Here is a 405023-nt window from a genome sequence, read left to right as displayed (position 1 = left end):
AATATTGAGGGCTTTTTGTATTTATACACTTCACATTGTTAGTGCAGGATTCGAGCTCGAAGAGTGCCTTCAATCTGTTTCAATTTCGATAGAGCTTCTTCCGAGCGAGCCGTTTCGACATCAATAACGACATAACCAATATCGGAAGAGGTTTGCAGATACTGACCTGCAATGTTTATTCCTTCCTCAGCGAAAATGGTGTTGATCTGAGTCATGATGCCCGGGCGGTTTTGGTGAATATGCAATAAGCGAGAGCAGTCACGGTGTTCTGGTAGCGATACCTCTGGGAAGTTCACGCTTGATAATGTCGAGCCGTTATCTGAGTATTTTGCCAGCTTGCCAGCCACTTCGACACCAATGTTTTCTTGTGCTTCCTGTGTCGAACCGCCAACGTGAGGCGTTAGGATCACGTTGTCGTATTGCATCAGTGGTGACTCAAATGGGTCGGCATTGGTCTTTGGCTCCGTTGGGAACACATCGATAGCGGCACCGGCAATGTGCCTTGCTTCTAAGCTGTGACATAGCGCAGGAATATCAACCACAGTGCCGCGCGCTGCATTGATAAAGATTGAACCTGGCTTCATGCGAGCAAACTCTTCAGATCCCATCATGTTCTTCGTTTCTGGTGTTTCAGGAACATGTAAAGAGATGACATCACATTTGTTTAGCAGCTCACTCATCGTATGGACTTGCGTAGCATTACCGAGCGAAAGCTTGTTTTCGATGTCATAAAAATAGACACGCATGCCTAGGTTTTCGGCAATAATCCCTAGCTGCGTACCGATGTGGCCGTAGCCAATGATACCAAGTCGCTTGCCACGAGCCTCGTAAGAGTGGTCCGCGCTTTTCTTCCAGATTCCACGGTGAGCAAGGGCATTCTTCTCAGGAATGCCGCGCAGCAGCAACAAGATCTGACCTAGAACTAATTCGGCCACGCTTCGTGTATTTGAAAATGGTGCATTGAAAACGGGCACACCGCGTTTAGCTGCAGCAGCAAGGTCAACCTGGTTCGTACCAATACAAAAACAGCCGATAGCAACAAGCTTCTGTGCTGCGTTGATGACTTCTTCTGATAAGTTAGTTCTTGAACGAATGCCAATAAAGTGTGCGTCCTTTACGGCTTCTAATAGTTCATCTTCAGGTAGTGAACCTTTGTGGTAAGTAATATTGCTGTATCCAGCCGCTTGTAATACTTCAACAGAAGAGGGATGCAAACCTTCAAGAAGCAAAATTTTAATTTTATCTTTTTCCAGTGAAACTTTGGCCATCTAAATCATCCTTAAAATGGGGCTTGGGCTGTTCTTATTTGCACAGTCGCAAATCAAAAAATATGCTGGCGGAAATGACTGAGTGCTTGACGCAAACGTTTTCCTTTTACTTATCGTGAAAGATAAAGTAACAAAAAATACTCAGTTTGGGTAAGAAAATTACGGAATAAGGAATAATATTCTTATAGAAAAATAAAAAAACGGCGCACAGGACGCCGTTTTCTATCAAATGATGTTAAATCACATCATTCTTCGATTTTTGCACCTTCCGGTGTGCCTGTAATCACAACATCAGCACCGCGGTTAGCGAAGAGACCAACAGTAACAACACCAGCAATTGCGTTGATTTGATCCTCAAGCTGCTTAGGGTTGCTGATTTTCAGGCCGTAAATATCCAATATCACGTTGCCATTGTCGGTTACGACACCTTCGCGATAGGCAGGGTCACCGCCAAGTTTTACCAATTCACGAGCCACGTAAGAGCGCGCCATTGGAATAACTTCAATCGGAAGTGGGAATTCGCCCAGCACATCAACGGCTTTGGTTCCGTCCACGATACAAACGAACTTTTCTGAAATTGCCGCGACGATCTTTTCACGAGTTAATGCTGCACCACCGCCTTTGATCATGTCACGAGCAGGGTTGATTTCGTCAGCACCATCGACATAGACGTCCAGTTTTACGACGTCGTTGCATTCATAAACTTCTATATCCAACTCTTTTAGCCGTGCTGTTGATGCTTCAGAGCTTGATACGGCACCTTTGATATCTTCTTTGATTGAGCCCAGCGCATCGATGAAGTGATTCACTGTGGAGCCCGTACCGACGCCAACAATACTGCCTTTTTCGACATATTTCAGTGCAGCCCAGCCTGCTGCTTTCTTCATTTCATCTTGAGTCATATCCGATTCCCGATTGTTTGGTTTAGGTGAAAGTGCGGCGCGATTATATAACTAATTGCCGGAAAGAGGAGGGATAAATAGAAAAAATGTGCTTAAACGAGTGTTTTACCAACGCCAGATGTCATTCGGCGTCACGATGGTGTGCATGGGGATATCCCATGCTTCGCTAGGCAGCTTATCGACGTGCTGACAATGATGCGCCACACCAATAGCAATGGGGCCCTGATCTTCCTGGTGATAAGGCGTGAGCGTTCGGTCATAGTAACCACCGCCCATCCCTAACCTGTGGCCCGTCGTATCGAAAGCGACTAAAGGGGTAAAAATAATGTCCAGAGCTTTGGTCGGTATGATATGGCGAATGTCGAGCCTCGGTTCCAAAATATGGTATTGGTTGTATACCATGTCGGTGTCGGGGGTGTAGCGGGTAAACAGCAGATGGCCGCGAGAAAATGGGTGTATGACTGGCAGGAACGTCGCGATGTTGTGCTGCCAGCAGTATTCGATCAATGGATGAGTATCAAGTTCGCCATCCGCCGACAGATAGAGCGCCACCCGCTTCGCATGTTGTAACTCGTTAAGTTGTTGGCATTGCAGCGACAGTTGTTGAGCCGCGTATTGCTGCTGCTCGAGAGAAAGGCTTCGCCTGCGTTGACGCATTTGTTGGCGGATTTCTCGTCGAATCGCTGATTGCATAAGGAATACCCCAGAGTGCCGTTGAGGATTGTGGCCCTTGAACCAGCTGGTTCAAGGCGGATCAGCAACGATGACCGTAGGCTTCTCGGTACGAGCCGAGCTTGCTCAATAGTTATCAAGTACTAACCCTTAGTTATTGCTTATCGGCTCAGGGACTTAAATCCACTGACGCACACCCCAGGGTAAAATTAGGTTTGCTGTCCCTGCTTTACTTTACTAATAGCATCTTCTAAACATGCCGCGAGCTGCTCCATGCGCTCGTTCATTTGGTTTACTTCTGCAAGAGATTGATGTCTCTTGCTATTGAGTTCATAAGACATATTGAGTGCTGCGATAGTCAATAGCTTTAGCTCGTTGGTTACTTTAGTGCGTTGCGCCATTTGTTGCAACCGATCATCAAGATCCTTTGCTGCTCGCAGTAAAGGCTCTTCTTGGCCCGCTGGGCAATTTACTCGTGTGATCTTTCCTAGTATTTCAACGTCCACTGCTTGATTATCCATATTGCAATAACTCTAATTACGTACCGCTAGAACCCATGGTAAACCCGAACGGAAACTATAGGTAAAGCGATCATAAGATTCAAGCTTTTAACGCCCAAGATTGTCAAATGCGTGGTTAATAACACACGAAATCAACAATTAGCACAAAAGGTACTCAGTAGACCGTTTTCGCTGGCTAGAGGAAGTGATAGCATGGTGGTTACTTTTAACGACGAGTGAACCATTTTATGAGTGAAACAAAACTTCCTTCTTATTTGAGTATTGCAACTGAGCTGCAAAATGCTGGGTTGGCAGTAACTCCTGCTGAATTGCACGGCTTGCTCGTCGGTATGTTAGCTGGTGGACTTAGTGTTAATGAAAAGAACTGGCAGCCCATTTTGTTTGATTACACCAACGATGGTTTGGGTTGGCCTCAGTCAACTTTAACAGCAGCAAAGTCGATATTGGATCATTCGTTTGCACAACTGAACGCTAACCAGTTTGAATTGGATCTGTTTCTTCCTGATGACGATGCCAGTGCCACTATCTTTGATGTGGCCGATGAGCTGGCCATGTGGGTCAATCACTTCATCTCTGGCTTAGGATTGATTGGAACTCAATTAAATAAGCTTTCAGCCAATAGCAAAGAGGCTTTGGCCGATCTCGAAGAGATCTCTAAATTGGGCATTGATGAAGATGATGATATAGAAGAGCAAGCTCTTTTGCTTGAGCAGGTCATTGAGCATGTTAAGGCTTGTGTCATGACCATCCATACTGAGTTTGGGTTGAAAGCACCTAACTCAGATAGCAAACCAACGATTCATTAAAGAGAAGCCATTGTGAGCAAACAGTATGATTTGGTAATTGCAGGTGGAGCAATGACTGGCTCAACGCTCGCCCTTGCATTAAGCCAAATAAATAACGGGGCGCTCAACATCGCTGTGGTTGAGCCATTCCACATCGATAACCATCAGCACCCAGGGTTTGATGCTCGCTCGATTGCGTTATCATACGGCACTGTTGAGATTTTAAAGCGCTTTGATATCTGGTCTGCGATAGCAGATCATGCCACGCCGATAACACACATTCATGTATCAGATCGTGGTCATTGTGGTATGACGGACTTTGAGGCTCAGCAGTATGGTTTATCTGCAATGGGATACGTGGTCGAACTGGCCACTGTCGGGGCGAGATTGGTCGAGCTGCTCAAGAGCAAAGCGAACATCGATTGGTTATGCCCATCCAGAGTGGTCGATATGTCACGCAGCGTAGACAGCGTCGCCCTAACCCTTGCTGGCGAAAGCGAAGAGACTCGCGTTGTTCATGCCAAGCTTGTGGTTGCCGCCGACGGTGCCAATTCTCAGATCGGCGAGCTTGCGAAGTTAACCATGACTCAAATGGACTTTGAACAAACTGCAGTAATTGCCAACGTGGTCACCAGTAAAGCCCACCAAGGACAAGCGTTTGAGCGCTTTACCCCTCATGGGCCCTTGGCTCTACTGCCAATGAGTGATGCTCGAAGTTCTTTGGTGTGGTGTATGCCTGACACAAAAGCGCAAGAGGTATGCTCGTTGTCCGGTGACGAGTTTTTGCGAAGATTACAGCACCAGTTTGGTTGGCGACTTGGTGAATTTACGAAAGTAGGCAGCGTGGCTTCCTATCCATTGATTTTAACTCAGCGCCCCCAGAATGTGTCTCATCGAATTGCGGTAGTGGGCAATGCTGCTCAAACGCTTCATCCTATTGCAGGTCAAGGTTTTAACCTTGGGATCCGCGATGTCGCGACATTGGTCGACTCTCTGCAAACCAATATTATGGATCTTGGTGACTACGCCAACCTAAGTCAATTTAGACAAAGAAGAGAAGCTGACCGTGAGTTGACCGTGTCGCTGACCTCTTCACTAGTACATACTTTTTCAAACGATTGGCCAGCGATGGTTGTCGCACGCAACCTTGGTTTGGCAATTATGGATAATTTATCAGTTGTAAAGTCTCCACTGTTCAAACGTACGGCAGGAATGGTAGAGATATGATGGAGCCCAAATGCAAAGTTTTGATATAGCCATTATTGGCGGTGGCATGGTCGGGCTAACGCTTGCTCGTGCATTGAAAGACAGCGATCTTAGAGTCGCGATTATCGAAGGCAAAGAACCAAGCCGTGAGGTCACAGAGCAACCCGACGTTCGCGTTTCTGCATTAAGCCGAGCAAGCGAGAGAATTTTAAAAAATGTGTCGGCATGGCCGGCCATTGAACGTCACCATTGCCAACCCTACAGTGCAATGGAAGTTTGGGAGCAAGACAGTTTTGCTCGCATTGAGTTCTCAGCGAATCAATTTTCCCAGCCTAACCTTGGCCATATTGTGGAGAATCGACGGATACAGACCGCGTTGCTTGAGCAAGTAGAGCAGCAATCGAATGTCACGCTGTTCATACCCGAATGCTGCCAATCAATGGTGGTGGGGGAAAATGAAGTTTGGTTAACCCTCAATAATGCTCAGTCATTAACGGCTCGGCTCGTTGTTGGCGCTGATGGCGCTAACTCCTGGGTTCGGCAGCAGCAAGATATCCCATTGACGCAATGGGATTATGGTCATAGTGCACTGGTGGCGAATATTCGTACTGATGAGCCTCATGACAATATTGCCAGACAGGTATTTACCCCTCAAGGGCCGTTGGCTTTTTTACCAATCGATGACAAAAACTTGTGCTCTATTGTATGGTCTACCGATCCTCTGCGTGCACAGGCATTAAGCCAGATGTCTGAAATGGAGTTTTGTAAGGCGCTGACTGCCGAGTTTGATGGGCGCCTAGGTTTGTGTTCATTAACCAGTGAGCGTGGTGTATTCCCCCTTAAAATGCGCTACGCAAGAGATTTTGTGACCGAACGTATTGCCTTGGTTGGTGACGCAGCACACACTATTCATCCTCTGGCAGGGCAAGGCGTTAATTTGGGGTTGCTTGACGCAGCAAGTTTAGCGCAAGAGATCTTAACTCTTTGGGAGCAGGGGTTAGACATTGGCAAGCAAAAACACCTTCGTTGCTACGAACGTTGGCGCAAAGCAGAAGCGGCGAAAATGATAGCGGCAATGCAAGGATTTAGAGACCTGTTTGAAGGCAATAACCCGGCGAAAAAACTTGTTCGTGGTATAGGGATGAAATTGGTGGGGCAGTTACCAGGAGCCAAGCAAGAAATCATGACTCGAGCGTTAGGTATGAAAGGGAAGCTTCCCGATCTTGCAAGGTAATTTTTCTTAGCCTTTAACTAATAAAGGCATCGCGAATTGACGCGCGATGCCTATGAATAATTTGAAATTTAGTGCCTAATTGAGGTAGAACAACTACGATGCGTGAGAAAAATTAGGCATATGCACAACGTAGTTTCATGATTTCTTGGTTTACTTCATTTACCGTTTGAAAGTGCCTTTTTTCTGCGCGTTCAGGGAGTATCAACTTCCCATTGTCAAACTCAAACTTACCTACTCCGTAGATATAAATTCTTCCTTTAAATAAACGACTTATGTGTTTAGCAATCATACTTGGTGTATAGCGCTTAAACAGTCTCATTCATCCATCCTTCTCTTATTACCTAGCTCGAAAATTATAGTGATATCATATTAAAAATTGTGTGACAGAGTTGTCTTTATGGCTCAAAGGCACCTTCTCAATGAGAGTTTTGTGCTGCTGTAGGCAAATTGCCAGCAAAAGAACCAAATGCTTGTGATTATGACCACAAAAAATAGCTTAAAATGTAATTTGTACAGCGTAAGCTGCTATTAGAACCAACTAGTATTACAAGTGTATGATAGCAAAGTAAGTTTTTTGTAATGGTCCGGTATAACGAACGAATATGAGTTTACAGTTATAACAATGCATTGGGACTAATATTGAATAAGACCGTGCATGTCGATAAAAGTTGTCACTTTTTAAAGAATGTTCACATTTTGCCAGCTGAGTTGCAGCGAGAAAGGAAAAAAAAGCCCGCATAGCGGGCAAATGTCACAGATGCATTACACAAAAGTGGAGTACTGTTGAACAGCGGTTTCACTCTAGTGTTACTTCAGCAAGGTAATTCGCTACTTTGCTGACGTTGATTACAATATAACAATACGCCTGAAATGACTATTTATGCTTTTTATTTGACTAACAAATCATAAGAAAGCTTGCTGTTATTCGATTTAACTCTCAGTCTTGAGTGTGATCTGTGCAACAGAAAGCAATGGAAATGTGATCTGTGGTTAGCGGGTAATGTCATCAAAGAGGGGGTTTATGAGCTGAATAAGATCTCGGGTTGCCAGAGCTATCCCAGCTAGATTACTGCCACTGCTGATTGATACCTCGTCTTTGAGTATGATATTGCGGTCAAAAATAATAGGAAGCGGTGTTTTTAGCTTGATGGGACAAACACTGCCAAGCTGGTAACCTGTTATGATTTCGACATCCTGCCCAGAAACACATGTCATGCGGCGCCATTGCAAACGGTGCCTCACCTTTTTGGGGTCAATTTGTTGGTCGCCAAAGCAACACGCTAGAGCATAGTTATTACCCATATCCCTAAGCAACATTGATTTGACCATGATGCTAGGGCTGATTCCCCTTAAACGCGCAGCGTCTTCGATACTGCTTGCAGGGGCATTTTGTTGAAGAATGCGAAATGGGATTTCGCATTCTTCAAGGTGTTGAGTGACGATGGTTTTCACCAGTTACTCATCCTCAAGTGAATATGGCAGCGGGGTAATGGAAAGCTGCACTTCAGGGGCCTGCTTGATTCTTAAGAGTGTATCGGGTTCAAGGTTGTTGGCAATAATGGCATTGGCAATCCAGTGCCCATCATCAAACTGGAAATGATTTAGTATCGGGCCAGCTGAACGCCAGTTTTCACCAACAGCTCGCTCGAGCTCTAAGTCCTCATCAACAGTGTTAATTGCTGAAAGTTGACCCTCAATGATGGCCATCATGCGTTTATTGATGCCCCGATATTTTGCTCGTGCGACGGTTTCTTGCCCGGTATAACAGCCTTTGTTGAAGCTGATTCCCCCCAATGCCTGCAAGTTAAATGCTTGCGGGATGTGGGCATTTTGGCTTTCAGCGGCTAGATAAGGCAATGCCTGCTCAATGTCATAACGAGACCAGTATTTCTCGTCACAAACGACGGCTTCAGAGCTTTCAATGTATTGGGTAATAAACTGATCTGCAACGAGCAGCATCCATCGCGACGCATCAATTTGGACAGCGCTACTGTCATCATTCTGGCGTACAGAACCTTTGCCTTCAAAATGGTTGTCTATCCAGGCTTGCGCTTCATCGCCCATCACACCGATAACGTGTAGGCTGCTTTCATCAATGGTGACTTTGGAGAATACCGAGTATTTTTTGATTTCCGTCAGCTCTGCAGAGATAGCGCTCTTGGGTTGCAGCATCGCATAGCCTCGGCGGGTATGGCACAAACGGAAAATACTCCATACTTTTCCTTTGGCCTCACAGTGCGCTCCTAGGGTCGAATCTCCTTGCTCTAAAGAGACAACATCACAGGTCACTTGCCCTTGCAAATAAGATTTTTTGTCTTCGCCAACAACTTCAATGGCGCCCCATGATGTCAACGGCGCAAAGGTAAGCTTAGGAAGTGTGGTGCTTGGTGTTAGCTGTAGAGATTGTAGTTGTGGTTGCCAGTTCATGTTAAATGCCTTGCTAAGGAGTTCGTTGGCATTATGTTAAGCCGCTTTCTCCAATTTGTCAGCTTTCATATGGGTGTTCAGCGGGTAAATCATTGCTGTAGGCAATGTAACTTATGTAGTGAAATATTTTTCTTGTGACCTAGATAGGAGTTGTGAGAATGTTGGGGTGGTTGAGCTAGCAGTGGCTTGTTACACTCGAAAAAAATGAAGTAACGGAGAATGGAATGTACTCTGACGGAGAAAAAGCAAGAATAAAGTGGGCCTGTCGTCGTGGAATGCTAGAGCTTGATGTGGTGATTATGCCGTTCTTTGAAGAGTGTTTCGAAACGCTTAATGAACAAGAGCAGAAAGATTTCGTCTCCCTTCTTGAATGCGATGATCCGGATCTTTTTACTTGGGTGATGGGGCATGGTAGAAGCGAAAATTTAGGTCATGCTTCAATGGTCGACAAAATTGTCGCACACAACCTTAGCAAGGTCCGATAACTCTAATTCCCGCTTAACCATTGCGCCCAGCTTAATGTGGGCGCAATGCGACCTCAAATATTCTATTTACAGCTACAGTTTGGCTTTAGCTCTGTTTGCACTGTTGAGTTGGCTGTTTATCCTGCTCGATATACCGTTGCCGATCGTGGCGCTTTTGACACCACGTTGGATGTCCACCCGCCTAGTTTTTCCTGCTTTGTCTGGACAGGTCAAAATCAGAGCCCCCAATACGTTGTATTATCAGCAAACACGCGCCTGCATCAAACACTGTCATACAGGCTATGCGCTTTGGGTGGTTATCATTACGCTAACCAGTGGCCAGCGTTTTCTGATCTGGCGAGATGCGTGTGATGAGTCTAGTTACAGACATTTGCTTGCCACAATAAAAAGCGGCCACCTACAATGTGACCGCCGATCGAGAAGTTAGGTCCAATAGAAAGCTTAGCGCTTTGGTGTGAGTATGGTTGGGCCGCTGCCTTCTTTTAGCTCAGGGTAATCTAGGGTGTAATGAAGTCCGCGACTTTCTTTACGCTGCATAGCACAGCGAACCATCAACTCGGCCACTTGCAATAGATTACGAAGCTCTAAAAGATTGTTAGAGACTTTGAAGTTGCTGTAGTACTCGTGAGTTTCTTGCTGCAATAACTGGATGCGACGCAGAGCTCTCTCTAGGCGCTTGTCAGTACGTACAATGCCCATATAATCCCACATAAACAGACGCAACTCGTGCCAATTATGCTGGATGACCACCTCTTCATCTGAGCAGCTAACCTGGCTCTCATCCCAAGCAGGAAGAGAAGCGGCATGTTGTGCTGTCGGTAGTTGTTTGATGATCTCTAGTGCTGCAGACCAAGCGTAAACGACGCACTCCAACAATGAGTTTGAAGCCATGCGGTTGGCGCCATGTAGTCCGGTGTAGCTGACTTCCCCGATTGCGTACAATTGTTGTAAATCAGTTTGACCCGCCTTATCCACCATGACGCCACCACAGGTATAGTGTGCTGCCGGAACAATAGGGATAGGCTCTTTGGTCATATCGATGCCAAGATCTTGAAGTCGCATATGAATGGTAGGGAAGTGCTTAACAATAAACTCTTCGGGTTTATGGCTAATATCCAGATACATGCAGTCCGCACCCAAACGTTTCATCTCAAAATCAATGGCGCGTGCAACCACATCACGAGGCGCCAGCTCTTCACGATCATCAAAGTCGGGCATAAAACGAGAGCCGTCAGGGCGTCGCAGATAAGCGCCTTCTCCCCGCAGTGCTTCGGTCAATAAGAAATTTCGAGCTTCTGGATGATACAAACATGTCGGATGGAACTGGTTGAACTCTAGGTTAGCAACGCGGCACCCTGCACGCCATGCCATCGCGATACCGTCACCGGAAGAAACATCAGGGTTAGACGTGTATTGATACACTTTTGAAGCGCCGCCCGTTGCCAGGACAACAAATTTCGCGCGTACGGTTTCAACATTTTCTAGGTCACGGTTCCAGATATAAGCACCGATGACTTTGCCGTTGTCTTGGTCAGGCAATTCTTCGGTGATCAAATCCAGCGCGTTGTGCCGCTCTAAGATATTGATGTTAGGGTGATTATGAACATTATCCTGTAAGGAGGTTTGCATTGCCATGCCAGTTGCGTCGGCCGCATGCAGAATCCGGCGGTGACTGTGACCCCCTTCTCGCGTCAGGTGATAACGAGGTTTATCGTCGCTGTCGTTTTCTTCACGATCGAAGGGTACGCCGCCATCGATGAGCCATTGAACACACTCCTTGGCATTTTCAGCAATAAACTTGACCGTGTCTTCTTCACACAAGCCAGCACCCGCTATCTGAGTATCATTGATATGAGACTCGATACTATCGTCTTCATCGAATACCGCAGCAATACCCCCCTGTGCATAGTAGGTGGCTCCTTCGCTACGTGGTCCTTTACTCAATACGGTGACTTTACAGTGCTCAGCAACTCGCAAAGCTAGCGATAATCCTGCTGCGCCACTTCCAATGACCAGTACATCACAGAGGTGCTCTCGGTTTGTGTTCATAAATATTTTAAAATCCTGAGTTACAGCCAAGCAAAGTGGTCGATTATACAATCGCTTGGTAACCAAATCTTGTTGAATGCTATGATTACATCGATTTTTTTCGGTGTTGCCCACAATGTGAAACAATGAAATATTAATTGTGTTGAGTTGCTAACTCATTCATTCTTATAAGCTGTCATCATTGTAGTTGACGCTAATTCACATTGTTAATGATAAAAAACAAAAAAAACTCGAAAGCATTGAACTTTCTTTTTTACATAGAGTCACAATAGTGCTCATGTAAGCGGTGGTGTCAATACTACATTTTGCATAATTAAGACCCATATCTGAGAAGATACGGGTGATAACGATAGGAGTATACGCTCGAATGAACGAGCAGCTGACCGATCAGGTGCTGATTGAGCGCGTTCAAAATGGGGATAAACAAGCCTTTAATCTTTTGGTATTAAAGTATCAAAATAAGGTGTGCAACCTCATTTCAAGGTACGTGAGCAATTCGGGGGATGTAGCGGATATCGCCCAAGAAGCATTCATAAAGGCGTATCGGGCTATACCAACGTTTCGAGGGGAAAGTGCCTTCTATACATGGTTGTACCGTATCGCTGTAAATACCGCAAAAAACCACATCGTTGCTCAAAGTCGTAGACCGCCAGCAAGTGATGTTGATGTAGATGACGCTGAATACTATGAAACGGCTAATGCGTTGAAAGAAATTTCGAACCCAGAGAATTTAGCGTTGTCGAAAGAATTGAAGCAAGTTGTCTTTAACGCCATAGAGGCGTTACCAGAGGACTTGAAAACAGCAATGACGTTGCGAGAGCTTGATGGTTTGAGTTACGAAGAAATTGCAGAAGTAATGGATTGCCCCGTAGGAACGGTACGCTCGCGTATCTTCCGTGCTCGTGAAGCGGTCGAGAAGAAAATGAAACCTCTTCTTGAGCACTAGAACCAGTAACAATAATGGTGAATATAATGGCTGACAAACAAAAGCTTTCAGCATTCATGGATGGAAATATCAAAGATGAAGCGTTGTTTGATGAAATATCAAATGACTCGAAAAGTCTTGAAGCTTGGCAAAACTACCACCTTATCGGCGATGTGATGAGAGGGGATGCGCCAGACAGCTTAGAGTGGAATATCGCTGAAAGTGTCGCAATGGCATTAGAAGATGAGCCCGCACATAGTGCACAACAGGCTCATTTGAGTAATGTTGCTCCATTGGAAACTCAACCGACACCAGCTCAAGCTAAACGTCAGTTACCAGCTTGGCTTAATCAACTAGGTCAGGTTGCTGTGGCGGCCAGTGTTTCGCTGGTGGTCATATTTGGGATTCAGCAATACGCGGGTCAAGATCCTTCACAATCTGAGCTCGAGCAACTTCCTGTGCTGCAGACTATTCCGTTTGCCGGAAGTGTCGAACCCGTTAGTCTGACACGTAATTCGGTTGCTCGTGCGAGCGTCACTGACACCGCGAATGTGCAAGAGCAGCGTCGCCGCGTTAACGCACTATTGCAAGATTATGAATTGCAATTGAGACTGAATGCAGAAGCTCAGCCTTCCCACATCGATGATACAGATTCGGTAATTGAATGAAAAAATTTCTGACCAGTTCACTACTGCTGCTCAGTTTATTTGGAACCAAAGCCTTTGCAGAACAAGAGTCTGCGGAGGCTTTGTTGCATCAAATGAGTAAAGCCAGTCAGCAGTTAAATTACGAACTGTCGTATATCTTAATAAAGAAAAGCAGTATAGAACCGCTCTTGTACCGTCATGCTAACCATCAACAGCAGCAGTTTGCTCATTTGGTCTATTTGAGCGGCCCTGTTCGTGAGGTGATTCGACGTGGCAATGAAGTGAGCTACATTGAACCTGGCGTCGAGCCATTTACTATTGAGTCAGGCTCTATGGTGGCTCCGCTTATTCCTTTGCTAAATGGTGATATTGACTATTTGAGTCAGTATTACGATTACGTCCGTGTTGGACGAGCAAGAGAAGCAGGCGCAGCAACTCAGGTGTTTCGAATTGTTCCTAAAGATGGCCTGCGCTATTCCTACGTCCTTTGGATGGATGAAATCAGCAAGCTACCGCTAAGAGCAGATCTATTGGACAGAGATGGTGAGATTCTAGAGCAGTACCGTGTCATCTCGTATACCGTCAATGAGCAAATAGCCTCTATGCTAGGTAAGTTGAATGAAGTGGAATTGCCCGCTGTACTTTCGCTTCCAAAAGGCAACATTGAAAAAACCTATTGGCAAGTGGGTTGGACCCCTGAAGGGTTTAAGCCGAATGATTTGAATCGCTATCGAATGTTCAATAGCGAAGATGTGGTTGAGAGCCAAATGTTCAGTGACGGTTTGTTTAGCTTTTCCGTCTATGTGTCAGAAAGTGACAACAACTCTTTACGTGGTCAACTGATTCGTCAGGGGCGAAGAACGGTGCACAGTATCGTTCTCGGAGACCGGCAGATTTCGGTTGTCGGTGATATTCCGCCCGCGACAGCTAAACGTATTGCACAATCCGTTAGCCTAAATGCGATGAGCTCGGAGAAGCCCGCCCCAAGCGAGGATACGCCTCAATGATGAAGGCGCTGGCAACGGTAGCGTCTGTCTATCGTGAAGGGCAAAGCTACTGCGTTGAGCTCAGTTGTGAGCAACAGACCAGTTGTAACTCGTGCCAGTCTAAAAGTAGTTGTGGTACCGGTATTGTCAGTAAAGCGCTTGGCAACAAACAGTTGTCCTGGCAACTTAAAACAGAGAAAGCCGTTCAACCAGGTGATGTGGTTGAAATCGGCTTTCCTGAGAAACGATTATTGCAATCGGCTGCTCTGGTTTATTTACTTCCTATCTTATTTCTTTTCATTGGCGCGCTCTTTGGGCAGTTTGTATTGAACGCATCGCTCGCAACAGGTGAACCTGTGACTATACTGAGTGCGTTACTGTTCGCTTTTTGTGGAGTCATGTTAGCCCGTTATCTCGTGCGCCCCTTGGAGAGAAAAACATCACAAAAGGTCATTTTACTCAGAGTCCTCGGACAAGCGATCGCCTAAAAATGGTGCGAACCGTACAGAAATTGGGTAGAATCTGCCAACTTGAATGAAACGCCAGTTTTACTGGTGGTTTCTATTTCCTTAATGATTAAGAGTTTAGCTACATCAAACCTATGAAGCACATTCGCAACTTTTCGATAATTGCCCATATCGACCACGGTAAGTCGACACTTTCAGATCGTTTAATCCAAGTTTGTGGTGGATTGAGTGATCGTGAAATGGAAGCTCAAGTTCTCGATTCTATGGATCTAGAGCGTGAGCGCGGTATCACCATCAAAGCACAAAGTGTAACGCTCGACTACAAAGCCAAAGATGGCGAAACGTATCAGCTAAACTTTATCGATACACCAGGACACGTAGACTTCTCATACGAAGTGTCTCGTTCTCTAGCTGCCTGTGAAGGCGCACTGCTTGTTGTCGATGCTGGTCAGGGGGTAGAGGCTCAGACTCTTGCCAACTGTTACACTGCCATTGAAATGGAATTGGAAGTTGTTCCTATTCTAAACAAAATTGATCTTCCAGCCGCAGAACCAGAGCGCGTGGCTGAAGAGATTGAAGAGATAGTTGGTATCGATGCTATGGAAGCCGTGCGCTGCTCAGCCAAAACTGGTGTGGGTGTCGACGAGGTTCTAGAAGAGATTGTTGCCGCAATCCCGGCACCGGAAGGTGATCCGGAAGCACCTTTGCAAGCTTTGATTATTGACTCTTGGTTTGATAACTACCTTGGCGTCGTGTCGTTAGTGCGCATTAAAAATGGCGTATTAAAGAAAAACGACAAAATCAAAGTGATGAGTACTGGTCAGGTATGGGGTGTCGACCGCCTTGGTATCTTTACACCAAAACAGATTGACACGAAAGAACTGAATACTGGCGAAGTAGGCTGGGTAGTTTGTGGAATTAAAGACATCTTGGGTGCACCTGTTGGTGATACGCTAACAACGGCAAAACACGGCAGCGAAACTGCGCTACCCGGCTTCCAAAAGGTGAAGCCTCAGGTTTATGCTGGTCTTTTCCCTGTATCATCTGATGATTATGAAAACTTCCGTGATGCTCTAGGTAAACTCAGCCTTAATGATGCCTCTCTATTCTATGAACCAGAAAGTTCTGCAGCATTAGGTTTTGGTTTCCGTTGTGGCTTCTTGGGCATGCTGCACATGGAGATCATTCAAGAGCGTTTAGAGCGTGAATATGATCTCGATCTGATCACTACGGCACCAACAGTAGTGTACGAAGTTGAAAAGACAGACGGCACTGTGTTGTATGTTGATAGCCCGGCTAAGCTACCAGCGACTAACGATATTGAAGAAATGCGTGAACCAATCGCACGTTGTAATATCTTAGTCCCTTCAGACTACCTAGGTAACGTTATTACTTTGTGTGTCGAAAAGCGTGGCATGCAGGTTGATATGGTGTATCACGGTAACCAAGTCGCCGTGACTTACGACATTCCTATGGCAGAGGTTGTTCTCGACTTCTTCGATCGTCTGAAGTCAACGTCTCGTGGTTATGCGTCACTGGATTATAACTTCCAGCGCTTTGAAGCATCAAACATGGTTCGTGTCGATGTATTGCTTAACGGTGATACGGTTGATGCATTGGCAATCATTACTCATAAAGATCAAGCGCAAAGCCGTGGTCGTCTGCTTGTTGAGAAAATGAAGGAGTTTATCCCTCGCCAAATGTTTGATATCGCGATTCAAGCAGCAATCGGTAACCACATCATTGCTCGCTCTACCGTAAAACAACTGCGTAAAAACGTAATTGCGAAGTGTTACGGCGGTGACGTGAGTCGTAAGAAGAAGCTGTTGAAAAAACAGAAAGAAGGTAAGAAGCGTATGAAGCAGATCGGTAACGTTGAACTGCCTCAAGAAGCGTTCCTTGCGATTCTTCACGTTGGCAAAGATTAATAACTCGATCTATTGCCAATAAAAAGTAGAAGTGAAAGAGCTCTGGTAGCTCTTTCACTTTCATTATTTTTAAAGACGCAAAATTTAAGGGAATTGAATGGCTAATACATTCTCACTCATACTTGTCATCGTTACATTGGTCACGGGTGTGGTATGGGTTTTGGACAAACTGGTATTGAGAAAGCAACGTCAGCAAAAACTGGCTGCGATTCATGAACAGGCAAATCAACTTGATGAACACACTGCACAAAAAGCGGTAGCGCCGTCTTGGTTTGTTGAAAACAGCGTGTCTATTTTCCCAGTAATTGCGTTTGTATTAGTCCTGAGATCGTTTATTTACGAACCATTTCAGATCCCGTCAGGCTCGATGATGCCTACTTTGCTGGTGGGTGATTTCATCCTAGTAGAGAAGTACGCCTATGGTCTGAAAGATCCTGTATGGCGCACACAGATGCTTGAAACAGGTAAGCCAGAACGTGGTGATGTTGCTGTGTTTAAGTACCCGCCACAACCTAATATCGACTACATTAAACGCGTCGTAGGCTTGCCTGGTGACACCGTGAAATACAGCGCAACCAAAGACATTTGTATTCAGCAGCAGGGCAGCAACACATGTCAGCCCGTTAAGCTGTTTAATGTTGAAGAAAGCCCTTTTGCGCAAAATGGGATCCCGCTTATCCAAATGAACGAAAAACTTGGCTCGGTTGAGCATCAAGTGCTTGTTCATCCATTACGACGCGATCGCGTTGATGCGTACCAGCCTCGTCCTGGCGTAAATGAGTGGGTAGTGCCTCAAGGTCAGTACTTTGTGATGGGCGATAACCGTGATAACAGTGCAGATAGCCGTTATTGGGGATTTGTTCCAGAGGCGAACTTAGTCGGTAAGGCCGTTGGCATCTGGATTAGTTTTGAATTTGAACGTGGTGCAGACAGTGTATTGCCTGCATGGGTACCAACGGGTGTGAGATTTAATCGCATCGGTGGAATTGACTGAAAGAGAGAGTATGAATTCTCCTATTGAAAAACTAGAGAAAAAGCTTGGCTATCAATTTCAAGATAGCCAGCTATTGAACTTGGCACTGACACACAGAAGTGCCAATGGTAAACACAATGAGCGTCTTGAGTTTCTGGGCGATTCAATTTTAAGTTTTGTTATTGCTGACGATCTCTACCATCGCTTTCCAAGCATCAACGAGGGTGATATGAGTCGAATGCGAGCCACGCTAGTACGAGGGCATACCTTGGCTGAGCTGGGGCGTGAATTCGAGCTGGGAGACTACTTAAAATTAGGTCCAGGTGAATTGAAAAGTGGCGGATTCCGTCGCGATTCGATTCTGGCTGATGCTGTTGAAGCTATCATTGGTTCGGTATACTTAGACAGCGATGTGGAAGTCGTAAGAAAAGTGGTATTGAGCTGGTATGCCTCACGCTTAGAGGCGATTGAGCCTGGCGTTTCCCAAAAAGATCCGAAAACGCGCTTACAAGAATACCTGCAAGGGCGAAGAAAACCCCTACCAGTCTATACAGTGACTACTATTAAGGGTGAAGCACACAACCAAGAGTTTACGGTTGCATGCGAAGTAGCGGGCATGGACAAGCCTGTCATTGGTCGAGGTACCAGCCGTCGCAAGGCAGAACAAGCGGCAGCGGAAATAGCACTAGAGAAATTGACAAATGTCTGATAACGAATTTGATATTGACGCGTTTTTTGCCTCAGATGGCGAAACTAGCTCACCAGAAAACCAACACTGTGGCTTTATTGCTATTGTAGGTCGCCCTAATGTGGGTAAATCGACTCTCCTGAACCAGATTTTGGGACAGAAGATTTCGATTACTTCGCGCAAGCCGCAAACCACTCGTCACCGTATAATGGGTGTTGACACTGAAGGGGATTATCAAGCGATTTTCGTCGATACTCCAGGGCTTCACATCGAAGAAAAGCGAGCGATTAACCGTTTGATGAACCGTGCCGCTAACAGCTCGCTAAGCGATGTTAATTTGGTGTTCTTCTTAGTCGATGGTACGCATTGGACCAAAGACGATGAAATGGTGCTGAACAAACTGAAGAAAGCCGAATTCCCAGTTGTGCTTTGTATTAACAAGGTGGATAACGTTCAGGATAAAACTGACGTGATGCAGCACATGATGGAACTGTCTCAGAAGATGGAGTTTGTCGATGTTGTGCCTATCTCTGCGAAACACGGTAAGAATATTGATACGTTACGTAAACACGTGCGTGAACATCTTCCTAAAGCGACACACCATTTCCCAGAGGAATATGTGACAGATCGTTCTCAGCGTTTCATGGCGTCTGAGATCTTGCGTGAAAAGCTGATGCGATTCACTGGTGATGAACTTCCGTATTCCGTCACCGTTGAGATAGAGCGCTTTGATTACAACCCGAAAAACGATGGTTTTCATATCAACGCTCTTATCTTAGTTGAACGATCTGGCCAGAAAAAAATGGTGATCGGCAAAGGTGGCGAAAAAATGAAGACGATTGGCCGGGAAGCTCGTTTAGATATGGAAGAGCTTTTTGGGCGAAAGGTGTATCTAGAAACCTGGGTTAAAGTGAAATCCGGTTGGGCCGATGATGAGCGAGCGTTACGCTCTCTAGGTTATATCGACGACTTATAAGCCCCAAGGCTTAGCCTGAGAGCGAGACAAAAGAGACCGTATGGATGGATTGCAACGTTGTTTTGTTCTGCACCGCAGACCCTACAGTGAGACCAGTTTAATCCTTGATGTTTTTAGCGAGGAGTACGGTCGCGTCACGCTATTATCGAAAGGCGCGAGAAGCAAGCGCTCCAATCTAAAAGGAGCGCTTCAGCCATTCACCCCATTGTTACTTAAATGGTCCGGCTCTGGATCAATGAAAACCTTGCGTCAGGCTGAACCCATCAGCTTAGGGCTTCCTCTTATAGGGATAAACCTTTACTCGGCGATGTACGTCAATGAACTTGTCAGCCGTGTTCTGGCTTCAGAAATTCCTCACCCAGCATTGTTCCATGACTACTTACAATCGCTCACCGAGTTAGCCCATAACACCAATCCTGAACCGGCACTAAGGCGCTTCGAGTTAGCCGTATTGTCGGCAATGGGATATGGCGTGGATTTCTTACACTGTGCGGGCAGTGGAGAGCCGATCGAACCTTCTATGACCTACCGGTATCGAGAGCAAAAAGGTTTCATCGCCAGTGTCAGGATCGACAACCTTACTTTCCGTGGTGAAGAACTCATTGCCATCAGTGAACGTCGGTTTATCACGAAATCTCAATTACATGCTGCAAAACGCTTTACACGCATAGCGTTAAAGCCGTATCTTGGCGGCAAACCATTAAAAAGCCGAGAGCTGTTCATAACGAGACCTAAGCAGCTCTGAATATGGAGTACAAAACATGAGTTCAATCTTACTCGGTATCAATATTGATCATATCGCCACCCTACGCAATGCACGTGGAACCAAATACCCAGACCCTGTGCATGCCGCTGAAATCGCAGAGCGCGCAGGTGCGGACGGTATTACGATCCATCTACGTGAAGATCGTCGCCATATTGTAGACAGAGATGTTCGTATTCTAAAAGAAACACTTCAAACACGTATGAACTTAGAGATGGCCGTGACCGAAGAGATGATCGCTATCGCGCTTAAAACCAAGCCTGAGTTCGTCTGTTTAGTGCCAGAAAAGCGTGAAGAGCTGACAACAGAAGGTGGCTTAGATGTTAAAGGTCAGCTTGAGAAAGTGAAAACGGCCACCCAAAAGCTGACTGATGCGGGAATCAAAGTATCTCTATTCATTGATGCAGACCGTGAGCAAATCGATGCTGCGAAAGCGTGTGGCGCCCCTTTTATTGAGCTTCACACCGGCCATTATGCCGATGCTGAAACAGAAGAAGATCAGCAAGATGAATTGAAAAAGATTGCTGCAGGTGCAAGTTACGCTGCTGACCAAGGTATTACAGTGAATGCTGGCCATGGTTTAACGTACCACAACGTTGCCGCTATAGCCGCTCTGCCAGAGATCTATGAGCTTAACATTGGTCACGCAATCATTGGACGAGCAGTGTTTGACGGCTTATCTAAAGCGGTTTCTGATATGAAAGCAGTGATGGAAGCGGCAAGACGTTAATTGATCGGGAAACGGGCAGTATGGCAATTTTAGGGTTAGGTACAGACATTGCGGAGATAGAGCGCATAGAGAAAGCACTCGCACGCTCTGGTGAGGCATTCGCTAAACGGATTTTGGCTGATAGCGAATTGCAACACTACCTTTCACTTAAACAACAAGGGCGTTTTTTGGCCAAGCGTTTTGCCGCGAAAGAAGCAGCCTCAAAAGCGTTGGGGACAGGTATAGCTCAAGGTGTCACTTTTCATGATTTTGTGGTCAGCAATAATGAACAGGGCAAGCCAGTACTTAGTCTCGAAAATAAAGCGCAACAAATTGCCGAAGCAATGGGCGTTGTTGCCATTCACTTAACCATTTCTGATGAACGACATTATGCGGTTGCGACGGTTATTCTAGAAGGCCGCTAACACTGCATCAGACCGTAAATAGGCGAGCATAGCTCGCCTATTTTTTTACGCGTGTTGTTTATGCTTTGGTCAGGTAAAGCTTCGCGCTATCAATCACCTTGTCCATTTCATCTTGAAGCTCAAACAGTTCAGGCTCAATATCTTCAAGTGTTTCACCAGCACGAAGTGCTTTTTCGATGGCAGCACACACGGCTTTGAGCTGTGGCACACCACCGTACGAACAGCTACCGTGGAGCTTGTGGACGACGTGTATGACTTGTTCGATATCATCGTAATTGTGATCTAATACCTGCTCCGTTAACTGAGCGACTTCTGGAATAAAGTCGACCAGCATCTGCAGCATCTCGATGGCGAGATCTTCTTTATTTGCCGCTTGCTTTAAGGCCAAATCCCAATCTATAACCCGTTTTTCCGCAGAAGCTTCGGTCGCTGGCTGAGATGAAGGTTCCACACTGGATTGGCTGACAAGCTTCGCTGCCGACAAGGCCAGTTCGTGCTGCGTTTCGGGTACCCACTTGTGAAGCACCTGTTCGAGCACTTGCTCGTCAATCGGCTTGGTCAGGTAGTCATCCATTCCGGCAGCCAATAGACGATCTCGTTCACCTGACATTGCATGGGCAGTCACGGCAACGACGGGCGTGTTGAGATTGCAGTCGTTCTCTTTAATTAATCGGCAAGCTGTTACACCATCCATATGCGGCATTTGAATGTCCATAAAAATGATATCGAACGCTTTTGATGCCGCGAGATCTACAGCACTTTGACCATTTTTACAACTATCGACGTTGTCGACTCGCTCACTAAGTAGGGCGCTGATCAGCTTTAAGTTCGCAGGGTTATCATCTACTGCCATTACGGTAAGAGGGCGCTTGTCTTTATCAACATGAACTTGCGCATCAGGCAGTAGAGGGGGCTGCTTATCGACAAGCGCTTGCAGCAGACGCTTACGCGACAATGGCTTACCCAAACATTGTACGTCGTAGTGCTTCATCAAATAATCCGATAGAGGTAACTGAATACTGGACGTTGCCACGATGATATTCGAGCTGGCGCTTTGAGCTCGCTCAATCCATTTTTCGATGAGCTGTACGGGCACATCTTCATTAACGGGTAAGCACAGCATCACGTAATCGTATGGGGTTAATTCGTCCGGTAATGAAGAGCGATAGGTGACCGAAACGCCTTCATTAGTGAGCATACTCTGTGCAACAGAAGCTGCCTGCATATTAGGCTCGATAAGCAGCAGTTGCTTATTCTGAATAACCTGTGGGTCGACGGTATCCAACATCGGAATTTCAGTGGAATGCAGCTTAATGGTAAACCAGAATGTAGAGCCTTGGTGCAAGCGGCTCGATAAGCTGATCTCACCCCCCATTTGCCCAACCAGTTTCTGGGTGATGACCAAGCCCAGCCCGGTACCGCCATAACGGCGTGAAATGCTTGCATCAGCTTGGGTGAAGGCTTGGAACAGTTGAGCTTGCTGGCGCTCTGAAATACCGATCCCGGAATCTCTGACTAAAAATTGCAGCTCGACCTTATCTTCTTTGTGCGCTCTTAGCTCAACACTGATATCAATGTTGCCACGCTCGGTAAATTTGATTGAGTTACCGACAAGGTTGGTGAGGATTTGTTGTATGCGCAGTGGATCGCCAACCAGCCCATTCGGTATTTTTGGGTCGATTTTTAACGTGAGTTCTAACCCTTTCTCATGCGCACTGGTGGCTTGTAGGGTCAGTACTTCTTCTAAACTATCCTGGAACTCGAACGGAATGTTCTCAAGTGCCAGTTTGCCAGCTTCTAACTTAGAAAAATCAAGAATGTCATTGATGATGGTCAGTAGGTTGTTTGCCGATTTTTCGATGGTTTGAAGGTAATCTGTTTGGCTGTTGGTCAATTGCGTTTTCAACATTTGACGGGTAAAACCGATCACGCCATTTAACGGGGTTCTAAGCTCATGAGACATATTGGCCAGGAATTCGGACTTTACGCGAGCCGCTTCTTGCGCGCGCTTTTTCGCGATGTCGAGTTCGACGTTTTGAATTTCTAACTGTTCCAAGGTCTCTCTCAAGTCCGAGGTGGCCTGATCGATACTGTGCTGCATTTCAACATGATACTCAGACAGTGAAATCGCCATGGCGTTGATACCGTTTTTCAATGAATCAAGTTCGCCGTGCATGCGACCTTCTATTCGCACATCTAGATGCCCTCGGCGTATTCGTGCAACCATATTTCTCATATGGGATATCGGACGTGTAACGTCGTACATTAATCGGTAAGCAAAGACACTCGACAGCAGCAAACCAAGAACCAAGACCAGAATGGCAGAGAAGATCTCTTGATATTGCTGAAGGCGCAGCGAGGATAAATCGAGCTCAATCGCGATATAGCCTAGAATCTGGCTGGTCGAGGTGATTTCACGTGTATCCGAAATTAGTTGACTCTCCGCCAAAATAGGCGCCCTTAAAATTAGGGTGTTGTCATGAAACTCCGATGATCCCAGTGGTGGGATAGGCTCGTCTTTGGAGAAGGTCAATACATCGAAGTTGGGGTGGAAGTTCGATGTGACGAACAGCTCATGAGAATCATCAAATACCGCAATACTGCGAACAAATTTGGAATGCTTGCGATGGGCGTAACTAATTAGCCGGCGAACGGACTCTCTGCTTTGATTTATCAGCCCTTGTTCACTGGCAATCGCGAGGGGCTCTATAATACTAGAACCCGCATTGAGAACTTGAGACTCAAGATCGTGATAGCGGTTAAAAGAAAATAGCGCACTGAGCAGTAGACCGATAATAAGGGTCGGTGCAAGAGTCAGAGTAATTACGCGAGCGCGAAGGCCGTATCTTGTCATGGTCCAATCTAATTCAATAATATGCGGGAATGATGTCATCAATGCGCAGGATATGGGACAATACCCGGCAATTCATTCTTGAGATGTTGTAAGCTTAATCAATGCAAAGCAGTTCGACAATCATTGAGCAATAGAATAGTGATTTTTAAACATATTTTACTCGCCAAACCACGTAGTTTGGCAAGTGCTAAAACTGGAAATTAACATGGCGCGCTTTTTTAAACCGACAAAGAAATCGACAGTGACGACCAAGCATCAAGAGTTTGAGATCAACAGACTCGACCATCATGGTGCTGGTATTGCATTTCATAAGAATAAGCCTGTGTTTATTGAAGGAGCACTGCCGGGGGAGAAGGTTGTTGCTCAATTTACGGAAAATAAAAGTAAGTTTGCCAAGGCTAAGCTTATTAAAACCCTGATTTCTAGCGACGAACGTGTTTCGCCTTTCTGTCCACATTACCACGAGTGTGGCGGCTGTAATCAGCAGCATTTAGCCAGAGAGAGTCAACTAACGTATAAGCAACAAGCTCTGTCCCAAATGATGGAAAAATTTGCCGGTCAAACAATGCAACTTGATGAGGTTATTTCTGGAGATGATCTTGGCTATCGTCGTCGAGCGAGGTTAAGTGTGTTTTTGAACAAGAAAGCTGGGCGGTTGCAGATTGGCTTTCGTAAAAAACAGAGTAAGCAGATTGTCGATATCACACATTGCCCAGTACTGGACGACAGGTTGAATAGCCTGATCCCAGGGCTGACAACATTGCTAAGTCGTTTCCAAGACCAAAGTGCGCTGGGTCATGTCGAGCTGGTGCAGGCCAGTAACACCTCTGTGATGGTATTGCGCCATGTGCGTCCACTGTGCGATGAAGACAGAAAAGCATTCGAAACGTTTGCAAGAAAGCACCAGGCCACCTTGTATCTGATGCCAGAAAGTGACCGACTAGAGCGTCAACTTGGTGATGCACCTTATTACGACGAAATTGGTGTGCAGCTGCCTTTTTTACCGTCGCATTTTATTCAGGTCAATGCGCAGGTGAACCAGAAAATGGTAGAGCAAGCCATGGACTGGTTAGATCCAAAAAGCGATGAGCGCATTTTGGATCTGTTTTGCGGCCTAGGCAATTTTACTTTGCCTATTGCAAAAAAAGCCGACTATGTCATTGGCGTCGAAGGCGTTCAGGATATGGTTGACTGGGCCAAGGACAACGCCAATGTCAATCACATTACCAACGCCGATTTTTACCAGGCGGACTTAGATAAAAGTCTGGCAAACAGCGAGTGGGCGTCAGAAAAGTTCGATAAAATTTTACTGGATCCGGCTCGAGCGGGTGCAACAGGTGTGATAGATCAAGTTTCTGAGTTAGGCGCACAGCGAGTGCTTTATGTTTCATGCAATCCTGCTACCCTTGCCAGAGATAGCAGCAGCTTGATTCAACAGGGTTACAAATTAACTAAGTTGGCAATGATGGATATGTTCCCCCACACCAGTCATTTAGAATCAATGGCCTTATTTGAACGCGTTGGTTAGTCAGGATCGAGTTAGTTGGATTAAGGAATACTAGGAAGAATTATAATGGTTGCGGTAAGAAGCGCGCATTTAAACCCAAATGAACAGTTTGAACTGGATAGTTGGATTGCGTCACTAGAGCAAGATAAGAACACATCCAAAAGACTCAAAGAGGTGTATCAGCAGTGTGAAACACTGGTAAAAGATCATGAACTTGGTGGGCTACTGCTGTGGCGCGGCCGTGAAATGATTGAAATCCTGATCACCTTATCGATGGATAAGGCGACCCTAATCGCCGCTCAGTTATTCCCATTGGTCTCAAGTGGCGCCTATCAGCGAGAGCAGTTTGAAGAAGACTACGGTAAAGAGATCGTCAAACTGATTGACGGTGTGGTTGAAATGGCCGCCATTGGTCAACTCAACGTGACTCTAGAAGGCTCTGCTGCGTCAGGTCAGGTGGATAATGTTCGTCGCATGCTGTTGGCGATGGTTGACGACTTTCGCTGCGTCGTCATTAAACTGGCTGAGCGGATCTGTAATTTGCGCGAAGTCAAAGATGAGCCAGATGACGTTCGCTGCACGGCGGCAAAAGAGTGCGCCAATATCTACGCACCGTTAGCCAACCGACTGGGGATTGGTCAGCTTAAGTGGGAAATAGAGGATTACGCTTTTCGCTATCAGCAACCGACAACCTACAAACAAATTGCCAAACAGCTCTCTGAACGGCGCATTGTTCGTGAGCAATATATCCATGATTTTGTGTCTGACCTGACTCAGGAAATGCAAGCCTCTCAGATCCAGGCGGAAGTCAGCGGTCGACCAAAGCATATTTACAGTATTTGGCGAAAAATGCAGAAAAAGAGCTTGGACTTTGATGAGCTTTTTGATGTCCGTGCGGTGCGAATTATTGCCGAGCGACTGCAAGATTGTTACGCGGCCCTTGGTCTAGTGCATACCAAATACAAACATCTGCCAAGTGAGTTTGATGACTATGTGGCGAATCCAAAACCCAATGGTTATCAATCGATTCACACTGTGATCTTGGGGCCTGAGGGTAAAACCATTGAAATCCAGATCCGTACCAAGCAGATGCATGAAGAGTCCGAGCTTGGTGTTGCCGCCCACTGGAAGTACAAAGAAGGCAGCAGCAGCAGCGGGCGCAGTGGCTACGATGAGAAAATCACCTGGCTTCGCAAGCTACTTGATTGGCAAGAAGAGATGTCAGATTCGGGTGAAATGCTCGATGAAGTACGTAGTCAGGTCTTTGACGACCGCGTCTATGCCTTTACCCCACGCGGTGATGTGGTCGACTTACCTATGGGCGCCACGCCATTAGACTTTGCCTACCATATTCACTCCATGGTCGGTCATCGCTGCATTGGTGCAAAAGTAGCAGGACGAATCGTGCCGTTTACTCATCAATTGACGATGGGTGATCAAGTTGAAATTATTACCCAAAAAGAGCCAAATCCGTCACGAGACTGGCTAAACCCGACATTGGGTTTTGTCCGCTCTGGCCGAGCTCGTGCTAAGATCAATGCGTGGTTCCGCAAAGAGAGTCGTGAGCAAAACTTAGAAGCAGGACGCGAAATACTAGAAACTGAATTGACTAAGATTGGCGCAACGTTAAAAGACGCAGAGCAGTATGCGGTGAAGCGTTTTAACGTCAATACGCCTGATGAGTTGTATGCAGGCATTGGTAGTGGCGACTTGAGGATCAACCAAGTTGTTAATCACATCAACGCGTTGGTGAATAAACCCACGGCCGAGGAAGAAGATCAAAAAGCGCTCGAAAAACTTAAAGAATCCGAAAATAAACCCACTCAACAAAGCCGACCTCGCAAAGATGCTGTTGTAGTTGAGGGGGTGGATAATTTGATGACTCACCTTGCTCGCTGTTGCCAGCCGATCCCGGGCGATCAAATCAAAGGCTACATTACCCAAGGGCGAGGCATCTCGGTACACCGTAGCGATTGCGAGCAACTCGAGGAGCTCAGTCTTCATGCTCCAGAGCGCATCATTGATACCGTTTGGGGGAGTGGCTTTGTCGGCTCTTATATCTTGACGGTACGCATTGAAGCCTTAGAGCGCAGTGGTTTATTAAAAGACATCACCACACTGCTCACCAATGAGAAAATCAAAGTGACTAGCATGAAAAGTCGCAGTGATTATAAACGCCAATTGTCGATCATGGACTTTGATCTTGAGTTGACCAATATAGAGATCTTCTCAAGGGTGACAAAGCGCATCGAACAAATTAAAGATGTGATGACAGTGAAGCGGCTAGGCTAGCCAGAAACAACAAAGGGTTGGTTTTCCAGCCCTTTATTTTTTATAGGTTGAACCATGAACTCAGACAAATCCATTCATCAGCTACTCGATATTATGGCGCAGCTTCGTCATCCTGAAAACGGCTGCCCGTGGGATCTTAAGCAGTCGTTTGACACCATAGTACCCCATACCATTGAAGAAACTTATGAAGTGGTCGATGCTATCTACAATCAAGATTGGGATAACCTCAAAGAAGAATTGGGGGATCTGCTCTTTCAAGTCGTGTTTTACAGCCAGCTGGCTAAAGAGCAAGATTTGTTTGATTTTGAAGATGTTATTCAAGGTGTGAGTAACAAGCTAACGCGTCGTCACCCCCATGTATTTTCGGATGCTGAGTTTAACAACGAAGCTGAAATTAATGCAAACTGGGAGGCCGAGAAACGCAAGGAAAAAGCTGAGGTAGGAAAAATTGAACAAAGTATTCTAGACTCAATACCAAACTCTCTACCTGCACTGTCTAGAGCCAATAAAATACAAAAGCAATGTGCTAAGTATGGCTTTGACTGGGCGACACTCGGGCCTGTCGCAGACAAGGTTCATGAAGAAGTGGATGAAGTCGTGCACGAGGCTCTGCAGGTAGATATGAATGAAGATAAGGTAGAAGAAGAGTTAGGAGACTTATTGTTTGCGACCGTGAATCTTGTTAGACATCTTGGAAAAGATCCTGAAGTAGCTCTTGCCAAGGCGAATAATAAATTTATTCGTCGTTTTAAAGGGGTAGAAAAGCGAGCAACGCAAAAAGGAAAAATTCTTACAGATTTCTCGTTAGAACAACTAGATATGTTCTGGAATGATGTAAAAAAACAAGAAAAAAAGCAGGATTTGTGAGATAACTCATGTTGGTGTAAGTTTCGACAATTGATTTGAAGCAAAAAATAAAAATTCTGACTGTGATAAGTTTCACGTTGTGGCGATAAAGGGCTTCTGGTATATTTTCATCCCGTCCAGAAGAAATCCATTTCCCTCATTCAACCAATTTCAGGTTAAACATGACGACAAATTACATTTTTGTTACTGGCGGGGTTGTATCCTCTCTAGGTAAAGGTATTGCAGCAGCTTCGCTTGCAGCCATTTTAGAAGCTCGTGGTCTTAAAGTGACCATGATGAAGCTTGACCCTTACATCAACGTTGATCCGGGTACAATGAGCCCAACTCAGCACGGTGAAGTGTTCGTCACGGAAGATGGCGCTGAAACAGATCTTGACCTTGGTCACTACGAACGTTTTATTCGTACCAAAATGACCAAGCGCAATAACTTTACAGCAGGTCGTGTTTACGAGGACGTTCTTCGTAAAGAGCGTCGTGGTGACTACCTAGGTGCGACGATTCAGGTAATCCCACACATTACTAACGCGATCAAAGATCGTGTAATTGCAGGCTCAGAAGGTCACGATGTGGCTATCGTTGAAGTGGGTGGCACAGTGGGTGATATCGAGTCACTGCCGTTTATGGAAGCGATTCGTCAGCTAGCTGTTGAGCTTGGTCGTGAACGCGCGATGTTCATGCACCTAACACTCGTCCCTTACCTTGCTGCGGCGGGTGAAGTGAAAACGAAACCGACTCAGCACTCGGTAAAAGAGCTCCTGTCTATCGGTATTCAACCAGATATTCTTGTGTGCCGTAGTGATCGTGCGATCCCAGCGAACGAGCGTAAGAAAATCGCCCTTTTCTGTAATGTACAGGAGAAAGCGGTTATCTCAATGAAGGACGTAGATTCTATCTACAAGATCCCTCAACTGATTAAAGCTCAAGGTCTTGACGATTTAGTGTGTTCACGCTTTGGTATTACGGCTCCAGAAGCTGATCTATCTGAGTGGGAGCAGGTTATCTACGAAGAAGCCAACCCAACAGAAGAAGTTGTGATTGGTATGGTCGGTAAGTACATTGAACTGCCAGACGCGTACAAGTCTGTAAACGAAGCACTAAAACACGCAGGTCTTAAGAACCGCCTGAGTGTGAAGATCAAATATGTTGACTCACAAGACGTAGAAAGCAAAGGTGAAGAAGTCTTGGCCGGTCTAGACGCGATTCTTGTACCTGGTGGCTTTGGTGATCGAGGCGTCGAAGGTAAAATTCGCGCAGCACAGTACGCTCGTGAAAACAACGTACCTTACTTAGGTATCTGCCTTGGTATGCAAGTTGCTCTTATTGAGTACGCGCGTAATGTTGCGGGTATGGAAGGCGCACACTCAACAGAATTTAACAAAGAAACGAAGTACCCAGTGGTAGGCTTGATCACCGAATGGGTAGACGGCGAAGGTAAAGTTGAAGAACGTACCGAGTCTTCTGATCTTGGCGGCACAATGCGTCTTGGCTCTCAGCTATGCCACTTAGAAAAAGGCACAAAAGCATTCGAGATGTATGGCAGTGCTAAGATCCACGAGCGTCACCGTCATCGTTACGAAGTCAACAATGTACTTCGTCCACAGATCGAAAAAGCAGGATTAAAAGTTTCTGGTTTGTCAGCAGACAAGAAACTGGTTGAAGTGATTGAGAACCCAGCTCACCCATGGTTTGTAGCTGCGCAGTTCCACCCAGAATTCACATCAACCCCCCGCGATGGTCATCCGCTATTTACAGGCTTTGTGAAAGCGGCGGGTGAGTTTCAACGCGGTAGTGAAGAAAAGTAAAAAAGATACGGGCAGTGGCAAAGGTATGCCACTGCCTTTAATTTGACATTTATACTTAATGAGAGGAAACATTAATGTCTAAGATCGTTAAAGTTCTAGGTCGTGAAATCATCGACTCACGTGGTAACCCAACTGTAGAAGCTGAAGTACACCTAGAAGGCGGTTTCGTCGGCATGGCGGCGGCTCCATCTGGCGCATCTACTGGTTCTCGCGAAGCTCTTGAGCTACGTGACGGTGACAAAGCACGTTTCCTAGGTAAAGGTGTTCTTAAAGCTATTGAAGCTGTTAACGGCCCAATCGCTGAAGCACTCGTTGGTCAAGATGCGAAAGCACAAGCTGACGTTGACCAAGTGATGATCGACCTAGATGGCACTGAAAACAAATCTAAATTTGGTGCAAACGCAATCCTAGCTGTATCTCTAGCGAATGCTAAAGCTGCAGCTGCTGCTAAAGGCATGCCTTTGTTCGAGCACATCGCTGAACTAAACGGTACTGCTGGTCAGTTCTCTATGCCTCTACCTATGATGAACATCATTAATGGTGGCGAGCACGCTGATAACAACGTTGATATCCAAGAGTTCATGATCCAACCAGTCGGTGCAAAGACTCTTAAAGAAGCTCTACGTGTAGGCGCTGAAGTATTCCACAACCTAGCTAAAGTTCTTAAGTCTAAAGGCTACAGCACTGCAGTTGGTGATGAAGGTGGTTTCGCTCCTAACCTTAAGTCTAACGCAGAAGCTCTAGAAGTTATCGCAGAAGCTGTTGCAGCTGCTGGTTACGAACTAGGTAAAGACGTTACTCTTGCTATGGACTGTGCAGCATCTGAGTTCTTCGACAAAGAAGCTGGCATCTACAACATGAAAGGTGAAGGTAAAACGTTTACTTCTGAAGAGTTCAACCACTACCTAGCTGAACTAGCTAACCAGTTCCCAATCGTTTCTATCGAAGACGGTTTGGACGAGTCAGATTGGGATGGCTTCAAGCACCAAACTGAGCTACTAGGTGACAAGCTTCAACTAGTAGGTGACGATCTATTCGTTACTAACACTAAGATCCTTGCTAAAGGCATCGATATGGGTGTTGCTAACTCTATCCTTATCAAGTTCAACCAAATCGGTTCTCTAACTGAGACTCTAGCTGCTATTAAGATGGCTAAAGACGCAGGTTACACAGCTGTAATCTCTCACCGTTCTGGCGAAACTGAAGATGCAACTATCGCTGACCTAGCGGTAGGTACTGCTGCAGGTCAAATCAAAACTGGTTCTATGAGCCGTTCTGACCGTGTTGCTAAGTACAACCAGCTAATTCGTATCGAAGAAGCTCTAGGTGGAAAAGCACCTTACAACGGTCTTAAAGAAGTTAAAGGTCAAGCATAATCGTTTGATTGTTTAAATCTTTTATTAAACCGTCCCTTATGGGGCGGTTTTTTTTTGTTCTGTAATTGTGAGTGCTCATGTCGAGAAGTAACAGTCGGTCTTAGGTAACAATATCCAGTATGTTACTTACCAAAATGGAGTAGTGGGATAAACTGTGATCAGATTCAATAAAGTGATTATCCTACATAAGAGGACTTTACCATGGCTAAAGTGACCAGCCCTACAACTACGTTTAACAACGAGTACTTCTCGTTCATCGTTTCTGAATCTTGGAAGCACATCGGTGCAGACCAAACTCACGCAGATATTCTAGCGCACAACCTACTAGTAGGTGGCCTACAAGGTAAACTGCACCAAGGTCTTGGCGTAATTGAAGCTGTTACGATCCCATACGAAGCTGGTATCCTAGACGCAACAACAACCCCAGAAATCGAGTCTGAAGGCGACACTTGGGCGGTTTACAACGGTAAGAAATCTTCTGGTCACTACGTTTGTACCCTAATGGCACAAACAGCTATCGAGAAAGCTCGCAAGCACGGTATCTCTATCGTATTCGGTTACGACCACTGTGACGGCGGCAACTTCTCTAACTACACACAGATGGCAATGAAAGAAGGCATGTTTGCAATGTCTTCAAACAACTCTGTACCTCTAAACGCACCATTCGGCGGTATGGATCCAGCAATGTCTTGCCCTCCGTTCGATGCGGCTCTAGTTGGTGGTGAAGAGTTACCGCTAGTAACGTCTATCATGATCGGTGAAGGTTACGATTCTCACATCTGTGATGCTATCGTAAATGAGCGTGACCTACATGTTGCTGCTCTAGTTGACCAAGACACTGGTGAGCTAACGGCTGACGCACGTAAGTGGGGCTCTCTCATCGAAGGTTACGGCCGTGTTGCTGACTGTAAAGCACCATGGACTTTCCTAACGCCACGCCTTTACTCGCTAAACATCTGGAACGAAGTAATGACAGCAATCATCAACCCTAAAGGTAAGATTGCACCTGAGCTTCCAGCAGTACCAAGTGATTTCTTCACTATGGAAGATGCACCATGTCCAGTAGGCGGTTCTTACATCCTAGTAATCGACCCAAGCCACTTCGGCCCAATCGAAGAAGTGAAGCGTAAGAGCGACATGTTCGTTAAAGCGATTAAAGAAAACCGTCCACGCGCTGGCTTTGACAATGTTTACATCCCAGACGAGTGGGGCCTAAAAGCACTAGCAAACGCAACTGATGAGCATCAAGTAATGGATTCTCACTGGGTAGGTTTCAAGTCTTTCCTAGAGCGTTCAGGCACTTCAATCGAAGAGCTAAACGCGAAGTGGGAAGCGAAAGTTGGCGCTGAGCGCGCGGCGGAAACTATCCGTAAGTAATTGAAAGTCATACGCACATGATTTTGGCCCAGCTTTATAGCTGGGCTTTTTTTTGCCGGTTTTTAAATTTTGCCGGTGAGCACTGGTGGTGTTGGGTAAAGGCTCGTATAAAAGGAGGCGCTGAGTGGTAGTCAAGCAGCGCGGCAATATCACTGATGGTTAATGACGTGTTGAGAAGGTACTCACTTGCCATCTGCATACGAACTTCAAGCACTAACTGCTTGTAGGTCTTACCTTCTTCAGCTAATCGGCGTCGCATGGTTCTTGAGGTAGTGTTGAGCGTCCTCGCCATTTGTTCCATTGTCGGGACTCCTGAAGCGAGTTGGGCATAAAGCCTCATACGTATTTGATCGCGGATGGTTGAACGTGCTTCTTGATTGATTTCGGCACTGTGTTTTGCTGCGATTTTTGCCACCAAAGATTCATTGCCGGAAATGGGCATTTCTATCCATTCAATTGGTAAGCGAATCTGATTGCTTGAAGCATTAAATGTTGGCATGGTTCCGAGCATCTGTAGGTATAAGTGTTTGTATGTTGGGGCTGGGTAGTTTAGTTGAATTAGCATCTTAGATTGATCAAACTGCTCACCGAGTAGCTTTTTGATACCCAGGTAATAGTGGCCAATACTGTCCTCAATGGTATAGGGCTGTGGGGTCCAAAACGCAGAGCGGTCTTCGGCCGTGATGTAGGCATAATCTTTGTCATAGGCGATGCGGATGTCGACGTACCCACTGGTCATCCAGGGAATATGGATGATGGTTTCCAATAATTGCTTGAGTGTTTTGCAACCCAACATGGCAAATCCCAATGCGCCGGTGTCTTCTATCGTAAGACGACTCGCAATGCGAAGTCCTATGCCGTCGATATTAAGTCGTTCCATTGACAGCTTCATGAGAGTGAGTACCTGTTGGGTACTTAGCGTGTGGTAGTGACCGTAACTTATTCGCCGAATGTTGGCACGATCGAGAAACTGGTCAATGGAAAGCGGTTGCTTGGCTAAGTCACGTATAAGCGATTCCCAATGGCCGACCATGGCCTGTAGAAACTGCTGCTGGTGTTGAGAACTCATTGGGTTGTCCTTAAATGTACACATTATGGCCGGAAATGTAATTATATATACTGATTAAATTAGATACAATGTGTCCATCGCTTAACAGCAAATTTAACACACAGAGGACAGCAACATGTTCAAACCAAAACGTGTCGAAATTTCTAAAGAAAAACTAGAACTGTACCAAGATATCTACTGGAACAAGTCTGATGCAGACTTCTACATCAACGAAGACATCGCTCCAATGCAGCAGCGTATGGCAGAGCAAGGCGTAGAAGCATTTAGTTTGCTTGGTAAAGAGCATGTTGGCGCATTTGGTGCTCCTTATGTGAACAGCTTTGAAAACGCAGACATCGTAATGTACGGCCTAACGATGGACAAGTGTTCGCCAAACGCTGGTGGCCACAAATTTGGTCCTGGTGCGATTCGTGATGCATCTAAAACGGGCATGGGTCTTATCCACCAAGATGGCACAATGCCATTCGAACTGTGCAACATCATCGATCACGGTAACTGGGATGGCCTAGGCCAATTCAACCTTGACGAAGAAATGCGTGCAGCGCAAGAAGTTGTCGATGACATGGTTGTTAACCACGGTTGTACACCATTCTTCTTCGGTGGTGACCACACGGTTGCTTACCCTGGCCCTGCAGCACTTGCAAAAGTTCACGGTCCTGTTTCTTTGATTCACATTGATGGTCACTTCGATCTGTTAACACGCGCAGACTTTGACTATGAATCATATTCAGGTAACTGGTACTGCCGACTAGCGTCTGAGGGTGCTATGGATCCAACTACCAGTGTGAGCCTAGGTATGCGCGGCCGCTGGTGTGCTTCGCAACAAGGTAAAGCAAAAGCGATCGGTGGTAACTTCTTCCTAGCGGACGAAATCTATGACTTGGGCGTAGACTACATCGTAGAACAAATTCTAGAGAAGCAAGGCGATGGTCGTCCTGTTTACCTAACGTTTGACTTAGATGGTCTTGATCTTCTAGATCACAGTGCAAACTCAAGCCCGGATCCATTTGGTGTATCGGCTCGCATGTACTACGACATCTTCCGTAAGCTTCGTGCGACTAAGCGTATTAACCTGGTTGGTGCTGACATCGCTGAGTTTGCTCCTCAGAAGAACTCTGATGAGAAAGATGCGCTTCTAACAGCAGCATTTGGTTGGGAACTACTAACATGGTTGGCGGAATCTCGCTACATCCGTGAAGGTAAGAAGAACCCAACAAACTGGCCAATGAACTTTGGTCGCAACATCGAGTTTTAATCGATACTCAATATTTGAATAAGGGCTGCGTTTGCAGCCCTTTTTTTATGTCTATCACCAAGACTTGAGCAAACCTTTACTGATTTTTAAACGTCAATTGTGGTATATATGAAAGCAATTTTTCCCTACAAGCTAACTTAAGCGTATGCGTATTTTTGCTCTGCTACTGTTTGGTGTTTTTTCTTGGCTACAATACACTTTGTGGTTTGGTAAAAATGGTATTGTTGATTTCAATCAGGTCGAAAGCGATATTCAGGTCCAACAACAGGTGAACTTGAATCTCCAAACAAGAAATCAGGAAATGTTTGCCGAGATTGATGACCTACGTCAAGGCTTAGATGCGATTGAAGAGCGGGCTCGCCATGAGCTCGGTTTGGTTGGAGAGGGAGAAACGTTCTATCGAATTATTGGCGAGGAGTCCCAATGAGTGCTGAAACACAGCCTATCATAGCGATTGTGCCAGCGGCAGGTGTTGGCAGTCGTATGCAAGCTGATCGCCCAAAACAATACTTAATCATTGACGGTAAAACCATATTGCAGCATACCGTCGACAAACTTCTCTCCCATCCTCTCATTGAGCGAGTGGTTATCGCCATCAGTGATGGTGATCCTTATTTTTCTGATATTGGTTTTGCTTATCCCGATCGTGTTTTCCGGGTGAATGGCGGGGATGAACGAGCAGATTCCGTATTGTCTGCTCTGAATTATGTAAAACGACACTTTACCGACTCATGGTCTTTGGTGCACGATGCCGCGCGCCCCTGCGTGTCTCTGGATGATATTTCGAGATTGATCGAACAGGCTCAACGGCATGAAGTCGGAGGGATTTTGGCTGCGCCCGTTAGGGACACCATGAAACGCAGTGATGCCAACGGCAGTATTGCACATACAGTGGAAAGGCGTGGTCTATGGCATGCGCTGACGCCGCAACTTTTTCCAACTTTTCAGCTGCACCAAGCATTGATGCAAGCACAACAAAGTGGTGATGTGGTGACTGATGAGGCATCCGCATTGGAAAGGTTAGGTTATGCGCCACTGCTTGTGGTAGGGCGCGCTGATAATATTAAAGTGACTCAGCCTGAAGACTTGGCCCTTGCCAAGTTTTATTTGAGACACAGTGAAGGTGAAAAATGATGAGAATTGGTCATGGCTTTGATGTTCATAAATTTGGTGGTGAAGGCCCTGTCATTATCGGGGGGGTTGCTGTCCCTTACGAGCAAGGGCTAATCGCGCATTCTGATGGTGACGTTGCTCTGCATGCTCTTTGCGATGCTTTGTTAGGAGCGATAGCCGCTGGTGATATTGGCCGTCATTTTCCGGATACTGACGATGAATGGAAAGGTGCTGATAGCCGAGCATTGTTGCGTAATGTTTATGCCCAGGTACAAGAGCGTGGCTATCGACTAGTGAACGCTGATATAACCATTATGGCTCAGGCGCCTAAAATGGCTGGCCATATCGACGCTATGTGTCGAGTCATCGCTGCAGATCTGCAAACGGCAGTGGAAAACGTCAATGTAAAAGCTACCACGACTGAGAGACTGGGCTTTACTGGACGCAAAGAAGGTATTGCGACAGAAGCTGTTGTACTTATCGCTAAATCAGAATAAATCGGGAATACAATTTTAATGTCTGATCTACTATCAAATCTAGCTTACCTGCACGGCAGACCAGAAGCTAACGCGCAGTTTAAAGCTAAAAATGAAGACTTCGTTGTTAAAGAAGTTCTTGGCTTCCCCTTTTCAGGTCAGGGCGAACACCTAATGGTGCGCATTCGCAAAAGTGGCGAGAATACCAGCTTTGTTGCCAATGAGTTAGCTAGAGTGTGTGGTGTTAAGTCCAAAGATGTTGGCTGGGCTGGGCTCAAAGATCGCCACGCTGTCACTGAGCAGTGGCTCAGTGTTCACTTGCCGAAAGGCGATACGCCAGACTTTACAGAGTTTTTAGCGCAATATCCAAGCATAGAAATCTTGCAAACAGATTGGCACAATAAGAAATTGCGCCCGGGGGATTTGCAAGGCAATGAATTTGAAATTGTGTTATCGAAGGTTACTGATGTCGACGATGTGATTGCAAAACTTGAATTGGTGAAACAACAGGGTGTGCCAAACTATTTTGGTCAGCAGCGCTTTGGTCGTGATGGTCACAATGTTGATGAAGCTAAACGTTGGGGCAGAGAGAACGTACGAACACGCAACCAAAATAAACGTAGCCTCTATTTGTCGGCGGCCCGTTCGTGGATATTTAATCAGATTGTTTCGCAACGTCTGACCTCAGGGCTATTTGATGACGTTCTCGTCGGCGATGTTATTGAAAGTAATGGTCAGCAATCATTGGTGACACAAGACATGTTATCAACGTTACCATTAGATTGCGTCAATATCACAGCTGCATTGGCTGGCGATAATGCCCTGCCTACCGCAGAGAAGCCGTTGGAAATGGAGCAAGCAGTCGTTGATAATGAGACGGATCTAATGGCTTTGATTCGTGGCAATAGAATGCGACACGATAGGCGTAATATGCGTTTAAAAATCGACTCGTTAACATGGCAATCTTCAGGTAATGAGCTTGTCATCAAATTTGCGCTCGATGCTGGTAGTTTTGCAACTGCTATAATTCGAGAAGTCGTTAATGCAAAGGAAGTGGAAAGACAGTTTTAATTCATGGATATGAACAACAAACTTAATATTCTCATCAGCAATGATGACGGTGTGCACGCTAAAGGGATCAATGTACTGGCAGAGGCGTTGAGTGATATCGCTAATATCACGATTGTTGCCCCTGACAGAAACCGCTCCGGCGCCTCAAATTCGCTCACATTAGAGCAACCACTGCGTGTCAATCAAATTCGTCCCAATGTGTATTCTGTGCAAGGGACGCCAACCGATTGTGTGCATTTTGCTCTCAATGAGCTGATGAAAGATAAACTGCCAGACATTATCGTTTCAGGGATCAACCATGGTGCTAACCTTGGTGATGATGTGCTTTATTCCGGAACAGTTGCGGCAGCGATGGAAGGGCACTTCTTGGGCGTGCAGGCGATTGCAATTAGCCTTGTAGGGAGAGAGCATTTTGAGTCTGCGGCGCAAGTAGCTAAACGTGTTGTGCAGCAGCATATCTCAATGCCGATACCAACCAACCGTCTACTTAACATCAATGTGCCCGATAGACCTTTGGTTGAGTTGGACGATATTCAGGTGACTCGGTTAGGGGCGCGTCATCATGCAGAAAGCATGATAAAGCAGAAAGATCCAAGAGGGCACGATATTTATTGGTTAGGGCCTCCCGGAAAAGAACAAGACGCAGGAGAAGGCACCGACTTTTATGCTGTTGAACATGGTGCGATTTCTCTCACGCCGTTACAAGTTGATTTGACCGCCCATGAATCTATCCCAAGTATGCAAAACTGGCTCGTAAGAGGGAAGAGTGTATGAACCCCCAAGCTATGCAGTTAGTGCAATTCTTGATGAGCAATGGCATCCAGGATCAAGCAGTGTTGGACGCTATTGCGAAGACACCACGTGAATGTTTTGTCTCTCAGGCGATGCTCCATCAAGCGTACGATAACAACGCGTTGCCGATAGGGAATGGGCAAACCATATCTCAACCCTACATTGTGGCTAAGATGACTGAGTTGCTTGAATTGGGAGCGAAAACGAAAGTTTTGGAGATCGGAACGGGCTCAGGGTATCAAACCGCGATATTGGCCCAATTGGTGGATAAGGTTTTTTCGGTAGAAAGAATTAAATCATTGCAATGGGATGCAAAAAGAAGGTTAAAGCAACTTGATATCTACAACGTAGCGACCAAGCACGGTGATGGTTGGCAGGGCTGGGAAGCGAAAGGGCCATTTGATGCGATCATCGTAACGGCCGCAGCGGCGTCTGTGCCAAATGCGCTGATTTCTCAGCTCACAGAAGGTGGACGATTGGTGATCCCGGTTGGTGAAGAAGAGCAACAACTGTTAAAAATTACTCGAAAAGGTGATAGTTTTAATACCGAAGTGGTTGAATTGGTACGCTTTGTTCCTTTGGTTGCGGGTGAGTTAGCATAAGTGAATTGTCGTTTTAAACTGATGGTCGTGTTGGTGTGCCTTTCTAGTGCTCTGTATGGATGCGCTGGGCAATCTCCTGCGCGAGTATCAGATGTAGACGATAAATATGGCAATGTGTCTCGAGGAAGTTATCGAGGTAGCTATTATGAAGTGCAAAAAGGTGACACTTTGTACTTCATTTCTTACGTAACCAATAAAGACGTTAAAGAGATTATTCAGCTCAATAAATTACAATCACCCTATACCATTCACCCTGGACAGCGCTTGAACTTGTGGCGCCCTGTCTACACTCCACCCGTATATGCGGGCACTGGCGCTGGTGGCGAGGTAGCAGTAGCGAGTGCTGCTACGGTAGCCGCGGCAACAGCAGCAGCGGCCTCTCCAGTTGCTGCGCCAAAAAGTACAAAACAGAAAAGTATCAAAACTGAAACAGCTCAAAAAACCATCAAAAAGAGTGTTGATCAATCTAAACCAAAGGAGTATGGTGGCTCTAAAGGTAAACAAAATGTTAACAAGCCTAAACCGGCGCCAGCTAAGGTAAAAAGCACTTCATCTAGTACGAAAGTTGCAAGTTGGAAATGGCCAACCAAAGGGCGTGTTATCAAGAATTTCTCTGCCGGTGATCAAGGGAACAAAGGAATAGACATAGCTGGCCAACGAGGCCAAGCGATTGTCGCCACTGCAGGGGGAACCGTGGTTTATTCGGGCAATGCACTACGAGGTTATGGCAACTTAGTGATAGTTAAACATAACGACAATTATTTAAGTGCCTATGCTCATAACGATCGGTTATTGGTATCAGAAGGTCAAAGTATTCATTCCGGACAAAAAATCGCAACGATGGGCAGTTCAGGAACCAATACGGTTAAGCTTCACTTTGAGATTCGATACCAAGGTAAGTCGGTAAACCCGAAACGCTATTTGCCATAGTAAACAACAAAATACCGATGTAACTCTACAAATGAGATTGACATGATCAGAATAGGTTAGCTGCGTATCTGACGGAGTGCAAGCTAACTAGCCAGGGGGAGGCGCTATGAGTATCAGTAATGCAGTCACTAAAAACGAAGAGTTTGATGGTCGCAATGTAAACATCGCGAACGGAGAACTTCCGCAAGAAACCACCAATAAAGAAACCGCAGAAAAAGAATCTTTTGATGCATCGACGAAAAGTTTGGATGCAACTCAACTATACCTTGGCGAAATCGGCTTTTCTCCGCTACTGACAGCAGAAGAGGAAGTGCTTTATGCTCGTCGCGCTCTTAAAGGAGACGAAGCTGCCCGTAAACGAATGATCGAGAGTAACTTGCGCTTGGTCGTCAAGATATCTCGTCGCTACAGCAACCGAGGTCTAGCACTTCTTGATCTGATTGAAGAGGGCAACTTAGGGTTAATTCGAGCGGTAGAGAAATTTGATCCTGAAAGGGGCTTTCGTTTTTCTACCTACGCAACGTGGTGGATTCGACAGACGATTGAACGAGCGTTGATGAACCAAACCCGCACCATTCGTCTGCCTATCCATGTCGTGAAAGAGCTGAATATCTATCTGCGAACCGCAAGAGAGTTATCACAAAAACTCGATCACGAGCCAACGGCTGAAGAAATTGCTCTGAAACTGGATAAACCCGTTGGCGATGTGAGTAAAATGCTGCGCCTCAATGAGCGTATTAGCTCTGTTGATACTCCTATTGGTGGAGATGGCGAGAAAGCGCTACTGGACATTATTCCTGATTCTACGCACTCTGATCCAGAAGTATCGACACAGGACGATGACATTAAAGCGTCTTTGATCCATTGGCTTGATGAACTGAACCCTAAGCAGAAAGAAGTTCTCGCGCGTCGTTTTGGCCTGTTAGGTTATGAACCGTCAACACTAGAAGAAGTGGGTCGAGAAATCTGCCTTACCCGCGAGCGAGTTCGTCAAATTCAAGTCGAAGGACTAAGACGACTCAGAGATATACTGATTAAGCAGGGGCTAAATATGGAGTCACTGTTTAATATTGAAGATGATTAGTGATTTTAGCGATACAAAAAAACGTCCTATGAGGACGTTTTTTTGGTTATAGGTGAAGGTTCACCACGTCCTCGATTACGGGCTCTTTTATTTTAAAACTATGATTAGGAAATAAAAATTGAGCTTCATAACGCACTTGTCGAGCTCGACTTTCATTTCCTAATGCCAAATAGGCGGTGATGAGGTTTTGATATAAAGCAGGTCGAGGTTTACGTTGAATTACGCTAATTGACCAGTCGATAAAGGGTTGCAGTGTTTCTCGTTCACCAGATTGCAAACCAAGCTCGAGGAGAGAGCGGTATATCGCCCAATTATAACGGTCTTGCCAAGCCACCGGATTAGAGACCTGTTTTAGGATTTCGGGGTCAGCAGGCCGGCTTTGCTCAAAGCGAGTAAGTACCATATTGGTGTGCAAGGAGGTTAGCATGTAAGCGCAAACCATTATCGGCAAAGACAGAGATAATGAGCGGCTAAGCGTTTTGGTGATTATTCCAAAGCTAGTTGTGTAGTACGTCGATGATCGTTGGTCGACCCAGTAAACCAATGTAATAAAAATAATCCAATGGATAGCAGATAGATAAAACGGGTACTCCAATTGGCTGTGTAGCACGATTGGGACGAAGAGAGCAAACATTGCCAACCTTGTGCCTTTTTTGGCTCTGACAATGCGACTGAGAACAAAGATTGCCGCTAGCAATATCCCAAGTACAGGAAGTAGCCCGCCTTCAACCCCCCAAAATAGGATTTCATTATGAGGATGATCAAGAGCAGCTATACCCGCAGGGTAGCCATCATTGAGCTGGTGTTGTCTCGCCGTGTATAGAATGTATTCCGGCTCAAATCGACCAATACCATAGCCAGTAAAGGGCTTTTCAATTAGCATATCTATCGCTTGAGGATAAATCGTGGCGCGGGCTGAATCTAAATTCGATTTGTAGCTGATGAGGTTGCCGCTATTACTGGACAACGCAATCACAACACCAATGACGAGTCCGATAATGTTGGAAGCAATCCAGCCGTAGAATCTTTTTTTCGTAGAGAAGCGGTAAAGGTAAGGTAGCACTAACGTACAGCCAAAGAGCATGCTAAGCCAGCCCGTCCTTGATGCGAGTACGATGATCAGTGGCGCAAATAACATTGGGGTGAAATACAATATAGAGACATCACTGACTCGGCGATTGTATTTCTGAGGTTGGCGAGCCAGCAGATAGCCAGACAATACCATTCCGGATGCCAAGAAACTGGCCATGACGTTGGGCTGCTGGAAAACACCATAAGGTCGATTGGCAGCAGTGTCGTAACCAAACCAGTTATGTTCATTTAATAAGAAAAATTGAACGTATCCCACGAGGGCTTGAAAAACACAAGCCAATATCACAAACCACAATAATCGCTGTTTATGCTTATTGGTAAAATGAAATTGTTGCAGTACTAAGAAAAGCAGCAAGCCAGCCCATAAACCCATTAAACGACCTGTGGCATTGCTCATATCGGGGCTACTGTAAATGATGGGAAGGGACATCATTGTTGCAGATAAAAATAGGCCGATAGTCAGCTTAGAATATCTTACCGTGCGGTTTGTTCCTATTTGGTATAAGCCGACGGCCAGAGCAAAGCTGAGCGCAATCCAGGTTGTGGCGTTAAATGAAAGAGCGAGTCCCAAACCGCCAGGGTTTGGCCAAAAAATGTGCATGGCAACAAGAAAGGTAGCCGCCATTGCCAGTAGAAAGTTTCGGTTCAATGGTGGTCGAGTCTTGCCTAGCTCTAACTCAGTACCACTTAAGTGAAGTGTTGCCATGATATCCTTGACTCTACAATCGTCGCCGCTCCATACAGAGAGCGTTAAAGGTTAAGTGTCTCACCTTAAGGCTGTTTTTCCAACCACAGCAATTTGGGCTTACTGTGGTTGGAATGGGAAGGGCTAATAAGGGAGCATGTTTAATTTAACATTGGCTTTAAAAACCTTGCAGTATGTGAGCCCGATACCTTGGCGACCTCTTCTGGCGTTCCCTCAGCAATGATATCACCGCCTCCTTGCCCCCCTTCCGGACCTAAATCGACAATCCAGTCAGCCGTTTTAATGACATCCAAGTTGTGTTCGATGACGACAACGGTGTTGCCATGATCTCGCAAACGATGCAATACAGAGAGCAACATTTCGATATCGTGGAAATGCAGTCCGGTAGTTGGCTCATCTAAGATATACAGTGTTTTACCCGTATCTCGCTTTGACAGCTCTTTGGCCAATTTGACGCGCTGAGCTTCGCCTCCCGAGAGGGTGGTTGCCGCTTGACCTAAACGAATATAAGACAGGCCCACATCCATTAACGTTTGTAGCTTGCGGGCAATAACGGGAACAGGGCTGAAATACTCTCGGGCGTCTTCTACGGTCATTTGCAGAACTTCATCGATGGTTTTGCCTTTATAGCGAACTTCAAGGGTTTCACGATTGTAGCGTTTGCCTTTACACACATCGCACGGTACATACACATCCGGCAGGAAGTGCATTTCTACCTTTATAACCCCGTCACCTTGACACGCTTCACAGCGTCCACCACGAACATTAAAGCTAAATCGCCCTGGTTTATAGCCTCGTGAGCGAGATTCTTGCGTACCTGCAAATAGCTCACGGATGGGTGTGAAGATCCCGGTATAGGTTGCTGGGTTCGAACGTGGGGTGCGACCAATTGGACTTTGATCGATATCGATGACCTTATCAAAATGCTCAAGTCCTTTGATGGACTTGTAAGGGGAGGCCTCTGCGGTGGTTGCTCCATTAAGTTGGGTGTGTGCGATTTTAAAAAAGGTGTCATTGACTAATGTTGATTTGCCTGAGCCCGATACGCCAGTCACACAAGTAAACAGTCCAACAGGAATTGTCAGATCCACATCTTTAAGGTTGTTACCGCTGGCACCAAGTAGTGAGACTTGCTTTTTTGGATCTCTTTTGATGCGCTTTTTCGGGATCTCGATGGCTCTTTTACCGCTTAGGAATTGGCCTGTTATAGAGGCTTCTGTCGCAATAATATCATCCACGCTACCTTCGGCTATGATGTGGCCGCCATGTACGCCAGCCCCAGGACCAATATCAATGACATGGTCAGCCATTCGAATAGCATCTTCATCATGCTCGACAACCAGCACGGTATTTCCTAAATCTCGTAGATGGGTCAAGGTATTAAGTAGGCGTTCATTGTCTCTTTGGTGAAGACCGATGGAGGGTTCATCCAATACATACATCACGCCGACAAGCCCGGCACCTATTTGGCTGGCAAGACGTATCCTCTGTGCTTCGCCCCCTGAAAGGGTTTCTGCACTGCGTGATAAATTGAGATAATTAAGGCCAACATTAACCAAAAAATGCAGGCGATCATTGATCTCTTTCATCACTTTTTCAGCGATTTGAGCACGCTGGCCCTGTAATGCGAGCCCTTGGAAAAAGCTCATGGCATCACTGATGCTCATCTCAACGATTTCCGGTAGGGTCGTGTCTTCGATAAAGACATTACGAGCCTCTTCTCGCAATCGTGTTCCATGGCAGCTAGCGCATGATTTTGTGGATATGTATTTGGTCAGGTCTTCTCTGACAGCGTTGGACTCCGTATCTCGGTAGCGACGTTCAAGCGTGTTGAGTATCCCCTCGAAGGCATGACGTTTGACGCGAATATCTCCACGGTCATTAACATAGTTAAATTCAATCTCGGTTCTGCCAGAGCCTTTTAAAATGATCTCACGTATTTTTTTCGGTAGGGAATTAAAAGGCGCATGCAGATCAAAATCGTAGTGTTTGGCGAGTGAGCCAAGCATCTGGTAGTAATAGTAATTCTTCTGATCCCAGCCACGAATCGCACCTTGTGCCAGGCTGCTGTCTTCATCAACAACGACGCGCGCGGGATCAAAGTACTGCTGTACACCAAGTCCATCACAGGTATGGCAGGCACCTGCCGGGTTGTTGAACGAAAACAGCCTTGGTTCGAGCTCTTGCAAGCTGTAGCCACAGTGTGGGCATGCAAAGTTAGCTGAAAACAGGATCTCCTCTTGTTGGGCATCATCCATTGAAGCAACAGCGACAATACCCCCTGATAACTCTAGTGCCGTTTCAAATGATTCAGCCAAACGTTGTTGTAGGTTGTCCCTTACCTTGAAGCGATCGACGACCACTTCAATGGTGTGCTTCTTATGCAGCTCTAGAGTAGGAGGATCCGATAGATCGCATGTTTCACCATCAATTCTTGCACGAATAAATCCTTGAGCCGCGAGGTTCTCCAACGTTTTAACATGCTCACCTTTGCGTTCTTTAACGATAGGGGCAAGCAGCATCAACTTGGCGCCTTCTGGCTGCTCAAGGACTTTGTCTACCATTTGGCTGATGGTTTGCGCCGCGAGCGGTACCTTATGAGTTGGGCATCGAGGCTCTCCGACCCGGGCGTATAGTAGACGCAGGTAATCGTAAACTTCGGTTATGGTGCCAACGGTTGAGCGTGGGTTATGGGACGTTGATTTTTGTTCTATGGAAATGGCTGGAGAGAGGCCTTCGATATGATCAACATCGGGTTTTTCCATAAGGGAAAGAAACTGGCGAGCGTAAGCCGAGAGCGATTCAACATAACGTCGTTGCCCTTCTGCGTATAGAGTATCAAAAGCCAGTGATGATTTGCCTGAGCCCGATAAGCCCGTGATAACAATTAATTTGTCACGAGGGATCGTAAGGTTAATATTTTTGAGATTGTGGGTTCGAGCGCCCCTGACTTCTATTTTATCCATTGCTACAGCTCATGTAATGCCAAGTGATTCAAGTATTACATAGTGTGAAGTTTGTGCAAAGGGTATACTGGATAAAAAAACAGTCATCTTAGGATGACTGTTTTTTTATGGAAGGAGCGAGTTAGTCGGCTCTTTGAGTAACGTGCTTACCCAATTCCGCGGTTTTCTCGTCTTTAAGGTAAAGATTTTCAAAACAGTAATTGGTGGCTTCGATATAACCTTCGACGCTACCGCAATCAAAGCGTTTACCCTTAAACTTGTACGCCAATACGCAGCCAGCTTTTGCTTGTTTCAACAGAGCATCAGTGATTTGAATTTCGCCACCTTTGCCTGGTTCTGTTTGCTCAATTAACTCGAAAATATCTGGAGTTAAGATATAGCGACCGATAATTGCCAGATTGCTTGGCGCAGTCCCAGGCTCTGGTTTCTCAACCATGTCATCGACGCGGAATATATCGTCTTTGATCATTTCACCTGAAATCACCCCGTACTTGTGGGTCTCGTCTTCAGGGACTTCTTGTACTGCGACGATTGAGCAGCGAAATTGCTTATAAAGCGCGACCATTTGCGCTAACACGCCCTGTGATTCGTTGACGCACAAATCATCGGCAAGGACAACAGCAAATGGATTGTCGCCAACCAGCTCACGACCGGTCAAGATAGCGTGACCCAATCCTTTCATTTCGCGCTGGCGTACGTAAGTAAAGGTCGCCGATTCAATGATATCGCGGATATTGACCAGCAAATCTTCCTTGTTTGTACCGCTGATTTGATCTTCTAGTTCATAGTTCTTATCAAAGTGATCCATGATGGAGTGCTTACCACGACCAGTGACGATGCACATGCCGTCCATTCCTGCCTGAATGGCCTCTTCAACGCCATATTCAATCAGCGGTTTATTGACCACAGGCATCATCTCTTTAGGCATAGACTTTGTCGCAGGTAAGAAGCGAGTTCCATAGCCCGCAGCCGGGAATAGGCACTTTTTGATCATGATAACACCCTATAATTTCTATTTTTAATTGGATTGCCACTGACGGCATTAATACCGCCACAGTTTACAAGTAAATTTGCTCTGGTACACCTGTATTGTGAACATTCCCAACGGAAATTTTTAAAAACGGGTGGCAGTTCAAGCCTGGTCTATCGGGTGTTGGTCGTTACGATAAGAGGTTCTGGTTTGCCCAAGCGATGGCCTGGATACGGTTTTTTACCGATAATTTTCTAAAGATTTGGTACAAGTGTGACTTGACGGTCGATTCGGCAATAAAGAGATCTTCAGCCATTTGCAAGTTGGATGCACCCGACTGCAAACTCCGCAAAATCTGGATTTCTCGACTGGTGAGATCGACCACGGTCGGCGCCGTGTTAGAAAGTACCATGTGGCGATAGTGGTGAAGTAATTGGCTCGTGACATCTCTTGGTAACCAGTTTTTGCCATTAACGACTTCATTGATGCCGATAACCAATTTATCGAGCGCTTCATGGCAATAAAAAAGCGCCTTGAGGTGACCGTAATGGAGAACCTCTTGGGTAGTCAATCGGCGCGGAACGTTAATCAAAATCGTTTCGTAATCTTTGCTAACCAATGGCAAATTGACTACTTGTTGGAATAACTCCAAGGAATGTTCGTACTCGAATAAAAGAATTCTATTTTTATACAGTGGGCTGGCTTCCATCAAACTTTGTGGTGTGATGGGCGCAATAGGGGAGCAACATTGTTCAGACAGAACCTGGATAAATTCAGGAATACTACTCGGCGTTGGCGTCACATATTGAACGACGCGTCGATAATAGCTTTTTCGCATATATTTGCCTCAGTCTACGTGGGTGAAAGGTCGATTTCAGAGATAGTCGCTTAGTAAAAAGTCACACGCTAGCAATGACGGTAGCTTTTAGGCGCATATCTTGTCTTTTGGTAATTGACGAAAAACTAAAGAAGTTTAGCGATTGATATTGGTCGCAATTCATTGGTCATTCACTCTTCGCCATTGTTGGCGGTAATAGCAGTGTTGTCCTATAGTCTGTTCGTGCTATTCTATTGGGCTAAATTTAAGATCCAGAAATGTGAATACGGAGCAAATCATGGCAAGCCGTGGAGTAAACAAAGTTATTCTTGTGGGAAACCTAGGTAATGACCCAGAAATTCGTTACATGCCAAGCGGCGGTGCCGTGGCAAACATCACCATTGCGACGTCAGAATCATGGCGCGATAAAGCAACAGGCGAGCAGAGAGAGAAAACAGAGTGGCATCGTGTCGCTCTGTTTGGCAAGCTAGCCGAAGTGGCTGGTGAGTATCTTCGTAAAGGTTCACAAGTCTATATCGAAGGCCAATTGCAGACCCGTAAATGGCAAGACCAGAGCGGTCAGGACCGTTACACGACAGAAGTTGTGGTACAAGGTTTCAATGGTGTGATGCAGATGCTTGGCGGTCGTCAGGGGGGCGGAGCTCCAATGCAAGGTGGAATGAATCAAGGCGGAATGGGACAACAACAGTCTCAAGCGCCTCAACAAGGAGGCTGGGGCCAGCCTCAACAGCCGGTTCAACAAGCACCTAAGCAGCCACAGCAACAACAGGCTCCTGCGTCACAACCGCAGTACAATGAACCACCAATGGATTTTGACGACGACATTCCGTTCTAAAATTGACTAGTTCAAGTTCAAGTTCAATCAATCCGTATGGCTTGAGTGTGAATTAAAAAATAGCCACGACTGTCGTGGCTTTTTTTGTTTCTTAGATGTCTGGCTTTAGCGACTGCTTAACGCTAAGCGGGAATTCTGTTATAACAAATCTATGGTTTGGCCGTGCTGGATGATTCTTGGATGCGCCGATGAACCTCTCACCGATCCTTATGTAATTGCGAGTAGTAGGGAATACTCTGGCAATGATCGATCAGCTGGAACAAAAAGGACTTAACCATTTATGAGGCAGACACCAACGCTTAAGTTGAGCACCCGTCTTGTAGCTTTTGTTACTGTAATAGTAATCAGTGCTGTATTTATTCTTTTTATTGGTGGCACATTATCGATCAAAAGAATGGGACAAGAGTACCTCGACCACCACCTAACAGGTATTGTGGAAGTGGTTGATAAAGAGCTGGAAGATCCAGACGCCGCCTATAGGATGCAGCGATGGATGCCCAAGATGCTGCAAGCCAGCAACATTATTGAAATGCAGCTTAGCTCTGAGTCAGGGGTGGTGTATCGCTATAAAAACACGATGCCTAATATTGAACGTACTGTTTTTTATGAGAAATCTTACCCTCTAGAACGAAATCAATCTTATACGATCTCTTTTAAAGCGCTGCCACCTTATTTAAGCGTCAAGTATTCGTTAGAAGCAATGTGGTCTGTCACACTGGCATTTGGTCTTATTATTTTCTGTCTGGTTCGCAGTGTCAAATGGCTGAAGGAGCAATTAATCGGCTCTGAACTTCTCGAAGAGCGCGGGCGAATGATTCTCGCCGGACGGGTTGAAGCTTACGCCAAAGGCGATCACAGAGAGTGGCCATATACCGCCAGCGAAGCCCTAGATATCCTTATTGATGAATTGCAAGACGCACGGCAGGAGCGCAGCCGTTTTGACACTTTTATTCGCACACAAACCTTCTTAGACCAATTAACAGGCAGTGCTAACCGAGTGCTATTTGATAGTAAACTCGAATCCGCTCTGCACGAAAGCGGTGCTCACGGTGGCGTACTACTGTTTCGTATTGAAGAGTGGGAACAAGTGCAGGAACAAAATGACAAACATGTTTGCGACGAGTTTCTTATTGAGGTCGGCGATGTGTTGTCGAATACTGTACAAAAATATCCAGATGTCATCTTCTCTCGTTATTACGATGCTGACTTTGCTATTTTCATTCCCCATCAAAGTGTTAAAGATATCTCGACCCTAGCCAGTCAGTGTTTGAGACAGTTGGAAAAAGTGACGCCACCCAATCCTTTAAATGAAGATAATTGGTGCCATATCGGGGTGAGTCTTTATTCTGAAGGTGAGAAGCAAGAGCAAATCATGGATGAGGCTGAAACCGCTCTGAAGAGTGCACAGTTACAACGTGTAAACAATTGGAGCCGTTACAAAAAACAAGCTCAAAAAGTGGATGAGCGTGGCAGCGTGCGTTGGCGAACCTTATTTGATAAAGCACTGCAACCTAACAACATTTTGATTTACAACCAGCCTTGTTTTCTTCATCAAAAAGGCAAAGAGCAACAACTATTGCATCATGAGATGTTTGTGCGCATTCATGACCCAGAAAAAGGCGAAATCAAGGCGTCTCGTTTTCAGTCGGCCTTGATACAGGTTGGCTACGAAGCGAATTTAGATCGAACGGTGTTTATGACAGTATTAGGCTTGTTAAAAAAACAAACCAGTGCTCAGAACATCTCGATTAACCTATACGTTACCCCCTTTAAAAATAAGCAGTATTTTAAGTGGGTTAGAGATGAACTGTTGCAACTTCCCATTGCTTTACGTCAGCAGCTATCGTTCGAATTTTCCGAAGCCAAATTGGTGCAGCACCTTGATTATATGAGGCCAGTGATCCGAATGTTGTCGGGCCTAGGATGTACGGTGATCGTTGGTCAAGCGGGTCGTTCTATTGTGAGCACTCACTATATTAAAGATCTAAAAGTCGACTATTTGAAGTTACATCGCAGCTTGATTAAGAAGATCGAACAGCGTCATGAGAATCAACTCTTTGTCCGAAGCATGGTGGGAGCTTGCGGAGACTCAACCACCAAAGTACTCGCAGTCGGAGTTGAGACTGAGCATGAGTGGCAGGCTTTAATTGATCTCGGGGTGAGTGGCTTTCAAGGGCGCTATTTTGCAAAAGAGAGCCAGATATTGCCAAAGTCGACAGCTACGACATCCGTGAAAGTAGGACGAAGGAATCGCTGGAAAAAAGGATAAATGGGTGAATATTACTTACTCAATGTTCATAGCGAGTGCTCGCTGACTCTTGAGTCGCTGAGACTATCATTCCAACTTCTATGAAAACCTGGTGAGACTTTTCATGGCGAATTTGGTCATTTAAGGGCTGAATGACTGTTAATTTTTTGCGTTAAGTAAGGAAACTGTAAGAAAATGCGGCTTTCAGCCAATGTTTCGACTTCAATGCCTTGCTGAGTTGGCAAGGCATTGGTACATTTAGTGCAATTTTTGTCTTCTAATTCTTGCAGGACGAGCGAAGAATATGTTTAAAAAACTGCGTGGGATGTTTTCCAACGATCTATCGATCGATTTAGGAACCGCCAATACTCTGATTTATGTAAAAGGGCAGGGCATCGTCCTTGATGAACCTTCAGTCGTTGCTATTCGCCAAGATCGTGCGGGATCAGCAAAGAGTGTTGCAGCTGTGGGTCATGCTGCAAAACAAATGTTAGGCCGTACACCGGGTAACATTTCAGCTATTCGCCCAATGAAAGATGGCGTTATCGCTGATTTTTATGTGACTGAAAAAATGCTTCAGCACTTCATTAAGCAAGTGCATGACAATAGCGTGCTAAAACCAAGCCCGCGTGTTCTTGTGTGTGTCCCTTGTGGTTCAACGCAAGTTGAACGTCGTGCGATTCGTGAGTCAGCATTGGGGGCTGGAGCTCGTGAAGTTTATCTTATCGATGAGCCGATGGCAGCTGCGATCGGTGCCGGTCTTCGCGTTTCTGAACCAACGGGCTCTATGGTGGTTGATATCGGTGGTGGTACGACCGAAGTCGCAGTGATTTCGTTGAACGGTGTGGTCTACTCATCGTCTGTTCGTATCGGTGGTGACCGTTTTGACGAAGCTATCATCAATTATGTGCGTCGTAACTACGGAAGCCTGATTGGTGAAGCTACAGCTGAAAAAATCAAGCATGAAATCGGTTCTGCGTATCCTGGCGATGCAGTAGAAGAGATCGAAGTTCGTGGTCGTAACCTTGCTGAAGGTGTGCCGCGTAGCTTTAGTCTAAATTCAAATGAGATCTTAGAGGCACTTCAAGAGCCATTGACAGGCATCGTTTCTGCAGTGATGGTTGCTTTAGAGCAGTGTCCACCAGAGCTAGCGTCTGATATCTCTGAAAACGGTATGGTACTCACAGGTGGCGGTGCATTGTTACGTGATCTAGACCGCTTACTGACGGAAGAAACGGGTATCCCTGTTGTTATCGCAGAAGAGCCACTGACGTGTGTTGCTCGTGGTGGGGGCAAGGCTCTGGAAATGATCGATATGCACGGTGGCGATCTGTTCACTGAAGAATAATGGTTTCGCTCTAGTTTTGATGCATTTCAAAACTAGAGACCACATCACCATAGTAGAGAGATATGAAACCAATATTTGGCAGAGGGCCATCATTACAGCTTAGATTGTTTATTGCGGTCACTCTATCAGCCAGCCTTATGCTGGCTGATACTCGTTTAGATACATTCTCGAATATCCGCTATTTACTTAATAGTGCCGTTGCTCCTATCCAATACGCAGCAAATCTTCCGCGTTCAATGTTCGATGGGATATATGAGCGTTTCAATACTCGCCAAGGTCTTGTTGAACAAAGTGTGAGTTTGAAGCGAGAAGTTTTACGCCTAAGAAGTGAGTTGATCCTTCTTGATCAATACCGCGAAGAAAACCAACGTCTCAGAGAGTTATTAGGTTCTTCTTTTGTCCGTGACGAAAAGAAAGTCGTGACAGAAGTGATGGCAGTAGATACCTCGCCTTATCGACACCAAGTAGTGATCGATAAAGGGGCTATCGATGGTGTGTATGTCGGGCAGCCTGTTATAAACGAAAACGGTATTGTAGGCCAAGTCACTTTTGTTGGTGCTCATAACAGCCGTATCATGCTACTAACGGACAGTAATAGTGCCATTCCAGTACAAGTTATCCGTAATGATATCCGCGTGATAGCGTCAGGAAACGGTGCCATTGATGAGATCCAGTTGGAGCACATTCCGACCAGTACCGATATTATTCAAGGTGATCTACTCGTAACCTCTGGGCTAGGGGGAGTGTATCCAGAAGGCTACCCTGTCGCCTACGTGAAATCGGTCGAGCGAGACAACTTTAAAGAGTTTGCCCAAATTATTGCCGAACCAGTGGTTGATTTTGACCGCCTTCGTTATCTTCTGTTGATTTGGCCAAATGAAGACCGTCAGCAGCAAGCGGTAGAAGCAACGCTCAAAGCAGAATAAGAGATGAATATGACAAATAGTTTGTTTCGAAGTCAGATGGTGATCGGTGCAACCCTACTATTGGCCTTAGTTCTACAAACGATCCCTTGGCCTGGGATCTTAGATTTCACGCGTCCTTCCTGGCTATTACTGGTACTTGGCTATTGGGTGCTTGCGCTGCCACACCGAGTTAACGTAGGAACGGCTTTAGTATTAGGTCTTATTTGGGATTTGTTGATTGGCTCGACCTTAGGGATCCGAGGCATGATGATGTCCATTGTTATTTATGTCCTTGCTCTCAATTTTTTGGTCTTGCGTAACATGGCATTATGGCAACAGGCTATGGTGGTTGCATTACTGTCTATGGCTCTTGAAGTGTTAATTTTCTTCGGCGAGTATTTAGTTCAAGATGTCACTTTTAATCCTTTGTCACTGTGGAGTGGCCTGATTAACTGTATACTTTGGCCATGGATGTTTCTGCTGTTGCGTCGCGTCAGGCGTCGTTGGCACGTAAGATAATTGGGTTCATTAACGATGAGTTTAATTTTGGCATCAACGTCGCCAAGACGTAAAGAATTGCTGGCGCAATTGGGCGTTGAGTTTGATTGTGTTGCCCCTGACATTGAAGAGGCGCAGCAAAGTGGAGAGACTCCGGAACAATACGTACTTCGCTTGGCTAAAGATAAATCGCGCACAGGGCTTAATTTAGGCTCCTCGGATAGCGATGTATCTCTAGGCTCGGATACGGTTGTTGTATGTGATGGCGTGGTATTGGAAAAGCCAATTGATTACGCCGATGCCCGTCGAATGCTCTCAATGTTGTCTGGGCGTCAACACCAAGTGATGACGGCCGTTGCGGTTACATCAAAGAATAAGCAGAGTTCGGTCGTGGTCACGACAAACGTATGGTTTAAACCCCTTAGCCAACAAGAAATAGAACGATATTGGCAGTCAAAGGAACCATGCGATAAAGCGGGAAGTTACGGTATTCAAGGGATAGGTGGGCGTTTTGTGACTCGCATTGAAGGTAGCTACCATGCAGTCGTTGGCCTTCCCCTATATGAAACCGACCAGCTCTTGCGTGAATTTAATAACGAATAGAATTGAGGTGCGCCAATGAGCGTGGAGTTGCTGATAAACGTAACACCGAGTGAGACTCGTGTTGCGATGATTGAGGGCGGGATCCTTCAAGAAGTTCATATTGAACGAGAAGCCAAACGAGGCATTGTTGGCAATATTTACAAAGGGCGAGTGAGCCGAGTTTTACCGGGTATGCAGGCCGCTTTTGTCGACATCGGCTTGGAGAAAGCCGCGTTTCTTCACGCTTCTGATATTGTTCCTCATACCGAATGCGTAGCGGAAAATGAAAAACAGCAGTTTCAGGTGCGAGATATTTCAGAGCTAGTACGACAAGGCCAGGATATTGTCGTTCAAGTTGTCAAAGACCCTTTAGGTACGAAAGGCGCCAGACTGACAACTGATATTACGTTGCCATCCCGATATTTAGTTTTCATGCCCGGAGCAAGCCATGTTGGGGTGTCTCAGCGTATTGACAGCGAAGATGAACGCAATCGCTTAAAGAAGGTGGTTGCGGACTATTGTGATGAACATGGCGGGTTTATTATTCGTACCGCTGCAGAAGGATCCGATGAAAAAGAGTTGGCTCAAGATGCTGCTTTTCTAAAGCGCTTATGGTCTAAGGTGATCGAGCGTCGTGCAAAAAACAAACCTCGAACAGCGTTGTACGGTGAACTGGGGCTTGCCCCAAGAATTCTACGCGATTTTGTTGGCACTGAACTTACCCGTATTCAGGTTGACTCACGACTAGTGTTCGAAAATCTAAAAGAGTTTACCTCGGAATTTGTTCCAGAATTGACGGACAAACTCGAGTTATACGAAGGTGATAAGCCTATCTTTGATATGTATGACACCGAAAACGAAGTTCAACGCTCATTAGAGCGCAAAGTGGAACTTAAGTCCGGTGGTTATCTGATCATCGACCAAACAGAAGCGATGACCACCGTCGATATTAATACGGGCGCTTTTGTTGGCCGTCGCAATCTCGAAGAAACTATCTTTAATACCAACGTCGAAGCGACTCAAGCGATTGCGCGTCAATTACGACTGCGTAATTTGGGTGGCATTATCATCATCGACTTTATTGATATGATGTCGGAAGAACATCGTGCACGTGTGTTAGCTTCGTTAGAATCGGCGCTAGAGAAAGATCGTGTTAAAACCAATATCAATGGCTTCACTCAATTGGGTCTGGTTGAAATGACTCGCAAAAGAACCCGTGAAAGTATTGAACATGTTCTATGTAGTGGTTGTCCAACTTGTGAAGGGCGTGGCTCAGTGAAGACGGTGGAAACTGTGTGTTATGAGATCCTCAGGGAAATTACACGGGTTAATCGTGCTTACGATGCTGACAAGTTTGTCGTTTATGCTGCGCCTGCAGTCGCTGAAACCTTGGAAGGTGATGAGTCTCATGCTCTGGCAGAACTTGAAGTGTTTATTGGTAAGCAAGTACGAATTCAAGCTGAGCCTCTCTATATCCAAGAGCAGTTTGATGTCGTCATGATGTAATGAGTTATTTGTGAGTCCGCACGTTACCCGTTTTGTTCGTATCATTTTATGGATGCTGTTGACCGTTTTGGTGTTGTTAGCCACGACGGTCACTGCGTTACGTATTACTTTACCCCAGTTAAATCGTGTTCAATCTGAAATAGTGACTTGGGTTAATGATGCTTCTGGCCTGCAGTTCACTGTGCAAGATGTTCATGGCTTTTGGCGCAATACCCACCCTTCACTGTCGTTAAAAAACGTTGAGGCCGTTTTTCCAGAAGAGCCAGACACGCGCTTTGTTATTGACAATATTGAAGTTGAATTTGATCTGATTCAAACCATAGTGCAAAGAGAGCCCGTTGTGGCCGATCTGGTCATCAATGGTATGATCCTCGACATCCGTAGCGTCGATTTACTCCCGAGATTAGACACTCAGTCGACGCCATCATCCGGTGGGGCGAGCAGTGGGGGCGAGCAACTCGTCAGCAAGCTGGATACCTTGCTACTGAGACAGCTAGACCGCTTTGCTATCACAAAATCCACGATCATCTATCGTTCCATTTCTTCCGACATACGTCAGCTGGATATCGAAAAACTACGTTGGCGCAACCAACAAGAGCGACATTTGGCTGAAGGTGTTGTGTCCATCGCTGATGCAAACCTTAATGCGCTTTCAGTACGTGCAGACTTTATCGACCATGGTTCACTTGCCAGTGTGAGTGGTGATTTTTATGTAAGTGCATCGCATGTATCGGTCAAACCCTGGTTGACCAATGAAATCCGTAATCAGACTGGAATTGATGGCGGGTTTGCCAGTTTCAATAGCTGGCTCACCTTAGATAAAAGCACCGCTACCGAAGCGTCTATTGAACTGTTGCCCTCGGAGCTGACGTGGAATAAAGGGAAGCCGCATGATCTCGTGCTGGAATCTGGATTTGTTCAGCTGTTACCTTCTGAGTCAGGCTGGCAGATCAACGGCCATGAATTTCAATTGCGTAGTAATGAAGTCGAATGGCCAGAGCTCGACTTTGCGCTATTGTGGAATCGCAACAATCAATGGCAACTTAATGTTTCACAACTTGATGTAGAAGCTCTGCGACCTCTTGCTGAGCTTGCACCGGACGATACCGCGACCCAGTGGTTAGAAAGGCTCAATTTTGGAGGTCGGATTGAAGACATTCGTGCATCGCAATTGGCTGGTACAGACTCATTTAAATATTCTGCGACCTTTAGTCAGCTCTCAATGGCTCAGTGGAAGCTGCTGCCGGAATTTCACAATTTGTCAGGTACGGTGTCAGGTAGCTTAGAGCAAGCCACAGCTCGCTTAAATATGATCGATGATCGCTTGCCGTATGGAGATGTGTTCCAAGCTCCATTAGTGATTAAGCAAGGCCAAGTAGACATCGTGTGGCAGAAGCTTAATGATAACGGTTGGTCGTTGTGGGCAGATAAGATCACCGTAGCGACGCCAGATTTGCAGGTGTTGGGGGCATTCCGCTTAGATTTTCCTAAAGACAAAAGCCCTTTTCTTTCTTTTTACGCTGAAGCGGATCTCCACAATGCTGGTGAGACCTGGCGTTATCTACCCACCTTGGCGTTGGGCCAGAATTTGACGGACTACCTCTCAGCCGCGTTACAAGGTGGCCGAGTGAATACCTCTAAGCTGTTGTGGTTTGGTCAGTTATCTGATTTTCCTTATCAAAGCAACAATGGAATGTTTCAGGCCTGGGTTGGCCTGAAAGATGCAAAATTCAGTTTTGCAACGGATTGGCCGCTGATTACCAATCTACAGCTCGACTTATTATTTCAAAATGACGCGATGCATCTAGACTCTCACGCTGCCGATTTGATGAACGTCAAAGCCAAAAGGATCACGGGGCGCATTCCTCGTTTAAGCTCATCTGGACATATAGAAATTGAGGCAAAAGCGACCGCAGACGGTGGCGACGTTCGTGACTATATGACCTCGTCACCATTGGTCGATTCTGTTGGAGCCGCGCTCACCGCTGTGCAAATTAGTGGTGATGTTGATGCCGATTTCCAGTTATACATCCCTTTTGCGAAGGACGAAAAAGAGGCTAGAGCTTGGGGCTACGCCGAGCTGACTGACAATCATGTTGAAATCAAAGCACCTCCGATGACGCTTGAAAACGTATCTGGACGAGTGGCGTTTGACAACGATGTGGTCAAAACTGCAGGTTTGTCTGGTGAGCTACTCAAACAACCGATCACTCTGGATTTTAGCGGTCAGAATGCAGGTAAAGGTTACGCTGTTAATATTGACGCCATTGGTGACTGGAATACTAAGCCTCTTATTCCCTACATCGGAGAGCGCTGGGTTAAGCGTGTTAAAGGACATGCACCTTGGCAGATGGGCATTGAACTACAACTGAATGACGTAGGCTTTACTTATCAGCTCGATCTCAATGCTAACTTTGCGACCTTGGTGAGTGAATATCCTTACCCATTAGCGAAGGGGTATGGCGATACCGGATTTGCGCGTCTGCAAGCCTCTGGTAACCAACAATCCATCACCGCTAGACTGCAATTGCCGTCGGTAAAGTATCAAACAGAGATTGATATTACCGGAGAGCAGCCTGTTCTTAAGGCGACCAACCTGGTATTGGGGAAAGGTGGGTTTAAGATTAGCCCAATCGTTGGCCACCACTTTCAGGTACGAACTGACAAATTTAACCTTGATGATTGGATGTCGATAGCCAAAGAGCCTGTAATTGGTCAAAAGGCGGTATTAGATGGTCTCAATACGCCCTCAATACCGCTGCCAGAAAGAGTGCGCTTAGACGTTAATGAACTTATGCTAGGTAGTATTGAATGGCATGATGTTGATTTTAACGCACGTAAAAAGAAAGGCTCTTGGCAGTTTGATGTTGATAGTCAAGAAGTCAAAGGTCAGGCGAACCTAAGTCATGACGATGAACTATTAGTATCGCTACAACGTCTGCATGTTTTTGTGCCTGATTGGGATGATACAGCCAATAGTGATGAATCCATTATTGCGGTAGATGATCCCAAAGCACCGCTGATCAGCGACTTTGAGAAGCAGTTTCACGCAATCGCGCCGGACACTAAATTTACCATCGACAACTTTTGGTTTCAGGGGTACAAAGTCGGCAAGATTGACATGGAAATGGCGCGCGAGCAAAACAGCCTGGTCTGGAAAAAGCTTCAGATTAAAAGTGGCACCAACCATATCGACTTAAATGGCCGTTGGACTCTAACGGACGACGACAGCGAAACCGAGGTTAAGCTGTTGGTAAAAGGTGAGAATAACAGTGATTTGATGGAGCGCTTTGGTATTACCTCTGGGATACAACGAGCGCCATTTAAACTTGAATCCTCACTGGCCTGGAAGGGCTCGCCCTGGAACATGCGCGTTGAAACCGTAAATGGTGAAATGAAAACCGAGTTGGGTAAAGGGGTTATTTCCGATGTCAGTGGCGCGGCACGCTTGCTGGGCCTATTCAGCCTCGATTCCATTATACGCAAAATGCAGCTCGATTTTACCGATGTCTTTGATAAGGGAATGGCGTTTAATTCCATCAAGGGGTCCGGAAAAATTCAAAATGGTGTTTTTCTCACTAATAATATAAAGATGGATGCGGTTGCTGGGGAAATGACCATTAAGGGACTGGGCGATCTTACTAAGCAGACAGTAGATGCTGAGGTCAATTTTGTTCCTGATATGACCTCCGGGATCCCGGTATTAACGGCGTTTGCGGTGACTCCTCAAACCGCACTGGTAGTATTGGCGGTAACCACGGTAATACAACCTGTGATTGAAGTTGTCACACAAGTTAATTATGAAGTGAAAGGGCCATTAGATTCACCAACCGTAAGGGAAATATCACGAAGTAAGGGTGAGTTTACATTGCCGGAAAATTACAGAGAGGATAAATAATCACCTTATGAGCACGGAACGCTTTGGAATTATTCAGATGACCTCTAGTGCCGATCCACAGTCGAATCTAGACTATATCGCGATGCAGTTGAAAACCTTATCTTCACAGGGTGTTCGCTGGGTTTTATTGCCTGAAAATGCAATTGTTTTTGGCAATAAACAAGATTATCACACCCAAGCGGAACCCTTGGGTAGTGGTGATAAGCAACGATGTTTAGCTGCTCTTTGCGTCGAACACAATCTCAACCTTATCGTGGGTAGTTTCCCTATCTTGCATCCGTCGCAACAGGTGACAACCACAACTTTGGTGTATGATTGCCACGGACAACGGCTAAATCACTATGACAAGTTGCATATGTTCGATGTTGATGTTGCCGATGGATTTAAGCGCTATCGTGAGTCAGAGACCTTTTTAGCGGGAGAGCATATTGCTGTGGTTCCCACGGATTTTGGTGCGATTGGTCTATCAATTTGTTACGATCTACGTTTTCCACAATTGTATGCGGCCCTGAGAAGTCAAGGGGCAAACGTCATTGTTGTGCCAGCTGCATTTACCGCAGTAACGGGAAAAGCTCACTGGGAAGTGCTATTGCGAGCCCGAGCGATAGAAACGCAATGTTGGATCATTGCAGCAAACCAAGGGGGCACTCACCCTTGCGGACGTGAAACTTGGGGGCATTCTATGGTGGTATCACCGTGGGGCGAAATCCAAGCCGAATTAGAACAAGCGCCCGGATTGTTGATTGCTGATGTCAATACCGAGATTGTCGATGAAGTGAGACAAGCTATGCCGGTCGCGCACCATATTCGATTCGAACAGAATCTCTCTTTTAAATAATTTGAATAGAATGAGTATAACCTTATGGAACGCATAGAAGACGCGCTACTAGGCCCATCTGGCCTTACCGAGCAAGATATTGAGGCGACATTAGCCAGCATAGCTACTCGTCAAATCGACTATGCCGATATCTATTTTCAGTCCAGTTGGCACGAATCATTAGTATTAGAAGATAGCATCATCAAAGATGGCTCTTTTAACATCGATCGTGGCGTTGGCGTACGTGCGGTCACTGGTGAGAAAACTGGCTTTGCATACTCAGACCAAATTCATTTGGAAGGGCTCACTCAAAGTGCTAATGCTGCCAGAGGTATTGCTCAGCAAGGGCAAAACGGTCAAGTACGTAGCCTAGCCAGACGCGATAATCAGGCTTTCTATCAAGCGGTTAATCCATTAGAAAGTTGGGAGAAACAACAAAAAACTGAGCTACTGAAACAGCTTGACGCCTATATTCGTACCAAAGAGCCATTAATCAAAGAAGTGAGCATCAGCATCAGCGGCGTATACGAACAAATGTTGGTTGCTGCGACCGATGGTACCTTTGCTGGAGACACGCGTCCTCTTGTTCGTTTGTCTATCAGCGTGTTGGCGCAAAAAGGAGAACGCCGCGAGCGAGGCAGTGCGGGTGGTGGTGGCCGGTTTGGTTACGATTTCTTCCTTAGTGACGACAATGGTCAAAAGGTGGCTTATCAATTTGCTGATGAGGCCATTCGACAAGCTCTGGTTAATTTAGAAGCCATAGCCGCACCAGCAGGCACCATGCCTGTTGTACTCGGTTCAGGTTGGCCTGGCGTGTTATTGCATGAAGCTGTGGGTCATGGCTTAGAGGGTGACTTTAACCGCAAAGACTCTTCAGTGTTTTCCGGAAAAGTAGGACAGAATGTCACCTCAGATTTGTGTACCATCGTTGATGACGGTACGTTGACCGATCTGCGTGGTTCACTCAATGTGGACGATGAAGGTGTTCCTGGACAATACAACACACTGATCGAAAAAGGCGTATTAAAGGGCTATCTGCAAGACAAACTGAATGCGCGTTTAATGGGCGTTAATCCAACTGGAAATGGCCGACGTGAGTCGTATGCGCATCTGCCGATGCCACGCATGACCAACACATACATGTTGCCAGGGGAGCATAGCCCAGAAGAGATTATCTCAACGGTTAAAAAAGGCATCTATGCACCGAATTTTGGTGGCGGACAAGTGGATATCACTTCGGGTAAGTTTGTTTTTTCTGCTTCTGAAGCTTACCTGATTGAAGATGGTAAAATCACCGCGCCAGTCAAAGGGGCGACTTTAATCGGTTCTGGTATTGACGCAATGCAACAGGTATCAATGGTGGGGAATGATTTAAGCCTTGATCGCGGTGTTGGTGTTTGTGGTAAAGCTGGACAAAGCGTTCCTGTGGGGGTTGGCCAACCAACACTGAAATTAGATGCCCTTACTGTTGGTGGCACGGATTAATCATAACAATGAAGGGAGCCATATCGACAATGGCTCCCTTCTTCCTTCAATTACGACTTCGATTTTTACAAATTCTCTTCTGCGAACTCTGCCAATCGGCTTCTCACTACACCGTTAAGGTGCACATTGACACTGCCTTCAAAGTTCTTAAAACGTTCGACCATATAAGTCAGGCCTGAGGTCACTGGCGTCAAATACGGCGAGTCGATTTGAGCAAGGTTACCCGAGCAAACTAATTTGGTTCCTTCACCGCAGCGCGTGATGATGGTTTTTATTTGTGAGGCTGTGAGGTTCTGACACTCATCGAGTAAAACAAAGGCATTTTGGATTGAACGCCCGCGCATAAAGTTAATCGATTTAAATTGAATGTTGGCTTTGTCACAAATGTACTTGAGAGATCCCTCTGTGCAGTGATCGTTTTTATGCAGCGCTTCTAAAGTATCGGTCACTGCCGCTAACCATGGCATCATTTTCTCTTCTTCACTCCCCGGCAGAAAGCCTATTGATTCCCCAATATCAGGGGTGTTGCGGGTCACGATGATTTTATCAAACATATTACGTTCAATAGTTTGCTCAAGTGCAGCAGCCATCGCCAGTAAGGTCTTGCCGCTGCCCGCTGCTCCCGTGAGGATAACTAGATCGATCTCAGGGTCGAGTAGCGCATCAAGGGCCATACCCTGATAAATATTTTTCGGTCGTATATCCCATGCGCCGCGATGACTCATACGTTCGCGACTGAGATCTTTTAGGGTCACTTTATGATCATTAACATCGACGACCCGGCCGGCAAAATCGCTTTCTTCATCGATAATATATTGATTTAAGTATGTAGGGTCGATGACTGAGCGTTCAAATTGATGGTAGGTTTTTCCTGCAAGAGTTTTACTGTTGACTTCCGGAACCTGACTCCAAAAGTCCCCTTGGCAACATTGAAAGCCTTTCGTGAGATATTGGACATCATCAATCAGTTGATCGGTGCGATAGTCTTCGACAAATCGCACCCCCGCGCCTTTGGCCCTTAAGCGCATATTGATGTCTTTGGTGATGAGGACTACGTCCCGCTTATGCTGTTCTTGCAAGTAAAGGACACCGTTAAGAATGCGGTTGTCACCCTCTTTATCGGCAAAAGCTTTAACGGTTTCTTGCAGAATATAGTCTGCCAAAATTGAAATGGTTCCTGTCGCCTCTTGGCTAGAGGGAAGGGGGATGCCTTGCGATATTTGCTCTGGCGTTGCATCATGAAAGAGATCTTCTAAGGCTCGAATTGCAACGCGAGCGTCACGTGCGACGTCTCTTTTACTGTCTTTAATTCGGTCAAGTTCTTCAAGTACCGTCATCGGAATGATGACGTCGTGTTCTTTAAATGAATAAATGGCAAATGGTTCATGAAGGAGGATATTGGTGTCTAGAACAAAATATTTACGATTGGCATCGCCCATAAAATCTCCTTGCCGAGTCCGGCGCTATTCCTTGAGAGGCTTGCTCGCAAAAAAAGCAGAAGAGAGTCAGTAGGCGGAGTCGCTGCTGGCTCTAAACGGGATTTTGTTCGAGTCAAACCTGCTTTGATTCCCTGTGGCCACGATTCATTTACTAAAGAATATTTACGACCACATTTTCATTATATGCGATAAATCAGAGGGATGAGTGACTAGCATTGTCAGGAAATCATTGCAATTTGATGTCAAGCGGTACAATCAAAAAAAAACAGCATATTTCACAGCAATTGGCGTGACCTAAATCACGCCTTAAAGTAAGATGAGCGACTTTTGATTGTCGCCCCATCAACCATTGTGGATATTGCAAAGAATAGCGCAGTGGATAGTCGGCAAACAATCGAATTAGCATCTAAAATTTACTCTACTCTGGCGGTGTGTTTAGCTCAGCTTTGGCATTAATGAGCCCACCGAATTACAGGCAGAAAGACATTCGAAACGGGTGAGGTAGTCGTTCTATGACATTTGCTTTAGGGCAACGCTGGATCAGCGATACGGAAAGTGATTTAGGTTTAGGTACAGTCGTCGCATTGGATGCGAGAACAGTGTCCATCATGTTTGCGGCATCGGAAGAGAATCGTGTTTACGCACGTACTGATGCACCCGTAACTCGAGTCATTTTTAATGTCGGAGATGTCATAGACAGCCAGGAAGGTTGGTCTTTGCTAGTTGAAGAGGTCCAGGAAAATCAAGGCATATTCAGTTACGTTGGTACTCGCCAAGATACCGAAGAAGCTGGAACTGTTCTGCGTGAGATTTTCTTAAGTAATCAAATTCGATTTAACAAGCCGCAAGATAAATTGTTTGCTGGTCAGATCGATCGCATGGACAACTTTGTGTTGCGTTACCGCGCCCTAAGTAATCAATACCAGCAGCACAAAAGCCCAATGCGTGGCTTATGTGGAATGCGAGCGGGTTTGATTCCACATCAATTGTTTATTGCTCACGAAGTAGGTCGCCGTTATGCGCCACGTGTATTGCTTGCCGATGAAGTCGGCTTAGGTAAAACCATTGAAGCGGGTATGATCATCCATCAACAAGTACTTTCGGGTCGCGCACAACGAATCTTAATTGTGGTGCCTGAAACATTGCAGCATCAGTGGTTGGTCGAAATGATGCGCCGCTTTAATCTGCATTTCTCAATCTTTGATGAAGAGCGCTGCATTGAAGCATTCGCTGAAGCTGACAACCCCTTTGATACTCAGCAATTTGTACTTTGCTCGTTGGACTTCTTACGCAAGAGCCGCAAGCGTTACGAGCAAGCTCTAGAGGGTGATTGGGATTTATTGGTGGTGGATGAGGCGCACCATCTTGAGTGGAGCCCAGAGAAACCAAGTCGTCAATATCAAGTTATCGAAGGCCTCGCTGAAAAAACACCCGGTGTGCTTCTTTTGACAGCCACACCTGAACAACTTGGCCGAGAGAGCCATTTTGCTCGTTTGCGTTTACTTGATGCCGATCGTTTCTTTGATTATGAAGCGTTTGTCAAAGAAGAAGAGCAATATGCGCCCGTTGCGGATGCGGTCACGGCACTCTTCTCGGGTGAACAGTTGGCTGATGATGCGAAAAATCAAATAACTGAATTGCTTTCCGAACAAGATGTAGAGCCACTGTTTAATGTACTGGAAAGCAGTGCTTCAGTTGATGAAAAAGCCTCAGCCAGACAAGAGTTGATTGACAACTTGATGGACCGTCATGGTACTGGACGTGTTTTATTTAGAAATACACGTGCGGCAATCAAAGGCTTTCCGACGCGCAACGTTAACTTGATCCCAATGCCTATACCTCAACAGTACACAACGTCTATTCGTGTTTCTGGCATGATTGGCGGTAAGATGGCACCAGAAGCGCGTGCCATGAAGATGCTGTACCCAGAAGAGATTTTCCAAGAATTTGAAGGGGATGAATCGAGCTGGTGGCAATTCGACTCCCGTGTGAACTGGCTTATCGACAAAATTAAAGTCAAGCGTAGCGATAAGATTCTGGTTATTGCTTCACGTGCAAATACCGCGCTGCAATTAGAGCAAGCCCTGCGTGAGCGTGAAGGTATCCGCGCTACCGTTTTCCATGAAGGCATGTCGATTCTTGAGCGAGATAAAGCCGCAGCGTATTTTGCCCAAGAAGAAGGGGGAGCACAGGTACTGATTTGTAGTGAAATCGGCTCAGAAGGACGTAATTTCCAATTTGCTAATCAATTAGTGATGTTTGATTTGCCCTTCAACCCAGACTTACTTGAGCAGCGTATTGGTCGCCTCGACCGTATTGGACAGCTGCGTGATATTGATGTTCATGTGCCTTACCTTGAGGGAACGTCGCAAGCGATCTTGGCTCGTTGGTTTGATGAAGGCCTCAATGCGTTTGCGGAAACCTGCCCAACAGGACGCATGGTTTACGACCGCTACCAAGAGGCGATTATTGCTATGCTGGCCTCTGGAGATACGACTGAGCTTGACGAGGTGATTGAAGGATCTCGTCAATATAACCAATTACTAAGGCACGAACTGGAGCAAGGTCGTGATCGCTTGTTAGAAATGCACTCTAATGGCGGAGAAGCAGCACAACAGATCGTTGAAACAATTTCGGCCAGTGATGGTGACACCAACCTGGTGACTTTTGCCCTAAGCCTATTTGATACCATTGGTCTTAATCAAGATGACAAAGGCGAAAACGCACTCGTGGTGACGCCATCCGAACATATGATGGTCCCAAGCTATCCTGGGCTTCCATACGAAGGCGCTACGATTACGTTTGACCGTGAGACCGCATTATCACGCGAAGATATGCACTTTATCAGCTGGGAACACCCAATGATCCAAGGTGGCATTGATTTAGTCATGAGCGAAGGCGTGGGAGCGTGTGCGGTTTCTCTTCTTAAAAATAAAGCTCTGCCTGTCGGTACTATTCTGCTTGAGCTCATCTATGCGGTTGATGCACAGGCACCAAAGCAAAGTGGTATCAGTCGCTTCTTACCAGCAACACCCATTCGCATGATGATGGATGCTCGTGGCAATGACCTGTCTGCTCAAGTGGAGTTTGAAAGTTTTAACCGCCAACTCAGCCCAGTTAATCGTCATTTGGCGAGTAAATTAGTGGCATCGGTTCAAGCCGATGTGCATCGTCTTATTGAAGCGGGCAGCAGCGCAGTAGAAGATAAAGTGACAGTGGTTCGAGAACAGGCACACAAAGCGATGTACAGCAGCTTAAATGGGGAGTTGGAGCGCCTGCAAGCGCTTAAAGCTGTGAACCCTAACATACGTGATGAAGAGATCGATGCCATTGAGTCTCAAATTAAGGAGCTCGATGGTTATATTAATAAGGCTCAGGTTCAGCTCGACTCGTTGCGCTTAATTGTGGTGAGCCACAACTAATCATCCCCCCCAAAAAAAGGCGTAGTGTGTGCTGCGCCTTTTTGATTTTTAAAGCGGTAGTAATTTATATGGCGATGCTCAGCTATACCCCCCCAACGGACCCCTGGATAGAAATCGTCTTCGAAGATGACCATATGCTGGCGGTCAACAAACCATCGGGCTTACTCTCGGTCCCGGGAAGAGCTGTAGAACATTACGACAGCATGTGGAGCCGTTTACACGAACAATACCCGGATATTCAAGTGGTTCATCGTCTTGATATGTCCACCTCTGGGTTGATGTTATTGGCAAAACACAAAGAAGCAGAGCGCTCTCTAAAAAAACAGTTCCAATATCGCTTAACCCATAAAATCTACTATGCAAACGTGTGGGGCAAACCAGAAAAAGCAGAAGGCATGATTGACCTGCCGCTGATTTGTGACTGGCCAAACAGGCCGAGACAGAAAGTGTGTTTCGAGCATGGAAAGCCATCACAAACCTACTACCAGGTGGTAAAATCACAAGGTAATACCAGTATTGTGCGACTTTTTCCAATCACGGGACGCTCACATCAACTTCGTGTTCACATGCTGGCGCTCGGGCACCCTATTGTTGGTGATGAGTTTTATGCACATGATCAGGCAAGAGACTTTTCTGATAGATTAGAACTGCACGCTTCTGAAATGGCATTCTATCACCCAGAGAGCGAAGCATTGAGTTCTATTTTTATTCCTTGTGACTTTTTTCCAGAAGCTCAGGAAATGGTGATCCAGCACTTTGACCCTGAATTGAAATTACCAGATTATAAGACATTACCTAAACAGTAAGGCAGCGCTCGGGCTCTACCCTGATCGGCGGTTGCCTTGATGGGCTTGAAAAGCAGGAGAGCTTATGACCGCAGTAAAAGTGGTATTTCTTGATAGAGATACCATCCCTAGCCATATTTCCATCCCTGACCTAGCGTTTCCTCACCAATGGGTGAGCTATCCGGAATCCCAACCAGAAACGGTTGCAGAACGTATTCGTGATGCGGACATCGTGATCAGCAATAAAGTGGCATTGACGAGCGATTTACTAGCCCAGGCACCTAACGTCAAGCACATTGCTGTCGCCGCAACTGGGGTCAATAATGTGGATCTAGATTATTGCCAACAGCAAGGCATCAGTGTTTCTAACATTCGTGGCTACGCCAACCAGTCGGTACCCGAACACGTGATAGGCTTGCTGTTCACCTTAATGCGTAGTATTCCTGCTTATCATCAGGATATTCGAGCGGGAGAATGGCAAAGGCAAAATAAATTCTGCTTCTTTACTCACCCGATTAGAGATATTGCTGGCGCAACGCTTGGTATTGTCGGCGGTGGTACGTTAGGGCAAGCGACGGCGAAATTAGCGAAAGCGATAGGAATGAACGTCGTATTTTCTGAGCGAAAATTCGCCGTCACTTGCCGTGAGGGATACATGCCCTTTTCACAGGTTCTTGAACAAAGCGATGCTATCGCGCTACTTTGTCCGCTGACGGAACAAACGCACCACCTTATTGACGAACAAGAGTTAAAGTTAATGAAATCTACCTCGGTTTTAATTAACACCGGGCGCGGTGGCTTGGTCAACGAGAGCGCCTTGGTAGAGGCGTTGAAATCAGGAGATATCGCGGCGGCAGGTGTCGATGTTTTTACGCAAGAGCCAGCTGATATCAATAACCCCCTAATTGCCCACATGGACTTAGCGAACTTGATATTGACGCCACATGTTGCTTGGGGGAGTGATTCCTCGATCAGTACCTTGTGTGAGATCCTCGTTGCGAATATCGAGGCGTATGTTAATGGAGAGGCGTATTATCAGGTGGTGTAAAAAAAGGTGGCTTAGCCACCTTTTTTGAGTGTTAGTCAGATTGTGGTTTGACTACCAGTACATTGATTCGCGAATTCTGCACCACTTTGCTTGCAACGGAGCCGAGAACCACCTTATCGATTTTTGAGCGCTTGTGGCTTGGTATAACGATAAGATCCGCGCCGAGACGTTCGGCGTATTCCAAAATCGTCGTATACGGTTTACCTTCAGCTACATGCACTTTGTAAATGATCTCGTCATCGATGTGTTGATTGGCAAAGAATTCCAATTGTGCTTTTACATCTTGCTTCATTTGATTGGCGGCATCTTTTGGAAAGTATGTAGCGACCATCGACATATGGATACCAGGTAGTACATTAAGCAAGTGCACTTCAGCATTGGAGTGCTTGGCGTGCCAAACGGCAATTTCTACCGCTTTATCTGAGAACCCTTTGTCATTGAGGTCTACTGGAACAAGGATCTGTTTATACATGAATCATCTCTTTTGTCTTAGCCACGTATGGCACTATTTTATCCTTTCCAATGGGCAACGTGATTGAATATGGTGCTTCAATCACGTTGTGCAGTACTAGGCGCTAATGTTTTCTTTTCGCGCACGGCGTTTTTGATTCAGTGCCATCAACACGAGAATTAAAATGGCAGGGATAAACGCCCACTCTTTCATCGGTCTATCAGCATCTTGTATTATCGACTTGATCTCCCAATCAAAGTCTAGTCCAGATGCTTCTGCCGGGCTACCAAACTCAACCATATCAATGATCATTTTGTTGTCATTTTGGACCAACATTAAGCCCATTGAGGCAATCCTTTCCTCTGGTCCAACGGCATTATCATCAAATGGTAATCGAACGGTTTTCTCGACATAGTTCCCTTCAAGTGTCTCACCGCCCACTCGAAGTTCTATGGATTGTCCGACATTCAGGCTTTCAGTGATTTGCGCTATCTCAACTCCGGGTGAAAGAACTTTGGCTGGATAGATCATATCCCACCAAAAACCGGGTCTAAAGAAGGTAAAGGTCAGTACAAGAAGTAGTACCGTTTCCCACCATTTATTTTTTGTAAACCACCAACCTTGAGTCGCAGCAGAGAAAATAAGCATCGCAATAATCGCTGAAATGACAGTAAGCGCAAGGTGCCACCAAGAATCAATGCCCATCATAAGTAGCTGAGTATTGAAGATGAACATAAATGGTAATATTGCAGTACGGATATCGTAAGTAAAACCTTGAATACCTGTACGAATAGGATCGGACTTAGCAATGGCTGCGGCGGCAAAAGCGGCCAAACCAACAGGTGGAGTATCATCAGCCAAAATCCCGAAATAGAACACAAATAGGTGAACGGCTATCAATGGGATGATCAAACCGTGAGCAGCACCGAGCGTGACAATAACAGGAGCCATCAAGGTTGAGACAACAATGTAGTTTGCTGTGGTGGGTAAGCCCATACCCAGCACCAAACTGATAATGGCAGTAAACAGCAACATGAGTAAAATGTTACCGCCGGAGATAAACTCGACAAAGTCAGTCATGACAAGACCGATACCGGTCAAAGTGACCACTCCGACAACAGTGCCTGCCGCAGCCGTCGCTACACCGATACCGATCATATTGCGAGCGCCAGAGACTAAGCTCTCAGCCAAATCTACAAAGCCTTGTTTCGCCTGCTCTTTGACGTTATTTGCTTTGCTAAGCAGTGCAATTAAAGGACGTTGAGTTAACAGAATGAAGATCATGAACACCGTCGCCCAAAATGCCGAGAGTCCAGGAGAAAAGCGTTCCACTGTTAGACACCAGACCAACACAACGATAGGCAACAAGAAGTGCAGGCCAGACTTAATCGTTGGGCCGGGATCCGGTACTTCAGTCAGCTCAGCATCAATTTCCATTTTGCCTTCGTCAGCGTATTTAGCGGAAATGCGAAGTAGAGCTAAATAAACAATTAGCAAAGCGACGGTCACAATGGGTGTAGCAGCCGCACCAAAGACGTCTTTAGTCCAGCCGACGCCGTAGTAAACCAACGCACTGATAATGCATAGGCCAAGAATGGTGCCAGTAAAAGACAATAAGCTTTGTACTATGGTAGGTGTGTGGCGTCTTGGTAATCCAGTCATCCCTGCCTTGCACGCTTCCAAGTGAACAATGTAGATAAGCGCAATGTAAGAGATAAGTGCAGGTAGTAGGGCTGCCTTAATAACTTCAACGTAGGATATACCCACATATTCCACCATAAGAAAGGCAGCGGCGCCCATGATCGGAGGCGTTAATTGCCCATTGGTCGAAGCTGCAACTTCTACTGCACCAGCTTTAGTACCAGGAAAGCCAACTCGCTTCATTAATGGAATGGTGAACGTACCGGTTGTTACCACGTTGGCGATAGAAGAGCCCGATACTAGGCCAGATAATCCAGAAGCGACAACGGCTGCTTTTGCTGGTCCGCCACGCATATGACCGAGCAAAGAGAAAGCAACTTTAATAAAGTATGCACCAGCGCCAGCGCGTTCTAGCATGGCCCCGAACAATACAAACAAGAATACAAAAGAGGTTGATACGCCGAGAGCGACACCAAATACGCCTTCCGTGGTCAACCATAAATGCGACATTGCCTTATTTAAGCTCGCGCCTTTATGGGCAATTACGTCAGGCATATGTGGCCCGCCGAACGTATAAAGCAAAAAGACAGCAGCAACGACCATTAGAGGTGGTCCTAGTGCTCTTCGGGTCGCTTCCAATAACAGCAGCATGCCGATCACTGCAATGACGATATCTGGTGCGGTAGGTGCACCAGAGCGTCCAGCAAGTTGGGTGTAAAAAAGATAGATATAGGCGGCAGAAAAACTGCCCGCCAGAGCCAAAACCCAATCCACTAGAGGAATGTGATCGCGAGGTGAGCCTTTCATCGCTGGATAGGCTGTGAAGGCCAGAAAAATCGCAAAAGTAAGATGAATTGAGCGAGCTTCGGTATCGTTAAGTACCGCAAAGTTAAAAATAAAAGGGAGCGGTGATGCGTACCACAGTTGAAATAGCGACCAGCAAAGCGGTACAAGCCAAAGAATTTTACCAGGAATGCCTCTTGGGTTTCTAGCACCCGTGTCCGATTGTGCGACCATTTCCTGCACATCTTGAGACGGTGTTGATGTCTGCGTCATGTACTTGTCCTTTATGATTCATGCGAAAATATTGTTGTTATCGCGAGCATGAATAGTAAATAGCGTCTAGATAGTGTAGCTAAACCAGAAGCAGTTACTTATTTATCGTTGTAATTAGATACTGAAAATGACGGGTCGTTAATTAAATAACCCAAGTTTTTCAAGCCCGTAGAGGGTTTGAACGCTGCATTGCAAAACAATGCAGCGTTAGGAACCACGTGGTGATCGTGGATCTACTGGAGAACCGAACTGCGAGCGGTGGTCTGCTCTTAGTGGTTGTTATTTAAGAAGGCCAACTTCTTTGAAGTATTTCTCTGCGCCAGGGTGCAATGGAATAGAAAGACCTGCTTGTACCATGTCTTCTTTACGAAGGTTAGCAAACGCTGGGTGCAAACGCTTAAAGGTGTCAAAGTTCTCGAACACTGCTTTTGCAACATTGTACGCAATGTCATCTGAAACGTCAGAGGTGGTAACCATAGTGGCAGCTACACCAAAGCTGTTTGTATCTTGCTCGGTACCGCGATACATGCCAGCTGGAACGTTGCTGAATGCATAGTATGGGTTGCCTGTAACAATTTTATCGATCTCTGGACCCGTTGCTGATACCAGTTTTGCATCACAAGACGTCGTAGCTTCTTTAATAGAACCGTTTGGATGGCCAACCACATAGACAAACGCGTCAATTTTGTTGTCACATAGAGCTTGTGAACGCTCAGAACCTTTGAGTTCAGACGCCAGTTTAAAGTCGTCGTTCGTCCAACCCATCGCATCCATAATCACGCCCATAGTTGCGCGATCACCTGAACCTGGGTTACCAATGTTTACTCGTTTGCCTTTTAGATCGGTGACATTGTTAATACCAGCGTCAGAGCGAGCAATGATGTTGAATGGTTCGGTATGCAAAGAGAACATCGCACGAAGCTTTTTGTAAGGACCTTGATCGGCAAATTTACTTGTGCCGTTGTAACCGTGATATTGCCAGTCAGACTGCACGATACCAAAGTCTAATTCACTTGCACGGATGGTATTAACGTTGTAGATAGAACCACCAGTCGATTCTACAGAACAACGGATGTCGTGATCTTTACGACCTTTGTTGACCAGTTTACAGATTGCACCACCTGTTGGGTAATAGACCCCCGTAACAGAACCTGTGCCGATAGTGATAAATTCTTGAGCACTTACAGCGCCAGCTCCCATTACTGCAGCAGCAATTGCCCCGATTTTTATAAGCTTCTTAAATGCCATGAATGTTCCTTCCTTATTCATTATGAGCCTGAGTTAAATATAGTGCTTACTCAGGAAGTTCCTGTATGGAATTGGCATCTTTTTCAATCCATATGTTGAAAAAGCGGCGCAATCATACCAAATAAAATGGAAGATAATTATAGTTTTGTTAATCAAAACAGGTTTATTCACTATTTTGTTAACAGTTGATGACGTGTCACATAGTTGGTGCTTATGAATTAAATCAATAGGTTACTGTGCAATACAAGAAATGATGCCACTTCCTTAAGATGTGACACAGATCACGAAGCGTGGTGCTTCGTGATAGGAAGGAATCAATAGAAAAAAGTAGCGGTTTTTTAGCCAGCGTATTCGAAAAGCTCGCAGACTGAGTCGAACAGATCCTTAGTGGAGATCGATAACGTTGGGGTAATGAAAATCGTATCATCCCCTGCGACAACACCAAGAATACCTTCAGATTTTCCTAGAGAGTCAAGTAGGCGTGCGATGAGTTGTGCCGCGCCAGGGCCTGTGTGAATAACCACGATGGCATTATTATGATCAATGTCGAGGACCAGCTCGCGTAATGAACTTGAAGCGGTGGGAACACCAAGCTCAGCAGGTAAGCAATAAACCATTTCCATTTTAGCGTTTCGAGTACGAACTGCGCCAAATTTTGTCAACATTCGTGACACTTTCGATTGGTTTATATTTTCGAAGCCTTCGAGCTTCAAAGCGTCGACAATTTCACCTTGGGAGCCAAATCGCTCTTCTTTTAGTAAGGCTTTAAAGGCACGAACTAAGCTGTCTTGTTTCTCTGTATTACGCATAGTTGTCTCTTGAATTTTAATGCAAGCGTCTAGTTTTATATCTTGCCATACATTGGTGTGCATGACCAAATTATCCATGGTTTATGTTGAGAATATCACTTTCAAGAATAACAGAAGTTAATGGTTTAACACCCTAAATACTAAGGCAAAAAGTGCAGTTATTCTCCTGGTGTGGCATGCTAAGTCAGTAGCACGTAATTTACCAATTGCGCAACCTCGCAAAGCTGAGGTTATTTGATTGTAATCAGAATGTGATTACTATAGTTTTTTAATAATTCGATTACAAATCACTATACAAAACTATTAAAAAGAGACTTACTCTCAAGGAGAACCACCATGAAAGTAGCTGTTATTGGTGCCGCAGGTGGCATCGGTCAAGCCCTAGCCCTATTATTGAAAAACCGCCTTCCTGCGGGATCTGATTTAGCCCTTTATGATATCGCCCCTGTTACCCCTGGAGTGGCCGCTGATCTTAGCCACATCCCAACGCCTGTTTCTATCAAAGGTTACGCAGGTGAAGATCCAACACCGGCACTTGAAGGTGCTGATGTGGTGTTGGTCTCTGCGGGTGTTGCTCGTAAACCAGGTATGGATCGCTCGGATCTATTTAATGTTAATGCGGGAATTGTGAAATCACTGGCTGAGAAAATCGCCGTGGTCTGTCCTAAAGCCTGTGTTGGTATTATTACTAACCCTGTCAATACGACAGTCGCTATTGCAGCTGAGGTTCTTAAGAAGGCGGGTGTTTACGATAAGCGTCGTTTGTTCGGCGTGACTACGCTGGATGTGATTCGTTCTGAAACGTTTGTTGCCGATCTGAAAGATAAAGATCCAGGTGATATCCGCGTTCCTGTTATCGGTGGTCACTCGGGAGTCACCATCCTTCCTCTACTTTCTCAAGTTGAAGGCGTTGAGTTTACCGCTGAGGAAGTGGAAGCATTGACCAAGCGTATTCAAAATGCAGGTACTGAAGTTGTAGAAGCGAAAGCGGGTGGTGGCTCTGCAACGTTATCTATGGGGCAAGCAGCATGTCGCTTTGGTCTGGCTCTTGTTAAGGGCCTACAAGGTGAAGAAGGTGTGATCGAATGTGCTTATGTCGAAGGTGATGGTGAACATGCACAGTTCTTCGCGCAACCTGTTAAGTTAGGTAAAGAGGGCGCTGAAGCCATCTTACCTTACGGTGAAATCAGCGAATATGAAAAGCAAGCGTTGGATGGCATGTTAGATACACTAAAAGGTGATATCGAGATTGGTATCGAATTTGCGGGCTAAGCGTTAGTCGAATTCTGCTACTTGATATACAAAGCCGGTCTTATTAGATCGGCTTTTTTGATCCTATGCTTAGATCGTAGCGTAAACCCATTAGGTCATTAGGTCATTAGATAAATAGAGAGGGCTGGCAATGGAATTCAAAGATGTGTCAAAAGGAATGTGGGTAGAGTCTGTCCACGGCATAGGCAAAGTGCTAGTTGTGGACGAAGCTTCACAATCGGTATTAGTAGAGCAGTTAGTTCATGAAGAACAATGGGCATTGAGTGTCGACGAAATATCAGAGGACCCTCAATTACACAATGGCTGTGATCAATACTACTAAGCGGAATGAGAAGAGCATATCATTGCTTCTCACATCCGCTCTTGTATTCGGCCATTAAGCCGTGCGATTCACTGACATATAGGCCAGTGCTATAAGTGCTGTTTTGTATTCACTGTCAGGGATTATTTCAAGCTCGGCGACGGCCTTATCGGCTTCCTGGTTCGCTTTATTTATGGTGTAGTCCAGAGACCCGACGCGGTGCATTGTGGCAAGGATAGCGTCTAGGTTTTCCATCCCATTACCAGATTCAATGGCGTCGCGAATCATCTGTTTTTCCGAACCATTACCATGCTCCATAGCATGAAGTAATGGTAGAGTCGGTTTCCCTTCAGCAAGATCGTCGCCTACATTCTTGCCCATTTCTTCCCCGGAAGACGTGTAATCCATGACATCATCGATTAACTGGAATGCTGTGCCCAAGTATTTTCCATAGTTTTGTAGTGCTTGCTCGATCTCAAAAGGCGCTTCGTTGAGAATGGCTCCAACCTGTGTAGCCGCTTCAAACAGACGAGCTGTCTTAGAGTAGATAACTTGCATGTAGCTTTGTTCGGAGGTGTCCGGATCGTTGCAATTGATTAACTGCTGGACTTCGCCTTCGGCGATAACGTTAACCGCGTCGCTCATGAGCTCTAAAATTCGAAGAGAGCCAAGGCCCGTCATCATTTGGAATGAACGAGTATAGATATAGTCACCAACTAAAACACTAGCGGCGTTGCCAAATGCGGCATTTGCCGTGGCTTTACCTCTCCTCATATCTGACTCGTCGACAACGTCGTCATGGAGCAGGGTGGCGGTATGAATAAACTCGATAAAGGCGGCCGCGGTGGTATGAGCTTTTCCATCATAGCCAAGGGCTTTTGCTGATAAGATAGCCAGAAGCGGCCTGATGCGTTTCCCACCACTGTTGACAATGTAGAAGCCCAATTGATTGATAAGGCTGACCTCAGAGTTCAATTGTGCCTGAATCGTTTCGTTCACTTTTACCATGTCACTAGCAGTTAGTGATTGGATAGCTTTAAAATCCATTACGTACCCGGTTGAGCATAGAGCCTATAAGGCTTAGTCGATCATTATAATTTGGTGAATAATACACTAAAAAACGTTGATTAATACATGCTTAAAAGGCATTATTGCCACACTTTTCTTTGGCGATTAGCTTTTCGCCAATTTTTTTAAAATATGGCTTGTCATAGGTTAATGGTTCGCGTAGAATCTGCGCCCTATTGATGATTAGTTTAGCGCACACCCTATTTGTTCAGAGAACATTCAATGGCTGTGCGGAAAAAGCGGAGTAAAATATGTACGCTGTTTTCCAATCTGGTGGTAAACAACACCGTGTAAGCGAAGGTCAAACTCTTCGTTTAGAGAAATTAGACGTTGAAACTGGTGCAACTGTAGAATTTGACAAAGTTCTTCTTGTAGCTAACGGTGAAGAAATCACTGTTGGTGCACCTCTTGTTGAAGGTGGTAAAATTACTGCTGAAGTACTACAACACGGCCGTGGCGATAAAGTTAAAATCGTTAAGTTCCGTCGTCGTAAGCACTCTCGTAAGCAGCAAGGTCACCGTCAGTGGTTCACTGAAGTGAAAATCACTGGCATCAACGCTTAATTCGATTAGGAGAGTTTAACAATGGCACACAAAAAAGCTGGCGGTTCTACTCGTAACGGCCGCGATTCAGAAAGTAAACGTCTTGGTGTTAAGCGTTTCGGTGGTGAATCTGTATTAGCAGGTAACATTATCGTTCGTCAACGTGGTACTAAGTTCCACGCTGGTACTAACGTTGGTATCGGTAAAGACCATACTCTTTTCGCTCTTACTGAAGGTAAAGTGAAATTTGAAGTAAAAGGTCCTAAAAGCCGTAAATTCGTTAGCATCGAATCTGAGTAAGTTTAGTTTCTAGCTGAATTCAAAAGCCCTGCCGATTCGGCAGGGTTTTTTATTTGTAGCAGTCGATAGTTCCTAATGCCTATACTTTGCCAACGATAGTTTGGATAGTGGGTTGTAGGATCTGTCATCTGCTAAAATGTAGTGATAATTGATTAATGTGATACACGCGAAGTAGGCGGAGTAGAAAATGAAATTCGTTGATGAAGCGGTAGTAAAAGTCGAAGCTGGCGATGGCGGTAATGGCGTCGTGAGTTTTTGGCGAGAAAAATTTGTAGCTAAAGGTGGCCCTGACGGCGGAGACGGTGGTGATGGTGGTGACGTTTATATCCAAGCGGATGAGAACCTAAATACACTTATTGATTACCGTTTTCAACGCTTTTATGCCGGAGAACGCGGTGAAAATGGCCGTGGGGGTAACTGTACTGGTAAGCGTGGTAAAGATAAGGTACTTAAAGTGCCGGTTGGTACTCGCGCCGTTGATATTCATACTAATGAAGTCGTTGCTGAAGTTGCTGAGCATGGTAAAAAGCTCATGGTGGCGAAAGGCGGTTGGCATGGTTTAGGTAACACGCGTTTTAAATCATCGGTTAACCGAGCTCCACGTCAAAAAACGATGGGAACGAAAGGGGAAGTTCGCGAACTTCGTCTAGAGCTATTGCTGCTGGCTGATGTGGGGATGCTAGGATTACCAAATGCGGGCAAATCGACCTTTATTCGTTCGGTATCAGCGGCAAAACCAAAAGTAGCGGATTACCCATTTACTACCCTGATCCCTAGTTTGGGCGTGGTTAGTGTCGTACCAGAGAAGAGCTTTGTGGTTGCCGATATTCCGGGACTGATTGAAGGCGCAGCTGATGGTGCGGGACTTGGTATTCGCTTTTTGAAACACCTTGAGCGCTGTCGCGTGTTGCTACACATGATAGATATCATGCCAGTAGATGAAAGTGATCCTATTCAAAATGCATTAACGATCCTCGATGAGCTTGAGCAATATAGTGAAAAGCTAGCAGGAAAGCCTCGTTGGTTGGTATTCAACAAAGTTGATTTGATGCCAGAAGAAGATGCCAATGAGATCATTCAGGGCGTTATTGACGCGCTTGGTTGGGAAGATGAGTTCTTTAAAATCTCTGCCATTAATAAGCAAGGGACCAAAGAGCTTTGCTTTAAGCTAGCTGAATTCATGGAAAGCATGCCACGGGATACGGAAGAGCAGAGTGAAGAAGAGAAAGTCGACTTCATGTGGGATGACTACCATAAAGACGCAATCAGCGGTGGCGATGTCGTTACTGAAGATGGTGATGACTGGGATGATTGGGACGATGAAGAAGACGATGGTCACGTTGTCTACGTTCGCGACTAGAGTAACCCCAGCATGAATGAGAAGCCGCAATAGGAAATTGCGGCTTTTTTGTATCTAAATCATATTTTGTGTCACTTTTTTGTAGCAAACTTAACGTTTTGTTTTTGGAATGGACCTCATGGCATCAAAACAGAGAGCAGTGTCGCGACTTATTGCGCAAGCGGGACAAATGTTATTGGCACACGGCGCAGAAAGTACGCTCGTTGGTAGCATAACGCAACGGATTGGACTGGCCGCTGGAGTGGATGAGGTCGAAGTGTCTCTGTCTGCTAGCTCACTTGTCGTAACTACGGTGAAAGGCGAACACTGTATCACCACCGCAAGGCGTAGCCCCGACAAGGGATTGAATATGCGAGTCGTTACTGAAGTACAACGAATTTGCATCATGATGGAAAAAGGGATCTTCGACTATCAACTGGCTCAGCATAAACTCAACCGGATAAGCCCTAAACGTTATAACCGTTGGCTGGTGGTGGTGATGATCGGCTTATCATGTGCTGCTTTCAGTCGTTTGGCGGGAGGTGACTGGGCCGTTTTCATTATGACGTTTATTGCGTCAGCCATGGGTATGATTGTGCGACAAGAATTTGGTCATCGTCACTTCAATCCATTGGTTAACTTTGCGATTACCGCTTTCGTGACCACATTGATTTCAGCTCAGGCCGTGATCTATGATATCGGCTCTCACCCAGAAATTGTCATGGCGTCATCGGTATTGATGCTTGTGCCAGGCTTTCCTTTAATTAACTCGGTGGCTGACATGCTCAAAGGTTATGTCAACATGGGGATAGCGCGATTTGTATTCGCCAGTTTACTGACATTAGCAACCTGTTTGGGGATTGTTGGTGCAATGAATCTGACTAATGTGTTGGGGTGGGTGCAATGACCATGTCATTTTTAGATTTACTTCTCGCGCTGGCGAACGATATGTTCTTTGCTGCAATTCCAGCTGTAGGATTTGCTTTGGTTTTCAATGTACCACAAAAAGCCCTGTTATATTGTGCTATTGGCGGTGCGATAGGCCACGGTAGTCGCTTCTTGATAATGCACTATGGAGTCCCTATTGAGTGGGCGACCTTTTTTGCCGCGACTGTTGTTGGTATGATTGGTGTTCATTGGTCGCACAGATTTTTGGCTCACCCTAAAGTGTTTACTGTTGCAGCACTGATACCCATGGTCCCCGGCGTTTTTGCCTTTAAAGCGATGATCGCCATGGTGGAAATTAATCACCTAGGTTTTACCCCGGATCTTCTCGCGACGCTAATGGAAAACTTCTTGAAGGCGATGTTTATCATTGCCGGGTTAGCTATTGGCTTAGCGATGCCTGGACTGTTATTCTATCGCCGCAAACCCATTGTATAAAATATATTGTTAACAAGAGACCCAGCTCAATGATCATTAGTATGGTTGCCGCCATGGCACACAATCGAATAATTGGTAAAGACAACCAGATGCCTTGGCATTTGCCTGCTGATTTTGCTTGGTTTCGGCGTTGCACCATGGGTAAGCCAGTGATCATGGGGCGTAAGACATACGATTCCATCGGTCGCCCACTGCCAGGAAGAATGAACATCGTCGTGAGTCGTAATGAGGACTTATGTATTGATGGCGTAAAAACGGTGACCAGCTTAAAAGATGCCTTGGATCTTGTAAGCGATGTTGAAGAGGTGATGATTATCGGTGGTGGCTCTTTCTATGAGCACTGCTTACCATTGGCGAAGAAATTGTACTTAACCTTCATTGATGCCGATATTGAAGGAGATACTCAATTCCCCAACTGGGGTGAGAACTGGCACAAAGATCATTCAGAGCATTATCAAGCCGATGATAAAAATGCCTATAACATGAATTTTGTGATCCTAAACCGCGCCTAATCTTTTGGGGCGTAATGCCCCAATCGCTTTCTCTGTGCACTGTTCTATTGGGGATTAGCGAGACAAGGTTGAGTATAAAACTGCCTATCTTCCCAGCGAATCATCGTAAGTGTTCCCCCCCAAACACATCCCGTGTCTAAACCAATAATATCGGCGTTACTGTAGCCACCTAAAGCTGCCCAGTGACCAAAAAGCACGACTTTTTCTACTGGGATTCGAGACGATAGTAAAAACCAGGGGGTGAGGCTACCCTCTTTTACCTCTTCGGGAGGCAGCTTACATGTCATGTCTAGTCGTCCATCGTTCAAACAAAAACGCATGCGGGTAAAAGCGTTGATAGCATAACGCCAGCGTTCGATGCCAACAAGTTCTGGATCCCACTTGTCGGGTTGATTACTATACATTTTTTCGATTAGCGTTTGCCATTGTTCGCCTTGTAATTTCGCTTCGACTTCGCGAGCACATTCTCTGGCCTGATTAAGGCTCCAGTCTGGGGATATCCCCGCGTGGCAAACAACAAACTCATCGTGCTCTTGCATTAGTGGCTGCATTCTAAGCCAGTCGAGCAATACGTGTTTATCTGGCGCATCCAAAATGGCTTGGGTGTTGTCTTTAGCCTTGGCGCGATGAATGCCAAGGGAGACAGCCAATAGGTGTAGATCGTGATTTCCAAGTACCACTTTGGCTGCAGAACCCAATGAGTAGATAAAGCGCAACGTTTCTAATGAATTTGGACCTCGGGCGACAAGATCGCCAGCAATCCATAAGGTGTCGTTTTGCGCATTGAACTCGACAGTATTTAGAAGTGCATGGAGTTCGTCCAAGCAGCCTTGGATATCTCCGACGATGTAATTGGCCAATCTGGATCCTCTAATTAAGAATATTAGGAACAGCGAGACGAAAAGGATCAATCTCAGCGTTGAACTGTTTATTATGCTCATCTAGCATAATATATTGCCCTTGCATCACACCCACAGGGGTTTCGATGACGGTGCCGCTGCTGTAGGTATAATCATCATTGGCTGCAATAACAGGTTGCTGACCCACCACACCATCGCCTTCAACGCTCATTTGTTTGCCATTGGCATCGGTGATCAACCAGCGTCGGCTTAAAAGTTGTATCGGCTGCGAGCTTAAATTTTTGATAGTAATCATATAAGCGAATACATATCGGTTTTGTTCAGGCTCGGATTGATCTTCTACATACTTTGTCTGAACTAGGCATTTCACCAAAGGAGGGGTGTGTTCCATGATGTCTCCTTACATTAAAAAAGGCGCCCTAAGGCGCCTTAATATCTATTTATGGTTTTCATCTAACCAGTTTGCCATTGCCACAAACTGCTCTAGAGTCAAATTCTCTGGGCGCATGGTCGGGTTCACCCCTAGTGCTTCGAGTTGCTCTGCTGAAAGCAGTGCTTTGTAGCAGTTACGCACCGTTTTACGGCGTTGATTGAAGCCCTCTCGGCAGACTCGGTCAAGCCACTTCAGACTATTTGCTGGATGTGGCAGGATCTCGTAAGGGACAAGTCGAACGACCGCAGAATCTACTTTTGGTGGTGGAACAAAGGCCGTTGGTGGCACTTCGAGTACCGGGACAACTTTACAAAAATACTGTGCCATTACAGTGAGTCGACCGTACGCTTTGCTGCCAGGGCCCGCTGCGAGTCGATTAACCACTTCTTTTTGCAGCATAAAGTGCATATCTTGAATATCTTTGTGAAATTCAAATAAGTGGAACATTAATGGCGTTGAAATATTGTATGGCAGGTTACCAAAAATACGCAATTTGTTATTTGGCTTAACCAGCTGGGTAAAGTCGAAGCGCATGGCATCGCCTTCATGAATGGTTAACTTATCCGCCAGTTCAGGGTGCGTGCGTAAGCGCTGAGCGAGATCTCTATCGAGCTCAATCACCGTAAATTTATCGACTTCACGTCCGACAGGCTCGGTGATCGCGCCAAGACCAGGTCCGATCTCTACCAGGTTTTGTCCAGGTCTTGGGTTAATCGAAGAAACGATCCCATCGATAATGTAAGGATCGTTTAAAAAGTTTTGCCCAAAACGTTTTCTCGCTTTGTGCCCTAAATGGACATCATTTCTCATTGTTTGTTCTCTACTAAATCTATCGCATACGCTAATGCTGTTTCAAAGCTTCCGAAATCTGCCTGGCCTGTTCCGGCAAGATCCAATGCAGTTCCGTGATCGACCGATGTCCTTATAAAGGGTAGACCAAGAGTGATATTAACTGAACGACCAAACCCTTTGTATTTTAGTACGGGTAATACCTGGTCGTGATACATACCCAACACCGCATCTGCGTCTTGTAGGTATTTATCATTAAAAATAGTGTCTGCAGGTAAAGGCCCTATCAATTGGTACGCCTTTTCTTGGCGCAACTTTTCAAGAGTTGGGGTGATGGTATTGATCTCTTCCATGCCAAGACAACCATCTTCACCTGCGTGGGGGTTGAGCCCACAAACGTATATTTTTGGCGTGACAATGCCAAATTTCGTGACTAAATCGTGATGTAAAATGTCTATAATTGAAGTCAAACGTTGCTCTGTGATAGCCGCTGAAACATCCAGCAATGGAAGGTGAGTGGTTACCAACGCGGTACGCAATCCTTCCGTGGCTAACATCATGACCACAAGAGGTGTCTTGGAGACTTCAGCAAAGTATTCAGTATGGCCACTAAAGGGCACTCCTGCACGATTTATAACCCCTTTGTGAACAGGGCCGGTGACAATAGCATCAAATTCACCGTTCATACAGCCTTTTGCTGCTTTTTCTAGCGTTTTTAATACGTATTGGCCATTTGCTGAGTCGAGCTGCCCGGCCACTGCCGGGACGGACAAAGCGACATGGTCAACAATCAATTGTCCCGCTTCAGATGCTTGCCCTTGTGTACTGTCGTAATCGTTCAGCGTGACTTGAACTCCAAGTCGTTGAGCTCGCTCGCGAAGTAATTCTTTATCCGCACAGATGACCACTTGATAGGGCCAGCTTTTCTGTGAAAGCGCGATGGCCAAGTCTGGACCGATTCCAGCGGGTTCTCCGGCGGTCACAACAATGCGTTTTAGAGCCGTCATTATTGGTTTTCCTCATCCACTATGTGCTCGATAAAAGCACTGGCGCGAATTTCTTGTAGCCAGGCGGATGCTTCTTCGTTGAATTTACGATTAAACAGAATTCGATACGCGCGGTTTTGCATCGCTGAACCTGTTTTATCAACGTCGCGGCGATCGAGCACCTCAACAATGTGCCAGCCGTGCACGGTTTTAAACGGAGCACTGATTTGACCTATAGGTAGAGTTTCGACCTGATGTTTGAACTCTGGAACGTAGAGCTCAGGCGTTTGGTAGCCAAGTTCTCCCTCTTGGGCTGCAGAGCCAGGGTCTTCACTGTATTGCTCTGCAAAATCGGCAAAGGAGCCCTCACCTGATTGGATTTTGCTGATAATGTTGTTGAGCTGTCTCTTAACACCGTCGTCGCTGAGGATCACGGTTGGTTTGATCAAAATATGGCGCGCATTTACTTCGGTGACCGAGACGGTTTCCAGGCCTTTGACATCGTCAATTTTCAGAATATGAAAGCCAACACCACTGCGAAATGGCCCAATAATGCTACCCTTGGTTTGCATTTTGATTTGGTCGGCAAAGATGGTGGGCATTTCCTCTTTTCTTAACCAGCCCCAATTGCCACCTTCCAGCGCTTTAGGGCCTTTTGAATAGGTGTAAGCCATGGTGGCAAAGTCTTCACCCGCATTTAGACGCGCAACGATGTCTTTTGCTTGTTGCTCTAGAGCGTCTTTTTCTTCTGAACCACTAAAACGCAGCTGAATGTGACGCACGTTATAGGTCACCGTAGCATTAGTTTCTTGCGCCAGAATTTCGGCTAGATTGTCGACTTCCGCAGGAAGGATATTGATGCGCTGTCTGACCATCGCGTTACGAGCTTCACTGACGGCGATTTCATCCCGTACCTGTTCACGAAACGCTTCCCAACTTAAGCCTTCCTGAGCGACGGTTTCACGCAGTTGTTCAATCGTCTGCTCATTGGAATCAGCAATGTCATTAATGGCACCTTCTAAACGGCCATCATCGATACGTACGCCAATTCGATCGGCTTCTTGAAGTTGCAGTTTTTCCATGACCAGTTTATCGATGATTTGCTCATTAAGTACCTCTTGTTCAGGCAGCTCTTGGCCGCTTTTCTTCGCGTTGGCGGTTAAGGACTTGGTGGCCGATGCTAAATCGCTTTGCAAAATTACGCCGTCATTAACGACGACAATGACGCGATCAAGTTCTACCATCTGTGCCCAGATGGGCATGGCTACAGAGCAGATGGCAAACGTAGTAACAAGTTGCTTCAATTTTTTCATGAATATTCCTAGTTTCGCTTATAGGCATTTTGAACGCCTTTAAGTGAAAGAGTTCCTTGGTAACAGTTTATTCGTTAAGTATAAATGGGCGACCGTATTTCAGTGCGCCATCACCCTGGCCGCTAAAGCCTACGCCTTGGGTTCCACCAAGGCCGACGATGCCAAAGTTGACTTTGATATTTTGGTCAAATACAGGTGTACCTGTGCCGATGCCATTCTCCCATGAGCGCAGCTGCTTGCTCAGGTCAAAGCCAATGTACCAGCAGTCAGATTCGTACTGGATTTGAGCGAGCCATTCCATCGCGACATTTTCAGTGGTGTCGTAGAAATAGTTGGCGCGAGCGAGCCACTTTTCAGACAGTCGATAGCTACCCAGTAAGCCCACCTGAGAAATGCCATTTGTGGTTATTGTATTGATATTATTAAAGTTTAATGTACTTTCGATGTACTCTTTAGTGACATAACGATAGTTAGCCTGGATATAATCGGCTCCTTGTCGGTATTCAATGGCGCTGTTGCCGATAGTGATCTCAGAGCTGTCGACATCGTATTGCACGCCGCCGCGATAAAAAATGTTGTCGTTGTAATTAAAGTCCGCTTCCACTGCCCAGGCCGAATAGTTCGACTTTTTGTTGGCATTGTTATCCTGCCCTTTAGGATTGGCGAAATTTTTAAGAGAATATATTTGACCGAACGATACGGCTAGGCGCTCTTTATTGTTATCGTCGAAAAAGCGGCTGGTTGCGCCGTAGCTGATTTGATTGGCAGGGGCTATGGTATCGACGCTGCTGTATTGGCGACTGCGAAACAAGCCATAATAGTCGGTTTGCAATAACGTAGTGTCGTACTCGTAAATGCCCGATTGATCCACCTCGGGGATATACAAATATTGTGCTTGAGGCTCTAGCGTTTGGGTATAGCCACTAAATAGCGTGGTGTCACGCTCTAGCACAAGACCTGCATGGGTTCGAAATTGCGGGATATTACGCGCCACGGTTTCTTCCAGTGGGCGCACGTTACCGTTGCTGTCTTTAATGAGGATATTATCAAGATCCTGCTCATAGTAGGTGCTCAGCCAGCGAGCTTCCGTAGTCCAAGTGCCCCAAGTGGTCGCTAACGGTAGTGTTAATCCAGGCTCGATGTGCAATCGTGTGGCATTAGGTTTAAGTTTATCTTCAGTTTCGAAGCTTGACGCGTGGCTGATGACATCGAAGTTAACGTTGCCCCACACCTCTGGCAGGTAGTAGTTAGCCTCGAATTGTGGTGCTGTGCGGTATGGCTGCGAGTTTTCAACCAGGATTTGAAAGTCGGTCACGCGCAGCGCGGTATCCCAGCGCTCATTACGATAAGTGACTTCGCCTTGCTGTTTTAACTGACCATCCGAGCGGTTACCGACGCTGGAGCTAAAGTCTTTGAAGTAATCGACATCACTGACTTGTGAGTAATCAACACTTGCACGCCAATTTCGGTTAAAACTGGTGTTGTGCGTGATTTGCGACGCCCAGCGCTCGCCCTTTTCAGTGTACTTTTGGTCGTGACCAAGAAATTCGGTTTTCACTGTACCGGAGTTTTTCGGCGTTAAGTAGCGGAATGTGCCTTTTAATTGTAAGCCGCGTTCTTGCATATAATGAGCGCTGGTGAGTAGATCGTAGTTAGGCGCTAGGTTCCAGTACACAGGAAGCTCAAATTCGAAACCGTTTTTCGACCCCAGTGATGCCGTTGGTCTTAACACCCCGGTTTTTCGACCTTTACCAATAGGCAGGTGCATGTACGGTAGGTAAAACACCGGTACATCGAGTACTTCCATGCGGGTATTGTACAAAGTAGCCATTTCGGTTTCAGGGTTGACTTTGATATCGGAGGCCAGCAGTCGCCAGGTATTATCATCATCAGGGCACGAGGTGATCCAGCCTGTTTCGATTTCGTAGAGCTTCTTACCTGTTTTCGACATAAATACCGCTTCGCCGCGGTTGCCACTACACAGCATTTTATAATCGGTGTTTTCCAGCTCTAGGTAATCGTTATTGATATCATTAGTGGCTTTGTCTGAGATGGCATCGATTTTGCCATCGTTCATATGAACATTACCTTCAGCCACAACCACATTGTCACTTTGATGTAGAGTGACCGTATCTGCAGTCATAGTCCTATTGCCTTGAACCACGACCACGTCACCGCGATAAACCGCTGTGTCATTGTTGGTGGCCTCTAAAGAATCGGCTTCGATGTTGATTGGTTCTTGATTGGGATCAGAACTTTGGGCAGTATCGATAGAGCATTGGTCAGCAGGCGGCTTTTCCTGCATACTTTGATTCGATGTTGTTTCGGCTTGTGCGAAGGACGTAACAAGCGCTGCAGCAATTGAGGCTGCTAAATAAGTGCGAGAAAAACGTAACATCGAGTTGTACTATCCTGTTTAACTTGATTCATTCAGTTGAATTCGATTGATATTGAATCGTTTATGAGACGGTCCCTATCATAAAGGAAATTGACTCTTACGACACTATCAGACCGCTTGCTTGATTAAAAATTCATAGATTGAGAGCACATAATGCATATTTTTGGCAAAATTTTAGGCACTTTTTTTGGATTCCTTTTTGGGGGACCGTTAGGAGCGCTATTTGGACTATTCCTTGGTCATCAGTTTGATAAAGCGCGACGCTTAAATCAAGCGGGTTTTTCGCGCGGCGGATTTGGTGGTGCAGCCAATCAAGCCGAAAAACAACAAGAGTTCCTAAACTCAGCTTATGCAGTAATGGGGCATGTGGCAAAGGCAAAAGGTCAGGTAACTCGCGAAGAGATCCAATTGGCCACCGTCATGATGGAAAGAATGAACCTGACTGCAAGTCAGAAAAATGCTGCTCAAGAAGCCTTCCGCACCGGGAAATCGACCGACTTCCCACTCGAAGATGTGTTGCGAAGTGTGCGCGTTTCTTCTGGTGGCCGTCACGACTTATTGCAGTTTTTCCTTGAATTGCAAATTTCCGCTGCCTTTGCTGATGGCAGTGTGCACCCAAGTGAGCGAGACGTCTTGCACCGTATTGCTCAGGGACTTGGTTTCTCTTCCGAGCAGTTAGAGCAGCGCTTAAGAATGCAAGAAGCCGCGTTTCGCTTTCATCATGGTGGATTTGAGCAAGGTCAGCAAAGCGGACATCAATCCACTGGTGGTTGGCAGCAAGCCAGCAGTGCCTCCCATCTTGCTGACGCCTATAAGGTGTTAGGTGTCGAAGAAAGCGCCGATGCCAAAACAGTTAAGCGAGCCTATCGAAAATTGATGAATGAACACCACCCAGATAAGTTAATGGCAAAAGGTCTGCCGCCGGAGATGATGAATGTCGCCAAAGAGCAGTCACAAGAGATCCAAAGCGCCTATGATCTCATTAAGAAAGTAAAAGGCTTTAAGTGATCTGACAAAGGAGAGCGTGATGCAATATACGGATGTACTGACATTTTGGTTTGACGATCTCACTCCGCAGCAATGGTTTGCTGGTGGTGATGACATTGATCATTTAATTGCCGAGCGCTTCGCGATTCTTCATCAGCAAGCGGCCCATGGTGAGTTAGGTTCCTGGCGCAGTGATGCATTGGGGCGCCTGAGTGAAGTGATTGTGCTTGATCAGTTTTCTCGTAACCTTTACCGAGGTCAGGCGTTGTCTTTTGCGTGCGACGGTATGGCATTGGTATTGGCACAAGAGGCCATTGCCATGGGGCTTGATAAGGAACTCAGCGCCCAGCAGCGAACTTTTCTCTACATGCCGTTTATGCACAGTGAATCGCTTGTTATCCATGAACAAGCGGTTGCGCTTTTTCAAGCTAACGGTAATGAACTCAATCTGGATTTTGAATTACGCCATAAAGCCATCATTGAGCGTTTTGGTCGTTATCCTCATCGTAACGCTATACTCGGGCGCGAGTCCACGCCTGAAGAGCTGACTTTTCTCCAAGAGCCTGGTTCAAGTTTCTAGTCTATGCTGCGAATGGGACTAGTCCGAACTTTGGTTTAGTGACCAGTCATAATCGTAGTGCAGCGTCCCTTGATAGTCGTTGATTTGTGGGCGATATCGTCTGATGTGCTCAATGACGCCCCCTTCACTTTGAAAATCATCACGAAACCAATCGTAGATTGAAGACAGCGTCACGGACTCTGGCGTTATTTCAACCCCTTTGTTGCTGTTAATAAATACATGAGCAGCTTGTTCGAGCAATTTGTCCGTATTGCTGGCAGTAAAGGCGGTTGCTTGAAGGTTTGGGCAACCAAGACTGGCACAATTGACCGCATAGTGAGTTCTCGGTTCGTTCCAAATAGGGCGCAGGATGCGATGTTCAATGTCATTGAGAGTGAGTGCTTTGCCGGAAATGGTAATGACATCGTCTTGCCATGGCCCAAAACTAAAAAAACCGCCCAGTTTGGTGATCGACTTTATCGGGTAGTTATCTAGTATTAAGTCAACAGTGATGGCGTTGTAGAGGTTCACCCAGTAGGCGTACTGCTCAGCTCTGCTTAGTTGTTTGGGATCGAGGGTGGCGAGCTGTTGAACGTACTGCTTTAGGTTATTTTTATCTTGCGGGGAAACGCGATGATAGCTGACGAGAGTATGTTCTCCTTGCGCGGTAACGTAGTTATCCAGAAAACGTTGCCAGCCTTGATGAGACACGGATTGTAAGCTGCTTTCATTACTGGTGTTCCAATACTCCCACAGTTCCGATTTAGGCGCCGCCAGCACATGTGTTGAAAGAAATAAGGCAAGCAGTAATACCATTCGAGTCATAGTTCATGTCCATATCTAAAAACGTCCATTTAACAGACCTTAGTCAAAGGGATTATCTTTCACTATCAGACAGATCATAGTTCATAGAATATAGATCATAGCGACTTTTTGTTTGCGGTTTCTGTATTGATTAAATGAGCTCCTAGCTCGCATTCGTGGAATAAAAAAAACCGGCGCGAAGGCCGGGATAATTAACGTTATCGTTTGAGTCACTATTTCAAAAAGCCAGGAATGCTCGCTTCATAAGCCGCAATCTTGTCTTCGTGTTGCAGCGTTAACCCAATGTTATCCAACCCATTGAGCAAGCAGTGACGACGAAACTCATCGATCTCAAAGCTATAAGACTGGCCATTGGCTGTCACGGTCATGGCTTCTAGATCTACAGTGATCTCGGCTCCTTCATTGGCTGCTACGTATTGAAATATCTCATCAACTTCTTGTTCTGTAAGGCGAACTGGGACCATTTGGTTATTGATTGAGTTGCCATAGAAAATATCGGCAAAGCTCGGTGCAATCATTACTTGAATACCATAGTCAGCCAATGCCCACGGCGCATGTTCACGAGATGAACCACAGCCAAAGTTCTCTCGAGCAAGAAGAATACTAGCACCTTGGTAGCGCGCTGCATTCATAATGAACTCAGGGTTCTCTTGCTGCCCAGCGTCATCTAGAAAGCGCCAGTCATGAAATAAATGCTGCCCAAACCCCGTTCGAGTGACTTTTTGCAAAAACTGCTTAGGGATGATCGCGTCAGTATCGACGTTCGCGGCATCAAGAGGCACGACCAATCCAGTGTGTTGTTTAAATCCTGACATGTTCGCTTCCTTATGAGTCCAAGTTTCTGATATCAACAAAGTGACCAGCAATAGCGGCGGCAGCTGCCATTGCAGGGCTAACTAAATGAGTTCGCCCATCACGCCCCTGACGTCCTTCAAAGTTACGGTTACTGGTCGAAGCACAGCGTTCTTGGGGACCAAGGCGATCATTGTTCATTGCCAGGCACATAGAGCAGCCCGGTAGGCGCCATTCAAATCCGGCCTCTTTAAAGATGATGTCTAATCCTTCGGCTTCAGCCTGAGCTTTAACTTGCTCAGAGCCAGGTACAATCAACGCTTGAACATGGTCTGCCACTTTGCGACCTTTTGCTACTTGCGCGGCCGCTCGCATGTCTTCAATACGTGAATTGGTACAAGAGCCCACAAAGACTTTGTCAACAGGGTAGTCTTTTAAAGATTTTCCTGCTTCTAGCCCCATATACGCGAGCGCTTTTTCAGCAGATGCTTTTTCTACCGGGTCGCTAAAGCTTTCTGGATTTGGAATGGGTTGATCAACGGCGATCACTTGGCCCGGGTTCGTGCCCCAGGTCACTTGCGGCTTGATATCCGCACCATTTAGAGTTACAACAGCATCAAAACTCGCATCGTCATCGCTCTTAAAGGACTTCCAATATTCAACCGCAGCGTCCCAATCTGCACCTTGAGGGGCAAATTTACGACCCTGCAGGTAATCAAAGGTGGTTTCATCTGGAGCAATCAGGCCTGCTTTAGCGCCTAGTTCAATCGCCATGTTACACACGGTCATACGACCTTCCATCGACAGATCTGTGATGGCTTCTCCACAGAACTCTACGACGTAGCCAGTGCCGCCTGCTGCGGTTGTTTTACCGATGATCGCCAGCACGATGTCTTTCGCTGTAACGCCAGGAGACACTTTTCCTGTCACCTCAATCTTCATGGTTTTAGCACGAGATTGCTTAAGGGTTTGGGTTGCTAAAACGTGCTCAACTTCAGAAGTACCAATACCAAACGCAAGAGAGCCAAAGGCGCCATGTGTTGCGGTATGAGAGTCACCACAGACAATGGTCATGGCTGGTAAGGTAATACCAAGCTCTGGCCCCATAACGTGGACGATGCCCTGGTATTTATGATTTAAGTCGTAAAGTGTTACGCCAAACTCTTCACAGTTCTTAGACAGCGTTTCCATCTGGATACGGGCCATTTCACCCGAGGCGTTGATGTCTTTTGTTGTGGTGGAGACGTTGTGATCCATTGTGGCAAACGTTTTGCCAACCTGACGAACCTGACGGCCTTTTTCACGCAAACCATCAAAGGCTTGAGGAGACGTCACCTCGTGCACTAAGTGACGGTCAATATAAAGAATTGGGTTTTCACCTTCAGCTTCTACGGCGACGTGCGCATCGTAGACTTTTTCATAAAGTGTTTTTGACATTGCTGATTCCTTGCAACTTTCTCACCGCTGACAGAGCCAGCGGGAGCGTTCATTGTGATTATTATGAATTTAACACGTAGCTGGCGATCTTATCGCCCATTTGCGACGTTGATAATGCAGGATTGTTTCCAGCTAGATCGGCAGTAAGCTCTCCCGCTGAAAGAGCTTTACTAACGGCCGCTTCAATATCCTGAGCAGCGGCTTCCTCACCTAGGCTATATCGCAGCATCAGTGCCGCAGAAAGAATTTGCGCTACTGGGTTTGCGATGTCTTTACCGGCGATGTCCGGCGCTGAGCCTCCCGCTGGCTCATATAAGCCAAATTGGCTTTCATTAAGGCTTGCTGAAGGCAGCATACCCATAGAGCCAGTAATCATCGCACATTCATCAGAGATGATGTCGCCGAAGATGTTAGAGCACAGCATAATATCAAATTGAGACGGATCTTTGATCAGTTGCATGGTGGCATTATCAATGTACATGTGGTTTAGGGTTACATCTGGATAGTCTTTCGCGACTTCTTCGACCACCTCACGCCATAAGATTGAGCTTTGCAAAACGTTGGCTTTATCAATGGAGTAAACGTTTTTGTTGCGCAGGCGAGCAGATTCAAAGGCGATCTTTGCAATGCGCTCAATTTCAAAGCGGTGGTAAACTTCGGTATCAAAAGCTTTTTCCATTGGGCCTTCACCTTCACGCCCTTTAGGCTGACCAAAGTAAATGCCACCCGTTAGTTCGCGCACAACGACAATATCAAAGCCGTTCTCTGAAATGTCTGCACGCAGCGGCGAAAAGGATTCAAGACCTTTATGGATTTGTGCAGGTCTCAGATTACAAAACAGTTGGAAATGCTTACGAAGGGGCAGAAGGGCGCCACGTTCAGGCTGGTCGTTAGGGGCAAGGTGCTCCCATTTTGGACCGCCAACAGAACCAAATAAAATGGCATCTGACTCTTCACAGCCAGCAACCGTGCTTTCTGGAAGTGGGCAGCCGTGATTGTCTATGGCGATACCACCAACGTCATAATGTTCACGCTCTAGAGTAATGCCGTGTTTTGTTTCGATGGCGTCCAGCACTTTGTGTGCTTGAGCCATGACCTCTGGTCCAATTCCGTCTCCAGGTAATACTGCAATCTTATGTGTGCCTGCCATGGATTCCTATTCCTTACATGTTGTATTTGTCTAATTTTAAATTTTTGCTGCAGTCATGACTGCTGATATCTGTTCTGTTTGCTCGCCACTGCCTGCAGTGCACGCAATGGCGAAGCCTTACTAAACGGTTTCTTCTTTCTGTTGCTTGATTTCAGCGATTTGGTCTGCACGATGAATGCTGTTGATGACGTGCAAAAGCGCTTGTCCCGAAGCTTCAACAATGTCGGTAGACACACCCGTACCGTGGTATTTGCGACCCTTGTAGTTGGCAATGATATCCGCTTGACCCAGGCCATCCTCACCTTCGCCCTTGGCGGTTAAGTCAAATTTGTCCAGGACGATGTCATAGCCAGTCACACGATAAATACATTGATAAAGAGCGTCAACCGGACCGTTCCCCACTGCGGCTTCGCATTTTTCTTCATCACCACACTGTATCTTGATGCTGGTGGTTGCCATTACACTGCCTGACTGAACACTTAGATAGTTAAGCTTGTAGAAGTCATCTTCATCACGCAAGTTAGCAAAGTGCATAAGCGCTTCTAGATCGTAATCAAAGACCTGGCCTTTACGGTCTGCCAGTTTCAAGAAGTCAGCGTATAACGCGTCTAGGTTGTACTCTTCTTCTTTATAACCCATCGAGTCCATGTGCTGTTTCACTGCGGCACGACCAGAACGACTGGTTAGGTTCAATGCTTTGTTTTTTAGACCAATAGACTCAGGTGTCATGATCTCATAGGTGTTCTTATTCTTGATCATGCCATCTTGGTGAATACCTGACGAGTGGCTAAAGGCATTGGCGCCGACAATCGCTTTATTGTCCTGGATTGGCATGTTGCACAGCTGGCTCACCAACTTGCTGGTACGGTGGATCTCTTGATGGTTGACACCAGTGTGAACGCCCAACAGCTCTTCCCGAGTTTTGATGATCATGGCAATTTCTTCGAGTGAGCAGTTACCAGCACGCTCACCGATGCCATTAATCGTTCCTTCAATCTGACGCGCACCGGCTTGAACCGCGGCGATGGAGTTAGCAACCGACATGCCTAGATCGTCATGACAGTGCACTGAAATAATGGCTTTATCGATATTTGGAACACGATTGAAAAGCGTCTGGATGATGCCGCCAAATTCGTTCGGAACGGTATAACCCACAGTATCTGGTATGTTGATGGTGCTCGCACCGGCGTTGATCGCGGCTTCCACCATGCGGCATAAATTATCGATCGGGGTGCGCCCCGCATCTTCACAAGAGAACTCGACATCATCAGTGTACTTTCTTGCGTGTTTTACCGCTTTGACACCCATTTCAACGACATCATCGTAGCTACGACGCAACTTGTCTTGAACGTGTACTGTAGACGTTGAAATAAATGTGTGAATGCGGAAGGCCTCAGCGACTTTCAACGCTTCTGCCGCGGCATCAATATCTTTGGCTACCGCTCGAGACAAGGCGCAAACACGACTGTTCTTAATGTGCTTTGCAATGGTTTGCACCGACTCAAAATCACCTGGTGATGAAATAGGGAAGCCGGCTTCGATAACATCCACACCTAAGCGTTCGAGAGCGAAAGCAATTTGCAGTTTTTCTTTTACCGTTAAACTGGCTAATAGAGCTTGTTCGCCATCACGCAACGTGGTGTCAAAGATAATTACCTGATCTGTCATGTTTGCTTCCTCTTTGTACAGGTTAATCGTTTACGTCCTGTTCGATTGGTATAAAAAAGCCCGCATTTCGATGCGGGCTTTGAGAAATCTCTTTCGTGGTGTTTTTCGTCCACTGGCTACCCGCGCGATTGATTCACGTTAAGGAGGAGGCTCAGGAGAAGAGAAAAACGTAATGTCACTGTTATACATTCCACAAAATTAAGTTACAGAATTAGTACCGCACTCTAACAACTGCGTCAAGTGTTTCCGTGATTTTTTACCCATGTCCGATGACTTTACTCAGATTAACTTGCTGATATTGATATTAATCAATTGATTAATATGTGATGAATTATTGGTGCGATCGTTTCTCGCAATCACAGCGTGAATTGTTAATAATTAATTAATCCAATGATTAATATTGTGAAGGTGACTGGGTGGCAGCAGAAAAAAGCAGAAAAGCAGGTAGACCCAACAAGCCAACCGATACACGGGAAAAGCTGGTGCTTCACTCACGGCAACTTTTTACTGTGATGCCTTATGACAAGGTTTCGACGCGGATGATAGCCGAGAAGGCCGGAGTCAACATTGCGATGATTCGCTATTATTTTGGGAGCAAAGAGGGACTCTTTGAGACCATGCTCCGCGAAACTCTGGCTCCGATGAAAAAAATGATGAACGCTTTGATAGAAGATGGCGGGCAAGATAACTTGTTTGGCTTGATGCGAACCTACTATCGAGAAATGAATAACGTCCCCGAGTTTCCCCGTCTAGTTATTCAGGTTATGCATTTCGCTCCGTCAAATACTCAACGATCGCTGCTTGAAAAGGTCATGGCCGATGTGATGAAGCCAACCGAGGATAAGATGTTTCAATCTTTACAACGACAAGGTCTTATTCGAGAAGACGCCGATCCTAAGTTGTGTAAGATCTCTTTTCTTAGTCTCATGGTTTTTCCGTTTATCGCGCCTCCTGCATTGTTGAACATGCATGGCATAGAAATAAATGAAGAGTTTCTAAGCCAACTACTAGAACACAACATACAAATGATGGCGCACGGTTTTTTGACTGCCGGCGCACTTAGCAATGATTCAGAATGATGAAAGAGAAAAGTATGACAATCAATCGAAGAGTTCTTTTTTTTCCGGCGCTTGCTGTAGGGGTGCTCAGCCTAGTGCTCGCCATTAATCTCAAGCCAGATGTGGCGACAAAGCCTGCTGGCGACAAATCTAGAGTGGTGGATATTGTTGAACTGACTCCGGTTCTATCAGCGCCAATCGCCGTAGGTTTTGGTCAGGTCGTACCTAAGGTTGAGTGGAAAGCGATTGCCGAGGTGAGTGGCGCTGTGGTGTATAAAAGCCCGATGCTGGAAAAAGGCAAAGTGGTGCCTGCTGGCACAGAGCTGCTACGAATCGATCCTTTGGATTACGAGTTAAAGCTCTCTCAAGCGAAAGCTGATCTTACATCAAGTGAAACTCAGTTAGCGAAATTGGATCAGCAAGAACTTAATCTAAAGCAGACCTTAACCATAGAGAAAAACCGCCTGGGACTGAGTAATAATGAATTGCAGCGACGAGTGGATTTGCAAAAACGAGGTTTAAGCTCTCAGTCCGATGTCGATGTTCAGCAGCAAAGTATGTTATCGCAGAAAAAACTACTGCAAGATATTGAGAATCAATTGGCGTTAATACCAGATGAAAAAGCAGTAGCAAAAGCACTTGTTAAAGTCAATCAGGCCAAGGTTCAGGAAGCAGATCGTTCATTGAGTAAAACACGTGTTGTGCTGCCTGTCGCGATGAGGATCTCTGAAGTGGATGCTGAGAGTAATCAGGTGGTCAACATGCAGCAAACCATGGTCGTGGCGCATGGTATGGATTTAATGGAAGTGGATGCGCAACTCTCCATTCATGATGTGCAGTTACTTGCCAGTAGCCTAGGTTCCTCGTTAACAGAATCGACAGAGCAGCTCAGTTACCTCGATAACCTCACCGCCAAGGTGTACTTGAGCAGCGGTAATTTGACAGCCAGTTGGCCAGCTCGCGTTGCCCGGGTCAGTGACAGCGTCGATCAAGCGCAAGCAACAGCAGGTGTGATTTTGGAAATAGAGCAAGCGGCCAATGGCTACAGCCTTAGCGATACCCCCATACTGGTTAAAGGTATGTTTGTTAAAGCCGAAATTGAGGGTGCTAAGCAGCCAACATGGTTGATTCCAGAGCGAGCGCTTCACGGTGATAAAATCTATCTTATGGATGATGAAGATCGTCTGCTTATTCAAAAAATTAAGGTTATTTATCGACGTGACAATCAAGTCGCAATAGAAGGTCAGCTTTCCCAAGGTGATCGACTCGTTGTTAATGATTTGCTGCCTGCAATTGCGGGCATGAAGCTTCGTCAAGCGAACTCGGAGCAAGGTGAGGGGTCATCACTATGATTCGTTATTTTGCCAAGCACCCAACCGCCGCAAACTTGCTAATGTTGGCACTGCTGGTGTTGGGGATTTCCTCGTTGCCGCAAATAAAACGCGAAACTTTTCCTGAGTTTACCCCTCCCTATATTATGGCGGCGATCACCTATCCAGGTGCATCACCACAAGAAGCTGAAGAAAGCCTGTGTGTGCGTATGGAAGATGCCGTCGATGGTTTAGCCAATATCGTTGAGACGAAGTGTGAAGCTATCGAGGGCTCGGCTCGTCTAACGCTAAAGCTCAATGAGAAGGCGGATATTGGCAGAATGCTGGTGGACGTACAAACTCAAATCAACAGCATTAATGATTTTCCGGATGAAATTGAATCCCCGGTGGTGCAAGAGCTTGATTCGAATGAACCTGTGGTGGATGTTGCGATTATGGCTGACACCACCTGGCCAGAGTTAAAAGCGTACGCAGAGCAGTTAAAGCGTACTATGAAGCTAGATTATGGCGTGTCTTTAGTCGATGTTAGTGGTTTTTCAGATCACCAATATCGAGTCGAACTCAATACACAAATCATGCGTCAACTTGGATTGAGTGTTAATGACATTGCCAACCAGATAGGTAAGCAAAACATTAAACTGCCCAGTGGCAATGTAGAAACCCCCGATAAGAACTTCTTGATTCGTTTTGATGAACGTCGCGTTACACCGGTTCAGCTTGAAAGCATTGTGGTCGGTTCTAGTCCCAATGGTGCGCTAATTCGACTCAGAGACGTTGCAACGATCACTGACCGTTTTGAGTTAGATGAGCAGAAAGTCTTGTTTAATGGCAAACCGGCGGCGATTCTAAAAGTCAGTAAAAATAAAGAAGATGATGCCCTGCGGATCAAAGAGAATGTGCAGCGCTTTGTTGACGATCAGCGGCTTATCGCCCCTGAAGGCGTGACGCTTGAAATGACCAACGATCTCTCTTCGGTACTTTGGGATCGATTGACCATGATGGTTAAAAATGGTTGGCAAGGTATTATCTTGGTATTTGCGACCATGTGGTTATTTTTCAGTTTCCGCTACTCGTTTTGGGTTGCAGCTGGACTACCAGTCGCGTTTCTTGGTGGCCTGTACTTGATGGCCAACTTAGGTTTGTCTATCAATATTATGTCGCTGGTCGGGTTATTAATGGCGATTGGTATTATGATGGATGACGCGATAGTCATCGCAGAATCGATCGCCTCTCACCTAGATAGGGGGCAGAGTATCGATGATGCAGTGGTTAATGGAGTCAAAAAAGTCTTTCCTGGCGTATTGTCGTCCTTTCTAACGACAGTCTGCATATTCGGCAGTTTGCTGTTCTTAGATGGTGAAATGGGGGCGGTGTTAAAAGCGGTACCACAAGTGCTAATTTTGGTGTTATCTATCAGTTTGATAGAAGCTTTTCTGATTTTACCAAGCCATTTATCTCACTCACTTCATAAACAGAAAAATGAAAGGCAGCCACTTAAGTTCAAGCGTGTCTTACTTGAGCGTTTTGAGCTCTTTAGAAACACCACTTTGGTTTTCGCTGTGGACAAAGTGGTCTCGTATCGTTATGCCTTTATGGGAGGCGTGGTTTCCTTGCTGCTCATATCTATCAGCTTGCTCGCAGGAGGCGTGGTTAAATTCAATCCGTTCCCCGACCTAGATGGTGATACCGCCGTAGCACGGATTATATTGCCACCTGGCGCATCTTTGTCTCAGACCGAAAAGGTCGTGGATCATATTGTTGCTTCAGCACAGAAACTTAATCAAAAGTGGAGTGACGAAGTTGAAGGTGGACATGTACTGGTCGAGCAAATTACCAGTCAGTTCAATACCAACCGAGACGCGAATGAATCAGGACCGCATCTTGCCACCGTTCGTTTGGACTTACGTGGTGCTGAAATACGCAATACCATTATCGATGAGTTTATCGATGCATGGCGTGAGGATGTAGGCGAGTTAGCCGATCCTATCTCTATGGTATTTAAGCAGCCAACCATAGGACCAGGAGGAAGAGCGATTGAGATCCGCATTAAACACGATGATCTCGATACGTTGAAATCAGCGTCCATCGATATTCAGCAATATCTTAATCAGTTTGACGGTGTGCACGGCGTCCTCGACGACATGCGTCTCGGAAAAGAGGAAATCTTAGTTAAACTTCGCCCTGGAGCTGAAACCTATGGCGTCAATGGTCAGCTAATAGCAAATCAACTTCGAGCCGCATTTTTTGGCCAGACCGCCGATGAGATCCAAATAGGGGTTGAGAACATCAAAATCGAGGTCAAGCTTGATAAGCAGGGTATCGGCGATATTCAGCAGCTAGCCAATTTTCCCATCATTCTCACCGACGGAGCACAGCTGCCATTGGCCTCGATTGCAACACTCGACTTTCAACGCAATTACGTTCGCATCCAGCGCGTGGATGGTTTAAGAACCGTCAGTGTGTTTGGTGATACGGATAGCTCTAAAGTAAGCTCGACAGAAGTAATTAGTCAGTTTCAATTATCACAAGCAGATGTGCTAACACAAAAATACCCAGGCCTTCGTTTTGACTTTGAAGGGGAAGCCAAGGATTCAGCTAAAACAGGGGCTTCTATGGGTAAAGGCTTCTTGCTTGGGCTGTTTGGCGTGTTTGTTATTTTAAGTTTTCAGTTCCGTAGTTATCTAGAACCGTTTGTAGTCATGCTTGCTATCCCTTTGGCGTTTATTGGTGTCGTTTGGGGGCATTGGCTGTTAGGACATTCATTGAGTATGCCGAGCATGATGGGCTTCGTGTCCTTGGCGGGTATTGTGGTTAATGATTCTATCTTGTTGGTTCAATATATTCGTCATCATGTGGATGAAGGGGATTCAGTGCATGACTCGGTAGTTAAAGCTAGTCGAGAGCGATTTCGTGCGGTGTTCTTAACGTCCATGACCACGGCAGCGGGTTTATTGCCCCTACTTACCGAAACGAGTTTGCAAGCACAAGTGATTCAGCCGCTGGTTATTTCAATCGTATTTGGTATTTTTACCTCAACGTTATTGGTGTTGTTTATGATCCCAGCGGCTTACGCGATTTTGGCAGACTGGGGAGTGATTCATAGGCATCAAGAACTATGATGTCTTTTCCAGAGTGATAGACAAAAAAAAAGGCCTTATCCATTGATAAGGCCTTTTTTTGTCATCAGATCGCCTAAAAAGCGTCACCTGCTTGTCATGGTCATCCGGTAATTTTTTTGATGAGTTATTTGCTGCGATGAAGGAATAGGAGGGGGCGCAATATGGAAGCCATTACACGTTTAGATTTGGCGTTTTCACTTTTTTGTCTACGACATCGTTTTCGTCATCCCGTCGCCAAGATAAGTCGTTGGGTATCTCGAACGGGAGACGGTCATTTCTATGCAGTACTCGTGCTGATGATATGGCGATTAGATCATCATTATGGTGAAGATTTCACAACCTGCGTTTTATTGGCTTTTGCTTTTGAGCTTCCAATATACTGGTTGGCAAAAAACAGCATCAAGCGTCGCAGGCCTCAAGAAATCTCACCGTTTGTAGAACCTTTTATTACCCCCTCAGATAGATACAGTTTACCTTCTGGTCATACGGCAGCGGCGTTTTTAATGGCGACCTTGATCAGTTTTTTCTACCCAAACTTCATGTTACTAAGTTTTGTTTGGGCCGCATTGATTGGCTCAGCACGAATTCTTCTTGGCGTGCACTTTTTGACGGATGTTTTAGTCGGCGCATTATTGGGAGTGCTATCAGCTAAGTTGGCACTCACTTACACTATCGTTTAGGGAAGAGTAATTATGAAGATTCTGTACGGTGTGCAAGGCACTGGAAACGGGCATATCGCACGAGCTAGAGCGATGTCACAGGCACTCAGAAGATACGATGTCAGTGTTGATTTTCTATTTTCAGGAAGAAATAAACACAAGTACTTCTCGATGGAAGAATTTGGCGATTATCAGACGCGACGTGGATTTACCTTTTTGACACATGAAGGCAAAGTCGATTATTTAAAAACAGGGATGAATAATAGTGTCCCAACATTTTTATCTGAAATTAACCAACTGGATCTGTCGGATTATGAGGTCGTTGTTAACGACTTTGAGCCGATATCGGCCTGGGCTGCTAAGAAGCAAAATGTACCTTGTGTCAGTATCAGTCATCAAAATGCCTTTCGCTTTTCCGTTCCTCAGAAGAATGCAAATTGGCTGGATCGACAGCTCATAAAGAATTTTGCCCCGAGCGACTTTCAGCTCGGCTTGCATTGGTATCATTTTGATCAACCCATTTTGCCACCTATCGTACATATAAGCAGCGACTTAGTGGATAACCTTGCCTATGTCATTGTTTATCTTCCATTTGAAAATCAACACGCGATCGTTAGTCTGCTGACGCGTTTCCATAATCATCAATTTGTTTGCTACCACCCTAATAATGTCGAACAAGTCCAAATCGACAATATCATCATGAAACCACTGTGCCATCAGACGTTTCAAGCGGATCTCCATCGTTGTGATGGTGTTATAGCAAATGGTGGTTTTGAGTTACCGTCAGAAGCACTGACTTTAGGCAAAAAACTCTTGGTGAAACCTTTAGAAGGGCAGTTCGAACAACAAAGTAACGCCGCAACGCTAGAGAGTCTTGGGCTGGCAAAAAGTATGGACTTTTTAGACGCATCTATCGTACGAGAGTGGCTCGATTTAAAACAAGCCGAAAAAGTGACCTACCCGTGTGTGGCCAGTGGAATTGCCGAGTGGTTAGTCGCTGGAAATTGGCATTGTAGCGAGAAGTTACAGCAAAGCTTGTGGGAACGCGTTGATTTCCCGAGTTACGCCTCTGTCTAATCGGGAAGCCGTTAAGCGCAAACGTGCTGACTTTCCTCATGCGCAACGGTCAATCTTTAACCACTGCCGTTGTGCACTCTTTGGGTCGCTATCTTTCTTCTCATTGCCAATCATATTTTGATGTGATGGGACACTTACCGCAATCCACGCACAACGCGTTGATTGCAAAATACCCGCCATACCTTTTCTAGAGTTATTACACCAAATAGAACTAATCAGCTTGTGAATTGGCCTAGCATTCGATTTGCTAATGGATTGGGAGGGTGTTTACATCTAACTTCAATGGATGCCTTGTTAACGGTTTCTGGTTAACCATACCCAGACCTTATGGTTTTCGGTATTATTGCTACCAAAAGTTATTAAGAATATAATTTAGATATTTTTACCTTTTTGCTAACTATTTGATTTTGAAGTGTAATAATTTCCCATTGATAAAACTTACTGATTAATTGTCAATCTTGTTGTTAACGGGTCTATTATTGGTGGATAGTTGGTTTCGCTCCTGATGTATGCAGGAAGTAAATAGAACGCCGTAAGGCTTGGTGCTGCTTTACTTAAATCATAATGTGCGGTGCTGTACAAAACTTATTCGGCGACTTTAAGAATGACACAACAAGAGGCCTACTAAAATGTTAGACAAGAAAGATGCTATGAGCGCAATCGCGAGTTACCGTATGGAAAGCACGTTACGCGGCGTCGATCTAAACCTATTGACTGTTTTTGATGCTGTAATGCAAGAGCAAAATATTACTCGTGCGGCACACAACCTAGGCATGTCACAACCAGCAGTTAGTAATGCCGTTGCTCGTCTTAAAGTTATGTTCAATGACGAACTGTTTATGCGTCAAGGTCGTGGTATTCAGCCTACACAACGCGCTCGTCAGTTATTTGGCCCAGTGCGCCAAGCGCTTCAACTGATCCGCAATGAACTTCCTAGCTCAATCTTTACACCAGAGACATCTACTCGCCTATTTAAAATGGCGATCTGTTCTCCGTGTGACATGCGTTTTGCACCAAAAATCATGCAAGCTATCGGCCAGCAAGCACCTCACGTTCAGCTGCATATGGATGCAGAGTGTGACCGTCAACTGGCGGATCGTATGCGCTATCAAGAAATTGACTTTGTCATTGATTACGCCCGTTACGATGGTCAGGGTTTCTCAAGCACAGAAATTTTCCAAGATGAGCTGGTTGTTGTTGCGGCGAAGAACCACCCACGTATTCACGGTGCCGTGAGCGTGTCTCAGCTAGCTAATGAGAAACACGCGAAACTTTCAAAAGTACACGGCATTCGCAGCTTCTCTGAGCAAGCGTATAAAGAGTTAGATTGCCAGGCTTCGTACGAAGGAACGAGCCTGAGCAACGTACTGTATGTCGTCGGTCAATCTGAGCTAGTGACCATCGCACCACGCTGGATGGTAGAAAATGCGGTAAATAATGATCAACTGCAAGTTGTGGCGTTGCCATACGAAAACACCAAGATCAGTGGCTTCTTAAGCTGGCACGAGTCTAGTGAAAAAGACAAAGGTCACATCTGGTTACGTGACCAATTAATGATGATTTGCGGTGAAGTATTAGCGTTAAGCTAATCAACTAATAAAATCGTCTTAGTTAATAGGAACCTACAAACCTTCATTTGCTTGAGTTTGTAGGTTTTTTTTGTCCATAGGTTAACTCGATTATTTTTCTTACAAATTTATTGATAACTTTGATGTATGTCTGTTGCCTTTTTTTTCGCCCCTTGTACACTTGGGCGCGTTAAGGCTTACACCTGTAAGCTAAAAGGTAAGATAGAACATGGCTAAACAAGAATTCCATATCGTAAGAAAAATCCGTGAGCAAATTGCGGCTGGAGGCGAAAAGATCGCTCTCAGACATAAAATAAACAATGTGTGGCAAGGAATTAGCTGGCAAGAATTTGGAAACAGTGTTGATGCGTTGTCATTGGCTCTGATCGCAAAAGGAATTAACCCTCAAGACAAAATTGGTATTATCGCCAACAACATGCCTCGTTGGACCATCGCTGATTTTGCTGCACTGCAAATCAGGGCTGTCACCGTCCCGATTTATCCAACCAATACCCCGGCTCAATCTAGTTACATCATTCAAAATGCGGACATCAAGATCCTTTTTGTTGGTGAACAGGCTGAGCTGGATGCTGCAATGTCTATATATGATGAGTGTGAGCAGCTAGAGCTTATCGTTGTCATGGCCGATAACGTTGCAATCCCAGAATTGTCGCATGTGCTTTCGTGGCAGGAATTTGCGCAGCAACCTTGTTTACAATGGCAATCCGAGCTCGATGAGCGACTGGCACAGGCAAACCTTAGTGATTTGCTAACGCTGATCTATACCTCAGGGACAACAGGTCAGCCTAAAGGCGTGATGCTCGATTACGAGAATATCGCGGCTCAGTTAAAAGGGCATGATGTCCGTTTGAGCTTAACGGATCAAGATGTCTCTTTGTGCTTCCTGCCTCTTTCTCATGTTTTTGAGCGCGCGTGGACATTCTACGTACTCTATAAAGGCGCAACGAACTGCTACTTGCAAGATACGATGCAGGTTAGAGATGCTCTAAGTGAAATTCGCCCAACAGTAATGAGTGCGGTTCCACGCTTCTATGAGAAGATATATTCTGCCATCCATGAGCGCGTCTCTAAAGCACCTGTCCATCGCAAAGTACTATTTACCTGGGCGGTGAATATGGGCGCAAAAATGGCGCAATGTCGTCAAGACAACGTTGAGCCATCTTGGGCTCTGAAAAAGAGCTACGCGTTAGCGGACAAGATAGTTCTGGCAAAATTGCGCGAGTTACTTGGTGGCCGCATCAATTTTATGCCGTGTGGTGGTGCTAAACTTGACGAAACCATCGGTCGCTTCTTCCAGGCGATTGGTATCAATGTCAAATTGGGTTACGGCATGACGGAAACGACGGCGACGATCTCTTGTTGGGATGACACTTGCTACAACCCAGACTCGATTGGCATGCCTATGCCAGGCGCCGAAGTAAAGATTGGCAGCAATGATGAGATTTTAGTTCGTGGTCCAATGGTGATGCGCGGCTACTACAAAATGCCAGAAGAAACGGCGAAAACGTTTGATGAAGAAGGTTATTTGAAAACGGGCGATGCCGGGCAATACGACGAACATGGTAACCTGTTTATAACGGATCGTATTAAAGAGCTCATGAAGACATCGAACGGCAAGTATATTGCGCCTCAGTCGATCGAAGGAGCAATAGGCAAAGATCACTTTATTGAACAGATTGCGGTTATTGCTGATACACGTAAGTTTGTGTCTGCGTTAATCGTCCCTTGTTTTGATAGCCTAGAAGAGCACGCCAAAGAGCTGAACATTAAGTATCAAGATCGCTTAGAACTGATCAAAAACCATCAGATCGTTGAGATGTTTGACAAGCGTATTTCAGAATTGCAAAAAGAGCTGGCTAAATTTGAGCAAGTGAAGAAATTCAAATTGTTGCCGATTGGCTTTTCAATGGATAAAGGGGAGTTGACTCCGACGCAGAAATTACGTCGTAAGGTGATCAATGACCGCTATCAGGATGAAATTGAAGAAATGTACAGCGATACGCCGCTGAAAAAATAATTGAAAAACCTCAGTCAAACTGGCTGAGGTTTTTTTCTCCACGTTTCGATAGCTAGCGATTATTTCGCTTAGCTTTATATAGCGCATTTCAATGATAAATCGACGATAAAACAGCTTGTGCGCAAAATATTATTCTGAATTTTTCTAAATTAATTCGCCTTTATCTTACCAGTTCTTACTTCCCCCTCCCTATTCACCTAGTTAGCTATCACCTAGTAGCGAAATACCCTTTTTGAGATCTCTATAGGGTTAGATTCTGTGCTAAGAAAGGGTTAAAGTTGTTGCGTAAACATAAAGCTTGTTATGACTGGCTTTATGACATAGCCGAAAAATGAGTTCTTTCGAATTAGGCTACGAATAAGCCCTAACTATGTGTAACCAGCCCGTCAGCAAAGACGTCGATAAAGGGACTGGTAAGGAGAAAAAAATGGCAAATGAGTCCAACGCAGAGATGCTATCTGGCGCTGAGATGATCGTACAATCTTTGATTGACGAAGGTGTTCCGCAAATATTTGGCTACCCTGGTGGCTCCGTCCTTGATATCTATGATGCGCTTCACGAGAAGCGTGAAACTATTCAGCATGTATTGGTTCGTCACGAACAAGCAGCAACGCACATGGCCGATGGCTACGCGCGCGCTACAGGTAAACCTGGAGTTGTTCTGGTTTGTTCTGGTCCCGGTGCTACCAATACCATCACGGGTATTGCGACCGCTTATATGGATTCCATCCCTATGGTGGTTTTGTCAGGTAACGTACCGAATAATCTGATTGGTAATGATGCTTTCCAAGAATGCGATATGGTGGGTGTCTCTCGCCCTGTGGTGAAACACAGTTTTCTCATCAAGCGAGCAGAAGATATTCCTGAGACGATGAAAAAAGCTTTCTATATTGCGTCAACAGGCCGTCCAGGCCCCGTTGTGGTTGATATCCCTAAAGACGTAATGAACCCACAGATCAAGTTTCCTTACCGTTACCCTGAAAGCATTAGTATGCGCTCGTACAATCCAACGACGACGGGACATAAAGGTCAGATAAAAAAAGCTCTAAAAGCCATTCTTGAGGCGAAGAAACCCGTTCTTTATATCGGTGGTGGTGCCATCATGTCTAGCGCCGATGAAGCCATCCTCAAATTAGCGGAAACCCTCAACCTGCCAGTTGTTAGCACGTTGATGGGGCTAGGAGCATTTCCTGGTACTCACAAAAACGCGCTGGGTATGCTCGGTATGCACGGTACGTATGAAGCCAATATGGCCATGCACAATGCTGATTTGATCTTTGGTGTTGGGGTGCGTTTTGATGATCGCACGACCAATAACCTCGATAAGTATTGCCCTAACGCTAAGATTGTCCATATTGATATTGATCCATCTTCTATCTCGAAGAACGTTCGAGCGGATCTGCCGATCGTTGGCTCTGCCGATGTGGTATTGTCCTCAATGCTCAAATTGCTGGGTGAGCAAGGTGATAGCAATGATGACGCGGCCCTGACTCAGTGGTGGCAAGATATTGATTTGTGGCGTGAGCGTAAATGCTTAGGCTATCAACTGTCTGATGAGCGCATCAAGCCACAGCAGGTGATTGAAACACTTCATAAACTAACGGGTGGAGATGCGTATGTCGCGTCCGATGTTGGTCAGCACCAGATGTTTGCCGCTTTGTACTACCCATTCAATAAACCAAGACGTTGGATCAACTCAGGTGGGTTAGGGACCATGGGCTTTGGTTTCCCTGCGGCGATGGGCGTGAAGTTTGCGCTGCCGGATGAAGAAGTGGTTTGTGTTACCGGAGATGGCAGTATTCAAATGAATATCCAAGAGCTTTCAACAGCCTTGCAATATGATATTCCGGTAAAAATTATTAACCTTAACAACCGATTCCTAGGAATGGTGAAGCAGTGGCAAGACATTATTTATCAAGGTCGCCATTCAAACTCATACATGGATTCCGTACCTGATTTTGCTGCTATTGCCGAAGCTTATGGCCACGTAGGCATTCGTATTAATAACCCTAATGAGCTTGAAGATGGGCTCAAAAAAGCGCTCGACATGAAAGATCGCTTAGTGTTTGTCGATATCAACGTCGATGAGACTGAACACGTTTACCCGATGCACATCAAAGGGGAAGGAATGGACAAAATGTGGTTAAGCAAGACGGAGAGAACATAATATGAGACACATTATTTCGCTATTAATGGAAAACCAACCGGGTTCCTTATCTCGTGTGGTCGGTCTGTTCTCTCAGCGTGGCTACAACATTGAATCGTTGACAGTATCACCAACTGACGATGAAACGCTGTCACGACTGAATATCACCACAGCGTCGGACGAAATGCAGTTAGAACAGATCCAGAAGCAACTGCATAAACTTATTGATGTACTTAAGGTTCAGGAAGTCACCGAACTCGATCATATCGAACGTGAATTGATGATGGTAAAAGTCAAAGCCAGTGGCTTTGCTCGCGCTGAAGTCAAGCGCACAGCCGATATCTTCCGTGGACAGATTGTCGACGTGACAGCTTCGCAGTATACGGTTCAGCTAGCTGGCACCAGTGAGAAGCTTGATGCGTTTATTGAAGCTATTTCTCAGGTGACGGATGTGGTGGAAGTGGCACGAAGTGGTGTTGTGGGTATTGCGCGTGGAGAGCGCTCACTAAAACCCTAGTCACGAATTTCCGATAATAAAAAAGCGAGCATCGAGCTCGCTTTTTTTAGACCTGACAGCTTAGCCTTCGATTTCTTCAATCGGGGCAGGCTCAACAAAAGCAGGCACCTCTTCGATTGGTTTAATCTCTTGTTCTTTGGCCATCGGCGCTTTGGGCTGTGCAGGCGTTTGTGCTGGCTTCGCTTCAGTATTGAGCTTGACCTCAGACTCGCTGTATTGGAATGCACGGATCACCTGCTTCACTCCAGAGATATTACGGGCAATATCGGTTGCGATATCAGCGTTAGCTTTGGAAACATAACCAAGCAAAAACACCTCTTTATCTTCGGTAATTACTTTTACTTTTATACCGTTAAGGCGCTCGTCTGTCAGCATAGCTGATTTGATTTTTGTTGTGATCCAACTGTCGTTACTGGTTTGAGAAAAGCTAATCGGTGGCTTGATGCGGATCTGGTTATAGACCACGTTGACGCCTTTAATGCCTTTAATTTTCTGTTCAAACTGCTGGCTCAACTCTTTTGATGACGCTTGCCCCATCAAAACCACGGTGCCTCGTTGAGAGCTGGCGACAACGCGAACTTTACCCACATAAGGGGGTTTATTACCAAGGCCGGCGACTTCAGACTCTAAGGTACTGTCGTTCCAAATTTCTTGGGTCGTGCGAGTATCGGTCACGATATTGACCGCCCCCGCAGCTCCGGCAACAAACACACTAGCGCAGCCAGACAACAGGGCACTAGCAACAAACAACACAATAATTCGATACAACGTCATGACATTACTCTTCGTGAGAAGGAAACAGAACTTGATCGACAAGATCGCACAAACAGTGCAAGGTCACCATATGCACTTCGTGAATTCTTGCGGTTCTGTGGGACGGGATCCGAATTTCAACGTCATGTTCGCCAAGAAGTCCTGCCATTTCACCGCCATCTTTACCCGTAAAGGCGATGATCGTCATGTCTCGTGTAACGGCCGCTTCCATAGCTTTGATAACATTTTTACTATTGCCACTGGTGGAGACCGCGAGAAGGATATCCCCAGTCTGGCCAAAAGCGCGCACTTGCTTAGCAAAAATGTCTTCAAAATTATAATCGTTGGCGACAGCCGTCATCGTTGTGCTATCTGAAGTGAGCGTCATTGCTGGCAGGCTAGGGCGCTCGGTTTCAAATCGATTGAGGAAACAAGAGACAAATTGCTGAGCATTGGACGCTGAACCGCCATTACCGCAGCAGAGAATTTTATTACCATTAAGTAGGCTAGAGACAATGGCTTGTGCCGCGTGAGTTATGACATCTGGTAGTGCCTCAGCGGCAGCGATTTGTATTTGTATGCTCTCAGTGAAGCTCTCTTTGATGCTATCGCGCATGGTTATCCTTGAGTTATTGCATTTTTAATCCAATTGATGTTTGAACCATTATCTTCAATGGCCAATACATCAAATCGAAACTCAGTATCGTAAAAAGATAGGCCGTGTTTCGATAACCAAAATTGGGCGGTCTTGATCAATTTTTTCGCTTTGCTTGGTGTAACCATTTCTGCCGCACTTCCGAATTGGTCATTTTTTCTGTACTTTACTTCAATAAATACGATGCAATGACTGTCTTTCATAATCAAGTCTATTTCACCGCACTTTGCTGAAAAGTTCATTGCCACGGGAGTAAGCCCGTGGCGAATGAGGTACTTTTGCGCTAATGCTTCGTAGTTTTGACCAATCAGACGCTTACTCAGCGACTGCACTTGGTTCTTGAGAAGATTCATCAGCGTTGCTCTGATCGTTTGATTCTGAGTTACTAGTAATGGCAGTACCATGCTCTGCCCAGCTGATCTTACGTTGCACGACACAGTTTTCGTCGATAGACAGTTGACCAGTCTGACCTTCAACCGTGTAGCCAGTCACGACTTTCATCTGTGGCAGTTCGTTGGTCAGCATATACGCATCCATCCCAAGTGCTTGTAGACGTTTCTCTCCATTTGAGCTCTTAGGCCAGAACTTATCAAGCTGTGCCTCCAAGGCTTGGTCTTCATTGATTAACATTGGAATATCGCTGTATGCCACACCGGTGAGATCTTCGTATTGGCGCTTGCTTGAATGGCTGCGTGAGTCCGCGAACAGTTTTGGTTGCCTCGCATCCGGGTTAATTGCCACCTCAACAAATGGCTTGATTAACGTCAGTTCGGCGTTGTTGGCAACAATGTACACTGAATCGATATCGCGTCGGCTACGTGGTTGGCTTTCGAGCTTGATTTCCATCATGCCTTCCATTTGAGCGATTCTTTGCTGACTCTCTTGCAATCCAAAAACGGAATTAATGGCGAGTTGAAGTTGGCTGCGGTTAGCAAATTGATTGACCGCGACTTTGTTGTTACTGAGTGTTTGCCACTCATCTTCAAACGCTTTCACGACTCGCCTACCTAAAGCGCTGGCAGGAGCCAGAACCAATGGGTATTGATAGCCTTGCTCATGTAAGTGTTTTGCCGCTTGAGCCACTTCTTGCTCTGGAGACAGCGTCAGATAACAAAGATTTTGAGTTGCTTCCAGTGTGTTTGGAATATTCAAAGCCAGTGCTGGAATTGGAGATTCTGATGTACTCTGAGCTTGTTGCAGTGCTTCAACGTTGTTTTTTGTGAGCGGTCCGACGATGAAGTCAACGCTGTTTTCGACCAGCTTCTGTTTAACTTGTTCAGCCGTGGTGTCATTGGTGTCGATCACGGTAAAAATGGCTTGAGGATCGCGCTCTTGATCATCCATCATCGCCAACATAAAGCCGTCACGGACAAGCTGAGCTTGCTTGGCAAACTTGCCCGTCACTGGCAATAACAGAGCGGTACTGCGTGGGCGGGTGATTTCTAATGCCAATATGTCCTGAATGGCAATCGGAGTGTAGAGCGCCGCTGGGTGATTGCTATTTTCAGCCAGCCAGTTTTGCAACGTGGATTGTAGCTGGGTCAGTGAGCTTCCCATGGTTTTGGTGTAAATGGCCAGTTGTAACCAGCCATCAAGAACCTCTTCACTTGGCTGGGTGGAAAACTCCGTGATTTGCTCTGCCGAGTATTGCTCGAGGTTTTGCCAAACCTGATCAGCAATAACAGCCTGCTCTGATTGTGGGTCGAACGCTGCCATATAAGTCAGCTCTCGACTCGCTTCGAAATACTGTTCTGTCTCGCTCAAGCTGGAGGCTCGCAGCTGATGATATTGAGCCCATTGCTGTGGGCTTAGTGGCCATTCAGGGGCAAAATTCAATTGTGAGTAAACATCTTGTGGCTTGCCCATCGCCAAATTCAGTTCAGCGCGAGTGAGTTGCCACTCTGCCTGTTGAATGACGGTCAGGTTTTGCTTAGCCAGACGCGCCGAGAGTTTCTCGGCTTGTTCAAGGTTACCTTCAGCCAATGATGCTTTAAAAGCCATTATGAGCCATTCATTGGCAAAGCCACCTTGGTTGCTGTCGGCACGCATCAAGTAAGTCTGTGCGGAATCGCTTGGTTTTGCAGTAATATCAACCGATGTCGGTGCACTCGGTTGTGAAGAACAGGCGGCAATGGTCAACGCCAGTGCTATGGGAGTCAGTATGCGTGTTACACTATTTCTCTTCGGGTTCATCATTGCCATGAGCTCTTTATTCACTATTTGTGTAAAATCATTATATTAATCGTTGAAGTGATGGTAAACAAATGACAAACAACAAAACCATTCATATTGAGCATCCAACGCTCTTTATTGTTCCAACCCCTATTGGAAACCTTGGGGATATAACCCAACGTGCGCTGGAGATATTAAATAGCGTTGATATCATTGCTGCTGAAGACACCCGCCATACTGGCAAGCTGCTGTCTCACTTCAATATTCAAACTCGTACTTTTGCTTTGCATGATCACAATGAGCAGCAAAAAGCGCAAGTCTTAGTCGAAAAATTGTTAGCTGGCGAGTCCATTGCACTCGTTTCTGATGCAGGAACGCCGTTGATCAGCGATCCAGGGTATCACCTCGTTTCACAATGTCGTCAAGCAGGCGTAAAAGTTGTGCCATTACCTGGTGCATGTGCGGTGATCACCGCTCTTAGTGCATCAGGCCTACCTTCGGATCGTTTCAGTTTCGAGGGTTTTTTACCAGCAAAAAGCAAAGGTCGTAAAGACAAGTACTTAGAGATCGCTAAAGTAGAGCGTACGTGTATTTTCTATGAATCACCACACCGAATTAGCGAATCTTTGGCAGACATGCTAGAAGTCCTTGGCCCTGAGCGAGAGGTGGTACTGGCTCGCGAGCTCACTAAGACATTCGAAACGATTCAAGGTTTGCCGTTGGCTGAACTGATCGAGTGGATTGAAGAGGACCCCAATCGCAAGCGTGGCGAAATGGTGTTACTGATTCATGGTCACAGAGAGCCAGCATCAGAGACTTTGCCAGATGAAGCTACCCGAACGCTGACCATCTTGACCAAAGAGTTACCTTTGAAGAAAGCGGCAGCCATGACGGCCGAGATATTTAACCTTAAGAAAAATGCCTTGTACAAGTGGGGATTGGAGCATCTAAACTGATTTCCCTCTAGACAGCATCATAGATAGTCTATACAATCCGCCTCCGGAGTTGACTGGGTAATCGCTGCTTCATTGATGTCCTTCGGGAGACTGATGGAGGGGAGGAACGTCCGGGCTCCATAGAGCAGGGTGCCAGGTAACGCCTGGGGGGCGCGAGCCCACGACAAGTGCAGCAGAGAGAAGACCGCCGATGGCTCTATTTCTTCGGAAAGAGCACAGGTAAGGGTGAAAGGGTGCGGTAAGAGCGCACCGGACGACTGGCAACAGTTCGTTGCAAGGTAAACTCCACCCGGAGCAAGATCAAATAGGCCCTCGCATAGCATTGCTCGTGTTTGGGGGCGGGTAGATTGCTTGAGCCTGTGAGCGATTGCAGGCCTAGACGAATGGTTACCGCCGCGCAAGCGGAGACAGAACCCGGCGTATGTGTCAACTCCACCTATTCGAAACCCATCATAACTTTTAGTTGTGATGGGTTTTTTGCTTTATATTGACGTAGTGCCATATAAACACATTAAACTCACAGCAATATCACGATAAATAGTGGTAAGTGGTGGCGGGATCGCCTTAAATCAGTACACTAGTAACCACTTCATTGACGCTTATTTTATGATTAGGGCTACGCTATTAATGAGTCGCCTAAACCCAACGAGATCTTTATGACTGAATCATTTCAACACATTTCTGTTCTTCTCAATGAATCTATTGATGGCTTAGCAATTAAACCTGATGGGACATACATTGACGGTACGTTTGGTCGAGGTGGTCACAGCAGACAAATCCTGTCACGTTTGGGGCCAAATGGTCGTCTATTTAGTATCGATCGTGACCCACAAGCCATTGCTGAAGCCAAAACGATTGATGATCCTCGTTTTACCATCATTCATGGCCCTTTTTCTGGCATGGCTGAATACGCACAACATTATGATCTTACTGGTAAAGTTGATGGTGTTTTATTGGACTTAGGCGTCTCTTCACCTCAGCTTGATGATGCTGAACGTGGCTTTAGTTTTATGAAAGACGGCCCGTTAGATATGCGCATGGACCCGACTTCGGGCATTCCTGTATCCCAGTGGTTAGCAGAGGCGGATCTTGATGATATTACTTGGGTGATTCGTGAGTTTGGTGAAGACAAGCACGCGCGCCGAATTGCGAAAGCGATTGTAGCGCACCGTGAGAATGATGAAAAAGAGCCATTGCTGCGCACTGGACAATTAGCCAAATTGATTTCCGAAGCTGCGCCAAAAAGCTTTAAAGAGAAAAAGCACCCTGCGACGCGCAGCTTTCAGGCTTTTCGTATTTACATCAACAGTGAGTTGGATGAAATTGATACTGCATTGAAAGGCGCTGCAAGCATTTTAGCACCAGAAGGACGTTTGTCGGTGATCAGCTTTCATTCGCTAGAAGATCGCATGGTCAAACATTTTATGCGCAAAGAAAGCCGCGGCCCACAGGTTCCTCATGGCATTCCAATGACTGAGGCACAAATCCAAGCCTTAGGCAGTGCAAACTTAAAAACGGTAGGTAAGGCGATTAAGCCGAGCGCTCAAGAAGTGGATGTCAACGCTCGTTCTCGTAGTTCGGTGTTGAGAGTCGCAGAAAAATTGTAATGGAACCGCGATGTCGAAAGGAACTCAGCCTAATTTAGCCAAACACATTGCCTATGATCTACTGACCGTAGGACGAACCCCATTGATTCTGTTGCTGTTGATATTTGCCAGCGCAATGGGGGTTGTGTTTGCCACGCATCATACCAGACAAGCGATCAACGATAAGGATATTGCGCTGCAAGAACGTGAACGCTTGGACAATGAATGGCGAAATCTTCTGCTTGAGGAAAATGCCTTGTCTGAGCACAGCCGGGTACAGGCATTGGCAAAACAAGAGCTCGACATGAGGCGCCCTGACGCAGACAAGGAAGTAGTGGTTTCTCTCAAATGAATGGTAAAAAACAGAAAAAGGCGACGAACAAAAAGAAATCCCAGCCCTCTGAATCTTCACTTTTTATTCATTGGCGTTTTCGGGTCGTTTTGATTAGTGTCATCTTGGTTTTCGGCGCACTCGTCGCCCGTGTCGGCTATATTCAAATCATTGAACCTGACAATCTTATCAAGCAAGGCGATCTGCGTTCTGTTCGCGTCAAAGCTATGCCATCTGCACGCGGCATTATTTCTGATAGGAATGATGAACCGCTCGCTGTAAGTGTTCCTGTACAAGCTGTTTGGGCCGATCCTGCGACGATTTTCAAAAAGGGTGGCTTTGCCGAACGTGATCGTTGGTATGCGCTGGCCGATGTATTGGGTCTTGAAAGACAAGGCTTGCTTGATAAGATTGAGAAGAACAAAACTCGCCGTTTTATTTACTTGCAGCGTCAGGTTAGCCCTGCGATGGCTAAATATATTGGGGAACTCAAGCTATCGGGTATCGGCTTAAAATCAGAATCTCGACGATATTATCCCGCAGGGGAAGTCAGTGCGCATCTCGTGGGAGTCACGGGCATTGATGGTCATGGCTTAGAAGGGGTTGAACGCAGCTACGATAAATGGCTAACAGGCGAAGCGGGAAAACGCATTATTCGCAAAGACCGTTATGGACGCGTGGTGGAGAACATCGCTCTTGAAGAGCGAGAGTTAGGTAAACCTCTTCAACTGACCATTGATCAAAGATTACAAGCCATTGCGTTTCGTGCCATTAAGCAAGCCGTCGCCGATTATCGTGCCACTTCCGGTTCAGCTGTGATGATTGATGTTAAAACCGGTGCGATCCTCGCGATGGTAAACGCGCCATCGTATAACCCCAATAACCGCTCCTCAAGACAAAGCTTTACCATGCGAAACCGGGTGATCACCGATTCACTTGAACCGGGTTCTACGGTGAAGCCCTTTGTTGTTCTAGCGGCTATGGAAGCCGGCATTGCTGATGAGTTGACGGTGATAGATACCGAAAACGGTATGATGCAGATTGGTGGTAGTCGGGTTAGAGACACCTCTAAAGTCGGTAAAGCTGATCTTGCTAAAATCTTACAGAAATCCAGTAATGTGGGTGTTGCAAAGCTTGCGCTGGAGATGCCCTTAGAAGCACTGTTAGGCATGTATAGCTCAGTCGGTTTCGGGCAAACCTCAGGGTTGAACTTAGTGGGGGAAACTACGGGGATCTTTCCTAACCGAAGACGTTGGTCTCGATTTGAGATCGCCACATTAGCTTTTGGTTATGGCATTTCTATTACCCCTGTTCAACTGGCCCATGCCTATGCCACGTTGGCGAACGCTGGAGTTTATCAGCCAGTCCACATCATAGAGAACAATCAGCAAGATCTGTCCAAGCAGGTACTTGACCATGATATTGCAGAGAAAGTTTTGCATATGATGGAAGGTGTAACCAAACCCGGTGGCACGGCGACACGCGCGGCGGTTCCGGGTTACCGAATTGCGGCAAAAACAGGGACTTCTCGCATAGCAAAGGCGGGGGGGTACAGTGATGAGTACGTTGCTGTGACGGCAGGGGCTGCGCCAGTCAGTAATCCAAGAGTTTCTTTAGTGGTGATTATCAATGAGCCGCAAGGCGATCAATACTACGGGGGCTCCGTTGCCGCTCCGGTGTTTTCAGAGATCATGAAGGGCGCTTTGCAGATCCTCAATGTGCCACCCGATGAGAACCAATTTCAAAAGAGTAATTAGGTATCACTATGGTTAATCAACTTACCTTACAACAACTGGTCGACACTTTTTGCAGCTTGAGTAACACAGAGCCTTTGTCGCTAAAGGTGTCAAATCTAGAATTAGACAGCCGCAAAGTCACCGAAAACGATACCTTTGTTGCGATTATTGGTCACGCCATTGATGGTCGAAAGTTTATCGACAATGCCATTAATAGTGGTGCGCACTCGGTGCTGGCTCAAGCCGAGAACATCGAAAATAATGGTCATGTTGAACTGCGCAATGGTGCGGTGATTGTTTATATCTACCAGCTCGATCAGCATTTGTCGGCCATTGCGCAGAAGCTGTATGGCTATAGCAATAACACCGTTATTGGTGTCACGGGAACCAACGGCAAAACCACTATCAGCCAATTGATCGCTCAGTGGCTTGAATTGATGAGCATGCCAAGCGCTATCATGGGAACCAATGGCAACGGATTTTTAAACGATTTAAAGCAAGCGGCCAACACCACAGGTAATGCCGTGGATGTTCAAAAAATATTGGCGGAGCTTGCTGATCTTGGCGCGCGGTATACGGCCATGGAGGTTTCATCACATGGCCTGGTGCAAGGTCGCGTGGCCAAAGTGCCTTTTCGTGTAGGGATCTTTACTAACTTAAGCCGAGATCACTTGGATTATCACGGTACGATGGAAGGGTACGCCGCGGCGAAGCAGCTCTTGTTTACTGAGCACCATTGTGAGCATGCTGTTTTGAATATTGATGATGTGGTGAGTCAATCCTGGTTAACATCGCGAAGTGATGCGATCACGGTATCAGCACTTGGTAAGACAAGTGCTAGCCTTTGGGCCAAAGATATCCAGTATAGCGAATCAGGGATCACCATCGAGTACGATGGCAAACTTGGTTCAGGGACGTTGCAAGCGCCTTTGATAGGACAGTTTAATGCTACCAACTTGATGCTCGCATTTGCGACACTGCTTACCTTAGGTTTTGAGCCGCAAGCGTTGCAACGCGTGGCCGTCCAGTTGCAGCCCGTCATCGGCCGCATGGAACTGTTTAAAGCTAAAGGTAAACCCAAAATCGTTGTTGATTATGCGCATACGCCTGATGCCTTAGAAAAAGCGCTACAAGCTTTAAGGGTTCATTGCACGGGGAAATTGTGGGTGATTTTTGGTTGTGGTGGAGACCGAGACACGGGTAAGCGACCAATGATGGCGGAAATTGCTGAGCGTTTGGCCGATGAAGTGATCTTGAGTGATGATAATCCCCGAAGTGAGGATCCTCAGCAGATTGTGTCTGATATGCTCAAAGGCATGGTTAATCCGCAAACCGCTCATGTTTTACATAGTCGATACCAAGCGGCCAAATTTGCGGTTGAAAAAGCCACGGAGCAGGACATCATTTTACTTGCTGGCAAAGGGCATGAGGACTACCAGGTAATTGGTACTCAAAGTGTGCACTATTCAGACCGAGAATCAGCCGCGCAACTGCTAGGAGAAGCGTTATGATCTCGTTGATGTTAAGTGATATTGCAAAAATCGTTGAAGGCCAGTTGGTCGGTGAAGACACCGAAATCAAGCACGTATCAACCGACACCCGCACGATTGAACAAAAAGCGCTTTTCGTTGCTTTGGTTGGAGAGCGCTTTGATGCTCACGACTTTGCTGATCAAGCGCTAGAGAAAGGCGCTGTAGCACTTCTAGTCGAAAAGCAGCTACCGCTGGCGGTCAGCCAGGTGATTGTCCAAGACAGTAAGCTTGCGCTAGGTGCTTTAGCGGCAGAAGTGCATCGTCGCTGCGCCACCAAAACGATGGCGATCACAGGCAGTTGTGGTAAGACAACGGTAAAAGAAATGGTGGCGAGTATTTTGTCCCAGCAGGGCGAGGTTCTCTACACAGCAGGAAACTTTAATAACGACATCGGTGTTCCTTTAACCTTACTTCGTTCTCAGCCAAGTAATGATTATGCAGTAATAGAGTTGGGTGCGAACCATCAGGGCGAAATCGCCTATACCACCTCACTTGTTCACCCCACTATCGCGCTGGTCAACAATGTTGCAGAAGCCCACCTTGAAGGGTTCGGTTCTCTTGAGGGAGTGAAAATCGCCAAGGGCGAGATCTTCCAAGGCCTTGCCGCTGGTGATGTTGCTTTGGTGAATCGTGATAGCCAAGGGGAGGCATTGTGGGAACAGGTACTGTCAGATAAAACGGTCATGACATTCTCTAAAGACAATCCTGACAGTGACTTTTTTGCATCTGACATCAGCTTGTCATCTCAGGGGTTATCGACGTTTACCCTTAATACACCTCAAGGTAAGACACACATATCCCTTGCTTTGGTAGGGGAGCACAACGTGGCCAATGCCGTTGCCGCAGCGGCGTTGTGTCTGCAAAGTGGCATTGAGCTGGCTCAGGTGGCGAGCGGCCTTGCGCAGCTAAATAAAGTCAAAGGTCGTGTTGAGCTTGAAAAACTGAGTAGCAATATTACCTTGATTGATGATAGCTACAATGCCAGTGTGCCAGCGATGAAAGCGGCAATTGATCTTTTGTCGCAATTTGAGGGACAACGTTGGCTGGTTTTGGGCAACATGGCAGAATTAGGGGAGGAAAGTCTTGCACTTCATAGAGAAGTTGGAGACTATGCTGCGCCTTTCGCTTTTGAGCACGTCCTGACTTACGGTGAGGATGCCCGTGTGATCAGCGATCTAAGTTCAGGCATTCACTTTGAATGTCACGACGCGATGAACGACTATATTCAAACTAAATTAACAGAATCAACAAATGTTCCGCATACTATTTTAGTTAAAGGAGCAAACAGTGCTGGCATGTATTACATCGCTCGTGTGCTGAAGGAGAACTACACATGATTATTTGGCTCGCAGATTTACTTCAGCCATACTTTTCTTTTTTTCGCCTATTTGAGTACCTCTCATTTCGTGCCATTGTCAGTATTTTGACCGCACTGTGCCTTTCATTGTGGATGGGCCCTAAAATGATAGCCAAGTTGCAGATGCTGCAAATTGGGCAAGTTGTTCGCAACGAAGGTCCAGAGTCTCATTTTAGTAAACGTGGAACGCCAACTATGGGTGGCGTCATGATATTGGCGGCTATCACCATTACGGTTTTGTTATGGTCAGACTTAAGTAACCCTTACGTTTGGGCCGTGTTGACCGTACTTTTGGGGTATGGTGCGATTGGCTTTGTGGATGACTATCGTAAAGTTGTGCGTAAAAATACTGATGGTCTGATTGCGCGTTGGAAGTATTTCTGGCAATCGGCAATCGCGTTCGTTGTTGCCTTTGCGCTTTATGCTCATGGTAAAGATACCGCCGCGACACAATTAGTCGTGCCCTTCTTCAAAGACATCATGCCCCAGCTTGGTCTGCTTTACATTTTATTGACCTACTTTGTTATTGTCGGAACCAGTAATGCAGTGAACTTAACCGACGGCCTTGATGGTTTAGCCATCATGCCTACCGTACTGGTGGCCGCTGGATTCGCGGTTATTGCTTGGGCGACAGGTAACGTCAATTTTGCCAATTACCTGCATATTCCGTATATCCCATACGCGTCTGAGCTGGTGGTGGTCTGTACGGCTATTGTCGGTGCGGGATTAGGCTTCTTGTGGTTCAATACTTACCCAGCTCAAGTATTTATGGGCGATGTTGGTTCTTTGGCTCTTGGCGGGGCACTAGGAATCATTGCCGTATTGGTAAGACAGGAGTTGGTGTTGGTCATCATGGGCGGCGTTTTCGTTATGGAAACCTTGTCGGTAATTTTGCAGGTCGGCTCCTACAAAATCAGAGGTCAACGCATTTTTCGTATGGCTCCTATCCACCATCACTATGAATTAAAAGGTTGGCCAGAACCGCGTGTTATCGTTAGATTTTGGATCATTTCGATTGTTCTGGTATTGATAGGTCTGGCAACACTGAAAGTGCGTTAATTCGCTATAAAGATTTAAAGGAAGAAACATGAATCGCTGGCAAGGCGTCAAGCAAGTCATCGTGGCAGGGCTCGGTATTACCGGGCTCTCTGTCGTTAAATACATCAGAGAAAATCACCCAACTGTCGAGATCAAAGTCATTGATACTCGCGCCAATCCTCCTGGGCAAGACGCACTTCCTTCAGAAGTTGAGTTATTTAGCGGTGGCTGGAACGGCGACTGGCTTGCCCAAGCTGACCTTATCGTCTGCAACCCAGGGATTGCACTGGCGACGCCAGAAATTGCGAGCGCGAAACAGCAAGGGATCCGCGTTGTCGGTGACATTGAATTGTTTGCTTGGCACAATGAAAAACCCGTGATCGCGATTACCGGTTCTAATGGAAAAAGTACCGTTACTGATTTGACGGGTGTAATGGCAAAAGCCGCAGGCCTGGTTGTTGGGGTTGGTGGAAATATCGGTGTTCCAGCACTTGATTTACTCTCTTTGGAGGCGGACTTATATGTTTTGGAGTTGTCGAGTTTTCAATTGGAGACCACAGACAGCCTTAACACGCAGGTGTCGGCGTTTCTTAATCTTTCTGAAGACCACATGGATCGCTACCAAGGTATGGATGATTATGCTTTGGCAAAGAAGCGGATCTTTTGTCATGCAAAGTATGCTTTAGTTAACAGAGATGACAAGCAAACGTACCCTGATGGTGAGCATCATGATATTCAGTTAGCGACGTTTGGGTTCAACAACCGTGAATTTGGCATGGGAAGTATCGATGGCCAAACCTGGTTAATGGATCATGGGTGTCCTGTCATTGCCGCCGAAGAGTTGAGTTTGGTTGGTCGACACAATTGGTCAAATGCGCTGGTAGCTATTGCATTGCTAAAATTGTCACAGATTGATTATAAGAAAGCCTTACTGGCATTAAAAAACTACACGGGTTTAACACATCGCTGCCAAGTGGTAGCAAAATATAATGATATAACTTGGGTTAATGACTCTAAGGCGACCAATGTGGCCAGTACGCTTGCTGCTCTGTCTGGGTTAAGTTTGACTGGTCGCTTGTATCTGCTGGTCGGCGGTGTAGGTAAGGGGGCTGATTTTTCCGAGTTACAAGAGCCACTTACTTCTCTTAACGTTCAGCTTTGCTGCTTTGGAGAAGATGCCGCACAGTTTATGCCACTGCACAGCAATAGCGTTGAGTTTTCAACTATCGAACAGGCATTAAAGACCATCACCCCTCAACTTAGCAGTGGTGATATGGTTATGCTATCACCGGCATGTGCCAGTTTTGATCAGTTTGCTAATTTTATGGCACGTGGTGATCACTTTACCCAATTAGCACAAGAGTATTCATTAAAAGCAGGCAATTAGAGTGATAATGCTATGATCCAACGTACGAAAGGAACTATATCAGGGTGGCTGAGCGAGTCAGCGCCCGACACGTTGTATGATAGGCAGTTAGTTTGGATAGCACTTGCCTTAATGGTGACAGGGCTTGTTATTGTCACATCCGCTTCATTTCCCATTAGCTCGCGCCTGACTGACCAGCCATTTCACTTTATGTTTCGTCATGCGATCTTCCTGGTGTTGGCGCTGACGGTTTCGGCGGTGGTGTTACAGATCCCGCTCGACCGATGGCTAAAATACAGCTCTTTACTACTGACACTGTCTTTTGTGCTTCTCATTGTGGTTCTTGCAGTGGGCAAGTCCGTGAATGGTGCATCACGTTGGATCCCTTTAGGGCTGTTTAACTTACAGCCAGCAGAAGTTGCCAAACTGTCTCTGTTCATATTTATGTCAGGCTACTTGATGCGTAAACAAGAGGAAGTTCGACAGTCTTTCTTTGGTGGCTTTATTAAGCCTATCATGGTGTTTTTGGCTTTGGCTGTTTTGTTGCTCGGCCAGCCTGATTTGGGTACGGTCGTGGTAATGCTGGTGACATTGTTTGGTATGTTATTTATAGCAGGGGCTAAGTTGTCGCAGTTTATCGCTTTGATGGTGGCAGGCATTGTCGCCGTCATTGGCCTTATTGTCATCGAGCCGTATCGTGTCCGCCGTGTCACCTCTTTTCTAGAACCATGGGAAGATCCCTTTGGTAGTGGCTATCAGTTGACACAGTCATTAATGGCATTCGGTCGTGGACACTGGATGGGACAAGGTTTGGGCAATTCGGTGCAAAAACTGGAGTATTTGCCAGAGGCTCACACCGATTTTGTTTTTGCAGTATTAGCCGAAGAGCTTGGCTTTATTGGCGTCGTGATTGTTCTGGCGCTGATCTTTAGCTTGGTGGTGAAAGCCCTTTACATTGGCAAGCGAGCGTTTGAGAACGAACAGCGCTTTGGTGGTTATCTGGCGTTTGGTATCGGGATCTGGTTTGCCTTTCAGACATTGGTTAATGTTGGGGCTGCAGCCGGTATGGTGCCAACCAAAGGCTTAACCCTGCCTCTCATTAGTTATGGTGGTTCTAGTTTGATCATCATGTCAGTGGCCGTATCGATTTTGTTAAGAATTGATCATGAATGCCGCATAAACATCAGTCAGACGTCAAGCACGAAAACAGATTTAGAAACTTCAGTGGAATCCAATGAGTAACAAGAAAAGATTATTAGTGATGGCCGGAGGTACTGGTGGTCATGTATTTCCTGGGCTTGCAGTTGCCAAGCGTTTGCAAGAGCAAGGTTGGCAAATTCGATGGCTTGGAACGGCCGATCGTATGGAAGCAGACTTAGTACCAAAACACGGCATCGATATCGACTTCATTAAAGTTAAGGGGTTGCGTGGGCAAGGACTGTTGAAGCTCTTGAAAGCACCGTTTCAAATCATCAATGCCGTGATGCAAGCTCGGGCGCATATTAAGCGTTGGCAACCTGATGCCGTTTTAGGCATGGGTGGCTATGTCAGTGGGCCTGGCGGTATTGCAGCCTGGCTATGTGGCGTGCCTGTTGTCTTGCACGAACAAAATGGTGTCGCGGGACTCACAAACCAATGGCTTGCCAAGATCGCAACCAAAGTGTTTCAAGCTTTCCCTGGGGCATTTGCAACGGCAGACGTTGTCGGTAACCCTGTTCGTCAAGATGTTGCCGCGATTGCCGATCCGACTCTGCGATTAAGTGAACGTGAGGGCGATATTCGTATTCTGGTGATGGGAGGCAGCCAAGGTGCTCGCATTCTCAATCAAACAATGCCGAAAGTGCTATCTCAGCTTGGTGATGGTTACCAAATTAAGCATCAAGCAGGAAAAGGCAATGCATCAGAGGTCGAAGCGCTGTATCAGGAAAACCAAGTCGCTAGTGCTGACGTGACTGAGTTTATTGATGACGTTGCTACTGCCTATCAGTGGGCCGATTTAGTCGTTTGCCGCTCAGGAGCATTAACGGTTTCAGAGGTTTCTGCCGCAGGCGTGGCAGCGATTTTCATCCCATTTATGCACAAAGATCGTCAGCAGGCTCTCAATGCAGAGCACCTGGTTGAGGCTCAAGCTGCAATTATGATCGAGCAACCGGATCTGTCTGTGGATTCGCTGGTGAATCAAATAAACCAATTAAATAGAGCGGACTTGTTGCAAATGGCAATGAGTGCGCGCAATAACGCTAAACTGAATGCAGACAGCACAGTTGCCAGTGCGATTATTGAATTAACTAACAATGAGAAATAACCCATGACCGAGCATAAGCAAGACTTAGCACAAATTCGTGCACTGATTCCTGAGATGAGACGAGTAAAGTGCATCCATTTTGTCGGTATTGGTGGTGCGGGAATGAGTGGTATCGCCGAAGTGTTACTCAACGAGGGCTATCAGATCTCAGGCTCTGACCTTGCGGAAAACGCAGTAACGCAATCTCTTGTCGCTAAAGGGGCTACTGTATTTATTGGTCATCAGGAAAGTAATGTTGAACAGGCGAGTGTAGTGGTGGTCTCCACCGCTATTGACCCTGAAAACCCTGAGCTTGTCGCGGCAAGGCAATTGCGTATTCCGGTTGTTCGCCGCGCCGAAATGCTCGCAGAGTTGATGCGCTTTCGTCATGGTATTGCCGTTGCGGGAACGCACGGTAAGACGACAACTACAGCGTTAGTCACGCAGATATACTCCGAAGCTGGCATGGATCCAACCTTTGTTAACGGTGGATTGGTGAAAAGCGCTGGGACCAACGCTCGATTGGGTTCTAGCCGTATCTTGATCGCCGAGGCAGACGAAAGCGATGCTTCTTTTTTACACCTTCAACCTATGGTCAGCATCGTGACCAATATTGAAGCAGACCACATGGACACCTATGGTGGTGACTTCGATACCCTCAAGCAGACCTTTATCGATTTTCTGCATAACCTGCCATTTTATGGTCAGGCGGTTATGTGCGTTGACGATCCTGTTGTCCGTGAGCTGATCCCAACAATCAGTCGACAAGTGATTACTTATGGCTTCTCTGAAGATGCGGATGTTCGCATCGAGAACTATCGCCAAAATGGTCATCAAGGGTTATTTTCGGTGGTAAGGCAAGATCGCAAAGACCTTGAAATTAGGCTCAATATGCCAGGTCAACACAATGCACTTAATGCTGCCGCTGCCATCGCAGTGGCCACTGAAGATAACATCTCAGATGAGGCAATATTAGCTGCAATGCTGGGAACAGAAGGGACAGGGCGTCGCTTTGAACACCTTGGCGAATTTGATACGGGTCATGGTCAGGTCATGTTGGTGGATGATTATGGTCACCATCCCACAGAAGTCGATGTCACAATTAAAGCGGCAAGAAATGGTTGGCCAGAAAAACGCCTTGTGATGGTGTTTCAACCTCACAGATACAGCCGCACCCGAGACCTATACGATGATTTTGCAAATGTCTTAGAGCAAGTCGATGTATTGGTGATGCTCGATGTTTATTCTGCAGGAGAGGCGCCAATCGCTGGAGCTGATGGCCGAGCACTGTGTCGCACTATTCGCACCCGAGGTAAAATTGATCCGGTGTTTGTACCAGATATTGACACCTTACCCTCTGTTTTATCTAATCTTTTGCAAGATGGCGACCTCGTCTTGACGCAAGGTGCTGGTGACATCGGTAAAATTGCACGACATTTACAAGCGCTGGCACTCAATATTAAAGCGATGCAGCATTAGTTACTATCGCTAAGTGAGCTTTAGTGACACCAATACCCGTTCTGGATCGGCTTATTAAAAAGCTTCAGAGCGGGTATTTGTCACTTATTAAGTGAGAATACTTGGATTTATCGAGTTCAATGTTTGATAGTTTGATATTCGTCAGTATAATCTTAAGGTTAAGAATAGTGGACCCGGCTCATATTCAGACGATCAAAAGGAAAGGCGCAGAGAAGCAAGTGAAGGACTTAAAGTTTGACAGAGACTAGGACAAGCAATGGACTGTATCACCAAGATGTGTCATATACGCCCAGAAATGGCATCGGTGCAGTATTCTTTGCCATGGTTCTATTGTTAATCGGTTCATTACTTTATTCCATCCTCAGCTGGATGTGGGACGACCAGCGATTGCCCTTATCTAAGATAGTGTTACAAGGTGAGTTGTCGCATGTTTCAGCAAGAGATGTGCAGCAAGCCTTCGCTGATCTCGATCATATCGGTACATTTATGTCGCAGGATATTGATGTACTGCAAGACAGTATCGAGGAGATACCATGGGTTTCTCAGGCGTCATTAAGAAAACAATGGCCTGATACTGTAAAGGTGTACCTAACAGAACATAAAATTGCTGCGATATGGAATGGCGTGGCAATGTTGGATACAAACGGTATTGTATTTAATGGTGATACCGCACGGCTTCATGATGAGCAAGTTAAGCTATATGGACCAGAAGGCACTGAGCAGTCTGTTCTAGAAACGTATTTGTACAGTAATGATCGGCTTGCACCGCTTGGTTTGTCAGTCACTTCCTTAGTGCTGAATGACCGCAGAGCTTGGCAGATCATTTTAGATAACGGGATTCGGCTGGAATTGGGTAAAGATTCTCTGAAAGAGCGCCTAACCCGTTTTGTGTTGTTGTATAACCGTTTAGGTGAGCAAGCAGCGAAGGTGAGTTATATCGATTTACGATATGATACAGGAGCTTCCGTTGGTTGGTATCGTGAACAAGAATTAGAGCAAGAGAGTACAGATGACTAAGACCACAGATGACAATATTATTGTCGGTCTTGATATAGGCACTGCTACCGTATCCGCATTGGTAGGAGAAATCCTACCTGACGGTCAGGTTAATATTATTGGCGCTGGTTCAAGCCCTTCTAGAGGGATGGATAAAGGTGGTGTTAATGATTTAGAGTCAGTGGTCAAGTCAGTCCAACGTGCTGTTGATCAAGCTGAGCTGATGGCTGAATGCCAAATCAGCAATGTTTTTCTTTCTCTTTCTGGTCGTCATATTGCGAGCAGAATTGAGAAAGGGATGGGGACGATTTCTGAAGAAGAAGTCTCTCAAGAAGACATGGATCGTGCCATTCATACCGCGAAATCGATAAAAATTGGTGAAGAACAGCGGATTCTGCATGTGATTCCTCAAGAATTTACCATAGACTATCAGGAAGGGATAAAAAACCCACTGGGTCTTTCCGGTGTACGAATGGAAGTCAGCGTTCATTTGATTTCTTGCCATAACGATATGGCACGCAATATCATAAAAGCAGTGGAACGCTGTGGCTTGAAAGTGGAACAATTGGTTTTCTCTGGTTTGGCTTCAAGCAACGCAGTGATAACTGAAGACGAGCGAGAGCTTGGTGTTTGTGTGGTCGACATTGGTGCTGGAACGATGGATGTTTCCATCTGGACTGGCGGCGCATTGCGACACACCGAAGTGTTTTCTTATGCCGGTAATGCCGTTACCAGTGACATAGCCTTCGCCTTCGGAACACCAGTCAGTGACGCTGAAGAAATAAAAGTAAAATATGGCTGTGCGTTGAGTGAACTAGTGAGCAAAGACGACACAGTTAATGTGCCAAGTGTAGGCGGAAGACCTTCGCGTAGTTTACAAAGACAGACATTGTCTGAAGTGATTGAGCCAAGATACACCGAGTTGATGGGCTTGGTTAACCAAACCATAGACAGTGTTCAGGTGAAGCTACGTGAGAGCGGTATTAAACATCACTTGGCAGCAGGGGTGGTCCTAACAGGGGGCGCTTCTCAAATTGAAGGGGTTGTAGAGTGCGCAGAGCGTGTTTTCCGCAATCAAGTGCGGGTCGGCAAACCCCTTGATGTTAGCGGGCTTACGGACTACGTAAAAGAGCCGTATCATTCTACGGCAGTTGGATTACTTCATTATGCAAGAGACAGTCAGATTAATGACGACAATGATTATAACGAACCTAAACGTCAATCGGTGTCGACACTATTTGGAAAGTTGCGTAATTGGATACAGAACGAGTTTTAACCTGATGAGTTGCAGGAAAACGGAGATAACACATGTTTGAACCGATGATGGAAATGTCTGACGACGCGGTAATTAAAGTTGTTGGAGTTGGTGGCGGCGGTGGTAATGCTGTTGAGCACATGGTACGTGAGTCCATTGAAGGCGTTGATTTTATCAGCGTTAATACGGACGCGCAGGCGCTTCGAAAAACAAGTATCAGTAATGTTATTCAAATTGGCGGTGACATTACTAAAGGCTTAGGTGCTGGAGCAAATCCACAAGTTGGACGTGATGCGGCTCTCGAAGACAAAGAAAGAATTAAAGAATACCTGACTGGGGCCGATATGGTCTTTATCGCGGCAGGTATGGGCGGTGGCACGGGTACAGGTGCTGCTCCCGTGATTGCGGAAGTCGCAAAAGAGTTGGGCGTGCTGACCGTTGCGGTGGTAACAAAACCATTTAGCTTCGAAGGTAAAAAGCGTTTAGCGTTTGCTGAGCAAGGAATTGAAGAGTTGTCTAAGCACGTAGACTCTTTAATTACCATTCCCAATGAAAAGCTATTAAAAGTACTGGGTCGTGGCGTAACGCTTCTTGAAGCGTTTGCAAGTGCGAACGATGTTTTAAAGAACGCTGTTCAAGGTATTGCGGAGTTGATTACTCGCCCTGGCATGATCAACGTCGACTTTGCTGACGTAAGAACAGTGATGTCTGAAATGGGACATGCCATGATGGGCAGCGGTGTTGCTAAAGGTGAAGACCGAGCTGAAGAAGCAGCGGAAATGGCAATTTCCAGTCCACTGCTCGAAGATATCGATCTCGCAGGTGCACGTGGCGTTCTTGTCAACATTACGGCTGGTCTGGACATGCGTTTGGATGAGTTTGAAACGGTAGGTAATACAGTCAAAGCATTTGCTTCTGATAACGCAACCGTAGTTATTGGTACTTCTCTTGACCCTGACATGAGTGATGAAATCCGAGTGACGGTAGTTGCTACAGGTATTGGTAACGAAAGAAAACCAGACATCACCCTAGTTGCCGGTGGTAAGACAAATGTAGCAACAAAAGCACAACCGACTCCAACGTCAACAGCAGCTGTTGCTGCGAAAACTGAAGAAAAACTGGCACAAACTTTGCCTGTTAATAATCAGGAGAGGGGTGAGGTGAAAGCAACGCCAGTGGCAAACTCGAGTTCAAGTGTTTCTGGAGCAAGCACGAGTGCAGCACCTAAACCTGAAAAAGAAAATGGCTACCTAGACATTCCAGCTTTCCTACGCCGTCAGGCAGATTAAGAAGCTGTGTAAATTTGACTCTAGTCAAATTTCTGGTAGGATTCGCGGTTGGTTACATAATCGACCGTGATATGTAGCGTTTATTATGAGGTTTGCAGATGATCAGACAACGTACGCTAAAAGAAATAGTGACAACTGTTGGAGTGGGATTACACTCTGGCCGTAAAGTATCACTAACTCTGCGTCCAGCTGCTGCGAATACTGGTGTAATTTATCGTCGTACCGATGTGAATCCACCGGTTGATTTCCCAGCTGATCCATTATCAGTTCGCGATACAATGTTATGTACAGCATTGGTGAACGATGAAGGTGTACGTATTTCTACCGTTGAACACTTAAATGCCGCTCTTGCTGGCATGGGTATCGACAATATCATTATTGAAGTGGATGCACCTGAAATCCCAATCATGGATGGCAGTGCAAGCCCATTTGTTTACTTGTTGCAGCAAGCGGGAATCGAGGTGCAGAATGCACCAAAACGGTTCATTCGCATTAAGAAACCAGTGCGTTTCGAAGATGACGATAAGTGGGCAGAGCTATTGCCATACGATGGTTTTCGTATGGACTTTGAGATCGAATTTAACCACCCTGCAATTGATTCTGATGAACAGCGTTTGCAGTTTGATTTCTCATCTCAAGCTTTTATTAAAGACATTTCGCGCGCACGTACTTTCGGCTTTATGCGTGACATCGAGCACCTTCAATCCCAGAACTTGGTGTTGGGCGGAAGTTTCGATAATGCTATCGTACTTGATGAATATCGAATCCTAAACGAAGAAGGTCTTCGTTTTGAAAATGAATTTGTGACTCATAAAGTGCTTGATGCTATCGGTGACTTATATATGGCAGGTCATGCCATTGTGGGTGAATTTCGAGCATTTAAGTCGGGGCATGGTCTTAATAACCAACTTCTTCGTGCAGTCCTTGCTGATCAAGAAGCGTGGGAGTGGGCAACATTCGAAGAGGAAGCCGGCTCACCGGTTGCGTTCGCTGAACCCGGCTTTGTTCTTGCTTAAATTGAATCTAAAAAAAATCAGGCTTTTAAGCCTGATTTTTTTTATTTATTTTTTGCCAAGTTGGCGATGTTTTCTAAACGCTTTTTGATTTTGTCCGGTGCATCTTGCGCCACCATTCTTAGATAGTCCGCAGCAACATCAGAAACAGCGTGCTGACGTGTCTTGCTTTCTTCTTTAATTTCTTTTGTTTTCTCATTAAGGTAAAGGCCCGGATTTACTTTAATTTCTATGCTCATTAGGTTGGCAAAACCTTGACTACGTAATTGGCTCAATAGGTAAAGGCGGTCGTAATCCAACTTCATTTTTATCGCTGCACTTGACGCTTCAATGAGTAGGTATCCACCTCTAATATTAGCTACCCGGCACATTTTGGCCACATTAGGGGCAAGAATTGACGAAATTGCCAAGTTAGCTTGAGCGATTTTCTGAGCGTGTTGCTGAATTTTACTAAAACCAGCACTCTGTATTAACTGCTCAGTAGATGTGGGGCGATGATCACGCATGATAAGATTCCACTTTTGACCTTAAAAGATTGTATCTCAACCCAGTAGTTTGGGCGACAATTACCCGCTATTTGCACAACAAAAACTGTTGAGAAGAGCACCAACAACACAAAATTACCAAACACATCAAACAAATTGCAGTTAGATGAAAGAGAAGCTTGGTTGTCTGCAGTAAAATTCCTTACACTATGGCAACTAATTTGTTCGACCGCCTTGAAATATTTGGCTTTCAACACAATATCAATTGGAACAAGATTGAGCTCAGTATCCTTAGTCGAGACTGAACAGCATGCCAGATAGATCAGCGAGATCTGAGAAAGAGAGATTTAGACCACATGATTACTAAGCTACTGACTAAAGTTATCGGTAGTCGCAATGACAGAACATTGCGTCGCCTACGAAAAATCGTCAAAGAAATTAACAACTATGAGCCTCAATTCGAGGCATTGTCTGACGATGAGCTCAAGGCGAAGACAGTTGAGTTTCGTGAGAGACTGGAAAAAGGTGAAACTTTAGACCAACTATTGCCTGAAGCATTCGCTACTGTACGTGAGGCATCAAAACGTGTTTACGGCATGCGTCACTTCGATGTCCAGCTTATTGGTGGCATGGTTCTTAATGCAGGACAAATTGCAGAAATGCGTACCGGTGAGGGTAAAACCCTGACTGCAACACTACCTGCTTATCTAAATGCCCTGCCCGGCAAAGGTGTTCACATCGTTACCGTGAACGACTACCTAGCCAAACGTGATGCGGAAACAAACCGCCCGCTGTTTGAATTCTTGGGTATGACAGTAGGCATTAATGTGCCAAACATGCCACCGCCAGAGAAAAAACAAGCGTACCTTGCCGATATTCTCTACGGAACAAACAACGAGTTTGGTTTTGACTATTTACGTGACAACATGGCGTTTCGTGCAGAAGATCGCGTACAGCGTGAGCGTTTCTTCGCTGTCGTTGATGAAGTGGACTCAATCTTAATCGATGAAGCTCGTACACCGCTGATTATTTCAGGTCCAGCTGAAGACAGTTCTGAGCTGTACACTAAAATTAATACACTCATCCCAAGCCTTCAAAAACAAGATAAAGAAGACTCAGAAGAGTACCGTGGTGAAGGGCACTTCACTATGGATGAAAAATCAAAGCAAGTTCACTTGACCGAGAATGGTCAGGAGTTTGTTGAAGAGCTGCTTGTTAAGAACGGTTTGATGGAAGAAGGCGACACGCTTTATTCGCCAACTAACATTAGCTTACTTCACCACGTAAACGCGGCATTGCGTGCCCATGTTCTGTTTGAGAAAAACGTCGATTACATTGTCAATGATGAAGGCGAAGTGGTTATCGTTGATGAGCATACGGGGCGTACTATGCCTGGTCGTCGTTGGTCAGAAGGTTTGCATCAGGCGGTTGAAGCCAAAGAAGGCGTGAAAATCCAAAATGAAAACCAGACGTTAGCATCTATCACCTTCCAAAACTTCTTCCGTTTGTACGAGAAGTTATCTGGCATGACAGGTACTGCTGATACCGAAGCATTTGAGTTCCAATCTATTTATGGTCTGGAAACGGTTGTTATCCCAACCAACAAACCAATGGTTCGTGATGACATGCCAGATGTTGTTTATCGCACTGAAACTGAGAAGTTTAACGCGATTATCGAAGACATCACGGCGCGTGCTGCGAAAGGGCAACCGTGTTTGGTGGGTACCGTTTCAATTGAGAAATCTGAGCTTCTTTCAAACGCTTTGAAAGCCGCAAAAGTGAAGCACAGCGTATTGAACGCCAAGTTCCACGAAAAAGAAGCCGAGATTGTTGCTCAAGCAGGTACTCCAGGTGCCGTGACTATCGCAACTAACATGGCCGGTCGTGGTACCGACATCGTACTAGGTGGCAGCTGGCAAGCTCAGATTGAAGCGTTAGACAACCCGACACAGGCGCAAATTGATAAAATTAGAGCGGACTGGAAAGTGGTTCACGATGACGTGTTAGACGCTGGTGGTTTACATATTATTGGCACGGAGCGTCATGAGTCTCGTCGTATCGATAACCAACTACGTGGTCGTTCTGGTCGTCAAGGGGACGCTGGTTCATCTCGCTTCTACTTATCGATGGAAGATACGTTATTACGTATTTTTACCTCAGATCGCATGGCGAGCCTAATCCAAGGTGGCATGGATGAAGGTGAAGCAATCGAAAGTAAGATGCTTTCTCGTTCGATTGAAAAGGCTCAGCGTAAAGTTGAAGGCCGCAACTTCGATATCCGTAAACAGTTGTTGGAATACGATGACGTCGCGAACGATCAACGTAAAGTGGTGTACGAGCTACGTGACGAGCTGATGAGTGCTGATGACATTAGCGAAATGCTGTCTCAAAACCGTGAAGACGTGTTTATGTCGGTTATCGATGAATATATCCCACCACAATCTCTCGAAGATATGTGGGACGTTGAAGGCCTGGAAACTCGCCTTAAAAATGACTTTGATCTCGAACTACCGCTGAAAAATTGGTTAGCTGAAGACGACAAGTTGTATGAAGAAGCACTGCGAGAGAAAATTCTTGAGACCGCTGTTGAGGTCTATAAGTCGAAAGAAGAAACGGTCGGCGAATCGGTTCTGCGTAACTTTGAAAAATCCGTGATGCTGCAAACCCTAGATACGTTGTGGAAAGAGCACTTGGCTGCGATGGACCACTTGCGTCAAGGTATTCACTTACGTGGCTACGCTCAGAAAAACCCGAAGCAAGAATATAAGCGTGAGTCGTTTGAATTGTTTGAACAGCTACTTGATACACTGAAGTTCGATGTCATCACGGTTCTGTCGAAAGTACGCGTACAGCAACAAGAAGAAGTTGAACGTATGGAAGCCCAGCGTCAAGCCCAAGCTGCTGAAGCGGCTCGTAGAGCTCGCGCTCAACACGCGAGTGCTGACAATCAATTGGCTGACGAAGAAGAGCAAGATGCTTCTCAACCGATGGTGAGAGAAGAGCGTAAAGTTGGACGAAACGAACCTTGTCCATGTGGCTCTGGTAAGAAATACAAGCAGTGCCACGGGAAAATTGCTTAATCTTTCTGATGAAGAATCAAAAAGAGCCGCTTTTGCGGCTCTTTTTTTGAATATTGAGTGCAGCCAAACGAATACCAGTTAATGGTGGTTGCGTATAGTAGGACTAAATTATGAAGCGTACACATATCGTTGCTGCGATCATTCTAAACCCTAATCGATCTCAAGCTTTTATCACCAAGCGGCCCAGTGACAAACACAAAGGTGGTTATTGGGAATTTCCAGGTGGCAAAGTTGAACGAGGCGAGAGTGTGAGCGAAGCCATTAAACGAGAGCTTTTCGAAGAGGTTGGGATTGATGTTGAGGCGGCGTCCCCCTTTGAACACTTATTGTATGATTACCCAGAGAAGTCGCTGGTGTTTGATTTCCTCTTAGTGAGCCAATTTTCTGGTGTGCCCTTTGGCAAAGAGGGGCAACAAGGAAAGTGGGTGAATATCGCGGATCTTCATCATTATCCGTTTCCTGAAGCAAACCTCCCGGTTGTCGATAAAGTGCAGAAAAAATACGCTTAATATCGCGCCTTATGCTAGCGATATGGGCTGCATTAAGTTAGATTGAAAGAAACAAAATCAATGGAGAATAACGCAGTGGTTAGAATTGCGATTGCAGGAGCAGCGGGCCGTATGGGCCGCAATTTGGTTAAGGCAACGTATCACAATAAGCAGGCGACGGTCGGGGCCGGTTCAGAAAGGCCAGAATCGTCACTTGTCGGAGTCGACATTGGTGAACTGTGTAATGAAGGACACTTTGATGTTGCTTTGGTGGATGACTTAACAAAAGCGATCGATGAATTTGATGTGATCGTCGACTTTACAGCACCAGTGAGCACGCTAGCCAATATCGAACTGTGTAAGGCGCATAATAAAAAGATTGTTATTGGTACAACCGGGTTTAGTGAAGAAGAGAAAGCCGTGATTGATGAAGCAGCCAAAACCCTTCCGATCATTATGGCGCCTAACTACAGCGTAGGCGTAAACTTAGTCTTTAAGCTACTTGAGAAAGCGGCAAAAGTGATGGGCGACTATTGCGATGTCGAAATCGTTGAAGCTCACCATCGGCATAAAGTGGACGCGCCTTCTGGTACTGCAATTGGTATGGGAGAGGCGATAGCTGGCGCAATGGGAAATCAACTCAACGATGTCGCGGTTTATGCGCGTGAGGGTATTACCGGAGAACGAACCAAAGATGAGATAGGCTTTGCCACCATCCGAGCGGGCGATATTATCGGTGAGCATACTGCGATGTTTGCCGATATTGGTGAGCGTGTTGAAATCACTCACAAAGCCACTGACCGAATGACCTTTGCAAACGGTGCAATTAAAGCGGCCGTTTGGTTAGGCGATAGGCCGGCAGGGCTCTATACCATGACCGATGTTCTCGGATTAAACGACATCTAATTGATAAGCGCCAGATTGGCGCTTTTTTTAGTTTTTGATAAAACTGAATACATAAAAGTTACCTGAATTATATTTTCGCTAGGATACATAACTATTCTTTATCGTGCGGTGCCTGTTACTGTGACCTTAAGAATGGTTCTGTAAAGTTAATAAAGGCTAATCTGGTTTTTTTTTGGGGTTTAGTTGTTATTTTTAACGTTTAAGGGGTGATAGTTTCCTTTGTGGTGTGTTTTTATAAGTAAACTTGGCTTGCTTAACGTTTGCGCTGTCACTGTGACACATTAAAGTCTATTTAGGGTGGTACGGAGGAGCAAGAGACCCGGTTTGCTGCATAAATGGCCACATTAAATATAATTAACTGCTTTTTTTACGGCTTTAACACCAAAAAACTCGAAGTTTCTAATAAATAACAAATTAGTTTTAGTATTAATGTTGACACAGGTCACGCTGATAATTAGAATACCGCCAATTTGTCTGAAAGACCTAAAGCGCCTGTTTATGGCGAAAAGGAAGGCAAATTTGCATTTTATTTTATTATTTTTGCATCTTTATTCTGGAGGTTGTCTTGAGTAAATCAGCACTGTTGGTCCTAGAAGATGGGACAGTGTTCCACGGTATTTCCATTGGTTCAGATGGGCTTTCCGTTGGTGAAGTCGTTTTTAATACCTCGATGACGGGGTACCAAGAAATCCTCACTGATCCTTCCTATTCTCAACAAATCGTAACACTAACTTATCCTCACATTGGCAACACTGGTACTAATAAAGAAGACGAAGAGTCTTCAGCAATCCATGCTCAGGGCCTTGTGATCCGCGATCTTCCCCTTATCGCTTCTAATTTCCGTAATGAACAGTCTCTTTCTGATTACCTAAAATCACAAAATATTGTCGGTATCGCTGATATTGATACGCGTAAACTTACGCGCATTTTACGTGAAAAAGGTGCACAAAATGGCTGCATTATGGCTGGCGATAACCTTGATGAAGCACTGGCTTTAGCGAAAGCGAAAGAATTCCCAGGTCTAAAAGGTATGGATTTGGCGAAAGTGGTTACGACTAAAGAGAGCTACGAGTGGAAACAGGGTTCTTGGACGCTGACAGGCGGCCTACCTGAAGCGAAAGCAGACAGTGAACTGCCTTTCCACGTTGTAGCCTACGATTTCGGTGCTAAACGCAATATTTTACGCATGTTGGTTGACCGCGGCTGCCGTTTAACGGTTGTTCCTGCGCAAACCACTGCTGAAGAAGTGCTGGCACTAAACCCAGATGGCGTTTTCCTATCAAACGGCCCAGGTGACCCGGCACCGTGTACTTATGCGATTGACGCAACGAAGATATTTCTAGATAAAGGTCTTCCGATTTTTGGTATCTGTCTTGGCCACCAAATCTTAGCTCTGGCATCTGGCGCGCAAACCGTGAAGATGAAGTTTGGCCATCATGGTGCTAACCATCCAGTAAAAGACTTAGATCGTAATGTGGTGATGATTACCTCACAAAACCACGGTTTTGCAGCGGATGAAGAAACACTGCCAGCCAATCTACGTGCAACGCATAAGTCACTGTTTGATGGCTCGCTTCAAGGTATTCACCGTACCGACAAGCCAGCATTTAGCTTCCAGGGGCACCCAGAAGCAAGTCCTGGTCCTGAAGACGCCGCGCCGTTATTTGACCATTTCATCGAACTAATAAAACAGCATAAAGCTTAATCTCGGAGTAGTAGACAATGCCAAAACGTACTGACATTAAAAGTATTCTGATTCTAGGTGCCGGCCCGATCGTCATTGGCCAGGCATGTGAGTTTGACTACTCTGGTGCTCAAGCTTGTAAAGCACTTCGTGAAGAAGGCTATCGAGTTATTCTGGTAAACTCGAACCCAGCAACTATCATGACTGACCCAGATATGGCCGATGCCACGTACATCGAGCCAATCCAGTGGGAAGTCGTACGTAATATCATCGCCAAAGAAAAGCCGGATGCGGTACTGCCAACGATGGGTGGTCAGACTGCACTAAACTGTGCTCTTGATTTGGAAAAGCACGGCGTTCTTGAAGAGTTCGGCGTAGAAATGATTGGTGCAACGGCCGACGCGATTGATAAAGCAGAAGACCGTTCTCGCTTTGATAAAGCAATGAAGTCGATTGGCCTTGAGTGTCCTACCGCGGATACGGCGAAAACGATGGAAGAAGCTTACAAAGTTTTAGACATGGTTGGCTTTCCTTGTATCATTCGTCCATCGTTCACGATGGGTGGTACCGGTGGTGGTATCGCGTATAATAAAGAAGAATTTGAAGAAATCTGTCGTCGCGGTTTAGATCTGTCTCCAACTAACGAACTTCTTATCGATGAATCACTTATCGGTTGGAAAGAATACGAGATGGAAGTGGTTCGTGACAAAAACGACAACTGCATCATCGTATGTGCGATTGAAAACTTTGACCCAATGGGTATTCACACGGGTGACTCAATCACCGTGGCTCCAGCTCAAACGCTGACGGACAAAGAATACCAACTCATGCGTAACGCATCTCTAGCCGTATTGCGTGAGATCGGTGTTGAAACAGGTGGTTCAAACGTTCAGTTTGGTATCAACCCGAAAGATGGCCGTATGGTCATCATCGAGATGAACCCACGTGTATCTCGCTCTTCAGCGCTTGCTTCTAAAGCTACAGGTTTCCCAATCGCTAAGATTGCTGCGAAACTGGCAGTTGGCTTCACACTAGATGAGCTGATGAACGACATTACTGGTGGCGCAACTCCAGCATCGTTCGAACCAACAATCGACTACGTAGTGACTAAGATCCCTCGTTTTAACTTCGAGAAGTTCGCCGGTGCTAACGACCGTCTAACGACGCAAATGAAGTCTGTTGGTGAAGTGATGGCTATCGGTCGTAACCAACAAGAATCTCTACAAAAAGCACTTCGCGGCCTAGAAGTTGGCGCGACTGGTTTTGACGAAATGGTAGACCTAGATGCACCAGATGCTCTAACCACTATCCGTCACGAACTTAAAGAAGCGGGCGCAGAGCGCATTTGGTACATCGCTGACGCATTCCGCGCAGGTATGTCGGTAGATGGTGTGTTCAACCTAACGCAAATCGACCGTTGGTTCCTAGTTCAAATCGAAGATATCGTTAAGCTAGAGCAAGAAGTTAAAGCAGCTGGTTTTGCAGGTCTCAACAAAGACGTACTCAACAAGCTAAAACGTAAAGGCTTTGCTGATGCTCGTTTGTCTAAGATCCTCGGTGTAGCGGAAAGCGAAATCCGTCGTCTACGTGACCAATACGATATCCACCCGGTATACAAGCGTGTGGATACGTGTGCTGCAGAGTTCTCATCAGATACGGCTTACATGTACTCATCTTACGATGATGAGTGTGAAGCGAACCCAACAGACAAAGAAAAAATCATGATTCTAGGCGGCGGTCCAAACCGTATCGGCCAAGGTATTGAATTTGACTACTGTTGTGTACACGCATCACTAGCACTACGTGAAGATGGCTACGAAACTATCATGGTTAACTGTAACCCTGAGACTGTTTCTACAGACTACGATACGTCTGACCGTCTGTACTTCGAACCAGTAACTCTGGAAGACGTGCTAGCAATCGCTCGCGTTGAGAAGCCAAAAGGCGTTATCGTTCAGTACGGTGGTCAAACGCCACTGAAACTGGCACGTGCTCTTGAGGCGGCAGGTGTACCAATCATAGGTACTAGCCCTGACGCAATCGACCGTGCAGAAGACCGTGAGCGCTTCCAAGTTGCGGTAGACCGTCTAGGCCTACTTCAGCCAGAAAATGCAACTGTAACAACCATGGAGCAAGCGGTTGAGAAATCTCGCGAAATCGGCTTCCCATTGGTTGTACGTCCTTCTTACGTACTTGGTGGTCGTGCGATGGAAATCGTTTATGACGAGCAAGATCTACGTCGCTACTTCAACGAAGCAGTGAGCGTATCAAACGAATCTCCAGTACTACTTGATAGCTTCCTAGATGACGCGATTGAAGTAGACGTTGATGCGATTTGTGATGGTGAGCGTGTGGTTATCGGCGGTATCATGGAGCACATTGAGCAAGCGGGCGTTCACTCAGGTGACTCAGCATGTTCGCTTCCTGCCTACACGCTAAGCCAAGAAATCCAAGATGTAATGCGCGAGCAAGTTGAAAAGCTAGCATTCGAGTTGGGTGTTCGTGGTCTTATGAACACGCAGTTTGCAGTTAAGAACAATCAGGTTTACTTGATTGAAGTTAATCCACGTGCAGCTCGTACAGTACCATTTGTATCAAAAGCAACAGGCGCGCCTATTGCTAAGATTGCTGCTCGAGTCATGGCTGGTCAATCTCTTGAAGCTCAAGGTTTCACAAAAGAGATCATTCCGCCTTACTACTCTGTGAAAGAAGTGGTGCTGCCATTCAACAAGTTCCCTGGTGTTGACCCATTGTTAGGTCCAGAAATGCGTTCTACGGGTGAAGTAATGGGTGTTGGTGCGACGTTTGCTGAAGCTTATGCAAAAGCAGAACTTGGTTGTGGCAATGTCTACCCTGAAGGTGGCCGTGCATTACTGTCTGTTCGTGAAGGCGATAAAGAGCGAGTCGTTGACCTAGCGTCTAAGCTAACGAAACTGGGTTACCAGTTGGATGCAACTCACGGTACAGCAGTTATTCTAGGTGAAGCGGGCATTAACCCTCGTCTTGTTAACAAGGTACACGAAGGTCGCCCACACATTCTAGACCGCATCAAGAACAACGAGTATACCTATATCGTTAACACGGCTGCTGGTCGTCAAGCGATAGAAGACTCGAAAGTTCTACGTCGTGGCGCTTTGGCTGAGAAAGTGAACTACACCACAACGCTAAACGCAGCGTTCGCTACGTGTATGTCTCACACTGCCGATGCGAAATCGACAGTAACGTCAGTACAAGAACTTCATGCGCAAGTTAAAAACGCGTAATAGATAAAAACTAAGAAGCAGGTATCGCGCCCGCCTTTTAGACAACCTCATTGCCCGCTCAATTGAGCGGGCTTTTTTACATCTCATTTAGCAGTATTGATTCCAAATTGGAATAGGTTTCTGTCTTTGGTTTCGCTAGTGTTCGTTCTGTTACCAAGTAAAATCGCACCATTATTTATATTTGAGAAGGCTCTATGGAAGTCACGATAGACATTCTGGCAATGTTGTTTTTTGTCGCAGGATTAGCTGGATTTATTGACGCGATGGCTGGCGGTGGTGGTTTGTTGACGCTGCCAGCTTTGCTTTCGGTAGGGGTACCTCCAACCCAAGCCTTGGCGACTAATAAGTTACAAAGCTCGTTCGGTAGTTTTTCGGCGACTTGGTACTTTGTGCGTAATGGGATCGTTAATCTGAAAGAGATGCGCCTTGCCATTATTTGTACTTTTGTGGGATCCGCTGTTGGTGCTGAGCTCGTTCAGCACATCGACGCAGGCGTTCTTACCAGTCTTATACCGATGTTACTGCTTGGCATATCGTTATATTTTTTACTGGCACCACAAGCCGGCGAGGGTGGTGGTAAGCCTAAGTTTTCTGAGACCATGTTTGCTTTTTCAGTGGGTACGGGCGTGGGCTTTTATGATGGTTTTTTTGGGCCGGGCACAGGCTCAATCTTCACCATTTGTTTTGTTGCCATTGCTCAGCTTTCGATTGTGCATGCTACTGCAAAAACTAAAGTACTTAACTTCACCTCTAACTTGGCTGCGCTGATCTTTTTCATTATTGCAGGCTTACCGGTTTGGAAGATCGGTTTGGTGATGGCGGTGGGCGGATTTTTGGGTGCCAGAATGGGAGCGAAGGTCGTTGTATCCAAGGGGAAAAAATTCATCCGCCCACTTGTTGTCATCATGTCAATGGTCATGGCATTGAAGCTACTTTGGGAACAGCATCCTCAATGGTTTCAATCACTGTTCTCACTCGTTTAAGCTTCAATGCTGAAGGACGATAAACAAGGTGCACAGGACGGGTTAACCGAGATAAAAAGTCAAAATCAAAGCAAAGCCCTTCATCAATATGAAGGGTTTTTACTATTGAAAGTGGCACTAAGGCTGCACAGACCCCTTTAATGGCGAGTTGAGCTGCGGCGGTGTAAGAGTCCATCTGCATATTAGGAACAATACCTGCTTGTTGTAACAGCCCTGCCTGATAGGTATTGGCTGGATTATTTAAATCGTTGGTAATTAATGTCGTTGGCGGTTGGGTTAGCACTTGCTGGCTAACCACACGAAAGGGTTCGTTGAAAAGATGAGTCGTGTGTAATCCAATACGACTATTGAGATGTCCTGCACACAACCCTATTGCGGCGTCGCCCGCTTTGACATGCTCTATGATACGTGGGGTGTGATTGGTCGTGATGGTCAAGAACGGCTCGCGCGCCATTAAGCTTGGTAGGACTTCGCTAAGATAGCCCGCCACTAATGTCTCTGAGCAATCAATACGAATGACTGATTGTTCATCAAGAGTTCGCTCTTCAGCAATCAGCCCACGAAGCTCATGTAAACTTGGGCCAATCCTGTCAATCAATGAAAGCGCGTCAGGTGTCAGCTTGATTTGCCTGCCTTGTGGCTCAATCAAGGTTTTTCCAAGTTTCTTCTCTAGATTTGCAATACGCTTGCTAACCGCCGACTGGCTGATATACAACTTACTGCCAGTGCGGCTCATGGTTTTTTCCCGCGCGAGCACTAACAGAGTTTCAATGCCTTCGAGTAACATAGGCTTTAATGAATTATTGGAATGGGTAGTGCAATACTACCACACCTTGAATAATCACCTTGTGCTAGTTCTAAGGAAGCTCATCGCGCTTGGATAATTCAACTCGATAATTTTCATCAGCATCATCTTTAACAAAATCGACAAAGTGCTGAATGCTATCGAGTGCATCTTCTACATAATGAGAGACATACAAAAGCTGGCTGAGATTTTCATTGGCTATCATGTTCAGAGCATTCGTTACTAACTTCCTACCCAAGAAATCAAGCCCTTGATATGGTTCGTCGAGTATCAACAATGTTGGCTGTTTAATAATGGCGCGGGCAATGAGTAATAGGCGTTGTTGACTATATTCGAGAGCCTTAAACGAGGTGTCTTTGAGGTGGGCCATGTGCAAAAGTGCTAACCACTCCATCGCAGTATCTATCTGCTTTTTGGATGGCTGATCGTATAATCCGATAGAGTCGAAGTAGCCAGACAAAAGAACATCGAGTGCACGACAACTTACCCGATATTGCAGGTGTAAAGAAGATGACACCATACCTGTGTGCTTTTTGATGTCCCAAACAGTTTCACCACTTCCACGTTGCATGCCATAAATTTGGATATCATTACTGTAACACTGGGGGTGATCACCAAAAATCAAGCCAAGTAACGTACTCTTACCGCAGCCATTGGGGCCACGTACTTGCCAATGTTCACCATGATTAATTTGCCAATCTACGCCAGAGAAAATTCGCTGTTCAACATATTCAACAGTGCCATTGGTTATTTTTAGCAAGGGATCAGCAAACTTTGCTGTGTGTTGATGCTTGCGAATCAAGGCGATCCACTGCTCACTTTGTTCTGAGGATAAGGCCCTGAGTTGGCTAATGACCGGATGCGACAGCCATTGGCGATGTGTCATTGTTTGGCTTAGCGTTCCGTGCTCAAAAAGAGCGACGTGATGCACCCAATCGGGGATCTCATCTTCTCTCGATGTCACGATAATGATTTGAGTGTGCTCTGCGAGAGTTCGGAGATAACAGGCCAATAATTCTCTATGCTGGGCATCCAAACCCACGAAAGGCTCGTCTAGCAACAAAGTGCGCGGCTTACTTGCCAGTGCACGGGCCAACATGACTCTCCGGGTTTCTCCCGTTGAAAGTTGTTTAAAGCCTCGCTGGGCCAAATGCGTCAAATCGAGCTTGTCCATCAGTTCGAGAGTGTGCGATGGTTGCTGAACTCGTTCATCAATAAGCTGCGTTACGGTACGCCCGAAGTCAATTCTATCGAGAAAATCGGTATCGTCGTTTGCATTTTCGAGCTCAAGCAAACGCTGTTGTTCTGCGAGCGAGACTTGCGCTATATCTTGATGCAAAGCAACAAGGCAGCCGGGCTCAGCTTGTTTTTCTCCGCATAACAAATCGCCGATTTGTGAACCGACATTACCTTGGGTTTCAAAAATGGCCCAATGTTCACTGTCGTTAATCTGCCACTGTTCGATGGTGAGTGGATGCGCGGTGTCGGGGATGTGCAGTTGATGAAATTCAATCTTCATAGTCTCGTCCTTGAGCTGATGTCACCGCTTCAAAAAACCGATGATGGATGGGGTTTCATGCAACCAACATACAAGAGCCTTATGTAAAAATGAAGAGGTTATTGAGCGCCTGAGTCAGCTTGTGCGGTATAAGCCGACTCAGGTCATTGTCTCATTAACGATCGAGAGCAAAAGTAGGCAGCGAGAGGTGCCAACGAATCGCAGCTAGACGCAGGATCAAGGTTGTCACAATGCAAGTGAGAAACGCGGTAGACGGGTGGCAACCGAACATGAGAGCCAGCGCATAACCTGAGCCACCGACAATACAGGCAGTGGCATAGACTTCACTTCGTAACACCATTGGAATTTCTCGGGCTAATACATCACGAATAATACCGCCGCCACAGCCAGTAATAACCCCCATTATGATGGCCACCATATAGGAGTCTTGGTAAGAAAGCGCCTTTTCGACACCGATCCCGACAAATACGGCCAATCCAACCGCATCGCAAACGGGCAATACCCACCACGCCAAGCGGCGAGGGTGGCGGATCAGCAACATAGCGGTAAGACAGGTGATAAAAATAACCCACAAATAAGTGGTATCGGTAATCCAAAATACAGGGGTTGCACCCAAAGACATATCTCGAATTGTACCGCCGCCGATGGCAGTCACACTGCCCAGCACAATGACGCCGAAAGGATCCATCTTCAATCGTCCAGCCAGTATCACTCCTGATACTGCGAAAATTGCCGTCCCAAAAAGATCGACTAAATAGAGCATGGAATCCACGGTCTTTATTCTCAAATTAACGAATGGTTTGTGGGGCTGATTTTACGAAAATATCGCTCTTTGCGTGATGAATATTGAAATTTTGTGACTGGTATCACAATTAAAAGCTGTTTCTTACGTGTTGCAAATGTTCGCAAACTTCTTCAATGGCCCGCAAGGTTCGTGGCGTCGGGCGGTTAAGCCAATCAGACGTCAACGACCACAAATGCCCTTGCCCAACGGCAGGTAATTGTTGACGCCATTTGTCCCACATATTGCCATTGGCAATGGCATGCTCAGAGGTGAAAATGGCTTGGGGTTGTCGAACGATAACTTGTTCAATGCTGACTTGAGGGTAGGGTACTGGGCTTTTTTCAAATACGTTTTCTCCACCACAAAATTCGAAAACGACGCTAGGCCAGTTGTTTTGAGCGACGGTAATGATGGGTTTCTCACTGAGTTGATAGAAATAACTCACAGCAACATCGGTGGTGTAACGCTGCTTGGCGTTGGTTAGTTGTTGACGAAAGTCTTCTGCGGCCTGTTGTCCAATGCTGGGATCGTCGGCATATTCACTTAATGCTTCTATGTTGTCTGCAATGTCAGTCAGGGACTTGGTTGTCGAATAATGCAAATTAAAGCCAAACTGCTCAAGCTTCTCAACTTCCCGCATTGGGTTTCCAGCGGGCCAAACAAGGATCAAGTCAGGTTTGAGCGAAATAATTCTCTCCAACTTAACCCCTTGGTAGTTGGCGACTCTCTCGATACTTTTGGCCTGTTCCGGGTAGTCACTAAACTCGCTTACCGCGATGAGTTTGCCTCCTAAACCAGCGGCAAAGGCCAATTCAGTAGCATGTGGAGCAAGACTGATGATGCGCTGTGGTGTAGCCGATACTAGGGTTGGACTTAAGCTCAAAACGAGGGCGAGAGCAGTCAAATAACGTGTCAAATCAGCCCCCTTGATAAACTATAAACATGATAGCGCTTTGTAGGATTAACCAGGCGTAGATACGCCAAGCCAGCAGTTTTTGTATGCACATAAGGTGATAAGCCGAGGGTACCACGCTACCGCCAATTCGAGCGCGCTCATGCTTGGTTCCATCATAAATAGCGGGCCCACCTAGTGCTATTTCCGATTTGCAACCAACGGAAATCAGTACCCAACTAGGACCAGGTAATGGCCAAACGCGAGCTTGTTGATTAATGCTAGAGATCACTGCGGCAGTATTATTGCCAATGCTAATACATATCGCATAAAGCCTCATCGGTACTAGATCTAACATCGCGAGCAATCTAACCGTGGAGAGACCAAATGGATGGAACCTTTGCTGAGCAGGGCTCCATGCTCTTGTCAGTTCGGCAATAAGCCGATAACAAAAGGCGCCAATTCCGCCACAAATGCCATACCAAAATAGCACGCAGATGACATTTCGGGTGTAGCCCATGATGATAGTTTCTGCGCCAGCTTTTCCTAGTCCAATTAGAGATAAGGTGTCAGTGTCGCGATTAAGACGTTCGCCAAGCACTTGTCGAGCGAGCTTTTTATCATTCGAAGAAAGAGCATCCACTAATTGACGGGTAAGTCGTTCGTTACTGCGCCAGTCGAGTGAAAGTAACAACAAGCCAAGGTCGTATAACTGTGGTTGCCATACGAGTGGCCGAAACGCCACTAAGAGAATGATGACCGGAGTCATCAGAACGACTAAAGCGAGAGAACCAGAAAGTTTACTTTGATGGTAATCGCCACTGGTATTGACCTTCTGCGCTAACCGTTTTGCAATGTACTGCCATGCAGTGAGTGGATGGGCATTGTTTGGGATTGGTAATATTAAGTGGAAAAGAAGCGCTCCCCACATGACGAGGAGAGCACCGTTAGCATACGCATGCTCTAGCAGCGAATTCATAGATATCATCCTTGATTATGAAGGCTGATTATTTGAGCAGTTCGATCATTTTGGTAACCATTTCCGATGAGCTTTGCGCCGCAAGAGGTAGGAACTCTTCGAAACTCATAGGTGACTCTTTATCAGCAACGTCTGAGATAGCGCGCACGACAACAAAAGGGGTGTTGAATTGGTGACAAGTCTGAGCAATGGCAGAGGCTTCCATTTCAACGGCGATGACGCCTGGGAAATTGTCGCGAATAAACGCTTGACGCTCAGGGCGGCAAACAAACTCATCGCCCGTGCAAATTAGCCCACGAACCGCATGCTTGTCTTCCATTTGTGCGAGCGCTTGCTCTGCAACATCCATGAGCTTTTTATCTGCACTGAAAGCTGCTGGTTGACCCGCCATTTGACCAATTTCGTAGCCAAATGCGGTCACGTCTGCATCGTGATGACGAACTTCGGTTGAAATCACCACGTCGCCTAAGTTTAGAGTGGACTCAAAACCACCTGCAGAACCGGTATTTATGACCACATCAGGTTGATAGTCACTTAGAAGAATCGTTGTTCCTACCGCCGCTGCCACTTTGCCGATGCCCGATTGAAGCAATACCACTTCCGCATCACTTAGTTGGCCTGTAAAGAAGGTACAGCCACCTTTCTTAGTTTCAACAAGATTGGTAAGTGCCGATTTTAGTATGGAAACTTCTTGTTCCATTGCGCCGATAACACCGATTTTCATGATAACTCTCTTTGATCAACTGTTTGTTGTGCGCAGTATACCATTAGCCATCGGTGAGATAAGCAGAAAATTATGACTGGACGACAAGCCCTGCTTCAATGAGTTTGCTGCGTAGTGCTTCCGCTCGCTTACGGTTGACGCCAAAATCAGAATAGCCAATACGAGATTCAGATCTTAGTAGTAACCAACCATCTTTTATTTTGAGTTCCATGTCATCGACAAAACGCATGATTTTGCTGGTGTATTCAATACGCAGGTAATTGCTTTCTTTTACGCCGGTCTTGGCGCGAGGCATCGATAGTGCCACACGCTCGATATCGTCAATTGAGACATTCTCAGCAAGCTGAAACGGAGCAATAGAGAATGTCTCTCTATGGTCTTGGGTCGACACGCATCGAGGGCTATCTCCGCAAGGTTTTTCGGTTCTATCTGTCATGGTTGTTGTTCCTGAGCCACAAGCTGCAAGCAAAATGAGTACTGAAAAAGAGAGTGCTGATTTTGATAATTTATTCATAGTCGATATCTCAAAAAGCCCAGGTTGACTGGGCCTAAAAGAATTTAAACGCGCCAACGATTACACATCTAAGTAGTCTAGTATGCCTTCGGCGGCTTTGCGTCCCTCATCAATAGCGGTTACCACCAGATCTGAGCCTCGTACGGCATCGCCTCCGGCAAAGATCTTTGGATTACTGGTTTGGTACATAAAGCTTTGCTCTTTTGGTGCTTGAATGCGGCCCCATTGATCTAGGTTTACCCCAAAAGGTTCTAACCAGCTCATTTGGTGCGGTTGGAAACCAAAGGCCATGATTACCGCGTCAGCGTCTAATACATGCTCACTTCCCTTTACAGGTTCAGGCCGACGGCGACCAGCGTCATCGGGCTCACCTAGCGCGGTTTTAACCACTTTTACACCGCAAGCGTTACCTTGGTCATCGACTTCGATGCCAAGAGGCTGCAGGTTGAACATGAAATTAACGCCTTCTTCTTTGGCATTTTTCACCTCGCGTCGTGAGCCTGGCATGTTCTCTTCGTCACGACGATAAGCACAAATGACATTACTGGCGCCTTGTCGGATGGAGGTTCGCACACAATCCATGGCAGTATCGCCACCACCGAGCACCACCACCTTTTTGCCTTTCATATCGACAAAGGAATTGGGATCTTCAAGGCCCATGACCTTGTAGGTGTTCGATATCAGGAAAGGAAGGGCATCAAATACCCCTTTTGCTTCTTCGTTGACAAGGCCTGCCCGCATATTTTTATAGGTACCAACCCCAAGAAATACAGCATCGTATCCGTCAACCAATTCGGCCATTGAGACATCTTTGCCGATTTCTGTATTGAGTTTGAACTCTACACCCATCTCAGAAAAAATGCGGCGTCGATTGAGCATGACGTCTTTTTCGAGTTTGAATGATGGGATGCCAAAGGTGAGTAGCCCGCCTATTTCTGGGTAGCGATCGTACACGACAGGTTTAACCCCGTTGCGCACCAAAATATCGGCTGCAGCAAGACCCGCAGGTCCAGCTCCTATGATGGCTACTTTCTTGTCAGTCCACTCAACACCTGATAGGTCAGGCTTCCACCCCATTTCAAATGCTTTGTCGGTAATGTATTTTTCAATATTACCAATGGTTACGGCCCCGAAGTCGTCGTTAAGAGTACATGAACCTTCACAAAGCCGATCTTGCGGACAGACCCGGCCACACACTTCAGGCAGGCTATTGGTTTGATGTGACAGCTCAACGGCTTCGATGATTCGCCCTTCATTGGCGAGTTTTAACCATTGCGGAATATAATTATGTACAGGGCATTTCCATTCACAGTATGGGTTACCACAATCTAAACATCGATCGGCTTGGGCTTTTGCCTGTTGTTTGGTAAATGGTTCGTAGATTTCAACGAACTCGATTTTCCGAATTTTGACGGGTTTCTTCGCAGGATCAACGCGGTTAACATCAATAAATTGGTATACATTTTGGCTCATATTTCAGGTTCCTTCCAATTATTGGGCTTGCACGCGCAGTTCTGCAGCGCTGCGACTTTGATGGCCAAGAAGCGTATTGAGATCGGCCGCTTTTGGCTTAACGAGGTAGAACTTTGGAATCCACTCATCGAAGTTCGCCAAAATGTTTTCGGCATGCACAGATCCAGTCATTTCGAGATGTTTATCAATCATACCTCTTAAATGTTCTTGATGGATGTAGAGTTCTGACAAAGATAAGGCTTCAACCGATTCATTATTAACGCGCCCGGTAAAGTCATCGTTTTCATCCAGAACATAAGCAAACCCACCGGTCATGCCTGCGCCAAAGTTAACACCCGTTGCGCCAAGGATAGCCACAATTCCGCCAGTCATATACTCACACGCATTATCCCCCGCACCTTCGATGACAGCCAGAGTGCCTGAGTTACGTACTGCAAATCGTTCGCCAGCTTTACCAGCTGCAAATAACTTACCGCCAGTCGCTCCATATAGGCACGTGTTACCGATGATGGTTGCATCATTACATTGAAAGGCGGTGCCTAAGTGAGGCTTGATCACCAACTTGCCTCCCGCCATGCCTTTGCCGACATAATCGTTGGCATCTCCAGTGAGGTATAACTCGACACCGCCAGCATTCCAAACCCCAAAAGATTGGCCAGCAGTACCATTGAGGTGGATCTTTATAGGGTTGGCGACCATTCCTTGATTGCCGTAGCGACGAGCAATTTCTCCAGAAAGGCGAGCACCCACAGAGCGGTCAGTATTGAGAATATCGTAATAAAGGCTGGTAGAGCGTTGGTTTTCGACAGCCTCAAGCGAATCATTGATGATCTTTTGATTCAGCTCTGCATGATCAAAAGGCTGGTTGGGTTGAGTCCAGAAGGATGGATGATTCTCAGGCGACAGCGGTTTTTCAAGGATGTCGCTGAGATCGAGTTTATTCTGTTTTGCCGTGAAACCATCCAATGCTTGCAAAAGGTCGGTGCGCCCTATCAAATCAGTCAGCTTTTCAACGCCTAGGTTTGCAAGCAGCTCGCGAACTTCTTCGGCTAGGCCAATAAAGTAGTTCATGACCATTTCAGGTAGCCCTTTGAAGTACTCGCGTCTAAGTAATTCATCTTGTGTTGCCACGCCTGTCGCACAGTTATTCAGATGGCAAATCCGTAGAAATTTACATCCCATCGCGACCATAGGGGCCGTACCAAAGCCAAAGCTTTCGGCCCCCAGGATTGCCGCCTTCACCACATCGACCCCCGTCTTCAGTCCGCCATCCACTTGTAAGCGGATTTTATGGCGAAGTCCATTCGCCACCAAAGCTTGTTGCGTCTCGGCCAGTCCAAGCTCCCAAGGGCTACCTGCGTACTTAACAGAAGTGAGTGGGCTTGCCGCCGTTCCGCCATCATAGCCAGAGATGGTGATCAAGTCAGCGTAGGCTTTTGCCACCCCTGTCGCGATCGTACCAACACCCGGCTCAGATACTAATTTGACTGAAACCAGTGCTTTAGGGTTGACCTGCTTAAGATCAAAAATCAATTGAGCGAGATCTTCAATGGAATAGATATCGTGATGAGGTGGGGGAGAAATCAAGGTAACGCCCTGCACCGAGTAACGCAATTTGGCAATTTCAGCGGTCACTTTGTGACCGGGTAGCTGTCCGCCTTCTCCGGGTTTTGCACCTTGAGCTACCTTAATTTGCAAAACATCCGCGTTAGTTAAGTAGTGCGGTGTTACTCCAAATCGGCCAGACGCCACTTGTTTAATCCGCGAATTACGTTCGGTTCCAAAACGTCTTGGATCTTCACCGCCTTCTCCGGAATTCGAGTAGCCACCCAAGCGGTTCATTGCTATCGCTAGGGCTTCATGAGCCTCTGGGCTTAGGGCTCCGATGGACATTGCTGCGGAATCGAAGCGCTTATAAAGTTCAGTCGCGGCTTCAACTTTCTCTAAAGGTAAAGGCTGTTCGGCGGTTTTGAATGTCATGAGATCTCTTAGCATGGCAACAGGTCGTTGATTTACCTGCTTGGCAAAGCTTTGATAATCGTGACTGTCACCAGTTTTGACCGCTTGCTGCAATGTGCCAACCACATCAGGATTGTAGGCGTGATATTCACCACCGTGCACGTATTTGAGCAGTCCACCGTGCTCAATGTTTTTACGTTTACTCCATGCTTTACGAGACAGGTTATACAGATCTTGTTGGAAGTCTTGGAAACCGGCTCCTTGAATGCGGCTGGCAACGCCTTTGAAACACAGTTCGGTGACATCTTGATGTAGTCCGACGGCTTCAAACAGCTGAGAGCAACGATAGGAAGCCACGGTGGATATGCCCATTTTGGACATGATCTTATACAGGCCTTTATTAAGCCCTTGTCGGTAATTGAGCATGACCTGAGCATAGCTCTTATCAATAGCACCATCATCAACCAGTTTACCTAGTGTTTCATAAGCTAGGTAAGGATAAATGGCGGTCGCGCCAAATCCCAGCAGTACGGCAAACTGATGAGGATCACGAGCACTGGCGGTTTCCACAATGATGTTTGCGTCACAGCGAAGGTTGGTATTCACAAGGCGCGTTTGCACCGCGCCAACAGCCATCGCGGCGGGAATAGGTAGGCGGCCTTTGCGAATAGCTCTATCAGAGAGAACCAGTAAAACGGTGCCTTGTTTTACGACTTCTTCGGCTTGGTCGCATAAGTCGAGAATTGCTTGTTGTAGGTCTTTTTCGTCAGGATCAAAGCTGATATCGAGTAAGGTGTTTTGATAGTGTTTGTTACTGAGCTCTAGCAGTTGCTGCATGTCAGAGTACAGTAACACTGGAGAGTCGAAAGCGACTCGGTACGCGTGACCGTCGGTTTCACAAAATACATTCATTTCTTGGCCGACACTGGTCGCCAAAGACATGACGTGTTTTTCACGCAGTGGATCGATGGGTGGGTTAGTGACTTGGGCAAACTTTTGCCGGAAGTAATCGCTGATCAAACGCTCTTTAGAAGACAATACCGCCATGGGTGTATCATCACCCATCGAACCGGTCGCTTCTTGCCCCATATCACCAAGAACACGCAGAACTTGATCCACTTCTTCGTTCGACATGGCAAATTGCTTTTGATAGGTCTTTAATAAATCGTTATCAAAACTGCGTTCACCCACCTCTACATTGGATTGCTCTGTAAACGGAACTAGGTGATGAACGTTATTCTCCATCCATTCTTTGTAGGGGTGTCTATTTTTTAGATCATTGTCAATTTCATGCGACTGCCACAATTTACCCTGATGAGTATCGATGACAAGCAGTTCACCAGGCCCAACGCGACCTTTCTCAGCGACTTCATCGGGGGCATAATCCCAAATACCAACTTCAGAGGCGAGAGTGATTAGATTGTCTTTGGTAATCACATATCGAGCGGGGCGCAGGCCATTTCGGTCAAGATTACAGGCAGCATAACGGCCGTCAGATAACACGATACCAGCAGGGCCATCCCAAGGTTCCATGTGTTTCGAGTTGAAGTCATAGAACGCGCGCAGATCAGGGTCCATATCTGGGTGATTTTGCCAGGCTGGTGGTACAAGCATGCGCATCGCACGGAAAATATCCATTCCACCAGATAAAAACAGATCGAGCATATTATCTAAGCTTGAGGAATCTGAGCCCGTCTCGTTTACAAAGGGAGCTGCTGTCATCAGATCTGGAAGTAGCGGTGAGGCGAATTTATAGGCACGAGCTTTTGCCCACTGTCTGTTGCCTTCAATGGTATTTATCTCACCATTGTGCGCCAGATATCGAAACGGTTGCGCGAGTGGCCAGCGTGGTTGTGTGTTGGTAGAAAAGCGCTGGTGGAACAAACAAATAGCAGACTCCATACGCAGATCAGCCAGATCAAGATAAAATCTTGGCAAATCCGCTGGCATACAAAGCCCTTTATAAACAATAACTTGAGTGGATAGGCTGCAGATGTAAAAATCATTATCATCAGAGAGCTGTTTTTCTATGCGTCGCCTCGCGACATAGAGTCGACGTTCAATATCTTGTTCACGCCAACCCGCAGGAGCAGAAACAAAGACTTGCACGATATTTGGCAGTGATTGAGTTGCAATTGGACCCAGTACGTCTGGATTCGTGGGGACATCCCGCCACCCTGCGATCGTGAGGGTCTCTTGAGTTAGCTCTTTGGTAATGACGGATTTTTCTGTTTGAGCTTTTACCGGATCGGTGGATAAGAACAGCATCCCGACTGCGTATTGTTTGCTGAGATTCCATTGGTTTTCTTCGGCAATAAGCCGAAAGTATGAGTTGGGTTTTTGTAGCAACAGGCCACAACCGTCACCGGTTTTGCCATCCGCTGCAATGCCGCCACGGTGAGTCATGCGGTCTAATGCAGAGATTGCGGTACGCACCAATTTATGACTTGATTGGCCTTGCATGTGAGCAATTAGGCCGAATCCACAGTTGTCTTTTTCAAGACTAGGATCATAAAGAGCCATGGTCTATCTCCCTTTGAGCTTGCTGTCATCCTGACAGTAACATATTGCTTTTTAATGACTTGTTGTTTTATTTTGGGTCATAAAGCGAAGTGTGAAAACATTAACATTATTGATTTGTTTGATTTTCAAGAACTTTACAACGTATAGGTTATGAGGAAAAAGATCAAGTGTTCAAAAATCAGTCAGGAACCTTGAGCATTTACAAAGCATTTATCTACACACGATGAAAACCACACTGTTGTTTTCGGAACTATGCAGCGCTGTTCAAATTAAAATGGGCTCAATAAAAAAGGCCAGTACGAAAGTACTGGCCAAAGGAAGGATATTGCTTATCAGGAGAGGAAGCTCTCCTGAGTGTTACTTTTATGCTGAAAGCATCAGCGAGTTTGCTTTTGCTTCTAGATTGGTGTTGCCCATCAGGAATGCATCGATCTCACGCGCACATTCACGACCTTCGTTGATACAGCGTACGACCAAAGATTGACCTGTACGCATATCGCCTGCAGCAAAAACACCCTTTTGGTTAGTGGTATAACCTTGAGTTGCGACATTGCCACGCTCGTCCAGTTTAATATCAAGTTGAGCAAGAACACCGGTTGGTTCTGGGTGTAAAAAGCCCATTGCTAGGAAGGCCATATCACAAGGGATTATACGCTCACTACCTGCAACTTCATCAAAGCCTGGGCGCTCACCTGGTTTCGCGTCTTGCCAAACAATATCAGCAATACGCAGACCAGTGACTTGTCCCTTATCGTTACCGATGAACTCCTTAGTCAGGATGTTCCAGTGGCGCTCACAGCCTTCTTCATGAGAAGTCGTGGTTTTCATGATCATTGGGTATTGTGGCCAAGGCATGTTCACTGGACGTTTCTCAGGTGGAATCGGCATGATTTCAACTTGAGTCACACTTGCAGCTTTATGACGGTTTGATGTACCCACACAGTCTGAACCTGTGTCACCACCACCGATAACCACAACGTGTTTGCCTTGGGCATGGATCTCTTCAGTTTTAAGATCCATGTTGTTAGCACGACGGTTATTTTGCGCGAGGAACTCCATTGCAAAATGAACGCCTTTGAGTTCACGGCCTGGAATAGGAAGGTTTCTAGGAACCGTTGAGCCACCAGTGAGCAATACGACATCAAAATCTTGTCGAAGCTGCTGTGCATTGATATCAACGCCAATATGCGCATTAACTTCAAATTTAACGCCAGCTTCTTCCATCAAGTTGATCTTACGATCAATAATGTCCATGCCGAGTTTGAAGTCAGGGATGCCAAATCTTAGTAGACCACCGACTTTTTCGTCACGTTCGAACACTGTAACGCAGTGTCCTGCACTATTAAGTTGTTCTGCGGCAGACAGACCCGCCGGGCCTGAACCGATGATCGCGATGGTCTTGCCACTGCGAGAGCGAGGTTTTTTCGGTTTTGCATAGCCTTCACGGTATGCGGTTTCAACAATAGTTTTCTCGATATTACAGATAGTGATAGGGTCTTGGTTGATACCCAATACACATGCACTTTCACAAGGAGAAGGACACACACGTCCCGTAAACTCAGGGAAGTTGTTGGTTGAGCTTAGGATATTCCAAGCTTCTTCCCAGCTGTCACGATAAACCGCGTCATTGAACTCAGGGATGATGTTACCGATTGGGCAACCGCTGTGACAGAAAGGTACGCCACAATCCATACAACGAGAAGCTTGGGTGCTGATCTTGTCACCAAACTCTTCATTAAGAACGAATTCTTTGTTGTCTTCAATACGAACGGTTGGGTCGAGCTTCTGTGGAAGCTCACGACCGTGTTCTAAAAATCCAGTAGGCTTACCCATTATACTGCCTCCACTTCTTCCGTTTGAGCTTGCTCAGCTTGTGCTTGACGTTTTTGAAGAACCGCTTTGTAGTCACGCGGCATCACCTTAACGAGAGACGCTAGGCTTGCTTCAAAATTGTCTAAGAACGACTGAGCAACTTCACTTCCTGTGAACTCTACATGCTTGGTTAGCATGTCTTGTAGTAGTTCCCGATCTTCTTGTTCGATAGGATCTAGGTCAACCAGTTCAGGATTTAGCTTGGTTTCAAAGTCACCCGCTTTGTCCCATACATACGCCACACCGCCACTCATACCAGCAGCAAAGTTACGACCTGTTGAGCCTAGGATAATCGCTGCGCCACCCGTCATGTATTCACAGCCGTGGTCACCAACACCTTCAACAACCACTTTGGCTCCTGAGTTACGAACACAGAAACGCTCTCCAGCCAATCCACGAATGAACGATTCACCAGAGGTCGCGCCATAGAAACATACGTTACCAACAACAATGTTGTCTTCGGCAACGATAGAAGACTTTGCATCAGGGTACAGTACCAGCGTACCGCCAGACAGACCTTTACCCCAGTAATCGTTCGCGTCGCCTTCGACTTCGAACCTCACACCTTTAGCCAGGAAAGCACCAAATGACTGGCCTGCAGAGCCGGTAAACTTAACGTTCATCGGTTGAGGTAGCCCTTGGTCTTTGTAGACTTTAGAGATTTCATTCGACAGCATTGTACCGGCAGAGCGGTCCGTGTTGATAATCGGGAATTCAGCGTTCACTGCTTCACCTTTCTCAAGCGCAGGAATAGCGGCTTGAATCAACTTACGGTCAAGAACCTCTTCAAGGTTATGATTTTGCTCTGTTTGGTTGTATACGCCATCTTCTTCACGAGCTTGTTCAATATGCAGAACCGGTGATAGGTCGAGGTTCTTGTACTTCCAGTGGCCAATATCGTCACGTACTTTAAGTTTGTGAGATTGACCAACCATTTCATCGATAGTACGGAAGCCCAGTTCAGCCATCACTTCACGCAGGCCCTCTGCCATGTACTGGAAGAATGTCACAACGTCTTCTACGCGACCATCAAAGCGCTCACGCAGCGTTTTGTTTTGCGTTGCGATACCAACAGGGCAGGTGTTCTTATGACACTTACGCATCATGATACAGCCTTCAACCACTAGTGCTGCTGTTGCAACACCCCATTCTTCTGCGCCAAGTAGCGTTGCTACGGCAAGGTCGCGCGGTGTTTTCATCTGACCATCAGATTGAACCACGATACGATTACGCAGACCATTCTTAAGAAGAGTCTGGTGCGTTTCTGCAAGACCGAGTTCCCACGGAAGACCCGTGTGACGGATAGAAGACATTGGAGAGGCACCTGTACCGCCATCAAAACCAGCGATAAGAACGACATCTGCTTTTGCTTTCGCGACGCCAGAGGCGATAGTACCAACGCCCGCTTCGGAGACCAGTTTCACGTTAACGCGACCAGTACGGTTAGCATTTTTCAAGTCGTAGATCAGCTGTGCCAAATCTTCGATAGAGTAGATATCGTGGTGTGGCGGTGGCGAAATAAGGCCAACCCCTGGAGTTGAGTGACGAGTCGCACCGATCCAGTCATCGACTTTGTCACCTGGTAGCTGACCGCCTTCGCCAGGCTTAGCACCCTGTGCCATTTTGATCTGAATTTCATCAGAGTTTGTGAGGTAGTAAGACGTTACACCGAAGCGGCCTGATGCGACCTGCTTGATCGCAGAGCGCTCCCAGTCACCATTTTCTTTGCGCTCGAAACGGGTTGGGTCTTCACCACCTTCACCAGAGTTCGATTTCGCGCCAATACGGTTCATCGCAACAGCGAGTGTTGAGTGAGCTTCGTAAGAGATAGAACCAAATGACATGGCACCTGTTGCGAAACGCTTAAGGATGCTTTCGATGGGTTCAACGTCTTCTAGAGGAATAGAACCTGCTGGGTTCTTAACAAAGTCTAACTGGCTACGCAGTGTTGCCGCGTTATCACCCTGATCGTCAACCGCTTTCGCGTATTTCTTGAACTGCGAATAGTCTTTGTTACGAGTCGACTCTTGAAGTAGAGAGATGGTTTCTGGGTTAAACAGGTGTTTTTCACCACGCTGTTTCCACTGATAAACACCGCCTACATCAAGAACTTGCACTGGAATTTCACGAGTTGGGTAACCAACGCGGTGACGAACCAATACTTCTTTGGCGATATCATCGATCGTGAGACCTTCGATACGCGTAACAGTGCCAGTAAAGTATTTATCAACAACTGACTTGCTGATCCCTAGAGCCTCAAAGATTTGCGCACCATGGTATGACTGAAGCGTGGAGATGCCCATCTTAGAGAAGATCTTCAGTAACCCGCCGTTGATTGATTTACGGTAGTTCTCGAATAGATCTTTGATGTTTGCTTCTGGATCCAGCTTCTTCGTGCGCTGTAGGTCAACCATAGTCTCGATAACAAGGTATGGGTTAACCGCATTTGCACCGTAACCCACTAGCGTTGCAAAGTGGTGCGTTTCACGTGCATCACCCGTCTCAACAACGATGTCACACTTAGCACGTAAGCCTTTACGGATCAGGTGATGGTGAACTGCGCCAACCGCCAGCATAGCTGGAATGGCAGCGTGGTTAGAGTTAACTGCACGGTCAGTCAGAAGGATGATAGAGTAACCATCGATAACGGCATCTTCAGCGTATTGACAGATGCGTTTCAACGCACGCTCTAGTTTGCCTTCGTCTTCATTTGCTTGGAAAACAATATCGAGAGTCTTCGCTTGAAGGTGCTCGTTGTCGATTGCGCGCAGTTTTTCAAGCTCAGAGTTTGAAAGAACAGGCGATTCAAGTTCTACTTTTTGGCAGTGCTCAGGCGACTCGGCCAACAGGTTCTGATCTTTACCTAGGTAAGTATTCAGAGACATCACCATACGTTCACGAATCGGATCGATTGGCGGGTTGGTGACCTGAGCAAATAATTGCTTAAAGTAGTTCGATAGATGCTGTGACTGGTGCGATAGGATCGCCAGTGGCCAGTCGGCACCCATTGCAGACAGTGGCTCTTTGCCATCTTTTGCCATAGGCACGATAATTTCGTTCACTTCTTCTGAGCTAATGCCAAACGCTTGTTGTTTGTGCAGCAGCCTTTCAGGGGAAGGTTGGCTGAATTCGTTGCTCGCTTCAGGCAGCTTTTTCAGGCTGAGTAGGTTTTCTTCTACCCATTTTTGATATGGCTGTGCGTTAGCAATGCTGTCTTTAACTTCTTCATCAGAGATGATGCGGCCTTGTTCAAGGTCGGCAACAAAGATACGACCTGGCTGCAGACGACCACGGAATTCAACATTCTCTGGCTCAATTTCAACCACACCAGACTCTGAAGCCATCACGAGGAAGTCATCTTTAGTCACGGTATAGCGAGAAGGACGCAGGCCGTTACGGTCAAGAGTCGCACCAACCTGAACGCCATCGGTGAAACAAACAGAAGCAGGGCCATCCCACGGTTCCATGACGTTTGCGTGGTACTGATAGAACGCGCGACGAGTTGGATCCATGTTTTTGTTTTCTTGCCATGCTTCAGGGATCATCATCATTAACGCATGTGGCAGGCTGCGACCAGAAAGAACTAGGAGCTCAAGTGCCATATCGAAGTTAGATGAATCCGAGCTGCCTTCCTGACAAATAGGAAGTAGCATGTCGATTTCTGCCTGAGTGAACAGGTCAGATTCGATGATCGCTTCACGTGCCTTCATCCAGTTCAAGTTACCGCGTACGGTGTTGATTTCACCGTTGTGGGCAATGTAACGGAAAGGCTGCGCCAGGCGCCAACGAGGGAAAGTATTGGTAGAGAAACGAGAGTGAACTAGGGCAAGCGCCGTCACCATCGTTGGATTCTGTAAATCTAGGAAGTACTGAGGCACTTGCTCTGTAGTGAGTTGGCCCTTGTAGACCAGCGTCTTGTAAGACATTGAGTTGATATAGAAGTCATCACCAATGTTAGAGACGCTCTCAAGACATACGCGAACCGTATAGTTACGTAGAACGTACAATTTACGTTCCAACTCTTCTGGCGTGCAACCTGGGCCGCCTGAAATAAACACATGCTCAAACTGAGGCTCAGTGCTTAATGGATCAGCACCAATCATTGAGTTGTCTGTCGGCAGTACGCGGTAACCGATGATTTCTAGGTCAAGACGCTTGGCATTACGTTCTAGAATGTCACGACATTGGGCGCGTTTATGCTCGTCTTTTGGAAAAAGAACAACACCAACACCATACTTCTCGAAAGAAGGCAGCTTGATACCAAGCTTAACGGCTTCTTCTAGTAAAAATTCATGGGGTTTTTGCAATAAGATGCCAGCACCATCACCGCTGCATGGATCACAACCTTGACCGCCACGGTGCTCCATTCGAGCCAGCATGTCTAAAGCTTGAGTGACCACATCATGAGATTTACGGTTTTTCAGGTGAGCAACAAAACCGATACCACAAGCGTCATGCTCCAATTCTGGAGTATACAGACCCTGTGCATTCTGCTCTCTATCTACCATAGATACTTCCTTCCAGTTAAATCTAGGCACAAAAAACTAGATAATGTGCCTTGTCCTTTGTAATTTTGATTCTTAACCAGCCAGAGGGGGCGGTTTCGATTCCATTCCGCATCTCGCAGGAAAAATGTTGCGAGAAAAACAGTCCTTGGTGATATTCGATTTTAACTGACCACTTATTTAGTGGTTTATATCGGTGGGTGACGAATATCCCCGTTCAATCTGCTATATCCCTTTGTAACAAAAGTCACATAATAGGCAGAGTTGTGTAAGTATCCTACAATTTTGTCCCCTCTAATTCCAACGAAAGTTTTGACTAGAAGGCTTTTTTTACATTCTTTTTTGAATATGTTTTATAACATCGATGCAACATATCGCACTTTTTACCTGATTTTTTGCATATTTATTGATTTGGGTTAGGTCATAAAATCTAAAGTGCTGGTACGTTTCCTGGTTTTATTTTGCAGGGATGTAATTTAGTTTCAATAATTCGAGTGAGATTCATTCTTGTTTATAGGTAAAGATTGATGCAGTTACATGAACTGGTTAATACCATCGGCCAAGATCTGCAACGCCGTTATGGTGAAAAAGTGCACAAATTGACACTGCACGGTGGTTTTAGTTGCCCAAATCGCGATGGCACGATTGGCAAAGGAGGTTGCACTTTTTGCAATGTCGCTTCATTTGCCGATGAGACGACCCAGATTCAGAGCATTCAAAGTCAACTCTCAGACAGAGCGACAGAAGTGAAGCGAGCTAAAAAATACCTCGCCTACTTCCAGGCTTACACTAATACCTATGCTGAAGTTCAGGTGTTGAAAAATATGTATGAACAGGCTCTGGAATCGGCCGATATCGTCGGGCTATGTGTGGGAACACGCCCAGATTGTGTCCCGGATGCAGTGCTAGAGTTACTGTCTGATTACGCTAAGAAAGGTTATGAAATTTGGCTTGAGCTTGGATTGCAAACGGCAAACAATCTGACCTTGAAGCGTATTAACCGAGGTCATGATTTTGAATGCTATGAGCAAATTACTAAGCGAGCCCGTTCTCTAGGGATAAAAGTGTGCACTCACTTGATCGTTGGGTTACCAAAAGAGACTCGCTCGGATAATCTAGAGACGTTAGACAAAGTACTTAGTACAGGTACTGATGGTATCAAGTTGCATGGCCTGCACATAGTAGAGGGCAGTACCATGGCGAAAGCCTGGCGAGCTGGCAAACTTGAAGCCCCAGAGCTTGAGGAGTATGTAGCCATTGCCAGTGAAATGATTCGTAGAACGCCACCTGAGGTGATCTATCATAGAGTCTCTTCGGCAGCGCGACGTCCAATGTTGCTCTCTCCTCTGTGGTGCGAAAATCGCTGGTTAGCCATGACTGAAATTGGCCGGGCTCTTGCCAAAGATGGCGCCCAGGGAGCGCTGCTGGATACTCCTTTTGTGTATACAAAACCGACGCTGAACTCAAATTAATCTCATCCTCTCCATTTTGTGCGAGATGGCTTTCTTAAATATCCTCATTAAACAGGGTACACTTGAGAAAGTTGTCGCGCATGGAGTGCTGAATGAAGCCTATTAAAAATCTCGCCCAATATTATGTCGATTTGCTTGTTCGACTTGGTATTGTTCGTTTCTCTATTCTTCTTGCTCTGGCCCTGGTAGCACTTGCTGTTGTGGTTCAGGTGGGGATTACTCTCTTTTTAAACGGCAGTGTCGATGATATCGATATTGTTCGCTCGGTATTTTTTGGCTTAGTCATCACTCCTTGGGCAGTATATTTCTTGTCAGTTGTGGTTGATCAACTCGAAGAGTCCCGTCAACGCCTCGCCAAAATGGTTGCCAAGCTCAAAGATATGAGATCTCGCGATCAAGAGCTCAATTTCAAATTGCAACAAAATATCCTAAAGCTCAATCAAGAGATTGAAGAGCGAGAGCGGGCTGAAGAGGCACGCGAGGAGGCGATGAGAGATCTGGAAAATGAGGTCTATCAGCGAGAACGTACCCAGCTTGAGTTGGCAGAGCGCACTGCTTTATTGCGCTCTTTCATCGACGCATCACCGGATCTTATCTACTATCGAAACGCAGAAGGCAGCTTTTCTGGTTGTAACAAGGCAATGGAAGAGCTGACGGGCAAAAGCGAACGCGAACTTGTTGGTTTAACGCCTTGGGATGTATATAGCGAAGAAGTGGCCAAACAGGTCGTTGATACGGATCATCAAGTGATGGAAAGCAACCAAGCACTGACTTACGAGCAATGGCTAGATTATCCAGATGGTCGTAAGATCTATTATGAATTGCGAAAGGTGCCGTTTTATAGCAAAGAAGGCCGACACTTAGGTTTGGTCGGCTTTGGTCGCGACATCACAGAGCGAAAACGTCATGAAGAGTCACTAGAAAAAGCCAGCCGCGATAAAACGACCTTTATATCGACTATCAGTCATGAATTAAGAACACCGCTAAATGGTATTGTTGGCTTAAGTCGTATGCTGCTTGAGGGGCAACTGTCAGCTGAGCAGCGCAAGCAGTTGCAAACCATCAACGTCAGCGCCATCACCTTAGGCAACATCTTTAACGACATCATAGATATGGATAAATTTGACCGACGTAAGTTGGAGCTTTATCCAGAGGCGACAAATGTCGAAGATTTTGTTTCTGAAATTGAAAGTATTTCTGGTTTGATGGCTGATCAAAAAGGACTACGATTTGATCTAGAGCGTCTTAGTGACCTACCCACAGCGGTAATGATTGATGCGACGCGACTGCGTCAAGTGATCTGGAATTTAGTTAGCAACGCCATGAAATTTACTAAGGAAGGTGGCGTTGTCATGACGGTAAGTGCTGATGTTGAAGACCATGAAGCGCATATCACGATTGAAATTGAAGATACTGGTGTGGGCATTCCAGAAAAGGAACTCGAGAAGATCTTCGCGATGTATTACCAAGTTAAATCAGGTAGTGACAACTTGCACGCCGTTGGTACTGGCATTGGTCTGGCTGTTTCAAAGCAGCTTATTAATCTGATGAGCGGCGATATTACAGCTTCGAGTGAGCTGGGCTTTGGGAGTACTTTTACTGTTGAAATTCGAGTTCCTTGCGTGGAAGGCGCACTGTTCAAAGAGCTTACACTTCCTGAGCAGCCTAGCCTTAATATCTTTATGGTCGAAGATATTGAATTGAATGTTACCGTTGCCTGTTCATTGTTGGAAAGTCTAGGGCATACGGTGACCGTTGCTATGACCGGAACGGAAGCTCTTGATATGTTTGAGCCCGAGCTCTATGACCTGGTGTTATTAGATATCCAATTGCCTGACATGACAGGTTTTGATGTGGCTCAAACCTTCAGAGAGCGTTATGACTTGTTACCTCCGCTGGTGGCACTGACAGCCAATGTATTAAAAAATAAGAATGAGTATATTGAGCAAGGTATGGACGATGCGATCAGTAAGCCATTGAATGTAAAAGCTCTAAATGATGTGATCATGTCATTTACTTTGGCCGAGAATGTGTCGCCTAAGAAAGAGAGAGAAGTGGTTGTTGAACACGGTTCACGTTTTGACCATCTTCTGGATCTGGATATGTTAGATTCCTATGTGGATATCGTGGGAACCAGGCCTGTCTACGACAGCATTAAGATGTTTGAGGATATGATGCCAGGCTACGTGGAGATCTTGGACTCGAATATGGTAGCCAAAGATAAAGAGGGAATCGCATCTGAAGCTCATAAAATCAAAGGCGCTGCAGGCTCTATTGGTTTGAAACACATTCAATCAATAGCCCAAAAGGCACAGTCTCCCGATATGCCTGCATGGTGGGAGAACATTTCCGACTGGGTTGAAGAGATCAAAAACGAATATCCAAATGATATCGAAGTACTCAAGTCCTGGTTAAAAAGTAAGGAAAGCAAATGAAAAAATTAATAACAGTGCTCACGATGACCGCTGCAATGATCGGCTGTGGTGCTATGACAGAAACTTCCGAAACCGAGCGTTGGTCGAACAATAAAGTGGTCATGCTTTCTAAACAGCAAGTGAATTTAGAGTCCAATTTGTGGATAGATAAAATGCCCAAAGTGGGTGAAACCAAAGCGTTAGTGAGTGAGCAGGTCGTGTTTGGATCGCTCAATCTGTCGTCTCCGGGGCAAATTCCAGCTGATCTTGATGTGAGTAAGGTGGTGATCAAGCAGGGCGAGCAGGTTTGGCTACTTGAAGACAGCGACTTTGAACTGCGAAACCACAGTGAACAACAGTGGGAAGTCGCCTTTGCCTGGCAGATTGATGTTAATACGATCCAGCCCGTTGATATTGCCGTTGAGCTTGAGGATGGTACACAGCAAGTGTGGTTGTCACAGTCAAATGTTGAGATCGATACCGTCTACTAAAATTGCAGACGATAAAAAAGGGACGCCTAAAGCGTCCCTTTTGCGTTGATTTGGTCGTTACTCTTCCAAATCACCACAGAAGCGATAGCCTTCGCCGTGAATTGTAGCAATGATCTCTGGGGTTCCAGATACTGATTCAAAGTGCTTGCGGATTCGACGGATGGTCACATCAACAGTACGATCATGGGGTTTAAGCTCACGACCTGTCATCTTCTTGAGTAGGTCAGCACGAGTTTGGATTTTCCCTGGGTTCTCACAGAAGTGCAACAATGCACGGAACTCAGAACGTGGCAGTTTATAACCATCACCGCTAGGGCTCACCAGTGAGCGGCTGTTGATATCCAGTACCCAACCGTTGAACTCATACTTCTCTACCGTACGCTTCTCTTCTTGTGATGCGTACGAGCTCATAGAGCGGCTTAGTAGGTTACGAGCACGAATGGTAAGTTCGCGAGGGTTGAATGGTTTGGTGATGTAGTCATCAGCACCAATCTCTAAACCTAGGATCTTATCAACTTCGTTGTCACGTCCCGTTAGGAACATAAGTGCGACATTGGCTTGTTCACGAAGTTCGCGCGCAAGCAATAGACCATTTTTTCCTGGTAGGTTGATGTCCATGATAACTAGGTTTACTGAGTTATCAGAAAGGACTTGATGCATTTCTTGGCCATCACTGGCTTCAAAAACAGCGTATCCTTCTGCTTCAAAAATGCTTTTAAGAGTATTACGTGTTACTTGCTCATCTTCAACAATAAGAATCTGCGGGCTTTGCATCGGCGGTACCTAATTTAAACTTGTGATAAATTTGTCGCTAGTAGAATAAATTCTAGGCAAAAAGTTAACAAATAGGTAATGTTTCTTGTGTGTATGTGACACATTTATAGAAACAGTTACGTTTGTCACTCGCCTTCCATGACATTGCCAACGATGAGAAATTCCTTATGTCTCTTACTTATTCTGCTACATCATTGCGGCGAATTCTATAATGTTAACAGCATGCTAACAATGATCAAATGTTAATTCCATACACTTTGTTGATTTATATCAATAGCCCATGTGTAACAAATATTAATAGTCATGATGAAATAGTAGGTTTTTGTTGATATGACAATAGATGCAAAACTGTGGTGTTCTTATTCAGATCCACACTTTATTTTTAGCACTTCAGATATGGTAGGTGACTATGCCATTATAACCGCTTGGAACCCAGGCAGTATCCTGTTGTCAAAAAAAGATAACCACGATAAAAATCAAGAGCTTGAATTGGCTTTTCCTCCAGTGAATTGGGCGAAGGTAAAAGTCGGTGATGCGCGATTTAATTGGTATGAAGAGAGCTACGCTGTGGCCCTAAGCATGAAGAAAAGCATTGAGTTAGGGCGGATTTTTAAGCAGAATGCCATTTACTATGTGGTAAATAACCAACTATTTTTGATCTCCTGTCATGACAATAAACAGAAAAAATTGGGAGATATACGTGAAAGGATACAACAGATAAACCGTAGATAGTTTACTGAAAATTTCGCCTTTGACGTAAAAGGATTTTATATTACAGGCTCATTTTGAGCTCGAATCATGGAGGAATGATGAGAGATATCACACCTGATATTTGTGACCAACACGAAGATAAAGTGACGCTGTTGACCATGCCATTGCAAAATTTTGGCCTGAGATCAGCGTTCTGGGGAGAGATCGTAACGGTACGTTGTTACCACGATAACTCCAAAGTTCGTGAGGTCCTATCACAAGAGGGTACCGGTAAAGTACTGTGTGTTGATGGTAATGGCTCACTTCAAAAAGCACTTCTTGGTGATCAGTTGGCCATAATGGCCATTGAAAATGGCTGGGAGGGAATCATTGTTAATGGTGCGGTTCGAGATGTCGCAGCAATATCCGAAATGGATCTTGGTGTTAAAGCGCTAGGTGCTTGCCCATTTAAAACGGAAAAACGTGGTGCCGGAGAAGTTGACGTTACATTAACGATCAACAATCAGCTTATTCAGCCAGGAGATTACATTTATTCTGATTGGAATGGTGTATTGGTATCTAAGGAACAGCTGTTTACCTAAGTATCATGCTTTGGTAACTTACTAAAACCGGAAGCCTAGGCCTACTTCAACCCCTTGCTGCAACTTTTCATAATCGAAAGTCGCATGCAGGTCTAGGTTTTCCGTTAACCTCATTCGGCTCGACAGCTCTGCTGCCATTGCACCCTGCGTTTCACTATCTTCCGTATATTGGTAGCTTCTTAGTGTGCTCTTAATGCTGATCCTGTCTGATACTTTGTAGTTCACACCGCTTAACAGTCCATTATCAGCAGTACTTTGCGAGTTGTTTAACCGTGCACCAACGTACAGGTCTACAGACTCAAATACAGAGTAAGAATAGCCACTGTCGAGATTCCAAGCATCGTACTCATCACTCGATGAATTGCTACCAGAAGAAAGGAAAAACTTATGTGGTGAGGCGTTATGACTGTTTGACAGGGACGGCAAATCCACCGCAAGTGCGGCACCGCTAGAAATGACAAATATAACAGAGGCAGACAGAATTCTGATCATTATGAACACCACTCCTTAGCTATATTTATAGTCATTATGAAATTAATTAAAGCACACTTTCTAAACCAAAAGTTATAAAACTATATAGCATTTTGTTATTTACAAAGATCTTGAATGCATATGCAGACATTAATGCCAAATATTCATGCTTTGGCTGCAATTATGATTGAAATGCGAGAAATATGTAATTTTTCATTGACTAAGTTACCCGAAGTAAGGTAAACGTAGTGTTAACCAACGTAATGAGTTTTGAAGACAACTTATGAATTTTAGCCAGCGCTCTGTAATGATGACCACCATTATTATTACCAACATTCACATTGTTGGGGCAGGCTTATAGCGGAAAGAAATTCAAAAAAAGGCCTGTATCTCACACGATACGGGCCTTTTTTTTACCTGTTTTGAGTATTTCGGGAGGAAAGGATGCGAGTATTAAAGTTTGGAGGTTCGTCGTTAGCAGACGCTGATCGTTTTTTAAGAGCAGCGGATATTATTGCGAACAATGCCCAGCAAGAAGAAGTATCAGTGGTGCTCTCAGCACCAGGTAAAACAACCAACAAATTGGTTGCTATTATTGAAACAGCATTGAGAAATCAAGAGCCTGAATTGCAGATATCAGAGCTTGAAACTTCATTTAATGAGCTTTTTAGCCAGATTGAATCTGTTTTACCCAATATTGAGAGAACTGATTTTGACAACCAAGTCAAAACCTCACTGTTTCAGTTACACCAGTTTGTACATGGCATTCGTTTATTGGGCACCTGTCCAGACCATGTTAATGCTCGAATCATCTCTAAGGGTGAACGAATCTCAATTCAGCTAATGAAAGCAGTGCTGCGAGCCAAAGGGCAAGCAGCAGAATTGATTGACCCTGTCCAATATCTCTTTGCGAATGGAAGTCATTTAGAGGCGATGGTCGATGTGGAAGTGTCGACGCAAAACTTTATTCAAAAACCATTAACGCCAGAAGTCGTTCATATTATGCCGGGCTTTACCGCAGGCAACGTAAAAGGAGAGTTGGTCACATTAGGACGTAATGGTTCAGATTACTCTGCGGCTGTCTTAGCAGCGTGTTTAAGAGCAGATTGTTGTGAAATTTGGACTGATGTCGACGGCGTTTATAACTGCGACCCGCGATTGGTCGACGATGCTCGTCTATTGAAATCCCTTAGCTATCAAGAAGCGATGGAATTGTCTTATTTTGGCGCCTCAGTACTGCACCCTAAGACCATCGCACCCATTGCACAATTCCATATTCCTTGTCTAATCAAAAACAGTTTCAATCCACAAGGTGCAGGCACGCTTATCGGACAAGACACAGGTGAAGATAAACTGTCTATTAAAGGTATTACTACCTTATCCAATCTCGTTATGGTCAACGTTTCTGGTCCGGGCATGAAAGGCATGGTGGGCATGGCGAGTCGAGTATTTGGCGCTATGTCTTCAGCAGGCGTTTCAATCGTGCTCATCACTCAATCTTCATCGGAATACAGCATTAGCTTTTGTATCGAAGAAGCGGATAAAGATGATGCCGAACGCGTGCTGAAAGAGTCATTTGAGTTGGAACTCAAAGACGGCCTTCTTGAGCCAGTCGAGTTCATGAATGACGTTGCTATCGTCACTCTAGTTGGAGATGGTATGCGCACTTCTCGTGGGGTGGCATCACAGTTCTTCTCCTCTTTAGCAGAAGTGAATGTCAACATCGTCGCCATTGCTCAAGGTTCTTCAGAGCGTGCGATTTCAGCCGTGATCCCTGAAGATAAAATTTCAGAAGCCATTAAAGCGTGTCACGAGAACTTATTTAATTCGAAGCACTTCCTTGATGTATTCGTCGTTGGTGTCGGTGGTGTTGGTGGTGAGCTCGTTGATCAGATCGAAAGACAGCAAGCGAAATTGTCCGAAAAAGGCATTGTGATCCGAGTTTGCGGCCTGGCAAACAGTAAAGGCTTGCTGCTTGATGGTGAAGGTCTGCCGTTAGAGCAATGGCGCGATCGTATGAACGGTGCCTCGGAAACGTTCAGCCTGGCCAATCTTAAAGCTCTTGTGCAGCGCAATCACATCATTAACCCAGTATTGGTAGATTGCACCTCGAGCGAAGAGATAGCCAATCAATATACAGAATTTTTGGCGGCGGGATTCCATGTTGTCACGCCAAACAAAAAGGCCAATACCGCAAGTATGGCTTACTATCATCAACTTCGTGATGTTGCCAGAAACTCACGTCGCAAGTTGATGTATGAGACAACAGTGGGTGCCGGACTTCCTGTTATCGAAAACTTACAAAACCTTATTGCAGCGGGCGATGAACTTGAGAAATTTAACGGTATATTATCGGGTTCATTGTCATTCATCTTCGGTAAGTTAGATGAAGGGCTGTCACTGAGTGAGGCAACAAATGTTGCTAAAGAGAAAGGATTTACAGAGCCTGATCCTCGTGATGACCTATCAGGAATGGATGTCGCACGTAAGCTATTGATCCTTGCCCGTGAAGCTGGCATGGCGCTTGAGCTTGAAGATGTAGAAGTTGATCAGGCACTGCCACCTGGCTTTGATGATTCAGGTTCTGTTGATGAATTTATGGCTCGCCTGCCACAAGCGGATGAATACTTTAATCAGCTCATTGCGGACGCTGCAGAGCAAGGCAAGGTACTTCGTTATGTGGGTGAAATCGCAGACGGCAAGTGCCGAGTACGCATTGCCGCTGTCGATGAAAATGATCCGATGTACAAAATCAAGGATGGCGAGAATGCGCTAGCGTTCTATAGCCGATATTACCAACCGATCCCTCTGGTACTGAGAGGTTACGGCGCGGGTACCGAAGTGACGGCTGCCGGTGTTTTCTCTGATGTAATGCGTACATTGGGTTGGAAATTAGGAGTCTAGTATGGCGACAGATATGCAAAGTGTTACCGTGTATGCTCCGGCTTCCATTGGCAATGTCAGCGTTGGTTTTGACGTATTGGGTGCAGCCGTGTCACCCGTTGATGGAACATGGCTAGGCGATTGCGTGACAGTAGCTTTAGGTGAATTGCCTTTTGATTTAACGACCAAAGGCGATTTTGTCGATAAGTTGCCGACAGAGCCAAAAGAGAATATCGTTTACGATTGTTGGCGAGTTTATGCGCGTGAACTGGAGAAAAAAGGCATTGCATTAAAACCGGTGCACATGACTCTCGAAAAGAATATGCCAATTGGTTCGGGATTAGGCTCGAGCGCATGTTCTATCGTTGCGGCCTTGGACGCTCTTAACCAGTTCCATGCTAACTCACTTGATGAAACCGAGCTTCTTGCCCTAATGGGTGAGATGGAAGGGCAAATTTCAGGTGGTATCCATTACGACAATGTGGCACCTTGCTACCTAGGTGGTGTGCAGCTGATGCTCGAAGAGCTCGGCATTATTAGCCAGGAAGTACCTTGTTTCGATGATTGGTACTGGGTTATGGCTTACCCAGGGATTAAAGTCTCGACAGCGGAAGCGCGAGAGATTTTGCCGTCTCAATATCGTCGTCAGGACATTATCGCCCATGGACGCCATTTGGCTGGTTTTATTCATGCTTGCCATTCAGGGCAGCCTGAATTAGCGGCGAAAATGATCAAAGACGTTATTGCAGAGCCCTACCGAGCGAAGTTACTGCCCGGTTTTGAAGCAGCTCGCCACTATGCGGCTACTGCGGGGGCGTTGGCAACGGGGATCTCTGGTAGTGGACCAACTCTGTTTAGCATCTGTAAAGAACAAGATGTGGCAGAAAGAGTCGCCCGTTGGCTTCAAGAGAATTATGTACAAAATAACGAAGGATTCGTGCATGTTTGTCAATTAGACAAGCAAGGTTCGAAAGTAACAGGAAGTAAGTAATGAAGCTTTACAATATTAAAGAAAATGATGAACAAGTCTCATTTGGTCAGGCGGTAAGACAAGGTCTGGGTCGTAATCAAGGACTTTTCTTCCCGTCAGAGTTGCCAAAATTCGAAGATGTTGATGCTCTTTTGGCTGAAGATTTCGTTCCGCGTAGTGCAAAAATCCTCTCTGCACTTATTGGCAATGAATTATCAAAAGAACAGGTCTTAGAGCTAGTTGGCGATGCTTTCCAATTTCCCGCACCTATTAAAGCGGTGAAGGACGGAGTGTATGCTTTGGAGCTTTTCCACGGTCCAACCTTAGCGTTCAAAGATTTTGGCGGTCGTTTCATGGCGCAATCGCTAGCAGCGGTATCTGAAGGTGGAAAGATCACCATTTTAACGGCAACATCCGGTGACACTGGTGCGGCTGTCGCTCACGCGTTTTATGGTATGGAAAACATCAATGTAGTGATTCTGTATCCAAAAGGAAAGATAAGCCCACTACAAGAAAAGCTATTTTGTACATTGGGTAAAAACATCCACACTGTTGCAATTAACGGCGACTTTGATGCGTGTCAGGCTTTGGTGAAACAAGCATTTGATGATTCTGTGTTGCGTGAAGAGATTGGACTTAACTCTGCTAATTCCATCAACATTAGCCGTCTAATGGCGCAAATCTGTTATTACTTCGAAGCTGCATCTCAGATGATCAAGCAAGAGCGCGAAAACCTTGTTATCTCGGTACCTAGTGGTAACTTTGGTAACCTAACAGCAGGTCTTTTAGCCAAAGCGCTAGGCTTGCCAATCAAACGCTTTATCGCTGCGACTAACGCGAACGATACTGTGCCTCGCTACCTCGAAACTGGTCAATGGGAACCAAAACCAACCGTTGCAACGACATCTAACGCGATGGATGTTAGCCAACCAAATAACTGGCCACGTATCGAAGAGTTGTGCCAGCTAAAAGGTTGGGGATTAGATACCCTAGGTAAAGGTTCTGTTTCGGATGCACAAAGTGCAGAATCAGTAAAAGATCTGCATGCACTGGGTTACTTGTGTGAGCCGCATGGTGCCATTGCCTACCGTGTGCTCAATGAGCAGCTGGCGCCGGAAGAAACAGGGCTCTTTTTGTGTACGGCACACCCTGCTAAGTTCAAAGAAGTGGTTGATGAAGTTCTGCAGTTAGATATTGAACTGCCAGCTCCATTGGCGAAACACGCGGCGATGGAATTGTTATCTGAAGATCTCGACAATGATTTTGATGCGCTAAAAGCGGTACTGCGTAAAGTTCAGTAATACTTGGTAGTCAGATTAGATAGAAAATAAAAATGGCGCTCATAGAGCGCCATTTTTCAATTTATTAGACCGTTCATTCAGACTTATAGTGACTGAGTAAAGGTACGAGCAATAACGTCGCGTTGCTGCTCAGGTGTTAATGAGTTAAAGCGAACAGCGTAACCAGAAACACGGATAGTCAGTTGAGGATAGTTTTCTGGGTGAGCGACAGCATCTTCAAGAGTTTCACGTTTAAGAACGTTAACGTTTAGGTGTTGACCACCTTCAATGCGCGGTGCAGTTTCGATCGCAACTTCACGGCTTTCGTATTCACCTAGGTCGCTAACCGCAATAACTTGATCAGCTTCGAAGCCTGAATTTGCAGCAACACAACGTGCTTCGTTTTTCTCGCCGTCAATTAGCCAGATTGAATTTAGTAGATCGTCGTTTGCTGCTTTAGTAATTTGGATACCTTGAATCATCACTATCTCCTAAGCCACTTTAGAGTGGTATTATTGTGGTGTTAATTTTCAAATATTGTTGAGTTGGGACTATATATACCCAGGTTGATTTTATTGCGCATTGATTTAGATCAATTTACCACAAAAAACATTATCATATGTAAGGTTATAAAGTTGATAAATGTCAATAAAGCACCTGAAAATCAGGCTTTAAAATCATAGTTGAATGATTAAATAATATTTTAACGGCATAAGTGTAGTAATAAAACTACACTTATGCCGTTTTTATGACAAAAGAAGCATTGATAACCGGTTTTTATCATAAAAACTGAAAGTATCATATCGCTAAATAACACTTTTAAAACTGTGAACTGGATCGAGTGGAAAATGAACAAATTTATTGGGGCGCACGTCTCGGCTGCTGGTGGTGTAGATAAAGCGCCACAGAGAGCTGCCGATATCGGTGCCAATGCATTCGCACTATTTACCAAAAACCAAAGACAGTGGGCAGCGAAGGCGCTAGATCCCGTAATTGTGGAAAATTTCAAAAAGGAATGCGCTCGACTGGGCTTCCTTCCGGAGCAAATACTTCCGCATGATTCATATTTGATCAACCTCGGCGCTCCAGAGCTAGAAAAGCTGGAAAAATCTCGCGCCGCATTTATAGATGAAATGGAAAGGTGCAGAACCCTAGGGCTTTCGCAAATTAATTTTCATCCTGGGAGTCATCTTAAGAAAATTTCCGAACAAGAGTGTCTAGAGAGAATTGCCGACTCGATAAATATCGCTCACCGGGCGGTACCTGATATTGTCGCGGTGATTGAAAACACAGCAGGCCAGGGAAGTAACCTGGGTTGGAAGTTTGAACACTTGAGCTATATCATTGATAAAGTAGAAGATAAATCGCGTGTTGGTGTTTGTCTCGACACCTGTCATACCTTTACTGCCGGTTATGATCTGCGTACTAAAGAGGCGTGTGAGGCGACCTTCTTAGAGTTTTCTAAAGTAGTTGGTATGCACTATCTTAAAGCGATGCACCTCAATGATTCAAAAGTGGTTTTAGGCGGCAAGGTCGATAGGCACCACTCGTTAGGTCGTGGTGAAATTGGTTGGGAGTGCTTTGAATACATAATGAGAGATCCTCGCTTCGACGCTATACCATTGATATTAGAGACTATTGAGCCTGATATCTGGAAAGATGAGATACAGGCACTAAGACATTTTACCCAAAACTAACTCTTTTTTTAGATAAAATGGAATTCTGGCACCTTTCTTTCATACTAGTTTAATAAGCTATGACTATATAAAGTAGGTGCCATTATGACTCGTATATCAATTCCTAGAGCAATCACTGGTCGAAATCATCGTTTTCCTGTGCCGAACAGACATGTAACTGGTCAAGGTCACTATCGAACTCCACAGAGTCGAAACGCATCAAACTAGTAGCGGTGATTAATAAGCAGTAGAGCGTTAAAGGTTTCTTAGTGTGATGCTACACTGTGGCAGATAACTACCAAAAGGAATCTAAATGAACGCTTCACTGACTTGGGACGTGGTACTGAAAGTTGAGGAAGAGAAAGAATACTATCAGGCGCTAATCGCACGTATCGAACAACAGCGACAGAGCGGAACAGTAGTCTTTCCCCCTAAAGAGGATGTATTTAGTGCGTTCGCTTTAACTCCCTTTTCAGACATCAAAGTCGTGATATTAGGGCAAGACCCTTATCATGGCGCAGGCCAAGCGCATGGATTGTGTTTTTCGGTGCGACCATCGGTCAAGATACCGCCATCGCTGGTGAATATCTACAAAGAACTCGCACAAGATATTCCTCACTTTCAAATCCCTCACCATGGCAATTTAGACAGCTGGGCAAAACAGGGCGTTTTGCTGTTAAACACTGTGTTAACCGTTGAGCAGGGCAAGGCTCACTCGCATGCCAAGTACGGTTGGGAAACGTTTACCGAACAGGTGATTAAGGTTATTAACGAGCATTGCAATGGTGTGATTTTTCTACTGTGGGGCGCACACGCACAGAAGAAAGGTAAGGCCATTGATAGAGAACGCCATCATATACTGACAGCACCACACCCCTCGCCACTGTCAGCCCATCGAGGCTTTTTGGGCTGCAGGCATTTTTCCCAAACGAATCAGCTTTTAAAGCAATCAGGACGTCCTGAAATTGACTGGCAACCTCCGTTATCTGAGTGAGTTATTGAAGCAATATCATCATTTTTAAGAGGGAGCTCAAAGCAAATATTGCACGCATCTTATACACTTACTGATAGTGAGTGGAATGGGAGCAGAACAATGATGATTGAAAGGATAAGGCGAGAGCATGGCTATATGGTGCGTTTGCTAGCAATACTGGCGCACAAATTGCGCCAATTGAAAGATGAGAAGCCAATCAATTACAGTTTAGTTGAAGAGATCGTCGACTATCTTGCCAATCATTCGGAGAAAGTGCATCACCCAAAAGAAGATATTATATATCACCACTTTTTAAAACGCTTTGGCGACCAAGAAACCATTTCCGATTTGGAGCATGAACATCAAACATTGTCGGTCAAGACACATGAGTTTTTGGACATAGTACAGATGATTTTGCAAGATGCTGTTGTTCCTCAAGATATTTTTATATCAAAACTCGAAGCTTTTATTCATGATCAGAGGCATCACCTTGAGCTAGAAGAACGCTCAATTTTGCCACTGATCGAAAAGCGTTTCTTGATTGCAGATTGGCAAGCCGTTGAGAATAAGTGGAGTCAGTCAGAAGATGACCCTGTGTTTGGCGATACGATAGCCGATCGGTACAAACAGCTGGCAGAACGAGTCAGGCAAAGTGATTCAGAATCGGTGTAGGCTCCACTAGTAAGTGAAAAGAAGAGTGATGTGCCCACATCACTCTTTTGTCATTTGTGCCAGATAGATAAGCCAGTCAGCCGTTTGTTTGCTTGGCTGCTCTCGATGCGCCACTTCCGCGGTTTGTTTCGCTTTCGAGTAGTCTTTTTGCCCTGCATAGGCACGGATTTTCAGTAGTTGTCTAGTGTGTTGTGATAGCCCAGAGGCTTTATCTAGCGCCGTTAAAGCTTCTTGGTATTTCCCTTGCTGAAGCGCCAGTCTTGACACATTTTCATAGTATTTGCTGTTGAGTCTAGCGACGGCCGACCAAGCAGTTTGAGCTTTAGTCCATTCACGAGCCGTTTGCCAATGGCGAGCTTGCTTCACCATTGTCTCAATGTCTTTACCATCAACTTGAAGCTCAGCGTAGGTCATTGCTGCGTGCTCTGGTACTCCTTGCTGGGCGTAGAGCTGGGCTTTGCTAAACTGAAGATTGTCAGGGATGTCAATCCCAGCACGTTCCGCTGAAACTAAGGTCGCTAGTGCCAACCTATACTGCTTGGTTTGCATATACAATGAGCTTAGTTGTTGCCACCACACAAGGTTATCCGGTTGCAGTGCCAGTAATTTTTGTGTGGTAATGATGGCACTGTTAAAAAGTGATAAACGGATCTCTGCGGTAAGCTGTAAGCTCAATGGCTGCTGTCTTGGCGTGTTGTCGAGTTTTTGATGGTGATCTATTGTGGTCAGAAGGGGGTCCCATTGCTGCAATAAGTAGTAGGCTCTCGCTTTATTAAGCCATACATCAGCTAGCTGCTCTTTAGTTATACTATTGGCATGTGCCGTTTGTGCCAGGTGATCAAAATGCTGCAAGGCTTGCTCTGGCATGTTTTCCGATAGCATAAGCTCGGCCAGCATGCGCTCGGTTTGCCAACCTTGCTCGTTTTTAAATGCATCACTATCGACGGCAAATTTCAGTTGCTTTATTGCCTTGGAAGGCTGCCCTGACTGCCAATAATAGATGGCCAGCATTCTAGCGACATAGGCTTTGTCATAGCGAGCATTCGACTTGATGCTTTCTAGAAGTTCAATCGCTTCGCTGAGTTTTTCTTGTTGCTCCAACTCATAAGCTTTGGAAACTTGTATTGCAGTGCGCATACCTAACTCTGAATTCGCTAAAGCATGGCCAACGAGCAAGGGGAAGCACAGGACAAGAGCACAAAAAACAAATAGACGCTTTATCATTGATTTAACTTAAACTCTAATTTAACGGTTTGACCAATACGAGCTGTGGCAGTGCCATTGACGACCATAGGTTGGTATTTCCACTGCTTAAGGGCAACCATCGCTTCACGCTCGAACACGCGTGTAGGCTTTGCTTCGAGCACTTTGATATCTGTCGGGCGACCACTTTCATCAATGGTGAACGACATAACGACATAGCCTTCGATATTGCGTTGTAATGCGCGACGTGGGTAACGAGGCTCTTTGCGATGTAATGGCATGACCTGTTGGTTCTGGCCAATATCGGGCACGGTTGGCGCATTTAACGCAACCCCCGTCACCTGAGTCGAAACCGCAATATTAGGCAGCTGAGGTGTGCTTGGTGTTTGCACACTCGATACGTGAGAGCTTTGCTCCACAATGGCTGCAGATGGCGGCGCTGATGGCATCTTTGGTGGTTCCGGTAGAACGCGTTGGCGCCTTGTTGTTTCGCTATTAGGTTCCACCATCACCAACTCATAGCTTAGTCTTGGCTTTTCATCGGGCTTCGATTTAGGCCCAATGTCGATCATCCAACTCATGAGCGAGAACAGGATCAAGGCGGATACCGCGGCTAGCGGAATGCTTGCCAATAGTCGAACCATTATAGGTTCTCCGTTGCGAGCGCTATCTTCGCGACACCCGCTCCTTTAGCGCTGTCCATGACTTTAACGACGGTACCATTAAAAGCGTGCTTATCTGCCTGAATGACCATAGCCGCGTTAGGTTGTTCGAGTAACAGTTTCTCAATAGTGGCCTGTACACGTTCTATATCTACTCGTCGTTTATCTATATAGATATCATTGGATGCGGTAATAGCGACAAAGATACCCGCGTCTTTTTGGCTTACGGCATGACCTGCTTGAGGGCGATTCACATCGACACCTGATTCACGCACAAATGAACTGGTGACGATAAAAAAGATCAGCATGATAAATACAATATCGAGCATCGAGGTCATGTCGATATTCGCTTCTTCGGTCTGCTTTCTGCGATGACCTAATCTCATTTGGTGTCTCCAGATTCATGTGAGTGTCTAGGGCGCTTTGATGATAAGTGATGTTCGCTTCTAAGTAATTGTTCAAGTTGAAATAAACTCTTGTTACTTAATTTTTGAATGCGAGAGTAAGCCAACATGCCCGAAAGTGCAGCGACCATGCCTGCCATTGTCGGAATGGTCGCCATTGAAATACCAGCGGCCATAAGGCGAGGTTGGGCACTGCCTTGCACCGCCAAAGTATCAAATACAGTGATCATGCCTGTGACCGTACCGAGCAGCCCTAACATGGGGCACAAGCTAAGTAAGCATTTGAGTATATTTAGGTTTTGCTTGAGCTTGTTCTCGGCTTCACTGAGCATGGCATTGCGCTGCGACTGGGCGTACCAAGAGTAGTGTTCTTGGCGCTGTGTCCAGCGCGCAACCCAATGTTTCTTTTCGCAAGGAAAAACTTTGGCAAAGTAAATAAGACGCTCAAACGCTACCAACCAGAATACGAATACGACAGCGGCAAGCCACCAGAGTACGGGCCCACCTTGTGTCATAAACTGGTTCAGATGGTCGCTACTGGGTAGCCAACTGAATAGGTTATGCGGCATACGCGTCTTTGTGCTCCGTGCTTTGAGCCTCGGCTTGTTGCGCGACTAAACCCACACTCTGTCTTTCAAGAATATTGCGAATCGCCTCAGATTTTGAGCTCAATAAATTGTGTGCCAGCAGCAGTGGCATCGCGCTTATAAGGCCAAGTACGGTGGTGATTAGAGCCATTGAGATCCCACCGGCCATCACGCGAGGCTCGGCGTTACCAAATTGGGTAATAACTTGGAATGTCTCAATCATGCCCGTTACAGTACCCAGTAAGCCGAGCATCGGTGCGAGCGCAGCGAGCAGCTTCAACATGCTCAGGCCACGTTCAAGGTGCTGCTGTTCATCCATAATCGATTCAAGCAAACGAAGCTCTAACGCTTCGACATGCAGCTGTTTTTCACTGCTGTAGACATTGAGGATTCGACCCAGTGGATTGTCTGTCGGCGTTTGGGGAGATTTCAGTTGCCTGTTGATCTTCTGTTGAATGTTCATAAGAACAGCGGCACGATACAGAGCAATGGTCATCCCTAGCACAAACAGACCTGCGATGATTTTTCCGACGAAACCGCCGTGCTCGAAGCGCTCTGCCAATGTCAGAGCGTCAGCGAGTTGCTTATAAATTTCACCACGACTCGGATCGATAGTCGCCGATGTGTGACCTGTAATAATGCCAGCGGCCTCAGCAGAGGTTTGTACGTGTTTCGGTAAACGAGGAAAGTCACTTGCCTGTTCACCATTCCAGTCAACGGGACCATGGCCAGATAGCAGTGCAAAGTTACCCAGTCGAGTGACCTCGAGCTGAGTTAGTTCACCTGAGCCCGAGACAAAGGGTACTGTAATGTCCGAGTATGTTGAGCTACTGGTTATTTGAGCCTGAAAGGCGTGCCAAAGGCCAGTCAATTCCAAAATGGAAGGCAGTCTCTTAGCGGCAACAATATCGTCAATTGCATGGATGTGCGTAGATTGCTCTGTATTAGCCACAGAGTGAGCTAACTCTAGTTGCAGCTCTTTGGCGGATTGTCTAACGACACCAAATAACTCACCGAGACTTCCTGTTTCTAGGTGCAGCTTTTTTTGCTGTTCTGCCAGAGTGTGTTCATTGTCTGAAAAAGAGCGGCTAAGCGATTCGATACTTAGGTCAAGTTGTGCTTTGCGCTTTTCCAATTCCGCTTTGCGTTTGGCGAGTTGCAACTCGCGCTGTTTGAACTGAGCCTCTCGCTCGGCATTGTGCTGTTGCTCCTGCTGTTGTGCCTTTTGGGCTTTTACGCTGAGCGTCTCTACAGCCAGAGCAGGTTGAGTGAACCCTAGGCCAAACAGCGCTATGATAAGTAGTAATTTGCGCATTAGCTAGGATCCTTAATGTCAGTGGCAGGAGTCAGTGATACTGGAAGTTCAAGTAAAGAAGGAGTCGCTTGCTTGTTGGCGATTGCGAATGCCTTATCTATTTGTGGCGCTAACGCGGCATCCGTTTCAATCCAACGGTTTTGGTTTGAATCCCAGGACCAGTATTGGTTTCTATCCAGGCTACGTGCGACTAGCGACAATCTGCCGAGGTGCAGTTGCTCAGCTTCGATCTCGCTGCCCACATCGATACGCGAACGATAGCTGCCTAGCTTAATGCCATAATCCATCTCTATTTGATAGGCTTCAAGGATTCGGCGGTATTTTTCGGCATCACTGACATCGGCCTGAGGCATCAATGATTTGAGTTCCTCTAGTCTGGCTAAGCGCGCAGTAATGCGAATGGGCTTATCGTGCTTGATATGTTCTTCTAGCCCAGCGAGCATTTGATACATCAATGGAACTACGCCCTGGCGAGTGTCACTGATCTGCTCAAGCTGCTTGTTAATGCTGGCCATCTCTTGTTCTTGATTTGCGACAACCGCTTGCAAGTGCTTTTGATAAACTTCCAAATTGGCTACTTCTTGCTCTAGCATTGCAATGTCAGATTTTAGCTCGAAGGTTTTGTCACTGATTTTATTGATCCGTGCCTGGCTCTTTGCACTACGGCCAATGGTTTGAGCATCGATGTGAACTGACTGAGCAGCGTCACCGATCGGTCGTTTAGGTGTCGAAGTGGTATCGGCTGCCGCGGTAGATATTGAAAGGTATAGACAAGCCATGAGCGTACTTATCTTGATAGCATCGACGGCATTGGTGCGATTTCCAGTCATATGTTGATGAGCCTATAGTAAAAGCAAAGAACAATGTGCAAGTAATGTAACTCAAAAAATGACCATTCGTCATTTTAAAGCGGGCACATCATATATCCTTTAATGTTCGAATTGCAACTAAATGAGAATGGTAATCAATTGACGAATGATTCTGGCTTTTTATATTGATGTGTTGTTGCATTCGGAACTGCGTACGGGATGGTGATAAAACAAAGCCCTCTATAGTGAGGGCTTTATAATGTACCAGTGTTGCTCTTCAGGCTTGACCAACAACCAGTAAATTTGTCTTAGAGTTTTACGTCATCAATTGAGAAGTCGAGTCCGATATCCATATCGTTGAGCTCTTTTTGTAAGCGTTGTTTGTCTTTAATCGCTTCTATTTCTCGCCACTTGCGTTTTACGGGTTTAGAGCGAGCGGAGCGCGAACGTGGAGCATCAATATCCATCATGTTATTAAGTTCAAAGCCATCCATAAGCCACCTCTTATTTAATTTTCTCCTCAGCGGAGACTTTTAAGTACCATATTCCACAGCAGAGTAACCTTGATGCATTTCTCATTTGTTTCTTTAGCATGAAGTTTTTGTGTCATTTTCAACAGTAACTCACATTTTCTCAGAGAAAAGTGTTTAAAAAATATCCACTTGAATGATCGCAATAAAACAATTTTGCTGCAAAATTTGTTAAATCATTGCTTCTTTTATTTGAGCCTCAAGTATGGTGCTTGAAGCTAACAATTCTTATTTAGAGCGATGAGTAGAAAATAATCACAGCCTAGATAGCAAGTGTTACCCTTTGCTGTATATAGGTTTTCACCGGTTAAACGCTATTTTGCTTAAATTCGTTGTGATTCTCTGGTGATGTTGCTCAAATGTGACAGGTTCAGCATTGCGTTGTGGTGGAAGTGTTGCCTTACTTGTTAAGTGACGGTAACTTTATGGTAAAAAGCAACATCTTTAGTATATTGGTCGCATATTGCTTTTTGTCTGCTCAGGCTGCAAAATCCGGCCGTCAAAAAAGCACACCGATGATTGATTCGCGTCTAATGTGCGTGAAAAGTTAGTAAAATCGTAGCGAAACAACAAGAAAATATAAAAACCAAATGGACTGGTTCTATGTTGCGATCTTAGACGACGAATGGATGCCGTGTTCGGTGCTCTAATTATAAGGGGTTAACAGTGACAGACGTTATCAATTTAATGAACGATCTTCTTTGGGGATCGATTCTGGTTTATTTACTCGTAGGCGTAGGGATTTACTTTACAGTGCGCCTTGGGTTCATTCAGTTCCGCCATTTTGGTCATATGTTTAGTGTTCTAAAACATAGCCGTAAAGCAGACACTGCTGGTATCTCTTCTTTCCAAGCACTTTGTACCAGCTTAGCAGCCCGTGTGGGGACCGGTAATATGGCCGGCGTTGCCGTGGCGCTGACTTTTGGTGGTCCTGGCGCAATTTTCTGGATGTGGCTAATTGCCATGCTCGGAATGGCGACATCGTTTGCAGAAAGCACACTTGCACAACTTTACAAGACCCGTGATGACGACGGCAATTACCGTGGTGGCCCTGCTTACTACATGGAGAAAGGTTTAGGCATGCGCTGGATGGGCGTCTTGTTCTCGATCTTCCTCATCATTGCATTCGGTTTGGTGTTCAACGCCGTTCAAGCAAATGCCATTGCCACCGCGATGAAAACCGCCTTTGGTTTTGAGCCTATTTACGTTGGTGTTGTGATTGCCCTTATTTCGGCCTTTGTGATTTTTGGTGGTATTCGAAAAATCGCACGCACGGCAGAGTTGATTGTCCCTGTTATGGCATTAGCTTATCTGGTTTTGGCTCTCGTTGTTGTGTTTATGAACCTAGAGAAAGTGCCGGAAGTGCTTGCGTACATCTTTAAGAGTGCCTTTGGTTTGCAAGAAGCTGCCGCTGGTGGCGTGGGTTACGCAATTGCGCAAGCAATGATCCAGGGCATAAAACGTGGTCTGTTCTCTAACGAAGCGGGTATGGGTTCTGCGCCGAATGCAGCAGCATCGGCAACACCATACCCTCCGCATCCAGCATCGCAAGGTTACGTGCAGATGTTGGGTGTTTTCACTGATACGATCGTTATTTGTACTGCGACAGTCGCCATTATTCTGATGTCTGGTGAGTATGTACCTAACAGTGAAGTGACGGGTATTGAGTTAACTCAGCGCGCTTTGATCTCTCAAGTGGGCGATTGGGGGGGTATTTTTGTTGCTGTGGCGATTTTTTTCTTCGCCTTCACTTCGATTATTGCCAACTATTCGTATGCAGAGACAAACATTATCTTCTTAGAACATAATCATAAAGTGGGGCTTGGTATATTCCGCCTTGTTGTGCTTTCGATGGTGTTATTTGGTTCGGTAGCAACCTTGCCTACAGTGTGGGCGCTTGCGGATGTGTCGATGGGTTTAATGGCCATCGTCAACTTGGTGGCGATCATCCTGTTGTCTGGCATTGTGGTAAAACTTGCGAAAGACTACAACAGGCAATTGAAAGCGGGTAAAGTCCCGACGTTTGATGCAAATGATTACCCTGAGCTGAAATCCCAGCTAGAACAGGGTATTTGGGATAACAGCGAGTCATCGAAAAGCCAAAAATAGGTTTTAATAACTTGTTGCTATCGCAGAAATAGAAAAAGCCATGCACGAATTCGTTGAAGAATGTGCGTGGCTTTTTTTATACTGAAAGAAATCATTATTAAAAGAGTAAAGTCATGCTTATTGTTGTTTCACCCGCAAAGACCTTGGATTATGAGTCCCCGCTCGCCACGGAGCGATTCACGCAGCCAGAGTTGATCGAGCACTCGGCTCAATTGATAGATGAGTGCCGTAAGCTGACGCCTGCTGATGTTTCGGCATTAATGAAGGTGAGCGATAAGATAGCAGGTCTTAACGTTGCACGCTTTGAGCAGTGGTCAGAAACGTTTACGACAGAGAATGCTCGACAGGCTATTCTTGCGTTTAAAGGTGACGTGTATACCGGCCTTGATGCGCAAACCATGAGTGAAGATGACTTTGATTTTGCACAGCAACACCTGCGCATGTTATCTGGCTTGTATGGTTTGCTAAAACCTCTCGATCTCATGCAGCCTTACCGTTTAGAGATGGGGACCAAGCTTGCCAATTCGCGTGGCCCAAATCTGTATCACTTTTGGGGTGACATTATCACTAACAAGCTTAATGAGGCTTTGAATGCGCAAGGTGATAATGTGTTGATCAACCTTGCCTCGAATGAGTATTTTAAATCCGTCAAAACCAAGCAATTTGATGGACAAATCATTACGCCTGTTTTTAAGGACTGCAAAAATGGTCAGTACAAGGTCATCAGCTTTTATGCCAAAAAAGCGCGTGGCATGATGGCGCGTTACATCCTTGATAACAAGGTAGGCTCTATCGAGGCATTGATACGTTTTGACACGGCGGGCTATTATTTTGTTGAAGAAGAGTCAACGGCGACAGAGTTAGTCTTTAAACGAGAAGAGCAGTAAACAAAAAGAGTGCTCTAATCTCTCTTGAATAAAAAAAGCCCCGCAATGCGGGGCTTTTTATGCAGATTACTTTTTCTTGTTTGATTTTTTCTTTTTCGTCGTCGACTTTTTCTCGTCTTTTTTCACTTTTTTCTTTTTGTTGAACGTTGGCTTTTTGTGGGTAGGACGCAGTCCATCAATAAAGCGCTCTTTAATCAGCTCTTTGGTATAACGTCCAACACGATCCATCATTGGCTGGTCGTGTGCTTCAACTAACGAAATGGCGATGCCTTTTTTACCTGCTCGCGCTGTACGGCCAATACGATGTAAGTATACGTCAGCACTACGTGGTAGATCGTAGTTGATGACGTGAGAAACGTCGGGTAGGTCAATACCACGTGCTGCTATATCAGTGGCAAGAAGTACATTCACCGAACCGTCTCTGAAACGACTAATAGCGTTGTTACGGCGATCCTGAGGCATTTCCCCCTGGATCCAAACACAAGGAATTTGTGCGCTGTCAAGTTGCTGACGTAACTCGGCTAGGCGTTCACGTGTCTTTAAAAAGATAATACTGCGTTCCGCTTGCTCGGTAATGATGTGCTTGAGCAAGTTCAGTTTGTGCTCAGCGGTGTCCGCTCGATGGTACCATTGGGTGATTTTTTTGCGCTCGCGAAGAGGAGGCTCAGCATCGATTTCTGCCGGGTTCTTCAATAGATCAGCGGTAAAGCCTTCGACGCCTTTTCCTTCCAATGTTGCTGAGAACAACAATGTTTGCTTTCTCCAGCGACATTCAGCAGAGAGGCGATCGACGACAGGGCCAAAACCCATGTCGAGCATTCTGTCGGCCTCGTCTAAGACCAACCACTCAATAGCACGACAATCGAATCGCTCTCCTTCGATGTACTCCATTAAGCGCCCTGGAGTTGCCACTACGATATCCTGAGTCTGCGACAAGATGTCGGCATGGGTATCATACGTCACACCACCCGTTATGGTGATGACGTTTAAATTGGTATTTTTGGCCAGTGCTCTAGTCTGATCGGCAACTTGCATCGCCAATTCGCGTGTCGGTGTTAATACCAAAATGCGCGCAGGGCCGCCCTTTTTTCTTGGGAAATCGAGCAAATACTGTAGCGCAGGCAGGGCAAATGAGGCTGTTTTGCCCGTGCCTGTTGGCGCTGAAGCTAATACATCTCTACCATCAAGGGCTTGCGGGATAGCTTCAGCTTGAATTTGAGTTGGGCGTGAGTAACCCATCTCTTCAATGGCTTCGAGCAGGATTGGGTCTAAATCTAAATCTGCAAATGTTCTGATCACTATCGAGTCTCCACAAAGCTACCATCGCCATCAATATAAAGGGCAATTGCTTAAAAGGGGTATAAAGTTGGGCGGCTATTATACTTAAACCCATTCAATAAGCGAGCGATAAACCCACTCACATTTTTAAATAGAAGTCTTGCGTAAGTTGGATAAAGGATTTGGAATAACCTGATGTTCCATCATGAATGACGAGCTCCTGTCGCTCTGTCGAACATGCGCTCTTTTGCAAGGTAAATAGCACACGAGTTGCTGGCTTTTTGTCGGTCGTTCGCACATCACAGCGCCGTGCGAGAAACCAACCTGTCCGTAAAGCATAGTCGATAAACGCTTGCCCTTCCGTTGTGGGCAAAACGAAACAAGCCTGGCCATGTGATCTCAACAGTTGAGAGCATTTATCTAGCAGTTCTTGATGTGACAAAGTAATACTGTGCCTTGCGATGGCGCGCTGTTCCCTAGAAGCTCGTTCACCGCTATTAAAGTAAGGCGGATTACAAATAATGGCATCAAAGCCCTCTGGCACGGTTAAGGATAAGACATCTTGTTGTTTGACTTTGATTCTGTCAGACCAGCTCGATAGGGACACGTTGCGAGTGGCGTCCTTTATTGCCTCTTGGTTGATGTCTATCGCTAAAATGTTTGACGTTGAAAAACGTTGGGCAGACATTAAGGTTAACAGTCCAGTCCCTGTACCAATATCCAGCAAGTGCTCAGTGCGATAGAACTTTGCCCATGCCCCTAATAAGACACCGTCAGTACTGACAGGCATACCAGAATTGCCATCTTGAATCGTAAACTGTTTGAATTGAAAGCCTTTAGTTTTTAACGTGCTACTCTTCATGAAAATTTTACCAATCGTTTGCTATTAAGGAATTTCATCTGTTGTTATGTAATTGTTTGGGTTTATGTTCTGAGTGTGATTTTTTTGTACGCTGTATTGTATACTCTTAAATGCTAGATTTTTAGTGATAATTGGTTAATAACACTGCTTTTGTGGGGTTTAGGTAATTTTATATAGTGTTTTTTGTGGGCAACTTGCCAATTGATTAGTCATTCGTCATGATGCGCGCCGAATATTATGAAGAACAACGATTCTTTAGTTAAATACACAACAAAACATTGAATAAGGGTTTATCTGTGAAACAGAGTTTAAAAATAACAGATATTATTGCGGTCGGCTTTATGCTGTTTGCGTTTTTTCTTGGGGCTGGCAACATTATCTTCCCACCTTTAGCCGGTCAATTAGCAGGGCAAAACGTATTACCAGCAATGACAGGGTTCTTGCTAACAGCGGTAGGTCTACCTCTGATCACTATCGTTGCTATCGCGATTGCTGGTGGTACTTGGGACCACTTAACCAAGGATCTTCCTAAGCGAGCAGCAATGGTCATGGCGATCCTAATCTTTATTATTATCGGTCCTGCTTTTGCCGCACCGAGAACAGGCCTTGTTGCTTATGAAATGGCAGTAAAGCCATTTTTCATTGATGCAAGCCAGTCTCACTTAGCGGTATTTTCAGTGCTTTTCTTTGCGGTCGCGATGAGCTTTGCTTGGTCTCAAGGTAAACTGATTGATGTGATTGGTAAGGTGTTAACGCCTGCGCTTTTTGTCGGGCTTATCATTCTCGCCTTCGCGGTATTTGTTAACCCACAAGGCGATATGATTGCACCTATCGGTGATTATGCGACGCAACCTATTACGAAGGGCTTTCTTGAAGGTTATAACACAATGGATACGTTTGGGTCATTGATGTTTGGTATGCTTATTGTGGATGCGCTTCGTAAAAAGGGCATTACTGAGCAGAGTGCGACGACAAAGTACCTCATTAGTGCTGCGCTTATTGCGGCGGCTGGTCTAGCGTTTGTTTACATTTCTTTGTTCTATCTTGGCGCGACAAGTGCAAGCGTGGCTGCGGGAGCGGACAACGGCGGTGCCGTACTGAGTCAATATGTTCAGGCATTGTTTGGGCCGTATGGTCAGGTTGTCTTATCAGTCATCGTTCTATTAGCCTGTTTGACAACGGCAATTGGTCTCATTTCTGCGTGTTCTGATTACTTTAGCTCTATTAGCAAGCTAAGTTACAAGAAGTGGGTGGTGATCTTAGGGATTGCGTGTGCATTTGTGGCTAACATTGGGTTAGCGCAACTTATCTCGTTGTCAGTACCTGTGCTTTTTGCTCTTTACCCTGTAGCCATCGCTTTGGTTGCGTTGACGTTTGTTCGCAAATTCCTTGGAAACCCCAAGATGGCATACCGAATGGTAATGATTGTTGCTTTGATGTTTGCACTCATTGATGCTGCTAAAGTTGCTGGCGTCAATGTTTCTGCTTTCAACATGCTCCCCCTGTTTGGTATTGGCATGGGTTGGTTAATGCCAACGGCAGCAGCTATTATTTGCATGTGCTTTATTGGTCGTTCAGATGAAGAAGTGCTTGCCCAAGAAGGTGCGTAATCACTTTGAAGTCACAATATTATTGGCGTGATGTCGTGTGAAGGCATTAGTGAAAATCCCCAGTTAATGACTGGGGATTTTTTTTTAAATGTCTCGCCCTTAAGGTGTAAACACATTTCAGGATGAGACAGTAAAAAGAAAAAAGCCAGAGTTCGCATTTCTGGCTTGTTTGTATTATTCGGGTGGCTAGCTTTCGCTACTATAGCGACTCTTGATATTCCAACAATATCTGCTCGCACCATGTTGCAATGCGTTCATCGCTAAGCTCGTACTGACTGTCTTCATCTAACGCGAGTCCAACAAAGTACTCTTTGTCTTCGGTGAGTGCTTTAGAGGCTTCAAACTCATAACCCTCATTTGGCCAATAGCCAATGATATTGGGGGCACATTTTACTATCTCATCGTGCAGCATCCCCATCGCATCGAGATACCACTCGCCATAACCTTCTTGATCGCCCAGTCCGAACAGTGCGACTGATTTGTTTTTTAAAGACACGCCAGCGATGTTTTCCCATATTGCGCTCCAATCTTCTTGGATTTCACCAAAGTCCCAGGTGGAAATTCCTAGTATGAGTAGATCGTAGTCATTCATACGAGAAAGCGCGGTGTCTTTGACGTTAAAAATATCGACAAGTTCTTCACCGATAATGCTTCGGATCTTCTCTGCCGTCATTTCGGTATAGCAGGTCGAGGAGCCGTAAAACAAGCCAATTTTCATGTTCGAATGTATGTTGGGGGAGTGATGTTTAAATTCTAACGCTAACCAGAATCGACCTCAATAAGAAGCCGCAGAAGAATGACCTGTCAAGGTGATACTGAGTAGCATTATTTTATAGCAATATTGAGCGAGGTCGCTTAAAGTGTATAAACTACTGTATAAATAACCAAGAGACTGTTGTGCCAGATGTTAATTCACAGGACCTGAGCCTAGTAGAGCAGTTTTTAGACGCCATGTGGATGGAGCGTGGCTTGTCTGAAAACACACTTGCATCGTATCGTAGTGATTTAATGAAATTATTACATTGGATGCACAAGCAAAATTCCAAGTTGGAATTTATTAGTTTGTCAGGGCTGCAGAAATATCAAGGCTGGCTCGTTGATCAAGATTATCAGCAAAGCTCCAGAGCTAGAATGCTGTCGGCTATTCGTCGTCTATTTCAATATTTGCATAGAGAAAAGCTTCGAGCCGATGATCCCACAGCATTGCTGGTTAGTCCCAAATTACCAAAGCGCTTACCCAAAGATTTGACCGAAGAGCAAGTTGGCGATTTGCTCGATGCGCCCGATCCCAATGATCCCATTGAACTGCGCGATAAAGCAATGCTGGAACTGCTATATGCCACGGGCCTTCGTGTGACGGAACTCATTAGCTTAACCATGGAGAACATAAGCCTGCGTCAAGGAGTGGTCAGAGTCACGGGTAAAGGCGGAAAAGAGCGATTGGTTCCGATGGGGGAAAATGCTGTTGATTGGATCGAGCAGTTCATTGAATCTGGTCGTCCTGCGCTTCTGGGTGAAACAACCTCGGATGTGGTGTTTCCAAGCAAAAGAGCCAGGCAAATGACCCGTCAAACCTTCTGGCATCGTATAAAGTACTACGCGGTATTGGCAGAAATTGATACTGAGTACTTGTCGCCGCACGTTCTTAGGCACGCTTTTGCGACACATTTACTGAACTACGGAGCCGATTTGCGTGTCGTACAGATGTTGCTTGGGCATAGTGACTTATCGACCACGCAAATTTATACTCATGTAGCAACTGAAAGACTTAAGAACATTCATTCCCAACATCATCCAAGGGCATGATTCACAATTTCAAATAATAGGTGATATTGATGAGCGTAATGCGTCGGCTAACTCTACTGACTCTTCCTTTTTTTGTAACTGCTTGCGGAGCAGAAGAGAGACCAAAAACAAAACCTCAAGCCGTTGTTGCTCAAGCGATGGCTTCAAGTGATATTGATGAAGCATCAATTCAGGCCCGATTCGCTAAGATCGGTATTGGCGTTTTAGACGTCGTGCCAGCTGATATCCCCGGCCTAGTCGAGATTCGAACAGCGGGTGGGGTGCTATTTGCATCGCCGAGCGGCGATTATTTTGTCGCAGGGACGTTGTATGCGTTAGACGATGAAGGTAATTACAATGACGTATTAGCTGAGCGACAAGCCCCACTCAATGCAGAAAAAATTGCTGCGTTTCAAGACAGTGTTATTGAATTTAAAGCTGATGATGAAAAGTATGTAGTGACCATTTTTACGGACATCACCTGTGGATATTGCGTTCGCTTACACAGTCAAATGCAAGGCTACAATGATCTAGGGATCACTGTACGTTATCTTGCGTACCCGCGTCAGGGAGCGACTGGAGATGTTGCTGATCAAATGGCCAATATTTGGTGCGCGGCGGATCCTAATCTAGCCATGCACGATGCGAAAGTAAACAGGAAAAGTGCGGTAGCTGTGGGCGATATCGCGCAATGCAAGGCGACGGTCGAAAAACACTTTAACCTTGGTAGAGAGCTTGGTATCAGTGGTACACCTGCGATTTTCTTGCCAAATGGAGAGCTGGTGGGTGGGTACTTGCCACCTGCTGACCTTTTTCAAAAACTGCAATCTAGTCAATAATACTAAGGAGGGCTCGCATGCGAGCCCGTATTGATTCTATGATAGAGATCCAACGTCGACCGGAAGTAGATCTTTCCCTACTTCCCGATTCAATTCCCCCCTTGTTGAAACGTATATACTTGTCTCGCGGTATTCAAGATGTCAGTCAATTAGAAAAAGCGGCCAAAGGTTTACATTCATATCAACAACTTGCCGGTATTGATCAGGCTGTCGAGTTACTTTTTGAGGCAATAGACTCGCAAAAACGCATTATTGTTGTCGGTGATTTTGATGCTGATGGGGCGACAAGTTCGGCTCTGTCGGTGCTGGCTTTGCGTATGTTGGGCAGTCGAAACGTTGACTATCTTGTACCAAATCGTTTCGAAGATGGTTATGGATTAAGCCCGGAGGTCGTCGATCAAGCCATTGAAATCGGTGCTCAAGTGATAATGACGGTCGACAATGGTGTTTCATCGATATCGGGAGTGAAATACGCCAAAGAGCAGGGGCTGCAAGTTCTGGTCACCGATCATCACTTGCCTGGATCTGAGCTGCCAGAAGTGGATGCGATGGTCAATCCAAACCTAGAGGAGTGCCGCTTCCCATCTAAAGCTCTTGCGGGTGTCGGTGTTGCCTTTTATCTCATGATGGCTCTATGTGTCCATATGAGAAAGCACCAATGGTTTGCTAAGCAAAGCATGGCCGAGCCAAAACTGATGGAGCTAATTGATCTTGTTGCACTTGGAACGGTCGCGGATGTTGTGCCGTTGGATGAGAACAACCGTATCTTGGTGCATCAGGGATTGCAGCGCATACGTGCAGGTAAAGCAAGGCCGGGAATTCAAGCTCTCATCGAAGTGGCTAAGCGTGACGCGAGAAAACTCGTTGCCACAGACTTTGGGTTTGCTCTGGGGCCAAGAATTAATGCGGCGGGCCGTTTGGACGATATGTCTTTTGGGGTCGAGTTATTAATGTGTGACAATATCCACGCAGCGAGACGCATGGCCGCTGAGTTGGACGGACTCAACCAAACACGCAAAGAAATCGAAGAAGGAATGAAGCAAGAGGCGTTGGCCTTTTGTGAGCGATTGCAGTTTAGCGAAACAGCGGAGTTGCCCTACGGTTTGGCTCTGTTTCAAAGAGATTGGCATCAGGGCGTGATTGGTATTTTAGCGTCTCGTGTTAAGGATAAATTCCACCGTCCGGTAATCGCGTTTGCTGATGGTGGTGATGGCACTATCAAGGGATCATGTCGCTCAATCGTTGGCTTGCACATGCGCGATGCTTTGGATCGCATCGACACTAAAAATCCAGGGTTAATTGCCAAATTTGGTGGGCACGCGATGGCGGCGGGACTCACGATAAAAGAAAAAGATTTTGAACGTTTTAGCCGTTTGTTTGATGAACTGGTGAGAGATGAATTAGGTGATACGGCGCTTAAAGGGATCGTATTATCCGATGGTGAACTCATACCGGAAGAGTTTTCAATGCATACCGCCGAAATCTTGCGTGCGGGTGGGCCGTGGGGGCAGGCGTTTCCAGAGCCCATATTTGATGGTCAGTTTAAAGTGTTGCATCAAAAACTGGTCGGGGAAAAGCATCTAAAACTCATGGTTGAGCCTTTATTAAAAGGACACCCAACCAATATTATGCTTGATGCCATCGCATTTAATGTCGATTTAAGGCGCTGGCCTGATGCTTCTGTCAAACAAATCTCTTTAGCTTTTAAGTTGGATATCAACGAGTTCAGAGGAAATCAATCCTTACAGTTGATGGTTGAACACCTAGAAGCGAAGTAAATCTGTTGACTAAGGGGTCGTCAATACTCTCCTTAGTCAACGATCATCGATATTTTCCTGTATCTTCATCACATTTTTGAGTAGAATTTGGCGGTTAAATTCTACTCATAAATGCTGAGCAAAAATGTTTGAAATCAATCCTATTAAAAACCGCCTACAGGATGTGACTGAGCGCACGAATGTCCTTAGGGGGTATCTTTGACTATGACGCTAAACAAGAGCGTCTAGAAGAAGTTAACGCCGAATTAGAACAACCTGATGTTTGGAACGAACCTGAGCGTGCACAAGCGCTGGGTAAAGAGCGCGCTGCACTGGAAGCCGTAGTCGAAACTATCGACCAACTCGACCAAGGAGTTGAAGATGTTGATGGACTATTGGAACTGGCAGTGGAAGAAGAAGATCAGGAAACCTTTGATGAAATTGAACCTGAGTTAGCTGAATTAGAAGCTAAGTTGGAGAAGCTTGAGTTTCGTCGTATGTTTTCCGGTGACCATGATGCATCAGATTGCTACATTGACTTGCAATCAGGCTCAGGTGGTACGGAAGCACAAGACTGGACTTCTATGATGCTGCGTATGTATTTACGCTGGGCAGAAGCGAAGGGCTTTAAAACAGAAGTCATCGAAGTCTCTGAAGGTGAAGTTGCTGGCCTGAAAGGGGCAACGGTTCGAATCAGTGGCGAATACGCTTATGGTTGGTTGCGCACGGAAACCGGTGTACACCGCTTAGTGAGAAAGTCGCCATTTGACTCTAGTGGTCGTCGTCATACCTCTTTTGCATCTGCATTTATTTATCCAGAAATTGATGACAACATTGCCATCGATATTAACCCATCAGACTTACGTATTGATGTGTATCGGGCATCGGGTGCTGGTGGTCAGCACGTCAACACCACGGAATCAGCGGTTCGTATTACCCACGTACCAACCAACACCGTAGTGCAATGTCAAAATGACCGTTCTCAACACAAGAACAAAGATCAGGCGATGAAGCAGCTTCGTGCTAAGCTTTTTGAGCTTGAGCTGCAAAAGCAAAATGCTGAAAAACAAGCCAATGAAGACGCCAAATCCGATATTGGATGGGGCAGTCAGATTCGTTCGTATGTTCTTGATGACTCGCGTATCAAAGACTTGCGTACTGGCATTGAAAACCGCAACACCCAAGCGGTGCTTGATGGCGATTTAGACAAATTTATTGAAGCTAGCCTGAAGTCAGGTCTTTAAGCTTTTCACCAATTCAACAGGGTACATCTCAAAATGACTGATGCTGTTCAAAACGACAACCTACAAGAAGAAAATAAGCTGATCGCTGAGCGTCGCGCGAAGCTGGATGAAATCCGTAAGAGCTGTAAATCAAATGGTCACCCAAATGATTTTCGCCGTGAAAATCTGGCGGGTGATTTGCAAAAAGAATTTGGTGAAAAGAGTAAAGAAGAACTCGAAGAGCTGAATCATATCGTTGCTATCGCGGGTCGTATCATGGCCAAACGCGGTCCATTCCTAGTGATTCAGGAGACTTCTGGTCGTATTCAAGCTTACGCTGCCAAAGCGGTTCAAAAAGAGCTTAAAGAAAAATACCAAGGCCTGGATATCGGCGATATCGTTGGTGTAAAAGGTGCGCTGCATAAATCAGGTAAGGGTGATCTTTACGTAAATATGGAAGAATATGAGTTGCTAACAAAAGCACTTCGTCCACTTCCAGAGAAGTTTCATGGTCTAACTGACCAAGAGATGCGTTACCGTCAGCGTTATGTTGATCTTATCGTTAACGAAGACTCTCGTCAGGCGTTTATCATTCGTTCGAAACTCGTATCATCTATTCGTAACTTCATGAGCTCAAAAGGTTACCTAGAAGTAGAAACTCCGATGATGCATGTGATCCCTGGTGGTGCGACTGCTCGTCCATTTATCACGCATCATAATGCGTTGGATATCGACATGTATTTGCGCGTTGCTCCAGAGCTTTACCTTAAGCGTCTAGTTGTGGGTGGTTTTGATCGCGTATTTGAAATCAACCGTAACTTCCGTAACGAAGGTCTTTCTCCTCGCCACAATCCAGAATTCACAATGATGGAATTCTATCAGGCGTATGCAGATTACAAAGATCTTATGGATCTGACTGAAGAGATGCTAAGCACTGCGGCCATGGATGTTCTTGGTTCGACATCGATGCCTTACGGTGAAGAGACGGTTGAGTTTGGTGGTAAATACGCTCGTATGAGCATGTTTGAAGCGATCAAACACTACAACCCTGACCATGTTGAGATTCAAGCGCTAACAGAAGCTGATCTGCAAGATCGCGACAAGATGGTTGCGATTGCAAAATCAGTTCATGTCGAAGTAGAAACTTTCTGGACATGTGGTCAGCTACTAGAAGAAATCTTTGGTGAGACGGCTGAGCCTCAACTGATTCAGCCAACGTTCGTTACAGGTTACCCAGCGGATATTTCACCGTTGGCACGTCGAAGCGATGACAATCCGTTCTTTACTGACCGTTTTGAGTTCTTTATTGGCGGTCGTGAAGTGGCGAATGGCTTCTCTGAGCTTAATGATGCAGAAGATCAGGATGCACGCTTTAAAGCTCAGGTAAATGCAAAAGATGCCGGTGATGATGAAGCAATGTATTACGATGCTGACTACATTACAGCACTTGAGCACGGTCTTCCACCAACGGCAGGCCAAGGTATCGGTATTGATCGTCTAGCGATGCTATTTACCAATACGCACACTATTCGCGATGTGATTTTATTCCCAGCGATGCGACCTCAGCAATAGACTCGAGCAGAAAGTGAATCAAAGCCGCCCAATTTATGGCGGCTTTTTTCATGCCAATTATTTGATCAATTAAGTAGAAAGTGAGAATAAATTGCACTAGTCTTATTTGTGAGACAAGTGTCATGATCAATTGTGATTTGTGTATCTTTGCGTCTATGGATGGATGAAATAGAATTAACGTACTGAATCCTATAAATAATAAGGAACGATGTAATGGGAAGTGAATTTAGAATGGATTCGATCCCGGGCTCTCTCGTTGTCGTGGGTGGCACTTATGAGCCTTGGCTTTCTGTATTAGAACATGCAGGCTGGCGTTGTACTCAATGTTCTGACTTACGCAAAGCCGATTCCCTATTTTCCGAAACTGGGCCCTGTATAGGCATTGTTGACCTTACTAAAGATGATTTTAGCTTAAATGGAATTGCGAAGTTAGTCAGTAGTCACAAACAAGTCCGCTGGATAGCGTTTATACGTGAAGAACAGCTAAGCTCTGATACTATCTGTCAGTTTATCGTTAATTTCTGTATCGACTTTTTCACGACACCTATCCCAGACTCACGGTTAATGAGTACAATCGGTCACCAACTTGGCATGCTTAAATTAGAGCAAAAAGTATGGCCTCATAATAACACCGATGCTGATCTCAATATTATAGGTCAGTCTCTACCAGCTAGGCGTATGAGAGATCAGATTCGCCGTATTGGCCCAACAGATGTCAGTATCATGATTCATGGCGAAGTGGGGTGTGGAAAAGAAACCGTTGCCAAGGCGATTCATCGCTGTTCATCACGTTCTCAAAAGCCATTTATTTCCGTTAATTGTCGCGCTTTTTCTGATGAGCGCTTTGAAAACGAATTTTTTGGTATGTATGACTCAAGTAAGCCCTCTCTTCTATCGCAGGCTCAGGGAGGAACGGTTCTGCTAAATGACATTTTTACCCTGCCAGCTAAACAACAAATGAATCTACTGAAATTGTTTCAAGACGGACAGATAGAAACCGCAAAAGGGGCGGTGGAGTTTGATGTTCGTATACTAGCGGCAGACTCTTCCGATATAGACCGAACATTGGGAGAGGGCATTTTTAACGATGAGTTATTTCATTGTATTAATGTGCTAAGGATCAATGTACCTAGCTTAAAAGAGCGCGCTACGGATATTGCTCTACTGGTCAATCATTACATGGGGCTGTTTGCCAAGGAGTTTAATGCTCCGGTCAAATCTATTGATGATGATGCCTTAAAAACCTTGAGTTATTATCACTGGCCAGGAAATATTAAGGAGCTCATTAACCAAGTGAAACGTGCGGTTTTGATGTCTGAATCGGAAGTGTTACTGCAGCAGCACTTTGAGCTACCAGGTACATTTTCAGGCAAACGCAGCTTAAAGAGTATTCGAGAGCGCTCAGAGCGAGATGCCTTAATATTGGTGTTAGACAGTCATTCAGGGCAAGTGACACTAGCGGCGAAAGAGCTGGGAATTTCACGAGCAACCATGTATCGGTTGTTGAACAAACACAACTTGATAACAGAAGAGTCAGTCCAGTAGATTCGAGATTTATCTATAGGGTATTGATAAAAAAGCGCTTATGCGCTTTTTTTGCTATTAGGCTCAGAATATATTTTGCTTTTTTGCTGAATCAACACAGAATATACAACAACTAGATAACACGAACTTTTAATAAAACTGGTTGAATATGTTTTTTTATGATTTTGCTTGGATTATTGCTTGCTGTTATCGCTGGTGTGTATGAAAATTAACCCAAGTTTGGAAACCAAACTTATTCTCACAATGGATTATTAAGCGAAGTTTAGGAGGCGTACATGTTGAAGTTAAAACACATCAATATTGCTTGCGCTGCAATAAACTTAACTCGTTTTACCTGCAGTGATATGCGGTCAATGGCACCCATGTCCCTAGCAAAACACGCTTAGTCAATCCGTAACCTTATGAGGCTGCGGAAAATAGCAGTCGATGAGGTTACAACACTTCTGTCGTAAATCATCAATGCTATTTTCTCCGACCTCAATCTATTTTGATTTGGAGACTTTATTATGCAAACTTCAGTTTATCTAACACTCGCCACATGGCTTATTAAGGCTGATATTCACCGTGAAGAACGTGAATGGAAACGTCGCTATCGCCGCAATGCGTATCAACTGCCTCTTCATAGCCCACATCTTTTGCGAGATATCGGTTTGGATTCAGAAGGTCGGCCTCTTGGGCGTGTAGCACCACCTCAAGTTGAGGCAAAACGTAAGGCTCGTCATTTGCGTCGAATTCTACATGGCAGAATAACAACGTAAATCGTCGCGGGAATATCGTATAGGTATTACCCGCGATGCATTCATCTTTCGCAATATTTAGGGGCAAGGGTTAGAAAACTTTGCCCCTATTTCATAAAGCTCTTTGAGCAACTCATCACTCAGATTTAAGTCAATACTGTCAATATTGGCCTGCAATTGCTGAAGATTAGTCGCTCCAATAATATTGGAGGCGACAAATGGACGTTGATTGACAAATGCCAATGCCATTTGCGCTGGATCTAAGCCATGTTTGTTGGCGAGATCGACATAAGCCTGCGTTGCTTCTGCTCCACTTGGAGTGAAGTACCTTACAAAACGATCAAATAGAGTACATCTTGCCAAAGCTGGACGTTGGCCATTGAGATACTTTCCAGACAAGCAACCAAACGCAAGTGGCGAGTATGCCAGAAGTTCGACACCTTCATGATGGCTGATCTCTGAGAGCCCAACTTCAAAGCTGCGGTTGAGTAAATTGTATGGATTTTGAATAGAGACAATTCTCGGTAGATCGTGTTTCTCGGCGAGCTTAAGCAACGTCATAACCCCCCATGGCGTTTCGTTAGAAACACCAATGTGTCGAACTTTCCCAGCCTTTATTAGGTCATTGAGTGCTTCGAGAGTTTCAATGAGCGTCACTTCCTCATTGGTCTCTGGGTAGGGGTAATTGAGTTGCCCAAAGCAATTGGTTTGACGTTGCGGCCAGTGAAGTTGATAAAGATCGATATAGTCGGTTTGTAATCGTTTTAAACTGTCATCGATGGCAAGATGAATGTTTTTACGGTCTAAGCTCATATTGTCACGGATGTAAGGTACACTGCGTGGCCCAGCCACTTTGGTCGCGAGAATCACTTTGTGGCGCTTGTCCGATTGTGACAACCAATCGCCGATATATTTCTCGGTTAAGCCCTGTGTTTTTGCTTTCGGTGGAACGGGATACATTTCCGCCGTATCAATAAAATTGACTCCTCTTTCTAGCGCATAGTCCAGTTGCTCAAAAGCTTCTTTTTTGGTGTTCTGTTCACCAAATGTCATGGTTCCAAGACAGATTTTACTGATTTCAAGCGATGAATGAGGAAGGGAGTGGTATTTCATTGAGCCTGTCCTTATTGCTATTTTTTTGTGCTACCAATATATACCCAAATTTCGATCGAAGGTTAGGTAAGTCGCTAAATTGAGGATTGATCTCGGGGAAAATGATGCCTTGCTCACGACTTTACTATGATTACTTTTTTAAATATGCCTGTGGCTATAGCAGAAAGACAGTGTGCGTCTATTACCAGATTGAATTTCATCTACTACACTGATTCTTATAATAATAGATATTTGAACTAATTTAGTGAGGTGGAAGATTATGCAAAAAGCACAACTTGACCGCTGGATCCATGGTTACCATAAAGACAGCTACCAATCGCCAAAAGTATTTGTTATCGGCTGTGCCGATATTTCACAGTATCTTTTGGCTGTGGAATACAAACATAAGCTTGAACCGATAAAGCAAGATGATGAACCCGTTTATTTCGACTCTTTAGAACATGTAAAGGAAGAGCTTAATAAACTTGGTGTTGAAAGGGCTTATTTGCGTTTACACAATGCTTATGATGAATGTGGATGTGAAGACGAAGCGAGTCGCTATTGTGATATTGAGCTCAAACTCCATTGATAACAACGGTAAAGTGAGTTGTCAAACGAAGTAAGTTTCTAATAGGTAAGAGGTAAATTTCGAGCGCAAATAGAAGCCTCTTGGCAGTGTTTTTATTGGCTGGCCCTTCGCACCGTAAGCCTCTGTTAATACATGACTGTTGGCTGCCTTAGGGCGTATTTGTAAAATTTCACCACTGTGTGCTGTGATGCGTGTGACCCCCCCGAGAGCGATCATTTCCATCAGCTCTTCCCAATCATTTTTGAGCCAAAGTTCTTCTTCTGCCGATGGGCTCCAGATTAATGGTGAACCCACACGACGGTCTTTTAGCGGGATCTCTCGCTCACCTTCAACAGGCAACCACAACACTCGAGAAAGTTTGTTTCTGACGTGGCTTTGTTGCCAAGTAAGTCCACTGACTCCAGTCAGAGGAGCAACGCAAACAAACGTCGATTCTAAAGGCTTTCCAGAATACCCAATAGGAATGCTCTTAAGTTCGATGCCAATGTCTGGAAAGTCTTGAATTGGCTTGCTGCCTGCTTGGGCGCCAAGGTGCCACTCTAATAGCTGACCAACCCAGCCTTTGTCTCTTTTCAAGTTATCAGGAACGGAAAGGTTTGCCTCTTTTGCCAGCTCACCAAAGGTGAGACCAGCGATATCACGAGCTCGGCTAAGAAGTTCTTTTTCTGAGGTAGGCGTTAATTTCATGAGTAGAGTAGTCCAGTTGATTCATTGCTAATATTAGCATGACAGCGATAGACAGGTCACATGGCTGTCATGCCAATTTTTCCCAGGGATCATTGTGTTCAAAAAACGATCTAAACTTGACTTATCCACAGTGGGTTCGTGCTTTTACCACTATCCTTATTATACATGGATGAATAAACAGGGTTTTAATGGCAATTTTTACTTGAATTAAAGGCGCTAAACTGCTGATTAAGGTTTCTAATGTGGATAAATGTAAATGTGGTTGATCTTTGACCGATCTAAGATCGATCTAAATTTTCTGACGTTGATAAAAGCTAATTAAAATAGGTTTTAACTTAACTCATTGTAAATAAAGCACTATTATTTGTGGTTTTCCATGATTAATCTAGATTTTTGAGTTGGCTTGTGGCTTGTTTTGAAAAAGTACAAGTATTCTTCACATAGTTATTCACAGAAAAGGTGAATAAATGTGGGCTATGTCTCACTGTCGTGTTGATAACTGAGTTTTTGGTTAAAAGTTATTCATAGGGGATTTTTTTCGTAATAAATATTCAATTTTGCGTGCTAGTTAGTTTGCTCATGTAGGGGATCTGTGGAAAAATCAATGTAATTGAAAATTTACTTGAGGTTGGCCAGTGATAGATGGCGATGGTTACCGACTTAATGTTGGTATTGTAATTTGTAACAACCATGGTCAGGTCTTCTGGGCTAAACGATACGGACAACATTCTTGGCAGTTTCCGCAAGGAGGCATTGACGATGGGGAATCCCCAGAGCAAGCGATGTACCGGGAATTGTACGAAGAGGTCGGCTTGACCAAACACGATGTCAAAATTGTGGCGGTCAGTCGTCATTGGTTACGATATAGATTACCTAAGCGTTTGGTTCGCTGGGATTCTAAGCCCGTTTGTATTGGACAAAAACAGAAATGGTTTCTACTGCGATTGGATTGTGATGAATCGAGAATCAATATGCAGCGTGGTAGTACCCCTGAATTTGATGGTTGGCGTTGGGTAAGCTATTGGTATCCAGTACGTCAGGTCGTGTCCTTTAAGAGGGACGTTTACCGACGAGCTATGAAAGAGTTTGCCTCGTTGGCTATGCCATTTAAAGAGCGTAAGGTGAAAGGCAAGCGAAAACAACGAAGAGGGTAGGTATGCTAACGCAGCTAAGGGATATCGTTGAGCAGGTTTCCAAAGTGGATAATGTGCATCATGCCCTAGAAATATTGGTACAACAAACATGTTCTGCAATGAACACAGAGTGCTGTACCATTTACCTTGCCAATGAGGACAAACAACGCCTAGAGCTAATGGCGACACAAGGCTTAACGTTTCGTGGTGATACCATTCATATCGACTTTGAAGAAGGTCTGGTGGGCTTGGTTAAACGTACCGCTGAGCCTATCAACCTTGCTGAAGCTGCCCGGCATCCTGATTATAAATACTTCCCACAGTTGGGTGAGAATGTTTACCACTCTTTTTTAGGCACCCCGATAATCTATCGTAAGAAGGTATTGGGCGTGTTAGTTATTCAGCAGAAAAAATCCAGGCAATTTAGCGAAACAGAAGAGTCATTTTTGGTTACTCTGGCCGCTCAGATAGCGGTGCTGATCGCTCACGCGAAATCTCAAGGACATCGTTTTTTTAGCGAGCCGCAACCTTCGGTTATTCATGGGATTCCAGCCTCTTCAGGGGTTGCTATTGGCTCGCTGTGGTGGGATGACACTCAACCCGAATTATCGGATGTTTATCCTGCGTCAACGCTTGATGTCGACCGCGAGCAAGAACTTTTGTTGCTCGCGATAGAAAAGGCGCTAACTGATTTTAAGCGTATGCGTAAGAAGTTCGATCTTGAGCTCAATAAAGACGCGTTGGCTATTTTTGATCTGTTTACTCACTTGCTCAACGACCCTATGTTGAGAAACGATCTAAAAGCTCAGATTCAAAGTGGTGATAAAGCCGATTGGGCATTGAGGCAGGTCGTTGAAAACTATGCTAATCGATTCGCTCAAATGTCGGATGTTTATATGCGTGAGCGAGCTCAAGATGTACGAGAGCTTGGTCAGCGGCTACTGTTTTTTCTCCACAATAGTGAACAGACAACATTAACTCTTGAACAGCCGATTATCTTAATTGTACGTGAGTTAACCGCTTCAATTCTAGCCTCAATCCCTAAAGAAAAACTACTCGCGGTTGTTTCTTTAGAAGGTGCTGCTAACTCACATGCCGCGATCTTGTCACGTGCGATGGGCATTCCTGCCGTCATGGGGGTGAATAGCAATCCAGACTTGCTCAATGGTAAAATGGGCATTGTTGATGGCTACAGCGGTGAGATCTTTGTAGAGCCTAATGAAGAATTACTTTCTGAGTATCAATCCCTAGTCACCGAAGAGACTGAACTGTCTAAGATGGTTGAGCAAGCGCTGGCCAGTGAGGCGTGTACTCAAGATGGAAAACGTGTTCAAATCTTGTTAAACGCCGGCCTGAGCGCAGATACCAGCATATCGGTTAATCAAGGTGTCGATGGTGTGGGGTTGTATCGCACTGAAATCTCCTTTTTGTTGCAGCAACAATTTCCTTCCGAAGAGGAGCAGGTCCATCAGTACCGTGCGGTTTTAGACGCTTATCAAGATAAAAGGGTGGTCATGCGAACTCTTGATATTGGCGGTGATAAGGCTCTGCCCTACCTGCCGATAGAAGAAGATAACCCATTTTTAGGATGGCGTGGTATTCGATTTACATTAGATCATCCCGATATTTTTTTGATGCAACTACGTGCGATGCTAAGAGCAAGCAAAGGTTACGATAATTTGAGTATATTGTTACCTATGGTCTCCTCTGTGCAGGAGTTAGATGATGCGATTGTATTAATAAATCAAGCTTATCAGGAAGTACTTAAAGAGCATAAAGACATTGTTTATCCTGAAATTGGGGTGATGATTGAAGTTCCTTCAATGCTGTATTTACTGTCTTTCATCGCAGATAAAGTGGACTTTGTTTCTGTCGGAACCAACGACTTGACGCAATACCTCCTGGCTGTAGACCGAAATAACTCGCAAGTGGCGAATATCTATGAGTCCCTTCACCCGTCAGTATTGGCAGCGATGAAACACATTTATGAGGTTTGTGCCGCCAACCATCTGCCTGTCTGTATTTGTGGTGAATTGGCAGGTGACCCAATAGGAGCGCTGCTGCTTGTGGGCTTAGGATACGACACGTTAAGTATGAACACTTCCAATGTTGCCCGCGTTAAATATCTGCTGCGTCACAGCGATTCTAAAGAGTTAAAAACACTTGCTGACAACGCTTTGATGCAGCACTATGGAAAATCGATCTATGATCAGATGTATCAATATTTTGAAGATAAGGGCCTAGCTGGATTTATTCGAGCGGGTAAATCTTAGAGGCTATCTTGAATTACGAATTAATTGGAATGCTGCTGTGTTTAGGTGGCATTGTTGGAGTCATGTCTGGCCTGCTTGGGATTGGTGGTGGCCTGATTGTTGTCCCCGCACTGGTGTTTCTTTTGCCATCTTTTGGTATCCCTGATGAATTGGTGATGCAAATTGCCCTCGCGACCTCCTTAGCCTCTATCATTATCACCTCGGGTTCATCGGCGTTGAACCACCTCAAGTTGGGTAATGTCGATATGTATGTCATCAAGTGGTTGATGCCTGGCGTTGTCATAGGCGGGTTATTCGGTGCTTACATCGCTGAGTGGATCCCTTCTCAATATTTACCCAAAGTGTTTGCGGGTATCGTCATGGCGCTCGCAGTTCAGATGTTTCTTTCAATCAAATCAACGATGGTTCGGTCAATGCCCAATGCGCTGGCCACCATCTTCTATGGTTCGGGTATTGGGATGGTCTCTAGTTTAGCGGGGATCGGGGGAGGGTCACTATCGGTTCCTTTTTTAAGTCGTCACGGAGTGGAAATGCGTAAAGCTGTTGGTTCCTCTTCTGTGTGTGGTTGTGTCATTGCTATTTCAGGTATGATAGGGTTTATTTTTCATGGGGTAAAAGTGGATGCGTTGCCACAATACAGTGTGGGTTATGTGTATCTCCCTGCACTCATCGCAATCGCTTCTACATCGATGTTGACGACTAAAGTGGGGGCAAAGCTCGCGTCTACGCTGCCAACGTCTGTTCTGAAAAAGGTCTTCGCAATATTTTTGTTGTTCGTTTCCGTGACCATGATGTTTCAATAGAAGCTTCGTGGCTTGTTAAGTATTAAGAGAATGTAATTTATGTCTCAAGGATATATTGAGTTTCCTAGTATCGATCCTGTATTAATTGAACTTGGGCCTGTCTCTGTTCGTTGGTATGGTTTGATGTACCTTGTTGGGTTTGTCTTTGCGATGTGGTTAGCCAACCGTAGAGCTGATAAAAAAGGGTCAGGCTGGACGAGAGATCAAGTCTCTGACCTGTTGTTTGCTGGGTTCTTGGGTGTCGTGATCGGCGGCCGACTAGGCTATGTCTTTTTCTATGCCTTTGATGAACTGCTTAGAGATCCCCTGTACTTGTTTAAAGTATGGACCGGTGGCATGTCTTTTCATGGCGGTCTATTGGGCGTCATTACGGCCATGTTCTGGTATGCTCGAAAGAACGGTCGAACCTTCTTCGGGGTTGCAGACTTCATTGCCCCTCTAGTGCCGTTTGGCCTTGGTATGGGACGAATAGGTAACTTTATGAACAGTGAGCTTTGGGGACGTGTCACAGACGTTCCTTGGGCGATAGTCTTCCCAAATGGCGGTCCATTGCCAAGACACCCTTCTCAGCTCTACGAGTTTGCGCTGGAAGGGGGGGTACTATTCTTTATTCTTAATTGGTTTATTCATAAACCACGACCGGCAGGCTCAGTATCAGGGCTGTTCTTATTAGGGTATGGTTCCTTTAGATTCCTTGTTGAATATGTTCGAGAACCAGATGCTCATTTAGGGCTGTTCGGTGACTTCATCTCTATGGGGCAAATTTTGTCGCTACCAATGATCATTATCGGCGCTTTGATGATAGCTTGGTCTTATAGATACAATTCAGCGCCTTCGAAAAGCGTTTGAAAATAGTAGGGTTTATTGTGAGACAGTATTTAGATTTATGCCAGCGTATTGTCGACGATGGCGTATGGGTTGAAAATGAGCGTACGGGTAAGCGATGTTTGACGGTGATTAACGCAGACCTCACTTATGATGTAGCTAATAATGAATTTCCGTTGGTTACGACTCGCAAAAGCTTTTGGAAAGCCGCAGTGGCCGAATTATTGGGATACATTCGTGGTTACGATAATGCTGAGGATTTTCGTAAACTTGGTACCAAAACATGGGATGCTAATGCAAACCTAAATCAAGCTTGGCTAGATAACCCTTATCGTAAGGGTGAAGACGACATGGGGCGGGTTTACGGTGTACAGGGGAGAGCCTGGGCGAAACCTGATGGTGGCCACATTGATCAGCTTCGTAAAATCGTAGATGACTTAACAAAAGGTGTGGATAATCGAGGTGAGATTTTAAATTTCTATAACCCTGGTGAGTTCCATATGGGTTGCCTGCGTCCATGCATGTACAGCCATCACTTCTCTTTGCTTGGCGATACCTTGTATCTAAATAGTACCCAGCGATCCTGTGATGTACCGCTTGGATTGAACTTTAACATGGTGCAGGTCTACGTATTTTTGGCGATTATGGCGCAAATTACTGGCAAGAAACCGGGTCAGGCCTACCATAAAATTGTTAATGCACACATCTATGAAGATCAGCTTGAGTTGATGCGAGATGTTCAACTTAAGCGTGAGCCATTGGCGGCAGCGTCATTCCATATTAACCCTGAGATTAAGTCCCTAGAAGATCTTGAAACATGGGTGACGATGGATGACTTTGAGGTGAAAGGTTATGAATGCCACGAGCCAATACGGTATCCTTTCTCAGTCTAATAAATGATAAAGCCGAGCATAGGATGCTCGGCTTTGTTGTACTTGATGAGACGCTTATCACCAGTTAAGTGCGTCTCGGTCGGTGAAAAAGCTAGCTGTGGGGCCATTACTATCAAGTGTCGCTAGCCAAATTGCCGTATCAGCGCCCTCGTAAGGTGTCTTTGGTCTTACCTCTTCACCGTAATCAGGCAGCTCTTCTGTGTTCATCGCCGTATCGACCCAACCAGGGCAGTAGGAATTGACTTTAATTCCCAAAGGTTCTAGCTCTTTGGCAAACAACACAGTATTACCATTAACCCCAATCTTGGACGCTTGGTAGGCTGCACAAACGTCATCTTTAATGGGGGAGTTCATATCCGAGAGTTGAGCCAACTGTGCTACTTGGCTTGATACGTTGACGATCCTGGCTGATGGCGCTTTTTTAAGGAGCGGCACCAAGGCTTTGGTTAGCAAGAAAGGGCCAATTTGGTTCACTTCTAGTACGTGGCGATAGACTGCTTCGGCCAGATCGGATGGGTGTTGACCCATATCAGGTAAGATTGCGGCGTTATTGATTAAGACATCAAGCTTGCCAAACTGTTGTTCAATGCTATTAGCAATAGCTGGGAAAATGGACGACTTTGCCAAGTCAAGCCGCATGTTAGTAGCGGAAAACCCTTTAGTGCGATAGTCGGCCGCCAAATATTCACAAGACTGAATATCCGCCATGATCACGTGAAAATCTTGCGCCATGAGGCGTTCACAAGTGGCTCGGCCAATGCCTTGGTAGGCCCCAGTAACAAGTGCGACTTTCTTCATCTTTATCCTCAGCAGTACTAGTCGTTAACGGCTTAGTGTACTGAGATTAAACAGCTTGTTGAGTAACAAACTGGCAGTTACTGGGTGTTACTAAGAGCGAACGGGGGGACATTAGCTCTAAAGAACGATTAGTCGTAAATTGCGTCGTCGATGATTTCTTCTTCAAGCACTTCTTCTTCGATGATTTCATCTTCAACAACGACATCGGTAACGACTTCGCACGCTTCCTCATCATAAGCGCCGTCAATCGCGCCAGCACCACCACCAATAGCGGCACCTGCAGCAGCACCGTCACCACCACCAACAATTCCGCCCACAACAGCACCAGTAATTGCGCCATCAACGGCGCCTTCAGCTGTTTGATCACAGTAGTAGCCGTAGCTAGGTGCACTTAGTGCAGTCAGAAGAACGAATAGATTAAATTTCATAGAGTTACCAATACTTTATTTGTCAGTGGTGCAGAGGGTAAAGCACTGGAGTCATTGGAGTAAGAGGGGGAATGTTAGTATTGAGTTAGTTTACGGTGTGTTTATAAACACCACAGATTACTTTATCTTGGTTAATATTCAGCGCTAATCAGCCGAAGTCATTTCTTATTCTTACTCATAGAGTTAACTCGAATAACTTGTCACTCCTTCACTCGATGGGCAATACTTAATGAATATTTTGGAGGGATTAAATATGAGAGCGTTAGTTTTTTGCTTAACCACTTTTCTTGTCGGTTGCAGCAATTCGCCAGATGAAGTTAAGGTTGCAGATGAAAATTTATTGGTTGATTATCAGCAAACGTTGCAAAGCCCAGACCAAGCAGTAGGCAAACCTGCGCGATGGGGAGGCGTTATTGCGACAATCGAAAACCCTACCTCTCAGTCAACGGTCCTAGAAGTCAGTCATTTTGAACTCGATTCTAAAAAGCGTCCAGATAACACTCTGCAAGGTTCAGGACGATTTGTGGTGAAGGTCGCCCGCTATCTTGATCCTGCGGTGTTCAAACCTGAAAAACTGTTAACCGTTGTGGGTTTAATTGTTGGGGAGGGTGAGATAACGGTAGGAGAGCAGTCGATGATGGTTCCTATTATCGATGCATCAAATTACTATCTATGGACCGATGATAAGCGTATCAAAACCTATTATGTCGGCGACCCATACTACGACTATTACCCTGATCGATATTACTACTGGGATGATGTGGACATCATCGATCACTATGACGCCTATGACTATGATTACGGCGGAGACTACTATTAAAAAAAAGGCTTAACCAATGGTTAAGCCTTTTTATATCTAATGAGTTGTTTAAGCGGTTAGCATCAAGATTGAGCCAGGAATGACAACAAAGATAGACGCTAGATAGCAAGCGACAATAGATTTGTTCTTAATCGCCATATCTGAAATATAGTCAGCGCCTTTCACTGGTAATTCTCTTAAGAAAGGAATACCGAAGATGAATACTGTGGCCATCAAGTTAAACACTAAGTGAACTAAGGCAATTTGCAGAGCAAAGATAGCGAACTCACCTGTTACAGCTGTAGCGGCTAGCAAACCTGTGATACATGTACCGATGTTGGCGCCAAGTGTAAATGGATAAACATCGCGAACTTTGAGTGTTCCAGAACCTACAAGCGGCACCATCAAGCTGGTTGTAGTTGAAGAGGACTGTACCAAAATCGTCACAATAGAGCCTGATGCGATGCCATGCAGTGGACCGCGACCAATTGCGTTCTTAAGAATGTCTTTAGCTCGACCAACCATTAGGCTCTTCATTAGCTTGCCCATCACGGTAATTGCAACGAAGATTGTCGCGATACCGAGTACGATCAATGCGATACCACCGGCAACGTCACCAAATGCAGATAGAGGCTCTTTAATAGCACTCACGACAGGCTTTGTTAGCGGCTTAATGAAGTTAAGGCCTTTCATGCTCATATCACCAGTAGCGAGCATAGGGGAGACTAGCCAATGAGATATCTTCTCTAAAATACCGAACATCATCTCCAACGGTAAGAAGATAGCGACTGCGAGTAGGTTGAAAAAGTCATGAATCGTGGCGCTAGCAAAAGCTCGTTTAAACTCGGTATTGCAACGCACATGACCAAGGCTGACAAGTGTATTGGTCACTGTCGTACCGATGTTCGCACCCATGATCATTGGAATCGCAACGGTCACAGGTAAGCCACCTGCTACCAAACCAACGATGATCGACGTAACGGTACTAGAAGATTGAATGAGAGCTGTGGCAACCAAACCTATCATTAGGCCTGCTACAGGGTGAGAAGCGAACTCAAACAATACTTTTGCGTGTTCGCCACTGGCTAATTTGAAGCCGCTTCCTACTAGTGATACTGCAAGTAATAGTAGGTAAAGCATGAACGCCAAGTTTGCCCAGCGTAACCAGCGGGTAGTACTCGACATTGGTGATGTAACTGCCGTCGCTTGGTTCATCATAGTTTTCTCCATTGACCTTAGTAAGTCTAAAATTTGGTCTGTAGTTAAATCTAACGGCGATAGTAAGCATCAAATATTACAGAAATATGACGCTTTAATGTCGTTGGTGACTTTTTGCGTACTGTGTTGGTGGGGGAGAAAGCGCACACACTTTTCACTGTATTAACTATATGATTTTAATTGTTTATTTTTACTGTCTTTCCTGGTGTCAAAAATTGTGAGCCGATTAAAAAAAATAACTTTTTTTTGAAATAGACCAATATCTGCACAGTATGTTGTCATATATGACACTTTTATTTTCGGAAAAACAGAAGCTACAGCTTCTAATGTTAGGTATATACGAACATTGAGTGGCGTGACAGATTTTGGTATAACGATGTAGTCGCTTATTTCAAGGTTTACCGTAATGTCTCACCTCAACTATAACCATCTTTATTACTTCTGGATGGTATGCAAACAAGGCTCCGTGACCAAAGCTGCCGATGCGCTTTTTCTCACGCCTCAAACGGTAACTGGGCAGATCAAAGCCTTAGAAGATCGCATGGATGGTAAATTGACTAAACGTAACGGAAGGAGCGTTGAGCCCACAGAGCTTGGTCAGTTGGTCTATAAGTACGCCGATCGTATGTTTGGTTTGAGCTATGAAATGCTCGATATCGTCAACTATAGTCAGCGCTCTAATATTCTATTCGATGTAGGAGTCGCTGATGCTTTGTCTAAGCGTCTGGTTAGTAAGATATTACTGACGACTATTCCTGAAGACGACAGCATTCATTTGCGTTGTTTCGAGTCGACACACGAGATGCTATTGGAGCAGCTAGCGCAGCATAAGCTGGATATGATTTTGTCCGACTGTCCTGTTGATTCTGGTAAAAGCCCTGGGCTATTTAGTAAAAAGCTTGGTGAAAGCCGAATGAGCTTCTTTACCACCAGTGAGATAAAAGATGTGAAGTTTCCTGAAGTTCTTGAACAAAGAAAGTTATTAATTCCTGGCAGCCGAACGTCGATGGGAAGAAAAATTCTACAGTGGTTTGATCAGCAAGGGCTACAGCCTAATGTGTTAGGGGAGTTTGATGATGTGGCGTTGATGAAGGCGTTTTCGCAGTACAAAGAAGACGTTATCTTTCTTGCACCCAGCATTTATATTTCTGATGTCAAAAGTGAAAAACCACTGCAAATGATTGGACACATTGATGAGCTAAAAGAAGAATATTACGTCATTTTCGCTGAAAGGATGATTCAGCATCCGGCAGTTAAGAGTGTTTGTGATGCTGATTTCTCGCAACTTCTTTCTTTTTAGATCGTTTATCTCAAAAAATACAGTTACATAGTTTTAAAAACATCTATAAACAATCTATTATCCATGTAAAATAGACGGAATTTTGCGATTTTGTTGAAAAATAACGATATAAATTTGCGAAACAGATTCGATAATTTGTAGGTGAGGTAAGGTATGGATCTGCAGGAGATGGAAAAAAACGCTTCTGAAGCAGTTGTTTTACTAAAAGCGATGGCGAATGAAAGGCGTTTACAAATTTTATGCCTATTGCATAACACTGAGTTATCGGTTGGAGAGCTGTGTGCCAAGCTCGAACTGAGCCAGTCTGCACTTTCACAACACCTAGCTTGGCTTCGCCGAGATGGTCTTGTCTCTACACGTAAAGAAGCACAAACAGTATATTACACATTAAGCAGCGATGACGTTCGTAAGATGATTGAATTTATGCATGGTATGTATTGCAGAACAGAATAGAGATGGCGAGCAAAATTTAGATATAAAAAAACCGGCAAAAGCCGGTTTTTTTTAGCTAATCAAGGTTCTAATTAAAGAGCTTTGATTGCAGAGTTGAAGCGTGCCTTATGACGTGCAGCTTTATTCTTATGAATAAGGCCTTTAGTCGCCATGCGGTCTAGGATTGGAGAAACTTCTGCTAAAGCAGTAGTTGCAGCTTCTTTATCGCCAGCTTCGATAGCTGCGATAGTTTTTTTCATGTAAGTGCGCATCATAGAACGACGGCTAGCATTGTGCTGGCGACGTTTCTCAGCTTGGATAGCGCGCTTCTTAGCAGATTTACTGTTTGCCAAGGGTCTAACTCCCAAAAACTTAGTTCGGTGACAATTTAAGGGCGAGGAATATCCCTCATTTGCGCTTAATTGTCAAATGATTTGTGCAAAAACCCATCGAGGCCAAAGTATTTTTGATATCTGCGGGTTATCGCGGTTAAGATGGCGGGGATTCTAACAGTATTTTTATACCAATGCTAATACTAATCCGCACTTCCCTGCGACCGTGAATCAATTCTTAGGTAATAGAGTCAGTTAGCGTTGGTGTTTCTTTTTGATCTCAGAGGTAAATGTGAGTAAAAGGCTTCTTAAGTCCGGGATGATTGTCAGTGCTATGACGCTTGTTTCGCGAGTGCTTGGACTTGTCCGAGATGTGGTTGTGGCCAATTTAATGGGAGCAGGAGCGAGTGCCGATGTGTTCTTTTTTGCCAATAAAATCCCTAATTTTTTGCGACGCTTATTTGCCGAAGGAGCCTTTTCACAAGCTTTTGTTCCTGTCCTCACCGAGTCTTATGCCGCTGGTGATATGGATAAGACGCGGCAACTGATTGCTCGAGCTTCAGGAACGTTAGGTGTGATAGTGTCGATAGTGACATTGTTGGGGGTTCTGGGTTCTGGCGTTGTTACGGCATTGTTTGGTGCTGGCTGGTTTTTAGATTGGCTTAATGGCGGCCCTTCGGCTGCAAAATTTGAGCTGGCCAGTTTGCTGTTAAAAATTACCTTTCCTTACTTATGGTTTATCACTTTTGTTGCTTTATCAGGGGCGATACTAAATACGATAGGTAAATTTGCCGTATCTTCTTTTACCCCTGTATTTCTTAACGTCTCGATCATCGCATGTGCTTGGTTTTTAGCCCCAAACCTGACTCAGCCAGAAATCGGTTTGGCTATCGGTGTGTTTTTGGGTGGCTTTATTCAGTTTATTTTCCAATTACCTTTCTTATTTAAAGCCGGAGTGTTGGTTAAACCAAAGTGGGGTTGGCGCGACCCTGGGGTTGTCAAAATTCGCACATTAATGATACCTGCGTTGTTTGGGGTGTCGGTGAGTCAGATCAACTTATTGTTCGACACCTTTATTGCCAGTTTCTTGCAAACAGGATCGATCAGTTGGCTGTACTACTCGGATCGATTGTTAGAATTTCCGCTTGGTTTGTTTGGTATTGCCATTGCTACCGTGATATTGCCGGCTTTGTCTCGGAAGCATGTCGATGCTCATAGCGAAGGTTTTGCCAATACAATGGATTGGGGGGTGCGAATGGTCCTTCTGCTTGGGGTTCCTGCGATGCTAGGACTTATGGTGTTGGCTAAACCTATGTTAATGGTGCTCTTCATGCGTGGGGAGTTTTCGCCACTCGACGTGGAACGAGCCTCTTACTCGTTGATCGCTTACGCTTCTGGCTTACTCAATTTTATGTTGATCAAGGTTCTTGCTCCAGGTTATTACTCAAGGCAAGACACCAAAACCCCAGTGAAATATGGCATCATAGCAATGGCATCGAACATGGTGTTTAACGCGATATTTGCGTGGTTTTATGGCTATGTTGGACTGGCGATGGCTACGGCACTGTCGGCCTTTATTAACATGATATTGCTCTATCGTGGCTTGCATAAGCAACAGGTCTATAAGATTTCCCAGCAAACGCTCTTCTATATGGCTAAATTGGCGTTGGCAGGTGGCGTCATGGCTGCAGTGGTTTTTTGGCAATTGGATGACATGAAGCTATGGCTACAGTGGGGGCTAACTCAGCGCGCTACGACTTTATTTGGTTTGATTTTCTTGGGTGGTCTGAGCTATTTGGCGTGTGCATTTGCTTTAGGGATCCGCCTGAAAGACTTAAAAGCAGCGACAGAGTAAATTGTATTGGTTATAATCCGTCAGTTTCGCACTTGTAGTTTTATTGATCATAGGTGATTTGGTAGTTTAAATGGAATTAATCCGGGGTATTCATAACCTGCAGAGTCAGCATCATGGCTGTGTATTAACAATCGGTAACTTTGATGGTATTCATTTAGGACACCAAAAAGTGCTTGAAAAAGTTAATAAAAAAGCTCGAGCGATGCAGTTGCCTTCTGTAGTGATGACGTTTGAACCTCAACCCATGGAGTTATTTGCCAAAGATAAAGCACCGGCGAGATTGACACGTCTTAGAGACAAATATGAATTGCTACGTGAAATGCAACTCGATCGTCTGCTTTGCGTGAATTTCAATCGACGTTTTGCTGATTTATCCCCAGATACGTTTATTCGTGAGCTATTAGTGGATAAATTAGGGGTCAAATTTTTAGTGGTCGGTGATGACTTTTGTTTCGGACGACAACGTCAAGGTAACTTTGCAATGCTACAGGCTGCTGGGAAGCAATATGGCTTTGAGGTAGTCAGTACGCAGAGTTTTCGTATGGAAGATACACGTGTCAGCAGCACCGCCATTCGTCAGGCGTTGGCCGAAAATGACCTAGACGCCTGTGCGGCAATGTTGGGTCGAGATTATACTATCAGTGGTCGAGTTGCGCATGGTCAGAAACTGGCCCGGGAACTTGGTGTACCAACAGCAAACATCTCGCTGAAAAGGTATGTATCTCCGGTCAATGGTGTGTATGCCGTTCATGTACATGGCATAGAAACATCGCCTTTATCTGGAATAGCCAGTATAGGAAAAAAGCCAACAGTTAATGGTACAAGTGAGGAACTAGAGGTCCATATATTTGATTTCGACGGTGATTTATACGGAAAGCAAATAGAAGTGGCACTTCTACACAAATTACGTGATGAGCAAAAATTTGACTCGTTACAGTTATTAAAGCAACAAATAGAATTGGATGTTGAGGCAGCTAGGGTGTGGCTGCAACAACTTAATGATTAGTGGTTTATTCCACCACTAACTAATGTCTAACCTTCGCCCAATACAACGGAATTAAGAATCGATGAGTGAGTATAAAGATACCCTGAACCTACCTGAAACAGGGTTTCCAATGCGTGGTAACCTGGCCAATCGTGAGCCAGAAATGTTAAAGCGTTGGTACAAAGAAGATCTATATGGAGAAATCCGCAAAGCGAAAAAAGGCAAGAAGTCTTTTGTATTACACGATGGTCCTCCGTACGCCAATGGTGATATTCACATTGGTCACGCGTTAAACAAGATTCTTAAAGACATTATTATTAAATCCAAAACGCTTTCGGGTTTTGATGCACCTTATATTCCTGGTTGGGATTGTCATGGTCTGCCAATTGAATTGATGGTTGAAAAGAAAAAAGGCAAACCGGGTCAAAAAATCACGGCATCTGAATTCCGTGAAGAGTGCCGTAAGTACGCCCAAGGACAGGTAGAAGGCCAAAAAGAGAGCTTTAAACGCCTAGGTATCATGGGTGAATGGGACAAGCCATACCGCACGATGGACTTCGCGACGGAGGCTAATATTATCCGAGCGTTAGGAAAAATTGCGGACAATGGTCACCTTTTGAAGGGGTTCAAGCCTGTTCACTGGTGTACCGATTGTGGTTCAGCGTTGGCAGAAGCAGAAGTTGAGTATAAAGATAAAGTATCCCCATCTATTGATGTGAAATTCTCGGCAGCAGATGAAGCAGCGTTAGTCGAGAAATTTAGCCTTGCTGCCGGTCATACTGGTGAAGGTGATATCTCTATCGTTATCTGGACAACGACGCCTTGGACGCTTCCTGCGAACCGCGCGGTATGTCTACGTGAAGATCTTGAATACGTACTTATTCAGGTAGAAGCTACGGCAGAGCAACCAGCTCAACGAATCATCGTTGCCTCGGAATTGGCAAAAGATGTGATGGATCGCGCAGGCATTGAGCATTTCCATAATTTAGGTTTTGCTAAAGGTGAAGATCTTGAATTGGTGCAGTTTAATCACCCGTTTTACGACTTTACGGTTCCTGCAATTCTTGGTGAACATGTGACGACAGATTCTGGTACTGGTGTGGTTCATACGGCGCCTGGTCACGGTCAAGAAGATTTCATTGTGGGTAAAAAATACGGTTTAGAAGTGGCGAACCCTGTTGGTTCTAACGGCGTATATCTGCCAGATACCGAACTATTTGCAGGTCAGCACGTCTTTAAAGCAAATGACTCAGTACTCGAAGTATTGAAAGAAAAAGGTGCGCTGCTTCATCACCATGCCTATGAGCACAGCTACCCACACTGTTGGAGACACAAAACGCCTATTATCTTCCGTGCAACACCGCAGTGGTTCATTTCGATGGATCAAGCAGGCTTACGTGCTAAAGCTCTAGAGTCAATCAAGAGTGTTGAATGGATGCCTGAATGGGGTCAAAGCCGCATTGAAGGTATGATTGAAGGCCGCCCGGAGTGGTGTATCTCTCGTCAGCGTACATGGGGTGTACCGATCGCGTTGTTTGTTCACAAAGAAACGGCAGAGTTGCACCCAGAGAGCCCTGCTCTTATCGAGAAAGTGGCTAAGCTAGTTGAAGAAAAAGGCATTCAAGCATGGTGGGATGTTGATCCAGCTGAGCTGATGAGCGCTGAAGACGCGGATAAATACGAAAAAGTATTGGATACGCTAGACGTATGGTTTGACTCGGGCGTGACGCACTACTCGGTAGTGGATTCTCGCGAAGAGTACAACGGTCATAGTGCCGATCTTTACCTAGAAGGTTCAGATCAACACCGTGGTTGGTTCCAGTCTTCATTAATTTCATCCATTGCGATGAAAGACGAAGCACCTTACAAACAAGTACTAACGCACGGTTTCGTTGTTGATGGGAATGGGCGTAAGATGTCGAAATCCATCGGTAACGTTGTGGCACCAAAAGATGTCACCAACAAGCTTGGTGCTGATATCCTTCGCTTATGGGTTGCTTCAACCGATTACACTGGTGAAGTTGCGGTTTCTGATGAAATTCTTAAGCGCTCTGCTGATGCATATCGTCGTATTCGTAATACCGCACGTTTCTTCCTAGCTAACCTAAACGGCTTCAATCCTGAGACCGATTTAGTTCCTGCTGATGAAATGGTGGCACTGGATCGTTGGGCTGTGGGTCGTGCATTTGCGGCGCAAGAAGAGATTGTTAAAGCCTACGGTGAGTACAATACTCACGGTGTAACTCAGCGTCTAATGCAGTTCTGTTCTATCGAAATGGGTTCTTTCTACCTAGATGTAATTAAAGATCGCCAATACACAGCGAAGCAGGGCGGTCACGCTCAACGTAGCTGTCAAAGTGCGCTTTACTACATTGTTGAAGCTCTGGTTCGTTGGATGGCTCCAATCATGTCATTTACGGCGGATGAAATCTGGAACGAAATGCCTGGTGCTCGTGATAAGTTTGTTTTCACTGGAGAGTGGTATGAAGGTCTGTTTGACCTTGCAGAAGGTGAAGAGCTAAACAATGAGTTTTGGACTCAAATTCAAGCGGTTCGTGGCAGCGTGAATAAGCTATTAGAAGACGCTCGTAAAGAGAAAACCATTGGTGGTTCACTGCAAGCAGAAGTGACAATTTTTGCTGATGATGCTTTAGCAGCGACGATCAACAAGCTAGAAGATGAGCTACGATTCGTTCTTCTGACTTCGAAAGCGCAAGTGAAGCCGTTGAGTGAAAAATCACAGGCGGCACACAGTACAGATGTTGAAGGTTTGTTCGTTGAAGTAGCGGCAACAGAAGCTAAGAAATGTGATCGCTGCTGGCACCACACGCCTGATGTTGGCACCATTGCTGGTCATGAAGAAATTTGTGGTCGTTGTGTGACTAACGTAGAAGGTGAAGGCGAAGTTCGTAAGTTCGCCTAAACGATATAATGACAGAGCAGACGTTTTCATTAAAACAATCTGGAGTCCGCTGGCTATGGCTAGCGGCACTCATCTTCGTTGCTGATATTGCTATCAAGTTAGTGGTCATGGATAACATGGGGTATGGATGGGCAAATCGTATTGAGATTTTGCCATTTTTCAACCTCCTGTACGTTCATAACTACGGTGCGGCTTTTAGCTTTTTAAGTGAGCAAGGTGGTTGGCAGCGTTGGTTGTTTACCGCTATCGCATTTACCGTTACCGCAATGCTCACATACTGGATGAGCAAACTGCCCGCGACAGAAAAATGGAATAACGTTGCTTATGCGCTCATTATTGGTGGTGCGATTGGCAATGTATTCGATCGTGTGGTGCATGGTTTCGTGGTGGATTACTTAGATTTCTACTGGGGAAGCTATCATTGGCCAGCGTTTAATCTGGCCGATTCCGCGATATTTATCGGGGCTGCAATGATTATTTTTGATGGGTTCCGTCATAAAGAATCAAAATAAAGCCCTATAAAGCTAATACCCTTAAGCGCTGTACGTTGATTCGTGCGGCGCTTTTTTATATAACAGTGTATTCGACACAAGGAGCAGTAACGTGATGACCATACAACAAGATAGTGCTGTAACACTGCATTTTACCATCAAATTGAAAGATGGCTCAGTGGCCGACACCACTCACAACATGGGTAAACCAGCCAAATTAGTCATTGGTGATGGCAGTTTGAGTGATAATTTTGAGCAGTGCTTACTCGGCATGATGGGTGGGGAACAAAAAGCCATCGAGCTAAAAGCCGAGGATGCGTTTGGTTTACCCAATCCAGACAACGTCCATCATATGGATAGAGCTAAGTTTGTTGGTGACTCTGAAGTTGAAGTCGGTACAATAATGGCCTTCTCTGGTCCCGATGGAATGGAGATTCCAGGTATCATTAAAGAAATTGCGGGCGATTCGGTAACGGTGGATTTTAATCACCCACTTGCTGGACAAGACGTCACGTTTGAAGTTGAAATATTGTCGGTTGAATGAGCACCGTTCACCACAAATAAATGAGCAGACAAATGAAAATTAAATTGGCGAATCCTCGTGGTTTTTGTGCTGGCGTCGATAGAGCGATCAGCATTGTTGAGCGTGCACTTGAACTGTATCAGCCACCCATCTACGTACGTCACGAAGTAGTACACAACCGATTTGTGGTCGAAGGTTTAAAGCAACGAGGTGCAATTTTCGTTGAAGAGTTAACCGAAGTCCCAGACGATAACATCGTCATTTTTTCTGCCCACGGTGTTTCTCAAGCTGTGCGCAAAGAAGCAAAGCAAAGAGCGCTTACCGTTTTTGATGCAACGTGCCCATTGGTGACCAAAGTACATATGGAAGTTGCGCGCGCCAGTCGTAAGAGCATGGAAGTGGTGTTAATTGGGCACGCAGGGCACCCAGAAGTAGAAGGCACAATGGGGCAGTATGCCAGCGAAGCTGGTGGAATGTACTTAGTTGAGACCCCGAGTGATGTTGATAAATTGGATGTCAAAGACCCAAGTAATCTGCATTATGTTAGCCAAACGACGCTGTCAGTTGATGAGACGGCATCGGTCATTGAAAGACTGCGTGAAGTGTTCCCTGAAATACAGGGGCCACGTAAAGATGATATTTGTTACGCAACGCAAAACCGCCAGGATGCAGTGCGTGAACTTGCTACGAATGTGGATGTGATGGTGGTCGTGGGATCAACCAACTCTTCAAACTCTACGCGCCTCAAAGAATTGGCTGAAAAACTTGGTACCGCGGCGTATCTGACCGATTGCCCTGAAAACATTCAACCAACTTGGTTTAATGATAAATCGGTGGTTGGAGTGACGGCTGGGGCATCTGCACCAGAAGAATTGGTGAATCAGATCATTGATCGTATTAAAGAGCTAGGGGCATCCGACGTAGAAGAAGTTTTAGGTCGTGAAGAAAATATGTTCTTTGAAGTGCCAAGAGAGTTGCAAGTTCGCCAAGTGGAATAATGGCGACCTTGAATAAAAAAAACGCTGCATGAGCAGCGTTTTTTGTTTGCAACTGTATCGGTTACTGTAAGTTGCCTTTGAAATGCTCGGTCGTGGCCAATGACCATGTAAGGCCGTGGTCGCGACTAAAAAGCAATACGGGATCATGTTGAAAAGCTTGGCTATAACGACTAGGAGACCCATCCAATACCTCGCTGGGCCAAAGAGAGTAATGCGTCGTCTTGACATCGATGCAATCAGAGGCGCTCGATAGTTCAGCGCATTGTGTCTGGGTCTGTTTACTGATTCTTGCTTGACGATTATACCAGGAGGTATCCGAGAAGTTCTGGATCTCATAGGTATAAAGTAGGTACAGGTTACCTTGCCTATCGATATGCAGCTTTTGCGTGTAGTTTGAGTATTGCGACCAGTTTGGCTGGACAATAACGCCATGATCTTGCCAATTATAGTGACCATTTCCTAGCGGCTCTCCGGTGATCCACTCTAAACGGTAGCCCTGCGGCTCATCGCTCGAAGCGGTATTTCGCATCGCAATATAGAGTCGATCATCCTTTCCGATTTGAGCATGAACATAAGTGTACCGACCAAATTCTTGCCCAACATAATCAACCCCGGATTGTAGTGGAACATCACTTGGGTAACGGCTAACTGGGGACATTGGGCCTGAGGTAAACTTGTCATCACTCGTCACGCCAGCGCTCCAACGTTGGCGATTGTTGTTCCATTGAGCATCCGATACTGGTTGTAGCGATGCACGATGCCATATTTGATGGTTGTGTGCGCCGGAAATAAAGTGGATACGTTGGGTACTGTCTAGCAACAATATTGGTTGATTGTGAGAGTCAGGAGAGCTCTGAGAGGTGGAGCCGCTCCAGCCCATAAAGACGATATCGGTGGTATCTGAACTCTCTTCAATGCCGGACCCTAACTGATAACGGACATAATATTGCCCGGTATTATAGTCCTCACGGTTATTGATATTAGTATCATGACTCATTCCCGCAATATGCAGTGTGCTGTCATGCCAAACCACAGCTGAACTTCCGCGATATAGGCCAAGTGATAGTCCTAAATTAATGGTTTCAGCTTGCCATTCGAGTTCGCCGCTATGAGTAACGAGCAGTCTGTTGAGCGTATAACGGTTATTATTGGTGTCGGCTTTAATAAACAGTGGCGGTTGTGTGCCATTGCCAACCATTTCCATTTGCGCGGTCCAGTTTTTCTTGTAACCGTGCCAAGTTTGAGTACTTGCCTGGTAGCGAATAACGCCGTGATCTAATTTGAAGAACACATCGCCGTTGTCTTGAAAGTAAACTTGCTCGATATAGCGGTAACGATAGCCATCAAGGCCATCACCATTTTGCCTAAAATCAAACTCCTGTTCGAGCTGACGTAAAGATATCGAGACCCACTTACCCTCATTGGTCATTCTGACTAGATAAGAATCGCAAGAACTGCAAGGCGCACTGTCACTGTACAGGCTCGAGTATACCCGATCATCATACGTTAATGCGTGCAGGGCTTTTCCAGTGTCACTCCCAGTGACAGGATCAACATGCTTTGCGGGTAACTCGCTGTTATCGAGTTGATTCATATTGTTAACGATCATCCAAGGGGAGTTACTGGCGTCAAAATAGGGCCGCCCAGGAATGAACCGAGGGTTATAGCCGTAAAGCTCCCGCTCCCTGTCAAAGATGTTCTGATACTGAATGTGGTTTCCCGATTGGCTAGAGACTGCAAAAGCATTTTGACTTAATGTATGTTCATTGCAGCTGTGATCATATACAGAGCGAACCCAGGTGCGATTGAGATCTTGGACACTTTCGTCCCAGTTTACCTGACAGGCGGGCTCAACGGGTTTCGGTGTTGGAGGCGCAGGACTAGATTTATCTTCACCGCAGCCTAAGAGAGTCAAACTGGCGATCGTTAACAGTAATGAGAAACATTTTTTAGAGAACATATGGCGTCTATTGTTTGGATAAAAATGGAAAAGTAACGAAAATTTTCAATGATGATTGAGTGCTTTACAGATGGCGTTTTTTTGGTATTCTAGCGCCGCTATCATTACGGTAGCTTTTTCGGAGAAATCTATGAACAATACCGACCATCCTCCTAGTATAAAAGGGGAAATTTAGACCACTATCGGTATTTGCGATCTCCGTTCCTACCCATGTGGTAGGCACCCATTCTTAACATTTGCCTCTTGTATTTTTCCCCTTGTCACTATTGATATGTCTTTTGATTTTGCTGGTGTTCGGCAAGATTAATTGCGCATTCTTGATGGTCGTTACCTAAGCTAATCGGGAGATTCGCCATGTCGGTAATGAACAATACAATCGTTGAAAACGGCCCTAATTTTTCTCAAGATGAAATTGGAGCTGCAACCAAAGCGTTTTTAGAATATGACACCGCAGCACAACTTAATTTGCTTACGGTCATGCCTTTAGATGAGGCTGTCGGAGTGCTAAGGCACTGTGCTTTAGGAGAGGTACAACATATGATTCAGCAGTTAGACTTACTTGGAGAAGGTAAGCTAGCTCGGCACTTTGCCCATCAACTGGGCTTGATTCACTCCGAAGCGGAGACAACCCAAGGGTATTTAACCACAGGCGTACTTGAGCATGTCAGGCAGCGCATTGGTTGGATCATTGCGTTAGCGTTGCTTGGTATCGTATCTGGATTAATCATCGCCCAGTATGAAGATACATTGAGTCAGTTGGTCCTACTGGCTGTGTATATGCCAGTCATCGCGGCAGCAGGTGGTAATACCGGTACTCAGGCCGCGACATTAGTCATCCGGGCATTGGCAACAGGGGAACTGCGTAAACGCCAGTGGCTCGCGGTACTCTGGAAAGAGAGCCGCATTGCGATATGCCTTGCATTAGCTATTTCCATCGTGATGGTTGGCCGCATCCTGATGTTCAGTGATGCAGGCTCTGCGGGTGGTTTTGATATAAACACTATCGCTTTAGCGATTGCAGTAGCGTTATTTATTCAGGTAACAATATCGACAACGCTCGGCGGTATCTTACCTATAATCGCTCGAGCATTTAAGCTTGATCCAGCAGTACTTGTTAGCCCTGTGTTAGCCTCTATTGTGGATATTTCGGGCATGTGGATCTATTTCACCGTGGTCAATTATTTTCTTGGCATTGTATAGTCAAAGCGCTTTAAAGTAAGGCGCAGCTATGGCTGCGCCTTTTGCGTTGTTTGGGCCAACGAGTGACTATACTGGACCACTTGCTCGTAAAACGCGCGTTCAAAGCGTGTGATAGGGCGAGTTTTTGGTGATGCGCTTGCCTCGACTGGTTGGTGGTAGTCAGTCACGAATTGGACAAAAAGCGTATTGATTTCGCCTTGGCTGTTCAAGCCATAGCCTGCCATATTGTAGGTACCAAATAGAGTTCCACTTTTCGCCAGTAACGCTCCTTTGACTGGGTGAAGCCTCATGCTAGAACGATATTGTAACGTTCCGCTTTCTCCGGCGATCGGCAACAGTTTGATAAGCTGAAGATCCTGATCTTCGCGCCAAATGAACAGTAATACATTAGCCATTTGCTGTGCGGTCATTCGATTGTTGCGTGATAGACCGGAACCATCTTCAAGTACAGCGCTCTCAAGATCTATCCTAGCCTGCTCCATTAATGTCGCTTTAATCGCCTGAACACCGTTTGAAAAAGTCCCTGCTTGTGAAAACATTTTAGCGCCCATCGTTTTCGTTAGGCTATCGGCGTATAAATTATTGGATTCTTTTAGCATCACAGCCAGTAATTCAGGCAGGGCTTGTGAGTGATGCATAGCTAATGGTTTGCTGGCTGATTGCGCCGCGTTAGCGTTGGCTGCTACAGTACCGTTTATTGACCAATTTAACATGGCAAGTTCGTCTTTTATGACTGATGCAACGTACAGAGAGGGTTTAGAAACGGCAAACTTAAGTGGCAATGGTGAAGAGCGATGTGTCAAGCATCCCGTTAAGCGATATTGATTTATGCCAGAGGTGACCAATTCTAAATCGCAATGTTGTTCTGCTTGCTGCTCTTTTGTTACCGATAGAGCGGTCGAGGTGACAATAATTGGTTGGTGCGGAGGAACGTACGCACGTGTTGAGCCATCTTTGTGAGTTTCGAGTGAGCCTTGTACACAGTTGCCGTCGAGCATTATAGCGGTTGAGGGTGCACTGTAGCACACGCCTAATATGTCCCAAGGCGTTCCAACCGCTTGTGCATAGCCCGAAAATGCCTCTCCATCCAACCAGATATTATTGATCTTACCTTTTGCTGTTTGTTTGGCTTGTTTAAGCATGGAGCGAAGAGCATCACGAGATAAAGAAGGATCGCCGCTAAAGCGAACGATAAGATTATCCTTCTCTTGGTAAACAGCAGTGGTATAGCGGAACTGGTCGCCAAGGGACATTTTGGCGGCGAGCGCAGTGACTAGTTTAAGGGTGCTAGCAGGTGGAAACAATTGCGCGGCATTGTTTTCTAATAACGGTAAATCGGACGTACTAGTGTTGAGTGGTGACAAAAAAATAGCATGTCTGCTGGTCACTGGGAGTTCACTTTTGGCGAAACTGGCTACAGATGTGCAACACAAAATAAAATAGAGTGCGAAGAGACGTTTTTTAGTCATAGAATGATCATTAATTGTAATAGTATCGACAAAGATAGCGCAGCTTTATATCAGGCTAAAACGATAAAGTTGCGTTTACAAGAAAATATACGCTATATTCAAAATCTTCGCTGAGTCGATGTTTGCAACGTCGATTGTGAGGCGCCTGAATATAACGGCTCTAACTAGCTTAGCGCTTTTACCCTCGTAGTTTAAGTATTTAGCTTAGATTGGAGAGATGAGAATCGTCTTTCTTACAAAGTTCTAACGGAGATATTGTAATCGTCCGTGAATTTAAGTGATTTGCACAGACAGATTCGTTACACTTATTTCAATTCAATGTTTATCAGCGCACTCGAGTAATACATCTTGAGTGGGCTTTTATTGTCCGAAGTACGCTTTGGCAAAGAGGAAAAATGATGGAAAAGGTTCCAATGACCGCGCGTGGCGAACAATTGCTACGCCAAGAGTTAGATCGTCTACTAAAACTGCGTCCAAAGATTTCGGAAGCTATTGCAGAAGCACGTGAGCTTGGGGATCTCAAAGAGAACGCGGAATACCATGCTGCAAGAGAAGAGCAAGGGATCTGCGAAGCCCAGATTCGAGATATCGAATACAAGCTTTCAGTTGCTCAGGTTATTGATGTGAGCAAAATGGACAATACAGGTAAGATCATTTTCGGTACCACAGTCACCTTGATCGATGTGGATACAGAAGAAGAGTTCACGTACCAAATCGTCGGTGATGATGAAGCGAACATCAAAGCGGGTCGAATTTCAGTGAGTTCTCCAATTGCTCGCGGCCTTATTGGTAAACTGGAAGGTGATGAAGTGGCTATTTCGACCCCCGGTGGTACTAAAGATTACGAAATCGATAAGGTTGAGTACATCTAATTCGTAACAAAATGTTAAGAGCTGCTCAATTTGGGTGGCTTTTTTTCAATGCTTTTGTGGGTATCTCGCAGATACAGAAAAGGCCGCCTAGGCGACCTTTCATTTAACGTTTTCGCTAACGTAGCAAAAAGTATATCAAGATTACTTCCTTGGAAGCTCGATCTTTTTCTGTTCAGACTGACGATAAAGTACAAGTACTTTACCAATCGTTTGAACTTTTTCTGCGCCAGATTCACGTACAATTGCGTCGATAATCAATTGCTTAGTTTCACGATCTTCTGTTGCGACTTTAACCTTAATCAACTCATGGTGATTAAGTGCGATTTCGATTTCCGCTAGAACAGCCTCAGTTAGTCCATTTGCGCCCATTAGCACAACTGGTTTTAGAGAGTGTGCTAGGCCTTTTAGATGCTGCTTTTGTTTGGTGCTTAGGTTCATTACGCGGCCAATTTTGTTTACTATTAGGGTTGAAAAATCGTATTTTAACGCCATCTAAGGACGAAGACTATACTTTATTCTAAGGGCGTGCTCTTGTTAAGTTGGATTTTGAATGAGTAAGCAAAAACACTCGGCCAGTTCTGGTCGCTGGTTGAAAGAGCATTTTGATGATATTTATGCCAATGAAGCCAGAAAAAAAGGGTACCGTTCACGTGCTATCTTTAAAATTGAAGAAATTCAAAATAAGGATAAGTTACTGAAACCTGGTATGACAGTGGTTGACTTAGGTGCGGCACCCGGAGGTTGGTCACAATATGCGACAAAAGTTGTTGGTGACGAAGGGCAGGTTATTGCTTGTGATATTCTGCCAATGGATCCAATTTCAGGGGTAAGTTTTCTACAGGGCGATTTTAGAGACGATGCTGTTCTTGAAGCGCTATTAGAAAGAATACAGCCTGATATGGTTGATGTGGTGATGTCTGATATGGCGCCCAATATGGCTGGGAACTCTTCCGTGGATCAGCCTAGAGCAATGTATCTTGTTGAACTAGCATTAGATATGTGTCGTCAAACTTTGGCTCCAGGGGGCAGTTTTGTTGTAAAAGTGTTCCAAGGCGAAGGGTTTGACCAATACGTAAAAGAAGTGCGTGAACTTTTCAAAGTTGTGAAGATTCGCAAACCAGACTCATCTAGAGCTCGCTCTCGTGAGGTATTTATTGTAGCTAATGGTTTCAAAGGCTGAACATTAGTTTACAAAGAGAAAATTAACAATGTAGCTACAGCTGAAAAACTGTAGTACCCTACCTTTAATTACAATTAGTTATCGAGAGGCTGACACCTTGAGTGACATGGCAAAGAATTTAATTTTGTGGTTAGTCATCGCCGTAGTGTTGATGTCTGTATTTCAAAGCTTTGGACCGGGCGAAAGCAATGGTCGAGCAGTTGATTACACCACGTTCGTACAGGAAGTTGGCAATGGCCAGGTTCAAGAAGCTCAGTTTAAAGACAGCGAAATTACGTTTACACGTCGCGGCGGCGGTCGTGCTGTAACCTATATGCCAGTCTATGATTCCAAGCTTTTGGATGATCTGATTAACCAAAATGTAAAAGTTTTAGGGACACCACCTGAAGAGCAAAGTTTACTAGGAACTATCTTCATTTCTTGGTTCCCAATGATCCTGCTTATCGGTGTTTGGATTTTCTTCATGCGTCAGATGCAAGGCGGCGGTGGCAAAGGTGCCATGTCGTTTGGTAAGAGCAAAGCTCGAATGATGGGTGAAGAGCAGATCAAAACAACATTTGCTGATGTCGCAGGTTGTGACGAAGCAAAAGAGGACGTAAAAGAGCTAGTAGACTACCTACGAGATCCAAGTCGCTTCCAGAAACTGGGCGGCAAAATCCCAACAGGTGTTCTAATGGTTGGTCCTCCAGGTACAGGTAAAACGCTGCTTGCGAAAGCCATTGCGGGTGAAGCGAAAGTACCGTTCTTTACTATTTCTGGTTCTGACTTCGTAGAAATGTTTGTTGGTGTGGGTGCATCTCGTGTACGTGACATGTTCGAACAAGCGAAGAAAGCGGCGCCTTGTATCATCTTCATCGATGAGATCGATGCGGTCGGTCGTCAGCGTGGCGCCGGTGTTGGTGGTGGTCATGATGAACGTGAACAAACCCTTAACCAAATGCTGGTAGAGATGGATGGTTTTGAGGGTAACGAAGGTATTATCGTTATCGCAGCAACTAACCGTCCTGACGTACTTGACCCTGCACTGCTTCGTCCTGGTCGTTTCGACCGTCAAGTGGTTGTTGGTCTACCTGACGTTCGTGGTCGTGAACAGATCTTGAAAGTTCACATGCGCAAGGTGCCTTTAGGATCAGACGTTGAGCCATCTTTGATTGCACGTGGTACGCCGGGATTCTCTGGTGCCGATCTAGCGAACCTAGTTAACGAAGCGGCGTTATTTGCTGCTCGCGGTAACAAACGCAACGTCTCTATGGTTGAGTTTGAGCTAGCAAAAGACAAAATCATGATGGGTGCTGAGCGCCGCTCTATGGTTCTTTCTGAAGAAACCAAAGAGTCGACAGCCTACCACGAAGCGGGACACGCGATTGTTGGTCGCCTAGTACCGGAACATGATCCAGTGTACAAAGTGTCTATCATTCCACGTGGACGAGCTCTTGGTGTAACGATGTACCTACCAGAGCAAGACCGTGTGAGTATGTCTCGTCAGCACCTAGAGTCGATGATCTCAAGCCTTTACGGTGGCCGCCTAGCGGAAGAGCTTATCTACGGTAAAGACAAAGTGTCTACAGGTGCTTCGAATGATATCGAACGTGCAACAGACATCGCTCGTAAGATGGTGACCCAGTGGGGCTTCTCTGAGAAACTAGGTCCTTTGCTTTATGCAGAAGACGAAGGAGAAGTATTCCTTGGTCGTAGCGTAACTCAAACCAAACATATCTCGGGTGATACGGCGAAGCTAATTGACGAAGAAGTTCGTGTGATTATCGACCGTAACTACGCGAGAGCGCAGCGAATCTTGGAAGCCAATATGGACATCATGCATTCCATGAAAGATGCGCTAGTGAAGTACGAAACCATCGATGCGGGTCAAATTGACGACTTGATGGAACGTAAAGATGAAATCCGTGAACCTGCTGGATGGGGTGATCAAGCGAAGGCCCGAGAGGAAAAAGCTGAAGAGCCGAAGCCTGAAGTCAAAGCCGAGCCTAAAGAAGAGTCTCAAACTGAGCAAGTCACAACAGAAACCAAATCTGATGCGGACTCAAAGAAAGACACGGAATAATCCCTTCTAAGCTAAGCCCCGAGACTTCTCGGGGCTTTTCTTGTTTTAAAATACTATGATTCTAAAAGCAAATAATAAGACACTGACGTTAGACCGCCCTCACGTCATGGGGATCGTCAACGTGACACCAGATTCTTTCTCAGACGGCGGTCAATTTAATTCGGTCGATGCCGCGATAACCCAAGTTTCAAATATGATTGATGCTGGTGTCAGTATCATTGATATTGGCGGCGAATCGACGCGTCCTGGCGCTCCAGATGTCACAGCCGAAGAGGAGTTGGCACGGGTCATACCCGTGATTAAAGCTATTCGACGTCAGTTTGAGGTATGGATATCTATTGATACCAGTAAAGCTGAAGTGATGAAGCAAGCCATTGAAGCGGGTGCCGATCTGATAAACGATGTCCGTGCTTTGCGCGAACCGGGCGCATTGGAAGTCGCTGCACAAGCGAATGTACCTATCTGCTTGATGCACATGCAAGGTGAGCCAAGAACGATGCAGACCGCACCTCGCTATGACAATGTGCTTGATGACGTGGCTCGTTTTTTAGATGAACGCATTGCTGCCTGTGAATCGGTTGGCATCAAAACGGAACGATTGATTTTGGATCCTGGGTTTGGGTTTGGAAAAACATTAGAGCATAACTATCATTTGTTGGCTCATTTAGAGAAGTTTCATCGTTTTGGACTTCCTATTTTGGCTGGTCTATCTCGGAAGTCGATGATTTTTAAATTACTCGACAAAAAGCCTGCTGAATGCGTCGTTGGAAGCCTTGCTTGCGCCACGGTTGCAGCTAGCAAAGGCGCTCAAATTATTCGAGTTCACGATGTTGCGGAAACCATAGAAGCAATGAAAATCGTACAAATGATGCAATCAAATCAATAATAATGAAGGAATAACTATGTCACAGCGACGTTATTTTGGTACAGACGGTGTTCGTGGAAAAGTGGGTCAATACCCAATTACCCCCGATTTTGTACTTAAGCTAGGTTGGGCTGCCGGACGTGTACTTGCCAAGCAAGGCACCAAGAAAGTCATTATAGGTAAGGATACCCGTATCTCAGGTTACATGCTGGAGTCGGCATTAGAGGCTGGTCTTGCCGCTGCAGGACTCAAAGCGATCTTTACCGGCCCGATGCCAACACCTGCGGTTGCGTACCTCACGCAAACATTTCGCGCTGAAGCAGGTATTGTTATCTCAGCTTCTCATAATCCTTTCTACGATAATGGGATTAAGTTTTTCTCGTCTGAAGGCACGAAATTGCCAGACGATGTTGAGTTGGCGATAGAAGCAGAGTTGGATAAAGACATCGAATGTGTTGAGTCGGCTCAGTTGGGTAAGGCAAGTCGCCTAAACGATGCTGCAGGTCGTTACATTGAGTTCTGTAAGAGCACTTTCCCTTCCGAATTGAGCTTAAGTCACTTAAAAATTGTGGTCGATTGCGCTCATGGTGCCACTTACCATATTGCCCCTTCGGTGTTTTCTGAACTGGGCGCAGAGCTCATCACAATGGGCACAGAGCCGAATGGAACAAACATAAATCATGAAGTGGGAGCGACGGATGTTCGGGCCCTTCAAGAGCGCGTTATCGCTGAAAAAGCAGATTTAGGTCTGGCTTTCGATGGGGATGGTGATCGAATTATCATGGTTGATGAGCATGGTAACAAAGTGGATGGTGATCAAATTGCTTACATCATCGCTCGTGATGCCTTGCGCCGTGGTGAACTCAAAGGCGGTGTGGTTGGCACTCTGATGACAAACCTCGGAATGGAAAATGGTCTCAAGCAATTGGGGATCCCTTTTGTTCGTGCTGCCGTGGGTGATCGCTATGTTATGGAACAACTACTCGCAAAAGGCTGGAGGATCGGCGCGGAGAATTCAGGGCATGTGATTCTGCTCGATAAAGTGACCACTGGGGATGCCATCGTGGCGGCACTTCAAGTCTTGGCTTCGGTCGTTGACTCGAAGATGACGCTCAGTGAATTAGCAAGTGGTATGACACTTTACCCTCAAGTTCTAATTAATGTTCGCTTTAGCGGAGACAGTAATCCACTGGACGCGCAACCCGTAAAAGACGCTGTGGTGAAGATGGAGTCTAAACTGGGTGAAAAAGGGCGAGTGTTACTGCGTAAGTCAGGAACCGAGCCTTTGTTAAGAGTCATGGTAGAAGGTGAGGATGCGGATCTAGTGACTTCGTCGGCGGAATACATCGCTCAAGTTGTCAAAGATAACTGTTAGTCGACAATGCCAAATAGACTTAAGTCCTCCTTGAAGCTTGAGGTGGGCTTAGGTTATTTGATATTATCACCGGCTTATCGTGTTGAAATTCGCGATATAACGTATGTTTTTGCCCTTTTTTTGAGCGTTCAAACCTTAAGAGCAATAAATTTGTAATTTTTCTCTTGTCAGCCCGTCGTGCATTCGCTAGTATTGCCTCCGCCTCGTATCGGAGGTCAATAGCCAGGTTTTCAAACTAAACCTTGGAAGCGGCGCTGGCTCAACAATTTGGAACATAGGTGGAAAAATGTTTTCAGTTCTACTTGTGATTTACCTGTTGGCAGCAGTCGGTGTAATCGGTCTTGTGCTGATTCAACAAGGTAAAGGCGCAGACATGGGAGCCTCATTCGGTGCTGGCGCGTCAAACACAGTGTTTGGTGCTAGTGGCTCTGGTAATTTCTTAACCCGAATGACAGCATTATTTGCAATCGTCTTTTTCGTTCTGAGCTTAGTTTTGGGTAATCTTTCTACTCAAAAAACTGAGTCTCAATGGGTTGACCCAACACAAGGTCAAGTGATTGAGAAGAAAGCTGAGGATGTAATGAGTGAACTTCCAGCCGAAAGTGGTGACGAAATTCCTCAATAAGCGCTAGTCGCTTTTGATGCCGAGATGGTGAAATTGGTAGACACGCTAGCATGAGGTGCTAGTGCCTTTGGTGTGAGGGTTCGAGTCCCTCTCTCGGCACCATTATTTATAAACTTGTAATACATTCTGTTGAGCGTATAATGCTCAGCAGTCGGACGCGGGGTGGAGCAGTTTGGTAGCTCGTCGGGCTCATAACCCGAAGGTCGTCGGTTCAAATCCGGCCCCCGCAACCAATTCTCCAACTGTTGTTTGGGTTACAAGTTTAGCAACGCGAGCTGTGTTGCACATTAAGAAAAGAACAAAAAATGTTCTACTCTTAATGAAAAGGGTCCAGCAACGAAAAACCCCGACGATCGGGGTTTTTTGTTATCTGTGTTTTTACTTTTATCACAGATAATATGCTTGGGGTTTAAATTGGGCTTTTAGCCCTTTTTTTGTTTCTGGAGTGGTTAAATGACTGGTTTAGAGAGACAACTTACTGAAATGCTTGAAGCGCCAGTAGAGGCATCAGGTTATGAGCTAGTTGGGTTAGAGTTTATTCGTGCCGGTGAGCATTCAACGCTGCGAATTTTTATCGATCATGAAAATGGTATTAATGTCGACGACTGCGCAGAAGTGAGTCGCCAAGTCAGCGCTGTAATGGATGTTGAAGACCCAATCTCTGTGGCCTATAACCTAGAGGTATCTTCACCAGGACTTGAAAGACCGCTCTTTAAAGCAGCGCACTATCAACAATTTGTCGGTCATGAGGTTAGTATTGTTCTCAAAATGGCAGTGGCAAACCGTCGCAAGTGGAGCGGCGTGATTCAAGCTGTAGAAGGCGAAACCATCACTGTTGTTGTCGATGGACAAAATGAAGAGTTTGCACTTAGCAATATCTCTAAAGCTAACCTAATCCCTAAGTTTTAAGTCTGAAGAGGCTAGATATAATGAATAAAGAAATTTTAGCGGTAGTAGAGGCGGTTTCTAACGAGAAAGCTGTCCCTCGTGAACGAATTTTTGAAGCGCTGGAAATCGCATTGGCGACAGCGACAAAGAAAAAATATGAAATGGAAATCGAAGTTCGCGTAGAAATCGATCGCAAGACTGGTAACTTTGATACATTCCGTCGTTGGTTAGCGGTTGAAGAAGTTGAACATCCAACGAAAGAGATTTCTATCGAAGCGGCTAAATTCGATGACGAAAGCATCGAATTGGGTGGCTATATCGAAGACGACATTGAGTCTGTCACATTTGACCGTATTACGACGCAAACGGCCAAGCAAGTGATCGTACAGAAAGTACGTGAAGCCGAGCGTGCTCAAATCGTAGAACAGTTCATCGATAACGAAGGTGACCTCGTTACAGGTGTTGTCAAGAAAGTAAATCGCGACACTGTTATTCTGGATCTGGGTAATAACGCTGAAGCTGTTATTTTACGCGATGATCAGTTACCTCGTGAAAACTTCCGTCCAGGTGACCGTGTACGTGGTCTTCTTTACGCAGTTCGTCCTGAAGCGCGTGGTTTCCAACTGTTTATTACTCGCTCTAAGCCAGAAATGCTGGCTGAGCTATTCCGTGTCGAAGTGCCTGAAATTGGCGAAGAGCTAATCGAACTAAAAGGTGCCGCTCGCGATCCTGGTTCTCGTGCAAAAATCGCTGTGAAGACCAACGATCGACGCATTGACCCAGTTGGTGCGTGTGTTGGTATGCGTGGCGCTCGTGTACAAGCTGTCTCTGGAGAGCTAGGTGGCGAACGCATCGACATCGTGCTTTGGGATGATAACCCAGCACAATTTGTTATTAACGCAATGGCACCCGCAGATGTTGCATCAATCATCGTTGATGAAGACGCTCACGCAATGGATATCGCCGTTGAAGCTGACAACTTAGCGCAAGCTATCGGCCGCAGTGGTCAAAATGTACGTTTGGCATCGCAACTAACAGGTTGGGAGCTAAATGTAATGACGGTAGAAGATCTTCAGAAGAAGCATCAAGAAGAATCTGTTGCTTCTATTGAAAACTTCATGAAGTACCTAGACATCGAGCAAGATTTCGCAGAACTGTTGGTCGAAGAAGGCTTCTCAACTCTAGAAGAAGTTGCGTACGTTCCAGTTGCTGAGTTACTAGAAGTCGACGGCCTAAACGAGGAACTCGTTGAAGAGCTTCGTGGCCGTGCAAAAGATGCATTGACAACAATTGCACTAGCACAAGAAGAGTCATTTGAAGGTGTTGAGCCAGCAGAAGACCTACTTGGTCTTGAAGGTTTAGAGCGCGAAATGGCGTTCAAACTGGCAACAAAAGGTGTTACTACACTAGAAGACTTAGCTGACCAAGGTGTCGATGAGTTAGAAGGTATTGAAGGATTAACAGAAGAACGCGCAGGCGAGCTTATTATGGCTGCACGTAACATCTGTTGGTTCGGCGAAGAAGAATAATATTCAGCAAGGAGGTAGTTGTATGACAAAACTAACGGTTAAAGCACTAAGCGAAGAGATTGGTACGCCAGTTGAACGCTTAATTGAACAACTTGCTGATGCTGGATTGAAAAAATCTCAAAGCGATCAAGTGAGCGATGATGAAAAACAAACATTATTAACTCACTTGAAGAAAGAGCATGGTGATACATCTGGAGAAACTGAGCCTACACGCCTAACACTTCAACGTAAAACCCGTAGCACACTTTCTGTGGCTGCCGGTGGCGGTAAGAGCAAAGATGTCCAAGTCGAAGTGCGTAAGAAGCGCACGTATGTAAAACGCAGTTCAGTTGACGAGCAAGCGAAGCGTGAAGCTGAGGAAGCAGCAAATCGCGAGGCAGAAGAGCGTGCACAACGTGAAGCTGAAGAGCAAGCTAAACTAGAAGCTGCAGAAAAAGCAAAACGCGAAGCGGAAGAAAAAGCGAAACGTGAAAAAGAGGAATTACGTAACGCTGATGAGAAAGCTAAACGCGTGGAAGCTGAAAAGGCTAAGAAAGAAATGAACGCAAAGAACTCTGATGTAAACGACAATGCGAAGAAAGAAGCTGAAGCTTTAAAACGTCGTCAAGAAGAAGAAGCACAGCGTAAAGCTGAAGCTGAAGCTGCACGACTAGCTGAGGAAGCTCGTAAACTCGCTGAAGAAAACGCTACTCGTTGGTCTGAAGAAGAGAAAAAGTCAAAAGAAAACGAGAAAGCTGACTATCATACGACAACATCGACTTACGCTCGTGAAGCAGAAGACGCGCAAGATCGTCGTGAAGAAAAAGCACCTCGTCGACGTAAGAAAAAATCTACGCAAGATAAAGATGATAGCCGTGGCGGACGCGGTGGTCGTAACCAGCGTGGTAAACGTGGCAAGCTAGCTAAGCCAACGTCGATGCAGCACGGCTTCGACAAAACAGCGTCTGTTGCTAAGCAAGATGTAGTGATTGGCGAGACTATCGTTGTTTCTGAACTGGCTCAGAAAATGTCTGTTAAAGGCACAGAAGTCATCAAAGTAATGATGAAGATGGGCGCTATGGCGACTATCAACCAAGTGATTGACCAAGAAACGGCACAACTAGTGGCTGAAGAAATGGGGCACAAAGTCGTTCTTCGTAAAGAGAATGAACTTGAAGAAGCTGTTCTATCTGATCGTGATGCAACCTCAGAAGCGGTTTCTCGCGCTCCAGTTGTTACCATCATGGGTCACGTTGACCACGGTAAGACATCAACACTGGATTACATCCGTCGCACACACGTTGCGTCTGGAGAAGCGGGCGGTATTACCCAGCACATTGGTGCGTACCACGTTGAAACTGACAACGGTATGATCACCTTCCTTGATACTCCGGGACACGCTGCGTTTACAGCTATGCGTGCTCGTGGTGCTCAAGCGACAGATATCGTAGTTCTTGTTGTCGCTGCAGACGATGGCGTAATGCCACAAACAATCGAGGCTATCCAGCACGCGAAAGCGGCAGGTGTACCTTTGATTATCGCGGTCAACAAAATTGATAAAGAAGGTGCAAACCCAGACAACGTTAAGAATGAGCTTGCTCAATACGACGTAATCCCTGAAGAGTGGGGCGGTGAGAACATCTTCGTTCATATCTCTGCAAAACAGGGTACAAACATCGACGGTCTTCTAGAAGCAATCCTACTTCAATCTGAAGTTCTAGAGCTGACTGCAGTTGCAGATGGCATGGCTTCTGGTGTTGTGGTTGAATCGTTCCTAGACAAAGGTCGTGGTCCGGTAGCAACAGTACTTGTACAGTCAGGCACACTACGTAAGGGCGATATCGTTCTTTGTGGTCAAGAGTACGGCCGTGTACGTGCGATGCGTGATGAGGTTGGTAAAGAAGTCTTTGAAGCGGGTCCATCTATTCCAGTTGAGATTTTAGGTCTTTCTGGCGTACCGTCATCAGGTGATGAAGCTACAGTTGTACGCGATGAGCGTAAAGCTCGTGAAGTTGCGAACTACCGTCAAGGTAAATTCCGTGACGTGAAACTGGCTCGTCAACAAAAAGCGAAACTAGAAAACATGTTCTCTAACATGACAGCTGGTGACGTTGCTGAGCTAAATGTAGTACTTAAAGCAGACGTACAAGGTTCTGTTGAAGCTATCTCAGACTCGTTATTGAAACTTTCGACTGATGAAGTGAAAGTGAATATTGTAGGCTCTGGTGTGGGTGGTATTACTGAAACGGATGCATCACTTGCAGCGGCTTCAAATGCGATTGTTCTAGGCTTTAACGTACGTGCTGACGCATCGGCTCGTCGCGCGATTGATACTGAAAACCTAGATCTTCGTTACTACTCGATCATCTACCAATTGATTGATGAAGTGAAACAAGCAATGGGCGGTATGCTTGCTCCTGAATTCAAGCAAGAAATTATCGGCCTTGCAGAAGTACGTGATGTATTTAAGTCTCCTAAACTTGGCGCAATCGCGGGTTGTATGGTGACAGAAGGTACAATTAAGCGTAATAATCCAATCCGTGTTCTTCGTGAAAACGTTGTAATCTACGAAGGTGAGCTAGAATCTCTACGCCGCTTCAAAGATGACGTTCAAGAAGTTAAGAACGGCTATGAGTGTGGTATCGGCGTTAAGAACTACAACGATGTTCGCGTAGGCGACCAAATCGAAGTATTCGAAATCGTTGAGATTAAACGTACTCTAGATTAATTGACAAAATTGCTGCTGACTTTTTTAATTAGTAGTAATGGTTGTTGAATACACCATGGGGGGCGCAAGCCCCCCATTTTTCCTATAGTGAGAAAAGAAATGTCAAAAGAATTTAGCCGCACGCAGCGCGTGTCGCAGCAATTACAAAAAGAATTGGCGCTGATTTTACAGCGTGAAGTTCGTGATTCCCGCATTGGTATGGTGACGATTTCTGATGTCGAAGTGTCACGTGATCTTGCTTATGCAAAAGTATTTGTCACTTTCCTTTGTGTGGGTGAGCAAACACCAGAATCGAGCCTTGAAGCGTTGAAAGAACATGAGGTTCAGATCCGTATGATGCTGGGTAAGCGTATTCGTTTACGTTTAACGCCCGAAGTGCGTTTTACTTACGACAATACACTGGTCGAGGGTATGCGTATGTCTAACCTCGTTAGCGAAGTATTGAGTGATGACAAGCGCAAACAAAAAGAAGCAGGTCGCGAGGACGAAGAGTAATGGCTCGTCGTCGTAAAGGTCGTCCAGTTCATGGGGTTATCTTGCTTGATAAGCCAACCGGGATTTCGTCAAACGATGCTTTGCAAAAAGTTAAGCGACTCTATTTTGCGCAAAAAGCCGGTCATACTGGTGCGCTTGATCCTTTAGCGACCGGCATGCTGCCTATTTGTTTAGGTGAAGCAACGAAGTTTTCTCAGTTCTTATTGGATTCAGATAAACGTTATGTTGTGAAAGCTAAGCTTGGCGAGCGTACCAATACGTCTGATTCTGATGGTGAAGTCGTTGAAACTCGTGACGTGAACGTAACGCGCGAGCAACTTGAGCGATGTGTCGCTAGCTTTAAAGGTGAAACCGATCAAATTCCTTCTATGTTTTCAGCATTGAAGTATCAAGGTCGCCCGCTATATGAGTATGCCCGTGAAGGCGTTGAGGTTCCGCGCGAGTCTCGCAAAATCACAGTCTATTCAATCGAGTTACTTCGCTTTGAAGGCGATGAGATTGAAATGGAAGTCCATTGTTCAAAAGGGACTTACATTCGAACCATTACTGACGACCTTGGCGAAATGCTCGGTTGTGGTGCGCATGTCACTTACCTACGTCGTACTGGAGTCGCAAAGTATCCGTATGAGAAAATGGTGACATTAGAGCAGCTAAATGAGCTATTGGCTCAAGCTGAACGTGATGAAATTGCACCAAGAGAGCTTCTTGATCCACTGCTTATGCCAATGGATACTGCAGTAGAAGACTTGCCTGAAGTGAACATGAATGAGGAACTGACCGACCTGGTTCAACATGGTATGCCCGTTCAAGTTTCTGGCGCACCATTAGAAGGCACCGTGCGCATGACCAGTGGTGACGAGAAGTTATTTATTGGTGTCGCGACGATTGATAGTAACGGAAAAGTGGCTCCAAAGCGCTTAGTTGTTTTCTCTGAGGAAATAGAATAAACGGCTGGCTGTCGAGATAAGTTAAAGGGTGGGTTAGCTTAAATCTACTTGCCTTTATTATTTTAACACCCGTTAACTATTGCACCCTTAGATAAACTTCCCTATAATTCGCGCTTCGCGTAGCGGCTGAATCAGAGATTGGCTGCTACAACTATTAAACTTACTCTTATTAGGAGAGAATTATGTCTCTGAATGCAGAAACTAAAGCAGCAATCGTTGCTGAATACGCTCAAAGTGAAGGCGATACTGGTTCACCTGAAGTTCAAGTAGCTCTACTTACCGCTTCTATCAACCACCTTCAAGGTCACTTCAAAGCACACAAAGGCGATCACCACAGCCGTCGTGGTCTACTACGTATGGTTTCTAGCCGTCGTAAGCTTCTAGATTACCTAAAAGGTAAAAATCTAGCTCGCTACCAAGATCTAATCAAACGTCTAGGTCTACGTCGCTAATCAGCGTCTGCATAGAACAGTTTGTATAAAAGGGGCTATATGCCCCTTTTTTGACGCCTAAATTTCGCTGTTATTAGCATAAATTGCATTAAGTAGTTTATACTACGTCCCGTTGGAACCGATTGACCGGTTCTAATGCTTCACTCATTGCATTGCAGTCCAATTAGTCGACCATTAGGTCGCGACTATTCCAAGTCAGCTTGTACATTGCCCTCTAGGTGGCGATACCTAGAAGCTATGTCTGTAGGCGACTTGCACTAGTCGCGATATGTGATGCCTTGAGCCAATCAACACTCAATCCAGAATGTTCTGGATAAAAGGAAATACAATGTTCGAAAAACCAGTTGTTAAGTCGTTTCAATACGGCAACCACACAGTAACGCTAGAAACTGGCGTTATGGCTCGTCAAGCAACTGCTGCTGTTATGGCAACAATGGATGACACTTCTGTATTTGTATCGGTTGTCGCGAAAAAAGAAGCGGTAGCGGGTCAAGATTTTTTCCCATTGACGGTTAACTACCAAGAGCGCACTTACGCGGCAGGTAAAATCCCAGGTGGTTTCTTTAAGCGTGAAGGTCGTCCTTCTGAAGCGGAAACACTAACGGCTCGTCTTATCGACCGTCCAATCCGTCCACTATTCCCAAGTGCGTTTAAAAACGAAGTTCAGGTTATCGCTACGGTTGTTTCTATCAACCCAGACGTAAACCCAGATATGATTACTATGATTGGTACATCAGCAGCACTAGCGATTGCTGGCGTTCCTTTCAATGGCCCAATTGGTGCGGCACGTGTTGGTCACATCGATGGCGAATTGGTACTTAACCCGTCAAACACTGAGCTTGAAAATTCTAAACTAGACCTCGTTGTGTCTGGTACAGAAGGCGCAGTACTAATGGTTGAATCTGAAGCTGATAATCTATCAGAAGAAGAGATGCTTTCTGCTGTTGTTTACGGTCACGATCAACAACAAGTTGTGATCAAAGCGATCAACGAGTTTGCTGCTGAAGTAGCCACGCCATCTTGGGATTGGACTGCTCCTGAAGTCAACACAGAGCTAAAAGCTAAAGTAGCTGAGCTTGCTGAAACTCGTCTTTCTGATGCATACCAAATCACAGAGAAAATGGCTCGTTACGAGCAAGTTGGCGCAATTAAGAACGACGTTGTTGAAGCCATTTTGGCTGAAGATGAAGAGCAAGACGAGCGCGAAATCCGCGGCATGCTTGGTTCTCTAGAGAAAAACGTTGTACGTAGCCGTATCATCGCGGGTAACCCACGTATCGATGGTCGTGAAAAAGACATGGTTCGTGCGCTTGACGTTCGTACTGGTGTACTTCCACGTACTCACGGTTCTTCTCTGTTTACACGTGGTGAAACTCAAGCGCTAGTGACTGCGACTTTGGGTACTCAACGTGACGCTCAGATCATTGACAGTCTAATGGGTGAGAAGAAAGACCACTTCCTTCTACACTACAACTTCCCTCCATACTGTGTAGGTGAAACTGGCTTTGTGGGTTCACCAAAGCGTCGTGAAATTGGTCACGGTAAACTGGCTAAGCGTGGTATCCAAGCTGTAATGCCGTCTGTTGATGAATTCCCGTACACAGTACGTGTTGTATCGGAAATCACAGAATCTAACGGTTCTTCTTCTATGGCTTCTGTATGTGGTACTTCTCTGGCTCTTATGGATGCTGGTGTACCAATCAAAGCGTCTGTTGCGGGTATCGCAATGGGTCTTGTTAAAGAAGGCGACGACTTTGTTGTTCTTTCTGACATCCTTGGCGATGAAGATCACCTGGGTGACATGGACTTTAAAGTAGCGGGTACTAACGAAGGTATCACTGCACTGCAGATGGATATCAAGATCGAAGGTATCACGAAAGAGATCATGCAAATTGCTCTTAACCAAGCGCAAGGTGCTCGTAAGCACATCCTATCTGTTATGGATGACGCTATCTCTGGTGCTCGCGAAGATATCTCTGAGTTCGCTCCTCGTATCCACACGATGAAGATCAGTTCAGAGAAGATCAAAGACGTTATCGGTAAAGGTGGTGCTGTAATCCGTGCTCTAACAGAAGAAACGGGTACAACTATCGAAATCGAAGACGACGGTACTATCAAGATCGCAGCTACTGAAGGCGCTGCAGCGAAAGAAGCTATCCGTCGTATCGAAGAGATCACAGCAGAAGTTGAAGTGGGTCGCATCTACACTGGTAAAGTTGCCCGTCTTGCTGACTTCGGCGCTTTCGTTACGATTCTTCCAGGTAAAGATGGCCTAGTACACATTTCTCAAATCGCGAACGAGCGTGTTGAGAAGGTATCGGATTACCTGAAAGAAGGTCAAGAAGTTCAAGTTAAAGTACTTGAGATTGATCGTCAGGGCCGTGTACGTCTGAGCATGAAAGAAGCCGTTGAAGCTCCAGCTGCAGAAGAAAAAGCAGCGCCAAGCGCAGAATAATTAGTGTTTCTCATACACTAAGCATCAAAGCGTGCTATAAAGAGGGGGCAGTCGCCCCCTTTTTTGTGCGCGTTAATAAGGAGAGTTATACGTGAAGTGGTTTCAGTTTTTTAGTTTAGGCCTTCTAGTTACCTTAACCGGATGTGCATCAAACTCGGCAGATATGGACAAACAGTGGTTAAATCCACCGATGGCCGTCCCATTGCAAGCCAACGTGCAATATGAAATCCAAGTAGCGCGTTTAAGCCAGCTGTTGCAGCGCACTGATCTTGAAGATAACGTACGAGCAAAAATGCACTTTGAGCGAGGTTCGTACTACAACAGCTTAGGGTTAAGAGATCTGGCTCAACTCGATTTTAATCAATCATTACAATTGAACCCTGCTCAATCTGTGGTATTTAACCAGGTTGGTCAGTACTTTACACAAATCGGTGACTTCGACTCTGCTTATGAAGCATTTGATTCGAGTTTAGAGCTTGATCCCGCCAATTCTTATGCCCTGCGTAATCGAGCGATAGCGCTTTATTACGGAGATAGGCTACCTCTAGCCATCGAAGGTATGACAACGTATTACAAAGAAAACCCAACGGACCCTTATCGAGCGCTATGGCTCTACATTATCTCTCGTGAAGTGGGCCCGATGGAAGCCTCGATAACCCTAGAGAAACGTTATCAAGCTCGAAACGATGACTGGGGCTGGATACTAGTGGCCTTGACTCTCAACAACATCACAGAGGAAGAAGCTTTCAAAGCTGTGTTAGCTGGGAGTAGAGATAACACGGTTCTGGCTGAACGTCTCACAGAAGTGTATTTTTACCTGGCAAAAAGGCACCAAATTGAGGGCCAATATGCAGCTGCGGTATCTATGTATAAATTAGCGATCGCACAAAACGTTTTTGATTACGCTGAGCATAAGTACGCATTTTTGGAGCTGACAAAAATTTTCGAGCAAGTCAGAGCTGAGCAGTTGCAAAAAGCCAAAGAAGAGCAAGCTCAAAAAGAGGCTGCTGATAGCGAAAGCTAACGAGATAATCACGACCTAATAGAGTTGAACTTATCCATTTTTTCAAAAGACACTGGTCAATAAGCCGGTGTCTTTTTTTTTTGAATAAGTGCGATTATTGGCATAATATAGTTAGCCAGGCTAACTAATTGAGCTTGCCAATGACTATTGAAAGCAATTTGGAAAAAATTGAACGTCTGACCGCTAAGGTGTGGAGAGTATCGAAGAGTCACGATCCCCTCGCGCATCTGAGCTTTAATGAATACGATTATCTTAAGAGCATTCAGTTGTCTAAAAAGTCGATACGACTGACCGATCTTGCGCTGGAAATGAATGTATCGAAACCATCTGCAAGTAACATGGTAAAGCGCCTAGAGTGTAAGGAGTTAGTGGAGGTGGTTAACTGCTCTGATGATGCTCGGGTAAAAAGAGTCAGGTTAACCGCCAAAGCAGAACAATCGCTATTGTCTGAGATTGAAATCTATAAAACGATTGCAACTAAGCTATGCTGCAAGCTGAACTCTAATGAAAAAAAACAGCTCGATTCCTTACTAACAAAAGCGTTTCGCCAATGATTATCACGCTTTATTCTGTGCGATTAGCCATCCGATAGAGAGACGTCATGCAAACATCGATTTACCGTCAATTCGGCCGTTACGCTATCCCGACAATTGCCGCTATGCTCGTCAATGGCTTATATCAAGTCGTTGATGGTGTTTTTATTGGCCAATATATGGGCAGTGATGGCTTAGCCGGAATCAATGTCGCTTGGCCTGTTATAAGCATCATCCTTGGTATTGGGATGATGATAGGTGTGGGTACAGGGGCATTGGCATCGATAAAACAAGGTGAAGGTAAACTCTGTGAAGCGAAGCAAATACTGGCAACTGGTTTAATGCTATTGGCTTTTCTAAGCCCAGTTGTAGCAGCACTATTATGGCAATACTCAGATCTGTTTTTGCTACTTCAAGGCTCGCAGGGACAAATGCACGTATTGGCAATGCAATACTTAGATATCTTGATATTTGGCAGTGTGTTTAGCTTAGGCTCGATAGCGGTCCCTTTTCTACTTCGTAATGACGACAGTCCAAATGTGGCGACAGCTTTAATGGTGCTGGGGGCATTATTAAACATCGTCTTAGACTACCTCCTGATTGCTGTGTGGCAATGGGAACTAACAGGCGCGGCGATTGCAACCATGCTCTCTCAAGGTGTGGTCACGATCTTTGGTGTCGCCTATTTCTTCTCTTCTAAGGCCAACTTAAGATTACGTGCGTCTGATTTTGTACTTCAGCTGCAGTGTATTCCTCGTATTGTCAGTATTGGTATATCCAGTTTTTTTATGTACGCCTATGGCTCATTTATGATCGCCATACATAATATGCTATTTGCAGACTACGGCTCAGTGGTATTGGTAGGGGCTTATGCCATATTGGGCTACATCGTTACACTCTATTATTTGATCGCAGAAGGGATTGCCAATGCGATGCAACCACTGCTGAGCTTTAACTATGGAGCGCGCAGACAAGACAATATGAAAAAGCTGTTCAATGTGGCGATGCTAAGTGCCGTCATCGGCGGGCTTATTTTTGTTGTCGCGTTGAATATTTTCCCCTATCAATCGGTCGCAATCTTTAATTCAAGCGACCAAGAGCTTATTGACAGTACCGTGACGGGGATCAGGCTACATCTATTCTCTATGTTCTTAGATGGTTTTATTTTGATTGCCGCAGCGTATTACCAGGCGATCAATCATGGCGGCAAAGCGATGTTCGTCACCATTGGTAATATGCTGATTCAATTGCCTTTCTTGTATGTCCTGCCAAAGCTGTTTTCTATTACCGGGATTTGGATCGCTTACCCGTTATCAAACATTGCATTGAGCTTGATCGTCGTGTGGATGATCGCAAAGGATTTAAAAGCGTTGTCTGTGCAAAACACCGCTCAAGCTGAGGTCAACAGTAAAGTATAGAGCCTGATGCGAGTGCATCAGGCCATTTACGGGGGTTAGATTTGCTTAATGTCCAAGCCAGGGATCTGATGCCAGTAGCCGTTGCATTGACGGTTGAGGGCATCAACAGGCTGCAGCCCGTTTTGGTTGGCTTTGAAACGATCAACTTCAGAAAAGGTGTCTACGCCCAGTGGACTCAAGCGCACCACATCCACCAAACCTTGCATACTTGGTAAGTCGTTGACAAGATTGTAGCAGTAGCCAGACTGAGTTTGGATACCATTGAGGTTAAACACCGATTGACCTTCCTGGCTTTCAACCTGAAGACCTGTCGGGTACTTAATACAGCAGGTTTCACAATCGTCTTTAGCTCGGTTTTCAGCGCGAGCAGTAAAGCAGCGCGCAGAATACGCGAGCGGCAGGTAGCCATAACTGAAAACTTCGACCTCAAACTGATTGCGAATCCCCAAGGTTTCTGCCTGCTGTAACACATTTACTAACCATTCACGTGATAGTTCAACAGGCATACACCAACGAATCATGCCCTGTTTAGCAAATAGGCTCAGCGTATGGGCGTTGTAGGTGTTAACGGCAGGACCCACGATAAAAGGTATTTTCTTTTCGCTGGCCAGTTGTATTGCCGACACGTCATTGGCTTCAATGGCAAAGTCACCGTTGTCGATGTACTTCTTCATGACACTGACTTCGCTTGGAGCTTCCAATAGTGCCATTGTTGAAAGAACCACTTGTTTTCCGGCCAAGGATAGTTCTTTGGCGACGTCAAACCAGTGTTTGGGTTTCATCTCGCGACGCTTCGAGCATACAGATTCACCCAGATAAATGATATCAGCAGAGCTTTCTTTGGCTTGTTGGTAAAAGCTTTCTACATCTTGCTTGGGCCAGAAATAAAGCAAAGGGCCTAGTGCGTATTTCATATTCTTTCTGTCCCTTATTTATTGCCACTTACGGTGGTAAGCACCCAAAGTGGTTTGCGTACCTTCTGAAACATTAGCCAGAGCTGCATTCCAAGCTTGTTTCACCTGGTATTGCTCTGGATCGCGCTGATAGAGATCAATCGCTTCACGCCAAGTTCGAGTTACCTGTTCAACATAGGCTGGGCTGCGTTGACGCCCTTCGATTTTCACCGACGCGACCTTCGCGGCAAAAAGCTCAGGGAGCATTGATAGTGTGTTTAGGCTCGTCGGCTCTTCTAATGCATGGTAGCGCTTACGCTGGCCATCCACTTCGGCTTCAAAGCGACCCTTGCATAGCGTTGGGTATCCTGCATTTTCACCAGCAGAATAACGATCAATTAAAATGTTATTTAAGCGAGACTCAAGGCCTGATTCCGTTTCTTGCCAGCGCACAAACTTGGCCGGAGAGCAGGCGCCAACCGTGTTAGGCGACTCACCCGTTAGATAAGACGAAAGGTAACAACGTCCCTCCGACATGATGCACAGGCTGCCAAATGCAAACACTTCGAGCTCAACCGATGACGTCATATTACGAGAGAGCTGTTTAACTTGATGTATTGACAGTACTCGAGGTAGGACAACGCGTTTAACATTGAAGTTTTGCTGATAATAGTCGATAGCAGCCACGTTTGTCACTGATGCCTGAACAGACAAGTGAAGTTCGAGGTGCGGGTAAGTTCGAGCCGCATACTCAAGCACAGCAATGTCTGCAATGATGAGAGCGTCTACACCTAAGTGAGCGGCTTGATCGACGGCGTTAGTCCAACGCTCAAAGCCATCAGGGTGGGCAAAGGTATTTAATGCGACATGGATTTTCTTCCCATGGTCATGGACATACTGAACAGCACGTTCGAGCTTTTTGCCTGTAAAGTTCAGGCCAGCGAAGTGGCGTGCATTGGTGTCATCCTTAAAACCGATGTACACCGCGTCTGCACCGCAATCGATCGCTGTTTTTAAAGCAGGGAGGTTTCCTGCTGGGCATAAGAGTTCCATATACTCATTACCATGTTTCCGAGTAGAACCCGCATTTTATGAAGAAATATGAACGGCAAAGTTGATGTGAGGCAGGTTTAGGTGAATAAACAATGCTTTTACCCCCGAAGGGGTAACATCTATGAGCGAGTTTTACGGTGGTTAGTTTCTGTGGCGGCGACTATGGGCAAATAGAGCTTCAATTTCATGCTTGGGTTGTGGGCGATGAAAGTGGAACCCCTGGATCGAGTTACATTTGAGGTTGGACAGTAGAGTAGCTTGATGACGAGTCTCAACACCTTCCGCTACCACATTTAAGTTCAATGACCGACCTAAGTTAATGATGTTTTCGATAACCGTTAACTGTTTGGGTAGTGTGTCTATATCAGAGATAAAGGCTCGGTCTATTTTGAGTTCATCAATGGGAAAGTGTGCCAGATAAGACAAGGATGAGTAACCCGTTCCGAAATCATCGATAGATAATGCAAATCCGAGTTTCTTAATTGCATCAAGCATTTGCAATGTATGGTCGCTGTTGCTCATGACAGCACTTTCGGTGAGCTCAAAGGTAATACAGCTAGGATCGAGGCCGGTTGACGCTAACAGACGCTGCATGTAGTCAATGAGTTTAGGATTTCCAAATTGTTCTGGCGATAAGTTGATTGCCACACGGCCAGGTAAGATGCCTTGCAGCTTCCAACGCTTGACGGTATTAAACACATCCCTCATAACTACCCGCCCTAAATGTTCAATAAGACCTGCTTGTTCGGCAACCGGAATGAAGGTTGCAGGACTGATGTAGCCTTCTACTGGGTGTTTCCAGCGCACTAGTGCTTCCGCGCCATTGATGCTGAAATCTCGAGCATTAACTTTTGGCTGGTACCACACTTCTAAGCCATTTTGTTGCAGGGCTTTTTGCAGTTCAATCTCAAGCCATAAGCGCATGCGCGCTTCTTTGTTCATTTGATCATTAAACTTAATCAAACGGTTCCGACCGCGGGCCTTAGCTTCATACATTGCGGTATCGGCATTCTGCAGCAGTATTCTTGGATCAATACCGTCTTGCGGGAATGAAACACTGCCAATTGAACATGCAAGTCTTTTGCTAAAGTGATGCAAATCAAAGGGTTGATTGATGAGTGAGATAATGCGTTCAGCCAGTTGTTCGACTAACTTAGAGTTCTCCGAATCTGGCAAGATAATGCCAAATTCGTCCCCTCCCAAATGAGCCAAGATGGCATGCTGTGGTAGATGACGCCTTAAGCGAGTTGCAACCTCTTGAATAACTCGGTCACCAATGTGGTGACCTAGTGAATCATTAATATTTTTGAAGTTATCAATATCAAGATACAGCATCACCAAAGGGGTTTTGCTTTGAACCAACTGATCTAAGCAGCGCGAAAAGCCGAGGCGATTATACAGCTTGGTCAGGTTATCGATGTTAGCGTCTTCATAGTGAGAATCATTAGGAGTCTCTGCCAGCGTATTATTTGGCTTAAGAAGTAACAGTTGCGTGTTGTTTTTTAATTGCAGTGATTGGTCTGCGTGTACCAGAGCTTTCTTTTTTTCCCCAGACTTACATTGCACGATGCTCTGAATTGGATCGTGACGCGGAGCACTGATAGAAACAATGTTAAGAGGGTGGTAGCCATCTTCATTCAGCAGTATCTGACTGAGGGGTTGGCGGATAAGTTCTTCTGTGGAATCGAAGCCCAGTATATCGACTGCCGCAGCATTGGCAGAAAGGATACGGTCTTGATCTATCAGCAGCAATCCATCTGGTAACAGTTTGCACAGATTAGAGAACTTGATGTCAGACTCTTCTAACGAGCTGATTAATGCGTGTTTCTCTGAAGTATCGATAGCATGAAAAATAATAAACGATTCGCTATCGCCAACAAGCAGTGGAGCAACGCTAAAATGCAGACTGGTTTCAACACCAGACTCATTGAGTTTAACTTCTGCCTCTAAAGATTCCCCTTCAAGTGCTTTTTGGTAGTAAGGCTTTAATTGCGAATAGAAACGCTCCCCCAAAATTTGCAGATCGTTCATTCCAATCAAATCATTGTGGGTGAGTCCGGCCACATCACAATACCGATCGTTGACCATACAGTAGTGATGTTGCTCATCCAAAATAGCAAAAAAGAAAGGGCTATTAGATGTGAGCTTTGCAAAATAATCCTTTAACAATTTGGATGACATCAATGTACTACCAGCTCTTAGAAGAGTTTAATTAATCAATAACCATTCCACTATAACTGTGATTTATCAGTTAGGAAAGTAGACTCGCAAAAGCATTGATTATTTGATACATAACAGGACTTTTTTTAAGCGTTCACTTATGATGAACGCCATCATTTATACAAAATAACGGAAAATGGACGTGTTAAACAAGATCCACAGTCAGTTGGTTGAAAATGCAGCATTGATTTTGAGAGCTCCGCTCCAATTATTGCCTTCAGCCATTCAAAATAAGGCTCTTTTAGAGGGACTAAAATCCGTATTTAAGGAAGCTTTAGTCGATGGGGATTTCGAGTTTCTAGAAGATAAGTGGCTTAAAGTGAATGTCCGAGATCTTGATTTGAGTTGGTATATTAGTTACGAAAATGAACAGCTGATAGTTGCCGACAATGCTGTCGAAGAAGATGTGAGTTTCAGTGGTAACCTCAATGACTTGGTCCTGATTGCTGGTCGAAAAGAGGATCCTGACACGTTATTTTTTCAGCGACGTTTGAGTATTGAGGGTGATACGGAATTAGGTTTAGAAGTTAAGAATTTGATGGACAGTGTTGATTTTGACGCGCTGCCTAAGCCTATGTTAGCGTGCCTAAACCAATTGGCTGATTTTGTGTACAAAGGCGTACAAACATCAGCAAAACAGAGTGAGACCATACATGCTCATTAGAACCGAAGCCCCAGCTGATATCCTTCCGACAGATGCGTTATTGAAGTCGGTATTTGACACCGATGCTGAAGCTAATTTAGTTATGAAACTTCGTGAAAATAGTCGTCGAACCCTGTCACTAGTAGCGTGCAATGATGATGGAGAGATTGTTGGTCACGTTATGTTTTCACCTGTCACTGTGGCTGGTGTTGATAACAACTGGCAAGGGCTTGCGCCTCTAGCGGTAAAAAAGGAATACCAAGGTCAAGGCATTGGTTCTCGTTTGATTGAAGAGGGGTTATCTTCGCTTCGTGAATTTGGATACCCGGTGTGTGTGGTACTTGGCGACCCTGATTACTATTCTCGTTTAGGCTTTAGCGCTGCTAAGGACGTTGGACTTAATTGCCAATGGGACGTGCGAGAAGGTGCGTTTCAGGTTCAATTTTTAACAGCAGAGATTGACACGAACAGGCACGCTAAGGGCTCAGCATTAGTTGAGTACAGCGCTGAATTCAGCGAACTGTAATCGCCTTGCGACAGTTAGGTGATTAGATAATCATACGCAAAGATCACACATCAACGTAGAAATGGCGCAGATTGGTATAATCAAATAGCGTCTGATAACATCAGCAACAATCTGAAACTATGAGCGAGCAATTCACGGAGTATGAATCAAGATAGACTGAAGCTTCAGCATATGGGCATTCAAGCTTGGGATGTGGCTCACCCAGAACGCCTGCAGGGTTTCGTGCCACAACCGATAGCGATTCCAGAGTCATGCCGATTGTTATTGGTTAGCCCTGAAAACCCTAGTGGTGAGCTGGCCGAATTTTACTCACGTATCTTAAAAGCGATGAAGCTTGAGTTATCGCAGTCTCGTCATATCGAACCTGATCACTTAGTTCGCATTCAAGCGAGTGGGCTTGAATGGATTTGGTTTGCTGGGTGCGAAAACGAGTCAAAGCTAACCGAGCACCTAGCGATGCAAGAATCGGCTACAAAATTATTGTCATCCCCCTTGATATCAGGTATCCAGGGGAATGATCACCAACGTCGTACCCTTTGGAATCAAATACGCTCTTATGAATAAAGTCTTTTCAACTCTTGATAGAGAGCACCTCGATTCGGTTTGGAGTATCGAACAACGCGCCCACACTCACCCATGGAAGTCCTCTATGATTTATGAGTTAAATGGTCGTGGCGCAATGAATTTTGTGCTGAGTGTCGATGGAGACGTCGTGGGATACTACTATGCGCAGCATATTGTCGGTGAAGTCTCACTGCTCAATATTGCGGTGTCCCCTTGTCATCAAGGGAAAGGGTACGGTAGGGAGCTTATCCACCATTTTCTATCACAATGTGAGCAGATTAATGCCGAAAGTGCTTGGTTAGAAGTCCGGCAAAGTAATCAGGCGGCAATAAACCTCTACCAGCACCAAGGTTTCAATGAAGTCGATCGTCGCAAGGATTACTACCCTTGCGAAAACGGTCGTGAGGATGCACTTCTCATGAGCTACTTTTTCCTATTTCAATAATAATAACCGGCACTTATCTATGGTTAGCTTCGAGTTGCCCGCGAAATGTAACGATTGTTCGGCTACATGGGAGGCGGTAGTATTCGCTTTACCGTATAGGTAGCTTACCCTTTGTTACTTTGCTGCCCTTTTTATATCGGCATACTGCGTCGCAGAATTCATGATATAGGAAGCGACCAATGCGTCATATTTCAACACTGTCAGTAATGATTGCTATGACGATAGCAAACTCTGCTTACGCACAAGAAGAGCAAGCAAATGATCCTGCGGATGTAACACGCCCTCAAACCTACCTTAAAGTGGACTCGGGAGCTAAAGGCAAAGATGGCCTAACTCGTGTTCAATTGAACATGGCTGGCTCATACACTGAAAGCATTGGTTACTTGGGGCAGTTTGAAGGTGATTTTCAAACCAATCTAGATGCTGGCGAAGGCCAAAAGCAGGACTTTGGAATGTCTCGTGTACGTGCTCGTTATTTTCAGGTTCACGCTACGGGTTCAGCATTGCTGCCTGAAATTGGTTTCTCATTGGATTACATCAATTACGATAAGAACTGGGTTGCGAAAAACTCTGGGGCGAAAGACACTGTCGCTGTTGGTGCGGTCGCTAAGGTCATTACACCATTCGACTCTTGGGTATCTTACCCAAATGTCACCGTGATGCGTAATGAGTATGATAACGGTCGTTCTGGTAATGGTTGGCAAGCCAACTGGTTTAACTCTTTTTATCTGACTGAAAAAGGTCATTACATTACGGCTAACCCGCAGTACGCCAACTACCAAAACGCGTTTGGTAAAAACGAACAATCATTAGAACTGAACCTTGAAGGTGGTATTCCCCTTACTTCAGATGGCAGTATCTGGGGTAACGTGACTTACTCTGAGCACTTCTTCAAAGCGGGTGGTGAATCACGCATGAAGCACCTAGATGGCAACCGTGAAGTGCGCCTCGGTGCGACTTGGTTCTTCTAACCAAATCTTAGTTTCCTCTCTAAGACCAAGGCAAGGAAGCCTTATTTCCACGTCTCTAGTTTACTTTCTCATTGTTACTGGATCGCATCCAGTTAATAACTCCCTTTGACTCGCGTGACGAGTTAAATTCGTGGATACAACGCATTTCAATATTGATTCCATCTCATCAAGAGGTTTTAGATTATGGCAATGCCATTTCAGCTGAAGGATAAAGTCATTGTTCTTATCGGAGGTACGTCTGGTATTGGCGAAGCGATTGCCCAGCGTTTACTGGATGCAAAAGCGCAATTGGTTATCGCTGGTACCGATGCGTCGGAAGAGGCCTTGCATACCCTCGATGCTATGTACGTTTATGCAGATGTAACGGACGAATTTTCCTTAAGTGAATTAATGGCCATCACCTATGAACGCTTCGGCAGAATTGATGTACTTGTGAATTGCGCTGGTTCCACGAATGGTTACAGTACGATTATGGAATCAAAGAAAGCGGAGTACGATGCTAATTTTGCGGTCAATGCGCTTGGAACGGCTTTAACTATCAAACACGCAGTGCCGTATATGCCTAAAGGCAGCAGTATTATCAATATAGCGTCGGTTGCTGGTACCCAAGGCGTGCCTTACTTAGGAGCGCTTGCCAGTTCAAAATGGGCAGTGTTGGGAATCACTCAAACAGCAGCAATAGAGCTTGGCAGCAAACAGATCCGAGTCAATGCTGTGTGCCCCACATCGGTGGATACGCCACGTGCTCATGCCGCTGGTGGTGAACCTCAATTGAGGATGGAGAAGCGTGCTGTACCTCTAGGTCGCATAGCGCAACCTAAAGAAGTGGCTGCCGTTGTTCATTTTTTGGCATCTGAAGACAGCAGCTTTGTTAATGGTCAATCCATAGGTGTAGATGGTGGCTTTAGTGCTGGAATGAGTATTGATGCTTACAACCAACTTGCGCAGTAATAGGAAATTATCAATGAAAACAATAATTCGAATCACGCTTTGCCTTACGTTACTTCTTAGTGCAAACAGTCATGCTTACTACTGTGATCAGGAAGCTGAAGGAGCTGTAGTCGGTGCGGTCGACGGTGCAATAACGGGTGCTATAGTCGGTGGGATTGTCGATGGCAGTAATGGTGCCAAAACCGGAGCTCTTATTGGCGGCGGAGCCGGAGCTGTAGGCGGCGCCATTGATGGTGCTTACTACGAAGGTGCCTGCGAAGTCGCGACCGATGTCATTATCGAAGATGAAATCATTGCCGAAGAATACATCGCGGAAGAGTATCTAGAGGAAGAAATCATCGAAGAAGAGATCTTAGAAGAAGAAATTTACGATGATGTCTTCTACGACTAGCTAGTTATCTAAAAAAGAGAGCCTCACCGCTCTCTTTTTTAGTTGTTTATCCGTCTTTATAGTCGCGCTAGTGCGCTCAGAAGCTTATTTTTAATTTCAGGACTAGATATGTAAGCACAAATATAGCGCTCCTCGTTACCTTCGAAGTCAGGCCTTAATTGAAGCATTTCCTTGTAGCTCGCTTGTGCCTGTATAAATTCACCTTTGTAGACTTGTATGATGGCTTTAAGCATTGGGATCCAGAATAAACGACGCAGTGATAGCTTACTAACTGCTTTGTCAGCGCCATCAAAATCATCCTGCATGATAAGGTGGACGATAGAAGCAATCGAGAACCAAGGAGGCCTAAATGGGTTCAGATCCTTCGAGTTTTGAATCAATTTTAAACCGCGCTCAAACTCGCCAGCCATGCAAAGTGCCCAGCCCGACAAGCCAATTTGGTAGGCTGCGTTAGGGTTAATGTCGAGTACTTTATCAACCGTCTCTAGAATGCCATTGATATCGCCTTTAACTTGGTGAGCCATAAGCATAGCGATTTGTGATTCTTGGTTGGTTGGCTCAAGCTCAACCGCTCTTTTTGCATGGCTTAATGCAGTATCAACGGCATTATCAACCTTATTCATGCCTAACATTTCGGCATCGAAATACAACACAGCCAGCATTGCATGCAGTAACGCCACATCAGGCTCACTTTGAACGGCGCTTAATAAAGCTTGAGTAGCCAGTTGATGCGTATCTTCGGTAAGCGTCATCAAATAGTGACGGTAACGTAGTGTTGCCTCATAGGTCGACAAGTGCTCGATACGTTTTTGATTGCAGCTTTGATAGATCTCTCGATGGATAATCCCAAAGCTTGACGCCAATTCAGCCACTATCTCAGCGATGATCTCATCTTGCATTTCAAAGAGGTCATCGGTGGTAAGGTCGCAGGTGTATTTTTCGGCCCAGACTTGTTCGCCAGTATCGGTGCGATACAGACGAGCGTAAACACGCATTTTATTGCCCAATGCTTGCATCGTACCTGATGTAATAAATGAGACTCCAAGTTTTTCACCTAGGCCTTTAACATCCGCTGAGGTTCGAGGATCAATATTGGTTTCCCCTAAAGCGTGCATGGAAACCACCTTCAGCATATCAAAGCGGGCCAGTTCAGTGGCGAGCTCTTCACCAAAACCGTCGGCAAAATATTGTTTCTCGGTGTCTTCTGACAGTGACAAAAAAGGAAGCACGGTGAGCGTTGGACTTAGTGGCTTTATAGCCAGGGTGTGAGTTGTTGTTTCAGTCACCGAGGGGACTGAAACAACTCTGGGCGTGAACATTGGACAATAGCGTCCTTTCGGGATGGTCAGAACAATAGGATCGTTGATGCCTTCTGTTAAATAATAGGTTTCCAGGGTGCGGCGAACTCGACCCGCTTGAATGCGAACAATCGGGTCGGCTTGATGATCAAAGTTGACGTCGCGATCAAACACCTCAGTTGCAATCGTGAACTGCTTGAGTCGATCACCATTACCATCGAGTGTTTGCGTTACAACGAATGTCAGCAGCTCCTTCATTTTCGGGCTCTGCTCAAAAGCTTTACTTGAAAGAATGCGTTGTAATTGTTCATTAATTTGAACTTTGTGTTCTTCAACTCGAACATCGAGTGGGGCTTGTTCTGACACCAGGGCAACTCTCTTGTAATTTAACAGCGATATTTTGCCACTTTATGAGTGTGAAACATAGCGAGAAGTTCATTGTTTTCTATGACATGACTCAGGTTATGGCATTATCAGCGGCGACAAATCCGCTTATTCTGTCTCGAGCTTCAAAGGTCTTGGATGAAAGACACTCAAACGCGATTGTTTCGATAAGTTTAGCGGAATAAGTACTTAGGTGTTATAACCTTACTGTATATTTGTTAACTGGAATACCTCTAGCAAGGAGTGCTTAAATGAACAAGTGGTCACTGATGTGTTTGAGTTGCGTACCTTTTGTGTCCTCTGTTAATGCCATGGATCAGTTTATTGACCCTCAAGATGGGATGCTGGATGTCAGCTCTTGGGTACTCGATAATGCTGTCGGTTTTATGCCAGTCCCGATTATTATTACCGACCCTGCGGTTGGTGTTGGTGGTGGCGCAGCTTTACTGTTTTTCCATGAATCAGATAAGCGAAAACAACTTCGTGAAGAAAATCCAGATGAAGTCGTCGGTTTGCCGCCGAGTGTTACAGCGGTTGCGGCCGCAGCAACAGCTAATGGCACGTGGCTGACAGGAGCCTTTCATTTTGGGTCGTGGCAAGAAGATACTTGGCGCTATCAAGGTGGCTTGTTTTATGGCTCATTTAATTTGAAATTCTACGAGTTTGATCAGCCGTTTGACTTCAATATTGATGGCCTCTACTTCATGCAAGATATTGATTATCGCATTGCCGGCTCAAATTGGTTTGTTGGGGCAAAGTACAGCATTTTATCCTCGAAGAGCACTTTCGATATTGGCAACATTCTTCCCGGCATTGATCCCATAGACTACGACATGAACGACGGCTCTGTTGAGTTAAAAGTCACTTATGATAGCCGAGACACCATTTTTACGCCTAATGACGGCCTTAAAGCCAAAGTGGGAACCTCGTTTCATAATCAATCCTTTGGCGGGGATGTGGACTATCATAAAACGCGTTTGCAAGCTAACTACTTTGCCCCAGTAACAAGTGATTTAGTTATAGGGTTACGAGGAGACTACCAAACTGTTTCTGAAGATGCGCCTTATTACGCACGGCCGTTTATCAACATGCGCGGTGTTCCGGCGATGCGTTATCAGGGAGATGACATGGCTTTGGTTGAGTTTGAAGCTCGCTTTGATATCACGCCTCGTTGGTCGTTAGTCGGGTTTACTGGAACAGGCAAAGCCGTCGAAGAGGGACAAAGCGTTTCGGAGGCAGATTATCGATCAATGGTGGGGGGCGGTTTTCGCTACCTGATTGCTCGACAGCTAAATATGCGTGCAGGTGTCGATGTGGCAAAAGGTCCAGAAGAGTGGGCGTATTACATAACAGTGGGTCATGCTTGGCAGCTGTAAAAAACAGAAAAAGGTCAGGAGTAGCCTGACCTTTACTAATTGAGCTGTAATTACTTTTTAAGTCGTTTCGCAAGCAAGGTGGTGACAGCCAGCACTAAAGTAACAAGAATGCTGGCAGCGCAATAGTCGACAACGGCAACAAAGCCACTAGCATCAATGAGTTGACCTGCGATAAAAGTACCGACACCAAAACCCAATGCCATAGCAAACATGAGCAAACCTTGCGTTAGCGCTGGTGAGCTTGGACTCAGTTCGTCGGCAATCGCGGGTATCACCATATCGAACCAGGAAATAGCTTGCATGAGCAGTACTATTAACAGTACCGGCACAAAGCTTGGAATGTTATTACCGACTGCAAGCCACAACCCAATCGCGGTAATTGCGTAGCAGGCAAAAGACACCATCCAGATAATGTATGGACTGCTTTTTTCCGCTAAACGTCCAGCAGGTTCGAGCAGTACCATTGTCAGTGCTGCAGAAGCGGCAAGACCAAATGCAGAGTGTCCTAGGTCAACATTAAAGACTTCTTTAATGATGATAGGACCAGTTTCCATCAAGTTACTGGAAGTGAACATCGAAACAAATACCGTACCCAGAAACAGGATAAAGGCGAGCAATCCGCGCTTTTTCGTCTGCGTTTGGGTGCTACTTTCGTCGTTAGTTTCTTGACTCGATTCTTTATCAACAACGACTTTTGGCGGTGGGGCGATAAAGACGGCGACGATAGAAATGCAAACCATGGACATCAGCACAAGTAGCTTTTGCTCATTTGACCACCCCATCAGGCTGACCAGTCCAAGTACTGAGCCCGCAATGACGATGCCAAGAAACTGAAATTGAAACAATCGGCTAAGGCCGCGAGCTTGCTGTTTTTCGGGCAGAGAGTTAAGCACGAAAGTAGGGTTTAATACCAACAAAGAGACTGTACCGATACCTATTGTCAGACCAACCAGTAGGTAAACAAGCGCTTGCGTTTGTGCAAAATAGAGCAATATTAGCGATAGTAGGTGTGATATAAGGGCCGCTTTTTGCATTTGTCTATGAATGCCATATTTATCAGCAAGCCAGCCAATCAGTGGTGCACTAACACCAAACAGACCGATCAGAGACATGACACTGCCCATAAGAGCACCGCTGCCAGTTCGTTCTATGATAATGGGGGTAAGTATAAGAGCAATCCCCACCCATTGCACGACGCCAATAGACATCTGTGCCATATACCAAGGCTTGTATGTTTTCATTGAGTATTGTCCGAAATTGAGTTGGCAAGCATTGCCAATGAGTAATGGTTATACCCAAATACAGCGCCCTACTGGTTTTGGGTATAACAACTAAACAATAAAGAGCATCGATAACAGCAAACAGAATGACGTATATCATCGCTGGCAGACAGTTATTAACGGTGTGTTACCTTGCGCTTGAAATGGGTTACCTAGTGATACTCGAATGCAAACGATGAGAAATCTTAGCGGGATCGCCTGAGTTGAAGCTCAGAAGGGCATTGCTTTTAAACTATTCGTTGAGAAACCGCGCCAGATCGGTGAAAATAGCGCCCAATTAATTTTAGACGCCTTCGAATAGTCTACCGACAACAGTCAGTAGTGTCGGTGTGCTGTTCCTTAAACCAAGAAGAACGTTATTCATGTCAAATCCAGTATTTCAGCAAGAAGTTTCTAAACGCAGAACCTTCGCTATCATCTCTCACCCAGATGCGGGTAAAACCACCATTACCGAAAAAGTACTTTTATTCGGAAACGCCATCCAAAAAGCGGGTACAGTAAAAGGCCGTGGTAGTGCCCAGCATGCTAAATCTGACTGGATGGAAATGGAAAAAGAACGTGGTATCTCGGTTACCACGTCGGTGATGCAGTTTCCGTATAACGATTGCTTAGTTAACCTTCTCGATACTCCGGGGCACGAAGATTTCTCGGAAGATACCTACCGTACATTAACCGCTGTCGATTCTTGCTTGATGGTGATTGATGCTGCTAAGGGTGTCGAAGACCGTACGCGTAAATTGATGGAAGTGACGCGTCTACGTGACACACCTATCGTGACCTTTATGAACAAACTTGACCGTGATGTTCGTGATCCAATGGAAGTGTTAGATGAAGTGGAAAGCGAGCTTGGTATGGCTTGTGCGCCAATCTCATGGCCAATTGGTTGTGGTAAAGAATTTAAAGGCGTGTATCACATTCACCGTGACGAAACCATCTTATACGAATCTGGCCATGGTCATGAGATTCAAGAAGTTCGTATCATTAAGGGGCTTGATAACCCTGAACTTGACGTGGCAGTTGGTGAAGATCTAGCGGAAAGCGTGCGTGAAGAACTAGAGCTTGTTATTGGTGCGTGTCCTGAGTTTGATTTAGACCTATTCCTTGCCGGTGAATTAACGCCAGTTTACTTTGGTACGGCACTGGGTAACTTTGGTGTTGACCATATGCTAGATGGCCTAACCAAGTGGGCTCCAGGGCCGCAAACTCGTCAGGCAAATGAGCGTGAGGTTGAATCCACAGAAGAAAAATTCTCTGGCTTCGTGTTTAAGATCCAGGCCAACATGGATCCGAAACACCGCGACCGTATCGCGTTCATGCGTATCGTGTCGGGTACTTACAATCAAGGCATGAAGATGAACCATGTTCGTACTGGCAAAAACGTCAGCATTTCGGATGCGGTAACCTTTATGGCTGGCGATCGTTCTCGTGCAGAAAAAGCGTATGCGGGCGATATTATTGGTTTGCACAATCACGGTACGATTCAAATTGGTGATACCTTTACGCAAGGTGAGAATTTGAAGTTCTCTGGTATTCCAAACTTTGCACCAGAATTATTCCGTCGTATTCGTCTACGCGATCCTCTAAAGCAAAAGCAGTTGCTAAAAGGCTTGGTACAGCTTTCTGAAGAAGGCGCTGTACAAGTCTTCCGTCCACTGCAAAACAACGATCTGATCGTTGGTGCGGTGGGTGTGCTTCAGTTTGATGTTGTTGTTGCACGCTTGAAGGCTGAGTACAACGTAGAAGCCATCTATGAGAGCGTAAACGTGGCAACGGCACGTTGGGTGGAGTGCGGTGATGCGAAGAAACTCGAAGAGTTCAAGCGTAAAAACCAACAAAACCTCGCTCTTGATGGGGGTGACAACCTAAGCTATGTTGCGCCAACAATGGTGAATCTAAACCTAGCAACAGAGCGATTCCCTGATATTGAGTTCCGTGCTACGCGCGAACATTAATTCGGCAATACAACCTGATAAAAAAAGCGCTCTTTTGAGCGCTTTTTTACATCTATAGAAACGTGAGTAATTCGTACTTACTCACGCTCTTTGGCGTAAGGAACCCCAATGGCTTTTGGTGCTATGGCTTTGCCAATAAAGCCCGCCAGTAGGAAGACTGTGAGCACATACGGAATCGCTTCAATTGCTTGAACTGGAATTGGGAAGTCTCCAATCTTAACCCCTTGTAGGCGAATGGCCAGCGCATCTAAGAAGCCAAACAGCAGACAGGCTCCCATAGCCGTAAATGGACGCCACTTACCAAATATCAGAGCAGCTAATGCCATATAGCCTTTACCCGCACTCATGTTTGGAATGAATTGAGCTGTCTGAGCTACAGACAAATATACGCCACCAATACCCACTAAGAGACCACAAATAGCCACGGCACCATAACGCATTCGTACTACTGAAATACCCGCTGTATCAACGGCGGATGGCGACTCACCAACAGCACGAAGACGAAGGCCAAAACGGGTTTTGAATAGTAGGTACCAAGCCGCAGGAACAATCAATACCACAAGGTACTCGAGTATCGAGTGACCGCTGATTAGCTCGGAGTAGAGCAAACCAAGTACAGGCACATCCGCTACCGCATCAGCACCAGGCAGAGTGATGGGGGCAAAACGAGCATCACCCGATAATGACGGTGTTTGGCCACCTTGGCTAAACCAGTGACGGCCGAGTGTAATGGTCAGGCCCGCAGCCAAAATGTTAATCGCCATACCACTGACGACCTGATCACCACGGTGCGTAATAGAGGCAAAGCCGTGCAATAGTGCCAGCAATACAGAGACGGCAATGCCGGCACCAAGCCCAAGCCATGCAGAACCGGTCACATGTGCCATTGCTGCTCCTGTAAAGGCTGCAGCTAGGAGCTTACCTTCAAGGGCAATATTAACGATACCGGAGCGTTCACAGAACATCCCAGCAAGAGAGGCAAGAATGAGAGGCGTCGATACACGAATCGTCGCGTCAAGCATTAGAATAATCGTTTCAAACATGATTAAGCGACTCCTTGCTGAGGTTTGACGTTTGGCTTAGCAAAAAACTTTAGGTAAGTGCGTTCTAATGAAGGTCTAAACATGTGTTCAAGTGCACCAGAGAACAAGATCACTAAGCCTTGCAGTACAACGACAATATTACGGTCAACACCATATTCAAAGCTAAGCTCCGCGCCCCCTTGATACAAGAACCCGAACAGCAAGCTTGCCAAGAGGACGCCGATAGGGTGGTTTCGTCCCATCAAGGCGACAGCAATTCCGGTAAAGCCAAACCCTTCGACAAAGTTAAGCTTAATTTGGTGTAGTTCACCTTGCAAAACATTGAGACCAAAAAAGCCTGCCAGCATGCCCGAGATAACCATAGTTAGGACAACAATCTTTACGTACTTGATGCCAGCATAACCTGCAGCAGAAGGATTAGAGCCAACGGCACGAATTTCGTAGCCCCAGCGAGAGTGCCACATAAATAGCCAAACAAAGACACAGCACAACAGAGCGAAAATAAAGCTCAGGTTCATTGGGCTAGGTGCGACATCAATACCGACCACCGCCAGTATTTCATGCATCTTAGGCAACCAACTGCTTGCGGCAAAGACTCGACTTTCTGTAGCCATGGTGTTTTCTGGTTTGAGAATATCCACCAGTAAATACGCCATGAATGAAGCCGCAATAAAGTTGAACATGATCGTCGTGATGACAATATGAGAACCGCGTTTTGCTTGAAGGTAAGCAGGAATAAAAGCCCAGGCTGCGCCAAATAGGCCGCCAGCGACGATAGCCACAGGGAAGGTGATCCACCAAGGCGCATATTCACCCAGCGTCAAACACACCAGGCCGACACCTAGACCACCAATATAGGCTTGACCTTCACCACCGATATTAAACAGGCCAGCATGAAATGCGACTGCAACCGCCAGACCCGTAAAAATAAATCCGGTGGCGTAATACATGGTATAGCCAAATCCTTCGGCGTACCCAAATGCGCCAGTCCACATGACTTTTGCCGCATCAATTGGATTGATGTCGATGTAAATAAATAGCAGTGCGGAGACTAAAAAGGCCACCAATACGTTGATGGCAGGTAGCAATGCCATCGTTACCCATGCAGGTACTTTTGCCTGACTCATTGGTGCTCTCCTTGTGCGGCGACTTTGTCTTGAAGGTGATCAGGGATGATATTAGCCATCATCAGGCCAATGGTTTTTTCGTCGGCATCTTTGATATCGATCTCGCCAACAATGCTGCCATCAAATACGACCAATATGCGATCAGAAAGACTCAGTATCTCGTCCAACTCGACCGACACAAGCAGTACCGCTTTATCTGCATCTCGAGCCGCAATAATTTGTTGATGGATATATTCGATAGCACCGATGTCAACGCCTCGAGTTGGCTGACCTACTAGTAAGACGTCAGGGTTTTGTTCCATTTCACGGGCGATGACGAGCTTTTGTTGGTTACCGCCAGAGAAGTTGGCCGTTTTAAGTGTGGTATCGTTGGGGCGAACATCCCATTTGTCCATGCTTTCTTGGCAAGATTGCTTGATAGCCACCTTATCTTGCAGCAGTCCTTTATTGTATTGAGGCAAATGGTGATAACCGAGAATGTAAGCTTCTTGTGCTTCAAACTTATTGATCAACCCTTGCTTATGGCGATCTTCAGGAATATGTCCAACACCGATTGTGCGTACGTGTTGAGGATCGCAAGCATGAGTGTGATCTATCGTATGACCATTAAGCTCAATGGAGCCTGAATGAGGTTTTAAAATACCCGACAACAAGCCGAGGATCTCAGATTGACCGTTACCTGATACGCCTGCAATACCAACCACTTCACCTTGTCGCACATTGAAATTAATGCGTTTAACGCGTTCAACACCAGAGTCATCAAAATACTGCAGGTCATTAACGCGAATCCGTTCTTTTTTCGGAGCTGCGATCTCTTTTTCAACCTTTAATCGAACCTTGCGACCGACCATCAGTTCTGCTAATTGCTCTTTGTTTGTTTGAGCGGTAACAACGTGATCCACCATCGCACCCTGACGCATAACAGAAATATTGTCTGTGATGGCGAGGACTTCACGCAGCTTGTGTGTGATGATCATGACGGTTGTGCCTTGATCACGAAGCTTGTCGAGAATTCGGAATAGGTGATCGGCTTCTTGTGGCGTGAGCACGCCAGTTGGCTCATCGAGAATGAGAATTTTTGCGCCACGATAAAGCGCTTTAAGGATCTCGACTCGTTGTTGAAGTCCAACGGGCAGCTGGCCAACGACTTTATCCAGAGGGACTTCAAGTCCGTAGTCTTTTGCAAGAGACTTTAGCTTCTTACGTGCTTTACCTAAACTTTCTTGCAATTGCCAACCGTCTTCCGCACCAAGTACGATATTCTCTAAAACGGTAAATGTCTCAACTAACATGAAGTGTTGGTGAACCATACCGACACCCGCTTGAATCGCTTCTTGCGAATTGGTGGGCTTATAAGGTTGGCCATTGACCCACATAGAGCCAGAATCCGCATGGTAAAAACCATAGATGATACTCATCAAGGTGGATTTACCAGCACCGTTTTCACCAATAATGCCGTGAATGCTGCCTTTGGGAACTTTCAAATCAATATCACGGTTGGCGTGTACAGCACCAAAGCGTTTATTGATGTCCTTAAGTTCAATGGCTAAAGATTGTCCCTGTGTCACTGGATACTGCCTTATAGTTTTATGTTCAAGCGGCTGAAAGATTAATATGAGCCATCATTTACAGCTCACTTGAGCATAATCTACTAAATTATACGCCGCTGTTTTTAGGCAGCGGCGTTGTTTATTTTGGTCACAGCCTAGTCAAAAAAATGGCCAAGCTGTTAATTGGAATCAATCACGATTAGAGGTTGCACGTGTTGTCAGACATGTAGTCATGAACAGCGATCTTGCCGCTGATGATGTCTGCTTTTAGAGATTCTAGGTATGCTTTTGATTCTGCGTCGACAAGTGACTTGTTATTGTCATCGTATGCCCACTCAACCGCACCTTCTTTAAGACCAAGAACTTTGATACCTGGAGCCCAAGTACCTTGCTCTGCTTCGTCCCAAGAGTTGTATGCAGCAACACCTACTTTCTTAACCATAGACGTCAACATAGTGCCTGGTTGTAGGTGGTTTTGGTTAGAATCAACACCAATTGCGAATTTGCCAGCGTCTTTTGCAGCTTGGTAAACGCCCATGCCCGTACCACCTGCAGCCGCGTAGATGACATCAACACCTTTAGAGAACTGAGACTTAGCTAGCTCTGAGCCTTTTGCTGGATCGGCAAACGCAGCAGGTGTAGAACCTGTCATGTTTTGGAATGTTTCGATAGAAGGGTTTGCGTGCTTAGCACCCTGGCGGTAACCACACTCAAATTTACGAATCAGAGGGATGTCCATGCCACCCACGAAACCAACTTTTGCAGATTGAGACTTTTTCGCCGCAAGTGCACCGACTAGGAAAGAACCTTCGTGCTCTTTGAAGACAATAGATTGAACGTTTGGCTTATCAACAACCATATCGATGATGGTAAATTGAATGTCTGGGAATTCAGTTGCCACTTTTTCTACCGCTGACGCCATATTGAAACCTACGGCTACAATTGGAGTAAATCCGCGGCTCGCTAGACGACGTAAACCCTGTTCACGTTGCGCTTCATTCTGAGGCTCAAATTCGCGAACTTTAATACCTTTATCGGCATTAAATGTTTTCACACCATTTTGAAAAACTGCTTCATTGAAAGATTTATCAAACTTACCAGCAGTGTCATAAACTACCGCAGGTTTTGCTGCGAATGCGCTGAAAGAGGAGACGGCCACTGCTAGTGCCGATAGTTTTAGAATAGTTTTTTTCACGGTCAATTCCCTTGTGTTGTTAAATGGTGACATTCAACATAGAGGTTAAGTTTTTTGCTATACACTTAATAGCGACAACTGATTAGCTATTGGTATGCGGCAGTGCTTGTGATCTGAGAGTACCCTGTCCCGAGACCGACAAACAATGAGACACATTTTATCGTTTGCATTTTCGAAAAAAAACCGTGTCTATCACAACACTTGCGCTTTAGATCACAAGTTAGTGATAAAATTCTGAATATGTGACGCCGTTTAATATATCGAAGATCACATATGATGTGAGTTTTGTCATAGATACCGATGAAAGAGAGGGAATATGTTTCGTTTAATTAAGCGCTGGATCGCAAGATATGATGCTTGGTGTGCCTCTATGGGCCTAACGCCAGAAAACAAACGTAGTTGTGTACCATTCAAAAAAGAACCAGAGCAGGATGATTGATACCCACTGCCATCTCGATTTAGTGGCCAAATCACTAGATATCGATACCGTCATCGAACAGGCTAAGATTGCAGGCGTTACTCACTTTATTGTGCCTAGTACTCACCACCTGAGTTGGTCGGCGGTGCGTTTGTTGTCAGAGCGTTTTTCGGGTGTCTATTACGCACTCGGTGTGCACCCCTTATTTATCAGTGAAGACTCTTTGGAGTACATGGGGTCTTTGGAGTCAATTCTGGTTCAAGATGCGAAGTCTCATCGCCGCTGCGTCGCGATAGGCGAGTGTGGTCTTGATTTTTTTCGTGGTCGAGAAAATGAAACCTTACAAACGGAAGTATTTCGTTATCAGTTAAAACTCGCCAATAAATGCCAACTGCCAGTCATCATTCATGCCCGTAAATCACATCAAGAAATTTTAGCGATATTAAAGCAGGAGCCCGTATTAAAAGGCGGCGTAATTCATGGCTTTAGCGGAAGCTTTGAACTGGCAATGTCCTATATTAGGCTTGGCTTTTATATTGGGGTAGGTGGCACGATCACCTATGAAAGAGCGAAGAAAACGCGCACAACCGTTTCAAGGATACCTCTTAACCGTATAGTGTTAGAAACGGATGCGCCCGATATGCCCATAGATGGTTATCAAGGCGATATCAATCAACCTAAAAGACTTAAGTTGGTGCTATCTTCGCTCAATGTGATGAGATGTGAAGATGTGCAAACGGTTGCCTCACAGCTAATAAATAATAGCAAAACCCTGTTTGATTTTTGTGATGGGTAGTTTGATAAAATGTTAAATTGAACTTTATTGCAACTACCTTTTGTGATCATTGTCGCATTTGTGTGTGTATGTTGGGTGTGTGCAATAGTAAAGTGTGAGGGTGGTACTACTTTCTTTCGTGAGGGTTTGTATAATCGCCCACGCTTTTGAGCTTCTATGAGCTTTAAAAATTGTTACACGCCAATAAACAAATATAAGGAAGTCATAAACTATGAGCCTGTTTATGAGCCTGGTTGGTATGGCAGTATTGCTTGGTATTGCAGTACTACTATCAGATAACCGCAAAGCTATTAATTTCAGAACAGTGGGCGGCGCATTTGCAATTCAATTCAGTTTGGGTGCTTTTGTACTTTACGTTCCATGGGGGCGCGATCTACTAGCAGGATTCTCTGCTGGTGTGCAAAACGTAATCGACTACGGTAAAGATGGTATTGGTTTCCTTTTTGGAAGCTTAGTTAACTTCTCTGTAGACGGTATCGGTTTCATTTTTGCATTCCAAGTTCTTCCAACTGTTATCTTCTTCTCTGCCCTAATCTCAGTGCTTTACTATGTAGGTATCATGCAATGGGTGATTAAGATTCTTGGTGGTGCTCTTCAAAAAGCACTCGGAACGTCTCGTTCAGAATCTATGTCAGCAGCAGCAAACATTTTCGTTGGTCAAACAGAAGCGCCACTTGTTGTGCGTCCTTTTGTTCCTAAAATGACTCAATCAGAGCTTTTCGCTGTAATGTGTGGTGGTTTAGCTTCTGTTGCCGGTGGTGTTTTGGCGGGTTATGCGTCAATGGGTGTACCACTAGAGTACCTAGTTGCAGCGTCATTCATGGCTGCGCCAGGTGGTCTATTGTTCGCCAAGATCATTAAACCTGAAACTGATACACCGGTAGAAACAATCGATGCAGATATCGATGGCGGCGACGATAAGCCTGCTAACGTTATCGATGCAGCGGCTGGTGGTGCTTCAATGGGTCTTCAGCTAGCACTTAACATTGGTGCAATGCTACTTGCATTCATCGGTTTGATTGCACTAGTTAACGGCATCCTTGGTGGTGTTGGTGGCTGGGTTGGTATGCCAGATCTAACACTAGAATTGATTCTAGGTTACATCTTTGCTCCTCTAGCATTCGTTATCGGTGTTCCATGGGAAGAAGCAACGCTTGCGGGTACCTTCATTGGTCAGAAAACGGTTGTAAACGAATTTGTTGCTTACCTAAACTTCGTACCATATGTTGGTGACAATGCTCAAATCGTTGCGGCAACTGGTGAAGTGATGACAGAGAAGACTCGCGCGATCATTTCATTTGCACTTTGTGGCTTTGCGAACCTTTCTTCTATCGCAATTCTATTAGGTGGTTTAGGTGGCATTGCGCCAAATCGTCGCCACGACATCGCGAATATGGGTGTGAAAGCTGTTATTGCAGGTACGCTTTCTAACTTGATGGCAGCGACAATCGCTGGCTTCTTCTTGTCTTTCTAATTTAGAACGAGTTAAGAAGTATATAGACGCCATTTAACATCGCCCCGTAGCAAGAGATTGCTGCGGGGCTTTTTTGTTTTTAGCAGCAAGAAATTAGAACGGACATGAGCTTGTGTGCCAGAGGTGGTAAGAGTTCAGATGTTTTTTTGAGATACAAACCGTTTGCGTTTTAATCAGCACTACCGTTTCTGACAAGAGTTCTATACTGTATAAATCCAGTTTGTTTCACGCCAAATCAAAGCGTAAAATAAGCGGAGTAGCCAGTTCTCACTCTAGAATGAGTAAAGTGATTAAACCAATCGGGTACTGTGCGGTGACAAGGATTGCAATTGGTGTGTTCACCGAGTCTTCAAGGAACCAAGTCCGTTCATCTATTACCGACCTTAAAGGTCGGATGATTATTTGAATATATTGACCGGAGATAGATAGAAATGAGCGAATTAAAATCAGCAGCTCTACGTGCTTTAAAACTTATGGATTTAACGACACTAAATGAAGATGACACTGATGCAAAAGTGATCTCGTTGTGTCATGACGCTAAAACGCCGGTAGGCACTCCAGCGGCAATCTGTATCTACCCTCGCTTTATTCCTATCGCTAAGAAAACGCTACGCGAACAAGGTACTCCTGAAGTTAGAATCGCAACGGTAACGAACTTCCCACACGGCAATGACGATGTCGACATCGCTGTTGCTGAAACTAAGGCTGCTGTTGCTTACGGTGCCGATGAAGTGGACGTGGTGTTCCCTTACCGCGCTCTGATGGCAGGCAACGAAGATGTTGGCTTCGAGCTTGTTAAAAAGTGTAAAGAAGCCTGTGGTGACATTCTTTTGAAAGTCATTATCGAAACTGGTGAGCTTAAAGAAGAGGCGTTGATTAAGAAGGCGTCTGAAATTTGTATCGACGCGGGTGCTGACTTCATTAAAACTTCAACAGGTAAAGTGCCTGTCAATGCAACACCAGAATACGCTCGTATGATGCTAGAAGTTATTCGTGATAAAGGCGTTGCTAAAACGGTAGGCTTTAAGCCAGCAGGCGGTGTTCGCACAGCAGAAGATGCAGCAGCATACCTGGCGATGGCCGATGAGATCCTCGGTGGCGACTGGGTAGACAACATGCACTACCGCTTCGGCGCATCAAGCCTGTTGACCAACCTTCTAAATACATTAGAAGTCACTGATGAAACTGCTGACCCTTCAGCGTACTAATTCAGTTTGATTCTAAAGTGGCAGCCTAGGTTGCCACTGTCTCTCTATCCTACGACCCAAGCAGCAGCTAGGGGAGGCACTAATGTATTTACCACAAGAAATTATTCGAAAAAAACGCGACGGATTAGAGCTAACGGCTGATGAAATTAACTTTTTTATTCAGGGCGTTGCCAACGATAGCGTATCAGAAGCACAAATCGCAGCGTTTGCGATGACCATTTTCTTTAATGAAATGACTATGTCAGAACGAATTGCACTTACGTGTGCCATGCGTGATTCTGGCATGGTTATCGATTGGGCGCATATGAACTTCGGCGGCCCGATTGTTGATAAACACTCAACGGGTGGTGTGGGTGACGTAACGTCACTGATGCTTGGCCCTATGATTGCGGCCTGTGGCGGTTTTGTCCCAATGATTTCAGGACGTGGGCTTGGCCATACTGGCGGTACATTAGACAAATTAGAGTCGATTCCAGGTTACAACATTACCCCAACCAACGAGGTTTTTGGTCAGGTGACTAAAGATGCGGGTGTGGCGATCATCGGTCAGACTGGTGATTTGGCACCAGCGGATAAACGCGTGTACGCCACTCGTGATATTACCGCAACTGTCGACAATATCTCGTTGATTACAGCATCGATTCTATCCAAGAAACTCGCTGCAGGCTTAGAGTCTCTGGTGATGGATGTCAAAGTGGGTTCTGGGGCCTTTATGCCAACCTACGAGGCTTCAGAAGAGCTCGCGAAATCTATCGTGGCTGTTGCGAATGGAGCTGGAACCAAAACAACTGCCATTTTGACCGATATGAATCAGGTTCTGGCTTCATCTGCGGGTAATGCCGTCGAAGTTAAAGAAGCTGTTCAGTTTTTAACGGGTGAATATCGAAACCCACGTTTGTACGATGTCACTATGGCGCTGTGCAGCGAAATGTTGGTTTTGGCTAAATTAGCCGAGGATGCTGACAAGGCAACGCAGATGCTCAACGAGGTGCTAGACAACGGTAAAGCTGCTCAGTGCTTTGGTAAAATGGTCGCCGGATTAGGCGGGCCTGCAGACTTCGTAGAAAACTACGATAATTACCTACAGAAAGCAGAAATTATCAAGCCAGTTTATGCGCCGCAAGACGGCATAGTTTCTGCGATGGATACGCGCGCTATTGGTATGGCCGTTGTTGCAATGGGCGGGGGGCGCCGAGTATCTTCAGACAGCATTGATTACGCAGTAGGCTTTGAGCAGTTTATCCGTCTTGGCCAAGTAGCATGTGCAGAGAAACCGCTTGCGGTTATTCATGCTCGAACTGAAGCTCAATGGCAAGAAGCGGCAGAGGCGATTATCGCCTCTATGACGATCGGCGAACAAGCTTACGTCGAGACACCTAACGTATACCGCCAAATTCGAGCGGAAGACTTAGCATAGGGCGGGGAGTAATTATGAAACGTGCATTTATTTTGGTTCTAGATTCTTTTGGCATTGGCGAAACTGCTGATGCAGAGCAATTTGGTGATGTCGGAGCCGACACTATGGGCCATATTGCCGAGCGATGCGCTCAGGGCCAAGCTGACAATGAGCAGCGACAGGGCCCGCTTAACGTGCCAAACCTAACAAGGTTGGGCTTAGCAATGGCTCACAAAGAGTCTACAGGCTCACTTGCTCAGGGTTTACGTGACGATGTTGAAGTCATTGGCGCATACGGACACGCGGCAGAACTGTCATCGGGTAAAGATACGCCTTCGGGTCACTGGGAAATCGCAGGTGTTCCTGTGCTTTATGATTGGGGCTACTTTACGGATAAAGACAACAGCTTTCCAAAAGAGCTGACCGATCGCATTCTTGCAAGAGCAGGTTTATCGGGCTTTTTGGGGAATTGCCACGCATCGGGCACTCAAGTCTTAGATGATTTAGGCGAAGAACATATGAAAACAGGGCTACCTATTTTTTATACTTCGGCTGATTCAGTATTTCAAATTGCCTGCCATGAAGAAACGTTCGGCCTAGAGCGACTTTTAGAATTATGCCAAATTGCGCGTGAAGAGCTCGAAGATTACAACATTGGCCGCGTGATTGCTCGACCATTTATCGGCACAGGTAAAGGTCAGTTTGAACGAACCGGCAATCGTCGAGATCTTTCTGTTGAGCCGCCAGCAGCTACGGTTCTGTCTAAGCTCGTCGATGAGAAGCAAGGTGAAGTTGTGTCAATCGGTAAGATTGCGGACATCTATGCCAATTGTGGCATCACTCAAAAGTTCAAGGCGACGGGTATCCCTGCTCTGTTTGATGCGACGTTAGAACAGATTAAAGCGGCTAAAGACAATACGATTGTCTTTACTAATTTCGTTGATTTTGATTCTGCCTACGGCCATCGCCGTGATGTCGCTGGCTATGCTGGCGCGCTAGAGTATTTCGATATTCGTTTGCCAGAGGTTCTGGCGTTAATGGAAGACGATGATATTCTCATCTTGACGGCTGACCACGGCTGCGATCCAACATGGCCAGGTAGTGATCACACACGTGAGCACATCCCAGTCGTAGTGTATGGGAAAAAAGTACCAGCGGGGTCACTTGGACGCCGTGAGAGCTTTGCGGACATTGGCCAAAGTTTAGCAAGCTATTTTGATACTTCGGCTATGGAATACGGTAAGAGCTTTCTATAGTCAGAAATGAATGACAAAAGTCATTAAGTAATTAAAAGCTGACTTATTTATAAAGCAGCTTTATTTCGTTAACATCTTCGCTCTTTAGGGATGAACTAAAGAGCAACACTTGAAAGGAAATGAACATGGCGACTCCTCATATCAACGCAGAAATGGGCGCTTTTGCTGACGTAGTATTGATGCCTGGCGATCCGTTGCGTGCTAAATATATTGCTGAGACTTTTTTAGACGATGCTGTTCAGGTTTGTGATGTTCGCAATATGTACGGTTACACTGGAACTTACAAAGGTCGCCGAATTTCAGTGATGGGACACGGTATGGGCATTCCTTCGTGCTCAATCTATGTCACGGAGCTTATCAAAGACTTCGGCGTGAAGAAAATCATCCGTGTTGGTAGCTGTGGTGCGGTAAGTGAAGACATCAAAGTTCGTGATGTTGTTATTGGTATGGGCGCATGCACCGATTCAAAAGTAAACCGTATTCGTTTTAAAGATCATGATTTTGCTGCGATCGCAGATTATCATATGGTTAAGAATGCAGAAGAAGCGGCAAAAGCTCGCGGTATCGATGTTAAAGTGGGTAACTTGTTTTCTGCAGAGCTTTTCTACACTCCCGACCCAGAGATGTTCGACGTCATGGATAAGTACGGCATCGTCGGTGTAGAGATGGAAGCCGCTGGTATTTATGGTGTTGCTGCGGAATACGGTGCGAAAGCACTCGCGATTTGCACCGTATCAGACCATATCAAAACGGGTGAGCAAACAACCTCTGATGAGCGCGCCACCACATTCAACGAGATGATGGAAATTGCATTAGACTCAGTACTGTTAGGCGATTAATGCCCAATAGAGTCTGCAAAAAAGAGCGCCCCTAGAGGCGCTCTTTTTTTTGCAGTGATTTAAGGCTGCTTGAGTAGAAGGTTCTCTTCTTTATTTTTACGTTTTTTGGTGATCAAAGGCATTAAGATTAACCCGCACAAAAAACTCATTAATATCATGGTATACATATAACGATCGCTTTTTCTGTAGTGGTGATCAGAGATGGCGGTTACTTTGCCTGTTTCAAAGGTAATTCGAATAAAACCAATAATCGTGCCTTCTTTAATTATGGGTTCGACTAGCTGCTGGCGACCTATGCTTGCTGTCGATAAGGGAGTGTCTAACCCCAAGACTTCACGCGCAGAGACCGCGTCATTGCTTGCTGCGAGCTTAACCCCTTCTGCATTATAGACAGTAGCATCAAGAACAAGGCGCTCTTTTGCCAATTGGTTGGTGAGAGTGCCAAGACGCTCTTGGTCTTGATTTGCAATCATTTGGCTAGCAGACAGAGAGGCCTGAGAAACCAGTACTTTGCTTAGAACTTCCAACTGATTATTTTGAATTCGCTCGTTACCCTGACTGATAACAAAACTGTTGGTGGCAATGAAAAAAACCATGGCACCGATAAGAGACAAGGCAAAGATGCGTAAAAAGTTTCGAAATGAAAACAGCGATTCATCCATATTAAGCCCAATAGAAAGAAGAAATTGCGAATTGAACCATATTGAGACTTGCACAACCAAATTGCAATAGGGTAACGTCTTGGTAAATCATTATGGAATAGCAAACATGGATCAAGTTAAAAGTATATCAATTCAAAGGCGTATCCCGTTAAGAGTACGCTTTCCCGAGACCCAGCATGCCACGCAGCACGAAAAGTCGAGAGCATCTTGGATTGTATTCTCAGAGCATCTTTCACCCAAACACTTTGATGATATAGATTTCTTTACCGGAACCTTCAATAAAGTGTTGGATATTTGGCAGGTGGGTGTTTATGAGGTGGCTTTGATGTCGGGTGTTATGACACAAGAGCATCAAACTATCCTAACAGAGCTAGGTATTGATTATGCTGTGTTACACGATGTGCCAGACATGACGCGCCCAGGTGTGATTGTTTTGGATATGGACTCGACCGCGATAGAGATTGAGTGTATTGATGAAATTGCCAAGCTTGCTGGTGTTGGAGAGCAGGTGTCAGAAGTGACCGAAAGAGCGATGCAGGGTGAGCTGGATTTCGAGCAGAGCCTTCGCCAAAGGGTTGCGGCTCTTGCTGGTGCTGATGAAGCGATATTGACGCAGGTACGAGATCAATTGCCGATGATGCCTGAGCTCAAAGAGATGATTAAAACATTGCAATCTTTTGGCTGGAAAACCGCGATAGCGTCAGGTGGATTTACCTATTTCTCGGATTATTTACATCAAGAGTTGCAATTGGACTTTTCTCAGTCAAATACCTTAGAGATCGTCAATGGCCAGCTGACGGGGAAAGTGCTGGGAGATGTGGTTACAGCACAAAAAAAAGCCGATATTCTTTTGGCTTTAGCTGATCAGTACGAAGTTGAAGCACACAACACGATCGCTGTGGGTGATGGTGCCAATGACTTAGTGATGATGAATGCGGCAGGATTAGGTATTGCTTATCATGCTAAACCAAAAGTAGAACAGCAAGCTCAGATCGCAATACGCCATGCAGGGCTAGGCGGGGTTGTGTGCGTGCTCTCAGGACTGTTAGCAAAGCATAAAAAAGTATCTTGGTAACTTGTCAAAAGAGCATGACCGTGGTCATGCTCTTTTTCTATTGGCTTTAATTTAATTCCAAACGAATAAGTACTTCTTCGGTGATATCAACCAACTCACAGTATCCATGAATCGAATTCATTTCATTTTCCAAATTTCGGGCATGAGTTAGGCTCAGAGCGAGTAGTTCGTTGATGTCTTTTCTTAGTAACACGGTTAAAGGATCGAACACCGGAGAGCAAGACAAGCGAAGAACGTACAACTCCCCTAAGCTTAGAGCATGTTTAACAAATTGAATACGCTCTCTGGCAGACGGAAAGTCACTCCTTAATTTAGTATGAACAGCCTGAATACGGTCACCGAACTTAAGCGCAGCGATGTACACTTCGCAGTGCACTGGCTCTGCACCCAGTCGTTTTTTCATCGAGTTGACCAATAAACTGTTGCTTCGCCCTTTGAATATCGGTTGCAATGAAAGCTTATGATTGTGACCAAGCCGCTCGAATAACTGCAGGTATCCGGGTAGCGGGTAGTTGACACCTATCGCTCTGGTTTTAAGCGAGGAGCCTCTTCTATCTACGTAAATGGGGGTACTCACCATTTTGCTGAGCAGAACGTTGTGCATCGATTCAAGAAGTTCAGCGCTTGGTAGACTCTCTTCTTTTTCAATCAATGTGTCTCGGTTGTTGTCTATGATGCCATTGAGGAAAGCGATGGTTTTTATTGTCTTACCATTCTCTTCTATCGCCAGATGAACCTGCTTACAGTCATCAGAAAAGCGAACAACTCGGTACGGCACGCGGTTTAAAGGCAGCTTATCGTTGTACAGCTTAAGCTCAATATAATCGACGTTTACAAGCGAATTGGTCGGCAAAGAAAGCGGCAGCGCCAATTCAATGCTTAAGCCGCGCTTCGAAATATCGATAGTATGTGCAGAGATAGCGGGTTGTCCGTCGATGAGCAGTGACAATGGTGAGCGAAATTGATAACGAGGCTCTTTACGGCGCGATAATGCATCAAAATAGATGCCCCTTGGCTGAGTCGTCTTTCTGGGGTGGCGAAATTTGCCCAGTTCACTGCTAGAAAGGCGAGGCTTTTCAGTCAAAAGATAGTCCAGTGCCGAAGTATCATCACTGATTTCTCGTAATATTCCGCAATGTGTGAGTGTGTTCGAGTCTTGTGCTAATTCAGAGCTGTGAGCGGATAGCTGAGAGATTTCTTTGTCAGATAATTCAAACACCGACAAATGAAACGCTCTCCAGCTTTTCTTTTTGGCACCAATATGCCAAAACAGTTGGCGTTCTTCTCGAGAGGCTTCTGGCATCATCATTGAGTAAAACAATGTCATGCCTTGGTGTTCATGGGTAAAGGAATAGAGCACATTGCTACAGCCTTTAATCCCCGCCTTTACCAGCAAGGCCATACGCTCTGGGGAGAACAGATTTCCTATCGCCTGTTGATTACGTTCATCATGCCAATAGTTCCAAATACTGTGATTATTTTCTGTGAGTAGTGCGACCTTGAGTTGCTCGCCACTGAAAAACAAGGGTAAGTTACAGGCATGTTTGAGATAGGTGTGCTCAAATCCCCGAGTTCTGGCTCGAGTGATTTTGTCTTGATTGTTGTGACGAATTTTTTTGGTTTCGGTATTGAGGTGTTGCTCTACGACCAACTCAATGGCATCAGTCGGCGTGAGTCTTAAGGTACGCAAAAACTTAACGGGCGATATGCCATGAACCCCTTCGACACCAAGCACTCGATACTCTATTGGCTTCTGGATGTCTTTGATTTTGTCATTTTTTGCTAGCTCGTTAAAAGAGACACTAATGACTTCTCCCAGATTGTAGTCAAAGGTGCCAGGTACTTTGAATTTCGCGCCCGCTCCGGATAAATCAACGGTTACACCGTGAGCTGTTTCACCATTGCTCAGCGTGATAGCAATTTGAGAGGTCAGCTTTAGGCGATTTTCACGACGCAATAGATCGTAGCCTAGGTTAATAGGCTCAGCTTCAAAAGGGCTGTTGGGATCAGTGAGGTCACTTTCCAGAGTCAGAGGTTTGCCTCGAACGCCCTGTGCTAGACTTGGCTGACTTACTAGGCTTTCCCAAACGCCTTCGGTATATCCACCAAACTTTTTCACCAATTTGTGGTATTGATTAAAAGCTCGGTCATCAAGCCAATGAGAGATGCCATCCAATAGGTATTCCTGACAGTCTTGCGACAGTCGACCTCGCAGGTCAATGCGTTTTTGGCTTGGGGTCATGATGCGGTTAAGCTCCATCTTAACCAACAATTTTGCGGACGGTGATACCCCTTCGGTCAGCTGAAGGAGAACGTGCTCGAAATCGTCAGCTTGGTAAGCTGGGATTAATTTTTCAGTTAATGAAAGAATCTCGGATTGCTGCATAAGATTTGGTAGAGTATCCCTCTCGTGATGAATTCGCCATAACTCGCATAGACTCATGTTCCATTATCGGCAGAGATTTATAGCCCTTAAAGGTTTGTTTCGAAAACTGTGAGTTAGGTATTGTCGAACGAGTTTGCGCTATTTCGCAATGATTATTTGTGATCCGCTTTCAAATTTTCAGACCGCTTCAATGTCTTATTGAAACGGTATGCACCGATATTAACAGTAAAAGGATTAAAGAAAACTCGTTATGGCTAAGGCAAAAAGAGCTTATGTATGTAATGACTGTGGTGCAGACTTTCCCCGCTGGCAGGGGCAGTGTAATGCTTGCGGTGCTTGGAATACGATTAGCGAGGTGAGACTGGCGGCGTCACCTCAAGTCGCTCGCAATGAGCGTTTATCAGGTTATGCGGGTGCTGCCGAGTCGCAAGTGCAGACTTTGTCTGACATCGATTTACAAGAAGTGCCTCGTTTTACCAGTGGCTTCCAAGAGTTTGACCGTGTGCTGGGCGGGGGAGTGGTACCAGGGGCTGCAATACTAATCGGCGGTAATCCAGGCGCAGGGAAATCCACCTTACTATTACAAACCATGTGTCGATTGTCTGCACAAATGCCGACGCTGTATGTGACTGGTGAAGAATCCTTGCAACAGGTTGCGATGAGGGCATCAAGGCTAGGGCTCCCTAAAGAGCACTTGAAGATGCTATCAGAAACCAATGTCGATCGTATTTGCCAAGTTGCCGAAAAGGAACAGCCTAAATTGGTGGTTATTGACTCGATACAAGTAATGCATGTATCGGATGTGCAATCGTCTCCGGGTAGTATCGCTCAAGTGAGGGAGTCGGCGACAGCGTTAACTCGTTACGCTAAGCAAAATAATGTGGCTATTTTTATTGTGGGTCACGTTACTAAAGATGGTACTCTTGCCGGCCCCAAAGTTCTTGAGCATATTATTGACTGTTCGGTGTTACTCGATGGTGGTGCAGACAGCCGCTTTAGAACAATGCGCAGCCATAAGAACCGATTTGGGGCGGTGAATGAGCTGGGTGTGTTCGCTATGACAGGGCAAGGTCTAAAAGAAGTCAGTAATCCATCGGCTATCTTCTTATCTCGAGGTGATGAAGAAACCTCGGGCAGTTCGGTTATGGTTGTTTGGGAAGGTACCCGACCATTATTGGTGGAAATTCAAGCGTTAGTCGATTACAGTCAGCTGGCCAATCCACGACGCGTATCCGTAGGATTAGATCAAAACCGTCTGTCCCTTCTGTTGGCCGTGTTGCATAAACACGGTGGATTACAGATGGCAGACCAAGATGTGTTCGTTAACGTGGTGGGTGGTGTAAAGGTGACTGAGACCAGTGCTGATCTGGCATTGGTTATGGCACTGCTTTCAAGTTTTAGAGACCGAGTGTTACCGAAAGATGTGGTTATTTTTGGTGAAGTCGGTCTTGCGGGTGAAATTCGTCCAGTTCCAAGTGGGCAAGAACGTTTGATGGAAGCCTTTAAACATGGCTTTACCAAAGCGATTGTTCCGATGGCGAATATGCCAAAAGGCGGTGTGGAAGGAATGCAAATCCACGGCGTGAAAAAATTGTCTGACGCAATTTCGGCATTTGATGAGCTGTAAGTGCCGTGAAAGTCAGTCGAGATTGATTTTTGTACGGTGAATTCGGTCAATTTTACGAATTATTATCGAAATATCACAGATAACGGCTAAAATTAATTCCGAACTAAGTAAACACAAGTGTTCGGTACAGGCCCCATATAATAGGGCTTGCGAGAGCACGACTTGAACGAGCCGTTGTTTCAGACAACGGCTTGATAACTTTTTTTTAAAGCAAATGCACGCAATGCTATCCGTCTTGACAGATTGTGATATACTCTGCGCGCATTTTATATCCTATTAACAGAGTAAAACGATGACTGATTTATCAAAATACAGAAATATTGGTATTTTCGCGCACGTTGATGCGGGTAAAACCACTACAACTGAGCGTATTCTTAAACTGACTGGCCAAATCCATAAGACTGGTGAAGTTCATGATGGTGAATCAACTACCGACTTCATGGAACAGGAAGCTGAGCGCGGAATTACTATCCAGTCAGCGGCAGTTAGCTGTTTTTGGAACGATCACCGTTTGAACGTTATCGATACTCCTGGACACGTTGACTTTACAGTTGAAGTATATCGTTCACTTAAAGTACTTGATGGCGGTATCGGTGTATTCTGTGGTTCTGGTGGTGTTGAGCCTCAATCAGAAACTAACTGGCGTTACGCTAACGAATCAGAAGTATCTCGTCTGATCTTCGTTAACAAACTAGACCGTATGGGTGCTGACTTCTTTAACGTTGTTGACCAAGTTAAAAACGTTCTAGGTGCTAACCCACTAGTTATGGTTCTACCTATCGGCCGCGAAGATGACTTCGTTGGTGTTGTAGACCTTCTAAGCCGTAAAGCATACGTTTGGGACGATTCTGGTCTTCCAGAAAACTACGAAGTTAAAGATGTTCCAGCGGACATGGTTGATGACGTTGAACAGTACCGTGAAGAGCTAATCGAAACGGCTGTTGAGCAAGACGACGACCTAATGGAAGCGTACATGGAAGGTGAAGAGCCTTCTATCGAAGACATCAAGCGTTGTATCCGTAAAGGTACTCGTGACCTAGCGTTCTTCCCAACATTCTGTGGTTCTGCATTTAAGAACAAGGGTGTTCAGATCGTTCTTGATGCTGTAGTTGATTACCTACCTGCTCCAACAGAAGTAGAACCTCAACCACTAACAGACAAAGAAACTGGCGAACCAACTGGTGAAGTTGCGACAGTATCTGCTGATGAGCCACTACGTGCGCTAGCGTTCAAAATCATGGACGACCGCTTCGGTGCTCTAACGTTCATCCGTATTTACTCAGGTAAACTAAACAAGGGTGACACTATTCTTAACGCTGCAACTGGTAAAACAGAGCGTATCGGCCGTATGGTTGAGATGCAAGCAGATGAGCGTAACGAACTTACTTCAGCTCAAGCGGGTGACATCATCGCTGTAGTTGGTATGAAGAACGTTCAAACTGGTCACACTCTATGTGATGTTAAGCACGAGTGTACGCTTGAGCCAATGATCTTCCCAACACCAGTAATCTCAATCGCTGTAACTCCAAAAGACAAAGGCGGTTCTGAGAAAATGGGTATCGCGATCGGTAAAATGGTTGCAGAAGATCCATCTTTCCAAGTTGAAACTGACGAAGAAACTGGCGAAACCATCCTTAAAGGTATGGGTGAGCTTCACCTAGACATTAAAGTTGACATCCTTAAGCGTACTTACGGTGTTGACCTAACTGTTGGTGCTCCTCAAGTTGCTTACCGTGAAACTATCACTCAAGCAATTGAAGATAGCTACACGCACAAGAAACAGTCTGGTGGTTCTGGTCAATTCGGTAAGATCGATTACCGTATCAAGCCTGGCGAAGCTGGTTCTGGTTTCTCGTTCAAATCAACAGTTGTTGGTGGTAACGTACCTAAGGAATTCTGGCCTGCAGTTGAAAAAGGCTTTGCTGGAATGATGGACAACGGTGTTCTTGCTGGCTTCCCAACGCTAGACGTTGAAGTTGAACTATTCGACGGTGGCTTCCACGCAGTTGACTCATCTGCAATCGCATTTGAAATCGCAGCGAAAGGCGCATTCCGTCAGTCTATGCCTAAAGCAGGCGCACAACTTCTTGAGCCTATCATGAACGTTGACGTGTTCACTCCAGACGATCACGTAGGTGACGTTATCGGTGACCTTAACCGTCGTCGTGGTATGATCAAAGACCAACAAGCTGGCGCTACTGGTGTTCGTATTAAAGCTGACGTACCTCTTTCTGAGATGTTCGGCTACATCGGTCACCTACGTACAATCACTTCTGGTCGTGGCCAATTCTCTATGGAATTCGCTCACTACGCACCGTGTCCAATGAACGTTGCAGAAGAAGTTATTGCTAAAGTTAAAGAAGAGAAAGCAAACAAGTAATTGTTTGATTAATCTTTAAAAAAACCCGCCTTATGGCGGGTTTTTTATGTGTGGCATCCGACTTATAAATAAAAAGAGCTGCCAATGGCAGCTCAAATCTAAGATGTTGGTAATGTGAGTTTACTCTTCCCACACTACCAATTTGTCTTTCGGCCAGTTTTGGCCCATTTCGTGATATTTCTGCTCTAGAAGGTGACGCTTAATCTTTAAGGTTGGTGTCAAAATACCGTTTTCGATACTCCACGGGTCTTTGATCATCAACACCCCTTTGATTTGCTCATGCGATTCTAATTCTGAATTCATACGCTTAACCACGCGTGCAGCTGTCCGTTCATACCTTTCTTTGTCAAAGTTAGGGAAGTCGTGTGGCACAACCAATAGGATAGGGGCAGGTAATCCAAGACCAATGAGACACATCATCTCAACGCGGCTATATTCAAATAGTTTATTCTCAATCGGTACCGGAGCGACGAACTTACCCTTCGCAGTTTTAAAGGTGTCTTTTTTACGCCCTTGGATCTTCAGGTAACCATCGGTATCGATATAACCAATGTCTCCGGTGTGCAGCCAACCTTCATCATCAAAACTTTCTTGCGTTGCAATATCATTTTTATAGTAGCCCGAAAACATCCCCTTACTGCGAACCATGATTTCGTCGTCATGTTCAATTTTGAGTTCGATCCCCGGTCCTGCATTACCAACAGATCCAATTTTATCCGCTCTAAACGGGTGGTTAAGGGTACTATAAGCGAACGTTTCCGTCATTCCCCAGGCTTCGGTAATATTGAGCCCAACACTGTGATACCAATCAAGAAGAGCAGGAGAGACAGGCGCTGACCCACAGCCTAGGACTCGAGCTTGGTCTAACCCTAAACCATCCGCCAACTTCTTCTTAATGAGCGTATTTACAAACGGTATCTTGAGTAAAAGGTTTAGTTTTTTCGGCGGCAACTTGTCTTGAATACGTTGCTGGAACAGTGTCCAAAGTCTTGGTACAGAAATAAACAATGTAGGGCGATGCATTTTTACGTCTTCGATAAAGGTATCGAGAGACTCAGGAAAGGCGGTTTGTACGCCACCCAAAATAGAAGAACCATAAATGTACACTCGCTCGGTAATGTGAGCGAGCGGTAAATATGAGAATAATCGATCGTTCGGCTCGATGCCGATGTGATCAATTAATCGTTGAACTGACCAGCAAAACGCTCCGTAGGTGAGCATTGCACCTTTTGGAAGCCCTGAGGTTCCAGAGGTATAGACAATTGACATCAACTTATCTTCATGGTGTTTAGGTCGCGTTTGAGAAGGCGCGTTTTCGGCAACCAGTTGCTCAAAACTGTATTGGCATTGAGGCGCACTGTCATAGGGCAAGGAAATTGAGATGACATCCGATAGTTTTTCCATGACTTGAGAGGTGGCGGTGGCGTCATCAAGTTTTCCGGCAATTAGGATCTTACTTTCACTATGAGTAATGCAATACTCTATGGTGTCTGCACCGGCCGTCGGGAATATCGGCACACTGATAAAGTCACCGAGCATAAAGGCTAGATCGCAGATAAACCACTCAGCACAGTTTTTTGAAACCAGCGCTATTTTGTCACCGGGCTTAGCCCCTAAACCATTTAATGCACTCACCAGTTTCAGAGCCTTATCAGCGACGTCACTATAAGTGAAGTCAACAAATTGTCTGTTGATGATTTGTTTTAGGTAAACTTCATTTGGTCTCTCCTGCGCCCATTTAAGAAGCATTTCATTGGGAGGGGTAAACGTAGTCTGTGAAGAGCTTGAAATTGGATTAGGCTGAATCATTCGTTAACTCCATTAAAAGGTAGAACGATAAATTATGGTTATTATTGTGTTAAGATATTGTTAATATAGATTATGTTAGCGATATATTTAAAAGTCTGCAAGTGTGTTGGTGGATGCTTTTCGTGGGGCAATGCACAATATTTGAGTAAAAACTCCAATGCAACGTTTGCTGACTCATCAAATTAAGGCCGTTTTGGCGCCTTTAAACGCTGTCCATGATGGACTTAATCGTTTGTTGTTCGCTGCGTAATGCATCTACGCACATGCTGTCAATTTTTCCCTGTGATACTTTCTTCTCTAGCTCCAGCAGTGCGTAACTTACGGACCAGGGTTGACTGTAAGTTCGTTCGCTCGTCAAGGCGTCAAAAATGTTAGCAACGGTCACAATGCGCGCAGCAAGAGGTGGCGTTTCGTTTCTCGGGTAGCCACTGCCATCCAGATAACAATGGTGATAGCGAATGACTTGATTTAATAAATGACTGCTTGGATGTGACTCATTCCCATAGTGATGCGCATAGTGGTGGAGTACATTTGCACCCTGTTTGACACTTTTTTTGAGATTGCTACTCGTGTCGTTGCTAGGCTCCCATGTTATGTCGTATTGCGTACTAAGCACCGAATACTTACCAATATCATGCAGAGCGCCACAATGGGCGATATGATGAAGTGTTTCATCATCAAGCCAGCCCTGAACCGCCAAATGGTTGGCAATAACCTCGCTATAAAGCCCAACGCGTGTGCTATGTGCAATTGAGTCGCAGGCATCATTAAAGGCTGAATGCTTAATATTTTCGTGCACGATTTTTAATGTGTTGAGGTAATCCCATTCTCCCTGCACCAGATCTAGAACTTGCTGGCTATATTCATATATCCCTTGCTGAGTTAGGCGATCAAAGTGGTTGGCATCAGATGCGTTGTAAAATAGAACTCCGACAAAACTGTTTTGATCAAATAGTGGTACGGTTAAAGAAGATTGGTAGGGTTGCTGACGTAGCCAAAGAGAGTGCTCGTTACTGGGAGAGATCTCTTGTCGAATATTGCCAATCGAGCGATTATTGTTTCGTAATATACATTTACCCAATGAGCTATGTGGGTCTATCGGTGCGCTGTAATGGGTAATCGCATGTCCATGATAGGTGCTGTACAAGTAGGTTTTTAAAGTTGTTCGTTCATCGTCGTACAGAGCAACCGACATGCGTGAGACAGTGGGTTGCTCTATTCGTAGCTTGGCATGAATAGCCGCTAGAGCCATATTCAAAGATGTAGGGGAGATCGCTTGTTTCTGAGCAATAGAGTAAGCATGCTTGGCCACATTCAGCTCCTTGAATTACCGACGTGTACAGTAAGGCAGGGCAGCATTGGGTCGACAACGGTGAACTCGCCCCTACCTTGATACAAAAGCGGGACTACGTCCCACTAATGAGTTTAAGCAGCGTTGGTGACTATAGCGAGTTCACTGTCTTGATATTACGATAAAGTTTGATTTAGATTAAATTCGCTAAAAAAGGGGAGAACAGCCCTGCGCCAACAAAGAAAATGACCATTGCCACGATAGGCAGTTTAAATTGCTTCATTAAGGTTACCCCTAGCAACACTAAAGAGATGTCTACAGCATTGAATATGGCGCTAACGAACACGGGTTGATAGAGAGCGGCGATCAGTAATCCCACGACTGATGCATTAACGCCGTTAAGCGCTCCCGCCACACCTGCGCGTTGAGCAAGAGATCGCCAGTTATTCAACACGCCTACCAGCAACAAGAAACCAGGTAGAAATACAGCTAGGGTGGCCACGAGCGCACCAACGATAGGCGCTTGCGGTAACAACTGGTAGCCTAAGTAGGTGGCAAAGGTAAACATTGGCCCAGGCACAGCCTGCGCGGCAGCATACCCAGTTAGAAAGGCATCTTGTGACAGTTGATCACCAACAATGTTTTGCAGCAACGGTAACACCACATGGCCGCCACCAAAGACCAAGCTTCCCGCTTGATAAAAATCAGAAAAAATTTGGATAACAGGGGCCATGCTGGCCAATAACGGTAAGCCAAACAACAAGGCAACAAACAAGAGCAATGGCCTTACAGAAAGTGTCATAGGCAGTGTCGAAGGTGAGGTTTTGCCCGGCAGCCATTTCATTCCTAGTAGTGCGGCTAACAGTAGAACCAATATTTGCGTGCTAATGGATGGGAACAATAGCAGCGCGACAGCTGTGGTGATGCAGACAAAAACTGACAGGTTTTGTTTGCAAAAATTCTTGTACATTCCCCAGGTGGCATCGGCCACGACAACGACTGCCAGCAACTTCAAGCCATGAATGGCATGCTGAAAGTAACTGGCATCCATTAGTTGACTGCTGGCGACAGCCAGTAACAACATCATGAGCACAGAGGGCAGGGTGAAGCCAACAAAGGCCATTAACCCGCCAATAAGACCGCCACGCTGATAACCAATGGCAAACCCAACCTGGCTGGAACCTGGGCCGGGTAAAAACTGGCTCAATGCGACAATCTGAGCGTAATTGTCGTCGGCTAACCATTGGCGCTTTTCGACAAACATCGAACGAAAGTAGCCAATGTGAGCTGCTGGGCCTCCAAAGCTCACCCAACCCAGTGAAAAAAATATTTTAAAAATGGTGAATGCAGAATCTGATTTTTCAGATTGAGATATCGTTGCCGCCACAAGAAAACCTAAATCGATAGTGAATGTGGGCCTAGCATAAGAATCGCAGTATAATTATTCAAATTAATAGTACTGATAGATTGTATGAGCAATATAGGATAGCAGCTGTGGATTGGAAAAAAGTGGATCTTAATTTATTGGTGGCCTTTCATCATCTATTTCAAGAAAGCAGTGTCAGCGCGGCTGCTGAGAAAACCTATGTCAGTCAATCAGCGATGAGTCACAGTTTATCTAAGCTGCGAGTACTCTGCGGCGATCGTTTGTTTGAACGTCAAGGGCACAAAATGGTGCCGACAGATAAAGCCCAGCAGCTAGCGCCTATTATCGCTCAGGTATTATCGCTGGTAGAGTTCAATGTCCTTCCAAGCAGTGAGTTCATTGCTAAAGAGTATCGTGGAGTTTGTCGGATTGGCTTGACGGATTACGCAGAGTTTATATTTGCGCCTTTGCTTTATGATGCGGTGCTGGCAAGCGCCCCTCATGCCAAGGTCAGCTTTGTTAACGTTAATCGCCATAATTATCTTAGTGTTACAGAAGCGGAAAAGCTCGATATCGTTATTGGCAGTATCCCTCAGTTAAATGAGCACTTTCGCTCTCAAAAACTGTATACGGAGAAGCACCTTTGTTTGTTCGATGCAGAGCACGTGAATGTGGTCAATGACATCGACCTTGCTTTGTTTACCTCAACGCCACATTGTTTAGTGAGCCCAGACGGCCACTTTGAAACCAAGGTTGATGAATACCTCAGATTAGAAGGCTTCAATCGCAACGTAACCGTGGTCTCGAGAAACTTTTTGACGATTCGTCGTTTAGTGTCAGGACGAAAACTGTTTGCGATTGTGCCAAGAATGATGGCTCAAATGTCACTAATTAATGACAATCTCAACTTTGCCCCCCCTCCCGTTCCTGTCGCGGACTTTGACATTTCTCTTATCTGGGCGAATAAAAAACACGAAAGTGATAAATCGCAGTGGCTTAGGGAGGTTGTTTACAATGCAATAGTAGAAGAGGTTCGTCACAGAGATCTATAAATTGAACGTTAGTGGTAAGCATTACATTTTGAGGTAATTGCTTACAAAGCCTTACTGCTATTAGTATCAGTCAGATCCTTGGATAGTTGCCAAGTATTGTGTGCAGTGATCTATTCCACACTCTAGGAAAGAGAATAACCGCAGTTGTAAAAAATGGGGCATTAATCCCTTTAATTGCCTTCCTGTGATGCTAAATTTGCCGTGTAAACGTTTCCACCGTATGACTACCCTACAAATAATTAGAGAATAAGAATATGAAGAAACAAATGATGAAAGGAATTTTGGCCTCAGCTGTGGGTTTGGCTTGTTTTAGTCAGGCAGCCATGGCAAAAGACATCACCGTTTGGGCTTGGGATCCAAACTTCAACGTTGCCATTATGGAAGAAGCTGCGCAGCGTTATGAAGCTGCCAATCCAGGTGTGGATGTTAAGGTTGTTGATTTTGCTAAAGCGGACATTGAGCAAAAGCTGCATACCATGCTAGCTTCAGGCATCACCTCAGCGCTGCCTGATGTGGTTCTTATCGAAGATTACAATGCCCAAAAATACCTTCAATCTTATCCAGGTTCATTCGCACCGATGACAAAGGCGATCGACTACAGCAAATTTGCGCCCTACAAAGTCAATGTCATGACGGTGGATGGTGAAGTCTATGGTTTGCCATTTGATACGGGTGTCTCAGGGTTGTACTACCGTACAGATATCTTAGAAAAAGCCGGTTTTTCTGCACAGGACATGCACAACATCACATGGGATCGTTTCATTGAAATTGGCAAACAGGTAAAAGAGAAAACGGGTGTGTCGATGCTTGGAAACAACCCGTCGGACTTAGGCTTATTACGCGTAATGATTCAAGGTGCGGGCAGTTGGTACTTCAACGCTGATGGCAGCCTCAATATCAAGGACAACAAAGAGTTGGCTGAAGGGCTGCGTATTTTCCGTGATTTGCACCGAACTGAGATTGCTCGCCCAACAATTGGATGGTCTGAATGGGTCGGTTCGGTGAACAGCGGCGCCGTTGCTTCGATTACCACAGGTGTATGGATCACCGCTTCCGTTAAAGCGGGAGAAGGCCAAGAGGGTAACTGGGCCGTAGCGCCAACTCCAAGACTAAATGTTGACGGTGCGGTCAACAGCTCAAACTTGGGTGGTTCAAGTTGGTACGTTCTTAATGCGTCTAAGGTAAAAGATACCGCGATTGATTTCCTAAACGATACCTTTGGTTCGGATAAAGATTTCTATGAGGAAATTTTAAAGACTCAAGGCGCAGTAGGTTCTTATTTACCTGCTGGCAACACGACGGCATACCAATACCAGGACAGCTACTTCAATAATCAGCAGATCTACTCAGACTTCAATAAATGGGCGGCTGACATCCCAGCGGTAAACTATGGCATGTATACCTATGAAGTCGATTCAGCTATCGCAGCTCAAATGCCATCTATTATGCAAGGTGCCCCAATTGACAAAGTACTGGAGAGTGTTGAGCAGCAACTGAAATATCAAATCCAATAGTTAACCTTTTAGCCCCACTTCTGTAGCGAGTCAGGGTGGGGCTCTTTTCTACTTTCTTGGTGTCATTATGAGTGAATTGGTGAAAACGATTCAGCCTGAGTCTACAAGTAACAAAAACAGCTTTCAGCGCTTTTACGATATAAACGGCTGGGGGTTTGTTCTCCCTGCGGTGACTCTGGTCGCATTATTTATGATCTACCCCATTTTGAATTCATTGTGGATTTCAATGCATTCTGGTCGCGGTGTGATCATGGAATTTGTTGGCTTTGGCAATATTACCCGGCTGTTCAATGATCCGGTGTTTCTAAAAGCCCTGTCAAACACATTTATTTTCCTAATTATTCAAGTACCGATAATGATCTTGCTGTCACTGGCTCTATCGTCTTGCTTGAACTCTCCCAATTTGAAATTTAGAAGCCTGTTTAGGCTCGCTATATTTCTTCCGTGTGTGACATCGCTGGTTGCGTACTCCATTCTGTTTAAAAGTATGTTTGCCTATGAAGGGATAGTGAACTCTTTCTTGATGTGGACAGGGATTGTTTCTGATCCAATCCCTTGGATGGCAGATCCGTTCTGGGCCAAAGTCACCATCATTTTGGCGATTACATGGCGCTGGACTGGTTACAATATGATTTTCTTCTTGTCGGCGATGCAAAACATCGACAAGTCTATCTACGAAGCTGCCCGCATCGAAGGTGTGAGCCCAATAAAACAGTTTTTCTTCATCACGGTTCCTCTATTAAAACCCGTCATTTTGTTCACGACGGTCATGTCGACCATAGGTACCTTGCAGTTGTTTGACGAAGTGATGAACATTACCGCGGGTGGCCCGGCCAATGAGACACTAACGCTGTCAATGTACATTTACGATCTGTCGTTCAAATTTGTGCCTAACTTTGGCTATGCGGCAACAGTCTCTTACGTGATTGTTTTCTTCGCAGCCACTTTGGCTATGTTGCAATTCAAAATAGCGAGGGATAAGTAATGAACGGAAAAAATAAAGCACTGCGCGTCATTATGTACGCTTTTTTGAGTGTGTTTTCACTAGTGTCACTGTTTCCGTTTTACTGGATGGTCGTGTCGAGTACCAACACCACCACACAGGTCAATACCGGTAAGTTTACTTTCGGTGATCAACTGTTGGTCAACTTAGCCAAGTTGAACGAGCAGGTTGATCTATGGCTTATTTTTTGGAATACCTCAAAGATCGCCATTATCAGTACTATCTTTACTCTATTGATTTCTTCAATGGCGGGATATGGTTTTGAGATTTACAAAAGCAAAGTCCGAGATCGCGTGTATGGCGCAATGCTCTTGACCATGATGATCCCGTTTGCGGCATTGATGATCCCCTTGTTTACCCTGATGGCGAAAGCAGGTCTACTCGATACTCACTTAGCGGTAATGCTGCCTACGATTGCGTCGGTATTCATCGTTTTCTATTTCCGACAATGCACAAAGGCATTTCCATCGGAACTCATTGATGCTGCGCGCGTCGATGGCGTCAAAGACTGGAAAATCTACTTGTATGTCTACATGCCTGTGATGAAAACCACTTACGCCGCCGCATTTATTATTGTCTTTATGGCGTCGTGGAATGCTTTCTTATGGCCTTTGATCGTGTTGCAGTCAGCTGAGCTTAAAACCATAAACCTCGTATTATCGTCATTGTCTTCGGCTTACTTCCCAGACTTTGGAATCATAATGGTTGGCACTGTAGTGGCGACGATCCCAACATTGACCGTGTTCTTCTTAATGCAAAAACAATTCGTGGCTGGTATGACCGGCTCCGTGAAATAAGTGAGATGTGAAAAATGAGAAGCTTTAAAGAGATATTATTGGCGCGTGAGTGGGAAAACCAACACATAACTCACCACAACGTTCTTGATGCTCATGCCCCTTTGCACGCATACCATAATGAAGAGGCTGCAAGGCTTGCTGTAAAGTCGGACAATACCTTGCTGCTCAATGGCGACTGGAAGTTTAAGTTGCTTGATAAGCCGGAGTCGATACAAGAGCAATATATTGCTCAACAGTTTGACGACAGTAACTGGGACACAATTGCCGTTCCGAGCAATTGGCAATTACAAGGTTTTGATAAGCCGATTTACACCAATGTGAAATACCCATTTGCTGACACGCCTCCGTTTGTGCCACAAGATAACCCAACGGGCGTATATCGTGTCGAATTTGAGCTAAACCAACTCGATTCACAAAGCGTGCATACGATTACTTTTGATGGCGTGAATTCAGCCTTTCATGTGTGGTGTAACGGTGTATGGATTGGCTACTCGCAAGATAGCCGTCTGGCCGCTGAGTTTGATATTAGTGACGTGCTGGTGTCTGGCAATAACCAACTGACGGTGATGGTGCTGCGTTGGTCCGACGGTTCTTATTTGGAAGACCAGGACATGTGGTGGTTGAGCGGGATATTCCGTGACGTTACATTGCGCTCAAAACCTGAAATTGCCATAAAAGATGTACAAATCAATACGCAGTTAGACGCTTGTTATCGAGACGCCGTGTTAAACGTGACCACGACGCTTTCGAAGAAAAACGCACCGCATAGTATTGATATTGAGCTGTTTGATGCCGATGGCCAAAGTGTATTTGGCCGTCAGTCTCGACAATGTGGTCAACGTATTATCGACGAAAAAGGCCCTTGGCAGGAGATAGCTGAACACAGTGTTGCTATTAGCAATCCGAGAAAGTGGAGTGCAGAGCAGCCATATTTGTATCGTCTGGTTGTCGCGCTGTGTGATAACGATGGCAACACGGTTGATTGTGAAGCTTATAATGTTGGCTTCAGAGCGGTAGAAATCAGTGATGGACAACTTAAAGTCAATGGTAAAGCTTTGCTCATCCGCGGTGTGAACCGTCATGAACACCACCCTGAAATGGGCCATACCATGACACGCGAGTGCATGATTGAAGATATTAAGCTGCTCAAGCAGCATAACTTTAACTCGGTCCGTACCGCCCATTACCCGAACGATCCACTGTGGTACGAATTGTGCGATGAATATGGATTGTATTTGGTCGATGAAGCCAATATTGAAACGCACGGCCAGTTTCCAATGTGTCGACTGTCGAATGACGTCACCTGGATGAACGCCTATATGCGACGTATCACTCGTCTGGTTGAGCGCGATAAAAACCATCCGTCGATCATCGTATGGTCGTTGGGCAATGAGTCTGGGATTGGTAACAATCACCATGCTATGTACCAATGGACAAAACAGCGTGATCCGTCTCGTCCAGTGCAGTATGAAGGTGGTGGTTCAGATACTGCAGCTACAGATATCATTGTGCCAATGTACGCACGTGTCGACAGCGATCAACGGCACGACCTCGCGCCAAATGTAACGCCAAAGCTGGCCATTAAAAAATGGCTTGGGATGCCAGGAGAAGAGCGCCCACTTATTTTGTGTGAATATGCCCATGCGATGGGCAATAGTTTAGGTAGCTTTGACAAGTATTGGCAAACCTTCCGTGAGTATCCGCGTTTGCAAGGCGGATATATTTGGGACTGGGTCGACCAGGGCCTAACTAAAACCGATGAAAACGGTGTTGATTACTGGGCGTACGGTGGGGATTTTGGTGACGACATTAACGATCGCCAGTTCTGCATTAATGGACTGATTTTCCCGGACCGAACAGTACATCCAACATTGTATGAAGCAAAAAAAGCGCAGCAATTCCACCAGTTCAGTCTGCGTTCTTTAGAACCCGTTGTCATTCGCGTTACTAGTGAGTACTTATTTACCGCTACAGAAAACGAAAAGCTTGGCTGGACTATCACGCAAGATGGACAAGTGATCGATCAAGGTGAGATTGAATTATGGGTCGAAGCCGACAGCTACGCTGATATTCAGTTGGCAGAAAAGCTGCCTAAAGCGCTGGTCGGTTGTGACTATCATTTGAACCTCAGCGTTGTATCAACCAAAGCAACGCCTTGGGCGAACCAAGGCCATGTTCTTGCCGCTGAGCAGCTGACATTGCCGAGTGCCTTTGGACTCTCTCCAACAGCGCGTAATAGCTCAGGTTTACCAGAAGTTAACGTCACTGATGGGCGTCTAATACTGCAAGCAAACAAGCAAACACTTGAGTTTGATTTAGCCACCGGATATCTGGACTCATGGCTGGCAGATGGCGAACAACAGCTACTTGTTTCGCCAAGAGATAATTTCTACCGAGCACCATTGGATAACGATATTGGTACCAGTGAAGCAGACCGCGTCGATCCTAGTACCTGGATGGCTCGATGGGACGCCGCAGGCTTGTCAAACCTAACGGTTGAATGCGCATCGGTTGAACATTTTAGCCTCGCTGAACACTACAGTGTTGAAAGCCGCTATAGCCATAGTTTTGAAGGCGTACTTGTTTTTGAAACTATCTGGCGCTATCAGATCTACTTGGATGGTGAAGTCACCGTCGATGTGGAAGTGTTCGCTGCGAAAGGTCTGCCATCATTGCCTCGTGTTGGGATGGAAATGGCTATTGATAGCAGCGTTGACGTCGTTAAGTGGTACGGCCGTGGGCCTTTTGAGAACTACCCGGATAGATTGCTCGCGGCCCATCTTGGCCAGTACCAAGCAACAGTCGACGAGATGCACACCCCGTATATCTTCCCTACTGATTGTGGATTGCGATGCGATGTTCGACATAGCCAAATCGGTCGTTTACAGATCGATGGGCTGCATCACCTTTCTGTCAGTCGTTTCGATACCAAAGTACTTCGTGCGGCACGCCACACCAACGAGCTGATAGACAGTGGCAAAGTGTTTGTACGTGTCGATTGCGCTCACATGGGGGTTGGTGGTGACGACTCCTGGACACCAAGTGTGCATGAAGAGTTTAAGTTGCTGCAAGAGCAGTATCGTTATCGTGTCACATTACGAATCACTGAAAACGAATAATGATAGAGGGGCGTGATGACCGCCCCCGTGATTCAATGCTGACAATCAGTATCACCTCAAAAGAACAATCAACGTTGCTGATGAAACACCATCAGTAAAGTGAAAGAATTGAAAGGACAGAACATGGCAGATATAAAGCTTTCCAAAGTAGTGAAGAGTTACGGTGATGCAACCGTTATTCATGGTGTCGATCTTGATATTAAATCCGGCGAATTTGTGGTGTTCGTCGGTCCCTCGGGTTGTGGCAAGTCGACGTTGCTAAGACTGATCGCGGGCCTGGAAGAGATCACTGAAGGGGTGCTCGAGATTGATAACAATGTCGTTAACCATGTTGACCCAGCAGAGCGAGGCATCGCGATGGTGTTTCAATCATATGCTCTATACCCTCATCTTACCGTTGAGGAAAATATGGGCTTTGGTATGAAAATGAACGGGTTTCCAAAAGCGGAAATCAAGCAGCGTGTAGAGCGTGCAGCCAAAGCGTTGCAGCTTGATCACCTAATGGACCGCAAACCGAAAGATATGTCCGGTGGCCAAAGACAACGTGTTGCTATTGGCCGCGCCATTGTGCGGGATCCCAAAGTTTTCTTGTTTGATGAACCGCTGTCAAACCTTGATGCCGAATTGCGCGTGGACATGCGTTTGCAAATCGCCAGCTTGCACCGTGAGCTTGATACCACCATGATTTATGTCACGCACGATCAGGTCGAAGCTATGACGCTAGCCGACAAGATCGTCGTGTTAAGAGATGGCCGTGTAGAGCAAGTGGGCTCGCCACTAGAGCTATATAACAGCCCTGACAATGAATTTGTGGCAGGCTTTATTGGTTCTCCAAAAATGAATATGCTGCCAGCGACTGTGACGCAAGTCGGCGAACAAGAGATTACGATTCGTCTTCCGGACGGGCAATCCTTGCAGATCGCAGTGCAGACGCAAAGCATTGGTGAAGGTGACAAGGTGATGTTTGGCCTACGACCTGAACACATTGCTTTGGACGACAGTGGTGAAGCCAAGCTTCATTTCTCAACCAATGCGGTAGAGCGCTTGGGCAACAGTACTTACCTGTTTGGTCAGGTAGGCGGCTTTGAGAACTATAAAGTCCACGTTTCGGGCGACAAAGAAGTGAAACGAGGTGATGAACTGAACTTGAGCTTTAACCTTGCAGATTGTCATGTGTTTTTTGACTCGAAATGCATCTCAAACCTGTAATGAGTTAGCTATGATTACCCGCATCGAATGCGTTTACATTAAGCGCATTCGATGTGTTTCAAAGTGAAAATTGATCCTCTACCCCTTAGTGCTCGATAACCTAACGAGCTTCAGAAAGGATGTGCCAATGTCCGAGCAATACATTCAGTTAAACAGTCATTCCACTTCGTTAATCATCAAATTACACCCCGCGCCTGAGATCGTGTATTGGGGAAAGTTGCAGCCTAAGCTTAGCGATGAAGAGACGCAGCAAATGGCGCTTGTACAAAGCCGAGCAGTGCCACAGGCGCGAATAGATCATGATGTTCCAATTACTCTTTGTCCTGAGCTTGGTCGAGGGAGTTTCGGCTCTCCAGGCATTGAAGGGCATCGACTTGGCAAAGATTGGGCGCCAGTATTTGAGTATCACTCGCATCAGAAAAACGGCAATGAGATCAGCATAGAGAGTATTGAGCCTATGGTAGGCCTAAAGCTTGTCGTCCACCTTAAATTGGATGAAGATAGTGGTGTACTCAGTCTGCGATTGGAGTTGATCAATCAAGCCTCAGTACCCTACCAGCTGGATAAACTGGTTGTGACAATGCCACTACCTTATCACGCTAAAGAGTTGGAATCCTACACGGGGCGATGGAGTCGTGAATTCCAGCCACAACGTCAGTTAGTTGAACATGGTGTTTATACTCAAGAGAACCGCCGCGGTCGTACCTCTCATGAGTATTTTCCTGGTTGTTTGGTTGGAGGCCAAGGTTTTGGTCATCAGTGTGGCGAGGTATGGGGATTTCATCTTGGCTGGAGTGGCAATCATCATTGGCGGTTAGAAGCGAAAAGTGATGGACGCCGCTTTGTGCAGTTTGGTGAACTGCTTATGGCGGGTGAAATGTCGCTCTCTGCGCAAGAGAGTTACTCCACGCCAGAGCTGTTTGCTAGCTACAGTGCGAACGGCACTAATGGTTTACGACACGCTAATCATGCGTATGTAAGAGAAAACCTGCTTCGTTTTGGTCAGGAGCAAGCTAGGCCAGTTCACCTTAATACGTGGGAGGGGATTTACTTTGCACACGATCCTGATTATATCTGTGAAATGGCCACTCAGGCGGCAGAGATCGGCGTAGAGCGATTTATTATTGATGATGGTTGGTTTAAAGGGCGTCATCACGATAAAGCGGCACTTGGGGACTGGTCACTGGATACCAACAAGTATCCAAATGGTTTAACACCGGTGATTGAGCATGTGAACCAACTGGGCATGGAGTTTGGTATTTGGGTGGAACCCGAGATGGTTAACCCTGACTCGGATCTCTTTCGAGCCCATCCAGACTGGTTATTGGCAACCGATGGCTATGTCCAGCCCACAGGGCGATACCAGTATGTACTCAATTTGCAAAACCAGGATTGCTTTAATTACTTATTCCGCTGCTTGGATGAATTGCTATCTCAGCACAACATCGGTTATCTAAAATGGGACATGAACCGAGAGCTGGTTCAACCATCGCACCAAGGCAAGGCGAGTGTGCATGGACAAACGCTCGCGGTTTATCGATTGCTGGATAAATTGGTCACGGCACACCCTAAGGTCGAGATTGAATCGTGTTCATCAGGTGGCGGGCGAATCGATTATGAAATCCTAAAACGCACCTATCGTTTTTGGAGTTCAGACTGTAACGATGCCCTTGAAAGACAAACCATTCAAAAGCACATGGGGGTCTTTTTTCCACCCGAAGTCATGGGAGCGCATATCGGGCCACAGTGCAGTCACACAACTCGCCGGCAGCATAGCATTAACTTGCGCGGGTTGACGGCCTTGCAAGGACACATGGGGGTAGAGCTGGATCCGGTCAAAGAGAGTGACGGCGAAAAATCGCGGTTTGCTCAGTACATAGCTCTTCACAAGCAGTATAGAGAGTTGTTGCACAGCGGGCGCTCTTTTTACCTAGACAGCAATGATCCAGGTCGAAATGTTTACGGGGTGTACAACGAAACCAGTATTTTGATCACCGTGTGCCAAACGGCGATGCCAGACTATATGCTACCAGAGCCTTTACTTCTCGATATGGTCGAGGATAACGCTGTTTATGCCATCACGCTGGTGGATTATCCTCAAAGCAGTTTGAGTCTAATGAAAGCCTTACCAGAGTGGATGCAAGCGAGCACTGAGGGGCAGCAAGTACGCATTCGTGGGGCGTTGCTTAAATCATTTGGGCTGCAATTACCCGTCCTTGACCCGGAGGCGGCAATGTTGCTTGAGATCACCGCTATCTCACAATAAGCACAGCTGCGCGGTAATATCCTTCATGAGAGGCGTTTGTAAGCGATTGTTTACAATCAGCCTCTTTGTTTTTTACCCGGATAGGCATTGTGGCTTACACGTTTGACTAAGGGCAACTTTGCACCACACTTATAGCGAGTTCTGTAAGTCTCAGTGTGTATCGTAAAGTCACGTTGCCCGAGGAAGCCATGTTCGATAGTAATGCCAAAAATGACACTCAGCCTATTTGGGTTCCCAGTAAGGCGAGCCAATCTTCTTCAAACTTAATTCGCTTTATAAAGCGCATAAATCCACCATCGCCTTTTGCTGATGACTATCATCAGTTTCATCGTTGGTCTGTGGATCATGCCGAGCGATTTTGGAGTGAACTTTGGGACTTTTGTCGGGTACTCGGTGAAAAAGGGGATCAAGTTTCTTGTCAGGGAGCCAGCAAATGGGGGGCGTTGACCACCAACCGAGATACACAGTGGTTTCCGAAAGGCACTCTCAATTACGCTGAAAATTTGTTGTCATCGGTGAGTCGCCATCCTAATGCGCAAGCCATTTATTTTGAAAACGAGCAACAGCAGCATCGCAGTCTAAGTTGGCTGCAGCTTGAGCAGCAGGTTTCTGTGGTGCAGCAGTGGCTGAAAGATCTTGGCGTTGGTAAAGGTGATGTGGTTGCGGGGTATTTACCGCATCTGCCTGAGACGGTGGTTGCGATGTTAGCCACAACCAGTCTGGGAGCGATCTGGACTTCCACGTCACCTGACTTTGGCGCGGAGAGTGTGGTGGAGCGTTTTAGTCAGGTCGAGCCAAAAGTATTGTTTTGCTGTGATGGTTACCATTTTAATGGCAACGCGTTTGATATGGCAGAAAAGAATCACAAGATAGCCAACAGCATTCCATCAATCGACCACATTTGTGTCATTCAATACCTAAATGAACGCAGTCCATTGCCCGCCACTAAAGCAGCAGTGTGTGTGTGGGCGTCAATTGCGCAGCGCTATGAAAGTGCGACGCTTGAGTATCAGCGTGTTGCGTTTAACGATCCGCTTTTTGTTCTTTATTCTTCAGGAACGACGGGAAAACCAAAGTGCATCGTTCATTCTGTAGGAGGTATTTTACTCAACCACCTTAAAGAGCATCAATTGCATTGTGACATTAAGAACAATGATCGGGTTTTTTACTACACCACCTGTGGTTGGATGATGTGGAACTGGCATGTATCTGCGCTGGCAAGTGGCGCAACCTTAGTCATTTTCGATGGCAGTCCAATGTACCCGTCTCCGAACGTGCTTTGGGATCTTGCCGAAAAACAGAAGGTGACCTTGTTTGGTACTGCAGCCAAGTATCTAGAAGCGTTACAAAAATCTGCGTTAGTGCCGTGTGTCCATTATCAGCTACCCAATCTAAGAACGCTTTGCTCCACCGGCTCTGTGCTGTACCCAGAGCAGTTTGACTTTGTCTATCAATCGATAAAACCCGATCTGCATTTAGCCTCTATCTCAGGTGGTACCGACATTTGTGGCTGTTTTGTACTCGGCAACCCTATTTCGCCAGTCTATCGCGGTGAATGTCAGGGGCCGGGGTTAGGGCTGGCGGTCAAAGCTTTTAATCAACAAGGTAAGAGCATCGTCAATCAACGCGGAGAGCTGGTGTGCGTTAATAGCTTTCCCAATCAGCCGATTGGCTTTTGGGGTGACAATGGGGAGCGCTATCATAATGCCTATTGGGCAGAGTTTGATAACGTTTGGAATCATGGAGACGATATTGTAATTACTGAGCGTGGTGGCATGGTGTTTTTTGGTCGCAGTGATGCCACATTAAATCCTGGAGGGATAAGAATTGGTACCGCCGAGATTTACCAGCAAGTGAACCAACTCGATGAAATCAAAGATTCTCTCGCTGTTGGGCGCGCAGTTGATGGTGATGAGAAAATTGTTCTTTTTGTGCAGCTAAATGACGGTGTCAAACTCGATAATGATCTGCTGTCCTTAATAAGGCGTCACTTGAAACATAAGTGCTCACCTCGTCATGTGCCAGCGGAGATCTACGCGATTAGCGATATCCCCAAGACCAAATCGGGTAAGTTGGTGGAGTTGGCGGTTAAGCAGGTATTGCATGGCAAAGAAGTGAAAAATAAAGGAGCAATTGCCAATCCACAGGTATTGGATGAAATTGCTCACTATCGTTTTGTTGGCTGAATTTGTTAGGTTAATGAAAAGCGAGTCCACACTTTTGAACGCCATCGCCTTAGCATAATGATGCCACGTAGCCATTCATCCAGGCCAATGGCGATCCATGCACCAATCACCCCAAATCCCCAATGCAGGCCAAAGAGGTAACTGGAAACCACCGCCACTCCCCACATGCTAAGGATACCCATTTGAACCGGAAACTTAATGTCGCCAGCGCCTTTTAGGGCCGAAATAAAGATAAGGTTAAATACACGGCCTGACTCAATGAAAATCGACCCCGCAATTAACATGGCTACGAGCGCGACAATTTCTGGATCTTGAGTAAACAGGTTGATGATTGGGTAGCGAAAGGCGTAGATAAGCACCATCCCCGTCATTGAAGCGAGTAAGCCAACAACGAAGTACTTTTGTATGCGCATTAAAATATCGTCCACCCAACCTTTGCCAATAAAATAACTGGTCTGGATTTGCCCCGCTTGTCCTAATGCCAAAGAAAAAGCAAAAGAAAGTCGAGTGATATTTTGAGTGTAGGTATAGGCGGCCAATGAAGCCGTTCCCATTTGTACGACAAAATAGACAATCGCCATTTGCGCCATATTGTAAGAGAGGATCTCTCCGGCATTCATTGCCCCCATTTTAATGATTTTTTTGTAAATGATGTTGGGAATCGCTTTCCATTGGGAAAATGGTAGCTCAATGCCTTTGTAGCGAAGCATAAGGAACATCATTAAGGTGCCGACAATTTGGCTAGTTACCGTCGCAATGGCTACGCCAGTGACGCCATAGACGGGCAAGCCAAAAGGCTGATACAAGGCGATGTAGTTTCCGCCAATATTGATGATGCCAGCAAAAAGGTTAATAAACATTGGTGAGCGAGAAAAACCGTGGCTGCGCAAAATGGTGGTTAGCACGATACCAATAGTGACATTAAAGGTAAAAGAGCCACTAATGATGAGGTAGTCGTAGCCGAATTGGGCTACCTGATGTTCTAGGCCAAACAAAGAGATGAATGTCCCTGCACCGAAGAACGTTATAAGGCTAAGCGCACCGCCGACAATGATCGCTAATAACAGGCTCGCCACGCCAACTTGTGTGGATTCTAGGTTGCGGGAGGCTCCATTGTATTGTGCAATAAGGATCCCGGTACCGCTACTGACCATCATAGAGACGACAATAAGAAAAAACGAGATTTGACTGATCACTCCGACAGCAGATACCGCAAGATCGGAATAGCCGCTGAGCATGAAAACATCGGTAGTATTCAGTGCTGTGCGTAATAGCACTTCTATAAATATTGGCCAGGTGAGCGCAACAATGTTCATGCGCTTTGTCAAAGCCGAAGAAGAATTCGACATGGTCGTATGCCTAATTAGAGAGTATAAACGTTTGAATGAATAGCTTGGCGTGCACTGATAACGGCTGTAAACGTTATCAATATTTTGCTTAACAACCCTGCCAATGACACCATCTAATGTACTTAGAAAAAGAGATGGCGATCTCGATGTTACATTACGTAACGTAGGAATTCCTCTTTTTTATAAGATGTGTTAGCCAATTCAAACAAAAAGAACAAATAGTTACACTTTTGGTTGGTGTTGTTAATTTTTTTAACTTCCTCACATTAATTGTCATATTTGTCACTATACTCCGAAGGTAAACGTTTTCACTAACTCGGCTCGTATCGGTGTTTAGTGCAAGCGTTGTAATACCCCTACACACTGATTATAAAAAACAACAAATAGGATTTGTTCAATGAAAAAGTTAACACTTTTAGCTGCGCTCTGTGCCGGTATGGGCTTTGGAACTCAAGCTGTTGCGAGTACAACAGTAGGTTTTACTATCTACAAGTACGATGACAACTTTATGTCTGTTGTTCGTCAGGCGATTGTGAAAGAAGCTGATGGCGATGGCGACACTCGTATTTTGATGAATGATTCACAAAACAGCCAATCAATGCAAAATGACCAGGTTGATGTCATGCTTGCTCGCGGTGTTCAGGCTCTAGCGATCAACTTAGTGGACCCTGCCGCGGCGCCAACCATCATCAAAAAAGCGAAAATGGATGATGTTCCCGTTGTTTTTTATAACAAAGAACCAAGCCGTAAAGCCCTAGATAGCTACGACAAAGCTTACTACGTCGGTACGGATTCTAAAGAGTCTGGCATCATTCAAGGCGATCTGATAGCTCAGCAATGGAAAGCAAATTCTAGCTGGGACAAGAATGGCGATGGTGTATTGCAATACGTAATGCTAAAAGGCGAGCCAGGGCACCCAGATGCTGAAGCTCGTACTTCTTATTCAGTGAAAACAATCAACGAAAACGGCATCAAAACGGATGAATTGCACATGGATACGGGTATGTGGGATACCGCTATGGCAAAAGACAAAGTTGATGCATGGCTATCTGGTCCGAATGGCAGCAAGATCGAAGTCGTTATCGCAAACAATGACGGTATGGCTATGGGTGCAGTAGAAGCTCTTAAAGGTGCTGGTGCTGATATTCCAGTCTTCGGTGTTGATGCACTTGCAGAAGCACTGGCTTTAGTGAAGTCTGGCGCGATGGCCGGTACAGTTCTCAACGATGCAGATTCTCAAGCCAAAGCAACATTTGAGCTTGCACGTAACCTTGCAAATGGCAAAGCGGCAGCAGAAGGCACTCAATGGGAAATGAATAACAAAGTTGTTCGTGTACCTTACGTTGGTGTTGACAAGTCTACTCTAGAATAAAGAGACCAGACATTCTAAAGGGGGAGTCCCATCCCCCTAAAGCTCCCCTCTCTCAGCTTTGACTAGCGCTCATCGCCATACAGCGATAAGTGCAGGGGAGAGCTTTGTCTGAAATTTAGTCCAATAATAAAAAAGTGATGCCATGGTAAATCAAGAACATGAATTCCTATTGGAGATGACGGGAATTAGTAAAGAATTCCCGGGTGTTAAGGCATTAGATAAGGTCAATTTGAAGGTTCGGCCGCATTCAATTCATGCCCTAATGGGGGAGAATGGCGCGGGTAAGTCGACGTTACTAAAGTGCCTATTCGGAATCTACGAAAAAAATGAAGGTGATATTGTTTTTCTCGGACAACATATCAACTTTCAATCCTCAAAAGAAGCGCTGGAATCCGGTGTTTCTATGGTTCACCAAGAGCTGAACCAAGTGCTGCAATGCACCGTAATGGACAACATTTGGCTGGGTCGCTATCCAACCAAAGGGCTATTTGTCGATCACGACAAAATGTATCAAGACACCCAAGCCATCTTTAAAGAGCTTGATATCAATATTGATCCAAGAGTGAAAGTGAATACGCTGTCGGTTTCTCAAATGCAGATGTTGGAGATCGCTAAAGCGTTTTCTTACGATGCCAAAATCGTCATCATGGATGAGCCAACCTCGTCTCTTACTGAAAAAGAAGTCAATCACCTTTTCACCATCATTAAAAAGCTCAAAGACAAGGGCTGCGGTGTTGTTTATATCTCACACAAGATGGAAGAAATTTTCGCGATTTGTGATGAAATCACCATCTTACGTGACGGGCAGTGGGTCGATACTCGGCCGCTTGAAGGCCTAGATATGGATTCCATTATTGCCATGATGGTAGGGCGAGAGTTGACTCAACGCTTCCCAGAAAAGAGCAATACACCAAAAGACACTATTCTCGAAGTCAAAGGGCTCACTGCGCTCAATCAACCGTCTATTCAAGATATCTCTTTCGAGCTTAAAGCGGGAGAGATCCTTGGTGTTGCAGGCCTGGTAGGCTCGAGACGTACCGACATTGTCGAAACGATTTTTGGTGTACGTGAACGAAGTGATGGCCAGATTTTACTCAATGGTAAAGAGGTCAAAAACCACGATGCTCACGAAGCCATCAACAACGGCTTTGCCCTAGTCACCGAAGAGCGTCGCTCAACAGGTATTTATGGCAACCTCGATATTACCTTTAATTCGCTGGTCGCGAACGTAGACAACTACAAGACCAAGACTGGTTTATTGAGCAACAAAAAAATGAAGAGCGACACTCAGTGGGTTATTGACTCGATGAGTGTAAAAACACCGTCCCATGAAACAGCTATAGGCTCGCTTTCAGGTGGTAACCAACAGAAGGTTATCATTGGTCGATGGCTGCTTACTCAACCGGATGTATTGATGCTAGATGAACCGACTCGAGGTATCGACGTTGGCGCGAAATTTGAGATCTATCAACTGATTCTTGAATTGGCGAAGAAAAACAAAGGCATCATCATTATCTCTTCCGAAATGCCTGAACTACTTGGTATCACCGACCGAATTCTTGTAATGAGTAACGGTCGAGCCGCTGGTGTTGTCGATACCAAAGACACTACACAGAATGAAATATTAGAGCTGGCCTCTCGTTACCTCTAGGAAAATAATTATGGACGCAGTCAAAACATTTACCATGAAGCACCTAAAAGAGGGTGCTATCTATGCGGTTCTATTCATCTTGTTAGCGATTATCGTTATTCAAGAACCGTCGTTTTTAAGCCTAAGAAACTTCAGTAACATCCTGACTCAATCTTCAGTACGTGTGATTATTGCATTAGGTGTCGCGGGTCTGATTGTGACTCAAGGTACTGACCTTTCAGCAGGTCGTCAGGTCGGGTTAGCTGCAGTAGTGTCAGCTACCTTACTGCAATCCGCTGACAACGTGAACAAGGTATTCCCTGAGTTGGGTGATATTCCAATCTTTGCGGTTATTCTTGTTGTGTGCGCCATTGGTGCCGTTATTGGCTTGATCAACGGTATTATCGTTGCTTATCTCAAAGTAACCCCGTTTATCGCCACGCTCGGTACTATGATCATCGTGTATGGTGTTAACTCCTTGTATTACGACTCCGTGGGCGCCTCTCCAATTGCGGGCTTTGACGAGCGTTTCTCCGAGTTTACTCAAGGCTTTATTCGGATGGGGGACTTTAGATTCTCCTACATCACCTTCTATGCCATTATCGCGATCGTGTTCATGTGGGTATTGTGGAATAAGACCGTGTTTGGCAAAAACATCTTTGCGGTTGGTGGTAATCCAGAGGCCGCGAAAGTCTCTGGTGTTAACGTTCCAATGACACTGCTTAAGGTCTACGCCCTGTCTGGTGTATTTTATGGCTTTGGCGGTTTGCTTGAAGCTGGTCGTATAGGCAGTGCCACCAATAACCTTGGTTTCTTATATGAACTTGACGCTATCGCCGCCTGTGTTGTGGGTGGGGTGTCCTTCGCTGGCGGTGTGGGGAGTATTGCTGGGGTTGTAACCGGTGTGCTTATCTTTACTGTGATTAACTATGGTATGACGTATATTGGTGTGAGTCCGTATTGGCAATACATCATTAAAGGCTCCATCATTGTCTTTGCCGTGGCGCTCGACTCAATGAAATACGCCAACAAAAAGTAGTAATAAATGGGCACCGAAAGGTGCCTTTTTAATTTTACTGTAATCGTTTTACGCTCATTCGACTTATTGCCTAACCTTTAAATTAAAGCGCTGTAGTTTCAACTGCAGTAGTTTTTAACTCAAATCTTGAGTATCTCGTGTAAACGTTTACACATTGAGAAAGTGATCACAGAACGATCTTGCTTTCTATTGCTACAATTTCTGTAGTTCAATAATTATGCTCGATTGTTCAAGAGCTACTTTGGGAGTTGAAACTTGAAAGTACTAGTGACAGGCGGAATGGGCTACATAGGTAGTCACACTTGTGTTCAGATGCTGGGCAACGGCATTGAGCCTATCATCATTGATAACTTGTGTAATGCTAACCAGGCTGTGATCGCTCGGATTGAAGCACTCACCGGTCAAGCGCCTAAGTTCTATCAGGGGGATATTCGTGATGAAGCGCTGCTAGATCGAATCTTTGCCGAGAACGAGATCCAATCTGTCATTCATTTTGCTGGCTTAAAAGCGGTGGGTGAGTCGGTCGCAAAGCCAATTGAATACTACGACAACAATGTCAACGGCACATTGGTGTTAGCACGGGCAATGCGTAACGCTGGGGTAAAAAGCATTATCTTTAGCTCTTCAGCAACGGTCTATGGTGATCCTGATGTTGTGCCTATTACTGAAACCTCTCCGGTTGGTAACACAACCAATCCTTATGGCACCAGCAAGTTTATGGTCGAGCGTTGCCTGAGCGATGTGTTTACTTCTGATGAAGATTGGAGCATTACATTACTGCGCTACTTCAACCCTGTGGGTGCCCATCCATCCGGCACCATGGGAGAGGACCCAAAAGGCATTCCTAACAACTTAATGCCCTTTATTGCTCAAGTTGCTGTGGGTCGTCGCGACAAGCTGGCAGTGTTCGGTAATGACTATCCCACCCCCGATGGTACTGGGATTCGTGATTATATCCATGTAATGGACTTGGCAGATGGTCATATTGCCGCATTAAAAGCCGTTGGGCTGAAGTCTGGCTTGCATATTTACAATTTGGGCACGGGTAAAGGAAGCAGTGTTCTTGAGATGGTGGGTGCATTCGCAAAAGCGTGCGGGAAACCGATTCCTTATGATTTACAACCTCGTAGGCCGGGTGATATTGCCGAATGCTGGGCAAGTACAGCGAAAGCAGAAGCCGATTTAAATTGGAAAGCGACACGAACATTGCAAGACATGACGACGGACTCTTGGCATTGGCAGTCCACTAACCCAAATGGTTACGACAGCGAATAATGCTGGAGTGTTTTCCAAGAATTTTTGAATTTAACTATTGAGTAAGCATTATGTCGAGCATTGAATTTAACCCTGTAGATCATCCTCATCGCCGTTATAACCCATTAACCGGACAGTGGATTTTAGTATCTCCCCATCGTGCAAAACGCCCTTGGAGCGGTCAAAGTGAGGAAGTGTCTCATGTGCAGCTGCCAAAATACGACGAGAAGTGTTTTCTTTGCCCTAGCAATGATCGTATCTCCGGAGACGTGAACCCTGACTATAAAGGGACCTACGTATTTAGTAACGACTTTGCGGCTTTGATGCCCGATTCCCCTGATGCTCCAGAATCAGACAATCCATTGTTTAAAACTCAAGGCGTACGTGGCCTAAGTCGCGTTATCTGCTTCTCGCCTGACCACAGTAAAACTTTGCCTGAGCTCTCCCTCCTAGAGATTCGTGGCGTCGTTGATACGTGGAATGAGCAAATAGAAGAGCTGGGTAAAGAGTACCTTTGGGTTCAGGCTTTTGAAAACAAAGGCGAAGCAATGGGCTGCTCACAGCCACATCCCCACGGCCAAATCTGGGCTAATAGCTTTCTTCCTAATGAAATAGAGCGCAAAGACCGCTTAATGCGCGAATATTACCAGCAACAAGGTTCAAATTTGCTGGTGGATTACGTTAACGCAGAAATGAAAGATGGATCGAGAACGGTTGTAGAAACAGAACACTGGCTTGCGGTTGTCCCATATTGGGCAGCATGGCCATTTGAAACTATGCTTCTGCCTAAGGTGCATATTCGTCGCATGAGCGAGTTAAGCGACGAGCAAAAGGACGATTTGGCTCTCGCGATTAAGAAGTTGACCTCGCGTTATGACAATTTATTTCAATGTTCATTCCCATATTCGATGGGATGGCACTTTGCCCCCTTCTTTAAAGAGGGCGAAAGCACCGAGCATTGGCAGCTACATGCACTGTTTTATCCACCGTTACTGCGTTCGGCTTCTATTCGCAAGTTTATGGTGGGTTATGAAATGTTGGCAGAATCCCAGCGCGATCTCACCGCTGAACAAGCTGAGCAGCGTCTACGGGATGTCAGTGACGTGCACTACAAAGAACAATAAAAATTTGGCGCGAGTTGCGCCACTAAATTTGAGAGAAAATAACGATGACAACTTTAATCCAAAACGTTACCGATTCATTTGAGCGTGTTTTAGGTTATCAACCGACGCATTTTATCCAAGCACCCGGACGTGTGAACTTGATTGGTGAACACACTGATTATAACGATGGCTTTGTGCTACCTTGTGCTATTAACTACCAAACGGTCGTCGCCGCCGCAAAACGTGACGATAACATCATACGAGTCGTGTCTGTAGACTACCAAGATGCGACCGATGAGTTTGATATCACCGAAGACATTACCTTCCAGCAAGACAAAATGTGGGCCAACTATATTCGCGGTGTGGTGAAGTTCTTAATGGCGCGAGGCTACCAAATCGGCGGTGCAGACATTTCTGTCTCCGGCAATGTTCCACAAGGCGCAGGTCTTAGCTCTTCAGCAGCACTGGAGGTGGTGATTGGGCAAACATTCAAAACGTTATACAACCTAGAGATCAGCCAAGCCGAAGTCGCACTGAATGGTCAGCAAGCTGAAAACGAATTTGTTGGCTGCAACTGCGGCATTATGGATCAACTCATCTCTGCCGAAGGGAAAGAAAATCATGCACTATTGATCGATTGTCGAAGTCTAGAAACACAAGCGGTATCGATGCCAAAAGATATGGCGGTGGTGATCATCAACTCCAATAAACAACGTGGGTTAGTAGACAGCGAATACAACACTCGTCGCGAGCAATGTGAAGAAGCAGCACGTGTTTTTGGTGTCAAAGCATTACGTGATGTGACGATTGAACAGTTTAACGAGCGGGTATCTGAACTTGATGAAATGGTTGCTAAACGCGCACGTCATGTCATTACCGAAAATGACCGCACTGAAGAAGCTGCTAGCGCACTTCGTGTTGGTGATATGAAGCGCATGGGCGAGTTAATGGCGCAATCGCACATTTCTATGCGTGATGATTTCGAAATTACAGTCAAAGAAATTGATTTTATTGTTGATATTGTAAAAGAAGTAATTGGTGAGCAAGGTGGCGTTCGTATGACAGGCGGTGGCTTTGGCGGCTGTGTAGTGGCGTTAGTCCCACCTGCATTGGTTGACGATGTAAAAGCGGTGATAGACGCACAATATGAGAAAGCGTTTGGCCTTAAGGAGTCCATCTATGTGTGTCAGGCTAAGAGTGGCGCGGGTGTAATAAAGTAGAGATAGTCATTTTATGAATCAATCAATCGTTGAAAGTAACACTAAAGATGTCGCCCCGGATGGAATGCCAGTGAATTTCTTTACGCTAGAAAATGCTTATGGAATGCGCATTTCGGTGATGGATTTCGGAGCAACATGGGTAAGTTGTACACTACCTGTGACTAAAGGTGACGGCTCTAAAGAGCAAAGAGAGGTGCTCCTAGGGTGCTCTACATTAAAAGATTACCTCAACCAGCAGAGCTATCAGGGAGCCACGGTAGGGCGCTACGCAAATCGCATTGCCGGCGCTAAGTATTATCACAATGGTGCGCTCACCGAGCTTTCTAGCAATCAGCAAGGAAACTGTCTTCACGGTGGTGTTGATGGGTTTGATAAAAGGCGCTGGCGAGTGAGTGAACACGGTCGTCAATTTATTGTGTTGGAGCTGCACTCTTTCGATGGTGATCAAGGCTTTCCTGGGAATCTGGATGTGTCGGTTCGATATGAGCTCACCGACGACAATGAAGTCAGAATTGAGTACTTTGCCCGTACAGATAAGGCGACGCCAATCAACCTCACCAATCACGCCTATTTTAACTTATTGGGCGCCGAGAGGGGAGAAACGTGCAAGGAGCATATCTTAAGCATTAATGCTCATCAATATCTGCCCACCAATGCTAGTGGTATTCCATTATCAGGGCCGGTATCGGTCGAAAGAACCAGCTTTGATTTTAGAGTGCCAAAATTGGTGACCGAGGACTGGCTTGCAGACGAGCAACAGCAGGCGGCAAATGGTTACGATCATTCGTTTATTCTTGCGCGTTCGTGCGAGCAGGGCGACTGTGCCGCCTCGGTGACCTCTCCTGATGGCCTGGTAACAATGAAGCTCTATACAACCAAGCCTGCTGTACAGTTATACACCGGAAACTGGTTAGCGGGGACGCCAAACCGCCAACATGGGGAATATCAAAACTATGCAGGGTTAGCGCTGGAAACTCAGTTCTTACCCGACTCTCCAAACCATCCCGAATGGGGGCAGCCAAGCTGTTTTTTTGAACCCGGAGAAGAGTATGTACACATGACCTGCTATCAATTTGAGCTAGCTCAGAACTAAGCCGTTTGAATAACAGGGTGCATTCCGAAGTGATAGAGAACAAAAAAACCAGCAATTGCTGGTTTTTTTTAGATTAGAGCATGTTTCTTTCAACGGACATTCGCTGCACCAAAGTGGGAGAATAGACCATAGGTTCGGTTTCTATGGTTGCTTTCTTGGATAGGGCAATCGCGATTTCAGCAGCCTTTTCGGCCATCATTTTAATCGGGTAGCGGATAGTGGTGAGCCGAGGGTGTAAGTATTTTGCTATCAGCGCATCATCAAAACCGATAATTGACATTTGGCGCGGCAGTTCTAATTGATTTTCTTCCAAGACAGAGAGAGCTCCAGCAGCCATGTTGTCGTTATAAGCCACGATTCCTGTAATTGGCAGAGATTTGGTCAGTAGGTTTGTCATGGCGCGTTCCCCACCATCGCTGTCGGGCTCACCGTATTCTACATAGCTCGTCGATAACTCGATATTGTTTGCCTTTAGGGCGTCTTGATAGCCAGCCAAACGCTGCTCGACATCTTCAATTGCATGTGAAGAAGCAATGCACGCAATATTGCGATGTCCATTGCGGATCAAGTGCTCGGTGGCCAGAAAAGCCCCTTTATAGTTATCCAAAGAGATACAACGGCCAGGTAGGGCTTCGATATTGCGGTTAATAAACACCAGCGCTTTGACTTCTTCAGCATAGCGAATGAGCTCCTCATCTGAGAGTGCTTTCGAGTGGATCACCAGGGCGTCACATCGACTATTAATAAGGAGTTCGATGGCGTTGCGCTCTTCATCGGCATTGTGATAGCCGTTACCAACAAGAATGTGTTTGTTGTGCTGGTGGGCAACATCATCAACGGCTTTGACGAGGGTTCCAAAAAAAGGATCAGAAACATCACTGACCAAAACCCCAACCGTGTTGGTGCTTTGACTGACCAGTGCTCTAGCGTTGGCATTAGGGCGGTAACCCAGTTTAGACATCGCTTTGGTCACCGATTCTACTGATGCGGAGCTCGCTTTTGGGGATTTATTGATGACTCGTGAAACCGTTGCCACTGAGACGCCAGCCTCTTTGGCGACATCCTTTATTGTTGCCATACGTAACCTCTCTTATTCTTTATAGGTATTAAACTCCTATCATGAAAATATGGCAATGTATGTTTCACTAAATTGAGATGAATGAAGGCTCTCAACTTTGGTGCTGCAAAGAACTGTGAGCAATGTAAACGTTTTATTTTTTCTGCTTGTTTAACTGTGTGTTGTCGTCTAGCGGCGACCTAGAGCTGAGCATCGTTAGACTATACTGACATTGACAGACCATACACGGTGTATCGGCTTATCATAAAATTGAATGGTTAAATTTGACTCACCTGAGTGCTTTTGACTTCATGCTAATGTGTCATTTAGACTTATTTTGATGCGTGATCTTATATTAATCTTCTGATTAATAATGTTTTTTCTTATGGAATGAATTATGCATAGATACCTGTAATTGAGGAAATTAAGTGGAATACTATGTTGAATATTACTGACAAAAAAGTCGAAGATAAGATCCCCGCATGGCTTCGTTTAGGCTTTCGACCTTTCTTTTTGTTAGGCAGCGTTTACGCTATTTTTGCGGTCGTAGTTTGGGTGTTGATGTTTCAGAATGGTCAGCCTTCATCCTTAGCAGTACCAGCCCTTTGGTGGCACGCACACGAAATGCTGTTTGGCTTTGCCATGGCGATTGTGGTGGGCTTTGTTCTGACAGCGGTACAAACTTGGACAGGAGTCAATGGTACTAAGCACCATCGATTGCTGGTATTGGTGATATTGTGGATTTTGCCAAGGGTGTTGCTCTGGACTCCAACGCCTCTATGGTTGATATCAAGTATTGAAGCCCTGTTTTTAGCCATGGCTGCGTATGAAATAGGTTTTCGTGTCGTTAGGGCGAAAGGATGGAAAAACCTATTTTTTGTTCCCTTGTTCCTGCTGGCTATTTTTGCCAACTTTGCTAGTTATGCGACCATAAAGGGTATGCCTCCTTTCGGCTCAAGTGCAGTTTGGCAAGCAATGCTTTGGTGGTTCACCTTATTGTTGTCTGTGATGGGAGGAAGGGTGATACCATTCTTTACTGCTCGTCGTTTTAATTTTGAAAAGGCCCAGCCCATTGTTTACCTAGAATGGGCGGCGAACCTTCCTTTGCTAGTGCTCTTTCTCCTTAGTTTCTTCTCATTGACCGATGATACTGTCGTTCAAATTCTAATGGTCTTTGCCGGTAGCGCACAATTGGTGCGTTGGCTGCGCTGGAAACCCTGGGCGACGCTTTCTGAGCCCCTAGTCTGGTCTTTGCATTTTGCCTATCTTTGCTTGCCATTGAGTTTGATCTTTAGAGGTGCATTAACCGATGCATTTACCGCACATAACTTCTTACATCTATTTGCGGTTGGGGCTTTGGGCGGCGTAATTTTAGCGATGATCAGTCGAGTGACTATGGGGCATACAGGACGAGCGATCTACAAAGGGCCAAACATGGCAATTGCCTTTCTTTCAGTTATCGTTGCCGCAGCGATTCGCAGTTTCGGTGTGGTATTTTGGCCAGAGTATTTGTTTGTGTGGATTAATATCAGCGCTCTATTGTGGACCATAGGCTTTGGATTGTACGTACTGCAATTTGGCAAGATGCTACTGACCCCCAGAGTAGACGGCCATCCTGGGTAATCTTGAATGACAAGTACAAAAAAACCAGCCGAGGCTGGTTTTTTTTGGAGCGACTTAGTAAGAGTCGTTATGAACTGCTTGTACTGCTCGACCTGATGGGTCAACACAGTTTTGGAATGACTCATCCCATTCAATCGCTTTTGCTGAAGAACAAGCTACCGATGGGCCGCCTGGAACGCATTTTGCTGCAGATTCTAGCGGGAAAAGTTCTTCGAAGATTTCGCGATATGCATAACCTTCTTTTGTTGTCGGCGTGTTGTATGGGAAGCGGTATGCCGCTGTCTCCATTTGAGTGTCTGTGACTTTCTCTTCTGCCACGGCTTTTAATGTGTCAATCCAGCTGTAACCAACACCGTCTGAGAACTGCTCTTTTTGACGCCAAGCGATAGATTCTGGTAGGTAATGTTCAAAGCACTCACGAAGAATGTGTTTCTCCATTTTGCCATTGCCACACATCTTATCTTCAGGGTTAAGACGCATTGCCACATCGATAAATTCTTTGTCTAGGAAAGGCACACGACCTTCGACGCCCCAAGCGGCCAATGATTTGTTGGCACGAGCGCAGTCAAACATGTTTAACGCTAGTAGTTTACGCACGGTCTCCTCGTGGAACTCTTTGGCATTTGGCGCTTTATGGAAGTAAAGGTAACCACCGAAGATTTCGTCAGCGCCTTCACCAGAAAGAACCATTTTGATGCCCATTGCTTTGATCTTTCGAGCTAAAAGGTACATTGGTGTGGATGCACGAATCGTAGTAACGTCGTATGTTTCGATGTGGTAAATCACGTCACGAATAGCGTCTAAGCCTTCTTGAATCGTATAAGTCATTTCATGGTGAACGGTACCAATTTGGTCTGCGACTTCACGAGCCGCTATCAAGTCTGGTGCACCTTCTAAGCCCACTGCAAAAGAGTGTAGCTGTGGCCACCAGGCTTCTGATTGACCGTCGTCTTCAATACGCATAGCGGCAAAGCGCTTAGCGACCGCAGAAGTGATTGATGAATCAAGCCCGCCAGACAGTAGTACGCCGTATGGTACGTCGGTCATAAGTTGGCGTTTTACTGCGGCTTCTAGAGCTTCAGTAAGCTCTTCTTTGCTGGTAGAGTTGCCTTGTACTGCAGCGTACTCGTTCCAATCACGAATATAGTAGCGTTGTGGCTCAGCATCGCCCGAACCGTAGAAGCAACCTGGAGGGAATTCGCTGATCGTTTTACAGACAGGAACAAGGGCTTTCATTTCAGAAGCAACGTAATAGTTTCCGTGCTCATCATAGCCTTGATATAAAGGAATGATACCAATGTGATCACGGCCCACAAGATATTGGTCTTTCTCTTCATCGTACAGAACAAAGGCAAAAATACCGTTGAGTTCTTCAAGTAAATCAGCCCCAAGATCTTCGTAAAGAGCAAGAATTACTTCACAGTCTGAATCTGTTTGGAACTCATATTTACCTTCGTAACGCGCACGAATTTCTTTGTGGTTGTAGATTTCACCGTTAACGGCAAGGATGTGTTTTTTGTCTGAGCTATATAGTGGCTGAGCACCGCTATTAAGACCAACAATTGCCAATCGCTCATGAGCTAAGATAGCTCTTTCAGATGAATAGATACCAGACCAATCAGGACCACGGTGGCGCAATGTTTTCGACATTTCTAGTGCAACCGGTCTAAGTGCTGCGGCATCACTTTTTATATCGAGGATGCCAAATACTGAACACATACAACTTCCTTTTAACGATGAATACTTTGATGTGTTCAATTTGCCATCTGCTCAAAAAAAAGCAACCGACAATCGTGAAAAAGTAAATAAAACCGACATTGAGTTAAATTTTATTCACTAAATAGCAATTAAATTTAAATTTTTTCTAATTGGAGGTGCGATGTTGAACAGGTTTCTAATGGCGAGTAGATTTGAAGTACAGAGTCAAAGGCCACTTAAATGGCCTTTGACTTTATTTCAGATGACTATTTTAAGTTTGGCTGTAGTTGTTTGCAGACATGCCTGGCAAAACCGCTACCTGCTTCGCTATAAATGTTAAAAGCAGCATCGACCCCAAGTTCATTGAGAGCTTCTATTTGATCGGGATAGGCCGCGATTGCCGCAATTTGACCTTTGAAGCCTTTTTGTTGCAATAAGGTTAGTGCGGTTTGATTTCCCTGGTGATGCGGCATAGCCAACAATACCAGTTTCACGTGAGCAGTATCGAGTATGCGCTCCCAAAAATCAGGGTCAGTCGCATCACCAGCGATGACATTGCGTCCTTGTTTTTGATGTAAGCGAGCGGCCTCTTCTCTGACCTCAACTCCTAGATTTACTTTACCGTATCGTTGGTGCAGTTCATCGTATGCGCCCGAACCAATGCGGCCCATCCCCAATATCAGTACTTGCGCTTCTCCCGGATGAATAAACTGGTCACGCTGATGTATGTTTTCGGCCGCTTGCTCTTTAAGCCACTTTGCTGACCTAAGATAGATCGAGTGGCCGAAGCGGTTAAGTGGCGCTGCGACGATAAAAGACAGTGAAACGCTGATAGCAAGGGCGACCAAAATATCCCCTGATATCCACCCTAGCTTATAGGCAAGTCCCCCGACAATGAGGCCAAACTCACTAAAATTGAATAGCGTTAGGGAGGTGAGTAGGCTAGTGCGCACGCGAAATTTAAAGGCGTTGATGACGATAAAATACAGGAAACCTTTGATTGGCAGCAGCAATAAAATCATACTGCCGAGCAGAAAACCTTGCAGTGTTGGTTGGTCTGCAAGGCCGATGTTGAGAAAAAAGCACACCAAGAACAACTCTTTTAAATTAAAGAGTGACTTTGATAATTCAGAAGCTTTTCCATGCCCAGCTAATAACATACCTAAGACCAGCGCGCCAAGGTCGGCCTTAACACCGACAACTTCGAACAAGCCTGCGCCCATGACTAATGCGAAGAATACGCCGCTGAGAACCAGCATTTCACCGTGCCCAACCTTATCGAGAATTTTAAAAAAGAGCGGACGAATTAAAGGTAATGCAAACAAGATCAGCGCATACCATTCAGGGACTTTCCCGGTCGATGCGGTCAAGAATATTACTGCGAAGATATCCTGCATAACCAAAATACCAATGGCAAGGGTACCGTAGGTTGCATTCATTTCCCCTTTCTCTTCTAACGTCTTGACGGCGAAAACGGTACTTGAGAATGAGAGGGCAAAACCAATGAGAATCAACTGCTCAAGTTCTAAGCTTGCAAGGCTTGATATACCAAGGGTTTTCAAGCCCAATAACAGAACGGTGAATATCAGTGTCGAAGCGACATTGTGAATGCTTGCGCCTGCCCAAATTTCTTTTGAAAGCAAGGTTTTAATATCAAGCTTAAGGCCGATGGTAAACAATAGAAGTGTGACGCCAAGATCAGCCAGTGTCACTATCGTTTCTGTCGACTCAAAGCCCAGGGCGTGTAGGGTGAAGCCTGCGAGAAGAAAACCAACTAATGGTGGCAGCTGACACTTAAGTGCGATGAACCCTGCAATGAAAGCAACGGTTATTAATACGATGTCCATATGAGTTTATATTTTCCTGATAAATAACGGGCTGTATGTTAATACAGCCCGTTATTCTACAGTATCGTTGACTTGTGTTGTGTTTAATCTTCTAATAATTTTTGAAGCAGGACACCATTAAGCATCGCACGTTTGATCATAGCAAAGGCCCCCATAGTTGGCTGTTTGTCTATTTCAGATGCAACGATAGGCAAATCCTTGTGGAAAGTGGTTAGCGATTGGTTTTCGACATTGCGCTTGATGGCAGGGAAAACCAGATCTTTGGCCATGGTGATATCACCGGCGATAATCACTTTTTGAGGGTTAAACAGGTTAATGGTCATCGCAATTGCTTTACCCAATTGATTGCCTACTCGAACTAAGCTTTGCTTAGCAAGTTCATCACCGTTAAGCGCATGTGAACAGACATCGTTGATGGTAATGTGCTGCTTATCCGCTAAGGTGGATTGGTACCCTTGAGCAATGAGCTTTCTCACTCGTTGAACTATTGCGGGATTGGCAGCGACGGTTTCAAGGCAACCAAAATTACCACATTGACACTGTTCACCGAGTGGATCGATTTGAATATGACCGATCTCACCGACATTGCGGTTGAAGCCCAAAAATACTTGTCCGTTAACAATGATTCCAGCACCTGTACCGCGATGAACACTCACTAGGATGGAATCTTGGCAGTCTTGGCTAGCACCAAAATAGTGCTCTGCGAGTGCCATACCTCTTACGTCGTTGCCAGCAAAACATTCAACATTAAATTCGTTGCGAATAATGTCACTGAGCTCTAAGTTGTCGATGTCAGTATTCGGCATGTACTCAACCACACCTGTGGTTGGGTTCACCAAACCAGGTAACGTGATGCCAATAGCAACCAGTTGGTTAATCTTTTCAGCTTGTTGCGTGACAAATTGTTTGAGGTTGGTCAACAGACCCGCGACCAAATCACTTTGGTTTGAGTAAAAGAGTTCGTGGCTTTCGTACGCGAGTTCTTTGCCACCTAAGTCATAAAGGCTAAATTGAACATAGTCTCGGCCTAGTCTGACGGCAACGGAATGAAAGGGTACAACTTCGGTTGTCAGTGAAATGGCGCGTCGGCCACCTGTTGAAGCTTGCTGAGCGACCTCTTTAATGAGGCCACGTTCTAACAACTGGCGGGTGATTTTGGTAACACTAGCTGGCGCTAGCTGGCTAACATCAGCTACCTGAATTCGGGATATAGGCCCCTGTCTATCAATGAGTCTGTATACCGCTGCGCTATTTAGTTGCTTAACTAAATCAACATTACCTATCTGTCCACCATTCATGCTTAATTCTGCTCGTATTGTCCGTTAACAATCGTTGCCTGAACATGGAAGTCTCTGTCGAAAATAGCCAAGTTTGCTACCATACCTTTTTTGATACGGCCAAGTTTTTGATCCACCCCAATTGCTTTCGCAGGGTAGAGCGTCGCCATTCGAAGAGCTTCGTCCAATGCAATACCAGCGTGTTCAACTGTGTTTTGAACCGCTTCTATCATAGTCAGTGCGCTGCCGCCTAAAGTGCCGTTTTCATCAACACACTTACCATCTTTGTAATATACTTTCTTGCCGACAAAAATAAAGTGTTCCATGTCAGCGCCAGCCGGAGCTGTGGCATCCGTCACTAATACCAACTTCTCGCCTTTGATTTTGTGAGCGATGCGAATGTTTGCGTAGTCTACATGGAAGCCATCCGCGATGATACCCGCGTATACATCTGCAGTATCATAAATAGCACCAACAACACCGGGCTCACGACCAGTCATCGAGGTCATGGCATTGAACAAGTGTGTGGCAAAAGTGATACCTGCATCAAAGCCTTGACGAGCTTCTTGGTAGGTTGCATTTGTGTGACCTATCGAAATAACAACACCCGCATCTCTTAACTTTTCGATATGCTCAGGCTGATTTTGTTCCGGAGCAAGTGTGACTTTTGCGACGAGGTCGCGATTTTCGCAGATAAGATCAATCATCGAATCGTCAGAGTGGCGAATGAAATCGGGGCTGTGGATCCCTTTTTTCGCGACGTTTAAATATGGGCCTTCTAAGTGCAGTCCTAGGGAATGGTTTTGATACTGGTCGTGATAATTACGCGCAGCTTCGATCGCTTGGCGCATGCTGTCGTCTGACGAAGTAATCAAAGTAGGTAGAAAGCTGGTGCAGCCAGATTTTAGATTTGCTCGGTGCATAGTGTGAATCGTGTCTGCAGTGATCTCATCGTTAAACATAACACCACCACAACCGTTTAGCTGCAGGTCAATAAACCCCGGGCTTACATTAGCGCCTTTAAGGTCAATACGCTTGATGTCCTTGTTTAAGGATGCAACAGGAATAATTGAGTGGATCAAATCCCCTTCGACTAAAACGGTATGTTCAGTTAGTACATCACTACCAGTGAAAATTTTGCAATTCGTTAGTGCATACATAATTGGCGAATCCTTGTGTTTAATTCTGTTTATCTCGTTGCCAACGGCAAAAATAGCGCTTTAAAAACAAAGGTTTTAAAACTTACTTTGCGCTTCTTAGCAAAGAGCGTTGTAATTTTTCAGCAAGTGTAAAATGTTTTTTTGAATCGAGTTAACAGTATGATTAATAGTTTTTAATTACCCGTTGTCAGCGTCGTTTTATTGTTCTTCTATAGTTTTCTTTGTCGACTTTTACTGTTCATAAGCGAACTTAATTGACGAGAATCGTAGCGACTTATCTTCATTTTTTCGTATGATAAAATAAGTTTTATGATCTCGCTAGCAAAAACCCTGTATTTTGACAAAAACTGGTGATTGCGATCACAAATGATGAGCTTTTAATTTGCGGAGCAAAATTAATTTCATAAACTGAGTGGGACTAAATTGAGAGACTAAAATAAGTAGCTCAACCAAATATAAAAAATTCCTATAGGGGGAACTATAAGGTGAATATACTAGGATATGCACAGAAGCTCGGTAAGGCATTGATGCTACCGATTGCAACGCTTCCGATAGCGGCGCTTCTACTTCGTTTGGGTCAAGGTGACCTTTTAGACATTCCGTTTATGGCTCAAGCTGGTGGCGCAATTTTTAGTAATCTGCCTCTACTATTCGGTTTGGGTATCGCGATTGGTCTATCTAAAGACGGTAACGGTGCAGCAGGTCTTGCTGGGGCAGTTGCTTACTTCGTACTAACAGCAACAGCAACAACAATCAACGCAGACGTTAACATGTCGTTCTTCGGCGGTATCTTCGCTGGTATCATTGCTGGTCACTGTTATAACGCGTTCCACGCTACTCGACTTCCAGAATGGCTAGCATTCTTCGCGGGTAAACGTCTTGTTCCTATTATGGCTGGTCTAATTGCGGTTGTCGCTGGTGCGATTGCTGGTGTTGTATGGCCTGGCGTACAAAACGGTCTGGACGCGCTTGCGCACGCAGTGTCAAGCTCTGGCGCAGTTGGTCAATTCGTATATGGTACTCTTAACCGTGCACTTATCCCTGTTGGTCTGCACCACGTTCTTAACTCGTATTTCTGGTTCGGTCTAGGCACATGTCAAGAAGTTCTAGTTACTGGTGCACAAGCAGCTGGTCAAGCACTTCCTGCACTACAACAGCTTTGTGTGGACCCAGCTCTTGCTAAGACTCTAGTTGCTGGTCAGTCTCACACTTTTGAATTTGCTAACTCTGTTAACCCAGAAATCACCGCAACTGTTAAAGAAGTCACTGAAACCGTTAAGTCTGGTGACCTACACCGCTTCTTCGGTGGCGACAAAAGTGCTGGTGCATTCATGAACGGCTTCTTCCCAGTAATGATGTTTGGTCTACCGGGTGCTGCACTAGCAATGTACCTAGCAGCGCCTGCTGAAAAACGCAGCCAAGTTGGTGGTGCATTATTCTCAGTAGCATTATGTTCTTTCCTAACGGGTATTACAGAGCCGCTAGAATTCATGTTTGTATTCCTAGCTCCTGCTCTATACGCAATGCATGCAGTGTTCACAGGTCTATCTCTAGTTGTTGCTAACATGTTTGGCACGCTACACGGCTTTGGTTTCTCTGCAGGTCTTATCGATTTCGTATTGAACTGGGGTCTAGCGACTAAACCATTCGTGCTACTACTGATTGGTCTAGGCTTTGGTGCTCTATACTTCTTCACTTTCTCTTTTGCAATCCGCGCATTCAACCTGAAGTCGCCTGGTCGTGAAGATGATGACGAAGCTGTAGAAGTTGCTGCTGATGCGAAGAATGGTGATCTAGCTCGTCAATACCTAAAAGCTCTAGGTGGTCACGAGAACCTAACATCTATCGATGCTTGTATCACTCGCTTACGTCTTACTCTTAAAGACCGCTCTGTAGCCGACGAAGCAGTGCTTAAGAAGCTAGGTGCAAAGGGTGTGGTTAAACTTGGTGAGAATAACCTACAGGTTATCCTTGGTCCTCTAGCTGAAATCGTTGCCGGTGAAATGAAAGCGGTTGGTGCTGGTGAAGACCTATCAGGTATCAAGCTTCCATAAGCAAGCTTAAAAAACAGTAAACTGTTCAATAAGCCTCCCATTAGGGAGGCTTTTTTTTGCTTTAATTTGGTCATTTGCAGTCGGTTGTAAACTTTTGAGGCAAATAATTGCAGGAAAAAGCGAGTTCTTGTTGAGTATTCATGGAGAATTGTGGATCATTAGCCTTTATATATTCTGACAATACCAAACCATAGAGGTGTAATAGATGAGTGAAGCTGAGGCTCGTCCATCGAACTTTATTCGCCAAATCATTGATAAAGATTTAGCGGATGGTAAGCATACTAGCGTGCATACTCGTTTCCCGCCGGAACCAAACGGTTATCTGCATATCGGGCACGCAAAATCTATTTGTTTAAACTTCGGTATTGCTCAGGACTATCAAGGTCAGTGTAATCTTCGTTTTGATGATACTAACCCTGAGAAAGAAGACGTAGAGTACGTTGAGTCAATTAAGAATGATGTGAGCTGGTTAGGCTTCGATTGGTCTGGAGAGATTTGTTACTCTTCAAACTACTTCGACAAGCTGTACGAGTACGCGGTTGAATTAATTAATAAAGGCTTAGCGTATGTTGACGAGCTAAGTCCAGAGCAGATCCGTGAGTATCGCGGCACATTGAAAGAGCCAGGTAAAGCCAGCCCTTATCGCGATCGTAGTGTAGAGGAAAACCTCGCGCTATTTGAAAAAATGCGAGACGGTGGCTTTGAAGAGGGCAAAGCGTGCCTTCGTGCCAAAATCGATATGGCCTCTTCTTTCATCGTGATGCGCGATCCGGTTATTTATCGTGTACGCTTTGCCACTCACCATCAAACGGGTGATAAGTGGTGCATTTACCCAATGTATGACTTCACGCACTGTATTTCAGATGCATTAGAAGGTATTACGCACTCACTTTGTACATTAGAATTCCAAGACAACCGTCGCTTGTACGATTGGGTTTTAGAGAACATTACCATTGATTGTCAGCCTCATCAGTATGAGTTTAGTCGTCTAAACCTTGAATACACGGTGATGTCAAAGCGCAAGCTTAACCAGTTGGTTGTTGAAAATCTCGTGAATGGTTGGGATGATCCACGCATGCCGACGATTTCAGGTCTTCGTCGCCGGGGCTTTACGTCAGCGTCAATTCGTGAGTTTTGTAAGCGAATCGGTGTTACAAAACAAGAGAACATGATTGAGTTCGGTTCTTTGGAATCGTGCATTCGTGATGATCTAAACGAAAACGCACCGCGCGCGATGGCGGTACTTGAGCCTGTGAAAGTGGTTATCGAGAACTTTGATGCGGAATCTGTAGAGACGTTATCGATCGCAAATCACCCTAATAAGCCAGAGATGGGCAGTCGCGAAGTCCCATTTACTCGTGAAATCTGGATCGAAGCTGACGATTTCCGCGAAGAAGCCAACAAGAAATATAAGCGTCTTGTACTTGGTAAGGAAGTTCGTTTACGTGGTGCATACGTCATCAAAGCAGAGCGTATCGAGAAAGATGCCCAAGGCAATGTGACGACCATTTATTGTACTTATGACAATGAAACTCTGGGTAAAAACCCGGCTGATGGCCGTAAAGTTAAAGGCGTTATTCACTGGGTATCTGCTGAAAAAGGCTTACCAGCGGAGATTCGTCTGTACGACCGTCTATTCACCGTAGCTAACCCAGCAGCGGCAGATAACTTTGTTGAGACGATCAACCCTGATTCGTTATCTGTTCTCCAAGGGTTTGTTGAACCGAGCTTAGGCGCAGCGAAAGCAGAGCAAGGCTTCCAATTTGAGCGTACGGGCTACTTCTGTGCAGATTCAAAAGATTCGAAAGAGGGTGCTCTTGTCTTTAACCGTACTGTAGGTTTAAGAGACACATGGGCAAAAAGTGAAGCGATGTAATCTCAGTTACGAAGCAGAATAAAAAAACCAGCCGCTAGGCTGGTTTTTTATTGGTATTTATTAAGCCAATGCAGTGTTGTGGCTATTTTGGCTTGTGAGCATTAGGGTCGTCTTTACAGCTTCTATCGCGACACTTTCCGTAAAGGTATAAACTGTGGTTGGTCAACTCAACATTATACTGCGCAGCAATCTCTTTTTGTCGAGTCTCAATGACGTCATCTGAAAATTCGATCACTTCGCCACAGTCAAGACACACTAAGTGATCATGATGGTGTTGCGTTGACAGTTCAAATACTGATTTTCCGCCTTCAAAGTGGTGACGTGTAACAATCCCTGCGTCATCGAATTGGTTAAGTACTCGGTAGACAGTTGCAAGACCAATTTCCTCACCCAAATCAATGAGCTTTTTATATAGGTCTTCAGCACTAATATGCTGATATTCGGGTTTTTGTAAAACCTCTAGGATTTTTAATCGCGGTAACGTGACTTTAAGTCCAGCGTCCTTCAGTGCTTTGTTATTGTCTGACATATACTTTCCCGTGATGATCTGCTGTAACAAACAGATTTCAATAATCCAACCATTATAGGGCACTCGGCCCTAACAATAAACCACCAACTTCAAGGGGTTACTAAGTTGTTACAAGAAACCCCATTGAAGTCACTTTACAATCACATCCGACCAGTTACAATTCCTTTACATCTAGCAAGGGGAGCGTATGGATAAAAGGATCGCAAGAATCTACCGACCGAAAGTGGTTAAGTTTGTATTGAATACTTGGCCACCTTTTTGGGGGGCAGGCATCAAGATAACTGAGATCAGTGAAGATTTTCGACAGGTGTCAGTAACGCTAAAGTTTCGTTGGTGGAATAAGAACGCCAACCGCTCACACTATGGCGGAAGTATTTTTTCAATGACAGATTCGATTTATTCGTTGATGTTAATGGGGATATTGAGGGAACAATACTTCGTCTGGGATAGAGAAGCGAGCATCAATTTCGTAAAACCGGGTGTGAGTGATCTGCAAGCCGACTTTACTATTAGTCAAAACCAGCTAAATGAAATTCAGGCACAGACGGCATTGGGAGATAAGCACTTCCCAGAATTTGTCACTCATGTAAAAGATCAAGAAGGGCAGGTTGTTGCAACGATTCAGCGCAAGTTGTACGTGCGTAGAAAGCCTAAGTATCGGCAACAAGAGGTAGTGGACAATCTAGAGAGAAAAACCTCCCTAAGTTAGGGAGGTTTTTAAATTAGTCTTCTAATTCAGATAAACACATTTCTTCATGGATTTGACTTACCCACTTAGAAACACGCTCATCAGTCAGTTCTGGCTGACGATCTTCGTCAATACATAGACCAACAAAGCTAGACTCGTCGTCTTCAACTAGTGCTTTCGATGCTTCGAATTCATAGCCGTCTGTTGACGTATAACCGATGATTGTGCCGCCTTTAGCTTCAACGATATCGCGTACAGTGCCCATCGCATCACAGAAATACTCGGCGTAATCTTCTTGGTCACCACAACCAAAAATCGCTACGAGCTTTGTTGAAAAGTCGATAGCTTCGAGTTCAGGGAAGAAGTCATCCCAATCACATTGAGCTTCACCGTAGTACCAAGTCGGAATGCCTAAAAGCAATAGGTCGAAGTTATCGATGTCTTCTTTGCTACTTTTTGCAATGTCTTGTACGTGAACCAGTTGTTTACCCAATTGTTTTTGGATCATCTTTGCTACAGCTTCGGTATTACCGGTATCGCTGCCAAAGAATAGACCTACACTTGCCATAGAATCAGTACCTTTTCTTTGTCTGTTTGTGGGTAAAGGATCAGAGCATTAACCGAGCCCCGTGCCTTCCCAGCTGAGTTGGATTAGCCCTTTGGCGATAAATCCAGCACACCCTAAGAAGAGCACTAACCATACAATGCGTCGACCGAATACTGGTACATTTCCTTGTTTTAAAACATCTTTTATTGCCATACCAATAAGAAAAAATATGGAGGCAAACAGAAGATCCAATCCAATGGATTCCAATGTATTCATGTAGTCGTACAGCATGGTTTTCCTTTATGCCAACTTGCTTGGCCGAACTATACCATTGTTAACAGATAAAGTTAATGGAGCTGATCGGGATTGCTTTAATTTCATGGTACTACGCAAGGAACTTGCGAATTGCCCTAAGTACCTCTTCCGGTTTTTCGGCGTGTAACCAGTGACCAGTATTGGCAATAATATGCGCTTTAGCATGGGAAAACTGTGCTTGAATCTGAGTCTGATGCTCCGCCAATATATAATCGGATAAGCTGCCTTTAACAAAAAGGGTAGCAACGTCAGTTGGCTTGATAGGTGACCAACCAAGGATATCATGGTAGCGGTTTTGTAACGTCTCGACATTGAATCGCCAAACAAGGTGATCGTCTCGTTTAGTCAGTGACTTACTGAGAAACTGTCTGACGCCCTCCGTTTCTATGTCCTCAGAGAGTAATTGCATTGCTTGAGCGCGCGATGTCGGACGTTGAGATGATACGTTATTGAGCCCAGCAAAAACATTATCATGACGACTCTCTGCATAGTGTACGGGTGACATATCCAATACAATGAGTTTATCGATGTTGATGTCATTGTGCTCCGTGAGTTTCATTGCGACTTTGCCGCCCATTGAGTGGCCGATCACAATAGGCTGCTCAATACTGAGATTGTTAAGTAATAGTGCGACATCACTCGCCATCGCTTGATAGTTATGTTGCTCGTCATGGAAAGATCGGCCATGGTTGCGAAGGTCGACACTAACGACTTGATATTGATCTTTGAGTTCGCGAGCGAGCACGCCTAAGTTATTCATATCGCCAAATAAGCCATGGAGTAACACCACCGGCTGACCTGCGCCTTCTATTTTATAGTTAAGTAATACTGACATTTTATGCTATTCGTGATGGGTTTAACGTAGAGGTTCCTCGCGGAACTGGTTATAATCATCCAGAGTTTAAACATAGAGATTGTGAAAAGCGAATGAAAACAATTGAGGTTGATGAGGATCTATACCGTTACATTGCCAGTCAAACACACCACATAGGTGAAAGTGCGTCTGACATTCTTAGAAGATTGTTAATGGTTGATGTGCAAGGTTCACAGCAGAAGCCTGCTGCTGCAAAGACGATCGTCGTTAGTAAGGAAGCGGGTAATTCGAATAAAGTAGACGCAACAAAAGAGATGCGCGCTTTGTTGATTTCCGATGAATTTGCTGGAATGAAAAAAGCGATCGACCGATTTATGTTGGTTCTCTCTACGCTTCATCGAGTCAACCCTGAAAGCTTTTCTGAGGCAATGCAAGTTAAAGGGCGCAAACGCCTTTACTTTGCAGACAATGAAGAAACATTGTTGGCCAACGGGAATACGACCAAGCCGAAGTCGATACCAGCTACGCCGTTTTGGGTCATTACAAACACCAATACAAGCCGAAAAAGGCAAATGGTTGAACAGCTGATGAATCGCATGGAGCTCCCCACCGACATCATCGAGAAAGTCACGGTGGCCATCTAAATTCCGATTTAAACCTCATAATGTCCTTATCCAGGCTCACATTATGAGGTTTTTTTAATTTTTGAAGCTTACATTTTTGAAAGGATATCACTCATGGCTATACACCCTCGTGCGGGACAAAAGGCACAACAAGAGGATCTACACAATATTCCGGCTTTAGTCGCGAATTACTTTCTAATTCAGCCTGATGCTAATAATGGCGATCACAAAGTACAGTTTGGCACCTCAGGTCACCGTGGTACCGCTGACAAAGCGACGTTTAATGAAAACCACATATTGGCAATTGCACAAGCTGTAGCGGATGTTCGTGCTGAACATGGCACAACGGGCCCACTGTTTGTTGGTAAAGATACCCACGCCCTTTCTGAGCCTGCATTCTCTTCGGTAATCGAAGTATTGATTGCTAACGATGTACAAGTCATTGTTCAGGAAAATAACGGATTCACACCAACGCCTGGCATTTCCCATGCGATTTTGACGCACAACCTTGTTAATGAGCAAAAAGCCGATGGTATTGTGATTACGCCATCGCATAACCCGCCGCAAGATGGAGGTATTAAATACAACCCGACACACGGTGGACCAGCGGAAGCTGAGCTAACTCAAGCCATTGAAGATCGTGCGAACGCGATTATTGCTAACGATATGTGCGGCGTAAAACGTTTGCCAATCGCGCAGGCTAAAACATCAGACCTATTGGTTGAAAAAGATTTGGTGAAGCCGTATATCGATGATTTGGTTAATGTGATTGATATGGAAGCTATTCAGAGGTCTGGGTTAAAGTTGGGCGTTGATCCGTTAGGTGGCTCTGGCATCGACTACTGGCGTCAAATTGCCAAGACCTATCAGCTTGATTTGACATTGGTCAGTGAAGCGGTTGACCCATCATTCCAGTTCATGTCTTTAGACAAAGACGGTGTGGTGCGCATGGACTGTTCATCTCCCTATGCAATGGCTGGGCTGCTAGAGCTTAAAGATGACTACGATCTCGCTTTTGGTAATGATCCTGATTACGATCGCCATGGTATCGTTACACCAAAGGGTTTAATGAATCCTAATCACTACCTAGCAGTATGCATCGATTATCTCTACCGCCATCGTAACCTGTGGCGCGCTGATGTCGCAGTGGGTAAGACACTGGTATCAAGTGCGCTGATTGATCGTGTTGTTGCTGATCTTGGTCGTACATTGTGCGAAGTTCCTGTGGGCTTCAAGTGGTTCGTTGATGGCCTGTATAATGGCGAGTTTGGATTCGGCGGTGAAGAGAGTGCTGGCGCCTCTTTCCTACGCAAAGATGGCACTCCTTGGTCAACGGATAAAGATGGCATCATCTTGTGTTTATTGGCGGCAGAAATTACAGCTGTGACAGGAAAGAATCCACAACAGTATTATGAGGAGCTGGCAGCAAAGCATGGCGAATCAAAATACAACCGTATTCAAGCCGTTGCGAATGGCGCTCAAAAAGACATTCTTAAAAAGCTATCACCAGAGATGGTATCAGCAGATACGTTGGCTGGAGATGCGATTACAGCTCGCCTGACTCACGCTCCTGGTAATGGTGCTGCGATTGGTGGCCTTAAAGTGACCACAGACAATGGTTGGTTTGCTGCTCGCCCATCGGGTACGGAAGATATCTATAAAATTTATTGCGAAAGCTTCCAAGGTGAAGAACACCTCAAACGTATCGAAACTGAAGCGCAAGAGATTGTAAACCAAGTGTTTGCAAACGCTGGCTTATAGGAATTATTGGACAGGATTCGATTACTTTAGGTAATTCTATATTAGCAAGAAGCGGTGACCATTAGGTGGCCGCTTTTTTTTGGGGGGAGTTATTCTTGAGGGCAAAAAAAAAACACCGCCTAAATATAGGCGGTGCAATAAAATTTGACAGACAGGTCAAAATTACAGGAAGTACATGTTTTGTACAGGGGATAACCATACAAAGCACGGTGGTAGAAACTACCGAACTCGAAAATCGAGATTGCAAACACAACATCGTAATCAAGGCCAATTGATTCTAGAGAGAATCAAGCCGTTCAGGCTCCTGACTACGGGGAGAAATATAGAATTTATCTGGCTGTTCGGCAATGGACAAATTATAATGTTTCAGATTAAAAAAACTAATGCTTTCGAGATTGCTTATGTCAAGACGATTACCCCCCTTAAATTCGCTAAAAGTTTTTGAAGCTGCTGCCCGTCATTTGAGCTTCACTCGTGCTGCTGAAGAGCTGTTTGTCACTCAAGCTGCAGTTAGCCATCAAATTAAAGCGCTCGAGGAGTTTCTTGGATTGAAACTGTTTCGTCGTCGAAATCGCTCTCTATTATTAACCGAAGAAGGGCAAAGCTACTTTCTCGAAATAAAAGATATTTTTACCGCGTTGGCAGAGGCAACCGATAAGGTGCTTGAGCGTAGTGAAAAAGGGGCGTTAACGATCAGCTTGCCGCCTAGTTTTGCTATTCAATGGTTGGTTCCTCGCCTAGCGGATTTTAATGAGCAAGAGCCTGATATTGATGTTCGTATTAAGGCGGTTGATATGGACGAAGGGTCATTAACTGATGATGTTGACGTTGCTATTTACTATGGCCGTGGAAATTGGCCTAGCTTAAGAGCGGATAAGCTTTACCAAGAGTACCTGATACCACTTTGCTCTCCGTCACTTCTATTGGGATCAAAACCATTAGACACGTTGGCGGATCTCACCAAGCACACTTTATTGCATGATACGTCGCGTAAAGATTGGAAACAGTTCACTAAGCAAAATGAACTTGTGGGTATCAATGTCAATCACGGCCCGATATTTAGTCACTCCACCATGGTGTTACAAGCAGCGGCACATGGACAGGGAATCGCTTTAGGCAACAATGTACTGGCGCAGCCAGAAATTGACGCAGGGCGCTTGATTGCCCCTTTTGATGAAGTGCTTGTCAGTAAGAACGCGTTTTATGTCGTGTGTCATGATAAGCAGGCTGATATGGGGCGAATTGCGACCTTTAGAGATTGGATGCTTGCGAAGGCACAAAGCGAGCAAGAGGAAATGTTGGATGAGTAATGTAATTCGTGATGGTCTAGAGAAAGACCCTCTTTTTCTATTTGCCCATGGCGCTGGGGCTGGCATGGATCATGAGTTTATGACAGACATGGCACAACGTTTGGCAAATTTAGGCGTCCAGGTGGTCCGTTTTAATTTTCCTTATATGATTAAACGCCAAGAAGACGGTAAGAAAAGGCCGCCAGATAGAGCTCCGAAGCTACTTGAAGCGATGACCGAAATTATTGAGTCGCTGTCTCAGCAGGGGCCAATTGTTATTGGTGGCAAGTCCATGGGAGGACGAATGGCATCACTGTTATCCGAGCATTCAGGCGTGGCCAAGGTCGCTTGCCTGGGATTCCCTTTCCACCCGCCCGGAAAGTTAGACAAGTTCAAAGGTGAACATTTGGCTGACATCAAGAAGCCTTGCCTAATATTGCAAGGAGAGCGTGATACCTTCGGACGCAAAGAAGAAGTGCTTGAATATTCATTTTCAAGCTCAGTGAGATGTCACTTTATCGCCGATGGCGACCATGGCTTTAAACCTAGAAAGTCATCGGGTTATACAGAGCAGCAAAATCGACAACAGGTGGCTGAGTTATTAGCGACGTTTATCAAAGGCCAGTCGAATGCATAGCAATCATTGGGTTGTAATTGGCGGTTTGCTCGGAGGGCTGGCTGTTATATTAGGGGCGTTTGCAGCTCATGGGCTCAAGTCACTCCTGGCTCCCTATTCTCTTGAGGTGTTTCAGACAGGGGTGACCTATCACTTCATTCATACCGTTGCGATACTGTTGTGTGCTTTATTTTCCATGCAAGCATCATCGCGAACAGGTGAAAAAGCGTTTCATCGTGCCGCAATATGTTTTATCATCGGCATCCTTTTTTTTAGTGGCAGTCTATATGCGTTAGCCATCACTGGAGTTAAGTGGTTTGGGCCAATTACTCCTATCGGTGGTGTGATGTTTATTCTTGGTTGGGGGCTTTTTGCTCACGCTGGGTATAAAATGACTGACAGAACCAATGTAAATGGAGTCAATCAGTGAAACAAGTCATGCTTTATTGCCGCTCTGGCTTTGAGAAAGAGTGTGCTGGTGAAATACAAGACAAGGCGTCACAGATTGAAGTCTATGGCTTCGCTCGCGCAAAAAACAATACCGGTTATGTTCTATTTGAATGTTACCAGGATGGTGATGCCGACAAATTGATCAAGCAGGTTGATTTTCAATCATTGATATTTGCCCGTCAGGTTTTTGCCGTTGCGACCGAAATGCAAGAATTACCAGCTGAAGACAGAATTTCTCCAATACTAACGGCTCTTGCGGATGTAGAAAAGCTCCCTCGTTGTGGTGAGCTAAGAATCGAAACTCCGGACACTAATGAAGCGAAAGAATTACTAAAGTTTTGCCGTAAATTTACTGTGCCACTTCGTCAGGCGTTCCGTGGAAAAGGAATCCTTTACAGTAAAGACAGCCCTAAAAAACCTGTGTTACATGTTTGCTTTGTCAAGCCCGGCCACTGCTATATTGGCTACTCCTACAGCTCAAACAATTCGAGTTTCTTTATGGGGATCCCGCGTTTGAAGTTTCCTTCAGATGCACCAAGTCGCTCAACCCTTAAACTCGAAGAGGCGTTTCATGTCTTTATTCCGAAAGAAGAGTGGGATACGCGTTTGGCCTCCGGAATGTGGGGAGTGGATCTTGGCGCTTGTCCAGGCGGGTGGACCTACCAATTGGTGAAGCGTTCGATGTTTGTTCACGCAGTCGATAATGGCATGATGGCCGACAGCCTGATGGATACCGGTCAGGTGAAGCACCACCGTGAAGATGGTTTCAAGTTTGAACCGGCACGTAAAAATGTGACTTGGTTGATTTGTGACATGATCGAGAAGCCTTCTCGCGTAGCACAGTTAATGGGTGAGTGGTTGATTCGAGGTTGGGCACAAGAAACGATATTTAACCTCAAGCTACCGATGAAAGGTCGCTACGATGAGGTTCTTCAGGATATAGAGAATCTAAAACAGTTCCTGAATGAAAATAAAGTGAAGTTCAAGCTACAGGCAAAGCACCTGTACCATGATCGGGAAGAAATTACGGTTCATATCCAGTCACTTTCAAACATCTCGCCGCACTAACGGCATTTCGATAAAAAACGACAGCCTTACAAAGTGACTGTCGTTTTTTTTAATGCGGTTTCCAAGTCGATATGGGGTTAACTATTATCCCGACCAAAACGAATATCTTGCAGGTTAAAGCCTAACTCAATATCGGTTTTTAGCGCTGCCACTTGTTTTGATAGGCGCGCCACCTCAATATGTTCATCAAATTTCTTACGATATTTAGCTGCCAAATCTGAAGATTGGTTGGCAGCTTCGATACTTTCAAATTGAGTCAGGATCTCTTTGGCTGCTTTCGGGCCGACTCCCGGGATCCCTGTGACTTGAGAGGAGCTGATTCCTGTGAGTCCCCAGTAATCGGCGAGCTGCGCAGGTTTTACCCCAAACTCTTTTTCAATAAAAGGAGCATCTAGCCAGCGATGTTGAAAATAGTCTCTTATCTGCAAGGTAGGGGAGAGTAATTGACAGTAACCTTTATCAGTCGACACGATTGTTACCTTTTCGCTATGCTCAGCAACCTTAACTGCAAGAGTTGCGATCAAGTCGTCAGCTTCGTCTCCTTCTGATAGCAACGAATCAACACCCAATTCCCACCACGCTTGTTGAATACGATCTAATCCTTTGAGAAGGGCTTCTGGCATGGGTTTGCGATTTTGTTTATAGGTTGGCCAAATTTTTGCCCGCCATCCTCTATCTTGTTCATGATGATCAAAAACCGCAATGATGTGAGTCGGTTGTGTTTCATTGAGAATACGCTGCAACGTTCGGCTGGTCGTGTGTACGGTACGTTCAATGTCCTCAGGGTCGGGTTGAGCCGAATGAACACGACGGATCAGGTTTAAAGCATCAATAATGACAAGATGAATAGACATAACAACTTAGGGCTACAGTTAACGTAGCCCTATTGTAATGAAAGCTGCGCCAGCTTTCAGGTTCTTTTACTAGTGATTCGCGATTTTGTAACAGGGTACATACTCTGAACCGGGTAATTTCATTCGTTGCTGCTGAACGAAGTCTCCGAGTAATTGGTCCATTTTTTTCATTAATTCCCGATCACCGTCAATAATGAATGGTCCTTTACGTTCGATTTCTCGGATTCCTTCGGCTTTAACGTTACCCGCCACGATCCCCGAGAATGCCTGACGCAAATTGGCGGCCAGATTTTCCGGGCGTTGGTTGAGGTTAAGATCCAGTGATGCCATATTTTCGTGTGTTGGGTCAAAAGGTAGCTGAAATTCGGGCTCAATTTTCAGTGACCAGTTGTAGCTGTATGCGTCACCATTGGCTTTACGATGTTCACGGACTGCAGGCATTGAGCCTTTGACAAGGCGAGCTGCCATGGCGGGATCATCAATGACAATTTGATAATACTTGCAAGCTTGTTCGCCCAAGGTGTCGCGAATGAAGGTGTCGATTGAATGAAAATATCTTTCGCTCTCCTTCGGTCCGGTAAGAATAATAGGAAGAGGTTGATCGGCATTCTCGGGGTGCATCATGATACCCAAAATATAAAGCAGCTCTTCGGCGGTACCCGGGCCACCAGGGAAAATGATTATTCCGTGGGCTATCCTAACGAAAGCTTCCAGTCTTTTCTCAATATCAGGCATGATGACCAGTTCATTGACAATAGGATTCGGTGGCTCAGCAGCGATAATAGACGGCTCAGTAAGGCCGAGGTAGCGATGGTCATAATAGCGTTGCTTAGCGTGACCTATGGCGGCTCCTTTCATCGGACCTTCCATAGCTCCAGGGCCACAACCTGTGCAAATATTCAATTCACGTAATCCCAGTTCGCTGCCCACTTCTCGGGTGTATTGATACTCGACAGGATTGATAGAGTGACCACCCCAGCAAACGACTAAGTTCGGCTCTATCCCTGGGATTAATGTGCCAGCGTTTCGTAATATTCCAAAAACTAAGTTGGTTATATGAGTAGAGTTAGTTAAGTTTAATCGTTGACTGTCAGCAAGATGCATATTGACGTAAACAATATCTCTAAGTACTGAAAAGAGGTGTTCTTGAATACCTTTGATGATTTCACCATCAACGAAGGCATGTTCAGGGGCATTAGTGAGTTCAAGTTTTATGCCTCGCTCTCGGCGCACCACATTCACATCAAAGGATAGGTATTGTTCTAGTAGTTCTTTGGAGTTGTCGGTGTGGCTTCCCGAGTTAAGTACCGCAAGGGTGCAATTTCTGTAGAGCTGGTAGAGGCCTCCAGCTGCGGTATTTTTAAGGCGCTCAACTTCGAGTTGAGAAAGCAGGTCCATGCTACCTGCTGGGCTAATATGTGTGATCATAGGCTCGTCCTTTCGCTTAAGCCGGGCACTTCAAAACACCGGCATTTAGGAGGCATGCTGGATAGGTGACTCAGAGAAGAATAATGGTATTGGAGGCGGTCACGAATCGAACATCATTATTACAACTGTAGCAAAGATAGAGGATGTTGTTATAACTATTTGAAAATAAAGAGAACCAAGACTTTGGGGTTATTTCCAGGCGAGTTGATTAGGACCGAGTTTCTTTGCTTGAAGCAATGAGTGGTTCAATTTACTGAGAATATCGTCCGGGGTATCATTTTGTTTGAATGACACACTGGCAGCCGTCAGGGTAATGGTGATTTGCTGGTCTTTAAATTTAAATGGTAATTGACTGATTTTTCGTTGAATGTTTTGAATGATTGTGTGGCAACTAGGATCATCTTGCTCTGGGAGAATGATAATGAACTCTTCGCCGGCAAAGCGAGCGATGGTATCCGTATTCGCTAATTCATTGGAAATCGTGCGGGCGATAACTTTTAGTGCTTTGTCCCCTGCAGTGTAACCAAAATTGCTGTTAATGGACTTAAACTTATCAATATCAAGTATCACGACGCGCAGCGGGTGCTGGCTTTTTAGCCATCTTCGATACTCGAGCTCTAACTTATCGACGAGTGCCGCTCGGTTGTACACTTTGGTCAGTGGGTCGAGTAACATTCGTTGGGTTTGGTCTTCTAATCGGCGCCGATAGTCTTGGGTCTTTTCAAACAAATTTTCTAACTGGTTCTTGCTATGGTATAGCCTTTCTAACAATACTTGCTCTCTCTCTTCTGAGTGGGAGACTCGTTCTGAGAGTGAGGCAAGTTGACTAAGCAGTGGGTTGAGCAATAGTTTCGCTTCTTTGAGATCATTTGCCTTAGAGAAGGAGTTCTGTGATTCATTGATCAATCCAGAAAGCTCAGAGTTCATGCTTTGACGTTGTTCAAAATATACTTGGCTTTGATCTAGGTTCTGAGCACTGTTTTTCATTGAATTAGAGAGTGAGATATTTACTTGCTCTAAAAACTGCTCTGAGGTTTTACGTTCGTAGTTGGTTGCCTCTATGACTAACTTGAGCACCTGTAAGGTCGACTCAATGAGACTGTCAGTTTGAACATCTAACAGTAATTTGGTACGAATTTCGATGAGCTGGTCACCGGGCTCACCATCAAAGTCTAACTCGGTAATTAACGACTGTAATTCTTCACTTAAGCAACGCAGTAATTCGTCGTTTGGCGGCACTTCGTCATTGCTTGATGAGGAAGAAAACTGTGTACCAAGTAAAGAAATTGTCCGCTCATAGATGTTGAGTATTTTTATCGCAAGCTCTGTAACAGAAAAGGGCTTTTGTGTGTTGCGAAAAAGGAGTTGGGCCAGTTCATTTCTTATTACAAGTGGAAGTTTGTCAATGCGTTTTAAAGTTGCAGCGCTGCGTTGTAGTTGCTGCTCGACGATGGTGTTGTTCTTCTGTTTTTCAATTGTTTCATTGGTGATCAAGCGTTCTAGAATAGCAAAGTTTGGGATGAGATCACTGACGTCTTTATTGTGCTCAAGTTGTTGGCGAAGCTCTGCGAGCTTTTCGTCAAGTCGAGAGTTTGAGCCAATATGGGCATTACTCAACGTCGTAATAAAGCGTTTGAGTATTTTTTGTTCTCGTTGCGATTTAAATGACGTATCCCTTTGCGAGATACGCATACGCTCTAATTGCAACTTCAGCTTATGTAACTGCTGTTGTGTTTCCAGTCCTTGTGAGCTCATAAATCCTATTAAAACAAAATAGTTATTACGCTATTGACGCATTAATTGATAATAACAAAAAACAGGACAACGTCACGTCAACTTATCAATAAGTTGCGTGTTTTTACTCTTTACTGAGTATTTTTTTGAAGCCGTCCTCATTCTGGGAAGATGAATGAACTTTTATCAGTCCTTGATTAATGGCTGTACGGCAGGCATTCCTCATATCCCCAGTTGCAAGGCTCGCAGCGGGGGCGTTATCGATAGCCTTAAGGTATACCCAATGACTTTGCTTTTCTTGCATACTTAGGCTGCGAGCAATGTGCGTGGATACCAATAAAATATCCAGCAGCTCTTTGTCATTGATTGCTGTGTAGGCTCTTGGCAAAAATGGGTAATCCGCCATTCCAACTCGTACTATGCGGTTGATCTGCTTATTGGGTTCAAACTCCGCGATCCAACTTTGAATATCTTGGAACAGACTTTCAGCACTTCGAGGAGTCTCTCGCGACTCGATGTAGAGCAAATTCGCATCCGAAAAGTGATACAGGCGAGCAGGGGGGGCGATTTTACTTTTGATAAAGTCACCAAACGCCCGCTCGAGCTTTAGCCCTTCTTCATAGCCATTTTGCAAGTACATGTTGCGCAGGAAAGGCACATCAATCAGTACAAATCGCAGGCGGTCACTCAGGGGTTCGTTAATGAGTTCACCGACTTGCCACTGCTCAAAATGATTTTGGGTGCGTTCTAAGGAACTCGGCAGCCTGGCATTAAGCAACCTCAAGTTAGGTAGCCCTGAGCGCGGGTGAGTAAAAAGACTGTCGTTGAGTTCAGCGATTTCGCGTTTACTGCGTCTGGAGACATAGGTCAGGCGGATGGAGAAAAGAGACAAAGCTGTCACTATACAAAACAGCACAAAAGCTACCTTTTGAAACTTTTTCTGCTGTGCGACAGCATCACTGAGTTCACTGGTTTGTATTTCGTAATGCAGAGCTTGCTCTACAAATTGTTTCTGTTGTCTAAAAGCGTTTTCACTGATCTGGTTGAGCTGATTTTGCTGAAAGGTTCGTAGTGAATTTGCCAGTTTGATATTCACCAATGATTTCTTATAGTTTCCTCTTTGTTCATAGCCTAGTGCCAACAATTGGTATGACTGCTGCTCTAAGGAAGTGTTCTTTAGATCTTGGCTGATCTTCAGCGCTTTCTGTGCTTGCTCAATGACCTTTTTACTTTCATTCTGATTGTAAGCCAGCCCAGCGTACAGTAGTGAAGCTCGTGCTGTCAGGGCTGGAAGATCAGAATATGACAGTAGCTTTTCCGCACGCGCCAGGTACTGTTCAGCCAGTGGATAGTTGAACAATTGCAGATAAGTAGACGCAAGACTTAAGCGAATGTCTATGACTTTTTCGATGTCTTTGTCGGTACTTGGATGGTCAATGACGTTGAAGTAATGAACAAGGGCGAGATTAAACTTACTTTGTAGAAAGTAAATGTCACCCATCAGCTTTAGCACCTCACCAAGTATCGGTGAATCTGGGTAGCTATCATAAAAATCGGCGGCTTGAGACAGGTGCTCGAGCGCCTTATCTAGGACTTGCCTTTGCATGAAAAGCTGAGCAAGCAACTGATTGACCTTAGCAAGCTGAACACTAGAGTTGGTTTCAATAGCACTCCAATATGCAAGTAGTAATTCCGACAGAGCTTCGTTGTATAGGCGATAGCGTAAGAAGTGCTGACCATATTTAGTGTGGAAACTGATAGTTTGTGTCGTCATGCTGGCTTGCGGCAAAAAGGTATTTGCCGCTGCAAAAAGGTTGTTTGCAAGTTCGAACTCGTTTTCATTGGAAGCGATTTCTGCTTGTAGCAACTTAATACGGTAATGAGTTCGACGAGCGATTTGTAGGTCACTCGATATCTCACTCAGCTGGTTTTCAATCGACTTTAGTTCGCTCAAGGCCTCTCCACCCTTGCCCGAGCTTTGCCACAGAAGGCGAGTTCGAAGGATGCGAACATCCAATTCTAAGAACAACAACTGATACTGCTTGGTGATTTCATTTGCTTGTTCTAAGTTCACTAGAGCTTCTCGCGTATTGCCGAGATTGAAGTGCGCATTGGCCAAAATGGTGAGTGCATTAACCGTACTTACCGGTGTTCTGATTCTCTGATCGGTATCATCACGCGATAGGTTCGACATACGCTCATCTTTTTGCTCTGAAAAGACTCGCTGGCTAAGATAGTCGCTGGCAATTTTTTTCGCTTGGTTCGGCTCAATCTGAACCAGTTTATGGGCTTCTATAAGCGCTGGCGAAGTAAATGTTGCAGGAGCAGCCACAACGGAGAATGTACTGACGAGCAGCAGTAAAAAAGCACAGGTATTTACCCAAACGGTTGAACGCATGTTGTTATCTATTCTCATTGTCGGCTATTACTGTCTCGCCATTCGACGGTTTTGTGATGGCCTATTATTGATGCTTGAACGGTATGGGTTGATATCCAAACCACCACGTCGTGTATAACGAGCAAATACCGATAATTGCGTTGGTTGGCAATACGTCATAATATCAGTAAAGATCCGTTCAACGCACTGTTCGTGAAATTCGTTGTGTTCTCTAAATGATACCAAATATCGTAGCAGCGCTTCTTGGTCGATCTTATTGCCAGTATAGGCTATTTCAACGCTGCCCCAATCTGGCTGGTTGGTGATCAAACAGTTGGATTTTAACAAGTGGCTATGTAGGGTTTCCTCGACGAGCTGCTCATTGGTTGCGTCACGAAGCAGTTCGGCATCGAATTCATAGCTATCAATTTCAATATCTTGATGGTCGATACAATGACCGGACATGCCTACGATGTGGCTACCCTCAAACTGGTCTACAGGGATCAACTTAACGACAACTTTCTCACCAGCACAAGCTGAGAGATCTTGGCATAATGCCGAATGCACGTCATCCCAATGATTGAATCGAGTTTGGTTGAAACTGTTTAAATAAAGCTTAAAAGACTTGGATTCAATTAAATTTGGGCTGGTGGCAGGAATATAAGCTTCACCAATGGCAACTTGTGGTAAACCTTTTTCATTTAACCAAGACACCTCGTACATCGTCCAAACATCACAACCTTTAAAAGGAAGCGATTCACCTAAATTTAAGTCATCTCGGTTCAAACTTCTGGGAACTGGCTGCAGCAAGCTTGGCTCATATTGACTGGTGTAATCAGTCTTTTGGCCAAGAGTGAGTCCCGAGAGTTCTTTTGCGTCAGAATATTTGCTCATAATTAGGTAATAATTGAATTAGAATACCGAGAATTTTACGAGATCCCTTAAAAACTGTCATCTATTGTTATCAGACTTATTGTGCAAAATCAGACAAATTGCGTTTAAGTTGAGTATGAATGGTGGCGTTATGGAGTTTATATGAATCAAAGTGTACAACAGGCACTCGCGACATTTTCCTCGAAATATCAGGATAAATGGCAAGAAGTGCATCATTCACTTCCACAAAACGAAGAGCTGTTTGAACTGGTGTCACCCTGTGTCGTGGAGAAAGCGAGCGGAGCGGTGTTTTGGCAGGCGAATCCCCGAGAGCGCGCTGCAACCTTAAGCAGTGTTGAAAAAGGGATTGAGCTGGAGTTGCACGATGATATTAAGGCCTTTTATGGCACTCAATACAGTGCGGATATGAATGCATCGTGGCAAGGTAATCATCTGACTCTTTTGCAAGTCTGGAGTGATGATGACTACCAGCGCCTTCAAGAAAATATTCTTGGCCATTTAGTGACTCAACGCCGTCTAAAGCTAAAACCGACCGTGTTCATTGCTGCTACCGATGCGGATATGGATGTTATTTCGATTTGTAATCTGTCTGGCAACGTGATTTTGGAGCGTTTAGGCACCGATAGGCGTGATGTTATTGCCCCTGACGTTGCTACTTTTTTACAGGGACTGGAGCCTGAAGTATAAGTTATGTATGTCGTTGAGTTGCAATTTGAGTGTTTTGACAACACTACTGTATCAGCCGTAGAAAAGGGCATTAATGGCTTGATGGATGCGCTGCGCTACAATGGTCAGGTCTTAGGGCGTGAATTTCCAGTTGTGATGGGCGATGGCGAATTTTATGTTCGTGCCGTCTGCCCTGAAGAGGACAGTCTTCATCCTAAATATCACTCTGACTTTGTTAAAGTGTGCTTAAAGCGTTTGTCTGATGCCGCATTGCTCGCACCAAAAATGCGACTGCTAGGACGTGATCTGAATTCTGAAGAGGTTGCAGAAGAAGAGCAACCAAGCTGGCAAGTGTTGTATACCACTTATGTGCATACCTGTTCGCCTCTGCGTAGTGGTGAGAGCCTGCTGCCTATACCGTTATATCGTAATCCCCCGACACTCAATGGTGATCACAAAGCTGTCGTTAAGTGGCAAACTGAATGGCAGGCATGTGATGAGATCCAGATGGCCGGCGGCTGCCGCGCTGAACACGCTGCGTTGGCTGAAATTTGTGATGTCTCTAGTGTGCTATTTCGCCGTGGCTGGGACCTGCGTGGCCGCATTGAGCATTTGACCCAGATCCCGACCTATTACTATTTGTATCGAGTCGGAGGAAAAAGCCTTGCCGATGAGAAACAGCGTCGCTGCCCAAAATGTGGTGGGGAATGGCTTTTAGAACAGCCGCTGCATGATATTTTCCACTTCAAGTGCGATGAATGTCGGATAATTTCCAATATCTCTTGGGATCATCTCAAATAAAAAAAGGTTGGCGTAGGCCAACCTTTTTTCTTGGATAGAAGGGAATTACCAACCCTTAACTACGCCACCTTGGAAGATTTCAGATGCCGCTGAGTACACTTCTTCAGTTTGGTATGCTTTTACAAAGTTTTGCACGTTTTCTGCGTTCAGGTTCTCTTCACGCGATACAATGATGTTTACGTATGGCGATTCCTTATCTTCAACAAAGACGCCATCTTTTTCTGGAGTTAGGTTGATAGAACTTGCGTACGTTGTATTGATGACTGATAAAGCGACGTCATCAAGAGAGCGTGGCAGCTGCGCCGCATCAAGCTCTAGGATGCTGATGTTTTTTGGGTTCTCTGCAATGTCGCGAACGGTCGCAAGTAGGCCAACGCCGTCACGAAGTGTGATCAGACCTTGCTGCTCAAGCAGTAGCAATGAACGGCCCAGGTTTGTTGGGTCATTAGGAACCGCGATGCGTGCGCCGTCTTGAATTTCGTCAACCGACTTCACTTGCTTAGAGTAACCCGCGATTGGGTAGACAAACGTGTTGCCTGCAATGGCCAGCTTGTAACCACGGTCAGAGATTTGCTGATCTAGGTACGGCTTATGTTGGAACGCGTTGATGTCAATTGAGCCATCATCAAGAGCGGCATTAGGGGTCACGTAGTCAGTGAATGTGACAAGCTCAACGTCTAGGTTGTATTTTTCTTTTGCTACTACAGCCGCAACTTCAGCAACTTGAGCTTCCGCGCCCGCCATGACGCCAACTTTGATTTTAGTGATGTCGACTTCTTTGTCACCACAGCCAGATAACACTAATGCTGAGGCAGCTGTGGCCATTGCCAAAATGTTTTTAACGTTAAATTTCATGTCTCTCTCCTTGTTAAATCTTTTAATTTCTTGTCTATCGGTGATCGACGCGGCGAACAATGGCATCACCGAACGATTGAATAATTTGTACCAGGACAATAAGCATCACGACGGTGACCGCCATAATGACCACATCGTAACGGTGAAAACCATATCGAATGGCAACATCACCCAAACCACCGCCACCCACGGTCCCCGCCATTGCTGAGTAGCTGACTAGGGTTACCAATGTAATGGTCACTGAGTTGATAATGGTTGGCATTGCCTCTGGAAGTAGCACCTTGGTAATGATTTGGTAAGGTGTCGCTCCCATAGATTGCGCAGCTTCAACCAGACCTGTTGGAACTTCCAGCAGCGCACCTTCAATGAGGCGAGCCACAAAAGGAATGGCACCAATGGTCAGTGGCACTATCGCCGCTGTTGTGCCGATAAAGGTACCAATCAATAACTTGGTGAGCGGGATGATAGCGACCATCAAGACTAAAAAGGGGACTGAGCGACCAATGTTAACGATGGCGCCAAGCACTCGATTGAGCGAGGTATTCTCAAGCAGGCCACCTTTTTTGGTGGTGTGGAGAATCACACCGAGCGGGATCCCGATCGCGAAACCGACGATGCCTGCCACCGCCACCATATAAAGAGTTTCCCAAGTGGCGCCTAGTAGTAGGTTGCCATTGAGTGATAACCAGTCTGATAGGGTATTAAAGGACATAACCAAGAACCTCTACTTTTACATTGTGGTCACGAAGATATTGAATAGCGGCGTTGTCGTCTTGTTCATTGCCAAACAGCTCGGCAACCATCATGCCGAATTTGACGCCTCCGGCGTAATCGAGATCAGAACTAAGTATGCTCACGTCGATAGCAAATTTACGAGCGATCTGTGACATTAATGGAGCATCAACGGTGGCACCGGTAAACTCCAAGCGTACCAACGGGTAGCTGCCTTCAACTCGGGTTGATTGCAAACGAGACTGGTAATCTTCTGGGATCGTCAGATCCAGTGTTGAGCGAATAAATTTGTGCGCTAGCTCTGTTTTAGGATGAGCAAAAATGTCACCCACCGAGCCTTTTTCAACCAATTTACCACCGCCGATAATTGCTACCTGATGACAAATGCTTTTCACCACATCCATCTCATGCGTGATCAACAGTATGGTGATTTTCAGCTTGCGGTTGATCTCTCTTAGTAGCTCTAAAATCGATTGTGTGGTCGCAGGATCCAGGGCGCTGGTGGCTTCATCACATAATAACACCTTTGGATCTGAAGCCAGTGCACGAGCAATAGCAACACGTTGCTTTTGACCACCACTTAAGTTTGATGGGTAACTGTTACGTTTGTCTGCTAGCCCAACAAGGGTAAGCAGCTCTGAAACTTTCTCTTCAATCGCCGACTTATCTTTGCCAGCCAACTCCAAAGGGAGGGCGATGTTGTCAAACACCGTGCGGGATGACAGCAAATTAAAATGCTGAAAAATCATGCCAATGTTACGGCGCGCTTCGCTTAGCTCAGCCTTTTTTAATGTCGTCAGGTCAATGCCGTCAACGATCACCGAACCCGAAGTGGGTGCTTCTAACATATTGACACAGCGGATCAGGGTACTTTTACCAGCACCAGATGAGCCAATAACACCAAAGATGGTACCTTCTGGAATGTGGAGATTAATGTCGATAAGCGCATCAATCGCCGTAGTACCTTGGTAAAAAACTTTATTTACTTGTTTTATTTCGATCATTTGATGGACCTGAACGATGCTATCAGCATAAAAATTTGAACTATGTCTCAGTTGGTAGATGATGCTATGGGTTTCAGCTTTTAGTGTCAATAGATATTTTTACGTCTAGACGTCTAAACTGGTATTTGATGCTACAGGTTTAATATTGCTCGCGATAAATTGGTTATTGGTTATTGGTTATTGGTTGTGCCCTATGTCCCAATGGTTTAGAGCCTAGATGGCGGGGTTCAGAATGGCCACGCGGATAAAGCCAGATATGTGGTGGCTAGAGAAAATAAACCGTGTAATAATTCAGAGTATTAGCGAGTACTACAAATAAGTGAGTTTCTTTTGGCCAAACCCGCAGTTTTTCTAGATCGTGACGGCGTGATTAATGTAGACCACGGATACGTCAGCGATGAACATGACTTTGAATACATTGATGGTGTCTTTGAAGCCGCGAAACAGTTCAAAGAGCAAGGTTATCTATTAGTTTTGGTCACTAACCAATCTGGTATTGCGCGAGGCATGTTCTCTGAAGATAGATTTCTATCACTGACACAGTGGATGGACTGGAATTTTGTTGACCACGGTGTTGAATTTGATGGGATATATTATTGCCCTCATCATGCAGAGCATGGCGTTGGTAAGTACAAGCAAGACTGTGACTGTCGTAAGCCGAAGCCGGGAATGTTCATTTCAGCTCGAGATTTTTTGAATATCGACATGGCGAATTCTGTGATGGTTGGCGACAAAGCTGAAGATATGATGGCTGCGCAAGCTGCTGGCGTTGGCACCCGAGTGCTTGTTCGTACGGGCAAGGCGGTGACAGAGAAAGGTGAGTCGATAGCCTCTGTGGTACTCGACAGCATTAAAGAAGTGCCTGCTTACCTGGCGCGATAACGGAGCGGATGATGACAGGAATAGACACGTTTAAATGTCGAGCTGCACTGTTTGTAACCACCTTGCTGCTACTAGGTGGCTGTGCCCAGACGGTTGACAGACAACAAAGCTATTCCGTGATTGATTACCAATGTAACAACGCTCAATTCTCGCTTACCTTTATCGACGATGAACAAGTCCTGTTGCTACTCGATAATGCTGAATATCATTTAACCAGAGTGCCAGCAGCATCGGGCAGCCGTTATGTTTTAAATGTTGAGCCTAAGAGTGAGCAGCACATTGTTTTGCATACAAAAGGTTCGCAAGCTCGACTTGAGGTGGATAGCACACTCTATTCATCTTGTGTTACAGCAAACTAGTCATCTACAGCAAGGCACCATGGCATTAAAACCCTATCAAACGGCCATCATTTTATTCGATAAAGTGTAACGACAATAAAATGCCGCACCTTGAAAAAGGCGCGGCATTTTGGAAGGTTAGCCGTAGGTAACAATTTAGCCGTAGGTAACAATTTAACCGTAGGTAACAATATAGCGAGAGGGTTTGTGGTTCATTGCTAAAACCAGATTAAGCACAAAGGCGCCGAGTACAGAGATAGCCACAATCGTGGGCGTAACAAAAACAAATGACAGCGCAAGGATGGTTCCATCAATGGTCATTTGTGTTTTGCCAACTGAGATCCCCCACTTATCTTGAAGCATTAAGCACAATACGTTAAAGCCACCCAGGCTAGAGCGGTGTCTAAACAGGATTAGCATGCCAAGCCCCATTAACATCCCACCGGCAACGCCACAATAAACGGTATTAACCTGATCTAGTGAGATAAAGCGATTCATGTTGTCGGTAATGACAGATACCAAAGCCCCGGACACTGCGCTACTCATCGCGAACTTGGGGCCAAAACGTTTCCAGGCTAAGACGTAGAATGGCAGGTTAGTGACAAAGTAGATCACGCCAAAAGAGAAAGGCACAAAGTGGGTGAGAAGCAAGGATAAGCCCGCCGTTCCGCCAGTTAGCAGCTGCGCCGATTGTAAGAAGAAGATCCCCTGAGCCACAATGAAAGTGCCGGTTAAGATCGCAATCCAATCTTCTTTAGTTGAGTGTTTTTCCATCGCCTGATCAAAAAAGTATCCAAATTTAGCCGCAATACTAGAGAAAAGATGATCATTTTGATAGCTAAGGAGCAATAATTGCGGTAAACCTATGTAATTCGAATTTTACACAGTGTAAAAAGAATTATTGGCACCTGTGCTTTGCTTGGCCCGAAATAGTGCTCAAATGAAAAGGTTTCAGGTGTATTATGAAAAAACTGCATGATAAATTTTCAATTTACTCTTTATGACGCAGATCAAATTATGTAGAATGCAAGTCATCAAATACGGTGACGAAAACGTTTGCTTTTGGTCGTTGTGTGGTTTTTTTGAAACTTTCAGTAAAATCTGAGTCAGGAGATACAGATGCTTAAGCGTGATATGAACATCGCAGATTACGATGCGGAACTGTTTGCAGCAATCCAAGAAGAAACACTTCGCCAAGAAGAGCACATCGAGCTAATTGCTTCGGAAAACTACACCAGCCCGCGCGTAATGGAAGCGCAAGGCTCTCAGCTAACAAACAAATATGCTGAAGGCTACCCAGGTAAGCGTTACTACGGTGGCTGTGAGTATGTTGACAAAGCTGAAAGTCTGGCCATTGACCGTGCATGTGAGCTGTTTTCTTGTGAGTATGCGAACGTTCAACCTCACTCAGGTTCTCAAGCAAACAGTGCGGTTTACATGGCGCTGCTTAACCCTGGAGATACTGTTCTTGGTATGAGCCTGGCACACGGTGGTCACCTGACACACGGTTCTCCAGTCAACTTCTCTGGTAAGCACTACAATGTTATTCCTTACGGCATCGACGAAGCTGGTCAAATCAACTACGACGAGATGGAGCAGCTTGCGATTGAACATAAGCCAAAAATGATCATCGGCGGCTTCTCTGCTTACTCTCAAATCGTAGATTGGGCTCGCATGCGTGAAATCGCAGACAAAGTAGACGCGTACCTATTTGTCGATATGGCGCACGTTGCGGGTCTTATCGCTGCAGGTGTTTACCCAACGCCAGTACCACACGCTCACGTGGTTACAACAACGACGCACAAAACACTAGCCGGTCCTCGCGGTGGTCTTATCCTGTCTAACGCAGGCGAAGACATGTACAAAAAACTGAACTCTGCGGTATTCCCAGGTGGCCAGGGTGGCCCTCTAATGCACGTTATCGCTGGTAAAGCTGTGGCGTTCAAAGAAGCGATGGAGCCTGAGTTTAAAGAGTACCAAGCGCGCGTTGTGAAAAATGCAAAAGCAATGGTTGCTCAGTTCCAGGAGCGTGGTTATAACATCGTTTCTAACGGCACTGAAAACCACTTGTTCCTTGTTGATCTCATCGACAAAGACATCACAGGTAAAGAAGCGGATGCAGCTCTAGGCGCAGCGAACATTACGGTAAACAAAAACTCAGTACCAAACGATCCACGCAGCCCGTTTGTGACTTCTGGTATCCGTGTTGGTTCTCCAGCTATCACTCGCCGTGGCTTTACAGAAGTGGATGCGACTGAGCTTGCGAACTGGATGTGTGATGTTTTAGATAACATTAATGACACAGCAGTTATCGAAGCGACCAAAGTGAAAGTGCTTGAGATTTGTAAGCGTCTACCTGTTTACGCTTAATAATGAATAAGTAACAAAAAAGCGAGCCTTTGGCTCGCTTTTTTTTATGAGGAAAATCTTACTTATTAATGTTAAGTAGCGTTCCTGACTTGCATTTAAATGAGTAGTACTTACGGCTTTCATTAAATTGACCAAGCCCTTCACCATTACAATAGTCGATATTGATGTCACGCATGATATCGAGCGTTTTCTCGCTGCTTAGCGCAAACTTAGAGCCGTCTTTACATACAATTCTTACTCGACCATCATCACTGACAGAATAAAGGTTCACTTCGGTATTACAAAGTTCGAATGAAGCTTCCAGGTAATTGTCTTGCTGGGTGTTCTGTGCACAGCCAGCAATAACGAAACTCGCGAGGAGCGGTAAAATTAAATGAATCGATTTCATTGCATACTTCCTTGAGTGAAGAGTGATATCTAATATAATCCTACGCAAATCTACCAAAAATGCGAGTCGGATAGTGTTACCAGAGAGGGAAGTCTCAAAATGGACACGGGTTAATACCGTGTCTATCTAATATTAGCTGACTTCGATACCTTGTGCTTGCAAATCAGCATGATACGACGAGCGCACGAAAGGCCCACAAGCCGCATGCGTAAAGCCTAGCTCTAGCGCAATCTCTTTAAGCTCATCAAATTCTTCTGGCGGGACATATCGCTCGACAGGTAAGTGATGTCGGCTTGGCGCTAGATATTGGCCTAAGGTCAGCATCGTAACGCCGTGTGCTCGTAAGTCTTTAAGAACCTCAACGATCTCTTCTTTAGTTTCACCAAGTCCCATCATTAATCCGGACTTGGTTGGAATATCTGGATGCTGCTGCTTGAATTTTTGTAACAGTTGCAGTGACCATTTGTAATTCGCTCCCGGGCGTGCTTTACGGTAAAGACGTGGGGCGGTTTCTAGGTTGTGGTTGAAGACATCCGGTGGGTTGTCTTTGAGCAGTTCAAGCGCAACGTCCATTCGTCCACGGAAATCAGGTACTAGAGTTTCAATACGGATCTCTGGGCTGGCTTCCCGGATTGCCTTGTTACAGTCAGCAAAGTGTTGTGCGCCGCCATCGCGCAGGTCATCACGATCAACAGAAGTAACGACAACATACTTAAGCTTCATATCTTTAATCGTCTGTGCCAATTTGCCAGGCTCATTGCTATCAGGTGCAACAGGGCGACCATGGGCAACATCGCAAAATGGGCAACGACGAGTACAAATGGCCCCAAGAATCATAAAGGTCGCTGTACCGTGATTAAAACATTCAGCTAAGTTCGGACAAGAGGCTTCTTCACAAACTGAATTGAGATTGTTTTTACGCATTGCGGACTTAATCTCTTGAATGCGTTTACTATCAGAGGGAAGTTTGATTTTCATCCATTTAGGCTTGCGGAGAATTTCTTTTTGTTCCGTCGGCATGTTTTTTACCGGGATCAAAGCCATCTTATCAGCGTCACGGTATTTGACGCCTTTTTCCATTTGGATTGGTTTGCTCATGATTTTATGCTTCTTTGCTGAATTCGACTTGCTCATAATCGAGCAAAGTTACCAGTTGGTGAATAAGTTGCTGCTCGATGGCTTCAAGTTCACTAGGACCACCTAGTTCTGATACCTGAACCATTTCCATACCTTGATAACCACATGGATTGATTCTCTGGAATGGAGAGAGATCCATATTGACATTAAGTGCTAGGCCGTGAAACGAACAGCCTTTTCTGATCCTCAATCCCAGTGAGCAGATTTTTTTGTGATCGACATAAACACCAGGGGCATCAGGGCGCGCGGCTGACTCAATATTGTATGCGTTCAAGGTATTAATTACGAGGTTTTCAATGTGCGTGACGAGATCTCGAACACCCAGTTTTTTTCGGCGTAAGTTGATAAGGAAATACACCACGAGTTGCCCTGGTCCGTGATAGGTAACCTGACCACCTCGGTCACTCTGAACAACGGGTATATCACCTGGGTTGAGAAGGTGCTCGGCTTTTCCAGCTTGCCCTTGGGTAAAGACTGGGTTGTGTTCCACAAGCCACACTTCATCTTTACTTTCTTCGGTGCGATGGTCGGTAAACTCATGCATGGATCTCCAGATGGGTTCATAATCTTGTCGACCAAACTTTCGTACAACCAGTTGATTTTCCACGATCATCCTCGTAACCACTTAATAAAGTTTTTCCATTATAAACTTGTTGTTCATCGTGCACTACAGTTAAACAACAATTTATTAACGTGAAAAACGGCTTGGAAAACTTATCTTATTGAATTATAAAAAGAAAGCAGCCGAAGCTGCTTTCAAAAATAATTTATTTTTTCAAATAATTATAGAACCATGCGAACAATATCAATTTCACCAAGCTCTTTATACAGGGTTTCAACCTGCTCAATAGAGGTGGCGGTAATATTGATAGAAATAGAATGGTAGTTACCTTTTGCACTCGGCTTAACTGTCGGGCTGTAGTCACCAGGTGCATGGCGCTGAATGACTTCGAGTACTTTTTCTGGAAGCTCTGGCTTGGCATAACCCATCACTTTGTAAGTAAACGAGCACGGAAACTCAAGTAGATCTTTAAGCTTCGCATCAGAGTTGATGGTCATCATATTGGAGACTCCAAATTAATAATTCGATAGTAGGGGGCGAATATTACTGCCAATAGCAACTGAACTCAAGAAGTGTAGAAACAACAAAGCCGCACTAGGCGGCTTTGTATAGCTTCAATGCAGAAGTATTAGAATAAGCTCTTAAATAGCAGAACGATGTAATCCCAAAGTCGGCTAAATAGGCTACCTTCTTGTACATCCTCTAGGGCTAATAGTGGGTACTCAGCAACGTCATCACCTTCTAGTTGATAGTATAGCTTACCCACAACGTCGCCTTTAGAAATCGGCGCTTCAAGCTGCTTTTCAAGCACGAAACTTGCCTTAAGGTGCTTAGCTTGGCCTCTTGGTAATGTTACATAAGTGTCTTCGCTAACGCCGAGAGCGACTGTATCGCGGTCGCCCATCCAAATTTTTTCATTTACGAATGTTTCGCCAGCTGTGTGTGGGTTCACTGTCTCGAAAAAACGGAAGCCGTAGCTCAGAAGTTTTTTGCTCTCAGATTTACGAGCATTGGCGTTCTTTGTCCCCATAACCACGGCAACCAAGCGCATTTTACCTTCGGTAGCTGAGCTAACCAGGCTGTATCCAGCTTGGCTTGTGTGGCCTGTCTTGATGCCATCTACATTCATGCTTTTATCCCACAATAAGCCATTACGGTTATATTGTGTGATGCCGTTGTAGGTGTATTTCTTTTCGGCGTAGATACGATATTCTTCTGGCACATCGTTGATCAGTGCGCGAGCCAGTAGTGCCATGTCATAGGGGGTACTGTACAGCTGGTCATTGTCTAAGCCATGTACATTGGCAAAGTTTGTGTTCGACATACCGATTGAGCTTGCCCAAGCGTTCATCAGATCAACGAATGCATCCTCAGATCCCGCAATATGTTCCGCCATCGCTACACACGCGTCATTACCTGATTGAATTATGATGCCACGATTTAGATCTTCTACTTTTACTTTTGTCCCAACCTCAATGAACATCTTTGAGGAATCAGGGAAGTTTTTCGCCCATGCGTTTTTACTAATGGTTACTTCATCATCTAGTGAAATATTGCCACGCTTTACCTCTTGGCCGATGACGTAGCTGGTCATCATTTTTGTCAGACTGGCAGGATGAAGTTGTGTGTTCATCTCTTTTTCAGCAAGAACTTTGCCTGAGTTGTAGTCCATTAACACAAACCCTTTCGCGCCAATTTGAGGGGCGTCAGGCATAACTATCGGTCCAGCAACTGCAGATGTTGCAGCAATACTTGCCGTTAAAGCAAAAGAAGATAAAAATTTCATAGATGATTTTTTCTTATTCATATTGAATACAATTATATGTTGTTTGGCGTGATACAACGGAAGTCATATCACACACTAGCTATTGCTATCTTAACAGATTGTGTTTAGCACACCAGACATGGTTACACTAAGAAACAATCCTTATTGTTGTCAACGGGCAACTCTGTGTGTTTTGACGAATGCCGATGAATAACCAATCCTTTTAACACGCTTAAGGGTGTCTTGTGTCAATTTGTCGTCTTGAAACGGGCCTAGCATAAGGCGGTAATTGCTATTGATTGGATCTAAAAATGTTTCGACAGATAGTGTACTTGCCAACTCTTTTGATAGTGTCTCAACACGATCTCTGTATGGCGAAGCAATCACCTGTATGACGTACTGTGGGTGACGGTTTTCTGCCTCTCCTACAGGACGTTTAATACTGATAACTTCAATTTTGATGTTCGCTGTCCCTGAGCTAATGACATCAAGCTTGGTCGCTGCTGCGTAACTCAGATCCAATATTCTATTGTCGTGAAAAGGCCCACGGTCGTTTACTCGTACAATAGTTTGTTTATCGTTATCCAAGTTAGTGACTTTTACATAGCTCGGTAACGGCAACGTTTTGTGAGCAGCAGTCATTGAGTACATGTCATAAATTTCGCCGTTGGACGTCAAATGGCCATGGAACTTTTTACCGTACCAGGACGCTTTTCCCTTTTCAGTATAGCCCTCGGTATCTCGTTCGATACGATAGCTTTTTCCTCGTAAGGTATAGTTTTTATTCCCGCCTAAGCTGTAGGGCTCGTATTTAGGCTGAGCATCTTCTATATGATCGACCGAGATTGGTTTCTTTGGTGCGATGTCTTTGTCGATAGAATAACGTTTGTCGGAAGACGAGCAACCGAACATAAGTGTTGCGAATATAAAAAATAGTGCTTTGCGACAATTAGTCTTGTCGATAAAAAACAGACTCATTAGTTTATGTTGCCTTTGAAAATGCTTTTCGGTGCGTATGTATCGACATCAAAATGCCAAAACCCGCCATTAAAGTAACCATTGATGTGCCACCATAACTGATCAGCGGAAGAGGGACACCTACAACGGGCAGTATACCGCTTACCATACCGATATTCACGAACACATAAACGAAAAAGCTTAAGACGATGCTACCAGCCATCATGCGTCCAAAAGCGGTTTGCGCCTGACTGGCCAAGTAAAGACCACGACCAATAATAAAGAGGTAGAGTGTAAGTAAAAGCAAAATACCGATCATCCCCCATTCTTCAGCGATAACGGCAAAAATAAAGTCTGTATGTCGTTCTGGTAGAAACTCTAGTTGAGACTGAGTACCTTGTAACCAACCTTTTCCTGATAAACCACCAGAGCCAATTGCGATTTTGCTTTGGATAATATGGTAACCCGCACCTAATGGGTCAGACTCTGGGTCAAACAGAGTCCTCACTCGAACTTTTTGGTATTCTCTCATCAAGAAAAACCACAGCACTGGTATAAAACCTCCCACAGCAAGAGCTGCTGCAGTGATGATCTTCCAGCTGATACCCGCAAGAAAAATAACAAAAATCCCCGAGGCAGCAATCAAAATAGACGTGCCTAAATCTGGCTGCTTAGCAATCAATATAGTTGGAACCATGACCATAACAAGCGAGATAAGCAGTGTCTGAAAGCTGATGGGCAATGAACGTTTGCCTATGTAACGTGCAATCATCAAGGGAACTGCGAGCTTGAGTAACTCTGAAGGCTGGAAGCGAATGAAGCCTAAATTGAGCCATCGTTGGGCACCTTTAGAGGACTCGCCAAAAAACAACACGCCAAGTAATAACAAAATACCGACAAAAAACAGAAAAGGAGCCAATGTTTCGTAGGTTCTAGGTGACAGTTGAGCCAAAAACAGCATAACAGTCAGCGCTAAAATCATACGCATCGCTTGTCGGTCCATCATCGCCATACTTTGCCCGCTGGCGCTATACATAACGACCAGTCCAAACGCCATAAGAACCAAAACGCCTAAAAGCAAAGGAAGGTCGATATGAAAGCGTTCAAATAGCGCTCTGTTACGTCCGGTAGAAGGATCTAATTTCATTGTTGATTACTCTCTAACTCGGCTTTCAATGCCAAATCAAATAATTGCCTTGCTACAGGAGCACCATTGGAAGAACCGCCGCCAGCATTTTCGAGAACGACAGTAACGATCACTTCTGGATTTTTAAACGGAGCAAAACCGGTAAATAGAGCGTGATCTTTAAGGTGTTCGGCCAATTCATCGGCATTATATTCTTGGTCTTGGGCCAAGCTAAATACCTGTGCAGTCCCTGACTTTCCACCTGTTATGTAAGGCATTTTAGCAAAGGCGCGACGAGCCGTGCCTTTTTTTCCGTGGTTGACGAGACGCATACCTTCTAGTGCAATATTCCAATAACGTTCTTGCACGCCGGTAATTGGTGGCTTAGATTCAATCTCAGCCAGTGCCTGTTGATCAAAGTTATCACCATTGTTAACGGTGGCTTTGAGTAGATGCGGCGAAAGTACTTCGCCGTGATTTACCAACACGGATGTTGCCTTGGCAATCTGCATTGGGGTGGCTGTCCAGTAACCTTGACCAATGCCCACAGGGATCGTGTCGCCCTGATACCAAGGCGTTCGATGACGCGCCATCTTCCAATCTCGTGTTGGCATGTTGGCTTTACTCTCTTCATGGATATCAATGCCAGTGTAGTCACCGAACCCAAACATCATCATCCATGTTGATAGGCGGTCGATGCCTAAATCGTAGGCGATCTGGTAGAAGAAAGTATCTACTGATTCTTCAAGTGCCTTAAGGATATCCACGGTGCCATGGCCCCAACGGAGCCAATCGCGGAAAGGTCGCGTTTTTGAATTTGGGATCCGCCAATAGCCTGGGTCATTTCGGGTTGTGTTTGGGGTAATTTCCCCTTCTTGCAATGCAGCAACAGCAATGAACGGCTTGACGGTAGAGGCGGGTGGATAGATACCTAATGTTGCACGGTTTACCAATGGGCGATTTTTATCGTCCAGTAGTTTTCGATAAGCTTTACTTGAAATACCGTGGACAAATGCGTTGGGATCATAGCTCGGGCTTGAAACCATCGCCAGCACGCCGTTGTCCTTTGGGTCGAGAACGATAGCTGAACCACGTCGACCATCTAGCAGTTTATGAACCTTTAATTGCAGGTTGATATCAAGATTGAGTACGATATCTTGACCGGGCACCGGTGGTATAAATTTAAGTGTTCTTAAGACGCGCCCTCGGCTATTGACTTCCACTTCCTGATAGCCTGCGGTACCGTGTAATGTTTTCTCATAGTAACGCTCAATACCCAGTTTACCAATGTCTCGGGTCGCCTGATAATTGGCTTCTTGTTCTGCTCGAGCAAGGCGCTGCATGTCTCTGTCATTGATTCGCGAAACATAGCCAATCACATGCGTTAGTACATCGCCATAAGGGTAGAATCGTTTGAGGGTCGCTGATATCTCCACACCTGGAAACTTGTGTTGATTAACCGAAAACAATGCAACTTGTTGTTCAGTGAGTTGTGTTAATAGTGGTACAGATTTAAAACGACGCGTACGTCTTCTCTCACGTTCGAAGGCTTCAACGCGCTCGGGCGGTATCTCTAAGAATTGACGAAGTTTAACGATGGTCTCGTCCATGTTCTTAACTCTTTCAGGTATTACCTCAAGGTTAAAAACAGGCCGGTTTTCGGCAAGTAATACGCCATTTCTATCGTAGATCAACCCACGGTTAGGCGCGATAGGTACGACTTTAATACGGTTGTCGTTAGAGCGTGTTTTGTAGTCTTGGTATTGATTGATTTGGATATTGTATAGGTTAGCAATCAATAACGAAATAAGAACTATAATGCCGAGGAAAGCAACGATAGCTCGACTTTTAAAAAGTCGAGCTTCTGCCTGATGGTCCCGTATCTGGCTACGTCTTCGAAACATGTGTTTTGAGCCTATTCGCGGTGATAAGGGTGGTTAGCGGTGATAGACCATGCTCGATATAGGCTTTCCGCCATCACGATACGAACTAAAGGGTGAGGCAGTGTTAAGGCTGATAGCGACCAGCTTTGATCTGCCGCGGCTTTACACGCAGGTGCTAGGCCTTCTGGTCCACCGATTAATATTGATACATCGCGGCCGTCTAGCTTCCAATTCTCTAGTTGCTGAGCAAGCTCTGGGGTGTCCCACTTTTTGCCGGGAATATCGAGGGTGACGATACGGTTGCCCTTAGGAACAGCCGCCAGCATTGCTTCCCCTTCTTTTTGTAAAATACGCGCGATATCGGCATTTTTGCCACGCTTTCCTGCCGTGATCTCGACCAGTTCAAGTGGCATATCATGGGGGAAGCGTCGACGGTATTCTTGAAAACCTTCTTCCACCCACTTTGGCATTTTGGTACCAACAGCAATGAGTTGAATTTTCAAAACTAGCTCCAAAGCTTTTCAAGTTGATAGAGCTCTCGGTGTTGCTCTTGCATGACATGAAGCATCGTCGACCCCATGTCGACAACAACCCATTCACCTTCCAGTTCACCATCCATTCCCAGCGGTTCTAGTCCGGCTTTTTTTGCTTCACTGGCAACATGGTCAGCAATGGAAATAACGTGTCTTTTCGAGGTGCCTGTACACACTATCATACGGTCGGTGACACTTGATTTCCCCTCGACATTGATGGTCACAATATCCAGTGCTTTCATGTCGTCGGCTTTGTCGGCTAGAAAAAGTGTAAGGTCTTCGCTTAGCAAGTTATTTTCCTCTAAAGGTGTCATAGTTAATTACTTTTGTTGTTTGCTGATTGTAGCATGGATTTAGCTGCTAAAAGACAGGCTATTGTCAGTGGTACAAAGCTCTATGGTCAATTGCTGTATAAGTGGCCATGCTGAAACATCATATTGAGTTTTGGCCAGTATTTCGGTCTTAGTGAGTTGTCTCATTGCCCCTCTTAGACGCTGTGCGTCGAGTCGGCTCAATGCTGAGTTATAGAGAACTTTCTTTGATTGCCATATACGATATTTGTCGAATACCTGCTGAATACTCATTGAACCCAAGGCGTGCCTCATTTGTATTAGCTGGCTAAGCTCCTTCTGCAATGTTCTCAGCAAGATGATAACTTCAATACCCTCGGCTTCCAATTGGCGTAAGATGCGCTGTGCTCGATTTGGCTTTCCCGCCAATAACGCGTCAATCCAGTGGAATGCAGTAAAGTGATTGTGGCGGCTAAGAGCTTGCTGTACGCGAACTAGGGTAAGTGTGCCATCTGGATAGAGCAGTGAGAGTTTTTCTAGGCTTTGCGAGAGGGCGAATAAGTTACCTTCGTGCCATTGGCTTAGCAATTGAATCGCTTCGCCGTCAGCCTTTAGGTTGAGTTTGCGACACCGCTGCATGACCCATTGGGGCAATCTTTGTACATCTGGCGTAGCGCAGCTTACGTGTACACCATTATTTAAGAACCCCTTGAACCACTTGGCACTTTCTTGAGCACGAGTTAATTTGCTACCACTGATAATAAGCAGGATATCGTCATGTAACAACGGTTGTAGTTCAGCTAGCGATCTAGAAATAGTAGCGTTAATACCGGAGTCTGGTACCAGTAGTTCAATAACTTGGCGTTGTGCAAATAGGCTTAACGCTTGGCAACAGTCAAAGACGTCATTCCAATCTAAGGTATTGTCGATGGTGAAGCGGTGAACTTCTTCAAAACCTTGTGCTTTTGCCTGTTGGGTGATGAGTTGTCGACTTTCTTGTACGAACAAAGGTTCGTTACCGAACAGAAGATAACTGTGCTTTAGCCCTTTGTTAAGACTGTCTAGTAGTCGATCAGAAAATATTCTCACAGTGATTCCAATGCTAGGCTTATGGCGTTTCAGGAGCTAGATTTTCTAGCTCTTGATTGTCGTTTTCTGCTTGCTCTTTGGCTTCCTGTTTATCTTCGTACTCGACGATCTCAGTCTTAAGGCGAGCCATTTGTCGCATCATTTGTTGCGCTGAAAACTGGCGCATTTCATTGAGGATCATTTCACGCTCGGCTGCTTTAGCTAAGGCCGTCAACGGGTTATCTAGATAGCTTCGCGTGATGTTTGCGGTAAAGCTTTTCGCCCCTAAATCGGGTACGCTGACACGATAGTTTACTAGGTAGATCAACTCTTTTTCTGCTGTTCGGGTATTTTGATAAAGCGATAGAGTACGTTCTGTGATCTGCTCATTCGCAATATGCAGGTTCGGTATTTCCGCTTTTGGAGTGACTAAGTTGATATTGTTTAGGCGCAGCTGCTCTTTAACCAAACGAGTAATCATGGAAAAGTCATCGTAGCTGGTTACCGAAATCTCTCGGATATCTTCAGGAACTAAGTACTCACCACGAAATTGGAATCCACAGGCACTGAGTAGGGACACAAAAAAGACAACGATGGCGGTGCGCCTTACTGACGAGCGAAAAATAGGCATTTATGCTTAACTCTCAATGTAATAATGACTTATGAAAGCCCTCTTTGATAATTAAGAAGGTTTTCATAAGTCAAGAAGTTACCCATAGCCACTGAGTGACTATGGGTAGATGCAGACTAAATTAGTTAGCAACGATATTTAGCAGCTTGCCCGGAACATAAATGACTTTGCGTACAGTTTTGCCATCTGTGAACTTGGTTACGTTCTCATCGTTCAAGCCTAGAGCTTCCACTTGCTCTTTTGTTGCATCAGCAGCAACGGTCAGTTTCGCACGAAGCTTACCGTTTACTTGAACAACGATAAGCTTCTCGTCTTCAACCAGGGCCTTCTCATCGAAAGTTGGCCAAATAGCGTTGTCGATATCGTCGTTACCTAGAGCCATCCACATTTCAAAACAGATGTGTGGAGTGATAGGGTAAAGCATCGCCACAACAGCTTTTAGAGCCTCATCGAGAATAGCTCGATCTTGTGCTGATTCTTGTGGTGCTTTGCCAAGCTTGTTCATCAGTTCCATGATGGCAGCAATCGCGGTGTTGAATGTTTGGCGACGATCGACATCATCGGTCACTTTAGCAATGGTCTTGTGTATGTCACGACGCAGGGCTTTTTGGTCACCAGACAGTGCAGATGTGTCTATTGCTTGCGCAACACCTTTTGAAGAGTGCTCGTTCACGAGCTTCCAGACACGTTTTAGGAAACGGTTAGCACCTTCAACGCCTGATTCTTGCCATTCAAGAGTCATATCTGCTGGAGAGGCAAACATCATGAATAGACGAACCGTGTCAGCACCGTATTTGTCGACCATTTCTTGCGGGTCGATACCATTGTTTTTCGACTTAGACATTTTGATCATGCCTGAGTGTTCAACGTTACGACCTTGAGAATCTGCGGCTGACGTAATTTGGCCTTTACCATCACGCTCAATTTTGACGTCTGTAGGCGCAATCCATTCTTTCGTACCTTTTTCATTGGTATGGAAGAATGCATCAGCAAGTACCATGCCTTGACAAAGAAGCTTCTTAAATGGTTCATCAGAGTTTACGTAACCTGCGTCACGCAGCAGTTTGTGGAAGAAGCGAGAGTACAATAGGTGCATACAAGCGTGCTCAATACCACCAACATATTGATCAACAGGTAGCCAGTAATTTGCTTTCTCTGGATCTAGAATGTCATCAGCTTGAGGTGAACAGTAACGAGCATAATACCAAGACGACTCCATAAAGGTGTCGAATGTATCAGTTTCACGCAGCGCTGGCTCACCATTGAATGTGGTTTTCGCCCACTCTTTATCGGCTTTGATAGGACTAGTCACACCATCCATGACCACATCTTCTGGTAGGATAACCGGAAGTTGCTCTGCTGGGACTGGGTGAACTTCACCATCTTCTGTTGTTACCATTGGGATTGGCGCGCCCCAATAACGTTGGCGAGATACCCCCCAGTCACGTAGACGGAAGTTCACTGTCTTGTGGCCTTTCCCTTCAGCTTCTAGCTTTGCAGAAATCGCATCAAAGGCAGCCTGGAACTCAAGACCATCAAATTCGCCAGAATTAAACAGTTCGCCTTTTTCAGTGTATGCCGCTTCAGAGATATCCAGCTCGCTACCGTCAGTTGGCTTGATTACAGGTAGAATATCCAGACCGTATTTAGTGGCAAACTCAAAGTCACGTTGGTCATGACCAGGTACCGCCATAACCGCGCCTGTGCCATAGTCCATCAGAACGAAGTTAGCGACGAAAACAGGAACTTCACGTCCATTCAACGGATGAATAGCGGTTAGGCCTGTGGCCATGCCTTTCTTCTCCATTGTTGCCAATTCCGCTTCTGCCACTTTATTGTTCTTACACTCTTCGATAAACGCAGCCAGCTCAGGGTTGCTCTTAGCTGCAACCGCCGCCAGAGGATGACCAGCGGCGATACCAACGTAAGTCACACCCATAAGCGTATCAGGACGAGTGGTGTACACTTCTAGATTATCTTGACCTTGAACTTCAAATTTAAGCTCAACACCTTCAGAGCGACCGATCCAGTTGCGCTGCATGGTCTTAACCATTTCAGGCCAACCTTCTAGGTTATCGAGATCGTCAAGTAGTTCTTGAGCGTATTCAGTGATTTTGATGAACCATTGTGGAATTTCTTTTTGCTCTACTGGAGTATCACAACGCCAGCAGCAACCGTCTTCAACTTGCTCGTTGGCTAGAACAGTCTGATCATTTGGACACCAGTTTACCGACGAGGTCTTTTTGTACACTAAACCTTTTTGGTAAAGCTTAGTGAAAAACTCTTGTTCCCAACGATAGTACTCTGGTGTACAAGTCGCGAATTCACGATTCCAGTCGTAACCGAAGCCCAGCAGTTTTAACTGGTTCTTCATGTATTCGATATTTTCGTATGTCCAAGGTGCAGGCGCAGTGTTGTTTTTCACAGCCGCGTTCTCTGCAGGCAGGCCAAATGCATCCCAACCAATTGGTTGCATTACATTTTTGCCTTGTAGTCGTTGGAAACGAGAAACCACATCACCGATAGTATAGTTACGCACGTGACCCATGTGCAGTCGGCCACTTGGGTAAGGGAACATTGATAGACAGTAGAATTTTTCTTTATTTGGGTCTTCACTTACAACAAAGGTCTTGTTGTTGTCCCAGTGCTGTTGAACCTTTTGTTCAATCTCTTGCGGGTTATATTGTTCTTGCATCGATGATATCCGGTTATCTTGGAATTTGTGAGTTCCGTTAGAACAGAAACTAGTAGATCGTCATAGAATACCTAAAGGAGCCTCAGTCAACAATAGTCAATAATAGGGGGATGTATGCCAAAGCGTAAAGCAGGTTACGAAGAGATGATTGATGAAGTCGTCGATAATCTAAAACACAGCCCGGAAGAAATTCAGCATGTCCTTGAAAAATCAGGACAAGTTGTAGAGGCGGCTAATGATATGACAAAAGATGAGCTCGCATTGATCTCGGCTTATGTAAAATCAGATCTTAAGGAATTTGCCGAAAATTATGAAGAAAGTAAAAGCGGGCCCTTTTATCTCATGATCGCCAACTCAGTTTGGCAAGGATTGTTGGATATTACCGATCGGACTAAGATTGAATGGCTGGAGCTTTTCCAGGATCTTGAACATCAAGGAGTTTACAGTGCTGGTGAAATGATTGGACTTGGTGTCTTAGTATGTGAGAAATGTGGTCATAGAACAGAATATAACCATCCTACAACCATAACTCCATGCATAAAGTGCAGTCACAAGAGCTTTAGCCGTCAACCGTTAACACCTTGATTAGGGGGGGGGGGGGCATAGAGATAATGACAGCAACTTGACTGTATTGCCTTTTCACAAGGCAACGCTTTGAATAAACTCAAAGCGTTGAATATGGGGTGCGGCTTATCGGTTTTTGAATTGTTCAACCCACATTGCAGTTGCACCACAGACAGAGACGGGAACAACAAAGAGGTTCAAAATAGGGATGGACGTAACTAATGCGACCAGAAAACCGAAGCCGTATGCTTTACCTTGTTTTTGCTTGAGCGTGAGTCTCATGTCGTTGAAGGGCACTTTGTGGTTATCAAATGGGTAGTCACAGTACTGAATGGCTAACATCCAGGCGGTAAATAGCAACCATAAGAATGGACCTACAGTTTGTCCAAGTGCTGGGACAAGTAAAAGTAAAAATAATCCAATGGCTTTAGGTAGAACATAGATCAGTTTGCGCCACTCTCTTGCCAGTACGCGGGGAATGTCTTTTAACACACTGACAAAGCCGATGTTCGGGTTGACCTGTCCGGTCAGTTTTTCTTCTACTTTTTCAGCCAATAGGCCATTAAATGGTGCCGCAACAAAATTGGCCAAGGTACTAAAAAAGTAGGAAAAGGTGGCCAGTATTGTTAACGCCAGCAATGGCCAAAGTATGTAGCTTAGCCAATCCAAAAACTCAGGAAGGTAACCTAACCATTCGGCAATCCATGCATTTAGATTGGAAAAAAGGTAATACATAGCAGAGCCGACTAATAAGATATTGGCAAGCAGTGGTAGCAATACATAGCGCTTAATGCCCTGAGCAAAAGCCAGCTCTAAGCCATAGAAGAAGTAACCAAATCCAGAGCGTGTGTTGTTCAAAACATGTGTCCTTTTTAGTATCGATTAATGGCAATATAACAAAAAAGTCGTAAAGGAATCACAAACTTCTTAAACGAAGGTGTTCTAATATGGCATGGAGTTTTGGTAGAGTAGGGTGAATTGCAGAGAAAATACACTCTGCACCAAGGATAATTTTTATAACATTGAGAGCAAACAATGCAGGAATTGCGATTCGTACTCATAATTGTCGGTGCTTTAGCTATCGCCGCTTTATTGTTTCACGGCTTATGGTCGAGCAAGAAAGAAGGGCAGACAAAGTTTGCTAATAAGCCGCTTGGAAAGTTAGCTTCTGAAAACGAACAGGAAGACAATGATCACTCTTATGATGATTATGAGGTCATTCGCAAACCTAGCCATGAGCCAGACTTCGGACTAAGTCATGATGCCGGTGGTTTTGACCCTCTTGATGATGCTCGTTCTTCATTGGGCGAAGATGAAATGACTCAGTCAACCTCTCGCGTGACAGAACCGACGTCTTCGACAAAAAAAGAGCCAAAAATGTCCACTCACAGTGCGGTTGAACATGATGTTGAAGACGATCTCGATATTCCATCTTTTACTGCTAATATTGACGAGAATGTTGATTTAGAAAAAGAGATGCCAAGTGCAAACGCTGAGTGTGAACCTACATCACAGCCAGCCAAAGAACCTGAAATGCAAGTTATTGTTTTGAACGTTCATTGCTCGGGTAGCGACCCTTTCATCGGAACCAAGCTGTTCGATAGCATGAAGCAAAATGGTTTACTGTATGGTGATATGGATATTTTCCACCGTCATGCAGACTTATCTGGAACTGGCAAAGTGCTGTTTAGTGTGGCCAACATGATGCAGCCAGGCACTTTGAAGCATGACGATCCAGAGCAGTTTTCTACTAAAGGTATCTCGTTCTTTATGACCTTGCCAGGCTTTGGTGAAGCAGAGCAGAATTTTAAAGTTATGTTACGTACTGCTCAGCAGATAGCCGATGACTTAGGTGGTAATGTACTTGATGATCAAAGAAACTTGATGACGCCAGATCGTTTGGATGCTTACCGAAAACAAATCCATGAATTTAACGCTGAGATGGCTTAGTGCTTTCCAGTGTGCTCAATCAGACAAAAGGCTCCTCTGGAGCCTTTTTTATCAATAGATACTAGGTTAGAAAATGCCCCAAGCAACACGTGAAACATTAGAGCAGCTTAAGCAACAGCTGCATTACCATGCCGTTAAATACTATGTCGAAGACAGCCCTGAAATACCGGATGCTGAATACGATCGTATGATGCAAGAATTACTAAAACTTGAAGAAGCTAACCCAGAACTCGTCACACTTGATTCACCAAGCCAGCGTGTCGGTGGCACGCCGTTAGAGGGGTTTACACAAGTTCAGCATGAGATCCCAATGTTGTCGTTAGACAATGCTTTTTCTGATGAGGATTTAGATGCGTTTAGTAAACGCATGCTAGATAGGCTGAATACACCCAACCTTGGTGCATTTTGTTGTGAAGTGAAACTCGACGGACTAGCGGTGAGCCTGCTTTATGAAAACGGCGTTCTTGTTCAAGCTGCGACACGTGGTGACGGCAGTACAGGTGAGAACATCACCGAAAATGTACGGACCATCAGCGCGATCCCTCTAAAACTGCAAGGCGATGATATACCGACGCGACTGGAAGTGCGAGGTGAAGTATTTATGCCAAAAGCGGGTTTTGACAAGCTCAACCAAACAGCACAGAAGAAAGGCGAGAAGGTATTTGTTAACCCACGCAACGCGGCTGCAGGCAGCTTGAGACAGTTAGACTCTCGAATTACGGCTAAACGCCCTTTGAGCTTTTATGCATACAGCTTAGGCGTTATTGAGAGCGCACAGTTGCCACCTAGCCATTATGAACGCTTCTTAAAGCTTAAATCTTGGGGTTTCCCTATGGGGCCCGAAACAAGACGCGTTAATGATATTGAGGCGGTTAAAGAGTACTACCAAGACATCGCACAGAAACGTGATTCGTTAGAGTATGAGATTGATGGTGTCGTCATCAAAGTCGATACCATTGAGCTACAAGAGCGCCTTGGTTTTGTTGCACGAGCTCCTAGGTGGGCGATTGCTTATAAATTCCCAGCCCAAGAAGAGATCACCACCTTGAACTCTGTAGAGTTTCAGGTAGGCCGAACCGGTGCGATAACCCCAGTCGCAAAGCTAGAGCCAGTCTTTGTTGGTGGTGTGACAGTCAGCAACGCTACATTGCACAACAGTGATGAGATTGAGCGTTTAGGGGTTAAAGTCGGCGATAGCGTTATCATTCGTAGAGCCGGTGACGTGATCCCTCAGATCGTTGCTTTTGTTCCAGATAGACGCCCTGAGTCAGCTGTCGATATCGAGTTTCCAACGCAGTGCCCAGTGTGTTCGTCTTTGATTGAGCGTGTCGAAGGTGAAGCAGTCGCTCGCTGTACTGGCGGTTTAGTTTGCCAGGCGCAGCGTAAAGAGGCATTGAAACATTTCGTCTCTCGCAAGGCGCTCGATGTTGATGGATTGGGTGATAAGGTTATCGAACAACTGGTTGATAAAGAGATGGTTGAAACCCCGGCAGATCTCTTTAGATTGTCAGCAGGCGTCCTTACCGTACTAGAACGCATGGGGCCAAAATCGGCGCAAAATGTGGTCAATGCCCTTAATGCGTCTAAACAAACGACATTGCCACGTTTTCTCTACTCTTTGGGCATACGTGAGGTGGGGGAGGCAACAGCGGCAAACCTTGCTCAGCATTTTAAAACACTCGACAACATTATCAGTGCAGATCAAGATGCACTCATCGAAGTTTCAGATGTCGGCGGCATTGTTGCTACGCATGTACGCCATTTTTTCGCGCAAGAATTAAACCAAAAAGTCATTCGTGATCTACAAGCTGTTGGTGTTCATTGGCCAGAAGTGGCAACCTTGGCACAAGACGCTCCACAACCATTAGCTGGAAAGGTGGTGGTCTTGACAGGCTCGCTATCACAACTCAATCGCAACGAGGCAAAAGCCGCACTGCAAGCTCTCGGCGCTAAAGTGACAGGCAGTGTTTCTAAGAAAACGGACATATTGTTTGCTGGCGATAACGCCGGTTCAAAGCTTGCCAAAGCGCAAGAATTGGGCATTGAAATAAAAACAGAGCAAGATCTAATTAATATTCTCAATTAATTAAGTGGAATTGTAGAAAAGGGCTCTTTAATAAGAGCCCTTTTTTTGTGACCTTCGTCATGGAAAGTTAGAGAAGGAAAACAAATAAAAAAAAAGTGATCTGTGCGATGCTTATTATTTACACTGTACGAATTAAAAAACGCATGCGAGGCACTTCAAGTTTTTGATTGCGACCTTGATTTTAACTTATTGATTTTAAGGCGTGTAAAGCATTTCATTCGTCTCTTGGACAAAAATAAGATCTTCATCAATAACTCCCATCAAAATTTGCGCTCGCTCCTATTTTTGCAACGGAAATTAAGCCTTGAATTGATATTTTTTATCGCGAAGTTAGTCTTGTTTGTGCGGATACACGACGTGTAGACAGTAACGGAAAAACTTAGTTCAACAATTTTAAGTTTTAATAAAAAGGAAATACTGCGTTCTTCGGCGGCCAACTTAAGAACAAGGTATTACAAAAACAGCTATATCCATTTTTAGGAGTTATTTCCATGGAAAAAATGTTCAAACGCACTCTTGTCGGTGCAGCAGTGGCATCAATCGTATCTTTTGGCGCTTTGGCTGAAGGTACCGGTGGTCAGGTTGGTATCAACTCAGATTTTGATGTTGAAGTGTACGGTGTTGCAGCCATTTCAATGGTTAACTATAACGTCACTGATAACAACGATGACAGTACAGGTTTCGCGGTAGAGAACGAATCTCGAATCGGTTTCCGCGCTTCTGGTGACATGACAGACAGCGTTCGCGTAACAATGCAGATTGAATCTGGTTACGTAGATAATACAGATTGGCCACATGGTGGTGTTGCTGGTGGTGTGTTGGGTTTCCGTGATACCTATATTGGTCTATCGGGTGACTTTGGTAACGTTCGAATCGGTCGCGTTCTGACGCCACTATATGAAATCGTTGACTGGCCGTTCTCTAACCCAGGTCTGGGTTCGGTATTCGATTGGGGCGGTGCGGTTGCAGCACACTACGATCGCCAATCTAACCAAGTTCGTTACGATTCACCAAAATTTGGTGGTCTAACATTTGCAGCTTCAGTTGGTCGTGATGACAATGACAACGGTGGTGGAGCGGCAACACGTGATGCCTACTTTGCTGGTGCAAACGCTAAGTACTCGTTTGAAAAACTAACCCTAATGGGTGGGGTTGAGTCTGGTAAGCGACCAGATGCGGTTAAGGGTGATGCGGACACAGCAGCGTACATTGCTGGTTTTGAAGCAGCGCTTCCTGCAGGTTTTGGTGTTGCGGCCGCGTATAAGCACGAGCAGTCAGAGCAACTTGGCGTTAAACACGAGCAGGGTTCATACTCAGTGATTGGTCAATACTGGAATGGTCCAGTGGGCTTTAAACTAGGCTACGCAGCGAACCTAGATTCAGAGCTTGGTGGTGTGACGCAAGATAATACAGAAAATACAATTTCTGGTCAGTTAATGGCAGTGGTCAACGGCTTTGTTCCTTACCTACGTGTAGCACAACGCACAACCGGTGGTTCAGACAGTACTTCAGATATCGTAACTCGCGTGGGTCTTGAGTACGGTTTCTAACAAACTGATATAAATAGTAGTATAAGCTGAGCGTTAGCTAATTTGGCTAGCGCTCTTTTTGTCAAAGGAGAAGAATATGTTGAGAAAAACTGTAGTTGTAATGTCGTTGTTGTTAGGAGCATGCTCTTCCCTTGATTCAGAAAGTGATTTTTCTCAGTCAGTGGCAACGGTGAACTATCAAGGAAGTCAGGTTAACGTCATTGGTAAAACTTACACCCCGATTGCCGATTCAAGCAATGGCGGCGACATCGTTAAGTCGAAAGCGCTGGTTGTTCTACGAAGCCCAACAAGTTCTGATGCGATCACTGGCCAGGTAAATATGGAGGTGACCTACTTTAAATCTTATACCGAGTTTGAAAAAGTTTCCTATTTAGGAAAAACAGTCGACCTTATAGAGGTCAAACCCTCAACCAGTACCTGTACTGAGCACTGTACAGCATCTCAATATTTCTATTTCCCAATTGATCACGAAGCGGTTAATAGTGCAGAAAATGGTGACTTTAAGTTTGATTTGGTCACAAATAGTAATTACAAAGTGACCTTTACCATTGCAGGTGGGTACATCAATGCCCTGCGCGATGAAGTGGTTAGCCAAAAGGGCAGCCCGGCTGCGGTAGCGACTGTGCCTGTAGCGGCAGCAGTAAGTTCATCACAAGTTGAAGCTAACGCTAAGTCCGTAGAAATGATTCAATATTGGTATGAAAAAACACCGAAATCAGAACAAGCGCAATTTGTAGATTGGGCTGTTCAACATCGTAAGAGCGGCAGCAGCGAACCTGCCTTTGAGTCTCAACCTGCACAAATGATGCAATATTGGTACAATGAAGCCTCAGTTGAAGAGAGGCAAGCATCACTTGCATGGTTACTTGCTCTCTAGAGGTGATCTTAAGGAGTTGAAATGAACATCAGCCAAGTGGCAAAGTTAACTGGCTTAACATCCAAATCGATTCGTCTGTACGAAGAGCGCGATGTCATTTCTGCCCCTACACGTTCTGACAATGGTTATCGTGTCTATTCAAACAAACAGGTAGATGAACTTAAGTTTGTTTCTAACGCGAGAAAGGCGGGCTTTTCACTCGATGAGTGCAAAGAGCTTTTAGCCATGGAGCGAAACCCTCACAGAATGAGTGCGCAGGTTAAGCATTTTGCGAGTAACAAATTGAGCGATATTCGAGAACAAATAGAGGCTCTGCGCAATATCGAATGCAAATTGCAAGAGTGGGTTGAGCGTTGCCCAGGAGATGGGCAAAGTGCTTGCCCAATAATCGATGGGTTAAAGGAGGGGAATTGATCCGCCTCCTTTCAAGTCATCAATTGCTAGTATCGAGCACTACCATTCGCCATTTTACAATAGAGTTGGTATGTCGTTTTTTTAGTGCCATCCGGCAAAGTACATTCGACAACGCTTCCTATCACATTTCCCCCAGCGGTGTAATCACTCGCTATTGAAGGCATTGAAACTGACATTGCGAAAGCCATCGCGATTAGTAAAACTTTCATTTTGAATCTCCATAGCTGTTGGGCCAATCTGGTCATCAGACACCTTAAGTATGTATCTTGGAAAATAAAGATCAAAAAAAAGTTAGAACATTAAAAAATTTTTAAGTCCAAAAAAGTGAAACTTATTTGTAGACTGTAAATAATAATTGATTGATTTTATTGTGAATTAAATTCTTTCTTCAAAGCAAATTTCTTCTGCAGGAACAATAAACTGGATGAGACCGCTTACTTTGTTTCTAACAGTTAGTTAGATATGTACTTATATTTCAAGAGACTAAAATGTAAAAAATGCAAATTTGAGGGCTTTAAGCCGCAAGTGAGCAATTAAAGTCAAAATCCTCAAATCAAAGCTAGAAAATAGTTTAGGGTTCCATAAATTCACAGCCCGATTTGGTCGGAATTTGCAACGATTCAACGGTGAAACCCTGTTTTTCGAGTAAAGAGATCATATTGTCAGAACCTACTAAATGCAGTGTACCAACGGCGACTAAGAACTTACCTTCGGAAAAACTTGCTTTTGTCAGTAGTGTATCCACCCATTGTCTGTTTCTTGAATAGATAAACTGGTCCGCAAACTCCTCGTTCATGTTTTCCGTTTGCAGCAGTTGTTCAAGGTTATCTTTATCCCCACTTTTCCATGACTGAATTAAGCAATTGGCATTGCTTTGGGCATACGGCCATTCACTCAATGTGTCTAATAGCATTTGTTTGCCATTGTCAGGTTGCTGGCCGAGCAGATCTATTTGAAATTGCATTGTCTCGAGCCCAAACACTGGCACTTTATTTACCTGAGCTTTTTGGGTGAGGACTTTTTCGACCCCCAGAGCAGGTTCATAACCCAGTTGAGAAAATTGTACTTGTTGTAGCGTCAGTGCAACCACCCAAGGAGGCTGTTGTTTAAGTCTGGATGAAGGAATACCAAGTGTCTTCGCTGCAGTCTCTAATTGTTGAAGTTGAGAGTCACTCAAAAGGTTAACAACAAAATCACCTTTGTTTGCCGTAGGCAATACCACCCTTTGTTTACTCAGGTCAGCTTCAAGTATTAAGCCATCACTCTCACGCAAATAAGGTTCAATGCGCTCTGGAAGAGGGTAAAGCGTATCACTGCCCACATGAACCGTGCCCAGAATAAGAAACTCTTGTTTCCCTTTTTGAACAAGCCAATGTAGTGGCTGAGAATAGGCCGATGATGATAAGGCAATGAAAAGCCAGGTTAGAAAAGTCGTTCGTTTGGTGAGTATCCGAGCTCTGAATGTCATCATTACCTTTTATATTCAACTGTCATATTAATGAAGGTGGATAATTGCAGTGTAGCACTTTGCCAGACCCGGAGAATGGCCATCCGAGCTAATTCTATAGCTTCTTGTGTTATAAATGATGATTCACTAGGTAAATTAAGTTTCGGTGTGAGCGGTCATTACCTTCGTTTTTTTGTGATTACAGTCAACTTAATTACAGGAAAATTTTGTTTGATTGTCAAAAAGACTAAATTCCACGTGATCATAGAGTGTTTTTATTGAGTTTGGGTGTTTTTTTGTGTGATAGTGATCACTATTTGCTTTTAGTGTGAATGTTTTATGTAACGCTGTTTTTTGTTTAACTTATTGTTATTTATTGATTTATATTTTATTTTCTTTTTTGCTGTGTGTTTTAGATCACTTTTTGGGGTTAATTAATTGTTTGCGCGAATTAATAGTCGTTATAGTGACGACCAAGCCAAAACGGCACATCAATAAGACGGCACGTTAAGCCGCTTTCAATTACTTAATAGGTGTTCTAATGAAAAAAGTACTCGCTCTAACCGCTCTAGCAGTAGCATCAACTAGTGTATTCGCAGGTTCTTCTTATGTAACAGGTAACGTTCAGTTTCACGATTCGTATCTGCAAGGTGCAAAGCAAACTTCTACTTTAGAAGCTGGTCACACGTTTGATTCAAATACGACTTTATTGGTAGAAATTGACGCAATTCCATTAGGAAAAGTTGAAGATGGCAAAGCAAACCCACTTCCATTTACTACGCTGGGTGTTGAGCAGGTGTTTAACCTAAGCGACAACCTATGGGTTGCTGCAGGTTATCACCACCTAGTTCAAGCGGGTGAGTCTTTCCAATACCGTCCTCTTGTAAAAATTGGCTATAACTTCGATAACGGTCTTTCTCTAAGCAACCGTACTCGTCACCACATTCAAGCCGATGACGTTCGTGGTGGTGAAAAGACTAATGACGAAACTCGTCTAGATAACAAAATTGCTTACGCGTTTGCAGATCAAGACTTAGCAATTAGCTACAACAACGTATACGTAATCAAGCAAGGTGATGCTAAAAACTCAATGGATCATGAGTTGCGTGCAACTTGGACTCGTACAGGCGTACAACCATACCTAGAGTTCCGTAGCCAAGCTCACGGACCTAAAGATGCACAAGGTGATAGCATCGTAAACAATGCATTGGTATTCGGTGCTTCATACGGTTTTTAATCGCTACAAACCAGCATTCAAGTTTACATGACAGCAAAGTCTCCTTATTGGGAGGCTTTTTTTTGCTTTGAACAAAGCCATTCTTTGGCTACAAGATTTTGTATAGCTTCATAACGATTTAGTTGGTTAAAAACTTGTCGTTATTTGGGGCGGATATATACGACTGCGTCAAGCTGGTGTTAGATGCAAGGCACTCACATGATTATGCACTGACATTAGGACTATGTTATTTATGTAACTAACTGATAAACAGTGTTTTATATAAATTTTTTGTTTTGGATGTTTCACCTTGTATTTACTGAGTGTGAATTTGTCTATTCGCTGAATTGAGCGCAGCATTTGCCTATATCTTTTGTTTAGAGGGCATCATGTTTCGTTTAGTTTCAGTTCTGGCTGCATTATTTTTTGCCGCCCCTACGTTTGCCGCATCGTCGTTTATCGAAGGCAATGTTCAGTTCAACAGTACGTATCTTCCTAATTCCAAAGTGACGGGTAAAATGGCCGCCGGTCATACTTTTGATACCGATACATCGATCTTGTTTAAGGTAGAACATATTCCTCTGGGAGGTACGCCGTATACCGATTCGCCCCATCATCATGACGATGTTTATTTTGGCCACTCCGCAAAAGCTCCATTAGTTACTTTGGGTGTCGAGCAAAAGTTTGCGCTTTCAAGAAACTTCTGGCTGGCGGCGGGATACCAGCACTTAATGCAGCTTGGTGAAACGATGCAATACCGCCCTTTGTTTAAAATTGGTTTTGATTTTGATGAGGGGATCTCGCTAAGTCATCGTACTCGAGCTGAAATATACGCTAAGCATAATCGTTGGGGCTACAAGCCCGATATTGATTATCGGTTTGACAATAAAATCGCTTATCAGTTTAAGACTCACCCAGTCAAAATTCACTATAACAACGTGTACTTCATGGGAGGCTCATATTATCCATGGTATACAGGCTCCTATAACTCTATGGATCATGAGTTTCGCTTAACACTCACCAAGTACGCTTTTCAACCCTACTTTGAGTATAAGAGCCAGGGCAACTTCCGACACCCATATGGCAACACAGGAGTGACCAACAGCGCGTTTGTTGTAGGTGGATCTTATCACTTTTAACTCCATACAAAAACGCCGCTTAAAGCGGCGTTTTCCATGTCGGTTATTTGTAATGACGGTAACTAAATACCTGTCCTTCTTCGTTGTAGGCGTAAACATGATAGGGATCTTTTTTATCGCCGTATTCCATACCCGGTGAGCCCATAGGCATGCCTGGTACAGCGAGACCTTTGGCGTTCTTAGGTGGGTTTTCTAGAAAAGCTTTGATATCACTGGCAGGAATATGGCCTTCGAAGACGTACTCACCAATTACGGCGGTATGACACGAAGCCAGTTCCGGCTCTATGCCAAGCTTTTCTTTGATTGGATTCATGTTTGTGTGCTCTTCTACCTTAACGTCAAAACCAGCATCTTCCATGTGCTTGACCCATTCTTTACAGCATCCGCAATAGGGAGACTTGTAAGTGAGTACCTGTGTGGCGAATGCTGAGCCTGCAATTAATGCCAAAGACAGCGTGGCGGTTTTTAGAATGCGTGTATGTATCGACATTGGATAACCTCTATGTGAATTGATACCTTACAGACTTACTATCGTATGAAAGGCATTTGCGTCTTTCTGCAAAGGAAGTATGGTCTGTGAGCGATTACTCTTACTTAAAATTTCTTAATCGATTAGCGTTTGTTACCACGGTAATCGAGGATAAAGCCATTGCCGCACCGGCTACAACGGGGCTGAGCAAAAAGCCATAAAATGGGTATAGTATTCCAGCGGCGATAGGTATCCCCAGAGAGTTATAGATAAACGCTCCAAACAGGTTTTGTTTGATGTTTTTTACCGTTGCTTTAGATAGCTCTATGGTATAGCTAATGCTCGATGGAGTACTGTTCAATAAGGTCATTGGCGCGCTTTCTATAGCAATATCACTGCCTGAACCCATTGCGATACCAACATCAGCTTTAGCCAGAGCTGGCGCATCATTGATGCCGTCACCTACCATGGCAATAAGGCCAAATTTCTTTTTTAGATCAATTATATGCTGGGCTTTATCATCAGGGAGTACTTCTGCAATAACCTCATCAATGCCAATTTTTTTAGCAATCGCCTGGGCGACATGGTTATTATCACCAGTGAGCATGACGGTGTGTATACCATTGGTTTGTAAGGTTGCTATCGCCTGAACGGCATCTGTCTTGATCTCATCGGCGATCGCTATGACAGAAAGTAGCTTTCTATTCAGGGTAACCACTACCGGGGTCCAGGCTTGCGCCTGACACTCGATTATAAAATCGTTGGCTTTACTGACATCAATATCTTGCTGCTTAACGTAATTCAGCGATGCAATGAGAATATTTTGTCCATCAACTTTACCTTGCACGCCTTTACCTTGAATGTTGGTAAATGAATCGACATGAAACAGATTCTCGGCATCATGCCAATACTGGACGACCGCTTTCGCTAAGGGGTGTTCAGAGCGCTGCTCCATGGGCACGACATAGCGTGCTACGTCGGCATCCTCCATCTCAAAGTGCATGACGCTTTGTACTTTTGGCTTCCCTTTTGTCAATGTTCCTGTCTTATCAAAAACGACGGCGGAAACTTTACTTAAGGTTTGCAATGCATCGGCGTCTTTGATCAGCACGCCGGCTTGCGCTGCTTTTCCTATACCAACAGTTATGGATAGTGGTGTTGCAAGCCCAAGGGCACACGGGCAAGCAATAATAAGCACAGTAGTGGCAACAATTAGCATGTAACTTGCTTTGGGCTCAGGACCAACGGCAAACCAAACTCCTGCGGCCGTTATGGCAATGAGAACCACAATAGGAACGAACACCGCAGAGATTGAGTCGGCCAGCTTTGCGATGGCGGGTTTACTGCTTTGTGCTTCGCGCACCATATTTACGATGCGAGACAGCATGGTTTTTGCGCCAACACTGGTAGCAATGATGGTCAATGCACCGTCACTGTTGAGTGTGCCTGCGGAGACGCAATCCCCTTGTTGTTTACTGATCGCCAGCGGTTCACCCGTTAACATCGACTCATCAATATAGCTGTGACCATCAATAATTTTCCCATCAACAGGGACTTTTTCACCGGGTTTAATTCGCAATGTCATTCCCGTTGTGATTTGAGCGATAGGCAGATGAGTCTCTTTACCGTCAATAATGGCCGTAGCGTGTTGTGGTTGAAGCCGCATCAATGCTTGCAAGGATTGATTGGTTTTTGATTTAGCTTTAGCTTCGATAAAGTGCCCTAATGAAATCAAGCCAATAATCATTGCACTTGCTTCAAAATAGACGTGTCGAGACGCATGTGGAAACCAATCTGGTTTAACGACTACAAGCATTGAGTACCACCACGCGGCACCAGTACCAAGGGCTACCAGTGTATCCATTGTTGCTCTTTTATGTTTCAAAGCAACATAGGCGTTGTGGAAAAAGTCTCGCCCAGCTGTTGCCAGTAATGCCAGACAAATGAGCCCGACAATCCCCCAGGCTGCTTGATCGAGCGGAGTTCGGATCATCATATTGCCGCCCAACATCCCCCATAGCATTAAAGGGGCACCTATTGCTAACGAGACAACGGTATTTCGCTTTTGCAGTGCTTGATGCTGCTCTAAGCGGTGTTTCTGAGTTTGTTGAGTGCTTTGCAGATCATTGGCAACCTCTGCCTGATAGCCAGCCTGACCGACCGTTTGGACAAGCTGCTCGCTGACTTGTTTTTTCTGGTGATCAGAAAGGGTACCCTCAATCAGCACTAACGCACTTTGTTCAGCAAGGTTCACTTGAGCACGTAAAATGTTAGGCTCTTTGAGGATGGCTTTTTCAACGGAGCTGACACAGCTTGCGCAGGTCATACCTTGAATCAATATATGAAGGCTGGTTTGTTCTTGAGCAAGGGCGTGTGGGCTCTGTTGCGACTCTGCGATTTTGGAGACCTGAGACTCTTCTAATGCTGCCGGCGGTTCAATGTTCTCGCTTGAGTCAATCAGGGCGGCATGAAAGCCCAGTGACTCGATTTTATTTATGATGACAGACTCGGGAAGCAAACTGTGCACTTGAAGCTGAGATTTCGAAATATCCGTTATGGAAACCCCGCTGACTTCTTCTAAAGCGAGTTTTACTTTGGCAACGCATTTACCGCAGTTGAGGCCCGATAGAGTGAAGGTGAGCGCTTCACCTGCTTGATACCCGCACTCTGAAATAATCTTAGCGAGTTGAGTTGGCGTTGCCTTAGAGCGAGCCACCAGATGCTCAGTATCGATGGATAGAATTTCAATTGAAGCCTCTGACTCAATAAGGGCAGTTTTGAGCTTTTTGACGCACCCCATACAAGAGAGCCCTGAGAGTTTTAATGTGATTTCGTGCATCGCTGGCCTCAGTATTAGCGTTGTTATGAGGTAAAGATAAACCTTACCTCAAGGGCAAGGTCAAGCTATTCGTTGTAGATTTGATTTAAGGTGATAAAATAGCGCCAAATTTTTGCAGAGCGCGGTGATGTTCATCGCGTGCAATCGACACTAAGGTATATTCAATGACGGTTAAAACTCGTTTTGCTCCAAGCCCGACTGGCTATCTTCACGTTGGTGGTGCGCGTACAGCACTATATTCATGGCTTTATGCAAAGAACCAAGGCGGTGAATTTGTATTGCGTATTGAAGACACTGACCTTGAGCGTAACTCTCAAGAAGCTGTTGATGCGATCCTTGAGGGTATGCAATGGATGGGCCTGGAGTGGAACGAAGGACCATACTTCCAATCAAAGCGTTTTGATCGCTATAACGAGATGGTTGATAAGCTGCTTGCTGAAGACAAAGCATACAAGTGTTTTGCTTCTAAAGAACTGCTTGAAGAGATCCGTGCAGAACAAGAAGGCAACAAGGAAATCCCTCGTTACGATGCAAACCACCCTAAAATTGTGTCAGCAAACGCCGCAGCGAAAGAGGGTGACCCTTGCGTGATTCGTTTCCGCAATCCAAAAGAAGGCAGTGTAGTATTTGATGACCAGATCCGTGGTCGCATCGAAATCTCAAACAGCCAAATGGATGATCTGATCATTCGCCGTACCGACGGTGCGCCAACATACAACTTTGTTGTGGTTGTGGATGACTGGGATATGGGTATCACTCACGTTGTTCGTGGTGAAGACCACATCAACAACACCCCACGTCAAATCAACATCTATGAAGCACTGGGTGCGCCAGTACCAACCTTTGCGCATTGTGCGATGATTCTTGGTGATGATGGCGCTAAACTGTCAAAACGTCACGGAGCGGTATCTGTGATGCAGTATCGCGACGAAGGTTATCTGCCAAATGCACTAAATAACTACTTGGTTCGTCTAGGTTGGTCTCATGGCGACCAAGAAATCTTCTCACAAGAAGAGATGGTTAACTTGTTCTCACTAGATGCGATCTCTAAGTCTGCATCTGCATTTAACACTGACAAGCTGTTGTGGCTTAACAACCATTACATCAAAACATCAGAGCCTGAATATGTTGCGAAGCACCTGCAATGGCATCTAGATCAGCAGAAGCTAAACACCGAAAACGGCCCTGCGATTACTGAAGTGATTAAGCTAGTGGGTGAGCGTTGCAACACGCTTGTTGAGCTGGCACAACAAATTCGTTACTTTTATGAAGACTTCTCTGAGTTTGAAGCTGGCGCTGCGAAGAAGCACTTGCGCGGCGTAGCGAAAGGTCCTTTGGAAGCGGCTTTAGCGAAAGTGGAAGCTTTGGAAGAGTGGACGACGGCGAATATAAAAGACAATGTGATTGCAGCTGTTTGTGAAGAGCTTGAAATTGGCATGGGTAAAATTGGTATGCCTCTTCGCGTTGCGGTAACGGGTGGTGGTCAATCACCTTCAGTTGATGCTGTGATGGAGCTTATCGGCAAAGAGCGCGTCATCGCTCGTATCAAGATGGCGCTTGAGTTCATTGCTGAACGTGAAGCCAACGCATAGTCGCGTTATGATGGTTTAGTACTAAAATAGGCCAGTGATTTATAAAGCCGCAACCTAGGTTGCGGTTTTTTTATGAACATCTGGCTGCTCAGGTAAACAAAAAGCGACCATCAGGTCGCTTTTTTCATTGTTGCTTAGAAGAACTATTATTTCGCAAGGTATTCGAGGATTGATGCTTCAATACCAGCGGCATCAAGCCCAAGCTCAGCGTGCAGTTCGTCTTGAGTTCCTTGGGCAATAAACTTGTCAGGAAGGCCAAGGTTGAGTACTGGCTTCATTAGTTTTTCGCTCATCATGTATTCGATCACACCCGCACCAGCGCCGCCAGCAATGGCATTTTCTTCAAGTGTCACAATCACATCATGGTTTGCGCACAACTCTTTGATAAGCGCTTCATCAAGTGGCTTAACAAATCGCATGTCGGCAACACTTGCATTAAGGTTTTCTGCGGCTTGAAGCGCGTTGTCTAGGAAGGTTCCAAAAGACAAAATTGCCACTTTCTCACCTTGTCGAACCATTCGACCTTTGCCTATTTCCAGCGCGGTAAACTCTGTTTCTGGCGTGGTGCCATTCCCGCTGCCACGAGGGTAGCGAACGGCACTTGGGCCAGTGTGCTTGTGACCAGTATAAAGCATCTGGCGACATTCATTCTCATCACTTGGCGCCATGATCACCATATTCGGAATGCAGCGCATGAAGCTCAAATCAAAGGCACCCTGATGCGTCTGGCCGTCTGCCCCGACAAGACCAGCACGGTCGATGGCGAACATGACAGGCAAATCCATGATGGCCACATCGTGGATCAACTGATCGTAGCCACGTTGCAAGAAGGTCGAGTAGATAGCGACGATGGGGTGCTCACCAGCGATCGCCATGCCCGTAGCCAGTGTCACAGCGTGCTGCTCAGCGATAGCGACATCAAAGTACTGCTCAGGGTACTCTTTTGAAAATCGAACCATACCTGAGCCTTCACGCATTGCAGGTGTGATGGCCATGAGTTTCGGATCTTGCGCCGCCATATCACATAAGAAGTCACCAAAAATGTTCGAGTAGCTTGGCTTGCTCGAGCTGCTTTTTGGAAGGCTTGAATGTGACGGGTCAAATTTTGGTACGCCGTGATAGCCTATTGGGTCTTTTTCTGCTGGCTCATAACCTTTGCCTTTTTTGGTCATGATGTGCAGAAATTGAGGGCCTTTCAACTCTCGCATGTTTGTCAGCGTTTTTATGAGTTCATTGACGTCGTGGCCATCCACTGGGCCAATGTAGTTGAAACCAAGTTCTTCAAACAGTGTTCCAGGGACGATCATCCCTTTTAAATGCTCTTCAGTTCGACGAACGAGTTCTTTTATTGGTGGCAGGCCAGATAGCGCCTTTTTACCGCCTTCACGAATTGAGGTATAAAGGCTACCAGAAAGTACTTGAGCCAAGTGGTTGTTCAACGCGCCGACATTCTCAGAGATCGACATTTCGTTGTCATTAAGAATGACCAACATATCCGAGTGTACATCACCAGCGTGATTCAACGCTTCAAATGCCATCCCAGCCGTTATAGCGCCGTCACCAATAACACTCACGACTTTGCGATCTTTGCCTTCTTTTTGAGCGGCGATCGCAATGCCTAGCGCGGCACTGATTGATGTCGAAGAGTGTCCCACCGACAATACGTCGTATTCGCTCTCTTTACGCCAAGGAAACGGGTGTAAACCATCTTTCTGGCGAATGGTGGGCATTTTCTCACGACGCCCGGTTAAGATTTTATGCGGGTACGCTTGATGTCCGACATCCCAGATGAGTTGATCAAATGGAGTGTTGTAGACATGGTGCAACGCCACCGTAAGCTCAACGGTGCCGAGACCTGAAGCTAGGTGGCCACTAGACTGGCTCACCGAGTTCAATAAGTAAGTCCTAAGCTCCTCACATAACTTAGGCAGTGACTCTTTGGGCATCAATCGCAGCTCTTCTGGCGTATTGGCTAGAGTCAGTGTTGGATATTTTGAAATATCAAGTGTCATAGTATTCAGCGCTTGTTTTATGTTAGTTCTTGCGCTCGATGACATATCGGGCGAAATCTTCGAGTAATTGCGTATTGTAGGGGATTGCATCCAAAGCACAAAGCGCTTCTTCAAAAAGTGCTTGTGCTTTTTGACGAGCACCCTCTAGCCCTAGCAGAGCAGGGTAGGTGCTTTTGTTAAGCTGCTGGTCAGAGCCTTGCGGCTTACCCAATGTTTCTGTGTCGCTGGTAATATCTAAAATGTCGTCTTGCACCTGAAAGGCCAAACCAATTGCGTTGGCGAATCGTTCGAGACTCGGTAATACCTCTCGGCCTTTTTTACCTGCCGCCAGTGCGCCTAGCTGAACCGCACATTTAATCAGTGCGCCAGTTTTATTACGATGGATCTCGGCAAGCTGATCAATACCAACCATTTTCCCTTCAGCCTCAATATCCAGAGCCTGACCAATGCACATACCTGATGCGCCCGAAGCACTGGCCAAGTTTTTCACCATGTCAATTCTTAGGCTCTCAGCATTGGGGGCTAACCGACCTTCGGCAAGAATCGTGAAGGCGAGAGTTTGTAGAGCATCACCTGCGAGAATCGCCGTGGCTTCATCAAACTGTTTATGACAAGTTGCTTGGCCTCGTCGTAGCTCATCGTCATCCATCGCGGGTAAATCATCGTGAATCAATGAATAAGCGTGAACGCATTCGATGGCAGCTGCAGGTGCGTCTAAGTCTGCAATATCACATCCCAGCATTTCGCCAGTGGCGTAAACGAGGAAAGGACGTGCTCTTTTACCACCAAGCAGCAGGCCGTATCGCATTGCTTGGGTAAGAGCCTGATGTTGATGAGGCAGATTGTTTAGCCAGCTTTGAAGCTGCGCATTATTTCGATTCTGATAAGACTGCAAAGTCTCGATCATGGGGTAACTCACTTTTGAATATTAATCGTGCTTGTCGCTGAAAGTTTGTAACTCGGCAGTGTCGTCTTTACTTAGAAGGATACTGACTTTTTGCTCGGCGTCGCTGAGTTTAACTTGGCCTGCGCGAGCCAAAGCGATGCCTCGTTCAAACTTTTTAAGTGCGTCGTCAAGCGACAGGTCGCCATTTTCCAATTGTTCTACCAGATCGTCGAGTTCTTCGACCATCGCTTCGAATGCCATATTTTCAGGTTTTTTGGTCGCCATAATATACACACTTTTTTTAGAATGACCGAACGTTACCTTAGGCTAGCCACAGGGTCAAATCTCAACTGTTAAAAATGTAGTAAAGATGTTGGCTGGATCTGTCTTATCTTCGAATTAGTCTTTAAATTGTGTACGGTAAATCGGCCTTGGCGGTGGCGAGTTAGCACTGATTGGGCTGCACATTATTAAAAAATGTGATGTGCTGACCAAGATTTTTATTAAAGATCCTCCAGTCCGGTCGATAACCACTATATGCTGTAGAGCGAATTTTAATAATAACGATATGGGGTGTTGAGTGGATTTAGCAACTCTGATTGGCTTAATTGGTGGTATAGCCTCGATTACCATTGCGATGGTACTTGGTGGCAGCATCATGACTTACTACGATACAACGTCAGTGTTTATCGTTGTTGGTGGATCTCTGTTTGTGGTGTTGATGAAGTTCACTATCAGCCAGTTTTTTAGTGCTACCAAAATTGCTGGAAAAGCTTTCATATTCAAAACGGATGAACCAGAGGACCTCATTGCCAAGATTGTCGAAATGGCAGATGCGGCTCGAAAAGGTGGTTTTCTCGCGCTAGAAGAGATGGATATCAACAATAGCTTTATGCAAAAAGGCATCGATCTACTCGTTGATGGCCACGATGCAGAAGTAGTACGCAGCGCGATGCAAAAAGACATTGCTTTGACCGATGAACGTCACTTAAAAGGCTCTGGAGTGTTTCGTGCCTTTGGTGAGGTGTCACCTGCGATGGGGATGATCGGCACGCTGATTGGTCTGGTGGCAATGCTATCAAACATGGATGACCCTAAGTCAATTGGTCCTGCAATGGCCTTAGCCTTGTTAACAACGTTGTATGGGGCGATATTGTCCAACATGTTGTTTTTCCCAATTGCAGATAAACTCTCTTTGCGCCGCGAGCAAGAAAAACTCAATCGCCGCTTAATTATGGATGGGGTGCTTGCAATCCAAGATGGGCAGAACCCGAGAGTCATTGATAGTTACCTTAAAAACTACCTCAATGAAAGCAAACGAGTTCTTGACCTAGATGCTGAGTAACTCAAAGTGCTAATGGTGGAGTAGTGAGATGGAAGAAGAAGTAAAATGCAAATGTCCTCCTCCCGGTCTACCACAGTGGATGGGAACATTTGCAGACTTGATGTCTTTGCTGATGTGCTTTTTTGTACTTTTGTTGTCGTTCTCAGAAATGGATGTCCTTAAGTTTAAACAAATCGCAGGCTCCATGAAGTTTGCGTTTGGTGTACAAAACCGTCTAGAAGTCAAAGATATTCCTAAAGGAACTAGCATTATCGCTCAGGAATTTCGCCCTGGTAGACCTGAGCCGACCCCGATCGATGTCATCATGCAGCAGACGATAGATATTACTCAGCAAACTTTGGAGTTTCATGAGGGAGAGTCGGATCGTGCCGGAGGCATACAGAAAGACGAAGGTAAAAACACAGGCGGACAAACCGCCAGTAAGTCTCGCAAAGATCAGATAGGCACCGCCACTTCTGAAAAAATGGAGCAAGCTGAAGATCTTGAGAAACTTGAAGAGATCATAAAAAAAGCGCTGCAACGTGAGATTATCCAAGGGGCTGTTGAAGTTGAGAACTTGGGACAACAACTGGTTATTCGTATTCAAGAAAAAGGGGCATTCCCAGAAGGCTCAGCCTATTTGCAGCCCAAATTTCGACCTTTGGTTCGCCAAGTCGCTGACCTGGTTAAAGATATTCCTGGCCAGGTGCGGGTCTCCGGTCATACCGACGACCAGATTTTAGATTCTGAACTTTACCGTTCTAACTGGGATTTATCATCGCAACGCGCGGTGTCTGTTGCCCAGGAAATGGAAAAAGTGAAGGGCTTTTCTCACCAGCGACTGCGTGTACTTGGGGTTGCGGACACTGAACCTTTAGTTCCAAATGACAATGACAGGCAGCGAGCTCGAAATCGCCGAGTAGAAATCAGCATTATGCAGGGCGAGCCTGTTTATTCTGAAGAAGTACCCACCGTTCGATAAAAGATCGTGAAGATGAATAAACAACAACACCAAAGCTTGCTTTGGTGTTGTTGTTTTTCTTGTGTATACTTGCGCCTAATTTAGCCTTGTGATCGTTTTTGCCTTTCAACTTTGTTGCTATGGTGACTCTTAATAGCGGTCATTAATGTACTACAGTATTAATAAATACTTTCCTACTGTCAGCTCAGACAGCATTCCAGTGAGATGTGAAGAAACTATGAGATTTATCGTTAAACCCCATCCAGAGATTTTTGTAAAAAGTGAATCGGTCCGTAAACGTTTTACTAAGATCTTAGAATGTAATATCCGAATTATTGTGCAACGCCGCACTGAGTCGGTAGCGGTTTACAATCGACGTGATCACATTGAAGTGACTTCAACTTCATCCGAGTATCGTGATGAAGTACTTAATATATTGACTCATACGCCAGGTATCCATCATGTACTAGAAGTTCAGCAATCTGACTTTGAAGACATGCATGATATATATGAGCAGGTATTAGCGTTAAGCGGTAGCCGCCTAGAGAACAAAACATTTGTAGTGAGAGCTAAGCGCCGCGGTAAGCATGACTTTACCTCCATCGAGTTAGAGCGTTATGTTGGCGGAGGCTTAAATCAAGCTATCGAAAGTGCAAAGGTCAAACTGAGCAAGCCTGACGTTACGGTTAACATCGAGATCGCTAACGATAAATTGAACCAAGTCCTTGCTCGTCATAAAGGACTTGGTGGATTCCCACTTGGCACACAAGAAGATGTGTTGAGTTTGATTTCCGGTGGCTTCGACTCGGGCGTGTCTAGCTATCTTCATATCAAGCGCGGCTCCAAAACGCATTATTGCTTCTTTAATTTAGGTGGCCCAGCCCACGAAATTGGTGTGAAGCAAGTATCACACTTCCTTTGGAATAAATACGGCTCATCAGCAAAGGTGAAGTTCATTTCGGTCGACTTTGAACCTGTTGTGGCTGAGATTTTAGAGAAAGTCGATGATGGCCAAATGGGCGTTGTGCTTAAACGTATGTTTATGCGAGCTGGAGGTATGCTGGCAGAGAAGTTTGGCATTCAAGCTTTGGTCACGGGTGAGGCGCTCGGTCAGGTTTCTAGCCAAACACTGACAAACCTTCGCCACATCGACGGGGTAACTGATACCCTGATTCTTCGCCCACTAATTAATTGGGATAAAGAAGACATCATTGACTTGTCTCGTGAGATCGGTACAGAGGATTTCGCGAAAACTATGCCAGAATACTGTGGTGTAATTTCTAAAAAGCCAACAGTTAAAGCGATCAAAGAGAAACTGGAAGCGGAAGAAGCGAAATTTGACTTTGCTATTTTAGATCAGGTTGTTGCTGAGTCACGGATGATCGACATTCGTGACATTGAAAAACAAAGCCAGGAACAAGCACCAGAAGTCGAGCAAGTTCAAGCCGTTGAAGAACATGCTGTTGTACTGGATATTCGCAGTGCAGAAGAAGAGGAAGAGAGCCCATTAGAGCTTGAGGGCGTTGAGGTTCAGCACCTTCCATTCTTTAGGCTAGGCACCAAGTTTGGGGATTTGGATCAATCAAAGACCTACTTGCTGTATTGTGACCGAGGTGTCATGAGCCGTTTGCAAGCATTGTATCTACAAGAACAAGGTTTCGAAAACGTCAAAGTTTACCGTCCGTAGTCGATGTTGACTTACTAATTTAAAGGCTCCTGATTTAGGAGCCTTTTTTGTACCTGACAGTGCCACCTGTGTCTTTTGCTATACGTTATTAGGCCAATCATCAGGGACTATAAACCAAAACTGACCGGATTTAGATTGGCAGTGTATAAAGTGCTCCGGGGGCTCTATTATTGGAGTAAGGTCAGTGACGCATTTCAAGCCTGTTGCCCAGTAAGGCTTTTTTAACTTGTACAGCGGCTCAGTTATTTGCGTGAATTGACTCTGATAGCACCACAAGCCCGTTATGTTTTGTTGTTCGATTGGCAGTCCTAAACAGTTGGTTGGGACATCTTCAGATTCAAAAGGGTTAACGTAGAGGCGACCCTGCATTAATAGATGTTTGGTGATTTGCTCAAACTCAGGAAATAGGATTTGAAAGGCTTTGGTATTGGTCATTGTTAACTGATGCTCTAGCATGCGCGAAAGCTTAATGTCTAAACGATCCTTGGCATTAGGGCCATACCATCGCCCTTGTTTCAACAGGTAAAACTTAATCGCCACTTCCCAGTGTTCAACGCGGTTTTCTTCTGTGTTTTTAAGCAAGAAATCAATCGCACCGATAGTTCGTTTATCTTGTTGCAATTGAACTTCTTCGGCAATCATCTGGTAGTGTGGGTGGTCGTCAAATAGGCGCTTGCATAGCTCTTGGTACAAGAAACCAAGCCTCGGGTTGCCATTATAGTGGGTGTTGAGAGTGTCATAGCTATAACCCATGACTGGAAAGGTTTTAGCGATACGACTGTCACCGGACACTAGTCCTTTTGATGTTTCAATCCAGGTGGCGAAGGTGGGCAAATCAGAATCGGACATATCACTCTCTTATTACGTATTTATACGGATCGACGCTCTCTCACCAATTTACCTCAAGCAATCCATTTCAGCGAGCAAGTCTTGGGTATATAATCAAAACATTGCAAAAACAACAGGATCCCACATGAACAATTTGAAGTTAGAAGCGGTGCTCAATGAAAAGCTTTCTCCTCAACTAATAAAAGATTATTGCCCAAACGGGCTACAAGTCGAAGGCAGTCGCGACATCAAGAAAGTCGTGACTGGTGTCACCGCATCACAAGCTTTGATTGATCATGCTATTGAGGTTGGCGCTGATGCTATCTTGGTTCACCATGGCTATTTTTGGAAGGGAGAGCCAGAAGCGATTCGTGGTATGAAAGGTCGACGAATTCGCAGTTTAGTCAAAAATGATATTAACTTGTTTGGCTATCACTTACCCCTTGATATTCATCCAGAATTGGGCAATAACGCCCGGCTCGCGAAATTGCTGGGTATCGAGGTTGAAGGCGGCCTTGAAGGGCACCCACAATCTGTTGCGATGTATGGGCGTTTATCTGCGCCTATGTCGTCACAAGCACTGTCACAGCGCATCAGTAAGGCCTTACAGCGCGAACCGCTGCACATTGCTCCAAGTGGCGAAGATAAAATGATCTCAACCATAGGCTGGTGCACGGGTGGTGGCCAGGATTATATCGAACTGGCTGCGTCACACGGCCTAGACGCGTTTATTTCTGGCGAAGTGTCTGAGCGTACCACATACACTGCACGTGAGATGGGGATTCACTACTTCTCTGCTGGCCATCATGCAACGGAGCGCTACGGCATTGAAGCTCTTGGTGAATGGTTGGCCAAAGAGCATGGATTGGATGTTGAGTTTGTTGATATTGACAATCCAGTTTAGAGCTTGAGATGCAACGAACAAAAACAAAAAAAGAGTGGCTAAATGCCACTCTTTTTTACTGGGTTAACACTGAATTTCGACCAGCTTATTCGCGCTCGTGTAGCGGTTTAAAATCGCGCATTGGCTCACCTTTGTATAGCTGGCGAGGACGACCGATACGGTTATCTGGGTCACTGTGCATTTCATTCCAGTGAGCAATCCAGCCAACGGTACGTGACAAGGCAAAGATAACGGTAAACATTGAAACAGGGATACCAATCGCCTTAAGAATGATACCTGAATAGAAATCAACATTCGGGTACAGTTTCTTCTCAACGAAGTACTCATCAGAAAGAGCGATACGCTCAAGTTCCATAGCAACATCGAGTAGTGGATCTTGAATGTTAAGCTCTTTAAGCACATCGTGACATGCTTCACGCATAACTGTCGCACGAGGATCGTAGTTTTTGTAAACGCGGTGACCAAAGCCCATTAGGCGGAACGGGTCATCTTTATCTTTTGCTCTCTCTACGTATTCAGCAATGTTGTCAACAGAACCTATTTCTTCAAGCATTCGCAGACACGCTTCGTTTGCACCACCGTGCGCAGGGCCCCATAGAGATGCGATACCTGCAGCGATACAAGCAAATGGGTTGGCACCCGATGAGCCTGCAAGACGAACCGTTGAGGTTGATGCGTTTTGTTCATGATCGGCATGGAGCGTAAAGATTTTGTCCATAGCGCGAGCAACAACAGGGTTCACTTCATACTCTTCACACGGGTTAGCAAACATCATGTGCAGGAAGTTTTCAGCGTAAGTGAGGTCGTTTCTTGGGTAAATAAACGGTTGACCAATCGAGTACTTGTAACACATAGCTGCAAGCGTTGGCATTTTTGAAATCAAACGGTATGCTGCGATTTCGCGGTGACTATCGTTATTAATATCAAGTGAATCATGGTAGAAAGCCGCAAGAGCACCAACCACCCCACACATAACCGCCATTGGGTGAGCGTCACGACGGAAACCGTGGAAGAAGCTGGCGATTTGTTCATGAACCATAGTATGGCGCATAACAATTTGTTTAAAGTCTTCGTACTCAGCACGACTTGGAGCTTCGCCAACCAGCAGGATGTAACAAACTTCTAGGTAATCTGCGTTATTTGCTAATTGATCAATTGGAAAACCACGATGCAGCAAAACACCTTTGCCGCCATCGATGTAAGTGATTTGTGATTCACAGGAAGCAGTGGCAAGAAAACCGGGGTCAAAAGTGAAGTAGCCGTTGGCTCCTAGCTTGCGAACATCGATTACTTCAGGGCCTACAGTGCCATTCATAATTGGTAGTTCGATTGGCGCTAGGCCTTCAATATGAAGGGTCGCTTTCTTATCCGACATAACAATCTCCTTTGTTTATTATTAATCCGTCCAGGACGTTTATGTGCCAATTTTTTACTCGGCTTCGTGCTCAAAGTCAATTTTTATGCGGTTTTGTGTGCACTTGTTAGGGTTTTTTATACAAAAAACGTTAAAAATCTGTTCTGTGTAGCATATTTTGTTACAACAATTGTATTAGAATGTTGCCAGCCGTATAGTGGCGAAGAAATTGTTGGCCAAAACCTTATAAAATCAAGGGTAACAACTAGAGTGAGGAGTTGGAATCTCATTGGTTGTTAACAACTCATTTACAATTAACTCGAGAGGTATTCGGGATATTTGTTAATTTAATGTTAACTTTTAAGGATTAGAGGCTGAAATTCATTCATAACAATAAATGCTTCAAAGGAGCTGAGTGAGCAAGCCCGTGAAAGAAAGAAAGTCCAGACCTGTTAATTTAGATTTACAGACAATAAGCTTTCCGATTACAGCAATATCATCCATCCTACATCGTGTGTCGGGTGTGATAACGTTTGTTGCGGTTGGCATTCTACTATGGTTACTGTCCATGTCTTTGTCCTCTCCAATGGGATTTATGGAAGCTGCCGATATCATCGATAGCTTTTTCGTAAAATTCATATTGTGGGGAATACTGACAGCGCTTTCCTATCATATCGTTGGTGGTATTCGCCATCTTTGTATGGATCTGGGATATTTTGAAGAGCTCGAATCTGGAGCTAAAAGCGCGAAAGTATCGTTCATTGTGACGGCAGTATTGTCACTTCTTGCGGGGATTTTGGTATGGTAAAACACGTATCTTCAGTCGGTCGCAACGGCGTACACGATTTCTTACTTATTCGTGCTACGGCCATTTTAATGACCTTATACACCATCTATATTGTGAGTTTCTGCGCATTCTCGGGAGATATCTCATACATCTCTTGGTCACAATTCTTTGGTGGCACATTCACAAAAGTCTTTACGATGCTCGCACTTGTTTCAGTGCTGATTCACGCTTGGATTGGCTTGTGGCAAGTACTGACAGACTATATCAAATGTAGCAAATTGAGAGGTGCACTATTGTTAGTGGTTATCTCTATTCTTCTTAGCTACTTCTTTTCTGGTTTCTTTATTCTGTGGGGTGCGTAAGTGACTATTCCAGTTAGAGAGTTTGACGCTGTTGTAATCGGCGCTGGTGGCGCGGGCATGCGTGCCGCTCTACAAATTTCAGAGCAAGGCCTAAGCTGTGCTCTTCTTTCAAAAGTATTTCCTACTCGTTCTCATACCGTGTCTGCGCAAGGTGGTATCACCGTTGCTCTGGGTAATGCCCATGAAGACCATTGGGAACAGCATATGTACGATACAGTTAAGGGTTCTGATTACATCGGTGACCAAGATGCTATCGAGTACATGTGCAAAAACGGTCCTGAATCTGTTATTGAACTTGAGAAAATGGGGCTACCGTTTTCTCGTTTTGACAATGGCTCAATTTATCAACGACCGTTTGGCGGCCAATCAAAAAACTTTGGTGGTGAACAGGCGGCGCGTACAGCGGCCGCGGCGGACCGTACAGGTCATGCGTTGTTACACACCCTGTACCAGCAGAATATCAAACACAAGACGACCATCTTCTCTGAGTGGTATGCGCTTGATTTAGTGAAAAATGAAGACGGTGCCATTTTAGGCTGTACCGCTCTTTGCATGGAAACCGGAGAAGTTTGTTACTTCAAATCCAAAGCAACCATCTTAGCAACAGGTGGTGCAGGCCGTATTTACGCTTCAACGACTAACGCGCATATTAATACTGGCGATGGTGTTGGTATGGCAATTCGCGCTGGCGTTCCAATGCAAGATATTGAAATGTGGCAGTTCCACCCAACCGGTATTGCGGGGGCGGGTGTTCTGGTCACAGAAGGTTGTCGTGGTGAAGGTGGTTATCTATTAAATAAAGATGGCGAACGCTTTATGGAGCGTTATGCACCAAACGCAAAAGATCTTGCTGGCCGTGATGTTGTGGCACGTTCGATGATGATCGAAATCCGTGAAGGCCGCGGCTGTGACGGCCCATGGGGTCCTCATATTAAGCTTAAACTCGATCACCTCGGAAAAGACACACTAGAGTCTCGCCTGCCAGGAGTATGTGAACTGTCTCGCACATTTGCACACGTAGATCCAGTGAAGGAACCAATCCCAGTTATACCTACTTGTCACTACATGATGGGTGGAGTTCCAACTCAAGTTTCTGGTCAAGCTATTAAGCAAGACGATAGCGGTGCTGATGTTGAAGTCCAAGGTTTGTTTGCGTGCGGTGAAATTGCATCGGTATCGGTACATGGTGCCAACCGCTTGGGCGGTAACTCATTGCTAGACCTTGTGGTATTTGGTCGAGCGACGGGTCTACACCTGGGTGAGACTTTGAAGAAGCAAGCGGATGCCAAACCTGCGACACAAGCTGATATTGAGCGTTCTCTTGAGCGTTACAATCGCTGGGAAAATAGTACAGGTGGCGAAGATCCGGCACAGATCCGTAAAGACCTTCAACAGTGTATGCAAAACAACTTCTCGGTTTTCCGTGAAGGGGATGCCATGGCGAAGGGCCTTGAAGAGCTCAAAGTTATCCGTGAGCGTTTGAATAACGCACACCTTTCAGATAAGTCGACAGAGTTCAACACGCAACGTATTGAGTGCCTAGAGCTCGAAAACTTGATGGAAACAGCATTTGCTACGGCGGTTGCGGCGAACTATCGTACCGAAAGTCGTGGTGCACATGCTCGATTTGATTTCCCTGAACGTGATGATGAACAGTGGTTATGCCACTCAGTCTACAACCCTGAGACCGAGTCAATGTCTAAGCGTGCTGTTAATATGGAGCCAGTACACCGTGATGCTTTCCCACCTAAAGCTCGCACGTACTAAGAGGAGTAGACGAAAATGAAATTGAATTTCTCTTTGTATCGTTATAACCCAGACGTTGATCAAAAGCCTTATATGCAGGATTACGTTTTAGAGGTTGAAGAAGGCTCAGATATGATGCTTTTGGATGCGCTGATTTTGCTAAAAGAGCAAGACAATAGCATCTCATTTAGACGTTCATGTCGTGAAGGTGTATGTGGTTCTGACGGTTTGAACATGAATGGCAAAAATGGTTTGGCGTGTATTACGCCACTGTCCGCGCTAAAAGGTGACAAGATTGTTATTCGCCCTTTACCCGGTTTGCCAGTCGTGCGAGACTTGATTGTCGACATGACTCAGTTTTACGATAACTATTCGAAAGTTAAACCATTTTTAGTGACTGACGGTAATTTGCCTCCTTCTCGAGAAAACCTACAATCTCCAGATGAAAGAGCGCATTTAGATGGTCTGTATGAGTGCATTATGTGTGCATGTTGTACAACATCTTGTCCGTCTTTCTGGTGGAACCCTGATAAGTTTATCGGACCAGCTGGCTTGCTTGCCGCATACCGTTGGTTAATAGACAGTCGTGATACGGCAACCGATGAACGTTTGGCCGATCTAGACGACGCGTTTAGCGTATTCAGATGTCACGGCATCATGAATTGTGTCAGTGTTTGTCCAAAGGGGTTGAACCCGACTAAAGCGATCGGTCACATTAAGTCAATGTTGGTTAGTCGCTCTGTGTAAGAAATTACAAAATTGTCGATTCGAGCAGGCGATTTGGTTGGTCTGTGAGAATCGACTTATGATAGCTCGGCGTAGACCGCAGCATATGTGAAAACTACTGGTAAGGGAAAATATGCACAACGGCGTGATGAAGGCATGGCTCGAGTCTTCACACTTGGCTGGCGCCAATGCAACTTACGTAGAAGACCTCTACGAACTGTATCTAAGTGATCCCGAACAGGTAAGTGAGGAGTGGAGACGTGTTTTTGATGAGTTGCCTAGGCAACCTGAAGATGTGGTGGAACAACCACATTCACGTGTCCGTGACTACTTCCGACGACTCGCTCAAGAAACAAAGCATTACAATGTCCAAGTTAGTGACCCAGATGTCGATGCGAAACAAGTAAAAGTCCTACAGCTTATCAATGCGTACCGCTTTCGCGGTCACCAAGCTGCAAACCTAGATCCCCTCGGTCTATGGAAACGTCCGCCTGTTGCGGATTTAGATCCTGCTTTCCACTCTCTAACAGAAGACGACTTTGACGAAGAGTTCAATGTTGGTTCTTTTGCAATAGGGCAAGAGAGCATGACATTGCGTGATTTGTATAAAGCACTAAAGAAAACCTATTGTGGTTCGATTGGTGCCGAATACATGCACATGACCAACACCGACCAAAAACGTTGGATTCAGCAGCGATTAGAATCGGTTGTAGGCCAACCCTCCTTTGATGCCGAAGAAAAACATACCTTCTTAGAAGAGTTGACTGCCGCTGAAGGTCTTGAGCGTTATTTAGGCGCTAAATTCCCTGGTGCGAAACGTTTCTCGTTAGAAGGTGGTGATGCGCTAATCCCGATGACCAAAGAGTTAATTCGTCATGCTGGTGCTCAAGGCATGCGAGAAGTGGTTATTGGCATGGCTCACCGTGGTCGTCTTAACATGCTCGTTAACGTGCTAGGTAAGAAACCACAAGATCTCTTCGATGAATTTGCAGGCAAACATGACGAAACTTGGGGAACTGGTGATGTAAAATACCACCAAGGTTTCTCGGCTGATTTTGCCACATCAAAAGGTGATATTCACTTAGCTCTCGCGTTCAACCCTTCCCATCTCGAAATTGTTAATCCCGTAGTGATTGGTTCGGTTCGTGCACGCCAAGATCGTTTGGGTGACAAGGAAGGAAGCCGTGTTCTACCCATTACGATACATGGTGATTCAGCGATTGCTGGGCAAGGTGTGGTCGCTGAGACATTTAATATGTCTCAAGCTCGTGGTTTCCAGGTCGGTGGTACGGTTCGTATCGTAGTGAACAACCAAGTCGGTTTCACCACGTCTAATCCTCGTGATATGCGTTCAACGATGTATTGTACTGATATTGCGAAAATGGTTCAGGCACCAATCTTCCACGTTAATGCTGATGATCCGGAAGCCGTTGCGTTTGTTACTCGAATCGCCCTTGATTTTAGAAATACATTCCGCAAAGACGTGGTTGTCGACTTAATGTGTTATCGCCGCCATGGTCATAACGAAGCTGATGAGCCAAACGCAACTCAGCCTCTGATGTATCAAAAGATCAAAAAACATCCAACACCTCGCAAGCTTTATGCTGACATCTTGATCGATCGTGAAGAGAGCAATATCGAGACTGCAACGCAAATGATTAATGAGTATCGTGATGCGCTCGATAGAGGTGAAATTGTGGTTAAAGAGTGGCGTCCGATGACGATGCACTCTGTTGATTGGACTCCATACCTCGATCATGATTGGGATTGTGATTGGGATAGTGATGTCGAAAAAGAGCGTCTGACTGAACTTGGTCAACGTCTAGGGCAATATCCAGAAAGTCATAAGCTACAAAGTCGAGTCAACAAACTCTACAACGACCGCGCGGCGATGATGTCGGGTGAAAAGAAATTTGATTGGGGGATGGCGGAGACGCTGGCCTATGCGACATTGCTTGATGATGGCAAGCGCATTCGAATTTCCGGTCAGGACTCTGGACGGGGTACGTTCTTCCATCGTCATTCTGTGCTGCATAACCAAGATGATGCATCGACGTACATTCCTCTTGCCAATATTCATGATAAGCAAGGGCCATTTCAAGTCTTTGACTCGGTTCTATCCGAAGAGGCGGTGTTGGCGTTCGAATATGGCTACGCAACAGCAGAGCCAAGTGGATTAACCATTTGGGAAGCGCAGTTTGGTGATTTTGCCAATGGCGCACAAGTGGTTATTGACCAATTTATATCTTCTGGTGAACAGAAGTGGGGACGATTGTGCGGCCTAACGATGTTATTGCCACACGGTTATGAAGGTCAAGGCCCTGAACACTCCTCGGCACGTTTGGAGCGATACTTGCAACTTTGTGCTGAACAAAATATTCAAGTGATCATCCCGTCGACACCAGCACAGGTCTATCACATGCTAAGAAGGCAAGTGGTTAGGCCGATGCGTCGTCCTTTAGTGGTGATGTCTCCGAAATCTCTACTTCGTCATCCGCTTTGCGTTTCGACATTAGATGACCTGGCGTCTGGTACTTTCATGCCAGCCATTGGTGAAGTCGATGATATCCCGGCTCAAAAGGTTAAGCGTGTTGTGTTCTGTTCAGGCAAGGTGTATTTCGACCTTCTTGAACAGCGTCGCACAAATGAGCAAGATGATGTAGCGATTGTACGAATTGAGCAGCTTTATCCTTTCCCATTGGAAGACGTTAAAGCGACGATTTCTCAGTACAGTAATGTTGAAGACTTTGTTTGGTGTCAAGAAGAGCCGCAAAACCAAGGCGCATGGTATTCGAGTCAGCACAACTTTAGGGCGGCTATCCCCAAAGGTGCCGATCTTAAATACGCTGGACGAGCAGCTTCAGCGTCGCCTGCGGTCGGCTATATGTCGGTACACTTGAAACAGCAAAAAGCGTTGATCAGCGACGCATTGACCCTAGATTAAGAACTAGAAGTATAAGGACGAAACAGATATGACAATTGAAATTCTGGTTCCAGACTTACCTGAATCCGTTGCCGACGCGACCGTTGCAACGTGGCACAAGAAACCAGGCGACGTAGTGGCTCGTGATGAAGTCATTGTAGACATTGAAACAGACAAAGTTGTGCTGGAAGTACCCGCTCCCGATGAAGGCATTCTTGAAGCCATCATTGAAGAAGAGGGTGCAACAGTACTATCAAAACAGCTGATCGCTAAGATCAAACCTGGTGCGGTCGCGGGCGAACCTACGACTGATACCACAGATGCGACAGAGGCCTCACCAGATAAGCGCCACAAAGCCAGTTTAACGGAAGAGTCAAATGACGCGTTGAGCCCTGCGGTACGCCGTTTGCTGGCAGAACATGGCTTGCAAGCCAGTGACGTTAATGGCTCAGGTGTCGGTGGTCGTATTACACGCGAAGACATTGAAGCGCATCTAGCGGCCGCTAAGGCTGCGCCTAAATCGCCAGAAACCGCTGTGGCAGAAGCGCCAGTGCAGTCTCGCAGCCAAAAACGCGTACCAATGACACGTCTGCGTAAACGTGTAGCAGAGCGCCTTTTAGAAGCGAAAAACAGTACGGCAATGCTGACAACGTTTAACGAAGTGAACATGAAACCCATCATGGATCTTCGTAAGCAATACAAAGACCAGTTTGAAGAGCGTCACGATACTCGTTTAGGCTTTATGTCTTTCTATGTGAAAGCTGTGACAGAAGCGCTTAAACGCTTCCCAGAAGTCAATGCCTCTATTGACGGCGATGAAATTGTTTATCACAACTATTTCGATATTAGCATGGCGGTTTCTACGCCAAGAGGCTTGGTCACTCCAGTTCTAAAAGACTGTGACACCTTAGGCTTTGCTGATATTGAAAAAGGCATCAAAGAGTTGGCGATTAAGGGCCGTGACGGCAAGTTAACGGTAGATGAACTCACCGGCGGTAATTTCACCATTACCAACGGTGGCGTGTTTGGTTCATTGATGTCGACACCAATTATCAACCCGCCGCAGGCTGCAATTTTGGGTATGCACAAGATCCAAGATAGGCCGATGGCTGTTAATGGAAAAGTAGAAATCTTACCAATGATGTACTTGGCGCTGTCTTATGACCATCGTTTGATCGATGGCCGTGAATCAGTTGGTTTCTTGGTTACCATTAAAGAACTGCTAGAAGATCCAGCTCGTCTACTTCTTGATGTTTAAAGTGACGGCAATCTTTTAGACGTCTGATTGATTAGAGCTAGGCACGCTCAACGTCTAGCTCTTTCAAACCCATAGCGTTATGCCGTGGGTGGCTCACTAGGGAACTCCCTCCAGACGTATGGCTATGACTAGCCTTATGGAAATAATAAATCCCTCAGGGATATAACAAATGGAATAACAAAATGAATTTGCATGAATATCAAGCCAAGCAGTTATTTGCAGAATTCGGTTTGCCTGTGCCCGAAGGTTATGCGTGTGAAACGCCGCAAGAAGCATTTGAAGCGGCTGGTCGCATCACAACTGAAAAGAAAGTCGTTAAGTGTCAAGTCCATGCTGGTGGCCGCGGAAAAGCGGGCGGCGTTGAACTCCATGATACCAAAGACGGTGTTAAAGAGTTCGCTCAGAAGTGGTTAGGTAAAAACCTAGTGACTTACCAAACAGATGCTAATGGTCAGCCTGTGACTAAGATTTTAGTCGAGGAAGCATCCAACATCGCAAATGAATTGTACTTAGGTGCAGTGGTTGACCGTGCGAGTCAGCGAATCGTTTTCATGGCATCAACAGAAGGTGGCGTGGAAATTGAAAAAGTAGCAGAAGAAACACCAGAGCTTATCCATAAAGCGGCTATTGACCCATTGGTGGGTCCACAAGCTTACCAAGGCCGTGAATTAGCATTCAAATTGGGTCTTACTGGTGACCAAATTAAACAGTTTGTTAAGATCTTCCTAGGTCTTGGCAATATGTTTGCTCAATATGACCTAGCTCTTCTTGAAATCAACCCTCTTGTTATCACAGGTGAAGGTAATCTTTTATGTCTCGATGGTAAAATCAACATCGATTCAAACGCACTTTATCGCCAACCTAAACTTCGTGAAATGCATGATCCTTCTCAAGAAGATGAGCGAGAAGCTCATGCCGCTCAGTGGGAGCTTAACTATGTCGCACTTGATGGTAGCATCGGCTGTATGGTCAACGGTGCTGGTCTAGCCATGGGGACAATGGACATTGTTAACCTACATGGAGGTCAACCGGCAAATTTCCTAGACGTCGGTGGCGGCGCAACGAAAGAACGTGTAACGGAAGCCTTCAAAATCATTCTTTCTGATAGCAATGTAAAAGCGGTATTAGTGAATATTTTTGGCGGTATTGTTCGTTGTGATCTTATTGCTGATGGCATTATTGGCGCGGTCGAAGAAGTCGGCGTCGAAGTTCCAGTTGTAGTGCGTCTTGAAGGTAATAACGCACCATTAGGTTCACAAAAGCTAGCTGAAAGTGGATTGAATATCATTGCTGCAACTTCATTGACTGAAGCAGCGGAAAAAGTCGTTGCTGCTGCGGAGGGCAAATAATGTCTGTTTTAATCAATAAAGATACAAAAGTTATTTGCCAAGGTTTTACTGGTGGTCAAGGTACATTCCACTCTGAGCAAGCAATGGCCTATGGTACTCAAATGGTTGGTGGTGTTTCTCCTGGTAAAGGTGGTCAAGAGCACCTAGGTTTGCCAGTATTCAACACTGTACGCGAAGCGGTAGAAGTTACAGGTGCAACAGCATCAGTGATTTATGTGCCAGCCCCATTTTGTAAGGATGCGATCCTAGAAGCCATTGATGCTGGAATTAAGCTGATAGTTACGATTACCGAAGGCATCCCGACACTTGACCTACTTGATGTTAAAGTGCGTCTAGACGAGGCGGGTGTGGTGATGATCGGTCCTAACTGCCCAGGAGTGATTACGCCAGACGAATGTAAAATTGGTATCATGCCTGGACACATTCATAAAAAAGGTAAGGTTGGCATTGTATCGCGTTCTGGTACGCTGACCTATGAAGCGGTTAAACAAACCACCGACGAAGGCTTTGGTCAGTCGACGTGTGTTGGTATCGGTGGTGATCCTATTCCAGGCTCAAACTTCATCGATATTCTGAAATTGTTCGAGCAGGATCCAGAAACAGAAGCCATCGTAATGATTGGCGAAATTGGTGGCACTGCTGAAGAAGAGGCTGCGGCGTTTATTAAAGATAACGTGAGTAAGCCAGTTGTGTCTTATATCGCTGGTGTGACAGCCCCTCCAGGTAAGCGTATGGGGCATGCGGGTGCCATCATCTCTGGTGGTAAAGGCACTGCAGAAGATAAGTTCGCAGCGCTTGAAGCCGCAGGTGTAAAAACGGTTAAGAGCTTAGCGGACATCGGTAAAGGTTTAAGAGAGATTACTGGTTGGTAAAGCTCTTAAGGGTCAAAAGCCTCGCAGTTGCGAGGCTTTTTTACATCTGAATCGTGACAACGAAAGTGCAAGTTATCGCTGCCCGCGACTTAGCTGAGACAACATGAAAATGCTGGCGGCACAGACAACAACCGATGGCCCGGCAGGAGTGTCGTAAAACCAGGATAGCGATAGACCGCCAAGCACAGCCAAAGCACCAATCAGGGAAGCAATAGACGCCATTTGTTCTGGAGTCACAGAGAACTTTCTCGCAGTGGCTGCAGGTATTATCAGCAGCGAGGTTATAATTAGTGCCCCTACAAATTTCATTCCAATCGCGATTACCAGGCCAACAAGTAGCATGATAAGTAGCCTAATAGCATCGACATTTGTTCCCTCAACCTCGGCTAACTCTTCACTGACTGTGGTTGAAAGCAGCGGTCGCCAAAAATAGCTTAGGGTTATAGCAATCACCAATACGCCACCACCGATATACACGAGATCATTGGAGGTGACGGCAAGCAAATCGCCAAATAGATAGCTCATGAGGTCAACGCGAACGTTATCTAAAAAGCTAACCGCAACTAATCCCAGAGACAAAGAGCTGTGGGCGAGTATTCCCAACAATGTATCTGTAGCAACAAACTTTTGTTTTTGTAGGGTGACTAACAGCACTGCCAAGACTAAGCAACAAACCGTTAGTGCCAAATAAATGTTGATGTCAAAAAGAAAGCCTAAAGCCAGCCCCAATAGTGATGCGTGAGCGAGAGTATCTCCAAAGTAAGCCATACGTCGCCAAACGACAAATGAACCAAGTGGTCCGGCTATAAGGGCGATAAGAAGGCCGGCAATAATAGCGGGTAACAGGAAATCAATCATGATGTACATGTCCATGCTTATGGTTAGAACAATGGTGGGCATCACCTTTTACTGGTTCACCAGACAGATCATGGTGATGGTGGGAGTGTTCATGGTGGTAAAATGCGAGAGTTTCTTGTTTAGCATGACCAAATAGTGCGATGTACGAAGGGTGCTGTGTGATCGCAGCTGGTGCTCCTTGGCAACAAATATGGTGGTGAAGACAAATGACTTCATCAGTTTTTGCCATGACGAGGTGGAGGTCATGAGACACCATAAATACCGCACAGCCGAATCGGTGGCGGATCGTATCAATTAATTCATAGAGATCTATTTGCCCCTGAACATCGACCCCTTGAGCTGGCTCATCAAGCACTAATATGTCTGGACGATGCAGTAATGCGCGTGCTAGCAATACTCGTTGGTTCTCACCGCCTGACAGTTGATGCATGCTGTTTTTTGCCAAATGTTCCGCACCAACCAGTTTGAGCGCTTCAATTTGCTCTTGTCGAGAATATCGCCCCGCCAACTGTAGAAAGCGCAAAACAGTTAATGGCAACGTTTCATTGAGTTTCAGTTTTTGCGGCACGTAGCCAAGTTTGATATTAGGCTGGCGAATGCGTTGCCCAGAAAACTCTTTTTCTAATCCGATAAGAACTTTGACCAACGTCGACTTACCAGCACCGTTAGGCCCAATTAGGGTGGTGATCTTACCTTTCTCTAGAGTGAGGCTGACATTATCCAAGATCGTTCGCTCGTTGAACTGTACGACGACATTTTGGAGTTGCATTAGCTCGGACATGAATAGAACTCATTTGCAATTGTGTATTGTTATAATGTAACATTTCACGCCACTGTTAGCTACACTACACTGAGAACTTGATGCGTAAATTAACCCTATTCTTTGTCATGAGTCTGGTAATGACGTCACCAGTCATGGCACTCAATGTCCTGACGAGTATTAAACCGTTAGAAATGATTGTACATGAGCTTACTTTGGAGTCTCAGTCCCCGTCATCACTGTTGGTCAGCAGTGCTTCGCCGCATGATTATGCTCTACGTCCATCGGATGTGAAGCGAATTGATAGCGCCGATCTGATCATTTGGTTTGGGCCCGACTTAGAGTCGTTTTTGGTAAAGGTAGTAGAAGGGCGTGACAATGTGCTGCAAGTCGATCAAATATCAGGTCTCGCGCTCAGGGAGTTTGGTGATTCGCAAAGCCATAATCATGATGGTCACGATCATGGAAGCCATGATTCTCATTTTTGGTTAGGGCCAGAGCAGGCGAGAGCCTTTGCCAAGGCTGTCACTCGTCATCTAGTCAGGCTCGATCCTGACAATCGCGGTGCTTATAACAAGAGACTGGTGGAGTTTGAACACGAGCTTGAGCAAACTGTCGTGGCTATTGATGCTCAACTCTCACCGATAAAGCAGCGAGGGTACTACGTTTTTCATGATGCCTATGGTTATTTTGAAGAGTTCTTTGGTCTTAACAACCTAGGGCACTTCACCGTAACACCGGATCGTAAACCAGGGGCAAAAACGCTAATCCATATAAGAACGACCATCAGATCTGAAAATATACAGTGTGTGTTTTCTGAGCCACAATTTACTCCAGCCGTCATTGAATCAGTGACGCGTGGAACACACGCAAAAATTGGTAGCCTTGACCCACTAGGAACCAATATAAAAGTGGAAGATGGTAGTTACTTCCACTTTCTCAAAGATGTATCAGCGAGCTTTGTCAGATGCTTAGGTCAAGATTAGAGCCTAATTAGCGCAAAGAGGCTGCAGTGGTAGCCTCTTTCTGTGTTAGGTAACTGGTGATTAATAGCGATTTGTTCTTGAGTTTTTACTGACCACGCTTTTATATTTCCGATAAATCCATTACAGTTAGCCTAGATAATTATCGTATCGAAATAACTAATGGTTAGCGTGGAATGCGACATACACCGGCTTTGCTGAAATCAACTACGTGGAGAGCAGCAAGCACAATTTCTCAATATGTCTTTTTTTTCAAGACCGGCTTAGACCTTTTCAAGTCGATGAATCGTCACGTTTATAGCAAGATTTTTGCCTATTTAGCCTTAGTGTTTCTCTCAATTCCAACCCCCAGTTTTAGTAATGAACTTCCACCTATTTTTTATCCCATGCAGATCCAATCCCAAGGGCGTTATCTTGCAGCACAAAAGCTCTTTATGGGAGATGAAGGTGGAGTTTGGTCATTAGACGTGTATGGGAAGTTGCGTTTTTATGATGGCGAAAACTTCGTTGATATACAAGGCAGTGCCTTTTATCGACAGCAACTTACTTATGGTCTAGGTTCGTTCTGGTCTTACAATAAAAATAAAGTATTCAAACATCGTCCAGCACAATCAGCCGAAGTCGTGTTTGAAACAGAAATCGCAAATAATATCACTCATCTTGGTTATTCATCGGGATGGCTGTGGGCGACTGATGATGAACATATTCACCTGTACTCTTTAGAAGAAAAGAAGACGCAACAAGTTGAGTTGTATAAATTTTCGCGCTTTAAAAGCGGTGGTCCCATTACGATTAATGATGCGGTGAAGGTGGCTGATTCCTGGTATCTCGCCACTACATCTGGGCTCTTTATAATTAATAATGGTGAATTAACACTATTTGATAAAGTAGCACCTCAGGGTATCGAAACATTACATTATTCAAAGCAGAAAAGAGCGCTTGTGCTTGGGCTATTACGTGGTGCGATTATTTATGAACTGGACAATGATCAGAGTCAGCATTTCAGCTTAAATAGCTCGCATGTACTCACTATTGCCGAGTCAGAGAGCTGGATTTGGTTGGGGACGGAGCATGGATTGTACCGCTATCATAAAGAGTTTCGTGACCTGAAACAGGTAGACGTTGATCCAAACGATGAGTATGGATTAACCAACGAGAAAATCTACTCAATTGCGACCGATTCTCTGGGCGGGGTATGGTTGGCGACAAGCGGGGGCGTGCGTTACTACTCTGAATATAGCGCTTTGTTTGAGCGTTGGTCTCTTATTGAATCAAAGGATAACTATCGTAGCCATGCGGTTAACAAAATCATGGCGAACGAGTCGGGCGGTTATTGGCTAATAACGAGTAATGCGCTTTATTCTGTCAATGATAATGGCGTAAGCACGCTCGTGTTCTTTGGCCAGGTTAGCGGTTTACAGCAAGTTGGCAAGCAGCTTTGGTTAGCGTCAGATCGCGGATTAATTGTGATTGATATCGGGAAATATAAGGTAACAGCGATAAAAGATCAGTTTCCCAGTATTCCCGACATTGTTGATCATATCGCTATGAGTGATGATGGTGAATTGTGGCTAACAAGCGGTTTGCGTCTGATGTCATTAGAGCTCAATACAGGTAAGGTAAGTGACTATGGTGAAGACTGGTTACTCGATAAATACTTGCCAGCTAAGGTGACCTCGCTAACTCCATCTGCCAATAACCAGTTGTTTATTGGTACTGATCATGGCTTGTATCACTTAAATAACAGTACCATTCGCTATCTAAAAGAGACGAAAGTGTACGGTAGCCAAATAAATGCTATCAAGGTAAGTGATGAGTCAATCTGGCTAGCCAGTAGCTATGGTGTAGCTATGCTCGACATACCTAAAATGAAGCTCGACGCATTGCCGTTAAAAGAAAATAACATAAGACCTTTTTGTCTGACCCAAGGAAACAACCATATATGGTTAACGACTTCAATTGGCATTTCTGTGTACAACACACAAGGGAGTTTGGTTAAGCACTTTGGCGCTCCGTTTGGTTTGATCAATAATGAGTTTTTGTACGGGGCATGTGCGTTTAATCAACGCGCCAATAGCCTTATATTGGGCTCAAAATATGGACTGGTGGAGTCCGATAGTGAAGCGCTCCTTCGCAGCGATAACCCGCCAGAAAGCATCGTGCTGACTCAGGTTTCTGTTGATGGTTTACCTGTAGCTATCGGCAGTACAGAACTATCACTCAGTGCATTTAACTATGGTAGTCAGCTAGGATTCCGTTTTGGTGTATGGCCTCAGTTTCAAGGACAATCGATTGAGTTCAGGCTCAATTCACAATCCAACTGGATCGAATTACAGGGGACAGAGCTAAACCTTGATCGCCTCATGCCGGGAGATTACTTTCTGCAGGTTCGCCTGAGCAAGGCGAAAATCAAAACACAATTGATAGAGTTGCCGTTCTCTGTCAGAAATCCGTGGTATTTTTCCTCTGCTTTTTTCTTGTTAACTTTCTTTACCATCGTACTGGCTATGGTTGCTTTTATACAATGGCGTTCGAGGCGGATAACTGCGTTGAACCGTCAATTGAAGTTGAAAGTATCTCTTAAAACAGAGCAGCTTCAACACCAAAGTCGTGTTCTATTAACAAATAACTTGCAGCTAAGAAAGTTATTTAATGTTCGGCAATCTATCGTGCACGATATGGTATTACAGGCAATTGATCATTCGCAGGATTTTGAGAAGAGTGCTACAACGCCCTCGACGACGGTACTGCCAATGGCATTGCAAAATCTAAATCAAAACCTGAGTCAACTACAGAGAATTGTCGAGTCACAATCGTCAGTACCAACGTTCTATCGAGCAGAAGAAGTCCTTAAAAGTACCGCCGAAGCCTGGCATGCCGAATATGAGGTCCACGGCATACGTATTGAGCTTCAATTGTTAGCCAGTAGTGACAAGATTGTGCTAGAGACTTTTAATCTGGACATTATTTTCAATACACTATTGGCCAACGCATTGAAAAGGAATGTACGAGGCCAATCACTGGTGATCCGTATCGAAGAGCACTGTGGCAAGTTGTCGATCATATTTGAGGACAAAGGGTTGCCGTTTCCATCGATCAATACCAATGTTCAAAACCAATTTCATGAGAAGCGGGAAAAGAGTTTAGACTTTACTCCAGCCAATTTAGCTAACCATATTCGAATGAGTGGTGGTGAACTTCATGAAGTCGAGCGACGAGAGGTTAATCGTGTTCACATGCACTGGCCGCTTTATCATGAGACCGCTACTCAAGTTAATTTTACAAAAGTAACCACGGGCCGAGATAAGGCGCTAGAAGCTAGCTCGATTCCACTAGAGAGTGAAGCACACCAGAACTTAAAAACTAAGCAAGAGCAATGGCTAAGAACTGTGCGAGGACTGGTGGAGGAGCATTACAGTGACCCAGACTTTACCATGTCAAGTGTCGCTAAAAGGTTGTACATGTCTGAGCGAAGCTTACAAAGGCGCTTTAAAGCGGTGTTCCAAAAGACATTTACCGACTATATAACAGAGTTTAGATTGGAAAAAGCGTGTGAAATGCTACTGCTTGGTGACAAAATAGCAGACGTCGCCTTTTCTTGTGGATTCAATGATCCTTCCTACTTTTCTCAGAAGTTTAAGCTGCATTTTGGAGTATCACCGTCCAAGTTCGCCATCCTTGAAAGCGACCTGACAGAGCAGCAACACGGGTAGTCCTACAGCTTGAAAAACTGATAAAAAGCTCGCTGACGCGCCCTTTCAACAGCTAAGTTTGCTAACGAGAATTTCACTCTATCGCCAGGACGAAGTTGAGCGACTTTACTTAAGTTTCGAAAAGCGATGCTGCCACATTTGGCGTAGCCACCTAATGTTTGTCTGTCTTGCATCATAATTATTGGAGCGCCATCTGGGGGGATTTGTACCGCACCACAGCAGATCCCTTCAGAAATAATGCCCGGCAATGCTCTTTTGAACGGCATATCGTGATTATTAATATTGGACGGATAGTCTAGCCTGATACCCATCTTGTCACTGTTATTTGATACTTGAAATTCACATGCCAGTAAGTTGTCCCATTCGCACGCTGAAAAAAGAGAATGCTGATAGGCGGGGAGTAAAGCGAGTGTTTGGCTCGACGTGTAGTTAGGAATATAGTGACGAGGGATGACCTTAGACGAAGAAAGATGATTCGTCGCAGAGTTTGTATGAGGCGTTAGTATGTCTCCTTTCTTCAGTGGCTTCCCTTGATCTAAACCACCTAATTGGTTTCTTATCACCGTGCTACAACTGCCCAAACAGCCACTAATATTTAGTCCGCCTTTAATGCAAAGATAGCTTCGTAGTCCAGAAAGTGGCCGACCAAATTCAACAATGTCTCCGCTACGGATAGTAAAGCTTTGCCAGTTGATTAGAGCCCGTCCATTTAGTGTCGCGTTGCAATCAGCCCCCGTAATTGCGAGCTGCAGAGTATCGAGTGCTTGAAACCGTGCATTGCCAAACACGATTTCAATACTTGCATTCGAGCTTGGCTGCTCCAATAGCCACTGCCCCCAGCAATGAGCATGAAGATCGGCCGCCCCTCCTTGGCTCAGGCCCCACTGAGCAGCGCCGAAGCGTCCAAGATCTTGGACGGTGGCTAGCATACCCGGCGATAGTACTACCAAACCATGCATTGGCGCCCTCCCATCGATTGGTATTCATTTAAGTGAATGGCAAAAAACTGCACTCTATCGCCAATTTGAAGCAGACTATTTTCAGGGGAGTTTTTGTTGTACAGCTCGATAGGGCAATTGCCAATGATCTGCCATCCACCGGGTGTTTCAAGTGGATAGACCGCCGTTTGACTGTCCGCGATGCCAACACTTCCTACCGGTATTTTTTTTCGAGGTGTTGCATGGCGAGGCGTGGCGATAAGTCCATCGACTTGGGCGAGAAATGCAAAGCCAGGTGCGAACCCTACAGCACAGACGGTATAGGTTTTTTTACTATGTATATCAATCACTTGATCTGTGGTTAGCTGGTGAAGTTTGGCAACGTTGTTCAAATCAGGAGCGACGCTTTCATGGTAGCAGACAGGCAGGCGATGCAATTTTCCTTCGTAATCTAGCTGGGCTTTTTCGGCATCAAAATTAAGCACAGCCTGTTTAATCTGTTCAAAGCCGGTCTTCAAGGGGTGGTAATCAACCAATAATGACGTGTAGGATGCGACGCAATCTCGAATACTGTCGGTGAATTGAGCCTGTAAAAACCGCTGATACGATTTGATGATAGCGGGCCACTTTAAGTCGATGTGGTCGTCAAAATAGATGATAAGCGCAGATTCACTCACAGGGACAACGGCTATCGAATCAGGCATTAATCCTCCTCTTGTTCTATGACTTCACGGATATGCTTTGCTACTTCAATTGAGTGAGGGCTATCACCATGAACACACAGAGTGTCCGCTTTGATGGATAACCATTCCCCTGAGTGTGTAAGTACCTGCTTACCTTGTATGATTGACTTAGCTTGACTAAGGATTGATTCCGTCGTCGTCAATAAAGCGCCATCGATGCCTCGATTCGTGAGAGTACCGTCAACGGTGTAGCGTCTGTCCGCAAACGCTTCAAAAATAAGAGAGATATTGTATTGCTTGGCGAGAGTTAAGTGTTGTTCTTGTTGAGCGGTCGCCAATAGCATGACCGGAAGGTTCAGGTTATGGGCGGCGGCAAAGACCGCTTGCATTGTATGGGCCGAATTCATCATGTCATTGTAAAGAGCACCGTGAGGCTTAATGTATTGAACCTGCATACCCTGGCTGTGTGCTAGAGCCTGTAGCGCGCCAACCTGATATAGGATTAGGTTAGTGATCTGCTCATTAGAATGGGGGATAGATCGTCGACCAAAGCCAATTTGGTCATGGTAACTAGGATGAGCGCCAACAGTCACCTGATAGCGCTTAGCAAGTTGCAGTGTGTGCATTATGGTATCAGGGTCTGCAGCATGGAAGCCGCATGCAATATTCGCCATCTGAAGAAAAGGCATTAATGCTTCATCGTTACCCATTTTCCAGTGGCCAAAACTCTCTCCAACATCACCGTTTAATTTCATCGTCCATCAAACCATTTTCAATTCCTTATATAGAAATACTAACAGTTGATAGGAATTAGGCTCAAGACAAAGACAGGAAGTTTCCGTTGTAGGTCAAAAATTGGTGATAGTTAATTGGGTAGATAGTGAGGAAAAGGAAAAAAAAATTCGCGGTATGGCCGGGGGACCATACCACGGGTGTCAATGACACCTTCGCTTGCTGCCGGAGTGGTGTGGTATCACACCACCTCTGGAATTCAAATAACAAGAGCATTTGCTTTGTTGGTATTCACTATAACGAGACAGACTTAATTTACTTATAAAAAAAACGTCATAATTATATGACGATTACGACAAACTTTCCCTTAGTAGTTATCTTTATGATTTTTATGATTTTTATGATTTTACATTTTTTTTCGGAGTGTTTTTTTGCTCAGTATTTTAAAGGATCAATGTCTCTGCGTAGTGTTTTAACGATTTTGACGGAATAGTTTTGACGAAATTTACCGGCTTACTTCCGATAAATATTGATTTAGCACAATGTAACAAAGTATATTTGCGGCTTATTATTGGTGTTAATGCAAATCCTTCTCATTACCAATTGTAATATATGGGTGTTCAGCGATGAAACTATCGGAATTAACGGCAGGTCAAACAGCAAGAGTGGCCAAAATGTCTGGTCTATCAAATGAAGTTCGTAAGAAACTTATGGTGATGGGTGTACTACCAAATACCCCTGTGACTGTCATTCGACGCGCCCCTATGGGCGACCCACTTCAACTTGAAGTTCGCGGTGTCTCCTTAGCCGTACGAGAAACAATCGCTAACGATATAGAAGTGGAGTTGCAACAATGAGTTATACCCTTTTAACAGTCGGTAACCCTAATAGCGGCAAAACAACACTTTTTAATGGCTTAACGGGCGCTAAGCAACAAGTTGGAAACTGGGCCGGAGTGACGGTTGAAAAAAAGACAGGCCGCTATCACCAGTCAGGAGATGAGTTTCTGCTAACCGACTTACCAGGTATCTACGCACTAGATAGTGGCAATGATAGCAACAGTATTGATGAGTCTATTGCATCAAGAGCGGTACTAACGCACCCTGCAGATCTATTGATCAATGTGGTGGACGCAACCAGTTTAGAACGTGGTCTATACATGACGTTGCAACTGCGTGAACTTGGCCGACCTATGGTGGTTGTACTGAATAAAATGGATGCGCTTAAGCGTGAACGAGTTCAGCTTGACGTAAAAGGTTTAGAAAAAGCGTTGGGATGCCCCGTGTTCTGCCTTTCAGCCACAAACAAGCAACAGGTCGCTTTGTTTAAAGAAAAATTACACAAACTTCTGGATCAAGGGGTCAACCTAGAAGCGTTGCCGTTAGATTATGGTGTTGAGTTTGAAAGCGCCATTGCTGAATTGATGTCAATATTTGTCGATGGGTCTGTGGCTCCACGTGCTTTGGCGATTCGAGCACTCGAAAACGATGTGATGGTGCTCAATACTCTATCACAAAGCGCACGAACGGTTGTTGCGCAGCGGGCTAGTGCCTGCGGCGTCGACATTGACTTGCAAGTCGCTGATACAAAATACACTTATCTTCATGAATTGTGTAAACGCCTGCGTCGAAGCGAGGGCAAACTCAGCCGCAGTATTACCGAGCACATCGATGGGGTAATACTCAATAAATGGATTGGCGTGCCTTTCTTCTTTGTGGTCATGTACCTGATGTTTATGTTCTCTATTAACATTGGCAGCGCCTTTATTGACTTTTTTGACATCAGTGTTGGCGCCCTTTTGGTGGATGGTGGTCATCACCTTCTCGATGGTGCTCTGCCGGTTTGGTTAGTGACCGTATTAGCTGATGGTATTGGTGGTGGTATCCAAACTGTGGCAACTTTTATCCCGGTCATTGCCTGTCTGTATCTATTTCTAGCGGTATTAGAAAGTTCAGGTTATATGTCTCGAGCTGCGTTTGTTCTGGATAAAGTGATGCAAAAGATTGGATTACCGGGTAAAGCCTTCGTGCCATTGGTGTTAGGGTTTGGCTGTAACGTACCTTCAATCATGGCAACGCGAACGTTAGATCAAGAGCGCGAGCGTAAATTGGCCGCGTCTATGGCTCCGTTTATGTCATGCGGGGCTCGTCTCCCAGTGTACGCCCTTTTTGCTGCGGCTTTCTTTCCGCAAAGCGGTCAAAATATTGTCTTTGCACTTTACCTTTTGGGTATTGTAGCCGCCGTGTTTACGGGGTGGGTATTGAAAAAAACCATCTACCCAGGGAAAAGCGACAGCTTCGTTATGGAAATGCCTGATTATGAAATTCCAACCATGCAAAATGTGCTAATCAAAACCTGGCAAAAACTTAACAGATTTGTATTGGGAGCAGGTAAAACTATCGTTGTGGTTGTCGCTATTCTTAGCTTTTTGAATTCAATGGGTACTGATGGTTCATTTGGTAATGAAGACAGTGAAAACTCTGTGCTATCAAAAGCGGCTCAAGTGGTCACGCCTATCTTTGAGCCAATCGGTGTTCAAGAGGATAATTGGCCAGCGACGGTCGGTATTATTACTGGGATTTTCGCAAAAGAAGCAGTGGTAGGAACATTGAATAGCTTATATACCTCAGCAGATGCAGAGGAAAGTGGATATGATCTGCTTGTAAGCTTAAAAGAGGCATGGGCCACAATACCTGATAATTTGTCGAGCCTAAGTTATTCAGATCCCCTTGGTGTTGATGTCGGTGATTTGAGCGACGCAAATTCTGTGGCTGAGGAGCAAGAGGTCGATGGTTCTATCTTTGCCAACTTGAAAGCACACTTTGTGACAGGAAATGCGGCGTTTGCGTACTTGATTTTCATTTTACTGTATACGCCGTGTGTCGCCGCAATGGGTGCTTATGTTCGCGAGTTTGGTCAAAAGTATGCGCGCTTTATCGCGGCATGGACCATGGGCTTAGCCTACGCGTCAGCGGCGCTCTACTATCAAGTTACGCACTTTGCTTTGCATCCGACACAAAGCGCACTATGGATCACCGGTATACTATTGTTGATGCTAGTCATCGCTCGTTTGCTTAAACGCGAAGGCCTTAAGCAGCAATTAGACGTTCAGATCGCATGATATTGTCTGATCTCAAACAAGCTATTGTAGAAACCCCGGGAATAACTCGGCAGTCCCTCGCTGAGAGGTTTGCGCTAAGTGAAGACGGTGTCGATGCTATGTTGACTGTTTGGATAAAAAAAGGAGTGTTGACACGTACAGAAGATCGCACTAAAACACAGGCGCTATTGCGTGTACGTTATCACCTCAATCAAAGTGGCGCGTTGTCGCTTAAAGTGATTATGTAAGCTGTTGTTCAAGATTTAGCGGAGCGCAATGGGCTCCGCTTTTTTGCGTCTACCTAGCAACAAACAAGGGGGACTCACTCAATTGAGTTGAAATGCACTGTGCTAAGTCCTGTTGAATAGACGGTGCTCGGTATTCACCTTTAGTGCTTCCCCACAGCGGTCCTGGCCACGCCAAATCAGTTTTAAAGCGCGCGATGTGGTGAACATGAAGCTGCGGGACCATATTGCCCAACGCCCCAAAGTTGAGCTTATCTGGCGTAAATAATGACTCGAGCGCCTGATTGACAACTTCTGACTCAATGAGAAATTGCTGTTGCTCGTTCATTGGTAGGTGATGCAGTTCAGTAAGGTTTGCTTTTTTAGGGACTAAAATGACCCAAGGTACTGAGTCGTCTCGGTGCAATAACACCAAAGACAACGGAAATTCGCCAATGAGGGTTGTATCTTTTTCGAGTTGAGGGTGGAGTTCAAATGTCATGTTAAATACCTTGTTAGCAGGTCTATTGAGCAAAGAATAAAAAAGGCGAGTTGCTATCGCAAATCGCCTTTTCTTCAATCATAGGTAATGATTACATGCGCTCTAGCGTTTCAATACCAAGCAAAGATAGGCCTTGCTTGATGGTTTTAGCTGTCAGGCCAGCAAGCTTGAGGCGACTTTGTTTAGTGCTTTCTTGCTCTGCAACCAAGATTGGACATGCTTCATAGAAACTAGAGAACAATCCAGCCAATTCAAACAGGTAGCTACACATGATGTGAGGTTGGCCTTCACGAGCAACGGATTCAACCGCTTCTTCAAATTGCAGTAACTTGCTTGCGAGTGCTTTTTCTTTGTCTTCACTAATGATGATTGGTCCAGTAAGGTCATCAATAGACAGATCCGCTTTAGCAAATACAGACGCGACCCGAGTGTATGCGTACTGCATGTACGGCGCAGTGTTGCCTTCAAATGCCAACATGTTATCCCAGTCGAAGACGTAATCAGTGGTACGGTGCTTTGAAAGATCTGCGTATTTAACAGCCGCCATTGCAACAGTATTTGCAATGTTTTTCTTCTCTTCTGATGCTAAATCAGGGTTCTTAGAGTCGATGAGCTTGAACGCACGCTCCTGAGCTTCATCAAGAAGATCCGCAAGACGAACAGTGCCGCCAGCACGGGTTTTAAATGGGCGACCATCTTTACCTAGCATCATACCAAATGCATGGTGCTCAAGCGTTGTTGATTCTGGCACGTAGCCTGCTTTGCGAACGATAGTCCACGCTTGCTGCAGGTGTTGGTGCTGACGTGAATCGATGAAGTAAAGTACGCGATCGGCTCCTAACTGCTCGTAACGGTATTTAGCACACGCAATATCGGTCGTCGTGTATAAGAAACCACCATCGCGCTTACGGATGATAACGCCCATTGGCTCACCATCTTTGTTTTTGTACTCATCTAAGAACACGACCTGCGCGCCGTCATCTTCAACCGCTAAGCCTTTTTCCTGAAGATCAGTAACAATGGCTGGTAGCATATCGTTGTACATGCTCTCACCCATCACATCTTCACGCTTCAGTGACACGTTTAAACGGTCGTAGTTGCGCTGGTTTTGGATCATGGTGACATCCACCAGTTTTTTCCACATTTCAGCGCAGAACTCGTCGCCACCTTGCAGCTTAACTACGTAGTTACGAGCTTTAGCAGCGAACTCTTCGTCTTCATCGTACAGTTTCTTTGACTCGCGATAGAATGCTTCGAGGTCAGAAAGCTCCATTGAAACTTCACCAGACTCTTTTTGAACGCGCTCTAGGTTTGCGATAAGCATACCGAACTGAGTACCCCAGTCACCGATGTGGTTTGCACGAACAACCTTATGGCCCAGGAACTCTAGAGTACGAACAACCGCATCACCGATGATGGTTGAACGCAGGTGACCCACGTGCATTTCTTTAGCTACGTTTGGCGCAGAGTAGTCAGCAACAATGGTTTGTTGTGCTTGGGGTGCAACACTAAGGCGGCTGTCAGCCAATGCTAAGTCTGCTTGCTTAGCTAAGAACTCTTCACTTAGGAAGATGTTGATAAAGCCAGGACCAGCAATTTCAGTTTTGCTTGCGATTCCATCTAGGTCCAATACATCCAGAACTTTTTGTGCGAACTCGCGTGGGTTGGTACCCAACTTCTTAGCAACGCCCATAACGCCGTTGGCTTGATAGTCACCAAACTGAGCTTTTGCAGATTGGCGAACGGCTGCAGGACTGCCTGCAGGTGCGCCAGCGGCTTCGAGAGCCTGAGATACTTTGTCGTTGATCAGTGCTTGGATAT

344 protein-coding genes, 2 tRNA genes, 2 other RNA genes and 1 other annotated feature (1 of these 349 only partly in view) are annotated in these 405023 nt (G+C 45.4%); of the genes, 215 read left to right on the top strand and 133 right to left on the bottom strand.

Annotated elements, in window-relative coordinates:
• Positions 1-38 precede the first annotated feature (38 nt).
• The 5 genes from serA to LNL84_RS04155 all read right to left on the bottom strand — a co-directional run bounded on the left by serA (position 39) and on the right by LNL84_RS04155 (position 3363).
• Positions 39-1268, bottom strand: a complete 1230-nt coding sequence (serA, locus tag LNL84_RS04175; RefSeq protein ID WP_244355405.1) for a phosphoglycerate dehydrogenase — start codon at positions 1266-1268, stop codon at positions 39-41.
• Positions 1269-1513: 245 nt separating this feature from the next.
• Positions 1514-2170 carry a ribose-5-phosphate isomerase RpiA gene (gene rpiA, locus LNL84_RS04170; protein WP_244355404.1) on the bottom strand — a complete coding sequence of 219 codons (657 nt, stop codon included), beginning with the start codon at positions 2168-2170 and terminating at the stop codon, positions 1514-1516.
• Positions 2171-2275: 105 nt separating this feature from the next.
• Entirely contained in the window at positions 2276-2863 is a 588-nt protein-coding gene (locus LNL84_RS04165; RefSeq protein WP_244355403.1) for a 5-formyltetrahydrofolate cyclo-ligase, read from the bottom strand.
• A 3-nt stretch (positions 2864-2866) separates the two neighbouring features.
• Positions 2867-3050, bottom strand: a non-coding RNA gene (ssrS, locus tag LNL84_RS04160) — 6S RNA.
• A 1-nt stretch (position 3051) separates the two neighbouring features.
• Positions 3052-3363, bottom strand: a complete 312-nt coding sequence (locus tag LNL84_RS04155; protein ID WP_244355402.1) for a cell division protein ZapA — start codon at positions 3361-3363, stop codon at positions 3052-3054.
• Positions 3364-3590: 227 nt separating this feature from the next.
• Between LNL84_RS04155 and LNL84_RS04150 the strand changes: the two genes are divergently transcribed.
• From LNL84_RS04150 to LNL84_RS04140, 3 genes are read left to right on the top strand one after another with little or no spacing between them, the layout of a single operon-like run.
• Entirely contained in the window at positions 3591-4169 is a 579-nt protein-coding gene (locus LNL84_RS04150; RefSeq protein WP_244355401.1) for a YecA/YgfB family protein, read from the top strand.
• A gap of 12 nt (positions 4170-4181) precedes the next feature.
• The gene (gene ubiH / locus LNL84_RS04145; RefSeq protein WP_425244281.1) at positions 4182-5375 is read left to right on the top strand and encodes a 2-octaprenyl-6-methoxyphenyl hydroxylase; all 1194 of its coding nucleotides are present in this window, start codon (positions 4182-4184) and stop codon (positions 5373-5375) included.
• 10 nt (positions 5376-5385) lie between these two features.
• Entirely contained in the window at positions 5386-6588 is a 1203-nt protein-coding gene (locus LNL84_RS04140) for an FAD-dependent 2-octaprenylphenol hydroxylase (RefSeq protein ID WP_244355400.1), read from the top strand.
• A gap of 112 nt (positions 6589-6700) precedes the next feature.
• Here the strand turns inward: LNL84_RS04140 and LNL84_RS04135 are convergent, their stop codons facing one another.
• From LNL84_RS04135 to ygfZ, 3 genes are all read right to left on the bottom strand, one after another.
• Positions 6701-6907: a DUF1107 domain-containing protein gene (locus tag LNL84_RS04135; protein WP_244355399.1), complete on the bottom strand. Its 207-nt coding sequence runs from the start codon at positions 6905-6907 to the stop codon at positions 6701-6703.
• Between the two features lie 671 nt (positions 6908-7578).
• Complete coding sequence (locus LNL84_RS04130; protein WP_244355420.1) at positions 7579-8043, bottom strand: aminoacyl-tRNA deacylase; 465 nt, start codon at positions 8041-8043, stop codon at positions 7579-7581.
• Entirely contained in the window at positions 8044-9015 is a 972-nt protein-coding gene (ygfZ, locus tag LNL84_RS04125; RefSeq protein WP_244355398.1) for a tRNA-modifying protein YgfZ, read from the bottom strand. It lies immediately after the preceding gene.
• 224 nt (positions 9016-9239) lie between these two features.
• Here ygfZ and LNL84_RS04120 point away from each other — a divergent pair, with 224 nt between their 5' ends.
• Both LNL84_RS04120 and LNL84_RS19795 read left to right on the top strand, forming a co-directional pair.
• Entirely contained in the window at positions 9240-9500 is a 261-nt protein-coding gene (locus LNL84_RS04120; RefSeq protein ID WP_244355397.1) for an FAD assembly factor SdhE, read from the top strand.
• Positions 9448-9927, top strand: a complete 480-nt coding sequence (locus tag LNL84_RS19795) for a protein YgfX (protein ID WP_425244280.1) — start codon at positions 9448-9450, stop codon at positions 9925-9927. Before LNL84_RS04120 ends, LNL84_RS19795 begins: the two co-directional genes overlap by 53 nt.
• A 14-nt stretch (positions 9928-9941) precedes the next feature.
• Here the strand turns inward: LNL84_RS19795 and nadB are convergent, their stop codons facing one another.
• Positions 9942-11549 carry an L-aspartate oxidase gene (gene nadB / locus LNL84_RS04115; RefSeq protein ID WP_244355396.1) on the bottom strand — a complete coding sequence of 536 codons (1608 nt, stop codon included), beginning with the start codon at positions 11547-11549 and terminating at the stop codon, positions 9942-9944.
• A gap of 367 nt (positions 11550-11916) precedes the next feature.
• On the opposite strand from nadB, the gene rpoE reads away from it, so the two are divergent.
• From rpoE to acpS, 11 genes are all read left to right on the top strand, one after another.
• Positions 11917-12495, top strand: coding sequence for an RNA polymerase sigma factor RpoE (gene rpoE / locus LNL84_RS04110; RefSeq protein ID WP_244355395.1), 579 nt, complete (start codon positions 11917-11919; stop codon positions 12493-12495).
• A 14-nt stretch (positions 12496-12509) separates the two neighbouring features.
• Entirely contained in the window at positions 12510-13142 is a 633-nt protein-coding gene (locus tag LNL84_RS04105; protein WP_244355394.1) for an RseA family anti-sigma factor, read from the top strand.
• A complete protein-coding gene (rseB, locus tag LNL84_RS04100; protein ID WP_244355393.1) occupies positions 13139-14128 on the top strand; it encodes a sigma-E factor regulatory protein RseB in 990 nt (329 codons plus the stop codon). Before LNL84_RS04105 ends, rseB begins: the two co-directional genes overlap by 4 nt.
• The gene (locus tag LNL84_RS04095; protein ID WP_244355392.1) at positions 14125-14595 is read left to right on the top strand and encodes a SoxR reducing system RseC family protein; all 471 of its coding nucleotides are present in this window, start codon (positions 14125-14127) and stop codon (positions 14593-14595) included. The genes rseB and LNL84_RS04095 overlap by 4 nt, the downstream gene beginning before the upstream one ends.
• 113 nt (positions 14596-14708) lie before the next feature.
• Entirely contained in the window at positions 14709-16502 is a 1794-nt protein-coding gene (gene lepA, locus LNL84_RS04090) for a translation elongation factor 4 (protein ID WP_244355391.1), read from the top strand.
• Positions 16503-16599: 97 nt separating this feature from the next.
• Positions 16600-17496 (top strand): signal peptidase I, encoded by an 897-nt coding sequence (gene lepB, locus LNL84_RS04085; protein ID WP_244355390.1) that lies wholly within the window; start codon positions 16600-16602, stop codon positions 17494-17496.
• Between the two features lie 10 nt (positions 17497-17506).
• Positions 17507-18184, top strand: coding sequence for a ribonuclease III (rnc, locus tag LNL84_RS04080; protein ID WP_244355389.1), 678 nt, complete (start codon positions 17507-17509; stop codon positions 18182-18184).
• Complete coding sequence (gene era / locus LNL84_RS04075) at positions 18177-19139, top strand: GTPase Era (RefSeq protein ID WP_244355388.1); 963 nt, start codon at positions 18177-18179, stop codon at positions 19137-19139. The genes rnc and era overlap by 8 nt, the downstream gene beginning before the upstream one ends.
• Positions 19140-19179: 40 nt before the next feature.
• Entirely contained in the window at positions 19180-19884 is a 705-nt protein-coding gene (gene recO / locus LNL84_RS04070) for a DNA repair protein RecO (RefSeq protein ID WP_244355387.1), read from the top strand.
• Positions 19885-19900: 16 nt separating this feature from the next.
• Positions 19901-20632: a pyridoxine 5'-phosphate synthase gene (pdxJ, locus tag LNL84_RS04065; RefSeq protein ID WP_244355386.1), complete on the top strand. Its 732-nt coding sequence runs from the start codon at positions 19901-19903 to the stop codon at positions 20630-20632.
• Positions 20633-20652: 20 nt separating this feature from the next.
• Positions 20653-21036 (top strand): holo-ACP synthase, encoded by a 384-nt coding sequence (acpS, locus tag LNL84_RS04060; RefSeq protein ID WP_244355385.1) that lies wholly within the window; start codon positions 20653-20655, stop codon positions 21034-21036.
• A gap of 58 nt (positions 21037-21094) precedes the next feature.
• On the opposite strand, the gene barA is transcribed toward acpS, so the two are convergent.
• Positions 21095-23890 carry a two-component sensor histidine kinase BarA gene (barA, locus tag LNL84_RS04055; RefSeq protein WP_244355384.1) on the bottom strand — a complete coding sequence of 932 codons (2796 nt, stop codon included), beginning with the start codon at positions 23888-23890 and terminating at the stop codon, positions 21095-21097.
• A 205-nt stretch (positions 23891-24095) separates the two neighbouring features.
• On the opposite strand from barA, the gene rlmD reads away from it, so the two are divergent.
• The 6 genes from rlmD (at position 24096) to LNL84_RS04025 (ending at position 33111) form a co-directional block, all read left to right on the top strand.
• The gene (gene rlmD, locus LNL84_RS04050; protein WP_244355383.1) at positions 24096-25418 is read left to right on the top strand and encodes a 23S rRNA (uracil(1939)-C(5))-methyltransferase RlmD; all 1323 of its coding nucleotides are present in this window, start codon (positions 24096-24098) and stop codon (positions 25416-25418) included.
• A gap of 45 nt (positions 25419-25463) precedes the next feature.
• The gene (gene relA, locus LNL84_RS04045) at positions 25464-27689 is read left to right on the top strand and encodes a GTP diphosphokinase (protein WP_244355382.1); all 2226 of its coding nucleotides are present in this window, start codon (positions 25464-25466) and stop codon (positions 27687-27689) included.
• Positions 27690-27743: 54 nt separating this feature from the next.
• Positions 27744-28556 (top strand): nucleoside triphosphate pyrophosphohydrolase, encoded by an 813-nt coding sequence (gene mazG / locus LNL84_RS04040; RefSeq protein WP_244355381.1) that lies wholly within the window; start codon positions 27744-27746, stop codon positions 28554-28556.
• Positions 28557-28717: 161 nt separating this feature from the next.
• Complete coding sequence (locus LNL84_RS04035) at positions 28718-30358, top strand: CTP synthase (RefSeq protein WP_244355380.1); 1641 nt, start codon at positions 28718-28720, stop codon at positions 30356-30358.
• Positions 30359-30432: 74 nt separating this feature from the next.
• A complete protein-coding gene (gene eno / locus LNL84_RS04030) occupies positions 30433-31734 on the top strand; it encodes a phosphopyruvate hydratase (protein ID WP_244355379.1) in 1302 nt (433 codons plus the stop codon).
• A 201-nt stretch (positions 31735-31935) separates the two neighbouring features.
• Positions 31936-33111 (top strand): Ldh family oxidoreductase, encoded by a 1176-nt coding sequence (locus LNL84_RS04025; RefSeq protein WP_244355378.1) that lies wholly within the window; start codon positions 31936-31938, stop codon positions 33109-33111.
• A 34-nt stretch (positions 33112-33145) separates the two neighbouring features.
• On the opposite strand, the gene LNL84_RS04020 is transcribed toward LNL84_RS04025, so the two are convergent.
• Positions 33146-34180 carry an AraC family transcriptional regulator gene (locus tag LNL84_RS04020; RefSeq protein ID WP_244355377.1) on the bottom strand — a complete coding sequence of 345 codons (1035 nt, stop codon included), beginning with the start codon at positions 34178-34180 and terminating at the stop codon, positions 33146-33148.
• Positions 34181-34295: 115 nt separating this feature from the next.
• Here LNL84_RS04020 and LNL84_RS04015 point away from each other — a divergent pair, with 115 nt between their 5' ends.
• The 9 genes from LNL84_RS04015 to rpoS all read left to right on the top strand — a co-directional run bounded on the left by LNL84_RS04015 (position 34296) and on the right by rpoS (position 41503).
• Positions 34296-35435, top strand: a complete 1140-nt coding sequence (locus tag LNL84_RS04015; RefSeq protein ID WP_244355376.1) for an arginase family protein — start codon at positions 34296-34298, stop codon at positions 35433-35435.
• Between the two features lie 145 nt (positions 35436-35580).
• Entirely contained in the window at positions 35581-35862 is a 282-nt protein-coding gene (ftsB, locus tag LNL84_RS04010; protein WP_244355375.1) for a cell division protein FtsB, read from the top strand.
• Positions 35859-36569, top strand: a complete 711-nt coding sequence (gene ispD, locus LNL84_RS04005) for a 2-C-methyl-D-erythritol 4-phosphate cytidylyltransferase (RefSeq protein ID WP_244355374.1) — start codon at positions 35859-35861, stop codon at positions 36567-36569. Before ftsB ends, ispD begins: the two co-directional genes overlap by 4 nt.
• Positions 36566-37045, top strand: coding sequence for a 2-C-methyl-D-erythritol 2,4-cyclodiphosphate synthase (gene ispF, locus LNL84_RS04000; protein ID WP_244355373.1), 480 nt, complete (start codon positions 36566-36568; stop codon positions 37043-37045). Before ispD ends, ispF begins: the two co-directional genes overlap by 4 nt.
• Before the next feature lie 18 nt (positions 37046-37063).
• Positions 37064-38095: a tRNA pseudouridine(13) synthase TruD gene (truD, locus tag LNL84_RS03995; protein WP_244355372.1), complete on the top strand. Its 1032-nt coding sequence runs from the start codon at positions 37064-37066 to the stop codon at positions 38093-38095.
• Between the two features lie 3 nt (positions 38096-38098).
• On the top strand, positions 38099-38869 hold the full coding sequence (surE, locus tag LNL84_RS03990; RefSeq protein WP_244355371.1) for a 5'/3'-nucleotidase SurE: 771 nt from the start codon (positions 38099-38101) through the stop codon (positions 38867-38869).
• Entirely contained in the window at positions 38866-39489 is a 624-nt protein-coding gene (locus LNL84_RS03985; protein WP_244355370.1) for a protein-L-isoaspartate(D-aspartate) O-methyltransferase, read from the top strand. The genes surE and LNL84_RS03985 overlap by 4 nt, the downstream gene beginning before the upstream one ends.
• 21 nt (positions 39490-39510) lie before the next feature.
• Complete coding sequence (locus tag LNL84_RS03980; protein WP_244355419.1) at positions 39511-40419, top strand: peptidoglycan DD-metalloendopeptidase family protein; 909 nt, start codon at positions 39511-39513, stop codon at positions 40417-40419.
• Positions 40420-40525: 106 nt separating this feature from the next.
• Entirely contained in the window at positions 40526-41503 is a 978-nt protein-coding gene (rpoS, locus tag LNL84_RS03975; protein WP_244355369.1) for an RNA polymerase sigma factor RpoS, read from the top strand.
• 46 nt (positions 41504-41549) lie between these two features.
• On the opposite strand, the gene LNL84_RS03970 is transcribed toward rpoS, so the two are convergent.
• The 4 genes from LNL84_RS03970 to LNL84_RS03955 form a co-directional block, all read right to left on the bottom strand.
• Positions 41550-43301, bottom strand: a complete 1752-nt coding sequence (locus LNL84_RS03970) for a PglL family O-oligosaccharyltransferase (protein ID WP_244355368.1) — start codon at positions 43299-43301, stop codon at positions 41550-41552.
• 140 nt (positions 43302-43441) lie between these two features.
• Complete coding sequence (gene uvrA, locus LNL84_RS03965; RefSeq protein ID WP_244355367.1) at positions 43442-46267, bottom strand: excinuclease ABC subunit UvrA; 2826 nt, start codon at positions 46265-46267, stop codon at positions 43442-43444.
• A 121-nt stretch (positions 46268-46388) separates the two neighbouring features.
• Positions 46389-47261: a UTP--glucose-1-phosphate uridylyltransferase GalU gene (gene galU / locus LNL84_RS03960; protein ID WP_244355366.1), complete on the bottom strand. Its 873-nt coding sequence runs from the start codon at positions 47259-47261 to the stop codon at positions 46389-46391.
• A gap of 166 nt (positions 47262-47427) precedes the next feature.
• Positions 47428-48075: a LuxR C-terminal-related transcriptional regulator gene (locus LNL84_RS03955; RefSeq protein WP_244355365.1), complete on the bottom strand. Its 648-nt coding sequence runs from the start codon at positions 48073-48075 to the stop codon at positions 47428-47430.
• A gap of 277 nt (positions 48076-48352) precedes the next feature.
• Here LNL84_RS03955 and LNL84_RS03950 point away from each other — a divergent pair, with 277 nt between their 5' ends.
• From LNL84_RS03950 to tldD, 10 genes are all read left to right on the top strand, one after another.
• The gene (locus tag LNL84_RS03950; protein WP_244355364.1) at positions 48353-48910 is read left to right on the top strand and encodes a single-stranded DNA-binding protein; all 558 of its coding nucleotides are present in this window, start codon (positions 48353-48355) and stop codon (positions 48908-48910) included.
• Positions 48911-49190: 280 nt separating this feature from the next.
• Positions 49191-51179, top strand: a complete 1989-nt coding sequence (csrD, locus tag LNL84_RS03945; RefSeq protein ID WP_244355363.1) for an RNase E specificity factor CsrD — start codon at positions 49191-49193, stop codon at positions 51177-51179.
• A gap of 283 nt (positions 51180-51462) precedes the next feature.
• Positions 51463-52506, top strand: a complete 1044-nt coding sequence (locus tag LNL84_RS03940) for a rod shape-determining protein (RefSeq protein ID WP_244355362.1) — start codon at positions 51463-51465, stop codon at positions 52504-52506.
• Positions 52507-52568: 62 nt separating this feature from the next.
• Positions 52569-53432 (top strand): rod shape-determining protein MreC, encoded by an 864-nt coding sequence (gene mreC, locus LNL84_RS03935; RefSeq protein ID WP_244355361.1) that lies wholly within the window; start codon positions 52569-52571, stop codon positions 53430-53432.
• 9 nt (positions 53433-53441) lie between these two features.
• A complete protein-coding gene (mreD, locus tag LNL84_RS03930) occupies positions 53442-53930 on the top strand; it encodes a rod shape-determining protein MreD (protein WP_244355360.1) in 489 nt (162 codons plus the stop codon).
• A 15-nt stretch (positions 53931-53945) separates the two neighbouring features.
• The gene (locus LNL84_RS03925; protein ID WP_244355359.1) at positions 53946-54512 is read left to right on the top strand and encodes a Maf family protein; all 567 of its coding nucleotides are present in this window, start codon (positions 53946-53948) and stop codon (positions 54510-54512) included.
• Positions 54513-54527: 15 nt separating this feature from the next.
• Positions 54528-55997 (top strand): ribonuclease G, encoded by a 1470-nt coding sequence (rng, locus tag LNL84_RS03920; protein WP_244355358.1) that lies wholly within the window; start codon positions 54528-54530, stop codon positions 55995-55997.
• Positions 55998-56007: 10 nt separating this feature from the next.
• A complete protein-coding gene (locus LNL84_RS03915; protein WP_244355357.1) occupies positions 56008-59895 on the top strand; it encodes a YhdP family protein in 3888 nt (1295 codons plus the stop codon).
• Positions 59896-59902: 7 nt separating this feature from the next.
• Positions 59903-60733, top strand: coding sequence for a carbon-nitrogen hydrolase family protein (locus LNL84_RS03910; protein ID WP_244355356.1), 831 nt, complete (start codon positions 59903-59905; stop codon positions 60731-60733).
• Positions 60734-60757: 24 nt separating this feature from the next.
• Positions 60758-62197, top strand: coding sequence for a metalloprotease TldD (gene tldD, locus LNL84_RS03905; RefSeq protein ID WP_244355355.1), 1440 nt, complete (start codon positions 60758-60760; stop codon positions 62195-62197).
• A 65-nt stretch (positions 62198-62262) separates the two neighbouring features.
• On the opposite strand, the gene LNL84_RS03900 is transcribed toward tldD, so the two are convergent.
• Positions 62263-63636 (bottom strand): PhoH family protein, encoded by a 1374-nt coding sequence (locus LNL84_RS03900; protein WP_244355354.1) that lies wholly within the window; start codon positions 63634-63636, stop codon positions 62263-62265.
• Between the two features lie 512 nt (positions 63637-64148).
• Between LNL84_RS03900 and rapA the strand changes: the two genes are divergently transcribed.
• The 3 genes from rapA to LNL84_RS03885 all read left to right on the top strand — a co-directional run bounded on the left by rapA (position 64149) and on the right by LNL84_RS03885 (position 68891).
• Entirely contained in the window at positions 64149-67058 is a 2910-nt protein-coding gene (gene rapA, locus LNL84_RS03895) for an RNA polymerase-associated protein RapA (RefSeq protein WP_244355353.1), read from the top strand.
• Between the two features lie 68 nt (positions 67059-67126).
• Positions 67127-67864, top strand: coding sequence for a bifunctional tRNA pseudouridine(32) synthase/23S rRNA pseudouridine(746) synthase RluA (gene rluA / locus LNL84_RS03890; protein WP_244355352.1), 738 nt, complete (start codon positions 67127-67129; stop codon positions 67862-67864).
• Between the two features lie 64 nt (positions 67865-67928).
• Entirely contained in the window at positions 67929-68891 is a 963-nt protein-coding gene (locus LNL84_RS03885) for a D-2-hydroxyacid dehydrogenase (protein WP_244355351.1), read from the top strand.
• A 31-nt stretch (positions 68892-68922) separates the two neighbouring features.
• Here the strand turns inward: LNL84_RS03885 and LNL84_RS03880 are convergent, their stop codons facing one another.
• The 4 genes from LNL84_RS03880 to argR all read right to left on the bottom strand — a co-directional run bounded on the left by LNL84_RS03880 (position 68923) and on the right by argR (position 74096).
• A complete protein-coding gene (locus tag LNL84_RS03880; protein WP_244355350.1) occupies positions 68923-69363 on the bottom strand; it encodes a universal stress protein in 441 nt (146 codons plus the stop codon).
• A gap of 96 nt (positions 69364-69459) precedes the next feature.
• Entirely contained in the window at positions 69460-72039 is a 2580-nt protein-coding gene (locus LNL84_RS03875) for a TRAP transporter permease (RefSeq protein WP_244355349.1), read from the bottom strand.
• 279 nt (positions 72040-72318) lie between these two features.
• Positions 72319-73287, bottom strand: a complete 969-nt coding sequence (locus tag LNL84_RS03870; RefSeq protein WP_244355348.1) for a TAXI family TRAP transporter solute-binding subunit — start codon at positions 73285-73287, stop codon at positions 72319-72321.
• 338 nt (positions 73288-73625) lie between these two features.
• Complete coding sequence (argR, locus tag LNL84_RS03865; protein WP_244355347.1) at positions 73626-74096, bottom strand: transcriptional regulator ArgR; 471 nt, start codon at positions 74094-74096, stop codon at positions 73626-73628.
• 336 nt (positions 74097-74432) lie between these two features.
• Between argR and mdh the strand changes: the two genes are divergently transcribed.
• Both mdh and LNL84_RS03855 read left to right on the top strand, forming a co-directional pair.
• Entirely contained in the window at positions 74433-75368 is a 936-nt protein-coding gene (gene mdh, locus LNL84_RS03860; RefSeq protein ID WP_244355346.1) for a malate dehydrogenase, read from the top strand.
• A 130-nt stretch (positions 75369-75498) separates the two neighbouring features.
• Complete coding sequence (locus LNL84_RS03855; RefSeq protein ID WP_244355345.1) at positions 75499-75690, top strand: hypothetical protein; 192 nt, start codon at positions 75499-75501, stop codon at positions 75688-75690.
• Between the two features lie 54 nt (positions 75691-75744).
• On the opposite strand, the gene ispB is transcribed toward LNL84_RS03855, so the two are convergent.
• Positions 75745-76716 carry an octaprenyl diphosphate synthase gene (ispB, locus tag LNL84_RS03850; protein WP_244355344.1) on the bottom strand — a complete coding sequence of 324 codons (972 nt, stop codon included), beginning with the start codon at positions 76714-76716 and terminating at the stop codon, positions 75745-75747.
• Between the two features lie 272 nt (positions 76717-76988).
• Between ispB and rplU the strand changes: the two genes are divergently transcribed.
• From rplU to folA, 6 genes are all read left to right on the top strand, one after another.
• The gene (gene rplU, locus LNL84_RS03845) at positions 76989-77300 is read left to right on the top strand and encodes a 50S ribosomal protein L21 (RefSeq protein ID WP_244355343.1); all 312 of its coding nucleotides are present in this window, start codon (positions 76989-76991) and stop codon (positions 77298-77300) included.
• Between the two features lie 21 nt (positions 77301-77321).
• Positions 77322-77579, top strand: a complete 258-nt coding sequence (rpmA, locus tag LNL84_RS03840) for a 50S ribosomal protein L27 (protein WP_244355342.1) — start codon at positions 77322-77324, stop codon at positions 77577-77579.
• Between the two features lie 187 nt (positions 77580-77766).
• Entirely contained in the window at positions 77767-78939 is a 1173-nt protein-coding gene (gene cgtA, locus LNL84_RS03835) for an Obg family GTPase CgtA (RefSeq protein ID WP_244355341.1), read from the top strand.
• 118 nt (positions 78940-79057) lie between these two features.
• A complete protein-coding gene (locus LNL84_RS03830; RefSeq protein WP_244355340.1) occupies positions 79058-79825 on the top strand; it encodes a threonine/serine exporter family protein in 768 nt (255 codons plus the stop codon).
• A 2-nt stretch (positions 79826-79827) separates the two neighbouring features.
• Positions 79828-80301, top strand: a complete 474-nt coding sequence (locus LNL84_RS03825) for a threonine/serine exporter family protein (RefSeq protein ID WP_244355418.1) — start codon at positions 79828-79830, stop codon at positions 80299-80301.
• A 29-nt stretch (positions 80302-80330) separates the two neighbouring features.
• Positions 80331-80813, top strand: a complete 483-nt coding sequence (folA, locus tag LNL84_RS03820; protein ID WP_244355339.1) for a type 3 dihydrofolate reductase — start codon at positions 80331-80333, stop codon at positions 80811-80813.
• Positions 80814-80857: 44 nt separating this feature from the next.
• On the opposite strand, the gene LNL84_RS03815 is transcribed toward folA, so the two are convergent.
• The 6 genes from LNL84_RS03815 to lptD all read right to left on the bottom strand — a co-directional run bounded on the left by LNL84_RS03815 (position 80858) and on the right by lptD (position 87592).
• Complete coding sequence (locus LNL84_RS03815) at positions 80858-81673, bottom strand: symmetrical bis(5'-nucleosyl)-tetraphosphatase (RefSeq protein ID WP_244355338.1); 816 nt, start codon at positions 81671-81673, stop codon at positions 80858-80860.
• A gap of 10 nt (positions 81674-81683) precedes the next feature.
• Positions 81684-82064 (bottom strand): Co2+/Mg2+ efflux protein ApaG, encoded by a 381-nt coding sequence (gene apaG, locus LNL84_RS03810; protein WP_244355337.1) that lies wholly within the window; start codon positions 82062-82064, stop codon positions 81684-81686.
• 45 nt (positions 82065-82109) lie between these two features.
• Positions 82110-82916, bottom strand: coding sequence for a 16S rRNA (adenine(1518)-N(6)/adenine(1519)-N(6))-dimethyltransferase RsmA (rsmA, locus tag LNL84_RS03805; protein ID WP_244355336.1), 807 nt, complete (start codon positions 82914-82916; stop codon positions 82110-82112).
• The gene (gene pdxA, locus LNL84_RS03800; RefSeq protein WP_244355335.1) at positions 82913-83902 is read right to left on the bottom strand and encodes a 4-hydroxythreonine-4-phosphate dehydrogenase PdxA; all 990 of its coding nucleotides are present in this window, start codon (positions 83900-83902) and stop codon (positions 82913-82915) included. Before pdxA ends, rsmA begins: the two co-directional genes overlap by 4 nt.
• Positions 83902-85194, bottom strand: coding sequence for a peptidylprolyl isomerase SurA (gene surA, locus LNL84_RS03795; protein ID WP_279610928.1), 1293 nt, complete (start codon positions 85192-85194; stop codon positions 83902-83904). Before surA ends, pdxA begins: the two co-directional genes overlap by 1 nt.
• 67 nt (positions 85195-85261) lie before the next feature.
• Positions 85262-87592 carry an LPS assembly protein LptD gene (lptD, locus tag LNL84_RS03790; protein ID WP_244355334.1) on the bottom strand — a complete coding sequence of 777 codons (2331 nt, stop codon included), beginning with the start codon at positions 87590-87592 and terminating at the stop codon, positions 85262-85264.
• Between the two features lie 153 nt (positions 87593-87745).
• On the opposite strand from lptD, the gene djlA reads away from it, so the two are divergent.
• Together djlA and LNL84_RS03780 are read left to right on the top strand one after the other, a co-directional pair.
• A complete protein-coding gene (gene djlA, locus LNL84_RS03785; protein WP_244355333.1) occupies positions 87746-88600 on the top strand; it encodes a co-chaperone DjlA in 855 nt (284 codons plus the stop codon).
• A 19-nt stretch (positions 88601-88619) separates the two neighbouring features.
• Positions 88620-89159, top strand: a complete 540-nt coding sequence (locus LNL84_RS03780; protein ID WP_244355332.1) for a DUF924 family protein — start codon at positions 88620-88622, stop codon at positions 89157-89159.
• An 18-nt stretch (positions 89160-89177) separates the two neighbouring features.
• Here the strand turns inward: LNL84_RS03780 and LNL84_RS03775 are convergent, their stop codons facing one another.
• The 5 genes from LNL84_RS03775 to leuA form a co-directional block, all read right to left on the bottom strand.
• Positions 89178-89963, bottom strand: coding sequence for a DUF547 domain-containing protein (locus LNL84_RS03775; protein ID WP_244355331.1), 786 nt, complete (start codon positions 89961-89963; stop codon positions 89178-89180).
• Between the two features lie 212 nt (positions 89964-90175).
• Positions 90176-90778 carry a 3-isopropylmalate dehydratase small subunit gene (leuD, locus tag LNL84_RS03770; protein WP_244355330.1) on the bottom strand — a complete coding sequence of 201 codons (603 nt, stop codon included), beginning with the start codon at positions 90776-90778 and terminating at the stop codon, positions 90176-90178.
• A 10-nt stretch (positions 90779-90788) separates the two neighbouring features.
• Positions 90789-92192: a 3-isopropylmalate dehydratase large subunit gene (gene leuC / locus LNL84_RS03765; protein ID WP_244355329.1), complete on the bottom strand. Its 1404-nt coding sequence runs from the start codon at positions 92190-92192 to the stop codon at positions 90789-90791.
• Between the two features lie 61 nt (positions 92193-92253).
• Positions 92254-93342: a 3-isopropylmalate dehydrogenase gene (gene leuB, locus LNL84_RS03760; protein WP_244355327.1), complete on the bottom strand. Its 1089-nt coding sequence runs from the start codon at positions 93340-93342 to the stop codon at positions 92254-92256.
• 120 nt (positions 93343-93462) lie between these two features.
• Complete coding sequence (gene leuA / locus LNL84_RS03755) at positions 93463-95010, bottom strand: 2-isopropylmalate synthase (protein ID WP_244355326.1); 1548 nt, start codon at positions 95008-95010, stop codon at positions 93463-93465.
• A gap of 416 nt (positions 95011-95426) precedes the next feature.
• On the opposite strand from leuA, the gene LNL84_RS03750 reads away from it, so the two are divergent.
• From LNL84_RS03750 to ilvN, 9 genes are all read left to right on the top strand, one after another.
• Entirely contained in the window at positions 95427-96089 is a 663-nt protein-coding gene (locus LNL84_RS03750; RefSeq protein WP_244355325.1) for a TetR/AcrR family transcriptional regulator, read from the top strand.
• A 14-nt stretch (positions 96090-96103) separates the two neighbouring features.
• Positions 96104-97420 carry an efflux RND transporter periplasmic adaptor subunit gene (locus tag LNL84_RS03745; protein ID WP_244355324.1) on the top strand — a complete coding sequence of 439 codons (1317 nt, stop codon included), beginning with the start codon at positions 96104-96106 and terminating at the stop codon, positions 97418-97420.
• Positions 97417-100518 (top strand): efflux RND transporter permease subunit, encoded by a 3102-nt coding sequence (locus LNL84_RS03740; protein ID WP_244355322.1) that lies wholly within the window; start codon positions 97417-97419, stop codon positions 100516-100518. Before LNL84_RS03745 ends, LNL84_RS03740 begins: the two co-directional genes overlap by 4 nt.
• Before the next feature lie 161 nt (positions 100519-100679).
• The gene (locus LNL84_RS03735; protein WP_244355321.1) at positions 100680-101198 is read left to right on the top strand and encodes a phosphatase PAP2 family protein; all 519 of its coding nucleotides are present in this window, start codon (positions 100680-100682) and stop codon (positions 101196-101198) included.
• 12 nt (positions 101199-101210) lie between these two features.
• A complete protein-coding gene (locus LNL84_RS03730; protein WP_244355320.1) occupies positions 101211-102254 on the top strand; it encodes an MJ1255/VC2487 family glycosyltransferase in 1044 nt (347 codons plus the stop codon).
• A gap of 629 nt (positions 102255-102883) precedes the next feature.
• Positions 102884-103843, top strand: coding sequence for a transcriptional regulator LeuO (gene leuO / locus LNL84_RS03725; RefSeq protein ID WP_244355319.1), 960 nt, complete (start codon positions 102884-102886; stop codon positions 103841-103843).
• A gap of 208 nt (positions 103844-104051) precedes the next feature.
• Entirely contained in the window at positions 104052-105860 is a 1809-nt protein-coding gene (locus LNL84_RS03720) for an AMP-dependent synthetase/ligase (protein ID WP_244355318.1), read from the top strand.
• Between the two features lie 427 nt (positions 105861-106287).
• Positions 106288-108027 carry an acetolactate synthase 3 large subunit gene (locus tag LNL84_RS03715; protein WP_244355317.1) on the top strand — a complete coding sequence of 580 codons (1740 nt, stop codon included), beginning with the start codon at positions 106288-106290 and terminating at the stop codon, positions 108025-108027.
• Position 108028: 1 nt separating this feature from the next.
• Positions 108029-108523 (top strand): acetolactate synthase small subunit, encoded by a 495-nt coding sequence (gene ilvN, locus LNL84_RS03710; protein ID WP_244355316.1) that lies wholly within the window; start codon positions 108029-108031, stop codon positions 108521-108523.
• A gap of 60 nt (positions 108524-108583) precedes the next feature.
• Here the strand turns inward: ilvN and LNL84_RS03705 are convergent, their stop codons facing one another.
• From LNL84_RS03705 to LNL84_RS03690, 4 genes are read right to left on the bottom strand one after another with little or no spacing between them, the layout of a single operon-like run.
• Positions 108584-109297: a BON domain-containing protein gene (locus tag LNL84_RS03705; protein ID WP_244355315.1), complete on the bottom strand. Its 714-nt coding sequence runs from the start codon at positions 109295-109297 to the stop codon at positions 108584-108586.
• Positions 109298-109301: 4 nt separating this feature from the next.
• The gene (locus tag LNL84_RS03700) at positions 109302-109892 is read right to left on the bottom strand and encodes a phosphoheptose isomerase (protein ID WP_244355314.1); all 591 of its coding nucleotides are present in this window, start codon (positions 109890-109892) and stop codon (positions 109302-109304) included.
• A 2-nt stretch (positions 109893-109894) separates the two neighbouring features.
• A complete protein-coding gene (locus tag LNL84_RS03695) occupies positions 109895-110284 on the bottom strand; it encodes a YraN family protein (RefSeq protein WP_279610927.1) in 390 nt (129 codons plus the stop codon).
• Positions 110247-112133, bottom strand: coding sequence for a penicillin-binding protein activator (locus LNL84_RS03690; RefSeq protein WP_244355313.1), 1887 nt, complete (start codon positions 112131-112133; stop codon positions 110247-110249). The genes LNL84_RS03695 and LNL84_RS03690 overlap by 38 nt, the downstream gene beginning before the upstream one ends.
• Before the next feature lie 62 nt (positions 112134-112195).
• Between LNL84_RS03690 and rsmI the strand changes: the two genes are divergently transcribed.
• The 16 genes from rsmI (at position 112196) to lpxC (ending at position 130324) form a co-directional block, all read left to right on the top strand.
• Positions 112196-113059: a 16S rRNA (cytidine(1402)-2'-O)-methyltransferase gene (gene rsmI, locus LNL84_RS03685; protein ID WP_244355312.1), complete on the top strand. Its 864-nt coding sequence runs from the start codon at positions 112196-112198 to the stop codon at positions 113057-113059.
• 45 nt (positions 113060-113104) lie between these two features.
• An RNA gene (rnpB, locus tag LNL84_RS03680) (RNase P RNA component class A) lies at positions 113105-113497 on the top strand.
• Positions 113498-113715: 218 nt separating this feature from the next.
• On the top strand, positions 113716-114666 hold the full coding sequence (gene rsmH, locus LNL84_RS03675; protein WP_244355311.1) for a 16S rRNA (cytosine(1402)-N(4))-methyltransferase RsmH: 951 nt from the start codon (positions 113716-113718) through the stop codon (positions 114664-114666).
• Positions 114667-114676: 10 nt separating this feature from the next.
• The gene (ftsL, locus tag LNL84_RS03670; protein ID WP_244355310.1) at positions 114677-114997 is read left to right on the top strand and encodes a cell division protein FtsL; all 321 of its coding nucleotides are present in this window, start codon (positions 114677-114679) and stop codon (positions 114995-114997) included.
• The gene (locus LNL84_RS03665; protein ID WP_244355309.1) at positions 114994-116733 is read left to right on the top strand and encodes a penicillin-binding transpeptidase domain-containing protein; all 1740 of its coding nucleotides are present in this window, start codon (positions 114994-114996) and stop codon (positions 116731-116733) included. The genes ftsL and LNL84_RS03665 overlap by 4 nt, the downstream gene beginning before the upstream one ends.
• 8 nt (positions 116734-116741) lie before the next feature.
• Complete coding sequence (murE, locus tag LNL84_RS03660) at positions 116742-118223, top strand: UDP-N-acetylmuramoyl-L-alanyl-D-glutamate--2,6-diaminopimelate ligase (protein WP_244355308.1); 1482 nt, start codon at positions 116742-116744, stop codon at positions 118221-118223.
• Positions 118220-119581 (top strand): UDP-N-acetylmuramoyl-tripeptide--D-alanyl-D-alanine ligase, encoded by a 1362-nt coding sequence (locus tag LNL84_RS03655; protein WP_244355307.1) that lies wholly within the window; start codon positions 118220-118222, stop codon positions 119579-119581. The genes murE and LNL84_RS03655 overlap by 4 nt, the downstream gene beginning before the upstream one ends.
• Positions 119578-120660, top strand: a complete 1083-nt coding sequence (gene mraY, locus LNL84_RS03650; protein ID WP_244355306.1) for a phospho-N-acetylmuramoyl-pentapeptide-transferase — start codon at positions 119578-119580, stop codon at positions 120658-120660. Before LNL84_RS03655 ends, mraY begins: the two co-directional genes overlap by 4 nt.
• 28 nt (positions 120661-120688) lie before the next feature.
• Positions 120689-122026 carry a UDP-N-acetylmuramoyl-L-alanine--D-glutamate ligase gene (gene murD, locus LNL84_RS03645; protein ID WP_244355305.1) on the top strand — a complete coding sequence of 446 codons (1338 nt, stop codon included), beginning with the start codon at positions 120689-120691 and terminating at the stop codon, positions 122024-122026.
• 12 nt (positions 122027-122038) lie between these two features.
• Positions 122039-123247, top strand: a complete 1209-nt coding sequence (ftsW, locus tag LNL84_RS03640) for a cell division protein FtsW (RefSeq protein WP_244355304.1) — start codon at positions 122039-122041, stop codon at positions 123245-123247.
• Positions 123240-124310: an undecaprenyldiphospho-muramoylpentapeptide beta-N-acetylglucosaminyltransferase gene (gene murG / locus LNL84_RS03635; protein WP_244355303.1), complete on the top strand. Its 1071-nt coding sequence runs from the start codon at positions 123240-123242 to the stop codon at positions 124308-124310. The genes ftsW and murG overlap by 8 nt, the downstream gene beginning before the upstream one ends.
• A gap of 3 nt (positions 124311-124313) precedes the next feature.
• The gene (murC, locus tag LNL84_RS03630; RefSeq protein WP_244355302.1) at positions 124314-125768 is read left to right on the top strand and encodes a UDP-N-acetylmuramate--L-alanine ligase; all 1455 of its coding nucleotides are present in this window, start codon (positions 124314-124316) and stop codon (positions 125766-125768) included.
• Positions 125769-126029: 261 nt separating this feature from the next.
• Positions 126030-126785 carry a cell division protein FtsQ/DivIB gene (locus LNL84_RS03625; protein WP_244355415.1) on the top strand — a complete coding sequence of 252 codons (756 nt, stop codon included), beginning with the start codon at positions 126030-126032 and terminating at the stop codon, positions 126783-126785.
• Positions 126778-128040: a cell division protein FtsA gene (gene ftsA / locus LNL84_RS03620; RefSeq protein WP_244355301.1), complete on the top strand. Its 1263-nt coding sequence runs from the start codon at positions 126778-126780 to the stop codon at positions 128038-128040. Before LNL84_RS03625 ends, ftsA begins: the two co-directional genes overlap by 8 nt.
• 32 nt (positions 128041-128072) lie before the next feature.
• A complete protein-coding gene (ftsZ, locus tag LNL84_RS03615) occupies positions 128073-129308 on the top strand; it encodes a cell division protein FtsZ (RefSeq protein ID WP_244355300.1) in 1236 nt (411 codons plus the stop codon).
• Between the two features lie 98 nt (positions 129309-129406).
• Complete coding sequence (gene lpxC, locus LNL84_RS03610) at positions 129407-130324, top strand: UDP-3-O-acyl-N-acetylglucosamine deacetylase (RefSeq protein WP_244355299.1); 918 nt, start codon at positions 129407-129409, stop codon at positions 130322-130324.
• 41 nt (positions 130325-130365) lie between these two features.
• On the opposite strand, the gene LNL84_RS03605 is transcribed toward lpxC, so the two are convergent.
• Complete coding sequence (locus LNL84_RS03605; RefSeq protein WP_244355298.1) at positions 130366-130827, bottom strand: DUF721 domain-containing protein; 462 nt, start codon at positions 130825-130827, stop codon at positions 130366-130368.
• A gap of 335 nt (positions 130828-131162) precedes the next feature.
• Here LNL84_RS03605 and secA point away from each other — a divergent pair, with 335 nt between their 5' ends.
• From secA to LNL84_RS03575, 6 genes are all read left to right on the top strand, one after another.
• Complete coding sequence (secA, locus tag LNL84_RS03600) at positions 131163-133886, top strand: preprotein translocase subunit SecA (protein ID WP_244355297.1); 2724 nt, start codon at positions 131163-131165, stop codon at positions 133884-133886.
• Between the two features lie 110 nt (positions 133887-133996).
• Complete coding sequence (gene mutT, locus LNL84_RS03595) at positions 133997-134395, top strand: 8-oxo-dGTP diphosphatase MutT (RefSeq protein ID WP_244355296.1); 399 nt, start codon at positions 133997-133999, stop codon at positions 134393-134395.
• A gap of 60 nt (positions 134396-134455) precedes the next feature.
• A complete protein-coding gene (gene dapB / locus LNL84_RS03590) occupies positions 134456-135280 on the top strand; it encodes a 4-hydroxy-tetrahydrodipicolinate reductase (protein ID WP_244355295.1) in 825 nt (274 codons plus the stop codon).
• Positions 135281-135845: 565 nt separating this feature from the next.
• A complete protein-coding gene (gene carA / locus LNL84_RS03585) occupies positions 135846-136985 on the top strand; it encodes a glutamine-hydrolyzing carbamoyl-phosphate synthase small subunit (RefSeq protein WP_244355294.1) in 1140 nt (379 codons plus the stop codon).
• 17 nt (positions 136986-137002) lie between these two features.
• Positions 137003-140227, top strand: a complete 3225-nt coding sequence (gene carB, locus LNL84_RS03580; protein WP_244355293.1) for a carbamoyl-phosphate synthase large subunit — start codon at positions 137003-137005, stop codon at positions 140225-140227.
• Between the two features lie 194 nt (positions 140228-140421).
• A complete protein-coding gene (locus LNL84_RS03575; RefSeq protein WP_244355292.1) occupies positions 140422-141210 on the top strand; it encodes a TSUP family transporter in 789 nt (262 codons plus the stop codon).
• Here the strand turns inward: LNL84_RS03575 and LNL84_RS03570 are convergent.
• The 11 genes from LNL84_RS03570 to gltB (LNL84_RS03520) form a co-directional block, all read right to left on the bottom strand.
• A complete protein-coding gene (locus LNL84_RS03570) occupies positions 141143-141997 on the bottom strand; it encodes a LysR family transcriptional regulator (protein ID WP_279610926.1) in 855 nt (284 codons plus the stop codon). The two genes, LNL84_RS03575 and LNL84_RS03570, sit on opposite strands and share 68 nt — an antisense overlap.
• Before the next feature lie 70 nt (positions 141998-142067).
• On the bottom strand, positions 142068-143534 hold the full coding sequence (gene modF, locus LNL84_RS03565) for a molybdate ABC transporter ATP-binding protein ModF (RefSeq protein WP_244355290.1): 1467 nt from the start codon (positions 143532-143534) through the stop codon (positions 142068-142070).
• 154 nt (positions 143535-143688) lie between these two features.
• On the bottom strand, positions 143689-144306 hold the full coding sequence (locus tag LNL84_RS03560) for a TRIC cation channel family protein (protein ID WP_244355289.1): 618 nt from the start codon (positions 144304-144306) through the stop codon (positions 143689-143691).
• Positions 144307-144406: 100 nt separating this feature from the next.
• Positions 144407-145234: a vitamin B12 ABC transporter substrate-binding protein BtuF gene (gene btuF, locus LNL84_RS03555; RefSeq protein ID WP_425244279.1), complete on the bottom strand. Its 828-nt coding sequence runs from the start codon at positions 145232-145234 to the stop codon at positions 144407-144409.
• 1 nt (position 145235) lies between these two features.
• On the bottom strand, positions 145236-146189 hold the full coding sequence (locus tag LNL84_RS03550; protein ID WP_244355288.1) for a cobalamin biosynthesis family protein: 954 nt from the start codon (positions 146187-146189) through the stop codon (positions 145236-145238).
• A 28-nt stretch (positions 146190-146217) separates the two neighbouring features.
• Positions 146218-146913 carry a 5'-methylthioadenosine/S-adenosylhomocysteine nucleosidase gene (gene mtnN, locus LNL84_RS03545; RefSeq protein WP_244355287.1) on the bottom strand — a complete coding sequence of 232 codons (696 nt, stop codon included), beginning with the start codon at positions 146911-146913 and terminating at the stop codon, positions 146218-146220.
• Positions 146914-146983: 70 nt separating this feature from the next.
• The gene (locus LNL84_RS03540) at positions 146984-147427 is read right to left on the bottom strand and encodes a DUF1499 domain-containing protein (RefSeq protein WP_244355286.1); all 444 of its coding nucleotides are present in this window, start codon (positions 147425-147427) and stop codon (positions 146984-146986) included.
• A gap of 60 nt (positions 147428-147487) precedes the next feature.
• Positions 147488-148900: an FAD-dependent oxidoreductase gene (locus tag LNL84_RS03535; RefSeq protein WP_244355285.1), complete on the bottom strand. Its 1413-nt coding sequence runs from the start codon at positions 148898-148900 to the stop codon at positions 147488-147490.
• Positions 148901-148918: 18 nt separating this feature from the next.
• Positions 148919-153382, bottom strand: coding sequence for a glutamate synthase large subunit (gltB, locus tag LNL84_RS03530; protein ID WP_244355284.1), 4464 nt, complete (start codon positions 153380-153382; stop codon positions 148919-148921).
• A gap of 363 nt (positions 153383-153745) precedes the next feature.
• Positions 153746-155215, bottom strand: a complete 1470-nt coding sequence (locus tag LNL84_RS03525; RefSeq protein WP_244355283.1) for a glutamate synthase subunit beta — start codon at positions 155213-155215, stop codon at positions 153746-153748.
• Positions 155215-159762, bottom strand: a complete 4548-nt coding sequence (gene gltB, locus LNL84_RS03520) for a glutamate synthase large subunit (protein WP_244355282.1) — start codon at positions 159760-159762, stop codon at positions 155215-155217. Before gltB (LNL84_RS03520) ends, LNL84_RS03525 begins: the two co-directional genes overlap by 1 nt.
• A gap of 524 nt (positions 159763-160286) precedes the next feature.
• Here gltB (LNL84_RS03520) and mnmL point away from each other — a divergent pair.
• The 3 genes from mnmL to LNL84_RS03505 all read left to right on the top strand — a co-directional run bounded on the left by mnmL (position 160287) and on the right by LNL84_RS03505 (position 164136).
• Positions 160287-161231, top strand: coding sequence for a tRNA modification radical SAM protein MnmL/YtqA (gene mnmL / locus LNL84_RS03515; protein ID WP_244355281.1), 945 nt, complete (start codon positions 160287-160289; stop codon positions 161229-161231).
• A gap of 92 nt (positions 161232-161323) precedes the next feature.
• A complete protein-coding gene (gene arcB, locus LNL84_RS03510; RefSeq protein ID WP_244355280.1) occupies positions 161324-163666 on the top strand; it encodes an aerobic respiration two-component sensor histidine kinase ArcB in 2343 nt (780 codons plus the stop codon).
• Positions 163663-164136, top strand: a complete 474-nt coding sequence (locus LNL84_RS03505; RefSeq protein ID WP_244355279.1) for a hypothetical protein — start codon at positions 163663-163665, stop codon at positions 164134-164136. The genes arcB and LNL84_RS03505 overlap by 4 nt, the downstream gene beginning before the upstream one ends.
• Positions 164137-164193: 57 nt before the next feature.
• Here LNL84_RS03505 and arcA read toward each other — a convergent pair whose 3' ends face one another.
• On the bottom strand, positions 164194-164910 hold the full coding sequence (arcA, locus tag LNL84_RS03500) for a two-component system response regulator ArcA (protein WP_244355278.1): 717 nt from the start codon (positions 164908-164910) through the stop codon (positions 164194-164196).
• A gap of 330 nt (positions 164911-165240) precedes the next feature.
• Between arcA and LNL84_RS03495 the strand changes: the two genes are divergently transcribed.
• Complete coding sequence (locus LNL84_RS03495; protein WP_244355277.1) at positions 165241-165642, top strand: DUF3293 domain-containing protein; 402 nt, start codon at positions 165241-165243, stop codon at positions 165640-165642.
• A gap of 77 nt (positions 165643-165719) precedes the next feature.
• On the top strand, positions 165720-166202 hold the full coding sequence (locus LNL84_RS03490) for a putative 4-hydroxy-4-methyl-2-oxoglutarate aldolase (protein WP_244355276.1): 483 nt from the start codon (positions 165720-165722) through the stop codon (positions 166200-166202).
• A 21-nt stretch (positions 166203-166223) separates the two neighbouring features.
• Here the strand turns inward: LNL84_RS03490 and LNL84_RS03485 are convergent, their stop codons facing one another.
• Complete coding sequence (locus LNL84_RS03485) at positions 166224-166694, bottom strand: ribonuclease regulator (RefSeq protein WP_244355275.1); 471 nt, start codon at positions 166692-166694, stop codon at positions 166224-166226.
• 275 nt (positions 166695-166969) lie between these two features.
• Positions 166970-167088, top strand: a sequence feature (Thr leader region).
• Positions 167089-167117: 29 nt separating this feature from the next.
• Between LNL84_RS03485 and thrA the strand changes: the two genes are divergently transcribed.
• Genes thrA through thrC form a run of 3 tightly spaced genes read left to right on the top strand, consistent with a single transcriptional unit; the run spans position 167118 to position 171827 of the window.
• Positions 167118-169577 (top strand): bifunctional aspartate kinase/homoserine dehydrogenase I, encoded by a 2460-nt coding sequence (gene thrA, locus LNL84_RS03480; RefSeq protein ID WP_244355274.1) that lies wholly within the window; start codon positions 167118-167120, stop codon positions 169575-169577.
• A 13-nt stretch (positions 169578-169590) separates the two neighbouring features.
• Positions 169591-170547, top strand: a complete 957-nt coding sequence (gene thrB / locus LNL84_RS03475; RefSeq protein WP_425244284.1) for a homoserine kinase — start codon at positions 169591-169593, stop codon at positions 170545-170547.
• Entirely contained in the window at positions 170547-171827 is a 1281-nt protein-coding gene (thrC, locus tag LNL84_RS03470) for a threonine synthase (protein WP_244355272.1), read from the top strand. The genes thrB and thrC overlap by 1 nt, the downstream gene beginning before the upstream one ends.
• Positions 171828-171910: 83 nt before the next feature.
• Here thrC and grcA read toward each other — a convergent pair whose 3' ends face one another.
• The gene (gene grcA / locus LNL84_RS03465; protein WP_244355271.1) at positions 171911-172288 is read right to left on the bottom strand and encodes an autonomous glycyl radical cofactor GrcA; all 378 of its coding nucleotides are present in this window, start codon (positions 172286-172288) and stop codon (positions 171911-171913) included.
• A gap of 366 nt (positions 172289-172654) precedes the next feature.
• Here grcA and nfo point away from each other — a divergent pair, with 366 nt between their 5' ends.
• The 3 genes from nfo (at position 172655) to LNL84_RS03450 (ending at position 175127) form a co-directional block, all read left to right on the top strand.
• The gene (gene nfo, locus LNL84_RS03460; protein WP_244355270.1) at positions 172655-173503 is read left to right on the top strand and encodes a deoxyribonuclease IV; all 849 of its coding nucleotides are present in this window, start codon (positions 172655-172657) and stop codon (positions 173501-173503) included.
• A 292-nt stretch (positions 173504-173795) separates the two neighbouring features.
• Positions 173796-174476: a uracil-DNA glycosylase gene (gene ung, locus LNL84_RS03455; RefSeq protein ID WP_244355269.1), complete on the top strand. Its 681-nt coding sequence runs from the start codon at positions 173796-173798 to the stop codon at positions 174474-174476.
• A 99-nt stretch (positions 174477-174575) separates the two neighbouring features.
• The gene (locus LNL84_RS03450; RefSeq protein WP_244355268.1) at positions 174576-175127 is read left to right on the top strand and encodes a hemerythrin domain-containing protein; all 552 of its coding nucleotides are present in this window, start codon (positions 174576-174578) and stop codon (positions 175125-175127) included.
• A 39-nt stretch (positions 175128-175166) separates the two neighbouring features.
• Here LNL84_RS03450 and LNL84_RS03445 read toward each other — a convergent pair whose 3' ends face one another.
• The 7 genes from LNL84_RS03445 to LNL84_RS03415 form a co-directional block, all read right to left on the bottom strand.
• Positions 175167-176264, bottom strand: coding sequence for a tetratricopeptide repeat protein (locus tag LNL84_RS03445; protein WP_244355267.1), 1098 nt, complete (start codon positions 176262-176264; stop codon positions 175167-175169).
• Between the two features lie 83 nt (positions 176265-176347).
• Positions 176348-176974, bottom strand: a complete 627-nt coding sequence (locus tag LNL84_RS03440; protein ID WP_244355266.1) for an energy transducer TonB — start codon at positions 176972-176974, stop codon at positions 176348-176350.
• Positions 176974-177378 (bottom strand): ExbD/TolR family protein, encoded by a 405-nt coding sequence (locus LNL84_RS03435; protein WP_244355265.1) that lies wholly within the window; start codon positions 177376-177378, stop codon positions 176974-176976. Before LNL84_RS03435 ends, LNL84_RS03440 begins: the two co-directional genes overlap by 1 nt.
• Positions 177375-177965, bottom strand: coding sequence for a MotA/TolQ/ExbB proton channel family protein (locus tag LNL84_RS03430; protein ID WP_244355264.1), 591 nt, complete (start codon positions 177963-177965; stop codon positions 177375-177377). The genes LNL84_RS03435 and LNL84_RS03430 overlap by 4 nt, the downstream gene beginning before the upstream one ends.
• Complete coding sequence (locus LNL84_RS03425) at positions 177955-179298, bottom strand: MotA/TolQ/ExbB proton channel family protein (RefSeq protein ID WP_244355263.1); 1344 nt, start codon at positions 179296-179298, stop codon at positions 177955-177957. Before LNL84_RS03425 ends, LNL84_RS03430 begins: the two co-directional genes overlap by 11 nt.
• On the bottom strand, positions 179298-180089 hold the full coding sequence (locus tag LNL84_RS03420; protein ID WP_425244283.1) for a DUF3450 domain-containing protein: 792 nt from the start codon (positions 180087-180089) through the stop codon (positions 179298-179300). The genes LNL84_RS03425 and LNL84_RS03420 overlap by 1 nt, the downstream gene beginning before the upstream one ends.
• Positions 180090-180415: 326 nt before the next feature.
• Positions 180416-180601 carry a DUF3545 family protein gene (locus LNL84_RS03415; protein WP_244355261.1) on the bottom strand — a complete coding sequence of 62 codons (186 nt, stop codon included), beginning with the start codon at positions 180599-180601 and terminating at the stop codon, positions 180416-180418.
• A 702-nt stretch (positions 180602-181303) separates the two neighbouring features.
• Here LNL84_RS03415 and LNL84_RS03410 point away from each other — a divergent pair.
• Together LNL84_RS03410 and yaaA are read left to right on the top strand one after the other, a co-directional pair.
• Positions 181304-182746 (top strand): alanine/glycine:cation symporter family protein, encoded by a 1443-nt coding sequence (locus LNL84_RS03410; RefSeq protein ID WP_244355260.1) that lies wholly within the window; start codon positions 181304-181306, stop codon positions 182744-182746.
• A 113-nt stretch (positions 182747-182859) separates the two neighbouring features.
• Positions 182860-183633, top strand: a complete 774-nt coding sequence (gene yaaA, locus LNL84_RS03405) for a peroxide stress protein YaaA (protein WP_244355259.1) — start codon at positions 182860-182862, stop codon at positions 183631-183633.
• 66 nt (positions 183634-183699) lie between these two features.
• Here the strand turns inward: yaaA and srmB are convergent, their stop codons facing one another.
• Together srmB and LNL84_RS03395 are read right to left on the bottom strand one after the other, a co-directional pair.
• Positions 183700-184932, bottom strand: coding sequence for an ATP-dependent RNA helicase SrmB (gene srmB, locus LNL84_RS03400; RefSeq protein ID WP_244355258.1), 1233 nt, complete (start codon positions 184930-184932; stop codon positions 183700-183702).
• A gap of 118 nt (positions 184933-185050) precedes the next feature.
• Positions 185051-185773, bottom strand: a complete 723-nt coding sequence (locus tag LNL84_RS03395) for a tRNA1(Val) (adenine(37)-N6)-methyltransferase (RefSeq protein WP_244355257.1) — start codon at positions 185771-185773, stop codon at positions 185051-185053.
• 296 nt (positions 185774-186069) lie between these two features.
• Between LNL84_RS03395 and brnQ the strand changes: the two genes are divergently transcribed.
• On the top strand, positions 186070-187383 hold the full coding sequence (gene brnQ / locus LNL84_RS03390) for a branched-chain amino acid transport system II carrier protein (protein WP_244355256.1): 1314 nt from the start codon (positions 186070-186072) through the stop codon (positions 187381-187383).
• Positions 187384-187582: 199 nt separating this feature from the next.
• On the opposite strand, the gene fldB is transcribed toward brnQ, so the two are convergent.
• Positions 187583-188101, bottom strand: a complete 519-nt coding sequence (fldB, locus tag LNL84_RS03385) for a flavodoxin FldB (RefSeq protein WP_244355255.1) — start codon at positions 188099-188101, stop codon at positions 187583-187585.
• 179 nt (positions 188102-188280) lie between these two features.
• On the opposite strand from fldB, the gene xerD reads away from it, so the two are divergent.
• The 7 genes from xerD to LNL84_RS03350 all read left to right on the top strand — a co-directional run bounded on the left by xerD (position 188281) and on the right by LNL84_RS03350 (position 196862).
• Positions 188281-189189 carry a site-specific tyrosine recombinase XerD gene (xerD, locus tag LNL84_RS03380; protein WP_341829447.1) on the top strand — a complete coding sequence of 303 codons (909 nt, stop codon included), beginning with the start codon at positions 188281-188283 and terminating at the stop codon, positions 189187-189189.
• A 29-nt stretch (positions 189190-189218) separates the two neighbouring features.
• Positions 189219-190007 (top strand): thioredoxin fold domain-containing protein, encoded by a 789-nt coding sequence (locus LNL84_RS03375; RefSeq protein WP_244355254.1) that lies wholly within the window; start codon positions 189219-189221, stop codon positions 190005-190007.
• A 38-nt stretch (positions 190008-190045) separates the two neighbouring features.
• Positions 190046-191785 (top strand): single-stranded-DNA-specific exonuclease RecJ, encoded by a 1740-nt coding sequence (recJ, locus tag LNL84_RS03370; RefSeq protein ID WP_244355412.1) that lies wholly within the window; start codon positions 190046-190048, stop codon positions 191783-191785.
• A 124-nt stretch (positions 191786-191909) separates the two neighbouring features.
• Positions 191910-193008 (top strand): peptide chain release factor 2 gene (prfB, locus tag LNL84_RS03365; protein ID WP_244355253.1). Its coding sequence is split into 2 segments (ribosomal slippage): positions 191910-191984 and positions 191986-193008, totalling 1098 coding nucleotides; the frame shifts between segments, so codons are not numbered across the junction.
• A 33-nt stretch (positions 193009-193041) separates the two neighbouring features.
• A complete protein-coding gene (gene lysS / locus LNL84_RS03360; protein WP_244355252.1) occupies positions 193042-194559 on the top strand; it encodes a lysine--tRNA ligase in 1518 nt (505 codons plus the stop codon).
• Between the two features lie 213 nt (positions 194560-194772).
• Positions 194773-196104, top strand: coding sequence for a sigma-54-dependent transcriptional regulator (locus LNL84_RS03355; RefSeq protein ID WP_244355251.1), 1332 nt, complete (start codon positions 194773-194775; stop codon positions 196102-196104).
• Positions 196105-196610: 506 nt separating this feature from the next.
• Entirely contained in the window at positions 196611-196862 is a 252-nt protein-coding gene (locus LNL84_RS03350; RefSeq protein ID WP_244355250.1) for a DUF1127 domain-containing protein, read from the top strand.
• Between the two features lie 57 nt (positions 196863-196919).
• Here the strand turns inward: LNL84_RS03350 and LNL84_RS03345 are convergent, their stop codons facing one another.
• Entirely contained in the window at positions 196920-197954 is a 1035-nt protein-coding gene (locus tag LNL84_RS03345; protein ID WP_244355249.1) for an NADP(H)-dependent aldo-keto reductase, read from the bottom strand.
• A gap of 259 nt (positions 197955-198213) precedes the next feature.
• On the opposite strand from LNL84_RS03345, the gene LNL84_RS03340 reads away from it, so the two are divergent.
• Complete coding sequence (locus LNL84_RS03340; protein ID WP_244355248.1) at positions 198214-198522, top strand: DUF6482 family protein; 309 nt, start codon at positions 198214-198216, stop codon at positions 198520-198522.
• 21 nt (positions 198523-198543) lie between these two features.
• Here the strand turns inward: LNL84_RS03340 and mutH are convergent, their stop codons facing one another.
• Positions 198544-199209, bottom strand: coding sequence for a DNA mismatch repair endonuclease MutH (mutH, locus tag LNL84_RS03335; RefSeq protein WP_244355247.1), 666 nt, complete (start codon positions 199207-199209; stop codon positions 198544-198546).
• 635 nt (positions 199210-199844) lie between these two features.
• On the opposite strand from mutH, the gene rppH reads away from it, so the two are divergent.
• Genes rppH through LNL84_RS03310 form a run of 5 tightly spaced genes read left to right on the top strand, consistent with a single transcriptional unit; the run spans position 199845 to position 205136 of the window.
• Entirely contained in the window at positions 199845-200363 is a 519-nt protein-coding gene (gene rppH / locus LNL84_RS03330; RefSeq protein ID WP_244355246.1) for an RNA pyrophosphohydrolase, read from the top strand.
• A gap of 2 nt (positions 200364-200365) precedes the next feature.
• Complete coding sequence (gene ptsP / locus LNL84_RS03325) at positions 200366-202615, top strand: phosphoenolpyruvate--protein phosphotransferase (protein WP_244355245.1); 2250 nt, start codon at positions 200366-200368, stop codon at positions 202613-202615.
• An 8-nt stretch (positions 202616-202623) separates the two neighbouring features.
• Complete coding sequence (locus LNL84_RS03320) at positions 202624-203418, top strand: sulfite exporter TauE/SafE family protein (RefSeq protein WP_244355244.1); 795 nt, start codon at positions 202624-202626, stop codon at positions 203416-203418.
• A 39-nt stretch (positions 203419-203457) separates the two neighbouring features.
• Positions 203458-204267, top strand: coding sequence for a prolipoprotein diacylglyceryl transferase (gene lgt, locus LNL84_RS03315; protein ID WP_244355243.1), 810 nt, complete (start codon positions 203458-203460; stop codon positions 204265-204267).
• Between the two features lie 17 nt (positions 204268-204284).
• Positions 204285-205136 (top strand): thymidylate synthase, encoded by an 852-nt coding sequence (locus LNL84_RS03310; RefSeq protein WP_244355242.1) that lies wholly within the window; start codon positions 204285-204287, stop codon positions 205134-205136.
• Positions 205137-205193: 57 nt separating this feature from the next.
• Here the strand turns inward: LNL84_RS03310 and LNL84_RS03305 are convergent, their stop codons facing one another.
• Both LNL84_RS03305 and LNL84_RS03300 read right to left on the bottom strand, forming a co-directional pair.
• Entirely contained in the window at positions 205194-205934 is a 741-nt protein-coding gene (locus LNL84_RS03305) for an SDR family NAD(P)-dependent oxidoreductase (RefSeq protein WP_244355241.1), read from the bottom strand.
• Between the two features lie 128 nt (positions 205935-206062).
• The gene (locus LNL84_RS03300; protein WP_244355240.1) at positions 206063-206362 is read right to left on the bottom strand and encodes a glycine zipper domain-containing protein; all 300 of its coding nucleotides are present in this window, start codon (positions 206360-206362) and stop codon (positions 206063-206065) included.
• Between the two features lie 253 nt (positions 206363-206615).
• Between LNL84_RS03300 and LNL84_RS03295 the strand changes: the two genes are divergently transcribed.
• Positions 206616-207182, top strand: coding sequence for a Slp family lipoprotein (locus tag LNL84_RS03295; RefSeq protein ID WP_244355239.1), 567 nt, complete (start codon positions 206616-206618; stop codon positions 207180-207182).
• A gap of 48 nt (positions 207183-207230) precedes the next feature.
• Here LNL84_RS03295 and LNL84_RS03290 read toward each other — a convergent pair whose 3' ends face one another.
• Positions 207231-208376, bottom strand: a complete 1146-nt coding sequence (locus tag LNL84_RS03290) for a Na/Pi symporter (RefSeq protein ID WP_244355411.1) — start codon at positions 208374-208376, stop codon at positions 207231-207233.
• A 409-nt stretch (positions 208377-208785) separates the two neighbouring features.
• Here LNL84_RS03290 and nhaR point away from each other — a divergent pair, with 409 nt between their 5' ends.
• Positions 208786-209679, top strand: a complete 894-nt coding sequence (gene nhaR, locus LNL84_RS03285; protein WP_244355238.1) for a transcriptional activator NhaR — start codon at positions 208786-208788, stop codon at positions 209677-209679.
• A gap of 153 nt (positions 209680-209832) precedes the next feature.
• Positions 209833-210132 (top strand): ArsR/SmtB family transcription factor, encoded by a 300-nt coding sequence (locus LNL84_RS03280; protein WP_244355237.1) that lies wholly within the window; start codon positions 209833-209835, stop codon positions 210130-210132.
• A gap of 71 nt (positions 210133-210203) precedes the next feature.
• On the opposite strand, the gene rpsT is transcribed toward LNL84_RS03280, so the two are convergent.
• Complete coding sequence (gene rpsT, locus LNL84_RS03275; RefSeq protein ID WP_244355236.1) at positions 210204-210464, bottom strand: 30S ribosomal protein S20; 261 nt, start codon at positions 210462-210464, stop codon at positions 210204-210206.
• A 271-nt stretch (positions 210465-210735) separates the two neighbouring features.
• Here rpsT and murJ point away from each other — a divergent pair, with 271 nt between their 5' ends.
• The 6 genes from murJ (at position 210736) to ispH (ending at position 218218) form a co-directional block, all read left to right on the top strand.
• A complete protein-coding gene (gene murJ, locus LNL84_RS03270; RefSeq protein WP_244355235.1) occupies positions 210736-212298 on the top strand; it encodes a murein biosynthesis integral membrane protein MurJ in 1563 nt (520 codons plus the stop codon).
• Positions 212299-212368: 70 nt separating this feature from the next.
• A complete protein-coding gene (ribF, locus tag LNL84_RS03265; RefSeq protein ID WP_244355234.1) occupies positions 212369-213304 on the top strand; it encodes a bifunctional riboflavin kinase/FAD synthetase in 936 nt (311 codons plus the stop codon).
• A gap of 61 nt (positions 213305-213365) precedes the next feature.
• The gene (gene ileS / locus LNL84_RS03260) at positions 213366-216206 is read left to right on the top strand and encodes an isoleucine--tRNA ligase (RefSeq protein WP_244355233.1); all 2841 of its coding nucleotides are present in this window, start codon (positions 213366-213368) and stop codon (positions 216204-216206) included.
• Positions 216207-216214: 8 nt separating this feature from the next.
• Positions 216215-216718: a signal peptidase II gene (gene lspA, locus LNL84_RS03255; protein ID WP_244355232.1), complete on the top strand. Its 504-nt coding sequence runs from the start codon at positions 216215-216217 to the stop codon at positions 216716-216718.
• A 91-nt stretch (positions 216719-216809) separates the two neighbouring features.
• Entirely contained in the window at positions 216810-217241 is a 432-nt protein-coding gene (fkpB, locus tag LNL84_RS03250) for an FKBP-type peptidyl-prolyl cis-trans isomerase (RefSeq protein ID WP_244355231.1), read from the top strand.
• 20 nt (positions 217242-217261) lie between these two features.
• Positions 217262-218218, top strand: coding sequence for a 4-hydroxy-3-methylbut-2-enyl diphosphate reductase (gene ispH, locus LNL84_RS03245; protein WP_244355230.1), 957 nt, complete (start codon positions 217262-217264; stop codon positions 218216-218218).
• 61 nt (positions 218219-218279) lie between these two features.
• Here ispH and LNL84_RS03240 read toward each other — a convergent pair whose 3' ends face one another.
• Entirely contained in the window at positions 218280-220178 is a 1899-nt protein-coding gene (locus LNL84_RS03240) for a hypothetical protein (RefSeq protein ID WP_244355229.1), read from the bottom strand.
• 354 nt (positions 220179-220532) lie between these two features.
• Here LNL84_RS03240 and LNL84_RS03235 point away from each other — a divergent pair, with 354 nt between their 5' ends.
• Positions 220533-221378 (top strand): magnesium transporter, encoded by an 846-nt coding sequence (locus tag LNL84_RS03235; RefSeq protein WP_244355228.1) that lies wholly within the window; start codon positions 220533-220535, stop codon positions 221376-221378.
• Positions 221379-221404: 26 nt separating this feature from the next.
• On the opposite strand, the gene dacB is transcribed toward LNL84_RS03235, so the two are convergent.
• On the bottom strand, positions 221405-222847 hold the full coding sequence (gene dacB / locus LNL84_RS03230; RefSeq protein WP_244355227.1) for a D-alanyl-D-alanine carboxypeptidase/D-alanyl-D-alanine endopeptidase: 1443 nt from the start codon (positions 222845-222847) through the stop codon (positions 221405-221407).
• A gap of 398 nt (positions 222848-223245) precedes the next feature.
• Here dacB and greA point away from each other — a divergent pair, with 398 nt between their 5' ends.
• Positions 223246-223719 (top strand): transcription elongation factor GreA, encoded by a 474-nt coding sequence (gene greA / locus LNL84_RS03225; RefSeq protein ID WP_244355410.1) that lies wholly within the window; start codon positions 223246-223248, stop codon positions 223717-223719.
• A gap of 141 nt (positions 223720-223860) precedes the next feature.
• On the opposite strand, the gene yhbY is transcribed toward greA, so the two are convergent.
• Positions 223861-224157, bottom strand: coding sequence for a ribosome assembly RNA-binding protein YhbY (yhbY, locus tag LNL84_RS03220; RefSeq protein ID WP_244355226.1), 297 nt, complete (start codon positions 224155-224157; stop codon positions 223861-223863).
• Positions 224158-224269: 112 nt separating this feature from the next.
• On the opposite strand from yhbY, the gene rlmE reads away from it, so the two are divergent.
• The 17 genes from rlmE (at position 224270) to LNL84_RS03135 (ending at position 242274) form a co-directional block, all read left to right on the top strand.
• Positions 224270-224899, top strand: coding sequence for a 23S rRNA (uridine(2552)-2'-O)-methyltransferase RlmE (gene rlmE, locus LNL84_RS03215; RefSeq protein ID WP_244355225.1), 630 nt, complete (start codon positions 224270-224272; stop codon positions 224897-224899).
• 106 nt (positions 224900-225005) lie between these two features.
• Positions 225006-226961, top strand: a complete 1956-nt coding sequence (gene ftsH, locus LNL84_RS03210; protein WP_244355224.1) for an ATP-dependent zinc metalloprotease FtsH — start codon at positions 225006-225008, stop codon at positions 226959-226961.
• A 55-nt stretch (positions 226962-227016) separates the two neighbouring features.
• Positions 227017-227847: a dihydropteroate synthase gene (gene folP, locus LNL84_RS03205; RefSeq protein WP_244355223.1), complete on the top strand. Its 831-nt coding sequence runs from the start codon at positions 227017-227019 to the stop codon at positions 227845-227847.
• Positions 227848-227863: 16 nt separating this feature from the next.
• Positions 227864-229201, top strand: a complete 1338-nt coding sequence (glmM, locus tag LNL84_RS03200) for a phosphoglucosamine mutase (protein ID WP_244355222.1) — start codon at positions 227864-227866, stop codon at positions 229199-229201.
• A 286-nt stretch (positions 229202-229487) separates the two neighbouring features.
• Entirely contained in the window at positions 229488-229826 is a 339-nt protein-coding gene (secG, locus tag LNL84_RS03195) for a preprotein translocase subunit SecG (protein ID WP_244355221.1), read from the top strand.
• Positions 229827-229844: 18 nt separating this feature from the next.
• Positions 229845-229928, top strand: a tRNA-Leu gene (locus LNL84_RS03190).
• Between the two features lie 54 nt (positions 229929-229982).
• Positions 229983-230059, top strand: a tRNA-Met gene (locus LNL84_RS03185).
• Positions 230060-230279: 220 nt separating this feature from the next.
• Positions 230280-230735 (top strand): ribosome maturation factor RimP, encoded by a 456-nt coding sequence (gene rimP / locus LNL84_RS03180; protein WP_244355220.1) that lies wholly within the window; start codon positions 230280-230282, stop codon positions 230733-230735.
• A 20-nt stretch (positions 230736-230755) separates the two neighbouring features.
• Positions 230756-232243: a transcription termination factor NusA gene (gene nusA / locus LNL84_RS03175; RefSeq protein WP_244355219.1), complete on the top strand. Its 1488-nt coding sequence runs from the start codon at positions 230756-230758 to the stop codon at positions 232241-232243.
• Positions 232244-232265: 22 nt separating this feature from the next.
• Complete coding sequence (gene infB, locus LNL84_RS03170) at positions 232266-234950, top strand: translation initiation factor IF-2 (RefSeq protein ID WP_244355218.1); 2685 nt, start codon at positions 232266-232268, stop codon at positions 234948-234950.
• Positions 234951-235049: 99 nt separating this feature from the next.
• On the top strand, positions 235050-235445 hold the full coding sequence (gene rbfA, locus LNL84_RS03165) for a 30S ribosome-binding factor RbfA (RefSeq protein ID WP_244355217.1): 396 nt from the start codon (positions 235050-235052) through the stop codon (positions 235443-235445).
• The gene (gene truB, locus LNL84_RS03160; RefSeq protein WP_244355216.1) at positions 235445-236392 is read left to right on the top strand and encodes a tRNA pseudouridine(55) synthase TruB; all 948 of its coding nucleotides are present in this window, start codon (positions 235445-235447) and stop codon (positions 236390-236392) included. Before rbfA ends, truB begins: the two co-directional genes overlap by 1 nt.
• A 182-nt stretch (positions 236393-236574) precedes the next feature.
• Positions 236575-236844 (top strand): 30S ribosomal protein S15, encoded by a 270-nt coding sequence (rpsO, locus tag LNL84_RS03155; RefSeq protein ID WP_005598021.1) that lies wholly within the window; start codon positions 236575-236577, stop codon positions 236842-236844.
• Between the two features lie 328 nt (positions 236845-237172).
• Positions 237173-239299 carry a polyribonucleotide nucleotidyltransferase gene (gene pnp / locus LNL84_RS03150; protein WP_244355215.1) on the top strand — a complete coding sequence of 709 codons (2127 nt, stop codon included), beginning with the start codon at positions 237173-237175 and terminating at the stop codon, positions 239297-239299.
• A 91-nt stretch (positions 239300-239390) separates the two neighbouring features.
• A complete protein-coding gene (nlpI, locus tag LNL84_RS03145; protein ID WP_244355214.1) occupies positions 239391-240323 on the top strand; it encodes a lipoprotein NlpI in 933 nt (310 codons plus the stop codon).
• A 140-nt stretch (positions 240324-240463) separates the two neighbouring features.
• Positions 240464-240877, top strand: coding sequence for a MarR family winged helix-turn-helix transcriptional regulator (locus LNL84_RS03140; RefSeq protein WP_244355213.1), 414 nt, complete (start codon positions 240464-240466; stop codon positions 240875-240877).
• 47 nt (positions 240878-240924) lie between these two features.
• Positions 240925-242274 (top strand): MATE family efflux transporter, encoded by a 1350-nt coding sequence (locus tag LNL84_RS03135; RefSeq protein ID WP_244355212.1) that lies wholly within the window; start codon positions 240925-240927, stop codon positions 242272-242274.
• 35 nt (positions 242275-242309) lie between these two features.
• Here the strand turns inward: LNL84_RS03135 and LNL84_RS03130 are convergent, their stop codons facing one another.
• The 3 genes from LNL84_RS03130 to LNL84_RS03120 all read right to left on the bottom strand — a co-directional run bounded on the left by LNL84_RS03130 (position 242310) and on the right by LNL84_RS03120 (position 246401).
• The gene (locus LNL84_RS03130; RefSeq protein ID WP_244355211.1) at positions 242310-243188 is read right to left on the bottom strand and encodes a U32 family peptidase; all 879 of its coding nucleotides are present in this window, start codon (positions 243186-243188) and stop codon (positions 242310-242312) included.
• Between the two features lie 18 nt (positions 243189-243206).
• Positions 243207-244220, bottom strand: coding sequence for a ubiquinone anaerobic biosynthesis protein UbiU (gene ubiU, locus LNL84_RS03125; protein WP_244355210.1), 1014 nt, complete (start codon positions 244218-244220; stop codon positions 243207-243209).
• A 141-nt stretch (positions 244221-244361) separates the two neighbouring features.
• Entirely contained in the window at positions 244362-246401 is a 2040-nt protein-coding gene (locus tag LNL84_RS03120) for an EAL domain-containing protein (RefSeq protein WP_244355209.1), read from the bottom strand.
• A gap of 181 nt (positions 246402-246582) precedes the next feature.
• Between LNL84_RS03120 and ubiT the strand changes: the two genes are divergently transcribed.
• From ubiT to LNL84_RS03085, 7 genes are all read left to right on the top strand, one after another.
• The gene (gene ubiT / locus LNL84_RS03115) at positions 246583-247104 is read left to right on the top strand and encodes a ubiquinone anaerobic biosynthesis accessory factor UbiT (protein ID WP_244355208.1); all 522 of its coding nucleotides are present in this window, start codon (positions 246583-246585) and stop codon (positions 247102-247104) included.
• On the top strand, positions 247094-247609 hold the full coding sequence (locus tag LNL84_RS03110; protein ID WP_244355207.1) for a GNAT family N-acetyltransferase: 516 nt from the start codon (positions 247094-247096) through the stop codon (positions 247607-247609). The genes ubiT and LNL84_RS03110 overlap by 11 nt, the downstream gene beginning before the upstream one ends.
• A 141-nt stretch (positions 247610-247750) precedes the next feature.
• A complete protein-coding gene (locus tag LNL84_RS03105; protein ID WP_244355206.1) occupies positions 247751-248173 on the top strand; it encodes a DNA polymerase III subunit psi in 423 nt (140 codons plus the stop codon).
• Positions 248166-248618, top strand: coding sequence for a ribosomal protein S18-alanine N-acetyltransferase (gene rimI / locus LNL84_RS03100; protein ID WP_244355205.1), 453 nt, complete (start codon positions 248166-248168; stop codon positions 248616-248618). Before LNL84_RS03105 ends, rimI begins: the two co-directional genes overlap by 8 nt.
• Before the next feature lie 179 nt (positions 248619-248797).
• A complete protein-coding gene (locus LNL84_RS03095) occupies positions 248798-249589 on the top strand; it encodes a hypothetical protein (RefSeq protein ID WP_244355204.1) in 792 nt (263 codons plus the stop codon).
• Between the two features lie 183 nt (positions 249590-249772).
• Positions 249773-250540: an SDR family NAD(P)-dependent oxidoreductase gene (locus LNL84_RS03090; protein WP_244355203.1), complete on the top strand. Its 768-nt coding sequence runs from the start codon at positions 249773-249775 to the stop codon at positions 250538-250540.
• Positions 250541-250553: 13 nt separating this feature from the next.
• Entirely contained in the window at positions 250554-250931 is a 378-nt protein-coding gene (locus LNL84_RS03085) for a hypothetical protein (RefSeq protein ID WP_244355202.1), read from the top strand.
• A gap of 56 nt (positions 250932-250987) precedes the next feature.
• Here the strand turns inward: LNL84_RS03085 and LNL84_RS03080 are convergent, their stop codons facing one another.
• Positions 250988-252595 carry a transmembrane adenylate cyclase gene (locus LNL84_RS03080; protein WP_244355201.1) on the bottom strand — a complete coding sequence of 536 codons (1608 nt, stop codon included), beginning with the start codon at positions 252593-252595 and terminating at the stop codon, positions 250988-250990.
• A 269-nt stretch (positions 252596-252864) separates the two neighbouring features.
• Between LNL84_RS03080 and LNL84_RS03075 the strand changes: the two genes are divergently transcribed.
• Positions 252865-253989, top strand: coding sequence for a BamA/TamA family outer membrane protein (locus LNL84_RS03075; protein ID WP_244355200.1), 1125 nt, complete (start codon positions 252865-252867; stop codon positions 253987-253989).
• Between the two features lie 50 nt (positions 253990-254039).
• Here the strand turns inward: LNL84_RS03075 and LNL84_RS03070 are convergent, their stop codons facing one another.
• A complete protein-coding gene (locus LNL84_RS03070) occupies positions 254040-255230 on the bottom strand; it encodes an MFS transporter (RefSeq protein WP_244355199.1) in 1191 nt (396 codons plus the stop codon).
• A 401-nt stretch (positions 255231-255631) separates the two neighbouring features.
• Between LNL84_RS03070 and prfC the strand changes: the two genes are divergently transcribed.
• Positions 255632-257221: a peptide chain release factor 3 gene (prfC, locus tag LNL84_RS03065; protein WP_244355198.1), complete on the top strand. Its 1590-nt coding sequence runs from the start codon at positions 255632-255634 to the stop codon at positions 257219-257221.
• 77 nt (positions 257222-257298) lie between these two features.
• On the opposite strand, the gene LNL84_RS03060 is transcribed toward prfC, so the two are convergent.
• From LNL84_RS03060 to LNL84_RS03045, 4 genes are all read right to left on the bottom strand, one after another.
• On the bottom strand, positions 257299-258264 hold the full coding sequence (locus tag LNL84_RS03060; protein WP_244355197.1) for an ABC transporter permease: 966 nt from the start codon (positions 258262-258264) through the stop codon (positions 257299-257301).
• Positions 258265-258266: 2 nt separating this feature from the next.
• On the bottom strand, positions 258267-259391 hold the full coding sequence (locus tag LNL84_RS03055) for an ABC transporter permease (RefSeq protein WP_244355196.1): 1125 nt from the start codon (positions 259389-259391) through the stop codon (positions 258267-258269).
• The gene (locus LNL84_RS03050; RefSeq protein WP_244355195.1) at positions 259388-260959 is read right to left on the bottom strand and encodes an ABC transporter ATP-binding protein; all 1572 of its coding nucleotides are present in this window, start codon (positions 260957-260959) and stop codon (positions 259388-259390) included. Before LNL84_RS03050 ends, LNL84_RS03055 begins: the two co-directional genes overlap by 4 nt.
• A gap of 181 nt (positions 260960-261140) precedes the next feature.
• Positions 261141-262136 carry a BMP family lipoprotein gene (locus LNL84_RS03045; protein ID WP_244355194.1) on the bottom strand — a complete coding sequence of 332 codons (996 nt, stop codon included), beginning with the start codon at positions 262134-262136 and terminating at the stop codon, positions 261141-261143.
• Between the two features lie 316 nt (positions 262137-262452).
• Between LNL84_RS03045 and LNL84_RS03040 the strand changes: the two genes are divergently transcribed.
• From LNL84_RS03040 to deoD, 7 genes are all read left to right on the top strand, one after another.
• Entirely contained in the window at positions 262453-262575 is a 123-nt protein-coding gene (locus LNL84_RS03040) for a DUF5363 domain-containing protein (protein ID WP_244355191.1), read from the top strand.
• Entirely contained in the window at positions 262568-263350 is a 783-nt protein-coding gene (locus LNL84_RS03035; RefSeq protein ID WP_244355189.1) for a TatD family hydrolase, read from the top strand. Before LNL84_RS03040 ends, LNL84_RS03035 begins: the two co-directional genes overlap by 8 nt.
• A gap of 211 nt (positions 263351-263561) precedes the next feature.
• Positions 263562-264824, top strand: coding sequence for a NupC/NupG family nucleoside CNT transporter (locus tag LNL84_RS03030; protein ID WP_244355187.1), 1263 nt, complete (start codon positions 263562-263564; stop codon positions 264822-264824).
• 431 nt (positions 264825-265255) lie between these two features.
• A complete protein-coding gene (gene deoC, locus LNL84_RS03025) occupies positions 265256-266032 on the top strand; it encodes a deoxyribose-phosphate aldolase (protein WP_244355185.1) in 777 nt (258 codons plus the stop codon).
• Between the two features lie 82 nt (positions 266033-266114).
• Complete coding sequence (gene deoA / locus LNL84_RS03020) at positions 266115-267449, top strand: thymidine phosphorylase (protein ID WP_244355183.1); 1335 nt, start codon at positions 266115-266117, stop codon at positions 267447-267449.
• Between the two features lie 14 nt (positions 267450-267463).
• Positions 267464-268684 (top strand): phosphopentomutase, encoded by a 1221-nt coding sequence (locus tag LNL84_RS03015; RefSeq protein WP_244355181.1) that lies wholly within the window; start codon positions 267464-267466, stop codon positions 268682-268684.
• A gap of 125 nt (positions 268685-268809) precedes the next feature.
• Complete coding sequence (deoD, locus tag LNL84_RS03010) at positions 268810-269523, top strand: purine-nucleoside phosphorylase (RefSeq protein ID WP_244355179.1); 714 nt, start codon at positions 268810-268812, stop codon at positions 269521-269523.
• Positions 269524-269582: 59 nt separating this feature from the next.
• Here the strand turns inward: deoD and LNL84_RS03005 are convergent, their stop codons facing one another.
• Positions 269583-270185, bottom strand: coding sequence for a YtjB family periplasmic protein (locus LNL84_RS03005; protein ID WP_244355177.1), 603 nt, complete (start codon positions 270183-270185; stop codon positions 269583-269585).
• Between the two features lie 106 nt (positions 270186-270291).
• Between LNL84_RS03005 and serB the strand changes: the two genes are divergently transcribed.
• On the top strand, positions 270292-271260 hold the full coding sequence (gene serB, locus LNL84_RS03000) for a phosphoserine phosphatase (protein ID WP_244355175.1): 969 nt from the start codon (positions 270292-270294) through the stop codon (positions 271258-271260).
• 46 nt (positions 271261-271306) lie between these two features.
• Here serB and LNL84_RS02995 read toward each other — a convergent pair whose 3' ends face one another.
• Complete coding sequence (locus LNL84_RS02995; protein ID WP_244355174.1) at positions 271307-273646, bottom strand: PilZ domain-containing protein; 2340 nt, start codon at positions 273644-273646, stop codon at positions 271307-271309.
• Positions 273647-273896: 250 nt separating this feature from the next.
• On the opposite strand from LNL84_RS02995, the gene radA reads away from it, so the two are divergent.
• Together radA and fusA are read left to right on the top strand one after the other, a co-directional pair.
• Positions 273897-275273: a DNA repair protein RadA gene (gene radA, locus LNL84_RS02990; RefSeq protein WP_244355172.1), complete on the top strand. Its 1377-nt coding sequence runs from the start codon at positions 273897-273899 to the stop codon at positions 275271-275273.
• A gap of 292 nt (positions 275274-275565) precedes the next feature.
• Positions 275566-277653 (top strand): elongation factor G, encoded by a 2088-nt coding sequence (fusA, locus tag LNL84_RS02985; RefSeq protein WP_244355170.1) that lies wholly within the window; start codon positions 275566-275568, stop codon positions 277651-277653.
• A 120-nt stretch (positions 277654-277773) separates the two neighbouring features.
• Here fusA and LNL84_RS02980 read toward each other — a convergent pair whose 3' ends face one another.
• The 3 genes from LNL84_RS02980 to chrA form a co-directional block, all read right to left on the bottom strand.
• The gene (locus LNL84_RS02980; RefSeq protein ID WP_244355168.1) at positions 277774-279462 is read right to left on the bottom strand and encodes an AMP-binding protein; all 1689 of its coding nucleotides are present in this window, start codon (positions 279460-279462) and stop codon (positions 277774-277776) included.
• 202 nt (positions 279463-279664) lie between these two features.
• Positions 279665-280774, bottom strand: coding sequence for an HD domain-containing phosphohydrolase (locus LNL84_RS02975; RefSeq protein WP_244355166.1), 1110 nt, complete (start codon positions 280772-280774; stop codon positions 279665-279667).
• A gap of 172 nt (positions 280775-280946) precedes the next feature.
• Positions 280947-282140 carry a chromate efflux transporter gene (gene chrA, locus LNL84_RS02970; protein ID WP_244355164.1) on the bottom strand — a complete coding sequence of 398 codons (1194 nt, stop codon included), beginning with the start codon at positions 282138-282140 and terminating at the stop codon, positions 280947-280949.
• Between the two features lie 98 nt (positions 282141-282238).
• On the opposite strand from chrA, the gene LNL84_RS02965 reads away from it, so the two are divergent.
• From LNL84_RS02965 to LNL84_RS02930, 8 genes are all read left to right on the top strand, one after another.
• On the top strand, positions 282239-283171 hold the full coding sequence (locus LNL84_RS02965) for a LysR family transcriptional regulator (protein ID WP_244355409.1): 933 nt from the start codon (positions 282239-282241) through the stop codon (positions 283169-283171).
• A gap of 266 nt (positions 283172-283437) precedes the next feature.
• Entirely contained in the window at positions 283438-284685 is a 1248-nt protein-coding gene (locus LNL84_RS02960) for an ABC transporter substrate-binding protein (RefSeq protein WP_244355162.1), read from the top strand.
• 67 nt (positions 284686-284752) lie between these two features.
• On the top strand, positions 284753-285670 hold the full coding sequence (locus LNL84_RS02955) for a carbohydrate ABC transporter permease (protein WP_244355160.1): 918 nt from the start codon (positions 284753-284755) through the stop codon (positions 285668-285670).
• Positions 285670-286485: a carbohydrate ABC transporter permease gene (locus tag LNL84_RS02950; RefSeq protein ID WP_244355158.1), complete on the top strand. Its 816-nt coding sequence runs from the start codon at positions 285670-285672 to the stop codon at positions 286483-286485. The genes LNL84_RS02955 and LNL84_RS02950 overlap by 1 nt, the downstream gene beginning before the upstream one ends.
• Before the next feature lie 14 nt (positions 286486-286499).
• Complete coding sequence (locus LNL84_RS02945) at positions 286500-289604, top strand: beta-galactosidase (RefSeq protein WP_244355156.1); 3105 nt, start codon at positions 286500-286502, stop codon at positions 289602-289604.
• Between the two features lie 123 nt (positions 289605-289727).
• Positions 289728-290813, top strand: coding sequence for an ABC transporter ATP-binding protein (locus tag LNL84_RS02940; protein WP_244355152.1), 1086 nt, complete (start codon positions 289728-289730; stop codon positions 290811-290813).
• Positions 290814-290940: 127 nt separating this feature from the next.
• Complete coding sequence (locus tag LNL84_RS02935) at positions 290941-293079, top strand: alpha-galactosidase (RefSeq protein WP_244355150.1); 2139 nt, start codon at positions 290941-290943, stop codon at positions 293077-293079.
• A 188-nt stretch (positions 293080-293267) separates the two neighbouring features.
• Positions 293268-295265 carry an acetoacetate--CoA ligase gene (locus tag LNL84_RS02930; RefSeq protein ID WP_244355148.1) on the top strand — a complete coding sequence of 666 codons (1998 nt, stop codon included), beginning with the start codon at positions 293268-293270 and terminating at the stop codon, positions 295263-295265.
• A 5-nt stretch (positions 295266-295270) separates the two neighbouring features.
• Here the strand turns inward: LNL84_RS02930 and LNL84_RS02925 are convergent, their stop codons facing one another.
• On the bottom strand, positions 295271-296614 hold the full coding sequence (locus LNL84_RS02925; protein ID WP_244355146.1) for an MATE family efflux transporter: 1344 nt from the start codon (positions 296612-296614) through the stop codon (positions 295271-295273).
• 397 nt (positions 296615-297011) lie between these two features.
• On the opposite strand from LNL84_RS02925, the gene mglB reads away from it, so the two are divergent.
• From mglB to galM, 7 genes are all read left to right on the top strand, one after another.
• On the top strand, positions 297012-297986 hold the full coding sequence (gene mglB, locus LNL84_RS02920) for a galactose/glucose ABC transporter substrate-binding protein MglB (protein ID WP_244355144.1): 975 nt from the start codon (positions 297012-297014) through the stop codon (positions 297984-297986).
• A gap of 142 nt (positions 297987-298128) precedes the next feature.
• Complete coding sequence (gene mglA / locus LNL84_RS02915; protein ID WP_244355142.1) at positions 298129-299637, top strand: galactose/methyl galactoside ABC transporter ATP-binding protein MglA; 1509 nt, start codon at positions 298129-298131, stop codon at positions 299635-299637.
• 10 nt (positions 299638-299647) lie between these two features.
• A complete protein-coding gene (mglC, locus tag LNL84_RS02910) occupies positions 299648-300655 on the top strand; it encodes a galactose/methyl galactoside ABC transporter permease MglC (protein WP_244355140.1) in 1008 nt (335 codons plus the stop codon).
• Between the two features lie 255 nt (positions 300656-300910).
• On the top strand, positions 300911-301930 hold the full coding sequence (gene galE, locus LNL84_RS02905) for a UDP-glucose 4-epimerase GalE (RefSeq protein WP_244355138.1): 1020 nt from the start codon (positions 300911-300913) through the stop codon (positions 301928-301930).
• A gap of 50 nt (positions 301931-301980) precedes the next feature.
• The gene (locus tag LNL84_RS02900; protein ID WP_244355136.1) at positions 301981-303033 is read left to right on the top strand and encodes a UDP-glucose--hexose-1-phosphate uridylyltransferase; all 1053 of its coding nucleotides are present in this window, start codon (positions 301981-301983) and stop codon (positions 303031-303033) included.
• 44 nt (positions 303034-303077) lie between these two features.
• The gene (gene galK / locus LNL84_RS02895; protein WP_244355134.1) at positions 303078-304232 is read left to right on the top strand and encodes a galactokinase; all 1155 of its coding nucleotides are present in this window, start codon (positions 303078-303080) and stop codon (positions 304230-304232) included.
• A gap of 13 nt (positions 304233-304245) precedes the next feature.
• Positions 304246-305325, top strand: a complete 1080-nt coding sequence (galM, locus tag LNL84_RS02890) for a galactose-1-epimerase (RefSeq protein WP_244355132.1) — start codon at positions 304246-304248, stop codon at positions 305323-305325.
• Positions 305326-305398: 73 nt separating this feature from the next.
• Here the strand turns inward: galM and LNL84_RS02885 are convergent, their stop codons facing one another.
• Entirely contained in the window at positions 305399-306403 is a 1005-nt protein-coding gene (locus LNL84_RS02885; RefSeq protein ID WP_244355130.1) for a substrate-binding domain-containing protein, read from the bottom strand.
• A gap of 417 nt (positions 306404-306820) precedes the next feature.
• Here LNL84_RS02885 and LNL84_RS02880 point away from each other — a divergent pair, with 417 nt between their 5' ends.
• A complete protein-coding gene (locus tag LNL84_RS02880; RefSeq protein ID WP_244355128.1) occupies positions 306821-308005 on the top strand; it encodes an NnrS family protein in 1185 nt (394 codons plus the stop codon).
• Positions 308006-308059: 54 nt separating this feature from the next.
• Here LNL84_RS02880 and asnB read toward each other — a convergent pair whose 3' ends face one another.
• The 4 genes from asnB to nagA form a co-directional block, all read right to left on the bottom strand.
• Positions 308060-309724, bottom strand: a complete 1665-nt coding sequence (gene asnB / locus LNL84_RS02875) for an asparagine synthase B (protein ID WP_244355126.1) — start codon at positions 309722-309724, stop codon at positions 308060-308062.
• A 245-nt stretch (positions 309725-309969) separates the two neighbouring features.
• Positions 309970-311550, bottom strand: coding sequence for a cation:proton antiporter family protein (locus LNL84_RS02870; protein WP_244355124.1), 1581 nt, complete (start codon positions 311548-311550; stop codon positions 309970-309972).
• 83 nt (positions 311551-311633) lie between these two features.
• Positions 311634-312848, bottom strand: a complete 1215-nt coding sequence (gene nagC / locus LNL84_RS02865; protein WP_244355122.1) for a DNA-binding transcriptional regulator NagC — start codon at positions 312846-312848, stop codon at positions 311634-311636.
• A gap of 2 nt (positions 312849-312850) precedes the next feature.
• Positions 312851-313987, bottom strand: coding sequence for an N-acetylglucosamine-6-phosphate deacetylase (gene nagA, locus LNL84_RS02860; RefSeq protein WP_244355120.1), 1137 nt, complete (start codon positions 313985-313987; stop codon positions 312851-312853).
• A 485-nt stretch (positions 313988-314472) separates the two neighbouring features.
• On the opposite strand from nagA, the gene nagE reads away from it, so the two are divergent.
• Together nagE and glnS are read left to right on the top strand one after the other, a co-directional pair.
• Positions 314473-316041: an N-acetylglucosamine-specific PTS transporter subunit IIBC gene (gene nagE, locus LNL84_RS02855; protein ID WP_341829446.1), complete on the top strand. Its 1569-nt coding sequence runs from the start codon at positions 314473-314475 to the stop codon at positions 316039-316041.
• A gap of 205 nt (positions 316042-316246) precedes the next feature.
• A complete protein-coding gene (glnS, locus tag LNL84_RS02850; protein WP_244355118.1) occupies positions 316247-317917 on the top strand; it encodes a glutamine--tRNA ligase in 1671 nt (556 codons plus the stop codon).
• Positions 317918-317999: 82 nt separating this feature from the next.
• Here the strand turns inward: glnS and fcrX are convergent, their stop codons facing one another.
• Complete coding sequence (gene fcrX / locus LNL84_RS02845) at positions 318000-318446, bottom strand: ferric iron uptake transcriptional regulator FcrX (RefSeq protein ID WP_244355116.1); 447 nt, start codon at positions 318444-318446, stop codon at positions 318000-318002.
• A gap of 187 nt (positions 318447-318633) precedes the next feature.
• Between fcrX and LNL84_RS02840 the strand changes: the two genes are divergently transcribed.
• Positions 318634-319155: a DUF4442 domain-containing protein gene (locus LNL84_RS02840; protein ID WP_244355113.1), complete on the top strand. Its 522-nt coding sequence runs from the start codon at positions 318634-318636 to the stop codon at positions 319153-319155.
• Between the two features lie 13 nt (positions 319156-319168).
• On the opposite strand, the gene fldA is transcribed toward LNL84_RS02840, so the two are convergent.
• The 3 genes from fldA to LNL84_RS02825 form a co-directional block, all read right to left on the bottom strand.
• Positions 319169-319702 (bottom strand): flavodoxin FldA, encoded by a 534-nt coding sequence (fldA, locus tag LNL84_RS02835; protein WP_244355111.1) that lies wholly within the window; start codon positions 319700-319702, stop codon positions 319169-319171.
• A 48-nt stretch (positions 319703-319750) separates the two neighbouring features.
• Complete coding sequence (locus LNL84_RS02830; protein WP_244355109.1) at positions 319751-319972, bottom strand: DUF2788 domain-containing protein; 222 nt, start codon at positions 319970-319972, stop codon at positions 319751-319753.
• Between the two features lie 94 nt (positions 319973-320066).
• Positions 320067-320831: an alpha/beta fold hydrolase gene (locus LNL84_RS02825; protein WP_244355107.1), complete on the bottom strand. Its 765-nt coding sequence runs from the start codon at positions 320829-320831 to the stop codon at positions 320067-320069.
• Between the two features lie 92 nt (positions 320832-320923).
• Between LNL84_RS02825 and seqA the strand changes: the two genes are divergently transcribed.
• The 6 genes from seqA (at position 320924) to rlmM (ending at position 326617) form a co-directional block, all read left to right on the top strand.
• The gene (seqA, locus tag LNL84_RS02820) at positions 320924-321454 is read left to right on the top strand and encodes a replication initiation negative regulator SeqA (RefSeq protein ID WP_244355105.1); all 531 of its coding nucleotides are present in this window, start codon (positions 320924-320926) and stop codon (positions 321452-321454) included.
• Positions 321455-321547: 93 nt separating this feature from the next.
• Positions 321548-323194, top strand: a complete 1647-nt coding sequence (pgm, locus tag LNL84_RS02815; protein ID WP_244355103.1) for a phosphoglucomutase (alpha-D-glucose-1,6-bisphosphate-dependent) — start codon at positions 321548-321550, stop codon at positions 323192-323194.
• Between the two features lie 401 nt (positions 323195-323595).
• Positions 323596-324504 carry a transcriptional regulator GcvA gene (locus tag LNL84_RS02810; protein WP_244355101.1) on the top strand — a complete coding sequence of 303 codons (909 nt, stop codon included), beginning with the start codon at positions 323596-323598 and terminating at the stop codon, positions 324502-324504.
• Entirely contained in the window at positions 324497-325120 is a 624-nt protein-coding gene (locus LNL84_RS02805; RefSeq protein ID WP_244355099.1) for an alpha/beta family hydrolase, read from the top strand. The genes LNL84_RS02810 and LNL84_RS02805 overlap by 8 nt, the downstream gene beginning before the upstream one ends.
• The gene (locus LNL84_RS02800) at positions 325113-325529 is read left to right on the top strand and encodes a DUF423 domain-containing protein (RefSeq protein WP_244355098.1); all 417 of its coding nucleotides are present in this window, start codon (positions 325113-325115) and stop codon (positions 325527-325529) included. Before LNL84_RS02805 ends, LNL84_RS02800 begins: the two co-directional genes overlap by 8 nt.
• Positions 325526-326617: a 23S rRNA (cytidine(2498)-2'-O)-methyltransferase RlmM gene (gene rlmM, locus LNL84_RS02795; protein WP_244355097.1), complete on the top strand. Its 1092-nt coding sequence runs from the start codon at positions 325526-325528 to the stop codon at positions 326615-326617. The genes LNL84_RS02800 and rlmM overlap by 4 nt, the downstream gene beginning before the upstream one ends.
• Positions 326618-326694: 77 nt before the next feature.
• On the opposite strand, the gene xni is transcribed toward rlmM, so the two are convergent.
• The 5 genes from xni to queF form a co-directional block, all read right to left on the bottom strand.
• Entirely contained in the window at positions 326695-327471 is a 777-nt protein-coding gene (xni, locus tag LNL84_RS02790; protein WP_244355096.1) for a flap endonuclease Xni, read from the bottom strand.
• A gap of 69 nt (positions 327472-327540) precedes the next feature.
• Positions 327541-328899, bottom strand: a complete 1359-nt coding sequence (gene ppnN / locus LNL84_RS02785; protein ID WP_244355093.1) for a nucleotide 5'-monophosphate nucleosidase PpnN — start codon at positions 328897-328899, stop codon at positions 327541-327543.
• 189 nt (positions 328900-329088) lie between these two features.
• A complete protein-coding gene (locus LNL84_RS02780; protein ID WP_244355091.1) occupies positions 329089-330654 on the bottom strand; it encodes a GGDEF domain-containing protein in 1566 nt (521 codons plus the stop codon).
• 103 nt (positions 330655-330757) lie between these two features.
• The gene (locus LNL84_RS02775) at positions 330758-333031 is read right to left on the bottom strand and encodes a tetratricopeptide repeat protein (RefSeq protein ID WP_244355089.1); all 2274 of its coding nucleotides are present in this window, start codon (positions 333029-333031) and stop codon (positions 330758-330760) included.
• Positions 333032-333058: 27 nt separating this feature from the next.
• Positions 333059-333904 carry an NADPH-dependent 7-cyano-7-deazaguanine reductase QueF gene (gene queF, locus LNL84_RS02770; protein WP_244355087.1) on the bottom strand — a complete coding sequence of 282 codons (846 nt, stop codon included), beginning with the start codon at positions 333902-333904 and terminating at the stop codon, positions 333059-333061.
• A 141-nt stretch (positions 333905-334045) separates the two neighbouring features.
• On the opposite strand from queF, the gene syd reads away from it, so the two are divergent.
• Together syd and LNL84_RS02760 are read left to right on the top strand one after the other, a co-directional pair.
• Positions 334046-334591, top strand: coding sequence for a SecY-interacting protein (syd, locus tag LNL84_RS02765; RefSeq protein WP_244355085.1), 546 nt, complete (start codon positions 334046-334048; stop codon positions 334589-334591).
• A 3-nt stretch (positions 334592-334594) separates the two neighbouring features.
• On the top strand, positions 334595-335371 hold the full coding sequence (locus LNL84_RS02760) for a Zn-ribbon-containing protein (RefSeq protein WP_244355083.1): 777 nt from the start codon (positions 334595-334597) through the stop codon (positions 335369-335371).
• A gap of 45 nt (positions 335372-335416) precedes the next feature.
• Here the strand turns inward: LNL84_RS02760 and LNL84_RS02755 are convergent, their stop codons facing one another.
• Genes LNL84_RS02755 through metN form a run of 3 tightly spaced genes read right to left on the bottom strand, consistent with a single transcriptional unit; the run spans position 335417 to position 337962 of the window.
• Positions 335417-336226 (bottom strand): MetQ/NlpA family lipoprotein, encoded by an 810-nt coding sequence (locus tag LNL84_RS02755; RefSeq protein ID WP_244355081.1) that lies wholly within the window; start codon positions 336224-336226, stop codon positions 335417-335419.
• Between the two features lie 34 nt (positions 336227-336260).
• Positions 336261-336938: a methionine ABC transporter permease gene (locus LNL84_RS02750; RefSeq protein ID WP_244355079.1), complete on the bottom strand. Its 678-nt coding sequence runs from the start codon at positions 336936-336938 to the stop codon at positions 336261-336263.
• Positions 336928-337962: a methionine ABC transporter ATP-binding protein MetN gene (metN, locus tag LNL84_RS02745; protein WP_244355077.1), complete on the bottom strand. Its 1035-nt coding sequence runs from the start codon at positions 337960-337962 to the stop codon at positions 336928-336930. The genes LNL84_RS02750 and metN overlap by 11 nt, the downstream gene beginning before the upstream one ends.
• A gap of 330 nt (positions 337963-338292) precedes the next feature.
• On the opposite strand from metN, the gene gmhB reads away from it, so the two are divergent.
• Together gmhB and LNL84_RS02735 are read left to right on the top strand one after the other, a co-directional pair.
• Positions 338293-338844 (top strand): D-glycero-beta-D-manno-heptose 1,7-bisphosphate 7-phosphatase, encoded by a 552-nt coding sequence (gene gmhB / locus LNL84_RS02740; RefSeq protein WP_244355075.1) that lies wholly within the window; start codon positions 338293-338295, stop codon positions 338842-338844.
• 11 nt (positions 338845-338855) lie between these two features.
• Positions 338856-339203 (top strand): MliC family protein, encoded by a 348-nt coding sequence (locus tag LNL84_RS02735; RefSeq protein WP_244355073.1) that lies wholly within the window; start codon positions 338856-338858, stop codon positions 339201-339203.
• 153 nt (positions 339204-339356) lie between these two features.
• On the opposite strand, the gene LNL84_RS02730 is transcribed toward LNL84_RS02735, so the two are convergent.
• The gene (locus LNL84_RS02730) at positions 339357-339956 is read right to left on the bottom strand and encodes a YitT family protein (RefSeq protein ID WP_244355071.1); all 600 of its coding nucleotides are present in this window, start codon (positions 339954-339956) and stop codon (positions 339357-339359) included.
• Between the two features lie 345 nt (positions 339957-340301).
• On the opposite strand from LNL84_RS02730, the gene glyA reads away from it, so the two are divergent.
• On the top strand, positions 340302-341552 hold the full coding sequence (glyA, locus tag LNL84_RS02725; RefSeq protein WP_244355069.1) for a serine hydroxymethyltransferase: 1251 nt from the start codon (positions 340302-340304) through the stop codon (positions 341550-341552).
• 58 nt (positions 341553-341610) lie between these two features.
• Here the strand turns inward: glyA and LNL84_RS02720 are convergent, their stop codons facing one another.
• From LNL84_RS02720 to leuS, 13 genes are all read right to left on the bottom strand, one after another.
• A complete protein-coding gene (locus LNL84_RS02720; protein WP_244355067.1) occupies positions 341611-341940 on the bottom strand; it encodes a hypothetical protein in 330 nt (109 codons plus the stop codon).
• A gap of 132 nt (positions 341941-342072) precedes the next feature.
• Entirely contained in the window at positions 342073-343038 is a 966-nt protein-coding gene (gene lipA / locus LNL84_RS02715) for a lipoyl synthase (RefSeq protein WP_244355065.1), read from the bottom strand.
• A gap of 4 nt (positions 343039-343042) precedes the next feature.
• On the bottom strand, positions 343043-343684 hold the full coding sequence (gene lipB, locus LNL84_RS02710) for a lipoyl(octanoyl) transferase LipB (protein ID WP_244355063.1): 642 nt from the start codon (positions 343682-343684) through the stop codon (positions 343043-343045).
• A 176-nt stretch (positions 343685-343860) separates the two neighbouring features.
• Positions 343861-344139 carry a DUF493 family protein YbeD gene (gene ybeD / locus LNL84_RS02705; RefSeq protein WP_244355061.1) on the bottom strand — a complete coding sequence of 93 codons (279 nt, stop codon included), beginning with the start codon at positions 344137-344139 and terminating at the stop codon, positions 343861-343863.
• Positions 344140-344267: 128 nt separating this feature from the next.
• On the bottom strand, positions 344268-345446 hold the full coding sequence (locus LNL84_RS02700; protein WP_244355058.1) for a serine hydrolase: 1179 nt from the start codon (positions 345444-345446) through the stop codon (positions 344268-344270).
• Positions 345447-345575: 129 nt separating this feature from the next.
• Entirely contained in the window at positions 345576-346382 is an 807-nt protein-coding gene (locus tag LNL84_RS02695; protein WP_244355056.1) for a septal ring lytic transglycosylase RlpA family protein, read from the bottom strand.
• Between the two features lie 4 nt (positions 346383-346386).
• On the bottom strand, positions 346387-347508 hold the full coding sequence (gene rodA / locus LNL84_RS02690; RefSeq protein WP_244355054.1) for a rod shape-determining protein RodA: 1122 nt from the start codon (positions 347506-347508) through the stop codon (positions 346387-346389).
• Positions 347505-349391 (bottom strand): penicillin-binding protein 2, encoded by a 1887-nt coding sequence (gene mrdA, locus LNL84_RS02685; RefSeq protein ID WP_244355052.1) that lies wholly within the window; start codon positions 349389-349391, stop codon positions 347505-347507. The genes rodA and mrdA overlap by 4 nt, the downstream gene beginning before the upstream one ends.
• A gap of 11 nt (positions 349392-349402) precedes the next feature.
• A complete protein-coding gene (gene rlmH, locus LNL84_RS02680; protein ID WP_244355050.1) occupies positions 349403-349873 on the bottom strand; it encodes a 23S rRNA (pseudouridine(1915)-N(3))-methyltransferase RlmH in 471 nt (156 codons plus the stop codon).
• Positions 349874-349875: 2 nt separating this feature from the next.
• Positions 349876-350193, bottom strand: coding sequence for a ribosome silencing factor (rsfS, locus tag LNL84_RS02675; RefSeq protein ID WP_244355407.1), 318 nt, complete (start codon positions 350191-350193; stop codon positions 349876-349878).
• Between the two features lie 63 nt (positions 350194-350256).
• A complete protein-coding gene (gene holA, locus LNL84_RS02670) occupies positions 350257-351282 on the bottom strand; it encodes a DNA polymerase III subunit delta (protein ID WP_244355049.1) in 1026 nt (341 codons plus the stop codon).
• Positions 351283-351301: 19 nt separating this feature from the next.
• Positions 351302-351892, bottom strand: a complete 591-nt coding sequence (locus LNL84_RS02665) for an LPS-assembly lipoprotein LptE (protein WP_244355047.1) — start codon at positions 351890-351892, stop codon at positions 351302-351304.
• Positions 351893-352013: 121 nt separating this feature from the next.
• On the bottom strand, positions 352014-354587 hold the full coding sequence (gene leuS / locus LNL84_RS02660; protein ID WP_244355046.1) for a leucine--tRNA ligase: 2574 nt from the start codon (positions 354585-354587) through the stop codon (positions 352014-352016).
• A gap of 114 nt (positions 354588-354701) precedes the next feature.
• Here leuS and LNL84_RS02655 point away from each other — a divergent pair, with 114 nt between their 5' ends.
• On the top strand, positions 354702-355172 hold the full coding sequence (locus LNL84_RS02655) for a zinc ribbon-containing protein (RefSeq protein ID WP_244355044.1): 471 nt from the start codon (positions 354702-354704) through the stop codon (positions 355170-355172).
• Positions 355173-355277: 105 nt separating this feature from the next.
• Here LNL84_RS02655 and cysZ read toward each other — a convergent pair whose 3' ends face one another.
• Positions 355278-356009 (bottom strand): sulfate transporter CysZ, encoded by a 732-nt coding sequence (gene cysZ / locus LNL84_RS02650; protein ID WP_244355042.1) that lies wholly within the window; start codon positions 356007-356009, stop codon positions 355278-355280.
• Positions 356010-356186: 177 nt separating this feature from the next.
• On the opposite strand from cysZ, the gene zipA reads away from it, so the two are divergent.
• The 5 genes from zipA (at position 356187) to cueR (ending at position 362028) form a co-directional block, all read left to right on the top strand.
• Complete coding sequence (gene zipA, locus LNL84_RS02645) at positions 356187-357101, top strand: cell division protein ZipA (protein WP_244355040.1); 915 nt, start codon at positions 356187-356189, stop codon at positions 357099-357101.
• 73 nt (positions 357102-357174) lie between these two features.
• On the top strand, positions 357175-359187 hold the full coding sequence (ligA, locus tag LNL84_RS02640; protein ID WP_244355038.1) for an NAD-dependent DNA ligase LigA: 2013 nt from the start codon (positions 357175-357177) through the stop codon (positions 359185-359187).
• Between the two features lie 491 nt (positions 359188-359678).
• Positions 359679-360737: a porin gene (locus tag LNL84_RS02635; protein WP_244355035.1), complete on the top strand. Its 1059-nt coding sequence runs from the start codon at positions 359679-359681 to the stop codon at positions 360735-360737.
• 76 nt (positions 360738-360813) lie between these two features.
• On the top strand, positions 360814-361614 hold the full coding sequence (locus LNL84_RS02630; RefSeq protein WP_244355033.1) for a DUF2057 family protein: 801 nt from the start codon (positions 360814-360816) through the stop codon (positions 361612-361614).
• 21 nt (positions 361615-361635) lie between these two features.
• Positions 361636-362028 (top strand): Cu(I)-responsive transcriptional regulator, encoded by a 393-nt coding sequence (gene cueR, locus LNL84_RS02625; protein WP_244355031.1) that lies wholly within the window; start codon positions 361636-361638, stop codon positions 362026-362028.
• 26 nt (positions 362029-362054) lie between these two features.
• On the opposite strand, the gene LNL84_RS02620 is transcribed toward cueR, so the two are convergent.
• Both LNL84_RS02620 and LNL84_RS02615 read right to left on the bottom strand, forming a co-directional pair.
• On the bottom strand, positions 362055-362237 hold the full coding sequence (locus LNL84_RS02620; RefSeq protein WP_244355027.1) for a hypothetical protein: 183 nt from the start codon (positions 362235-362237) through the stop codon (positions 362055-362057).
• A 362-nt stretch (positions 362238-362599) separates the two neighbouring features.
• Positions 362600-363499: a TraB/GumN family protein gene (locus tag LNL84_RS02615; protein WP_244355025.1), complete on the bottom strand. Its 900-nt coding sequence runs from the start codon at positions 363497-363499 to the stop codon at positions 362600-362602.
• A 517-nt stretch (positions 363500-364016) separates the two neighbouring features.
• On the opposite strand from LNL84_RS02615, the gene LNL84_RS02610 reads away from it, so the two are divergent.
• Together LNL84_RS02610 and LNL84_RS02605 are read left to right on the top strand one after the other, a co-directional pair.
• A complete protein-coding gene (locus tag LNL84_RS02610; protein ID WP_244355023.1) occupies positions 364017-364712 on the top strand; it encodes an oligogalacturonate-specific porin KdgM family protein in 696 nt (231 codons plus the stop codon).
• 368 nt (positions 364713-365080) lie between these two features.
• Positions 365081-365830 carry a porin gene (locus tag LNL84_RS02605; protein ID WP_244355021.1) on the top strand — a complete coding sequence of 250 codons (750 nt, stop codon included), beginning with the start codon at positions 365081-365083 and terminating at the stop codon, positions 365828-365830.
• A gap of 43 nt (positions 365831-365873) precedes the next feature.
• Here the strand turns inward: LNL84_RS02605 and LNL84_RS02600 are convergent, their stop codons facing one another.
• Entirely contained in the window at positions 365874-366320 is a 447-nt protein-coding gene (locus LNL84_RS02600) for a DUF411 domain-containing protein (protein WP_244355019.1), read from the bottom strand.
• 100 nt (positions 366321-366420) lie between these two features.
• The gene (locus tag LNL84_RS02595; protein ID WP_244355017.1) at positions 366421-369138 is read right to left on the bottom strand and encodes a copper-translocating P-type ATPase; all 2718 of its coding nucleotides are present in this window, start codon (positions 369136-369138) and stop codon (positions 366421-366423) included.
• Between the two features lie 164 nt (positions 369139-369302).
• Here LNL84_RS02595 and gltX point away from each other — a divergent pair, with 164 nt between their 5' ends.
• Entirely contained in the window at positions 369303-370730 is a 1428-nt protein-coding gene (gltX, locus tag LNL84_RS02590) for a glutamate--tRNA ligase (RefSeq protein WP_244355016.1), read from the top strand.
• Positions 370731-370876: 146 nt separating this feature from the next.
• On the opposite strand, the gene dxs is transcribed toward gltX, so the two are convergent.
• Genes dxs through xseB form a run of 3 tightly spaced genes read right to left on the bottom strand, consistent with a single transcriptional unit; the run spans position 370877 to position 373913 of the window.
• Positions 370877-372742, bottom strand: a complete 1866-nt coding sequence (dxs, locus tag LNL84_RS02585; RefSeq protein ID WP_244355015.1) for a 1-deoxy-D-xylulose-5-phosphate synthase — start codon at positions 372740-372742, stop codon at positions 370877-370879.
• A gap of 22 nt (positions 372743-372764) precedes the next feature.
• On the bottom strand, positions 372765-373649 hold the full coding sequence (gene ispA / locus LNL84_RS02580; protein WP_244355014.1) for a (2E,6E)-farnesyl diphosphate synthase: 885 nt from the start codon (positions 373647-373649) through the stop codon (positions 372765-372767).
• 21 nt (positions 373650-373670) lie between these two features.
• Positions 373671-373913, bottom strand: a complete 243-nt coding sequence (gene xseB / locus LNL84_RS02575) for an exodeoxyribonuclease VII small subunit (protein WP_244355013.1) — start codon at positions 373911-373913, stop codon at positions 373671-373673.
• Positions 373914-374208: 295 nt separating this feature from the next.
• Here xseB and pomA point away from each other — a divergent pair, with 295 nt between their 5' ends.
• The 3 genes from pomA (at position 374209) to thiI (ending at position 377600) form a co-directional block, all read left to right on the top strand.
• Positions 374209-374973 carry a flagellar motor protein PomA gene (pomA, locus tag LNL84_RS02570; protein ID WP_244355012.1) on the top strand — a complete coding sequence of 255 codons (765 nt, stop codon included), beginning with the start codon at positions 374209-374211 and terminating at the stop codon, positions 374971-374973.
• Between the two features lie 28 nt (positions 374974-375001).
• A complete protein-coding gene (locus LNL84_RS02565) occupies positions 375002-375934 on the top strand; it encodes a flagellar motor protein MotB (protein ID WP_244355010.1) in 933 nt (310 codons plus the stop codon).
• A 217-nt stretch (positions 375935-376151) separates the two neighbouring features.
• The gene (gene thiI / locus LNL84_RS02560) at positions 376152-377600 is read left to right on the top strand and encodes a tRNA uracil 4-sulfurtransferase ThiI (protein WP_244355008.1); all 1449 of its coding nucleotides are present in this window, start codon (positions 376152-376154) and stop codon (positions 377598-377600) included.
• 78 nt (positions 377601-377678) lie between these two features.
• Here thiI and LNL84_RS02555 read toward each other — a convergent pair whose 3' ends face one another.
• Complete coding sequence (locus tag LNL84_RS02555; RefSeq protein WP_244355006.1) at positions 377679-378449, bottom strand: DUF1853 family protein; 771 nt, start codon at positions 378447-378449, stop codon at positions 377679-377681.
• A gap of 124 nt (positions 378450-378573) precedes the next feature.
• On the opposite strand from LNL84_RS02555, the gene LNL84_RS02550 reads away from it, so the two are divergent.
• Positions 378574-379332, top strand: a complete 759-nt coding sequence (locus LNL84_RS02550) for a Nif3-like dinuclear metal center hexameric protein (RefSeq protein ID WP_244355004.1) — start codon at positions 378574-378576, stop codon at positions 379330-379332.
• Between the two features lie 85 nt (positions 379333-379417).
• On the opposite strand, the gene LNL84_RS02545 is transcribed toward LNL84_RS02550, so the two are convergent.
• Positions 379418-380707, bottom strand: coding sequence for a citrate synthase (locus tag LNL84_RS02545; protein WP_244355002.1), 1290 nt, complete (start codon positions 380705-380707; stop codon positions 379418-379420).
• Between the two features lie 394 nt (positions 380708-381101).
• Here LNL84_RS02545 and sdhC point away from each other — a divergent pair, with 394 nt between their 5' ends.
• The 8 genes from sdhC to sucD all read left to right on the top strand — a co-directional run bounded on the left by sdhC (position 381102) and on the right by sucD (position 390709).
• Positions 381102-381494 (top strand): succinate dehydrogenase cytochrome b556 subunit, encoded by a 393-nt coding sequence (gene sdhC, locus LNL84_RS02540; protein WP_244354999.1) that lies wholly within the window; start codon positions 381102-381104, stop codon positions 381492-381494.
• A complete protein-coding gene (gene sdhD, locus LNL84_RS02535; RefSeq protein WP_244354997.1) occupies positions 381488-381835 on the top strand; it encodes a succinate dehydrogenase, hydrophobic membrane anchor protein in 348 nt (115 codons plus the stop codon). Before sdhC ends, sdhD begins: the two co-directional genes overlap by 7 nt.
• Positions 381836-383602 (top strand): succinate dehydrogenase flavoprotein subunit, encoded by a 1767-nt coding sequence (gene sdhA / locus LNL84_RS02530; protein ID WP_244354995.1) that lies wholly within the window; start codon positions 381836-381838, stop codon positions 383600-383602.
• Positions 383603-383617: 15 nt separating this feature from the next.
• On the top strand, positions 383618-384328 hold the full coding sequence (locus LNL84_RS02525) for a succinate dehydrogenase iron-sulfur subunit (RefSeq protein ID WP_244354993.1): 711 nt from the start codon (positions 383618-383620) through the stop codon (positions 384326-384328).
• A gap of 112 nt (positions 384329-384440) precedes the next feature.
• Positions 384441-387251: a 2-oxoglutarate dehydrogenase E1 component gene (gene sucA, locus LNL84_RS02520; protein ID WP_244354991.1), complete on the top strand. Its 2811-nt coding sequence runs from the start codon at positions 384441-384443 to the stop codon at positions 387249-387251.
• Between the two features lie 28 nt (positions 387252-387279).
• Positions 387280-388488 (top strand): 2-oxoglutarate dehydrogenase complex dihydrolipoyllysine-residue succinyltransferase, encoded by a 1209-nt coding sequence (gene odhB / locus LNL84_RS02515; protein WP_244354989.1) that lies wholly within the window; start codon positions 387280-387282, stop codon positions 388486-388488.
• A 182-nt stretch (positions 388489-388670) separates the two neighbouring features.
• A complete protein-coding gene (gene sucC / locus LNL84_RS02510; RefSeq protein WP_244354987.1) occupies positions 388671-389837 on the top strand; it encodes an ADP-forming succinate--CoA ligase subunit beta in 1167 nt (388 codons plus the stop codon).
• Positions 389837-390709 (top strand): succinate--CoA ligase subunit alpha, encoded by an 873-nt coding sequence (gene sucD, locus LNL84_RS02505; protein ID WP_244354985.1) that lies wholly within the window; start codon positions 389837-389839, stop codon positions 390707-390709. The genes sucC and sucD overlap by 1 nt, the downstream gene beginning before the upstream one ends.
• Before the next feature lie 72 nt (positions 390710-390781).
• Here sucD and znuB read toward each other — a convergent pair whose 3' ends face one another.
• Together znuB and znuC are read right to left on the bottom strand one after the other, a co-directional pair.
• Positions 390782-391567 carry a zinc ABC transporter permease subunit ZnuB gene (znuB, locus tag LNL84_RS02500; protein WP_244354983.1) on the bottom strand — a complete coding sequence of 262 codons (786 nt, stop codon included), beginning with the start codon at positions 391565-391567 and terminating at the stop codon, positions 390782-390784.
• Positions 391560-392348 (bottom strand): zinc ABC transporter ATP-binding protein ZnuC, encoded by a 789-nt coding sequence (gene znuC, locus LNL84_RS02495; RefSeq protein ID WP_244354981.1) that lies wholly within the window; start codon positions 392346-392348, stop codon positions 391560-391562. Before znuC ends, znuB begins: the two co-directional genes overlap by 8 nt.
• Positions 392349-392428: 80 nt before the next feature.
• On the opposite strand from znuC, the gene znuA reads away from it, so the two are divergent.
• Positions 392429-393313: a zinc ABC transporter substrate-binding protein ZnuA gene (gene znuA / locus LNL84_RS02490; RefSeq protein WP_244354979.1), complete on the top strand. Its 885-nt coding sequence runs from the start codon at positions 392429-392431 to the stop codon at positions 393311-393313.
• Positions 393314-393591: 278 nt separating this feature from the next.
• Positions 393592-397023 (top strand): AraC family transcriptional regulator, encoded by a 3432-nt coding sequence (locus tag LNL84_RS02485; RefSeq protein WP_244354977.1) that lies wholly within the window; start codon positions 393592-393594, stop codon positions 397021-397023.
• A 2-nt stretch (positions 397024-397025) separates the two neighbouring features.
• Here LNL84_RS02485 and LNL84_RS02480 read toward each other — a convergent pair whose 3' ends face one another.
• The 3 genes from LNL84_RS02480 to LNL84_RS02470 are packed head-to-tail and all read right to left on the bottom strand — an operon-like array spanning position 397026 to position 399399.
• A complete protein-coding gene (locus LNL84_RS02480; RefSeq protein ID WP_244354975.1) occupies positions 397026-397982 on the bottom strand; it encodes a 5-oxoprolinase subunit C family protein in 957 nt (318 codons plus the stop codon).
• Positions 397967-398665: a 5-oxoprolinase subunit PxpB gene (pxpB, locus tag LNL84_RS02475; protein ID WP_244354973.1), complete on the bottom strand. Its 699-nt coding sequence runs from the start codon at positions 398663-398665 to the stop codon at positions 397967-397969. Before pxpB ends, LNL84_RS02480 begins: the two co-directional genes overlap by 16 nt.
• Entirely contained in the window at positions 398665-399399 is a 735-nt protein-coding gene (locus LNL84_RS02470; RefSeq protein ID WP_244354971.1) for a 5-oxoprolinase subunit PxpA, read from the bottom strand. The genes pxpB and LNL84_RS02470 overlap by 1 nt, the downstream gene beginning before the upstream one ends.
• Positions 399400-400002: 603 nt before the next feature.
• Between LNL84_RS02470 and LNL84_RS02465 the strand changes: the two genes are divergently transcribed.
• Genes LNL84_RS02465 through LNL84_RS02455 form a run of 3 tightly spaced genes read left to right on the top strand, consistent with a single transcriptional unit; the run spans position 400003 to position 402724 of the window.
• Positions 400003-400233 carry a FeoA family protein gene (locus LNL84_RS02465; RefSeq protein ID WP_244354969.1) on the top strand — a complete coding sequence of 77 codons (231 nt, stop codon included), beginning with the start codon at positions 400003-400005 and terminating at the stop codon, positions 400231-400233.
• Entirely contained in the window at positions 400230-402497 is a 2268-nt protein-coding gene (gene feoB, locus LNL84_RS02460; protein WP_244354966.1) for a Fe(2+) transporter permease subunit FeoB, read from the top strand. Before LNL84_RS02465 ends, feoB begins: the two co-directional genes overlap by 4 nt.
• On the top strand, positions 402494-402724 hold the full coding sequence (locus tag LNL84_RS02455) for a FeoC-like transcriptional regulator (protein WP_244354963.1): 231 nt from the start codon (positions 402494-402496) through the stop codon (positions 402722-402724). Before feoB ends, LNL84_RS02455 begins: the two co-directional genes overlap by 4 nt.
• Positions 402725-402773: 49 nt before the next feature.
• Here LNL84_RS02455 and LNL84_RS02450 read toward each other — a convergent pair whose 3' ends face one another.
• Both LNL84_RS02450 and argS read right to left on the bottom strand, forming a co-directional pair.
• Positions 402774-403202 carry an HIT domain-containing protein gene (locus tag LNL84_RS02450; protein ID WP_244354961.1) on the bottom strand — a complete coding sequence of 143 codons (429 nt, stop codon included), beginning with the start codon at positions 403200-403202 and terminating at the stop codon, positions 402774-402776.
• A gap of 91 nt (positions 403203-403293) precedes the next feature.
• A protein-coding gene (gene argS, locus LNL84_RS02445) for an arginine--tRNA ligase (RefSeq protein ID WP_244354958.1) crosses the window boundary here: on the bottom strand, positions 403294-405023 show its 3' portion. Its footprint extends 4 nt past the window's final position; the window shows 1730 of its 1734 coding nt (coding positions 5-1734); its start codon lies beyond the right edge, outside the window; the stop codon is at positions 403294-403296.

Source organism: Vibrio gelatinilyticus (assembly GCF_022836845.1).
GTDB lineage: Bacteria > Pseudomonadota > Gammaproteobacteria > Enterobacterales > Vibrionaceae > Vibrio > Vibrio gelatinilyticus.
Note: the sequence above shows the minus strand (reverse complement) of the source record. Positions and strands in the feature narration are given on the sequence as shown.

What these genes read in the sequence shown, in the direction of transcription:
- lipA (WP_244355065.1), bottom strand. Translation starts at nt 343,038, where the DNA reads ATGAGCAAACCAATCCAAATGGAAAAAGGCGTCAAATACCGTGACGCT.
- surA (WP_279610928.1), bottom strand. Translation starts at nt 85,194, where the DNA reads ATGAAAAAATTGAAGCAACTTGTTACTACGTTTGCCATCTGCTCTGTA.
- rpiA (WP_244355404.1), bottom strand. Translation starts at nt 2,170, where the DNA reads ATGACTCAAGATGAAATGAAGAAAGCAGCAGGCTGGGCTGCACTGAAA.
- rluA (WP_244355352.1), top strand. Translation starts at nt 67,127, where the DNA reads ATGGCGATGCTCAGCTATACCCCCCCAACGGACCCCTGGATAGAAATC.
- znuB (WP_244354983.1), bottom strand. Translation starts at nt 391,567, where the DNA reads ATGATTGATTTCCTGTTACCCGCTATTATTGCCGGCCTTCTTATCGCC.
- LNL84_RS03705 (WP_244355315.1), bottom strand. Translation starts at nt 109,297, where the DNA reads ATGACGTTGTATCGAATTATTGTGTTGTTTGTTGCTAGTGCCCTGTTG.
- LNL84_RS02950 (WP_244355158.1), top strand. Translation starts at nt 285,670, where the DNA reads ATGAACGGAAAAAATAAAGCACTGCGCGTCATTATGTACGCTTTTTTG.
- LNL84_RS02480 (WP_244354975.1), bottom strand. Translation starts at nt 397,982, where the DNA reads ATGCATGGTTTGGTAGTACTATCGCCGGGTATGCTAGCCACCGTCCAA.
- LNL84_RS02940 (WP_244355152.1), top strand. Translation starts at nt 289,728, where the DNA reads ATGGCAGATATAAAGCTTTCCAAAGTAGTGAAGAGTTACGGTGATGCA.
- secG (WP_244355221.1), top strand. Translation starts at nt 229,488, where the DNA reads ATGTTTTCAGTTCTACTTGTGATTTACCTGTTGGCAGCAGTCGGTGTA.
- LNL84_RS02730 (WP_244355071.1), bottom strand. Translation starts at nt 339,956, where the DNA reads ATGGAAAAACACTCAACTAAAGAAGATTGGATTGCGATCTTAACCGGC.
- feoB (WP_244354966.1), top strand. Translation starts at nt 400,230, where the DNA reads ATGAGTTATACCCTTTTAACAGTCGGTAACCCTAATAGCGGCAAAACA.
- LNL84_RS03870 (WP_244355348.1), bottom strand. Translation starts at nt 73,287, where the DNA reads ATGGCATTTAAGAAGCTTATAAAAATCGGGGCAATTGCTGCTGCAGTA.
- mtnN (WP_244355287.1), bottom strand. Translation starts at nt 146,913, where the DNA reads ATGAAAATCGGTGTTATCGGCGCAATGGAACAAGAAGTTTCCATACTA.
- LNL84_RS03885 (WP_244355351.1), top strand. Translation starts at nt 67,929, where the DNA reads ATGACCGCAGTAAAAGTGGTATTTCTTGATAGAGATACCATCCCTAGC.
- glnS (WP_244355118.1), top strand. Translation starts at nt 316,247, where the DNA reads ATGAGTGAAGCTGAGGCTCGTCCATCGAACTTTATTCGCCAAATCATT.
- LNL84_RS02700 (WP_244355058.1), bottom strand. Translation starts at nt 345,446, where the DNA reads ATGAATAAGAAAAAATCATCTATGAAATTTTTATCTTCTTTTGCTTTA.
- thrB (WP_425244284.1), top strand. Translation starts at nt 169,591, where the DNA reads ATGCAAAGTGTTACCGTGTATGCTCCGGCTTCCATTGGCAATGTCAGC.
- truD (WP_244355372.1), top strand. Translation starts at nt 37,064, where the DNA reads ATGTCTGATCTACTATCAAATCTAGCTTACCTGCACGGCAGACCAGAA.
- LNL84_RS04120 (WP_244355397.1), top strand. Translation starts at nt 9,240, where the DNA reads ATGTACTCTGACGGAGAAAAAGCAAGAATAAAGTGGGCCTGTCGTCGT.
- LNL84_RS03005 (WP_244355177.1), bottom strand. Translation starts at nt 270,185, where the DNA reads ATGGATGAATCGCTGTTTTCATTTCGAAACTTTTTACGCATCTTTGCC.
- zipA (WP_244355040.1), top strand. Translation starts at nt 356,187, where the DNA reads ATGCAGGAATTGCGATTCGTACTCATAATTGTCGGTGCTTTAGCTATC.
- LNL84_RS03570 (WP_279610926.1), bottom strand. Translation starts at nt 141,997, where the DNA reads ATGTTACTCGAAGGCATTGAAACTCTGTTAGTGCTCGCGCGGGAAAAA.
- rpoE (WP_244355395.1), top strand. Translation starts at nt 11,917, where the DNA reads ATGAACGAGCAGCTGACCGATCAGGTGCTGATTGAGCGCGTTCAAAAT.
- sucC (WP_244354987.1), top strand. Translation starts at nt 388,671, where the DNA reads ATGAATTTGCATGAATATCAAGCCAAGCAGTTATTTGCAGAATTCGGT.
- asnB (WP_244355126.1), bottom strand. Translation starts at nt 309,724, where the DNA reads ATGTGTTCAGTATTTGGCATCCTCGATATAAAAAGTGATGCCGCAGCA.
- sdhD (WP_244354997.1), top strand. Translation starts at nt 381,488, where the DNA reads ATGGTAAAACACGTATCTTCAGTCGGTCGCAACGGCGTACACGATTTC.
- folA (WP_244355339.1), top strand. Translation starts at nt 80,331, where the DNA reads ATGATCATTAGTATGGTTGCCGCCATGGCACACAATCGAATAATTGGT.
- LNL84_RS02935 (WP_244355150.1), top strand. Translation starts at nt 290,941, where the DNA reads ATGTCCGAGCAATACATTCAGTTAAACAGTCATTCCACTTCGTTAATC.
- mglB (WP_244355144.1), top strand. Translation starts at nt 297,012, where the DNA reads ATGAAAAAGTTAACACTTTTAGCTGCGCTCTGTGCCGGTATGGGCTTT.
- rng (WP_244355358.1), top strand. Translation starts at nt 54,528, where the DNA reads ATGAGCGTGGAGTTGCTGATAAACGTAACACCGAGTGAGACTCGTGTT.
- leuD (WP_244355330.1), bottom strand. Translation starts at nt 90,778, where the DNA reads ATGTCAGGATTTAAACAACACACTGGATTGGTCGTGCCTCTTGATGCC.
- LNL84_RS02925 (WP_244355146.1), bottom strand. Translation starts at nt 296,614, where the DNA reads ATGTCGAATTCTTCTTCGGCTTTGACAAAGCGCATGAACATTGTTGCG.
- ftsB (WP_244355375.1), top strand. Translation starts at nt 35,581, where the DNA reads ATGCGTATTTTTGCTCTGCTACTGTTTGGTGTTTTTTCTTGGCTACAA.
- cgtA (WP_244355341.1), top strand. Translation starts at nt 77,767, where the DNA reads ATGAAATTCGTTGATGAAGCGGTAGTAAAAGTCGAAGCTGGCGATGGC.
- LNL84_RS02775 (WP_244355089.1), bottom strand. Translation starts at nt 333,031, where the DNA reads ATGCGTTCAACCGTTTGGGTAAATACCTGTGCTTTTTTACTGCTGCTC.
- gltX (WP_244355016.1), top strand. Translation starts at nt 369,303, where the DNA reads ATGACGGTTAAAACTCGTTTTGCTCCAAGCCCGACTGGCTATCTTCAC.
- modF (WP_244355290.1), bottom strand. Translation starts at nt 143,534, where the DNA reads ATGAAGATTGAATTTCATCAACTGCACATCCCCGACACCGCGCATCCA.
- LNL84_RS04015 (WP_244355376.1), top strand. Translation starts at nt 34,296, where the DNA reads ATGTTCAAACCAAAACGTGTCGAAATTTCTAAAGAAAAACTAGAACTG.
- nfo (WP_244355270.1), top strand. Translation starts at nt 172,655, where the DNA reads ATGAACAAATTTATTGGGGCGCACGTCTCGGCTGCTGGTGGTGTAGAT.
- LNL84_RS03700 (WP_244355314.1), bottom strand. Translation starts at nt 109,892, where the DNA reads ATGCGCGATAGCATCAAAGAGAGCTTCACTGAGAGCATACAAATACAA.
- LNL84_RS03925 (WP_244355359.1), top strand. Translation starts at nt 53,946, where the DNA reads ATGAGTTTAATTTTGGCATCAACGTCGCCAAGACGTAAAGAATTGCTG.
- LNL84_RS02595 (WP_244355017.1), bottom strand. Translation starts at nt 369,138, where the DNA reads ATGCACGAAATCACATTAAAACTCTCAGGGCTCTCTTGTATGGGGTGC.
- rbfA (WP_244355217.1), top strand. Translation starts at nt 235,050, where the DNA reads ATGTCAAAAGAATTTAGCCGCACGCAGCGCGTGTCGCAGCAATTACAA.
- LNL84_RS03730 (WP_244355320.1), top strand. Translation starts at nt 101,211, where the DNA reads ATGAAGATTCTGTACGGTGTGCAAGGCACTGGAAACGGGCATATCGCA.
- LNL84_RS03485 (WP_244355275.1), bottom strand. Translation starts at nt 166,694, where the DNA reads ATGATCAGAATTCTGTCTGCCTCTGTTATATTTGTCATTTCTAGCGGT.
- LNL84_RS02880 (WP_244355128.1), top strand. Translation starts at nt 306,821, where the DNA reads ATGTTGAATATTACTGACAAAAAAGTCGAAGATAAGATCCCCGCATGG.
- LNL84_RS02995 (WP_244355174.1), bottom strand. Translation starts at nt 273,646, where the DNA reads ATGCAGCAATCCGAGATTCTTTCATTAACTGAAAAATTAATCCCAGCT.
- LNL84_RS03970 (WP_244355368.1), bottom strand. Translation starts at nt 43,301, where the DNA reads ATGGCAACACTTCACTTAAGTGGTACTGAGTTAGAGCTAGGCAAGACT.
- LNL84_RS03135 (WP_244355212.1), top strand. Translation starts at nt 240,925, where the DNA reads ATGCAAACATCGATTTACCGTCAATTCGGCCGTTACGCTATCCCGACA.
- lgt (WP_244355243.1), top strand. Translation starts at nt 203,458, where the DNA reads ATGTCTCAAGGATATATTGAGTTTCCTAGTATCGATCCTGTATTAATT.
- eno (WP_244355379.1), top strand. Translation starts at nt 30,433, where the DNA reads ATGTCTAAGATCGTTAAAGTTCTAGGTCGTGAAATCATCGACTCACGT.
- galK (WP_244355134.1), top strand. Translation starts at nt 303,078, where the DNA reads ATGACAACTTTAATCCAAAACGTTACCGATTCATTTGAGCGTGTTTTA.
- gltB (WP_244355284.1), bottom strand. Translation starts at nt 153,382, where the DNA reads ATGGCTCTTTATGATCCTAGTCTTGAAAAAGACAACTGTGGATTCGGC.
- LNL84_RS03880 (WP_244355350.1), bottom strand. Translation starts at nt 69,363, where the DNA reads ATGTATAAACAGATCCTTGTTCCAGTAGACCTCAATGACAAAGGGTTC.
- LNL84_RS03900 (WP_244355354.1), bottom strand. Translation starts at nt 63,636, where the DNA reads ATGGGCGATGCCAATCGTAAATATTTTGTTCTAGACACCAATATCCTC.
- LNL84_RS19795 (WP_425244280.1), top strand. Translation starts at nt 9,448, where the DNA reads ATGCTTCAATGGTCGACAAAATTGTCGCACACAACCTTAGCAAGGTCC.
- rpsO (WP_005598021.1), top strand. Translation starts at nt 236,575, where the DNA reads ATGTCTCTGAATGCAGAAACTAAAGCAGCAATCGTTGCTGAATACGCT.
- mutT (WP_244355296.1), top strand. Translation starts at nt 133,997, where the DNA reads ATGAAGCGTACACATATCGTTGCTGCGATCATTCTAAACCCTAATCGA.
- LNL84_RS03095 (WP_244355204.1), top strand. Translation starts at nt 248,798, where the DNA reads ATGCGTCATATTTCAACACTGTCAGTAATGATTGCTATGACGATAGCA.
- ispD (WP_244355374.1), top strand. Translation starts at nt 35,859, where the DNA reads ATGAGTGCTGAAACACAGCCTATCATAGCGATTGTGCCAGCGGCAGGT.
- LNL84_RS02830 (WP_244355109.1), bottom strand. Translation starts at nt 319,972, where the DNA reads ATGCTGTACGACTACATGAATACATTGGAATCCATTGGATTGGATCTT.
- LNL84_RS03035 (WP_244355189.1), top strand. Translation starts at nt 262,568, where the DNA reads ATGATTGATACCCACTGCCATCTCGATTTAGTGGCCAAATCACTAGAT.
- sucA (WP_244354991.1), top strand. Translation starts at nt 384,441, where the DNA reads ATGCACAACGGCGTGATGAAGGCATGGCTCGAGTCTTCACACTTGGCT.
- djlA (WP_244355333.1), top strand. Translation starts at nt 87,746, where the DNA reads ATGCATATTTTTGGCAAAATTTTAGGCACTTTTTTTGGATTCCTTTTT.
- glmM (WP_244355222.1), top strand. Translation starts at nt 227,864, where the DNA reads ATGTCACAGCGACGTTATTTTGGTACAGACGGTGTTCGTGGAAAAGTG.
- LNL84_RS02885 (WP_244355130.1), bottom strand. Translation starts at nt 306,403, where the DNA reads ATGGCAACAATAAAGGATGTCGCCAAAGAGGCTGGCGTCTCAGTGGCA.
- LNL84_RS03345 (WP_244355249.1), bottom strand. Translation starts at nt 197,954, where the DNA reads ATGAAATACCACTCCCTTCCTCATTCATCGCTTGAAATCAGTAAAATC.
- syd (WP_244355085.1), top strand. Translation starts at nt 334,046, where the DNA reads ATGAATCAAAGTGTACAACAGGCACTCGCGACATTTTCCTCGAAATAT.
- mnmL (WP_244355281.1), top strand. Translation starts at nt 160,287, where the DNA reads ATGCAGTTACATGAACTGGTTAATACCATCGGCCAAGATCTGCAACGC.
- LNL84_RS03740 (WP_244355322.1), top strand. Translation starts at nt 97,417, where the DNA reads ATGATTCGTTATTTTGCCAAGCACCCAACCGCCGCAAACTTGCTAATG.
- LNL84_RS02455 (WP_244354963.1), top strand. Translation starts at nt 402,494, where the DNA reads ATGATATTGTCTGATCTCAAACAAGCTATTGTAGAAACCCCGGGAATA.
- mreD (WP_244355360.1), top strand. Translation starts at nt 53,442, where the DNA reads ATGACAAATAGTTTGTTTCGAAGTCAGATGGTGATCGGTGCAACCCTA.
- LNL84_RS02655 (WP_244355044.1), top strand. Translation starts at nt 354,702, where the DNA reads ATGCCAAAGCGTAAAGCAGGTTACGAAGAGATGATTGATGAAGTCGTC.
- metN (WP_244355077.1), bottom strand. Translation starts at nt 337,962, where the DNA reads ATGATCGAAATAAAACAAGTAAATAAAGTTTTTTACCAAGGTACTACG.
- LNL84_RS03875 (WP_244355349.1), bottom strand. Translation starts at nt 72,039, where the DNA reads ATGACGCAGACATCAACACCGTCTCAAGATGTGCAGGAAATGGTCGCA.
- LNL84_RS02555 (WP_244355006.1), bottom strand. Translation starts at nt 378,449, where the DNA reads ATGTCCGATTCTGATTTGCCCACCTTCGCCACCTGGATTGAAACATCA.
- LNL84_RS03355 (WP_244355251.1), top strand. Translation starts at nt 194,773, where the DNA reads ATGGGAAGTGAATTTAGAATGGATTCGATCCCGGGCTCTCTCGTTGTC.
- LNL84_RS03130 (WP_244355211.1), bottom strand. Translation starts at nt 243,188, where the DNA reads ATGAAATACGCACTAGGCCCTTTGCTTTATTTCTGGCCCAAGCAAGAT.
- LNL84_RS02720 (WP_244355067.1), bottom strand. Translation starts at nt 341,940, where the DNA reads ATGAAATCGATTCATTTAATTTTACCGCTCCTCGCGAGTTTCGTTATT.
- LNL84_RS03090 (WP_244355203.1), top strand. Translation starts at nt 249,773, where the DNA reads ATGGCAATGCCATTTCAGCTGAAGGATAAAGTCATTGTTCTTATCGGA.
- rplU (WP_244355343.1), top strand. Translation starts at nt 76,989, where the DNA reads ATGTACGCTGTTTTCCAATCTGGTGGTAAACAACACCGTGTAAGCGAA.
- leuO (WP_244355319.1), top strand. Translation starts at nt 102,884, where the DNA reads ATGTTAGACAAGAAAGATGCTATGAGCGCAATCGCGAGTTACCGTATG.
- ftsZ (WP_244355300.1), top strand. Translation starts at nt 128,073, where the DNA reads ATGTTTGAACCGATGATGGAAATGTCTGACGACGCGGTAATTAAAGTT.
- LNL84_RS03300 (WP_244355240.1), bottom strand. Translation starts at nt 206,362, where the DNA reads ATGAAATTTAATCTATTCGTTCTTCTGACTGCACTAAGTGCACCTAGC.
- LNL84_RS03955 (WP_244355365.1), bottom strand. Translation starts at nt 48,075, where the DNA reads ATGCGAAAAAGCTATTATCGACGCGTCGTTCAATATGTGACGCCAACG.
- LNL84_RS03305 (WP_244355241.1), bottom strand. Translation starts at nt 205,934, where the DNA reads ATGAAGAAAGTCGCACTTGTTACTGGGGCCTACCAAGGCATTGGCCGA.
- thrC (WP_244355272.1), top strand. Translation starts at nt 170,547, where the DNA reads ATGAAGCTTTACAATATTAAAGAAAATGATGAACAAGTCTCATTTGGT.
- LNL84_RS02610 (WP_244355023.1), top strand. Translation starts at nt 364,017, where the DNA reads ATGAAAAAAGTACTCGCTCTAACCGCTCTAGCAGTAGCATCAACTAGT.
- rnc (WP_244355389.1), top strand. Translation starts at nt 17,507, where the DNA reads ATGAATTCTCCTATTGAAAAACTAGAGAAAAAGCTTGGCTATCAATTT.
- LNL84_RS03415 (WP_244355261.1), bottom strand. Translation starts at nt 180,601, where the DNA reads ATGGATGGCTTTGAACTTAATAACATGATGGATATTGATGCTCCACGT.
- mazG (WP_244355381.1), top strand. Translation starts at nt 27,744, where the DNA reads ATGAACTCAGACAAATCCATTCATCAGCTACTCGATATTATGGCGCAG.
- galU (WP_244355366.1), bottom strand. Translation starts at nt 47,261, where the DNA reads ATGATCAAAAAGTGCCTATTCCCGGCTGCGGGCTATGGAACTCGCTTC.
- seqA (WP_244355105.1), top strand. Translation starts at nt 320,924, where the DNA reads ATGAAAACAATTGAGGTTGATGAGGATCTATACCGTTACATTGCCAGT.
- dapB (WP_244355295.1), top strand. Translation starts at nt 134,456, where the DNA reads ATGGAGAATAACGCAGTGGTTAGAATTGCGATTGCAGGAGCAGCGGGC.
- murC (WP_244355302.1), top strand. Translation starts at nt 124,314, where the DNA reads ATGACCGAGCATAAGCAAGACTTAGCACAAATTCGTGCACTGATTCCT.
- LNL84_RS03715 (WP_244355317.1), top strand. Translation starts at nt 106,288, where the DNA reads ATGGCAAATGAGTCCAACGCAGAGATGCTATCTGGCGCTGAGATGATC.
- LNL84_RS03505 (WP_244355279.1), top strand. Translation starts at nt 163,663, where the DNA reads ATGAAAAAATTAATAACAGTGCTCACGATGACCGCTGCAATGATCGGC.
- argR (WP_244355347.1), bottom strand. Translation starts at nt 74,096, where the DNA reads ATGCGTAATACAGAGAAACAAGACAGCTTAGTTCGTGCCTTTAAAGCC.
- carB (WP_244355293.1), top strand. Translation starts at nt 137,003, where the DNA reads ATGCCAAAACGTACTGACATTAAAAGTATTCTGATTCTAGGTGCCGGC.
- LNL84_RS02485 (WP_244354977.1), top strand. Translation starts at nt 393,592, where the DNA reads ATGAATCGTCACGTTTATAGCAAGATTTTTGCCTATTTAGCCTTAGTG.
- xseB (WP_244355013.1), bottom strand. Translation starts at nt 373,913, where the DNA reads ATGGCGACCAAAAAACCTGAAAATATGGCATTCGAAGCGATGGTCGAA.
- pgm (WP_244355103.1), top strand. Translation starts at nt 321,548, where the DNA reads ATGGCTATACACCCTCGTGCGGGACAAAAGGCACAACAAGAGGATCTA.
- LNL84_RS03445 (WP_244355267.1), bottom strand. Translation starts at nt 176,264, where the DNA reads ATGCGCACTGCAATACAAGTTTCCAAAGCTTATGAGTTGGAGCAACAA.
- ligA (WP_244355038.1), top strand. Translation starts at nt 357,175, where the DNA reads ATGCCCCAAGCAACACGTGAAACATTAGAGCAGCTTAAGCAACAGCTG.
- xni (WP_244355096.1), bottom strand. Translation starts at nt 327,471, where the DNA reads ATGTCTATTCATCTTGTCATTATTGATGCTTTAAACCTGATCCGTCGT.
- rodA (WP_244355054.1), bottom strand. Translation starts at nt 347,508, where the DNA reads ATGAAATTAGATCCTTCTACCGGACGTAACAGAGCGCTATTTGAACGC.
- rpoS (WP_244355369.1), top strand. Translation starts at nt 40,526, where the DNA reads ATGAGTATCAGTAATGCAGTCACTAAAAACGAAGAGTTTGATGGTCGC.
- recJ (WP_244355412.1), top strand. Translation starts at nt 190,046, where the DNA reads ATGATAGAGATCCAACGTCGACCGGAAGTAGATCTTTCCCTACTTCCC.
- recO (WP_244355387.1), top strand. Translation starts at nt 19,180, where the DNA reads ATGGATGGATTGCAACGTTGTTTTGTTCTGCACCGCAGACCCTACAGT.
- LNL84_RS02980 (WP_244355168.1), bottom strand. Translation starts at nt 279,462, where the DNA reads ATGATTCAGCCTAATCCAATTTCAAGCTCTTCACAGACTACGTTTACC.
- LNL84_RS04105 (WP_244355394.1), top strand. Translation starts at nt 12,510, where the DNA reads ATGGTGAATATAATGGCTGACAAACAAAAGCTTTCAGCATTCATGGAT.
- LNL84_RS03030 (WP_244355187.1), top strand. Translation starts at nt 263,562, where the DNA reads ATGAGCCTGTTTATGAGCCTGGTTGGTATGGCAGTATTGCTTGGTATT.
- ilvN (WP_244355316.1), top strand. Translation starts at nt 108,029, where the DNA reads ATGAGACACATTATTTCGCTATTAATGGAAAACCAACCGGGTTCCTTA.
- LNL84_RS03240 (WP_244355229.1), bottom strand. Translation starts at nt 220,178, where the DNA reads ATGTTCTCTAAAAAATGTTTCTCATTACTGTTAACGATCGCCAGTTTG.
- LNL84_RS02780 (WP_244355091.1), bottom strand. Translation starts at nt 330,654, where the DNA reads ATGAGCTCACAAGGACTGGAAACACAACAGCAGTTACATAAGCTGAAG.
- arcA (WP_244355278.1), bottom strand. Translation starts at nt 164,910, where the DNA reads ATGCAAAGCCCGCAGATTCTTATTGTTGAAGATGAGCAAGTAACACGT.
- murG (WP_244355303.1), top strand. Translation starts at nt 123,240, where the DNA reads ATGAGTAACAAGAAAAGATTATTAGTGATGGCCGGAGGTACTGGTGGT.
- ftsW (WP_244355304.1), top strand. Translation starts at nt 122,039, where the DNA reads ATGATCCAACGTACGAAAGGAACTATATCAGGGTGGCTGAGCGAGTCA.
- fusA (WP_244355170.1), top strand. Translation starts at nt 275,566, where the DNA reads ATGACTGATTTATCAAAATACAGAAATATTGGTATTTTCGCGCACGTT.
- tldD (WP_244355355.1), top strand. Translation starts at nt 60,758, where the DNA reads ATGGAACGCATAGAAGACGCGCTACTAGGCCCATCTGGCCTTACCGAG.
- rsmA (WP_244355336.1), bottom strand. Translation starts at nt 82,916, where the DNA reads ATGAGAAATGATGTCCATTTAGGGCACAAAGCGAGAAAACGTTTTGGG.
- pdxA (WP_244355335.1), bottom strand. Translation starts at nt 83,902, where the DNA reads ATGACGGCTCTAAAACGCATTGTTGTGACCGCCGGAGAACCCGCTGGA.
- LNL84_RS02750 (WP_244355079.1), bottom strand. Translation starts at nt 336,938, where the DNA reads ATGTCCTTTAATACCCTATCAGACTGGTTATCACTCAATGGCAACCTA.
- ygfZ (WP_244355398.1), bottom strand. Translation starts at nt 9,015, where the DNA reads ATGAACTGGCAACCACAACTACAATCTCTACAGCTAACACCAAGCACC.
- LNL84_RS02630 (WP_244355033.1), top strand. Translation starts at nt 360,814, where the DNA reads ATGTTGAGAAAAACTGTAGTTGTAATGTCGTTGTTGTTAGGAGCATGC.
- LNL84_RS02955 (WP_244355160.1), top strand. Translation starts at nt 284,753, where the DNA reads ATGAGTGAATTGGTGAAAACGATTCAGCCTGAGTCTACAAGTAACAAA.
- LNL84_RS02605 (WP_244355021.1), top strand. Translation starts at nt 365,081, where the DNA reads ATGTTTCGTTTAGTTTCAGTTCTGGCTGCATTATTTTTTGCCGCCCCT.
- LNL84_RS03395 (WP_244355257.1), bottom strand. Translation starts at nt 185,773, where the DNA reads ATGAAGAGTAGCACGTTAAAAACTAAAGGCTTTCAATTCAAACAGTTT.
- LNL84_RS03105 (WP_244355206.1), top strand. Translation starts at nt 247,751, where the DNA reads ATGAATCAAGATAGACTGAAGCTTCAGCATATGGGCATTCAAGCTTGG.
- LNL84_RS03745 (WP_244355324.1), top strand. Translation starts at nt 96,104, where the DNA reads ATGACAATCAATCGAAGAGTTCTTTTTTTTCCGGCGCTTGCTGTAGGG.
- mglC (WP_244355140.1), top strand. Translation starts at nt 299,648, where the DNA reads ATGGACGCAGTCAAAACATTTACCATGAAGCACCTAAAAGAGGGTGCT.
- murD (WP_244355305.1), top strand. Translation starts at nt 120,689, where the DNA reads ATGAATCGCTGGCAAGGCGTCAAGCAAGTCATCGTGGCAGGGCTCGGT.
- LNL84_RS03055 (WP_244355196.1), bottom strand. Translation starts at nt 259,391, where the DNA reads ATGAGTCAGGCAAAAGTACCTGCATGGGTAACGATGGCATTGCTACCT.
- radA (WP_244355172.1), top strand. Translation starts at nt 273,897, where the DNA reads ATGGCTAAGGCAAAAAGAGCTTATGTATGTAATGACTGTGGTGCAGAC.
- surE (WP_244355371.1), top strand. Translation starts at nt 38,099, where the DNA reads ATGGATATGAACAACAAACTTAATATTCTCATCAGCAATGATGACGGT.
- LNL84_RS02620 (WP_244355027.1), bottom strand. Translation starts at nt 362,237, where the DNA reads ATGAAAGTTTTACTAATCGCGATGGCTTTCGCAATGTCAGTTTCAATG.
- truB (WP_244355216.1), top strand. Translation starts at nt 235,445, where the DNA reads ATGGCTCGTCGTCGTAAAGGTCGTCCAGTTCATGGGGTTATCTTGCTT.
- LNL84_RS04165 (WP_244355403.1), bottom strand. Translation starts at nt 2,863, where the DNA reads ATGCAATCAGCGATTCGACGAGAAATCCGCCAACAAATGCGTCAACGC.
- LNL84_RS03690 (WP_244355313.1), bottom strand. Translation starts at nt 112,133, where the DNA reads ATGGCAATGATGAACCCGAAGAGAAATAGTGTAACACGCATACTGACT.
- rlmE (WP_244355225.1), top strand. Translation starts at nt 224,270, where the DNA reads ATGAGTAAGCAAAAACACTCGGCCAGTTCTGGTCGCTGGTTGAAAGAG.
- LNL84_RS02800 (WP_244355098.1), top strand. Translation starts at nt 325,113, where the DNA reads ATGCATAGCAATCATTGGGTTGTAATTGGCGGTTTGCTCGGAGGGCTG.
- LNL84_RS03825 (WP_244355418.1), top strand. Translation starts at nt 79,828, where the DNA reads ATGTCATTTTTAGATTTACTTCTCGCGCTGGCGAACGATATGTTCTTT.
- fldA (WP_244355111.1), bottom strand. Translation starts at nt 319,702, where the DNA reads ATGGCAAGTGTAGGTCTATTCTTTGGCAGCGATACCGGTAATACCGAA.
- nagA (WP_244355120.1), bottom strand. Translation starts at nt 313,987, where the DNA reads ATGTATGCACTAACGAATTGCAAAATTTTCACTGGTAGTGATGTACTA.
- mraY (WP_244355306.1), top strand. Translation starts at nt 119,578, where the DNA reads ATGATTATTTGGCTCGCAGATTTACTTCAGCCATACTTTTCTTTTTTT.
- LNL84_RS02665 (WP_244355047.1), bottom strand. Translation starts at nt 351,892, where the DNA reads ATGCCTATTTTTCGCTCGTCAGTAAGGCGCACCGCCATCGTTGTCTTT.
- LNL84_RS03375 (WP_244355254.1), top strand. Translation starts at nt 189,219, where the DNA reads ATGAGCGTAATGCGTCGGCTAACTCTACTGACTCTTCCTTTTTTTGTA.
- LNL84_RS03980 (WP_244355419.1), top strand. Translation starts at nt 39,511, where the DNA reads ATGGTCGTGTTGGTGTGCCTTTCTAGTGCTCTGTATGGATGCGCTGGG.
- ribF (WP_244355234.1), top strand. Translation starts at nt 212,369, where the DNA reads ATGGAATTAATCCGGGGTATTCATAACCTGCAGAGTCAGCATCATGGC.
- apaG (WP_244355337.1), bottom strand. Translation starts at nt 82,064, where the DNA reads ATGGAACACACCCCTCCTTTGGTGAAATGCCTAGTTCAGACAAAGTAT.
- LNL84_RS02945 (WP_244355156.1), top strand. Translation starts at nt 286,500, where the DNA reads ATGAGAAGCTTTAAAGAGATATTATTGGCGCGTGAGTGGGAAAACCAA.
- LNL84_RS03735 (WP_244355321.1), top strand. Translation starts at nt 100,680, where the DNA reads ATGGAAGCCATTACACGTTTAGATTTGGCGTTTTCACTTTTTTGTCTA.
- LNL84_RS03120 (WP_244355209.1), bottom strand. Translation starts at nt 246,401, where the DNA reads ATGTCATCCAAATTGTTAAAGGATTATTTTGCAAAGCTCACATCTAAT.
- serA (WP_244355405.1), bottom strand. Translation starts at nt 1,268, where the DNA reads ATGGCCAAAGTTTCACTGGAAAAAGATAAAATTAAAATTTTGCTTCTT.
- LNL84_RS02825 (WP_244355107.1), bottom strand. Translation starts at nt 320,831, where the DNA reads ATGTCAGTATTACTTAACTATAAAATAGAAGGCGCAGGTCAGCCGGTG.
- LNL84_RS03490 (WP_244355276.1), top strand. Translation starts at nt 165,720, where the DNA reads ATGAGAGATATCACACCTGATATTTGTGACCAACACGAAGATAAAGTG.
- LNL84_RS02525 (WP_244354993.1), top strand. Translation starts at nt 383,618, where the DNA reads ATGAAATTGAATTTCTCTTTGTATCGTTATAACCCAGACGTTGATCAA.
- LNL84_RS02870 (WP_244355124.1), bottom strand. Translation starts at nt 311,550, where the DNA reads ATGGACATCGTATTAATAACCGTTGCTTTCATTGCAGGGTTCATCGCA.
- LNL84_RS03070 (WP_244355199.1), bottom strand. Translation starts at nt 255,230, where the DNA reads ATGAAAACATACAAGCCTTGGTATATGGCACAGATGTCTATTGGCGTC.
- LNL84_RS03605 (WP_244355298.1), bottom strand. Translation starts at nt 130,827, where the DNA reads ATGCGTGATCATCGCCCCACATCTACTGAGCAGTTAATACAGAGTGCT.
- ispB (WP_244355344.1), bottom strand. Translation starts at nt 76,716, where the DNA reads ATGGATTTTAAAGCTATCCAATCACTAACTGCTAGTGACATGGTAAAA.
- LNL84_RS03235 (WP_244355228.1), top strand. Translation starts at nt 220,533, where the DNA reads ATGTCGGTAATGAACAATACAATCGTTGAAAACGGCCCTAATTTTTCT.
- LNL84_RS03110 (WP_244355207.1), top strand. Translation starts at nt 247,094, where the DNA reads ATGCTCATTAGAACCGAAGCCCCAGCTGATATCCTTCCGACAGATGCG.
- acpS (WP_244355385.1), top strand. Translation starts at nt 20,653, where the DNA reads ATGGCAATTTTAGGGTTAGGTACAGACATTGCGGAGATAGAGCGCATA.
- rsmI (WP_244355312.1), top strand. Translation starts at nt 112,196, where the DNA reads ATGACAAACAACAAAACCATTCATATTGAGCATCCAACGCTCTTTATT.
- rsmH (WP_244355311.1), top strand. Translation starts at nt 113,716, where the DNA reads ATGACTGAATCATTTCAACACATTTCTGTTCTTCTCAATGAATCTATT.
- mrdA (WP_244355052.1), bottom strand. Translation starts at nt 349,391, where the DNA reads ATGTTTCGAAGACGTAGCCAGATACGGGACCATCAGGCAGAAGCTCGA.
- LNL84_RS04095 (WP_244355392.1), top strand. Translation starts at nt 14,125, where the DNA reads ATGATGAAGGCGCTGGCAACGGTAGCGTCTGTCTATCGTGAAGGGCAA.
- LNL84_RS02450 (WP_244354961.1), bottom strand. Translation starts at nt 403,202, where the DNA reads ATGACATTTGAACTCCACCCTCAACTCGAAAAAGATACAACCCTCATT.
- LNL84_RS02840 (WP_244355113.1), top strand. Translation starts at nt 318,634, where the DNA reads ATGGATAAAAGGATCGCAAGAATCTACCGACCGAAAGTGGTTAAGTTT.
- csrD (WP_244355363.1), top strand. Translation starts at nt 49,191, where the DNA reads ATGAGGCAGACACCAACGCTTAAGTTGAGCACCCGTCTTGTAGCTTTT.
- era (WP_244355388.1), top strand. Translation starts at nt 18,177, where the DNA reads ATGTCTGATAACGAATTTGATATTGACGCGTTTTTTGCCTCAGATGGC.
- nusA (WP_244355219.1), top strand. Translation starts at nt 230,756, where the DNA reads ATGAATAAAGAAATTTTAGCGGTAGTAGAGGCGGTTTCTAACGAGAAA.
- yaaA (WP_244355259.1), top strand. Translation starts at nt 182,860, where the DNA reads ATGCTTATTGTTGTTTCACCCGCAAAGACCTTGGATTATGAGTCCCCG.
- dxs (WP_244355015.1), bottom strand. Translation starts at nt 372,742, where the DNA reads ATGACACTTGATATTTCAAAATATCCAACACTGACTCTAGCCAATACG.
- infB (WP_244355218.1), top strand. Translation starts at nt 232,266, where the DNA reads ATGACAAAACTAACGGTTAAAGCACTAAGCGAAGAGATTGGTACGCCA.
- LNL84_RS02695 (WP_244355056.1), bottom strand. Translation starts at nt 346,382, where the DNA reads ATGAGTCTGTTTTTTATCGACAAGACTAATTGTCGCAAAGCACTATTT.
- LNL84_RS02550 (WP_244355004.1), top strand. Translation starts at nt 378,574, where the DNA reads ATGAACAATTTGAAGTTAGAAGCGGTGCTCAATGAAAAGCTTTCTCCT.
- LNL84_RS02565 (WP_244355010.1), top strand. Translation starts at nt 375,002, where the DNA reads ATGGAAGAAGAAGTAAAATGCAAATGTCCTCCTCCCGGTCTACCACAG.
- LNL84_RS03015 (WP_244355181.1), top strand. Translation starts at nt 267,464, where the DNA reads ATGAAACGTGCATTTATTTTGGTTCTAGATTCTTTTGGCATTGGCGAA.
- LNL84_RS03280 (WP_244355237.1), top strand. Translation starts at nt 209,833, where the DNA reads ATGGATCTGCAGGAGATGGAAAAAAACGCTTCTGAAGCAGTTGTTTTA.
- lptD (WP_244355334.1), bottom strand. Translation starts at nt 87,592, where the DNA reads ATGTTACGTTTTTCTCGCACTTATTTAGCAGCCTCAATTGCTGCAGCG.
- LNL84_RS03350 (WP_244355250.1), top strand. Translation starts at nt 196,611, where the DNA reads ATGCAAACTTCAGTTTATCTAACACTCGCCACATGGCTTATTAAGGCT.
- uvrA (WP_244355367.1), bottom strand. Translation starts at nt 46,267, where the DNA reads ATGGATAAAATAGAAGTCAGGGGCGCTCGAACCCACAATCTCAAAAAT.
- ybeD (WP_244355061.1), bottom strand. Translation starts at nt 344,139, where the DNA reads ATGATGACCATCAACTCTGATGCGAAGCTTAAAGATCTACTTGAGTTT.
- rimP (WP_244355220.1), top strand. Translation starts at nt 230,280, where the DNA reads ATGACTGGTTTAGAGAGACAACTTACTGAAATGCTTGAAGCGCCAGTA.
- LNL84_RS02755 (WP_244355081.1), bottom strand. Translation starts at nt 336,226, where the DNA reads ATGAAATTTAACGTTAAAAACATTTTGGCAATGGCCACAGCTGCCTCA.
- LNL84_RS04135 (WP_244355399.1), bottom strand. Translation starts at nt 6,907, where the DNA reads ATGAGACTGTTTAAGCGCTATACACCAAGTATGATTGCTAAACACATA.
- LNL84_RS03450 (WP_244355268.1), top strand. Translation starts at nt 174,576, where the DNA reads ATGATGATTGAAAGGATAAGGCGAGAGCATGGCTATATGGTGCGTTTG.
- leuB (WP_244355327.1), bottom strand. Translation starts at nt 93,342, where the DNA reads ATGGCAGGCACACATAAGATTGCAGTATTACCTGGAGACGGAATTGGA.
- LNL84_RS03040 (WP_244355191.1), top strand. Translation starts at nt 262,453, where the DNA reads ATGTTTCGTTTAATTAAGCGCTGGATCGCAAGATATGATGCTTGGTGT.
- LNL84_RS03780 (WP_244355332.1), top strand. Translation starts at nt 88,620, where the DNA reads ATGCAATATACGGATGTACTGACATTTTGGTTTGACGATCTCACTCCG.
- ispA (WP_244355014.1), bottom strand. Translation starts at nt 373,649, where the DNA reads ATGATCGAGACTTTGCAGTCTTATCAGAATCGAAATAATGCGCAGCTT.
- rimI (WP_244355205.1), top strand. Translation starts at nt 248,166, where the DNA reads ATGAATAAAGTCTTTTCAACTCTTGATAGAGAGCACCTCGATTCGGTT.
- lpxC (WP_244355299.1), top strand. Translation starts at nt 129,407, where the DNA reads ATGATCAGACAACGTACGCTAAAAGAAATAGTGACAACTGTTGGAGTG.
- cueR (WP_244355031.1), top strand. Translation starts at nt 361,636, where the DNA reads ATGAACATCAGCCAAGTGGCAAAGTTAACTGGCTTAACATCCAAATCG.
- LNL84_RS03855 (WP_244355345.1), top strand. Translation starts at nt 75,499, where the DNA reads ATGGAATTCAAAGATGTGTCAAAAGGAATGTGGGTAGAGTCTGTCCAC.
- rlmD (WP_244355383.1), top strand. Translation starts at nt 24,096, where the DNA reads ATGGCGCGCTTTTTTAAACCGACAAAGAAATCGACAGTGACGACCAAG.
- LNL84_RS03950 (WP_244355364.1), top strand. Translation starts at nt 48,353, where the DNA reads ATGGCAAGCCGTGGAGTAAACAAAGTTATTCTTGTGGGAAACCTAGGT.
- galM (WP_244355132.1), top strand. Translation starts at nt 304,246, where the DNA reads ATGAATCAATCAATCGTTGAAAGTAACACTAAAGATGTCGCCCCGGAT.
- fcrX (WP_244355116.1), bottom strand. Translation starts at nt 318,446, where the DNA reads ATGTCAGACAATAACAAAGCACTGAAGGACGCTGGACTTAAAGTCACG.
- thrA (WP_244355274.1), top strand. Translation starts at nt 167,118, where the DNA reads ATGCGAGTATTAAAGTTTGGAGGTTCGTCGTTAGCAGACGCTGATCGT.
- LNL84_RS02930 (WP_244355148.1), top strand. Translation starts at nt 293,268, where the DNA reads ATGTTCGATAGTAATGCCAAAAATGACACTCAGCCTATTTGGGTTCCC.
- lspA (WP_244355232.1), top strand. Translation starts at nt 216,215, where the DNA reads ATGACAGAGCAGACGTTTTCATTAAAACAATCTGGAGTCCGCTGGCTA.
- ptsP (WP_244355245.1), top strand. Translation starts at nt 200,366, where the DNA reads ATGCTAACGCAGCTAAGGGATATCGTTGAGCAGGTTTCCAAAGTGGAT.
- LNL84_RS04155 (WP_244355402.1), bottom strand. Translation starts at nt 3,363, where the DNA reads ATGGATAATCAAGCAGTGGACGTTGAAATACTAGGAAAGATCACACGA.
- ftsA (WP_244355301.1), top strand. Translation starts at nt 126,778, where the DNA reads ATGACTAAGACCACAGATGACAATATTATTGTCGGTCTTGATATAGGC.
- LNL84_RS02805 (WP_244355099.1), top strand. Translation starts at nt 324,497, where the DNA reads ATGAGTAATGTAATTCGTGATGGTCTAGAGAAAGACCCTCTTTTTCTA.
- LNL84_RS03440 (WP_244355266.1), bottom strand. Translation starts at nt 176,974, where the DNA reads ATGGTTCGACTATTGGCAAGCATTCCGCTAGCCGCGGTATCCGCCTTG.
- rseB (WP_244355393.1), top strand. Translation starts at nt 13,139, where the DNA reads ATGAAAAAATTTCTGACCAGTTCACTACTGCTGCTCAGTTTATTTGGA.
- greA (WP_244355410.1), top strand. Translation starts at nt 223,246, where the DNA reads ATGGAAAAGGTTCCAATGACCGCGCGTGGCGAACAATTGCTACGCCAA.
- thiI (WP_244355008.1), top strand. Translation starts at nt 376,152, where the DNA reads ATGAGATTTATCGTTAAACCCCATCCAGAGATTTTTGTAAAAAGTGAA.
- ispF (WP_244355373.1), top strand. Translation starts at nt 36,566, where the DNA reads ATGATGAGAATTGGTCATGGCTTTGATGTTCATAAATTTGGTGGTGAA.
- rpmA (WP_244355342.1), top strand. Translation starts at nt 77,322, where the DNA reads ATGGCACACAAAAAAGCTGGCGGTTCTACTCGTAACGGCCGCGATTCA.
- queF (WP_244355087.1), bottom strand. Translation starts at nt 333,904, where the DNA reads ATGAGCAAATATTCTGACGCAAAAGAACTCTCGGGACTCACTCTTGGC.
- LNL84_RS04035 (WP_244355380.1), top strand. Translation starts at nt 28,718, where the DNA reads ATGACGACAAATTACATTTTTGTTACTGGCGGGGTTGTATCCTCTCTA.
- LNL84_RS03435 (WP_244355265.1), bottom strand. Translation starts at nt 177,378, where the DNA reads ATGAGATTAGGTCATCGCAGAAAGCAGACCGAAGAAGCGAATATCGAC.
- LNL84_RS03655 (WP_244355307.1), top strand. Translation starts at nt 118,220, where the DNA reads ATGATCTCGTTGATGTTAAGTGATATTGCAAAAATCGTTGAAGGCCAG.
- pnp (WP_244355215.1), top strand. Translation starts at nt 237,173, where the DNA reads ATGTTCGAAAAACCAGTTGTTAAGTCGTTTCAATACGGCAACCACACA.
- LNL84_RS03940 (WP_244355362.1), top strand. Translation starts at nt 51,463, where the DNA reads ATGTTTAAAAAACTGCGTGGGATGTTTTCCAACGATCTATCGATCGAT.
- prfC (WP_244355198.1), top strand. Translation starts at nt 255,632, where the DNA reads ATGTCAAATCCAGTATTTCAGCAAGAAGTTTCTAAACGCAGAACCTTC.
- znuC (WP_244354981.1), bottom strand. Translation starts at nt 392,348, where the DNA reads ATGTCCGAGCTAATGCAACTCCAAAATGTCGTCGTACAGTTCAACGAG.
- relA (WP_244355382.1), top strand. Translation starts at nt 25,464, where the DNA reads ATGGTTGCGGTAAGAAGCGCGCATTTAAACCCAAATGAACAGTTTGAA.
- LNL84_RS03910 (WP_244355356.1), top strand. Translation starts at nt 59,903, where the DNA reads ATGAGCACGGAACGCTTTGGAATTATTCAGATGACCTCTAGTGCCGAT.
- grcA (WP_244355271.1), bottom strand. Translation starts at nt 172,288, where the DNA reads ATGATTCAAGGTATCCAAATTACTAAAGCAGCAAACGACGATCTACTA.
- LNL84_RS03085 (WP_244355202.1), top strand. Translation starts at nt 250,554, where the DNA reads ATGAAAACAATAATTCGAATCACGCTTTGCCTTACGTTACTTCTTAGT.
- LNL84_RS02465 (WP_244354969.1), top strand. Translation starts at nt 400,003, where the DNA reads ATGAAACTATCGGAATTAACGGCAGGTCAAACAGCAAGAGTGGCCAAA.
- sucD (WP_244354985.1), top strand. Translation starts at nt 389,837, where the DNA reads ATGTCTGTTTTAATCAATAAAGATACAAAAGTTATTTGCCAAGGTTTT.
- serB (WP_244355175.1), top strand. Translation starts at nt 270,292, where the DNA reads ATGGATCAAGTTAAAAGTATATCAATTCAAAGGCGTATCCCGTTAAGA.
- ubiU (WP_244355210.1), bottom strand. Translation starts at nt 244,220, where the DNA reads ATGGAACTCTTATGCCCAGCAGGAAACCTCCCTGCTTTAAAAACAGCG.
- nhaR (WP_244355238.1), top strand. Translation starts at nt 208,786, where the DNA reads ATGTCTCACCTCAACTATAACCATCTTTATTACTTCTGGATGGTATGC.
- yhbY (WP_244355226.1), bottom strand. Translation starts at nt 224,157, where the DNA reads ATGAACCTAAGCACCAAACAAAAGCAGCATCTAAAAGGCCTAGCACAC.
- ftsL (WP_244355310.1), top strand. Translation starts at nt 114,677, where the DNA reads ATGTCGAAAGGAACTCAGCCTAATTTAGCCAAACACATTGCCTATGAT.
- odhB (WP_244354989.1), top strand. Translation starts at nt 387,280, where the DNA reads ATGACAATTGAAATTCTGGTTCCAGACTTACCTGAATCCGTTGCCGAC.
- murE (WP_244355308.1), top strand. Translation starts at nt 116,742, where the DNA reads ATGGTTAATCAACTTACCTTACAACAACTGGTCGACACTTTTTGCAGC.
- LNL84_RS03775 (WP_244355331.1), bottom strand. Translation starts at nt 89,963, where the DNA reads ATGACTCGAATGGTATTACTGCTTGCCTTATTTCTTTCAACACATGTG.
- leuS (WP_244355046.1), bottom strand. Translation starts at nt 354,587, where the DNA reads ATGCAAGAACAATATAACCCGCAAGAGATTGAACAAAAGGTTCAACAG.
- arcB (WP_244355280.1), top strand. Translation starts at nt 161,324, where the DNA reads ATGAAGCCTATTAAAAATCTCGCCCAATATTATGTCGATTTGCTTGTT.
- lepB (WP_244355390.1), top strand. Translation starts at nt 16,600, where the DNA reads ATGGCTAATACATTCTCACTCATACTTGTCATCGTTACATTGGTCACG.
- LNL84_RS03295 (WP_244355239.1), top strand. Translation starts at nt 206,616, where the DNA reads ATGAGAGCGTTAGTTTTTTGCTTAACCACTTTTCTTGTCGGTTGCAGC.
- barA (WP_244355384.1), bottom strand. Translation starts at nt 23,890, where the DNA reads ATGACAAGATACGGCCTTCGCGCTCGCGTAATTACTCTGACTCTTGCA.
- ung (WP_244355269.1), top strand. Translation starts at nt 173,796, where the DNA reads ATGAACGCTTCACTGACTTGGGACGTGGTACTGAAAGTTGAGGAAGAG.
- LNL84_RS02470 (WP_244354971.1), bottom strand. Translation starts at nt 399,399, where the DNA reads ATGAAATTAAACGGTGATGTTGGAGAGAGTTTTGGCCACTGGAAAATG.
- LNL84_RS03550 (WP_244355288.1), bottom strand. Translation starts at nt 146,189, where the DNA reads ATGAATTCGCTGCTAGAGCATGCGTATGCTAACGGTGCTCTCCTCGTC.
- LNL84_RS03495 (WP_244355277.1), top strand. Translation starts at nt 165,241, where the DNA reads ATGACAATAGATGCAAAACTGTGGTGTTCTTATTCAGATCCACACTTT.
- gltB (WP_244355282.1), bottom strand. Translation starts at nt 159,762, where the DNA reads ATGGTAGATAGAGAGCAGAATGCACAGGGTCTGTATACTCCAGAATTG.
- LNL84_RS02545 (WP_244355002.1), bottom strand. Translation starts at nt 380,707, where the DNA reads ATGTCGGATAAGAAAGCGACCCTTCATATTGAAGGCCTAGCGCCAATC.
- znuA (WP_244354979.1), top strand. Translation starts at nt 392,429, where the DNA reads ATGCGTAAATTAACCCTATTCTTTGTCATGAGTCTGGTAATGACGTCA.
- pxpB (WP_244354973.1), bottom strand. Translation starts at nt 398,665, where the DNA reads ATGCCTGATTCGATAGCCGTTGTCCCTGTGAGTGAATCTGCGCTTATC.
- LNL84_RS02760 (WP_244355083.1), top strand. Translation starts at nt 334,595, where the DNA reads ATGTATGTCGTTGAGTTGCAATTTGAGTGTTTTGACAACACTACTGTA.
- dacB (WP_244355227.1), bottom strand. Translation starts at nt 222,847, where the DNA reads ATGACTAAAAAACGTCTCTTCGCACTCTATTTTATTTTGTGTTGCACA.
- deoA (WP_244355183.1), top strand. Translation starts at nt 266,115, where the DNA reads ATGTATTTACCACAAGAAATTATTCGAAAAAAACGCGACGGATTAGAG.
- LNL84_RS03575 (WP_244355292.1), top strand. Translation starts at nt 140,422, where the DNA reads ATGGAAGTCACGATAGACATTCTGGCAATGTTGTTTTTTGTCGCAGGA.
- lepA (WP_244355391.1), top strand. Translation starts at nt 14,709, where the DNA reads ATGAAGCACATTCGCAACTTTTCGATAATTGCCCATATCGACCACGGT.
- ftsH (WP_244355224.1), top strand. Translation starts at nt 225,006, where the DNA reads ATGGCAAAGAATTTAATTTTGTGGTTAGTCATCGCCGTAGTGTTGATG.
- LNL84_RS02600 (WP_244355019.1), bottom strand. Translation starts at nt 366,320, where the DNA reads ATGTCGATACATACACGCATTCTAAAAACCGCCACGCTGTCTTTGGCA.
- LNL84_RS02635 (WP_244355035.1), top strand. Translation starts at nt 359,679, where the DNA reads ATGGAAAAAATGTTCAAACGCACTCTTGTCGGTGCAGCAGTGGCATCA.
- LNL84_RS03525 (WP_244355283.1), bottom strand. Translation starts at nt 155,215, where the DNA reads ATGGGTAAGCCTACTGGATTTTTAGAACACGGTCGTGAGCTTCCACAG.
- LNL84_RS03720 (WP_244355318.1), top strand. Translation starts at nt 104,052, where the DNA reads ATGGCTAAACAAGAATTCCATATCGTAAGAAAAATCCGTGAGCAAATT.
- LNL84_RS03540 (WP_244355286.1), bottom strand. Translation starts at nt 147,427, where the DNA reads ATGAATAAATTATCAAAATCAGCACTCTCTTTTTCAGTACTCATTTTG.
- ppnN (WP_244355093.1), bottom strand. Translation starts at nt 328,899, where the DNA reads ATGATCACACATATTAGCCCAGCAGGTAGCATGGACCTGCTTTCTCAA.
- rapA (WP_244355353.1), top strand. Translation starts at nt 64,149, where the DNA reads ATGACATTTGCTTTAGGGCAACGCTGGATCAGCGATACGGAAAGTGAT.
- LNL84_RS03140 (WP_244355213.1), top strand. Translation starts at nt 240,464, where the DNA reads ATGACTATTGAAAGCAATTTGGAAAAAATTGAACGTCTGACCGCTAAG.
- ileS (WP_244355233.1), top strand. Translation starts at nt 213,366, where the DNA reads ATGAGTGAGTATAAAGATACCCTGAACCTACCTGAAACAGGGTTTCCA.
- nadB (WP_244355396.1), bottom strand. Translation starts at nt 11,549, where the DNA reads ATGAACACAAACCGAGAGCACCTCTGTGATGTACTGGTCATTGGAAGT.
- LNL84_RS03060 (WP_244355197.1), bottom strand. Translation starts at nt 258,264, where the DNA reads ATGTTTGAAACGATTATTCTAATGCTTGACGCGACGATTCGTGTATCG.
- LNL84_RS02900 (WP_244355136.1), top strand. Translation starts at nt 301,981, where the DNA reads ATGTCGAGCATTGAATTTAACCCTGTAGATCATCCTCATCGCCGTTAT.
- LNL84_RS03535 (WP_244355285.1), bottom strand. Translation starts at nt 148,900, where the DNA reads ATGAGCCAAAATGTATACCAATTTATTGATGTTAACCGCGTTGATCCT.
- deoD (WP_244355179.1), top strand. Translation starts at nt 268,810, where the DNA reads ATGGCGACTCCTCATATCAACGCAGAAATGGGCGCTTTTGCTGACGTA.
- LNL84_RS02810 (WP_244355101.1), top strand. Translation starts at nt 323,596, where the DNA reads ATGTCAAGACGATTACCCCCCTTAAATTCGCTAAAAGTTTTTGAAGCT.
- lysS (WP_244355252.1), top strand. Translation starts at nt 193,042, where the DNA reads ATGACTGATGCTGTTCAAAACGACAACCTACAAGAAGAAAATAAGCTG.
- LNL84_RS03425 (WP_244355263.1), bottom strand. Translation starts at nt 179,298, where the DNA reads ATGCGCAAATTACTACTTATCATAGCGCTGTTTGGCCTAGGGTTCACT.
- LNL84_RS03290 (WP_244355411.1), bottom strand. Translation starts at nt 208,376, where the DNA reads ATGAACCAAGCGACGGCAGTTACATCACCAATGTCGAGTACTACCCGC.
- folP (WP_244355223.1), top strand. Translation starts at nt 227,017, where the DNA reads ATGATTCTAAAAGCAAATAATAAGACACTGACGTTAGACCGCCCTCAC.
- leuC (WP_244355329.1), bottom strand. Translation starts at nt 92,192, where the DNA reads ATGTCAAAAACACTTTATGAAAAAGTCTACGATGCGCACGTCGCCGTA.
- ispH (WP_244355230.1), top strand. Translation starts at nt 217,262, where the DNA reads ATGAGCAGACAAATGAAAATTAAATTGGCGAATCCTCGTGGTTTTTGT.
- secA (WP_244355297.1), top strand. Translation starts at nt 131,163, where the DNA reads ATGATTACTAAGCTACTGACTAAAGTTATCGGTAGTCGCAATGACAGA.
- LNL84_RS04140 (WP_244355400.1), top strand. Translation starts at nt 5,386, where the DNA reads ATGCAAAGTTTTGATATAGCCATTATTGGCGGTGGCATGGTCGGGCTA.
- mglA (WP_244355142.1), top strand. Translation starts at nt 298,129, where the DNA reads ATGGTAAATCAAGAACATGAATTCCTATTGGAGATGACGGGAATTAGT.
- LNL84_RS04025 (WP_244355378.1), top strand. Translation starts at nt 31,936, where the DNA reads ATGGCTAAAGTGACCAGCCCTACAACTACGTTTAACAACGAGTACTTC.
- deoC (WP_244355185.1), top strand. Translation starts at nt 265,256, where the DNA reads ATGAGCGAATTAAAATCAGCAGCTCTACGTGCTTTAAAACTTATGGAT.
- LNL84_RS03985 (WP_244355370.1), top strand. Translation starts at nt 38,866, where the DNA reads ATGAACCCCCAAGCTATGCAGTTAGTGCAATTCTTGATGAGCAATGGC.
- LNL84_RS03695 (WP_279610927.1), bottom strand. Translation starts at nt 110,284, where the DNA reads ATGAATCTTCTCAAGAACCAAGTGCAGTCGCTGAGTAAGCGTCTGATT.
- LNL84_RS03665 (WP_244355309.1), top strand. Translation starts at nt 114,994, where the DNA reads ATGAATGGTAAAAAACAGAAAAAGGCGACGAACAAAAAGAAATCCCAG.
- LNL84_RS02735 (WP_244355073.1), top strand. Translation starts at nt 338,856, where the DNA reads ATGACAGGAATAGACACGTTTAAATGTCGAGCTGCACTGTTTGTAACC.
- LNL84_RS03830 (WP_244355340.1), top strand. Translation starts at nt 79,058, where the DNA reads ATGGCATCAAAACAGAGAGCAGTGTCGCGACTTATTGCGCAAGCGGGA.
- LNL84_RS04020 (WP_244355377.1), bottom strand. Translation starts at nt 34,180, where the DNA reads ATGAGTTCTCAACACCAGCAGCAGTTTCTACAGGCCATGGTCGGCCAT.
- mreC (WP_244355361.1), top strand. Translation starts at nt 52,569, where the DNA reads ATGAAACCAATATTTGGCAGAGGGCCATCATTACAGCTTAGATTGTTT.
- LNL84_RS02960 (WP_244355162.1), top strand. Translation starts at nt 283,438, where the DNA reads ATGATGAAAGGAATTTTGGCCTCAGCTGTGGGTTTGGCTTGTTTTAGT.
- LNL84_RS03075 (WP_244355200.1), top strand. Translation starts at nt 252,865, where the DNA reads ATGAACAAGTGGTCACTGATGTGTTTGAGTTGCGTACCTTTTGTGTCC.
- mutH (WP_244355247.1), bottom strand. Translation starts at nt 199,209, where the DNA reads ATGAAATTAACGCCTACCTCAGAAAAAGAACTTCTTAGCCGAGCTCGT.
- leuA (WP_244355326.1), bottom strand. Translation starts at nt 95,010, where the DNA reads ATGACAGATCAGGTAATTATCTTTGACACCACGTTGCGTGATGGCGAA.
- glyA (WP_244355069.1), top strand. Translation starts at nt 340,302, where the DNA reads ATGCTTAAGCGTGATATGAACATCGCAGATTACGATGCGGAACTGTTT.
- mdh (WP_244355346.1), top strand. Translation starts at nt 74,433, where the DNA reads ATGAAAGTAGCTGTTATTGGTGCCGCAGGTGGCATCGGTCAAGCCCTA.
- nagC (WP_244355122.1), bottom strand. Translation starts at nt 312,848, where the DNA reads ATGAATGGTGGACAGATAGGTAATGTTGATTTAGTTAAGCAACTAAAT.
- LNL84_RS02615 (WP_244355025.1), bottom strand. Translation starts at nt 363,499, where the DNA reads ATGATGACATTCAGAGCTCGGATACTCACCAAACGAACGACTTTTCTA.
- fldB (WP_244355255.1), bottom strand. Translation starts at nt 188,101, where the DNA reads ATGAAAATTGGCTTGTTTTACGGCTCCTCGACCTGCTATACCGAAATG.
- LNL84_RS04150 (WP_244355401.1), top strand. Translation starts at nt 3,591, where the DNA reads ATGAGTGAAACAAAACTTCCTTCTTATTTGAGTATTGCAACTGAGCTG.
- LNL84_RS03340 (WP_244355248.1), top strand. Translation starts at nt 198,214, where the DNA reads ATGCAAAAAGCACAACTTGACCGCTGGATCCATGGTTACCATAAAGAC.
- pdxJ (WP_244355386.1), top strand. Translation starts at nt 19,901, where the DNA reads ATGAGTTCAATCTTACTCGGTATCAATATTGATCATATCGCCACCCTA.
- LNL84_RS03430 (WP_244355264.1), bottom strand. Translation starts at nt 177,965, where the DNA reads ATGCCGCATAACCTATTCAGTTGGCTACCCAGTAGCGACCATCTGAAC.